This window comes from Nocardioides rubriscoriae, assembly GCF_008087085.1.
GTDB classification, from domain to species: domain Bacteria; phylum Actinomycetota; class Actinomycetes; order Propionibacteriales; family Nocardioidaceae; genus Nocardioides; species Nocardioides rubriscoriae.
Map to the genome: position 1 here is coordinate 1 of NZ_VIYJ01000009.1, position 334217 is coordinate 334217.

308 protein-coding genes and 3 tRNA genes are annotated in these 334217 nt (G+C 72.4%); 120 read left to right on the forward strand and 191 right to left on the reverse strand.

Annotated features, from left to right (window positions below; translation table 11 throughout):
- Nucleotides 1-123 precede the first annotated feature (123 nt).
- From FZC61_RS16220 to FZC61_RS16280, 13 genes are all read right to left on the reverse strand, one after another.
- Nucleotides 124-330 (reverse strand): hypothetical protein, encoded by a 207-nt coding sequence (locus FZC61_RS16220; protein WP_148615222.1) that lies wholly within the window; start codon nt 328-330, stop codon nt 124-126.
- Nucleotides 327-626, reverse strand: coding sequence for a hypothetical protein (locus tag FZC61_RS16225; protein ID WP_148615223.1), 300 nt, complete (start codon nt 624-626; stop codon nt 327-329). Before FZC61_RS16225 ends, FZC61_RS16220 begins: the two co-directional genes overlap by 4 nt.
- A gap of 184 nt (nt 627-810) precedes the next feature.
- Complete coding sequence (locus tag FZC61_RS16230) at nt 811-1725, reverse strand: cation diffusion facilitator family transporter (protein WP_148615224.1); 915 nt, start codon at nt 1723-1725, stop codon at nt 811-813.
- Between the two features lie 116 nt (nt 1726-1841).
- Complete coding sequence (locus FZC61_RS16235; RefSeq protein ID WP_148615225.1) at nt 1842-4223, reverse strand: FdhF/YdeP family oxidoreductase; 2382 nt, start codon at nt 4221-4223, stop codon at nt 1842-1844.
- Nucleotides 4224-4308: 85 nt separating this feature from the next.
- The gene (locus FZC61_RS16240; RefSeq protein ID WP_148615488.1) at nt 4309-5214 is read right to left on the reverse strand and encodes a glutathione S-transferase C-terminal domain-containing protein; all 906 of its coding nucleotides are present in this window, start codon (nt 5212-5214) and stop codon (nt 4309-4311) included.
- Nucleotides 5215-5290: 76 nt separating this feature from the next.
- The gene (locus FZC61_RS16245) at nt 5291-5989 is read right to left on the reverse strand and encodes a DUF2510 domain-containing protein (RefSeq protein ID WP_148615226.1); all 699 of its coding nucleotides are present in this window, start codon (nt 5987-5989) and stop codon (nt 5291-5293) included.
- 25 nt (nt 5990-6014) lie between these two features.
- Nucleotides 6015-7019, reverse strand: coding sequence for a zinc-binding metallopeptidase family protein (locus tag FZC61_RS16250; RefSeq protein WP_148615227.1), 1005 nt, complete (start codon nt 7017-7019; stop codon nt 6015-6017).
- An 83-nt stretch (nt 7020-7102) separates the two neighbouring features.
- On the reverse strand, nt 7103-7996 hold the full coding sequence (locus FZC61_RS23170; RefSeq protein WP_170286133.1) for an Rv0361 family membrane protein: 894 nt from the start codon (nt 7994-7996) through the stop codon (nt 7103-7105).
- Between the two features lie 34 nt (nt 7997-8030).
- The gene (locus FZC61_RS16260; protein WP_148615228.1) at nt 8031-8585 is read right to left on the reverse strand and encodes a hypothetical protein; all 555 of its coding nucleotides are present in this window, start codon (nt 8583-8585) and stop codon (nt 8031-8033) included.
- The gene (locus FZC61_RS16265) at nt 8582-9097 is read right to left on the reverse strand and encodes a hypothetical protein (protein ID WP_148615229.1); all 516 of its coding nucleotides are present in this window, start codon (nt 9095-9097) and stop codon (nt 8582-8584) included. The genes FZC61_RS16260 and FZC61_RS16265 overlap by 4 nt, the downstream gene beginning before the upstream one ends.
- Before the next feature lie 8 nt (nt 9098-9105).
- Nucleotides 9106-10011 (reverse strand): transglutaminase family protein, encoded by a 906-nt coding sequence (locus FZC61_RS16270; RefSeq protein ID WP_246142739.1) that lies wholly within the window; start codon nt 10009-10011, stop codon nt 9106-9108.
- An 8-nt stretch (nt 10012-10019) separates the two neighbouring features.
- Nucleotides 10020-12512 carry a circularly permuted type 2 ATP-grasp protein gene (locus tag FZC61_RS16275; protein ID WP_148615231.1) on the reverse strand — a complete coding sequence of 831 codons (2493 nt, stop codon included), beginning with the start codon at nt 12510-12512 and terminating at the stop codon, nt 10020-10022.
- A 72-nt stretch (nt 12513-12584) separates the two neighbouring features.
- The gene (locus FZC61_RS16280; RefSeq protein ID WP_148615232.1) at nt 12585-15872 is read right to left on the reverse strand and encodes a transglutaminase family protein; all 3288 of its coding nucleotides are present in this window, start codon (nt 15870-15872) and stop codon (nt 12585-12587) included.
- A 192-nt stretch (nt 15873-16064) separates the two neighbouring features.
- Between FZC61_RS16280 and FZC61_RS16285 the strand changes: the two genes are divergently transcribed.
- Both FZC61_RS16285 and FZC61_RS16290 read left to right on the forward strand, forming a co-directional pair.
- Nucleotides 16065-16646, forward strand: a complete 582-nt coding sequence (locus FZC61_RS16285) for an ArsR/SmtB family transcription factor (RefSeq protein WP_148615233.1) — start codon at nt 16065-16067, stop codon at nt 16644-16646.
- Nucleotides 16643-17893, forward strand: coding sequence for an MFS transporter (locus FZC61_RS16290; protein ID WP_211357289.1), 1251 nt, complete (start codon nt 16643-16645; stop codon nt 17891-17893). The genes FZC61_RS16285 and FZC61_RS16290 overlap by 4 nt, the downstream gene beginning before the upstream one ends.
- A gap of 4 nt (nt 17894-17897) precedes the next feature.
- On the opposite strand, the gene hisC is transcribed toward FZC61_RS16290, so the two are convergent.
- The 3 genes from hisC to FZC61_RS16305 all read right to left on the reverse strand — a co-directional run bounded on the left by hisC (nt 17898) and on the right by FZC61_RS16305 (nt 20273).
- On the reverse strand, nt 17898-18977 hold the full coding sequence (gene hisC, locus FZC61_RS16295) for a histidinol-phosphate transaminase (protein ID WP_148615234.1): 1080 nt from the start codon (nt 18975-18977) through the stop codon (nt 17898-17900).
- A gap of 88 nt (nt 18978-19065) precedes the next feature.
- A complete protein-coding gene (locus tag FZC61_RS16300) occupies nt 19066-19626 on the reverse strand; it encodes a VanZ family protein (protein ID WP_148615235.1) in 561 nt (186 codons plus the stop codon).
- A 26-nt stretch (nt 19627-19652) separates the two neighbouring features.
- Nucleotides 19653-20273, reverse strand: coding sequence for a TetR/AcrR family transcriptional regulator (locus FZC61_RS16305; RefSeq protein ID WP_170286134.1), 621 nt, complete (start codon nt 20271-20273; stop codon nt 19653-19655).
- 63 nt (nt 20274-20336) lie between these two features.
- Between FZC61_RS16305 and FZC61_RS16310 the strand changes: the two genes are divergently transcribed.
- Nucleotides 20337-21728 carry a carotenoid oxygenase family protein gene (locus FZC61_RS16310; protein WP_148615237.1) on the forward strand — a complete coding sequence of 464 codons (1392 nt, stop codon included), beginning with the start codon at nt 20337-20339 and terminating at the stop codon, nt 21726-21728.
- Between the two features lie 12 nt (nt 21729-21740).
- On the opposite strand, the gene FZC61_RS16315 is transcribed toward FZC61_RS16310, so the two are convergent.
- Nucleotides 21741-22634 carry a dimethylarginine dimethylaminohydrolase family protein gene (locus FZC61_RS16315; RefSeq protein WP_246142740.1) on the reverse strand — a complete coding sequence of 298 codons (894 nt, stop codon included), beginning with the start codon at nt 22632-22634 and terminating at the stop codon, nt 21741-21743.
- A 126-nt stretch (nt 22635-22760) separates the two neighbouring features.
- On the opposite strand from FZC61_RS16315, the gene FZC61_RS16320 reads away from it, so the two are divergent.
- From FZC61_RS16320 to FZC61_RS16355, 7 genes are all read left to right on the forward strand, one after another.
- Entirely contained in the window at nt 22761-23459 is a 699-nt protein-coding gene (locus FZC61_RS16320; protein ID WP_170286135.1) for a GntR family transcriptional regulator, read from the forward strand.
- A 165-nt stretch (nt 23460-23624) separates the two neighbouring features.
- Nucleotides 23625-24020, forward strand: a complete 396-nt coding sequence (locus FZC61_RS16325; RefSeq protein WP_148615240.1) for a phage holin family protein — start codon at nt 23625-23627, stop codon at nt 24018-24020.
- A complete protein-coding gene (locus tag FZC61_RS16330; protein ID WP_148615241.1) occupies nt 24020-24502 on the forward strand; it encodes a low molecular weight protein-tyrosine-phosphatase in 483 nt (160 codons plus the stop codon). The genes FZC61_RS16325 and FZC61_RS16330 overlap by 1 nt, the downstream gene beginning before the upstream one ends.
- Nucleotides 24499-25365 (forward strand): fructosamine kinase family protein, encoded by an 867-nt coding sequence (locus FZC61_RS16335; RefSeq protein WP_148615242.1) that lies wholly within the window; start codon nt 24499-24501, stop codon nt 25363-25365. The genes FZC61_RS16330 and FZC61_RS16335 overlap by 4 nt, the downstream gene beginning before the upstream one ends.
- A gap of 57 nt (nt 25366-25422) precedes the next feature.
- A complete protein-coding gene (locus FZC61_RS16340; protein WP_148615243.1) occupies nt 25423-26121 on the forward strand; it encodes a response regulator transcription factor in 699 nt (232 codons plus the stop codon).
- Complete coding sequence (locus FZC61_RS16345; protein WP_148615244.1) at nt 26118-27650, forward strand: sensor histidine kinase; 1533 nt, start codon at nt 26118-26120, stop codon at nt 27648-27650. Before FZC61_RS16340 ends, FZC61_RS16345 begins: the two co-directional genes overlap by 4 nt.
- Entirely contained in the window at nt 27643-28215 is a 573-nt protein-coding gene (locus FZC61_RS16355) for a hypothetical protein (RefSeq protein ID WP_170286136.1), read from the forward strand. The genes FZC61_RS16345 and FZC61_RS16355 overlap by 8 nt, the downstream gene beginning before the upstream one ends.
- On the opposite strand, the gene FZC61_RS16360 is transcribed toward FZC61_RS16355, so the two are convergent.
- From FZC61_RS16360 to FZC61_RS16380, 5 genes are read right to left on the reverse strand one after another with little or no spacing between them, the layout of a single operon-like run.
- Nucleotides 28205-29473 (reverse strand): anthranilate synthase component I family protein, encoded by a 1269-nt coding sequence (locus FZC61_RS16360; protein WP_148615247.1) that lies wholly within the window; start codon nt 29471-29473, stop codon nt 28205-28207. The genes FZC61_RS16355 and FZC61_RS16360 overlap by 11 nt on opposite strands.
- Nucleotides 29474-29492: 19 nt before the next feature.
- Nucleotides 29493-30068, reverse strand: coding sequence for an anthranilate synthase component II (locus FZC61_RS16365; protein ID WP_148615248.1), 576 nt, complete (start codon nt 30066-30068; stop codon nt 29493-29495).
- 42 nt (nt 30069-30110) lie between these two features.
- Nucleotides 30111-30635, reverse strand: coding sequence for a hypothetical protein (locus FZC61_RS16370; protein ID WP_148615249.1), 525 nt, complete (start codon nt 30633-30635; stop codon nt 30111-30113).
- Nucleotides 30628-32550 carry an anthranilate synthase family protein gene (locus FZC61_RS16375; protein ID WP_148615250.1) on the reverse strand — a complete coding sequence of 641 codons (1923 nt, stop codon included), beginning with the start codon at nt 32548-32550 and terminating at the stop codon, nt 30628-30630. Before FZC61_RS16375 ends, FZC61_RS16370 begins: the two co-directional genes overlap by 8 nt.
- A 32-nt stretch (nt 32551-32582) precedes the next feature.
- Nucleotides 32583-35120, reverse strand: coding sequence for a CHAT domain-containing protein (locus FZC61_RS16380; protein ID WP_148615251.1), 2538 nt, complete (start codon nt 35118-35120; stop codon nt 32583-32585).
- A 102-nt stretch (nt 35121-35222) separates the two neighbouring features.
- Between FZC61_RS16380 and FZC61_RS16385 the strand changes: the two genes are divergently transcribed.
- On the forward strand, nt 35223-36599 hold the full coding sequence (locus FZC61_RS16385) for a S8 family peptidase (protein ID WP_148615252.1): 1377 nt from the start codon (nt 35223-35225) through the stop codon (nt 36597-36599).
- 5 nt (nt 36600-36604) lie between these two features.
- Here the strand turns inward: FZC61_RS16385 and FZC61_RS16390 are convergent, their stop codons facing one another.
- Both FZC61_RS16390 and FZC61_RS16395 read right to left on the reverse strand, forming a co-directional pair.
- The gene (locus tag FZC61_RS16390) at nt 36605-37108 is read right to left on the reverse strand and encodes a hypothetical protein (RefSeq protein ID WP_211357291.1); all 504 of its coding nucleotides are present in this window, start codon (nt 37106-37108) and stop codon (nt 36605-36607) included.
- Complete coding sequence (locus tag FZC61_RS16395) at nt 37105-37686, reverse strand: RNA polymerase sigma factor (RefSeq protein ID WP_148615253.1); 582 nt, start codon at nt 37684-37686, stop codon at nt 37105-37107. The genes FZC61_RS16390 and FZC61_RS16395 overlap by 4 nt, the downstream gene beginning before the upstream one ends.
- Nucleotides 37687-37879: 193 nt before the next feature.
- Between FZC61_RS16395 and FZC61_RS16400 the strand changes: the two genes are divergently transcribed.
- Nucleotides 37880-38221 (forward strand): hypothetical protein, encoded by a 342-nt coding sequence (locus tag FZC61_RS16400; RefSeq protein WP_148615254.1) that lies wholly within the window; start codon nt 37880-37882, stop codon nt 38219-38221.
- Here the strand turns inward: FZC61_RS16400 and FZC61_RS16405 are convergent.
- The 3 genes from FZC61_RS16405 to FZC61_RS16415 form a co-directional block, all read right to left on the reverse strand.
- Complete coding sequence (locus FZC61_RS16405; RefSeq protein ID WP_148615255.1) at nt 38184-40373, reverse strand: HelD family protein; 2190 nt, start codon at nt 40371-40373, stop codon at nt 38184-38186. The genes FZC61_RS16400 and FZC61_RS16405 overlap by 38 nt on opposite strands.
- 75 nt (nt 40374-40448) lie before the next feature.
- Nucleotides 40449-41150, reverse strand: a complete 702-nt coding sequence (locus FZC61_RS16410; RefSeq protein ID WP_148615256.1) for a hypothetical protein — start codon at nt 41148-41150, stop codon at nt 40449-40451.
- Between the two features lie 198 nt (nt 41151-41348).
- Nucleotides 41349-42149, reverse strand: coding sequence for an enoyl-CoA hydratase-related protein (locus tag FZC61_RS16415; RefSeq protein ID WP_148615257.1), 801 nt, complete (start codon nt 42147-42149; stop codon nt 41349-41351).
- 108 nt (nt 42150-42257) lie between these two features.
- Here FZC61_RS16415 and FZC61_RS16420 point away from each other — a divergent pair, with 108 nt between their 5' ends.
- The 7 genes from FZC61_RS16420 to FZC61_RS16450 all read left to right on the forward strand — a co-directional run bounded on the left by FZC61_RS16420 (nt 42258) and on the right by FZC61_RS16450 (nt 50695).
- Nucleotides 42258-43928 carry a molybdopterin-dependent oxidoreductase gene (locus FZC61_RS16420; protein WP_148615258.1) on the forward strand — a complete coding sequence of 557 codons (1671 nt, stop codon included), beginning with the start codon at nt 42258-42260 and terminating at the stop codon, nt 43926-43928.
- A 118-nt stretch (nt 43929-44046) separates the two neighbouring features.
- Complete coding sequence (locus FZC61_RS16425; protein WP_148615259.1) at nt 44047-44730, forward strand: fasciclin domain-containing protein; 684 nt, start codon at nt 44047-44049, stop codon at nt 44728-44730.
- Between the two features lie 39 nt (nt 44731-44769).
- Entirely contained in the window at nt 44770-45372 is a 603-nt protein-coding gene (sigK, locus tag FZC61_RS16430) for an ECF RNA polymerase sigma factor SigK (RefSeq protein WP_148615260.1), read from the forward strand.
- The gene (locus tag FZC61_RS16435; RefSeq protein WP_148615261.1) at nt 45369-46103 is read left to right on the forward strand and encodes an anti-sigma factor; all 735 of its coding nucleotides are present in this window, start codon (nt 45369-45371) and stop codon (nt 46101-46103) included. Before sigK ends, FZC61_RS16435 begins: the two co-directional genes overlap by 4 nt.
- Complete coding sequence (locus FZC61_RS16440; protein ID WP_148615262.1) at nt 46100-48124, forward strand: FAD-dependent oxidoreductase; 2025 nt, start codon at nt 46100-46102, stop codon at nt 48122-48124. Before FZC61_RS16435 ends, FZC61_RS16440 begins: the two co-directional genes overlap by 4 nt.
- Complete coding sequence (locus FZC61_RS16445) at nt 48121-49362, forward strand: SAM-dependent methyltransferase (RefSeq protein WP_148615263.1); 1242 nt, start codon at nt 48121-48123, stop codon at nt 49360-49362. The genes FZC61_RS16440 and FZC61_RS16445 overlap by 4 nt, the downstream gene beginning before the upstream one ends.
- A 13-nt stretch (nt 49363-49375) precedes the next feature.
- Nucleotides 49376-50695, forward strand: a complete 1320-nt coding sequence (locus tag FZC61_RS16450; RefSeq protein ID WP_148615264.1) for an SAM-dependent methyltransferase — start codon at nt 49376-49378, stop codon at nt 50693-50695.
- Nucleotides 50696-50716: 21 nt separating this feature from the next.
- Here the strand turns inward: FZC61_RS16450 and FZC61_RS16455 are convergent, their stop codons facing one another.
- Both FZC61_RS16455 and FZC61_RS16460 read right to left on the reverse strand, forming a co-directional pair.
- Nucleotides 50717-52009, reverse strand: a complete 1293-nt coding sequence (locus FZC61_RS16455) for an RNA polymerase sigma factor (protein ID WP_246142741.1) — start codon at nt 52007-52009, stop codon at nt 50717-50719.
- Nucleotides 52010-52031: 22 nt separating this feature from the next.
- Nucleotides 52032-52394 carry a YciI family protein gene (locus FZC61_RS16460; protein WP_246142742.1) on the reverse strand — a complete coding sequence of 121 codons (363 nt, stop codon included), beginning with the start codon at nt 52392-52394 and terminating at the stop codon, nt 52032-52034.
- Between the two features lie 167 nt (nt 52395-52561).
- Here FZC61_RS16460 and FZC61_RS16465 point away from each other — a divergent pair, with 167 nt between their 5' ends.
- Both FZC61_RS16465 and FZC61_RS16470 read left to right on the forward strand, forming a co-directional pair.
- Complete coding sequence (locus tag FZC61_RS16465; protein WP_148615266.1) at nt 52562-53377, forward strand: DUF1295 domain-containing protein; 816 nt, start codon at nt 52562-52564, stop codon at nt 53375-53377.
- Between the two features lie 263 nt (nt 53378-53640).
- Entirely contained in the window at nt 53641-54426 is a 786-nt protein-coding gene (locus FZC61_RS16470; protein WP_148615267.1) for a tyrosine-protein phosphatase, read from the forward strand.
- On the opposite strand, the gene FZC61_RS16475 is transcribed toward FZC61_RS16470, so the two are convergent.
- From FZC61_RS16475 to FZC61_RS16545, 15 genes are all read right to left on the reverse strand, one after another.
- A complete protein-coding gene (locus FZC61_RS16475) occupies nt 54423-55562 on the reverse strand; it encodes a YihY/virulence factor BrkB family protein (RefSeq protein WP_148615268.1) in 1140 nt (379 codons plus the stop codon). The two genes, FZC61_RS16470 and FZC61_RS16475, sit on opposite strands and share 4 nt — an antisense overlap.
- A gap of 56 nt (nt 55563-55618) precedes the next feature.
- Nucleotides 55619-56512 (reverse strand): carboxymuconolactone decarboxylase family protein, encoded by an 894-nt coding sequence (locus FZC61_RS16480; protein WP_148615269.1) that lies wholly within the window; start codon nt 56510-56512, stop codon nt 55619-55621.
- A gap of 39 nt (nt 56513-56551) precedes the next feature.
- A complete protein-coding gene (locus tag FZC61_RS16485; RefSeq protein WP_148615270.1) occupies nt 56552-57715 on the reverse strand; it encodes an acyl-CoA dehydrogenase family protein in 1164 nt (387 codons plus the stop codon).
- Nucleotides 57712-59622, reverse strand: coding sequence for an ATP-binding protein (locus FZC61_RS16490; protein WP_148615271.1), 1911 nt, complete (start codon nt 59620-59622; stop codon nt 57712-57714). The genes FZC61_RS16485 and FZC61_RS16490 overlap by 4 nt, the downstream gene beginning before the upstream one ends.
- 244 nt (nt 59623-59866) lie before the next feature.
- The gene (locus FZC61_RS16495) at nt 59867-61423 is read right to left on the reverse strand and encodes an acyl-CoA carboxylase subunit beta (RefSeq protein WP_246142743.1); all 1557 of its coding nucleotides are present in this window, start codon (nt 61421-61423) and stop codon (nt 59867-59869) included.
- 26 nt (nt 61424-61449) lie between these two features.
- A complete protein-coding gene (locus FZC61_RS16500; RefSeq protein ID WP_148615273.1) occupies nt 61450-61920 on the reverse strand; it encodes an SRPBCC family protein in 471 nt (156 codons plus the stop codon).
- A 202-nt stretch (nt 61921-62122) separates the two neighbouring features.
- Complete coding sequence (locus FZC61_RS16505; protein WP_148615274.1) at nt 62123-63334, reverse strand: acyl-CoA dehydrogenase family protein; 1212 nt, start codon at nt 63332-63334, stop codon at nt 62123-62125.
- Nucleotides 63334-65064: an acyclic terpene utilization AtuA family protein gene (locus FZC61_RS16510; protein WP_246142744.1), complete on the reverse strand. Its 1731-nt coding sequence runs from the start codon at nt 65062-65064 to the stop codon at nt 63334-63336. The genes FZC61_RS16505 and FZC61_RS16510 overlap by 1 nt, the downstream gene beginning before the upstream one ends.
- 1 nt (nt 65065) lies before the next feature.
- Nucleotides 65066-65866 (reverse strand): TIGR03084 family metal-binding protein, encoded by an 801-nt coding sequence (locus FZC61_RS16515; protein ID WP_148615276.1) that lies wholly within the window; start codon nt 65864-65866, stop codon nt 65066-65068.
- The gene (locus FZC61_RS16520) at nt 65863-66480 is read right to left on the reverse strand and encodes a TetR/AcrR family transcriptional regulator (RefSeq protein ID WP_342780335.1); all 618 of its coding nucleotides are present in this window, start codon (nt 66478-66480) and stop codon (nt 65863-65865) included. The genes FZC61_RS16515 and FZC61_RS16520 overlap by 4 nt, the downstream gene beginning before the upstream one ends.
- 184 nt (nt 66481-66664) lie before the next feature.
- Nucleotides 66665-67693, reverse strand: coding sequence for a hypothetical protein (locus FZC61_RS16525; RefSeq protein ID WP_148615277.1), 1029 nt, complete (start codon nt 67691-67693; stop codon nt 66665-66667).
- 175 nt (nt 67694-67868) lie between these two features.
- A complete protein-coding gene (locus FZC61_RS16530) occupies nt 67869-68285 on the reverse strand; it encodes a DoxX family protein (RefSeq protein ID WP_148615278.1) in 417 nt (138 codons plus the stop codon).
- Between the two features lie 19 nt (nt 68286-68304).
- Complete coding sequence (locus FZC61_RS16535) at nt 68305-68982, reverse strand: histidine phosphatase family protein (RefSeq protein ID WP_148615279.1); 678 nt, start codon at nt 68980-68982, stop codon at nt 68305-68307.
- Nucleotides 68982-70034: a phosphotransferase family protein gene (locus FZC61_RS16540; protein WP_148615280.1), complete on the reverse strand. Its 1053-nt coding sequence runs from the start codon at nt 70032-70034 to the stop codon at nt 68982-68984. Before FZC61_RS16540 ends, FZC61_RS16535 begins: the two co-directional genes overlap by 1 nt.
- Nucleotides 70031-71275: an acyl-CoA dehydrogenase family protein gene (locus FZC61_RS16545; protein ID WP_148615281.1), complete on the reverse strand. Its 1245-nt coding sequence runs from the start codon at nt 71273-71275 to the stop codon at nt 70031-70033. The genes FZC61_RS16540 and FZC61_RS16545 overlap by 4 nt, the downstream gene beginning before the upstream one ends.
- A gap of 37 nt (nt 71276-71312) precedes the next feature.
- On the opposite strand from FZC61_RS16545, the gene FZC61_RS16550 reads away from it, so the two are divergent.
- The 4 genes from FZC61_RS16550 to FZC61_RS16565 all read left to right on the forward strand — a co-directional run bounded on the left by FZC61_RS16550 (nt 71313) and on the right by FZC61_RS16565 (nt 74203).
- A complete protein-coding gene (locus FZC61_RS16550; RefSeq protein ID WP_148615282.1) occupies nt 71313-71858 on the forward strand; it encodes a hypothetical protein in 546 nt (181 codons plus the stop codon).
- A gap of 193 nt (nt 71859-72051) precedes the next feature.
- A complete protein-coding gene (locus FZC61_RS23175; protein ID WP_170286138.1) occupies nt 72052-72306 on the forward strand; it encodes a hypothetical protein in 255 nt (84 codons plus the stop codon).
- 127 nt (nt 72307-72433) lie between these two features.
- Nucleotides 72434-73894, forward strand: a complete 1461-nt coding sequence (locus FZC61_RS16560) for a M4 family metallopeptidase (RefSeq protein ID WP_211357292.1) — start codon at nt 72434-72436, stop codon at nt 73892-73894.
- A gap of 9 nt (nt 73895-73903) precedes the next feature.
- The gene (locus FZC61_RS16565) at nt 73904-74203 is read left to right on the forward strand and encodes a protealysin inhibitor emfourin (RefSeq protein WP_148615284.1); all 300 of its coding nucleotides are present in this window, start codon (nt 73904-73906) and stop codon (nt 74201-74203) included.
- A gap of 46 nt (nt 74204-74249) precedes the next feature.
- Here the strand turns inward: FZC61_RS16565 and FZC61_RS23180 are convergent, their stop codons facing one another.
- The 7 genes from FZC61_RS23180 to FZC61_RS16600 form a co-directional block, all read right to left on the reverse strand.
- Entirely contained in the window at nt 74250-75788 is a 1539-nt protein-coding gene (locus FZC61_RS23180; RefSeq protein WP_170286139.1) for a hypothetical protein, read from the reverse strand.
- Nucleotides 75763-76485 (reverse strand): ABC transporter ATP-binding protein, encoded by a 723-nt coding sequence (locus tag FZC61_RS16575; protein WP_246142745.1) that lies wholly within the window; start codon nt 76483-76485, stop codon nt 75763-75765. Before FZC61_RS16575 ends, FZC61_RS23180 begins: the two co-directional genes overlap by 26 nt.
- A gap of 31 nt (nt 76486-76516) precedes the next feature.
- Nucleotides 76517-78043, reverse strand: coding sequence for a CoA-acylating methylmalonate-semialdehyde dehydrogenase (locus FZC61_RS16580; RefSeq protein ID WP_148615285.1), 1527 nt, complete (start codon nt 78041-78043; stop codon nt 76517-76519).
- Nucleotides 78040-79380: an aspartate aminotransferase family protein gene (locus tag FZC61_RS16585; protein ID WP_148615286.1), complete on the reverse strand. Its 1341-nt coding sequence runs from the start codon at nt 79378-79380 to the stop codon at nt 78040-78042. The genes FZC61_RS16580 and FZC61_RS16585 overlap by 4 nt, the downstream gene beginning before the upstream one ends.
- A 173-nt stretch (nt 79381-79553) precedes the next feature.
- Nucleotides 79554-80591 (reverse strand): TIGR03842 family LLM class F420-dependent oxidoreductase, encoded by a 1038-nt coding sequence (locus FZC61_RS16590; protein ID WP_148615287.1) that lies wholly within the window; start codon nt 80589-80591, stop codon nt 79554-79556.
- A 65-nt stretch (nt 80592-80656) separates the two neighbouring features.
- A complete protein-coding gene (hydA, locus tag FZC61_RS16595) occupies nt 80657-82102 on the reverse strand; it encodes a dihydropyrimidinase (RefSeq protein WP_148615288.1) in 1446 nt (481 codons plus the stop codon).
- 1 nt (nt 82103) lies between these two features.
- Nucleotides 82104-82952, reverse strand: coding sequence for a nitrilase-related carbon-nitrogen hydrolase (locus FZC61_RS16600; RefSeq protein ID WP_148615289.1), 849 nt, complete (start codon nt 82950-82952; stop codon nt 82104-82106).
- A gap of 118 nt (nt 82953-83070) precedes the next feature.
- Between FZC61_RS16600 and FZC61_RS16605 the strand changes: the two genes are divergently transcribed.
- The gene (locus FZC61_RS16605; protein WP_148615290.1) at nt 83071-84393 is read left to right on the forward strand and encodes an aminotransferase class I/II-fold pyridoxal phosphate-dependent enzyme; all 1323 of its coding nucleotides are present in this window, start codon (nt 83071-83073) and stop codon (nt 84391-84393) included.
- Here FZC61_RS16605 and FZC61_RS16610 read toward each other — a convergent pair.
- The 3 genes from FZC61_RS16610 to FZC61_RS16620 form a co-directional block, all read right to left on the reverse strand.
- On the reverse strand, nt 84390-85136 hold the full coding sequence (locus FZC61_RS16610; RefSeq protein WP_148615291.1) for an ABC transporter permease: 747 nt from the start codon (nt 85134-85136) through the stop codon (nt 84390-84392). The two genes, FZC61_RS16605 and FZC61_RS16610, sit on opposite strands and share 4 nt — an antisense overlap.
- Nucleotides 85133-85852 (reverse strand): ABC transporter ATP-binding protein, encoded by a 720-nt coding sequence (locus tag FZC61_RS16615; RefSeq protein ID WP_246142747.1) that lies wholly within the window; start codon nt 85850-85852, stop codon nt 85133-85135. Before FZC61_RS16615 ends, FZC61_RS16610 begins: the two co-directional genes overlap by 4 nt.
- 64 nt (nt 85853-85916) lie before the next feature.
- Nucleotides 85917-86582 (reverse strand): TetR/AcrR family transcriptional regulator, encoded by a 666-nt coding sequence (locus FZC61_RS16620; protein WP_148615293.1) that lies wholly within the window; start codon nt 86580-86582, stop codon nt 85917-85919.
- A 90-nt stretch (nt 86583-86672) separates the two neighbouring features.
- On the opposite strand from FZC61_RS16620, the gene FZC61_RS16625 reads away from it, so the two are divergent.
- Entirely contained in the window at nt 86673-88181 is a 1509-nt protein-coding gene (locus FZC61_RS16625) for an MFS transporter (RefSeq protein ID WP_148615294.1), read from the forward strand.
- A 78-nt stretch (nt 88182-88259) separates the two neighbouring features.
- Here the strand turns inward: FZC61_RS16625 and FZC61_RS16630 are convergent, their stop codons facing one another.
- Entirely contained in the window at nt 88260-90470 is a 2211-nt protein-coding gene (locus tag FZC61_RS16630; protein WP_148615295.1) for a 3-hydroxyacyl-CoA dehydrogenase NAD-binding domain-containing protein, read from the reverse strand.
- Nucleotides 90471-90620: 150 nt separating this feature from the next.
- A complete protein-coding gene (locus FZC61_RS16635) occupies nt 90621-91832 on the reverse strand; it encodes an acetyl-CoA C-acetyltransferase (RefSeq protein ID WP_148615296.1) in 1212 nt (403 codons plus the stop codon).
- A gap of 135 nt (nt 91833-91967) precedes the next feature.
- On the opposite strand from FZC61_RS16635, the gene FZC61_RS16640 reads away from it, so the two are divergent.
- Entirely contained in the window at nt 91968-92669 is a 702-nt protein-coding gene (locus FZC61_RS16640; protein ID WP_148615297.1) for a MerR family transcriptional regulator, read from the forward strand.
- A 26-nt stretch (nt 92670-92695) separates the two neighbouring features.
- Here FZC61_RS16640 and FZC61_RS16645 read toward each other — a convergent pair whose 3' ends face one another.
- The 3 genes from FZC61_RS16645 to FZC61_RS16655 form a co-directional block, all read right to left on the reverse strand.
- Nucleotides 92696-93496 carry a cytochrome c biogenesis CcdA family protein gene (locus tag FZC61_RS16645; protein WP_211357294.1) on the reverse strand — a complete coding sequence of 267 codons (801 nt, stop codon included), beginning with the start codon at nt 93494-93496 and terminating at the stop codon, nt 92696-92698.
- Nucleotides 93497-93524: 28 nt separating this feature from the next.
- Nucleotides 93525-94160 carry a TlpA family protein disulfide reductase gene (locus FZC61_RS16650; RefSeq protein ID WP_211357295.1) on the reverse strand — a complete coding sequence of 212 codons (636 nt, stop codon included), beginning with the start codon at nt 94158-94160 and terminating at the stop codon, nt 93525-93527.
- Nucleotides 94161-94349: 189 nt separating this feature from the next.
- The gene (locus FZC61_RS16655; protein WP_246142748.1) at nt 94350-95867 is read right to left on the reverse strand and encodes a DEAD/DEAH box helicase; all 1518 of its coding nucleotides are present in this window, start codon (nt 95865-95867) and stop codon (nt 94350-94352) included.
- Nucleotides 95868-96058: 191 nt separating this feature from the next.
- Here FZC61_RS16655 and FZC61_RS16660 point away from each other — a divergent pair, with 191 nt between their 5' ends.
- Nucleotides 96059-96952 carry an NAD(P)H-binding protein gene (locus tag FZC61_RS16660; RefSeq protein ID WP_148615298.1) on the forward strand — a complete coding sequence of 298 codons (894 nt, stop codon included), beginning with the start codon at nt 96059-96061 and terminating at the stop codon, nt 96950-96952.
- A gap of 212 nt (nt 96953-97164) precedes the next feature.
- Here the strand turns inward: FZC61_RS16660 and FZC61_RS16665 are convergent, their stop codons facing one another.
- The 7 genes from FZC61_RS16665 to FZC61_RS16695 all read right to left on the reverse strand — a co-directional run bounded on the left by FZC61_RS16665 (nt 97165) and on the right by FZC61_RS16695 (nt 103438).
- Complete coding sequence (locus FZC61_RS16665) at nt 97165-97866, reverse strand: type II CAAX endopeptidase family protein (protein ID WP_246142749.1); 702 nt, start codon at nt 97864-97866, stop codon at nt 97165-97167.
- Between the two features lie 49 nt (nt 97867-97915).
- The gene (locus tag FZC61_RS16670) at nt 97916-98110 is read right to left on the reverse strand and encodes a CsbD family protein (RefSeq protein ID WP_148615299.1); all 195 of its coding nucleotides are present in this window, start codon (nt 98108-98110) and stop codon (nt 97916-97918) included.
- Between the two features lie 98 nt (nt 98111-98208).
- Complete coding sequence (locus FZC61_RS16675) at nt 98209-99660, reverse strand: flavin-containing monooxygenase (RefSeq protein WP_148615300.1); 1452 nt, start codon at nt 99658-99660, stop codon at nt 98209-98211.
- A gap of 41 nt (nt 99661-99701) precedes the next feature.
- Nucleotides 99702-100469: an amino acid ABC transporter ATP-binding protein gene (locus tag FZC61_RS16680; protein WP_148615301.1), complete on the reverse strand. Its 768-nt coding sequence runs from the start codon at nt 100467-100469 to the stop codon at nt 99702-99704.
- Complete coding sequence (locus FZC61_RS16685; protein ID WP_211357296.1) at nt 100466-101338, reverse strand: amino acid ABC transporter permease; 873 nt, start codon at nt 101336-101338, stop codon at nt 100466-100468. The genes FZC61_RS16680 and FZC61_RS16685 overlap by 4 nt, the downstream gene beginning before the upstream one ends.
- A gap of 2 nt (nt 101339-101340) precedes the next feature.
- Nucleotides 101341-102222, reverse strand: coding sequence for an ABC transporter substrate-binding protein (locus FZC61_RS16690; RefSeq protein WP_148615302.1), 882 nt, complete (start codon nt 102220-102222; stop codon nt 101341-101343).
- 43 nt (nt 102223-102265) lie between these two features.
- Nucleotides 102266-103438 carry a CaiB/BaiF CoA transferase family protein gene (locus tag FZC61_RS16695; protein WP_148615303.1) on the reverse strand — a complete coding sequence of 391 codons (1173 nt, stop codon included), beginning with the start codon at nt 103436-103438 and terminating at the stop codon, nt 102266-102268.
- Between the two features lie 94 nt (nt 103439-103532).
- Between FZC61_RS16695 and FZC61_RS16700 the strand changes: the two genes are divergently transcribed.
- The 4 genes from FZC61_RS16700 to FZC61_RS16715 are packed head-to-tail and all read left to right on the forward strand — an operon-like array spanning nt 103533 to nt 108555.
- The gene (locus FZC61_RS16700; protein ID WP_148615304.1) at nt 103533-104063 is read left to right on the forward strand and encodes a PadR family transcriptional regulator; all 531 of its coding nucleotides are present in this window, start codon (nt 103533-103535) and stop codon (nt 104061-104063) included.
- Complete coding sequence (locus FZC61_RS16705) at nt 104060-106048, forward strand: oxidoreductase (RefSeq protein WP_425465824.1); 1989 nt, start codon at nt 104060-104062, stop codon at nt 106046-106048. The genes FZC61_RS16700 and FZC61_RS16705 overlap by 4 nt, the downstream gene beginning before the upstream one ends.
- Before the next feature lie 22 nt (nt 106049-106070).
- The gene (locus tag FZC61_RS16710) at nt 106071-107210 is read left to right on the forward strand and encodes an aminotransferase class I/II-fold pyridoxal phosphate-dependent enzyme (protein WP_148615305.1); all 1140 of its coding nucleotides are present in this window, start codon (nt 106071-106073) and stop codon (nt 107208-107210) included.
- Nucleotides 107211-107241: 31 nt separating this feature from the next.
- Entirely contained in the window at nt 107242-108555 is a 1314-nt protein-coding gene (locus FZC61_RS16715) for a UDP-glucose dehydrogenase family protein (protein WP_148615306.1), read from the forward strand.
- Nucleotides 108556-108561: 6 nt separating this feature from the next.
- Here FZC61_RS16715 and FZC61_RS16720 read toward each other — a convergent pair whose 3' ends face one another.
- Nucleotides 108562-109140: a hypothetical protein gene (locus FZC61_RS16720; protein ID WP_211357297.1), complete on the reverse strand. Its 579-nt coding sequence runs from the start codon at nt 109138-109140 to the stop codon at nt 108562-108564.
- A 519-nt stretch (nt 109141-109659) separates the two neighbouring features.
- Here FZC61_RS16720 and FZC61_RS16725 point away from each other — a divergent pair.
- Nucleotides 109660-110481: a hypothetical protein gene (locus tag FZC61_RS16725; RefSeq protein ID WP_148615308.1), complete on the forward strand. Its 822-nt coding sequence runs from the start codon at nt 109660-109662 to the stop codon at nt 110479-110481.
- Between the two features lie 471 nt (nt 110482-110952).
- Here the strand turns inward: FZC61_RS16725 and FZC61_RS16730 are convergent, their stop codons facing one another.
- The 5 genes from FZC61_RS16730 to FZC61_RS16750 are packed head-to-tail and all read right to left on the reverse strand — an operon-like array spanning nt 110953 to nt 117657.
- A complete protein-coding gene (locus tag FZC61_RS16730) occupies nt 110953-112503 on the reverse strand; it encodes a glycosyltransferase family 2 protein (protein WP_148615309.1) in 1551 nt (516 codons plus the stop codon).
- On the reverse strand, nt 112496-113425 hold the full coding sequence (locus FZC61_RS16735) for a glycosyltransferase family protein (RefSeq protein WP_148615310.1): 930 nt from the start codon (nt 113423-113425) through the stop codon (nt 112496-112498). The genes FZC61_RS16730 and FZC61_RS16735 overlap by 8 nt, the downstream gene beginning before the upstream one ends.
- Complete coding sequence (locus FZC61_RS16740; protein WP_148615311.1) at nt 113425-114489, reverse strand: sulfotransferase family protein; 1065 nt, start codon at nt 114487-114489, stop codon at nt 113425-113427. Before FZC61_RS16740 ends, FZC61_RS16735 begins: the two co-directional genes overlap by 1 nt.
- A gap of 1 nt (nt 114490) precedes the next feature.
- On the reverse strand, nt 114491-115978 hold the full coding sequence (locus FZC61_RS16745; protein ID WP_148615312.1) for a glycosyltransferase family 2 protein: 1488 nt from the start codon (nt 115976-115978) through the stop codon (nt 114491-114493).
- The gene (locus FZC61_RS16750; protein ID WP_148615313.1) at nt 115975-117657 is read right to left on the reverse strand and encodes a glycosyltransferase family 2 protein; all 1683 of its coding nucleotides are present in this window, start codon (nt 117655-117657) and stop codon (nt 115975-115977) included. The genes FZC61_RS16745 and FZC61_RS16750 overlap by 4 nt, the downstream gene beginning before the upstream one ends.
- 18 nt (nt 117658-117675) lie before the next feature.
- On the opposite strand from FZC61_RS16750, the gene FZC61_RS16755 reads away from it, so the two are divergent.
- From FZC61_RS16755 to FZC61_RS16765, 3 genes are read left to right on the forward strand one after another with little or no spacing between them, the layout of a single operon-like run.
- Nucleotides 117676-119445, forward strand: coding sequence for a CgeB family protein (locus FZC61_RS16755; protein WP_148615314.1), 1770 nt, complete (start codon nt 117676-117678; stop codon nt 119443-119445).
- Entirely contained in the window at nt 119442-120161 is a 720-nt protein-coding gene (locus FZC61_RS16760; protein ID WP_148615315.1) for a class I SAM-dependent methyltransferase, read from the forward strand. Before FZC61_RS16755 ends, FZC61_RS16760 begins: the two co-directional genes overlap by 4 nt.
- A gap of 31 nt (nt 120162-120192) precedes the next feature.
- Nucleotides 120193-120459, forward strand: coding sequence for a hypothetical protein (locus tag FZC61_RS16765; protein ID WP_148615316.1), 267 nt, complete (start codon nt 120193-120195; stop codon nt 120457-120459).
- Nucleotides 120460-120529: 70 nt separating this feature from the next.
- Here FZC61_RS16765 and FZC61_RS16770 read toward each other — a convergent pair whose 3' ends face one another.
- The gene (locus tag FZC61_RS16770; protein WP_148615317.1) at nt 120530-121108 is read right to left on the reverse strand and encodes a TetR/AcrR family transcriptional regulator; all 579 of its coding nucleotides are present in this window, start codon (nt 121106-121108) and stop codon (nt 120530-120532) included.
- A gap of 99 nt (nt 121109-121207) precedes the next feature.
- Here FZC61_RS16770 and FZC61_RS16775 point away from each other — a divergent pair, with 99 nt between their 5' ends.
- Nucleotides 121208-122128, forward strand: coding sequence for an SDR family oxidoreductase (locus FZC61_RS16775; protein WP_148615318.1), 921 nt, complete (start codon nt 121208-121210; stop codon nt 122126-122128).
- Nucleotides 122125-123111 carry an alpha/beta hydrolase gene (locus tag FZC61_RS16780; RefSeq protein ID WP_148615319.1) on the forward strand — a complete coding sequence of 329 codons (987 nt, stop codon included), beginning with the start codon at nt 122125-122127 and terminating at the stop codon, nt 123109-123111. Before FZC61_RS16775 ends, FZC61_RS16780 begins: the two co-directional genes overlap by 4 nt.
- 16 nt (nt 123112-123127) lie before the next feature.
- On the opposite strand, the gene FZC61_RS16785 is transcribed toward FZC61_RS16780, so the two are convergent.
- Nucleotides 123128-124486, reverse strand: a complete 1359-nt coding sequence (locus FZC61_RS16785; RefSeq protein WP_148615320.1) for a GH1 family beta-glucosidase — start codon at nt 124484-124486, stop codon at nt 123128-123130.
- Nucleotides 124487-124502: 16 nt separating this feature from the next.
- On the opposite strand from FZC61_RS16785, the gene FZC61_RS16790 reads away from it, so the two are divergent.
- Complete coding sequence (locus FZC61_RS16790) at nt 124503-125162, forward strand: pirin family protein (protein WP_170286141.1); 660 nt, start codon at nt 124503-124505, stop codon at nt 125160-125162.
- 124 nt (nt 125163-125286) lie between these two features.
- On the opposite strand, the gene FZC61_RS16795 is transcribed toward FZC61_RS16790, so the two are convergent.
- Entirely contained in the window at nt 125287-126207 is a 921-nt protein-coding gene (locus tag FZC61_RS16795; protein ID WP_148615322.1) for a diacylglycerol kinase family protein, read from the reverse strand.
- Nucleotides 126204-127805 (reverse strand): FAD-binding oxidoreductase, encoded by a 1602-nt coding sequence (locus FZC61_RS16800; protein WP_246142750.1) that lies wholly within the window; start codon nt 127803-127805, stop codon nt 126204-126206. Before FZC61_RS16800 ends, FZC61_RS16795 begins: the two co-directional genes overlap by 4 nt.
- A gap of 17 nt (nt 127806-127822) precedes the next feature.
- Here FZC61_RS16800 and FZC61_RS16805 point away from each other — a divergent pair, with 17 nt between their 5' ends.
- From FZC61_RS16805 to FZC61_RS16825, 5 genes are all read left to right on the forward strand, one after another.
- Nucleotides 127823-128428, forward strand: coding sequence for a TetR/AcrR family transcriptional regulator (locus tag FZC61_RS16805; protein ID WP_148615323.1), 606 nt, complete (start codon nt 127823-127825; stop codon nt 128426-128428).
- Nucleotides 128425-130020, forward strand: a complete 1596-nt coding sequence (locus FZC61_RS16810) for a glycerol-3-phosphate dehydrogenase/oxidase (RefSeq protein ID WP_148615324.1) — start codon at nt 128425-128427, stop codon at nt 130018-130020. The genes FZC61_RS16805 and FZC61_RS16810 overlap by 4 nt, the downstream gene beginning before the upstream one ends.
- 21 nt (nt 130021-130041) lie before the next feature.
- Complete coding sequence (locus FZC61_RS16815; RefSeq protein ID WP_211357298.1) at nt 130042-131046, forward strand: sigma-70 family RNA polymerase sigma factor; 1005 nt, start codon at nt 130042-130044, stop codon at nt 131044-131046.
- Between the two features lie 32 nt (nt 131047-131078).
- Nucleotides 131079-131672: a TIGR03086 family metal-binding protein gene (locus FZC61_RS16820; protein WP_170286142.1), complete on the forward strand. Its 594-nt coding sequence runs from the start codon at nt 131079-131081 to the stop codon at nt 131670-131672.
- A gap of 95 nt (nt 131673-131767) precedes the next feature.
- Nucleotides 131768-132688 carry a LuxR C-terminal-related transcriptional regulator gene (locus tag FZC61_RS16825; protein WP_148615326.1) on the forward strand — a complete coding sequence of 307 codons (921 nt, stop codon included), beginning with the start codon at nt 131768-131770 and terminating at the stop codon, nt 132686-132688.
- Here the strand turns inward: FZC61_RS16825 and FZC61_RS16830 are convergent.
- Both FZC61_RS16830 and FZC61_RS16835 read right to left on the reverse strand, forming a co-directional pair.
- A complete protein-coding gene (locus tag FZC61_RS16830; protein WP_211357299.1) occupies nt 132645-132971 on the reverse strand; it encodes a YkvA family protein in 327 nt (108 codons plus the stop codon). The two genes, FZC61_RS16825 and FZC61_RS16830, sit on opposite strands and share 44 nt — an antisense overlap.
- 42 nt (nt 132972-133013) lie before the next feature.
- Complete coding sequence (locus FZC61_RS16835) at nt 133014-134486, reverse strand: polysaccharide deacetylase family protein (RefSeq protein WP_148615327.1); 1473 nt, start codon at nt 134484-134486, stop codon at nt 133014-133016.
- Between the two features lie 100 nt (nt 134487-134586).
- Between FZC61_RS16835 and FZC61_RS16840 the strand changes: the two genes are divergently transcribed.
- A complete protein-coding gene (locus tag FZC61_RS16840; RefSeq protein ID WP_148615328.1) occupies nt 134587-134955 on the forward strand; it encodes a metallopeptidase family protein in 369 nt (122 codons plus the stop codon).
- A gap of 24 nt (nt 134956-134979) precedes the next feature.
- On the opposite strand, the gene FZC61_RS16845 is transcribed toward FZC61_RS16840, so the two are convergent.
- The 7 genes from FZC61_RS16845 to FZC61_RS16875 form a co-directional block, all read right to left on the reverse strand.
- Nucleotides 134980-135918 carry a glycoside hydrolase family 25 domain-containing protein gene (locus FZC61_RS16845; RefSeq protein ID WP_148615329.1) on the reverse strand — a complete coding sequence of 313 codons (939 nt, stop codon included), beginning with the start codon at nt 135916-135918 and terminating at the stop codon, nt 134980-134982.
- 9 nt (nt 135919-135927) lie between these two features.
- Nucleotides 135928-137397 (reverse strand): NAD-dependent succinate-semialdehyde dehydrogenase, encoded by a 1470-nt coding sequence (locus FZC61_RS16850; protein WP_148615330.1) that lies wholly within the window; start codon nt 137395-137397, stop codon nt 135928-135930.
- A gap of 462 nt (nt 137398-137859) precedes the next feature.
- Nucleotides 137860-139749 (reverse strand): M4 family metallopeptidase, encoded by a 1890-nt coding sequence (locus tag FZC61_RS16855; RefSeq protein WP_148615331.1) that lies wholly within the window; start codon nt 139747-139749, stop codon nt 137860-137862.
- Between the two features lie 153 nt (nt 139750-139902).
- On the reverse strand, nt 139903-142635 hold the full coding sequence (locus FZC61_RS16860; RefSeq protein ID WP_148615332.1) for an AAA family ATPase: 2733 nt from the start codon (nt 142633-142635) through the stop codon (nt 139903-139905).
- Between the two features lie 72 nt (nt 142636-142707).
- Nucleotides 142708-144606 (reverse strand): penicillin-binding transpeptidase domain-containing protein, encoded by a 1899-nt coding sequence (locus FZC61_RS16865; protein WP_148615333.1) that lies wholly within the window; start codon nt 144604-144606, stop codon nt 142708-142710.
- Between the two features lie 61 nt (nt 144607-144667).
- Nucleotides 144668-145474 carry an SGNH/GDSL hydrolase family protein gene (locus tag FZC61_RS16870; protein WP_148615334.1) on the reverse strand — a complete coding sequence of 269 codons (807 nt, stop codon included), beginning with the start codon at nt 145472-145474 and terminating at the stop codon, nt 144668-144670.
- 45 nt (nt 145475-145519) lie between these two features.
- Complete coding sequence (locus FZC61_RS16875) at nt 145520-145972, reverse strand: MerR family transcriptional regulator (RefSeq protein ID WP_148615335.1); 453 nt, start codon at nt 145970-145972, stop codon at nt 145520-145522.
- A 57-nt stretch (nt 145973-146029) separates the two neighbouring features.
- Between FZC61_RS16875 and FZC61_RS16880 the strand changes: the two genes are divergently transcribed.
- A complete protein-coding gene (locus FZC61_RS16880; RefSeq protein ID WP_148615336.1) occupies nt 146030-146974 on the forward strand; it encodes an NAD(P)/FAD-dependent oxidoreductase in 945 nt (314 codons plus the stop codon).
- A gap of 202 nt (nt 146975-147176) precedes the next feature.
- Here FZC61_RS16880 and FZC61_RS16885 read toward each other — a convergent pair whose 3' ends face one another.
- A complete protein-coding gene (locus FZC61_RS16885; protein WP_148615337.1) occupies nt 147177-148994 on the reverse strand; it encodes a DEAD/DEAH box helicase in 1818 nt (605 codons plus the stop codon).
- A gap of 79 nt (nt 148995-149073) precedes the next feature.
- On the opposite strand from FZC61_RS16885, the gene FZC61_RS16890 reads away from it, so the two are divergent.
- From FZC61_RS16890 to FZC61_RS16900, 3 genes are all read left to right on the forward strand, one after another.
- Nucleotides 149074-149448, forward strand: a complete 375-nt coding sequence (locus FZC61_RS16890; protein ID WP_148615338.1) for a YccF domain-containing protein — start codon at nt 149074-149076, stop codon at nt 149446-149448.
- A complete protein-coding gene (locus FZC61_RS16895; RefSeq protein ID WP_148615339.1) occupies nt 149448-150065 on the forward strand; it encodes a histidine phosphatase family protein in 618 nt (205 codons plus the stop codon). Before FZC61_RS16890 ends, FZC61_RS16895 begins: the two co-directional genes overlap by 1 nt.
- A gap of 80 nt (nt 150066-150145) precedes the next feature.
- Nucleotides 150146-150874, forward strand: coding sequence for an esterase/lipase family protein (locus tag FZC61_RS16900; RefSeq protein WP_148615340.1), 729 nt, complete (start codon nt 150146-150148; stop codon nt 150872-150874).
- Here FZC61_RS16900 and FZC61_RS16905 read toward each other — a convergent pair.
- Nucleotides 150852-151364, reverse strand: a complete 513-nt coding sequence (locus FZC61_RS16905) for a winged helix-turn-helix transcriptional regulator (RefSeq protein ID WP_148615341.1) — start codon at nt 151362-151364, stop codon at nt 150852-150854. The genes FZC61_RS16900 and FZC61_RS16905 overlap by 23 nt on opposite strands.
- A 57-nt stretch (nt 151365-151421) precedes the next feature.
- On the opposite strand from FZC61_RS16905, the gene FZC61_RS16910 reads away from it, so the two are divergent.
- A complete protein-coding gene (locus tag FZC61_RS16910) occupies nt 151422-152849 on the forward strand; it encodes an MFS transporter (protein WP_148615342.1) in 1428 nt (475 codons plus the stop codon).
- Here FZC61_RS16910 and glmS read toward each other — a convergent pair.
- Nucleotides 152836-154659, reverse strand: coding sequence for a glutamine--fructose-6-phosphate transaminase (isomerizing) (gene glmS / locus FZC61_RS16915; protein WP_148615343.1), 1824 nt, complete (start codon nt 154657-154659; stop codon nt 152836-152838). The genes FZC61_RS16910 and glmS overlap by 14 nt on opposite strands.
- A gap of 21 nt (nt 154660-154680) precedes the next feature.
- The gene (locus FZC61_RS16920) at nt 154681-154944 is read right to left on the reverse strand and encodes a hypothetical protein (protein ID WP_148615503.1); all 264 of its coding nucleotides are present in this window, start codon (nt 154942-154944) and stop codon (nt 154681-154683) included.
- Nucleotides 154945-155268: 324 nt separating this feature from the next.
- Here FZC61_RS16920 and FZC61_RS16925 point away from each other — a divergent pair, with 324 nt between their 5' ends.
- The gene (locus tag FZC61_RS16925) at nt 155269-157197 is read left to right on the forward strand and encodes a LamG domain-containing protein (protein ID WP_211357300.1); all 1929 of its coding nucleotides are present in this window, start codon (nt 155269-155271) and stop codon (nt 157195-157197) included.
- Nucleotides 157198-157219: 22 nt separating this feature from the next.
- Here the strand turns inward: FZC61_RS16925 and FZC61_RS16930 are convergent, their stop codons facing one another.
- The 10 genes from FZC61_RS16930 to FZC61_RS16975 all read right to left on the reverse strand — a co-directional run bounded on the left by FZC61_RS16930 (nt 157220) and on the right by FZC61_RS16975 (nt 166457).
- Nucleotides 157220-158173, reverse strand: a complete 954-nt coding sequence (locus FZC61_RS16930) for a hypothetical protein (protein ID WP_211357301.1) — start codon at nt 158171-158173, stop codon at nt 157220-157222.
- A complete protein-coding gene (locus tag FZC61_RS16935) occupies nt 158170-159234 on the reverse strand; it encodes a lysyl oxidase family protein (protein ID WP_148615345.1) in 1065 nt (354 codons plus the stop codon). Before FZC61_RS16935 ends, FZC61_RS16930 begins: the two co-directional genes overlap by 4 nt.
- Nucleotides 159231-160577 carry a glycosyltransferase family 2 protein gene (locus FZC61_RS16940; protein ID WP_148615346.1) on the reverse strand — a complete coding sequence of 449 codons (1347 nt, stop codon included), beginning with the start codon at nt 160575-160577 and terminating at the stop codon, nt 159231-159233. The genes FZC61_RS16935 and FZC61_RS16940 overlap by 4 nt, the downstream gene beginning before the upstream one ends.
- Complete coding sequence (locus FZC61_RS16945) at nt 160567-161595, reverse strand: polysaccharide deacetylase family protein (RefSeq protein WP_170286143.1); 1029 nt, start codon at nt 161593-161595, stop codon at nt 160567-160569. The genes FZC61_RS16940 and FZC61_RS16945 overlap by 11 nt, the downstream gene beginning before the upstream one ends.
- Nucleotides 161592-162866, reverse strand: coding sequence for a nucleotide sugar dehydrogenase (locus FZC61_RS16950; RefSeq protein ID WP_148615348.1), 1275 nt, complete (start codon nt 162864-162866; stop codon nt 161592-161594). Before FZC61_RS16950 ends, FZC61_RS16945 begins: the two co-directional genes overlap by 4 nt.
- Complete coding sequence (locus tag FZC61_RS16955) at nt 162863-163600, reverse strand: WbqC family protein (RefSeq protein ID WP_148615349.1); 738 nt, start codon at nt 163598-163600, stop codon at nt 162863-162865. The genes FZC61_RS16950 and FZC61_RS16955 overlap by 4 nt, the downstream gene beginning before the upstream one ends.
- On the reverse strand, nt 163597-164286 hold the full coding sequence (locus tag FZC61_RS16960) for a PIG-L deacetylase family protein (protein WP_148615350.1): 690 nt from the start codon (nt 164284-164286) through the stop codon (nt 163597-163599). Before FZC61_RS16960 ends, FZC61_RS16955 begins: the two co-directional genes overlap by 4 nt.
- Before the next feature lie 175 nt (nt 164287-164461).
- Complete coding sequence (locus FZC61_RS16965; RefSeq protein WP_246142764.1) at nt 164462-165178, reverse strand: response regulator; 717 nt, start codon at nt 165176-165178, stop codon at nt 164462-164464.
- Nucleotides 165175-165810, reverse strand: a complete 636-nt coding sequence (locus FZC61_RS16970) for a response regulator transcription factor (protein WP_148615352.1) — start codon at nt 165808-165810, stop codon at nt 165175-165177. The genes FZC61_RS16965 and FZC61_RS16970 overlap by 4 nt, the downstream gene beginning before the upstream one ends.
- On the reverse strand, nt 165807-166457 hold the full coding sequence (locus tag FZC61_RS16975; RefSeq protein ID WP_170286144.1) for a sensor histidine kinase: 651 nt from the start codon (nt 166455-166457) through the stop codon (nt 165807-165809). The genes FZC61_RS16970 and FZC61_RS16975 overlap by 4 nt, the downstream gene beginning before the upstream one ends.
- Before the next feature lie 387 nt (nt 166458-166844).
- On the opposite strand from FZC61_RS16975, the gene FZC61_RS23965 reads away from it, so the two are divergent.
- The 3 genes from FZC61_RS23965 (at nt 166845) to FZC61_RS16985 (ending at nt 168685) form a co-directional block, all read left to right on the forward strand.
- Entirely contained in the window at nt 166845-166973 is a 129-nt protein-coding gene (locus FZC61_RS23965) for a hypothetical protein (RefSeq protein WP_281289838.1), read from the forward strand.
- Between the two features lie 131 nt (nt 166974-167104).
- On the forward strand, nt 167105-167671 hold the full coding sequence (locus FZC61_RS16980) for a YceI family protein (RefSeq protein ID WP_148615354.1): 567 nt from the start codon (nt 167105-167107) through the stop codon (nt 167669-167671).
- A 72-nt stretch (nt 167672-167743) separates the two neighbouring features.
- Entirely contained in the window at nt 167744-168685 is a 942-nt protein-coding gene (locus FZC61_RS16985; RefSeq protein ID WP_246142751.1) for a GNAT family N-acetyltransferase, read from the forward strand.
- On the opposite strand, the gene FZC61_RS16990 is transcribed toward FZC61_RS16985, so the two are convergent.
- Genes FZC61_RS16990 through FZC61_RS17005 form a run of 4 tightly spaced genes read right to left on the reverse strand, consistent with a single transcriptional unit; the run spans nt 168682 to nt 170777 of the window.
- Nucleotides 168682-169080, reverse strand: a complete 399-nt coding sequence (locus tag FZC61_RS16990) for a response regulator transcription factor (RefSeq protein ID WP_148615356.1) — start codon at nt 169078-169080, stop codon at nt 168682-168684. The genes FZC61_RS16985 and FZC61_RS16990 overlap by 4 nt on opposite strands.
- Nucleotides 169077-169667 carry a nitrogen regulation protein NR(II) gene (locus FZC61_RS16995; RefSeq protein WP_148615357.1) on the reverse strand — a complete coding sequence of 197 codons (591 nt, stop codon included), beginning with the start codon at nt 169665-169667 and terminating at the stop codon, nt 169077-169079. The genes FZC61_RS16990 and FZC61_RS16995 overlap by 4 nt, the downstream gene beginning before the upstream one ends.
- Nucleotides 169668-169674: 7 nt before the next feature.
- Complete coding sequence (locus FZC61_RS17000) at nt 169675-170067, reverse strand: phosphonate transporter (protein ID WP_170286145.1); 393 nt, start codon at nt 170065-170067, stop codon at nt 169675-169677.
- A 50-nt stretch (nt 170068-170117) separates the two neighbouring features.
- Entirely contained in the window at nt 170118-170777 is a 660-nt protein-coding gene (locus FZC61_RS17005) for a hypothetical protein (protein ID WP_148615358.1), read from the reverse strand.
- Nucleotides 170778-170878: 101 nt separating this feature from the next.
- Here FZC61_RS17005 and FZC61_RS17010 point away from each other — a divergent pair, with 101 nt between their 5' ends.
- A complete protein-coding gene (locus FZC61_RS17010) occupies nt 170879-172297 on the forward strand; it encodes a CARDB domain-containing protein (RefSeq protein WP_170286146.1) in 1419 nt (472 codons plus the stop codon).
- 7 nt (nt 172298-172304) lie between these two features.
- Here the strand turns inward: FZC61_RS17010 and FZC61_RS17015 are convergent, their stop codons facing one another.
- The gene (locus tag FZC61_RS17015; protein WP_148615360.1) at nt 172305-174248 is read right to left on the reverse strand and encodes an ATP-binding protein; all 1944 of its coding nucleotides are present in this window, start codon (nt 174246-174248) and stop codon (nt 172305-172307) included.
- 106 nt (nt 174249-174354) lie between these two features.
- Between FZC61_RS17015 and FZC61_RS17020 the strand changes: the two genes are divergently transcribed.
- On the forward strand, nt 174355-175995 hold the full coding sequence (locus tag FZC61_RS17020) for a TolB family protein (RefSeq protein ID WP_148615361.1): 1641 nt from the start codon (nt 174355-174357) through the stop codon (nt 175993-175995).
- Nucleotides 175996-176029: 34 nt separating this feature from the next.
- Here FZC61_RS17020 and FZC61_RS17025 read toward each other — a convergent pair whose 3' ends face one another.
- The gene (locus FZC61_RS17025) at nt 176030-177448 is read right to left on the reverse strand and encodes a DHA2 family efflux MFS transporter permease subunit (protein ID WP_170286147.1); all 1419 of its coding nucleotides are present in this window, start codon (nt 177446-177448) and stop codon (nt 176030-176032) included.
- A complete protein-coding gene (locus FZC61_RS17030) occupies nt 177445-178263 on the reverse strand; it encodes a thioesterase family protein (protein ID WP_170286148.1) in 819 nt (272 codons plus the stop codon). The genes FZC61_RS17025 and FZC61_RS17030 overlap by 4 nt, the downstream gene beginning before the upstream one ends.
- Before the next feature lie 147 nt (nt 178264-178410).
- On the opposite strand from FZC61_RS17030, the gene FZC61_RS17035 reads away from it, so the two are divergent.
- A complete protein-coding gene (locus tag FZC61_RS17035; RefSeq protein WP_148615364.1) occupies nt 178411-179004 on the forward strand; it encodes a TetR/AcrR family transcriptional regulator in 594 nt (197 codons plus the stop codon).
- Between the two features lie 727 nt (nt 179005-179731).
- Here FZC61_RS17035 and FZC61_RS17040 read toward each other — a convergent pair.
- Nucleotides 179732-180946 (reverse strand): acyl-CoA dehydrogenase family protein, encoded by a 1215-nt coding sequence (locus FZC61_RS17040; protein WP_148615365.1) that lies wholly within the window; start codon nt 180944-180946, stop codon nt 179732-179734.
- Nucleotides 180947-181033: 87 nt separating this feature from the next.
- Here FZC61_RS17040 and FZC61_RS17045 point away from each other — a divergent pair, with 87 nt between their 5' ends.
- Nucleotides 181034-182014 carry an SMP-30/gluconolactonase/LRE family protein gene (locus FZC61_RS17045; protein WP_148615366.1) on the forward strand — a complete coding sequence of 327 codons (981 nt, stop codon included), beginning with the start codon at nt 181034-181036 and terminating at the stop codon, nt 182012-182014.
- On the opposite strand, the gene FZC61_RS17050 is transcribed toward FZC61_RS17045, so the two are convergent.
- The 7 genes from FZC61_RS17050 to FZC61_RS17080 all read right to left on the reverse strand — a co-directional run bounded on the left by FZC61_RS17050 (nt 181956) and on the right by FZC61_RS17080 (nt 188716).
- A complete protein-coding gene (locus tag FZC61_RS17050; protein ID WP_148615367.1) occupies nt 181956-182351 on the reverse strand; it encodes a DUF1707 SHOCT-like domain-containing protein in 396 nt (131 codons plus the stop codon). The two genes, FZC61_RS17045 and FZC61_RS17050, sit on opposite strands and share 59 nt — an antisense overlap.
- Nucleotides 182348-183082, reverse strand: a complete 735-nt coding sequence (locus FZC61_RS17055) for a PadR family transcriptional regulator (protein WP_148615368.1) — start codon at nt 183080-183082, stop codon at nt 182348-182350. Before FZC61_RS17055 ends, FZC61_RS17050 begins: the two co-directional genes overlap by 4 nt.
- Before the next feature lie 431 nt (nt 183083-183513).
- Nucleotides 183514-183852: a hypothetical protein gene (locus tag FZC61_RS17060; RefSeq protein ID WP_148615369.1), complete on the reverse strand. Its 339-nt coding sequence runs from the start codon at nt 183850-183852 to the stop codon at nt 183514-183516.
- A 46-nt stretch (nt 183853-183898) separates the two neighbouring features.
- The gene (locus FZC61_RS17065) at nt 183899-184957 is read right to left on the reverse strand and encodes a hypothetical protein (RefSeq protein ID WP_148615370.1); all 1059 of its coding nucleotides are present in this window, start codon (nt 184955-184957) and stop codon (nt 183899-183901) included.
- Entirely contained in the window at nt 184954-185334 is a 381-nt protein-coding gene (locus FZC61_RS17070; RefSeq protein WP_148615371.1) for a Zn-dependent oligopeptidase, read from the reverse strand. The genes FZC61_RS17065 and FZC61_RS17070 overlap by 4 nt, the downstream gene beginning before the upstream one ends.
- 209 nt (nt 185335-185543) lie before the next feature.
- Nucleotides 185544-186377: a hypothetical protein gene (locus tag FZC61_RS17075; RefSeq protein ID WP_148615372.1), complete on the reverse strand. Its 834-nt coding sequence runs from the start codon at nt 186375-186377 to the stop codon at nt 185544-185546.
- 395 nt (nt 186378-186772) lie between these two features.
- Nucleotides 186773-188716 carry a M3 family metallopeptidase gene (locus tag FZC61_RS17080; RefSeq protein ID WP_148615373.1) on the reverse strand — a complete coding sequence of 648 codons (1944 nt, stop codon included), beginning with the start codon at nt 188714-188716 and terminating at the stop codon, nt 186773-186775.
- Nucleotides 188717-188739: 23 nt separating this feature from the next.
- Here FZC61_RS17080 and FZC61_RS17085 point away from each other — a divergent pair, with 23 nt between their 5' ends.
- On the forward strand, nt 188740-189069 hold the full coding sequence (locus FZC61_RS17085; protein WP_148615374.1) for an antibiotic biosynthesis monooxygenase family protein: 330 nt from the start codon (nt 188740-188742) through the stop codon (nt 189067-189069).
- On the opposite strand, the gene FZC61_RS17090 is transcribed toward FZC61_RS17085, so the two are convergent.
- The 10 genes from FZC61_RS17090 to FZC61_RS17135 all read right to left on the reverse strand — a co-directional run bounded on the left by FZC61_RS17090 (nt 189059) and on the right by FZC61_RS17135 (nt 197992).
- Nucleotides 189059-190264 (reverse strand): RNA polymerase sigma factor, encoded by a 1206-nt coding sequence (locus FZC61_RS17090; protein WP_246142752.1) that lies wholly within the window; start codon nt 190262-190264, stop codon nt 189059-189061. The two genes, FZC61_RS17085 and FZC61_RS17090, sit on opposite strands and share 11 nt — an antisense overlap.
- Before the next feature lie 8 nt (nt 190265-190272).
- Nucleotides 190273-190629, reverse strand: coding sequence for a YciI family protein (locus FZC61_RS17095; RefSeq protein WP_148615507.1), 357 nt, complete (start codon nt 190627-190629; stop codon nt 190273-190275).
- A 147-nt stretch (nt 190630-190776) separates the two neighbouring features.
- Complete coding sequence (locus FZC61_RS17100; RefSeq protein ID WP_148615375.1) at nt 190777-191409, reverse strand: CG0192-related protein; 633 nt, start codon at nt 191407-191409, stop codon at nt 190777-190779.
- 54 nt (nt 191410-191463) lie between these two features.
- Nucleotides 191464-191976, reverse strand: a complete 513-nt coding sequence (locus FZC61_RS17105) for a DUF427 domain-containing protein (RefSeq protein ID WP_148615376.1) — start codon at nt 191974-191976, stop codon at nt 191464-191466.
- 36 nt (nt 191977-192012) lie between these two features.
- Nucleotides 192013-195627, reverse strand: coding sequence for an Ig-like domain-containing protein (locus FZC61_RS23970; protein WP_281289840.1), 3615 nt, complete (start codon nt 195625-195627; stop codon nt 192013-192015).
- A gap of 12 nt (nt 195628-195639) precedes the next feature.
- A complete protein-coding gene (locus tag FZC61_RS17115) occupies nt 195640-196155 on the reverse strand; it encodes a phage tail protein (protein ID WP_148615377.1) in 516 nt (171 codons plus the stop codon).
- A 12-nt stretch (nt 196156-196167) separates the two neighbouring features.
- Nucleotides 196168-196680: a phage tail protein gene (locus FZC61_RS17120; RefSeq protein WP_148615378.1), complete on the reverse strand. Its 513-nt coding sequence runs from the start codon at nt 196678-196680 to the stop codon at nt 196168-196170.
- A gap of 12 nt (nt 196681-196692) precedes the next feature.
- A complete protein-coding gene (locus tag FZC61_RS17125; RefSeq protein WP_148615379.1) occupies nt 196693-197211 on the reverse strand; it encodes a phage tail protein in 519 nt (172 codons plus the stop codon).
- Nucleotides 197208-197684, reverse strand: a complete 477-nt coding sequence (locus tag FZC61_RS17130; RefSeq protein WP_148615380.1) for a DUF6916 family protein — start codon at nt 197682-197684, stop codon at nt 197208-197210. The genes FZC61_RS17125 and FZC61_RS17130 overlap by 4 nt, the downstream gene beginning before the upstream one ends.
- Complete coding sequence (locus FZC61_RS17135; protein WP_148615381.1) at nt 197681-197992, reverse strand: DUF6916 family protein; 312 nt, start codon at nt 197990-197992, stop codon at nt 197681-197683. The genes FZC61_RS17130 and FZC61_RS17135 overlap by 4 nt, the downstream gene beginning before the upstream one ends.
- 168 nt (nt 197993-198160) lie before the next feature.
- Between FZC61_RS17135 and FZC61_RS17140 the strand changes: the two genes are divergently transcribed.
- The 4 genes from FZC61_RS17140 to FZC61_RS17155 all read left to right on the forward strand — a co-directional run bounded on the left by FZC61_RS17140 (nt 198161) and on the right by FZC61_RS17155 (nt 202434).
- Nucleotides 198161-198703, forward strand: coding sequence for a gamma carbonic anhydrase family protein (locus FZC61_RS17140; RefSeq protein ID WP_148615382.1), 543 nt, complete (start codon nt 198161-198163; stop codon nt 198701-198703).
- Nucleotides 198700-199995: an MFS transporter gene (locus FZC61_RS17145; RefSeq protein ID WP_148615383.1), complete on the forward strand. Its 1296-nt coding sequence runs from the start codon at nt 198700-198702 to the stop codon at nt 199993-199995. Before FZC61_RS17140 ends, FZC61_RS17145 begins: the two co-directional genes overlap by 4 nt.
- Nucleotides 199996-200017: 22 nt before the next feature.
- Entirely contained in the window at nt 200018-201508 is a 1491-nt protein-coding gene (locus FZC61_RS17150) for an SDR family NAD(P)-dependent oxidoreductase (protein WP_246142753.1), read from the forward strand.
- Between the two features lie 86 nt (nt 201509-201594).
- Complete coding sequence (locus FZC61_RS17155; RefSeq protein WP_148615384.1) at nt 201595-202434, forward strand: hypothetical protein; 840 nt, start codon at nt 201595-201597, stop codon at nt 202432-202434.
- 207 nt (nt 202435-202641) lie between these two features.
- On the opposite strand, the gene FZC61_RS17160 is transcribed toward FZC61_RS17155, so the two are convergent.
- Complete coding sequence (locus FZC61_RS17160; protein WP_148615385.1) at nt 202642-203139, reverse strand: mycothiol transferase; 498 nt, start codon at nt 203137-203139, stop codon at nt 202642-202644.
- Between the two features lie 43 nt (nt 203140-203182).
- Between FZC61_RS17160 and FZC61_RS17165 the strand changes: the two genes are divergently transcribed.
- Entirely contained in the window at nt 203183-203659 is a 477-nt protein-coding gene (locus tag FZC61_RS17165; protein ID WP_148615386.1) for a hypothetical protein, read from the forward strand.
- 19 nt (nt 203660-203678) lie between these two features.
- Here the strand turns inward: FZC61_RS17165 and FZC61_RS17170 are convergent, their stop codons facing one another.
- The 4 genes from FZC61_RS17170 to FZC61_RS17185 form a co-directional block, all read right to left on the reverse strand.
- Nucleotides 203679-205361, reverse strand: coding sequence for a DUF429 domain-containing protein (locus FZC61_RS17170; protein ID WP_148615387.1), 1683 nt, complete (start codon nt 205359-205361; stop codon nt 203679-203681).
- 71 nt (nt 205362-205432) lie between these two features.
- Nucleotides 205433-206419, reverse strand: coding sequence for a hypothetical protein (locus FZC61_RS17175; RefSeq protein WP_148615388.1), 987 nt, complete (start codon nt 206417-206419; stop codon nt 205433-205435).
- Between the two features lie 74 nt (nt 206420-206493).
- Nucleotides 206494-207411 (reverse strand): pseudouridine-5'-phosphate glycosidase, encoded by a 918-nt coding sequence (locus FZC61_RS17180; protein WP_148615389.1) that lies wholly within the window; start codon nt 207409-207411, stop codon nt 206494-206496.
- Nucleotides 207408-208259 carry a PfkB family carbohydrate kinase gene (locus FZC61_RS17185; protein WP_148615390.1) on the reverse strand — a complete coding sequence of 284 codons (852 nt, stop codon included), beginning with the start codon at nt 208257-208259 and terminating at the stop codon, nt 207408-207410. The genes FZC61_RS17180 and FZC61_RS17185 overlap by 4 nt, the downstream gene beginning before the upstream one ends.
- A 111-nt stretch (nt 208260-208370) precedes the next feature.
- Here FZC61_RS17185 and FZC61_RS17190 point away from each other — a divergent pair, with 111 nt between their 5' ends.
- Together FZC61_RS17190 and FZC61_RS17195 are read left to right on the forward strand one after the other, a co-directional pair.
- Nucleotides 208371-209333, forward strand: coding sequence for an ATP-binding cassette domain-containing protein (locus tag FZC61_RS17190; protein WP_342780338.1), 963 nt, complete (start codon nt 208371-208373; stop codon nt 209331-209333).
- Complete coding sequence (locus FZC61_RS17195; protein WP_148615392.1) at nt 209330-210133, forward strand: ABC transporter permease; 804 nt, start codon at nt 209330-209332, stop codon at nt 210131-210133. The genes FZC61_RS17190 and FZC61_RS17195 overlap by 4 nt, the downstream gene beginning before the upstream one ends.
- A gap of 87 nt (nt 210134-210220) precedes the next feature.
- On the opposite strand, the gene FZC61_RS17200 is transcribed toward FZC61_RS17195, so the two are convergent.
- Together FZC61_RS17200 and FZC61_RS17205 are read right to left on the reverse strand one after the other, a co-directional pair.
- On the reverse strand, nt 210221-211351 hold the full coding sequence (locus FZC61_RS17200) for a PQQ-dependent sugar dehydrogenase (protein ID WP_148615393.1): 1131 nt from the start codon (nt 211349-211351) through the stop codon (nt 210221-210223).
- Nucleotides 211352-211378: 27 nt separating this feature from the next.
- On the reverse strand, nt 211379-212569 hold the full coding sequence (locus tag FZC61_RS17205) for a homogentisate 1,2-dioxygenase (RefSeq protein ID WP_148615394.1): 1191 nt from the start codon (nt 212567-212569) through the stop codon (nt 211379-211381).
- An 18-nt stretch (nt 212570-212587) separates the two neighbouring features.
- On the opposite strand from FZC61_RS17205, the gene FZC61_RS17210 reads away from it, so the two are divergent.
- Nucleotides 212588-213289, forward strand: coding sequence for a hypothetical protein (locus FZC61_RS17210; protein ID WP_148615395.1), 702 nt, complete (start codon nt 212588-212590; stop codon nt 213287-213289).
- Nucleotides 213290-213299: 10 nt separating this feature from the next.
- Entirely contained in the window at nt 213300-214424 is a 1125-nt protein-coding gene (locus tag FZC61_RS17215; RefSeq protein WP_148615396.1) for a fumarylacetoacetate hydrolase family protein, read from the forward strand.
- 93 nt (nt 214425-214517) lie between these two features.
- On the opposite strand, the gene FZC61_RS17220 is transcribed toward FZC61_RS17215, so the two are convergent.
- The 3 genes from FZC61_RS17220 to FZC61_RS17230 form a co-directional block, all read right to left on the reverse strand.
- Nucleotides 214518-215828 carry a cytochrome P450 gene (locus FZC61_RS17220; protein WP_211357302.1) on the reverse strand — a complete coding sequence of 437 codons (1311 nt, stop codon included), beginning with the start codon at nt 215826-215828 and terminating at the stop codon, nt 214518-214520.
- A 103-nt stretch (nt 215829-215931) separates the two neighbouring features.
- Nucleotides 215932-216948, reverse strand: coding sequence for a tRNA (adenosine(37)-N6)-threonylcarbamoyltransferase complex transferase subunit TsaD (gene tsaD, locus FZC61_RS17225; protein WP_148615511.1), 1017 nt, complete (start codon nt 216946-216948; stop codon nt 215932-215934).
- A gap of 8 nt (nt 216949-216956) precedes the next feature.
- Nucleotides 216957-217562 (reverse strand): TetR/AcrR family transcriptional regulator, encoded by a 606-nt coding sequence (locus tag FZC61_RS17230; protein ID WP_246142754.1) that lies wholly within the window; start codon nt 217560-217562, stop codon nt 216957-216959.
- 74 nt (nt 217563-217636) lie between these two features.
- Between FZC61_RS17230 and FZC61_RS17235 the strand changes: the two genes are divergently transcribed.
- Nucleotides 217637-218539: a sterol desaturase family protein gene (locus FZC61_RS17235; protein WP_148615398.1), complete on the forward strand. Its 903-nt coding sequence runs from the start codon at nt 217637-217639 to the stop codon at nt 218537-218539.
- Nucleotides 218540-218547: 8 nt separating this feature from the next.
- Here the strand turns inward: FZC61_RS17235 and FZC61_RS17240 are convergent, their stop codons facing one another.
- Together FZC61_RS17240 and FZC61_RS17245 are read right to left on the reverse strand one after the other, a co-directional pair.
- Nucleotides 218548-218970, reverse strand: a complete 423-nt coding sequence (locus tag FZC61_RS17240; RefSeq protein ID WP_211357303.1) for a type II toxin-antitoxin system VapC family toxin — start codon at nt 218968-218970, stop codon at nt 218548-218550.
- Nucleotides 218971-218975: 5 nt separating this feature from the next.
- Nucleotides 218976-219230: an antitoxin gene (locus FZC61_RS17245; protein WP_148615400.1), complete on the reverse strand. Its 255-nt coding sequence runs from the start codon at nt 219228-219230 to the stop codon at nt 218976-218978.
- Nucleotides 219231-219349: 119 nt separating this feature from the next.
- Between FZC61_RS17245 and FZC61_RS17250 the strand changes: the two genes are divergently transcribed.
- The 3 genes from FZC61_RS17250 to FZC61_RS17260 are packed head-to-tail and all read left to right on the forward strand — an operon-like array spanning nt 219350 to nt 221339.
- The gene (locus FZC61_RS17250) at nt 219350-220651 is read left to right on the forward strand and encodes an esterase-like activity of phytase family protein (protein WP_148615401.1); all 1302 of its coding nucleotides are present in this window, start codon (nt 219350-219352) and stop codon (nt 220649-220651) included.
- A gap of 37 nt (nt 220652-220688) precedes the next feature.
- Nucleotides 220689-221006, forward strand: a complete 318-nt coding sequence (locus FZC61_RS17255; protein WP_148615402.1) for a putative quinol monooxygenase — start codon at nt 220689-220691, stop codon at nt 221004-221006.
- A 51-nt stretch (nt 221007-221057) separates the two neighbouring features.
- Nucleotides 221058-221339: a DUF427 domain-containing protein gene (locus FZC61_RS17260; protein ID WP_148615403.1), complete on the forward strand. Its 282-nt coding sequence runs from the start codon at nt 221058-221060 to the stop codon at nt 221337-221339.
- A gap of 18 nt (nt 221340-221357) precedes the next feature.
- Here the strand turns inward: FZC61_RS17260 and FZC61_RS17265 are convergent, their stop codons facing one another.
- The 3 genes from FZC61_RS17265 to FZC61_RS17275 are packed head-to-tail and all read right to left on the reverse strand — an operon-like array spanning nt 221358 to nt 223565.
- On the reverse strand, nt 221358-222446 hold the full coding sequence (locus FZC61_RS17265) for an alpha/beta hydrolase family protein (RefSeq protein ID WP_148615404.1): 1089 nt from the start codon (nt 222444-222446) through the stop codon (nt 221358-221360).
- Between the two features lie 10 nt (nt 222447-222456).
- Nucleotides 222457-223080 carry a DUF998 domain-containing protein gene (locus FZC61_RS17270; RefSeq protein WP_170286149.1) on the reverse strand — a complete coding sequence of 208 codons (624 nt, stop codon included), beginning with the start codon at nt 223078-223080 and terminating at the stop codon, nt 222457-222459.
- Between the two features lie 50 nt (nt 223081-223130).
- Entirely contained in the window at nt 223131-223565 is a 435-nt protein-coding gene (locus FZC61_RS17275; protein ID WP_170286150.1) for a peptidase associated/transthyretin-like domain-containing protein, read from the reverse strand.
- Between the two features lie 46 nt (nt 223566-223611).
- On the opposite strand from FZC61_RS17275, the gene FZC61_RS17280 reads away from it, so the two are divergent.
- Entirely contained in the window at nt 223612-224718 is a 1107-nt protein-coding gene (locus FZC61_RS17280; protein WP_170286151.1) for a GNAT family N-acetyltransferase, read from the forward strand.
- Here the strand turns inward: FZC61_RS17280 and thrS are convergent.
- Nucleotides 224700-225959, reverse strand: a complete 1260-nt coding sequence (thrS, locus tag FZC61_RS17285) for a threonine--tRNA ligase (protein ID WP_148615408.1) — start codon at nt 225957-225959, stop codon at nt 224700-224702. The genes FZC61_RS17280 and thrS overlap by 19 nt on opposite strands.
- Nucleotides 225960-226155: 196 nt before the next feature.
- The gene (locus tag FZC61_RS17290; RefSeq protein ID WP_148615409.1) at nt 226156-226941 is read right to left on the reverse strand and encodes a DinB family protein; all 786 of its coding nucleotides are present in this window, start codon (nt 226939-226941) and stop codon (nt 226156-226158) included.
- A gap of 147 nt (nt 226942-227088) precedes the next feature.
- Between FZC61_RS17290 and FZC61_RS17295 the strand changes: the two genes are divergently transcribed.
- The gene (locus tag FZC61_RS17295) at nt 227089-228564 is read left to right on the forward strand and encodes a DUF4389 domain-containing protein (protein ID WP_148615410.1); all 1476 of its coding nucleotides are present in this window, start codon (nt 227089-227091) and stop codon (nt 228562-228564) included.
- A 148-nt stretch (nt 228565-228712) separates the two neighbouring features.
- Here FZC61_RS17295 and FZC61_RS17300 read toward each other — a convergent pair whose 3' ends face one another.
- The 3 genes from FZC61_RS17300 to FZC61_RS17310 all read right to left on the reverse strand — a co-directional run bounded on the left by FZC61_RS17300 (nt 228713) and on the right by FZC61_RS17310 (nt 232401).
- Nucleotides 228713-231241 carry an ABC transporter permease family protein gene (locus FZC61_RS17300; RefSeq protein ID WP_148615411.1) on the reverse strand — a complete coding sequence of 843 codons (2529 nt, stop codon included), beginning with the start codon at nt 231239-231241 and terminating at the stop codon, nt 228713-228715.
- 8 nt (nt 231242-231249) lie between these two features.
- Nucleotides 231250-231879, reverse strand: coding sequence for an ABC transporter ATP-binding protein (locus FZC61_RS17305; protein WP_246142755.1), 630 nt, complete (start codon nt 231877-231879; stop codon nt 231250-231252).
- Nucleotides 231880-232008: 129 nt separating this feature from the next.
- Nucleotides 232009-232401 (reverse strand): hypothetical protein, encoded by a 393-nt coding sequence (locus FZC61_RS17310; RefSeq protein ID WP_148615412.1) that lies wholly within the window; start codon nt 232399-232401, stop codon nt 232009-232011.
- Nucleotides 232402-233009: 608 nt separating this feature from the next.
- Here FZC61_RS17310 and FZC61_RS17315 point away from each other — a divergent pair.
- Nucleotides 233010-234392, forward strand: a complete 1383-nt coding sequence (locus FZC61_RS17315; protein WP_170286152.1) for a helix-turn-helix domain-containing protein — start codon at nt 233010-233012, stop codon at nt 234390-234392.
- 440 nt (nt 234393-234832) lie between these two features.
- Here FZC61_RS17315 and dnaB read toward each other — a convergent pair whose 3' ends face one another.
- Nucleotides 234833-236266: a replicative DNA helicase gene (gene dnaB, locus FZC61_RS17320; RefSeq protein ID WP_211357304.1), complete on the reverse strand. Its 1434-nt coding sequence runs from the start codon at nt 236264-236266 to the stop codon at nt 234833-234835.
- 498 nt (nt 236267-236764) lie between these two features.
- On the opposite strand from dnaB, the gene FZC61_RS17325 reads away from it, so the two are divergent.
- Both FZC61_RS17325 and FZC61_RS17330 read left to right on the forward strand, forming a co-directional pair.
- Entirely contained in the window at nt 236765-238102 is a 1338-nt protein-coding gene (locus tag FZC61_RS17325) for an MATE family efflux transporter (protein WP_246142756.1), read from the forward strand.
- The gene (locus FZC61_RS17330) at nt 238099-238677 is read left to right on the forward strand and encodes a hypothetical protein (protein ID WP_148615416.1); all 579 of its coding nucleotides are present in this window, start codon (nt 238099-238101) and stop codon (nt 238675-238677) included. Before FZC61_RS17325 ends, FZC61_RS17330 begins: the two co-directional genes overlap by 4 nt.
- 5 nt (nt 238678-238682) lie before the next feature.
- Here FZC61_RS17330 and rplI read toward each other — a convergent pair whose 3' ends face one another.
- The 4 genes from rplI to rpsF all read right to left on the reverse strand — a co-directional run bounded on the left by rplI (nt 238683) and on the right by rpsF (nt 240471).
- Nucleotides 238683-239129, reverse strand: a complete 447-nt coding sequence (gene rplI, locus FZC61_RS17335) for a 50S ribosomal protein L9 (protein WP_148615417.1) — start codon at nt 239127-239129, stop codon at nt 238683-238685.
- Nucleotides 239130-239146: 17 nt separating this feature from the next.
- Nucleotides 239147-239383 carry a 30S ribosomal protein S18 gene (gene rpsR / locus FZC61_RS17340; RefSeq protein ID WP_056603689.1) on the reverse strand — a complete coding sequence of 79 codons (237 nt, stop codon included), beginning with the start codon at nt 239381-239383 and terminating at the stop codon, nt 239147-239149.
- A gap of 62 nt (nt 239384-239445) precedes the next feature.
- The gene (locus tag FZC61_RS17345; protein WP_148615418.1) at nt 239446-240024 is read right to left on the reverse strand and encodes a single-stranded DNA-binding protein; all 579 of its coding nucleotides are present in this window, start codon (nt 240022-240024) and stop codon (nt 239446-239448) included.
- A 141-nt stretch (nt 240025-240165) separates the two neighbouring features.
- Nucleotides 240166-240471 (reverse strand): 30S ribosomal protein S6, encoded by a 306-nt coding sequence (gene rpsF / locus FZC61_RS17350; protein ID WP_148615419.1) that lies wholly within the window; start codon nt 240469-240471, stop codon nt 240166-240168.
- A gap of 212 nt (nt 240472-240683) precedes the next feature.
- Here rpsF and FZC61_RS17355 point away from each other — a divergent pair, with 212 nt between their 5' ends.
- Nucleotides 240684-241598, forward strand: a complete 915-nt coding sequence (locus FZC61_RS17355; RefSeq protein ID WP_246142757.1) for a serine/threonine-protein kinase — start codon at nt 240684-240686, stop codon at nt 241596-241598.
- An 8-nt stretch (nt 241599-241606) separates the two neighbouring features.
- Here FZC61_RS17355 and FZC61_RS17360 read toward each other — a convergent pair whose 3' ends face one another.
- Nucleotides 241607-243727, reverse strand: a complete 2121-nt coding sequence (locus tag FZC61_RS17360; RefSeq protein WP_170286153.1) for an FHA domain-containing protein — start codon at nt 243725-243727, stop codon at nt 241607-241609.
- A gap of 130 nt (nt 243728-243857) precedes the next feature.
- Between FZC61_RS17360 and FZC61_RS17365 the strand changes: the two genes are divergently transcribed.
- The 3 genes from FZC61_RS17365 to FZC61_RS17375 are packed head-to-tail and all read left to right on the forward strand — an operon-like array spanning nt 243858 to nt 246877.
- Entirely contained in the window at nt 243858-244655 is a 798-nt protein-coding gene (locus tag FZC61_RS17365) for a deoxyribonuclease IV (protein WP_148615421.1), read from the forward strand.
- A 10-nt stretch (nt 244656-244665) separates the two neighbouring features.
- Nucleotides 244666-245814: a lipid II:glycine glycyltransferase FemX gene (locus tag FZC61_RS17370; protein WP_148615422.1), complete on the forward strand. Its 1149-nt coding sequence runs from the start codon at nt 244666-244668 to the stop codon at nt 245812-245814.
- A gap of 7 nt (nt 245815-245821) precedes the next feature.
- Nucleotides 245822-246877, forward strand: coding sequence for an alanine racemase (locus FZC61_RS17375; RefSeq protein WP_148615423.1), 1056 nt, complete (start codon nt 245822-245824; stop codon nt 246875-246877).
- 28 nt (nt 246878-246905) lie between these two features.
- Here the strand turns inward: FZC61_RS17375 and FZC61_RS17380 are convergent, their stop codons facing one another.
- Nucleotides 246906-248114: a glycosyltransferase 87 family protein gene (locus tag FZC61_RS17380; RefSeq protein WP_342780341.1), complete on the reverse strand. Its 1209-nt coding sequence runs from the start codon at nt 248112-248114 to the stop codon at nt 246906-246908.
- Between the two features lie 194 nt (nt 248115-248308).
- Nucleotides 248309-250729, reverse strand: a complete 2421-nt coding sequence (locus FZC61_RS17385) for a transglycosylase domain-containing protein (protein ID WP_246142758.1) — start codon at nt 250727-250729, stop codon at nt 248309-248311.
- Nucleotides 250730-250967: 238 nt separating this feature from the next.
- Between FZC61_RS17385 and FZC61_RS17390 the strand changes: the two genes are divergently transcribed.
- Both FZC61_RS17390 and FZC61_RS17395 read left to right on the forward strand, forming a co-directional pair.
- A complete protein-coding gene (locus tag FZC61_RS17390) occupies nt 250968-251537 on the forward strand; it encodes a PadR family transcriptional regulator (RefSeq protein ID WP_148615425.1) in 570 nt (189 codons plus the stop codon).
- Nucleotides 251538-251633: 96 nt separating this feature from the next.
- Nucleotides 251634-252719, forward strand: coding sequence for an inositol-3-phosphate synthase (locus tag FZC61_RS17395; protein WP_148615426.1), 1086 nt, complete (start codon nt 251634-251636; stop codon nt 252717-252719).
- A 78-nt stretch (nt 252720-252797) separates the two neighbouring features.
- Here the strand turns inward: FZC61_RS17395 and FZC61_RS17400 are convergent, their stop codons facing one another.
- Both FZC61_RS17400 and FZC61_RS17405 read right to left on the reverse strand, forming a co-directional pair.
- Nucleotides 252798-253532 (reverse strand): tyrosine-protein phosphatase, encoded by a 735-nt coding sequence (locus FZC61_RS17400; RefSeq protein ID WP_148615427.1) that lies wholly within the window; start codon nt 253530-253532, stop codon nt 252798-252800.
- The gene (locus FZC61_RS17405; RefSeq protein WP_211357305.1) at nt 253529-254605 is read right to left on the reverse strand and encodes a MerR family transcriptional regulator; all 1077 of its coding nucleotides are present in this window, start codon (nt 254603-254605) and stop codon (nt 253529-253531) included. The genes FZC61_RS17400 and FZC61_RS17405 overlap by 4 nt, the downstream gene beginning before the upstream one ends.
- 193 nt (nt 254606-254798) lie before the next feature.
- On the opposite strand from FZC61_RS17405, the gene FZC61_RS17410 reads away from it, so the two are divergent.
- The gene (locus tag FZC61_RS17410; RefSeq protein ID WP_148615428.1) at nt 254799-259991 is read left to right on the forward strand and encodes a PKD domain-containing protein; all 5193 of its coding nucleotides are present in this window, start codon (nt 254799-254801) and stop codon (nt 259989-259991) included.
- Between the two features lie 16 nt (nt 259992-260007).
- Here FZC61_RS17410 and FZC61_RS17415 read toward each other — a convergent pair whose 3' ends face one another.
- From FZC61_RS17415 to FZC61_RS17425, 3 genes are read right to left on the reverse strand one after another with little or no spacing between them, the layout of a single operon-like run.
- Entirely contained in the window at nt 260008-260607 is a 600-nt protein-coding gene (locus FZC61_RS17415) for a hypothetical protein (protein WP_148615429.1), read from the reverse strand.
- 19 nt (nt 260608-260626) lie between these two features.
- Nucleotides 260627-261100 carry an SRPBCC family protein gene (locus tag FZC61_RS17420; protein ID WP_148615430.1) on the reverse strand — a complete coding sequence of 158 codons (474 nt, stop codon included), beginning with the start codon at nt 261098-261100 and terminating at the stop codon, nt 260627-260629.
- A gap of 32 nt (nt 261101-261132) precedes the next feature.
- The gene (locus tag FZC61_RS17425) at nt 261133-262581 is read right to left on the reverse strand and encodes a CCA tRNA nucleotidyltransferase (RefSeq protein ID WP_425465825.1); all 1449 of its coding nucleotides are present in this window, start codon (nt 262579-262581) and stop codon (nt 261133-261135) included.
- A gap of 62 nt (nt 262582-262643) precedes the next feature.
- Here FZC61_RS17425 and FZC61_RS17430 point away from each other — a divergent pair, with 62 nt between their 5' ends.
- The 7 genes from FZC61_RS17430 to trxA all read left to right on the forward strand — a co-directional run bounded on the left by FZC61_RS17430 (nt 262644) and on the right by trxA (nt 271615).
- Entirely contained in the window at nt 262644-264929 is a 2286-nt protein-coding gene (locus tag FZC61_RS17430) for a DUF6049 family protein (RefSeq protein WP_148615432.1), read from the forward strand.
- A complete protein-coding gene (gene murJ / locus FZC61_RS17435) occupies nt 264926-266629 on the forward strand; it encodes a murein biosynthesis integral membrane protein MurJ (RefSeq protein WP_246142759.1) in 1704 nt (567 codons plus the stop codon). Before FZC61_RS17430 ends, murJ begins: the two co-directional genes overlap by 4 nt.
- A 69-nt stretch (nt 266630-266698) precedes the next feature.
- Entirely contained in the window at nt 266699-268597 is a 1899-nt protein-coding gene (locus FZC61_RS17440) for a protein kinase family protein (RefSeq protein ID WP_148615433.1), read from the forward strand.
- The gene (gene sigM / locus FZC61_RS17445) at nt 268590-269288 is read left to right on the forward strand and encodes an RNA polymerase sigma factor SigM (RefSeq protein WP_148615434.1); all 699 of its coding nucleotides are present in this window, start codon (nt 268590-268592) and stop codon (nt 269286-269288) included. The genes FZC61_RS17440 and sigM overlap by 8 nt, the downstream gene beginning before the upstream one ends.
- A 47-nt stretch (nt 269289-269335) precedes the next feature.
- Nucleotides 269336-270085, forward strand: coding sequence for a hypothetical protein (locus tag FZC61_RS17450; protein WP_148615435.1), 750 nt, complete (start codon nt 269336-269338; stop codon nt 270083-270085).
- A 118-nt stretch (nt 270086-270203) separates the two neighbouring features.
- Nucleotides 270204-271223, forward strand: coding sequence for a thioredoxin-disulfide reductase (gene trxB, locus FZC61_RS17455; protein ID WP_148615436.1), 1020 nt, complete (start codon nt 270204-270206; stop codon nt 271221-271223).
- A gap of 65 nt (nt 271224-271288) precedes the next feature.
- Complete coding sequence (gene trxA / locus FZC61_RS17460; RefSeq protein WP_148615437.1) at nt 271289-271615, forward strand: thioredoxin; 327 nt, start codon at nt 271289-271291, stop codon at nt 271613-271615.
- A gap of 46 nt (nt 271616-271661) precedes the next feature.
- On the opposite strand, the gene FZC61_RS17465 is transcribed toward trxA, so the two are convergent.
- Nucleotides 271662-272330 (reverse strand): GNAT family N-acetyltransferase, encoded by a 669-nt coding sequence (locus FZC61_RS17465; protein ID WP_148615438.1) that lies wholly within the window; start codon nt 272328-272330, stop codon nt 271662-271664.
- 45 nt (nt 272331-272375) lie between these two features.
- On the opposite strand from FZC61_RS17465, the gene FZC61_RS17470 reads away from it, so the two are divergent.
- Both FZC61_RS17470 and FZC61_RS17475 read left to right on the forward strand, forming a co-directional pair.
- Nucleotides 272376-273590, forward strand: a complete 1215-nt coding sequence (locus FZC61_RS17470) for a pyridoxal phosphate-dependent aminotransferase (RefSeq protein ID WP_148615439.1) — start codon at nt 272376-272378, stop codon at nt 273588-273590.
- A gap of 72 nt (nt 273591-273662) precedes the next feature.
- The gene (locus FZC61_RS17475) at nt 273663-274442 is read left to right on the forward strand and encodes a lysophospholipid acyltransferase family protein (protein WP_148615440.1); all 780 of its coding nucleotides are present in this window, start codon (nt 273663-273665) and stop codon (nt 274440-274442) included.
- 50 nt (nt 274443-274492) lie between these two features.
- Here the strand turns inward: FZC61_RS17475 and FZC61_RS17480 are convergent, their stop codons facing one another.
- The 8 genes from FZC61_RS17480 to rpmH all read right to left on the reverse strand — a co-directional run bounded on the left by FZC61_RS17480 (nt 274493) and on the right by rpmH (nt 279902).
- A complete protein-coding gene (locus tag FZC61_RS17480; protein ID WP_148615441.1) occupies nt 274493-275533 on the reverse strand; it encodes a ParB/RepB/Spo0J family partition protein in 1041 nt (346 codons plus the stop codon).
- Nucleotides 275533-276357, reverse strand: coding sequence for a ParA family protein (locus FZC61_RS17485; protein WP_342780339.1), 825 nt, complete (start codon nt 276355-276357; stop codon nt 275533-275535). The genes FZC61_RS17480 and FZC61_RS17485 overlap by 1 nt, the downstream gene beginning before the upstream one ends.
- 327 nt (nt 276358-276684) lie before the next feature.
- Nucleotides 276685-277362 (reverse strand): 16S rRNA (guanine(527)-N(7))-methyltransferase RsmG, encoded by a 678-nt coding sequence (gene rsmG, locus FZC61_RS17490; protein ID WP_246142760.1) that lies wholly within the window; start codon nt 277360-277362, stop codon nt 276685-276687.
- 68 nt (nt 277363-277430) lie between these two features.
- Complete coding sequence (locus FZC61_RS17495) at nt 277431-278012, reverse strand: Jag family protein (protein WP_148615444.1); 582 nt, start codon at nt 278010-278012, stop codon at nt 277431-277433.
- Nucleotides 278009-279043, reverse strand: coding sequence for a membrane protein insertase YidC (gene yidC, locus FZC61_RS17500; protein ID WP_148615445.1), 1035 nt, complete (start codon nt 279041-279043; stop codon nt 278009-278011). Before yidC ends, FZC61_RS17495 begins: the two co-directional genes overlap by 4 nt.
- 5 nt (nt 279044-279048) lie before the next feature.
- A complete protein-coding gene (yidD, locus tag FZC61_RS17505; RefSeq protein WP_425465826.1) occupies nt 279049-279378 on the reverse strand; it encodes a membrane protein insertion efficiency factor YidD in 330 nt (109 codons plus the stop codon).
- A complete protein-coding gene (gene rnpA / locus FZC61_RS17510; RefSeq protein ID WP_148615447.1) occupies nt 279333-279707 on the reverse strand; it encodes a ribonuclease P protein component in 375 nt (124 codons plus the stop codon). Before rnpA ends, yidD begins: the two co-directional genes overlap by 46 nt.
- A 57-nt stretch (nt 279708-279764) precedes the next feature.
- Nucleotides 279765-279902, reverse strand: coding sequence for a 50S ribosomal protein L34 (rpmH, locus tag FZC61_RS17515; RefSeq protein ID WP_134765807.1), 138 nt, complete (start codon nt 279900-279902; stop codon nt 279765-279767).
- Nucleotides 279903-280473: 571 nt separating this feature from the next.
- Here rpmH and dnaA point away from each other — a divergent pair.
- The 3 genes from dnaA to gnd all read left to right on the forward strand — a co-directional run bounded on the left by dnaA (nt 280474) and on the right by gnd (nt 284419).
- Nucleotides 280474-281919, forward strand: coding sequence for a chromosomal replication initiator protein DnaA (gene dnaA, locus FZC61_RS17520; RefSeq protein ID WP_246142768.1), 1446 nt, complete (start codon nt 280474-280476; stop codon nt 281917-281919).
- A 399-nt stretch (nt 281920-282318) separates the two neighbouring features.
- Complete coding sequence (dnaN, locus tag FZC61_RS17525) at nt 282319-283455, forward strand: DNA polymerase III subunit beta (RefSeq protein WP_148615449.1); 1137 nt, start codon at nt 282319-282321, stop codon at nt 283453-283455.
- Between the two features lie 49 nt (nt 283456-283504).
- Entirely contained in the window at nt 283505-284419 is a 915-nt protein-coding gene (gnd, locus tag FZC61_RS17530; RefSeq protein ID WP_148615450.1) for a phosphogluconate dehydrogenase (NAD(+)-dependent, decarboxylating), read from the forward strand.
- A gap of 8 nt (nt 284420-284427) precedes the next feature.
- Here gnd and FZC61_RS17535 read toward each other — a convergent pair whose 3' ends face one another.
- The gene (locus FZC61_RS17535; RefSeq protein WP_148615451.1) at nt 284428-284844 is read right to left on the reverse strand and encodes a DUF2752 domain-containing protein; all 417 of its coding nucleotides are present in this window, start codon (nt 284842-284844) and stop codon (nt 284428-284430) included.
- The gene (locus FZC61_RS23185; RefSeq protein WP_170286155.1) at nt 284819-285361 is read right to left on the reverse strand and encodes an NINE protein; all 543 of its coding nucleotides are present in this window, start codon (nt 285359-285361) and stop codon (nt 284819-284821) included. The genes FZC61_RS17535 and FZC61_RS23185 overlap by 26 nt, the downstream gene beginning before the upstream one ends.
- A gap of 72 nt (nt 285362-285433) precedes the next feature.
- Here FZC61_RS23185 and recF point away from each other — a divergent pair, with 72 nt between their 5' ends.
- The 8 genes from recF to FZC61_RS17575 all read left to right on the forward strand — a co-directional run bounded on the left by recF (nt 285434) and on the right by FZC61_RS17575 (nt 293779).
- Complete coding sequence (gene recF / locus FZC61_RS17545; protein WP_148615452.1) at nt 285434-286663, forward strand: DNA replication/repair protein RecF; 1230 nt, start codon at nt 285434-285436, stop codon at nt 286661-286663.
- Nucleotides 286653-287228 carry a DciA family protein gene (locus FZC61_RS17550; RefSeq protein WP_148615453.1) on the forward strand — a complete coding sequence of 192 codons (576 nt, stop codon included), beginning with the start codon at nt 286653-286655 and terminating at the stop codon, nt 287226-287228. Before recF ends, FZC61_RS17550 begins: the two co-directional genes overlap by 11 nt.
- A 342-nt stretch (nt 287229-287570) precedes the next feature.
- On the forward strand, nt 287571-289643 hold the full coding sequence (gene gyrB / locus FZC61_RS17555) for a DNA topoisomerase (ATP-hydrolyzing) subunit B (protein ID WP_148615518.1): 2073 nt from the start codon (nt 287571-287573) through the stop codon (nt 289641-289643).
- Nucleotides 289644-289790: 147 nt separating this feature from the next.
- Complete coding sequence (gene gyrA, locus FZC61_RS17560; RefSeq protein WP_148615454.1) at nt 289791-292508, forward strand: DNA gyrase subunit A; 2718 nt, start codon at nt 289791-289793, stop codon at nt 292506-292508.
- Nucleotides 292508-293167, forward strand: coding sequence for a DUF3566 domain-containing protein (locus FZC61_RS17565; RefSeq protein WP_148615455.1), 660 nt, complete (start codon nt 292508-292510; stop codon nt 293165-293167). The genes gyrA and FZC61_RS17565 overlap by 1 nt, the downstream gene beginning before the upstream one ends.
- A 286-nt stretch (nt 293168-293453) precedes the next feature.
- Nucleotides 293454-293527 (forward strand) — tRNA-Ile (locus FZC61_RS17570).
- Nucleotides 293528-293557: 30 nt separating this feature from the next.
- Nucleotides 293558-293686 (forward strand): DLW-39 family protein, encoded by a 129-nt coding sequence (locus FZC61_RS23485; RefSeq protein ID WP_211357307.1) that lies wholly within the window; start codon nt 293558-293560, stop codon nt 293684-293686.
- A 20-nt stretch (nt 293687-293706) separates the two neighbouring features.
- Nucleotides 293707-293779: transfer RNA gene (locus tag FZC61_RS17575), tRNA-Ala, on the forward strand.
- 48 nt (nt 293780-293827) lie between these two features.
- On the opposite strand, the gene FZC61_RS17580 is transcribed toward FZC61_RS17575, so the two are convergent.
- Together FZC61_RS17580 and FZC61_RS17585 are read right to left on the reverse strand one after the other, a co-directional pair.
- Nucleotides 293828-295606 (reverse strand): MFS transporter, encoded by a 1779-nt coding sequence (locus tag FZC61_RS17580; RefSeq protein WP_148615456.1) that lies wholly within the window; start codon nt 295604-295606, stop codon nt 293828-293830.
- A 7-nt stretch (nt 295607-295613) separates the two neighbouring features.
- The gene (locus tag FZC61_RS17585; RefSeq protein ID WP_170286156.1) at nt 295614-296333 is read right to left on the reverse strand and encodes an LppX_LprAFG lipoprotein; all 720 of its coding nucleotides are present in this window, start codon (nt 296331-296333) and stop codon (nt 295614-295616) included.
- A gap of 133 nt (nt 296334-296466) precedes the next feature.
- Between FZC61_RS17585 and FZC61_RS17590 the strand changes: the two genes are divergently transcribed.
- Entirely contained in the window at nt 296467-297423 is a 957-nt protein-coding gene (locus FZC61_RS17590; RefSeq protein WP_148615458.1) for a hypothetical protein, read from the forward strand.
- 23 nt (nt 297424-297446) lie between these two features.
- Here the strand turns inward: FZC61_RS17590 and FZC61_RS17595 are convergent, their stop codons facing one another.
- Nucleotides 297447-298223: an MBL fold metallo-hydrolase gene (locus FZC61_RS17595; RefSeq protein WP_246142761.1), complete on the reverse strand. Its 777-nt coding sequence runs from the start codon at nt 298221-298223 to the stop codon at nt 297447-297449.
- Between the two features lie 107 nt (nt 298224-298330).
- On the opposite strand from FZC61_RS17595, the gene FZC61_RS17600 reads away from it, so the two are divergent.
- Both FZC61_RS17600 and FZC61_RS17605 read left to right on the forward strand, forming a co-directional pair.
- The gene (locus FZC61_RS17600; RefSeq protein WP_148615459.1) at nt 298331-299038 is read left to right on the forward strand and encodes an SURF1 family protein; all 708 of its coding nucleotides are present in this window, start codon (nt 298331-298333) and stop codon (nt 299036-299038) included.
- Nucleotides 299035-299370: a DUF3817 domain-containing protein gene (locus FZC61_RS17605; RefSeq protein ID WP_148615460.1), complete on the forward strand. Its 336-nt coding sequence runs from the start codon at nt 299035-299037 to the stop codon at nt 299368-299370. The genes FZC61_RS17600 and FZC61_RS17605 overlap by 4 nt, the downstream gene beginning before the upstream one ends.
- Before the next feature lie 43 nt (nt 299371-299413).
- On the opposite strand, the gene FZC61_RS17610 is transcribed toward FZC61_RS17605, so the two are convergent.
- Nucleotides 299414-300052, reverse strand: a complete 639-nt coding sequence (locus FZC61_RS17610) for a hypothetical protein (RefSeq protein ID WP_148615461.1) — start codon at nt 300050-300052, stop codon at nt 299414-299416.
- Nucleotides 300053-300199: 147 nt separating this feature from the next.
- Here FZC61_RS17610 and FZC61_RS17615 point away from each other — a divergent pair, with 147 nt between their 5' ends.
- Both FZC61_RS17615 and FZC61_RS17620 read left to right on the forward strand, forming a co-directional pair.
- Complete coding sequence (locus FZC61_RS17615) at nt 300200-300718, forward strand: peptidylprolyl isomerase (RefSeq protein WP_148615462.1); 519 nt, start codon at nt 300200-300202, stop codon at nt 300716-300718.
- Between the two features lie 13 nt (nt 300719-300731).
- Entirely contained in the window at nt 300732-301658 is a 927-nt protein-coding gene (locus FZC61_RS17620; protein WP_148615463.1) for a rhomboid family intramembrane serine protease, read from the forward strand.
- Between the two features lie 279 nt (nt 301659-301937).
- Here the strand turns inward: FZC61_RS17620 and FZC61_RS17625 are convergent, their stop codons facing one another.
- Complete coding sequence (locus FZC61_RS17625; protein ID WP_148615464.1) at nt 301938-302411, reverse strand: cell division protein CrgA; 474 nt, start codon at nt 302409-302411, stop codon at nt 301938-301940.
- A 47-nt stretch (nt 302412-302458) separates the two neighbouring features.
- Between FZC61_RS17625 and FZC61_RS17630 the strand changes: the two genes are divergently transcribed.
- Nucleotides 302459-303268 carry a DUF881 domain-containing protein gene (locus tag FZC61_RS17630; protein WP_246142762.1) on the forward strand — a complete coding sequence of 270 codons (810 nt, stop codon included), beginning with the start codon at nt 302459-302461 and terminating at the stop codon, nt 303266-303268.
- Between the two features lie 22 nt (nt 303269-303290).
- Here FZC61_RS17630 and pknB read toward each other — a convergent pair whose 3' ends face one another.
- The 7 genes from pknB to FZC61_RS17665 are packed head-to-tail and all read right to left on the reverse strand — an operon-like array spanning nt 303291 to nt 312210.
- Nucleotides 303291-305108: a Stk1 family PASTA domain-containing Ser/Thr kinase gene (gene pknB / locus FZC61_RS17635; RefSeq protein WP_148615465.1), complete on the reverse strand. Its 1818-nt coding sequence runs from the start codon at nt 305106-305108 to the stop codon at nt 303291-303293.
- Nucleotides 305105-306670 carry a serine/threonine protein kinase gene (locus FZC61_RS17640; RefSeq protein WP_148615466.1) on the reverse strand — a complete coding sequence of 522 codons (1566 nt, stop codon included), beginning with the start codon at nt 306668-306670 and terminating at the stop codon, nt 305105-305107. The genes pknB and FZC61_RS17640 overlap by 4 nt, the downstream gene beginning before the upstream one ends.
- Nucleotides 306671-306719: 49 nt before the next feature.
- On the reverse strand, nt 306720-308180 hold the full coding sequence (locus FZC61_RS17645; protein ID WP_148615467.1) for a peptidoglycan D,D-transpeptidase FtsI family protein: 1461 nt from the start codon (nt 308178-308180) through the stop codon (nt 306720-306722).
- A complete protein-coding gene (locus tag FZC61_RS17650; protein ID WP_211357308.1) occupies nt 308177-309601 on the reverse strand; it encodes an FtsW/RodA/SpoVE family cell cycle protein in 1425 nt (474 codons plus the stop codon). The genes FZC61_RS17645 and FZC61_RS17650 overlap by 4 nt, the downstream gene beginning before the upstream one ends.
- Before the next feature lie 8 nt (nt 309602-309609).
- Nucleotides 309610-311007, reverse strand: a complete 1398-nt coding sequence (locus FZC61_RS17655) for a PP2C family protein-serine/threonine phosphatase (protein ID WP_246142763.1) — start codon at nt 311005-311007, stop codon at nt 309610-309612.
- The gene (locus FZC61_RS17660) at nt 311004-311480 is read right to left on the reverse strand and encodes an FHA domain-containing protein FhaB/FipA (RefSeq protein ID WP_148615468.1); all 477 of its coding nucleotides are present in this window, start codon (nt 311478-311480) and stop codon (nt 311004-311006) included. Before FZC61_RS17660 ends, FZC61_RS17655 begins: the two co-directional genes overlap by 4 nt.
- Nucleotides 311473-312210 (reverse strand): FHA domain-containing protein, encoded by a 738-nt coding sequence (locus tag FZC61_RS17665; RefSeq protein WP_148615469.1) that lies wholly within the window; start codon nt 312208-312210, stop codon nt 311473-311475. Before FZC61_RS17665 ends, FZC61_RS17660 begins: the two co-directional genes overlap by 8 nt.
- A gap of 202 nt (nt 312211-312412) precedes the next feature.
- Between FZC61_RS17665 and FZC61_RS17670 the strand changes: the two genes are divergently transcribed.
- The 4 genes from FZC61_RS17670 (at nt 312413) to FZC61_RS17680 (ending at nt 314356) form a co-directional block, all read left to right on the forward strand.
- Nucleotides 312413-312495: transfer RNA gene (locus FZC61_RS17670), tRNA-Leu, on the forward strand.
- Between the two features lie 123 nt (nt 312496-312618).
- Nucleotides 312619-312879 (forward strand): helix-turn-helix domain-containing protein, encoded by a 261-nt coding sequence (locus tag FZC61_RS24095; RefSeq protein ID WP_170286157.1) that lies wholly within the window; start codon nt 312619-312621, stop codon nt 312877-312879.
- Between the two features lie 449 nt (nt 312880-313328).
- Entirely contained in the window at nt 313329-313481 is a 153-nt protein-coding gene (locus tag FZC61_RS23190; protein WP_170286158.1) for a hypothetical protein, read from the forward strand.
- Between the two features lie 392 nt (nt 313482-313873).
- A complete protein-coding gene (locus tag FZC61_RS17680; protein ID WP_148615471.1) occupies nt 313874-314356 on the forward strand; it encodes a hypothetical protein in 483 nt (160 codons plus the stop codon).
- Here FZC61_RS17680 and FZC61_RS17685 read toward each other — a convergent pair.
- Genes FZC61_RS17685 through FZC61_RS17695 form a run of 3 tightly spaced genes read right to left on the reverse strand, consistent with a single transcriptional unit; the run spans nt 314343 to nt 318114 of the window.
- A complete protein-coding gene (locus FZC61_RS17685; protein WP_148615472.1) occupies nt 314343-314879 on the reverse strand; it encodes a P-loop nucleotide/nucleoside kinase family protein in 537 nt (178 codons plus the stop codon). The two genes, FZC61_RS17680 and FZC61_RS17685, sit on opposite strands and share 14 nt — an antisense overlap.
- A 5-nt stretch (nt 314880-314884) precedes the next feature.
- The gene (locus tag FZC61_RS17690) at nt 314885-317293 is read right to left on the reverse strand and encodes an ATP-binding protein (protein WP_148615473.1); all 2409 of its coding nucleotides are present in this window, start codon (nt 317291-317293) and stop codon (nt 314885-314887) included.
- Between the two features lie 14 nt (nt 317294-317307).
- A complete protein-coding gene (locus FZC61_RS17695; RefSeq protein ID WP_148615474.1) occupies nt 317308-318114 on the reverse strand; it encodes a MazG nucleotide pyrophosphohydrolase domain-containing protein in 807 nt (268 codons plus the stop codon).
- 95 nt (nt 318115-318209) lie between these two features.
- On the opposite strand from FZC61_RS17695, the gene FZC61_RS17700 reads away from it, so the two are divergent.
- Entirely contained in the window at nt 318210-318776 is a 567-nt protein-coding gene (locus FZC61_RS17700) for a hypothetical protein (protein WP_148615475.1), read from the forward strand.
- Nucleotides 318777-319730: 954 nt separating this feature from the next.
- On the opposite strand, the gene FZC61_RS17705 is transcribed toward FZC61_RS17700, so the two are convergent.
- Complete coding sequence (locus FZC61_RS17705) at nt 319731-320036, reverse strand: SGNH/GDSL hydrolase family protein (RefSeq protein WP_148615476.1); 306 nt, start codon at nt 320034-320036, stop codon at nt 319731-319733.
- A 431-nt stretch (nt 320037-320467) separates the two neighbouring features.
- On the opposite strand from FZC61_RS17705, the gene FZC61_RS17710 reads away from it, so the two are divergent.
- A complete protein-coding gene (locus FZC61_RS17710; protein WP_148615477.1) occupies nt 320468-321079 on the forward strand; it encodes a hypothetical protein in 612 nt (203 codons plus the stop codon).
- Nucleotides 321080-322437: 1358 nt separating this feature from the next.
- Nucleotides 322438-323034, forward strand: a complete 597-nt coding sequence (locus tag FZC61_RS17715; protein ID WP_148615478.1) for a hypothetical protein — start codon at nt 322438-322440, stop codon at nt 323032-323034.
- Between the two features lie 26 nt (nt 323035-323060).
- Here the strand turns inward: FZC61_RS17715 and FZC61_RS17720 are convergent, their stop codons facing one another.
- The 4 genes from FZC61_RS17720 to FZC61_RS17735 form a co-directional block, all read right to left on the reverse strand.
- A complete protein-coding gene (locus FZC61_RS17720; RefSeq protein WP_148615479.1) occupies nt 323061-324155 on the reverse strand; it encodes a hypothetical protein in 1095 nt (364 codons plus the stop codon).
- Nucleotides 324156-324297: 142 nt separating this feature from the next.
- Nucleotides 324298-326064 carry a ThiF family adenylyltransferase gene (locus FZC61_RS17725; RefSeq protein WP_148615480.1) on the reverse strand — a complete coding sequence of 589 codons (1767 nt, stop codon included), beginning with the start codon at nt 326062-326064 and terminating at the stop codon, nt 324298-324300.
- Nucleotides 326061-326447: a hypothetical protein gene (locus tag FZC61_RS17730; RefSeq protein ID WP_148615481.1), complete on the reverse strand. Its 387-nt coding sequence runs from the start codon at nt 326445-326447 to the stop codon at nt 326061-326063. Before FZC61_RS17730 ends, FZC61_RS17725 begins: the two co-directional genes overlap by 4 nt.
- An 11-nt stretch (nt 326448-326458) precedes the next feature.
- Entirely contained in the window at nt 326459-326728 is a 270-nt protein-coding gene (locus tag FZC61_RS17735) for a hypothetical protein (protein WP_148615482.1), read from the reverse strand.
- Nucleotides 326729-327199: 471 nt separating this feature from the next.
- On the opposite strand from FZC61_RS17735, the gene FZC61_RS17740 reads away from it, so the two are divergent.
- Nucleotides 327200-328330 (forward strand): ImmA/IrrE family metallo-endopeptidase, encoded by a 1131-nt coding sequence (locus FZC61_RS17740; RefSeq protein WP_148615483.1) that lies wholly within the window; start codon nt 327200-327202, stop codon nt 328328-328330.
- 420 nt (nt 328331-328750) lie between these two features.
- Here FZC61_RS17740 and FZC61_RS17745 read toward each other — a convergent pair whose 3' ends face one another.
- From FZC61_RS17745 to FZC61_RS17755, 3 genes are all read right to left on the reverse strand, one after another.
- Entirely contained in the window at nt 328751-329008 is a 258-nt protein-coding gene (locus tag FZC61_RS17745) for a hypothetical protein (protein WP_148615484.1), read from the reverse strand.
- 176 nt (nt 329009-329184) lie between these two features.
- Nucleotides 329185-329850 carry a hypothetical protein gene (locus FZC61_RS17750; protein ID WP_148615485.1) on the reverse strand — a complete coding sequence of 222 codons (666 nt, stop codon included), beginning with the start codon at nt 329848-329850 and terminating at the stop codon, nt 329185-329187.
- Between the two features lie 935 nt (nt 329851-330785).
- Nucleotides 330786-331595, reverse strand: coding sequence for an Abi family protein (locus tag FZC61_RS17755; protein ID WP_170286159.1), 810 nt, complete (start codon nt 331593-331595; stop codon nt 330786-330788).
- A gap of 413 nt (nt 331596-332008) precedes the next feature.
- Here FZC61_RS17755 and FZC61_RS17760 point away from each other — a divergent pair, with 413 nt between their 5' ends.
- Nucleotides 332009-332848: a hypothetical protein gene (locus FZC61_RS17760; RefSeq protein ID WP_148615487.1), complete on the forward strand. Its 840-nt coding sequence runs from the start codon at nt 332009-332011 to the stop codon at nt 332846-332848.
- The last annotated feature ends 1369 nt before the right edge of the window (nt 332849-334217 follow it).

Below are 334217 nucleotides of genomic sequence, written 5' to 3' on the forward strand. Positions count from 1 at the left end.
GTATGCGGGCGGAACGACCCCGTGTCGCACCACGTGTGCTGACCGCAGCTCGACTGCCTTGGCGGCGCTCCGCCCGCACCCACAACAAACGCGGGTCCCCACCCCTGCTTGTTCAGCAGGCTCCTAGCGCGGCACCGGCTCGACGGATGCCGCGGCGACCGCCTGCGCGAAGGCCGGGTGCGCGCGGGTGAGGACCAGGTCGCCGTCGCGGGTCGTGCGGAACCCCAGACCGTTGACCGCGCCGTTCACCTCGGCTCCGACGAACGCGCCAACGATCAGCACCACCCCGGCGCCGGCCCAGAGTCCGTACCCGCCCGCGGGAGCGGTCACCGCGACGACCAGCGCAGCAGCGCCACCAGGGCGACGAGCAGGGCCACCCGCCGGTAACGCCTCCAGCGGGCATGGGCGGATGCGGCGAGCGGCACGGTGACGACGTAACGGCGCGAGGTCATCGTGCTGGCCAGCAGGAAACCTACGACCGTGAAGAGCAGCAGGACGACCACCCAGCCCGGCATCGTGCTGCCGCGGAACCTCACGCGGTGACCCGTGGCCCGCCCCGTCTTCGCGCACACGTCGAGATCGACGACGACGGTGTCGCCTGCGCGTCCGAGCACCACGTCTGCCATGGCGGGGATGCTACGCGGACACGGCTGCCGCAGGGGCCCTGCGAGCCACCCGCCCCGGGCACGCCGCACCACCACGAGGAGCCGAGGACCACCCAGGCGGACGCCAGCGCGGCAGCGTGGCGCGCCGCGACACCAACCCCACCACCAGCAGACCCGGGCGGCGCGACACGCTCGCGCATCCAGCTCAGTGGAGCTCGCCGAGGTCCTCGTGGTCGCGGTGGGAGACGGGCTCGACCTGGAAGGTCGCGTGGCGCACGTCGAAGTGCTCGGCGACGCAGGCGCACAGCTGGTCGAGGACGGGGCCGATCCCGCGGGAGGCGAGGGCCTCGTCGGTGACGGTGACGTGGGCCGACAGGCTGGAGATGCCGCTGGTGATGGTCCAGGCGTGCAGGTCGTGGACGTCGACGACACCGTCGACGTGGCGGATGTGGTGCTCGACGTCGTCGAGGTCGAGGCCGGTCGGGGCGATCTCGAGCAGGACGACGGCTGCGTCGCGCATCAGCAGCAGCGCGCGCGGCAGGATCATCACGGCGATGACCAGCGAGGCGACCGGGTCGGCGCGCTGCCAGCCGGTCGTGAGGATGACGACGCCGGCGGCGACGGCGAGTACCGAGCCGAGCAGGTCTGCGAACACCTCGTTGGCGGCGCCACGCAGGTTGAGCGAGCCGGTGTCGCCGCGGTTGACGATCACGAGCGACACCCCGTTGGCGACCAGCCCGAAGGCAGCGAACACGATCATGGGGCCGGCGTCGACGTCGCTGGGGTCGGCCAGCCGCGAGATGCCGGCCCAGCCGAGGTAGCCGCAGACCACCAGCAGCACCAGGGAGTTGGCCAGCGCGGCCAGCACCTCGGCGCGGTGCAAGCCGAAGGTCGAACGCCGGTTGCCCGGCAGCGAGGCGACGTACGACGCCCCGAGCGCGAGCACGACGGACCCGGCGTCGGTGGCCAGGTGGCCGGCGTCGGCCAGCAGCGCCAGCGACCCGGTCAGCAGTGCCCCGACGACCTCGACGACCAGGACCGTCGCGGTGACGGCGAGCACCCAGCGCAGGCGGCGCCGGTCGGCCGCCCGCGAGGCCCCGTGGCCGTGTCCGTGACCCATCGCTCAGCGCACCTGCCCCACGCGCCCGGCCATCCGGTCACCTCCGCGTCCCGTCGTCGGGGGCCCAGTCTCCCACCGGCGTACGCCGTCGGGGCCCGGGGCCCCGACGGGGCCGGTCAGCTCAGCTGGCGTGGCGCGACGTAGCGCTTGGGCTCGTCACCGCCGTCCGGGGACTCGGCCGTGGTGGTGCCCACCGGGCGCCCTTCGGCCGGCGCATCGACGGTCGACGGCACCAGCTGCACCACGATCGACTTGTACGCCGGCTGGTTGCTGCCGACGGCCTTGGCGTCGAGCGAGACCAGCGGGTTGGTCTCGGGGTAGTAGGCCGCCGCGCAGCCTCGGGGCGTGTCGTAGGACACGACCCGGAACTGCACGACCTTGCGCGTCGAACCGTCCTCCCACTCGCTGACGATGTCGACGTGCTGGCCGTCGCGCAGCCCGAGGTCCTCGATGTCACGGGGGTTGACCAGGACCACCTGGCGACCGTTCTTGATGCCGCGGTAGCGGTCGTCGAGCCCGTAGATGACGGTGTTGAACTGGTCGTGCGAGCGCATCGTCTGCAGCAGCAGGCGCCCTGCGGGCACCTGCAGCACCTCGGTCGGGCTGACGGTGAAGATCGCGCGCCCGCGGTCGGTCTCGAAGGTGCGGGTGTCACGAGGTGGGTGGGGCAGGACGAACCCGCCGGGCTGGTCGACCTTCTCCTCGTAGCCGGCGCAGCCCGGGACCATCCGGCCGATGCGGCGGCGCAGCTGGCTGTAGTCGTCGCGGAACTCCTCCCACGGGATGGCGTACCGGTCGCCCAGCGTCGCGCGGGCCGTCGAGCAGATGATGTCGACCTCGGAGCGCAGGTGGTCCGAGGCCGGCTCGAGGGGTCCTCGGGAGACGTGCACCGAGCAGACGGAGTCCTCGACCGTGACCCGTTGGGGACGACCACCGGTCAGGTCCTTCTCGCTGCGGCCCAACGGGGGCAGGATCAGGGCCTCGCGGCCGTGGACGACGTGGGACCGGTTGGGCTTGGTCGAGACCTGGACGGTCAGGTCGGCCTGGCGCAGCGCGTCCTCGGTGACCGTCGTGTCGGACATGGCGGCGACGAAGTTGCCGCCGAGCCCGAAGAACACCTTGGCCCTGCCGTCACGGAAGGCCTTGACGGCGGCCACGGCGTCGAAGCCGTGCTCGCGGGGTGGCTCGAAGCCGAACTCGTCGCGCAGCGCGTCGAGGAAGTGGGCCGGCGGTCGCTCCCAGATCCCCATGGTGCGGTCGCCCTGCACGTTGGAGTGGCCGCGGACCGGGAAGAGCCCGGCGCCGGGCTTGCCGATGTTGCCCTGGAGGAACGCCAGGTTGGAGATCTCCTTGACGTTGGCGACGCCGTTGCGGTGCTGGACGACGCCCATCGCCCAGCAGTAGACCGTCTTGCGCGAGGACGCGATCATCCGGGCGGCCTGCTCGACCTGGTCGCGCGTCAGTCCGGTCGAGGCGAGCACGAGGTCCCAGTCGAGCGCGCGCAGGTGCTCGGCGTAGGCCTCGAAGCCGTAGGTGTGCTGCTCGATGAAGTCGTGGTCGAGGTCGCCCCACTCGAGCAGCAGCGACGCGATCGCCTGGAACAGCGCCAGGTCGCCGTTGATGCGCACCGGCAGGTGGAGGTCGGCCATCGCCGTCCCGGTGCCGACCATGCCCTTGACGGTCTGGGGGTTCTTGAAGCGGGTCAGCCCCGCCTCCTTCAGCGGGTTGATGTCGATGATGCGAGCGCCGTTGTTCTTGGCGATCTCGAGAGCGCTGAGCATCCGGGGGTGGTTGGTGCCCGGGTTCTGCCCCGCGATGACGATCAGCTCGGCGTTGTGCACGTCCTCCAAGGTGACCGAGGCCTTGCCGATGCCGATGACCTCCGCGAGCCCGACCGAGGTGGACTCGTGGCACATGTTGGAGCAGTCCGGCAGGTTGTTGGTGCCGTAGGCACGCACGAAGAGCTGGAAGGCGAACGCCGCCTCGTTGGAGACCTTGCCGGAGGTGTAGAAGACGGCCTCGTCCGGCGAGGCGAGGCCGTTGAGGTGGGTCGCGATCAGCGCGAACGCGTCCTCCCACGAGATGGGCTCGTAGTGGGTGCCCCCGGCGCGCAGCACCATCGGCTCGGTGATGCGTCCCTGCTGCCCCAGCCAGTAGTCGGTGCGGTCGCGCAGCTCCTCGATCGGGTGGGCGGCGAAGAACTCGCGCCCCGCACGGCGCAGGGTCGCCTCGTCGGTGACGGCCTTGACGCCGTTCTCGCAGAACTCCGCCGTGTGCCGGTGCTCCGGCGACGGGTCGGGCCAGGCACAGCCCTGGCAGTCGAAGCCGTCGGCCTGGTTGAGTCGCAACAGGGTCTGGGCCGTACGGCGCACCCCCATGCCCTCCACGGCGCGCTTCATGCTGACCGCCACCGCGGTCGGCCCCGCCGCGTGGTCCTCGCGGTCGGTCACCGACAGCGTGGACTCGTCGATGTCGTTCCTGGGTGCCTTGCGGGTCATGGTCCTGCCTCTCGTCGACGTACAGGTACCCACGACGGTGGAGTTCACCGCGGGGTCGGTCCCGGAGATCTGCCCCCGGCGCCGGTCAGCCCCGCCTGTGCGGCTCGAGCCACACGGCCGGGTCGGGCCCGACCGGGACGATCCCGGTGGGGTTGATGTCGGCGTGGACGACGTAGTAGTGCGTCTTGATCTGGTCGAAGTCGATGGTCTCGCCGAAGCCGGAGGTCTGGTAGAGGTCACGGGCGTAGCCCCACAGCGCCGGCATCTCGGTGAGCTTCTGCCGGTTGCACTTGAAGTGGCCGTGGTAGACCGCGTCGAAGCGCGCCAGCGTGGTGAACAGCCGGACGTCGGCCTCGGTGATCGCCTCGCCCATCAGGTAGCGGCGGGTCGACAACCGCTCCTCGAGCCAGTCGAGGGCGACCCACAGCCGGTCGTAGGCCTCGTCGTAGGCGTCCTGCGAGCCGGCGAAGCCGCAGCGGTAGACGCCGTTGTTGACCTCGGTGAAGACCCGCTTCATCACCTGCTCCATCTCCTCGCGCACGGCGACCGGCCACAGGTCGGGGGCGTCGGCGCGGTGGTGGTCGCGCCACTCGTGGAACAGGTCGTGGGTGATCCACGGGAAGTCGTTGGTCACCAGCCGCCCGGTCAACTCCTCGACGACCGCCGGCACCGTGATGCCTCGCGGGTAGTCGGGGAACCGCCGGAAGTAGGCCTCCTGCAGCCGCTCCATCCCCAGCACCGGGTCGCGGCCGTCGGGGTCGAGGTCGAAGGTCCACGACCGCTCGTCGTGGGTGGGCCCGCACAGGCCCAGTGAGACCACGTCCTCCAGCCCCAGCAGGTGGCGCACGATGATCGCGCGGTTCGCCCACGGGCAGGCGGCCGCCGCGACCAGCCGGTAGCGGCCGGGCTCGACCGGCCACAGCTCACCGTCGACCGGCCCGTGCTCGGGACGGCGCGCCTCGCGCGTGATCCGGTCGGGCACGTAGGTCATGTCGCGGTCGAAGCCGCCCTGCTCGACGTAGGTCTGGCTGCTGGTCTCGTCACTCACGGTGCCAGGCTACGGAGCCCTAGAAGCCGTCGAGCTCGTCGAGGGTGGTGGCGTCGGACTCGCCCTCGCAGGCCGACGGCAGGAACGCCGCGAACGTGCGCTTCTGGTCGGCGGGCAGGTCGAGGTAGTCCTGGGCGTCCTGGTCGCCGGTGCGGTCGACCTCGTCCTGCGCCGCACGGTCGAGCAGGTCGACCAGCTCCCTGGTCGACATCGCCCGGACCTCCCCGCAGGTCAGCGTGCTGGGGTCGACGGGGTCGGCCGGGGACCCGGTCGGCGCGTCGGACGTCGGCGCGGGCTCGCTCGGCTCCACGGTCGCGGACGACGAGGCGACGTCGGGCGAGGGGGTGTCGTCGGCCTGCTGCGGGTCGTCGTCTCGGCCGAGGACGAGCACCAGCACCACCCCGGCGATCGCCAGCAGGGCGAGCACCCCGCCGATCGCCGCGAGCAGAAGCCCCTTGCCCCGCCCACGCCCTCCAGGGCCGGTGGGGCCGGCGGCAGTGCTGGAGTAGGCGGCCGCCGGCTGCCAACCCGACTGCCAATCCGGCTGCCAATCCGGCGGCCAACCCGGCGGCGGGCCGGCCGGGCGCGGGCCGGTCGGGCCCTGTGGTGGCAACGCGGGGACCGGCTGGGTGTGCTCGGTCCACCCGGAGCCGTCCCACCAGCGTCGGGTGCCGCTGCCGTCGTCGTACCAGCCCGGTGGGGTGGTGCCCTGGGTCAACGCTGCTCCTCGGGTCTGTCTGCGCTCACTGGCCCGTTGACCGGTCGACGGGCAGCAGGGACGCGACGAAGTCGAGCTTGTCGAGGACCGGCGGCGGGATGACGAAGGGGTAGACGTCGTCCTTGCCCATGCTGCGGTTGATCTGGTTGAGCGCGATCGACAGCGGGATCCAGACGCCGGTGACGACGTCGCGGAAGGTCGAGAAGCTCTGCACGCCGCCGACGGTGACCAGGCCGTACTCGCCGGCGGTCTCGATGGTGTCGGCGATGTGGAGGTAGTGGGCCCAGGTCTCGGCGAAGTCCTCGAACGGGTGCATCGTGGCGTAGGTCGAGATGAAGGACTGCGCCCAGTCGGCCGGCGGGCCCTGGTCGTAGTGGCGGTCGAGCTCGGCCTGGTAGTCCACCGACTCGTCGCCGAAGAGCTCGCGGCACCGGGCCATCCGCTCCTCGCCGCGCACCAGCTGCCACTCGGCGTAGTGGCCGAACTCGTGGCGGAAGTGCCCGAGCATGGTGCGGTAGGGCTCGGCGAGCCGGGATCGGATCTTCTCGCGGTGGGCGTCGTCGCTCTCGGCGAGGTCGATGGTGATGACCCCGTCGGCGTGCCCGATGACGACGTTCTCGTCGACGCTGGAGAGCAGGTCGAAGGCCAACCCGTCGTCGGGGTCCTCCTCCTTGCTCACGACCCGGTAGCCGAGCCCGTCGAGCTCGGCGACCAGGTGCCGCTTGGCCAGCTCGGCCGCGGGGAACTGCTCCAGGCCGACCGCGTCGTCGTCGGCGGGACGGGTGCGGGTCAGGTCGCAGACCGAGCACTGCCCGCCGGCCACGCGCGCCAGCCACGTGCAGCCCGACAGGCCCAGGTTGGCGCAGACGTGCCAGACCAGGCCGGTCGCGTCGACGTACTGCCCGCGCTCGTCGACGGGCACGATCGCCCGCTCGTCGCGGGAGTAGCCCAGGGAGGTGCCGCAGGAGACGCAGACGGAGTTGTCGAAGTGGAGCGGGTTGTCGCACACGCGGCAGCGGAAGGACTTCACGAGGGGCCATCCTCCTGGCTGCCCGGACCCCGCCTCACACCGGTGAGGGTGAGAGGCAGAGCCACGACGACGTCAGGACGCGGTCAGGAGGAGGGGTCGGTGGGGAACGCCGAGGCCAGGTCGTCGAGGTAGCTCTCGAGCTCGGCCGGGTCGGTCGGGAAGTCGGTGGGGAAGTCGGTCGGGAAGTCGGTCGGGAAGTCGGTCGGGAAGTCGGTCGGGAAGTCCGTGGGCAGGTCGGTCGGCAGGTCGGTCGGCAGGTCCGTGGGCAGGTCCGTGGGCAGGTCCGTGGGCAGGTCGGTCAGCAGGTCGTCCAGGCCCGGCAGGGAGAAGTCGTCGATCAGCCACGCCCCGTCCTGCTGGGTGAGGAGGTAGGCGACCTGGAAGTCCTGCTGGTCGGGGACCGAGTAGGTCACCGGCACGGTGGCCTGGCCGTCGTTCTCGTCGGCCTCGCCCACCGTGATCTCGATGTCGTCGGGGTCGATGCCCGAGGCCTCGACCTGGGCGTCGATGTCCTTCCCGCAGCTGTCGCCGAACCTGTCGCGGGCGTCGTCGGTGAGCAGCTCCAGGGCCGCGTCGCAGTCCAGGTCCTTGCTGGCGTCGATGAACGACTGGACCGTCTCGACCGGGTCGTCGGACGACGGGCCGTCGCTGCCGCTGAGCAGCAGGACCGCGGCGATGACGGCGCCCACGACGAGCACCAGCGCCCCGACGGCGCCGAGGACCAGGCCCGTCCTCTTCTTGGGGGTCGTCGGGCCGCCCGGGGCTCCCGCCAGCCCCGGGGCGCCGTACGGCGGCTGGCTCGGCGGCGGGCCCAGCGGCTGGCCCTGCTGGGGCAGCTGCTGGGTGGGCTGGGGCTGCTCGGGCGGCAGCGCGGACCCGGTCGGACCCGCGCCGGGCGCGGCCCACTGCGACCCGTCCCACCAGCGGCGGCCGCCCTGGCCGTCGTCGTACCAGCCGGGAGGGGTCGTGTTGCTCATCGGGGTCTCCTGCAGGGGGTGAGGGTCACGACGCTCAGAGGGCTGCGAGGTCGTTGATGCGCCAACCAGCCCCAGTGTTCACCAGGGTCAGGGTGCACCGAAACGTCGTTCCTGGTCTTTTGCTGCGCCCCGGTGTGGTGATAACGGCCATCACGGTCGCCGAGGCCCCGGCGACGGCAGCGGGCTGCTGCTCGTGGCGGGCCCCGCGCAGCGCGTCGGACGGTACGTCGTCGCCGCAGGAGCCCTGCGCGAGGTAGCGCGGCGTCGACAGGCGCGCCAGGCCGGCGCAGTCGACGCGGAGGACCGCGGCGAGGAACCGCTCGGCCACCACACCAGGCGGCGGACCGACGACGTCGCCGGTGCGCGCCGGGCGGGCGGGCCGAGGCGCGTCGCTCGGGGAGACCCCGGGGGCACGGGCGGCGGGCTCGTCGTCGGGTCGGGCGAGGCGGACCGAGGTGATCGCGAGCGCGGCCAGCGACAGCACCAGCGCGATCGACACCACGGCGATGGCCACGGGTCGCTGGCGGCGACGTCGCCCGGGTCCCGGCGGGGGCGTGGTGGTGGAGGGGCCGGGGAAGTTCGGCGTCACGAGGCCGATCCGCCGAGGGCGTTGAGGGCGCGGCGCAGCCGCACCGGTCGGCCGGAGTCGTCAGCGGCGTAGCCGACCAGGTTGCCGGCGAGGAAGGCGGCGCGCTCGGACTCGACGTCGGGGTCGCCGAAGACGGTGGGGTCGTCGGCCGCGAAGACGGCGGCGTTGTCGGGGGTCGCGAAGACCAGCACCACGGTGGAGCCGGGCGCGTCGGTCACGATCCCCAGCAGCCCGGCGGTGGCGGCGGGGTCGAAGGCCAGGACGTCCTCGCGCACGTCGGTGGTCGGCGAGTCGACCTGCGCGTCCGCCAGGGCGGGTACGACGTCGTCGGTGGTGGCCGCGTCGGGCGTGGCCGCGGCCAGGACCTCGACACCGGCGTCCTCGATCTCGGGGCCGAGCCCGGCGAGCGGGACGCCCTGCCTGCCGTCGTCGTAGGGCGCGGGCTCCTCGTTGCTGCACGCCGTGGCCCCCAGGGCGAGGGCGGCGACGAGGGCGAGGACGGGCAGGCGCACGCGGGCCATCATGACGGGTCGCCGGTGGGGTCGGGGTCGGGTGGCAGCGGAGCGACGTCGACGCTGACCTGCATGGTCGACCGCTTGGCCTCGGTGTAGATCACGCCCTTGAGCGGGGGCACGTCGCCGTAGTCACGGCCCCACGCGACCGTGACGTGGCGGTCGCCGACCGCCTGGTCGTTGGTGGGGTCCAGGGCGAGCCAGGTGTCGGCCCCGTCGTGCTCGCCGAGCCAGACCTCGACCCAGGCGTGGCTGGCGTCGGCCCCCACCAGCCGGGGCTTGCCGGGGGGCGGCTGGGTGGCGAGGTAGCCCGAGACGTAGCGCGCGGCGAGCCCGTGCGAGCGCAGGCAGGCGAGCATCAGGTGGGCGAAGTCCTGGCACACCCCGGCGCGCCGCTCGAAGGTGTGCTCGACCGTCGAGGTGACCGTGGTGGCGGTCTTGTCGTAGTCGAAGTCGGCGTGGACGCGGTGCATGAGGTCGGTGACCGCCTCGCCGACCGGGCGTCGCGCGGTCAGCGAGCGGGCGGCGTACTCGACGGCGCCGGCGGGGTGGTCGACCTGGGCCGAGGGCAGCGCGAGGTCGGTGGCCGCCCACGCCCGCGGGGCGCCGGGCACCAGCAGGGGACGCAGCGTCTCCCACGGGGCCGCGAGCGGGGCCGGCGGCACCACGGGCGCGGCCACGTCGACCTCGCCGGCACCCTCGACGACCAGGCGCTCGTGGGGCTCGGTGACCTGGAAGTAGGTGACGTGGTTGCCGTAGTAGTCGACGTCGGCGGTCCGGTCGCCCGGCGTCGGCGTCACCGTGACGTCGTACGACGACACGCGCTGCCACGGCAGGCTGCGCGGCACGAGGTGGGCGACGCCGAGGCTGTCGCTGACCGGCGCGTCGTAGGTGTAGGTGGTGGTGTGACGCACGGCGTACCTCATGACGGGACCGCCTCGAGCGAGGTGACCAGCGCGGCGAGCGGGCGGGGGGCGGGGCCGGTGGTGAGGTGAACCTCGGCGACGCCGTCGGCGATCCGGGTGAGCTGGGTGACGCAGCGCGCCAGGAACACCTCGAGGTTGGGCCGCGACTCGCCGCCGATCGCCACCAGGGTCGCGATGTCGGTCTCGGCGAGCTCGGCGACCAGGTCGGCGACGACGCGCTCGGGTCGCGTCGAGCCGGTCGAGGCCGGCAGCGCGGCCAGGTGCTCGGCGACCTGGGCGAGGGAGAAGCCCAGCGATCGCGGGTTGTCGCGGTCGGTGAGCAGCAGCTCGAGGACGCCGCCGGGGCGCACCGACCCGCGGTAGCGGCGGCGGTGGGTGACGGCGCTCTCGGTGGCGGCGAGCACGGAGTTGAGCACCTCGCGGTCGACGTCGAGGCCGCGGCGCACGGTGGTGGTCGCGGCGAGCAGGTGCACGACCTGCAACGACCGCTCGAGGTAGCGGCCGACGCCGATCATGCGCCAACCGGGGTCGCGGATCATGCTGGCGGTGACGCCCTGGAGGCTGAGGATGCCGGTGAGCATCCGGCCGGCCGACTCGGCGACCTGGTGGCTGTGGTGCACCGACCCGCTCTCGAGCACCTGGGCGGCCCGGTCGGTCGTGCCGAAGGCCCGCCACACGTCGAGGGAGAGCTGGTCGCGCACCCCGGCCAGGGCGGAGCGCAGCCCGTCGAGGGCGTGGCTGACCGAGCCGACGCGGCGGGCGTCGAGCAGCACCGAGCGGAACTCGGCGTCGAGGTCGCCCGCGGCGCGCAGCCCGGGTCCGGCCAGCCGGGTGATCGCGCCGAGCAGCACCTCGAGGCCCGCTGCGCCGGTCGAGCGCGGGCGGTTGCGGTAGTCGTCGGCCTGGGCGTGCACGGCCAGCACGAGCCGCAGCAGGTCCTCGGCGCGCTCGGCGTAGCGGCCGAACCAGAACATGTCCTCGAGGATGCGCGGGACCGTGCCGGTCGAGGCACGGGTGTTGGTCATCGGCAGCACCTCGGCGAGGCCCTGGTCGGGCACGACCGGGTCGCCCTTGAGCACCCAGACGTCCTTGCTGCCGATGCTGAGGCCGTCCTCGACGAGGCTCGCGAGGCCCCCGACCAGGGGCCGGTACGCCGACCCGTAGCGCAGCGTGAAGGTGCGCAGCGTCAGCGGGCGCGGGACCGACCGGCCGTTCTCCCACGTCGGCGACTGCGACAGCGGGAGCCGCTGCTGGCCGACGAAGCGGTGCGGCTCGGCCACGAGCATCGCCACCAGGGTGTCGCGACGCAGCCCGCTGAGGTCGACCGCGGCGCCGTCGACCCGGCGTACCTGCAGGGTGTCGAGGTGGTCGAGGACGTGCTCGAGGCCGTCGGCGTCGCCGCACCACCAGGTGGGCAGCGAGGGGAGCCGGAGCTCCTCGCCGAGCAGCCGCTCGCAGATCGCGGGCAGGTAGGGCAGCAGCGCGGGGTTCTCGAGGACGCCGGCCCCCAGGCCGTTGACCACGCGGACCCGGCCCCGGCGGGTGGCCTCGACGAGCCCGGCCACCCCCAGCTGGGAGTCACCGCGCAGCTCGAGGGGGTCGCTCCAGGTGGCGTCGACGCGGCGCAGGATCACGTCGACCCGCTCGAGGCGGCCGAAGACCCGCATCTGCACCCACCCCTCGCGCACGACGAGGTCGCTGCCCTGCACGAGCGGGAAGCCGAGCGCCGAGGCGATGAAGGCCTGGTCGTAGGCCGTCTCGGACTGGCTGCCGGGGCTCAGGACGACCACGCGCGGGTCGGCCAGGTCGCCGGGCGCGCTCTGGAGCAGGGCGGAGCGCAGGGCGCTGAAGAACGGCTCCATCCGGTGCAGACCGGCCTCGCGGTAGAGCTCGGGCATCACCCGCGAGAGCACGCGGCGGTTCTCCATCGCGTAGCCGAGCCCGGACGGCGCCTGCGCGCGGTCGGCGAGCACCCGCCACTCGCCGCGGTCGTCACGGCCCAGGTCGGTGGCCGAGAGCACCAGGGGCCGCGGGTCGTGGGTGGAGCTGCGCGCGACGACGCGCACGAAGCCGGGGTGGCCGTGCACCACGGCCGACGGCAGCACGCCGTCGGCCAGGAGCCGTTGCGGGCCGTAGAGGTCGGCCAGGACGGCGTTGAGCAGCTCGGCGCGCTGGGCGAGCCCGACCTCGAGGGGGGCCCACTGGGCCGCGTCGATCACGACGGGCAGGGGGTCCAGCCGCCAGGCCCCGGCGCGCTCCCCGGGGCGCGAGTAGGTCACGCCGTCGTCGGCCAGCGCCCGGACGATGTCGTCGTCGACGCGGCGCAGGTCTGCGGGCGTGAGGGCGACCGCGAGCTCGGCCATCCCCTTCCACGACGTGCGCAGGGCACCGTCGGGCCCGACCACCTCGTCGTAGCGCACGGGACCGCCGCCCGCACCGTCCAACGTGGGCTGCGTGACCCCGGCGGCGTACTCGCGCAGCACCGTCACGCGGTCAACCCTGTCACGGCCCGCACCACCCCGTGGCTCGAGCGTCCAAAGCTGGTCACCGGCCGTGTTGGCTCAGGCCACCGGGGGACGCGCGCGGCGCAGGTCGAGCGTGTGGGGGTACTCGTCGGACGCCGCCCGGCGACCGGCGTCGCGGATCGCGCCCACGTCGAGCCGGCCGGCCGTGTGGCCGTGCGGCTCGAACCGGGCGGCGCGCCGCGCCTCGGCCTCCTTGGCGTTGACCGGCGGGGCGTCGTAGGAGCGGCCCCCGGGGTGCGCCACGTGGTAGGTCGCCCCGCCGAGGCTCACCTCGGCGGCGGTGTCGACGACGTCGAGGCGCAGCGGGGCCTGGACCTCGATGCTCGGGTGCAGCGCCGACCACGGCTGCCACGCGCGGTAGCGGATCCCGGCGAAGTGCCCCGCGGCGTCGGCGGTCGGGGCGAGCGGCACGGGCACGCCGTGGCAGGTGACCAGGTGGCGCGACGGGTCGAGGCCGCGGACCAGCACCTGGACCCGTTCGACGGAGCTGTCGACGTAGCGCGCGGTGCCGGTGCCGGTCGCCTCCTCGCCGAGCACGTGCCACGGCTCGATGGCCTGGCGCAGCTCGAGCTCGACGGGTCCTGCCTGGGCGAGGCCGATCCGCGGGAAGCGGAACTCCAGGAACGGCGCGAGCCACGCCTCCTCGAACGCGATGCCGAACGCCCGCAGGTCGGCGACGACCTCGGCGACGTCGGCGGCCGCGCCCTGCGGCAGCAGCGCGGCGTCGTGGAGGCGGGTGCCCCAGCGCACGAGCGGCGCGCGCAGCGGCTGCTCCCAGAACATCGCGACCAGGCTGCGGACCAGCAGCGCCTGCACGAGCCCCATCTGGTGGTGCGGCGGCATCTCGAAGCCGCGCAGCTCGAGCAGCCCGAGGCGCCCGCGCGAGGAGTCGGGGCTGTAGAGCTTGTCGATGCAGAACTCGGCGCGGTGGGTGTTGCCCGTGAGGTCGGTCAGCAGGTGCCGCAGGGCCCGGTCGACCAACCACGGTCGGGGGTCGAGGTCGTGCTCCTCCTGCTCGGCGACCAGGCGCTCGACCTCGGCGAACGCGATCTCCATCTCGTAGGTCGCCTCGGGCCGGCCCTCGTCGAAGCGGGGCGCCTGGCTCGTGGGGCCGATGAAGCGACCGCTGAAGAGGTAGGACAGCGAGGGGTGCCGCTGCCAGTAGGTGAGCAGGCTGACCAGCAGGTCGGGGCGCCGCAGCAGCGGGCTGTCGGCGGGGGTGCGGCCGCCGAGGGTGAGGTGGTTGCCGCCGCCGGTACCGGTGTGCAGGCCGTCGTGGTCGAACTTCTCGGTGGTGAGGCCGGCGCGGCGGGCCTCGTCGTACAGCGTGGTCGTGAGGTCGCGCTGCTCGGCCCAGCTCGACGTGGGCTGCACGTTGATCTCGATGACGCCCGGGTCGGGCGTGACGACCAGCTGGGTCAGGCGCGAGTCGGGCGGCGGGCCGTAGCCCTCGAGCACGACGGGGCAGCCGACCTTGCGGGCCGCGACCTCGACCAGGCGCAGCAGGTCGCAGTAGTCGTCGAGGCGGTCGGTCGGCGGGAGGAACACGTGCACGTGGCCGTCGCGCGCCTCGAAGGCCAGCGCGGTCGTGCCGGCGCCCTCGGGGTCGACGACGGTGACCACCGGCACCTGCGGCTCGAGGGCGGGCCCGGCCTCGACGTACGACGCCTCGCCGGCGAACTCCGGGTCGCGCCACGACACGGAGTCGAGCGGCAGGCGCAGGCCGACCGCCGACGTGCCGGGCAGCAGCACGAGGCGGCCGCGGCGGAAGGTCCAGGCCGGGCTGACCCACTGCTCGCCCGCGACGACCGGCAGCACCCAGCCGGTGGGGGTGTCGACCTCGGCGTCGAGGACCCCGAGACCCCGGGCGTCGAGCTTGTCCGCGACCCCGTCGGGCCGCTCGCCGGCGGGCTGGCGGACCTCGGAGGTCAGCACGGCCAGCGGGTCCTCGTAGGCCGGGTGCAGCTGGTCGGCGGGCAGGCCGAGGACCTTCGTGACGCGGCGGCCGAGCGCCTCGGCGTCGGCGGCGGACTTCTCCTGGTCGCCGTCGGGGGCCCACGGGTCGGCCAGCAGCGCCGGGTCGCGCCACAGCGTCTCGCCGTCGGTGCGCCACTGCAGCGCGATGTTCCAGCGCGGGAGCGGCTCGCCGGGGTACCACTTGCCCTGGCCGCGGTGGACGACGCCGCCCTGCGCGTAGGTCGCCTGCAGCCGCTGCGCGACCACGGTGGCCAGCGCGCGCTTCTCGGGGCCGTCGGCGTCGCTGTTCCACTGCGGCGTGGTCGCGTCGTCGCGCGACACGAAGGTCGGCTCGCCGCCCATCGTGAGCCGGACGTCGCCGGCGTCGAGGCGCTCGTCCACCGCCGCGCCGAGCGCGTCGATCCGGGCCCACTGCTCGTCGCTGTAGGGCCTGGTGACGCGCGGGTCCTCGTGCACCCGGCGTACCTCGTTGTGGAAGGAGAAGGCCACCTCGACCGGGTCGGTCGCGCCCTGGATCGGCGCGGCGCTGCTCGGGTGGGGCGTGGCGCTGAGCGGGATGTGACCCTCGCCGGCGAACAGGCTGGACGTGGGGTCCATGCCGACCCAGCCGGCGCCGGGCAGGTAGACCTCGGCCCACGCGTGCAGGTCGGTGAAGTCCTGCGCGGGGCCCGACGGTCCGTCGAGGCCGACCATCGCGTCGGGGTCGGTGGCGAGCTGCACGAGGTAGCCCGAGACGAAGCGGGCGGCGAGGCCGTGCTGGCGCAGCAGCGCGACCAGCAGCCAGGCGCTGTCGCGGCACGAGCCGACCCTGCGGGCCAGCGTCTCGTCGGGGGTCTGGACGCCGGCCTCCATCCGCACCGAGTAGGCGACCTCGCGGTGCACCGCGGCGTTGAGCCCGGCCAGGAACGTGATGATCGGCGTCTTCTCGCCGGGCGCGGCCTGCGGCAGGTCGCGCCGGAACGCGTCGGCGGCCTCGGCGTCCTCGACGGAGCGCAGGTAGGGGAACAGGTCGGCGTGCAGGCTGCTCTCGTAGGCGAACGGGTAGTGCTCGGCGTACTCCTCGACGAAGAAGTCGAACGGGTTGACGACCATCAGGTCGGCCACCAGGCCCACGGTGATGTCGAGGGTCGAGACCTTCTCGGGGAAGACCAGGCGTGCCAGCCAGTTGCCGAACGGGTCCTGCTGCCAGTTGAGGAAGTGGGTGTCGGGCTCGACCTTGAGCGAGTAGGCCTCGATCGGGGTGCGCGTGTGCGGCGCCGGCCGCAGCCGCACCACGTGGGGCCCGACGTTGACGGGGTGCGCGAAGGCGTACGTGGTGCGGTGCTCCAGCGCGACCTTGATCGACATGGGTCACACCCTGCCCGCTGCGCGTGTCGGGGCGGTAACGCGGGGCGGCGCCAGCCCGCTGTAACTCACCGTTACGTGCTCTCCCCCGCCGGTCTACAGGTGGGGAAGTGAGCGTAACGGTGAGTTACAGCTCCGCAAGCCGACCACCAACAACCCTTTGCAAACACTCCTTTGCGGTCGTACGCTGCCGTCATGGACCGCGACACCGTCACCCCGACCCCCCACCAGCTGCGCGCCCTGGCCCACCCGGTCCGGCTGCGGATGCTCGGGATGCTGCGCATGGACGGGCCGGCGACCGCGACCTCGCTCGCGGCCCGCCTCGGGCTCAACACCGGCGCGACGTCCTACCACCTGCGCCAGCTGGCGCAGCACGGCTTCGTGGTCGACGACGCCGAGCGCGGCAACGGCCGCGAGCGGTGGTGGAAGGCGGCGCACACCTCGACGCGCACCGACACCGGCGTCACCTCGACGCCCGACGACCCGGCCGCCGGCGAGACCGTCGACGCCTACCTGCAGTCGGTGGTGACCGTCTACACCGAGTGGCTCCAGCGCGCCGTCGAGGAGCGGCCGCTGCTGCCGCAGGCGTGGCGCGACGCCGGCACCTTCAGCGACTGGCACAAGCGGCTCACCCCGGCCTCGGCCGAGCGGCTGCTGGAGCGTATCGACGCCCTGCTCACCGACCTGGAGGACGACGACGACCCCGAGGCGCTGGCCTACATGGTCAACCTCAACGCGTTCGTGCGCCCGGGCCAGGTCGGGGGTGACGACGAGTGAGGCGCCCGCTCTACGGCTGGCTCGCCGCCGAGGGCATCTCGGTCACCGGCACCCGGGTCTCGATGATCGCGATCCCGCTCTTCGTGCTCGAGCAGACCGGCAGCGCCACGCAGACAGGCCTGGTCGCGTTCGCCGAGATGCTGCCGCTGGTCGTCTCCAAGGTGCTCGGCGGGCCGGTGATCGACCGGCTCGGCGCCCGCCGGGTCGCCATCACCTGCGACGTGGCCTCGCTGTTCGTGGTGGCCACCATCCCCCTGCTGTACGACGCGGGGATGCTGTCGTTCCCGGCCTTCCTGGCCCTGGTCGCCGCCGCCGGCGCGCTGCGCGGCCCCGGCGACGGCGCCAAGAACGCCATGGTGCCGGCCCTGGTCGCGTCGGCCGGGGTACCGATGGAGCGCGCCACCGGGCTGAGCAGCACCGTCGAGCGCACCGCCTCGATGCTGGGCGCCGGGCTGGCCGGCGTGCTCGTCGCGACGCTCGGCGCCCAGGACGCGCTGCTGGTCGACGCCGCGAGCTTCGGCGTCTCGGCGCTGGTGCTCGCCTGGGCCACCGTGGGCGTCGGGTCGCCGCCCCCGGTCGAGACCGCGACCACCACTGCACCCGACCCCGCGCCGTACGCCGAGCAGCTGCGCGAGGGCTGGCGCTTCCTGCGCGGCGACCGGCTGCTGCTCGGGATCTCGGTCATGGTCGCGGTGACCAACCTGCTCGACGCGGCCTGGGTCACCGTGCTCATGCCCGTGTGGGCCGTCGAGTCCGGCGACGGCGCCGCAGCGCTCGGACTGCTGCTCGCGGTGATGAGCGGCGCCTCCGCGCTCGGCGCGGCCTGCGCTGCCGTGTGGGCCGCCCGGCTGCCGCGCTTCAAGGTCTACCTCGTCGCGTTCCTGCTCGCCGGCCTGCCGAGGTTCGCCGTCTTCGTGGTGGACACACCGCTCGCGGCGGTCGTCGCGTGCTTCGTGGTCGCCGGGTTCGCGTCCGGCTTCATCAACCCGGTGCTCGGTGCGGTGCTCTTCGAGCGCATCCCCGCCCCGCTCGTCGGCCGCGTGACGTCCTTGAGCAGCGCCATGTGCTTCGCCCTGATGCCGCTGGGCGGCCTGCTGGGCGGCGTGCTCGTCGACGGCGGCGGCCTCGCGCTCGCGATGGCGGCCACCGGGACGGCCTACCTCGTCACCACCATGCTGCCGGCCGTCGACCCCCGGTGGCGCGAGATGGACCGCCGCCCGGCCGACATCGCCGCGACCGTCACCTAGGAGATCAGGCGCGCACCGACCCGAACGCCCGCGCCACCTCGAGCAGCCGGTCGTTGCCCTCGGTCTCGCCGATGGACACACGAGCACCCTCCCCCGCGAACGGGCGTACGACGATCCCGGCCGCGTCGGCGGCGGCCGCGAAGTCGGCCGTGCGCTCGCCGAGGGCGAACCACACGAAGTTGCCCTGTGGCTCGGGGACCGTCCAGCCCATCTCGAGAAGGGCGGCATGGACCCGCGCCCGCTCGACCGCGAGGGCCTCGACGCGCGCGAGCAGCTCGGGCTCAGCCTCGAGCGAGGCGATCGCCGCGGCCTGCGCGACGGCCGAGACGCCGAAGGGCAGCGACACCGCGCGCAGCGCGGCCGCGACCGGGCCCTGCGCCACGGCGTACCCGACGCGGAAGCCGGCCAGCCCGTAGGCCTTGGAGAAGGTGCGGAAGAGCACGACGTTGGGGTGGGCGCGGTAGGTCGCGAGACCGTCGACGGCGTCGTCCATCCGGACGAACTCGAGGTAGGCCTCGTCGACCACGGCGACCACGTGCGACGGCACCCGGGCCAGGAACGCGTCGAGCTCGGACTGGGTGACGGCCGGGCCGGTGGGGTTGTTGGGCGTGCAGACCATCACGATCCGGGTGCGGTCGGTGATCGCGGCCAGCATCGCGTCGAGGTCGTGGCGCCCCTCGGCGGTCACCGGCACCTGCACCGACGTGGCACCGGCCGTGGTGACCGCGATCGGGTAGGCCTCGAAGGAGCGCCAGGCGTAGACGACCTCGTCGCCCGGCTCGCAGAACGCCCCGACCAGCTGGTAGATCAGCGCGACGCTGCCGGTCGCCACGGCCAGGTCGGTGGTCGGCACGCCGAGGCGCGTGGCCAGGGCCTCGTAGAGCGCGGTGCTGCCCATGTCGGGGTAGCGGTTCATCGTCGCGACCGCCTGCGTCGCCGCCTCGACCACCCCGGGCAGCGGCGGGTAGGGGTTCTCGTTGCTCGACAGCTTGTACGCCGTCTGGCCCGGTCGCACCGTCGGCGGCTTGCCGGGCACGTAGGTCGGGATCTGCAGGACGTTGGGGCGCGGCTGAGGGTGGGCCATGCTGCTCAGGTTAGTGGTGGGGCCTGGTCGTCCGCCTCACCGTGACTGCGAACTCACGCTCGGGCGGACGACCCTGGTGTTCTCGCGCTCAGCGGCCCACACCGCCTCGCCACGGCCGCAGCACCACGGCCAGCACCAGCCCGACCGCCACGCCGAGACCTGCGCCGGTCGCGTTGTCGACGATGTCGGTGACGTCGCAGGCACGGTCGATGCGGGCCAGCTCGAGCTGGGTCCACTCGATGCCCACCGAGTAGGCCGCCAGCAGGACGAGGCCCAGCGGCACCGTGACCAGGGCCGACCGCCGCCAGCGCGCGGCGGCCACGACCAGCAGCGCCCCGGACGGCACGAACACGGCGACGTTGAGCAGGCGCTGACCGCCGGAGAAGATCCAGAACCCGTCGGGGGCCGGGCCGCCGATGTCCCACGAGCAGGAGTCGAGCCGGCTGTCGGCGTAGACGACCCCGGGCGCACCGTCGGCGGGGATCAGGGTGACCAGCCCGATGACGACGACCGACCAGAGCAGGCCGCCGGTCGCCAGCGCCGCGACGGTGCCGAGACGGCGGCGCAGGGCCAGGGCCAGTGCGCCGCAGACCACGCCCGAGAGCGCGACGCCCACGAGCATGACGCCCACACCACCGACCGGGAACACTGGCCCGAGGCTACCGAGAACGCCCGTCAGCCGGGCATCCGGTCGGCGGCGAGCCCCGCCACGAGATGGCCCAGCATCGGGTGGAGCAGGGCGTCCTCGGGGTCGTCGACGACCCGGTGGAAGCCCGCCTGCTCGAGCATGATGTAGCCGTGGAGCGCGGTCCACAGCTGGCCCGCCACGGCCGCCGGGTCGTCGCGGCGCAGCGTGCCGGCCGCCATCGCCCGCTCGACCACCGCGACGAGCTGGCCGAACGCCTCGAGCCCGACCCCCTTGTCCTCGTCGCTGAGCCGGTAGCCGCCCAGGGAGGCGGAGCCGAACATCACGGCGTACAGCCGGGGGTGGGCCAGGGCGTGCTGCCGGTACGCCGCCGCGACCGTGGTCAGGTCGTGCAGGGTGTCGTCGGTCCGCGGGACGGCACCGACCCGGGCGCACAGCTGTGCGAACCCGTCGGCCACGACCTCGCGCACCAGCGCCGGCATCGACCCGAAGTGGGTGTAGACCGCCATCGTCGAGGTGCCGACCTCGCGGGTCAGGCGACGCGTGGTCAGCGCGGACGGCCCCTCCTCGGCCAGCACCTCGGCCGCGACGTCGAGCAGCCGACGCCGCACGTCGGGCACGGGGTCGGGCGCGGGGTCGGAGCAGGACACCCTTGCCATGCTGTCATAACGTCGTTATCGTCACTCGATAACACTGTTATAGGGAGATGTCGCGTGAACCGCTACCTGCAGGACGGGTTCGCCCCCGTCGCCGACGAGCTCACCGCGTTCGACCTCGAGGTCACCGGCACGATCCCCGACCACCTCGACGGCCGCTACCTGCGCATCGGCCCCAACCCGGTCGACGACCCCGGCGACGACCACCACTGGTTCCTGGGCGAGGGCATGGTCCACGGCGTCCGGCTCGAGGACGGCGCCGCCCGGTGGTACCGCAACCGCTGGGTCCGACCCGCCGAGGGCGACTTCGCCCCGAACACCCACGTCGTCGGCCACGCCGGCCGCACGCTCGCGCTGGTCGAGGGCGGGTCCCCGCCCTACGAGCTGGGCGAGGAGCTCGACACGCTCGGGCGCGCCTGCTTCGCCGGCGACCTGCGCGCCGGCTACACCGCCCACCCCCACGAGGACCCCGCGACCGGCGAGCTGCACGCGGTGTCCTACTCGTGGACCCGCGGCAACCGGGTCGACTACTCCGTCCTGGGCACCGACGGCCGGCTGCGCCGTCAGGTCGAGGTCGAGGTGCACGGCAGCCCGATGATGCACGACTGCGCGATCACCGAGCACTGGGTCGTGCTCTACGACCTCCCCGTGACCTTCGACATCGACATGGTCGCCGGCCGCACCCCGCGCCCGATGCGGCTGCCGACGCGGTTCGCCCTCAACCGGATCGTGGGCCGCAACCCCGTGCCCGACCGGGTCATCGACGCCGTGACGCGCGGGCGCCGCGCCCCCAGCCAGCTGCCCTACTCGTGGGACGCCGACTACCCCGCGCGCATCGGCCTGCTGCCGCGCGAGGGGGCCGCCGACGGCAGCGACGTGCGCTGGTTCGACATCGACCCCTGCTACGTCTTCCACACCCTCAACGCCTTCGAGGTGCCCGAGACCGGCGAGGTCGTCATCGACGTCGTGCGCCACGACCGCATGTTCGCCACGGTCTTCACCGGCCCCGACGAGGGCCCGACCTCGCTGGTGCGCTTCACCCTCGACCTCGCCTCGGGCAAGGCCCACGAGCACCGTCACGACGAGCACTCGCAGGAGTTCCCGCGCATCGACGAGCGGCTCACCGGCCGACGGCACCGGTTCGGCTACGCGGTCGAGATCACCGACGGCGCGCCGGGCGACGCCGTCCTGCGCCACGACACCGTGGCCGGCACCACCGACGTACGCCGCCTCGGCGCCGGGCTCGAGGTCGGCGAGCTGGTCTTCGTCCCGAACGGCCGCGACGCCGCCGAGGACGACGGCGTCCTGATGGGCTACGTCACCGACCGGCCCACCGGCCGCAGCGCGCTGCGGCTGCTCGACGCGGCCACGCTCGAGGACGTCGCGACCGTGCACCTGCCCGGCCGGGTGCCGGCGGGGTTCCACGGCAGCTGGCTGCCGGACGACTGACCGGCGCGTCCACTACTCCGGCGGCAGCACCACGGCACCGCCGGCGACGGCGGGCAGGTCGCGGCCGATGGTGACGTCGACGGGGTTGGTCAGGCACCGGATCGAGCCGCCACCCTTGTGGAACTCGGAGACGTCGACGACGACGACCTCGAAGCCCCACTCCTCGAGCTGCGCGCGCACCCGGTCGGGGCAGGCCGGCATGACGACGGTGTGGCCGACGACCACCGAGTTGGCGCAGAACGTGGTCAGCGCCTCCTCCTCGGTGAGCACCAGCGGCTCGGGCACCAGCGCGAGCAGCGCCTGCGCCGAGGCCTCGTCGAGCGCGCTCGGGCAGACCATGGCGCGGCGGTCGTCGAGCGGGCAGAAGGCCAGGTCGAGGTGGTACATGCCGGGGTGGGCGATGCGCATGCCGCGCACCCGCACGCCGAGGTCGCTGGCCAGGTGCTTGAGGGCGAGCTCCTCGGTGCGGGGGCCGTAGCCGACGACCAGCGCGTCGCCCCAGGCGAACGCGTCGCCGGCCTCGAGGTGGGCACCCACGCCGTCGCGCCCGACGTACGACGTCGTGAAGCCGCGCTCGGCGAACCAGGGCTGCGCGGAGCGCGACTCCATGCGGCGCTCGGGGTAGCGCATGTGCGACATGACCACGTGCCGGTCGCCGGTGTCGCGCACGACCCCGAGACCGAGGTTCATCGCGTAGACCATGTCGGGGGCGTCGGAGCGCTGGGCGAGCACGTCGACAGTCGCGCCGAGGCCGCGCAGCGTGGCGACCATCTCGTGCCACTGCCGCCAGGCGGTCGGCCCGTCGGGCTGCACCGCGGGGTCCATGTACGGGTTGATGACGTAGTCGACGCGGAAGTGCGTCGGCTCGACGGCGATGTAGTGGCGACCCCAGCCCAGCTCGGACAACGCAACCTCCCACAAGACGATGATTGTCAGACAATCTGACATCCCCATCGTGACCGATCCGGCGCCACAGATCAAGGCGGGGCGTCCGTGCCCCCCACGACCGGCCGGGTCGGCATGATGGGGCCCATGACGTCGACCGGGTCGCCCCTCGCCGAGACCGGCGGACCGTTCGCGACCCTGCACGTCGAGCACACCTCGACCGTCGAGCGCGCGGCCGAGGAGCTGCGCCGCGCGATCTTCGAGGGCGAGATCGAGAGCGGTACGGCGCTGCGCGAGGTCGCGCTCGCCGACTCCCTCGGGGTCTCGCGCCCGACGATCCGCGAGGCGCTGGGGGTGCTGGTCGCCGAGGGCCTGGCGACCCGCGAGCCGCACCGCGGGGTCCACGTCGCCACCCCCGAGGCCGAGTCGGTGCGCGACGTCTGCGCCGCCCGCTGGGTCCTCGAGGGCGCCGGGGTGAGTCGGTGGCGCGAGGCCACCGACGCCCAGCGCGACCACGTCCGCACCTCCCTGCGCACCTACACCGACGCCGTGCGCGCCGAGGGCACCTACCAGGAGCTCAACGCCCTCCACCTCGCCTTCCACGTCTCCCTCGTCGGCCTGGCCGGCAGTCCGCGCCTGGTCGCCATGGCCGAGAACCTCGTCGTCGAGCTCAAGCTCGCCCTGGCCCAGGTCGAGCGGATCGCCCGCAACGCCCACGACGAGGCCGACACCCACGTCGCGCTCGTCCAGCTGCTCGAGGACGACGACGTCGACGCGGCCATGACGTTCCTGCAGGGCCACCTCGCCGACGCCGAGACCGAGATCATCAGCGCGTTGGGGTTGTAGTCACACGTGCACCAGGAATCACCGGCCGGCCGGTGAACGCCTGACCGGGACGACGAAATCTCATCGGCCCGGTCGGGGTTTCACCGGCCGGCCGGTGAATCCCGGGACAGGTGAGACGAACCCAAGCCCCCACGACCGACGTACGCCGCCTGCCAGACTGCGCGCATGCGCATCTTCCTGCGGCTCCTCACGACCGCGCTCGGCCTGGCCACGGCGGCCTGGCTGCTCGACGGCGTCGCGTTCCCGGGCGGCCCGACGCAGGGGTGGGCCGCGGTGCGCCACGACCTGGTCCCGCTGCTGCTGGTCTCGGCGATCCTGGGCCTGGTCTCGGCGGTGGTCAAGCCCGTGCTCACGCTGTTGTCGATCCCGCTGATCATCGTGACGCTGGGCCTGTTCCTGCTGGCGATCAACGCGCTGATGCTGATGCTCACGGGGGCGCTGGCCGACGCGCTCGACATCGAGTTCCGCGTCGACGGCTTCTGGACCGCGGTCGGCGCCTCGATCATCATCACCGTCGTCACCTGGGTCGTCGACGGCTTCGTGGGCTCGGACAAGGACTGATGGTCCCCGCTCCCCGGGAGCCCGGGCGCTACCGGGTGGCGATGGTCTGCCTGGGCAACATCTGCCGCTCGCCGATGGCCGACGTCGTGCTGCGCGCCAAGCTCGCCCAGGCCGGTCTCGACGACCGGGTCGAGGTGCAGAGCTGCGGCACCGGCGGCTGGCACGTCGGCGAGCCGATGGACCGGCGCGCGGCCGCGACGCTGCGCGAGGCCGGCTACGACGGCAGCGCCCACCGCGCGCAGCAGTTCACCGCGGCCTGGCTCGACCACCACGACCTCGTGCTGGCCATGGACACCGACAACCTCGCCGCGGTCGGCGGCCGCTCCGACCGGGTGATGCTGCTGCGCGACCTCGACCCGGACGGTCCCGGCGAGGTGCCGGACCCGTACTACGGTGGGGAGAGCGGATTCACGGAGGTGCTGGCGATGGTCGAACGCTGCTGCGACGCCCTGGTCCACGACGTCGCCCCGCTGGTGCGATGACCCGGCAGCCGGCGATCGCCCGCCGTGCCGAGCAGCTGCTCGGCACCGCCGTGGTGGCGACCGCACCGGTCGCCGGCGGTGACGTGTCGATCGCGACCAAGCTGCGCCTGGGCAACGGCACCACCGCGCTGATGAAGACGATGACCCGGACCCCGCCCGGCTTCTTCGAGCAGGAGGCCTGGGGCCTGCGCTGGCTCGCCGAGGCCACCGCCGACGGCGGCGTCCCCGTGCCCGAGGTGCTCGCCGTCGAGCCCGACTGCCTGGTCCTGGGCTGGGTCGAGACCGGTCGCCCCACCGGCGACGAGGCGGCCGCGCTGGGCCGCAGCCTCGCGATCACCCACGCCACCGGCGCCCCGTCGTACGGCGCCCGACGCGACGGCTTCATCGGCCGGCTCCCGCTGCCGCAGCGCCCCACCGACACGTGGGCCGAGTTCCTCGCCGAGCGGCGGCTGCGTCCGTTCGTGCGGCTGGCCCACGACCGTGGCGCGATCGAGCCCGAGGACGCCGCGGCGGTCGAGGCCGTCGCCGCGCGGCTCGGCGAGCTGGTCCCCGAGGAGCCCCCCGCCCGTCTGCACGGCGACCTGTGGAACGGCAACGTGCTGTGGGGCGCCGACGGCCGCGCCGCCGTCATCGACCCCGCCGCCCACGGCGGGCACCGCGAGGTCGACCTGGCGATGCTGTCGCTCTTCGGCCTGCCCCACCTGCAGCGCCTGCTCGACGCCTACGCCGAGGTCGCCCCGCTCGCCGACGGCTGGGAGGACCGGGTCGGGCTCTTCCAGATCTTCCCCCTGCTCGTGCACGCCTGCCTGTTCGGCGGCGGCTACGGCGCCCGCGCGGCCGCTGTTGCGCGGCGCTACCGCTGAGCGACCGGCCGGGCCACTTCTCAGACACGCCTCAGGGCCCCGTGGCAAGGTGGACGCGTGTCCGCTCCTGCCAAGCCGCGCCTGCTCGTCGTCGACGACGACAAGGCCGTGCGTGAGTCGCTGCGCCGCTCGCTGGAGTTCAACGGCTACGAGGTCCACCTGGCCGGCGACGGCGCCGAGGCGCTCGCCGGGATCGCCGCGATGGCGCCCGACGTGGTGGTGATGGACGTGATGATGCCGCGTCTCGACGGGCTCGAGACGACCCGTGCCCTGCGCACCGCGGGCAACGACGTGCCGATCATCGTGCTCACCGCACGCGACGCCGTCGGCGACCGGGTCGAGGGCCTCGACGCGGGCGCCGACGACTACCTCACCAAGCCCTTCGCGCTGCCCGAGCTGCTGGCCCGGCTGCGGGCGCTGCTGCGGCGCGCGGTGCCCACCGAGGACGACGCCGAGGAGGTGCTGTCCTTCTCCGACCTGACGATGAACGTCACGACCCGCGAGGTCCGGCGCGGGCCGCGCACCATCGACCTGACCCGGACCGAGTTCACCCTGCTCGAGCTGTTCCTGCGGCGCCCGCGCCGCGTGCTCGACCGGTCGTTCATCCTCGAGGAGGTCTGGGGCTACGACTTCCCGACCACCGCCAACTCCCTCGAGGTCTACGTCGGCTACCTGCGCCGCAAGACCGAGGCCGAGGCCGAGCCGCGCCTGCTCCACACCGTGCGTGGCGTGGGCTACGTGCTCAAGGAGTCATGACCACCCCGCCCGCCACCCGGGCTGACGACGTCGGCACCGTCGGCGAGGCCGGGGACACCGGCACCGGCACCGGCACCGGCACCGGCACCGTGGGCGCTCCGGGCGTCATCGGCGACCGCACCGGCGCCACCTACCCGAACGACCCCGGCGAGCGCCGCTGGCACTACCGCCGCTCGCTGGCCAGCCGGGTGACCCTGCTGACGACGATGGCGGTCGGCCTGACGGTGGCGGCGATGGCGACGGGGCTCTACACCTTCGCCCGGATGCAGCTGCAGGAGCAGCAGGACGCCTCGCTGCTCGAGCGCGCACGCACGGCCGAGGTCGGCGGACTGCTCAACAACTACAACAACATCCGCCCCGAGATCTCGGGGGCGGCCGACGCGAAGTTCGCCCGGATCCTGTTCCGTCCCCCGGGCTACCTGATCATCGGCGAGACCGACCTGCCCGTCGGCGACGCCGAGATCGCGGTGGCCCGCCACCAGAGCCGGCAGAGCGTGCGCACGGTGACCTACCAGGGCGAGCACTTCCGCATGGTCACGGTCGCTGCCGACGAGGACGGCCAGGCCCTGATCATCGCCCAGTCGCTGCAGGACCAGGAGGAGTTCCTGGCCAAGCTGGGCTGGCTCACCCTGGTCGTCGGGCTCCTCGGGATGCTCGCGGCCGGTGTCGCCGGCTGGGGCGTGGCCCGCAACGGCCTGCGTCCCGTACGCCGCCTCACGGCGTCGGTCGAGACGATCGCCCGCACCGAGCGCCTCGACCCGCTCCCGGTCGAGGGCGCCGACGAGGTCGCCCGGCTCGCGACGGCGTTCAACGAGATGCTGGGCGCGCTGTCGGCCTCGCGCGACCGCCAGCGCCAGCTGGTCACCGACGCCGGTCACGAGCTGCGCACCCCGCTGACCTCGCTGCGCACCAACGTCGACCTGCTGGTGCAGTCCGACCACGACCAGGTGGCGATCGACCCGACCGCCCGAGCCGAGCTCCTCGACGACATCCGTGCCCAGACCGACGAGCTGACGACCCTGATCGGCGACCTCACCGAGCTGGCCCGCGACGAGCCGCTGGCACCGGTGGTCGGCGAGGTCGACCTGAGCGAGATCGTCGACGCCTCGGTCGCCCGGGTGCGGCGCCGCGCGGTCGACAAGACCTTCGACGTCGACGCCCAGGCGTGGGAGGTGTTCGGCGAGGCCGCGGCCCTCGAGCGTGCGGTCACCAACCTGCTCGACAACGCCGCCAAGTGGGGCCCGCCGGGCAGTACCGTCACCATCCGGCTGACCGCCGAGGACGACGTCGGCCGGCTCGTCGTCGACGACCAGGGCCCGGGCATCGCCGAGGCCGACCGCGACAACGTCTTCGACCGGTTCTGGCGCGCCGAGGAGTCACGCACCATGCCGGGCTCCGGGCTCGGGCTGTCGATCGTGCGCCAGGTGGTCGAGCGCCACTCCGGCCGGGTCAGCGCCGAGCAGGCGCCCGGGGGCGGGGCCCGACTCGTGGTCGAGCTGCCGGGACGGCCCGGGAGGCTCGGTGCGTAGGAATCTCCTCGTCGCAGGCCTCCTCACGAGCCTGCTGGCGACCGGGCTGTCGGCGTGCACCCGTGACGACCCGGCTGCCGCCCCCGCACCCGACGCCGGCCGCGACGTCGCGAGCGCACCGCCGGCCTGGAACCCCTGCAGCGGTCTCGACGTCGACCCGGTCTCCAGGCTCTTCGCCGCGACCTACTCGGTGCGCCTCGGGACCCCCGACGCACCGACCTGCACGTTCGCCCCGCTCACCGACGGCGACCCCCTGGTCGACGTCAACTACCAGACCTACCCCGGGTCGCTCGCCGAGCTGCTGCGCACCTTCGGTGCCCAGGAGCAGCCGGGCCGGACTCGCGTCATCGCCCCGCGCGTGCCCGGCGCCGACGACGCGCGCCTCATCGTCGACGCCAGCGCCGACACGCTCGCCGTCACCGGTTTTGTCCGCAACGGGCTGCTCGTGCAGATCCTCAACCTCCTCGACCCCCGGCCCTACGACCGCGCGCAGCTGCTCCGCGCCGCGGAGCGGCTCATGGCCGACCTGGCCGCCAACGCCGACAGCTCGGGCCTCACCCGCTGACCGGCGGCCGACCGACCGGCGTGAGGGCCCGCAGGACGCGCTCGGCCTTGACCTGCGTCTCGGCCCACTCCTCGGTGACGTCGGAGAGCACGGTGATGCCGCCGCCGGTGCCGACGCGGTAGGCCCCGCTGCCGTCGGTCATCAGGCTGCGGATCACCACCCCGAGGTCGGCACGCCCGTCGGTGGAGACCCAGCCGAACGCCCCGGAGTACGGACCGCGAGCAGTGCTCTCGACCTCGTCGATCACCTGCATCGTGCGCAGCTTGGGGGCCCCGGTCATCGACCCGGCCGGGAAGAGCGCGCGCAGCGCCCCCACCGTCGTGACGTCGTCGCGCAGCCGCCCGCGGACCGTCGAGACGAGCTGGTGGACGCTGGCGTAGGACTCGACGGCCATCAGCTCGGGCACCTCGACGCTGCCGACCTCGCAGACCTGGGCGAGGTCGTTGCGCAGCAGGTCGACGATCATCAGGTTCTCGGCGCGGAATTTGGGGTCCTGCGCGAGCCGGCGCCCCAGCTCGTCGTCCTCCTCGGGCGTGCTGCCGCGCGGGGTCGTGCCCTTGATCGGCTTGGTCTCGAGGGTCCGGTCGGCGGTGACCAGGGCGTAGCGCTCGGGGCTCGAGCTCAGCAGCCACGCCCGCGCGCCGGCCACGTCGTGCTGCAGGAACCCGGCGTACGGCGCTGGGTTGAGCTCGCGCAGCCGCAGGTAGGTCGCCGCGGGGTCGGCGTCCGGTCCGGCCTGGCGCGCCAGGCGGTAGGTCAGGTTGACCTCGTAGGTGTTGCCGGCGTGCAGGTGCTCCTGGACCCGGGCGAAGGCGGCGGCGTAGTCGGTCGGCACCGGGGTCGGGCGTCCGGCCGGCCGGGTCGTCCGCACCTCGACCGCCGCGGGGACGTGGTCGACCTGGCGCACGTGCGAGGGCCGCATCCACACCGCGTCGGGCAGCCAGCCGTCGGTGGCGGCGGGCAGGTCGGGACGCGAGGCGTAGCCCAGGTAGCCGAACCACTGACCACGGCCGCCGGCCGTCGCCAGCTCGGCCTCCAGCACGGTGAAGACGTCGTCGCCGACCACCGTGCCGCGGCCGTCGACCCAGCGGGTGACCTCGCGCGTCGCGGCGCTGTAGGTCAGCGACACGTCACCGGGGTCGAGCCAGCCGACGACCGACCGTCGCCCCGACCAGGCGCGCGCGCCGCCGCCGTCGAGCCAGAAGCAGCGGGGGTGGCGCGCCGCGACCGAGGCAAAGAAGTCCTCAACCCCGGTCATCTCGTGCTCATCGTGTGGCTCACCGCACACCCGCCAGGAAGTTGGCCACCAGGGCGGCACCGTGGCGCGACAGGATCGACTCGGGATGGAACTGCACGCCCTCCTGCGGCAGCGTGCGGTGGCGCACCCCCATCACGACACCGTCGTCGGCGCGGGCCGTCACCTCGAGCGCGTCGGGCACCGCCACGGCCGCGAGCGAGTGGTAGCGCACTGCGTCGAAACCGTCGGGGACCCCCGCGAAGACACCATGGCCGTCGTGGGTCACCCGCGCCACCGTCCCGTGCGCCGGGGCGACCCGCCCGACCACGCCGCCGTACGCCGTCACGAGGCCCTGCATGCCCAGGCAGACCCCCAGCACCGGCCGGGCCGCGGCGAGCAGCACGTCGCGTCCGACCGCGAAGTCGTGGGGGTCGTCGGGCGAGCCGGGCCCCGGCGAGAGCACGACGTGCGAGTGGCGCAGGACGTCGTCGGGCTCGACCTCGTCGTGCTGCACGACCGTCGGCAGCACGCCGGTCACCGACGCGACGAGGTGCACCAGGTTCCAGGTGTAGGAGTCGTGGTGGTCGACCACGACGACGTCGGGGACCGCCGGCACGCCGCCACGCTATCGCCGCCGGCGCCCGCGCCCCCTCCCCCGTCAGGGGCCTGGACGCTCCGCGGCCGCCCGGTAGCGCTCCATCAGGTCGCGCACCTGCAGGGCCGGGGTCGAGGACGTCACGGTCAGGTGGCCACGCAGGCGCAGCGTGCGCTCGAGCACGCCGCGCATCGACCCGCTCGTCGCCATGACCAGCGCGACGGGGTCGTGCACGTGGACCTGCACGTGGTCGGTGCCGGCGCCGCGGCCGACCTCGAGCCGCTCGACCTGTGCCCACGCCACCCGGTAGGACGCGCGAGCCGGGTGCTCGACCCCGAAGCCGGTGCGGTCGAGCACCACCCGGCGGCGCGGGTCGATCGCCTGGACCAGGAACATCCAGGCGACGTAGACGCTCAGGACCACACCGGCGACCCGACCCACCACGAACTGGTCGCTCAGCCAGGCGTTGAGCAGGCCGACGACGAGCACCACGAGGCCGACGACGACCAGCGTGCGGCGCCACGCCGGCAGGACCAGGGTGCGCTCGGGCAGGGCCTCGGGCAGGCGCTCGGGCAGGGGCTCAGTCATCGCCCAGCAGGAGGTCGCCGACCAGCTCGTGGAGCAGCTCGTAGCCGCGCTCGGTCAGGATCGACTCGGCGTGGAACTGGATGCCTCGGTAGTGCGGGCCCCGGACGTGGTGGATGTCGCCGGTGGCGGCGTCGACGTCGACGCTCACGCCCTCGGGCAGCCCGCCGGGCAGGGTCCCGTCGGCCCCGACCCGGCCGACGAAGGTGTTGTAGAAGCCCACGCGCTCGGTGCGCCCGTCGTAGGCGACCGCCGACTGGGTGCCCTGGAAGACGATGTCCTTGTAGGCCAGGGGGATCCCGAGCTGCCCGCAGAGCGTCTGGTGGCCCAGGCAGACCGCGAGGAAGGTCTGGCCCGACGCGAGCAGGTCGTCGACCGCGGCGCGCACGCGCCCGATCTTGGCGTCGTCACCGTCGCGCGGGTCGCCCGGCCCGGGCCCGACGATGACCAGGTCGTGGCCGTCGAAGGCGCCGGTGCGGTAGTCCTCGTGGCGCACGACGGTCGAGGTCAGGCCGAGCACGCCGAGCACGTGGCGCAGCATGTTGACGAAGTCGTCCTCGTTGTCGAGGATCAGCACGCTGCGACCGGCCAGGCGCGGGTCGGGCGGCGAGCCCATCTGGTCGCGCAGCCAGAACGAGCTGAGCCGGGCGTTGCGCGCGTTGAGCGCGAGCAGCACGTCCTCGTCGTTGACGAGCTCGGCGAGGTCGACGTCGGGCACCGGCGCGGGCGGCACCAGCCCGAAGGCCGACAGGATGCCCCCGGCCTTGGCGTGGGTCTCGGCCACCTCGTAGGCCGCGTCGGAGTCGCGCACCAGCGTCGCCCCGGCGGTCACGGTGAGGCGCCCGTCGGGCCTGACGTCGGCGGTGCGGATGACGATCGGGCTGTCGACGACCGGTCCGCCCTCGGCGTCACGACCCAGGATCGCGAGGGCCGCGCCGTAGTAGCCGCGGCCCTCGGCCTCGTACTTCTTGATCAGCCGGCAGGCGTTCTCGACCGGGCTGCCGGTGACCGTGGCGGCGTACATCGTGTCGCGCAGCACCTCGCGCGGGTCGCGGTCGGTGCGGCCGGCCAGGAGGTACTCGGTGTGGACCAGGCGGCTCATCGGCTTGAGGAACGGCCCGAGCACCTGCCCGCCCTCGTGGCAGATGTCGCACATCATCTTCAGCTCCTCGTCGACGACCATGAAGAGCTCGTAGATCTCCTTCTCGTCGCGCAGGAAGTCGAGCAGCTGGGCGCGGGCGTTGCCCTCGGAGGGGATCCGGAAGGTGCCGGAGATGGGGTTCATCCGGACGTCGCCGTTGTGGACGCTGACGTGGCGCTCGGGGCTGGCGCCGATGAGGAACCGGTCGCCGGTGAAGAAGACGTAGGTCCAGTAGGCGCCGCGCTCGCGCTCGAGCAGCCGGCGGAAGACCGCCAGCGCCTTGTCGGCGCCCCAGTCGGCGACGGTCGCGCGGTAGTGGCGCCCGACGACTAGGTTGGCGCCCTCGCCCTGGCCGATCTCGTCGCGGATGATCGAGCCGACGAGCCGGCCGTACTCCTCGTCGTCGGTCTCGAAGCCACCGCGGTCGGAGAACTCGACCGGCACGTCGTCGATCGCCGCGGCGACCTCGGCGACCGAGAACTCCTGCTCGGTCTCGATGTCGACCACCACCAGCGGGGTGCCGTCGTCGTGGGCCTCGAAGCCGCGCTCGGCGACCTGCCGGAACGGGATCGCGACCAGCCGGTCGGCGATGTGGCCGGCCTCGGGCGGCCCCTCCTCGAGCGGCACGTCGAGGATCGAGGCGACCTCGCTGCGCCGTCCGCCGACCAGACCGACCGTGTCGCGGTCACCGGCCCGGGTCGAGCGTCGGATGATCGCCCACGCCTCGTGCCCCTGGAGCGCGGCGATGGCGTCCCGGGCGGCGAGGGGTTCAGTCATGCGCGCAGCCTAGTTGTGGGCCAGGGACCCCCTCACACCCCCAGCGCCACGAACGAGACCGCGGTGGGGTCGCCCGGTCGCGCCCGTCGTACGGCGTGCAGCGCGGCGGCCGGGTCGGCGCCGGCGTCGAGGTGGGCGTGCAGGTCGACCATCAGCGCGGCGGTCGCCTCGTCGTTGACCTCCGCGACGCTGCAGACCAGGCCGGCGGTGCCGAGCGCGAAGAGCGCGGAGGCCAGCCCGAGCAGCTCGTCGGCACCGACCGGGGCCAGCACGCCCGACTCGCACGCCGACAGCACCACCCGGTACGGCGCCACGCGCAGCCGCTCGAGGTCGTGGACGGTCAGCGGCCCGTCGGCCATCTCGAGCGACGAGAAGAGCGGGCTGTCGGCCCGGAAGTGCCCGTGGGCGGCCACGTGCGCCAGCCCGGCGCCGTCGAGCGCGGCCAGCGCCGCCTCGGCCGTGGCGTGCGGGCCGTCGAGCAGCCGGGCGTCGGGGTGCGCGGCGGCCAGCACCGGCACCTCGGCGCCACCGGTCCCCAGACCCGGGCCGGCGAGCAGCACCAGCCGCGGCACCTCCGGCGCCGGCACGGCACGGGCACGCAGCCACTGCGCGGCCGACGGCACGACGGCGAACGGCCGGTCCGCCAGCGCCGGCAGCAGCGCCCACGGCACGCCGTGCAGCCGCCCGGTCGGCACCACGGTCACCGGGCCGTCGGGCAGGAGCCGGGCGGCGTCGCCGAGCAGCTCGTGCTGCAGCCGCTGCCCCAGGTCGCCCGGCACGAACGGGCGCCCGCGGGCGGCCCGCCGCAGCACGAACGCCGCCGACCGCGTCAGCGCCAGCGCGGCCTCGGTCGTCCCGGCGACCCGACGCCGGACCCTCCCGCCCTGGACGACCAGCACGTGCAGCACGCCGTCGACGTCGACCAGCTCGACCAGGCAGCCGCCGGGGACCTCGGCGACCTCGGCGACCAGGTGCCCCACGTCGAGGCCCGTGGCCGCACCTCCACGGCCGGCCTGGCGGTGGTGCTCGGCGCGGACGTCGCGCTCGAGCCGGGCGCGCTCGCGCTCGAGCTGCCGGACCTGCTCGTACGGCGCACCCTCGGCGCGCGCCTGGGCCAGCCGGCGCCCGGTGTCGCGCAGCGCCGCCAACGACGCCAGCACCGGCTGGTCGCCGGGCGTCACCGGGGGCTGCGCCAGCGCGGTCGACCGCCACCGCTCGCTCCAGCGCAGCAGGGTGCGCGGGTCCCCGGCGGCGTGCCGCAGGGCGAGGGTGGCGAGCTCGGCGCCGTGGCCGGTCGCGAGGGCCCGGAGCTCGGTGCTGCCGAGGGTCTCGCGGTGCTCGTCGAGCGCGTCGAGCCCGCGGGCGCACGCCCGCAGCGCGTCCCCACGCCGCTGCGCGTCGGTGTGCAGCAGGGCCGTGCCCCACCACCCGCCGGCCCGGGTGAGGGCCGTGCCCCGGGTTCGGTACCCGGCCGCCGCGGCGAGCAGCGCGGAGCGTCGTCCGCCGTCGAGGTGCTCGGCCGCCAGCACCAGCGCCAGGGGGGCCTCGTCGGCCCGCTGCTCGTCGAGGGCCCGCGCGACCGCGACCGACTCCTCCGCCCGGCGCCGGTCGTCCCCGAGCCGCCGGCGTGCCCGCTCCAGCACCAGCCGGGCCCGCAGCTCGAACCACTCGTCGCCGATCCGCCGCAGCAGCACCCGCGCCTGCGCGGCCAGCTCGGCGGCCTCTCCCGGGCGCCCCGCGTCGAGCAGGGCCGTGGCGGTCACCAGCAGCAGCGGCCCGCGGTCGCTGGGCTCCATCGGCGCGGCGAGCGCCTGCGCCCCGAGGTCGGCGGCCTCGGCCGCCAGGCCCGCGGTCAGGTAGGCGCGACAGCGCACCCAGTCCAGCGACGCCCGGGCGTGGCCGAGCTCGGCGTACCGCTCGGCGACCCGGTCGAGCTGCGCCAGGGCCCCCGGGAGGTCGCCCTGGCACAGGCGGATGTCGGCGAGGTTCTGCTCGGCCCACCAGGCGTCGACGACGACGTCGTGGCGGCGCAGGAGGTCAAGGGCGCGCTCGGTGTGCTGCTGCGCCTCGGCCAGCCGGCCGCGCCGGCGCTCGGCGAACCCCAGGTTGTGCAGGGTCCGTGCCTCCCAGACGTCGTCGCCCACGGCCCGGAACCCCGCTGCCGCCCGGGCCAGGTCGTGGGCGGCCTCGTCGTGGCGGGCGAGGTAGGCCAGCGACAGCCCGCGCCGCATCAGCACCAGCGGGTCCGTCGGGGCGTGCGCCAGCGCCTCGTCGAGGGCACGGACGCCGCGACGCGCGCGACCGGCCAGGACCAGGGTCCCGCCGAGCGTGGCCAGGGTGTCGGCCAGCCGCCCCGCCTCGCCGGCCTGCCTCGCCAGGGTCACGGCCCGCGCCATCGCGGCCAGTGCTGCGTCGAAGTCGAGGCGCTCGCGGTGCGCCAGGCCGAGGGCCTGGTGGGCCACGCTGCGCTGCGCCGGCGTGGCCGTCGGGCGGGCCAGGACCTCGTGCGCCTGCCGGTGCGCGGCGTCGGGGTCGTCGAGGGCGAGCACGAGGAGGGCGTCGATGACCATCCTCCTCGCGCGTCATTTACCCCAGGGGTCCGTCCCACTAGCGTGACGACGGACCTGAGCCCGCTGCCACCGGGTGGCCGGCGCTGTCTCGAGGAGCGTCCCATGACCCGCCCCAGCGATCCCTCCGGCTCGTCCACGTCGCTGCTCTCCGTGCTCCGGTCGCCGTGGCGCCTGGTCACCGACCGGGTGCCCTGGCCGTGGTCGCCGCAGGAGCCCCCGACCCGCACGCCCGACGAGCTCGACCGGGCGATCCAGCAGGCGCAGCTCGCGATCCTGCTCGCGGCCTTCGGCCACGGGCGCGGGGCCCGGCTGCACGAAGGCGAGCGCGACGACGACGTCTACCTCTACCGGCCCGGGCGGCTCCTGGTGCGCTCCGAGGACCTCGACCGGGTCCTGGCCTTCTTCGCCGAGCGCACGGACCGCTACGGCGGCCGAGCCCGGTCGCGCCAGGTCGTCGACGGCCTGCACCACGTCCTGCTGCCCCGTCGCGCCGAGGTCCCCGCCGTGCTCCCCGACCTGGAGGCCGAGCTCGGCGACGACGTCGCCCGTCCCGACCACGTCCTCTACGTGACCCCGGGCCAGGGCGGGGGGCGGATGTGCCCGGCCGACGAGCCGCGCCCTCCGCGACGTACCCGGCCCCTGCCCGAGGTGGCCGAGCGGGCCTCGGCCGGGAAGGGCGTCCGCGTCTCGGTCGTCGACACCGGCTGGTGGGAGCCGGCCGAGACCACCGGCCTGTCGCCCTGGCTGCACGACGTCGACGGCGACGCCGAGGTGATCGACCAGCACGCCATCCACCCGTACGCGGGGCACGGCACCTTCGTGGCCGGGGTGGTCCGCTGCCTGGCGCCGGCCGTCGGCGTCGAGGTCGAGGGCTTCTTGACCCACGGCGGGGCGGCGTACGAGTCCGCGATCGTGCGCGAGCTCGACGAGGCCGTCGTCGAGACGTTCGACCCGCACGTCATCTCGATCTCCGCAGGCACCTACACCCGTCACGACCGCGGGCTGCTGGCCTTCGACGTCTTCGCCTCGACCCGGCGGCTGCTCGACGGCGAGGGTGACCTGCTGGTCGTCGCGGCGGCCGGCAACGACAGCACCACCCGCCCGTTCTGGCCCGCGGCCTACGACTGGGCGGTCGGCGTCGGCGCCCTCGACCCCGACGGCCAGGTGTGCGACTTCTCCAACACCGGCTCCTGGGTCGACGTCTACGCGCTGGGGCGCGACCTGGTCAACGCCTACCCCGCCGGCACCTACACGTGCCAGGAGCCGCCCCACGTCGGCACCGTGCGCCACTTCAAGGGCCTGGCGCAGTGGAGCGGCACGTCGTTCGCGACCCCGGTGGTCTCCGGCGCGATCGCCGCCCACATGAGCGCGACCGGCCGCACCGCGCACGAGTCGGTCACCGACCTGCTCGCTGCGGGCCGACCGCTGGCCGACCCGCACGGCAACCCGATCACGGCCGTCGGCCCGCCCTTCGCCTGAAACGGCTACAGCACGACCCAGGGACTGGTCAGCGCCCACCCGTCGGCCCGCACGACGAAGCGCACGGGGCCCGACACCACGCCCTCGACCCGGAAGAACCCGGCCGCGTCGACCTCGACCACGACCTCGTCACCCTCACCGCCCTCGGCACCCTCCGCGCGCTGGAGCGCGACCGTCGCGGCCCCGGGGGCAGGGGTCGGTCCGACGACCTGGCCCATCACGACCTCGCCGTCGACCTCGACCTCGAGCGCCAGCGCCCCGCTGCCGAACGACAGGGTGCGCGGCTCGTCGACCCCCGGGGCACTGCCCGAGCGCACGGCGGCACCGGCGTCGAGGGCGGAGTCGTGGAGCAGCTCGGCGAGCTCGGCGTCGACGGTGCGCCAGGAGAACGCCGCCCGGGCGGCCTCGCGGCGACGGTCGGGCACGGCGCCGGCCTCGGCGACCGCCTGCGCGAGCGCCGCCATCAGCTCGTCGTCGTCGAGCTCGTCCCAGGGCGTCTGGTCAGTCATGCCGGCACCTCTCCCGGGTCGCGGAGGGACAGCAGCGCCTGCGTGCGTCGCAGCTGCTCGAGCGCACGGGCCCGGGTCGGGCCGATGCTGCCGATCGGGATTCCGAGCCGCTCGCTGATCTCGGCGTAGCCGACCGGCGGGTCTGCGAGCAGCAGGAGCAGCAGCTCGCGCCGGGCGGCGGGCAGCTCGGCGAGCGCCTCGCGCAGCGCCTGGCGGCGCTCGACCGCGACCAGGTCGTCGCCGGCCACGTCGTCGACGACGCCGTCGAGCACGCGGTCCTCCTGCGGGTCGGCCGGGCGGGTGCGGCCACGCACGGCGATGACGCGCAGGCACTCGTGGCGGGTCGTCGTACGGATCCAGCCCGGGAGGGCGGCCGGCTCACGCAGGTCGCCGAGGTGCTCGACGAGCCGCAGCCACACGGTCTGGCTGACGTCGTCGCCGTCGGCCTCCGACAGCCGGTGCTGCCGGGCGATGGCGCCCACGAGGGGCACGAACCGCTCGACGATCGCGTCCCACGCATCCTGGTCGCCTCCCTGGGCAGCTGCGACGAGGTCGGGCAAGGGGTACGACGCGTCCATCGGTCGTCCTCCTCCGCCTCAGGTCGTGCGTTGTGCTTGGCCTGCGGCGGCATCGTCTCGCACAGAGGAGTGATCGGCCACCGCCGGTGATACGTCGAAACGATTTTCGGGGCGGTTGTATCAGCCGCGCTGCCCGCTGCTCCTCCTTCCAGACAGCGCCAACCCGGCTGCTCCCCCGGAAGGAAACGACGTCATGACCTGGAACGAGACCCACCAGCGCACCCGCATCATCCGTGAGATCGAGGCGGCCGCCGCCTGCGACCCGACCGGCCGGCTGCCCTGGAAGGAGTCGTGGGCGCCGCTCTTCGGCGACCGCGACGGCCTGCTCACCGCGTTGCGGGCCCGCTGGGACCGGATGTGCCAGGCTCAGCTCGACAGCGAGGCCAGCGACGCGTCGTTCCGCGACACCCACCAGCGGCTGCGCCGCACCCACGCGGGCATGCTGCGCATCCTCGAGGCCAACGCCCCGTCGGCGCACGCCTCGGGTCAGGCCCCGGTCAGGACACCGTCGTCAGCAGCTGCGTCGCCCGCGTGAGCACGACGTAGAGGGTCGCGCGCCCCGTCGCGGACTCGTCCTCGATCTCCTGGGGCCGCACCACGACGATGGCGTCGAACTCCAGGCCCTTGGTGTCGAGACCGGTCAGCACCACGACGCGGTCCTCGCCCGAGGGCGCCACCGTCGCGTCGGCCGCCGCCGCGCGCGCCGAGGGCGCGTCGTCGGCGAGCTCGGGCCACGACGCCAGCCAGGCGTTGACCTCCGAACGGCGCGCCACCGGCACCACGACGCCGACCGTGCCGCCGACCTGGCCCGCCACCTCGACCACCGCCGCACGCGTGGCGGCCTCGAGATCGGGCACCGGGCCGATGACCTTGGGCTCGACCCCGGTCGAGCGGACGGCCGTCGGCAGGTCGGCGTCGAGACCGACCCGCTCGGCGTACGCCGCTGCGAAGGCGTAGATCTCCGACGAGTTGCGGTAGTTGGTCGACAGGTGGAACTCGTGCAGGGCCTTGCCGGCCAGCGCCTCGGCGCGGGCGGCCGCCGACTCGGCGGGCACCGGCCACGACGACTGGGCGGGGTCGCCGACGATGGTCCACGAGGCGGCGCGACCGCGACGCCCGACCATCCGCCACTGCATCGGGGTGAGGTCCTGCGCCTCGTCGATGAGCACGTGGGCGTAGCCGTCGTCCTCGATCGAGTGGGTCGGCGGCGCCCAGGCGCGACCCGACGGGGCGTACTCGCGGTCGGAGGCGGTCATCAGCTCCTGCATGTCGACCGCACCCTCGATGGCGCCCATCGGGTCGTCGCGCTCGTCGTCGGTACGGGCGGGCACGTCGCCCAGCGCGTAGCGCAGCTCGTCGAGCAGCGCGACGTCCTCGATCGAGAGGTCGGCGGTCGTGCGACCGGCCCACGACTTGACCAGCAGCCGCTGCTCCTCGGGGGTCAGGATGCCCTCGCCGACGCGGGCGAGCAGCTCGGGGTCGCCCAGCCAGCTCAGCACCTCGGGGGCCGACAGCGGCGGCCACCAGGCGACCGCGAAGTCGAGGAAGTCGTCGTTGTCGAGCAGGTCGTCGTCGAACGACTCGCGCCCGCGGTCTCGGCCACGCTCGCTGCGCACCTGGCGCCACATCGCGTCGAGCAGGGTGCGCGCGACGCGCGGGACCTGCTGGTTGCGACGCCCCTGCGACATCAGCTGGCGGCGCAGCCGGCCGAGCAGGCCGCGGTCGAGCACCAGGGTGTTGTCGTACCAGAACAGCCGGAACTCGGTGGGGCTGCCCGGCGCCTGCTGGCGCGCCGTACGACGCATCACCTCGGCCATCCGCGCCGAGCCCTTGACGTCGGCCACGGCCGGCTCGTCGTGGCGGGTCGAGCGGACGCCGTCGACGACCTCGCCGAGCGAGCGCAGCGCGACGGCGGTCTCGCCGAGCGAGGGCAGCACCCGCTCGATGTAGCGCATGAAGACCCCGCTGGGGCCGACGACGAGCACGCCGCCGGTCTCGAAGCGACGCCGCTCGTTGTAGAGCAGGTAGGCGGCGCGGTGCAGCGCCACCACGGTCTTGCCGACCCCGGGGCCGCCGGAGATGGTGGTGACGCCCTTGCTGGGCGCGCGGATCGCCTTGTCCTGCTCGGCCTGGATGGTCGCGACGATCGAGTGCATCGTGCGGTCGCGGGCGCGCGACAGCTGCGCCATCAGTGCGCCCTCGCCCAGGATCGGCAGGTCGTCGACGTTGCCCTCGGCGTCGAGCAGCTCGTCCTCGACGCTGACCACGGTGGTGCCGGCCGAGCGCAGCACCCGGCGGCGTACGACGTCCTGGGGCTCGGCCGCGGTCGCCTGGTAGAACACCGCCGCCGCGGGGGCACGCCAGTCGATGAGCAGGGAGTCGCGGTTGTCGTCGCGCAGGCCGATGCGGCCGACGTAGCGGGGCTCGGGGTCGAGCTCGGGGCGCAGGTCGAGGCGGCCGAAGACCAGCCCCTCGTGGGCGGCGTCGAGCTGGGCCAGCCGCTTGGCGGCCTGGAACACCATCGCGTCGCGCTCGACCAGACCACCCTCGTGGCCGAGCCGGCCACGCTCGTGGCCCTCGCGCGCCAGCTGCTGGGCCGCCTTCCCGGCGTCCGCCAGCTGGCGGTGCACGCGGTCGACGAACGCCTGTTCGCGGGCGATCTCCTGCTCGACGAGCTCTTCAGTCACGCGACTTGCCTCCACTGCCCCTCGGATGCCGACGAACGGCAGTCGTCCAGTCTACAAAGACCTCGACCGGATCCGTCAGCGGACGAGGAACGCGCGCACCGTGCCGTAGAACCGCAGGCGGTACTTGGCCGCGACCTTCTCGCGCACCTTCTCGCCGGGGGCCAGCTCGAGGGGCCCGGCCAGCGGGGTCACCCGGGAGAAGTGCTGGGGCTCGCCCTCGTCGGCCGGGGCGAGCTCGAGGCCCAACACCTGGACCCGGATCGGCTTGTCGTAGCTGTTGGTGACCAGCACGCTGCCGAGGGTGTTGTCGCTGGTGGTCTTGCCCGTGACGTCGAAGCGCTTGATTCGGATGTCGTTGGCCGGCGGCGGGTCCTCGTCGAGCGTCCCGAGGTCGGCCACCGTCACCCGTACGTCGGCGACGTCGGCCGCGTCCGGGCCCTTGAACTTGAGCACCTCGATGACCTCGGTGAAGGCCGGCACCACCTGCTCGCCGCGGTCGCTGCCGAACGCGGTCACCACCTCGACGTCGGGCATGGGCTCGCCCGCGGCGTCGAGCGCCACCAGGTCGAGGTCGGGGGCCCCGGCGGCCGCACCCTGGTTGGCGATGGTCAGCGTCTGGTCGAGGTAGCCCTCGCCGCCCTCGGCCTGGTAGTCGAAGGACAGCTCGACGGTGCGGGGCGCCGCCTTCTCGTTGCTGTCCGCGCTCGGCAGGGCGCACCCGCCGAGCACGAGGCAGGACACGGCCAGGACGGCACCGAGCCGGGGGAGAGCGCGCATGCAGGGATTGTCGTGGATCCGCGGCCCCCCGGGGCGCAGGCGACTGATCTGTGACCGTGTCGTCGCCCGTCTCGTGACCTCGTCCCCGCCGACCCGTCGCGTCTACGCGACGGGTCGACGAGCAATTCCGCTGACCCGTCGCGTCTACGCGACGGGTCGACGAGCAATTCCGCTGACCCGTCGCGTCTACGCGACGGGTCAGCGGGCGGAGCGGTTCAGGAACGCGGCCATGGCCTCGCGGGCGGCGTCGGAGCCGAAGAGGCGTGCGGACAGCTCGGCCATCTCGTCGGCGCGGGCGTCGATGCGGTCGAGGAGGTCGCGGGCCAGCAGCGCCTTGGTCTCGCGCAGGCCCTGCGGGGCGCCGGTGGCGAGCTCGGCGCACAGCGCGGTCGCGGCGGCGTCGAGGTCGGCGGCGGGGACGGCGCGGGTGATCAGGCCCATCGCCACGGCCTCGGCGCCGGTGAAGGTCGCGCCGCTCAGGCAGGCGTACGCCGCCGCACGCGACGTCAGCCGGGGCAGGACCGTCAGCGAGATGACGGCGGGGGCCAGGCCGAGCTTGACCTCGGTGAGCGCGAAGGTCGCCTCCTCGGCGCTGAGCACGAGGTCGCAGGCCGCGACGATGCCGATGCCACCGGCCCGGACCGGGCCGCGGACCACGGCGACGGCCGGCTTCGACATGTCGACGAGGTAGCGCTGCAGCCCCACGATCGCCTGCACCCCGACCGACATCCCGTCGGCCGACGCCTCGGACAGGTCGGCGCCGGAGCAGAAGACCCGGTCGGCCGACGTGACGACGACCACACGCACCTCGGCGTCGGCCTCGGCGCGCTCGAGCCGGTCGGCGAGCTCGGTCACCAGCTGGCGCGACAGCGCGTTGCGGTTGTGGGGCGAGTCGAGCGTGATCGTGGCCACGGCGCCCTCGACCGCGTAGTGCACGAGCTCGGGGCGGGCGTCGGGGCTGGCGTCGGGGCTGGCGTCGGGGTGGGCGTCGTCGACCATGCGCCCATCCTGCCGCACCCCATCCGGAGACCCCCTCCGCGACGAACACCCCACATGGTCTCCCGTCGTCTCTATGCCCTTTTCGGCCTTCTCGCCACCCTGGTCGGCATGGCGGTGGGCCACTTCACGGCGTCGCTGCTCAATGCCGACTCCTCCCCGGTCCTCGCCGTCGGCTCCGGCGTGATCGACCGGACCCCGGTGTCGATGAAGGAATGGGCGATCAAGCAGTTCGACACCGACGGCTTCAGCGTCGGACCCTTCGACTTCGCCGCCGGCAACTACGACAAGGTCGTGCTCATCGGCTCGGTCTTCGTCGGCGTGGGCGTGCTCGCCCTGGTCGCCGGCCTGATCACCCGCATCCGCTTCGCCTACGGCGCCACGATGCTCGTCGTGCTGGTCCTGGTCGCCGCGGGCGCCGTGGTCGACCGCCCGGCCTTCGAGGCCCTCGACCTGGTCCCCGTCGTCCTCACCGCGATCGCCGGCGTCGCCAGCCTGTGGTGGCTGCACCGCACCGCCCACGGCCTGCCGCTCGACCCCCGCGCCCGCTCCACGGTCGAGATCGCCAAGGCCGAGGGCGCCACCGCCCCGGCCGTGTCGGCCACCTCCGCCGCCGGCAAGCGCCGCGCCACCCTGACCGACCGCCCCGTCCCCTCCGAGGACGACGCCGAGGACGAGATCGTGATCTCCCCCGGCGCCGTCACCACCGAGCCGCGGCCCAGCCGTCGTGGCGTGCTGATCGCCGGGGCGGTGCTCGCGGCCGCCGCGGCCGTGCTCGGCAGCGCCGGCAAGCTGATCAACAACCTGCGGGCGCGCGCCGAGGACATCACCCTCCCGCAGCCCGCCGTCGGCGAGGCCGCGCCCGTGCTGCCCACCGACCTGCACGCGACCTACTCGGGCATCACCCCGCTGCAGGTCTCCAACGCCGACTTCTACCGCGTCGACACCCGCCTCGACACCCCCGTCGTGTCGTCCGACGGCTGGACCCTGAAGATCGACGGCGACGTCGAGAACCCCTTCGAGCTCACCTTCGACGAGCTGCTCGCGATGCCCATGGTCGAGCGCGACATCACCTTGACCTGTGTCTCCAACAGCGTCGGCGGCAAGTACGTCGGCGGCGCCCGGTGGCTCGGCGTCCCGCTCCAGGCGATCCTCGACCGGGCCAAGCCGGGGAGCGGCGTCGACCAGATGGTCGCCACCGACTTCGACGGCATGACCATCGGCACGCCCTACGACCTGCTCACCGACGGCCGCGAGGCGATCGTCGCGGTCGGGATGAACGGCCAGGAGCTGCCCCGTGAGCACGGGTTCCCGGCGCGCATCATCGTCCCCGGTCTCTACGGCTTCATCAGCGCGACCAAGTGGGTCACCAAGCTGACCTTCACGACGTACGCCGAGACCGAGGTCTACTGGACCGAGCGCAAGTGGGCCACCCGCGCCCCGATCAAGCCCTCCGCGCGTATCGACACCCCCAAGGCGCTCACGACCGTCAAGCCCGGCAAGGTGCTCGTCGGCGGGGTCGCCTGGGCCCAGGACAACGGCGGGGTCACCAAGGTCCAGGTCAAGGTCGACGGCGGCGAGTGGACCGACGCCACGACCGGCGACGACGTCAACAACGTCTACTGGCGCCAGTGGTACGCCGAGGTCGACATCGACGCGGGCCAGCACACCGTCGCGGCCCGCGTGGTCGACGGCGACGGCATGACCCAGACCGACGTGCGCGCCGAGCCGTTCCCCGGCGGCTCCAGCGGCATCCACTCGGTGCTCTTCTCCGTGGGATGAGCCCGGAACGACCCCGAGATGACCTACGTCACTCCCCGCGCAGGCAATTCGTCCCATCCGCAGTAACCACAGTTCCGAACACAAGCCGTAAGTCCCCTACCGGAAGGCATCACCTCCCATGAAGCTCCAGACGCTCCGCCGCGGCACCGCCGCTGCCGCCGTTCTCACCCTGTCCTTCGGCCTCGCTGCCTGTGGCTCGGACGACAGCACCGACAACGCCGGCTCGGACACCTCGGCCGAGGCCACCTCGGACGCTCCGGCTGAGACCTCGGCCCCCGCCGAGGACGCGGGCGCCCAGACCTTCGGCGACGGCTGCGCCAGCGTGCCCACCGACGGCGCCGGCTCCTTCAACGGCATGGTCAACGACCCGGTCGCCACCGCCGCGGGCAACAACCCGCTGCTCAAGACGCTCGTCGCCGCCGTCGGCGCCACCGAGCTGGGCGACACCCTCAACAGCGCCCCGGCCCTGACCGTCTTCGCGCCGTACGACCCGGCCTTCGCCGACATCCAGAGCACCGTCGACGACCTGCTCGCCGGTGTCCCGGACGCCGAGACCCCCGCCACCAGCCCGCTGGCCCAGATCCTGGCCCACCACGTGCTGGGCGAGAACGACGACCCGACCGCCGTCGTCGGCGAGAAGGACACCCTCAACGGCGACAAGCTGACGATCGAGGGCGACGAGACCGGCATGACCGTCTCCGACGGCACCGTGACCGCCAACGTGATCTGCGGCAACATCCCCACCGCCAACGCCACCGTCTACGTCATCGACAAGGTGCTCGCCGGCGCCACTGTCAAGTGATCTGACACCGTCGAAACAAAGACACGGCACACTGCAGTCATGACCGGACTGACGCCTGAGCCCACCGGCACCCCTCGCGGGGTGCCGGTGGCGCCGGGTGACGTCCTCTCGGACCTGCTCCGGCGGTCCGCGAAGGGCGACCAGCAGGCCTTCGCCGAGCTCTACGACGCCACGTCCTCCCGCATTTTCGGGCTGGCCCTGCGCGTGGTGCGAGACCCGGCCCAGGCCGAGGAGGTCGTGCAGGAGGCGTTCCTGGAGGTCTGGAAGACCTCGACCCGCTTCGACTCCGAGCGCGGCAGCGCGCTCTCGTGGTTGATGACCATCACCCACCGCAAGGCGGTCGACCGGGTCCGGTCGGCCGAGGCGTCCACCCGACGCGACACCAGCTACTCCCAGCAGAACCAGACCATCGACCACGACACGACGTCCGACGCGGCCCAGGCCTCCATGGAGGCCCAGCGGGTGCGTCACGCGTTGAAGGGTCTGACCGACGTACAGCGCGAGGCCATCGAGCTGGCCTACTTCGGTGGCTACACCCACACCGAGGTGGCGGGGATCCTCAACCTCCCCGTCGGCACCGCCAAGACACGAATCCGAGACGGCCTGATCAGGCTGCGCGACAAGATGGGAGTGCACTCATGAGCGTTGACATCCACGCACTCTCAGGTGCGTACGCCGTGGATGCCGTCGACGAGTTCGAGCGGGCGCAGTTCGAGCGCCACCTCGCCGACTGTGACGACTGCCGCGCCGAGGTCGACTCGCTGCGGGCGGCCGCCGCGCTGATCGGCGAGACCTCGGCGATGACTCCCCCCGACTCCCTGCGGGCCTCCGTGCTCGCCGGCATCCAGACCGTGCGCCCCCTGCCCCCGGTGGTCGTCGCCGTGGCCGACCGAGGCCGGTCGACCCGACGCCGATTTCCGGCTCTGGTCGCAGCGGCTGCGGCCCTGATCACCATCGGTGGCGTCGGTGCCACCGTGATCGACCTCGCCGGCGACGACCAGCAGGTCGGCACCTACGAGGCCCGTCTCACCGCGACCGACCGCGTCCTGCAGGCCCCCGACGCCCAGACCCGCACCGAGAAGCTCCCCGGCGGCGGCACCGCCACCGTCGTGCGGTCCGCGAGCCTCAAGCAGGCCGTCATCGTCACCGAGGACATGCCGTCGGCCCCGCAGTTCCACACCTACGAGCTGTGGCTGCAGCGCGGCGACACCATGATCCCGGCCGGGCAGATCGCCGGCGGCACCAACACCGTGCTGCTCGACGGTGACGCGACCCTGGCCGACGGCGTCGGCATCACGATCGAGCTCGCCGGCAAGCCGGTCAACGAGCCGAGCGACAAGGTCGTCGACGTGATCGGGTTCGAGTCGGCGTGAGCGCCCGGCACATTGCGGTCGTCGGTTCCGGCGTCGCGGGTCTCACCGCGGCCTACATCGCCTCGCGCACCGCCCACGTCACCCTCTACGAGGCCGACGACCGGCTCGGCGGCCACGCCGACACCCACGTCGTCCCCGAGACCGGGCCCGACGGGCAGACCCGTGAGCTGCGCATCGACACCGGTTTCATCGTGCACAACCCCCGCACCTACCCGACGCTGCTGAGGTTGTTCGCCGAGCTGGGCGTGGCCACGCAGCCGTCGGAGATGTCGATGTCGATCAACGACGACGACAGCGACCTCGAGTGGGCCGGCGCCCTGGGCCGCAAGGGCCTGTTCCCGACCTCGGCCAACCTGCGCAAGCCCCGCTACCTCGCGATGCTGGTCGAGATCCCGCGCTTCCACCGCCAGGCCAAGGCGCTGCTGTCGGTCGAGTCCGACACCCGCACGCTGCGCGAGTTCCTGGCCGACGGGCGGTTCAGCTCCTACTTCGTGCGCCACTTCATGGAGCCGGTCGTGGCCTGCGTCTGGTCGTGCGAGCCCGAGGTGTCGCTCGACTACCCCGCGCGCTACCTGTTCACGTTCCTCGAGCACCACGGCATGCTCGGCATCTTCGGCTCGCCCCAGTGGCGCACCGTCACCGGCGGTTCGCACTCCTACGTCGACAAGGTCGGCGCCGCGATCCAGCAGGTCCGCCTGGGCGCCAAGGTCACCTCGGTCCTTGAGACGCCCCACGGCGTCGAGGTCACCGACGGGTCCGGCGACGTGGCGACCTACGACGCGGTGGTGATCGCCACCCACCCGAGCCAGGCGCTGTCGATGCTGGCCGAGCCGACCCCGCTGCAGCGCGAGCTGCTCTCGGCGATGCCCTACTCCCCCAACACCGCGATCCTGCACACCGACACCTCGCTGATGCCGGCCGCCGGCGACGCGTGGGCCTCCTGGAACTTCCGGCGTCCCGGCGTCGACGTGCACCGGCCGACCGACGACGGCGTGGTCGTCACCTACGACCTCACCCGCCTGCAGCGCCTCGACACCGACGTCCACTACCTGGTCACCCTCGGCGGCTCCGACCTGGTCGACCCGGCGACGGTGATCGACCGGATGGAGTACGAGCACCCGCTCTACAACCCGGTGTCCGTCGCCGCGCAGGCCCGGCTCCCCGAGATCGACACCGACCGTGTCGTGTTCGCCGGCGCCTACCACGGCTGGGGCTTCCACGAGGACGGCGCCCGCTCGGGCCTGGCCGCCGCCACCCGCCTGGGGCTCGAGTGGCCCGCCGTGGTCGCCGCCGTCGACCCCGAGGTCACCACCGGCATCTACGACACGACCATCAGCCACACCCGGCGTCGGCCGTTCAAGCGCCGCTTCACCCACCGCTCCCACACCTGGGTCGTCGACCTCGACGACCTGCCCGACCACGGCGTGCTGGGTCGCTTCGAGGCGCGCGACCACCTGGGCGACCCCGACGACTCGATCCGCGGCAACGTCGTCTCCTTCCTGCGCCGCCACGACGTCGAGATCGGCACCGGCAAGGTCTTCATGGCCGCCCAGGCCCGCGCGTTCGGCTACTGCTTCAACCCGATCAGCGTCTTCTGGTGCCACGACGAGCGCGGCCTGCTCGCCGCGACCGTGGTCGAGGTCCACAACACCTACGGCGACCGCCACGCCTACCTCGTGCACACCGACGACAAAGGCCGCGCCACCACCTCCAAGGCGATGTACGTCTCGCCGTTCCACGGCACCGACGGCACCTACGAGCTGACCGTCCCCCCGCCGACGAGGGCGTCCGGCAGTCGCCTGCACGTCGTCGTCGAGCTGGAGTCGACCGAGTCCGGTGTCGGGCCCGCCCGCTTCAGCGCCTCCATGGTCGGCCGCCCGGCCGACACCACCGCGCTGCGGGCTGCTCCCGCGGCCCTGCGCGGCTCCCTCCTGATCCGCGTCCACGGCATCTGGCTGTGGCTGCGTCGCCTGCCGGTGCGTCCCCGACCGGCTCACTCCCAAGAAGGCGTCCAACGATGACCGTCACCCAGCAGCGACTCAGCGCCAACCACTGGCCCGGCCTCGACGTCGTCCCCTCCGGTCCGCGCGCCCGTCTCTCGGCCCCCGTCGCCAAGCGGCTCTTCCACGCCGCGATCAGCCGTCTCGACGTGACCGTGATGGCCGACGGCGAGACGTTCGGCAAGGGCGGTCCGACGATGGTGATCAACCGGCCTGAGGAGTTCTACCTCCGCATCGGCCGCGACCAGCTGATCGGCTTCGGCGAGGCCTACCTCACCGGCGCCTGGGACGCCGAGGACCTCGGCGGGTTCCTCGAGGTGCTCGCGGCCGAGATCCAGGACCTCGTGCCGCAGAGCCTGCAGAAGCTCCGCTCGCTGGTGGTCAAGCGCCCCCCGCGCACCCAGAAGAGCAACACCAAGAACTCCAAGAACAACATCGCGCACCACTACGACCTGTCCAACAACCTCTTCGAGCTGTTCCTCGACCCGACGCTGAGCTACTCCTCCGCGCTCTTCGAGGGCGACCCGGCGGTCGCGGCCGCCGCCGACCTCGAGGAGGCCCAGGGCCGCAAGATCGAGCGGCTGCTCGACGAGGCCGGCGTGGGCCCCGGCTCGCGCGTGCTCGAGATCGGCTCCGGCTGGGGCGAGCTGTGCATCCGCGCGGCCCGTCGCGGCGCGACCATCACCTCGCTGACCCTGTCGGTGGAGCAGAAGGCGCTCGCCGACCAGCGCATCGCCGAGGCGGGGTTCGCCGAGCAGTGCAGCGTCGAGATCTGCGACTACCGCGACGCCACCGGCTCCTACGACGCCGTGGTGTCGGTCGAGATGATCGAGGCGGTCGGCTGGCAGTACTGGCGCACCTACTTCGAGACCATCGACCAGGTGCTTGCCCCCGGCGGCAAGGTCGCGATCCAGGCGATCACCATGCCCCACGACCGGATGCTCGCGACCCGCAACACCTACACCTGGATCAACAAGTACATCTTCCCCGGCGGCTTCCTGCCGTCGGTGCAGGTGATCGACGAGATCACCCGCGAGCACACCGGGCTGCGGATGGGCACCCCCCACTCCATGGGCCAGCACTACGCCCGCACCCTTACCCTCTGGGACGAGGCGTTCCTGGCCCACTCCCAGGAGGTGCTCGCCCTCGGGTTCGACGAGACGTTCCTGCGGATGTGGCACTTCTACCTCGAGTACAGCCGGGCGGGCTTCGCCTCCGGCTACATCGACGTCAACCAGCTGACCTTCACCCGCGACTAAGAGGTACCCACCCATGACTGCCGACCGCACGCTCGTCGAGAAGACCGGGACCGGCCACCTCGGCACCGCCGGGATCGCCCACCGCCTCGCCGAGGCGGTGGCGCCGTTCGTCGGCGGCGAGCTGCCGGTGCGCCTGCGCGCCTGGGACGGCTCCGAGGCCGGGTCGCCCGACGGCCCGCTCGTCGTGCTCAACTCGATCGACGCCGTACGCCGGCTGCTCTGGCACCCGGGCGAGCTCGGCGCCGCGCAGGCCTACGTCACCGGTGAGCTCGACGTGCCCGAGGTCGACGGCTGGAACCTCGACAAGGCCCTCACCTACGCCTTCGCGGTGGCCAAGGAGCGTGGCCTGTCCGGCGTGCGCCCCTCGCCGAAGGCGGTCCTCAGCGCCGTGCGCGCCGCCCTCGACCTCAAGGCCATCAGCCGCCCTCCGGCGGCGCCGGCCTCGCAGGCCAACATCAAGGGCCGGCTGCACAGCGCGCTGCGTGACCGCCGCGCGATCAGCCACCACTACGACCTCTCCAACGAGTTCTACTCGCTGATTCTCGAGCCCCACATGGCCTACTCCTCGGGCTACCACTCCTCGCCCGACCAGCCGCTGCAGGAGGCCCAGGAGGCCAAGCTCGACCTGGTGCTGACCAAGCTCGGCGTCACCGAGGGCTCGACCCTGCTCGACGTCGGCTGCGGCTGGGGCTCGATGTCGCTGCGCGCCGCAGAGAAGTTCGGCGCCCGCGTCGTGGGCGTCACCATCGCCGCCGAGCAGAAGAAGTTCATCGACGCCCGCATCGCCGAGCGCGGCCTGGCCGACCGCGTCGAGATCCGCCTGCAGGACTACCGCGAGGTGCCCGAGCGCGACCACTTCGACGCCGTCTCCTCGATCGAGATGGGCGAGCACGTCGGGCAGAAGAACTACCCGACCTACGCCTCGGTGCTGCACCGCTCGGTCAAGCCCGGCGGCCGCGTGCTCATCCAGCAGATGTCGCGCACCGGCAAGTGGCCCGGCGGCGGCCCGTTCATCGAGTCGTTCATCGCCCCCGACATGTACATGCGCCCGGTCGGCGAGACCGTCGCCTTCCTCGAGAAGGCCGGCCTGGAGGTCCGCGACGTCCACGGCCTGCGCGAGCACTACGTCCTCACGGTCGCCGGCTGGCTCGAGAACTTCTACGCCCATCGCGACCGCCTGATCGAGCTCACCGACGAGGAGACCTACCGCGTGTGGGAGCTCTACCTCGTCGGCGGGTCGATGGCCTTCCGCGACGGCCGCATGGGCGTCGACCAGATCCTGATGGTGCGCCCCGACGGGCCCCACGACCTGCCGCTGATCCGCACGTTCTGACGGCGGGGCCCGCGCGGCGGCTCAGTCATGGGCGAGGTTGGTCGCGGCACGACGCTCGAGCAGCGCGCGCTCGCTCCGGTTGCGCGTACGCCGGGCCGCCTCGGCGAACGCCGCCCCCGCCGGTGCGTGGCGTCCCGACCGCTCCAGCAGGTCGCCACGCACGCTGGGGACCAGGGGTGAGTCACCGAGCGGGTCCGGGCCGAGCGCGTCGAGCACGGCAATTCCTGCCGCGGGGCCGAACGCGCGCCCGTGGGCCACGGCACGGTTGACCTCGACGACCGGCCCCGGCGCGGCGCCCGCGAGGACGTCGTACAGGTCGGCGATCCGGCGCCAGTCGGTGTCGTCGGCGTGCTCGGCGCGCGCGTGCTCGGCGGCGATCAGGGCCTGGAGGTAGTAGCGGCCGACCGGTCTGCGGCGGGCGGCCAGGGCGCTGGCGCGGTGCAGCGCGTCGGCGCCACGCCGGATCAGGTCCTGGTCCCACAGCGTGCGGTCCTGCGCCTCGAGGAGCACGGCCCGGCCGAGGTCGTCGGTGCGCGCGGCGGTCCGCGACGCCTGCAGCTCGAGCAACGCCTGCAGGCCGAGGACCTCCGGCTCGTCGGGGGTCAGCGCGGCCAGCATGCGGGCCAGCCGGAGGGCCTCGGCGATCAGGTCTGGCCTGGTCCAGTCGTCGCCGGCCGTGGCGGCGTAGCCCTCGTTGAAGATCAGGTAGACCACGGCCATCACGTCGTCGAGCCGCTCGGCCCGCTCGGCGCCGGTGGGCAGCTCGGGCCCGACGCCGGCCTCGGCCAGGGTCCTCTTGGCCCGCGAGATGCGTTGGCCCATGGCCGCCTCGGTGGCCAGGAACCCGCGCGCGATCTCGGCCGTCGTGAGACCGCCGACCAGGCGCAGGGTCAGGGCGGCCGCGGACTCCGCGCTCAGCGCGGGGTGACAGGTCAAGAAGACCAGCCGCAGGACGTCGTCCTCGATGTGGTCGACCATCGCGTCGAGGTCGGGCACCTCCCCCTCCTCCCCCCGGTCGTCGTGGTGGAGCTCGGCGAGCTTGCGACGCAGCGTCTCGGCGCGACGGAAGTGGTCGACCCCGCGGCGCTTCGCAGCGGTCATCAACCACGCGCCCGGGTTGGCCGGCACACCGGAGCCGGGCCACTGCTCGAGGGCCGCGACCAGCGCGTCCTGCGCGAGGTCCTCGGCAAGGCCGACGTCGCGGGTCATCCGGGTCAGGGCGCCGACGAGGCGGGCCGACTCGGCCCGCCACGCGGCGACGACGACCGCACGCGGGTCGACCGTCCCTGTCCCTGTCCCTGTCCCTGCCGGCACGGCGCCAGCGTAGTGAGACCTCTCAGGCGGTGGGGTCCTCCGGACCCTCGGCGACCTGGCGCAGGGTCGCGACGACCGTGGCCTCGGGCCAGTGCTCGGCGTGCAGCTCGGCGAACTCCTGCTGCGCCGCCACGGCCTCCTCGAGCGTGTCGTAGCGCAGCAGCGACCACCCGCCCACGACCTCCTTCGCCTCGGCGTACGGGCCGTCGACCCGGCTGACCTCCCCGGCCCGGACCACGAAGTTGACGGCATCCTCGGTGCCGAACAGGCCACCGCCGTCGAGGAACACGCCCTTGGCGGTCTGCTCGCCGATGTAGGTGTCCATCGCGTCGAAGAGCGCCTGCGGCGGCATCCCGATGCCCTCCTCCATCCTCACGAATCCCATGAAACGCGGCATCTCGATCACTCCCTGTCGTTGCTGTGACTTGCTGGTGGCTTGCTGGTCACCCACACGTCGTACGGGCTCGGCGTCCTTCGACATCGTCCCCGAAGGTTTTTCCAGCGGCGGCCGTCAGACCTCCGGGGTGAGGACCTCTAGGACAGGATGAACCCATGGACAACGTGCTCATCGCGCTCGGCGCCTCCCTGCTGACCGTGGTCGTCGGCATGACCGTCACCGCGATCCGGATCCGCCAGCTCGACAAGGCGGCCGTGGTCGACGTGACCTGGGGCGCCGGGTTCGTGCTGGTCGCCGTGGTCTCGGCGGTGATCGCCACCACGCGCGACGACGGCGATGTCCTGCACGCGTGGCTGCTGGTCGTGCTCGTCGCGGTGTGGGGCGGGCGGCTCGCGTGGCACGTGCGCAGCCGCGCGCTCGGGGACCACGCCGGCAAGGAGGACCCCCGCTACGCCGAGATGCTCGGGGGCTCGGTCTCCGAGGTCGGGATCGGCACCGTCGTACGACGCGTGCTGCTGGTGCAGGGCGTCGTGCAGTGGTTCATCGCCATCCCCGTGGCCGTCGGTACCTTCTTCATGGTCGAGATCTGGCCGGTGGTGCTCGCCGGGGTGGTGGTGTGGGGCATCGGCATGTTCTTCGAGACCGTCGGCGACCGCCAGCTCGCGGCGTACAAGAAGATCCCGAAGGACCAGCGGCCGCAGGTCATGGAGACCGGGCTGTGGGCCTGGACCCGCCACCCCAACTACTTCGGCGACGCCACCGTGTGGTGGGGGCTGTGGCTGGTCGGGGGGCTCGGGTCGGGGTGGGTCATCGGGCTCGCGACGGTGCTGTCGCCGTTGGCGATGACGTACTTCATCCGCAACGTCACCGGGGCCAAGCTGCTGGAGAAGACGATGATGCAGCGCCCCGGCTTCCCCGAGTACGCCGAGCGGGTGCCGCTGTTCTTCCCCCGGCCGCCGCGACGCGCCTGACCGCCGCCCCGAACGCACAGAGGCGAGGGGAGGGACGACCGGCCCGAGCCGGTGTCGCTCCCTGGGCCCGGTTGCGCCTCCGGGACCAGGGACTGCGGGTGGTCCGACCGCCGCGGGGTGCGGGGCGGATCCTCCCTCCCTTGGGCGACTCTCCCCAGTGCCGCCGTGCCCCCAGGGTAAAGAAACCGGTCGGTCGGGCACCAGCGCCCGGCTGGGCTGGTCCGAAGTGACTAGGGACGGTCCGGGTCTTCTAGGGTGATGCCGTGCACGTCGACGACGAGTGGGGCGACGAGATCACCCGTCTGGCCTCGGCCGACAACTTCCGCGACGTGGCCGGACCGGGCTACACGACGGCGTCCGGCTCGCCGCTGCGACCCGGGGTCCTGTGGCGCTCCAACGAGCTGCAGCTGATCGACGAGGACGCCGCCCTGCTCGCCTCCCTGGGCATCGGCGCGGTCTTCGACCTGCGCGGCAGCCAGGAGGTCGAGGCGCACCCCGACGTCGAGGTGCCCGGCGCGACCTGGCACCACGTCGAGGTCGGCGGCATCCCGCCGGGCGCGGGTGCCGCGCTGCCCGATGCTGCTGCGGCCGTCGACGCCATGCTCGACGTCTACCGCCGCTTCGTCACCGACCCCGGTGCCCGCCGCTCCTTCAGCACCCTGCTGGCCGCGCTCGCGACCTCGTCGGTGCCGCAGCTCTTCCACTGCACCGCGGGCAAGGACCGCACCGGCTGGGCCGCCGCGCTCGTGCTCCACGTCGCCGGCGTGGCCGACGACGTCGTCGAGGCCGACTACCTGCTGACCAACGAGCGCTCGGCCGACACCCGTGCGAAGTACCTCGGCCTGGTCGCCGAGCACCTCGGCGCCGACCGGGTGCCGACGTTCGAGCCGACCATGGTCGCCGACCTCGCCTACCTGCGCGCCGCGGTGGCGCAGGCGGAGACGTCGTACGGCTCGCTGGGGGGCTACCTGCGCGACGGGCTGGGCTTGGGCGACGACGTCCTCGCCGCGCTGCGCGCGCGCCTGGTCGTCGACCCAGGACCGGGCTAGGACGGCTCGCTCAGCCGGTCCAGGTCGGCCGGGTGCCGCACCTCGCCGGGGTGTCGCGTGAGCGGCGCGGTCGGTGGGGGGCCGGGGTCGGGCACGGGGTCGACCGACCCCCGCAGGTCGGCCTCCTTGCGGTCGGGCTCCAGCACGATCTCGTGGGTGTCGCCGTCGCGGCCGTCGAAGCGCACGACGACGGTCTCGAAGCCCTTGTGCCGCTGCATCTGGGCGTACATCGCGTAGGCGCGGCGGTCGGCCTCGGTGAGGTCGACGGCGTCGGTGAACGGCGTGAGCAGCGCTCGCGGCCACAGCCGGCGGGCCAGCACGACGTTGACCTCGATGCCGAGGATGGCCATCACCGAGGCGATGTAGATCAGGCCGACCAGACCGAGCACGAAGGCGAAGGTCTGGTTGAGCGAGCTCGCCCCGGCCAGGACGCGGGTGACGTAGACGGTGCCGATGTACTGCAGCAGCTGCCAGAGCACCGCGACGGTCAGGGCGCCCGGCAGCGCCGTACGGACACCGGCGCTGCGTGCCGCCGCGACCCGGAAGAGCACCGTGAGCACGGCGGCCACGACCACCACGGTCGCGCCCTGCACCAGCCAGGCCAGCATGCCCACGGGCCGGCCGCCGAGGGCCTCGGTGCTGCGGGCGACGGCGGAGAACACCGAGATCCCGACCACCCCGACGCCGGCGAAGATGAGCAGGACCAGGCTGCGCAGCCGGGCCAGGACCGGGTTGGGCCGGCTGTTGCGGGGCACCGCCCACGCGACGGCCATCAGGTTCTGCAGAGCCTGGCCCAGGCCCACTGCGCCGTAGAGCGCCGCCAGACCACCGACGACCACGGCGCTGGTCGAGCCCTGCAGGCCCTGCGGCCGGCCGAGCTCGTCACCGACGATCGGGAAGGTCCGCAGCGCGGAGTCGAGCACCTGCTGCTGCAGGTCGGGGTTGCCCTGCAGCAGGAAGCCCAGGATCGACGAGGCGAGCAGCAGCAGCGGGAAGATCGCGACGAACGCGTAGTAGGTCACCGACGCCGCGAGCACGTTGCCCTGGTCGTCGAAGAACTTGTAGAACACCGCGATCGGGAAGCCCAGCACGGTGTGACGCCGCTGCGCGCGGTCGACCACGCCCACGGCACCCATGGGGCGAGGCTACCGACCCGGCCCGCCCCCGGCTCGCCCCTGGCTCCAGGGCAGCCTCACCGCAGGCGCAGCTCGCCCCGCTCGTCGACCTCGAAGAGCACGGGGTCGTCGGGGTCGGGCACGTCGGTGCCGAGGGCCACGTCGACCTTGTCGGCCGAGCAGGCGGTCACGTCGAGCACGACCTCGACCGCCTGCGCCGGGGTGAGGTGGCGGCGTACGGCGTCGACGTCGCGGGCCCGCAGGTCGGCCGGCGTCCAGGTGATCGCGTCGGCGAGCGCGAGCGCGGCCTGCTGCGCGGCGGACAGGTCGCTGTCGCGGTAGTGGTCGACCGCCTCGAAGGTCGTCTTGTCGGTGCCGGCGGCCAGCGCCGCGACGCTGCGGCGTGACAGGGCGACCCGGCAGCCGTGGTGGCGCGCGACCCGGAGCCGGACCAGCTCGGTGGTGACCGGGTCGAGCTCGTCGAGCAGGGCGACCTCGCGCCGCAGCTCGTCGCGCACGACCCGGGTGTACGGCGTGCGCTGCGGTGCCGGGTCGTACCACGCGTCGGCGCCGAAGAGCGCGTCGAGCGCGGCCCGCAGCCGCGGCAGGGACTCCGAGACCCACGCGGCAAGGGTGGCGTCGACGGCGCCGGCAGCCTGGGCGACCCCGCCGTGCAGCGCGACCCAGGCGGCGCGCTGGGCGGCGGTGATCGCGCTGACGTCGACGGCGAGCTGCTCGGCGAACACCATCTCGCGGGTCGGCGGGGGCAGCGGCGCGCTGCGGGGGCCGGTCGGCGGGGGCCGCAGGGGCGGCAGGCCCAGGCCCTCGGCCGTGACGACACGGATCGCGGCCATCTCGGCCTCGCCGACGGAGTCGGGCCAGGCCGACACCAACCCCGTCAGCGTGACGGCCACCGTGGGGGCGTGCTGCTGCAGCGCGGCAGCACCCCCCACGGTCCAGGAACCAGGCATGGCCGCACGGTAGCCCCCTGCCGGGTCGGGCGGACCGGCTCAGTAGGACTTGGGCAGCCCCAACGAGTGCATGGCCACGAAGTTGAGGATCATCTCGCGACTCACCGGCGCGATCCGGCCGACCCGGGTGGCGACCAGGAGGCCGGCCATCCCGTACTCCTGGCTGGCGCCGTATCCGCCGTGGGTGTGCACGGCCCGGTCGACGGCGTTGCAGGCGGCCTCGGCGGCGGCGTACTTGGCCATGTTGGCGGCCTCGCCGGCGGCCATCTCGTCGCCGGCGTCGTAGAGGGCGGCGGCCTTCTGGTTCATCAGCGCCGCCATCTCGATCTCGATGTGGCTCTGCGCGAGCGGGTGCTGGATGGCCTGGTGGGAGCCGATGGGGGCGTTGAAGACCTCGCGCGTCTTGGCGTAGGCGACGGCCTTCTCGAGGGCGAAGCGCGCCAGGCCGAGCGAGAACGCCGCCGCCATGATGCGCTCGGGGTTGAGGCCCGCGAAGAGCTGGACGAGGCCACCGTTCTCGTCGCCGACCAGCGCGTCGGCCGGCAGCCGGACCTCGTCGATGAAGACCTGGAACTGCTTCTCGGGCGAGACCATCTCGACCGGGATGTGGTGGTAGGTGAACCCGGGCGCGTCGGTCGGGACGACCATGAGCACCGGCTTGAGCTTGCCGGTCCTCGCGTCCTCGGTGCGCGCGACGACCATGACGTTCTCGGCCTCGTCGACCCCGGAGATCCAGATCTTCTGACCGCTCAGCACCCACTCGTCGCCGTCGCGGCGCGCGGTGGTCGTGATGTTGTGGGTGTTGGTGCCGGCGTCGGGCTCGGTGATCGCGAAGGCCATCGTGGCGGTGCCGTCGCACAGCCCGGGCAGCCACTTCTGCTTCTGCGCCTCGGTGCCGTAGCGGGAGATCACGGTGCCGCAGATCGCCGGGCTGACGACCATCAGCAGCAGCGGGCAGCCCTGCGCGGCGAGCTCCTCGCAGACCGCGGCGATGTCGCCGATGCCGCCGCCCCCGCCGCCGTACTCCTCGGGGATGTTGATGCCGAGGTAGCCGTTCTTGCCGATCTCGAGCCACAGCTCGGTGGTCTTCTCGCCGGCGCGGGCCTTCGCGGTGAACCACTCGCGACCGTACTTGCTCGCGAGCTTGGCGACCTGGGCGCGCAGCTCCCGGCGCTCCTCGGTCTCGGTGAACGTGCTGGTCATGGGGCTTCTCCTTCGACGACGGCGAGGACTTCTCCCGAGGCCACCTGGGTCCCGGGCTTGACGTTGATCTCGGTGACGGTGCCGGCGGCCGGCGCGCTCACCGTGTGCTGCATCTTCATGGCCTCCAGGACCAGGACGGTCGCGCCCTGGCCTACGGCCTGGCCGACCTCGACGTCGACCCGGACGACGGTGCCGGGCATCGGTGCGAGCAGGCTGCCGCTGGTGACCGCGTCGGCGGGGTCGGTGAACCGGGGGGTACGCCGCAGCGCCCGGTGGCCACCGGGCCAGTCGACGTCGACGCTGAGCCCGTCGACGGCCACGTCGTAGGTCGTGCGGACCCCGTCGGCCTCGAGGGTCACCCGGGTGGGGCCCGCCTCGACCACGGTTGGCCCGTCGACGACGGTGTAGCCGGTGCGGCCGCCGTACCAGGCGACCTCGGTGCCGTCGTCGAACGTGGTGCGCTGGGCCTGGCTGACGACGTTGCGCCAGGCGACGGGGGTGCCGCGCTGGACGACGCGCCGCGCGCGGTCGGCCTCGGCGAGCGCGATCGTCGCCGCGACCTCGGGGTGGCCGGTCCGCGCCCGCGCCGGCGACGGCACGTCGAGGAACGCCGTGGTGACGTCGCCGGCGAGGAACCGCGGGTCGCGCAGGACCGCGACGAGCTGCTCGCGGTTGGTGGTCAGGCCGTGGATGCGGGCCCGGTCGAGGACGCCGGCCAGCGTGCGGGCCGCCGCCTCGCGGGTGGGCGCGTGGGCGATCACCTTGGCGAGCATGGCGTCGTAGTGGGTCGACACCTCGCTGCCCGAGGCGAACCCGGTGTCGACGCGGATGCCGGTCTCGACCGGGATCTCGAACGTCGTCAGCCGCCCGCTCTGCGGCTGGTAGCCGGCCTCCGGGTCCTCGGCGTACAGGCGGACCTCGATCGCGTGGCCCTCGGGCTCCGGGTCGTCCGCCTGAGCGTGAGTCGGGGCTCCCGCTGAGGCGGACGACTCGGCCACGGCCAGCTGCTCGGCGACGAGGTCGACGCCGTGGACCGCTTCGGTGACGGGGTGCTCGACCTGCAGGCGGGTGTTCATCTCCAGGAAGTAGAAGCGATCGGCGGCCTGGTCGTAGAGGAACTCCACGGTCCCGGCCCCGAGGTAGCCGATGGCCTCGGCCGCGGCCCGGGCCGCCTCGTGCAGGGCGCGCCGGGTCGCGTCGGGCAGCCGTGGCGCCGGCGCCTCCTCGACGACCTTCTGGTGGCGACGCTGCAGCGAGCAGTCGCGCTCGCCGTAGACTCGCACCCCGTCGGGGTGCCCGACGACCTGCACCTCGACGTGGCGCCCGCGCTCGACGTAGGGCTCGACGAAGACGGTGCCGTCGCCGAACGCGGACGCCGCCTCAGCGGCGGCCCGGTCGATCTCACCGGGCAGGTCGGCGAGGGTGCGGACGATGCGCATGCCGCGACCGCCGCCGCCCGCGCTGGCCTTCACGATCAGGGGCAGGTCGGCCTGCGTCGGCTCCTCGGGCGCCTCGAGGACCGGGACGCCGGCGGCCGCCATCAGCCGCTTGGCCTCGATCTTGGAGCCCATCGCGTCGATCGCCTCGGGCTGCGGCCCGACCCAGGTGATCCCGGCGGCGATCACGGCGCGCGCGAAGTCGGCGTTCTCGGACAGGAAGCCGTAGCCCGGGTGGATCGCGTCGGCACCGGTACGGCGCGCGGCGTCGATGACGAGGTCGGCGCGCAGGTAGGTGTCGGCCGGCGCGTTGCCGGCCAGGGGGACGGCGAGGTCGGCCTCGGCGACGTAGGGCAGCCTTGCGTCGGCGTCGGAGTGGATCGCCACGGTCTCGATGCCGAGCGCGCGGCAGGTGCGGAAGACCCGGCTCGCGATCTCGGCGCGGTTGGCGACCAGCAGGCGGGTGATCATCGGGGGTTCCTTGGTCTCGAGGCTCGCTTCGCTCGCACCTCGACCAGCGGAGGGGCGGCAACGGTGGTTGAGGTGCGAGGAGCGCTAGCGACGAGCCTCGAAACCCCCGCAGGCACAGGTCGGCTTGAGCCATTCCTGCGGTGGTTTCGACGCGCCCGTTGCGACCTCGTTCCTCGGTCGCAGGGCTTGCTCAACCTTCGCTCGCGACGAGACCGCTCCTTCGTCGCGTTCTCTGCTCGCTCGGTCACGGCCGGAACACCCCGAACCGGTCGGTGCCGGTGAAGGCCGAGTTGTCGATCACCGAGAGGCAGATGCCGAGCACGGTGCGGGTGTCGCGGGGGTCGATGACGCCGTCGTCGTAGAGCATCCCGGACAGGAAGTAGGGCAGCGACTGCTCCTCGACCTGGGCCTCGACGACCTGCTTGATGCCGGCGAACCCCTCGCGGTCGAAGGGCTCGCCCTTGGAGGCCGCCGACTGCTCAGCGACGATCTCGAGGACGCCGGCCAGCTGGGCCGGGCCCATGACCGCCGACTTGGCGCTGGGCCAGGTGAAGAGGAAGCGCGGGTCGTAGGCGCGGCCGTTCATGCCGTAGTTGCCGGCGCCGTACGACGCACCCAGGATCACCGTCAGGTGCGGCACGGTGGAGTTGGAGATCGCGTTGATCATCATCGCGCCGTGCTTGATGATGCCGCCCTGCTCGTAGTCCTTGCCGACCATGTAGCCGGTGGTGTTGTGCAGGAACAGCAGGGGCGTGTCGGTCTGGTTGGCCAGCTGCACGAACTGCGTGGCCTTCTGGGCGTCCTCGCTGAACAGCACGCCCTGGGCGTTGGCGAGGATGCCGACCGGGCGGCCGTGGATCTTGGCCCAGCCGGTGACCAGCGAGGTGCCGTAGAGCGGCTTGAACTCGTCGAGCACCGCCCCGTTGGTCTTCGACACCCCATCGACGAGGTGGGCGATCACGTCGCGCGGGTCGAAGGGGACCTTGAGGTCGGTCGGGATCAGGTCGAGCAGGTCCTCGGGGTCGACGGCGGGCTCGGCGTACGACGCCACGTCGGGCTCGGGGACGGCCTTGCGCCAGTTGAGGCGGGCCACGATGCGGCGTCCGATGCGGATCGCGTCGCGCTCGTCCTCGGCGAGGTAGTCGGCCAGGCCGGAGGTGCGGGCGTGCATCTCGGCGCCGCCCAGCGACTCGTCGTCGGACTCCTCACCGGTCGCCATCTTGACCAGCGGCGGGCCGCCGAGGAACACCTTGGCCTGCTCGCGCACCATCACGGTGTAGTCGCTCATGCCGGGCACGTAGGCGCCGCCGGCGGTCGAGTTGCCGAAGACCAGCGCGATGGTGGGCGTCTTGGCGGCCGAGGCGCGTGTGATGTCGCGGAAGAGCTTGCCGCCGGGGATGAAGATCTCCTTCTGCGTCGGCAGGTCGGCGCCGCCGGACTCGACGAGCGAGATCGTCGGCAGGCCGTTCTCGGCGGCGATCTGGCTGGCACGGAAGATCTTCTTGACCGTCCAGGGGTTGCTCGCCCCGCCCTTGACCGACGGGTCGTTGGCGGTGATGAGGCACTCGACGCCCTCGACCACGCCGATGCCGGTGACCACCGACGCCCCGACCTTGAAGTCCGACCCCCACCCGGCGAGCGGCGAGAGCTCGAGGAAGGCCGAGCCCTCGTCGACGAGCAGCTCGATGCGCTCGCGCGGCATCAGCTTGCCGCGCGCGTGGTGACGCGCGACGCTGCGCTCGCCGCCACCGGCGACCGCCTTCGCGTGCTCGGCGTCGAGAGCGGTGATCTTGTCAAGCATCGCTGCTCTGTTGGTCGTCGTCCCGTTCATGCCTCGAGCACCGCCTTCATCCGCTCCAGCGTCGTGCGCATGCCGTTCTCGTTGGTGCGCCCGCGCAACCGGCCGAGCAGCAGCCAGTAGAGGCGCATCGGCAGGGCGGGCTCGAGCCGGAAGTACTCGGTGACGTCGGTGCCGCCGCCCGAGGGCGAGAGCCGGTAGCCCCAGTTGTTGACCGCGACCTTGTCGGTGCCGACGGAGAACTCGAAGACCTCGCCCTCCACGCACCGGGTGACCTTGCACGGCGACCAGTACGTCGGCCCGACCCCGTTGCGCTTGACGTGGCCGGCGAACGTCGCCCCCACCTCCGGCCCGGTCGAGCCGCGGGTCCACCTGGCCTCGAACGTCTCGGGCGAGAACTCCCCGATGCGCGTGACGTCGCTGACCAGCGCCCAGACCCCGGCGACCGGGGCCTCGACGTGCACGGTGACCTCGCCGCCGAGCGGCGTCAGGAGCCTCATCGGACGACCCCACGTCGGTCGAGGTGCGAGGCCGCCCGCGGCCGAGCCTCGAGACCAGCAGAACCGTGGCTCGCGACCTCACCCCGACCGTGGTTGCGTGGCCGTTGACCCTGCGAGGTCTCGAGGTGGTTCCTGAGGTGCGAGCCTGCGAGCCTCGAAGGGCTCGTCGCTAGCGCTCCTCGCACCTCGACCACCGGGGCCGTCACGACGCGTAGCCCATCAGCTTGGCCGCGAGGTCGGTGAGCACCTCGGTGGCGCCACCGCCGATCGGCAGGATGCGGGCGTCGCGGTAGTGGCGCTCGACCTCGGTGCCGTGCATGTAGCCGGCGCCGCCGTGCAGCTGGACGGCCTGGTCGACGACGTAGGTGGCGGCGTCGCAGGCGGTCTGCTTGGCCAGGCAGGCCTCGGCGATGACGCTCTCGCCGGCCACGTGGCGGCGGGCGACCTCGCGGGCGTAGACGCGGGCCACCTCGACCTGGCGGCGCATCTCGACGAGCTTGTGGCGCACGACCTGGTTGGCGACCAGCGGCTTGCCGAAGGTCTCGCGGTCGCGGCAGTACTGCGCGGTGAGATCGAGGGCGCGGCCGGCGACACCGTAGGCGTGGGTCGCGAGGCCGAGGCGCTCGACGACGAACTGCTCGGCGATCTGGTAGAAGCCGGCGTTCTCCTCGCCGACGAGGTTGGCGGCCGGGACGCGCACGTCGACGTAGGACAGCTCGGCGGTGTCGGAGCAGTGCCAGCCCATCTTGCGCAGGCTGCGGTCGACGGTGAAGCCCGGCGTGCCCTTCTCGACCACCAGCAGGCTGATGCCCGCGTGGCCCGGGCCACCGGTGCGCACGGCGGTGGTCACGTAGTCGGCACGCACCCCGGAGGTGATGTAGGTCTTGGCGCCGTTGACGATGTAGTGGTCGCCCTCGCGCACCGCGGTGGTGCGGATGCCGGCGACGTCGGAGCCGCCGCCGGGCTCGGTGACCGCGAGCGACCCGATCAGCTCGCCGGCCAGGGTCGGGCGCACGAACCGGTCGACCAGGTCGTGGTCGCCGGAGCGCACCGCCGCCGAGACGATGTGGGGCAAGGCGATGCCGTGGGTGAAGAGGCCGGCCATCAGCCCGGACGAGGCGCCCGTGGCGAACATCCCCTCCTGCAGGTCGGTGGTGTCGAGCACGTCGCCGCCCCCACCGCCGACCTCCTCGGGGAAGCCGACGCCGAGCAGGCCCTGCTTGGCCGCGGCGGCGTGCAGCTCGCGCGGCATCGTGCCGTCGTCCTCCCACTGGTCGAGGTGGGGCATGATCTCGCGGCGCGTGAACTCGGCGCCGAGGTCGAACAGGTCGTTGCCCGTCGATCCGGGGTCCCCGCGGCGTTGTCCGGCGGAGGAGCGAAGCGGGGGAGACGGAGAACGTCGTGGGGTGGTCATCAGAGGAGGCCTTCCTGGATGTGGACGGAGCGCGAGCGGACCCACTCGCCCAGGCCCTTGGCCTGGGGGTCGAAGCGGGTGGAGGCGGCCACGCCCTCGCCGAGCAGGCCGCGGATCAGCACGTTGACCGCGCCGAGGTTGGGCAGCACGTAGACCTCGATGTCGAGGTCCTTGGCCTCGGGGACCAGCTCGCGCACCTTGCGGGCGGTGACGAACGTGGCCAGCCAGGTGACGCGCGCGGCGTACTTGTCGGAGCCGTCGTTGACGACCCACAGGCCGAGGTTGGCGTCGCCGCCCTTGTCGCCGGAGCGGGCGTGGACGAACGTGCCGAGGGCGACGCGACGGGTGATCGAGTCGGCCGGGGCCGGGCACGGCGAGGGGCGGCGTCCCTCGTCGTCGTCGACGACCGAGAACTCGGTCGGGTCGGGCACGACCTCGCGGCGTCCGTCGGCGTGGACGACGGTGTGGGTGACGGCCGCGCGGTCGACGTACGCCGGCCGGTAGACGCCGTAGGGCGTGGGCGGGCCGGGCGGCGACGTCATCGTGAAGCCGGGGTAGGAGCCCAGGGCGAGCTCGACCAGCGGGCCGGTGAACGCCTTGCCGACCGGGCCGGACTCGGGGTCCATCACGGTGACCCGCAGCAGGCAGGACGCGCCCTCCTCGGTGTCGGCGTCGACGGCCGGGAGGGCGGTGCGGGTCCAGCTGACCGTCGCGGCCGTGAGGGCGCCGTCGACCTGCGAGCGCACCCAGTCGGCCTTGGCGTCGATGTCGAGGCCGGTGAGGACGAGCTCCATGGTGTTGCGGAAGCCGCCGAGGGTGTTGACGCACACCTTGAGCTGCGCGGGCGGCGCCTGGCCGCGCACGCCGCTCACCTCGACCCGGTCGGGGCCGACCTGTGCGAGGCGGACGGTGTCCAAATGGGTGGTGACGTCGGGGCCGAGGTAGCGCGTCGACTGGATCTCGTAGACGAGCTGGGCGGTGACGGTGTCGACGGTGACCGCACCGCCGGTGCCGTCGTGCTTGGTGACGACGAACGAGCCGTCGGCGGCGATCTCGGCGAGCGGGAAGCCGAGCGGCCGGCCGTCGAGGGGCAGGGTCTTGAAGCCGGAGAAGTTGCCGCCGGTGGCCTGGGTGCCGCACTCGAGCACGTGGCCGGCGACCACGGCGCCGGCGAGCTCGTCGTACGACGTGGGGCCCCAGCCATGGTGGGCGACGGCCGGGCCGACGACGAGGCTCGCGTCGGTCACCCGGCCGGTGACGACGACGTCGGCGCCCTCGCGCAGGGCCGCGGCGATGCCGAACCCGCCGAGGTAGGCATTGGCGGTCAGGGCGCCGTCGAACTGCAGCGCCCGCAGGTCGTCGCCCTCGACGTGGGCGGTCGCGGGGTCGAGGCCGAGGCCGCGGGCCACCTCGCGCAGCCGGTCGGCCAGCCCCGCGGGGTTGAGGCCGCCGGCGTTGCTGACGATCCGCACGCCCTTCTCGAGGGCCAGGCCCAGGCAGTCCTCGAGCTGGCGCACGAAGGTGCGGGCGTAGCCGAGGCCGGCGTCCTTCATGGTGTCCTTGCCGAGGATCAGCATGGTGAGCTCGGCGAGGTAGTCGCCGGTGAGGACGTCGAGCCCCTGCCCGTCGGTGGTGCCCTCGAGCATCTCGCGCATCGCCGAGAGGCGGTCGCCGTAGAAGCCGGAGCAGTTGCCGACCCGCAGCGGTTTCGAGGCTTGCCCCGCTCGCACGTCAACCACCGTTGCTCGGCGTGCGGCCGGGGCCGGCCGGACCGGCGAAGCACTGGGCGACGTCGAGCCAGGCGTCGGCGCCGGGGCCGACGGCGACCAGGTCGGTGTCGGCACGGTGGACGCGCTGGGTGACGAGCTCGCAGAAGTCGACCGCCGAGCCGGTCACCGACTCGGGCGCGTCGTCGACGCCCCAGGTCCAGGTCTCACCGCTCGGGGCGGTCAGCACGACGCGCACCTCGGCCTCGGGCACGGCCAGGCCACGGTTGGCGAAGGAGAAGCCGCGGGTGCGGACGCCGATGTGGGCGACGTGGCGGACCCGGTCGGTGTGCTCGACCTCGAGACCGAGCGCGGTGACCACGTCGAGCGCGTGGGCCCAGGTCTCCATGAAGCGCGCGGTGACCATCGAGGCGGCCGACATCGGCGGCCCGAACCACGGCATCTTCGCGCCGTCGGGCACCGCCCGCAGGGCCTGCGCCAGCGCGACGCGGGCGGCGTCCCAGCGCGCCAGCAGCTCGGCGGGCGGGAGGGTCGCGAGATCGAGGGCTCCGGCGTCGACGAACCCGGTGGGGTCGGCCAGCGCGGCGAGCACGATCGCGTCCCACGGCTCGGCCTCGACGTGGGCGCGGGCAGCGGTCGCGGCGGTCTCGTCGGTCCAGAGCAGGTGGGCGACCTGGGTCGCGACGCTCCACCCGGGGGCCGGCGTGGGCGTGGCCCAGCCGGCGTCGTCGAGGTCGGCCACGACGGCGCGCAGCCGGTCGCCCTCGGCGGTGAGGTCGGCGAGCAGGTCGTCGAGCAGGGTCACGGGGTTGCTCCCTTGAGCTGGGTGTCGAGCACGAGGGCCCACTGGTCGAGGATCCGTCCACGACGCCGGGCGTCGTCGGTGATGGTGGTGGCCAGGCCCAGGCCGCGGACCAGGTCGAGGGTGGCCTGGACGAGCTCGCGCACGCCGGGCTGCGACTCGTCGGCGCCGAGCGCGTCGACCACGAGGCGGTGCGCCTCGCGCCCGACCCGCTGCTCGAGGGGCGCGACGGCGGCCAGCAGGGTCGCGTCGGTGCGCGCCGCGACCCACAGCTCGAGGGCGGCGAAGAAGACGGGCGAGGCGAAGTGGTCGCCGAGCATCTCGAGCACCGCCCGCGTGCGGGTGGGCCCGGTCGGCAGGTCGGCGGCGGCGGCCGCCAGCTCGGCGCCGCGCACCGCGGTGAGGTGCTCGACCGCGGCCAGCACCAGGTCGTTCTTGCTCGGGAAGTGGTGCAGCTGGGCCCCCCGGCTGACCCCCGCGCGCTCGGAGACCAGCGTGGTCGACGTACCGGCGAAGCCGTGCTCGACCAGGCACTCGACCGTCGCCTCGAGCAGCCGCGCCCGCATCACGCGGGTGCGCTCCTCCTGCGGCACGCGGGTGGTCGCGGCGGTCGTCACGCCTCCCGACGATGCCGCAGCAGCAACAAACAGTCAAGCCTGATTCTAAGTGTCGGACGATAGTCGTGGCCGTTCCGCACGGGGGGCGGGGTCGGTGCGGATGGTCCACGACTATCCCGGATGGATAGTCGTGGACGTTCCGCACGCGAGGCGAGGTCGGTGCGGATGGTCCACGACTATCGGCTCAGGCGGCTCGGTAGCCGAGCCAGCGCTCGCGGTCGGCGGCCGAGAGGGCGCGACGCTGCTCGACGGTGAAGGTGGGCACCCACCAGCCGGGCAGCTCGGTGGTCCAGGTGCGGTCGGACTGCGGCCTCGCCGCAGCACGGGCGTACGCCGAGCGCAGGTCGCTCACGAACCGTCCGCCGAGGTCGCCGGCGCGGGCCGTGACCTGCTCGAGCCCGTGGTGCTCGAAGGCGGCGTCGCGCACCGCGTCGGCGCGTGGCGCGTCGCCGACCAGGTGCACGCCACCGTCGTACTGCCCGATCACCCCCGCGACCGGGTCGATGAGGTCGGGGGTGCCGATGTGACGACCCGCGAGGTCGAAGACCGGCCGGTTGGCCAGCGGCGAGGGGAAGCCCGCGTCCTCCCACCACGTGAGCATCCGGAACTCCTGGGGCGACCAGCAGTTCTCGACGGCCCGCGGCAGCGCGTCGCGGCACCGCGGCACACCGGTGTACGCCGGGTGGTCGAGCGCGTGGGCGGTCATCTCCTCGACCGAGACGAGGTCGTCGAAGGCCGCCATCGCGAGGACCAGGGCCGCCTCGGTGACGGAGGGGGCGTAGCGCATCGCGAAGAACGCGGCCGGGACGGGCCAGGCGACCCAGATGCCGTCTAGGCTGACGGCCTCCGCCGGGTCGAAGCGGTCCCCGGTCATGTGGAACCCCGCTTGCGTGCGGATGCGGTGGGCGGGCACCGCGATGTCGACGTCGACCAGGGTCCCGTCGGCGCGGGTGCCGGTGAACCAGGTCGCGCCCTGCCAGTGCAGCGACCCCCAGCCGGTCACCGCGCCGCACCGCGGCACCAGGTAGCCGGCCTCCAGCACGCGTTGGGCCGGCGTCAGCTCGACGTCCGAAGGCACGTAGAGACCGTGGCTGCTGCGTCGCCACTCGGGCCCGGACGCCTGCCGGCGCGTCGGACCCCCGACCCCGTCGGGGTCGGTGCGCACCGGCGCGACCACCCGGTGCGCCGTACCAGGAGGGATGCGGTGGCGCATGCGGACAGGATGGACCGATCGGCGGCACCCGCGCGTCCGTCCTCCACAGGCCCGTCGCACCCTCCACCCGCCGGGATAGTCGTGGACGTGGTGCACGCGGTCGGGCTCGGTGCACAACGTCCACGACTATCGGCGGCGATGGGCCACAGGGGGGCACAGTCGGCGCCCGCCGGACCTAGGACGAGGGCCGAAGGACCCGCCCTCGCAGGACCGCCCAGGCCCCGGTGCACCACAGCGCCCAGGCCACCAGCAACGGCTGGAAGAACAGGCGTACGACGCGGCTGGTGGTCGAGTCGAGCCCGAACGAGTCCGACCCGTGGACCGCCTGCCACACGTTGCCGGGGAACACCGCGACGAAGAACACCGCCACCACGAGCCCGAGCGTCGCGAGCCGGTCACCGCGCAGCACGAGCAGCGCGACGCCGAGGACCAGCTCGACGACCCCGGAGACCAGCACGATCGCCTCGCGCAGCGGCAGGAACGTCGGGACCTGGCCGAGGAACTCCGCGGTGTCGACGAAGTGGGCGGTGCCCGCGACCAGCAGGACGGCCGCCAGCAGCACGCGGCCGAGGACCTTCAGCACGGGGCTCATCCGGGCAACCTACGGCGCGTCACCGGTAGGTGAGGTGGTCGCCCTCGAGGTGGGGGTGCTCGTTGAAGGTCAGCAGCCGGGCGCCGGTGGAGCCGACGACGACGCGGGTGACCGACGAGTTGACGGTGACGGCGTTGAACCGGGCCCAGCGGCGGGCGAGGGCGACCGGGTCGTCGTCGTCGGGATCGGCGAGCGCCGCGGCGAGGACGCCGATGACGCCGCCGGAGGTGACCACGACCGCCGTGCGTCCCGAGCCGGCGCGCTCGGCCACGCGCGCGAACGCGGCGCGCACCCGTGCCACGAAGCCGTCCCAGGGCTCGTCGTAGTCGCCGTGGCCGGCGGTCCAGCGCGCGGTGGCCTGCTCGAAGAGCCGCTGGAAGGCCTTGCGGTCCAGGCCGCCGGCGTCGGTCAGCGACGTCACCTCGGGGTGGCTCGCGACGATGCCGAGGTGGTCGAACTCGTCCCAGGCCTCGTCGACGACGACGTCGCCGCGCCAGCCCGCGGCACCGGTCATCGCCTCGAGGGTCTCGCGGTGGCGCCGCATCCCGCCCCGCACGATCGTGGTCGGTACGACGCGCCGCTCGGCCATCCACTGGCCGAGGAGCCGGCCCTGCTGCCACCCGACCGGCGACAGCACGTCGTAGTCGTCGGCCCCGAAGGACGCCTGGCCGTGACGGACCAGCAGCACGACGCCCATCAGCGCTGCCCGGCGAGCAGGGTGCGGCAGCGCGACTCGAGGTAGCCGACGGCGGGACCGAAGACGGCGTAGGCCTCGTTGGTGGTCTGCCGGTGGACGTAGCGGTACCAGATCTGCTGGGCGATGACGGCCAGCCGGAACAGCCCGAAGACCTCGTAGAACAGCCAGCCCGGCGCGGGCAGCGCGAGACCGGAGCGCTCGAGGTAGGTCTCGACGAGGCGCTCGCGGGTCCACATGCCCGGCGTGGTCGACGGCTGGCGGCGGAAGAGCTGGAAGACCTCGTCGTCGCCGGCCTCGACCCAGTAGGCGAGCGCGCCGCCGAGGTCCATCAGGGGGTCGCCGACGGTGGCCATCTCCCAGTCGAGCACCGCGCGCACGCCGAGCGTGTCGGGGTCGAGGACGAGGTTGTCGAGCCGGAAGTCGTTGTGGATCATTCGCTGGGCCACGTCGCGCGGCTGGTGCTCGTCGAGCCAGGTCAGGACGTCGGACCAGTCGCCGGTGTCGTCGGTGCGCGCGTCGGCGAACCGCTTGGTCCAGCCGCCGACCTGGCGGGCGACGTAGCCGTCGCCCTTGCCCAGCGCGGCCAGTGCGGGCACCGCCGCGACGTCGACGCCGTGCAGCGCGACCAGGGTGTCGAGCGCCCGGTCGCAGAGGTTGTCGGCCTGCTCGGGGGTGACGGGGAAGCCGAAGTCCTGACGCGGGATGACGCCGTCGACGCATCCCATCACGTAGAACTCCGAGCCGATCACGGTCTCGTCGGTGCAGTGGGCGACCATCGCGGGCACCTGCGGGAAGACCGGCGCGAGCGCGGCCTGGACGTCGTGCTCGCGGCCCATGTCGTGCGCCCCCCTGGCCTTGGCGCCGACCGGCGGACGCCGCAGCACCAGGTCGGGCTGCCCCGCGGCGTACTGCAGGAGGTAGGTGAGGTTGGACGCGCCGCCGCGGAACTGGCGCACCCCGGCGATCGGGCCGCGGTCGAGGTAGGCCGCCACCGCGTCGACGTCGAAGGCGTCCTCGTCGCGGACCGCGGACGAGTCGGCGCCCGGGCTCACCGGCGGGCGCCGTACTTGCCGAGCTCGAGGCGCGCGATCACACCGCGGTGCACCTCGTCGGGGCCGTCGGCCAGGCGCAGCGCGCGGGCCGAGGTCCAGGCCCCGGCGAGGGGGTGGTCCTCGGAGAGACCACCGCCCCCGTGGAGCTGGATGGCCATGTCGATGACCTGCTGGGCCACGTTGGGGGCCGCGACCTTGATCTGGGCGACCTCCGACAGCGCGTTGAGCGGACCGCCGACGTCGAGCTTCCAGGCGGCGTTGAGCACGAGCAGGCGCACCGAGTCGATAGCGATGCGGGCCTCGGCGATGCGCTCGCGGTTGCCGCCGAGGTTGGCGATCGGCTTGCCGAACGCCGTGCGCTCCAGCGCGCGCTTGCAGGCCAGCTCGAGAGCCATCTCGGCCAGGCCGATCAGTCGCATGCAGTGGTGGACGCGGCCGGGGCCCAGGCGGCCCTGGGCGATCGCGAACGCCTCGCCGGGGCCGCCGATGACGTTGGTCAGCGGCACCCGGACGTCGTCGAACGACACCTCGCCGTGGCCGAGCGGCTCGTCCTGGAAGCCCATCGTGGACAGCAGCCGCTCGACCTTGACGCCGGGCGCGTCGCGCGGCACGAGCACCATCGAGTGACGGTGGTGGCGGTCGGCGTCGGGGTCGGTGAGTCCCATGAAGATCATCACCCGGCAGTCGGGGTGGCCGATGCCGGAGGTCCACCACTTGCGGCCGTTGATGACCACCTCGTCGCCGTCGACGACCGCGGTCGCGGCCATGTTGGTGGCGTCGGAGGAGGCCACGTCGGGCTCGGTCATGGCGAAGGCGCTGCGGATCCGGCCGTCGAGCAGCGGCTCGAGCCACTGCTTCTTCTGCTCCTCGGTGCCGTACTTGAGCAGCACCTCCATGTTGCCGGTGTCGGGCGCGTTGCAGTTGAGCACCAGCGGCGCGATCGCCGACCGACCCGTGAGCTCGGCGATCGGCGCGTAGTCGACGTTGGTCAGGCCACCGCCCCCGTCGACCGTGTAGCCCTCGCTGTGGGCGGCGGGCAGGAAGAGGTTCCACAGGCCGCGCTCGCGCGCCTTGGCCTTGAGCTCCTCGATCAGCGGCAGCGGCTTCCAGGGGTCGCCGGTGCGTCGCGCCTCGGCGAGGTCGCGGTGGTAACCGGGCTCGGCGGGCTCGACCTCCTCGGCGAGGAACGCGCGGACGCGCTCGGTGAGGTCGGCAGCTCGGGCAGAGGGGGCGAAGTCCACGTCGGCCACGGTAGCCGTGCATGGCAGGATCGCGGTCGTGCGTCCCCTCCCGGCTCTCGTGGCGGCTGCGGTGACGGTGCTGGGGCTCGGGGCCTGTGACGTCGACGTCTCCCAGGACGACGACCGCGCCCCGGTGCCGGCCGAGGTCCGCGCCGGGCTCGCCACGCTCTACGCCGCCGGCGACACCAGCCCCGCCGTGGTCGCCGAGGCCGGGTGCTTCGCCGACGCGCTCACCGGGCGGCTGACCCCCGCCGAGCTCGTCGAGGCCGGCATCGTGGGCGACGACGGCCGGGTCGTCGACGCCGTCCCGACGCTCACCGTCGACGTCGCCGGCGCCTGGGTCGACGCGCTCGACTCGTGCACGCCGTACGTCGAGGTGGCCGCCCGCACGCTCGCCGCACGCTTCGACGGACGGCTCGACGAGGCGTCGTACGCCGTGTGCCTCGGCTCGACGGTCGCCCCCGACCGGGTCCGCGCGGCGCTGGTCGCCACCCTGACCGGGCGCTACGGCACCGACCCGGCGGTGGCCGAGCTCGAGGCCGCCTCGGGCGACTGCGCACGGTCCGCCATCTCGCTGGGCTGAGCACCCCCGGGCCGGCAGCGCAGGCCGGGACCTTGGTCCCTTAACGCCGGGACCCCGCCCTGCGAAGGATGGTGGCCGAACCCACGTCACCGACTGCGGCAGGCACCTGAGCCGGAGGCGACGGGACCACACCACCGGGCCCGGACGAGCACCCTGCGTCGCTGCGGCCCACTGACACGGAAGGGCAGCAGACATGAGCATGCACGGCACATGGACGCTTCACTACAGCTGGGACATCGGGTCGACGACCCCGCGCACCTACGCCTCCACGCAGGTCACCTTCAACGCCGACGGCACCTTCGCCGGCGCGAGCCCCGGGCGCTGGATGCTGCGCGACGGCACCCTGATGCTGAGCTTCACCGGCGGACCGGCGAAGTACGGCGGGTCCCTGGTCGGTCCCGTGGGGACCGGGGAGATGTCCACCTTCGGCGGCCTCAACGGCTGCTGATACCTGATCGAGCAGGGCACCGTCGGCATCGCCGCCGACGAGGCCGACGCCACCCACGACGTCGCCGGCAACGACCTCAAGGTCCTGGCCGGCGCCGGGTCCTCCACGAGCTGAACGGACCACGACGATGACCGACCACTCCATGCCGTCGATGCCTTCGATGCACTCGATCCACTGCATCCTGCCGCCCCACATGCTCGAGCACATCGCTCGGACCGGGGACGACACCCAGCGCGAGCGCGCCCTGCAGGCCCTCGCCACCGACAACACCCAGCGCAGCCGCCGGATCACCCGGTCCTTCACCACCGTCGCCCCGGCGATGCCGGTGACGACGCCCCACAAGCAGCGACACGTCCACGACCTCAACCACGGCACCAACCTGCCGGGGACGCTCGTGCGCTCGGAGGGGCAGGCCGCGACCGGGGACGCCGAGGTCGACGAGGCCTATGACGGCGCGGGCGCCACGTTCGACATGTTCTGGGCCGCCTACTCGCGCAACTCCATCGACAACGCCGGGATGCCGCTGATCTCCAGCGCGCACTACAGCACCCAGTACAACAACGCCTTCTGGAACGGGGCACAGATGACCTACGGCGACGGCGACGGGGTCTACTTCAACCGCTTCACGGCCTCGGTCGACGTCATCGGCCACGAGATGACCCACGGGATCACCGCTTACCAGGCCAACCTGGAGTACCACGACCAGCCGGGGGCGCTCAACGAGTCGATCTCGGACGTGTTCGGCTCGCTGGTCAAGCAGTTCTCCCGCTCCACGAAGCAGACCGCGGCGCAGGCCGACTGGCTGATCGGGCAGGGGCTGTTCACCTCGAAGGTCAACGGGGTCGCCCTGCGGTCGATGAAGGCGCCGGGCACGGCGTACGACGACCAGCACCTCGGCAAGGACCCGCAGCCGGCCCACATGAACAACTTCGTGCACACCACCTCCGACAACGGCGGCGTCCACATCAACTCGGGGATCCCCAACCACGCCTTCTACCTGCTCGCCACCGCGCTCGGCGGCTACGCGTGGGAGAAGGCCGGCCGGATCTGGTACGTCACGCTCTGCGACCCGCGGCTCGCCCCGACCGCCCGGTTCCAGGACTTCGCCAACCTGACCGTCGCCAACGCCGCGACGCTCTTCGGGCCCGCGGTGCAGCAGGCGACGATCGACGCCTGGGCCGCCGTCGGCATCTCGAGCAGCCTGCAGCCGCCCAAGATCTCCGGTCAGTGGGCGCTGCACTACGACTGGGGCGTCACCGGCCGCTTCAACCAGGTGCCGATCACCTTCAACGCCGACGGCACCTTCACCGGTGGCGGCAACGGCCAGTGGCAGCAGAAGGACGGGACCCTGATGCTGCACTGGAACACGGGCCCGGCCATCTACTCCGGCTCCCTCGACGGTGACATCGGGTCGGGCGCCATGACGACCTTCGCCGGGTCCGACGGGTCGTGGTACCTCTACCGGCAGGGCAACGTCGGGCTCGTCCCCCCGACCCTCGAGGAGGAGACGACCCAGCACCTCGACGCGATGGGCAACCCCGTCACGGTGGGAGCCGGCGCGGCCGGCGCCGCCGGCGCGGCAGGCTAGGAGGGCCCGATGAGGATCAGTCTGCGCACCGACGGCGGCCTGGCGACCTTCCCGGGCCTGACCCGACCCGTCGAGGTGGACTCGTCCTCGCTCGGCGCCGACGAGGCCGCTCGGCTCGAGCACCTCGTCGGCGCCGCCCGCTTCTTCGCGCGTCCCGAGCCGGCCGCGGGTCCCGCGCCCGGCACGGCCGACGCCATGACCTACACGCTCACCGTCGACGACGGCACCCGCACCCGCACCCTCACGGTCTCGGACCCGCTCGAGGACGACGACCTGGCCGCGCTGATCTCGCACCTCCGGGCGCTCTAGCGGCCGGCCCGCTCACGACCTCGGTCTCGGCGCGCTCACGGCACGCTCACGACACCGCCACCGTCGTGACGACCCGCGCCCGCTCCACCGGGTCGACCCAGGCCTCGCGGGCCCGCAGCAGCCGCGCGGTCGACCAGGCGACCATCGCCACGGCCAGGGACAACGACACCCAGGGGCTCGGGGCGCGGGTGAGCAACGAGAACAGGACGCCGGTGAGGGTGGTCGAGAGGGCCAGGCGCGAGGAGTAGGCGACCATCATCGCCGGCGGGGCCGGGGTCGCGCGCGAGGAGCGGAGGTCGACGGCGTACGGGCGCGCGGACGACCAGCGCATCGACGCGCCGACGACCTGCACGGTGACGACGACCAGCGTCGAGCACAGGGCGGAGAGCTCGGCGGCGCTGGGGACGCCGGCGCGCAGGCCCGCGACGACGACGGTCAGCACCGAGGCGGACAGCAGGAACTCGGCGAGCACGTAGGCCCGCGCGTCGAAGACGGTGCCGGGGGGCACCGGGAGGCTCTCGCGCCACAGGGTGCCGCGACTGTCGAGGCACCACGCGTTGACGCCGTAGAGCAGCGCGCCGCCGGAGGCGACCAGGCCCGGCAGGATCGTCATGGTGTCCCACTGCAGGTCGCCGAGCAGCGCGACCAGCGCCGGCCCGAGGGCCAGCACGATGACCCCGCGACGCATCGGCACCGCACGCCATACCGACGCCCGGTCGGTGCGGACCATCGCGCCCAGCGGGCTGCGCGGCATCGACCGTGCGGGGTAGCGGCCCGACTCGACCTTGAGCTCGTCGCGGGGGGTACGCCGGGCCGCGAGGTGGGCCGGCACGGCACCGAGCGCGACCAGCACCACCACGACGACCAGCAGCGCCGCCGTGGTGACCGCCCACCGCGGCGTGACGCCGAAGGCCAGGCTGACGACGACGCCCCGGGTGGGCACGGCGTCGAGGACGTCGGTGAGGCGGTCGGAGACCTGGAGCCACAGCGCGACGCCGAGCACGACGAGGTTGAGCACCCGCACGGCGGCCATGCCGTGGGGCAGGCGGCGTACGCCCTCGAGCGACCAGGCCAGCACCTGCGCGAAGGCGGTGCCCGCGGCCAGCCACAGCAGCACGACCACCTGGGCCGGGGCGAGCGCCCCCGCGCCCACGCCGTAGGCGGTGACGCCGAGCAGCAGCCACGCCTGGAGCAGCCACGCGATGTTGAGCGGCGCCAGCAACAGGGCGCCGAGGTGGTCGGTGGTCGGGCTGACCGGGAACACCGCGGCCGGGTCGCGGGCCAGCAGCTCGCGACCACCGCCGGACGCCGCCGCCGACACGACGGCCAGCAGCACGAACCCGGCCAGCGCGGTCGGCAGCACGATCAGCAGCTCACGCGCCCGCCCGTCGACGCCACCGGCGCCCGGCAGGAACGCCGGGACCACGGCCACGGCGGTCGTCAGCGCCAGGACGGTGGCGCCCGCCCCGGCCAGGAGCCGCCGTCGGCCGTGCGCGGCGCGGAACCGCACCAGGTGGACGACGTCGACGACCGCGCGGCGGGCGGCGGCGACGGGTCCGTCAGTCGAGGAGGCCGCGGTAGGCACGGGCGCCGTCCTCCCCGAGCATCTCGGAGGCGGCCAGGGTGGCGACGCGGGAGCCGCCACGCAGCACGCTGACGGTGCTGCAGGCCTCGACGGCCAGCTCGCGCAGGTGGGTGGAGACCAGGACGCAGGCCCCGCGGGCCCGGGCGTCGCTGATGACCGCGAGGGTGGCCTCGACCCCGATCGGGTCGACGCCGTCGAAGGGCTCGTCGAGCAGCAGCACCGCCGGGTCGTGCAGGGCGGCGAGCACGACGCTGAGGCGGCGTCCCATGCCGTGGCTGAACCCCGCGGTCACCCGGTGCGCGACGTCGCCGAGCTCGAAGCGCTCGAGCAGGTCGCGGGCGCGGTCCTCCCAGGCGGGCAGGCGGCGCAGCCGGGCGGAGAGCTGGAGGTGCTCCCAGGGCGTCGCGCGCGGCACGAGCCCGCCGACGTCGGGGCAGTAGCCGACCGACTGCTTGACCCGCAGCGGGTGGTGGGCGACGTCGTGGCCGTCGACGACGACCGTGCCCGCGCTCGGCGGCACGACCCCGGCCAGGACGCGCATCGTGGTCGACTTGCCGGCACCGTTGCGCCCGAGCAGCGCGGTGGACTGCCCGGCGTGGCCGGTGAGGTCGACACCGGCGACGGCCTCGATCTCACCGAACCGCACGTGGAGCCCGCGGACGTCGACGAGCACGTCGGCGTCGGTCGGCGGGAGCACGGGCCCATCATCGCGTCCCGCCGGGGCCACGTCAGGTGTTCTGCGGGAACCCCAGGTTGAGGCCACCGTGGCCCGTGCCGGGGTCGAGCCAGCGGGCGGTGACGGCCTTCTCGCGGGTGAAGAAGTCGACGCCGGAGGGTCCGTAGGCCTTGGCGTCGCCGAAGAGCGAGGCCTTCCAGCCGCCGAAGGAGTGGTAGGCGACCGGCACCGGGATCGGCACGTTGATGCCGACCATGCCGACCTCGACGTCCTGCTGGAAGCGCCGCGCGGCCCCGCCGTCGTTGGTGAAGATCGCGGTGCCGTTGCCGTAGGGGCCGCCGTTGATGAGGGCCAGGCCCTCGGCGTACGACGCCACGCGGACCACCGAGAGGACCGGGCCGAAGATCTCGTCGGTGTAGACCGTCGAGGTGGTGCCGACGTGGTCGACCAGCGAGGGGCCGAGCCAGAAGCCGTCGGCGGCCCCGTCGGCCTCGACCCCGCGGCCGTCGACGACGACCGAGGCACCGTCGGCGGTGGCGACGTCGAGGTAGCCCGCGACCTTGTCGCGGTGCTCGCGGGTGATCAGCGGGCCCATGTCGGCGTCGCCGCGGCCGTCGCCGACCACGAGCTTGCCCATCCGGTCGCGGATCTTGTCGACCAGCTCGTCGCCGACGGGGTCGACGGCGAGCACCACCGAGATCGCCATGCACCGCTCACCGGCCGAGCCGAACCCGGCGTTGACGGCCGAGTCGGCGACCAGGTCGAGGTCGGCGTCGGGCAGGACGAGCATGTGGTTCTTGGCGCCGCCGAGGGCCTGGACCCGCTTGCCGGCGGCGGTGCCCTTCTCGTAGACGTACTGGGCGATGGGGGTCGAGCCGACGAAGGAGATCGAGGCGACGTCGGGGTGCTCGAGCAGCGCGTCGACGGCCTCCTTGTCGCCGTGGACGACGTTGAAGACGCCGTCGGGCAGGCCGGCCTCGGCGAGCAGCGCGGCCAGCCAGTTGGCGACCGAGGGGTCCTTCTCCGACGGCTTGAGCACCACGGTGTTGCCGGTGGCGATCGCGATCGGGAAGAACCACATCGGCACCATCGCGGGGAAGTTGAACGGGCTGATGATGCCGACGACCCCGATCGGCTCCTTGACGGAGTAGACGTCGACGTCGGTCGAGACGCCCTGGGAGTAGGAGCCCTTGGCCAGATGGGGCATCCCGCACGCGAACTCGACGACCTCGATGCCGCGGGCGACCTCGCCGGCCGCGTCGGAGAGCACCTTGCCGTGCTCGGAGGTGAGGATCGCCGCGAGCTCGTCGCGGCGCCCGTCGAGCAGCTCGCGGAACTTGAACATCACCGTCTGGCGCTTGGCGATCGACGAGCGGCCCCAGCCGCCCTGGCCGGTCGCCGGGTCGCCGACGTACGCCGCGCGCGCGGCGGCCACGGCGGTGTCGACGTCGGCGCCCGAGGCCAGCCGGACGTGCTTGGTCACCTCGCCCAGCGCGGGGTCGTAGACGGGGCTGGTGCGGTCGGAGGCGCCGGCGGTCAGCGCGCCCGCGATCCAGTGGTCGAGCGTCGGGGTGGTCATGAAGCGATCTCCTTGTCGAGCAGGGTGAGGACCTCGTCGTAGATCGAGAGCGCCCGGGCGCACTCGTCGTCGGTGACGACGCACGGGGGGACGACGTGGATGCGGTTGTCGGCGGCGAAGGGCACCAGCCCGCGGGACAGGGCCTCCTTCTTGGCCAGGCCGATCAGGGCCGGCGGCACCGGCGCGCGGGTGGCCGGGTCGGTGACGAGGTCGAGCGCCCAGAAGACGCCCAGCCCACGCACCTCCCCGACCACCGGGTGGCGCTCGGCGAGCTCGTGCAGGCCCGGGCCCAGCACGTCCGCACCGATGCGTCTGGCGTTGTCGACGATGCCCTCGGACTCCATCGCGTCGAGCGCGGCCACGATCGAGGCGCAGGCCAGCGGGTGGCCGGAGTAGGTGAGCCCGCCGGGGAAGACGGCCTCGTCGAAGTCGGCGGCGATCTCGTCGCCGATGATGACCCCGCCGACGGGGACGTAGCCGGAGTTGACCCCCTTGGCGAAGGCGATCAGGTCGGGGCGTACATCGAAGGTGTCGAGGGCGAGCCACTCCCCCGTCCGGCCGAACCCGGCCATCACCTCGTCGAGGATCATCACGATGCCGTGGGCGTCGCACAGCTCGCGGACCCCGGCGAGGTAGCCGGGCGGCGGCACCAGGACCCCCGCCGTACCGGGGATGGTCTCGAGCAGCACGGCCGCGACCGAGGCGGGGCCCTCGCACTCGATGACGCGGCGCAGGTGGGTGAGCGCCCGCTCGCACTCCTCCTCGGGCGTGGTCGCCCAGAACTCGCTGCGGTAGAGGAACGGCCCGAAGACGTGCACGTGGGACCGGGCGTACTCGTTGGGGACGCGGCGCCAGTCACCGGTCGCGACGACGGCGGCCCCGGTGTTGCCGTGATAGCTGCGGTAGGTGGAGACGACCTTGTCGCGCCGGGTGTGCAGGCGCGCCATCCGGATGGCGTTCTCGACCGCGTCGGCGCCGCCGTTGGTGAAGAAGACCTTGTGCATCCCGTCGGGCGCGCGGTCGGTGATGCGTCGGGCGGCCTCGCCGCGGGCCAGGTTGGCCGTCGACGGCGCGATGGTCGCGAGCGTGGCGGCCTGCTGCTGGATCGCCGCCACGACCGCGGGGTGCTGGTGGCCGATGTTGACGTTGACCAGCTGGCTGGAGAAGTCGAGGTAGGTGCGCCCCGCGTGGTCCCACACCGTCGAGCCGAGCCCGCCGGCCAGCACCAGCGGGTCGAGCGCGGCCTGCGCGGACCACGAGTGGAAGACGTGGGCCCGGTCGAGGGTCCTGGTGTGCGCGTCGAGGTCTGTGGTCGCGGGGGTCTCGGTCACCGTCATCGTCGTCGGTCTCCTTGGGTCGGGGTGGGTGGGTCAGGCTGGTCCCATGCGTCCCTGGTTTCACCGGCCGGCCGGTGAAACCAGGACTGGGACGACGAAATTTCATCGTCCCGGTCAGGCATTCACCGGCCGGCCGGTGAATCCTGGGGCAGGTGGGACAAGCGGGCACGCCGTCAGGCCTTCGCGGTCACGTGGTCGCGCAGCGCGGGCATGATCGACTCGCCGTACAGGCGCATCGTCTCCTCCTTGTTGTCGTGCTGGAGGTAGATGGCGAACTGGTCGACGCCGATCGCCTTGAGCTCCTCGAGCTTGGCGACGTGCTGCTCGGGGGTGCCGAGGAGGCAGAAGCGGTCGACGATCTCGTCGGGCACGAAGTCGACGTGGTCGTTGTCGGCCCTGCCGTGGGAGTTGTAGTCGTAGCCCTCGCGGCCCTTGATGTAGTCGGTCAGCGCCTGCGGGATGTCCTGCCCCCCACCCGAGTCGCCGTACTTGGCGACGATGTCGGCCACGTGGTTGCCGACCATGCCGCCGAACCACCGGCACTGCTCACGCATGTGGGCCAGCGACTCGGGGCTGTCGTCGCCGACGTAGGCCGGTGCCGCGACGCAGAACGTGATCGCGTCGGGGTCGCGGCCGGCGTCGGCGGCGGCCTTGCGGACCGCGCCGATCATCCACCGGGCGATGTCGACGTCGGCGAGCTGGAGGATGAAGCCGTCGCCGACCTCGCCGGTGGTCTTGAGCGCCAGCGGGCCGTACGCCGCCACCCACACCTCCAGCGCGGAGGTGCGCGCCCAGGGGAACTGCAGCGTGGTGCCGTTGACCTCGACGGGCCGGCAGTTGGCCAGCTCGCGGATGACGTGGGTGGCCTCGCGGACGTCCTTGAGCGTGGTCGGCTTGCCGTTGAGCACTCGCACCGCGGAGTCGCCGCGGCCGATGCCGCAGACCGTGCGGTTGCCGTACATCTCGTTGAGCGTGGCGAAGACGCTGGCGGTGACGGTCCAGTCGCGGGTGGCCGGGTTGGTCACCATCGGCCCCACGATGACCCGGTTGGTCTCGTGGAGGATCGCCGAGTAGATGACGTAGGGCTCTTGCCACAGCAGGTGGGAGTCGAAGGTCCAGACGTAGTCGAAGCCGTGCTCCTCGGCCTGCTTGGCCAGGCCGACGGTGCGCCAGGCGGGTGGGTTGGTCTGCAGCACGACGCCGAAGTCCATGGGTGTCCTTTCCACGGTGGTTGAGGTGCGACGAAGGAGCCTCGAAACCCCGTCGGGTCGTGGGGTCAGGTGAGGTACTGGGTGAGTCCGCGCCTGAGGTAGCGCCCGTGGCCGGCCCGCCCGTGGAACTCGCCGTCGGAGACGACGACCGAGCCACGGGAGACGACGACGTCGACGTGGCCGTCGACCTCGTAGCCCTCCCAGGCGGAGTGGTCCATGTTCATGTGGTGGGTGCGGCCCTCGCCGACGCCGATCGAGGTGTGGCCGGCCGGGTCGTAGACGACGAGGTCGGCGTCGGCGCCGGGAGCGATGACGCCCTTGGTGCCGTAGAGGCCGAACATCCGCGCGGGGGTCGTCGAGGTGATCTCGACCCAGCGCTCCAGGGTGATCTCGCCGGTGACGACCCCCTGGTAGAGCAGGTCCATGCGGTGCTCGATCGAGCCGATGCCGTTGGGGATCGCGCGGAAGTCGCCGCGGCCGAGCTCCTTCTGGTCCTTCATGCAGAACGGGCAGTGGTCGGTGGAGACCATCTGCAGGTCGTTGGTGCGCAGTCCCTGCCACATGGCGTGCTGGTGGCCCTCGGCGCGCGAGCGCAGCGGGGTCGAGCAGACCCACTTGGCGCCCTCGAACTCGCCCCACGTCGGGTCGCCCGTCGCGCCGAGCTGCTCCTCGAGCGAGAGGTAGAGGTATTGGGGGCAGGTCTCGCCGAAGACGTTCTTGCCGCGGTCGCGGGCCGCGGCGATCTGCGCGACGGCCTGCTTGGCGCTGACGTGGACGACGTAGAGGGGCGACTCGGTGAGGTCGGCCAGCATGATGGCGCGGTGCGTGGCCTCCTCCTCCATCTGCCAGGCGCGGGCGACGCCGTGGAAGTAGGGGGTGGTCTTGCCCTGGTCGTAGAGCTGCTGGGCCAGGACGTCGATCGCCGGGCCGTTCTCGGCGTGCATCATCGTCATCAGGCCGAGCTCGGCGGCCTTCTGCATGGCCCGCAGGACCTGGGCGTCGTCGGAGAAGAAGATCCCGGGGTAGGCCATGAACAGCTTGTAGCTGCTGATGCCCTCCTCGACCAGGGTCTCCATCGCCTTGAGCGACTGCTCGTCGACCCCGCCGATGATCTGGTGGAAGCCGTAGTCGACCGCGCACTGGCCGCGGGCCTTGTCGTGCCAGGCCTCCAGCCCGGTCTCGACGGCCTCGCCGGTCTTCTGCACTGCGAAGTCGATGATCGACGTCGTGCCGCCCCAGGCCGCGGCGATCGTGCCGGTCTCGAAGGTGTCGCTGGCCTCGGTGCCCCCGAAGGGCAGCTGCATGTGGGTGTGGGCGTCGATGCCGCCCGGGACGACGTACTTGCCGCTCGCGTCCACGACCCGGTCGACGGAACCGGCCAGGTCGTGGCCGAGCAGCGTGGACCCCGGCGCCAGGACCGCGACGATCGTCTCGCCGTCGACCAGGACGTCGGCGGCGCTGCGACCGGTCGCGCTGACGACGGTGCCGCCGGTGATCAGCAGGGTGGCCACCTCAGGCCTGCGCGATCCGCGTGTAGGAGTCGGGCCGGCGGTCGCGGTAGAACTGCCAGTCGTCGCGCATCTCCTGGACCATCGCGAGGTCGATGTCACGCACCAGCAGCTCCTCCTGGTCGGCCGAGCCGCGCTCGCCGACGAAGTTGCCGCGCGGGTCGATGACCTGGCTGGTGCCGTAGAAGTCGACCGCGAGGTCGCCGTACTCGTTGTCCTCCTTGCCGACCCGGTTGGGCTGCAGCACGAAGTAGCCGTTGGCGACGGCCGCGCACGGGCCCTCGACCTCCCACAGCCGGTTGGAGAGCCCGGGCTTGGTGGCGTTGGGGTTGAAGACCATGTGGGCGCCGCCCAGCCCCAGCTCGCGCCAGCCCTCGGGGAAGTGGCGGTCGTAGCAGATGTAGACGCCGACCTTGCCGACCGCGGTGTCGAAGACGGGGTAGCCGTTGTTGCCGGGACGGAAGTAGAACTTCTCCCAGAACCGGTCGAGGTGCGGGATGTGGTGCTTGCGGTAGGAGCCGAGGAGGGTGCCGTCGGCGTCGACGACGACCGCGGTGTTGTAGTAGACGCCGGTCTGCTCCTCCTCGTAGATCGGCAGGACGTGCACCATGCCGAGCTCACGGGCGAGCGCCGCGAAGCGCTGCACGACCGGGCCGTCGGCCGGCTCGGCGAAGCGGTAGTACTTCTGGTCCTGGGTGATGCCGAAGTAGGGGCCGTAGAACAGCTCCTGGAAGCACATGACCTGCGCACCCTGGGCGGCCGCGTCGCGTGAGAACTGCTCGTGCCGGTCGAGCATCGACTCCTTGTCACCGGTCCACGTGGTCTGGCTGATGGCGGCCTTGACGATGGTCAACGGGTCTCCTCCGGGTCGGCGTGGTCCACGGTCCCGAACGCCCGGTCGAGGCCTCGCGGAACTGTTATCGTCCGAGTTGAACATTTCGCCCATGTGACGCTCGTGTCAAGGATCTCGTGTGAATCTCGCCACCCTCGAGGACCGCACCCCCCGCGGGATCGCGGCCGAGCTGGGGCGCGCGGTCCGCTCCGGCGAGCTGGCTCCCGGCGAGCGGCTGCCCACCGTGCGCCACGTCGCCGCCGAGCTGGGGGTCTCCCCCGCGACGGTCAGCGCCGCCTGGCAGGCGCTGCGCCGCACCGGCCTGGTCGTCTCGCGCGGGCGGGCCGGCACGTTCGTGCGCGAGGCCCCCGAGCCCCGGCTCAGCCCGCGGGTCGCCGGGCTGCGCGGCGGCGCCGACGACGGCCTGCGCCTCGACCTGTCGCGCGGCACCCCCGACCCCGCCCTGCTCCCCCAGCTCGGTCCGGCGCTGCGCCGGGTCTCCGAGCGCGCCACGACGCCGGGCTACCAGGAGGAGCCCGTGCTGCCGGCGCTGCGGGCCGTGCTCGCGGCGACCTGGCCGTCGCCGACCGACCGGCTCACCGTCGTCGACGGCGCCACCGACGCCGTCGGGCGCGTGCTCGACCTCGTCGTCTCCTACGGCGACCGGGTGGTGCTCGAGACCCCCGGCTTCCCGCCGTTCTTCGACCTGGTCGAGGCTCTGGGCGGCGAGGTCGTGCCGGTCGAGCTCGACGGCGCGGGCGTGCGGCCCGAGTCGCTGCGCCGGGCACTCGAGTCGCGCCCGGCCGCCGTCGTGCTGCAGCCGCGCGCCCACAACCCGACCGGGGTCTCCACGACCCCGGCGCGGGCCGCGTCGCTGGCGCGGGTGCTGCGTCGTACGACGGCGACGCCGTGGGTCGTCGAGGACGACCACTCCGGCGCGATCAGCACCGCCCCCGACGTCTCGCTCGGCGCCTGGCTGCCCGACCGCGTGGTCCACGTGCGGTCCTACTCCAAGACCCACGGCCCCGACCTGCGGCTCGCGGCCCTCGGCGGCCCCTCCGACCTGGTCGACGCCCTCGTCGCCCGACGCATGCTCGGGCCGGCCTGGACCTCGCGGATGCTGCAGACCATCCTGCTCGACCTGCTGACCACGTCGCGGTCGATGGACGAGGTCGCCGAGGCCCGTCGCCAGTACTACGGCCGCCAACAGGCCGTCGTGGCCGCGCTGGCCGCGCACGGCGTCGACGTCGCGACCCCCGACGGCCTCAACCTCTGGCTCCCGGTGCGCGACGAGCGCTCCGCTGTCCTGCACCTCGCCGCCCACGGCATCCGAGTGGCCGCCGGCACCCCCTTCCTGGCCGCGGGCACGACCGGCGACTTCGTGCGCGTGACCTCGGGCCTGGTCCCGGCCGAGCAGGCCGACGAGGTCGCCTCGGCCCTGGCCGAGGCCGCTACGGCCTAGGCCGTACGCCGCCGCAGGGTGACCGCGCCCAGGGCCAGACCGGCGCCGGCGTAGGCCAGGACGACGGCGACGTCCTGCCACACCTGCGCCGTGGCGCTCGTGAGGGTCAGGTGCTGCATGGCGTCGGTGGCGTAGGACAGCGGAAGAACGTCGCTCACAGCGCCGAGCGCCGCGGGCAGGTCGTCGCGCGGCACGATGAGGCCGCACAGCAGGATCTGCGGCACCACGACGACCGGCATGAACTGCACGGCCTGGAACTCCGTGCGTGCGAAGGCGCTGACGAACAGCCCGAGGGCGGTCCCGAGCACGGCGTCGGCGACCGCCACGACTCCCAGGAGCCACAGCGGACCGACCACCTGCAGGTCGAGCAGCTCCACGCTGACGCCGACGGCGAGTGCGGCCTGCACGGCTGCGACCAGGCCGAAGGCGACGGCGTACCCGAGGAGGAAGTCGAGCTTGCCGGTGGGCAGGGCGAGCAGGCGCTCGAGGGTTCCGCTACTGCGCTCACGCAGTGTCGTGACGCTCGTGACCAGGAACATCACGGTGAAGGGGAAGATCGCCAGCAGCCCGGGGCCGATGCGGTCGAAGACGTCGCCGCTCCCGTCGGCGGTGTCGAGGAACATCCACCACGTCAGCGTGATCAGCAGGCACGGCACCACGAGGAGCATGACCAGGGTCCGGCGGTCGCGACGCAGCTGGGTGAGCACCCGTACGGCGACCGCGGCGAGGATCCGCGGGGTCACGGCCGGCGCCCCTCGACCAGGGACAGGAACGCCGCCTCGACCGTCGCGGCGCCGACGCTGCGCTTGACCTCGTCGGGGCTGCCGTCGGCGAGGATCTCGCCGTCGCGCATCAGCAGCAGCCGGTCACAGCGCTCGGCCTCGTCCATCACGTGGCTCGACACGACCACGGTCGCCCCCGCGTCGGCGAGCCGGTGGAACAGGCCCCACAGCTCACGGCGCAGCACCGGGTCGAGCCCGACCGTCGGCTCGTCGAGGACCAGCAGGTCCGGGGCGCCGAGCAGCGCGACCGCCAGGCTGGCCCGCGAGCGCTCGCCGCCGGACAGGCGCGAGACGACCCGGTCGCGCAGGGCCTCGAGGTCGACCCGGCCGACGACGGAGTCGACGTCGTCGTCCCCCAGGCCGAGGACCCGGGCGAAGAACCGGACGTTCTCGGCGACGGTCAGGTCGTCGTACACGCTCGCGGACTGGGTGACGTAGCCGATCCGGTCGCGCAACATCCGGCTGCCGGCGTCGTGGCCGTCGACCCGCACCGTGCCCCCGACGACGCGCTGCACCCCGACCAGCGCGCGCAGCAGCGTCGTCTTGCCGCACCCCGACGGGCCGAGCAGGCCGGTGACCCCGGGCCCGAGGTCGAGGTCGAGGCCGTCGAGCACGCGGCGCCCTCCGCGGACGACGACGAGCCCGCGCACCTCGACGACCACCTGGCCCGCACCCACACCGCCATCATCCGGGCCGGGCCGGCGGCGCGCCCGGGCCATCGGACCCTTGCCGTCGTGGAGGTCACGTCCGGGCGGGTCGCGAGGCCCGTCCGGCCGGGTGGACGATCTGGGGCAGCTCGTGGTCCTGCGGGGGGTGCAGCGGCAGCACCTCGTCGTCGTCGCGACGACGGATCCCACCGAGCAGCACGGGCACGTAGCGCCGCCAGAGGTCGGGCTGGTCGGTGGTCGTCGCCATCGAGATCATCATGGTGAGCACCGCCAGGTCGAGCACCTCGATCTCGGGCCGCAGCACGCCGGCCTCGCGGGCGCGTCGTACGACGGCGTCGACGGCCGGCTGCATCCGCTCGCGCGCGGCGTCGAGGCGCTCGCGGGCCTCGACGTCACCGACCATCGCCTCGAGCAGTCCGCGGTCGCCGGCCTGCGCCGCGGCCGACCTCTCGAAGAACCAGACGAGCGCCTCCCACGGGTCGGCGACCTCGAGCGCACGGGCCGCCAGGGCGACCATCTCGTCGATGCGGTCGGCGAAGAGCGCGTCGACCAGGTCGGCCCGGTGGGGGAACCGGCGATAGACGGTGCCGACGCCGACACCGGCCTCGCGGGCGATCTCCTCGAAGCCCACGTCGAGGCCCCGCTCGGCGACGAGGCGGCGCGCGGTGTCGAGGACGACGCGGCGGTTGCGCTCGGCGTCGCGGCGCAGCGGCTTGGGGACCTCGGGCGGAGTGGGCACACGTCATGCTAACAAAGTGGAGAACACCTTCCGTTTCGTGCTACCGTCAATAACCGGAATAGCCCTTCCACTTGGACCCAAGGAGCCCCGATGCCCATCACGACAGATCCACCCAGCCCCGGCCCCGCGACATCCGACACCGCGACGGGGCCGACGTCGGCCCGCGCCAGGTGGCTCGTCCTCGGCGTCGTCTCGCTGGCCCAGATCGTCGTCGTCCTGGACGCGACGATCGTCAACATCGCCTTGCCCAGCGCCCAGAAGGCGCTCGGGTTCTCCAACGACGACCGCCAGTGGGTCGTGACGGCCTACGCCCTCGCGTTCGGCTCGCTGCTGCTGCTCGGCGGCCGGCTCGGCGACCGGCTCGGCCGCAAGCCCATGTTCGTCACCGGTCTGGTCGGCTTCGCCGCCGCCTCGGCGCTGGGCGGCGCCGCCCCCAGCTTCGAGGTCCTGGTCGGCGCCCGGGCGGCCCAGGGGGTCTTCGGTGCACTGCTGGCACCGGCCGCCCTGTCGTTGCTCACCGTCACCTTCACCGACCCCACCGAGCGCGGTCGCGCCTTCGCCGTGTTCGGCGCCATCTCGGGTGCAGGCGGCGCCGTCGGGCTCATCCTCGGCGGCGCGCTGACCGAGTACCTCTCCTGGCGGTGGTGCCTCTACGTCAACGTGCCGCTCGCGGCCGTCGCGGTCGTCGGCGCCGTCCTGCTGCTGGGCAAGGAGCAGCGCCCGGCCGACCAGCCGCGACTCGACCTGGCCGGCGTGGCGCTGAGCGTCTCGGGCCTCGTGGCCCTCGTCTACGGCCTGGCCAACGCCGAGTCCGACGGCTGGTCCAGCGGACCGACCCTCGGGTTCATCGCGGCCGGAGTGGTCCTGCTCGCGCTCTTCACCTGGGTCGAGGCCCGGGTCGAGCACCCGCTGCTCCCGCTGCGCGTGCTGCTCGACCGCACGCGCGGGGGCTCCTTCGTGGCCGTCGGTCTCGTCGGCGCCGGTATGTTCGGGGTCTTCCTGTTCCTGACCTACTACCTGTCCACCGTGCTGGGCTACCAGCCCCTCGAGACCGGGGTCTCGTTCCTGCCGATGATCGTCGGCATCGTCGTCGCAGCCCAGGTGGCCGCTCCCGTGGTCACCCGTCTCGGGGTGAAGGTCCCGGTCACCGTCGGGTTCGCCACCGGTGCCGTCGGCATGTTCCTGTTCACCCGCCTCGGCCTCGACAGCACCTATTGGGCCGACGTGTTCCCCGGTCTGGTCGTGCTCGGTCTCGGGATCGGCCTGGTGATCGCCCCCTCGATCAGTGCGGCCACCGCCGGGGTCGACCGGGCCGACGCCGGCGTGGCGTCCGCAGCGGTCAACACCTTCCAGCAGATCGGCGGCTCGATCGGCACCGCCGTCCTCAGCGCCGTGGCCGCCACGGCCGCCACCGACTACCTCGACGGTCGCAATCCGGCCGACCCGCTGGTGCAGGCGATGGCCGGGATCGAGAGCTACACGACCGCCTTCACCTGGGCCGCCGGTGTCTTCGCGCTGGGTGCGGTGGTCTCGGCGTTGCTCCTGCCGCATGGCGCGCTCGAGGTCGACCCGGACGCCGAGCCGGTGCTGGTGCACTGAGCGCGCACGCGACCCGCCCGGACGACACCGGCCCGCTCCCTCGTCGAGGGAGCGGGCCGGTACGTCGTGCAGGGCCGGTCAGGCGGGGAACGAACCGCCCGAGGCCGCGAGGTCGCGCAGCCACTGCGTGGGCTGGAAGCGCTCGCCGTAGGCCGCGGCCAGCTCGTCGGCGCGCTTGACGAAGGCGGCCAGACCGATCTCGCCGTCGGCGCCCTCGTAGCCGGTCATGAACTGCGCGGCACCACCGGTCATGGGCGGGAAGCCGATGCCCATGATCGAGCCGATGTTGGCGGCAGCGGCCGAGGTGATGACGCCCTCCTCGAAGCACTTGGCCGTCTCGAGCGCCTCGGCGAAGAGCATCCGGTCCTTCATGTCCTGGAAGGGGATCTGCTCGGCGGCCGGCGGGAACTGCTCGGCCAGGCCGGGCCACACCGAGCCGCGCTGGCCGTCGGTGTAGTCGAAGAAGCCGGCGCCCTTGAGCCGCGAGGGGCGACCCAGGTCGATCATCTTCTTGACCACGGCGACACCCGGGTGCTCGACGTACGTCGACCCGTCGCGCTCGGCGGCGTCGCGCGAGGCCTTCTCGATCTTGGCCATCAGCTCCATGTTGAGCTCGTCGGTCAGCTGCAGGACGCCGACCGGGTAGCCGGCCTGGGTGGTCGCCCGCTCGATCGAGTAGGGGTAGGCGCCCTCGCCGAGCATGGCGAGGCCCTCCATGACCTGGGTGCCGATGACCCGCGAGGTGTAGAAGCCACGGCTGTCGTTGACGACGATCGGGGTCTTCCTGATCTGCTGCACCACGTCGTAGGCCTTGGCCAGCGCGGCGTCCGAGGTCTTCTCACCCTTGATGATCTCGACGAGGGGCATCTTGTCGACGGGGCTGAAGAAGTGCAGGCCGATGAAGTCGGCCGGACGGTCGACGCCCTCGGCGAGCTCGGTGATCGGCAGGGTGCTGGTGTTGGAGCACAGCAGCGCGTCGGGGTTGACGTGCTTGGCCGCCTCGGCGAAGACCTGGTGCTTGAGCGAGGGGTCCTCGAAGACGGCCTCGATCACCAGGTCGCAGCCGGCCAGGTCGGCGTAGTCGTCGGTGGCGACGATGCGGGCGAGCAGCTCGTCGGACTTCTCCTGGGTGAGCTTGCCGCGGCTGACGGCCTTGGCGTTGATCTTCTCGGAGTAGGCCTTGCCCTTGTCGGCGTTCTCCAGCGCCACGTCCTTGAGCACGACCTGCATGCCGGCGCGGGCGCAGGAGTAGGCGATACCGGCGCCCATCATGCCGGCGCCGAGGACGCCGACCTTGGTGGCCTTCCACGGCTCGATGCCCTGCGGGCGCAGTGCCCCGGAGTTGATCGCCTGCAGGTCGAAGAAGAACGCCTGGATCATGTTCTTCGAGCCCTGGTTGACGATCAGGTTGGTGAGGTAGCGCGACTCGATGCGGCTGGCAGTGTCGAAGTCACGGCTCGCGCCCTCGACCGCGGCACTCAGGATCGCGCGGGCGGCGGGGTAGACCGCGCCCTTGGTCTGCTTGCGCAGCAGCGCCGGGAAGGCGGGCAGGAAGCCGGCGATGGCCGGCGACTTCACCGAGCCACCGGGCATCTTGTAGCCCGGGGCGTCCCAGGGGTTCTGGCTCGCCTCGGGATTGGCCTTGATCCAGGCCTTGGCGGCCGGCAGCAGCTCGTCCTGGGTCGCGACGAGCTCGTCGATGAGGCCCTGCTCCTTGGCGGCGGAGGCCTTGAACTGCTTGCCCTCGAGCAGGAAGCCCATCAGGCCGTTCTGCAGGCCGAACATCCGGATGATGCGGGTGACCCCGCCGCCACCGGGCAGCAGGCCGAGGCTGACCTCGGGCAGGCCGACGACGACCTTGGGGTCGTCGACCGCGATGCGGTGGTTGCAGGCCAGGGTGATCTCGAGGCCACCGCCGAGCGCGGCGCCGTTGATGGCGGCGACGACCGGCTTGGGCAGCTTCTCGAGGCGACGCAGGGCCGCCTTGACGCTCTCGGCGAGGGCGAAGACGTCGCCCGCGTCGGCCTTGGTGGCCTTGACCATCTCGCGCAGGTCGCCGCCGGCGAAGAAGGTCTTCTTCGCGCTGGCGACGACGACGCCGCTGATCGAGTCGGGGTCGGCGGCCAGCTCGTCCTCGAGGCGGTCGACCGCAGCCTTCATCGAGTCGACGTAGAGCTGGTTCATGGTGTTGGCCGACTGGTTCGGGTCGTCCAGGGTGAGGGTGACGATGTGGTCGGCGTCCTTGTCGTAACGCACGGCCGAGGTGGTCTCGGTAATGGTGGTGCTCATGTCTTCAGGGCTTCCTGTCTTGGGGCGTACGTCGTCGGTAGGGCTGGGCGGATCGGCTTCAGAGGTCTCGACACCGGTTCGCGACTTCGCAGGCTCAGTCGCGACACCGGATGCTCGACCACCCTCAGGTGGCCTGACCTCGTCCCTCGGTCAGACCACCTCGACGATGGTGGCGATGCCCATGCCGCCGCCGACGCAGAGCGTGGCGAGGCCGCGCTTCTGGTCGCGGCGGACCAGCTCGTCGATGAGGGTGCCGAGGATCATCGCGCCGGTCGCGCCGAGCGGGTGGCCCATGGCGATGGCGCCACCGTTGACGTTGGTGATCTCGTGGCTGATGCCCATGTCGCGCATGAAGCGCATGGCGACGGCGGCGAACGCCTCGTTGATCTCGAAGAGGTCGATGTCCTCGACCTCGAGGCCGGCCTTGGCCAGCGCCTTGCGCGCCGCCGGGGCGGGGCCGGTGAGCATGATCGTCGGGTCGGCGCCGCTGACGGCCATCGAGACGATGCGGGCGCGCGGGGTCAGGCCGAGGTCGGTGCCGACCTGCTCGGTGCCGATCGCCATGAGGGCCGCGCCGTCGACGATGCCCGAGGAGTTGCCGGCGTGGTGGACGTGGTTGATCTTCTCCAGCCAGTGGTACTTCTCGAGCGCGACGTCGTCGAACCCGGCGTCGGCGCCGATCTGGGCGAAGCTCGGCTTGAGCCCGCCGAGGCCCTCGGGGCTCGTGTCGGGGCGGATCGTCTCGTCGTGGTCGAGGATCACCAGGCCGCTGCGGTCGCGGACCGGCACGACGGCGTCGGTGAAGTAGCCGTTGGCCCACGCCTTGGCGGCGCGGTGGTGGGACTCGGCGGCGTAGGTGTCGACGTCCTCGCGGCTCCAGCCCTCGATGGTCGCGATGAGGTCGGCACCGATGCCCTGCGGCACGAAGCCGGTGGTGAGCGCGGTGGCGGGGTCCTGGGCCCAGGCGCCGCCGTCGGAGCCCATGGCGACGTTGGACATCGACTCGACGCCACCGGCGAGGATGAGGTCCTCCATGCCGCCGCGGATGCGGGCCGCGGCCTGGTTGACGGCCTCGAGGCCCGAGGCGCAGAAGCGGTTGAGCTGCACGCCCGCCACGGTCTCGGGGTAGCCCGCGGCGAGCGCGGCGGTCTTGGCGATGTCGCCGCCCTGCTCGCCGACCGGCGACACGACACCGAGCACGACGTCGTCGACGCGGGCCGGGTCGAGACCGGGGTTGCGGGTCTTGACCTCGTCGAGGAGCCCGACGATGAGGTCGATCGGCTTCACCTCGTGGAGGGAACCGGCTGCCTTGCCCTTGCCGCGCGGGGTGCGCAGGTGGTCGTACACGAATGCTTCTGCCATGACCGTCCTCAGATTGCTGGCGAGTTTGCTGGAGTCGCGGGGGTGGGGGTGCTTGCTCACCGCGATTGTGACACCAATACTGTCACTGTCGTCAAGGAAAGCCGAGACCGTACGCGGAGTGAGAGGGGTCACGTCGTGCCACAGGCACCCAGCGGGCTGATGACCCTCGACGAGCTCTGCGAGCGGGTGGGGCTGTCGGTGCGCAACGTGCGCTTCTACACCTCCCGCGGTCTCGTGCCGCCGCCGATCCGCCAGGGCCGGTCGGGCTACTACTCCGACGACCACGTCGCGCGCCTCGAGCTGGTCCAGGAGCTGCAGGAGCACGGCTTCACGCTCTCGGCCATCGAGCGCTACGTCTCGGGGCTGCCCGACGACGCCGAGCCCGAGGACATCGCCCTGGCCCGCACCATGCTCGCGCCGTGGCAGTCAGACCTGCCCGTCGAGATGGAGCGCGACGAGCTCGACCGGCGCGCCGGCCGCCCGCTGTCAGAGGAGGACGTCGCCACGCTGGCCGCGCTCGGCATCGTGCGCACCCGCGGCGACCAGCTGCTGGTGGCCCGCACCCAGCTCGGCATCGGCGTACGCCTGCTCGACCTCGGCTTCCCCCGCGACGTCGCCGAGGCGGCCCGCGCGGTCTACCTCGACCACGGCCGGCAGATGGCCGAGGAGCTGCACCGGGTGATCGCCGACCAGCTCATGCCGCGCTACGGCGCCGACGAGTCCGAGCGCTTCCAGGAGGTCATGGAGCGCCTCAAGCCGCTCTCGGTCGGCGGCCTGGTCACGGCCTACGAGAACGCCGTGGCGAAGGCCGCCCGCGGCGCCGCGCGGCCCCGCTGAGCCCCGGTCACCTGGACACCTGGATCTCAGGGCAGCAGGGCGCCGACCTGCTCGCTGAGCCAGCGCTGCGCGCGCAGGGCCGTGTCGACGACGGGGTCGGCCGGGTCGCCGCCGCGCAGGACGCGCACCTCCCACCCGCCGTACCAGGCGACGTAGAGCCCGACGAGGAGCAGCAGGACGCCGGTGACCCGCGGCAGCCAGCGTCCGGCGGTGCGCAGGCGCCCCAGCAGGGCCTGGGAGGACAGCGCCACCGCGATCGCGGCCAGCCCGACCACCGCACCCATGCCGGCGGCGTAGGTGACGAACAGGCCCAGCCCGTCGAGGACCTGGTCGCCGCGCAGGCTGGTCACGACGATCGCGAGGAACGGACCCACGGTGCAGGTCAGCGAGGCGACCGCGTAGACGACCCCGTAGCCGAACGTCGCCACCGCGCCGTGGCCCTCGGCGCGACGCAGGTGCAGGACCGGCAGCCGCAGCTCGCGACCCAGCACCAGCACCAGCCCGACGAGCGCGAGCAGGACGCCGGTGGCCGCCGTGACGTAGGGCAGGTACTCCTGCACCCCGGAGGCGACGGGCTGCACGACCAGGCCGAAGGCACCGAAGACCAGCACGAAGCCGGCGGTCATCAGCACCGTCGCGACCACCGCGCGACCCACGGCCGCCAGCGAGCGGCGCGCGACGGTCACGGTCGTGCCGGCACTACTGGCGGCGCTGCCGTCGGGCAGGACGGCGAGGGTGAGGTACGCCGGCAGGAGCGCGAAGCCGCAGGGGTTGAGCGCGGCCAGCCCGCCGGCGGTGAAGGCGAGCGTCAGGGCCGCGGAGTCCATCGTGGGGTCGGTCGCGGGGTCGGGCCGGTCAGCCGGCGAGGTCGGCGACGGTGTCGGCGAGGGCGTCGTCGTCGGCGTAGCCGGTGCGCAGGACCTCCTGGCCGTCGGCGTCGAGCACGACGAACGACGACTGCTCGGAGATCCCGAAGCGCTGGTAGAGCGCTCCGTCGGGGTCGCTGAGCTGGGTGGGGCCGGGGACGTCGTCGGCGAAGGTCTTGATCGCGTCGCTGTCGGACAGCGACCCGACGCCGACGAAGGCGACCTGGTCGCCGTAGGTCTCGGCGAGCTGGGTGACCTCGGGGGCCTGGCTCTTGCAGACCGCGCACCACGGCGCCCAGAACCACAGCACCACCGGACGCCCGGCGACCGACGCACCGTCGAAGGTGTCGCCGGCGACCGTGGTGGCCTCGAACTGCAGGGCCTCGGGGACCGGGGCGGGGTCGGCCGCAGCGGGGGAGCTGGGGCCGGCGCTCGGGGCCGAGCCCGTGTCGAGGTCGGGGTCGGTCGTCGCGGGCCCGTCGGTCGACGAGGCCTGCACCGCCGGGCTCGGCACCGACGAGCCGGCCTCGGAGGACGTGCCGCACCCGGCCAGGACCAGGACGGTGAGCGAGGTGGCCAGCGCGGCGCGGGTGCGGGCGCGGCGGCGTGGGGAGGGAGGGGTCATCGGGGCGCTCCTGACGGTGCTGGGGGCACTGTCGAGGATGACGCATCGCTGGTGACGGCAGGGGGCCGACGACCTTGCCGTTCGCTTACGGCGCCCGACGCAGCACATGCCCAGCACGCACAGCACGCCGGCCCCTCGTGGCGAGACGAGGGACCGGCGTGGGTCTGTGGGGCTACGGGCCGCTGGTGGTCAGCGGCGCCCGGAGAACGACGACGCCGAGTGGCTGCCGCTCGAGGACGCCGACGGGGCACCGGCACCCGAGCGACGGCGAGCGCCGCCGCCGGCCGGACGCGACCCGGCCGCGGCCGGCTTGGCGCCGCCGCGCGTCGAGGTCTGCTTGGCCGGGCCGCCACCGGTCTTGGGGGCACCGCCACCGGAGCGACGACCGCCGCCGGACCGAGCGCCGCCGTTGCCGCCACCGGAGCGGTTGCGACCGTTGCCGCGGCCGCCGTTGCCGCCGGGCTGGACCTCTTGGCCGGAGGCCGAGAGCTCGAGGCCGCCGGGGACCAGGACCCGCTCGCCGGGGGCGAGCTCGGCCAGGACCGGGTGGCTGGCGCCGGTGAACTTGGTGAGCGTCGGCTTGATGCCGGCGGCGCGGGTGAGCTGACGGACGTCGCGCACCTGCTCGTCGGTCATCAGGGTGACCACGGTGCCGGCGGCACCGGCGCGGGCGGTGCGGCCCGAGCGGTGCAGGTAGGCCTTGTGCTCGGTGGGCGGGTCGGCGTGGACGACCAGGGCGACGTCGTCGACGTGGATACCGCGGGCGGCGATGTCGGTCGCGACGAGCGTGGTGGCCTTGCCGGAGTGGAACGCCTCCATGTTGCGGGTGCGGGCGTTCTGGCTGAGGTTGCCGTGCAGGTCGACCGTGGGGACGCCGCTCTTGTTGAGCTGGCGGGCCAGGGCCTTGGCGCCGTGCTTGGTGCGGGTGAACACGACCGTGCGGCCGGGGGCCGAGGTCAGGTCGACCAGCACCGAGACGCGGTGCTCGCGGGCCAGGTGCAGCACGTGGTGGTCCATGGTCGAGACCGGCGACTGCGCCGAGTCGGCCTGGTGGACGGTGGGGTTGGTCAGGAACTTCTTGACCAGCACGTCGATCGCGTTGTCGAGCGTGGCCGAGAAGAGCAGCCGCTGGCCGGATCGCGGGGTGGCCTCGAGCAGACGGCGTACGGCGGGCAGGAAGCCCAGGTCGGCCATGTGGTCGGCCTCGTCGAGGATGGTGACCTCGATGTTGGCCAGCGAGCAGTGGCCCTGCTGGATGAGGTCCTCGAGCCGGCCCGGGCAGGCCAGCACGATGTCGACGCCACGGCGCAGGCCGTTGACCTGGGGGTTCTGGCCGACGCCGCCGAAGACGGTCTGGGTGGTGAGCCCGGTGGCCTCGGCCAGCGGGATCAGGGCCTCCTGGATCTGGCCGACGAGCTCACGCGTCGGGGCCAGGATCAGGGCACGCGGCTTGCCGGCGGCCGGGCGCTTGCCGGACTGCATCAGGCGGGTCACCAGCGGCAGCAGGAAGGCGTAGGTCTTGCCGGATCCGGTGCGGCCGCGGCCGAGCACGTCGCGGCCGGCGAGCGAGTCGGGCAGCGTCGCGGCCTGGATCGGGGTGGGGGTGGTGATACCGCGTGCGGTCAGGATCGAGACGAGCTCGTCCGGCACAAGGAGGTCGGAGAAGGAGGGCACAGAAGATGCAGAATTCACAGAGGAGTCACTCACGTCGGGGTGTCTCACCAAGCTGTCCCGCCGGCGGCGGGATGGAGAAGCCAAGCCTCACGAGGAGGGGCGCGGTCCGTGGATCAGAGGGACGAACGCGGGAGCCCGAGGCAAGACAGGACGGGCTGCTGACGCCGACTCTATCGGGCGACGGGGTGAACCCCTGCATCGTCGGGACTCCGTAAGGTGTGGGGATGACCACTGTGCTGGTGACGGGTGCGACCGGCTTCGTGGGTCGTCGTCTGACGCCTGTGCTGGTGGCACGAGGCCTCGAGGTCCGCGCGATGACGCGGCGACCCGACGACTACGACGGCCCCGGCACGCCCGTCGGCGGCGACGTCGGCGACGCCGACTCGCTGACCGCGGCCCTGCAGGGCGTCGACGTAGCGGTCTACCTCGTGCACTCCCTCGACGACGACGACTTCGAGCGCAAGGACGCCGAGGCCGCGGTCCGCTTCGGTCGGGTCGCCGCGGAGTGCGGGGTCCGCCAGATCGTCTACCTCGGTGGCCTCGGCGCCGAGGACGAGGAGCTCTCGCCGCACCTGCGCTCGCGCCGCGAGGTCGAGACCAAGCTCGCCGAGGGCGGCGTACCGGTGACGGTGCTGCGCGCGGCGATCGTCGTCGGCGCGGGCGGCATCTCGTGGGAGATCACCCGCCAGCTGGTCAAGAACCTCCCGGCGATGGTGGTGCCCAAGTGGGTCAACACCCGCACCCAGCCGATCGCCGTCGACGACGTGATCCGCTACCTCGACGGCGTCATCGGCAACGAGGCGGCGTACGGGCGGGTGCTCGAGATCGGCGGTCCCGAGCAGCTGACCTATCTCGAGATGATGCAGCAGGCCGCGCAGGTGATGCTGGGCCGGCGGGTCCCGATCATCACGGTGCCCGTGCTCACGCCCTCGCTCTCGTCGCACTGGATCGCCTTCGTCACCGACGTCGACACCACGACGGCCAAGAACCTCATCGACTCGATGGCCACCGAGGTCGTGGTCACCGACGACTCGATCCACGAGCTCGTCCCTGGCGACACGATCCCCTACCAGGACGCCGTACGTCAGGCGATCGAGGAGTCGAAGGTCGGCGCGTAGACCTGAGGAACGGACAGCCGCCGCGCGCCCGGAGCCGACGAGCCAGACCCGACCAGCAGAACGGCGCCCCGACTGACTACCAAGCCGACCACAGGCCGCACGGAGCCGCAGGTCGGGACGCTGAGGCTGGGCGCCCGCCCGGACCCGGCCGGCGGCCGCGCTACCAGGTGACGGCGGGTGACCGCCGCCCCCGACCGGAGGCGACCAGACAGTCAGACGCCGAAGATGGCGGGCAGCGCGAAGAGCATCGTCAGCGACCACGTGCAGTGGGTGATGATGGGGGCGAGGATCCCGCCGGAGGCGCGTCGCTGCAGTCCGACGATCGTGCCGAGGATGATCGCGGCGAAGGCGAGCATGATGTTGCCGGTCGCGGCCGTGGCGATCGTGTAGGCGACCGTGGTCCACACGACCGGGTGGCGGGTGATGGCGGCGTAGGCCGCCCCGCGGAAGAAGAGCTCCTCGGCGACGCCGTTGACGGCGGTGACCACGACGAGCACCGGCAGGTAGCCCTCGCTGGCGAAGCCCAGCACGTTGCGGATCTGGTCGGCCAGCGGCTCGATCTCTCGGACCACGAGGGCGCCCACGACGAAGACCCCGGCGAGGGCCGCGCCGAGCAGGAGGGGCTGGACGATCGGGCGGACCTCCATGTCCCTGACCGCGATCCGGCCGAGGTGGAGCGGGCCCGACACCAGGGCGCCGACGGTCCAGACCGCGGCCAGCACCAGCGACATGACGACGAACAGGGTGCTGCCCTGCTCGAGGCGCAGCAGCACCCCGAGCACGATCGCGCCGAGCACGACGAAGCACGCGGTGATCACCTGACGGCGCCGCAACGCCTCCGGGGTGTCCCGGTGGTCGCGCGGGACGACGTCCCACAACGACCGCTGCATCCACTGCCTGACCACGACACTCACCCCTCGCCGTAGAAACTACCGGCGAGGGGTGAGGAGGCGGTGACGGTGGTTACTTCGTCAGTCCGTCCTTGATGTCCGAGGCTGCGTCCTTGACCTTCTCGACGCCGTCCTTGATCGAGGCGGAGGCCTGGTCGCCCTTGCCCTCGGCCTCGAGGTCCTCGTTGCCGGTGGCCTTGCCGGTGGCTTCCTTGCCCTGGCCCTTGAGGTCTTCGGCCTTGTTGCTGATCTTGTCTCCGAGTCCCACGTCATGCTCCTTCTCAGTCGGATGGCGCGTCGTACGACGTCGTCACCTCCACACAAGCACGGGGGTCCCGACCGCAGACCACCCCGTGGAGCGGGAGGTCACGTGAACTGGAGCACGCCGTCGTCGATCTTGCCGGTGCGGATCGTCGCGACGTCGACGTAGTAGTTCTGCTTCAGCGCCCAGGGGGCACGGTCGCCCTGACGGGGCAGGCCGTCGAGCGCGCGCTGGACGTAGCCGGAGGCGAGGTCCATGAAGGGGCGCTCGCCCACGGAGTCGTCCTTGACCGGCACGACCGCCTTCTTGCCGGTCTTGTCCATGTGGCCGAGCAGCCGGATGACGTACTCGCCGACGAGGTCGGCCTTGAGGGTCCAGGAGGCGTTGGTGTAGCCGATGGTGAAGACGAAGTTGGGGATGCCGCTGACCATCAGGCCCTTGTAGGTCATGGTCTCGCTGGGCACGAACGCCTGGCCGTCGACCGTCACGTCGATGCCGCCGAAGAGCTTGAGCTTGAGCCCGGTGGCGCTGACGATGATGTCGGCCTCGAGCTCGCGGCCCGACGACAGCCGGATGCCGGTCGCGGTGAAGGTGTCGATCGTGTCGGTGACGACGTCGGCCTCGCCCGAGCGCAGGGCGCGGAACAGGTCGGAGTTGGGGACGACGCACAGCCGCTGGTCCCACACGTTGTAGGGCGGCTGGAAGTGCTCGTCGTAGGACATGCCCTCGGGCAGCTGCGGCTCGGTGAAGCGGCGCACGAGCTTCTTCGACACGTCGGGGAGCCGCTGCGCGAGCTGGTAGTTGGCGACCAGCTTGGCGATGTTGGCGGTGCGCACGATCGGGTAGCTGACCTTGGTGGGCAGCCGGCGCAGCGCCACGGCCAGCGGGTCCTTGCCGGGCTGCGGGAGGATGTAGGTCGGCGTGCGCTGCAGCATGGTGATCTTGGCGGCCTTGGGCGCCATCGACGGCACCAGCGTCACCGCGGTCGCCCCCGAGCCGATGACGACGACCTTCTTGTCGGCGTAGTCGAGGTCCTCGGGCCAGAACTGGGGGTAGACGACCTGCCCACCGGCGGCCTCGAACTCCTCGCGGCCGGGGAAGACGGGCGCGTGGCCGGTCTCGTAGTCGTAGTAGCCGGTGGCGCCCCACAGGAAGCCGGCGGTCATGGTGAGCTGGGCACCGTCGTGGTCGATGGTGACCGTCCAGCGGGCGGTCTCGCTGTCCCAGCTGGCGGCCGTGACCTTGTAGCGGTAGCGGATGAGCTTGTCGACGCCGTACTCCTCGGCGACGGTGCGCACGTAGTCGAGGATCAGCGCACCGTCGGCCAGCGCGGTGTCGCTGGGCCAGGGGCGCCACTTGTAGCCGAAGGTGAACATGTCGGAGTCGGAGCGGATGCCGGGGTAGCGGAAGAGGTCCCAGGTGCCGCCGCTGGCCTCGCGCGCCTCGAGCAGCGCGATCGTGCGGCCGGGGTGGGCGGTCTTCAACTGGCAGGCGGCGCCGATGCCGCTCAGGCCGGCGCCCACGATGAGGACGTCGACGTGCTCTGGAGTGCTCATGCGACCACGGTACGGCCTTGTTGACGGATGTTCAATAGGCGCTAGAGCACCCGACGCAGGAAGGTCCGCGTGCGCTCCTCGCGGGGCTCGGTGAAGATCTGCTCGGGCGTGCCGCGCTCGAGGATGCGCCCCTGGTGCAGGAAGCACACGGCGGTCGCGACCTCGCGCGCGAACCCCATCTCGTGGGTGGCGAGCACCATGGTGGTGCCCTCCTCGGCGAGGCGGCGCACGATGGTGAGCACCTCCCCGACCAGCTCGGGGTCGAGCGCGGCGGTGATCTCGTCGAGCAGCAGCAGGCTCGGGCGGGTGCACAGCGCGCGCACCAGCGCGACGCGCTGCTGCTGGCCGCCCGAGAGGCGGTCGGGGTGCTTGTCGATGTGCTCCTCGAGCCCGAACGTCGTCAGCAGGTCGCGGGCGCGGTCCTCGGCCTCGGCCCTGCCCAGGCCGTGCACGCGGCGCGGCGCGAGGGTGCAGTTGTCGAGCACCGACAGGTGCGGGAACAGGTTGTAGGCCTGGAACACCATGCCGATGTGGCGGCGTACCTCGCGCGGGTCGACCAGCGGGTCGGAGATCTCGCGGCCCCGGAACCGGATGACGCCGTCGTCGATCGGCTCGAGCAGGTCCAGGCAGCGCAGCAGCGTCGACTTGCCCGAGCCCGACGAGCCGATCAGGCAGATCACGTCGTGGGGCTGCACGGTGAGCCAGACGTCGTCGAGCACGACGCGGTCGCCGTAGGCCTTGCGGACGCCCTCGACCTCGAGCAGCGGCGCGACCGGGTCCTGGCCCGGGGTCTTCGCCAGGTCGGTCATCGGGCCCCCGCCCTCTCGCGGCGCAGCGCGCGACGGCCGAGCCAGTCGGTGAAGCGCGCCAGCGGGATCGTCAGGGCGATGAAGAACAGCGACACCACGACGTAGGAGGTGTAGTTGAAGTTGTAGGCGGCGTAGTCGCGCGCGGCGAAGACGGACTCGAAGACCGCCACGACCGAGACCAGCGCGGTGTCCTTCTGCAGGGAGATGAAGTCGTTGAGCAGCGGTGGCGCGACACGGCGCACCGCCTGGGGGACGACGACGTGGCGCATGGTCTGGGCGCGGCTGAGGGCCAGCGCCTCGGCGCTGGCGACCTGGGAGGGGTGGACCGAGTCGATGCCGGCGCGGAAGACCTCGCCGACGTAGGCGCCGTACGACAGCACGAGGGCGACGCCGGCCCAGAAGAAGCCGCTGGTCGGCAGGCCCTGCAGGCGGAGCGCGGGCATCCCGAAGCCGAGCATGAGCACCAGCAGGATGGTGGGCACGCCGCGGAACAGGTCGACGTAGACGACGGCGAGCAACCGCAGCGGGGTCAGGAGCGGGGTGCGGCTCGAGCGGGCCAGCGCGACGAGCAGCCCGAGCACGAGGATGAAGACCTCGCAGATCATGAACAGCTTGACGTTGAGCCAGAACCCGTCGCGGATGGCGGGGAACGACTCCTTCGCGGCGTCGAGGTCGAGGAACGTCTCCTGGAACCGCGGCCAGCCCGGCGAGGTGAGGACGACCGCGGCGAGGCCGCCGAGCACGACGACGACCGCGGTGCTCGCGACGAGCAGGGAGCGGGTGCGCTGCCGGCGGCGGACGCGGCGGCGCTCGAGCTCGCGGGCGCTGGGGGTCCAGCCGCCCTCCGGGGCACGCGTCGCGTCGCTCACCGTCAGGAGAGCTCGGGGACGTCCACGACGTCGGACAGCCACTGCTGCTCGAGCTGGTCGAGCGTGCCGTCCTCGCGCAGCGCGGCGAGCGCCTGGTCGACGCACGGCGTGAGCGCGCTGTCCTTCTCCAGCAGCAGGCCGAACTCCTCCTGCTCGCCGGTCTCGGGCTGGAACTGCCCGATGATCTGGCTGCCCTCGATCTCGACGGCGCTGATGTAGAAGGCGGTCGGCAGGTCGGCGAGGATCGCGTCGACCTGGCCGTTCTGCAGGGCCTGCTTGGCGGCGTTGGTGTCCTCGAAGACCAGCGGGTCGGAGTCGGGGTCGATGACGTCGCGGATCGCGGTCAGCGACGTCGTACCGGTCTGGGCGCCGAGCTTGTAGCCGGCGAGGTCGGCGATGCTGGTGACGTCGGCGACGGGCGAGCCCTTCAGCGTGATCACGGCCTGCGCGGCGGAGTAGTAGCCGTCGGAGAAGTCGACGACCTTCGCGCGCTGGGGGGTGATCGAGATCTGGTTGATGTCGAAGTCGAACGTCTTCTCGCCCGGGGCGTAGGAGTTGTTGAAAGGCACGGTCACCCAGCTCACGTCGCCCTGGTCGAAGCCGAGCTGGTCGGCCACGGCGTAGGCGACCGCCGACTCGAAGCCCTTGGCGTTGGTGGGGTCGTCGTCGACGAACCACGGCTCGAACGCCGGGGAGTCGGTGCCGACGGTGAGCTGTCCGGGCGTCTTGAGGGCCAGCGACTCCGGGGCGCAGGCGTCGGCCTGGGCGGAGGCGTCGTTGCTCGACGTGTCGGTGGCGCTGTCGTCGGTCTCGTCGACCGGGGCGCAGGCGATGACGCCGACGAGCAGGGGCAGGGTGACGAGCGCGAGACGACGACGGTGCATGGCCAGATCGTAGAGCCGCGTCGGTCGCCCGGGGTCTCGAGGTTCAGGCCTGGACGGCCACGCCCCGCTCGAGCAGGCCGTCGACGTCGCCGACGCCCCAGGCGGTGAGCGCGGCGCGGGTGTGCTCGCCGGCGCCGGGCGGCGGCAGGGTCAGGGTCGCCTCGGTGCGCGAGAAGCGGGGAGCCGGGACCGGCTGGGTCATGCCGTCCTTCTCGACGAAGGTGCCGCGCGCCGCGAGGTGGGGGTGCTGGGGCGCCTCGCTGATCGGGATGATGCCGGCCACGCAGGCGTCGGTGCCCTCGAAGAGCTCGATCCACTCGGCCTGGGTCCGCTGCTTGAACGTGGTGGTGAAGACCTCGCGCATCTCGTCGTAGCGGTCGAGGTCGGCCTGGCCGGGGCAGGTGTCCTTGACGCCGAGGAGGGTGACGAGCGCGTCGAAGAACTGCGGCTCGAGCGACCCGACGCTCATGTGCTTGCCGTCGGAGGTCTCGTAGACGTCGTAGAACGGCACGCCGCCGTCGAGCAGGTTGGCCGCCCGCTCCTCGCGGTAGCCGCCGGAGTTGGCGAACGCGTTGGTCATGGCGTTGAGGTGGGCGGTGCCGTCGACGATCGCGGCGTCGACGACCTGGCCCTGGCCCGACACCTTGGCCTCGAGCAGCGCGGCCAGGATCCCGATGACGAGGTAGGTCGAGCCGCCGCCGAAGTCGCCGACCAGGTTGGCCGGGAAGTGCGGGCGGCTCTTGTCCTGGCCCAGGCCGAAGAGCGCGCCGGTGATGGCGATGTAGTTCATGTCGTGGCCGGCGGCGAGCGCGAGCGGCCCGGTCTGGCCCCAACCGGTCATCCGGCCGTAGACCAGGCGCGGGTTGACGGCGCGGCAGTCGTCGGGCCCCAGGCCCAGGCGCTCGGTGACGCCCGGGCGCATGCCCTCGACGAGCACGTCGGCGTCGGCGACCAGGTCGAGGACGACCTGGCGGGCCTCGGGGTTCTTGAGGTCGAGCGCAACGCTGGGCCGGCCGCGGTTGAGCAGCATGGTCTTGCCGCCGGCCAAGGCCTGGCCGCCCGGCCGCTCGACACGGATCACGTCGGCCCCGAGGTCGGCCAGGATCATGCACGCGTGCGGGCCCGGCCCGATGCCGGCGATCTCCACGACCTTGACGCCCTTCAGCGGTCCGGTGCCCTGCCCCAGCTCGATCGTCTGCCCGTTCTGCTCGCTCATGAGCGCGATCCTGCCACGACGTTGCCAGTTCTGCTGTCACGGTCCGTGGGCGCAGGCTTGCAACTCGTTGCATAGGTCTGCCAGGCTGACCCGCATGGCCCTTGAGCACGCGTTGATGGTGGCGCTGCGCGAGCGGCCGGCGTCGGGGCTCGAGCTGGCCCGGCGCTTCGAGCGGTCGATCGGGTTCTTCTGGTCCGCGACACACCAGCAGATCTACAAGGTGCTGGGCCGGATGGACCGCGACGGCTGGGTCGTGGTGACCGAGGTCGAGCAGGACGGCCGCCCCACCAAGAAGGTCTACGCCGTGAGTCCGCTGGGCGAGCAGGCCCTGGCCGACTGGCTCGCCGAGCCGGTGGAGGCCGCGCCCATGCGCAGCGAGCTCGCGGTCAAGATGCGCGGCGCGTCCTTCGGCGACCGCGCGGCGGTGCTCGACGTCGTACGCGCCAACCTGGCCGACCACGCCACCCGGCTCGACCACTACCGACAGCTCGAGAAGCGCGACTACCCCCGACCCGAGCAGCTGAGCGGGATCGACCTCGACCACCACCTCGTGCTGCGCGGCGGGATCCTCATGGAGGAGACCTGGGTCGCGTGGCTCACCGACTACCTGGAGGCCCACTCGTGAACGCCCACTACCCCCACCTGATGCAGCCGATCGACCTCGGCGGCCTGACCCTGCGCAACCGCGTGGTCATGGGCTCGATGCACACCGGGCTCGAGGACAGCGTGCGTCACCTCGACGAGCTCGCGGCCTACTACGCCGAGCGCGCCCGCGGCGGGGTCGGCCTCATCGTCACCGGCGGCTACGCGCCCACCAAGCGAGGCTGGCTCAAGCCCTTCGCCTCCGAGATGACCACGCGCCTGCAGGCGATGCGCCACCGCGACGTCACCGGCGCGGTCCACGACGAGGGCGGCGCCATCGCGCTGCAGGTGCTGCACGCGGGCCGCTACGGCTACCACCCGCTGTCGGTCTCGGCGAGCAACCACAAGAGCCCGATCACGCCGTTCCGGCCCTCCGCGCTCTCGAGCCGCGGCGTCGACCGCACCGCCACCGCCTTCGCGCGGTCGGTCGCGCTCGCGCGCAAGGCCGGGTACGACGCCGTCGAGGTCATGGGCTCCGAGGGCTACCTCATCAACCAGTTCCTAGCGGCGCGCACCAACGACCGCACCGACGCGTGGGGCGGCAGCGCCGACAAGCGGATGCGCTTCCCGCTCGAGGTCGTACGCCGGGCCCGCGAGCTCGTGGGCGGCGACTTCCCGATCATGTACCGGATCTCGCTGCTCGACCTCGTCGAGGGCGGCCAGACCTGGGACGAGGTCGTCGCACTGGCCCACGGCCTCGAGGAGGTCGGGGTGACGGTGCTCAACACCGGCATCGGCTGGCACGAGGCGCGGGTGCCGACGATCATCACCCAGGTGCCGCAGGGCGCCTGGCGTGACGCGACCGCCCGCCTCAAGGCCGCGGTGTCGGTGCCGGTGTGCGCGAGCAACCGCATCAACAGCCCCGAGATGGCCGAAGCGATCCTCGCCGAGGGCCAGGCCGACCTGGTCTCGATGGCGCGGCCGCTGCTGGCCGACCCCGACTTCGTGGCCAAGGCCGCGGCGGGTCGCGCCGACGAGATCAACACCTGCATCGGCTGCAACCAGGCGTGCCTCGACCACGTGTTCCAGAACCAGAAAGCGTCCTGCCTGGTCAACCCGCGCGCCTGCCGCGAGACGACCCTGGTGCTCGCCCCCACCCGCCGGCGGTCCACCGTCGCGGTCGTCGGGGCCGGCCCGGCCGGGCTCGCCGCGGCCACCGCCGCGGCCGAGCGCGGCTTCGCGGTCACGCTCTTCGAGCGCTCGGACAGCCTCGGCGGGCAGTTCCGGCTGGCGATGGCCGTGCCCGGCAAGGAGGACTTCGCCGAGACGCTGCGCTACTTCACCCGTCGCCTCGAGGTGCTCGGCGTCGACCTGCGCCTGTCGACCGAGGCCACCGACGCCGAGCTCGCGGGCTTCGACGAGGTGGTCGTCGCCACCGGCGTCGTCCCCCGGGTGCCCGCCATCGACGGCATCGACCACCCCAGCGTCGCGTCGTACGCCGACGTGCTGGCCGGGCACGTCGTGCCCGGTCGTCGGGTCGCGGTCGTCGGGGCCGGCGGCATCGGCGTCGACGTGAGCGTGTGGCTGACCCACCAGCCCGAGACGCTCGAGGACTGGAAAGCGCACTGGGGCGTCGGCGACCCGTCGCTGCACGCCGGCGGGCTGACCGAGCCCAAGCCGCGCGAGCCCCTGCGCGAGGTCACGCTCGTGCAGCGCCGCTCGACCCCGATCGGCGTCGACCTCGGCAAGACCTCGGGCTGGGCCCACCGCGCCGTGCTCAAGCAGAGCGGGGTCACCCAGGTCAGCGGGGCGACGTACGTGCGGATCGACGACGAGGGCCTGCACCTGCTGGTCGACGGGCAGCCGCGCGTCGTCGCGGCCGACACCGTCGTGGTCTGCGCCGGCCAGGAGTCGGTGCGCGACCTGGTCGCCGACGGCCGCCACGTGGTCGGCGGCGCCGACGTCGCCGCCGAGCTCGACGCCAAGCGAGCCATCGAGCAGGCGACCCGGTTGGTCGCCGCCCTCTGACGCCGGATCGTAGGTTGGGCTCGTGATCCGCGACCTGACCGACGACGAGGCCCGAGCCGCGCTGGTGTGCAAGTGGGGCGAGGTCGAGCCCGACGTGCTGCCCGCGTGGGTGGCCGAGATGGACTACGCGGTCGCCGAGCCGGTGGTCGAGGCGCTGCACCGCGCCGTGTCGGCCGGGATGACCGGCTACCCGCGCTTCGGCCCGGGTGGCCCGCTCGGCGAGGCGTACGCCGGCTTCGCGCACCGTCAGCTGGGGTCCACCGTCGATCCCGTGAAGGTGCTGCCGACGGTCGACGTGACGGCCGGGGTGCGGCTGGTGCTCGACACGGTCGCGCCGGCCGGCGGGCTGGTCTTCCCGGTGCCCGGCTACAGCCCGCAGCTCGCGATCGCCGAGATCACCGGGCGCCGGCGCCACGACCTGGTCGTGGACCCCGACGCCGAGCGGGCCGAGCTGGACCTCGACCGGCTCGACCGCCTCCTCGCCGACGGCGCCCGGGTGCTGCTGCTCACCCAGCCGCACAACCCCTGGGGCCGCGCCTTCACGCGTGCCGAGCTGGAGGGCGTGCGCGACGTCGTCGAGCGCCACGGGGCGTTCGTGGTCTCCGACGAGATCCACGCCCCGCTCGTGCTCGACGGGCGCGAGCACGTGTCCTACCTCGACGTCGAGGGCACCGCGGACCACGCGGTCGCGGTCGTGGCGGCGTCCAAGGGCTTCAACATCGCCGGCCTCAAGTGCGCCCAGCTGGTGACCGCCTCCGACCGGCTGCACACCGCGCTCGCCGAGGTGCCCATGGCGCGCAACGACTCGTGGTCGGTGCTGGGCGTCGAGGCCTCGGTCGCCGCCTACACGCACGGCGACGACTGGTTGGCCGCCCTGCGAAGGCGCCTCGCGGCCCAGCGCGACCTGCTCGTCGCGCTCCTCGCCGAGCACCTGCCGCTGGCCCGGCTGCGACCGGTCGAGGCGACGTACCTCGCGTGGATCGACCTGCGGGCCTACGGCCACGACGACCCGGCGGCCGTGGCGCTCGAGCGAGGGCGGGTGCGGTTGGCGCCGGGCCACGACTACCAGCCGGGCCTGGGCGGTCACGTGCGGCTCAACTTCGCGACCAGCCCGGAGCGCCTGACCGAGATCGTTCATCGCCTCGCCACCGCCCTGACCTGAGCGGACCCGACCGGGCTCCTAGGGTGGGCGCGTGAAGATCACCGTCATCGGCTGCGGCTACCTCGGCGCCACGCACGCCGCCTGCATGGCCGAGCTCGGCCACGAGGTCCTCGGCGTCGAGATCGACCCCGCCAAGCGCGAGGCGCTGGCCGCGGGCTCGGTGCCGATGTACGAGCCCGGGCTCGAGGAGCTGCTCGCCACGCACGTCGCGTCGGGCCGGCTGCGCTTCACCGACTCCTACGCGGAGGCCGGCGCGTTCGCCGACCTGCACTTCGTGTGCGTCGGCACCCCCCAGCTGCCGTCGAGCATGGGCGCCGACGTGTCCTACGTCGAGGCCGCGATCCGCTCGCTGGCCCCGCACCTGGTGCGGCCGGCGTACGTCGTGGGCAAGTCGACCGTGCCGGTCGGCACGGCCGCACGGATGGCGGCGCTGCTGTGCGAGCTCGCCCCGGTCGGCGCCGAGGCCGAGCTGGTGTGGAACCCCGAGTTCCTGCGTGAGGGCTTCGCGGTCAAGGACACCCTCGAGCCCGACCGGATCGTGCTCGGCGTGACGTCCGAGGGGGCAGAGCGGGCCCTCCGCGACTTCTACGCGACGCTCGGGCGCCCCGAGACGCCCGTGGTCGTCACCGGCTACGAGACCGCCGAGCTGGTGAAGGTCGCCGCCAACTCGTTCCTGGCCACCAAGATCAGCTTCATCAACGCCGTCGGCGAGGTGTGCGACGCCGCCGGCGCCGACGTGGTGCAGCTGGCCGACGCGATCGGCCACGACGTACGCATCGGGCGCCGGTTCCTCAACGCCGGCATCGGCTTCGGCGGCGGCTGCCTGCCCAAGGACATCCGCGCCTTCGTGCACCGCGCCGGCGAGCTCGGCGTCGAGGACGCGATGTCGTTCCTGCGCCAGGTCGACGACATCAACCAGCGCCAGCGCCTGCGGGCCACCCAGGTGGTCAAGGCCATGCTCGGCGGCACCGTGCTCGGCGCCCGGATCGGCGTGTGGGGCGCGGCCTTCAAGCCCGACTCCGACGACGTGCGCGACTCCCCCGCCCTCAACATCGCCGGCCAGCTGCACCTGCGCGGCGCCCACGTGACCGTCTACGACCCCAAGGCCAACGACACCGCCGCCGCCCGCTTCCCCACGCTGTCCTACGCCGACTCGGCCGTCGCCGCGGCGCAGGGCGCCGACGTCCTGCTGCACCTCACCGAGTGGCCGGAGTTCCGGGCGGTCTCGCCAGCCGAGGTGGGCGACGTGATGGCCCAGCGCCGCCTGCTCGACGGGCGCAACCTGCTCGACCTCGCGGCGTGGCGGGCGGCCGGCTTCGAGGCCCGGGGGCTCGGGCGGACGTAGCCGCCATCAGGTCGTCGAGGCGCCCTGCGGTCGACCGACAGTCCGAGCGCGGACCAGCCGGACCCCGATGGCGACGAGCCACACGAGCCAGGCGAGGTAGCCCGGCATCCCGACGAAGAGCAGCCCGGAGCCGTCCGCGATCGCGAGGTTGGCCACTCCAGCGGCGATCAGCACGGCTCCCCCGACCAGCGCGAGCAGGCGTTGCCACCGCGGCGTCAGCCCGCACACGAATGCCGCTTGAGCGGCACCCACGAACGTCGTGCCGAGCGCCGGCAGCGCCAGCGCGAACGCTGCTGCGTGCATGCGCCAGGCCAGCTCGAGCTCCGGGGTCGGCTCGGTGAGCCCGCCGGCCGACAGCACGACTCCGTCCCACGCCACTGCGTAGACCACGTAGACGCCCACGAGGGTCGAGCCCGCGGCGACGGCCAGGCGCGACCAGTCCGCACCCACCCCTCCGCGTCGTGCGACGATCCCGTGCAGCCCGACGACCAGGCCGAGCAGGAGAGGGATGTTGAGCGCCTCCAGCCCGTTGGCGAGCGCGACCGTGCCGCGGTGCTCCGCGTGGAAGGACAGGACGTCTGACATCGGGTCCCCGTACCCGGGCGCTCCGGCCACGACCGCCGCCACGTTCTGGACGACGACCGACGTCACCAGCACCAGGGCCGTCACCCCGACGACTCGCTCGGGTGTCGCTCGGGTCGCCACGGAGCCCGTCGTCGGGGCCGGGTCGACCTGTCGGGGCGTCTGGGAGGAGGGATCGTCACGCTGCACTTCTTGCTCCTTGCGCTGGGGTGCGGGACTCATCGGGGTCGACGCGCGGTGTCGTCGTCGACGGGGTCGGGGCGTGGCACGGGCCAGGGCGACCATCGTCTCGCTCCACCGGGTCGCCCGTCATCGGTCGCCCGGCCCCGAGAAGCTCGTGCTTTCGGGCAATAGCCTGGTCGGGCTTTCGGCCGGGTGCTCGGGGCACGGCCCTCACGGCCCAGCGCTGCGCCACGGCGTCGAGACCGTCCGAAGGCACGGCCCTCACCTCGTACTTTCGGTCAGGACAGGGCCGGCCTTCGAGCCGATGCGCGAGGGGCGACACGTCACGAGGGTGGACCCATGACCGAAGGGATGTCCGTGATCCGGAGCAGAGCAGGCCTCATGTCGTGCGCAGCACTGGCGACGACCGTGGCCCTCTTCGTCGTACCCGCCCTGCTGATCTCCTGGCGCGGCTACGACGGGGAGGACGCCCTCGTGGCAGCGGCCGAGTCGGCCTTCCGTCGCGCCGACCTGGGTGCGCGCGTCGCTGACTCGGCCGCGCTGGCCGAGCTGACCGCGCGGTGGCGGGAGTTCCACGTCGTCAAGGCGCTGCTCGCCGGCGTCCTCGTCGCGGTGCTCGCAGGGCTCGCCTCGGTGGTGCGGCGCAAGGCCGAGGCCACCGACGGCGGTCGCGGCCGGTGGCCGCTGCTCGCGGCGTACAGCGGGGTGGCCCTGTGGCTCCTGGCAGCAGTGTCCGTCCTGCTCGCCAACGTGCAGGGGTCGGTCGCCCCCTTCGCGTCCGTGGCGTCCCTGCTGCCGACCGAGCGGCCAGGTGGAGAGCTGGGCGGAGTGCTTGCCAGCCTTCGGCAGGCGGTCCAGGCCGACCCTCCCCGGTCGGGCGCCGGGATCCCGGGCGAGCTCCTCGGCGACTTCGTCGTCTACCACGCCGTGCTGGCCGTCCTGGCCCTCGCCACGGGCGGGGTGCTCATGACCCTCGCCCTGCGCGCGGTGCTCGCACGGTCGCGGCTACACGCCGAGGGTCGGTCCCCGCGGCCGACCTGGCTCCTGCAGACGACTCTGTACGGCGCTGCCGGGGCTTTCTTCGTGCTGCTGGCCTTGGCCAACACCAGCACGTGGATCGACCCCGTTCCCGCGCTCGTCGCGACACTCGGCGGCGGCTGACCCCGGCGTCCGAGATGGCAGGGGTCGACGTGATGGCCCAGCGGCGCGTGCTCCGCGGGCGCAACCTGCTCGACCTCGCCGCCTGGCGGTTCGCCGGGTTCGAGGCCCGGGGGCTCGGGCGGACGTAGGCGATCGGCGAGCCCGGCACCGTAGCCAGACGTACACAGGTGTGCCCGCACCCGCCGGACCACGCGCAGAACATCAGCCAGCAACAACGAGATCGCGCATTGTGTACGTCCGTGTACGTCCGTGTACGTCCGTGTACGCCCGCACATGCTGAAGGCGTGGCGCGCACCCACACGACGCTGGTCGGGGTGCGACGAGCGCCGGCGAGGAGCCTCGAGACCCGGTGAGCGACACTGCGAACCCGTGGTCCCGCCTTGGCAGCGCCGGTTGCGGTGGTTTCGAGGCTCGGCCGCGCGCGGCCTCGCACCTCGACCATCGTGGTGACCGACCCGCTCCCGCGCCGCCCTAGAGCCGCGGGGCCCAGCGCGGGTCGGCCTCGAGCAGGCGGCTGGGCCGGAACCCCTCCCACGTGGCGACGGTGCGCACGGGGTCGAGGAGGTAGTCGAGGTCGGCCTGCCAGGTGTGGCCGGTCGGGTTGCGGCGCAGCACGTAGCCGAGGCCGTGGGTGCGGTAGGTCGCGGCCCCCATGTCCTGCAGGGCCTCGATGAGCTGGGCGTCGACCCACTTGCGCACCGCCCGGAAGCCGCCGGCCTCGCGCAGCGCGGTGCGGTCGACGAGCATCGTGCCGCCGGCGACGAACTGGGCGTAGAGCTCGACGGGGTGACCGCGCTTGACGGTGAGGTCGCGCTCGGCGAGGTAGTGGAGCTCGGCCGGCATCCCGACGAGCTCGGCGCCCGACCACGCACGAGCGCGCAGGAGATCGGCGACGACGTCGGGGGCGTACCAGTCGTCGTCGTCCATCTTGAGCAGGACGTCGCCCTGGGCGGCCCTCGACGCGGCCTGCAGGACGTCGCCGAAGCGGGTCGTCGAGCGGTGCGGCAGCACCTGCACGCTGATGTCGGGGCCGACGGCGTCCTGCACCCGCGCGACCTCGACCTCGAAGCCGTGCGGGGCGAGCACCAGCTCGAGCTGCTCGACGCCGCGCTGGCGCGCGACCTGGGCGAGGGCGAAGTCGAGCATGTCCTCGCGACGGGTGGCGAGCAGGATGCTGACGCTCGGGTGCGTCGCGACGGGTACGCCGAGCCGCCGGCCGACCTCGGCGCGCCAGGCCAGCGTGGAGAAACGGTCGAACGCCGCCCGGCGCAGCAGCACGCTGCGCTCCTCGCGCGCCACCGGGTCGGCGGGGTCGAGCGGAGCAGTGATCGCGTCGCAGAGCGGCGCTCCGAGAACGTCCGGAGCGGAATCAGCGACCACCGGCACCCCGGCCATGGCGAGTGCGGCGGCGGCGGTCGTCGCGGCTGACGTCCAGTCCGGCACCCGTACGACGGACGTCCCCCGCAGGCCGGCGACGACCTCGGGCGTGACCGACGGGAGGGTGGCGACGTCGACCGCCGGGCCGTCGGCGGTGGGCGTGAAGCCGGTGGGGTTGAGCAGGCGCTCGTCGAAGGGCCCGATGCCGTCGGGCCCGGGGCCCAGCGAGACGACGTCGGCGGGCACCGGGCTGTCGGGGTCGGTGCTGCCACCGACGCGCAGGCCACGGTCGCCGAGACGGTCACCCCAGACCGACTGGCGGCCGACCTCGGCCACGACCGCGGCGACGTCGACGGGGGCGTCGAAGCGGAGCACGGTCCACCACCCGCCGCCGGCCCTCCGCGAGCGCAGCTCGAGGAGCACCGGCCAGCCCGGTCGGGGCACGAGGGTCACCGCGCCGGAGCCTCCGTGGAGCCCGATCACCCTGCTCTGCAGGCCTGCGGGCATCGCGACCGAGCGCGGCGCACCGACGACGGCGACCCGGGGGTAGCGGCCGGGCGGCGAGTCCGGCGCGAGGAGCAGCGACCCCTCACCGCGGTCGAGGAAGCGGCGTACGGGCGGCGGGAGCTCGACCTCGTCAGACATCGAAACGGGCCGCGCGCTGGACCAGGGGCCGCCGGCGCCGCCGCAGCCAGGTGGTGAGGACGTGGTCGACGACGTGGACGCCGGGCGGGGCTTCGATGCGGTGCAGCCCCTCGACCGAGTCGCCGCGGCCCGCCCGGATCGCGCGGTCGACCTCCTGCTCGCGGCGCTTGCGCTGCACGCGTGAGGCCGGAAAATCGTCGTCGGGGCTCCAGTGCGCGAGCTCGTCGGTGTCGAGCCACTTGACCTCGACGCACATGCCCTCGGGCGCGACGATCCGCTCCGAGGTCGTGGGGAACTCGCGCACCTCCCACTCGAAGGCCTTGACGAAGGTGAAGTCGGGTCCCATCGGGTAGATCCACGGCTCGAGGAACCGTGAGCCCAGGTCGATCCACGCCTCCGACTCGCTCACCACGACGAGGGGGTGGCGCGGCACCGCGACGACCGCGCCGGAGCCCTGCAGCTGCCACGAGAGGTCGCGCAGGGTGCCGACGCCGTCGGGGGTCAGCGCCATGTCGCCGTCCCACTTCATCGAGTACGTCGTGCGGACGTGGGCGAACGACCAGTTGTAGAAGTGGGTCAGCGAGTGCACCGAGTGCGGCGGCGTGGCCAGGTGCTCGGAACCGGCCCGGCTGACGCGGTGGGGGTACGACGTGCCGGTGTAGCGGTCGGTGGCGCCGGCCTCGTCGGCGAGGCGCTGCGCGAGCTCGGGGGTGCCGTCGGTCGAGCCGTTGTCGACCAGGACCACGTGGTCGACGGCCTCGAGCATCGCGGGCAGCACCCAGGGCAGGTTGCGCGCCTCGTCCCTGACCCGGAAGACGCAGGTGAGCCCGGACTCAGCGCGCGGGCCGTGGTTCCAGGGCCAGCGGACGTCGTAGGCCGGATCCCCCTCCAGGCAGGGGATGTCGGCACCGCGGGTCGACATCAGCGAGCGCGTCCGACGGCCTTGCGGAGCCGTTGCCGGGCACCGGGCGGCACCATCGCGCGCAGCGTGTGCGGCACCCGGTCGGCGCCGCGCTTGACCACCGCGTTGACCGGGGCGGGCAGTGTGGCCAGCCCCTCGCGTCGCGCGGCGAGCGTGGTGGAGTGGGCGATGGCCTCGGCCTCGGCGTACATCGCGGTGTAGTCGGCGCGCAGCGCGTCGAGCCGGTCGTGGACGGCGGTGGTGTCGCCGTCGGGGGCGGCCAGCAGGTCGAGCTGGTCCCAGGTGTCCTGGGCCAGGTCGCGCAGCCGGGGCGGCACCTCGAGGTCGTCCCAGGTCGCGGTGACCCGGCGCAGGCCGGGGTCGATGAAGGCGTGCACGGCGCGCACGTCGTTGGCGTTGGCCTCCTGCACCGCCGTGAGGTCGAAGCGGCGTCCGATGTCGAAGAGCGGGATCGTCCAGTCGTCGAGCAGGTCGGCGTAGCGCACGAAGGTGCGCGTTGCCCCGCGGGTCGCGCGCTCGGTGTGGAGCATCATGTTGATCCAGGCGGCGGTGCGCTGGACCTCGCCGGCGGCGTGGGCGCCCTGGCCGGCGTAGTACTTCTGCTTGCTGCCGACGACCTCGGCCGGCGGGCGCAGCATCGTGACGTAGGCCGGGTCGGCCTCGCACCGCAGGGCGGCCGAGCGCCACAGGCCGATGAACCAGGCCAGGCGCGGGTCCTTGACCACGAGCTCGGGACCGCCGGTGGTCAGCTGCTCCTCGAGCCAGACGTGCAGGCGCTCGCGCGACGGCTCGAACCCCGCGAGTTTGCCGGCCTCGAACCAGGCCGACGGACGGGCGTCGGAGACCTGGACGTGGCAGCGCTGGAGCAGCTCGGCGTGGAAGTCGACGACCCACTGCGGCTCGCCGAACCCCTTGGGGTTGGTGTCGTCGGCCGCGACCTCGGGCTGCGGGACGTGGAGGCCGAGGGTGCTCAGCGCCCCGACCATGGTGCTGGTGCCGCTGCGGCCGGAGCCGACGACGAGCACGACGCGTCGCTTGGTGTTGTCCTCGGGCACGGCGGTCACGTTAGCGGCCCTCGAGCGCCTTCTCGATGCGCACCCAGGCCTCGTTGGCGTCCACCGGCGGGCCGCCGGTGCGGGGGTAGGCCCGCGGCCGCACGCGCGCGCTCGGCCCGAACCCGGCGCGCGGGCCCTGCATGCGCTGGGTGCCGGCCAGGTCGGCGACGACGGCGTCGAGGTCCTCGCCGGGCGCGGCGACCCGGCGGGCCCGGGCGAAGGCGGCGGTGCGCTCGAGGCGGACCTGGGTGCCGTCGGGCAGGTCGACGAGCCGCAGGCCGTCGTGGGTGTGCTCGAGGTGGAGCAGGGCCTTCTCGAGCGCGGGCGGGCGCGGTGCGAAGGCCGTGCCGGGCAGGGTCAGCCGGAACGCCGCGCGCGGGCGGCCGGGCGGGAGGTGCTCGACCAGGCTGACCCGCGGCTCGCCGGCGTACGTCGTGTGGACGATGCGGGCGGGCAGGGTCGGCTCGTCGAGCACGGCGGCGCGCGCGTCGTGCAGGGCGGACCAGTCGCCCAGGAGCGTGACGACCAGGTCGTGCAGGGTGCTCGCGAGCACGGCGTCGACGGTGTCGGTCACCGCCTGCGCGGGCTGGCCGCGGGTGTCGAGGACGACCTCGAGGTAGGGCTCGCGGTAGGAGCGGCCGGGGTGGCGCTTGGTGTGCAGCACCGGGGCGACGTCGGCGAGGAACGGGTCGTTGTAGGCGTTGACCTGGTCGCGGCGCGCCATCACGTGGGTGTGGCCCAGGTGCCAGCTGCGCGCCTCGGCGTCGGGCACGAAGACCGCGCCGGTCGCGCCGAGGCGGGCCCCCAGGGCGATGTCCTCGCCCAGGCGCAGGGTCGTGTCGAGGCCGCCGGACTCGAGGTAGAGGTCCTTGCGCACCGAGGCGGTCGCGCCGGCGTGGGTGCGCAGGGCGTTCCAGCCGGCCAGGCGCAGGCGGTCGGTGCGGGCGTAGATCTCCTCGACCCAGGCGTGGGGCTCGCGGTCGGTCCCGGCGAAGAGGGCCTCGAGCCCGTCGCGCTCGGCGACGTCGCGGACCTCGGCCGGGTTCAGGGCCAGCACGGGCGCGGGGTCGACGAACCACTTGTCGCCCAGCACCACCGCGTGGTCGAGCAGGTGGTGCCAGCGCGCCTGGGCCTCGACCTCGTGCCGCTCGGTGAGCATGTCGGCGTCGAGCCAGTGCAGGACGTCGCCGTCGGCGACCACGGCGCCGGTGTGGCAGGCGTTGGCGCGGCCCCAGCCGTGCTCGACCCGGACGAGGCGGGTGCGCTCGGGGCGGACCTCGGGAAGGGTGAGGGCGTCGGGGCCGTCGTCGACGACGACCACCTCGAGCAGGTGGGCTGGGTAGGTCTGGGCGGCCAGCCCGGCCAGCACCGATGGCAGCAGCCGCCCCGCGTCGTACGCCGGGACGACGACGCTGACGGCCAGCGTCGGCGTCCAGGAGTCGAGGGCCGGGGGGTGCAGGGTCTGCCACTCGTTGCGGCGCACGCGGGGCTGGGTCACGTCAGCTCCAGCAGCGCGCTGGGACGCAAGCCGTCCCAGCGGGCCACGACGCTGTCGGGGCGCAGGAAGTAGTCGAGGCCGGGGTCCCAGGTGTGGCCGGTGGCGCTGCGGCGCAGGACGTAGCCCAGGCCGTGGGTGCGGTAGACGCTGCCGCCGGCGCGCAGCACCTGGTCGAGCACGTGGGCGTCGACGAAGCGGGGCGCCGGGCGCCAGCCGCCGAGCTCGCGCAGCAGGGTGCGGTCGAGCATCATCGCGCCGCCGGCGACGACGGTGCCGTGGTTCTCGCTGGGTCCGCGGCGGCGGACCGTGGTGTCGGCCTGCTCGAGGTAGACCCACTCGGCGGGCATCCCGACGACCTCGGCGCCGCTGTAGCGGCGGGCGAGGAGCAGGTCGGTGACGACGTCGGGGCCGTACCAGTCGTCGTCGTCCATCTTGAGCACCACGTCGCCCGAGGCGGCGTCGGTGGCCAGGCGCAGCAGCGCCCCGAAGGAGGTGTCGGTGGTCGCGGTCACGATGGTCGTGGGGAGGCCGCCCAGCTCGGAGGCGGCGTCGACGAGATCGGGATCGGGGGTGAACCCGTGGGCGGCCAGCACCAGCTCGACCTCGGCGCCGGGGAGCGTGCGGCGCTGGCGCGTGACCTGCACGAGGGCGTGGGCGAGCAGGTCGGGCCGCCGGGTCGGCAGCAGGACGCTGACGCTGGGGTGGGTGGCGGCGCGCACCCGGGCGGTGGGGGCGAGCGTGGCGCGCGCGGCGAGCACCGAGTGGTGCGCGAGCGCGGCCCGCCGCTGTCGCACCGACAGCTCCTCGCGGCGCAGGGGGTCACCCAGCGCGTCGTCGGGGGACACCTCGTCGCCCGCTGCCGGCAGCCAGTCCGGCGCCTCGGCCGGGTCGGCGAGCAGGAGCGGGACGCCGCTCATCGCCAGGCCGGCGAGCAGCCGCCGGTCGGCCCCTGGCGCCAGTCGCACGCCCTGGGCGCCGCGGAGGTCGCGGACCAGCGACGGGCTGAGCCGGGTGTGCGGGTCGAGGTCGACCACGCCGCGGGTCCACTCGCGGCGGAAGCCCACGGGGTTGTAGACCGCGTCGTCGACGACCTCGGGCAGGTCGGTGGCGGTCACGGTCACCGGGGCGCGCCCGGTCGACTCGCTGACCACCGGCGGCACCGGTGGGTCGACGACGAGGTCGGGCGGGTGCTTGGTCGCCGGGTCGCTGAACCCCTCGCCGACACGGGCGACGCGCAGCCCGCCGTGGCCGTAGGCACCGGTGGCCGCGGCCCGAGCCAGCGCCCGCAGCACCGGGAGCACCTCGCCCCGCTCGGCGAGCTCGAGACGGGTCCAGCCGACCTGGGCCTCGACGTCGACGAGCGCGGGCCCCGACGGGTCGGGGCGCAGCGTGAGCGCCCGGTCGGTGTCGGCCAGGACGACGCACACCACGCGCGCCCAGCCGGTGGCCCCCAGGCGTCGGACCTGGGTGCGCAGGTCGTCAGTGTCGCGGGCGAGCAGGACGACGGTCCGGAAGTGGCCCTCGGGCTTGTCGTCGGCGACCGCGACGACCGTCGTGTCGGGCGGCACCGACGCCAGCACCAGGTCGCTGCGGACGAGCGCCGGGAGAAGCGCCCCGTCGATCGCGCGCGCGAGCCGGTCGCCGACGTGCGCGTCGGCGACACCGACCTCAGGAGCCATGCGCCTACGGTAGAGCCCGTGCTGAGCCACCAGGACGCCGCAGCGCTGGTGCTGCCGAGCCGGCTCCTCGACCACGAGTGGTACGCCGCCCTGGTCGGCCGGTCGTTCGCCTCGCGCGCCGAGGCGGTCGCCCACTGGGTCGCCGCCCCGGGCGACCACGCCCCGCACCCGCTCTTCGAGCCGGCGTGGCTCTACCCCGGTGGCCGGTGGCGCCGGCACGCCCCCGACCCGCTGTCCTACTACCTCTCGCTCGCCCCGGCCGAGCGCGGACGCCGCAGCCCGCACCCGCGCTACCCCCGGGCGCTGGGCCCGCTCGAGGACTGGCTCGTCGACCACGACCCGGCCGAGCTGCTGCCCCCACCGGTGCCCCGGGCGGCTCCCGGGGCGGTGGTGGTCCGGCCGCCGACCCGCGACCTCGGGGTCCTGGTGCGCTGGGTGCGACACCTGAGCGACACCGACCCCGACGTCACCGTCGACCTCACGACGCTGACCGGGGCGGCCCGGCGGATCATGGCGTCGGTGGCGGCGGACCTCCCACGGGTGAGGGTCGGCGGATGGCTGATGGCCTGGGGCGGGGTCGAGGTCACGATCGACGAGGGCGTGACCCCGCCGCGCTGGCGGTGGCTCGAGCCGCTGATCGCCGTGCTCGACCAGCCCGGGGTGAGCGCCGTCCAGCCCGTCCTGGTGGGCGACGACCACACGATCGCGGCCCCGGCGCTGCTCGGGCACCCGGTCTCGTCGCTCGACCGGCTCGACGGCGCCCAGCTGGTCGAACGGTTCCCGGGCGTCGAGGCACGACGCCGGAGCGCCGAGGGACCGCGGGTGCTCACCACCGCCGCCTGGCTCCCGGGGCCGGCGTACGAGCTGGCCGGTCTCGAGGTCCCGGCTCCCCCGCCCGGCGCGCTGCGCTGGTCGATCGACATCGCCGCCGGCGCCGCGCCGATCGGTCGCCGGTGGGGCGACTGGCACTTCGCCCGCTCGCTGGCCGACGCGCTGGAGCGCCTGGGGCAGTGGGTCGAGATCGACCACCCCGAGACCCGGGGCCGCGCGACGCGGTCGGAGACCGACGTGGTGCTGACCCTGCGCGGGCTCGAGCGGGTCGCACCCCAGCCCGGCGCGGCCAACCTGCTGTGGGTGATCAGCCACCCCGACGACGTGACCGACGGGGAGCTGGCGGAGTTCGACGTCGTGTTCGCCGCGGGCACCACCTGGGCCGCGCGCCACGGGGTCACGCCGCTGCTGCAGTGCACCGACACCACCCGCTTCCACCCCGACGTCGGCGACGCCGACCCAGAGGGCGACGTGCTGTTCGTGGGCAACGCCCGCGGCGGGCCGCGTCCGGTCGTCACCGCCGCGCTCGACGCCGGCGTGCCACTGACCGTCGTCGGCACCGGCTGGGCCGCGCTCGGCGTCGAGGCCGCCGCCGACCGGGTCAGCAACCTCGACCTGCCCGCGGCGTACGCGACGGCCGGCGTCGTGCTCAACGACCACCATGCCGACATGCGCGCGCAGGGCTTCGTGTCCAACCGGGTCTTCGACGTGCTGGCGGTCGGCGGCCGGCTGCTCACCGACCCGGTCGCCGGGCTGGCCGAGACCCTCGGCACCGACGTCCCCACGTGGCGCACCCCCGCCGACGTCGCCCGCCTCGCGCGCCCGCCGTACGACGCGTGGCCCGGCCCGCAGGAGCGCCGCGCCCTGGCCGAGCGGGTCGTGGCGGAGCACTCCTTCGACGCCCGCGCGGCCACGCTCCTGGGCGCGGCCCGCGCCCACCTAGACTCCCGCGGGTGAGCGACACCGCCCCCCGGACCGACGAGATCGTGCCCGACCCGAGCATCCCGCTGCCGCCGTACTCGCTGCGGATGGGCGGCAAGCACTTCAAGAAGGACGCCGACTTCGTCGCCGCCGGCGTGCGCGACGTGAAGATGCTGCGCCAGCGCGCGGGGCTCGGCCGCCGCAAGCGCGTGCTCGACTGGGGCTGCGGCGCGGGCCGGCTCGCCATCGGCATCAAGCACCTGATCGGCCACGTCGAGGACTACCACGGCGTCGACATCCAGCCCGAGCTGCTCACCTGGGCCAAGGACAACCTGACCGACGAGCACACCCGCTTCACACTGGTCGACGCCCACAACGCCCGCTACAACCCCGACGGCACGCCGTCGTTCGAGATCCCGGCCGACGACGCGAGCGTCGACGTGCTCTACGCCTACTCGGTGTTCAGCCACATGCTGACCCACGACCTCGCGGGCTACGGCGCCACGATCGCGCGCATCCTCGCCCCCGGCGGCCGCGCCTGGGTGACGGCCTTCGTCGAGGAGGACGTGCCCGACTGCGTCGAGAACCCCTCCGACTACCTCAAGCTCGAGTGGTCGGGCGCGTTGCACTGCGTGCGCTACGACCGTCGGTTCTTCGAGGCGACGCTGTGGGACGCCGGCCTCGCCGTCGACGAGTTCGTCTACGGCCGCGAGACCGACGGCCAGTCGATGTACGTGCTGCGCCGGCGCTGACGGGGCAGACCTCGAAGGGCAGTACTACGCGGTGAACGTCCCCGACCCGATCACCGAGAGCAGCCGCAGCTTGTCGGCCGCGTCGGTGCCGGGTGTGGGGGGGATGCAGGACGCCCCGACCGCGATGCCCGTCGCCGACTTCACCAACGAGGTGATCGGGCTCCTCGCCCAGGAGCCCACCCCGTCGGAGATCCTCGTCGAGCGGGTGCGCCCCCTGCGGCACGCCGTGACCGACGGGACCTACGCCGAGATGCTCGCCGGCAGCGCCGGGTTGCTCGCCATGCTGCCCGGACACTGACCTCCCTGCGGCCCGACCGACGCAGCGGCTCGGGCCGGTCGGGCCGGTCGGGCCGGTCGGGCCGGAGAGCTCAGCGCTCGCCGACCGAGGTGTCGTCGTGGATGGCCTGCGCCAGCTCGCGGGCGACGTCACGCACCTGCGCCGCCAGCGACCCGCCGTCGACGACCCAGCTCTCGAAGGCCGTCGCGAAGACCGCGACGCCGACGTCGCCGAGCAGAGACGCCGTCACCGGCGTGGCCCCGCGGGCGCGCAGCGCCGCCGCCAGCGCCGCCGCCAGCGCCGCCAGCTTGGCCAGCTCGCGCTCCCGCAGCTCGCGACTGGCCGCCAGGACCTGGTGCCGCGCCACCACGAACGCACGACGTTCGTCGAAGAAGTCCTGCGCGGACGCGAAGGCCCCCACCAGCGCCTCGAGGTGTGACACCCCGTCCGCAGCCCCGCGGACGCCGGCCACGACGAGCTCCTCGAGGTCCTCCGACCCCGCGAACAGCACTTCCCGCTTGTCGGCGTGGTGCCGGAAGTAGGTCCGCTCGGTCACACCGGCCCGCTCGGCGATCTGGGCCACGCTGGTGGTCTCGAAGCCCTGCTCGGCGAAGAGGTCGAGGGCCGCCTGCTGCAGACGACCGCGCGCGTCGGGTTCCCATCGGGCCATGACCCGAACCTACCGCTCGTCGCCGCGTGATGACAGCGACTGCCATCATGAGCTACGATCGATGTCAGTCACTGCCATCACCTTCACCAGGAGATCACCATGCACGTCTTCGTCACCGGCGCCTCAGGCCACCTCGGCTCCGCCGTCGTCCCCGACCTGCTCGCCGCAGGGCACCACGTCACCGGCCTGGCCCGCTCGGAGCAGGCGGCCGCGACCATCGCCCGCAGCGGCGCCTCGGTCCGCCACGGCCGGCTCGACGACCTCGAAAGCCTCCAGGACGCGGCCCGCGAGGCCGACGGCGTCATCCACCTGGCCTTCCGTCACGACCTGATGGGTCAGGGCGACTACGCGGGTGCGCTGGGGGAGGACCTGCGTGCCGTCGAGGCGCTCGCCTGGGGGCTCGCCGGCTCCGACAAGCCCCTGGTGGTCGCCGCCGGCACCGTCCCGTTCGCCGTGCAGGGCCATGCCGGGGTGCTCACCGAGACCGACACCCTCCCGGGCGGGGCGCGCATCGACGCCGAGAACCTCCTGGTCGCCCACGCCGCACGGGGCGTGCGCACCGCAGCGGTGCGGCTGCCCCCGGTGGTGCACAGCCACCTCGACCGCGTCGGGTTCGTGCCCACCCTGGTCGCCCTGGCCCGTGAGCAGCACGCGGCGGGGTTCGTCGGGGACGGCGCCAACCGGTGGCCCGCGGTGAACACCCTCGATGCGGCCCGAGTGTTCCGCCGGGCCCTCGAGTCGGCCCCGGCCGGGTCGCGGCTGCACGCCGTGGCCGAGGAGGGGGTGCCGTTCCGAGACATCGCCGCAGCGATCGCCCGGGGCCTGCACCTCCCCGACCCGCAACCGGTCGCGCTCCACGAGGTCGAGGCGCGATTCTCCTTCCTCGCCGGACTCGTCGGCGTCGACAACCCCACCTCGGGCGCCCACACCCGCACGGTCCTGGGCTGGAGTCCCGAGCACCCGGACCTGCTCGAGGACCTGGCCACGGCGCACTACTTCACCCTGGGCGACCCGGCGTGAGCACCACCCGGTTCCCCGCCCGCCCGGTGCCACCACCGAGCACGATCAGCCCCGAGGCCCGGGCGGCGGTCGCCGCAGGATCCCCCCTCGCGTCGCTACTCTTCTCCGAGCCCGAGCCGAGCCCGCACGACGCCGACGGCTGGCGCGCGTTCTCCCAGCGTCGCGACGCCGCCGCAGCGCCGTACCTCGCCGCCCTCGCGGCCCGCTACCCGTGCGCGGTCACCACGCACGACGTGTCGGGGCTGACCGTCCACGAGCTCGTCGCCCCCGCGGACCCCGCCGCCCCCGGCGGGCTTCCCGTGGTGCTCTACCTGCACGGCGGCGGCTACACCTCCGGCAGCGGGGAGGCGACCGTCCACCTCGCCCGCTCGACCGCACACGGTCTCGGCCTGCCGGTCTGGGCGCCCGACTACCGGTTGCCGCCCGACCACCCGTTCCCCGCCGCCGTGGACGACGCGGTCGCGTCCTACGCCTTCCTCCTCGAGCGCCACCGACCCGAGGACGTCGTCGTCGCCGGTCGTTCAGCCGGCGGGGGCCTGGCGGCCGCCGCGGTGCTGCGCGCTCGCGACCAGGGGCTCCCGCTGCCGGCAGCTTGCCTGCTGCAGACCCCGGAGGCCGACCTCACCGAGTCCGGGGACTCCTTCGCCCTCAACGACGGCGTCGACAACTTCCTGCGCCCGCTCCCCCACGCCAACGCGCTGTACGCCGCCGGGCACGACCTGCGCCACCCACACCTCTCGCCGCTCTTCGGCGACTTCGGCGCCGGCTTCCCGCCGACGATCCTGACCTCGGGCACCCGGGACCTGTTCCTGTCCAACACCGTCCTGCTGCACCGCGCCCTGCGGCGCGCCGGGGTCCGGGCCGACCTGCACGTATGGGAGGCCATGGGACACGGCGGGTTCTTCGAGACCGCCCCCGAGGACGGCGAGGTCTGGGCGGAGCTGTCGGCGTTCCTCCGCACGGTCGTCCGACCCGCGGCCTGAGACGGGCGGCCCGCGCTCAGCCCACGGAGCGGGTCTGCGCGGCGATCACCGCGGCGTACCAGTCGAAGGAGCGCTTGGGCGTGCGCTGGAGGGTCTCGAAGTCCACGTGCACGAGGCCGTAGCGCTGCGAGAGACCTTCGGCCCACTCGAAGCCGTCGAGCAGCGACCAGACGTAGAAGCCGCGGACGTCGACCCCGCGCTCGCACGCGGTGGCGACGGCGCGCAGGTGCGCGTCGAGGTAGTCGATGCGGGCCTGGTCGTCGACGACGCCGTGCTCGTCGGGCCCGGTGCCGTACGACGCGCCTGCCTCGGTGATGACGATCGGCGGGAGCGCGGCGCGGAAGCGCGCGCGGAAGGTGATCAGCCACTCGCGCAGGGCGTCGGGCACGACGGTCCAGCCCCGGTCGGTGCGCGGGTAGCCGACCATCTCGAAGACCTCGAAGGGCATCGGCGCGTCGTCGGGGGCGGCCGCGATCCGGATCGGGCTGTAGTAGTTGACGCCGTAGAAGTCGAGGGGCTGGCGGATCGTGGCGAGGTCGCCGGGCTGGACGAGCTCCTCCATGAGCGGGGCGATGTCGACGGGGTAGCGGCCCAGCAGCATCGGCTCGAGGAACATGCCGTTCCACAGCGAGTCGAACAGCTTGCCGGCGCCGACGTCGGCGGGGTCGTCGCTGCCCGGCCAGATCGGCGCATGGTTGTTGGCGCACCCGACCTCGCGGGCCCCGGCCGCGCGCAGCGCGGAGACGGCGCGGCCGTGGGCGAGCAGCACCTGGTGCGAGCAGTGCAGCGAGTCGAACAGCAGCCGGTGGCCGGGGGCGTGGGTGCCCAGGCCGTAGCCCAGGAAGCTGGCGACGTTGGGCTCGCTCAGCGGCACCCAGGACCCGACCCGGTCGGCCAGCCGCTCGGCGACCACGGCAGCGTACTCGCCGAACGCGACGGCGGTGGCCGGGTTGATCCAGCCGCCGTCGTCCTCGAGGCCCTGCGGCAGGTCGTGGTGGTAGAGCGTGACCATCGGGTCGAGCCCCGCCTGCAGCAGCTGGTCGACGAGCCGGTCGTAGAAGTCGAGCCCGGCGGCGTTGACGGGGCCGCGGCCGGTCGGCAGGACCCGGGACCACGAGACCGAGAAGCGGTACGACGACACCCCGAGCCGGCGGAGCAGGGCGACGTCCTCGGCGGTGCGGTGGTAGTGGTCGGCGGCGACCTCGGCGGTCGTGCCGTCGACGATGCGCCCCGGGCGACGGCTGAAGGTGTCCCAGATGCTCGGACCGCGCCCGTCGGCGTCGACGGCACCCTCGACCTGGTAGGCCGCGGTGGCGGCGCCGAGCACGAACCCCGGCGGAAGCTGGGGGACGCCGTCGGCTGGGAGGGGCGGCACCTGCACAATGATGCCCGTGAGCACGGAGATCCGCCGGGGAACCGAACGCTTCGTCGAGCGCGAGCCCGGACGGCGCACCTTCCACTCGTTGGCGTTCGGCGCGTCGTACGACGCCGACAACCTGCGCTTCGGTCCGATGGTCTGCCACGACGACCACCTGGTCGGCGTCGGGCGCGGCTTCGAGACCCACCGGCACAGCGACCTGGTGATCGTCACCTACGTCGTCAGCGGCGCCCTGGCCCACACCGGCCCCGAGGGCACCACCCGCGTCGAGGCCGGCTCGATCGCGGTGCTGCGCACCGGCGCCGGTGTCGACCACAGCGAGGTCGCCGCCGCCCCGCAGACCCGCTTCGTGCAGGTCTGGCTGACCCCGCCCGAGGGTGAGGCCGGCGACGAGCCCGCCGCGCCGTCGTACGAGGTCGTCGAGGGCGACAGCGTCGAGGTCTTCCCGGGGGCCCGGCTCCAGGTGCTCCGGGTGCCTGGCGGCGCGACCGGCGTCATCCCGCCCGGCCCGCTGACCCACGTCTACGTCGCCCGCGGCGCGCTGCTGCGCTCCTCGCTGGCCGAGCCGCTGCAGGAGGGCGACGCCTTCCGCTTCACCGACGAGCCGGCCCTCGAGGTCACCGCCGGCGTCGACTCCGAGCTGCTGGTCTGGTCGTTCGGCACCACCCGCTGATCGGCAGGCCGAGTCCCAGCAGCCCCAGGATTCACCGGCCGGCCGGTGAAGGGCGGTCCGGGACGATGAGATTTCGTCGTCCCGGTCAGGGTTTCACCGGCCGGCCGGTGAAACCAGGGGCGGGTCAGACCGCCCCGACCACCGCCAACGCCGACGCCAGCACCTCGACCACCGCGGGCTCGCCGGCCAGCCCCGGCAGCACGCCCAGCGGCTCGCCGTCACCGCCGACCGGCACCGGCTGACGCGCGTCGGCGGCCACCTCGACGCGGCGTCCGCGCAGGACGGTGACCTGGGGCAGGGCGACGTGACCGCCGTCGTAGACCTTCGGCAGCGAACGCATCAGCGACAACCGGGAGGCGGCCTCGATGACGACGACGTCGAGGACCCCGTCGTCGAGGCGGGCGTCGGGCGCGATCTTCATGCCCTTGCCGTAGTAGCCGGAGTTGGCGACCACGACGTTGGCCGCGGCGTAGGTGCGCTCCTCACCGTCGACCGAGACCCGGAAGCGCGCAGGCCGGTAGCCGGCGATGGCGCGGACGGCGGCGTAGGGGTACTGCAGCTGCTGGGGCAGGCGGTGCGCGCGGTCGACGATCTCGCCGGCGCGCGCGTCGATGCCGGCGTAGACCGACCCGGCCACCCGCCGCGGGGCCTGCCCCGGCGCGGCCCACGAGACGAGGTCGACGCGGCGTACGGCGCCCTCGAGGAGCATCCGGGCCTGCGCCTGGGGGCCGGCGGCGACGTCGGGCAGGCCGAGCATCCGGGCGAAGTCGTTGCCCCGACCGGCGGGCAGCACCGCGAGGGTGCCCCCGGCGGTCGAGACCGACCCGGCCAGGGAGGAGAGCATGCCGTCGCCGCCGACGGAGACGACCACGTCGCCCCGGGCGACCGCGGCCTCGACCAGCGCGGCCATGGCGAGCGGGCCGGGCGAGTAGGTCACGTCGACGGTCGCGCCCGCGTCGCGCAGCAGCCGCGCCACCGGGACGACGGCCCCGGGGGCCGCACCGCCACCGGAGGCCGGGTTGACCAGGAACGAGAAGGACCTCACGGCACCAGCACCCCCGGGTTGAGTACGCCGGTGGGGTCGAGGTCGGCCTTGACGGCGCGCAGCACCGAGCCGCCCAGCTCGCCGATCTCGGCGGTCAGCCACGGCCGGTGGTCGGTGCCGACGGCGTGGTGGTGGGTGATCGTCGCGCCGGCGGCCACCATCGCGTCGCTGGCCGCGGCCTTCGCGGCCGCCCACTGCGCGAGGGCGTCGGTGCCCGCCTTGGCGGCGACGGTGAAGTAGAGCGAGCAGCCGGTCTCGTAGACGTGGCTGACGTGGCAGAGCACGAGGGCGCCGTCGCCGAGCGAGGCGGCCAGCGCGGCGCGGACGTCGGCGTAGAGCCTCGCGCGGTTGCTCCACCAGGTGGCGGTCTCCATGGTCTCGACGAGCACGCCGACGTCGAGCATCGAGTCGCGCAGGTAGGGCGCGTCGAAGCGGCCGTGGGCCCAGGCCTGGCCCGGCTCGGTGCCGAGGCCGACGCCGCCGAGGCCCTCGAGCACGGCGGTGACGGCGGCCCGCCTGGCCTCGACGGCGGCCGCGTCGCCCTCGTAGCCGGTGATCATCAGGCAGCCCGGGGCGCTGTCGGAGCCGATCGCGTCGGGCTTGGCCAGGTTGATCGCCGTCTCGTGCTCGTCGGAGAGGCGCAGCACGGTGGGGAGCACCCCGGCCTGGGCCAGGGTCCGCATGGCGTCGGCGCCCGCGTCGAACGACGGCCAGCGCCACCCCTCGTAGACCTTGACGGCCGGCAACCGGCGCACGCGCACGGTGACCTCGGTGATCACGCCGAAGGCGCCCTCGGAGCCGAGCACGAGCTGGCGCAGGTCGGGGCCGGCGGCGTTGGCCGGCGACGAGCCGAGCACCCAGTCGCCGCGCGGCGTGGCGACGCGGAGCCCCACGACGAGCGCGTCGAAGCGGCCGTAGCCGGCGCTGCTCTGGCCGCTGGAGCGGGTCGCGGCGAAGCCGCCGATCGTGGCGTGCTCGAACGACTGCGGGAAGTGGCCGAGGGTCAGTCCCTCGGCGGCGAGCAGCGCCTCGGCCTCGGGGCCGCGCAGGCCGGGCTCGAGGGTGGCGGTCATCGAGACGTGGTCGACGGCCAGCAGCCGCTTCATCCGCACCAGGTCGAGCGAGACCAGGCCCGCGTAGCCGTCACGACGCGCGACCAGGCCGCCCACGACCGACGTGCCGCCACCGAAGGGGACGACGGCGACGTGGTGCTCGACGGCCCAGGCCAGGACGGCCGCGACCTCGTCGTGGGTGCCGGGCCGGACGACGGCGTCGGGGGCGTCGGCCAGGTCGCCGGCGCGGGCCCGCAGCAGGTCGGGGGTCGACTTGCCGCGGGTGCGCAGGCGGCGCGTGGCGTCGTCGGTGTGCACGTGCTCGGCGCCGAGCCGGTCGCGCAGCGCGTCGAGCAGCGCGTCGTCGAGCCCGGACGCCGGCAGCGTCACGGCCTCGACGGCCGGGCGCTCGTCGAGCCCGAAGGCGAGCTCGACCAGACCCCGGGCCGACTCGGGCAGGGCGGCGGCGCGCGCCGGATCGCCCCAGCGCTGGGGGTGCATCTCGGTCTGCTGGTGGGACGGGACGGTGGGGACGATCGGAGTCACGTGTTACAGTGTGACACATGGCGTCACTTCGTCACAACGAGTCCGAGCAGCGCGAGCCCGCCGACGCCTACCTCGACGCCGCCCGCGCCTGCCTGCTCGACGTCGGCTGGCGGCGTACGACGCTGACCGAGGTCGCCCGCCGCGCCGGCGTCTCGCGCATGACGATCTACCGCACGTGGGCCGACATGCCGACGCTGCTCGGCGACCTGATGACCCGCGAGTGGACCGCCGTCGTGGCCGGCACCGCCGACTCCCCCGACTCCCCCGACTCCCCCGACACCACCGACCTCGTCGGACGCATGGTCGCCGTGGTCCGCGCACTGCGCGTCAACGAGCTGTTCGTGCGCATCCTCGAGGTCGACCCCGAGCTGGTCCTGCCCTACCTGCTCGCGCGTCGCGGCCGCTCCCAGGAGCTGGTCCTCGGCATCGCCGAGGCCGCCATCCGCGCCGGCCAACAGGCCGGCGAGGTGCGCGCCGGCAACCCCACGGCGATCGCCCGCGCCCTGGTCCTGGCCGCCCACGGCTTCGTGCTGTCGGCGCACACGATGGTCGACGACCGCGTCACCGAGGCCGAGCTCGACGCCGAGCTCGCGCTGGTCCTGACCCGGGTACTGGCGCCGTGACCGCCGTGACCCCGCCGACCCGGATCACCCCCGGCCTGACCGGCGCGCCCACCGACGTCGATGTCGTCGTCATCGGCCTCGGGGTCACCGGTGCGGGCGTCGCGCTCGACGCCGTCACCCGCGGCCTGTCGGTGCTGGCCGTCGACGCCCACGACCTCGCCTTCGGCACCTCGCGGTGGTCGTCCAAGCTCGTCCACGGCGGCCTGCGCTACCTCGCCCACGGCCAGGTCGGCGTCGCGATGGAGAGCGCCACCGAGCGCGGTGTCCTGATGGAGGTCACCGCTCCCCACCTCACCCACGCGATGCCGTACGTCGTCCCGTTCACCTCCACCACCAGCAGGGCCCAGCGCGCGCTGACCCGCGCCGGGCTGCACGCCGGCGACGGCCTGCGCCGCGGGGCCCGCACCTCCGCCGACACGCTGCCCCCGCCCCGGCGGCTGTCGACCACCGAGATCCTGCGGATGGCGCCCGGGCTGCGCGCCGCCGGCCTGTCCGGCGGGATGCTGTCGTGGGACGGCCAGCTCGAGGACGACGCCCGCCTGGTCACCACCATCGCCCGCACCGCCGCCGGGCGCGGCGCCCACGTCCGCACCCGCGCCCGCGTCCTGGCCGCCACCGGCACCTCGGTCCGCCTGCGCGACGAGCTCACCGGCGCGCCGTACGACGTCACCGCGCGCGCCGTCGTCAACGCGACCGGGGTCTGGGCCGGCGACCTGGTCGACGAGGTGACGCTGCGCCCCAGCCGCGGCACCCACCTCGTGCTGCGCGCCGACACGCTGCCCGGCCTCACCACCGCCGTCTTCGCCCCCGTGCCCGGCGAGACCAACCGGTTCGTGATGGTGCTCCCGCAGCCCGACGGCACCCTCTACGTCGGGCTGACCGACGAGCCCGTCGAGGGCGAGCTGCCCGACGTGCCGACGCCGTCGGACGCCGAGGTCGGCTTCCTGCTCGACGTCGTCGCGGCGTCGTTCGAGCGGCCGTTGCACCGCTCCGACGTCGTGGGGGCCTACGCCGGGCTGCGGCCGCTGCTGCACGCCGACGGCGCGACGGCCGACCTGTCGCGCAAGCACGCCGTGCTCACCAGCCGCACCGGCGTCGTCACCGTCGTCGGCGGCAAGCTGACGACCTACCGCAAGATGGCGCAGGACGCCCTCGACGTCGTCCACGAGCGCACCGGCCTCGGCGGGCCCTGCGTCACCGCGACCCTGCCGCTGCTCGGCGCCGCGCCCCGCCCCGAGCTGGCCGCGCTCGAGCAGCCTCGTCGGCTCGTACGCCGCTTCGGCACCGACGCCGCCCTGGTGCTCGAGACCGCCCGCGAGGTCACCGGCCTGGGCGACGACGAGCTGCTCGCCCCGCTCGCCGACGGGGTCCCGGTCACCCTGGCCGAGCTCGTCTTCGGCGTCACCCACGAGGGCGCCCACGACGCGGCCGACCTGCTCGACCGGCGTACGCGCGTCGGCCTGGTCGCCGCCGACCGTGCCGCCGCCCTGCCCGCCGCCGAGCGCGCCCTCGCCCTCGTGGCCGCAGCGACGTCCCGGTTCGGGACCGATGAGTCCGGGGGTCGACCCGGGTCGGTGGAAGGAGCAGACTGACCGACGGCGGGAGACCACGGCATGAGCACGACCTTCGGGAACGAGACGATGACGACCAGCGGCACCACCACCGAGCTCGACGACTTCGACGGCCTGACGGCGCGCTACCAGCGCGAGCTGATGGCCCACTGCTACCGGATGAGCGGGTCGGTGCACGAGGCCGAGGACCTGGTGCAGGAGACGTTCCTGCGCGCCTGGAAGGCCAGCGCGAGCTTCGAGGGCCGCAGCTCGGTGCGCACCTGGCTCTACCGGATCGCCACCAACGTCTGCCTGACCAACCTCGAGGGCAAGCCCCGCCGCCCGCTCCCGGCCGGCCTCGGCACCAGCGACCAGCTGGCCGGCGACGCCCTGGAGGAGAACCACGAGATCGCGTGGCTCGAGCCGGTGCCCGACGCCGCCGTCGTGGTGGCCGAGCGCGACACCCTGCGCCTGGCCTTCGTCGCCGCGCTCCAGCACCTCCCAGCGCGCCAGCGTGCGGTGCTCGTCCTGCGCGACGTGCTGCGCTGGAGCGCCGCCGAGACCGCCGACACGCTCGACACCACGGTCGCGGCCGTCAACTCCGCCCTGCAGCGCGCCCACGCCCAGCTCGGCGAGCGTGCGCTCACCGCCGACACCGTCGTCGAGGACCTCGACGACCGGCAGCGCCGGCTGCTCGACCGCTACCTCGAGGCCTTCTGGGCCAAGGACATCGACACGATCGTCAGCCTGCTCAAGCACGACGCGACGTGGGACATGCCGCCGTTCACCAACTGGTACCGCGGCGCCACCACCATCGGCGAGCTGATCGGCACCCAGTGCCCCGGCGGGGTCAACGAGATGCCGATGATCGAGACGGTCGCCAACGGCCAGCCCGCGTTCGGCCTCTACATGCGCATGCCCGACGGCCACTTCGACCCCTTCCACCTCCAGGTCCTCCACCTCGAGGGCGACAAGGTGCGCCACGTGACGGCGTTCTTCGACACGCGGCTGTTCAAGACGTTCGGCCTGCCCGACCGGCTGCCGGCCGACCACGTGCCGACGGCCTGACCACCCGGACAACCGAACCACCGGACCCCGCCGTGTCGCACCCCGAACCCGGGGTGGAGCTGCTCGAGCGCGCGCTCGCCTACACCCGCGTCGCGCTCCGGCACGTCCACCCCGCCCACCTCCATCGCGCCACGCCCTGCGCGGGCTGGGACCTCGACCACCTGCTCGACCACCTGCACGACGCCCTCGAGGCCTTCACCGAGGGCGCCCACGGCACCATCGCCGTGACCCGGCGGGCTCGCGCCCTCGAGGTCCGCGTGGCGGCGCTGCAGGGCGTGGCCGCCGAGCTGCTCGGCGCCTGGAGCGCCCCGGGTACGCCGTCCCTGGTCGTCGTCGGCGGCCTCCCCCTGCCGACCGGTCTGGTCTCCCGCGTGGCGGCCGTCGAGGTCGCCACCCACGGCTGGGACATCGCGCAGACCACCGGGCGGGCGACGCCGCTGCCCCCCGCGCTCGCGCGGGCCCTGCTGCCGGTCGCCGAGACGCTGGTCGGGCCCAACGACCGCGGCGACCGGTTCGCGGCGGCCCTGCGCCCGCGGCCCGGGGCCGACCCGGGCGAGCGGTTGCTGGCGTTCCTCGGACGCGCTCCCGGCCACCGTCCGCAGCCCTGCCGGACCAGACCGGGATGACTGGTCCACCGGCCCGGGTTTGGCGCATTCGTCGGACGCGGCGACGGCCCGCTTCCTAACCTGACGCCATGGTCCCCGCCCCTCCCCGTGCCTTGGTGGACTCCCTCCACGACCTGGTCCGCCGCGGACTCGTCCGCGCCGCGGTCGCGGGGCTCGTCGACCTGATCGCCGACCCCGCCACGACGTCCCAGGACGCCGCCGTGGCCACCGCGATGCTCGCCGAGTGCCACCTCGCGCAGGGCGAGCTCGGCGCGGCCCTGGCGCTGGCCGACGACCTCACCGAGGCCGACGACCTCGCCCGCGCCCACCACGCCCTCGGCGAGCTGGCCTCGGCGACCGGGGAGCCCGAGCTCGCGGTCGAGCGGTTCCGCGCCGCGGCCGGGGGCTCCGGGGCCGACGACCTGCTGGTGCCCTGGCGGGCCGGGGCGGCCCTGGCGCTGCTGCGCACCGGGCAGCGCGTCGAGGCCCTCGCCCTCGCGCGCGCCCAGCACGACCTGGCGGTGGCCACCGGCGCGGCGTACGACGTGGCGCTGGCGCTGCGTGTGCTCGCCACGACCGACCCCTCCGTCGAGGCCGCGAGCCAACGGGTCCCGCGCCTGCGCACCGCCCTGCAGCTGCTCGACGGGGTCGAGGCCGCGCGCCTGCGCGCCCAGATCGAGACCGACCTCGCCGGCCTGCTGGTGCTCACCGGCGACGACGCCGAGGCCCTGGCGCTGCTCCGCTCGGCCGAGGCCTACGCCGCCCGCGAGGACCTCTGGCCGTTGCAGAGCCGGGTCCGCCGCCTGCTCGACCGGATGGGTGAGGCCCCGCGCCGCGCCCAGTCCGAGGCGCTGGCCGCGCTGACCGCGGCCGAGCGACGCGTCGCCCTGCTCGCGCTCGACGGCCTCACCAACCGCCAGATCGCCGAGCACCTGCTCGTCTCGGTCAAGGCCGTCGAGGGCCACCTCTCGCGGGTCTACCGCAAGCTCGGGCTCAGCTCGCGGGCGGCGCTGACCGCGGCGCTCGCGCCGGCCTGACCCCGGCGTCGCGCAGGATCCGGCGGGCCTGCACCAGCGTGTAGACCCAGATCCCGACCACTGTCACCACGCCCGCGTCGTCGACCAGGCCCAGCGGGCCCAGCACGACCTCGGGCAGCACGTCGACCGGGCTGGCGAGGTAGACCAGCGCCCCGACCATCGCGGCGAGCCCGCGCGGCGGCACCCGGTAGCGCCACATGACGTAGACGATCACCGCGACACCCAGCAGGAACAGCACGCCGAGCACCACAAGGACGAGGGTGAGCAGGTCGGAGACGTCCACCGCCCCACCCTCGCACGACGGGTGGCCATCGCCGCACGGCCGTCAGGTGACGGCGGCCCCGACGGTCGCCCGCGCCAGGAGGAACGTGCGCGCGGTGCCGTGCCCGGACAGCACGTAGCCGTCGGGCGGGATCGCCATGTTGCCGACGCCGTTCTGGACGGCGACGACGACACCGCCCACCACCGCCGCCTCGAAGCCGTACTCGTTGGTGCCGGTCGTCGCTGCGGAGGCCGGGGTGTAGACGACCAGGTAGTTGGTCCGCCGGGCGACGTCGACGCCGCTGACCGCGAGGGTCTGCCCGCCGATCGTCACCTGGGTGGTCGGGTACGTGCCCGCCGGCGGAGGCGGCGGAGGCGGCGGAGGCGGCGGGGGCGGCGGGTCGCCCGCGCCGAGGAAGGTCACCGCCGCGCCGACGGGTGCGTGGCTCTTGAGCCAGGTGGCTGCGTCGCCGTGGCCGGAGAGGACCACACCGCCCTTCGGGATGGCCATGTTGCCGACCCCGCTCTGGACCGCCGTCACCTTCCCCGAGACGACCGAGACCTCGGTGCCGTACGGGTTGGTGCCGGTCGAGGCGCCCTTGACCGGCGTGTACATCACCAGGTAGCCGGAGGCCCGGTAGGCGTTGGTGCCGTCGAGGACGTGGCTCTGGCTGCCGATGACGACGGTGGTGCTGTCGGGCACCGGGTCGGTGCCGCCGGGCGGGGCTTGCACCGCGCCCCCGACGACCTGGTCGACGTTCCTGACCGTGGTGGTGGCCGGGCGGGCCTGCAGCGAGTCGAGGAAGGCGGTGAAGGTCGCCAGCGGGATCGAGTTGCCGCCGCACGCGTCGCAGACGTGGTGGAACACCAGCGGGACCCAGCCACCGCGGTCGTTCTCGGCCTGGGTCACCATCCCCCGCAGGTCGGCCAGGGTGAAGGTCGAGCGGATCGTCGCCGGCGTCCGGATCTCGTAGGGGTTCAGCGGGGCGATCGACTCGGCGGTCGCGCAACGCAGGCAGCTGGTCGGCGACCGGAGGTCGCTGGTGATGCGCGCCGAGTTGTAGCCGCAGTCGCGCACCGCCTGCTGCGTGGTGAGGTCCTCGGCCCCGAACGGGTAGGCGAACGAGGTGACCCGGTACCCGAGGTTGACCAGGTTGGTCCGGTCCGCGCAGATGTTGGCCTTCGCAGCCTCGGGCGTGAGGGTGGTGAGGTCCTCGTGGGTCAGGGTGTGCCCACCGATCTCGAACCCGCTGGTCGCGTAGGCCTGGAGCTGGGCGCGGCTCAGGTACGCGGCGCTGAAGCCGACCCGTTGGCTGTTGACGTAGAGGGTCGCCGGGAGGCGGCGGGCCTGCATCTGGTCGAGCGCCGGGATCGTGTCGGCGTAGGTGTCGTCGAAGGTGATCGACACGACGGTCGGTGCGAGCGTCGCCTCGGTGCTCGCACCGCGAAGCCCGACGGCCGGCGGCAGCGGGACCGGCACCGCGAGCAGTCCCAGCAGGCAGGCCGCCACGAAGGTCACACCCCGTCGTCTCGTCATGGGCCCACTATGAGGACGACGACGCCAGGACGCACCACGCGTTCGGCGTACTGGGCCTACGTCATCGGTGCGGCTCCCACCCGCCGGGCACGATCGAGGGGTGAGCCCCGACGAGATCCCCCCGGACGCCTTCGACGACCTGGTCCGCGACGCGCTCGACCGGCTGCCCGACGAGGCCGCGACCCTGGTCGCCGGCATGGCGGTCGTCGTCCGCGAGGAGCCCGACCCGGACGAGGCCGCGCCCGGCACCCTGCTCCTCGGCAGCTTCCGCGGCATCCCGCACACGAGGACGGGCAGCCGCGTGCCCGGCAGCCTGCCCGACCTCATCACCTTGTTCCGGGTCCCGATCCTCAGCGTCTGCGCCACCCGCGACGAGGTCGCGCCGCGAGTGCTGAAGGTGCTGGGCCACGAGGTCGGGCACGCCCTGGGGATCGGCGAGGCCGACCTGCGCTCCCGCGGCTGGTTCTGACGCTACGCCGGGGGCGGGGCCGGCTCAGTAGCGGTGGAACCAGGCGGTCAGGTCGGCCGAGACACCGGGACACGTGAGGTTCATGTCACGGTCGTCCTGCACCCACTGGGCCAGCACGGCCTCCCCGCCCTGGATCACCCAGTCGTCGCCGCACCGCGAGAGCGCCTCGGCCGACGACGTCTGACCGGCCGCCCGCCACTCCGGCACCCCGAGCTCGAGGTCGCCGACGACGCCGTCCCACAGCAGCGGGGTCGAGTAGACGCCGATCCGGTAGCCGGCGTCCTCGTAGCCGCGGGCGATCCCGGCGACCACGGCAGCGTTGGCCGTCAGGTCGCTGCTCCACGCGAAGTCGGGCACCGGCTCGACGTCGATCCACACCACCGGCGTCTGCAGCCCCGCAGCCCGCATCGAGCGCACGTTGAACAACGCCTGCTGGTAGCCGGTGTTGGCCAGCGCCCCCGCGTCGGTCGCGCCGTCGTAGGGCCCCTCCTGGCCGTGGCGGGTCAGCTGCGCGGCCTCGGGGTAGGACGCGACGGCGTAGGCCGCGACGAGCTGGCCGCGCCGGCGCACCTCGGCGACCTGGTCGGCCAGGCACGGGTTGGGGTGGAAGCCCGGACCGTTGGTCAGCCCGACGATCACGTAGCGCGCCTCGGGCACGGGCGGCGGCTGGCCGCTCGACCGCTTCTCGGGGATGCCCAGGCCCGGCGGGCACTGCGGCCAGCTGAGGTCGGCGCCGAGGACCGGCCCCTGGTCGACCTCGACCTCCTCGACCAGGTCGGCCAGGGGGTCGCGGGTCGGTGTGGGTGGCGGCGGAGCGGCCTCGGTCGGCTCGGGCGTGCTCACCACGGTGGGCGCGGCCGACGTGGTCGTGGGGTCCGGGGCCGCAGCGGGCTCGGCCGGCGAGCACGCCGTGACGACGCACGGGACGAGGCAGAGCACCGACGCCGCGACCCACCACCTCATGGCGACAGGCTACGGAGCCGGGAGCGCGACGTACGTCGTCTCGAGGTACTCCTCGATCCCCTCGAAGCCGCCCTCGCGCCCGAACCCGCTGGCCTTCATGCCGCCGAACGGCGCCGCCGGGTTGGAGACCAGGCCTGTGTTGACCCCGACCATCCCGAAGTCGAGGGCCTCGGCGACCTTGAGCGTGCGAGCCAGGTCGCGGGTGTAGACGTAGGAGGCCAGGCCGTACTCGGTGTCGTTGGCCGCCGCGATCGCCTGCTCGTCGGTGGTGAACGTCGTGATCGGCGCGACCGGCCCGAAGATCTCCTGGGTGTTGATCGCCGACTCCGCGGGTACGTCGACCAGCACCGTCGGGTTGTAGAAGTAGCCGGGCCCGTCGGGGGCGTCGCCGCCCACCAGCAGCCGGGCCCCGTCGTGCACCGCGTCGGTCACCAGCTGCGAGACCGACTCGACGGCCCGCTCGTCGATCAGCGGACCCACGTCGACCCCGTCGTCCTGGCCACGCCCGACCTTCAGCGCCCCCATCCGCGCCGCGAGCCTGCGCCCGAACTCCTCGGCGACGTCGGCGTGCACCAGGAACCGGTTGGCCGAGGTGCAGGCCTCGCCCATGTTGCGCATCTTGGCGACCATCGCCCCGTCGACGGCCGCGTCGAGGTCGGCGTCGGCGAACACCAGGAACGGCGCGTTGCCACCGAGCTCCATGCTAACCCGCTGCAGCTGGTCGGCGCTCTGGCGCACCAGCACCCGCCCGGCCGCCGTCGACCCGGTGAAGCTGACCTTGCGCAGCCGGTCGTCGGCCTGGAGGGTCTGGCTGAGCTCCTTGTCGCGCGTCGTGGTCACGACGTTGAGCACGCCTGGCGGCAGGCCGGCCTCCTCGAGCAGCACCGCCAGCAGCAGCATCGTCAGCGGCGTGCTCGCCGCGGGCTTGACCACCATCGTGCAGCCGGCGGCGATCGCGGGCCCGATCTTGCGGGTGCCCATCGCGAGCGGGAAGTTCCACGGGGTGATGAACAGGCACGGCCCGACCGGCTTCTTGATCGTCAGCAGCCGCGAGCCGCCGGCCGGGGCCTGCATCCACCGCCCGTGGACGCGGACCGCCTCCTCGGCGTACCAGCGGAAGAACTCCGAGCCGTAGGCCACCTCGCCCCTCGCCTCGGCCACCGGCTTGCCCATCTCGAGGCTCATCAGCAGCGCGACGTCGTCGGCGCGGTCGTGCAGCAGCTGCCACGCCCGGCGTAGGATCTCGCCCCGCTCGCGAGGCGCCGTCGCCGCCCAGTCGGCCTGCGCCGCCACCGCCGCGTCGAGCGCCTCCACCGCCTCGCCCGCCGACGCGTCGGCCACGGTCGCGAGCACCGACCCGTCAGCCGGGTCGACGACGTCGAAGCGCCGACCGTCGTCGGCCTCACGCCAACGACCCGCGATCAGCAGGTCACGGTGCGCGGGGGACAGCAGGGAATGGAGACGGTCTGGTCCGGTCATGCCCTCCAGCCAAGCACCCGAGGAGTTTGGGTCAAGAGCGGGACACACCCTTGCCCGCTGTCGTATCGTTGCGGTGTCGTCCTTCGGAGGGAGCACCAAGAAAGACGACAGAGCCCCTCGCCGACCCCATGCGGCGGGGGGTTCGCTCCTTTTCTGGGTCGTCTCCGGTTCCGTGCGCCCTGTGGTCGGCTCCTGCTGTGGCCCGGGCGCCTCCTTGCTGGTCGGGTTGGTCACGTCGCCACCTCACGGGTGTTCACGGTGGTCGAGGGGGCCGCCCGCGGCCGTCACGACACCACGCGACCGCAGCCGCCCTTGATGACCTGACCCTGCGGTCGAGAGGGTCTGGTGACGGTTGCCAGGGCAACCTCCTGGACCACCGTGGGGTGACGGTCGGCAGGGCGACCTCGACGACAGCGGGGCCCGGCAGCGTCGCTGCCGGGCCCCGCGTGGTTCAGCGGTCGGTCAGGGGGTGTCGTACTTGACCGTGTAGGAGCCCGAGCCGGCGTAGGCGTAGACCTCGATCCGGTAGGTGCCGGAGCCCGCGGTGTAGGCGATCTTCTCCGTCGACGAGGCGCTCTCGCTGGCTGCGACGTCGACCCACGAGGAGCCGTTGTACTTCTGCAGGTAGAGGTCGAAGTCGGTGCCGCTGGCGCCGGTCAGGCAGGCGTTGATGACGCCGCCTGCGGTGCTGAAGCCCGAGGTGGAGGGCTTCCACGTCGACGTCCCGCTGCTCAGGGTGCCGGTGGAGGTGAACTCCGTGCACGTGCCCGTGGTGGGCGGGGTGGTCGTGCCGCACGTCGGCTCACCGGTCTGGGCCGGGACGCTGATCGCGCTCCACGCGTCACGCACCCGGTTGAACGTCGTGCAGTCGGTGGTGCCGAAGAGGTTCTTGGCGGCGGTGAGGGTGGCGACCCGGGCCTTGGCGTGGGTCCACGACGACGTCTTGAGCAGCAGCCCGTTGTAGAACACCTTGCCGGCGTTCTGGATGCCGATGCCGGTCAGCGTCGAGCCGTTGCAGCTCGTGGAGCCGCTGGTGCCGTTGGCCAGCAGGTAGAACCAGTGGTTGAGCGGACCGGCCGCCGAGTGGACCTCGGTGGTCGAGATCGCCGACGAGTAGCAGTTGGGGTCGCCCAGGGCGCTGGGGTTGGCCATGTTGCGGATCGGGCCCTGCCCGACGAGGTTGGCCTCCTCGCCGACCAGGTAGTCACCCGGGTCGTTGGGGTTGCCTGCGTAGAACTCCGTCAGCGCGCCGAAGATGTCACCGGTCGCCTCGTTGAGGCCGCCGGTCTCGTTGCCGCCGGTGGAGCCACCGGGCGTGGTCTCGAAGATCCCGTGGCCGTTCTCGTGGGCGACGATGTCGATCGCGGCGAGCTGGCGGGCGTTGTCCTGGCTGTGACCGAAGTTGGTCTTCGTGCCGTCGAAGTAGGCGTTGACGTCGGCGAGCCCGACCTGCGAGGGGTAGTTGGTGCCGTTGCCCTTAACGCCGTTGCGGCCCAGCCAGGCCGACAGCATGTCGACCTCCTTGCCGACCGAGTAGAGGACGTCGACGCACGCGGTCTCGAGGCTGGTGCCCGAGCCGTTGCCCCAGACGTTGTCGGTGCCGGTGTAGGCCGCGCCGTTCTGGCCACCGCACTTGACCCCGGAGCGGGTCGGGTCGGTCATCGAGTACGACGTGCCGGAGCCGGAGGTGCCGATCGTGACGCCCGGGTAGTAGTAGCCGTTGCCGGTGCCCTCGTGCACGCCCTCGGAGGCCAGCAGCACCGCGCCGGTGCGGGCGTCGCTGTAGACGGTCTTGATCGACGGGGAGCCCGCGTCGGTGCCCTTCACGGTGGTGAGCCAGGCGAGCCGGGGCGTGCCGACGGCATAGACCGTGAGCGTCGGCCTCGAGACCGAGCGCACCGCGTCGACCTGGCGTCGCGCGGTCGCCCGCGCCTGGGCCCGGGTACGGGTCGGGGTGGTCGAGCGGACCGAGAGCGGCCGCCCGGGGGTGCCGGTCGCGCCGGTGGCGCGGCCGGCGGCGTCGACCGCGACGACGACGTCGGCGCCGTAGACCGGGAGGCCCTGCACGCTGCGCTGGTAGGAGACGTAGTAGGTGCCCTTGGTGCCCGCGTGGGCCGTGGCCCGGCCCGGCGACGCGCTCTGGCGACCGGCCGGCGAGTGGTTGCGGACGTACGCCGCGGCCGCGTCGACCGCGCGGTCGCGGGCGCCGGGAGCGGCCTTGTGGGTCGCGGCGGCGGGGGCGCGCTCGCCGGACGCCGACGCGGACGAGGTCGGGGCACCGAGCGCGAGCGAGCCGGCGAGTGCCGTCGCCAGCGCCGCCACTGCCAAGCGGGGCAGCGTCGTGGATCTCATGGGGTCTCCTGGGGTGTGAAGGGGGGTGCGCCCGTCGTCGTCGGCCAGGGGTGTGGCTCCCGCGACGGGGCGCGTCCCGAAACGTAGGGAGAGCCGGGTGGGGTCGATAAGGGGGGAAACCCTTGCGCGGGGCTCCTGGTGGGCTACCGGGCGCTACTGGGGCGCGGAGGGCACCAGCAGCGCGGCGAGCTGGGTGCGGGACCGCAGGTCGAGCTTGCGGTAGATCCGGGTCAAGGTGGCCTCGACGGTCTTGACGCTGACGAAGGTGCGCTCGGCGATCTCGCGGTTGCTCGCGCCGGCCGCGACGGCGCGGGCGATCCGGGCCTCGGTGTCGGTGAGACGCTCGAGCAAGGGGTCGTCGGTGTCGGGTGCCCGTGCCGGGGAGAGCTCGGCGTGGACCTGCCGAGCCCAGGCGTCGGCGCGCAGCGCTGTGAACAGGTCGTGGGCGTCCTGCAGCGCGGTGCGCGCCGCGGCCACCCGCCGGCGCCGGCGCTCGACGTGGGCGCGGGTCAGCAGCACCCGGCCCACGTCGACACGCATCCCGAGGTCGTCTGCGACCTTGGCGGCCCGGTCGAGGACCAGCTCGGCGCCCGCGAGGTCGCCCAGGGCGATCGCCAGCTCGGCCTCGGCGCGGTCGAGCTGGGCCGAGACCCCGTCGGTGCCACCGCGGTCGGCGCGCCGCTCGAGCTCGCGGCGCGCCGCCGCGAGCACCTCGGCGGCCTCGTCGAGGCGTCCGAGCGCCGCGAGCGCCGACACCAGGTCGGGGTGCCACCGGCTGACCGTCGGGTCGCTGAACCCGCCCTCGCGCTCGATGTCACGCACCCGCAGCAGCGCCTCGCGTGCGCCCTGCGCGTCGCCCGAGCGCAGCAGGGCCTGGCCCAGGACGACCAGGTGGCGCAGCAGGTAGCGGACGTCGCCGCGCTGCTCGGCGGCCTGCGCCCCGCGCAGGGCGAGGGTGCGTGCGCGCCCCAGGTCGCCGGTGAGCAGCTCGGCGGTGGCGGTGATGAACCAGCCGGAGTAGGCCTCGAGGTCGAACTGCGCGCCGATCCGGGCCGCGCGGGCGGCGTACTCGACGGCCTCGCGGCTGCGACCGGTGCGGGCGGCGACCTCGACCAGGCATCGCAGCACGTGGACGTGGTCGGTGCCGGCGCCGCGCTCGACCTGGGCGAGCATCGCGAGGCTGGCCGACCAGGCCTCGGCGAGGCGGTCGTCGTAGAAGGCGAAACGGGCGTGCATGTAGGCGGGCGAGGTGTGCACGAAGCCGGTCGGGGTGGGCCCGGCGAGCGCGACGGCCCGGGTGATCGAGGCGTGGTGGTCGGCGCCGACCCAGCGCTGGGCGACGGCGAGGGTGGTGAGGCCCAGCGCGAGCTCGTCGTCGTCGCCGTGACGCTCGAGCAGCCCGACCGCGCGCTCGCAGGCCCGGTGCGCGGCGTGGGGGCGCGCCTCCATCAGCGCGATCCGGGCGCGCTGCAGCAGCACCTTGGCGACCAGCAGGTCGTCGTCACCGGCGTCGGCCAGCGCCGCGGTCAGCACCTCGTCGAGCAGCGTCACCCCGTGCCCGGCCAGCTCGGGGATCGCCAGGCGCACCCGGACCGCCTGGGCCGGTGTCGGGTGCGCCTCCAGGACGTCGGCCAGGGCGCGCCGGACGAGGTCGACGTGGTTGCCGGGCGCAGCGGTCTCGATCGCGGCGACCAGCCACTCGACCCGGTCGGCGGCGAGGGCCAGCGGCGCACGGTCGGCGGCGAGCACGTAGAGCTCGGCGGCGATCTCGCGCGCCCCGAGGCCGGCGGCCTCGCGCGCGGCCCCGCCGAGCTCGTGGGCGAGCGTGGCGTCGGGCCGCGGGTCGGCCAGGGCGAGGTGGCGCAGCCGTTGCGCGGTGGTGGGTGCCACGTCCGCGAGGTGGCGGTGCAGCGCGGCCCGGTCGCTGGCCGGGAAGGAGTCGACCACCACCTCGCGCAGCGCCGACGGCGTGAAGCGCAGCCCCGCTCCCGAGCGCGCGAGCAGGCCCGACCGGACCGCGCGGCGTACGTCGTCGTCGGCGGCGACGCGCCCGGCCCGCTCGAGCTCGCGCACCGCCGGGCGGTGCAGCAGCGCGGCGTGCAGGAGGGTCTCGCGCACCTCGGGCGGCTGTGCGCGCACGCGCTCGCGCAGCACCTGCTCTAGGCTGGTCGGCAAGGGGGTCGGCGAGCCGAGCACGACGGGCCGCTCCCCGATCAGGCCGGTGAGGGCGAGCGCGTGAGCTGGGATGCCGCCGCTCTCGACGTGGACGCGCTGCGCCACGTCGGGGCTCAGCCCATGGGCGCACAGGAGGTCGATCATGTCGACCGGGTCGAGGGGCGCGACGTCGAGGTGGTGCAGCCCGCTGACGTCGACCTCCGTCGCGGCGTCGTCGGTCTCGCCCAGGGTCGCGACCACCGCGATCCGGCCCTCGAGCCGGCGCCGCGCGTAGCCGACGATCGCCGACGAGTCGGCGTCGAGCCACTGGACGTCGTCGAGCAGGAGCAGCACCGGCCGGTCGGCCGACCACTGCTCGAGCAGCGCGTGGACGGCGGCCGCCAGCTCGGAGCGGCGCTCGTGGGTGGCGGGCAGCCCGACCAGCCCCGAGGCGACGACCTCGCGCACGTCGGCCGGCATCCGAGCGACCAGGGCGTCGGGACACTGCGCGAGCAGGTCGCGCAGGGCCGCGAAGGGCAGGGCCGTCTCGTCGGCGGCGCCGGTCGCGCGCAGCACCTCGGTCTGCTGCTCGCGGCGGGCGGCGCGCTCGATCACGTCGAGCAGGGCGCTCTTGCCGACGCCCGCGGGCCCGCAGAGCGCAACCGAGCGGCCGCGTGCGAGGAGGCCGTGGACCTCCTCGAGCAGCGCCTGCCGTCCGACGACCCGAGCCATGGGTTTCAGGTTAGGCCGCGACGACCCGGGCAGGCAGCCACCCCGGAGGGGAAGGTTCCAGGATCGGCTCGCTCAGCGCGCGGCCCGCAGGAACTCCTCGAGCAGCGGCCCGGCGGTGCCCGAGCCGGAGGACCCCTCCTGCACGAAGACGGCCACGGCCAGGTCGCCCTGCGCGGCGATCATCCAGGCGTGGGTGCGGACCTGCCCGCCGTCCTCGAACTCGGCGGTGCCGGTCTTGGCGATCACCTCGGGTCCGGGGACGTCGGCCAGCAGCCGGCCGCTGCCGTCGGTGACGACCCCGCGCAGCAGGCCCTTCAGGTCGCGGGCCTCGCGAGCGGTGAGAGGGGTGGCGTCGGCCGGCACGCTGACGTCGACCTGCTCGAGCAGGCGCGGCACCACGGTGCGTCCGGCCTGGACCGAGGCGATCACGGTCGCCATCGCCATCGGGGAGGCCAGGACGGTGCCCTGGCCGATCATGTCGGCGGCCCGCCCGGTCTCGGACGTCGGCGCCGGGACCGCACCGAAGTAGGCGGGGAAGCCGAGGTCGTGGTCGATGCCGAGCCCGAGCGAGGCGGCCGCGGCGGCCAGGTCGCCGTCCTCGAGGCGCGTGCGCTCGGCGATGAACGCGGTGTTGCACGAGTTGGCCAGGGCGGCGCGGAAGGGGATCTGGCCGGTCGCCCCGGCGGGGTAGTCGTCGTAGTTCTCGAAGTCGCGGCCGTCGACGTCGACCGTCGTCGTGCAGGGCACCTGGGTGTCGGGCGTGACGCCGCGGCGCAGCAGCGCCAGGCTGCTCACGCTCTTGAACGTCGACCCGGGCGCGTACTGCCCGAACGTCGCGAGGTTCTGGCCGTCGTTGCCCGGGCCGTTGGCCGCCGCGAGGATCGCCCCGTCGCTGGGCCGGATCGCGACGAGGGCGCTGGCCGGACCGACCTCGGACAGGACGGCCTCGGCCTCGGACTGCAGCTTCTCGTCGAGCGTCAGTCGCAGCGCCTCGCCCTCGCCCCCGTCGGTGCGGAAGAGCTCGCGCTCCTTGCCGTCGCTGCCGACGGCGTCGACCACGACCCCAGGCGTGCCCTGCAGCTGCTCGTCGTAGCGCGCCTGGAGCCCGGACAGACCGGCGGTGTCGCCGACGGCGTAACGCCCCGGGTCGTCGGCGATCATCTCGGCGGTCACAGGGCCGACGGTGCCGAGGATCGGGGCGGCGAAGTCACGGGTGACGGCCAGCGGGACGTCGGCGGCGACCAGGGTCGCGCCCGGGATCGCCTCGTAGCCGCGCAGCACGGCGCGCGGCAGGTCGCTCTGGCGGAAGGTGATCGCCTCGACGAAGGCCTTGCTGCCGGCCGCCTCGACCTGCGAGACGTAGGGGGCGACGTCGACGCCGACCAGGCGCGCGACGTCGGCGGCCGACCGCCCGGCCCGGGCCACCGGCACCCGGCCGCGGTCGATGCCGACGCGGACCACCGGCCGCTCGGTCACCAGCGCGACGCCACCCGCCCCGAGGATGTCGCCGCGCGAGGCGGCGACCGGGGTCACGTCGAGCACGCTGTTGGCGTTGAGGGTGGGCTCGACGACCTGGTGCCCCCAGGAGACCTTCCACTCGTCGTCGGTGCGGGTCAGCGTGACCGTGCTGGTGTAGTCCCAGGACTGGGTGTCGGTCACCGGCCACGACCAGTCCAGCTCGGCGGTCGCGCGGTCGTCGTCCTCGGCGACGTCGCCCAGCGTCACCTCGGGCACGACGTCGCCCATGCCCTCGACCACGTCGGCGAGGTCGGTGGTCGCCTCGGCCGCCGTGGTCGCGTCGAACGGGACGGCGGACAGGTCTGCGCTGCCCAGGCCGTCGACGAGCGCGGCGGCGGTGGCGTCGGCCTGCTCGCCCGCGTCGGCCGGGTCGGGCTCGTCGTCGCCGCTGCAGGCGACCAGCGTGGTGGTGAGCAGCAGGGTGCTGAGCAGGGGGGCGAGGGCACGACGCATGCCCAGGGTTCTACCAGCCCGCCCCGACAGGACCCGATCCCTGCGCGGCCTCAGCGCGACCTCAGCGCAGCAGACCGCCCACCAGCGGCGTGTAGCCGGAGGCGTGCCCGGTGCGGTTGGGGTGGTAGCTCTCGCTGATGGGGCTGGAGAGGCCGTTGAGCCACTCGGGGTCGTCGCACACGGCGTGGCCGACGAAGCGGCTGGTCGGGTTGGCGAAGGTGAAGCCCCGGGCCGCCGCGGCCGCCGAAAGCTTGGAGTTGAGCAGGTCGGCGGTCTGGTTGAGCCGGGTCTCCTCGGCCGGGGAGAAGAAGGTGCCGGCGTTGCAGTCCTCACCGTTGAAGACCCGGGGGTAGCCCACGACGACGACCTTCGCGGTCGACGCACGCGCGCGGATCGAGGAGTACAGGGTGGCGAGGCGTCCGGGCAGGGTGTTGTTGATGTAGGCCTGGGCGCCGTCGACGGCCCCGTTGCAGTCACCGGCCCACCAGGGCGTCGCGCACTCAGTCAGCACGTCGGCGAAGCCCGCGTCGTTGCCGCCGACCGAGATCGTGACGTAGCGCGTGGCGGACGTGAGCGCGCTCAGCTGGGTGTCGGTGACCGTCTGGATCGTCGCACCGGAGCACGCCTTGAACGTCAGCGCGTAGCCGAGCTGGGCGGCTACGAGCTTGGGGTAGGCGTAGTTGGACCGCTGGCAGGAGGTGCCGTCGTCGATGTAGCTGCGGGTGCCGACCCCCGACGAGTAGGAGTCACCCAGGGCGACGTACGGCGGCGCGGCGGCCTGGGCGGGCGCCGTCCCGACCGCGACGAGCGCGGGGGCGACGGTGGCGACGAGCGCCGAGAGCGTGAGGGCGAGACGACGGACGAGCACCAGTGACCTCCGGGCCGAAGCGGGCCACCCGATGTGACCCGGGTCTCACCCTCGCACCGGCCGCCGGCCCCCGCTAGGGGGTAACCCCTCGACGAACCTCGACGAGTCGCCGTCGAGCAGGTCATGCACGCCCTTGCGGAAGCCCGGACAGTTGGCCACGTCGTGCGCGCGGCAGCTCAGCGCGTGCAGGGTCATCTCGCGACTGCGCTGCATCTCGGCCATCCTGCGGTCGAGGTCGGCGACGTGCGCATCGAGCACCAGGTGCCGCTCGGGGGCCTCGGCGTCGAGCAGGATGCCGATCTGCTCCAGGCTCATCCCGGCCGCCTGGCTGCGCAAGATCACCGCGACCCGCACCAGCTCGTCGCGCCCGTAGCGGCGACGGCCGGCCGCGTCACGTTCGGGTGCGAGCAGCCCCACGTCCTCCCAGTGCCGCAGGACGTGGGTCGCGAGCCCGAACCGGCCCGCCAGCTCACCGATGGAGATCGGGTTTGACTTCATGTCGACATGAAGTCACATCCTGCTCGTAGAGGCAAGAAAACGACGAGAGGACGCACGATGAGCAGGAAGACCAACAACAGCGAGTACGACGTGGTGGTGGTCGGCGGCGGACCCGCCGGCCTGCAGGCCACCCTCACCCTGGGCCGCATGCACCGCCGGGTGCTGATGCTCGACTCCGGCACCTACCGCAACGACCCCGCCCACCTGATGCACAACTTCCTGACCCACGACGGGCGGCCGCCAGCCGAGCTGCGCGCGCTGGCCCGAGCCGAGCTGGCGACGTACGAGACCGTGGAGGTGCGCGACACCGGTGCGACCTCGGTGGTCCCCGACGGCGACGGCTGGTCGGTCGGCACCGACACCGGCCCGGTCGGGGCCCGGCTGGTGCTGCTGGCCACGGGCGTGCGCGACACCCTGCCGGACAAGCCTGGCCTGGCGTCGATCTTCGGCACCGCGGCCGCGCACTGCCCGTTCTGCCACGGCCACGAGTACGCCGGCACCCCGGTCGCGGTGCTCGGCTGCCACGCCCACGTCGGCCGCGTGGCCGCGATGCTGGCCCCGATCGCCTCCGAGGTCGTGGTGCTCGCCGACGGCGACGAGCTGGACGACGCCAACGCCGCGCAGCTGCGCTCACTCGGGGCGTCGGTGCGCACCGAGGTGGTGGCCGGGTTCTGCCCGAGCTCGCTGGGGGCCGTGGTGTCGTTCGACGACGGCCCGACGCTCGAGGTCGGCGGCGTCCTGGTCGCGACGACCTTCACCCAGTCCGCGCCCTTCGCGGCCGACCTGGGGCTCGACCTTCTCTCCTCGGGCTGCGTCGAGGTCGACGCGATGGGCCGCACCTCGCTCCCCGGCGTCTACGCCGCGGGCGACCTGGCCCACACCGCCGCGTTCCCGATGCCGATGAGCTCGGTGCTGGCCGCGGCCGCCGCCGGCCAGACCGCGGCGGCCGCGTGCGTGGCCGACCTGCTCGCCCTGGACCACGGGGTCCTGGCGCCGGCGTGACGGGGCGCGGCCCCGTACCCACGGTGGTCGAGGTGCGAGGCCGCCCGCGGCCGCCCGTGCGGCATGCCGGGCAGCGGTGAGTGAGCCACCTCGCGGTGCTGTGGCTGGGTCAGGAGGTGGCTCTCGCACCGCGGGGGCGCGCCCGATCATGGCTGGTACGACGACGCCGACCCGGAGCGAGCGCGGGAGGCCGGAAGGACGCTCAGTCGTCGCTGTGCTTCTTGTGCCGTGGCTTCTTGTCGCGAGCCACGGGGGCCGCGTCGTCGCCGGCCGCGGCGGAGGAGTGCTGCGGACGCGAGCCACGGGGGCCGCGGTCCTCGGACAGCTCGATCAGCTTGCCGCTGATGCGGGTGTTCTCGAGCTTCTTGAAGACCTCGGGCGACAGGTCGGCGGGCAGCTCGACGACGGAGAAGTCGGGCTGGATCTTGATGGCACCGAAGTCGGCGCGCGACAGGCCGCCCTCGTTGGCGATCGCGCCGACGATCTGGCGGGGCTCGACCTTGTGGCGCTTGCCGACCTGGATCTTGTAGGCCTTCATCGCCTTGCCGGTCTCGTGGCGCGGGCGACGCTGGCCCTTGTCGAAGCGGTCGTCACCGCCGAACTTGCCACCGCGGCCGGGGCGCTCGACCCGGTCGGCCTTGTCGGTGAACGTCGGCCGCGCGCGCTCGGCGGCGGGGTCGAGCAGCAGCGGGGTGTCGCCCTGCGCGACGATCGCCAGCGCCGCGGCGACGTCGACCTCGGGCACGTCGTGGTTGCGGACGTAGTGGGCGACGACGTCGCGGAAGACCTCGATCTGCTCGGCGTTGGCCAGAGCGGCGGTGATCTGGTCGTCGAAGCGCGCCAGGCGCGTGGTGTTGACGTCCTCGACCGAGGGCAGGCGCATCTCGGTCAGCGACTGGCGCGTGGCCTTCTCGATGTGCTTGAGCAGGTAGCGCTCGCGCGGGGTGACGAACGAGATCGCGTCGCCCGAGCGGCCGGCGCGACCGGTGCGGCCGATGCGGTGCACGTAGGACTCGGTGTCGGTGGGGATGTCGAAGTTGACGACGTGGCTGATCCGCTCGACGTCGAGGCCGCGGGCCGCGACGTCGGTGGCCACGAGGATGTCGAGCTTGCCGGCCTTGAGCTGGTTGACGGTGCGCTCGCGCTGGACCTGGGCCACGTCGCCGTTGATCGCCTGCGCCGAGAACCCGCGGGCCCGCAGCTTCTCGGCGAGCAGCTCGGTCTCGTTCTTGGTGCGGACGAAGACGATCATCCCCTCGAAGTTCTCGGTCTCGAGGATGCGCGTGAGGGCGTCGGCCTTCTGGGGATAGCTGACGACCATGTAGCGCTGGGTGATGTTGTTGGCCGTCTGCGTCTTGCCCTTGACGTCGATCTGCACCGGGTCGTTGAGGTACTGCTTCGACAGCCGGCGGATCTGGGTCGGCATCGTCGCGCTGAACAGCGCGACCTGCTTGTCGTCGGGGGTGTCGGCCAGGATCGTCTCGACGTCCTCGGCGAAGCCCATGTTGAGCATCTCGTCGGCCTCGTCGAGCACGAGGAACTTCAGCTCCGACAGGTCGAGGGTGCCCTTCTCGAGGTGGTCCATGATGCGGCCGGGCGTGCCGACGACGATGTGGACGCCGCGGCGCAGGGCGCTGAGCTGGACGCCGTAGGCCTGGCCGCCGTAGACGGGCAGCACGTGCACGCCCTTGGTCTGGGCGGCGTACTTCTGGAAGGCCTCGCAGACCTGGAGCGCGAGCTCGCGGGTCGGGGCCAGCACGAGGGCCTGCACGGACTTCTGGCGCACGTCGAGGCGGTCGAGGATCGGCAGCGCGAACGCCGCCGTCTTGCCCGTCCCGGTCTGCGCCAGGCCGACCAGGTCGCGGCCGGCGAGCAGCGGCGGGATGGTCTCGGCCTGGATGGTGGAGGGGCTCTCGTAGCCGACGTCCTTGAGGGCCCTGAGGACGGCATCGCCCAGCCCGAGGTCGGCGAAGGTGGGGAGGGCGTCGGCGGTCTCGGCGGGCGCGGCTTGGTCGTTCACCCGTCAACGGTAGTGGCTGTGGCTTGTACCACCCGATTCGACGGCGCGGTGTGGTGGGTCACCTGGCACCCTGGAGCCCGTGCGAACCCTTCTCAACGTCCTGTGGCTCGTGCTCTGCGGCTTCTGGATGGCCATCGGCTACGCCCTGGCCGGCCTCGTCTGCTTCGTCCTCATCATCACCATCCCCTTCGGCATCGCGTCCTTCCGGATCGCCGGCTACGCCCTGTGGCCCTTCGGCCGCGAGGTCAGGCGCCGCGGTGACGCCGGCGCGGCCTCGGCGATCGGCAACGTCATCTGGTTCGTCGTCGCCGGGCTCTGGCTGGCCATCGGGCACGCGCTCAGCGGCGTCGCGCTGTGCCTGACGATCATCGGCATCCCGCTCGGCATCGCCAGCTTCAAGATGATCCCGATCTCGCTGCTGCCGCTGGGCCGCGAGATCGTCGCGTCGCGCTGATGCGCGAGCTCGTCCTCGTCACCCACCCCGAGGCCACCCACCACGTCGACGGCCTCGTCGGCGGCTGGTACGACGCCGACCTGACGACCCGCGGCCTCGCCCAGGCCGAGCAGGTCGCCGAGGCCGTCGGGTCCGTCGGGTCCGTCGGCCAAGCCGACGCGGTCTTCTCCTCGACGCTCCTGCGCTGCCGCCGGACGGCCGAGGCGATCGCCACGCGCGTCGGCGTCGAGGTGGTGCTCGACCCCGACATGCGCGAGCAGTCGTACGGCGTCGCGGGCGGCCACCCGCCGGGCACGTTCCCCTTCGTGCGGGCGGTCCGGGGCGACGACCTGCTGCGCCACCACGACGGGGTCGAGGGCTCCGAGACCCGCCTCGACGTGGCGACCCGGATCTACCGCGCCCTCGAGCGCATCGAGGCGGCCGGGCACGAGCGCACCGTCGTCGTGGGCCACGGCGGCGCGTCGTCGTACGTCGTCACCGCCTGGCTCGGCATGCCGCTGGAGTCGGTCGGGCCGGTCCGGTTCGCCTTCGCGTCGGGCAGCATCACGCGGCTGCGCGAGAAGGACGACGGTGAGCGCTCGGTCCAGTCGCTCGCCGACACGGCCCACCTGCGCTGAGCGACCGCCGTGACCGCCGGGAGGGCCGGGTGGGCCGGGAGGGGTTGCGCCGGCCCGGCCCGGGGCGAGTCAATACCGGCATGACCGCCACGTCCGACCTCTCGTCCGTCGGTGAGCCCCAGGGTCCCCCTCCCCGCCGGCTGCGCGTGGGCGAGGCGCGTACGCCGCTGCAGCTGCTGCGGCTGGTGGCCGCCACACCGTCCCTGCGACACGCGCCGCGCGGCGACGGCGGCCTGGTCCTCGACCTGCCGGGCTGGAAGGCACCGGAGTCGAGCAACCTGCTGATGCGCACCTGGCTGCGGCGCCTGGGCCACGACGCCCGCCCGTGGGGCCTCGGCACCAACCGGGGCACGGTCGAGCAGGACGCCGAGCGCCTTGCCGACCGGCTGCGCGCGACCCCGGACCAGGCCCCGGTGGCGCTGGTCGGCTGGAGCCTCGGCGGCACCATCGCCCGCGAGGTCGCCCGCGCGGTGCCCGACCGGGTCTCGCGCGTCATCACCTACGGCAGCCCGGTCGTCGGCGGCCCCACCCACACCCTCGGGGCCGGCGCGTTCGGGCCCGAGGAGTGCGCCCGGATCACCGAGCTCGCCCGCCGTCTCGACGCCGAGGAGCCGTTGCGGGTGCCGGTCACCGCGATCTACACCCGCCGCGACGGCGTCGTCGACTGGCGCGCGTGCATCGACCGGTCGGCCGCCGACGTGACGCACGTCGAGGTGCGCTCGACCCACCTGGGCCTGGGGCTCGACCCCGACGTGTGGGCGGCCATCGCCGCCGCCCTCGCGACGCCTAGGCCCGAGGACGTGCCCTGACCCCCGGGGACGCCTCGACGTCCGAGGCGACGACCTGGTGGCCGGCGCCGCAGCGCAGCTCGGCGCGCACCGTCTCGCCGCACGACCCGTGGTGGCGCAGCGCGATCGGGCCGCGTCCGTCGGGCGTCAGCCACCGGTCGCCCCACTGCATCAGCGAGACGAGCGCGGGCAGCAGGTCGTGGCCGGCCTCGGTCAGGACGTACTCGTCGCGCACCCGCTGGCCCGGCTCGCGGTAGGGCCGGCGCTCGAGCAGGCCGGCCGCGACCAGGTCCTTGAGGCGCGCGGCCACCACGGCCTCGCTCAACCCGACGCGGCTCACGAACTCCTCGAACCGGCGGACGCCGTAGAAGCTCTCGCGCAGGCACATCAGCGAGCCGCGCGTGCCGATCGTGGCCATCGTCGCGGCCATGGTGCACGACTCGGCGCTCCAGGTCGACCGGTCGGCCAGTCGGGGCGAGAGGTGCACGACGTCGGTGGGCTCGTCAGACATGCCGAGCAGTCTAACCTGGCTTGCGCAGACCCGAGCCAGGGTCTACGGTGCCTGGCTATGGTGATCACTAGTCAGGAGCGTGCGGTCCGTCCGGGCGCCGTCCTCGCCGTCCTCTCGCTGGCAGCCTTCGTGGCCAGCCTCGACCTCTTCATCGTCAACGTGGCCTTCGAGGCGATCGGCCGCGACTTCGACGGCGTCGCGCTCAACGACCTCTCGTGGATCCTCAACGGCTACGCGATCGTCTACGCCGCGCTGCTGGTGCCGCTCGGGCGGCTCGCCGACCGCTACGGCCGCAAGGCGGGCTTCCTGCTCGGCCTGGCGCTGTTCACGGTGGCCAGCGCCGCCTGCGCCGTCACCGACAACCTCGAGGCGCTGGTCGCCTTCCGTGTCCTGCAGGCCGTGGGCGCGGCCGCACTGACCCCCACCTCCCTGGGTCTGCTGCTGCCCGTGTTCCCGCCTGAGGGTCGGGCCCGGGCGGTGCGCATCTGGGCGGCGTCCGGGGCCCTGGCCGCGGCCGCCGGGCCCGTCGTGGGCGGCCTGCTCGTCGAGATCTCCTGGCGCTGGGTGTTCCTGGTCAACGTGCCGATCGGCGTCGCGGCCCTGCTCGCCGCCTACGTCCTGGTGCCCGACTCCCGCGACCCCGCGCCGGGCCGGCTGCCCGACCTGCTCGGCACCGGGCTCGCGATCATCGCGATCGGCGCCCTGTCGCTGGGCCTGGTCCAGGGCCCCGAGTGGGGCTGGACGTCGGGCCGGGTGCTGAGCGCCTTCGCCGCCGCCGTGGTCGCCCTCGCCCTCGTCGTACGGCGCTCGCTGCGCCACCCCAGCCCGCTGGTCGAGCCCGACCTGCTGCGGGTACGCCCCTTCGCCTGGTCCAACGCCGCCGCCATCGCCTTCTCGGCCGGCTTCGCGGCCAACCTGCTCGCGATGGTGCTGTGGATGCAGCAGGTGTGGGGCTGGTCGGCCCTGCGCACCGGCCTCGCGGTCGCCCCCGGCCCGATGATGGTGCCGCTGTTCGCCGTGGTCGGCGGTCTCCTGGTCGCCCGCGGGCTCGCGGTCGGACGCGTCGCCGCGGTCGGCTGCCTGCTCTTCGGCGCCGGCATGGTGCTGACCCTGACCCGCCTGGTCCCCGAGCCGGCCTACGCCGGGCACCTGCTGCCCGGGCTGCTCGTCGGCGGCGCCGGGGTCGGCCTGGCCCTGCCGACGATCCTGTCGGCCGCGACCGCCGACCTCCCGGCCCACCGCAGCGCGACCGGCAGCGCGGTCGTCACGATGAGCCGCCAGATCGGCTCCGTGCTCGGGATCGCGGTGCTCGTCGCGATCCTCGGTACGCCCACGACCTACGCCGAGGCGGCCGACGCCTTCCAGGCCGGCTGGTGGGCCTGCGCGGTCGCCGCCCTGCTGGGCGCCGTGGTGGCGCTCGGGATGACGCCGAGCTCGACCCTGACCTCGGCCCCGAGCACCGCGGAGGCACTCACTCCACGGTGACCGACTTGGCCAGGTTGCGCGGCTTGTCGACGTCGAGCCCCAGGTGGGTCGCGGCGTGGAAGGCCAGCAGCTGCAGAGGCAGTGTGAGCAGGATCGGGTCGAGCTCCCGCTCCGAGCGCGGTACGTCGATCCGGCGGCACGGCACGTCGCCGAGGTCGACCTCCGCGTGCGTCACCACCACGAGCGGGCCGCCACGCGCGGCGATCTCGTGCAGCGCCCCGACGTTGCGGTCGGTGAGCTCGTCGTGCGGCACCACCGCGACGGTCGGCACCGCCGGCGAGATCAGGGCCAGCGGGCCGTGCTTGAGCTCGGAGGTCTGGTAGGCCTCGGCGTGCCGGTAGGTGATCTCCTTGAACTTCTGCGCCCCCTCGCGGGCGACGGGGAAGCCGCGCACCCGGCCGACGAAGAACAGGCTCTGCGCGGCGGCGAGCTGCTCGGCGACCTCGACGAGCTCGTCGGACAGCGCGAGCACCTGCTCGATCTGCTCGGGCAGCGCCTGCAGCCCCGCGACCATCCGCTTGCCGTCGGCCACCGACAGGTAGCGCACCCGTCCGAGCTGCAGCGCCAGCAGGGAGAACCCCAGGAACATCGTCGTCAGCGCCTTGGTCGAGGCGACCGCGACCTCGGGCCCGGCGTGGAGGTAGACGCCGCCGTCGACCTCGCGGGCGATCGCCGAGCCGACCACGTTGACCAGCCCGATGACCCGGCCGCCCTTGCGGCGGATCTCCTGCACCGCGAGCAGCGTGTCGATGGTCTCGCCGGACTGGCTGACCGCGACGTAGAGGGTGTCGGGCTCGATCACCGGGTCGCGGTAGCGGAACTCGCTGGCGGCCTCGGCGTCGGCGGGGATGCGCGCGAGCTCCTCGATGAGCGAGGCCCCCATCTGCCCCACGTAGTAGGCCGAGCCGCAGCCCAGGATCTTGACCCGCTGGATCGCGCGGGTCTCGCGCACGTCCATGTTGAGGCCGCCGAGGTGGGCCGTGCCGAACCGCTCGACGAGGCGACCGCGCAGCACGCGCTCGGCCGCCGCGGGCTGCTCGTGCATCTCGCGCAGCATGTGGCCGTCGCGCGAGTCGACGTCGTAGGCCGCGAGGTCGACGTCGATGTGCGCGGCCGTGCGCGACGTGTGGGTCAGGTCGGCGCGGTACGTCGTGAAGCCGGCCGCGGTGATCGTGGCGATCTCGCCGTCCTCGAGGTGGGCGACGGTCGTGGTGTAGCGCACGAGCGCGGCCAGGTCGGAGGCGACGTGCATCTCCTTGTCGCCGACTCCGACGATGAGCGGGCTGCCGTTGCGGGCGACGACGAGGCGGTCGGGGAAGTCGGCGTGCAGCACGGCGAGCCCGTAGGTGCCGTCGAGCCGGGCCAGCGCCTCGGCGACCTTGCCCTCGAGGGTGTCGGCCTCGGAACGGCCCACGAGGTGGGCGATCACCTCGGTGTCGGTGTCGGAGGCCAGGGTGACGCCGGCGTCGACGAGCTCGGCGCGCAGCGCGGCGGCGTTGTCGATGATGCCGTTGTGCACGACGGCCACGTCGCCCTTGGTGTCGGCGTGGGGGTGGGCGTTGGCGTCGGTGGCCGGGCCGTGGGTGGCCCAGCGGGTGTGGCCGATGCCGGCCTTGCCCGCGAACCGCTTGGGCAGGGCGTCCTGCAGGTCGCGCACGCGGCCGGCCCGCTTGGCCACGCGCACCCCCCGCGCCGACATCACGGCGACGCCCGCCGAGTCGTAGCCGCGGTGCTCCAGGCGGGTGAGCCCCTCGAGCAGCAGCGGGGCTGCTTCCTGACGGGTCCCGATGTAACCGACGATGCCGCACATGGTGACTCCTCTTTCGTTGGTTTATCCGTAGACCAAGCGGCGCAGCTGCCGCTCGGTGAGGTGTGGTGCCGCGACCACGCGCGAGGCGAGCTCGTCGGCGATCCGGGCGAAGATCTCGGGGTTCTTGTGGCCGCGCAGCTGCAGCTGCGCGTGCCGGCGCCGGACGAACGCCTCGACCGGCTCGGCGTAGAACGCGACGACCTCCTCGACCACCCGGCCGGCCTCCGCCTCGCTGAGACCGGTGGTCGCCGACAGGTGATGGACGAGCGTCGGGTCGGGAAGCACCCGCCGATCGTGTGCGTCTGGACCATCAATTGCAAGAATCTGCCCGGATTCGGGCAGGGAACGACTCTTCGGGGATCGGCGCGCGCCCGGAGAGGGGATCCGCCCGGGAGCGTTACCACGAGTCCGGACACCCCGGGGGGCGTACGGCGACATCCCCACCGATCGGCCAGGGACTAACCCCCTCCCGGGTTGGTGATCACGCACGAAGGGCCGATGTCCCACCCCCCGCGGAAATTGGACTCTTGACACGGCAGCCCTCACCGTGGCTGACCGCGCCCTCCGATCGACCTGCCCCCACCCCCATCCCCCACCATGGAGGCCCCCATGCCCCGCCGCTTCGCCCTGACCCTGGCCACCACCCTCGTGGTGGCCGCTGGTCTCCAGACGGTCAGTGCCAACGACGCCGCCGACGCCGTCACCGCCACCCCGTCCCCCTACGTGCAGTCGGTCCTGCAGGACGCACCGGTCGCGATGCTCCAAGGCCTCACCGACCTGACCGGCCGCACGGCCGCCGGCAGCGCCGTCGGCTCGCCGACCACGACGCGTCTGCCCAACGGCGACGAGGCCCGCGCCTTCGACGGCAAGGGCCAGTACCTGCAGTTCCCCGACAGCAAGGCCTTCGAGGTCGACGCCACCGGCGTGCTGACCGTGGAGTACTGGATGCGCCCCGACACCCTGCAGTTCTCCGACGAGGAGGGCAGCGGCTACGTCTACACGATGGGCAAGGGCAACGCCGGCTCCCACGAGTGGTACACGCGGATGTACTCCAAGATCAACGCCGAGTCGCGCCCCAACCGCATCAGCGGCTACGTCTTCAACCCCACCGGCGGCCTCGGCGCCGGCTCGTTCTTCCAGGACACCGTGCAGACCGGCGCCTGGATCCACGTCGCCCTGGTGATCAACAGCAAGGCGAAGAGCACCCAGTACCCGCTGGGCTACACCAAGATCTACAAGAACGGCGTCCTGCGCGACACCGACTCCCTGGCCGACTACAACATCGTGCCCAAGAGCGGCTCGGCCCCGCTGCGCATCGGCACGGGCTACCTCAACAGCTTCTTCCAGGGCGCCGTCGGCGACGTCGCGTTCTACGACAAGGAGCTGAGCGCCACCCGGCTCGTCGCGCACCAGCAGGCGATGTACCAGGCCGCACCGGCCCCCGCACCGGCTCCCGCCCCCGCGCCCACGACCACGGCGTCGCACGTCGTCGCCACCAACGTCGCCCGCGGCAGCAACATGCTCGTGCGCTACACCCCGGCCTGGGGCACCAGCACCCGCACCAACCAGTACGGCCTCGAGGCCACCGTCGTGAACGGCGCGATCACCACGATGGTCAACGGGGTCGGCAACGCCCCCATCCCGACCAACGGCTACGTGCTCTCCGGCCACGGCGACTCCCGCCAGTGGCTCCTCGACCACGCCAAGGTCGGCTCCACCGTGACGGTCTCCGGCACCACCCTCACCGTCACCACCGTCACCACCACGGCCCGCACCACCACCACGGCCGCCCGCACCACCAGCACCGCGCGCCGGTCCGGCAGCTCGGCGTACGTCAAGGCGGTCATGAGGGATGACCCGAACGCCCTGCTCCAGGGCCTGACCGACCTCACGGGTCGCGGCCCCGCCGGCACCGCCGTCGGGTCGCCGGCCAGGACGCGGCTCCCCAACGGCGACGTCGCCCGGGCCTTCGACGGCAAGGGCCAGTTCCTGCGCTTCGCCGACCGCAAGGCCTTCGAGGTCGACCACACCGGGGTGCTCACCGTCGAGTACTGGATGCGCCCCGACACCCTGCAGTTCTCCGACGAGGAGGGCAGCGGCTACGTCTACACGATGGGCAAGGGCAACGCCGGCTCCCACGAGTGGTACACCCGGATGTACTCCAAGGCCAACGACGAGTCGCGGCCCAACCGCATCAGCGGCTACGCCTTCAACCCCGCCGGCGGCCTGGGGTCCGGCTCCTACTTCCAGGACACCGTGAAGGCCGGCAGGTGGATCCACGTCGCCCTGGTGGTCAACACCAAGGCACGCAGCAACGCCTACCCCACGGGCTACCTGCGCATCTACAAGAACGGCGTCCTGCGCGACACCGACTCGCTGAAGGACTACAACATCGTGCCCAGGAGCGGCTCGGCCCCGCTGCGGGTCGGCACGGGCTACCTCGACAGCTTCTTCCAGGGCGCCATCGGCGACATCGCGTTCTACCCGCGTGAGCTCAGCGGGGCGAGCCTGCGCTCGCACTACGCGGCGGGCGTCTGACGCACGTACGGCGGCGGGGTCCTCACGAGGCGATCTCACGGATGCTCCCCCACTTGTAGAGCAGCCCGCCAGGAGCGATCCCGTCGCTGCGGAAGTACACGCTGAGGTTGGGCAGGCCCGACTCCGAGCCCGCCCGGGACGGGGAGCTCGTCAGCGGCATCGTCGGGTCGATCCCGGGAGCACACGGGACCCGGCCGAAGAAGCCGCCGTCGTCGACCATCTCGTCGACCAGCTCCCAGTCCCCGCCGTCGCGGCCGTCGTCCTCGTCGAGCCACAGCTCGAGGTGCACCCCGTCGGCCTGGTCGACCACGACGAACTTGACGCCGAGCCAGACGTCCTTCGGCATGCCGCCGGCGTAGATCAGCCGGTTGCTGTGCGCCTCGTTGTGGGGGTGGGCCGTCTCCTTCTCGAAGTCGGCGTGGCCGTCGAACCGCAGCCGGCCGCCGTAGCCCCGGGTGTCGCACAGGTCGCCGCGGCCCTCCTCGGTGCGCAGGTGGTTGGCCCGGGCCACCGCGGTGAAGCCGGCGAAGGGGATGCCGGCGTCCGCGAGCCGCTTGACGTACATCGTGACCTCGACGTCGCGCCACTGACGTAGGCGCTGCGGGTCGTGGACGTACATCCGTGGGAGGTCGCCGCCGATCCTCAGCTCTCCGCCGCCGGCCTCGTAGGTGGCCGAGCCGTGGTCGGCGTCGAACCACGCGTCCTGCGGGTCGACCCCGTCGAAGGAGCGCGGCGCGTCCCACTGCGCGACCCAGTAGGTGCCGTCGCGCAGGGTGGGGTGCAGGTAGGCGACGCCGAACTCGTCCACGGTTGCCTCCATCTGCGCAGGGGTGACCTGGTTGACCTGCCAGGTGGGGTCCCTGGTCAGGATCGACCCCGAGATCGGGGTCGCGAGGCTGAGGGCGGCGGCCGCGACCAGGGCGACGGCGCCGGCCACGACCCGGACCGGCGGGCGCCGGCCCGGCCGTGTGGTCACAGCCCGTCGGTGGCCGAGACCAGCGTGACGCTGTTGCCGCTGATCGTGATCTTGGCGGTGGCCGCGTTGTTGCCCTCGTTGGTCTCCCGCCAGAAGTTCTGCCAGTCGGCCGTCACCTTGACCAGGTAGGTGCCGTCGGGGACACCGGTGATGTTGATCCCCTGGTCGGGCAGCGTGGACGGGTAGGTGTCGGCCCAGCCCACCGACAGGCCGTGCGTGATGCGGGTGGCCTGGGGCTGCCCCTCGCCGCACGAGCCCTCGTGCGTGTAGACCGGGGACAGCGGGACGTTGGGGTGCTTCGGGCTGCCCACCCAGTCGCGGTAGGTGGTGTTGTCCTCGAAGCAGTAGCCGTGCTTCTCCCCCTCCTTCAGCACGGTCCCGGCCGCGTTGAAGAGCTGGTAGAGGTCGAAGTCGCGGATGTGCCAGTGGTTGTGGCCGTCACCGGCGTAGTAGAACGTGGCGCCCGAGTCCGGCAGCGTGGTCCTGCTGCCGTCGGAGTTGGTCACGATCTGTCGGCCGACCCAGTCCACCGACGTCGACGACGTCCGGGTGCCGAGGATCTCCATCGGCCCGTTGCCGACGTTGGCCGTGACCGCGGGGAACTTCAGCAGCTTCACCCCGTTGCTGGTCGAGATCGTGAACTGTCGCAGCGTACGGATGCCGACGTCGGGGAGCAGGGCAGAGGTGGGCGGCGGGGTCGAGCCGGAGGAGACCGTCACGCCGACCTTGGCGTTGGCGCGCAACCAGGTGCGGGCCTCCCCGTGGCCGGACAGGACGAACCCGTTGGACGGGATGGCCATGTTGCCCACCCCGTCCTCGATCCTGGTGACCTTGCCGTCGACGACCGCCGCCTCGAACCCGTACTGGTTGGTGCCGGTCCGTGCGTTCACGGGGGTGTACTCGACGAGGTAGTCGGTCAGCCGGCGGATGTCGGTGCCGTTGAGCACGTGGCTCTGGGAGCCGACGGTGACACTTGCGGTGGCGGCGGTCGCATCGGGCGGGTGCACCAAGGTGCCGGCCGCGATGACGACGAGGACGAGGGTCCAGCGCAGCAGCTTCATGGTCGGAGACTTCCTGTGGCTTCGTTCTGTGGGTGGGGGGTCGCCGACACGACCGCAGCGACGGTGGCCGGCGCCGGCAGGTCGACCTCGCGCGTGTGCCACGACGTCGACTTCAGCTTGGTCAGCGCCCAGTAGGCCGCCGGCCGCAGGATGATGAGCCCGAGGAGGGGATAGACGGGCGAGAGCGCGAACTGCTCCCAGCGCTGCCGCCGGGTGAAGCCGGGCCGGTAGATCGCGTAGATCGCGGTCTGGGTCACCGAGCACACGACCCACCACGCGATCCCGTGGTAGAAGACTGGGTTCTGGTACTTGACGGCCAGGGTGATCAGCGCGCCCACCACGAAGGGCCACAGGATGCAGAAGACCAGCGGGAACATGTAGAACAGCACGACCAGGGGCCGCAGGTTGGTCATCACGAACCCCACCCCGAGCCACGCCGACTTCGACCAGCGCAGCCGTTGGTGGAAGCAGCCGGACCAGGTCGTCGGCAGCTGGGTGCTCGCGATCGCCTCGGTCACCCCGACCACGTCGCCGCGCAGCAGCGCGTAGAACGACAGCCTGCGGTCGTCGCCGGCCGTGCCCGAGCTGAGGTAGTCGTCGAGGTTGTCGTAGACGACGTCGGAGCGGTAGATGGCCAGGGCCCCTGAGGTCGGGCTCACGATGCCGAGCCACGAGCGCGCCATCCGGTAGAGCAGGCACGAGGTGACGACGTTGATGTCGGTCAGCCGGGACAGGAAGTTGACCTTCCAGTTGCGCACCAGGATCATCCCGGTCGCCGCCTGCACCCGCTCGTCCTTCATCGACCGCAGCATGTGCTCGAGCGCGTCGTCGTCGAGCACGGAGTCGGAGTCGACGGTGAAGATGTAGTCGAACTCCTGCGGGGCGAACTGGTGCAGCACGTGGGCCTGGGCGTGCCGCTTGCCGGAGTTCTCGATCCGGTGCCAGGTCACCAGGGGGTCCTCGAAGGTCTCCAGGGGCACCGCCGAGCCGTCGTCGACGACGTGGATCTCGTCGGGCAGGATGCTCTGCCGGAGCATGGACAGCACCACGGCGTGGACCAGCTCGGGCTCCTCGTTGTAGACCGGGACGATCGCCAGCACCCGACCCGACGCAGGGGGCAGGTGGGTGAAGCTCTTCCAGTAGATGCCCGAGAACATGAAGTAGACGATCAGCAGGGCCATCAGGCCGAAGAAGGTGGACAGGAACGCGGTGTCCGCCGAGAAGCCCCACTGCAGGTGCGACCAGACGACGTACGACGTGAAGGCCAGGAGCGGGATGAGCGCGAGCACCCGTCGGCCGCCACGGAAGGGCTCGCTGCGGTCGACGACCCGGTCAGTGCGCATAGCGGTCACCCCGGGTCGCGAGGCGGTAGGTCAGCACCACGCTGACGCTCACCAGGACGCCGACCAGGATGATCTGCGACTGGCCGATGCCGATGCCGAACAGCGTCCACGCCGGGATCTTCGACAGCACCCGTGGGGTGCTGATCGCCGCCGAGGGGTCGGGGACCAGACGGCTCATCGGGTCGCCGTGCACGGGCTGGAGCGCGCCGCCCATCACCTGGTCGACCGTCATCACCACAGTGGTGTCGCGACGCGCCTCCAGCCACGTGACGAACGAGGTGAAGTCCTCCGGCGTGATGTGCTCGCCGCTCGCGGCGGGGCAGACACACACGTTGGTGAACTCCAGCGGCACCCACCCGCCGCCGTGCGACTCGGCCCGGGTGACCTGGAGCTCCAGCTCCGCGAGGGTGGTGGCCGTGCTGGTCCTGATCCGGAAGTCGTCGCGCGGGGGGAGCGACTCGCCCATCGGGCAGAACGAGCAGTCCGTGGGCGAGGTGTAGAGGCCCGCGTAGTCACGCGCGTTGTTGTAGCCGCAGTCCTGCACCACCTGCTTGACCACCGGGGGGCTCGCCCCGTGGGGGTAGGCGAAGCTGGTGACCTGGAAGCCCAGCTGCGCCAGGGTCGCCCGGTCGTCGCAGACCTCCGCGGTCGCCGCGGCGACCGACTCCTGCGAGAGATCGTTCCCGTAGAGCGACGCCCCGCCGACCTCGCTACGGGACCGGGCGATGGCCCGGACCTCGTCGAGGCTGAGGTAGGCCGGGAAGCCGATGTAGCCCGCGTTGACGTAGAAGGTGCCCGCCATGCCGTGCTCGGCCAGGATGAGGGCCGCGTCGTCCTGCGAGGGATGGGTCCCGGCGAAGGTGAACGAGACGACCGTGGTGGTCTCGTCGGTGCCGTCGGCCGCGTCGTCGGCAGCCGCGGCACCGGGGTACGCCAGCACCAGGAAGGCCAGACCAGCCAGGACGACCAGGACACGTACGGCCGGCTGCGCCCCCCGGGCAGACAGCCGCGTCCTCACAACGCCACCACGCTCGTCGACTCCGCGACCGCGTGGCGGCAGTCGAGGACCAGTCGGGCCGAGGCGGCGATCTTGACGTAGTCGAAGTCGGCGTGGTCGGTCGCCACGACCACGACGGCGAAGCGGTCGAGCTCACCGGCCAGCTCCTCCAGGCTCAGCGACGGGGTGTGCGGCCAGACCGGGACCATCGGGTCGACCACGGTGACCTGGGCACCGACGGCCGTGAGGCCGTGGACGACCTCGACCGACGGGGACTCGCGCAGGTCGCCGACCCCGGGCTTGTAGGCCAGGCCGAGGACGAGCACCTCGGCCCCCACGATCGAGGTCCCGTGCTCCTCGAGCAGGTCGATCGTGCGCTGCACGACGTAGTCGGGGCGGCCGAGGTTGATCTCGTCGGCCAGCTCGGCGAAGCGGAAGCGTCGGCCCAGGCTGGTGCGGGTCTGCCACGCCAGGTACATCGGGTCGATGGGCAGGCAGTGCCCGCCGACACCCGGGCCCGGCTTCCAGTGGGCCATCGAGTGGCCCTTGGTCATCGCGGCGTCGATCATCTCGTGGACGTCGATGCCCATGTCGTGGCAGATCTCGGACAGCTCGTTGACCAGGCCGATGTTGACGTAGGCCTGGGTGTTCTCGAAGATCTTCGCCATCTCGGCGACCCGCGGGCTCGACACCGCGACCGTCCGCTCCACGATCGTGTCGTAGAAGCGCTCGATCTCGGCCAGCCCCGGCGCGGTCGTGGCCGACACGAGCTTGGGCGTGTTCTCCAGGGTGTGCACCGAGCTGCCGGGGTCGATGCGCTCGGGTGAGTAGCCGAGGTGGAAGTCGACGCCGGGCTGCAGGCCGGAGGTCTGCGCCAGGGCGTCTGCGAGCAGGCCGTCGGTCGTCCCGGGATAGGTCGTCGACTCCAGCACCACGCAGGCGCCCGGGCGCAGGACCCGCCCGATCATCCGACCGGCCGCCTCGACGTAGGAGAGGTCGGGAACGCGGTCCCTCAGGGGGGTGGGGACCGAGATCACCGCGATGTCGAAGTCGGCGTCGGCGGGCGGGGTCTCCTCGGGCCCCCAGGCAGGACGGGCGGTGAAGTGGCCGCTGTCGGTGACCGCGCTGACCTGTTCGTCGGTCGCGTCCTCGACGTAGCTGATCCCGCTGGTGAGGAGCTCGATCTTCTCCGCGCTCAGGTCCACTCCGGTGACGTGGTGCCCCACCTCCGCCGCCCGCAGGGCGAGGGGGAGTCCGACGTACCCGAGACCGACGATCATGACTCGACTCATGGCTGTACCTGCTCTTCGTTCGTGATGGATTCGGTGGTCGTGCTGGTGCTGCTGGGCCCCGGCTCGTCGTGCCCCGGCTCGTGCTCGGCACGGACGACGCCCATCGGGTCCTCGTGGTCGAACAGGACGCTGAGGATCGAGTCGCCGGTCGTCGCCCGGTGGCGCGACCAGATCACCGGGATGCCGGCCTCGGTGAAGTCGTGGCAGTCGCCCATGTAGGCGCGCGCCCCGGTCCCCGAGAGGTACTCCAACGGCCCCGGGAACGCCTGCATGACCGAGACGATGCCCGCGGGCCCGCGCAGGTCGCTGCGAGCCGGTCGGCTGAACGTCAGCGGGGTCTGGATCCCGAGGATGTCGCGGACCAGCAGGATCAGGCGGAAGTTGAGCTCCCACAACAGGTCGGTCCTGATCGACACGATCTCGTCGCAGATCATCGGGCCGTACTTGTCCCAGTACGGCGGCCGGGGACCGTTGCTGGTGTAGCGCTTGACGATCTCGTCGGCGAGGTGGCCGGTGGCTCCCGGGGCGAGCTGCCGGGTCGCGATCGGCACGACGTCGGATCCCTTGACCAGCGGCAGGGTCACCCAGAAGCCGCGCATCGTCACGCGACGCTGGTAGCCCTTGCGGTTGTACTGGTCCCAGATCTTGACGTCGAACAGGTCGGCCTTGTCCATCTTGTGCCAGAACCCGGAGTAGGGCAGCAGGTCGGGCTGGTGCGCGGCGTAGACGGTCACACCCTCACCCCCCGGACCAGCGAGTAGGGCTCGGCCCAGTTGACCTGACGCGCGTGCCCGATGACCGAGGCCTGCTGCTTGACGCTGTTGATCGGGTGCGGACCGGTCACAGCCTGCGAGGAGTAGGCGCTCAACGCATCGACCTTCTTGTCGATGCACTCCTCGTCGAGGGCCTCGAACATGTTCCACTCGAGGTTGGTCGGGTAGAGGGTCACGTCGTAGGCCGCCACGTCGTAGACGTAGAGCGACGGGGTGAACCAGTGGCCCTCGCTCATCGAGAGCCGGCCTGCGCGGATGCCCGCCTCGTAGGCGGCGATGTGGTCCTGGTGCATCGAGGGGAACGGCAGGTAGAGCTCGTCGGGGCGCAGATCGGCGACCACGCGGTCGAGCAGGCCTACCAGGCGGTGCATGTCCTCGCCGACGCTGCCGTCCTTCAGGCCCAGGAAGTGGGCCGGGGCGTATCCCAGGATCTCCCGGGCGACCTCGAACTCCTTGAACCGGACCTCGTCGGGCTGCGCCAGCACGACCACCGCGATCTCGCCGGGGTACTTGGCCAGGAGCCCGCCGCACCCGAGCGTCTCGTCGTCGCAGTGGGGTGCGACCACCAGTCGGCTGACAGCGCCGCGGCGGCCGCGTGCCGACCTCGCCGGCAGGACCCCGGTGTCCTCGCTTCTGTGTCTCAACATGCGCCCACCGTAAGGACGATCCCGGGTGCATTCGCTGCACGAAGTGGCGAACTCACCTACGCCATTTGTGCGCCCGTCAGCACACGACCGAAATCGAGTTTCCCCAGGCGGGCATGGCTTTGGCACCGAGCCGCGCGTTGCGGTCCGGCGCCTCGAGGTACGTCGTACGGGGGGCTCAGCGAGCGGGTCGCTCCGTGTCGATCCCCGGCAGCCCGAGGGCCCGGGCCCGCGAGGCCAGGGCCAGCGTCGAGTGCAGGTCGGCCTGCTTGAGCAGCTGCTGCACGTGGGTGCGCACGGTGTGCACCGACAGGTGCAGCCGTTGCGCGCACTCGGCGCGCGACATGCCCTCCACCAGGCACCGCAGGACGTCGACCTGCCGGGGCGTGAGGTCGTCGATGAAGCTCGGCGCCACGTCACGGGCCGTGCTGTGCACCAGCAGGTAGACCAGCACCGGCTTGAGCGTCGGGGGGGCCAGGTACATGTGCCCCCGCAGCACCTCCTGGGCGGCGAACATGAGCGTGTCGAAGGGCGCGGTCTTGGCGACCCAACCCTGGGCACCCGAGCGGAAGGCCTCGACGATGACATGGGCGGCCTCGACCCCCGACAGCATCAGCACGTCCGGCGGCGTGGCCATCGCGCGCAGGTCACCGAAGAGGTCGAGGCCCACCTCACCGTCGAGCTGCACGTCGAGCAGCACCAGGTCGGGGCACGACCGGTGCAGGTTGGCCCGCGCCTCGCTCAGCGAGCAGGCGACGTCGATCCGGCCGATCGTGGGTTCGTCCCTCATGCGCATCGCCAGCACGTCGGCGAAGACCCGGTGGTCGTCGACCAGCAGGATGTCGATGGGGGCGTGGCCCGGTCCGCGGACAGGTGCGCCGGCGACCGGGATCATCGCCACGCCCGGAGACCGACGTGCTCGAGGTCGTCGGAGCGGTCGACCGCGAGCCTGGCGGCCTTGTTGCGACTGGTCACCCCGAGCTTGCGCAGGACGGCGCGGGTCAGGGTGCGCGCGGACTGCTCCGACACCTGCAGCTCGGCGGCGATCTCGGCGTTGGACGCGCCCTCGGCGAGCAGCTGCACCACGGCCTGCTCACGCTCGGTGAGCAGCGTCCGGTCGGGCGCGATCGAGGTCGGGGCCGGCCGCAGGAAGCGCTCCACCACCTTCTCGCCGCGTCGGACCCGTCGCAGCGAGCGGTCGAGCACCGAGATGTCGCAGAGCTTGTTGACGATGCCGTCGACCAGGCCCCGCTCGAAGGCACGCCAGACGTCGGGCGGCGCGCATCCCGCGAGCAGGACGAGCGCGATACCGGGGTCGCGCCCCCGGATGGTCGTCGCGGCCTCGAGCACCGAACGGCCGGAGAAGTTGACGTCGAGCACGCACAGGTCGGGGCGCTCCACCGCGACGGCGTCCACCAGGTGGTCGAGCTGGTCGTAGGAACCGACCACCTCGTGCCCACGGCGTACGAGCCCCTCGCGCAGGGCCTCGAGGAACATGACGTGGTCGTCACCCAGCAGGAGCTTCATGCGCCCGCCCTGCCGGCTGCCGGGAAGGTCAGGCGCACGGCCGTCCCACCGCCCAAGGGCTCGGAGATCGTCATGCGCCCGTCACTGTCGCGCACGGCGGAACGCACGATCGGCAGCCCGCGGCCGGTGCCCGACCCGACACGCCCGAACCCGGGCCCGTCGTCGACGACCTCGACCCAGCGCTCGCCCTCGAAGAGGCCCACCCGGACCGTGACGTGGCCGGCGGTCGTGGCCGCCCGGCAGGCGTTGTCGATCAGGTTGGCGACCGCCCGTCGCAGCAGGATCGGGTTGCCCACGACCACGTGCTCGGTCCCGAGGACCTCCAGCGACACGCGGTGGCGGGGCCGCACGGCGTCGACGGCGTGATCGGCGACGACCGCCAGGTCGCACCGGGTGGCGGCGGTGGCGGGGTCGTCGCCGCTGAGGAGGGAGACGAGGGACGCCGCGTGCTCGAACTGCCGGTGCATCACCTCGAAGCGGTGTCGGGTCTGCGCCGAGACGTCCTCGCCGCCGGGCGGCTCCGCGAGCAGCAGGCCCGTGGCGATGTGCTGCTTGAGGTCGTGGCAGATCGAGGCGAGGTGGTCCGGTGGGACCCGGTCCCCCGCGCCGCGCGCACCGTCGAACCCGACCCAGCCCTGTGTCGTCATGGTGACCCCCCGTCGGTGCGACGCGAGCGGCACGGGCCCGTCCCCGTGCACGTCCCTGCTGCCCCCGTCCACATGAACGCCAACGTAAGCAGCGAATCCGGAGTCGCCCATGGACCAAGGTCACGACTTCGTCGGCGAACCTGCGAACGCGCCGGGACCACCGGCCGGGCTGCCGACATCGGGTGCGCCCGGGACCGGCGTACGGGTGGACCGCGCCGAGCGCGCCGTCCCTCACCCCGAGTCCCTCACCCCCAGGGAGGGCACCAGGCACTCTGACCACTCAACGACCGACCAGGTGGAGGGGCGTGACCAGTTTTCAGGGTTTTCTGGTGATCGCGGTGGGGATCGGCTACTGTTCATGAACAGAAGGTGAACAGGAGGTGTCCCATGACCGACGAACGTCGCTCCCAGCTCGAGATGCGCTGGGTCCCGGTGACCGACGAGGCCGGACGCACGCACATGGAGGCGGTCTGGGTCGTCCCGACCGTGTCCGCGGGCATCAGCCACGCCGCCTGACCCAGAGCGCAGACCGACCGCACCTACGGGTGCGGTCGGTCTTCTTTTCCGGTCACGTGCGGGAACACCAACGGACTGCGGTCCGTTATGGTGGTTGAATTTTCAACCGCCACCTCACCCAGGAGCACCTCATGTCCGAGTTCGACGCCGCCACCACCGCCATCGCCGACATCACCGGCGACTACACCATCGACCCCGCCCACACCCGTCTCGGCTTCGTGGCCCGCCACGCCATGGTCACCAAGGTCCGTGGCACCTTCCCCTCGTTCTCCGGCACCGCCCACGTCGACACCGCCGACCCGGCCGCGTCGAGGGTCGACCTGAGCATCGACGCCGCCAGCGTGACGACCGGCAACGCCGACCGCGACGGCCACCTGCAGAGCAACGACTTCTTCGGCGCCTCCGAGCACCCGCAGATCACCTTCTCCTCCACGCAGGTCACCCGCGACGGCGCGACCTGGACGATCACGGGCGACCTCACCATCAAGGGCACCACCCGCTCGGTCACCATCGACTTCGACGAGGTCGGCTCGGCCCAGGACCCCTTCGCCAACACCCGGGTGGGCTTCGAGGGCGGCGTCACCGTCAACCGCAGCGACTGGGGCCTGACGTTCAACGCGGCGCTCGAGACCGGGGGCGTCCTGGTCTCGGAGAAGATCAAGCTCGAGTTCGACATCTCCGCGATCCGCAACGCCTGACCCGCACCTCCCGACGAGGCCGCGACCACAATGGGGTCGCGGCCTCGTCGCGTCGCTGCCAGGCTCGGCCGCGTGGATGACGTGACCGACGTACGACGGGCCGAGCTGCCCGCAGGCCTCAGCACCCGGCCCCTCGACCCCAGCGACGCGACCGCGGTCTTCGAGACGATCGCGGCCCAGGAGCGCCACGATCTCGGCACGGTCGAGATCGAGGAGGCCGACATCGTCGGCGACTGGCAGCGCCCCAGCTTCGACGTCGCCGCCAGCACGGTCGGGGTGTTCGACGGCGACCTCATGGTCGGCTACGCGGAGTTCTCCGGGCCCGACCGGGGTGACGCCGCCGTCCGCCCCGAGCACCGCGGCCGGGGCATCGGCACGTGGCTGGCCCGGTGGATGCAGGACCTCGCGCGTTCGCGGGGGGCCGCGCTCGTCGGGATGCCGGTGCCCGAGCACTCGGCCGGCGACCGGCTGCTCGCCGCCCTGGGCTACCACGTCCGGTGGAACAGCTGGGTGCTCAAGCTGCCCGTCGGCGCGGTGGTCCCCGAGCGCCCCCTGCCCGCGGGGTACGCCGTGCGCGCGGCCGAGCCGCCGGAGTACGAGCAGGCCCACACCGTCGTCGAGGACGCCTTCCTGGAGTGGTCGGTGCGGCCCCGCGAGTCCTACGACGACTTCGCGGCCACCACGGTGCTGCGGCCCGGCTTCGCGCCGTGGCAGCTGCGCGTCGTGACCGACGCCGACGCACAAGTCGTGGCCACCGCGATCGTCATGCTCACCGACGAGGTGGACGCGGCCCGGGAGGCGTTCATCGCCCGGCTCGCCACCCGCTCCGACCAGCGCGGCCGGGGCCTGGCCCAGGCCCTGATGGTCGACGCCTTCGCGGTCGCGCGCGCCCACGGCGCCCTGGTCTGCGGGCTGTCGACCGACAGCCGGACCGGCGCGCTCGGCCTCTACGAGAAGGTCGGGATGCAGGTCACCTCCACCTGGGTCAACCGGGCGATCGCCCTCGCCGGCTAGCCCGAGGTGGACCGGACCGGGAACGGCCCGGTGTCGTCGAGCAGCCGGGCCATGGCGGGCAGCAGGGTCTGCGTGAGCCGGCTCTTCTCCAGGTAGCCCACGGCGCCGGCGTCGAGCGCGGCCTGGCGCATCGACTCGCCGGGGAAGGCGCTGAGCATGATGACGGCGACGTGGGGGGCGCTCTGGCAGATCAGCGGGAGCGCCTCGAGGCCGTCCATCACGGGCATGGCGGCGTCGAGCAGCACGACGTCGGGCATGACCTCCTTGACCATCTCGAGGGCGGCCCGACCGTTGTCGGCCTCGCCGACCAGCTCGAACCCCGGCCCGCCCCGGGTGATCAGGATGCTGAGCAGCTCGCGCATGTCCTCGGAGTCGTCGACGACCAGGATCCTCACGGCTCCACCGCCTCTGCGACCGGCTCTGCGGCGTCCCTCCTGCGTACGACGCCGGCAGCGGCTCCGCCGGCCTGGGCCAGCTGCTCCCCGATCCACCGGCGGCCCGCGGCCGAGGCTGAGGACACCAGCTCGGCGGCCCGGTCGGGGCGACCGAGCCCGAACGCCGTCTCGGCGGCGACCAGGCTCTGCACGATCTGGTCGTTGACCTCCAGCGCACGCACCCGCTCGCGACGCACCAGCTCCTGCTCGCGGTCGGCGTCGAGCACGACGAACATCAGCCGTCCCGGCTCGACGCGCACGGCGAGCAGCTCGACCCAGGTGGCCTGCTCGGCGTTGGTGCAGGCGGTGAACCGGCGCCCTGCGCCGATCGGCCCCAGCGCGGTGCGCTCGCGCGTCAGGGCCGACAGCAGCTCGGGGCTGAGCCGCTCGAGCACGGGGAGCAGGTCCGACAGGTCGTCGTTGCCGAGCACGGGGGCCAGCAGCCGCGCCGCGGCGGGGTTGACGAGGGTGACGTGGGCCGCCTCGTCGGTCTCGACCAGCCCGACCGGGCACTGGTAGAAGAACTGCAGGAGGTCGGAGTAGGACACGGCCATGTCACCGCGGCCGGATCGCCATGTAACGCCGCGGTGCACCTGCTTCCCCGAGAAGTCTGAGGCGGACCGGCGTCGGGGACATCCTGAAGGTGAACACGTAGTCGAGCTGCTCGTCGAGGTGCGGCTCGTCGGTGTAGCGCTGCGCGACGAGGTAGTTGTTGGTGCACGGGGCCACGTCGATGAAGAGGTCGCGCTGCAGCACCCGCTCGGGCGCGATGCCGGCCCGGTCGGACTCGTAGCGGTTGTAGCCCACGACGCGGTTGTCGAGGTCGAAGGCGATCACCCCGAACGGCACGGCGTCCAGGTCGGGCAGGCTGAGCGCGTCGAGCCGCTCCCGGAGGTCGGGGGCGTCGAACTCCAGGTCCACGTGATGCGGTGCCGACCGTGGTGTCATCCTGCCAACGTAGGGACCAGGCGACCCGCGGGGCAAGGCCGAAGGTCCTGTCAGCCGCCTGTCGTCGTGCCGGGCCCGACCAGGACGACCGACCGGTCGAGCTCGATCGTGGTCACCACGTCGGTCACCGAGGGCCGCGCCGGCGTCGAGGAGAACCCGAAGCGCGGTGGCGGGTCGACCGGCGCGAGCCCGCCGAGATCGGCGCCGTCGAACCGGCCGGAGGCCGCCACGAGGCGGCGGTTGCCGGTGGCGCCGTACCACTCGCGGCGGTCGCGGGTCTCGCCCCGCGTGCGTACGCCGTCGAGCACGGCCCTGGCCACGACGTCGGTCGTCGCGCACCACCAGGGCGCCTCGGCGACCGCGCGAGGCACGAGCCCCAGCAGGCGACCGAGCGCGCTCGGGCCGCCGACCCCGACGTCGAGGTGGAGGGAGTCGCTGCGCACCCGCCAGCCGTGCGGGTCGACCCGCACGTCGAACCGCTCGAGGCGGATCTCGTCGAACTCGTAGGTCGCGGCGACCAGGCGGGCCACGTCGGGGTGGGGGGCCAGCAGCAGGCGGTGGCCGTCGGGACGCTCGACCATCGCGTCGGCGAAGGCGCCCAGGGGACTGTCGAGCCACCGACCGACCACGATGCGGGTGCCGCTGGTGGTGCCGACGCCGGCGATCTGGCCGCGGAAGCGGATCCGGTGGCGGTCGGGGGACGGGGGCACGGGCTCAAGGAGTAGCACAGCCGTCCGCCCGCTCAGGTCGGGACGAAGTCGGGACGCGTCACCGGGCCCTCGCGGGCGCGCCCGGTCCTAGCGTGGACGACGTGACCCTGACACCCGGCCACCCCTCCCGGCCGACGGCGCGGCGGCGACGCGGCCTGCTCGTCGTCCTGGCCCTGGCCCTCGCCGCGACTCCCCTCTCCCTGGTCCCGCTCTCGCCCGGCACCGCCGCCGCCCCGGCCCGCGCCGACCTGCGCGTCGCCTCCGTGGCGCGCGGCTCCTTCGTGGCCCAGCGCGGCGAGCGCTTCTCCACCTCGGCGGTCGTCGTCAACCGCGGCCGGCGCTCCGCACCCCCCACCCGGGTCGGCGTGCTGCTGTCGCGCAACGCGACCCGCGGCTCGGGCGACCGCTTCCTGACCGGGGCGAAGGTCGCGGGTCTCGACCCCGGCCAGCGGCGTACCCGGGCGGTCGGTGGCCGGTTGCCCGCGAGCCTGGCCACCGGGGTCTGGCGGCTGCTGGTCTGCGCCGACGTCGACAGCGACGTGCGGGAGTCCAGCGAGACCGACAACTGCGCGGTGTGGCGCACGTTCACGATCAGCTCGGCCTCGACACCCCCTCCGACCCCGCCGCCCGCGGGTCCCTCCGGCGGCGCCGCCGCGGTCTGCGGCGGCGACGTGGTGCCCTACCCGCAGGGCACCACCCCACCGGCCGGCGTGCGGTTCGAGGTCGGCCCGTCCGACGACGCCGGGGTCGTCGACGTGCCGGCCGACCCGGTGGGCAGCGAGTTCACCTACATCGACGAGTACCAGCAGACCATCGTCACCGTGACCAACGTCGGCACCGCGCAGGCCTACGGGGTCACCGTGCAGGCCCTGCCGTGCCCGGCGGGCGGCTCCCCGGGGTGGGGGCAGCTGTCGGCGTGGACCGGCGACGTGCCCCAGGCGGAGCAGTGCACGCCGTCGCTGCCGGCCGCGGCGTCGTGCCGGGTCTCCGTCTACGCGCACGACGTGCGTCTGGGCGGGGTGCGCCCGGGCTACCTGCGCGTCATCGGGTCCACCGACGTGCTCGCGGTCTTCCCGGTCCGGGTGACCGCCACCAGTCGCGGGTTCATGGCCCTGTCCGACTTCCCCGGCAGCGACGACCTGCTCGGCAACGCCCCCGGGGCGCACCTCCGCGTGCTGCTGCGCGCCACCAACGTGGGCGACCGCGACGCCGTGCCGACGTTCGAGTTCGACGAGTCCGCCGGCACCCCCGACGGCGTCTTCTCGCTCGACTCGTCGTGGGACGCCCCCGAGGGGGAGCACCGCTGCGACCCGATGTTCTCCGCGGCCTCGCAGACGTGGATCGGGGCGCTCTCGCCGGGCACCTCGTGCATCGTGGCGATCGACGTCTGCTCGAGCCAGTCGTCGGTCGACTGGCGCACCGACGTGGTGGCCCGGCTGCCCGGCGACAGCCTCGCCCGCTCGCAGGTGCGCAGCCTGCACTTCACCACCGTGAGCGGCGGCGACCCGGTGGGGTGCTGACCGACCGTCAGGTCGCGGCGACGAGGGTCGCCGCGACCCGTTCGGTCGCCTCGGCGAGACGCCGGTAGTAGGTCGTGCGGCTGAGGTGGAGCTCGCGCATCGCCACTGCGGGCCCGCCGACCTCGTCGAGGTAGCCCCGCACCACCGTGGCCCGCAGCAGCCGCTCGTCGGCCGAGTCGCCGAAGGTCGCCTCGACGGCGTCGAGCAGCGTCCGGCGCACCGACGCGACCCGCTCGGTGGGGGTCGCCCCGACCGCCCACGGGGTGTCGACCAGCGAGAGCGGCCGGTGGAAGGCGCGCAGGGCGCGGCGTACGGACTCGGGGTCGGGACGTCGTGACGGCGGCGCCGCACCGTCGACGGGGCGGGCGGACTCGAGCATGCGGTGGACGAACTCGCGGGTCGCGCCCACGACCCCGGTCGGGCCGTAGTCGATGACGTAGCCGCGCACCGCGATCTCACCGCCGATGCCGTCGGGGACGTCGAGCCCGGGCTCGGGCACGCCGCCGAACGCCGCGACCTGTCCGGCCGGGCCCCCGGCGACCGCCTCGTGGGCCGCCCGGTCGTCGTGGCCGATGTAGGCCGCGCGCAGCGCGGTGACCCCGGCGCGCACCAGCATGGCGACGTTGCCGATGGCCAGCAGGGCCAGCCAGTCGTCGGGGTCGGCCGGCAGGACGACGTCGGGCAGGAACACGACCCGGTCGTCGGGCACGTGCTCGGCGGCGTAGGCCGTCCACCGGTCCAGGACGGCGTCGCCCCCGGGCAGCGTCGGGAGCAGGCGCGGGGTCGCCCACAACGCGAGCGCGGCGAGCCGCTCACCGTCGCGCACGACGATGATGTGCTCGGGCGCGTGCCGCATCCAGCGGTGGAAGCGGTCCACGGCCGGGTCGTCTGGCCCGAGGTGGGTCGCGACGGCGTCGAAGTCGGCCTCGCGCACGCGGTCGACCGAGAAGCGCGACAGTGCCTCGCGCACGAAGGTCCCGATCCCGGTGTCGACGAGGTCCTGCATGTCGGCCAGCAGGTGCGGCTCGGTCGTGACTGCGCGCTCGGCGAGGTGGTCGACGATGCGCAGCCGCAGCGTGCGGTCGTACTCCGGCTCGTGGGCCTTGAGCTCGGCCTGCAGCAGCCGGCGTACGCGGTCGTGGAGCGTCACGGCCCGCCCCAGCGGCTCGGAGAACGACAGCCCGCGCACCCAGGCCTCGGCAGCAGGGCCGTCGACCCCGGGCAGGGCGGCGGCGAGGAGCCGCGCGTCGACGGCCGGAGCGATGGCCGCGACCGCGAGCACGTCACGGTCGGCACCGGCGAGCTCAGCCTCGGTGAGGTGGTCGAGCAGCGCCCGGTCGAGCTCGGTCGGCTCCAGGGACCCGCCGCGGATGGCGGCGGAGGTGGCGGCCAGGTCGAGCGCGAGCGGGAGGCCGTCGGCCCAGGCGACGATCGCCTCACGGACCGGCGCCGCGTCGACGCCGCGCAGCCGCAGCACCCGGTCGGCCTCCTGGTCGGTGAACGGGGGTACGGCGAGCACGGTCACCACCGCGGCGAGCGGGCCCGTGGTCCAGGCGGGGTCGGGCGCGTGTCGCCCGGCGACCACGACACGGACGTCGCCGTCGAGGCCGGGCAGCACCCGGTCGCGCAGGTGCGGCCCCAGCGAGGCCAGCTGCTCGTAGGTGTCGATGACGACCAGGCTGCGCGGGGCCAGGCCGGCCAGCGCGGCGTCGAGGGCCGCCGGGTCGGGGGTCAGGTCGCGGCCGTCGACCACGCGGTGCGGCCGGTCGGCGGCCAGGCGCTGCGCGGCGCGGGTCAGCGCCGTCTTGCCGGTGCCGGCCGGGCCGTGGAGCAGCAGCACCCGGTGCGGGTCGTCGTCGGCCAGGAAGCGCTCGATGACGGGGTCGACGGCCGCGCGCGCCAGGTGGAGGGCGGCGTCACGGGAGCGCGCCAGCTCCCCCATGGAGGTCACGGACGCAACGCTAGTGGGACGAGCGAGGCCCGGGTGGGTGAGTTCGGGACGAACTCGGGACGCACGCGCGGCCGGCGTCGGCCCGGCGGGCGGCAGGCTGGACGCCATGACCCTCCCTCCGCCGTACCGTGCCCACCGGTGCGCCCTCGTCGTGCTCGTCCTGGTCGTGGCCGGTCTCACCGGGCTCGCCGGGCCCGGGGTCACGACCGCCGCCGACGCCCGGCAGGGACGGCGCCCGGCCGCTCCCACGGTGACCCCCGGCCACCCGCTGGTCGGCGAGCCGGTACGGGTCAGCGGCCGGCTGCCCACCCGCGTGCGCCGGCCGGTCCGGCTCGAGCGTCGGACCGGCGGTCGGTGGCGCCGCGTCGCGTCGGGTCGCAGCACCCGCTCGGGCGCGGTGTCGTTCACCGTCGCGGCCGCCGACGGGCCGGTGCGCCTGGTGGCCCCGGCGACGAGGGGCCGCGTACCGCTGCGCCGCTACGTGTCGCGCAGCCGCGCGGTGGTCACCGCCGCGCCGCGCAGCGCCCCCGTCTACCTCACCCCGAGCGGCATGCTGCCGGCCTCGGGCGGCCTGGACCCGGCCCTGTCGAGCGACGGCGACTGGGTCGCCTGGACGTCGCCGAGCGAGCCCATCGCCAACGTCGACACCAACGGCACGACCGACGTCTACCTGACCGACCGGCGTACGGGGGCGACGACGTTGGTCTCGCGCAGCCTCACCGCCGCCGCCGGCGACCAGGCGAGCGGTCGCGGCGACGTCTCCGAGGGCGGCCGCTACGTCGTCTTCCAGAGCACCGCCACCGACCTGGTGCCCGGCCCGGCCGGGAGCGCCACGCAGGTCTACCGCTTCGACCGCTCGACCGGGGCGGTGGTGCGCGTCAGCGCCACCCCGGCCGGCGCACCGGGCAACGGCAGCTCGGTCGACGTCGCGATCTCCGACGACGGCCGCTGGGTGGTGTTCACCTCCGCGGCCACCGACCTGGGCGGCGACAGCGACGCCGACGACGACGTCTACCTGTGGGACGCCAGCACCCGTCGCTCCCGCCTGGTCTCGGTGACGCCGGGCGGGCTGGACGGCAACGGCCCCAGCATGCTGCCCGCCGTCTCGCGCGACGGCCGCTTCGTGTCGTTCTCCTCCGACGCCTCCGACCTAGTCAGCGGCGACACCAACGCGCAGACCGACGTGTTCGTGCGCGACGTGACCGGGCGCAAGACGGTGCTCGTGTCGCACGCCCCCGGGGGCGGGCCCGCCGACGGCCCGAGCTACACCTCGTCGGTCTCCGACGACGGCACGCGCGTCGCCTTCGACTCCCGCGCCACCGACCTGACCCGCGGCGGGGCGCCCACCCGCTACGACGTCTTCCTCTGGACGCGGGGGGCACGCGCCGTCCGGCTGCTCACCCCGCGAATCGGGTCCGGCGACGACCTCGACGCCTACGAGCCGTCGCTGTCGGGCGACGGCCGCTGGGTGGCCTTCCCGAGCGACTCCACCCGCCTGGTGCGCGGCGACACCAACGGCGTCACCGACGTCTTCGTCGCCTCGACGGCCAACGGCTTCCTCGCCCGGGTGTCGGTCAGCGCCACCGGCCGCGAGGTCCACCAGGGCGGAGGAAGCAACGCGGCCGGGGTGTCGCGCGACGGTCGACGCGTCGTGTTCGCCTCCTCGAGCGTCGACGTCGTCCCGGGTGACACCGCCGGCAACACCGACGTGTTCGTGACCGACGTACGGGCCCGGCGGGCGGGGTGAGCGACGGGTCCGGCCCGCTGACCTGCTGGGGCGGTCAGTCGACCCGGCTCCTCCGACCCGCCAGGCCCAGGCTCAGCAGGGCGCAGGCGACCGCGGTCGCGGCGATCACGACGTAGGACCGGTGGAACGCGTCGAGCGCCTGCGCCGGTCCGGGCTCACCGAGCACGGCGACCAGCACGGCCACCCCGAGCACCGCTCCGAGCTGGCGCGCGGTCGCCCCGACCGCGCTGCCGGCGCCGAACTGGTGCGGCAGCAACGACGCGGCTCCCGCCGCACCCAGGGTCGGCAGCGCGAAGCCGATCGCCAGGCCGACCATGACGGTCCCGGGCAGGAAGTCGGTCCAGTACGACGGCTCGACGCCTGTGCGGGTCGCGAGCCAGGCCGTCCCGGCCGCCATCGACAGGGCGCCGGGCACCACCAGCACGCGAAACCCAAAGCGGTCCGCGAGGCGGCCAGTGACCGGTGAGAGCCCGGCCGCCAGCAGCGGGCTCGGCAGCACGGCGACCGCGGTGTGCAGCACGGAGTAGCCCCAGACCCCGGTCAGGAAGAGCACGTTGCACAGGATCACCGCGAAGAAGGCGGCCGCGAAGAGCAGCAGCGCGGCGGTGGCGACGGAGAACGTGCGCACCGCGAAGAGCCGGACCGGCAGGACCGGGCTGGGGTGCCGCAGGGCCCGGGTCACCAGGACCGGGACCAGCAGGGCCGCCACCACGAAGGACCCGACGACGCGCCACGACCCCCAGCCCCAGCTCTCCCCCTGGACCAGGCCGAGCGAGAGCAGGCCGAACACGGCCGTGACCATCACGACCCCGAGCAGGTCCTGCCGGCCCTCGGTCGGCGTACCGGTCGACTCCCGCAGCACGCGGCGTCCCAGGACGATCGCCGCCGCGCACAGCGGGACGTTGATGAGGAAGACCCAGCGCCAGCCGGGGCCCTCGACCAGCAGGGCACCGAGGGTCGGTCCCGCGGCGGCCGCCGCTCCGCCCGCGGCACCCCACAGGCCGACGGCGCCGGCGCGGCGCTCGGCGGGGAACTCCGGCAGCAGCAGGGCCAACGACGCCGGGACCAGCAGCGCGGCCCCGACCGCCTGCAGCGCGCGCGAGGCCACCAGCAACGGCACCGACGGCGCCAGCCCGCAGAACGCGGACCCGAGCGCGAAGACGCCGAGCCCGACGAGGAAGACCTTCTTGCGACCGCGGTCGTCCGCGAGCCGGCCGGCCGTCACCAGCAGCGCCCCGAACACCACGGCGTAGGCGTTGAGCACCCAGGACAGCCCGGCGCGGGTCACCTCGGGGAAGTCCGCCGACAGCGCCGGGAACGCGATGTTGACCACGGTGGCGTCGAGGAAGACGACGAACACGCCCGCCGCCGAGATGGCCAGCACCTGCCAGGCCCGGGCCGGCACCGCCGCGGCCCGCTCTCCGGCTCCTGTCGGGACGCCGGTGGCGCTCACTGCCACTCCCCCAGGACCCGGCGGGTCTGGCGTGCCTGGGCCAGCAGGCGCCCCTGCTGGTCCCAGACCTCGCTGTCGTCGACGCACCAGCCGCCGGCCGCCGTACGGGTGGAGATGCGCAGCAGCACCCACCCGGTGGTGTCAGGGACCTCGGGTGTCTCGGCGAACGCGACCGTGATCTCCACGGTGGGCACCGCGATCGGGACGCTCGCAGCGCCGTACAGGCCGGGCGGCATGGCGTCGACGAGGACCGTGAGCGCGGCCGCGTCCAGCGGGACGTCGGCGCGAAAGCGGACCCAGGCGACGAGCTCGGCCAGGTCGCCGCCGCTCATCGGACGCGCCGGCGTCGCCGCCCGCAGCTGCAGGTGCTGGGTGAACGGCACGAGCTCGACCGGCAGCTCGAGCTCGGGGCAGTCCTCGGGCGCGGGTACGGCGGGCGCGGGCACCGCCGACAGCGCCGAGGTGCCGCGCGACCGGCCTCCGACGAGGGTCGCGCGGGCGACCGTACCGGCCCCGGGCGCACCGGCCTCGACGGCGACGACGGCTGAGCTGCCGCCCTCGCGCACCGGCGAGGCGGTGAGCTCGAGGGTGCCCGCGGCGGCGGTCTCGAGCAGCAGGACGGTGAGGGAGCGGGGGCTCCTGCCCTCGCCGAGGAGGGGAAGGCCGGCCCGCAGGCACAGCGCCGCGACCAGGCCGCCGTGCGGTCCGGACCAGGAGAACCAATCCTGCTCGAGGATGGCCCGCCCGGCGTCGAGGAGCAGGGCGTGGGTCAGGGAGCCAGCCACCGTCTCAGCGGTGTCGGTCAGGGGGAGCATGGTGTCCTCTCGAGACGGGGCAGGCCACGCCGCCCTGGTTGCGGACCGATCGGTCCGGTTCGACATCATGGCGCGCTCTGGCGCTACAGTGCAAGGGTCAGGGACCGATCGGTCCGTCACGCCGTGCGAGCGACGAGGAGGCCCGCCATGCCACGCCATCCCGATCCCGAGGTGCGCGACCGGATCCTGCAGACCGCCGGGCGCCTGTTCTACGCCCACGGCATCCAGGCCGTCGGCATGGCGCAGATCGTCGCCGAGGCCGGGTGCGGCAAGAACGTGCTCTACCGCCACTTCCCCAGCAAGGCCGACCTCGTCGCCACCTACCTCGTCGAGTTCGCCCGGATGCGTGAGGACGAGTTCGACCGTGTGCTCGTCGACTTCGAGGACGACCCCGCCGAGGCCCTCGTCGCCGTCACCCGCCACATCGCAGGACTGGCCGCACACCCGCGCTTCCAGGGCTGCCCCATCCGCAACTCCCTGCGCGAGCTGCGTACCCAGGACGACCTCCCGGGCCGTACCGCCGTCACGCTGCTCGCCGACTGGCGCGCCCGGGTCGACGCGGTGGTCGCCCGGGTCCACCCCGACGACCCGGTCGGTGCCGCCGTCCTCGCCGAGCGGGTGTGGCTCGTGCACGAAGGGCTCTACGCCGGCACCCACCGCGACCGGGTGGCGGCCGGGCAGACCGCCGTCGCCCTCGTGGCCGACCTGGTGCGACGTCCTCGTGAGGTCGTCAGCGCGTAGCTGACGTTCGCCTCCCACGCCCGTTGACGGGACCCGCTCATCGGCTCCGTGCGGTCAACCGCGACGTGGCCCCGTTCATAGGCGGCGGATTGACGTACATGAAGCCGGGACTAGATTTGTTGGCTGCGCCAACCCCAAGTGCAGCGTCGAGATCTCCCAAGCGAGCGAGTCCCAGGGTTGGGGCGCCGCGACACAAGGAGGCGAAAGGCGGGCATGGGCTGGTCTGCACCTCGGCGCGACGGAGTGGCGAACCGCGATTCACTCTCGCATGTAGGCAGGACAGTTGGCCATCGAGAGGTCGAGCGCCCGCGCCCTATCCACTTGCAGTTGACTGTCGTCGTTCATGATCGTTCGCAGGGTGCCGCACTGCGTGCTCCAATCAACGCTGTCGTCGTACAGGGGTCCTGATTCGGTGTCATCGCAGGCAGTGAGCCCAATCGAGAACAACGACAGCAACGCGAGACAGAGAAGGCCAGAGCGCATGCCGAGACCTTAGCGGCGGCTAGCGTTGACATCAGTGGATTCCTCATCCAGCCAACGGACCCGGCTGGTCATCGATGTCCTGTCGCATGCGTCGACCCCGTGAGGTGTTCAAGAGCGCACGTAGGACTGCGGGGACAGGCGTCGGATTGAGCTACCCCTCAACCATCGATCAGTCGAACGCGAACCAGTCCAGTACGGCCAGCCCCCGACGTACGACGACGCGCGACGCCAGGCTAGAGCCGGCTCAGCGGATCGGAGCCCCCGACACCGTGCGGGCGATGACGAGCCGCTGGATCTCGGAGGTGCCCTCAAAGATCGTGTAGATCTTGGCGTCGCGGGCCCAGCGCTCGACGGGGTACTCGCGCGTGAAGCCGTTGCCACCGAGGATCTGCATGGCCTGGCCGGTGACCTTGACCGCGGTCTCAGCGGCCATCAGCTTCGACATCGAGCCCTCGGCCGCGTCGAACGACTTGCCCTGGCTGGCCATCCACGCCGCACGGTGCACCAGCAGCCGCGACGCGTCGATCGAGACGGCCATGTCGGCGAGCGCGAAGGCGACGCCCTGGTTCTCGATGATGGCCTTGCCGAACTGCTCGCGGGTCTTGGCGTAGTCCAGCGCCACCTCGTACGCCGCCCGCGCGATGCCGACCGCCATCGCGCCGACCGCGGGGCGGGTGCGCTCGAACGTCGCCATGCTGGCGTTGCCGCGGGCGCCGGAGCCCTCGCGGGCGCGGGCCAGGCGGGCGTCGAGCTTGTCCTTGCCGCCGAGCAGGCAGCGGCCGGGGACGCGCACGTTGTCGAGGACGACCTCGGCGGTGTGGCTGGCGCGGATGCCGTGCTTGTGGAACTTCTGGCCCTGGCTCAGGCCCTTGGTGCCGGGCGGGACGACGAACGACGCCTGGCCGCGGGTCTTGAGGTCGGGGTCGACGACGGCGGTGACGACGTGGACGTCGGCGATGCCGCCGTTGGTCGCCCAGGTCTTGGTGCCGTTGATGACCCACTCGTCGGTGGCCTCGTCGTAGCGCGCGCGGGTGCGCATCGCGCCGACGTCGCTGCCGGCGTCGGGCTCGGAGGAGCAGAAGGCGCCGAGCTTGAGGTCGCCCGGGGTGCCGAACATCTCGGGGACCCACTCGAGCACCTGCTCCTGGGTGCCGTTGCTGCTGACCCCGGCGGCGGCCAGCGCCGTACCGACGATGGCCAGGCCGATGCCGGCGTCACCCCAGCACAGCTCCTCCATCGAGACCGGGATACCGAGACCGGTCGGGTCGAAGCCTTGCGTGGCGAAGAAGTCCATCGAGTAGATGCCGGCCTTGGCGGCCTCCTCGACGATCGGCCACGGGAACTCCTCCTTCTCGTCCCACTCCGACGCCGCTGGGCGGATGACGTCGGCGGCGAAGCCGTGAAGCCAGCTCTTGAGCTCGAGGTGGTCGGGGGTCAGATCGAAGGACGGCGTCGACATGACGACCACGGTACCTGTGACACCGTGTTCATATCGGCCAACCGGAAGGATGAGCGGACTCGCCCACCACCGACCTACGGTCGAGGCATGAATCTCGGAAACCTCAGGACCAGGTCCGCCCTCACCCTGCTCGCCGCGGCGGCCACGACCGCCGCCCTCGTCTCACCCGTCGCGTCCCCCGCGACCGCCGCCGACCAGGCTGCCAAGCCCACACCGCCGGCTTCAGTCGCCCTGCCCGACGGTTTCCAGCCCGAGGGCATCGCGATCGCCGGGCGCTTCGGCTACTTCGGCTCGCGCGTCGACGGCGACATCTACCGCGCCGACCTCACCACCGGCCAGGGCAAGCGCATCAGCCAGGGCCCCGGTACGCCGGCGCTGGGCCTCAAGGTCGGGCCGCAGCAGCGGCTCTACGTCTCCGGCGGCGACTCCGGCACGGTGCGGATCGTCAGCATGCGCTCCGGCAAGACCCTGCGCACCCTGCGGGTCAGCCGCACGGCCTCCTTCGTCAACGACGTGGTGCTGACCAAGCGCGCCGCGTGGTTCACCGACTCGCTGGCCCCGAAGGTCTACCGCGTGCCGATCAACCGCGACGGCAGCCTGCCCCGCAAGCGCGACGTGCGCGTGCTCCGGCTGCGCGGCGACTGGACGCAGCCGACCGGCGGCGACCTCGGCGCCAACGGCATCACCGTCGCGCCCAGCGGCCCGGGCCTGCTCGTGGTCGACTCCAGCGACGGCACGCTCTTCCGGGTCTCGCGCACCGGGCGCAGCGCGGGCCGGGCCCGCCTGGTCGACCTCGGTGGCGCCTCGCTGACCAACGGCGACGGCATGCTGCTCGAGGGCCGCAGGCTCTACGTCGTGCGCAACCAGCTCAACGAGGTCGTCGTGCTCCGCCTCGACGCCGCCGGCGAGACGGGTCGCCAGGTCCGGTCGTTCACCTCGCCCCGCTTCGACGTGCCGACCACGGTCGACCGCAGCGACGACGGCGCGCTCTACCTCCCCAACGCCCGCTTCAGCACGCCGCCGACCCCCGAGACGACGTACGACGTGACGCGCGTCGAGCGCGGCTGAGCAAGCCGCAGCCCAGGAAGAACAGGGCGATCCACAGCGGCAGGTGCGTGACCGCCGACAGCACGACCAGCGCGATCGCGACCGGCACGAACGGCACCGCGCGCCAGCCGGGTCCGGGACGACGTCTCGGACTCGGCTGGCCGTGGGGCTGCGGTGCCGGCTGGACCGGGAGGTCCTCGAACAGCACGTCGAGGTCGGCGCGGGTGCGCGCGGTCCAGACGGCGTCGAGACGCTCCGCGTGCTCGTCGGCCGTCAGCCGACCCAGGGCGTAGTGCTCCCCCAGGTCGGCCGCGGCCCGGTCGCGCTCGGCGTCCCCGACCCGCAGCTCGGAGGTCATGCCTCCGGCTCCGGGTCGTCGCCTCCAGGCCCGTCGGCGAGCACGCCGTAGAGGCGGCGGCGGGTGTCGGCCAGGATCTCGACGGCCGCCCGGCGCTGGGCCTCGGAGCCCTGGGTGACGATCTGCCACACCGCCGGCATCACCTGGCCGAGCTCGCTCTTGAGGTCGACGTGCTCACCGTCCTGCGTGGCGCCCTCGCGGGTCGAGCGCTCGAACGGCGCCCAGACGGCGGCGAGCTCGTCGGGGTGCTCCGCGACGTAGGCGTGGCCGGCCTCGGTGAGTCGCAGGCTGCGTCGCCCGCGCTCGTCGTCGGTCTCGACCAGGCCCTCGTCCTGCAGCTGCTGGATCGTCGGGTAGACCGACCCGGGGCTGGGGCGCCACCCGCCCTCGCTGCGCTCGGCGATCTGCTGGATCACCTGGTAGCCGTTGATCGGCTCCTCGGCCCTGGCCGCGGTGGCCAGGACGTCGAGGATGGCGACGCGGACGTCGCCGCGGCGCACGCGCGGGCCGCGCCCGCGGTCGGGCTGGCCCAGTCCGAACAGGCCGGCGACCCAGGGCGGCGGACCACCCATCGGGCCCCCGCGCCCCCCGCGGCCGCGGCCCTCGAACGGCCCGTCGACCCAGCCGGGTCCGCCCCAGCCGGATCCGCGGCGGCTGCCGCCGTGCTGCTGCCAGGGGTGCTTCTCGTGGTCGGGCCCTGTGGCCCAGGAGTGGTGTCCTCGGTGTCCCATGGCGGGACCCCCCTTTCAATGATGGTGGTATCGCGTCTTGTCGTGACTGCATCGCGATATATCGCAACCGTACGCCGAGGGTCGGGCGGAGACAAGGGAGTAACGCCGGGAGCTGTGGAAATGACCAGGAGTCGTCCACATCTGGGCTCGAAGGAAGGTTCTCCACAGGCCGTGTGGTTGCGGCACCGACCCCATGCAGACCTGACCTCTGCCCCCACCTGCTGCCGAGAGCCGGTCAGCGGCCCCACGGTGGTCGAGGTGCGACGAGCGCCAGCGAGGAGCCCTTCGAGGCTCGCTGCGCTCGCACCTCAGGAACCACCTCGAGACCCGGCGAGGATCGCGGCCAACCCGTGTGATTCCGCCGGCTGCGGGGGTTTCGAGGCTCGTCGCCAGCGCTCCTCGCACCTCAACCACCGTGGCGGACCCGTGCCTCAGGCGTTGTCGTCGTGGGCCTCGGTCAGCGCCACCAGGTCCTCGTGCGAGGCCCGGTCGTCCTTGGCGCTCATCCGGTCCAGCGCGGCGTTGCGACGGTGCGGCAGGTCGTCGCCGTAGGCGTGGTGGCCCTCCCGGGCCAGCAGCTCGGCGAGGTCGAGGGCCTGCTCGCGCCGGTCGGCGGCAAGGTCACGGGCGTCGGCGGCGGCACCGCGCTCGGCCGCGTGGGCGACGATCTCGTCGGCGTCCTCCATGCGCTGCGCGTGGTCGGCCTCGCGTGCTGCCAGCGCGGCTTCACGCCGCTCCAGGTCGGCCTCGTGTCGCGCCCGCTCGTCCACCTCGACAGTGACCCACTGTCGAGGTGGTCGAGCGCCTGGTCCAGGGTCAGGACGTGTAGGGGATCCGCTCCCACGACAGCGCCTCGGCCGCACCGGGCCGGTTCACCGTCACCTTGAGCCAGTCCAGGTTGTTGCTGGAGCCGTCGACGGTGATCCGCTCGACCTTCGCCGCCGAGCCGGTGACGCCCAGCGCGGTGTAGCGCGCGAGCAGCGGCGAGCCGGGCGCCAGCGGGTGGTCGCTGTTGTAGACGTGGCTGTCGCCGTTGAAGAGGTAGACGTCGCCGGCGAACGACGAGGACTCGTCGATGATCGCCTGCACCAGCGGCGCGAACGCCGAGATGTCGGAGCCCGAAGGCTGGTAGGTCGGGTCGAACATGTCGGCCTGCAGGAACAGGGCGACAGCCCGGTCCTGCCTCTGGCGGGCCGTCGCGAACGCCGAGCGCACCCCGGCCACCGCGCCGGCCATGCGGTGCTGCTCCTCGGCCACCTGGGCCGGGGTCGCCGTCGTGTTGCCGACGCCGGTCCACGGCTGGAGGTCGTCGTTGCTGCCGACGACGTGGACGACGGCGAAGTCGACCTGCTGGCGGCGGAACACGACGTTCTCCGGCAGGCCGTCGGCGGCCTGCGACGACACGGTCATCGGCTCCTGGCCGAGGGTCTGGCCGGGGTGGTCGAAGAACACCGACCGCACCCGGTCCAGCCGCTCGAGCGGTTGGTAGGCGCCGTTGTTGGCGCGGTGGCAGTCGGTCCACTCGTTGTCGCCCGGCGTGTAGACCAGCGGCCCCTCGAAGAGGTCGAAGTCCGAGCGGATGAGCGAGTAGTAGCCGTCGTCGCAGCGCGACGAGCCGTTCTTGATGTCACCGACGTGCACGGTGAGCGCGGGGTCGGCGGCGTTGATCTGGCCGATCCACCCCGGGAAGCGCGCGATCTGGTCGGCGCCGTAGGGCACGTCGCCGATCACCGCGAAGGAGAAGTGCCCGGCCTTGTCCTGCCCGGGAGCGCTCGCACCAGGGCGCGCAGCGGCGTCGGGGCGCGCCTGCGCGGCGGCCGGGCTGAGCAGGATGACCGCCGCCGACACGGCGGCGAGAGGGCGCGAGAGTCTCATGCGGACCAGGCTGGCGCGACCCCGCCGGCCGCGGGCGAACCGCGGCCGGGCATCGGGTGAACGTTGGGCCACGTGGCCATCTCGTGGCGCAGGTCGAAGAGCTCCTTCAGCAGCGGCTCGGTGGTCGGGTAGCCGCGGTTGAGGAACGGGTCGAGCATGTCGCGACGCACCTCGGCGTCGTGGGCGAACTGGCGCACCGGGGCCGCGTCGGGGTGCACGTTGCCGAACAGCGACCCCATTCGCCGCCACGTTGCCCAGCTGCAACGACACCGCGTCCACTGCCGCAGCACCTCGACCGCGTCGGTCGGCGGCGCCTCGCGCAACCCGGCGACCAGCGCGGCAGCACGGGCCAGACCGTCCTCAGCGCAGTGGCGCACCCAGTCGACCCAGGCCGTCCCGCCGTCAGGTCCGGTCCCCCGGGCACGGTACCCCCGCCGAGACCGAGCCAGGAGCGCTCGTGTCGGCGGATCGCCTGAATTCCTGGCCATGGACAGTCAGGGCCGTACGCCGATCCGGTCCACCCTGAACGGTCAGCGCTATGAGCACCGCTCGTCCCGGACCCGGGTCCAGGAGGAGCGGGGTCGTCTCACACGCCCCAAGCGCCTGCGGCCCCGGTCTTGATGGCCGTTCCCATGTCCTCGCCGATGGTGGTGAGCACGGCGTCGGCGCCCGTCCGCTTGATCAGGTTCTTGATCAGGTTCTTGTGCCCCTCGAGGACGTCGTTCTCGAACTTGACGCCGACCCGCTTGATCGCGAGGCCGAACCCCTTGGACGTGACCTTGCCAGCGACGGTCACCAGGCACCCCTTCACCAGGTCGGTGATGTTGGCCGCCGAGCCGTCATAGGTCCACTTGTAGACAGCCTTGTGGATCACCCCGGCCATGCAGCCGATGCCGATCTGCACCGCGTCGTTGGCCAAGAGGGCCTCCTGGTCGGTCACGATGAGGAGGCCGACGACCAACGTCGTGAAGATCAGCGCGGCGGACCCGCCGGCCAGCGAAGCACCCTTGTCACGCCAGTCGATGTCGACGCTCCAGGCCCGGCGGGGCGCGATGCCGGTGGCGACCGACGCCGACCTGGGGTTGGACAGCAGGAACGTGTCTGTCGTCCCGCTGAGGTCCGCCTTCTCGCACCGGGAGTTGGAGTTGGCGTCGATGAACTGAGCGAGGTGGGCAGCGTTCAGCGCCGTGCCGCTGGAGTCGCGATCCACTGCCATCTTCTCGATGTAGGTCTCGGGCCGGTCGTCGCCCAGGTCGGGGGCCTCGATGCTTTCGCGTGCCAAGGACTGACGGATGTACCTGTTGAGGTAGGTGAAGCCGTCTCGACCCCACGACATGTTCACCTGGTCCTGACACTCGTCATCGAAGGTCTGGGCCACTTCATGGCTCGCCGTCTGGTTGATGTGCACGGTCTTCCTCACCGCGCCGTCACTGCTGCTGAAGGTGAAGTCGTTCGATCCCGTGGTCTCGATGCTCTGGCGTGGGGGGGTGGTGGTCCCCCCTGCGTACGCCGGCGTCACGGCGGAGGTCGCGACCAGGGCGACCAGGACGGCCAGGGCCGACGTCAGGAGGCCCCTGGGGCTCCTCGTGCCGTGGGGGAGCTTGTGAGTCATGTCAAGGTGTCCTCTCTCCTGTGCGCCGGGTCCCGGAGGACCCTCAGACTGGTGGCCTCCTCGACCGATAGCAAGCCCTCGTGCCACTGAGCGGCACAGGAGATCTCGTCCGTGCCGAGCCCCGCCGAGCCCAGCGCCGTACGCCCTCGACGGACGATGCGCGCCTGGGAATGCTGGTCAGGCGGTCCGGCACGCGCTCACGCTCAGCCGGCCAACCAGGCGGCGTACGCGTCGAAGGTGTAGGGCCGGCCGAGGAAGTCGGCGACCAGGTCGGCGGCGTCCTTGGTGCCGCCCGGGGCGAGCACCTTGTCGCGGTAGCGGCGCGCCACGTCGGGGGCGAACAGGTCGGAGGAGTCGAAGGCGCTGAAGAGGTCCTTGGCGATGACCAGCGACCACATGTAGGTGTAGTAGGCCGAGCTGTAGCCACCGAGGTGGCCGAACGAGGCGAACATGTGGGTGCCCTGCTGGTAGGGCCACGGGGAGTACTGCTCCTGCAGCTCGACCATGCGCGCCGTGAGGTCGGCGGGGCGCTCGACGTGGAAGCGGTAGGACATCGAGGCGTAGAACATCTGCCCGCGCGCCTGGGTGCCCTTGCCGAAGTCGTCGGAGGCCCGCATCGCCTCGACCAGCGCGCCCGGGATGGGCTCGCCCGAGGCGTCGGTGGCGAACGACGCGAGGATCTCGGCGTCCCAGGCCCACTCCTCGAGCATCTGGCTGGGGGCCTCGACGAAGTCCCACTCGGTGGCGACGCCGGCGAAGCGCGCCCACCCGACGTGGCCGCCGAGCACGTGGTGCACGAGGTGACCGAACTCGTGGAAGAGCGTGACGACGTGGTCGTGCTCCATCAGCCCGCGGCTGAAGTTGCAGACCAGCACGCCCTCGGGCAGCTGCTGCCCGGCCACGCCGTCGGTCAGCGTGAACTGCGCGGCGTGCTTGTACTTGCCCTCGCGGGGGTGCAGGTCGAGGTAGATGCGGCCCAGGCCGTCGCCGGAGGCGGCGTCGACGACGTCGTACGCCGTGACGTCGACGTGCCAGACCGGGGCGTCGGGCACCTCGTCGTAGCGCAGACCGAAGAGGCGGGCGGTGACGTCGAGCAGCCCGGCGCGGACCTTGTCGAAGGCGAAGTAGGTGCGCACCTTCTGCGAGTCGACCTGCAGCTGCTCCTTGCGCACGACCTCCTCGTAGTAGGCCGCGTCGGCCGCGGGCACCTGGTCGGCGTCGGGGCGGTCGTGGCGGTAGCGCTCGAGCAGGGTGGCCAGGTCGCGGCGCATCGGGCCCTCGGCCGCGGCGGCGATCTTGTCGATGAACTCGGCGATGGCCGGGCCCTCGCCGATCATCTTCACCTGCGCGTCGTAGGACGCCCAGTCGTCGAAGCCGACCAGCGTGGCCAGCTCGTGGCGAAGGTCGAAGAGCTCCTTCAGCAGGGGCTCGGTGGTCGGGTAGCCGCGGTTGAGGAACGCGTCGAGCATGTCGCGACGCACCTCGGCGTCGTGGGCGAACTGGCGCACCGGCACCGCGTCGGGGTAGTCGGTGGTGACGGTGACCAGGCCGTCAGCGTCGGCGGAGTGGGCCTCCAGCCAGTCGGCGGGCAGCCCGGCGAGCCGCTCGGGCGCGACCCGGATGGTGCGGACGTCGTCGCGCACCGCCTTGCTGAACTCCTGGTCGAGCTCGGTCATCCGCTCCTGGATCGCGGTGATCCGGGCGCGGGTCTCGTCGTCGCGGTCGACGCCGGCGCGGGTGAAGTCGCGGCGCACCTTGGCCAGCAGCCGCCGCGCCTGGTCGTCGAGGCCGTCCTCGGACAGCCCGGCGAACAGCGCGTAGAGACCGGCGTCGAGCGACAGCTCGGTGCTGACCCGGCTGACGTCCTGCTCGGCCTTCTCGGCGGTGGTGCGCACGGCCTCGTCGGGGTGCACGTTGCCGAACAGCGACCCCATCGCCGCCACGTTGCCGAGCTGCAGCGACACCGCGTCCCACTGCCGCAGCACCTCGACGGCGTCGGTCGGCGGCGCCTCGCGCAGCCCGGCGACCAGCGCGGCGGCGCGGGCCAGGCCGTCCTCGGCGCGGTGGCGCACCCAGTCGTCCCAGGCCGCCCCGTCGTCGGGGCCGGCGGCCGGCAGGGTCAGGGGCTCGAGGGTCTCCGGGGTCACGGCGACCAGCCTAGGCTGGACCCATGGAGCGTGTCCCTCCCGCCGCCGGTCAGGTCGTCACCGTCTTCCGCAACCGTCTGCGCGACGACGCGCAGCCGGCGTACGGCGAGGAGCTGGCGGTCGTCGCCGGTCTGGCCCGCGAGATGCCCGGCTTCGTCGAGACCAAGACCTTCGTCGCCGAGGACGGCGAGCGCTGCACCGTGGTGACGTTCGCCGACGAGGAGTCGCACCGCGGCTGGCGCGAGCACCCCCGCCACCGCGAGGCCATGCGGCACGGCGTCGCCGACTACTACGAGGCCTACTCGATCGCGGTCGGCACGACGTCGTACGCGAGCCACTTCGTCAGCCGGTGACCTCGCTGCGCCGCCGCGTCAGGTAGGCCGTCTCGGCGGGGTTGTCGATCAGCGCCAGCGCCGCGTCGTACGCCGCCCGCGCCTGCGCCGAGCGGCCCAGGCGTCGCAGCAGGTCGGCTCGCGTGGCGTGCCACGGGTGGTAGCCCTCGAGCGGCAGCCGGTCGACCAGCGCGAGCCCGACCTCGGGCCCGTCGAGCTCGGCGACGGCGATCGCGCGGTTGAGCTGCACCACCGGGCTCGGGTCGATCACGGCGAGCCGGTCGTAGAGCGCCGCCACCTGGGCCCAGTCGGTGTCGGCCGCGGACCGCGCGTCGGTGTGGACGGCGTTGACGGCCGCCAGCAGCTGGTAACGACCGGGCCGGTTGACCCGCAGGCACTCCCGGACCAGGGCGTGCCCCTCGTCGACCAGCGGTCGTGACCACGCGCCGCGGTCCTGCTCGGGCAACGGCACGAGCACCCCGTCGGTCGACAGCCGGGCCGAGCGGCGCGCCTCTATGAGCAGCATCAGCGCCAGCAGGCCGGTCACCTCGGGCTCGTCGGGGAGCAGGCCGCGCAGCAGCCGTCCGAGCCGGATCGCCTCGGCGGTGAGGTCGTCGCGCACCGACGTACGGGCCGACGACGACAGGTAGCCCTCGTTGAAGACCAGGTAGACCACGGCGAGCACGCCCCCGAGCCGCTCGGGCAGGTCACCGAGCGAGGGCACCCGGAACGGGATCCGGGCGGTGGCGATCTTCTTCTTCGCGCGGGTGATCCGCTGCGCCATCGTCGCCTCGGGCACCAGGAAGGCCTGCGCGATCTCGGCGACGGTGAGCCCGCCGAGCAGCCGCAGGGTCAGGGCCACCCGCGCCTCGGGGGCCAGGGCGGGGTGGCAGCAGGTGAAGACCATCCGCAGCCGGTCGTCCTCGACCGGCCCGGTGGGCTCGTGGGGGGTGTCGTCGACCATGACCAGCGCAGCCTGGTGCTTGGCGTCGCGGTGGGACTCCCGGCGGATCCTGTCGATGGCCTTGCGCGCGGCGGTGGTGGTGAGCCACGCCCCCGGGTTGGGGGGTACGCCGTCGACCGGCCACTTCTCGAGGGCGACGAGCAGCGCCTCGCCGGCGGCGTCCTCGGCGACGTCGATGTCACCGAAGCGCCGCGTCAGCGAGGCGACCACGCGGCCGAACTCCTCGCGGTAGACCCGCTCGATCACCTCCACCGACGACGTCAGCCCTGGAACGGCCGGACCTCGACCCGACCACCGCAGGCCTTCGAGCCGCGGGTCGCCCAGTCGAGGGCGGCGTCGAGGTCGTCGGCCTCGATGATCCAGAAGCCGCCGAGGAACTCCTTGGACTCCGAGAAGGGTCCGTCGGTGATCACGGGGCGGTCGCCGGTGCCGTCGACGACCGTGCTGGACTCGACGCCCTCGAGCCCGCCGGCGAACACCCACGCGCCGGCGTCCTGCAGCTGCTGGTTGAAGACGCCGACGGCCTCGAACATCGGCTGCATCTGCTCGGGGGTCAGGGCGGACAGGCGGGCGGCCTCGGCCTCGTCGTGGTTGACGGCCAGGAAGTACTGCGGCATGACGTGCTCCTCGGGTGGGTGTCGGCGGCCCGGGTGGCTGCCTGACACCCATGCCACGAACAGGTCAGTGAGGATCCGACAGGTCCCGAGAACCTTTCTCGACCAGTTTCCACCGCGAGCAGCACGACGCCACCACGGGTCGGAGGGTCACCGCACCAGCGCCAGCAGCGTCGGCTCGCTGCGATCGGGCCAGCGCCCGGTCAGGGTGCGCGCCCCGGTGGTGTCGAGGGCGCCCCCGCCGGTGACCACCCGGCAGAGCGTCAGCTCGAGACCACCCGCCTCGATGACCGTGCACTCGCCCTCCTCGCGACGCTGCACCGCCGTGATCGCCGGCACCTCGGTGCCCGGCACGCCGCTGCCGTAGGCGAACGTGGTGATCTCGCGGGTCACCACCTCGCCGTCGGCCTGCTCGACCTCCAGCGGCGCCTCGCGACCGCCGGTGAGCACGGTGGTGGCCAGCGCGGCGGCGTACGCCGGGTCGGCACAGCCGTCGTAGACCCACCGGGGACCCAGCACGGTGTGGTCCATCTCGCACACGAGCGCGTCGTCGGCCCCGGCCAACGGCGCCCCGCGGTAGGTGAGCGGCACCTGCAGCACCGGCCCCTCGCCCGCACGCACGAGGAACGTCTCGATGCCGACCTCGCCGGTCGGGTCGTCGAAGCGGTAGGCGCCCAGGAGCGTCAGGTCACCGCTTCCGGCGAACCAGGGGCGGTGCGGCGCCCAGGCCGCGAGGGCCTCGAGCTTGGTCGGCGTGATCGAGGCCTGGTGCAGGAGTGCCATGCGGCCAAGCCTGCCACCCCCGGGCGTCGCGCCACCCCACCCCTGTCGTCGGGGTCACCAGCCCCAGGTGCCGGGCTCACCCTTGAACGGACCGACGACGCGCGAGGTGATCCACCCGCCGTAGAAGCCCCCGGCCTGGGGCACGACGACCTCGCCGTCGACCAGGCAGTGGTCGACCTGGCCCGGCATCACCGAGACCGCACCGGCGAGGTCGGCGAAGCGCGGGGTGGGGCTCAGGTAGGTCCAGGCCGCGCGCGGGGCGACCAGCCCCCCGCCGAGCACGTCGTAGTAGGACGCGGCGCCCTTCCACTCGCAGTGCGACGACCCGGCCGCCTCGCGCAGTGAGCCTGCGACGAAGGCGTCACGGGGCAGGTAGTAGGTCGGCGGGTGGCTGGTCTCGAGGACCCTCCAGGAGTGGGTCGTGCGGGCGACGACTTGGCCGCCCAGCACCACCTCGACGGTCTCGGACGACACCACGAGGTCGGGCGGGCGCGGGTAGTCCCAGCAGGACTCCTGGCCGGGGCCGGGCTTGACGCGTTGGTCGGGTCGGGGATGAGGAAGGGCCACGTCGACAGCCTCGCACCCCGGCGGTAGCGGGCCCGGTCACCAGGCGGGGGCCGACCGCAGCCCCCGCAGCTCCCGCGGCACCAGGACGTCGCCGGGGGCGCCGACCAGGCGGTCGCGACCCGGGCCGCCGACCAGGCGGTCGCGCCCCGGGCCGCCCACGAGCGTGTCGGCACCCGTGCCGCCGTACAGGGCGTCGTCGCCCGCGCCACCCTCGAGCCGGTCGTCGCCCGCCTCGCCGCACAGCAGGTCGCCCTCGCCCGCCCCGACGACCCTGTCGGCACCGCCCCGGGCCAGGACGACCTCGGCCAGGGTCGTCCCGCGGACACGGTCGGCGCGCGCGGTGCCCACGACGACCCGGACCACGCGCCGGCGCGTGCCGGACAGGTTGGTCGCCAGCACGGTCAGGCGGGCGACCCCGCTGAGGCCGGCCACCGGCTCGACCGTCAGGCTCGCGCGCTCGTCGTCGGCGCCGCTGCGCGTGACCCGCACCCGGGACAGGGGCAGCAGCCTGGGGTTGCCGGTGACCAGGCGCAGCGTGGTCGGCACGACCGGGGTCAGGCTCAGCCCGATCGTGCCGGCCGCACCGACGCACCCGCGGTCGAACAGGAGGCCGATCGACGGCGGCGCGGTCGGCACCCAGGCGGCGGTGGCGGACGCGGTGGGACCGGAGGGGTTGCCGGCCGTGTCGCTCACGGCGCCGTCGACGACCGCGACCGTCACGTCGCCGGCACGGGCCATGCCCGTCACGACGACCTCGAACGTCGCGGGCCCCGTACGACGCGTGGCCACGTCGGTCGCGCCGGTGTCGGCGGAGGTCTGCGACAGCGTCACCTCCGCGGCGTCCAGGTCGTCGACGGGCTCGTCGGCGGTCACGGTGAAGCGGACCTCGCGCCCCCGCACCGGGTCGGCCTGGCCCGGGGCCACGGCGACGGTGAGGACCGGCGCGGTGGTGTCGTAGCGACGGGTCAGCGTGACGGCGGCGGTGCTGGGGTTGCCGACGGCGTCGGTCGCGGCACCCTCGGGCACGTCGACGGTGACGTCGCCCTCGCCGGTCGGGCTCACGAGCACGGAGTACGACGCCCCCGTGCCCTGCAGGTCGGACGCGGTGCCGTTGCCGACGACGACGTCGTCGAGCGCCACGCCGCTGACCGGCTCGGAGAAGTCGAGGGTTGCCCGGAAGGGCGCGTCGAACGGCCCGGCCGCCGCCCCCAGCGTCAGCGCGGGCCGGTTGCCGTCGAAGGTGCGGGTCAGGGGCACAGCGGCGGTGGAGGTGTTGCCGGCGGCGTCGAGGGCGGCGCCCTCGGGCACCTCGACGGTGACGTCGCCGTCGGAGGCCGGGGTGACGGTGACGGTGTAGGTCATCGCGCTCCCGGCCAGCGCCGACGCGGTCCCGTTGGTCACTGCGACGTCGGCCAGCGCGAGGTCGGTGACCGGCTCGGAGAAGGTCGCGGTGACCTCAAAGGGCCCGTCGACCGGTCCTGCGGGTGCGCTGAGCGCGACCGTGGGCCGGGTCGTGTCGACCGCGACCTCCGCGCTCTGCACCGGCAGGTTGCCGGTCGACAGCGGCTTGCCGGCGCCGTCGGTGGCGGTGGCCGTGGCGGGCACCACCAGGCGCAGGGTGCCGTCACCGGTGGAGGTCACCGTCACGTCCGCCTGGGCGCCGACGAGCTCGACGGAGGTCACTTGGGCGGAGACGGAGCCGGTGGTGGCGACGTCGAGGTCGTCGGCGGCCAGGCCGGTGACCGCCTCGCTGAGCGTGACGGTGAAGACCGCCGACGACCCCACGGGACCGGCCGGAGCAGCGACCGCGGCGACGTAGGGCTTGTCGTCGGTGGTGAACGTCGCGGTGGCCTGGTCGTTGCCGGGCGCCAGGTCGGTGTTGCCGGTGGCGGCGACGGTGGCGGTCGCGCTGCTCGTGGTGCCGCTGGCCACGCCGGCCGCGAGCCGCACGGGGACGACGATGCTGCCGGTCGCGCCGGGCTCGAGGTGGCTGACGGTGAAGGTCAGCGTGTCGGTGCCGGCGACCGTGACGGTGGTGCCGGTGGGCGTCGTCGGGTAGGTCGGGGCGCCGTCGCCGACGACGCTCGCCGGCAGCGGCAGGGTGATCGTGACGTCGTCGACGGCGGTCCGGGCCGCCCCGGCGACGCTGGTGTAGTCGACGGTGTAGGTCGCCGCGGTGCCCGGCTCGACGCCCGCGACCGGCGCCGAGGGGGCCGACGGGTCGAAGGCGAGGCCGACGCCGAGGTCGGCGGAGACGACGTTGGGTCCGCTGAGCAGGCGCGACCAGGCCGCGTCACCGGCCCAGGCCACTGACGAGGTGCCCCGGGTGGCGGTGCTCCAGGCGACGGCGGGCCGGGTCGGTTGCGTGTTGGGCGCCGCGGCGCGGGAGGCGCTGAGCCGGGCCGCGTCGAGGACCGCGCCCGTGGGCGTGACCCGGGCGCCCCACACCTGGTGGTCGGCACCGTTGCGCACGACCCACGCGACGACGGTGTCGCCGTCGCCGTTGACGGCCACCGAGGGCGCGAGGTCGTCGCCGGGCTGGTCGCCGACGGTCTGCACCGCGCCGTCGGGTGCGATCGAGCCGAGGTCGGTGCCCGTGAGGGTCAGGGTCTCGGCGCGCACCCTGAACGCGTCGGGCGCGGCGGCCGTGTTGGCCGACCAGGCCACCCGCCAGGCCCCGGTGTCCCCGACGGCCGCGACGTCGGCGTCGGTCTCCTCGTAGGCGGGGCTGCTCGACGTCTCGCCCGCCAGCACCACCGGACCGGCGCCCCCGGCGTCGTCGACGGCCACGGCGTACGTGCGCAGCGGGGTGCCCCCCGGGACGGTGCTGTCGCCGGTCCACACGACCAGCGCCCGACCGTCGTCGCGCAGCGCCACCGCGGGCGCGCCGTCGTCGCTGGAGGTGCTCGCGCCGAGCGCGGCCACGGGGCCGACCGGGAGGCCTGCCGAGAGCCGGGAGGTCCGGATCTCGGCGCCGCCGCCGTCGGTGGTGTGCTCCCACACGACGCGACCGGCGGCGCCGCGCACGTCGACGTCGGGGTGGCGCGCGTCGGTCCCGGCCGGGGCCGTGTCGAGCTGGACGGGGGTCGACAGCGGCCCGCCCGGCACGTAGGTGCGCACGAAGACGCCGAAGGTCGTGTGGTCGAAGCTCGCGGCCGGCGCGTCAGCCTCGGTGTCGCCGGCCCAGGCGATGACGAAGGCACCGGCCGCGGGGTCCCAGGCCAGCGACGGGTCGACCGCGTCGAGGGTGCCGTCGGTGGGGTCGCCCTGGCTGGCGACGACGAACGGCGCCCCGTCGGGCTGCCCGGTGGTGGCGTCGACCCAGCGGCCGAGGACCTCCTGCTTGAGCCCCAGCGTGCCGGCCGGCGAGGCCTGGCGGGTGCCGGTCCACAGCGTGAGGAAGCGTCCGCTCGGCGGGTGGTACGCCGTCGCGGCGCCGTCGACGCCGCCCGCCAGGGCCTGCTGGTCGAGCTCGATCTCGGCGGCGCCGACCGGGCCGGTGACGGGCAGGGCCCGGGCGGGCGTCAGCGCTGTGGGCGGGACCACGGCTGCGGCAGGGCTCTGCGGCACGACGGCCAGGGCAGCGACCACCAGGGTCGTGGCCAGGGTGGCCGCCAGCAGGGAGCGCCGGGGACGGGTCGGGAGGGTCACGGGGGTCGCCTCTCAGTTCCGCGACGGGAAGATGCCGACGAGGGAGATCACCCAGGTGAGGGTGAGCGAGGGCCCACGGTTCTCGTGGGGCTGGGACCCGCCCGCGGCGGCGAGGGCCTGCGGCGCCATCACGGTGTCGGCCCCGGCGGCGTACCGCGGCTCGGCGGCGGCGGCCATCAGGCTGCCGGCCGGCGAGGTCGTCGTGGCCTGACGGCCGCTGGCGGTGAGCGTGTGCTGGTGCGGCGGCAGCTGCGAGGTGAGGAGAGCGACGCTCTCGGCACCCCCGGTCTCGCCGATCGTGTAGACGCCGAGCCCGGGTCCTTGACCCTGGTGGACCGGCACCCGGCTGCGCAGGTCGGGCAGGGCGAACGTGGTCTGGCCGTTGCCGCCGTACTGGGTGCCCAGGAGCGAGAAGAGCGCCTGGTTCTGGTTGATCGGCAGGAGCTGGCCGTTGCACTCGGCGAAGCCGCGCGGGGCGAAACCGAAGGACACCAGCATCAGGCTGCCGATGAAGGGTTGCGTCGTCATGGTCTGGCCACCTCAGGGAAAGCTCGGGTAGACGCCCTGGAGGGCGATGCAGTAGTTGAGGACCGTGTAGGGCTGGCGGTTCTCGTGCGGCTTGCCGCCGCCGGTCGGCGCGAGCGTGGCGAAGGAGAAGGTGCCCCCGTCGGGCCGGAAGGCGCGCGACGGCGCGGGCGCGAGCACGGCCCCGGCCGGGGTCGGCGAGTCCGCGAGGCCGTAGGCGGTCTGCTGGTGGGTGTGCGCCGGGATCTGCGCCGTCAGCAGGGTGACCGCCTCCGCACCGTCGGTCTCCCCCACGACGTACGGCGTGAGGCCCGGGCCCTGGCCGGCGTTGAGCGGGACCCGCCCGCGCAGGTCGGGCAGCGCGAAGGTGCTGGTGCCGTTGCCGCCGTACTGGGTGCCGAGGAGCGAGAAGAGCGCGGTGTTCTGGGAGATCGGCAGGAGCTGACCGTCGCAGGTCGCCCAGCCGCGGGGCGCGAAGTTGAAGCCGGCGATGCCGACGGTGCCGATGAAGGGGTCCTGTCCGTCCACGTCGTGCTCCTGTCAGGCCTGCGGGGGGAAGACGCCGAAGGCGGAGATGATGAAGGTGACCGCCAGCGACGGCGGCCGGTTGGCGTGGGGCAGGTTGCCGCCGGCGGACGAGACGGCGCCGGCGGCCATCGCGACGGGTGTGCCCGTGGCCGCGTAGCCGGCGTCCTGGGTCAGCACCGCGGGGACCGCGCCGACCGGGGAGGTCGACGAGGCGAGGCCGGTGGTGGCCGGCAGCGGGTGGGTGTGTGACGGCATCTGCTGCGCGGTGAGCGTGACCTGCTCGAGGCCGAAGGTCTGCCCGAGCACGTACGTCGACAGCCCCGGCCCGGTGCCGCGGTGCACCGGCGCCCGCCCGCGCAGGTCGGGCACCGCGAAGGTCGTCTGGCCGTCGCCGCCGTAGGTCGTGCCGATGAGGTTGAAGAGGGTGTCGTAGTCGGCGATCGCGTAGAGCGAGCCGTCGCAGGCCAACCAGCCCGTGGGGACGCGGCTGAAGGCGACCATGAGGATCTCGCCGACGTAGGGGTCGCTCATCGCGGTGCCTCCACCCGGTTGAAGACGGCGGTCAGGGTGCTGGGGCCGCCGGGGCCGCTGGGGACCAGGAAGACCGGGGTCGCGGCGAAGCCCGGGCGCGCCAGCTCGTAGGTGCCCTGCTCGAGGGCCCCGGCGTCACGGGCACCCCGGAAGCGCACCGCGAAGCTCTCGGGGTCGCCGACGAGGTCGGCGCGGTCGTCGAGGTCGGCCACCTCGACGAGCTCGAGCTCGCGCGTCGTAGCGGCGAGCACGGCGCGGAAGGTGCCCCCGACGTGGGGGGCGAAGGCCGCCCGGTCGAGCGGCGCGGGGGCGGCGGCCGACCCGCCGAGCAGGCCGGGGACCAGCCTCAGCGAGACGGGGACGGCGAGCGCGACGCCGGTCAGGCCCGCGGCCGCGACGACGGTGCGGCGGGTCGCGCGGGGCGAGCCGGGCGCGCCGGGCGTGGCGTCCGGCGGGGTCACGGGCGGGGTCACGGGGCCTCCCGGGTGAAGGTGGACAGGTACGTCGACGTGTCGGCGTCGGCAGCGCTCGGCACCAGGAACAGCCAGGCCTCCTCGCCGTCGGCGAAGCGCACGCGGTAGGTCGCCTGGGGCAGTCGCGGCTCGGCGGGCCCGGTGAGCTCGACCGACCACGACTCCCAGCCACCGCTGGTGCGGTGGGCGGTGGGCGCGGCGAGGTCGAGGCCCAGCACGGGCCGGCCGCCGTCGTCGAGGAGCACGACCGGGCGGCCTGCCTGCTGCGCCAGGTAGGGGTGGGTGAGGTCGACGTCGGTGGCGCTCAAACGACTACTTCCTCGTGGGGGCTCTCGGCCGTGGCGGGTGACCAGGGACACGCTGGCACCCCGGGGGGCACGAGGTCGAGGGCTCGCGCCGAGATTTCACCCAGCAGCGACGCCGGGTGTGCCCAGCGGGGTGGTCGGCGGGGTCGGCGACCTCGCTAGCGTGGCCCGGTGAACCTGTTCGAGTTCGAGGGCAAGCGGCCCGACGTCCACCCCGAGGCGTTCGTCGCCGCGACGGCCACCCTGATCGGCGACGTGACGGTCGAGGCCGGCGCGTCGGTCTGGTACGGCGCGGTCCTGCGCGGCGACATCTGCACGATCGTGGTGCGTGCGGGCTCCAACATCCAGGACAACTCGGTCCTGCACGCCGCGCCCGGCGAGACCCTCGAGGTCGGGCCCGACGCGACGGTGGGCCACGGCTGCGTCGTCCACGGCCGCTCGGTCGAGGAGAAGGCGCTGGTCGGCAACGGCAGCACGCTCCTGGACGGCTCGGTGGTCGGCCCGGGCACGCTCGTCGCGGCCGGCTCGGTCGTCACCCCCGGCACGGTGCTGCCCGGCGGCATGGTCGCGGCCGGCATCCCCTGCAAGCCGACCAAGCCGATCGGCGGCACGTCGTCGGAGCTCTGGGTCGAGACCAACCCGCCCTACTACCGCGAGCTCGCGGCCCGCCACGCCGCCGGCGTCACGCGCGTCGACGCCGACCCCGTGGCGTGAGCCGCCTACGGGGGGTCTTCGCCGACACCCGGCCCCTGGCCAACGAGCACTTCCGGCGCCTGTGGCTGGCCAACATCGTCACGGTCGTCGGCGCCCAGCTGACGGTCGTGGCGGTGCCGGCCCAGATCTACAGCGACACCGGCTCCTCGGCGTACGTCGGCCTCACCGGGGTGTTCGGACTCGTGCCGCTGGTCGTGTTCGGGCTGTGGGGCGGCGCGCTGGCCGACGTGTTCGACCGGCGCACCATCTTGATCTGCACCACGCTCGGCCTCATCGTCACCAGCGGCCTGTTCTGGGTGCAGGCCGCCGCCGGCAACACCAACGTGTGGCTGCTGCTGGGCCTGTTCTCGGTGCAGCAGGCGTTCTTCGGCGTCAACCAGCCGACCCGCTCGGCGGTGCTGCCGCGGCTGATCGAGCCCGCGCTGCTGCCCGCGGCCAACTCGCTCAACATGACGGTCTTCATGGCCGGCGGTATCGCCGGCCCGCTCGTCGCCGGGGCCCTGATCCCGGTGTTCGGCATCGAGTGGCTCTACCTCATCGACACCGTCACGCTGCTGGCGACGCTGTCGGCCGTCGTCCGGCTGCCGCCGCTGCCCATCGAGGGAGTGGTGGCCAAGGCGCCCGGGCTGCGCTCGGTCGTCGAGGGCTTCACCTACCTGCGCACCCAGCCGGTGCTGATGATGTCGTTCGTCGTCGACCTGATCGCGATGGTCTTCGGGATGCCGCGCGCGCTGTTCCCCGAGATCGCCGACAAGAGCTTCGGTGGCGACCCCGAGGGCGGCATCGCCTTCGCGCTGCTCTTCGCCGCCATCCCCGCCGGCGCCGTCATCGGCGGCGTCTTCTCAGGCTGGGTCTCGCGCGTCTCGGCCCAGGGCCGCGCCGTCGTGGCCTGCATCCTGCTGTGGGGCGCGGCGATGATCGGCTTCGGCGCGGCCGTCGGCCTCGCCGGGGCCTACGACGGCCTGCGCGACACCATGCTCGTCGTCGCGATCGCGATGCTCGTCGTCGGTGGTGCGGCCGACATGGCCTCGGCCGCCTTCCGCACCTCGATGCTCCAGGACGCCGCCTCCGACGAGGTCCGCGGACGCCTGCAGGGCATCTTCATCGTCGTGGTCGCCGGGGGTCCGCGCGTCGCCGACGTCGCCCACGGTGCCGCGGCCGCCTCGGTCGGCACGGCCGCCGCGGCCGCCGGCGGCGGCGTGCTCGTCGTGGTCGGCGTGGTGGTCGCCGCGCTCGCCGTACCGTCGTTCGTGCGCTACCGCGTCACCAGGACCGTGGTCCACGAGGACTGACGCCCGCTCCTAGACTCGACCGGTGATCCATCCCGACGACCTCGACACCACCCTGCGGGTCCTGGGCATGGTGCACACCCTGCCCGACGACGACCCGGCCCACGTGGCGGTCAAGCGCGGCGCCGCCAAGATGTACAAGGCGATCAAGCGCGACCGCAAGCTCGCCAAGCGCGCCGAGGAGCTCGCCCACGACCGGGCCGTCACCGAGGCGACCGCGACCGGCAGCCCGCTGCGCATCGACGACGAGACCGAGGGGCTGCTGCTCACCTCGAGCGCCGCGACCAGCGGCCAGCAGTTCGCCGGCGAGCTGCTCAACCCCCGCGGGTGCTACATCTGCAAGCAGGACTACACGCTGGTCGACGCCTTCTACCACTGGCTGTGCCCGTCGTGCGCCGCACTGTCGCACACCAAGCGCGACCAGGGCACCGACCTCACCGGACGCCGCGCACTGCTGACCGGCGGGCGCGCCAAGATCGGCATGTACATCGCGCTGCGGCTGCTGCGCGACGGCGCGCACCTGACGATCACCACGCGCTTCCCGCACGACGCGGTGCGTCGCTACGCCGGCCTGGCCGACAGCGGCGACTGGATCCACCGGCTCAAGGTCGTCGGCATCGACCTGCGCGACCCCACCCAGGTCGTCGCGCTCGCCGACGACGTGGCCGCCGCCGGGCCGCTCGACGTGCTGGTCAACAACGCCTGCCAGACCGTACGCCGCCAACCCGGCTCCTACGCGCCGCTGGTCGAGGCCGAGCGCGAGCCGCTGCCGCACGGTGTGGACCTGCCCGAGATGGTGATGTTCGACCGCATCTCCGAGCTGCACCCGGCGTCGATCTCGGGGGCGCTGGCCGCGGCCCCGGTCGCCCACCACGAGGGCGAGCCGCTCGAGCAGGCCCGCGCCGCCCACACCGCCGCGACCCTGACCGCTCTGGCCCTCAAGGCCGGGCACGCCTCGCTCGAGGCCCACCTCGACGGCACCGCCGTCGACGCGGGCGGGCTGCTGCCCGACGTCGTCACCAGCAACTCGTGGACCCAGACCGTCGACGAGGTCGACCCGCTGGAGCTGCTCGAGGTGCAGCTGTGCAACTCGGTCGCACCGTTCCTGCTGGTCTCGCGGCTGCGCCCGGCGCTGGCCGCGGCCGCGCTCGCGGCGCCGTCGGGCCGCGCGCACGTCGTCAACGTCTCGGCCATGGAGGGCCAGTTCTCCCGGCGCTACAAGGGTCCTGGGCACCCCCACACCAACATGGCCAAGGCCGCGCTCAACATGATGACCCGCACCTCCGCCGGCGAGATGTTCGAGACCGACCGCATCCTGATGAACGCCGTCGACACCGGCTGGATCACCGACGAGCGCCCCCACCACGACAAGCTGCGGATCGCCGCCGAGGGCTGGCACGCCCCGCTCGACCTGGTCGACGGCGCCGCGCGCGTCTACGACCCGGTCGTCCGCGGCGAGGCCGGCGAGGACCTGCACGGCCACTTCCTCAAGGACTTCGAGCCCAGTCCCTGGTAGGCCCTTGCAACTTCTCGGCGGGCGGTCGCATCGCACGGACCGAGCGCGCCACCGCGGCGCGCCGTCTGCTCCCGGAGGTCCACCCCATGCACGTCCGCTGCTCCCTGACCCTCGTCCCGGCCCTGCTCCTCGCCGTCGGCCTGACCGGCTGCGGCACCGTCGACCAAGGCGACCTCCGCGCTGCCGGCACCCCCGCCGGCACCGCGGCCGACACGTCGACTGACACGTCGGACCACCCCGCGGCTGCCGCGGCGACCGCCGACCACAGCCCGGCCGACGTGGTGTCGTGGCCCCAGGACGTCACCGACCCGCAGGACGGCGGCTCCTACGTCGTGGTCTACCTCGGCCCTGATCCGGACGCCGGTGAGGCGGTCGAGCGCTACGGCTACCACGCGTCGGTCACCACCGCGTCGTGCCTGCAGGGCATCGAGGGGGCCTGGCACCTGTCCTCGATCCTGCCCGTGACGCACCTGGTCTTCGCCGACCGTGCCGCGGCCGACCAGTTCGTGTCCTCCTACGAGAGCGCCGAGCCCGACGCCTTCGCGGCCGCCGTCCCCGTGACCGGCTACTGCCACGACGAGGGCGACCCGCAGGACCAGGAGGTGACCCTGCCGGCCAGCGTCGAGGAGCCCGTCCAGGGCGGGTCCTACGGGCTGGTCGTGCTGGCTGCGGGTCGCCCAGCCGCGCTGCGCGCCTCACAGCGGGAGATCAGAGAGGTCACCCACTTCGGTGACGCCGCCTACGTCGGCGAGGTCGGCTGTTACCAGGGCGCGGCCGAGGCCCTCGGCCTCGCCGACGGCACGCTGGTCAGCGCCATGATGTTCGACGACCTCGCGACCGCGCAGGAGTTCGTCGACACCTACGGCTACTACGTCGACACGCCGGTGGTCGGGGTCGCCGCGGTGACGGCGTACTGCCTGGACTGAGCGGCGGTCCCCGTTCGGGCGCTCCTCGAGCCGAACCACCCGCAGGTGCCGAGGTGGGACGAGCGCTGGCGAGGAGCCTCGAGACCCGGTGAGTGATGCCGCCAGCCCGCGTGGTCACCCTGGCAGCGCCGGCTGCGGGGTTTCGAGGCTCGCCGCCAGGGCTCCTCGCACCTCAACCAGCGTGGTGCCCGACTCTGAGCTACCAGGTCAGAGGCCGAGCAGCCCGCGCACGTACGCCGCCTGCCCGACGTGCTGGGTGTCGTCGTTGACCACGCTCACCAGGCGCACGCCGAGGGTGACCGGCGGGTCCCAGCGCTCGTCGACGACCCGGTCGAGGTCATCGGGCCCGAGGGTCGCGAGGTAGGCCAGGGTGCGCTCGTGCACGGCGGTGGCGTACTCGGCGAGCAGGGCAGCCGGGGCGCGGAAGGCCGCGACGTCCTCGCTGGTGTGGCCGTAGCCGTGCTCGACGGGGCCGTAGGGCAGGTCGAAGCGGTCGACGAAGTCGCCGTAGACCTGGTCGTGCCCGCCGACACCGGCGACGTGGTCGTCCTGCACCCGCAGCAGGTGCCAGACCAGCCACCCGATCGGGTTGGCGTCAGGCCCGGGACGGTGGCGCAGCTGGTCGTCGGTGAGGCCGTCGAGCACGGCCTGCGTGCCCTCGTGGACACGCTCGAAGGCGTCGGTCAGCAGGTCGGTCGGGGTCATTGCTCGACCGTACGCCGTGGTCACGACCCGTAGAGTCGACAGGGTGAAGGCGCTCGCCACGGTGGTCCTGCTGCTCGGCCTGACCGCGTGCTCGGGATCGGGCGACGACCAGGCGAGCGGCGCCCCGGCGGGGCCCGCGAGCACGACCCCCTCGTCACCGTCGGCGCCCCTCGCCCCACCGCCGCAGGGCCCCGGTGGCCCCGACCTGGCGGACACCGAGGTCTGCGACCTGGTCCGCCAGGGCATCGACCAGTTCAACCTGGGCGACCTCGACGCGACGATCGCGCGCTTCGAGGACGCGGTCCCGCTGGCCGAGCAGCTCGCCGAGGACCAGCCCTCCGCCAAGACCGAGACCCTGCTCGACGCCGTGCGCTACTACGCCGGGCTGCCCGCCGAGGACTACCAGGAGGCCAACGTCTCGTCGCCGGAGTTCGCCGAGTTCAAGGACTTCACGCTCACCGAGTGCGCCTACACCGGGTTGCCGGCGGGCCAGACGACCGACCCGGCCATCCCGGCCTGACCCGGCCGGACCCGAGGGCTCAGGCCTCGCCGCGCAGCCGCTCCAGCCGCTGGGCGAGCAGCGGGCGGCGGTGGGCGTTGGAGTGCAGGGCGACGTACTGCTCGCCGAAGACCTGGAGCAGGGCGTCGTCGATGCGACGTACGGCGCCGGGAGGGTGCCGGTAGTCCATCCGTGCGGCGATCGTGGCCTCGTCGGCGGAGCGCAGCACGTCGCCGAGCTCGTCGAGCGAGGTCACCCCGAGCTCGAGGAGCAGGCCCGCGATCCAGCCGTAGTGCTCGGCGCGCGACCACTCGGCGTCGGCGTACTGCCCGGCCAGGAAGGCCGCGAGCTCGCGGGGGTCCAGGCGCGGGTCGTCGTCGGAGGGCGCCGCCTCGGTGGTGACCGCGGGCGCGACGCCGCGCAGCCGGTCGCGGATCTCGGCGAACTCGCGGTCGGCCAGCTCGAGCAGGCCCGCGGCGAGGGTGAAGCGGCGGTCGAACTCGCGGGCGTGCTCGTCGGGGACCGTGCCCTTGTAGCGGATGTCGTGCTCGAACTCGGCCCACGCGTGCTGCAGCACGGTGCGGATCTGCACCTGCACGAGCTGGCGGTCGAGGTCGAGCAGCAGGTGGCGGCTGGCGTAGCCGAAGCGGCCCTCGCTGGCGGTCTCCTGGCCCAGGTCGCGGTCGTCGGTGACGGTGACCTGCTCGGCGAGCACGTCGGCCACGGCGTCGACGTCGCCGGCGACGTAGGTGATGACGCGGACGCCGACCTGGTCGGTGAGCTGGGTCAGCGGGTCGTCGTACAACGGGGTGCCGGCGACGGTGCGCGCGGCCTTCTCGGCGAAGGACGCGACGGTCTTGGTGCGCCCGGTCACCGACAGGTAGTTGATGCCGGCCTCGTCGAGGATGCCGCGCACGAGGTCGACGGCGTCGTGGCCGAGCCGGGTGAGCTCGGCGTGCCGGGCGCCGTAGGTGCGTACCGCCTCGGCGACCACGTCGGCGTGGGTGCGGGCCAGGGGACGGGCGTCGAGGCTGGGGGTGACGATGTAGCCGGTTTCGAGGTCGCCGTAGCGCGTGACCTCGTCGGGGCGGGTGTCGGCGAAGAGCGCGAGGTAGGCGCAGAGCACGCCGTCGACCTGGTCCTCGACCCGGCGCAGCTGGGCCTTCTGGGTGGCCGTCTCGACCGACGTACGCAGGGCCTGCCAGGTCTCGTCGGTGGTGACGACGCCCTCGACGTGGGTCATCAGCGCCAGCAGCTCGCTGCGCAGCAGCTCGAGGTCGCGTCCCGGCTTGGCCTTGTACTTCAGCACCTTGTCGAGCCCGAAGAGCACGATCGTCGCGGGGTGCGGGTAGACCTCGATCGCCCGCCGCGCCCGGCCCGAGCGGGGGTCGATGTCGAGCCCGAGCCGCTTGGCCACGCGCGCCGCCCGGGTGCCGTGGGCGAACTCGGGCTTGCCGGTGTTGGAGGGGTGGGTGCCCGCGTCGTAGCGGCGGAAGTCGGCCGACAGCGCCCGCTCGGCCGGCCGCATGCCGGTCTCGTTCCTGACCACCAGCGGCGCGTCGAGCGCGACCAGGCACGGCCCGTCGTACGCCGCCAGCGCGGCCTCGATCTCGTCGTCCCCCAGCACGGCGCGCACCAGGAGCAGACGGGCGTCGGCGTCGATGACGGCCACGCCCGTCGGCTTCTTGTCGCCCCAGGCGAGGTCGATCCCGACGTAGTGCACGCCCCGACCCTAGGGGGCGGCGGCGCGCTGGGACGTGAAGGCCGACCGGCGAGGATCGCCCCCCTCCCTCTTCAGGCGATCCTCGCCGGTCGCACCGCACAGTCCGGGCCACAGGTCGCGGGGCTCCCGCTCCACCCGCGCAGGCCAAGGACCTGCCCGACGATCACCGCGAGGCGACACGCGGCGAGGACCTGCTGCCAGCCGGCACGGAGCGTGACCGATCCGTGGAGGGCAGCCACGAGGTCGCGGTCGAGATCGGACCAACGGTCGAGCGCCGCAGCATGGCCCAGGACCCCGTCGAGCTCCACGAGCGTCGCCTGGGCGCGGTAGCGGACGTCGCGTCGGACGACACGGATCACCTCACCGTCGACCACCCGGGTGGCCTCGGTGACCTGCCGCTCGCCCACGGGCAGGCGGTGGGCGCGCTCGACGTCCCTCAGGTAGCGCCGCTCCAAAGGCGACTCGGCCCCCGCTCCGACGTCGAGCAGGACAGCACCCAGCAGAGCGCGCCGGGGCAGCCGGGGGAAGCGGTCGAGCTCTCCCCCGAGTCGGGTGGACGTCGTGCGACCGCTCCGGACGGTGTCGGCGAGCACGGCCACGGCGGCGTCCTCGGTCGCGGCTCGCGAAGCGAGCAGCAGGGCTGCCGGCTCGAGCCGCAGCCGGGGCGGCGAGGCTCCGAGCTGCGCGTGCTCGGCGAAGCGTCGCAGCTGCATGGTGCGTACGCCGGGCGGGTCGTCGACCCGCCGGGAGCGGTCGACCGCCAGCTCGACCACGTCGCGTCGGTCCGGTCGCCCCCCGACCTCCACCCGGTGCGCCCGGAGCGCTGCGACACCGGCCAAGGCAGCCGGCGCGTGCAGCAGGACGGCCGCCCACTCACGCTGCGCGCGGGTCGTCGGTCCGGTGTGGTCGACGTAGACGCCCTCGTGGACCCGGGCCCACTCACGCCGACGGATCGACCGACCGATCAGGTCGTCGTCCCCACCTGCGGCGAGCACCTGCTGACGCGAGACCACCCCGCTCTGACGTCGCAGGTGTCGCTGCATCGCCCCGTGGTCCATCGCCCCAGGGTGGGCAGGATCCAGGACCCGCGCCACCGTCGTCGCGGAGCCTGTGGATGACCGCGGCGCGGGGGTCAGCCCGCGTAGGCCACCGCCAGGGCCGCACCGAGGCGGGCGTTGCTCTTCACCAGCGCGATGTTGGTGGCCAGGCTCGCACCGCCGGTGAGCTCGACGATGCGCTTGAGCAGGTAGGGCGTGACGTCCTTGCCGCCGATGCCGAGGGCGTCGAGGTCGCCCAGGGCCTGCTCGATGACGGCGCCGATCTCGGCCGCGGGGATCTCGTCGGCCTCGGGGACCGGGTTGGCGACCACGATGCCGCTGGTCAGGCCGAGCGTGCGCGCGGCGGTCATGGTCGCGGCGAGCTCGGCGACCGAGTGGCTGCGCGACGGGGCGGCGTACCCGCTGGAGCGGGAGTAGAACGCGGGGAACTCGTCGCTGCCGTGCACCAGCACCGGCACGCCGTTGGTCTCGAGGACCTCGAGGGTCAGCGCGATGTCGAGGATGCTCTTGACCCCGGCGCACACCACGGTGACCGGGGTGACGGCGAGCTCGGTGAGGTCGGCGGAGACGTCGAAGCTCTCGGCGGCCCCGCGGTGCACGCCGCCCAGGCCGCCGGTGACGAAGACGTCGATGCCGGCCAGCGCGGCGAGCCGCATGGTCGCAGCGACCGTGGTCGCGCCGTGGCCGCGGCGGGCCACGACGTGGGGCAGGTCGCGCACGCTGACCTTGGCGACGTCGGGGTCGCTCGCGAGCAGGTCGAGGTCGGCCTCGGTGAGCCCGGCGCGGGGGACTCCGCCAAGCACCGCGATCGTGGCGGGGACGGCGCCGGCCTCGCGCACGATCGCCTCGACCTCGGTGGCCATCGCGACGTTGGCGGGGTAGGGCATGCCGTGGCTGATGATCGTGCTCTCCAGCGCGACGACCGGCCGGCCGTCGGCCAGCGCGTCACGCACCTCGTCGGTCAGACGTACGGGTCCAGGTGGGCTGGTCACAGCAGGCTCCTCACGAGCGTGTCGGTCAGGTCGGGTCGCACGGTGTGGGCGCTGGCGACGGTCAGCGCGGCAGCGGCGTGACCGTACGCCGCCGCCTCGGCCGGGGTGGCCCCGCCCAGCCAGGCGTGCAGGAAGGCCCCGAGCATGGCGTCGCCGGCGCCGGTGACGTCGACGACGTCCTCGACCAGCAGCGCGGGGTGGTCGACGGTCCCCGCAGCGCCCGTCAGCGTCGAGCCGTCGGGGCCGCGTCGTTCCCAGACCAGCTCGGCGTCGACGTCGCCCAGCGCGGCGAGCTCGGCCTCGCCGGCCGAGACCAGGAACAACCGCCGTCCGTGCAGGACCTCGCGCAGCCGCGCCGCCTTGGGGACGCTGACGGGGTCGAGGGCCACGGGCACGGAGCCGGCCAGGTCGAGCGCACGGGCCAGGGTGGCCGGAGCCAGGTTGCCGTCGACGACGACGAGGTCGGCCTCCGCGAGCATCGCGGGGTCGAGGTCGTCGGGGGCGAGGTCGCAGTCGGCCATGTCGGAGACGGCGCCCACCAGCTCGCCGTCGACGTCGAGGAGGGCGACGTAGGCACCGGTGGACCCCGCGACCTGGCGGACGTGGGTGAGGTCGACGCCGGCCTGGGTGCTGGCCTCCACGACCAGGTCACCGTGCTGGTCGCCGCCGACCGCGCTGACGAGGCGGACCGGCGTCCCGAGCCGTGCCAGCACCTCCGCGATGTTGCGGGCCACCCCGCCGGCGGTGACGGTGACCGTCCCCGGGGTGCTCGTCGCCTGCTCGGCCCGGGCGCGGGGGCGGGCGACCACGTCGACGTTGGCGCCTCCGACCACCACCACGTTCACCACGGCGACACCCTCTCAGGAAACGATGAGGACGGGTGTCGGCGGTGGTCACTACTGTCCGCAGCAGACGAGCCGGTGGACGACGGGTGGAGCGAGAGGACGACGATGGCGGACATGATCCGGGCCGAGGGCCTGGTCAAGCACTACAAGGACGTCGTGGCCCTGGCCGGGCTCGACCTGTCCGTGCCGGAGGGCACGGTGCTGGCGCTGCTCGGGCCCAACGGCGCCGGCAAGACCACGGCCGTGCGGTGCCTGGCGACCCTGCTGGTGCCCGACGGCGGCAGCGCCACGGTCGCGGGCGTCGACGTCGTCGCCGACCCCCGGGGCGTGCGCCGCCGGATCGGGCTGTCGGGCCAGTACGCCGCCGTCGACGAGTACCTCACCGGCTACGAGAACCTCACGATGGTCGGCCGTCTCTACGGCATGCCCAAGAAGCGCTCGCAGGAGCGGGCCCGCGAGCTGCTCGACCGCTTCGACCTGGTCGACGCCGGCGACCGACCGTCCAAGACCTACTCCGGCGGCATGCGCCGCCGCCTCGACCTGGCCGGGGCGCTGGTCGCTGCGCCGCCGGTGCTGATCCTCGACGAGCCGACCACCGGCCTCGACGTGCGCGCGCGCCAGCAGATGTGGGAGGTGATCCGCGAGCTCGTCGGCTCCGGCACGACCCTGTTGCTGACGACCCAATACCTCGAGGAGGCCGACCGCCTCGCCGACGACATCGTCGTCATCGACCAGGGCCGGGCGATCGCCCGCGGCACCGCCGACGAGCTCAAGGCCCAGACCGGGGGCGAGCGCGTCGAGGTGGTCGTGGCCCAGGCCGGTGACGTCGAGACCGTACGCCGCCTGCTCGGCGTGCACGCGCTCGGCGACGTGCAGGTCGACGACCGCTCGGTCGGCGCGGCCGTCCGCGACGGCACCGCCGCGCTGCGCCGCCTGCTCGACGACCTCGACACCGAGGGCGTGCGCGTCCTCGACGTCGGCCTGCGGCGTCCGACCCTCGACGACGTGTTCCTGTCCCTCACCGGCCACGACGCCGACACCACCACGACCGGCGACGACGCGGAGGTCCCCGCATGAGCAGCACCACGCAGGCCCTCACCGACGGCTGGGTCGTCGCCCAGCGCAACCTGGTCAAGATCAAGCGGGTGCCCGAGGTGCTCGTCTTCGTGCTGATCAGCCCGATCATGTTCGTGCTGCTGTTCGCCTACGTCTTCGGCGGCGCGATCTCCCCGCCGGGCGCGGTCGGCTACAAGGAGTTCCTCATCGCCGGCATCTTCGCCCAGACCGTGGTGTTCGGCGCGACCTTCACCGGAGCGGGCCTGGCCGAGGACATGCAGAAGGGCATCATCGACCGGTTCCGGTCGCTGCCGATGTCGCGCACCGCGGTGCTCGTGGGCCGCACGACGTCCGACGTCGTCTACAACGTGCTGTCGCTGCTCTTCATGGCGCTGACCGGGCTGGTGGTCGGCTGGCGGATCCGCGGCAGCGCCGGCGACGCTCTGCTCGCCTTCCTCCTGCTGCTGCTGTTCGCCTACTCGGTCAGCTGGATCATGGCCTGGGTCGGCCTGCTGGTGCCCAGCCCCGACGTCGTCAACAACGCGTCGTTCGTGGTGATCTTCCCGCTGACCTTCGTCTCCAACGCCTTCGTGCCGGCCGAGTCGTTCGACGGCGTCCTGCGCACCTTCGTGCTCTACAACCCCGTCTCCACGATCACCCAGGCCAGCCGCGAGCTGTTCGGCAACACCGGTGGCCAGCCCGCCCCCGACGCCTGGTCGATGCAGCACCCGGTCGTCTACACGCTGGCGTGGGTCGTGCTGATCCTGGCCGTGTTCGTGCCGCTGTCGGTCCGGCAATTCAAGGCGGCCTCCAGCCGCTGACCCCGGTGCCTCGACCCACGCCGGTCGAGGTGCGAGGAGCCCTGGCGACGAGCCTCGAGACCGCCGCAGCCGATGTGGACCATCCTCTCAGCGCGAGATCGACAGCAACCGGTCGTCGCCCGCGACCGGCTCGCCGCGGCCGTCGGTGTTGGAGGTGACCAGCCACATCGTGGTGCCGTCGTCGGCGGCCACGACGTTGCGGAGGCGGCCGTAGCGCGCGGTGAAGTGGGCGACCGGGTCGGTGACGGTCGAGACGTCGGGGCCGTCGGGCTGGACCTCCCAGAGCGTCTCGCCCTTGAGCCCGGCCAGCCACAGGTCGCCGTCCCACCAGGCGATGCCCGAGGGGGAGGCGTCGTCGGTGCTCCACACGGCCTTCGGGTCGGTGTAGTCGTCGCCGCCGCCGGTGCCCTCGACCTCGGGCCAGCCGTAGTTGCCGCCGGCCTCGATCAGGTTGAGCTCGTCGAAGCGGTCCTGCCCGAACTCCGACTCCCACAGCCGGCCGTCGTCGTCGAAGACCAGGCCCTCGGCGTTGCGATGACCCAGGCTGTAGACGGCGGTGCCCGACGGGTTGTCGGGCGCCGGCTCCCCGTCGAGCGTGAAGCGCAGCACCTTGCCCGACAGCGAGTCGGGGTCCTGGGCGTCGGGCGGGTTGCCGTTGTCGCCGGTACCGACGTAGAGCAGGTCGTCGGGCCCGATCACCAGTCCGCCGCCCTGGTGGAACGACGCCCCGCCGGGGATGCCCGACACGACCTCCTCGGGCGTGCCGAGCGTCCGGCCGTCCCACGTCATCCTCACGATGCCGTTCTCGGTGTCGCCGGTGCGGTAGGCGTAGAGCGTCTTTTCGTCGGAGTTCAGGGCCAGGCCGAGCAGGCCGCTCTCACCCTCGACCCGGACGTCGTCGACCCGGCCGACCACCTGGGGCTCGGTGGCGCCCGGGGCCAGCAGCCGGATCTCGGCGGTGTCGCGCGAGCCGATGAGCAGGCCACCGTCGTCGAGCGGGGCGAGCCCCCACGGCGTGGTCAGGCCGGTGAGGGTCTCGGTGACCCGGAGGTCCTCCTGCGGCGGGTCGTCCGGGGAGCCGGTGCGGGTCTCGGAGCTCGGCGCGTTGCGCGGGCCGTCGCCCGAGGCGCCGGCCGAGCCGTTCGTCTGGTCGTCGGAGCAGCCGGCGAGCAGCCCCACGACGAGTCCGGTCGTGGCGAGGGCGGAGACGAGACGCATGCCACCAGGGTGACCGACGCCGCCAAGTCAGTGGTCGAGGCCTCGCGCCCAGCTCCAGGCGTAGTCGGGGTCCTCGACGACCAGCCCGCCCTCGCCGAGCTCGAGCGGAGCGAAGGTGTCGACCATGACGGCCGACTCCTCGAAGCGCTCGGCGCCCAGCGAGGCCTCGATCGAGGAGGGCTGCGGGCCGTGGGCGTGGCCGCCGGGGTGCAGCGAGATCGAGCCGAGACCGATGCCCGAGCCCTTGCGCGCCTCGTAGTCGCCGGCGACGTAGAACATCACCTCGTCGCTGTCGACGTTGGAGTGGTAGTAGGGCACCGGCACCGCGAGCGGGTGGTAGTCGACCTTGCGCGGCAGGAAGTTGCAGATCACGAAGTTCCAGCCCTCGAAGACCTGGTGCACCGGCGGCGGCTGGTGGACCTTGCCGGTGATCGGCATGTAGTCGTCGATGTTGAACGTGTAGGGGTACAGGCACCCGTCCCAGCCGACGACGTCGAAGGGGTGGGTGGCGTAGGTCAGCCGGGTCCCGACGACCCCGCCGGACGTGCGGTGCTTGACCAGCACCTCGACCTCGCTCGCGGCCGTCGCGTCGTCGACGAGGTGGACGTCGACGGGGCCGTGCAGGTCGCGCTCGCAGTACGGCGCGTGCTCGAGCAGCTGCCCGTAGCGCGACAGGTAGCGCTTGGGTGGCGCGATGTGGCTGTTGGCCTCGATGCAGTAGAGCCGCGACGGCTCGGCCGGCACCCAGCGGTGGGTCGTGGCGCGCGGGACCACGACGTAGTCACCGGCCCGGTAGGCCAGCACCCCGAACACCGTCTCGACGACGCCCGAGCCCGCCTCGACGAAGACGCACTCGTCGCCGATCGCGTTGCGGTAGAGCGCGCTCGCGTCCACGCCCGTGGTCACGTAGGCGATCCGCACGTCGCCGTTGCCGAGCACCAGGCGCCGGTCCTCGACGGCGTCGGTGCCGGTCTCGAGCTCGTGCAGGCGCAGGTGGCGGGGCTTGAGCGGGTGGTTGGGCACCCGCACCTGGTCGGGCAGCTCCCACACCTCCGAGCCGACGATCGCCGACGGCACGCCACGGTGGTAGAGCAACGACGAGTCCGACGAGAAGCCCTCCTCGCCCATGAGCTCCTCGTAGTAGAGCCGGCCCTGCGGGTCGCGGTGCTGGGTGTGCCGCGTGGGCGGGACCTCGCCGAGCGATCGGTAGTACGCCATGCCTGGGACACTAACGCGGTGGCGACCCGAGACGACTCGACCGACACCTGGACCGACACCTGGACCCGGTTCCTCGACGACGCGACCCCGCTGCCCGCCGACCCGGCCGCTCCCGTCGTACGCCGCTCGACCCCGGTCGTCGGCGACCGGGCCGTGCGCGACGACGAGCTGCCCCGCCTGGTCGGGTACGCCGGGGACCTGCGGGTGGTGCTGACCGGCGGCGCCGGCCAGGTGGCCGGCCCCGCGGCGTACTGCCGCCGGCACGGGCTCGAGCTGAGCGCCCTCGACGTCACGCTGCGCGACCTCGACGACCCGGCCGGCAACGCCCGCCGGGTGGTGGCGGCGGTCGACGCGGCGGTTGCGGGCGGTGATCTGCTCGAGGACACCGTGGTGCACGTGCGGGTCGCCACCCTCGGTGACCCGACGCCCTCGTGGCTGGCGGCCGCCGACGTGCTCGCCGAGGCCGAGATGGTGCTGGCCCTTCCCCTGGGGCTGCCGCCCGGCGGCGACCTGGACGCCTGGGTCGACGCCGCGCTCGACCGCGAGCTGGCGATGTCGCTGGTGGGCGGCACGCCCGCGCAGGCCGTCGCCGCGCTGGCGACCGCCGCGCGGCTGTGGGGCGACCCCGGCGACCTGGCCCGCGGCCGGCGCTGGGTGCGCAGCTGGCTCACCCCCGAGGTGGAGGCCGCGCTCGACCACCTGGCGGGGCTCACGCCCTAGAGTCGCGCGGGTGACTGGCTTCGGGACCGACCACCTGCCCTACGGCGTGTTCTCCGTCGACGGCGGCCCGCGGCGCGTCGGCGTACGGCTCGACGACGGGGTGCTCGACCTGGCGGCCCTGACCGACCGCCCCGAGCTCGCGGCGCCCAGCCTCAACCCGCTGATGGCCCTGGGCCCGCAGGTGTGGCGCGAGACCCGCGAGCACGTCGCCTACCTGGTGGACGCAGGCTCGCCGACCGTGCCGGTGGCCGACGTGGTGCTGCACCTGCCCTTCGAGGTCGCCGACTACGTCGACTTCTACGCCTCCGAGCACCACGCGACCAACGTCGGGCGCATCATGCGCCCCGACGGCGAGGCCCTGACGCCCAACTGGAAGCACCTGCCGATCGGCTACCACGGTCGCGCCGGCACCGTCGTGGCCTCCGGCACCCCCGTCGTACGCCCGACCGGCCAGCGGCACGCCGACGACGTCGGCCCCAGCCGGCGCCTGGACCTCGAGGCCGAGCTCGGCTTCGTCGTCGGTACGCCGAGCCCGCTCGGCTCCCCCGTGCCGGTCAGCGACCTGGCCGACCACGTCTTCGGGGTCGTGGGGCTCAACGACTGGTCGGCGCGCGACCTCCAGGCGTGGGAGTACGTCCCGCTCGGGCCGTTCCTCGCCAAGTCGTTCGCGACCACGATCAGCCACTGGGTGACTCCGCTGGCCGCGCTCGACGCCGCCTGGTGCGACCTGCCGGCCCAGGACCCGCGCCCGGCCGACTACCTGGGCCCCGACGTCGCCCGCGGCCTCGACGTCGACGTCGAGGTCGAGCTGGCCGGCGAGGTCGTCGCGCGGCCGCCGTACTCCTCGCACTACTGGGGTCCCGCGCAGATGCTCGCCCACCTCACCGTCAACGGCGCCTCGCTGCGCACCGGCGACCTCTTCGCCTCGGGCACCATCAGCGGCCCCGGGGCCCACCAGCGCGGCTCGCTGCTCGAGCTGTCGTGGGGCGGGCGCGAGCCGTTCGTCGTCGCCGGTCGTGAGCGCACCTTCCTCGAGGACGGCGACGAGGTCGTGCTGCGCTACTCCGCGCCCTCGACCTCCGGCGGCCGCCTCACCCTCGGCGAGGTCCGCGGCACCATCCACCCCGCCCGCTGAGCCACTGACGCCGACCCGTCGCGTCTACGCGACGGGTCACCGCAGATTTTCGTCGACCCGTCGCGTAGACGCGACGGGTGAGCGCGCGCTCACTCAGACGGTGAGGCGGTCGTGGGCCCCGTAGAGGTGGACCGGGAGGGCCTCGACGCCGTAGACGGCCGAGAGCTTGCGGAAGTCGAGGCCGGCGGGCGGTACGGCGACGCGCAGGTCGGGGAAGCGGCGGGCCAGGGCCCGCAGCGCGATCCGCAGCTCCATGCGGGCCAGCTCGGCGCCGACGCAGCGGTGCATGCCGTGGCCGAAGGCGAGGTGGCGGGTGGGCTCGCGGCGCGGGTCGAAGGTGTCGGGGTCGGGACCGGCGACGGCGGGGTCGCGGTTGGCGCCGAGCAGGGAGATGCCGACGGCGTCGCCGGCCTTGACCTGCTGCCCCCCGAGCTCGAGGTCGACCCTGGCGAACCGCAGGAACGCGATCTGCACGACGGTGAGGTGGCGCAGCAGCTCCTCGACGACGCGGTCGACGTCGGCCGCGGCGGCGCCGTCCTCGCGCAGGATCGCCACCGCGTCGGGGTTCTCGGCGAGCAGGTAGGCGCCCAGGGCGAGCATCGAGGCCGAGGTCTCGTAGCCGCCGAGGAACACGCCGTCGGCGATGCCGCCGAGGGTGACGTCGTCGAGCTCGTCGCCGTGCTCGGTGATCAGCGCGCCGATCAGCCCCTCACCCGGCGCGAGGCGCTGGGCGGCGACGGCCTTGATGAGGAACTCGCGGGTGTGGGCCGCGGCGCCGAAGACACCGACGCCACCCTGGCTGAGGTCGAAGCGGGCGACGCCGAGCTGGTAGAAGCGCTGGCGGTCCTCGACCGGCAGCCCGAGCAGCTCGCAGATCACCTGGAACGGCACCGGGAACGCGAACTGCTCGACGAGGTCGACCTCGGGGCCGGCGGCCTCCATCGCGTCGAGCCGCTCGTGGACGACCCGCTCGATCTCGGGTTCGAGCCGGGCCAGGCGCCGCATCGTGAACTCGGGGGTCAGGTAGCGGCGCAGCGCCGTGTGCAGCGGGGGGTCGGTCATCCCGAGCCCGCCGATCTGCTCCTCGTCGCTGCGGCCCTCCTGAGAGACGAACTGCCCGATGTCGTTGGAGTACGACGACCCGTCGGCCAGCGCGGCGCGCGCCTCGACGTACCCGCTGACCAGCCAGATGTTCTTGCCGAACATCGTCGCGAGCTTGGTGACCGGCTCCGTGGCCCGGACCACGGCCATCTCGGGCAAGGGGTCGAGACCGTCGCGCTTGAGCGGCATGGTCACCGAGTCGGGCAGGAAACGCAGCTTGCGCAGGTCGATGCCGTCCTTCATGGAGCGCTCGAGGAACCACTTCCCCACGCGCTGCTTCGCACCTGCCATCGCCGAACGCATGGGTGTATTGGAGCAGACGCGCCGCCGTGGTCGAGCGCGGTGTGCTCCGAGTCTCCCCCGGGGTGTCGGCCGGACCAGTCCACGTCCGCGCCCCGCGCGCTCCTCAGCCGAGCTGCGCCAGCTCCAGCGGCACCGACGACCGCGCCCCGAGGTCGGCCATCGAGGGCGTCGCGCCGTCGCGGACGAGCAGGTCGCCGATGGCGGCGATCATGGCGCCGTTGTCGGTGCACAGGCGCATCGGGGGCACCCGCAGCTCGATGCCGGCCTCGGCGCAGCGCTCCTCGGCCATCGAGCGGACCCGCGAGTTGGCGGCCACCCCGCCGACGATGACGAGGGTGTCGACGCCCTCCTGCCGGCAGGCGCGGATCGCCTTGGTGACCACCGTGTCGGCGACGCACTCCTGGAACGAGGCCGCGATGTCGGCGGTACCGATCGCGGGGTCCTGCGGGCCGGCGACGTAGCGGGCGACCGCGCTCTTGAGGCCGGAGAACGAGAAGCCGAGCGCCGGGTCGCGCGGGCCCATCAGCGGCCGGGTGAACCGCACCGCCGTCGGGTCGCCCGCGCGGGCCACCCGGTCGATCGACGGACCGCCGGGGTAGGGCAGTCCGAGCAGCCGCGCGACCTTGTCGAAGGCCTCGCCCGCAGCGTCGTCGAGGGTGTCGGACAGGTGCACGATGGGGGTGCGGACCAGGTCGTCGACCGCGAGCAGGCTGGTGTGGCCGCCGCTGACGATCAGCACGACGCACCGGTCGGGCAGCGGCCCGTGGACCAGGGTGTCGGCGGCGGCGTGGCCGGCGAGGTGGTGCACGCCGTACAGCGGTACGCCGAGCGCGAGGGCGGTCGCCTTGGCGGCGGCGACCCCGACGTGCAGGGCGGTGGCCAGGCCGGGCCCCGCCGTGACGGCGACCGCGCCGACCTCGTGCCACTGCAGGCCGGCGTCGTCGAGCGCGGCCCGCATCGTCGGCACCATCGCCTGCACGTGGGCGCGGGCGGCGATCTCGGGGACCACCCCGCCGAAGCGCACATGCTCGTCGATGCTCGAGGCGAGCGCGTCGCCGAGCAGCACGCCGTCCTTGACGAAGCCCACGCCGGTCTCGTCGCAGGAGGTCTCGATGCCCATCACGACCGTCACGGCACAGATCCTGACAGCACCACGGCGAACAGCCGCTGGCACCTCGCGCTCATGGCCTCGGGGGTGACGTCCGGGTGGTCGAGCCACCAGCCGACCAGGGTGCGGAAGGTGTTCTCCCAGACCGCGCGCAGGGCCGAGAGGTCGTCGGGGTCGGTGTTGCCGACCAGGGCCAGCAGGTCGCCCACGCCGTCGGACCCGAGCACGACGAGGCGCTGCTCGTGCTCGGCGAGCACCGCGGCGACCTCGCCCTCGCGCGGCGCGGTCGCGTCGAAGACCAGCCGCCACAGCCAGGGCCGGTCGGCCAGCACCCGGAACATGCCGTCGAGGGTGACGACCGCCCGGTCGATGCCCACGGCACCCAGCGCCGCGGTGCGCTCGATCTCGCCGACGAGCACCGCCGCCGCGGCGCGCAGGGCGGCGACGTAGAGCCCGTCCTTGGACCCGAAGTACTGGTAGATCAGGGGCTTGGAGATGCCGGCGGCCGCGGCGACGTCGGCGACCGACGTGGCGGCGTAGCCGTGCTCGCCGAAGACACGGCAGGCGACCTCGACGATCTGGGCCTCGCGCTCGGCGCGGGCCACCCCCTTGGTCCCGGCTGCCACGCGCACACCCTAGTCGGCGATGTGATCCCGTGGTAACTTACTCCCGAGTCATATCCCTGGAGACGAGGACCGCGATGCACGAGCTGCTCGACCCGATGAAGAACCCGGTGACCTACGCCATCCCGTTCTTCGTGCTCACGATCCTCGTCGAGCTCGCAGCGCTGAAGTGGCTCGACCACGACGACAGCGTCACCGGCTACGCCGCCCGCGACGCCCGCACGAGCATCTCGATGGGCGCGGTCTCGCTGGTCTTCACCGTCATGTTCAAGGTGGCGTCGTTCGTGGTCTACAGCGCGATCTTCGTGCACCTCGCGCTGTGGGAGCTGCCCACCGACACGTGGTGGTACTGGGTGCTCCTCGTCGCCGGGGTCGACCTCGCGTTCTACGCCTCGCACCGGTTCGTGCACCGCGTCAACGTCGGCTGGGCCGCCCACCAGGCCCACCACTCCAGCGAGCACATGAACTTCGCGACCGCGCTGCGCCAGAAGTGGAACCCCTGGTTCGAGTTCTTCTTCTGGCTGCCGCTGCCCTTCCTCGGCTTCGCGCCGTGGACGATCTACGTCGCGTTCGGCTTCAACCTGATCTACCAGTTCTTCACCCACACCGAGCTGATCGGCACGCTCCCGCGCCCCGTCGAGCTGGTGATGAACACGCCCTCGCACCACCGCGTCCACCACGGCTCCGACCCGGAGTACCTCGACAAGAACTACGCCGGCATCTTCATCGTCTGGGACCGCCTCCTCGGCACCTTCGTCGAGGAGAAGCAGCGCCCGACCTACGGGCTCACCAAGCCGGTCGAGACCTACAACATCCTCACCCTGCAGTACGGCGACTACGCCCAGATCGTGCGCAACGTCCGGGCTGCGGCCCGCTGGCGCGACAAGCTCGGCTACCTGTTCGGGCCGCCCGGGTGGGCCCCGGGCACGGCCCCGGCCGATCCGGACCTGACCCCGATCCGGCCGGCGCCGGTCACCTGACCCACGACCTACGCCAAGGTCGGCCGGCTCCACCGCACCCCGGGGAACCGGGCGAAGTCGGCGTCGTAGCTGACGATCTCGGCGCGGTGCTCGATCGCGAGTGCGGCCAGGTGCGCGTCGTTGACCAGGTTGCCCCCCACGCCGACCTGCGCGAGCAGGTCGGCCACGACGTAGGGGTGCCGGGCCGTCGGCGCCAGCACCCGGCAGGCCGGCTGGGCCAGCCAGTCCTGGACGATCTCGGAGGCCTGGCCCGTGGTCAGCGGCCGGGGGAAGATCCCGGGCCGGGTGCTGATCCGCACGAACGCCAGCAGCGGCACCCACGCCATCGCGACCGAGTCGGCCCCCGACAGCGAGCGGTCGAGCCAGGCACGTGCCTCCTCGTGCTGCGCCGAGGTGCTGTTGACGGCGTAGAGCAGGACGTTGGCGTCCACCAGCTTCACCCGTCGGCCCGCATCCGCTCGAGGACGGACTCGTCCTCGAGGTCGGCGGCCAGCCGTAGCGCCCGGGTCAGGTCGACGGACGGCTCACCCAGGTCGAAGGCGGGGGTGTGGAACACGTCGACCCGCGGTCGCCCGGCGGCTCCGTCGCGAATCGCGTCGTTGAGGGCCTGCTTGAAGCTGACCCCGTGCGACTCCATGCGCTGACGCACCACCTGCTCGGTGTCGGGGTCGAGGGTGACGGTCGTGCGCACGTTGACAGCATAGCATCACGCCGCTTGATGTCTGACTGTCCAGGCACACACGGTGAGGTGCTGCTCAGTGTTCTGCTCGGCGTCGACCGCAGGTCATCGAGGGCTGGTCGGCTGTCGACATGCGCCCTCTCGGAACCTCCGTCGCCGCCCTCGTCCTGGCCGCCACCGCCGCCTCGACGTCCGCCGCCACCTCCGCCGAACGCCACCACGACCCGCGCCCGCACGACACACGACCGGCCACGCCGACCCTGGCCGCACGGGCCGTGCTGCCCGCCGACACGTTCGTGCCCGGCAGCGAGCCCTCGGGCTCCTTCACCGGCAACCCGGCTGCGCCGTTCCCCGGCCAGCCCGTGCAGGGCTTCTCCGGGGTGCACCGGTTGCCTGGCGGCGACTACCTCGCGATGAGCGACAACGGCTACGGCGCCAAGGCCAACAGCCAGGACTTCCAGCTGCGCGTGCACCGCATCCGCCCGCACACCGACACCGGCACGATCGAGGTCCGCGGCGGCTTCACGCTCTCCGACCCCGACCGGCTGGTCCCCTTCGCCACCTGGCGCGACGGCGGCTGCCAGGCCGCGGCGGCGGCCGGCACCCTGCCGGCCGGCTACACCTGCCCGACGCGCGACCGGCAGCTGACCGGCTGGGACTTCGACATCGAGTCGATGCAGCTGGCCCCCGACGGCACGATCTGGTTCGGCGAGGAGTTCGGCCCGTTCCTGCTGCACACCGACGGCCGCGGCCGCCTGCTCGAGGCCCCCCTGCCCACCCCGGGCGTGAAGTCCCCCTCCAACCCGACCCTGGCTCCCGGCGAGCAGCCCAACCTGGCCAACAGCAAGGGCTTCGAGGGCATGGCGATCTCGCCCGACGGCGGCCGGCTGCACGCGATGCTCGAGGGCCCCGTCGCGGGCGACCCGGCCACCGACCTGCGCGTCTACGACGTCCGCGTGGGTGACCACACCGCCGACCACCGGCGCCCGACCCGCTTCACCGGCGCCTACGACGTCTACCGGCTCGAGTCGCCGACCAACGCGATCGGCGACCACATCGCCGTCGACAAGCACCGGTTCCTCACCATCGAGCGCGACAACGGCAGCGGCCCGACGGCCGCCTTCAAGCGGATCTACCTCGTCGACGACCGCGACCGCGACCACGACGGCCGCCTCGACAAGACCCTGCTGGTCGACCTGCTCGACGTCGCCGACCCCGACGGCGTCGGCGGTCTCGGCGACCCGTTCACGTTCCCCTACGTCACGATCGAGGACGTCGAGCTCATCGACGACGACACGATCGCGGTGCTCAACGACAACAACTACCCCGGCACCGGCGGGCGCGGCGCCGGCGTCAAGGACGTCACCGAGTACCTCGAGATCGACCTGCCGCAGCCGCTCAGGGCCGACCACCGGCTGCTCGTCGGGGAGTAGTGGCGCTCCTCACCACGACGCTGGCAGAGTCGGGCGCATGATCCTCATCGTCGTGAAGTGGAAGGTGAAGCCCGAGCACGCCGACGCGTGGCCCGAGCTCACGAAGGCGTTCACCGAGGCCACCCGGGCCGAGCCCGGAAACCGGTTCTTCGAGTGGTCGCGCAGCGTCGACACCCCGAACGAGTACGTCCTGATCGAGGCCTTTGACGACGACGCTGCCGGGGCGCACGTGCAGAGCGAGCACTTCAAGCAGGCGCAGGCCGAGCTCCCGCAGTACGTCCTGGAGACCCCGGAGATCCGCAACTGGCAGGGCCAGCCCGACGCGTGGGACCGGCTCGGCGAGTTCGAGGTCTGACGGCGCTCGTCCCACCCCTCCGGGCGCCTGCGGGCGGCGTAGGCTCGCGGCATGCGCGCCATCTGGAACGACACCGTCATCGCCGAGTCTGACGACACCGTCGTCGTCGAGGGCAACCACTACTTCCCGGCCGCGTCGGTCGACGCGACCGTGCTGCGGCCGTCCTCGACGACGACGCACTGTCCGTGGAAGGGCGATGCGTCCTACTACTCGCTCGAGGTCGACGGCAACACCAACGCCGACGCGGCGTGGTTCTACCCCGACCCCAAGCCCGCGGCGTCCGAGATCGCCGAGCGGGTGGCGTTCTGGAAGGGCGTCAAGGTCGTCGACTGACGGGCCCGGCCCCTGGGCTCAGCGCACCGTGGGGTCGAGTGAACGCACGAACCCCATCACCGCTCGGCGTACGGCGGGCGCCTGCCGCTCCAGCGGCAGCGCGCTGCCGGCGCCGGCGAAGGTGCGCCGGACCAGCCGAGCGTGGGAGGTGCCCGTGATGCCGTCGCCACCGCGACGCGCGTCGGCGCTGCCGCGCAGCACCAGCGTGGGCACGTCGACGGCCTGGCCCTGCGCGGCGAGCACGCCCGCCAGCAGGCTCGCGACGTCGCCGCACGGGGTGCTGTTGCGCCGGGCGACCGCGGCGCGCTGCACGGCGGGCGACGCCGTCGCGAACAGCAGCCGGCGGAAGGTGCGGGCGGTGTTGCCGTACGGCGCGTAGCTGGCGCCCTGCAGGCAGGTCGTGCCCTGCTCGCGCAGCGTCTGCAGGGCCAGGGCCGACGGGTTGCCGGTGACCGGCGACATCAGCACCAGGGCCTGGACGTCGCTGTAGGTCGCGGCCTCGAGGCGAGCGACGGTCGCGCCGGTGCCGTGGCCGTGGAGCACGACGTGCGAGGCGTGCGACGTAGCGGCGCCGGGGCGGCTGCGCAGGGTGTAGGTGGCCGCGTACAGGCTCTGGACGACCTGGCTGAGCATGCTCGCCTGGGCACCGAGGCAGGTCGCGTCGCCGTTGCGCAGCGGGCTGCGGTCGTAACCGAGCCGGTCGAGGACGACGACCGTCTGGCCGCGGCGGGCCAGCTGGGCGGCGTAGTCCTGCTGGGGGCTGATGCCGCGGCCGTGGAGGTTCCAGAACCAGCCGCCGGTGCCGGCGTCGTGCACCAGCACGTGGAAGGTGTCGCCGGCTCCGCCGTGACCGCGCACGACGTCCGCCGGCCCGATCAGCCGCGCGCTCACCCGGTGCTGGCGACCGTCGGGGGTGGGCAGGCAGGGCACCGAGGTGCGGTTGGTGTTGGACACCTCGAAGGTGATCTCGCGCGAGATCACCCGGGGCGCCTCGGCCCGGACCGACGAGGCCGACGAGGCCGGGGAGGCCTCGCTCGGCGCCACGACCGTGGTGGCGGCCAGGGTGCAGGCCAGCATCGAGATCAGGGCCGTGGTGCGTCGCAGCATGGCCGGAACGCTAGGTCGTGCGGACGGCGGCGCGGCACCCCTTCGGCGTGTGAGCCTCCCCACGGCGCAGGGTGAGGGCGACGGCCGCCAGCGCGGCGAGGACCGGCCAGATCGCCAGTCTCTCCAGGGCTCCGGCACCGGCGGCGCCGTCGCGCAGGATGAACCCGACCGCCCCCGCGGCCGTCACGACGGCGGTCGCGAGCAGTGCTCTCGCCAGACCTCGCTGGTGGCGCAGGACCCGTGCCAGCACGGCCAACGCGAGCGGTTGGACGACGAACAGCGGCGTGGCCACGAGGGTGTGCAGGCCGGCGTCCTGGTCGACCGGGGCCAGGCCCACCCCGACCGAGCTGAGCCCGGCGACGACCAGCAGCACCGTCGCCGTACGACCGATCCGCGGGGCGAGCAGCAGCGCACCGAGCGCGAGCAGCACCCCGTAGCCGACGAACGAGACGTTCATCACCGCGTGCCACGGCGAGCAGTACGCCGCGTCGCAGCCGATCGCTCCCAGGTCGCTGACCGTGTCGTCGGCGAAGCGATAGCCGCCGGTCGTGGCCGCGGCCACCACCACCTCGGTCGCGACGTAGGTCGGGCGCAGCAGCCACAGCGCGATGCCCCACCGGGTCCGTCGGTCCATGCTGGTGAGCATGACCGACCCGCGGCTGCGGCGGGTCGGCCGGTGGTGCCTCAGGCGGCCTTGATCCTGATCCTGCCGACGGCTGCGGAGAAGGTGCAGGCGTCGCCGAAGGTGGGCTTGAGGGTGCGGTCGCAGCCGAGCCAGCCGTTCTGGAGCCCGACGCGGGCGCCCCGGACGTAGATGCCGAACTCCTCGTACTGGTCGCCGACCCGGATCCCGAACCGGCCGTCCTCGTCGGTGAGGTCGGCGCCGAGGAAGTCGGTCTCACCCGCGTCGTAGGCCGAGACCCGCACGCCCCGCGCCGGGCGCCCGTTGGTGAACCGCACGACACGGCCGGTGACGGCGACCGACATGCGCGCGGCCGTGGCGGGGGCGACCTGCTCGGGTGCCGCGTCGGCGGGGGTGGCGGGCGCGAGCACGGCGAGCGCGGGCAGGACGGCGAGCAGCGCGACGGCGCCGCGGAGGCGGTGGGGACGGGAGGTCATGGGAAACAGCCTCGCGTCGGGCGCGACGGCTCGCCATAGTGCGAACGTGTCATTCCCCGACGACGTGCCGCTGCTCACCGACGGCGTGGTGACCCTGCGCGCGCACCGCGACGACGACCTCCCCCGCATCGTGGAGCAGTGCAACGACCCTGAGAGCGTGCGGTGGACCCACGTCCCGCAGCCGTACGGCGTCGCGCAGGCGCGCGCGTTCCTCGACGACCGGGTCGCCCCGAACTGGGCCGACGACGTCGCCTGGGAGCTCGCGATCGAGCACGAGGGTCGCTTCGCCGGCACGATCAACCTGCGCCCGCACGGCATCGGCGAGGCCGAGGTCGGCTTCGGGCTGCACCCCGACGCCCGCGGCCGGGGGGTGATGGGCCGGGCGCTGGGCCTGCTGCTCGACTGGGGGTTCACCCGGCGCGACGTCGCCGTCGTCCACTGGCGCTGCCTCGAGGGCAACTGGACCTCGCGGCGCACGGCGTGGTCGGTGGGCTTCCGCTTCGGACCGACGATCCCGGGTCGCGTCGGTCACCCGGACCGCTGGACGGCGTGGCTGGGTCGCGACGACCCGCGCACCCCGACGACCCGCTGGCTCGACCCGGTGCCCCTGGAGGGCGACGGCGTCCGGCTGCGCGCGTGGCGTGCCGGCGACGGCGCGCGCCTGGTCGAGGCGGCCCACGACCCCGCGCTGCGCACCGCGCTCCCGCACGCCCCGCTGCCCCGCGCCGACCGCGAGGTCGCGGGGTACCTGCTGCGCGTCGGGCTCGGCGCCGCCACCGGTGAGCGGGTCGCCTGGTGCGTGACCGACGCCGGTGCCGACTTCGGTGCCGACGCCGGCCGGGCGCTGGGCAACGTCGCGGTGTTCGGCTTCGACGACGGCTCGGCCGAGGTCGGCTTCTGGTCGCACCCCGAGGGCCGGGGCCGCGGGGTGATGACGACCGCGGTGGGTCTCGCGGTCGCACACGCCCTGGCCCCGGCGCACGCCGGCGGGCTCGGCGTACGACGGCTGGACCTGCTCACCGCAGCCGCCAACCGCGGCGCCCGGGCGGTGGCCGAGCGCGCCGGGTTCACCCTGGTCGGCGTCGAGCGCGCGTCGTCGCCGACCGCCGACGACGGGTGGACCGACACGGCGCGCTACGAGCGGGTGGGGTGAGCCACCGCGGCCTCCCGCTGCGCGTGGGCTGCCGCCATCGCCTCGACCAGCCCGGCGACCGGGACGACGTAGGTGAGGTCCTGCCCGACGTCGCGCACCTGCACCGCCCCGGACGCCGCCTCGCGGTCACCGACGACGCCGATCAGGTGGTCGCGGCGCTGCCGGGCCGCACGGATGCGCGCGCCGAGCGAACCCTCGTGCGCGACGTCGACCCGCAGGCCGCGGGCGCGGGCCGCGTCGGCGAGGGACCGGGCGGCGGCGTCCTGGTCGGGGCCGACCGGCAGCACCACGAGCTGGACGGGGGCCAGCCAGAAGGGCAGGCGCCCGGCGTAGTGCTCGAGCAGGGTGGCGACGACCCGTTCCATCGACCCGACCGCGCCGCGGTGCACCATCACCGGCCGGTGCCGCGCGCCGTCGGGCCCGACGTAGGACAGGTCGAGCCGCTCGGGCTGGTTGAAGTCGAGCTGGACGGTCGCGATGGTCTCCTCGTGCCCACGGCCGTCGACCACCTGCAGGTCGAGCTTGGGACCGTAGAACGCGGCCTCACCGGCCGCCTCGACCAGCGGCAGGTGGTGGTCGCGCAAGACCTCGAGCGCGGCCGCGCGCAGGTCGTCCTGCGCGCGGGACCACTGCTCCCGGCCGCCGAGCCAGGCCCCCGGGTCGTCGCGCAGCGACAGCCGGACGTGGTCGACCGGCAGCCCCAGCGCGGCCTGGGCGGCGAGCGCCGCGCGCAGCCCGCGGGCCGCCTCGTCGGCGACCTGGTCGGGGCGGCAGAACACGTGGGTGTCGTCGAGGTGGATCTGGCGGACCCGGCTGAGCCCCGAGACCACCCCGGACCGCTCGGCGCGGAACATCGCGGCCAGCTCGTTGAGCCGCAGCGGCAGGTCACGCCAGGAGCGTTGCTCGGCGGCGTAGACCAGGGCGTGGTGGGGGCAGTTGGCCGGGCGCAGGAAGAGGTCCTCGTCGGGCCCGTCGCCCATCGGCATCGGCGGGAACATGTCGGCGGCGAACTTGGCCAGGTGGCCCGACCGCTCGAAGAGCCCGCGCTTGGCCAGCACCGGGGTGTGCACGTCGAGGCACCCGTCGGCGCGGGCGAGGTCCTTGGCGAGGCGGGCGACCTCGTCGAAGACGGCGGCGCCGGCGGGTCGCCACAGGGGCAGGCCGGGGCCGACGAGGGGGTCGCCGGCGAAGACGGCGAGGTCGCGGTTGAGGTCGCGGTGGTCGGGCTGGTCGGGGTCCACGGGTGGTCTCCTGGGTGGGCGGGGAGCCACGCGGGGACGTCGACCAGCCCCGGAGCGGCTCCGGGGCTGGGGTGCTGGACGGGTCAGGGCAGCAGGCGGGCGCCGGAGGACTCCGGCGTCGTGACGTGCTGGGGGCTGGCCATGAGCCGACCGTACGCCGAGCAGGCGCGACCGGGCCAGCGGTTTGTGCGGTCGCTCAGGCCCCGGCGGCCGGGCCTGGGGTGTCGAGGTCGTCGAGGGTGTCGAGGGTGTCGAGGTCGCGCACGGCGTAGCGGTGGTGCTCCCACTCCTCCTCGAGGATCGTGTGCAGGCAGCGGAGGGTGGCCACCGGGTGCTCCGGCGCCCACGGGCGGCGCCGCGCCACCCGCAGGTCGTCGGCCGTGACGTCGGCCAGGAGGTCGCGCACCATCGCGACCCGCTCGGCGCGCACGGCGAGCACCTCGGCGTACGACGGGACATCGGTCGCGAAGACGGACAGGTCGTAGCCGTCGGTGGCGTACTCGGCGTGGGGCTGGCCGATCGGGTGGTAGGGCTGCTCGCGCTCGAGGACGGCGCGGCCCAGCCAGGTGTCGGTGGCCATCACGAGGTGGCGCAGGGTCTGGGCGAAGGACCACTCCCCGTCGACCCGGACGTCGACGGTGCCGTCGGGCATCGCCGCGACCCGGGCGAGCGTGGCCTCCCAGGTGCGCTCGAGCGCCGCCCACGCGGCCCGCAGACCGTCGGGGTCGGTCGCCCGCCGCTCGGCACGACCGGGGAAGCGGCGGTTGAGCTCGGCCTCGACCAGCGGGGCCACGTCGACGCCGTTGACCAGCAGGCTGCTCTCGCCGTCGAGCAGCCACGGGGCGTCGATGTCGGCCCCGGCCACGTCGACGGCGCTTATCACGACGTCGCCGAGGTCGCAGCGCACGAAGCGGGAGCCGCGCAGGCTCGTGTCGGTGAAGCCGGAGGCTGCCAGGTCATCGGACTCGGTGAAGGTCGCCACCCACAGGACCCTTTCACGCACGCCGGCGTCGGGCGAGGCCTCCGCGCCCGGGGCGGCGGTCCCGTGGCCGCCGTGACCTCCTGCTCTGCCGGGCCGTCCTCGACCGTGGCGAGGCTGGGGGTCACCGGTCTCGCGAAAGGTTCCCCGATGAGCACCCACAGCTACCCCGTGCGGGTCGACGCGTCGCTCCAGGAGCGGCTCAGCCGCTGGCTCTGGCTGGTGAAGTGGCTCCTCGCCTTCCCGCACTACGTCGTGCTGTTCTTCTTGTGGATCGCCTTCGCGGTCCTCAGCGTGGTGGCGTTCTTCGCCATCCTGTTCACCGGCCGCTACCCGCAGTCGCTCTTCGACTTCAACGTCGGGGTGCTGCGCTGGTCGTGGCGCGTGGCCTACTACGCCTACGACGGGCTGGCCACCGACCGGTACCCGCCGTTCTCGCTGCACGAGCGGCCCGACTACCCCGCGCACCTCGAGATCGAGCACCCCGACCACCTCTCGCGCGGGCTGGTGCTGGTCAAGTGGTGGCTGCTGGCCATCCCCCACTACCTCGTGGTCGCGATCTTCCTCGGCGGCGGCTGGTCTGTCGCCAGCGGCGGGGACGACGTCCAGAGCGGGGTCGGCCTGATCGGGCTGCTGGTCCTGGTCGCCGCGGTCGTGCTGCTCTTCACCGGCCGCTACCCACGCCCCGTCTTCGACCTCGTGCTCGGGCTCGACCGGTGGGTGCTGCGGGTGGCGGCGTACGCCGCCCTGATGACCGACGAGTACCCGCCGTTCCGCCTCGACCAGGGCGGCACCGACCCGGGCACGGCGGTGCTGGCGAGCACCGCCGGCGCCACGGGCACCCTCACCGAGCCGGGTCTCGCCAAGGCCGGGACCGACACCTCAGCGCCGGTCGCCCCACCGGCCGCCCCACCGGCCGCCCCGCCGGGCGCACCGCCACCGCCCGCACCAGGGACGTGGTCGGCCGGTCGGATCACCGCCGTGGTGGTCGGGTCCTTCCTCGGCCTGGTCTCGCTGGGACTGGTCATCGCCGGCGGCACCGCGCTGGTCGTCGACTCGGCCCTGCGCGACGACGACGGCTACCTCACCTCGTCGTTGGTCGAGGTCGACTCCCCCGGCCACGCCGTGGTCTCCGAGAGCGTCGAGCTGCGCGGCGCCGGGGCCGTCCTGCCCGAGCGCTGGCTGGACAAGGTCCGCGTCGAGGCGACCGCACGACCGGCCCGCAGCGTCTTCGTAGGGATCGCCCCGACGGCCGACGTCGACGCCTACCTCGAGGGCGTCGCGCACTCCGTCGTGCAGGACCCCGGAGACGGCTCCGGCCGCGCCGACATGCGCGACGTACCGGGCGGGGCGCCCCCGACGGCCCCGGGCGCCCAGTCGTTCTGGGCGGCCTCGGCCACCGGTGACGGCACCCAGGCCCTGACCTGGGACGTCGAGCAGGGCGACTGGACCATCGTCGTGATGGACGCCGACGCGGGGTCCCCGGTCGTCGCTGACGTGTCGGTGGGCGCCACCGTGCCGGTGCTCGACAACGTCGGCGTGGCCCTGCTGCTCAGCGGCCTCGGGCTCGGCGTCGTCTCCGTGGTCGTGCTGGTGCTGGCGCTACGGCGCAGGCCGGAGGCGTGAGCCGGCGTCTCGCATCCACCGGCCCTCAACGTCGACCACCTCGAGGAGTCCGTCGCCTTCTACTCCGCACTGCGCGGCTCCACACCGGGCGGCTCGCGACCACCTCGGCCTGGAGGTCGCCCACACCGCAGCAGACGATCGTTGCCGGTCAGGCGAACAGGAACGCCTCGGTGAGCCGAACTCGATTGAACCTCAACGCCATGCCTGCCGCAGCGGTGGACAGCACCAGGACGGTTCCGGTGACGGCGCCGATGGGAACCCAGTGGATCACGAGCGCGGGATAGGCGTGGCTCGACACGATGACGGCCATCAGTCCGCTGGTCAGGCCAGCGGTGAAGGAAACGCCCACCATCTGCACGGCTTGTGCCGAATTCAGCTTCATGAGCCATCTCGGTGGCGCACCGAGCGCGAGTAGCCGCTTGGCGGACGTACTGACGGCCCTTGCCTGTTCGGAGATCGCGATGGTGAGAATGATGATGGACCCCAGCGTCATGACGAGCAAGAACGCCACCGCGTTGACTGGTAGGACCGGCTCAGGAGGAGTCTGCGCGTACTGCCCGAACTCGGGGTCGTAGCCGGCATCCTGCAGCGCTCGGGTCGCTGAGGTGATGGTGGCGGCGTCCATGTCAGGAAAGATGACCCGGCTCACCGGGCCGATCGGTAGGTCGAGCCCCTTGGCGGTGGAGGTCAGGAGGACGCCGGCAAACTGCAGTTGGACCTGCGGGGACGCTTCCACCTGGATCGTGGGGAGGCTGGGGGTCTCGGTCTCCTGGGGCACGGCTTGTCCATAGGTGATGAGCCTCTGGTCGTCATCATCGTGGCTGGTGAAGTCGACCACGCCACCCTCGTTCAGCACCCGGGCTGCGTCCTCCAATCGCGTCAGCGAGGGCAGCGCGCGCGCGAGGTCGCTGGCGGAGTCGACGGTCAGGACTGCGGTGCTGTAGCTCCCCGAGCCCGGGATGTTGCTGAATCGGGCGGCCTCGGCGACCACACCCTGGTCGTCAATCCGTGTCAGGGTGCGGAACGCGACGCCTTCCGTCGCGCCCGGAGTATCGCCGATAACGGCAGCGACCGTCGCGATGTCACGGCTCGTGTCGCTGCTCTGCACCCACATCTGCCCTTCCGGCACGATGCCGTAGCGGGCGGAAGCGGTCAGCCCTTGCTCGCTGTCGAGGTGCACCAGGAGCGCGACCGGGATGCCGAGTGTCATGACCCCGAGGGACACAGCCGCTCCGAAGCGGGGCAAGTTCGCTTGCATCAGTCTCGAGGCCACCTCGAGCGGCAGGCTCGACCGCGACGTGAGCCACATGGTGACGCGCAGGAAGTCTGGCGCCAGGAGACAGAACCCCGCCACCATGGCGTAGGCGGCGTACCTGGCGTCCCCGGGTCCCGCGAGTGCCGTCTCCACACGGTCCCCCACCCGGATCGCACTCAAGACGGCCAGCACACCAGCCGTTCTACGAATGAGATGCCGGGGGATCTTCGACCCCACTGCGGAGGCCCAGCGGGGTCCAAGGCCGCCGTCGCCGGCAGCCGTCGCCACGACGTAGGTGAGCGCACCGACCGCCACCAGGACCGCTACCTGCCGGTTGGCGATGTCGAGGGGAGCGAGTGGTTGTCCGGCCACGGCCGGCAGCGCCGTTGCTCGTGCGAACAACAGGACAACGATTGAGACGACGGTCCCGGCCGCGAGGGACATCAGCGCCACGATCGAGTACGACGCGGTCCGTGACAGGAGGACGCGGCTCGGCCGACCGCCCAGGCGGTGGAGGAGGTGCACGACCTCCTCGTGCCGACGTCGTTGCTGCCCGGCTGCAAGGAACGCGGCTCCGGCCAACAGGATCAGGGGTGGCCCGAACGACACGATGACGTCACCTTCACGGCCAAACGCGGCAGAGTCACCATCCTGGTTCGTTCCGCGTACGGCGAGGTTGCCGCTGAGGTTCTCGGGCCGCGTCCCTTGGCCGTCGGGAAGGGTGGGCAGCTGGTCGGCGAGGATGCCGAGCGCCTCGTCGACCTGGCTCGCAGCCGACGTGGGCATGAGCACCCGCACCTGTGCGTAAACGGGCTGGAAGGACTTGTCGACGGACGCCGGACGGATCGACTCGAAGGTGCCCTCACCTGCGAAGAGGAGGTAGCTGTCCGCTGCGAAGTCGTCCTGGTAGACACCCACGACCTTCAGCGTCTTCCTCCCCGAGTAGATCGTGAGCGTGTCGTCTCCCCCGATCGCGTCCAGGATCCGTTCCGAGACGGTCACCTCGCCGGTCGCCCCTGCCCAGCGTCCCCGCAGGAGGCCGACCTGGTCGCCGAAGGCCTGCCGGTAGTCGGCGCCTTCGATGAAGGTGACCGTGTCGACCGGCGCCTGCACGAAGTTCGGCGGTAGGACATCTGGCCTGAGCTGCGTGGTCTGAAGAAAGACGGCCGACCCCGGCAGTCCGTCCTGCACAGCCGACCGCGTTCTGGCGAGGTCGTCGGGTCCGAGCGAGCCCAGGGCGACGTTGTCGTAGGACATGGACTGGGAACTGCCGAAGTCACGTTGCTGTTGTTGAGCAGCAGTGAGCGTCAGGGACTGAACGACGCCGTAGACCAGCATCGCGAGACACGAGCCGACGACCAGATAGGCGAAGGAGCGCCCCACCAGTCTCGGACGGAGCCAGGTGCGCAGGAGGAACCCCACCGGTCGGATCATCGTCCGGCGACCTTCTCCATCGCGATACGACCGTCGATCATGGTGTGGGTGCGGGTAGCGAACTGGCGGGCTAGCGGGTCGTGGGTGGCGACGACGACGCAAGCACCATCCGCTGACAGGGCCTTGAGAAGGATGAACAGCGCTTCGGAGTTCGTGGAGTCGAGAGCGCCGGTCGGCTCGTCGGCAAGGATGGCGTCCTGTCCGGAGGCGAGAACCCTGGCGATGCCGACACGTTGTCTCTGGCCGCCAGACAGTTCGCTCGGTGAGCGGACTGCGAGGTTGTCGATCCCCAGACGACTCAGAGCCTGGTGCGCCAATGTCTTCGCTTCCGAGGCTCGAGTGCCCCCCACCCGCAGCGGCAGGGCGACGTTCTCGAGGACGTTGAGCTCGGCCATCAGGTTGTGGTCTTGGAAGATGACGCCCACGCGCTCACGCCGAAGGTCGGCACGCTCGTTCCGGGTGAGCTGGAAGACGTCACGATCGTCGACCTGGACGTTCCCGGAGTCCGGATCCGAGAGTCCAGCGATCGTGTGCAGGAGCGTGGACTTCCCCGAGCCGCTCGCACCATAGATGCAGACGAACTCGCCTGAAGTGACGCTGAGACTGACGTCGGCGAGCGCGGTCACGTGCTCGTTCGCGGTTCGGTACGTCTTCGAGAGATCCGAGCATTCGATCTTGATTTCGGGCTCCTGGTCTGGGGGCACGCGGCGCGGCCCGGTCGGGCCGCGCCGCGCTCGAACTAGCTGCAGTGGGTCTCAGCAGGTGCCGTTGAAGGCCCAGGACTCGGCCTGGTTGTTGTCGGGGTTCGAGGTGTTCTCGGACGAGACCGTACGGCTGCTGTTGGCCATCATCGGGACGCACGTGCCGCGACCGCTGAGGTTGTAGTAGAACCTGGCGCCAGTGGGGGTCAGGTTCTCCCAGGCCGAGAGCGCGTTGCGGTTTGCCGAGCTGATGTCGGCGAGCCCGACGTTGGCCGAGCGGTAGCCGAGACCGTTGAGGTAGCCCGGGCTCCGGTAGGCGCAGGTCACTGCGCCCCGGTTGCCGCAGTAATCGTTGTTCTGTGCTGCGCCGGCCGGTTGAGCAGACCAAGCGCCGACGCCCATACCTGAGACGATGACGGCGCTGGCGACGAATGAGCTGAGATTCATGTGTTCTCCTGTAGGGGCTGTACACGGAATGGTCGAGCAGTCAGATCGAGCCGGCATCCGGCGCCAGACGCCTTGACCTCACCGAGGTGAGACTCGCGAAGCGTAAGTGCACGTCTGGAGGGCTGCAATAGTTGGCAATATTTTGTGCCCGAAGTTTTCATACGGGGCATCGGCCGCGGTGGCCGGACTGGTCTCCTTGGGGCTCCCCATGGGACGGTCAGCAACACCGGTGACGATCGCCGCGGGTGACGACGCCCGAATCTGCCGGTTCGATTGCCGGGACAGCAGGCGGCGAGTCGGCCTTGGGGTCGGACTCCCAGTGCCTTTCAGCCGCGATCGGACAGTCAGCACACAGGGCTGAGCCCACGAACACGGCAGCAAAGAAGCTGATCACCGCGGCGGCACGGCGCGCAAGCATGCGGGCGGATCGGGCATGTGGGTTCACAGCAGACACTCCTCGAGCAAGAGACGGAATGCCCAGTGTGCATTCTAGTCAAGCCAATACTGGCCCGTAGGGCTGAACATGGCCCGAACATTTCCACCCCAGAAGTCGGCCCGGCCCGGGCCAGATCTGTCATCGCGACTTGACACAACGCTACCCTGAGCGAGTGGACCCAGACTTGGTGGCCGAGTTGGAGAGGGCAGACGCGGTCGACCTCGGATCGAGGCTCAAGGCCGCCAGGCGCGCCGCCGGACTGACGCAGCCGCAACTCGTCGAAGGGTTCATCTCGGTCACCTACATCTCACGCATCGAGCGAGGCGAACGACGCCCGGGCCCGGACCTCCTCGAGCAGTTGTGCCACAAGTTGAATGTCTCGGCCCGATCGATCATCTCCGGCTTCGACGCTATCGACACGCGCCAACTCGAACTGGAACTGGAGTACGCCGAGCTGTCGTTGTCCACAGGTGACGCCGACACCGCACTGACGGCGGCGGTGAGGCTGGCGAGCACCCAAGCGGTAGCCGCCGACAGCGCGATGCTGGCGCGGGCCACCCTCCTCCGGGCCGACGCACTTGCAGCCCTCGGCGAGACCACGGACGCGGTGACCACGTACGAAGAGTGCCTGCGGGCACACCCCTCCGGTGCGCACTGGCCGTCGGCGGCCATCGCCCTCAGCAGGCTCCTACGCGAGGTCGGCGATCTACGCAGGTCTGCAGCGGTCGCCGAGGGTGCTCTCGAGCGACTGGCATCGACCGAGCTCCATGGCGGCGAAGAGGCTATCCGTCTCAGCGTCACGCTGGCTGCGACGCTCTACGAACTGGGAGAGGTCGGCCGATCGGTACTCCTGTGCCAGCAGGCCATCTCATCGGCCGACGAGCTCGGATCGGACAGGGCGAGGGCAGCGGCCTACTGGAACAGCAGCGTGATCGAGGCTGAGGCCGGCAACATCGACCGCGCTCTCGAGCTTGCTCGTACCGCGCTGGTCTTGCTCGAAGGTCGCGATGACACCCGCAGTCTCGCTCGCCTGTGCACCCAGCTCGGCGAGATCCTGTTACGCACCGACCCGGCCGACGTTGATACGGCGATCGCCTATTTGGAGCGGGCGGCGGAGGACTACCGGTGGGGCAACGCCAGCGAAGCCGAACGGCTCCACAACCAGGTCACCTTGGCCCGGGCACGCTACCTCGCAGGTGACGTCGCATCAGCGATCGAGACGGCGACAGCCGTCGTCGACACCGTTCAAGACCTGCCGTTCGTGTCCGCTGCTGCGGCGATCCTCCTGGGGCAAACATCCTTCGCCGCGGGCCGGCAGGACGAGGCCCGTACCCACTATCTGCGTGCGATCCACGAGGTCACCTCCGTCGGGGCAGACCGCCAAGCCGTTCAGCTGTGGTTCGACCTCGCCAGTCTCCTCGACGAGGCAGGTATGACGGCCGACGCGAATGATGCGTATCGCCGCGCCGCCGCATCGAGCGGGTACTCGAGCAGACCCAACCCGTTCCTGACCGCGAAGGTCCGACAGTCACGGTCCGAGAGTCCGACGCCATGACGACAGGCCGGCTCCCACAATCCCGGGGCGATTCGACCTGGACCGTGGTGCCGACCGTCCCGGAGGCTGCTACGCGATGACCTCCTGGTGCTGACCGGCACGACAGCCGCGTTGCAGCGCCACCTCCGCAGGAGGTGCTGGTGGAAGGCGTTCATCGAGACGGTGATGTCGTCAGGGTCGAACCACCTCAGCGCCAGTGTCTGTACGCCGTCTGGGACGAGAGTGCCGCTGGTCTCCGTTGCCTCGTAGGTGGCGACTACGACGTGAGCAGAGAAGCCATCGGGGTACGACACGACGAACTCCGGTCCGTCATGCACACCGAGCAGGACCAGCGGCCCTGCGACGCGTCCAGTCTCTTCTCACAGCTCTCGTCGGGCGGCTTGCTCGAGGGTCTCGGCGAGGCCTCGCAATCGCCGATTGTCAGTACGCGGCGGCTCGGGTCAGTGGGCCATGTCGACGAAGCGGGAGTAGTGGCCCTGGAAGGCCACGGTGATGTCGCGGGTGGCGCCGTTGCGGTGCTTGACCACGAGCAGGTCGGCCTCGCCGGGGCGGGTCGACTCCTTCTCGTAGACGTCGTCGCGGTGCAGCAGGATCACCATGTCGGCGTCCTGCTCGAGCGAGCCGGACTCACGCAGGTCGCTCATCATCGGGCGCTTGTCGCCACGCTGCTCGGGACCACGGTTGAGCTGGGAGAGCGCGATGATCGGCAGCTCGAGCTCCTTGGCGAGCAGCTTGATCTGGCGGGAGAACTCCGAGACCTCGAGCTGGCGCGACTCGACCTTCTTGCCCGAGCTCATCAGCTGCATGTAGTCGATGACGATGAGCTTGAGGTCGTGGCGCTGCTTGAGCCGGCGCGCCTTGGACCGGATCTCCATCATCGTCATGTTGGGGCTGTCGTCGATGAACATCGGCGCCGAGGACACCTTGCCCATGTGGCGGGCCAGCTTGTCCCAGTCGCCCTCCTGCATGTTGCCGTTGCGGATGTGGTTGAGCGGGATCTTGGCCTCGGCAGACAACAGCCGCATCGTGATCTCCGAGCGCGTCATCTCGAGGCTGAAGAAGCAGCTGGTGAGGTTGTGGGCGATCGACGCCGACCGGCACAGGTCGAGGGCGAAGGTCGACTTGCCCATGGCCGGACGCGCCGCGACGATGATCATCTGGCCAGAGTGCAGACCGTTGGTGAGGTCGTCGAGGTCGGCGAAGCCGGTGGGCACGCCGTAGAGGCCGGCCTCGCGGTTGGAGATGGCCTCGATCTCGTCGAGGACGCCCTCCATGATGTCGCTGAGCGGGGCGTAGTCCTCGGAGCTGCGCTTGTCGGTGATCTGGTAGATCTCGGCCTGCGCGCGGTCGACGATGTCGTCGACGTGGCCCTCGCCGGCGTAGCCGAACTGGGCGATGCGGGTGCCGGCGTCGACCAGGCGTCGCAGCACCGCCTGGTCATGGACGATCTGGGCGTAGAACTCCGCGTTGGCGGCGATCGGCACGTTGGCCGCGAGGGTGTGCAGGTAGGCGGCGCCGCCGACCTTGGCCAGCTCGCCGCGGCGCTGCAGCTCGGCGGCGACGGTGATCATGTCGACCGGCTCACCGCGACCGAAGAGGTCGATGATCGCGTCGTGGATGATCTCGTGGCTGGGCCGGTAGAAGTCGTTGCCGCGCAGCACCTCGGAGACCTCGGCCACCGCGTCCTTGGAGATCAGCATCGAGCCCAGGACCGACTGCTCGGCCGCCATGTCCTGCGGCGGGGTGCGGTCGCCGGCCGAGCGCGGCGCCTGGCCGGGCTCGTAGGCCGCGGGGCCGTCGCCCCAGGGGTCGCCGGGGCCGTCGTACGACGGCGGCTCGGGTAGACCGCGGTTGTCGGACTCGGTGAGGCTCACGCGCACTCCGTGGGGGCGACTGGTGGGTGGACAGGCTGGGACAGACCGTAGGGGCGACCACCGACAAGACGGTGGGAGCGACCCGACGATCGGTGCGGGGCGTCCCGGTGGGGAGGGACCGGGCACGCGGGGGCTGGTGCGTGCGAACCTACGGGTCCCGGGGCGCCAGGGACAGCATGCTGTCCACAGGCCTTGTGGATAACTGGCGCCGACCCGTGGACGACACGCCACGCAGTGTGCACAGCCTGTGGGTCCACCTGTGGAGGAGAAGGGTCTGGCTACGACGAAAAGGGCTCTGACCTGCGGCGATGCGACACCACAGTGTGTGGAACCAAATCCCGGGAAAGATTTCTCGTTCATCTCAGGTCCACCGGGCCGTGTCCTGGCGGTATGTCGACACGGCGTCCCAACAAACCCGTCATCCACAGGCAACCGGGGGTTTTCCACCGGGACCGGTGGAGAGAAAGCGCGGACAACGGCCTGACTACTGTGCTACCGGTGCGCACGACCGACCGCGAGATCCTCAGGCTCGCCGGCCCGGCGTTCCTCGCCCTGGTCGCCGAGCCGCTCTTCCTGCTCGTCGACGCCGCCGTGGTCGGCCACCTCGGGACCGCCCAGCTCGCCGGGCTCGGCATCGCCGCCGTCGTGCTCCAGACGGCGGTCGGGCTGTGCGTCTTCCTCGCCTACGGCACCACCGCGGGCGTCGCGCGACTGCTCGGGGCCGGCGACCGCCGCGGCGCGCTGACCCAGGGCCTCGACGGCCTGTGGCTCGCGGTCGCGCTCGGCGCCGTGCTCACCGTCGCCGGGGTGGTGCTCACCGGGCCCCTGGTGGCGGCGTTCGGGGTCGACGCCGACGTCGCGGCCCACGCCCGGACCTACCTGCGGATCGCCTGCCTCGGCACCGCCCCGCTGCTGGTGATGCTCGCCGCGACCGGCGTCCTGCGCGGCCTGCAGGACACCCGCACCCCGCTGGTCGTCGCAGTCGGGGGCAACGTGGTCAACGCGGTGCTCAACGTCGTGCTCGTCCACGGCCTCGGCTCCTTCGACGGTCTGGGCATCGCCGGCTCGGCGTGGGGCTCGGTCACCGCCCAGGTGGGCTCCGCGGCTGCCCTGACCGCCGTCGTGGTACGCGGCGCCCGCCGCCACGGCGCCGCGCTGCGGCCCGACCTCGCCGGCATGCGGGCGGCCGGTCGCGCCGGGCTCGCGCTCGTGGTGCGCACCCTGACCCTGCGCGCGGCCCTGCTCGTCACGACGTACGCCGTCGCCCTCGGCGCTGGCGGGGCGCCCGACGAGGTGGCCACCCACCAGCTGGCGATGACCCTGTGGGGCCTGCTGGCGTTCGTGCTCGACGCGATCGCGATCGCCGCCCAAGCCATCACCGGGCGTGCCCTCGGCGCCGGCGACGTCGACGGCACCCGGGCGCTGACCCGCCGGATGATCACCTGGGGCTGGGCCAGCGGCGTGGTGACCGGGCTGCTGCTCGCGGCGGCCAGCCCGCTGCTCGCGCCGCTGTTCACCGATGACCCCGACGTCCCAGGGCTGCTCGTGCCGGTGCTGCTCGTCGCCGCGCTCGGACAACCCGTCGCAGGGGTCGTCTTCGTGCTCGACGGGGTGCTCATCGGGGCCGGCGACGGCCGCTACCTCGCGTGGGCCGGGCTGGTCGTCGCGATCGTCTACGCCCCGCTGACCCTGGCCGCGACCGCCTGGTGGGGCGCCGGCCTGGTCACGGTGTGGGTGCTGTTCACCGGGCTCTTCATGACCGGTCGACTCGTGACGCTGCTCGACCGCGCCCGGGGCGAGGCGTGGCTGCGCACCGGCCCTACGCTGGCCGCGTGAAACCGCTGCAGTCGATCGCCATGGGCATGGTGGTGATCTTGCTGGTGGTCCCCGTCGGCGGCTACGACGTGCTGGCCGACCCGCTGGGCTGGGTGCTGGTCGTGCTGGGCGTGCGCCGGCTGCCCGAGGACGTCGAGCTGCGCTCGACCCTGCTCGGCGTCGCGGTCCTGGCCGGTCTGGTCTCGGTGCCTCTGTGGGTGCCGGCCGTCGTCGACGCCCTCGACGACGCCGACGAGTCGATCGCGTGGGCGGTCAACCTGCCGCAGTTCGGCTTCTACGTGCTGCTCAGCCACACCCTGTTCCGCGCGGCGACCGCCGCCGGCGACAAGGGCGCGGCGACCTGGTGGAGCTCCCTGGTGCTGGCGTTCGGTGCGGTCGTCGCGCTGCCGGTGCTCATCTTCGGCGGCGGCCTGACCGGCCTCGAGGGCCTCGCGGGCGTGCTCGTCGGGCTCACGCCGACAGTGGCGATCGTGCTGGCCTTCGTGCACTCCGGACGGGCCTGGGCCGGTGGGGAGGCGGACGCACGACGGCCGCCCACCGGGAGGACCCGGGGGCGGCCGTCGGAGCCGGACTGAGTGCGTCAGGCGGGGATGACGTTGAGCGACACGGTCGCCGAGACGTCGTCGTGGAGCTTGACCGACACGGTGTGGGCACCGAGCGACTTGATCGGGTTGGTCACCACGATCGTGCGCTTGTCGAGGGTCTCGCCGGACACCTCGGACAGGGCGCCCGCGATGTCGTTGAGGGTCACGGTGCCGAACAGGCGGCCGTTGGCGCCCGCACGGACCTTGACGTCGACCGTGGAGCCCTCGAGCTTGGCCTTGATCTCGTCGGCGTGGGTGTGGTCGCGGACCGAGCGGCTCGCACGAGCCGCCTTGATCGAGTCGACCTGCTTCTGCCCGCCGCGGGTCCAGCGGACCGCGACGTTGCGGGGGATGAGGTAGTTGCGGCCGTAGCCGTCCTTGACCTCGACGACGTCGCCGGGCGAGCCGAGACCGTCGACCTCTTGGGTGAGGATGAGCTTCATGTGCGTCGTCCCCTCTCTCAGCGACCGGTGGACGTGTAGGGCAGCAGGGCCAGCTCGCGGGCGTTCTTGACCGCGATGGCCACGTCACGCTGGTGCTGGACGCAGTTGCCGGTCACACGCCGCGCACGGATCTTGCCGCGATCGGAGATGAACTTGCGGAGCAGGGTGGTGTCCTTGTAGTCGACACCGGTCGCCTTCTCCTTGCAGAACTGGCAGACCTTCTTCTTGGGCTTGCGCAGAATTGCCTTGGCCATTGTGGTGCTTCCTCTCTAGAAGCCCGGCTCACGCCGGAATGGTTGAGGTGGGTTGGATGGGTTCAGAAGGGAGGCTCGTCGGAGCCCACACCGGGCGCGGCCCACGGGTCGTTGGCCGGAGGGCGTCCGCCCTGCTGGCCGCCGCCCTGACCGCCCTGGCTGGGAGCCGGGCTGGCCCACGGGTCGTCGGCCGGGGCGCCGCCGCCACCGGAGTAGCCACCGCCCCCGCCGCCGCCGGAGTAGCCACCGCCCGCACCGCCCGCACCGCCGCCGGAGCGGCCCGCGCGGACGACCTTGGCGGTCGCGAACTTCAGTGACGGGCCGATCTCCTCGACGTCGATCTCGAAGGAGGTGCGCTTGTTGCCCTCGCGGTCCTCCCACGAGCGGGCGCGCATGCGCCCGTTGACGATGACCCGGGTGCCCTTCTGCAGCGACTCGGCGACGTTCTCGGCCGCCTGCCGCCAGATGGAGCACCGCAGGAACATGGCCTCGCCGTCCTCCCACTCGTTGGTCTGCTTGTTCAACGTGCGGGGGGTGGAGGCGACGGTGAAGTTGGCCACCGCGGCGCCGGAGGGGGTGAAGCGCAGCTCCGGGTCGTCGGTGATGTTGCCGACGACGGTGACGATCGTTTCGCCTGCCATGTCAGGTCTCCCTTGATGCTCTCGAGTGATCCGGCGCGTGGACCGGTGCGGGTGGATGCGGTGCGCTCATGGTGACGCCAGCCACCGACACTGACCAGTGCCCATCCACAGGAAGGCACCGGCGGGCGTCGGTGAGGGGGATCAGTGAGCGTCGGGCCGCATCACCTTGGTGCGCAGGATCGAGTCGTTGAGCCCCAGCTGGCGGTCGAACTCCTTGACCGTGGCCGGCTCGGCCTGCAGGTTGATGACGGCGTAGATGCCCTCGGCGAGCTTCTGGCCGTCGGCGTTCTTGATCTCGTAGGCGAGGCGGCGACGGCCCCAGACCTCGATCTTGTCGACGGTGCCGCCGTCCTTGCGGACGACGTTGAGGAACTTGTCGAGCGACGGCTCGACGGTCCGCTCCTCGAGGCTGGGCTCGAGGATGACCATTACTTCGTAGGCACGCACAGCGGTCGTGACCTCCTGTGGACTTCAGCGGCCACGGTCTCTCCGTGGCAGGAGGGGTGAAGCGAACTTCGTCTCGTCGAGCACCCGTCGGTGGGAGTCGTCGAGGACAGGGAAGAGTAACAGCGGGCCGCGGACGCCGCGCAATCCTGCGCCCGCCCCGGCCTGTGGAGGAGCTCCACCGCCGGGGCCGCGGTCGTGGCAGCCTCGCAGGCGTGCCGTACGCCGACCCGCCCCTCGCCGGGCGCTACCACCTGCTCGAGGTCGTGGGGAGCGGCGCGATGGGCGCGGTCTGGCGGGCCTGGGACCTGCGCGAGCAGCGGTTCGTCGCGGTCAAGGTGCTGCGGCGCCACGACGGCGACCACCTCCTGCGCTTCGTGCGCGAGCAGTCGCTGCGCATCACCCACCCCCACGTGACGGCGCCGACCGGCTGGGCCGCCGACGACGACCGGGTCGCCCTGGTGATGGAGCTGGCCCGCGGCGGGTCCCTGGCCGACCTGCTCGCCGACCGGCGCGGCGAGCCGCTCACGGCGTCGTACGTCGCCGAGCTGCTCGACCAGCTGCTCGACGGGCTCGCCGCGGTGCACGCCGCCGGCGTCGTGCACCGCGACCTCAAGCCGGCCAACCTGCTGCTCGAGCCGACCGGGCGGGGGCGCCCGCACCTGCGCATCGGCGACTTCGGCGTGGCCGCCCTCCTCGGGCACCCGGCCGAGCCCGGCGTCACCTCCGTCGGCACCACCGGCTACGCCGCGCCCGAGCAGCTCGGCGGTGCCGCCCCCGACCCGCGCCAGGACCTCTTCGCCGCGGGATCGACCGCCCGTCGCCTGCTGGGTCGCGCGCCGTCGCCGCTCGACCCGCTGGTCGCCGCGCTGTGCGCGCGCGACCCCGCCCGACGTCCGGCGTCGGCCCGCGAGGCCAGGGCCCGTCTGGCCGCGCTCGGCCTGTCGCGTCCGTGGCACCGACCGCGGGTGCCCGACCGTCTGGGCGAGCCCGCCACCCTGCCGGTGCCCGCGGCTCGCCGGCCGCCCGCTCCCGTGCCGAGCGCCGCCCCCGGCTGGCTGCTGGCCGCGAGCTTCGCCGCCTCGGGCGCAGGGGCCTCGCTCGTCGTCCTGGGACTCACCGGCCGCTGACGGGCAGGTCAGCCGTTGTCGGGGAAGACCACGGGATTCTCGGCGGCGACCTCGCCCTCCTGGCCCAGCGAGAGCTCGGCGGTCACGCCGGGGACGGCGTCCTGGATCGTCAGCGGCGCGGCGATGCAGGTGGCGGTCTCGTCGCCGTCCCAGGTGCCCGACAGCGTGTCGACGCGCGTGCCGTCGGCGAGGAGGAAGTCGACCGACAGCGGCAGCCCGGAGGGCACGCCCTTGAGCGTGAACTCCGCCTGGAGGGTGTCGCCGACCTCGACGCCGAGCATCTCCTGCGGCGCGTCGGGGGTGCTGGTGCCGGAGCACCCCGAGCCGTCCTTGTCGGCGCTCCAACCGTTGGCGACGGCGCCGGCCCCGGTGGGCAGGCCCTGCTCGCCCGGCATCGAGGAGACGAACGGCGAGACGTAGTCGGGGTCGCCGCCGTTGCGGGCGATCTCGAGGACGTCGGCGGCCAGGTTGACCGGGACGATGAGGGCCGAGCCCTGGGTGATGGAGCCCGCGTCGACCGAGGCCGCGGTGATGACTCTGGTGTTGAGGCCGATGATCTCGCCGGCCTCGTTGATCGACGGTCCACCCGAGTTTCCCGACCCGAGCCGGACGTCGCTGTCGATCGAGCCGCGGTCGGTGCCGATCACCGGGTCGGCCTGGAAGGTCGACACGACGCCCTCGGTCACCGTCAGCGGCCGGTCGCCCTGGGCGGCGACGTTGCCGATCGCGGGGTAGCCCAGGGCGATGATGCGGTCGCCGGTGCGCAGCGCGTCGCTGTCGCCGATGGGCAGCGGCTCGGGCAGGTCGAGGTCAGCGAGGTCGACCGCGTTGCCGTCGATGTCGGCGTTGATCTGCAGCACGGCGATGTCGAGGTAGCCGTCGGACACGATCGGGTTGGCCCGGTAGGCCGCGGTCGCGGGGGCGTCGTCGTCGCCGGTGGTCAGCGACACCTCGAGGTAGGCGGGGTCGGGCTCGGAGGACCCCTGACCGGGCGCGTCGGGGTCGCCGACGTGGGCGTTGGTGAGGATCAGGCCGTCGTCGCTGATCACCGAGCCGGAGCCCGACCAGATGACCTGGCCGGTGTCGTCGACGGCCTGCAGCAGCACCGCGGCGGCCTTGGCCCGGTCGAGCGCGGCGGCCCGGTCGACGGGCTGCCCGGTCGCGGTGCCGGTGCCCCCGGTCGCGACGGCCGGGCCGGGGCCGTCGTCGCTGACCAGGGAGACCACGCCCCAGGTGAGGCCGGAGGCGGCGAGCAGCAGCACGACGGCCGCCGCGCCCAGCAGCAGCGCCCGACGGCGCTTGCGGCGCTGGATGCCGGCCGTGGCCAGCTCGGCGGCGACGACCGGCACGACCTCGATCTCGTAGCCGGCGGTCGGGTGGCCCAGGCTGATCTCGACCGGCTCGTCGATCTTGAACGACGTCACCTGCTCGCCCTCGACGAAGGTGCCCGACGTCGACCGGTCGACCCACCACCATCCGTCGGGACGCGGCTCGACCACCGCGTGCAGCCGCGAGACGGCCTGGTCGTCGGCGTGCACCTCGAGCGAGGGGTCGCGACCGATGCGCACCGGGATGCCTCCGGGGAACCGCAGGTCGCCGCCGACGCGGCGGCGTACGAGCAGGCCGGGACCGCTGGGGCCGCCCAGACCCCGGGTGACGACGGTCTGCTCGAGCAGGTCCGGTCGCGGCGGGGAGGGCTGGAACTGCGGGGCCCTGGCGAGCTCCTGCGTCGGCGGGAGGGGCGGGCCGGTCGGGGCGGCGTACGTCGGCGGCGGGGGTGCCGGGGGCGCCGCCGGCACTGCCGGGGCCACGGGGGCGCTGACGGTGACGGTCAGCTGGAACGAGCGCCCCTGGTCGCCGAACCCGAGGGCGGTGGTGCCCTGCAGGGTCGCCCGGTCGACCCGGCGCCCGTTGACCCAGGTACCGAGCGAGCTGCCGACGTCGACGACCTCCCAGCCGTCGCCCGGTCCGTCGCCGAGCGCCCGGATCTCGGCGTGGCGCCGTGAGACGGCGGGGTCGGTGCCGACGATGTCGGCCGACTCCTCGCGCCCGATCCGGAAGACGCGGGCGCCCTCGCCGGTCTCGGCCGTCCAGGTGCGGTCGGCGGACTGGATGCGGATGCTGGTCATCAAGGCTCCTGGTGGGCAGGACGTCGTGCGGCCCGGGTCCGCACCGACGATGCTAGGCCCTTCTGCCCGGCCCACGACCGGCCCACACCCGGCCCGCGCCCTGTCGGTGCCGCTTCCTACAGTGGCTGCCATGAGCGAGATCGCCCTCGGCGCCCACGTCGACCAGACCGACCCCCTCGCCGAGGCGGCCGCCCGCCGGGCCCCGCTCGTGCAGTTCTTCCTCGGCGACCCCCAGGGCTACCAGGGCCCCGAGGTCGCCTACGCCGGCGGCGCGGAGGGCCTCAAGGCCGACGCCGAGGCGGCCGGGGTCGACCTCTACGTCCACGCCCCCTACATCGTCAACGTCGCCACGACCAACAACCGCATCCGCATCCCCAGCCGCAAGCTGCTCCAGCAGCACGTCGACGCGGCGGCGGCGATCGGCGCGAAGGGGCTCATCGTCCACGGCGGCCACGTCAACAAGGCCGACGACCCCGAGAAGGGCTTCGACAACTGGCGCAAGGCGATCGAGGCCACCGACCTCAAGGTGCCGCTGCTCATCGAGAACACCGCCGGCGGCGACAACGCGATGACCCGCTACCTCGAGCGCATCGCCCGCGTGTGGGACGCCATCTCGAGCGCCGAGCAGGCCGACCGGGTCGGGTTCTGCCTCGACACCTGCCACGCCCACGCCGGCGGCAACGCCCTCGAGACCGTCGTCGCCGACGTGCTCGCGATCACCGGCCGCATCGACCTGGTCCACTGCAACGACTCCCGCGACGCCTTCGACTCCGGTGCCGACCGCCACGCCAACTTCGGCGCCGGCACGATCGACCCCGACCTGCTGGCCGCGGTCGTCCGCGACGCCGGCGCGCCGGTGGTCTGCGAGACCCCCGGCGGGGCGGCCGAGCACACCGCCGACTTCGCCTGGCTGCGCGAGCGGCTCTAACCTCGTCCGGGTGACCTACGACGTACGCGCGACCTCCCCGGCCGAGCACCTCGCGTTCGTCGGGTCCCGCCGCTCGGCCAGCTTCCTGCAGACCCCCGCGTGGGGCCTGGTCAAGGCGGAGTGGCGGCGCGAGTCGGTCGGGTTCTTCGACGGCGACCTCCAGGTCGGCGCCGCGCTGGTGCTCTACCGCCAGCTGCCCAAGGTCAGGCGCTACCTCGCCTACCTGCCCGAGGGCCCGCTGCTCGACTGGTCGACCGACGACCTCGGCGCCCTGCTGGCCCCGTTGGCCGCCCACCTCAAGGCGCAGGGCGCGTTCGGCGTGCGCATCGGTCCGCCGGTGGTCACCCGCCGCTGGGACGCCGCCGCCGTCAAGGCCGGCATCGCCGATCCCGACTGCCGCCGTCTCGACGACCTCGCGCCCACCGACCGCGACGCCACCGGCGCCCGGGTGGTCACCCAGCTCACCGAGCTCGGCTGGCGCCCGCAGGGGGTCGAGGGCGGGTTCGCGGCCGGCCAGCCGCGCCACGTCTTCCAGGTCCCACTGCGCCACCCCGACGGCACCGCCCGCACCGAGGACGAGGTGCTCAAGGCGATGAACCAGCTGTGGCGGCGCAACATCAAGAAGGCCGCCAAGGAGGGCGTCGAGGTCACCTCGAGCGGCGCCCCCGACGACCCCGCCACGGCGGCCGACCTCGAGGCCTTCCACCGCCTCTACGTCCACACCGCAGAGCGCGACCACTTCACCCCGCGCCCGCTGTCCTACTTCCGCACGATGCTCGACGCCCTGGCCGCCGAGAGCCCCGACCGGATCCGGCTCTGGTCGGCGCGCCACGAGGGCGACCTGGTGGCCGCGACCATCGCGATCCGCGTCGGCGCCCACGCGTGGTACTCCTACGGGGCGTCCTCCACCGACAAGCGCGAGGTCCGCGGCTCCAACGCCGTGCAGTGGGCGATGATGCAGGACGCCCTCGCCGCGGGCGCCGACGTCTACGACCTGCGCGGCATCACCGACACCCTCGACGCCGACGACCCCCACGCGGGCCTGATCCAGTTCAAGGTCGGCACCGGCGGCGAGGCCGTCGAGTACGTCGGCGAGTGGGACCTCCCGCTCAACCGGCCGCTCTACAAGGCCTTCTCCGTCTACATGGGACGGCGGTGACCACCCCGTGGGTCTGACCCTCACCGTCGACGGGCCGCGCTGGCGCACCCACCTGCGCGAGGTCGCCGACGCCAACGCCGGTCTCGTGCCGGTGGTCAAGGGCAACGGCTACGGCCTGACCCGCGGCCGGCTGGCGCGGCGCAGCGAGTGGCTCGGCGTCGACACCATCGCGGTCGGCACCTACGAGGAGCTCCCCGAGGTCGCGACACGCTTCCCCGGCTCGCTGCTCGTGCTCACGCCGTGGCGCCCGTTCGTCCCCGACCTCGACCCCGCGCTGCGCGACCGCGTCATCCACACGATCGGGCGCGTCGACGACCTCGACGCGCTGCTCACCCGGCAGCCCGGCGCGCGCGTCGTGCTTGAGCTGCTCACCTCGATGCAGCGCCACGGCTTCTCCGCCCGGGGCCTGTGGGAGGCCGCCGACCACCTGCGCCGGCGCACGGCCCGCGCCCGGCTCGAGGGCCTCGCCCTGCACCTGCCCCTGGCGCAGGGCTCCCACCTCGGCGAGGTACGCCGCCACATCGACGCCGCGGTCGGCGCCGGGCTCGACGACCTCGACACCGTCTGGGTCAGCCACCTGACCGCGACCGAGCTCGCCACCCTCCGCTCGTCGTACGCCGACTTCACCATCCGGCCCCGCGTCGGCACCTCGTTGTGGCTCGGCGACCGCGGTGCGCTGGCGGTGACCGCGACCGTCCTCGACGTCCACGAGCTCGAGCGCGGTGACGCGTTCGGCTACCGCGCCCGCACCGCCCCCAAGTCCGGCCACCTCCTGGTCGTCAGCGGCGGCACCGCCCACGGCATCGGCCTCGAGGCGCCGATGGGCGAGTCGTCGATCAAGGCCAGGGCCTCGACCCTGGCCCGAGGCGGTCTCGACGCCGTCGGGTTCGTGCGCTCGCCGTTCTCCATCGACGGCAAGCAGCGGCTGTTCGCCGAGCCGCCCCACATGCAGGCCTCGATGCTGTTCCTGCCGGCCGGCGCCCGGGTGCCCGAGGTCGGCGACGAGATCGACGTGCGGGTGCGCTACACCACCACCACGTTCGACTCGGTCATCGTCACCTAGACCTCACCTGTCCCAGGGGCGAGAGTGATCACACCACCACGACCCCAGGACGCCCGAGCTCCTCGTGCCCACGCCGTACGACGTCGTCCTCGGGCCACCGCACGTCGCGCGCGACCACGCCCGAAAGCCACAGGGTCCCGACGACGTGGACGGCGATCGCGAGCCAGTAGAAGCCCGACGCGCCGTTGCCGCCGGGGTTGAGCAGGTCGCCGCGCCACCACCAGAACAGCAGGAGGTAGACGACCTCGCAGCCCTGCCAGATCAACAGGTCGCGCCAGCGGGGCCGGGCCAGCGCGGCCAGCGGCAGCAGCCACAGGGCCTGCTGCGGCTCGTAGGCGAGGCCGAGCACCAGCACCCCGGCCACGAGGAGGAGGCCGACCTGGCTGAGCCGGGGCCGTGCCGGGGCGAGCAGCACCAGCACGACGACGCCGCTGATCCACAGCCCGACCAGGAGCCACGAGGCCTGCTGACCGGTCTCGCGGGAGAGCCCGGCCGCCTGGGAGACGATGGTCCACACCGAGCCCTGGTCCGGGCCGCGCTCCCACGCGGCGGACCAGAAGCGGTCCCACTGCGCGCGCCCGGTCACGAAGGCCGGGGCGTTGAGCAGCGCCCAGACGGCCACGGCCGTCACCAGCGACGGCAGCAGCAGCGGCAGCCGCCGGTCGCGCAGGCAGAGCAGCGCGAGGGCGAGGAGCAGCAGCACCGGCCAGACCCCGGCCGCCGCGCCGGCCCCGACGAGCGCGCCGGCCAGCACCAGGCGCCCGCGCGACCACGCCCACAGCGCCCCGGCGACCGCGGCGACGGGCAGCAGGTCCCACGAGACGACGCCCGCGACGGCGAGCACCGGGCCGACGGCGAACCCCGCCGCGTCCCACGGCCGTCGCCGGCGGACCGCGCTCAGGGCTGCGGTGGCCAGCAGCGCCAGCACCGCGAAGCCGATCGCGTTGACGACGACGAACAACCGGCGTTCGTGATCGACGGCGTCGCTGCCGGCGACGGTCCCGGCGGGCTGGGCGTAGCGGGCCGTGACGTCGGGTGACCCGCTGAGCAGGTGGGTGACGCGCGCGGCGGCGTAGGTCCACAGGCCGACGGCGGCCGGCTCGTCGGTCACGGGGTAGCGCAAACGGGTGTCGACGTCGGAGCTCCACGGCCAGGCGAGCTCGTCGAGGCCGGTGCCGCTGTAGACGTCGGGCACCTTGCTCACGCAGGCGTGGGTGTAGCGGGTCTGGCTCACCATCGACCAGCCACCGTCGGCGCAGGCGGTCTTGGACGCCAGGCCCAGGCTGAAGGTCAGCGCCGTCAGCGCCAGCAGCACGCCGAGCACCGACACCCCCCGGCCACGACGCGGCCCGACGTGGTCGCCGACCGGGCCGCCGACGACCTCGCTCAGCGAGGCCACCACCCGGTCCTCCCGGGTGGGGTGGACGTGCGTCACTCCTGCTCGCGCCCGGGCTCCGGCCGGGGGCTGGCCGTCGCGGACGGCGGCGGGGGCGACGGGCTCGGGCTGGGCGACGAGGTGGTGGGTTCGGAGCTCGGGGAGCAGCCGAGCAGCCCGCACGGGTCGGTCGTCGGCGGCTGGGTCGGCTCGGTGGTCGTCGGGGCCTGGGTCGGCTCGCTGGTGGGCGCGGACGTCGGGGGCTCCGACGTCGGCTCGCGGGTCGGCTCCCGCGTGGGCTGACGGGTCGGCGACGGCGGCGGGGTGTACGGCGTGTGGCCCGGGTCGGGCGCCTCGCCGTCGACGAACGCCGGCTCGGGGAACTCCTCGACCGGGACGCCGTCGAGCGCGCGGCTCATGATCGCCTTCCAGGTCTTGGCGGGGTAGTTGCCGCCGTAGAAGCCGGCCCGGCCGTCCGACGACGGCGGCAGCCAGTCGTCGAGCTGGCCGTTGCCCGGGCCGCGCACGTACATCACGGCCGTCGACAGCTGCGGGGTGAACCCGACGAACCACGACGACGACACCGCGCCGCCGTCCTTGGTCGCGGTGCCGGTCTTGCCGGCCACGGGGCGGCCGTCGTCCATGGCGGCCTCGAAGCCGGTGCCCTCGGGTGACTCGACGACCTGCTGCAGGGCGTAGGCGACGTCGGAGGCGATGTCGGCGCTGAGCGCGCGCTTCTCGCTGACCTTGTGCTGGTAGAGGACCTCGCCGTTGCGGTCGGTGACCTTGGAGATCACGTAGACCGGCGCCGCGACGCCTCCGGCCGCGATGGTCGCGTAGCCGTTGGCCATGTTGATCGGGCTCACGGTCGCCGACCCGAGCGCGACGCCGGTCTCGGGCTTGAGCCCGGGGGTGCTCGTGGGGATGCCGGGGCCCCGCCGGCGCTCCTTCGGCCCGGGGATGCCCATCGCCTCGGCCGTCTTGATGATCTTCTCGGGGCCGTCGTCCATGGCGTCGGTGAGGTCGATGAACGCGGTGTTGACGGAGTCCTCGGTCGCGGCGAGCAGGCTGATCGCGCTGCCCTTGCTCGCCGAGCCGCCGTCGCCCTGGTTCTCGAACTCGGTGTCGCCGATCTTGATCGGCGAGTTGCCGTCGAAGGTGTCCTTGAGCGCGTAGCCGTCCTTGAGGCCGGCCGCGAGGGCGTAGGCCTTGAAGGTCGAGCCCGCCTGCCCGCCGGCGATGGCCCAGTTGAGCTGCGAGTCGAGGTAGTCCTGGCCGGCGTAGAAACCGCGCAGCGCACCGGTGCCGGGCTCGACGGTCGCGGCCGCCGCGTGCAGCTGCTTGGGCTGGAAGCCCTCACCCTCGGTGGGCCGGACCTCCTCGATGCCCTGCTCGATGTCGGCCATGATCTTGGGGTCGAGGGTGGTGGTGATCCGCAGGCCGCCGCCGTCGATCTCGTCCTCGGTGAACAGGGTGCCGTCGGGCTTCTCCAGGCCCAGCAGCTGGTCCTTGATCAGCGACAGCATGTGACCCTTCTGGCCGCCGTAGGTGCTCTCGGCCTCGACCTTGGGGAAGGCCGGCAGCCGCTTGCGGGCCTGGGCCGCCTCGGACTCGGTGATGTCACCGACCTTGGCCATGCTGTCGAGGACGTACTGGAAGCGGCCCTTGAGCGCGCGGCGCGCGTCCTTGCCGTCGGCCGGGTCGAGGTCGTTGGGGTCGTTGAGCACGCTGGCCAGCACCGCGGCCTCGCGCAGGTCGAGCTCCTTGGCCGGCTTGTCGAAGTAGGCGTTGGCCGCGGCCTGGATGCCGTAGGCCCCGCGGCCGAAGTAGATGGTGTTGAGGTAGCCCTCGAGCACCTGGTCCTTGCTCTGCTCGCGCTGGATCTTCAGCGACAGGATCGCTTCCTTGACCTTGCGCTTGTAGGAGCGCTCCTGGTTGAGGTAGAGGATCTTGACGTACTGCTGGGTGATCGTCGACGCACCCTGGGTCGAGCCGCCCTTGGCGTTGTTGAAGACCGCGCGCAGGATGCCCTTCGTGTCGATGCCGTTATTGGTGTAGAACGACTGGTCCTCGGCCGCGACGACCGCCTGCTTGACGTTGTCGGGCATGTCGGCCAGCGGGATCGAGTCGCGGTTCTGCAACGCGTAGCGGCCCAGCTCGTCCTTGCCGCCGTCGTAGTAGACGATCGAGGCGTTGGCCAGGAAGTCCTTGTTGGGGTCGGGGATGTCGGTGCTCTTGTAGACGTAGACGAACCCCGCCACGCCGAGCAGTGCGAGGACGACGGCCGTGACGGTGCCCCACAGCAGGAACCTCTTGAGCCGGGACTTCCAGGTCTTCTGGGGCTTGCCGGTCTTGTCGGGCACAGCGCCGCCTCTCTGTTGGGGTGCTCTCCCGAGCCGGGCGCGCAGCAGCTGGGGCCACGACATGTCGGCCGTGCGTACCGGCGAGGTGCCCTCGGCCCTCCGCTTGCCTGCCACTACGCGTGTCCCTTCGTCGGATCGGCTCGACCGTCGTGTGTGCTGCAGCCACCGCGTCGAGCGCGGCGAGCCGGTGCCCGACGACGCGGGCACGACGCTCAAGGGTACGGGCGACGCCGGGGTCGGCCCCAAAGCCCGCGGCGCCGGCGGGCTGCCGCGGGCCCACCCCCGACCCCGTACGTCGCCTGCGAGACATCGAAAGTTTCTGATCCGCGGATATATCGCTACGATAGGTCTCATGGCACGCCGCGCAGACTCCATCGAGCTCGCAGTCCTCGGACTGCTGCACGAGGGACCCATGCACGGCTACGAGCTGCGCAAGCGGCTCAACCTGATGCTCGGCTGGGGTCGGGTGCTCTCCTACGGCTCGCTCTACCCGACGCTGAAGAAGATGCTGCGCGGCAACCTGATCGAGGAGCTCGCTCCGTCGCTGACCCCGGTGTCGCGGCGACCCAAGATCGTCTACCAGGTCACCCCGGCCGGCACGCGTGAGTTCGAGCGGCTGATGGCCGACATCGGGCCGGCCGCGTGGGAGGACGACAACTTCGGCATCCGGTTCGCCTTCTTCGGGCGCACCGACATGGAGATCCGCCTGCGGGTCCTCGAAGGTCGGCGCAGCCGGCTCCAGGAGCGGCTCGACCGCGTCCAGAGCCAGCTGTCGATGACCGAGAAGGAGGTCGACCGCTACTCGGCCGAGCTCCAGCGGCACGGCGTCGAGTCGGCCGAGCGCGAGGTCCAGTGGCTCTCGGACCTCATCAACGCCGAGCGCAGCCGGGCCGGCACCCCGCCCCCGACCGCCCAGGCCTGACCGCGCACCACCGCACCACCGCACCACCAGACAGCAGCGCACAGCACCACTCCACAGACCTAGCTCCACACGAGAAGTCACACGAAGGGAATCCCGATGGGTTCGGTACGAGTAGCAATCGTGGGCGTCGGCAACTGCGCCACGTCCCTGATCCAGGGTGTCCACTACTACCAGGACGCCGACCCGTCGGCCGTGGTCCCCGGCCTCATGCACGTCAACTTCGGCGACTACCACGTGCGCGACATCGAGTTCGTCGCCGCGTTCGACGTCGACGACAAAAAGGTCGGCAAGGACCTCTCCGAGGCCATCAACGCCTCCGAGAACAACACGATCAAGATCTGCGACGTCCCGACCCTCGGGGTCGAGGTGCAGCGCGGCCCGACGCTCGACGGTCTCGGCAAGTACTACCGGATGACGATCGAGGAGTCGGCCCAGGAGCCGGTCGACGTCGTCCAGGTCCTCAAGGACTCCCAGGTCGACGTCCTGGTGTCCTACCTCCCGGTGGGCTCCGAGGAGGCCGACAAGTTCTACGCCCAGTGCGCCATCGACGCCGGTGTCGGCTTCGTCAACGCCCTGCCCGTCTTCATCGCCTCCGACCCCGAGTGGGCCAAGAAGTTCGAGGACGCGGGCGTCCCGATCGTCGGCGACGACATCAAGAGCCAGGTCGGCGCCACCATCACGCACCGCGTGATGGCCAAGCTGTTCGAGGACCGCGGCGTGGCCCTCGACCGCACCTACCAGCTCAACGTCGGCGGCAACATGGACTTCAAGAACATGCTCGAGCGTGAGCGCCTGGAGTCCAAGAAGGTCTCCAAGACCCAGGCCGTGACGTCCAACCTCACCGGCTCGCTGGCCGGTCTGGTCGACTCCAAGAACGTCCACATCGGCCCGTCCGACTACGTCGCGTGGCTCGACGACCGCAAGTGGGCCTACGTCCGCCTCGAGGGTCGCGCCTTCGGCGACGTCCCGCTCAACCTCGAGTACAAGCTCGAGGTCTGGGACTCCCCCAACTCGGCCGGCATCATCATCGACGCCCTGCGCGCCTGCAAGATCGCCAAGGACCGCGGCATCGGTGGCCCGATCATCAGCGCCTCGTCCTACCTGATGAAGAGCCCGCCGGTGCAGCTGCCCGACGACGAGGGCCGTCGCCGCGTCGAGGCTTTCATCACCGGCGCCGAGTGACCTGACGCCGCTGCGCCACCGCTGAAGGGCGGGCACCCCCTGGGGGTGCCCGCCCTTCGCGCGTCCGACCCGACCTCCTCAGCCCGTGAGGAGGTTTCGCACGAGCGCGGTGTCGCCCGGAGTCACGCCGCAGGCGACCAGCGCCTCGCCTACGTCGCCCAGGCCGTCGACAAACTCCACGAGCTCGCGCCGGGCTCCCCGGATCCAGGCCTCCCGCTCGGATGCCGTCATGGCGAGGTGATGGTCCTCGGACCCGGCGTGGGCCGGCGTACCGGCCATCGCCCGCACTGACGTCTCGTAGTCGTCGGCGATCGCCCCCACGGGCACGCCTGCGTTGGCCAACAGGAGGGCGCAGATCATCCCGGTGCGGTCGCGGCCGGCCGCACAACGCAGCAGGACGCCCGGTCGCGCTCGGGCCACCGCGCTCACCGCACCGGCGATCAGGTCCGGCAGGAGTCGTAGGTTGTGCGCCCAGTAGGCCGGCCGGTCGAGGATCGGGACGCACGTCCGCATGAACTCCTCGTGGCTCTGGTCCTCAGTGGGCGCGCGCACGACCTCGATCCCTCTACGGACCTCGGCCGTGACCGCGGGGTCACCGACACGCATCCCTACCTCGTCAGCGTTGCGCAGGTCCACGATGCTGCGGATGCCGTGGGCGCGCAGGTCATCCCAGCCGGTGGCCGTCAGGAGCTCTCGCCGCGGACCCCGCGCCAGCCGGCCACGGACGGTCAGTCCCGACGCCGCGAGGGGGGTCGGGAGCCCGCCGAGGTCGCGCACGTTGTGATAGCCGTCCCAGCGCAGCGCACGGCTCACGCTCCACCCGTGGCCACGTCGACCACCACGACCGCGTGGTTGTCGTCGGCCCCAGCCGCCTCGACCGCGGCCCGCACCGACACCGCCACCTCGTCGGGGGGCAGGTCGGCGACGAGCAGCGCAGCGAGCGCACCCGGCTCGAGCCGCGCGTGCACCCCGTCGCTGGTGAGCACGAACCGGTCACCCGGCTCGACCGCGTGCAGCGCCAGGTCGGGGGCGTACGGCGCCCCGGGCGCGATCGCCCGGTCGATGAGGACACGCCGGTCGTCGGTGCGCGCCTCCTCCGGGGTCAGCCGGCCCTCGTCGACCAGCGTCTGCACGACGCTGTGGTCGCGGGTCAGCCGCTCGAGCCGGCCGGCGCGCACGCGGTAGGCGCGGGTGTCGCCGACGTGGGCCAGCGCCGCACGCCCGTCGCGCAGCACCAGCGCGGTCAGGGTGGTCGCCGCCTCGGGGTGCCCGGCGTACCGCTCGCCGACCAAGGCGGCCGCCCGCCCCACCGCCGCGTCGAGGGCGGTCAACGCGTCGCCCTCGTCGAGGTCCGACACCACCTCGAGCACGTCGGCGGCCACCGTGCCGGGGGCGTCGCCGACGCCGTCGGCGACGGCGTACACCCCGCCCCCGACCAGGACCGCGTCCTGCTGGTCGCGGCGGGCACCCTGCGCCAGGTAGGACGCCGCCCGTGCCTCGCGTTGCTCGATCGTGTCGATCGTGTTCTCCATCACCGTCTCCTCGTCCAGCTCTGCCACGAGGTCACCGACCAGCGCCCGGGTCGCGAGCGTGTCGGCCTCGACCTGACGCCACCACGACGTGAGCTCGGCCGCCGCCGCCCGGCCCGAGCGGTCGGCCAGGTCGGCCACCACGCGGATCCGCGCCAGCGGCATGCCCGCCAGCCGCAGCCGGGCGACCAGGCGGGCCCGGTCGAGCTGCTCGACGGCGTACCACCGGTAGCCGGTGACAGGGTCGACCCGGACCGGGGGCAACAGCCCCGTCTCGTCGTAGAGCCGCAGCGCCTTGGCGCTCAGCCCGCTGGCTCGGGCGGCGTCACCGATCGACATCAGCCTCGTCCGTCCCACGCCGGGCCCCCTCCTCGTGAGCGGTGAACCGTTCACCGTGACCCGACCGTGCGCCCTCCCCCCGCGTCAAGGTCAAGCCGGCCCTCCGGCATGGCGGACACAAATTCCGCCCGAGACCGTAACTGTCTGACAACCCGCGTCGTTCTTCGACATGTCGGCCCGCGCTCGGCGTGCCCCGCTCGTGAGGACCACGATGTCTGCTCTGTCCCCGTCCCGTCGTGTCCGCCTCTCGGTGGCGACCGTCCTGATCGGCCTGGTGACGGCGCCGCTCGCGATGAGCGCGGCCGGGCCCGCGTCGGCCGCCCCCGCGGCTGCGCAGGCCGCCGCGGCGTCCGCAAGCGTCGATCCCGCGCTACGACCGTCGGCCGAGGCCGTGGAGCCGGCCGGGTCGGCCTCGACCTTCACCTTCTTCATCCTGCGCACCAACCAGCCCGGCCCGTGCACCGGGCTGGGCGAGAACGTGAGCACCGACCCCTCGATCAACCGGCGCAGCTGCGCCTTCACCAACTTCCAGGTGACCGGGGCCACCGGAGCCCTCAGCGCCGAGCTGTACGCCGAGGGGGCGTCGACCCCGTTCGCCACGCCGGCCGTGGTCGCGCAGACCAACGGTGGTGGCACCGGCTTCCAGGTCTCGCTGCAGCCGTCGGCCGCCTGGTCCGCGGCCGCCGGCCGGGTCCGCATGGTCGTCAAGGACGCCACGGGCCCCATCGGCGAGTCGACGTTCTTCTACAACCACCTGGTCGCCACCGTCACGACCGGCGGCGCCACCACCCCCGGCACGGCGTTCGGGGTCACCGGCACGCTCGTCGAGCACCTGGCCGGCACGACCGGCGGCGACACCGCGGTGCCCGCGACGTTCCGGCTCCGCGTCACCGGGCCGGACTCGACCACACCCCTGTACACCTCTCCCGTCCTCACCGCCGCCTCCGACGGCACCTTCAGCACCACGGTCCCCGGCAGCGCCACCGAGGGGCTCGCCGGCGGTGACAGTCTCTCCAAGACGCTCGCGGTCGAGGTGGTCGACGCCTCCTACGAGGACACCACCGCCCTCCCGCCCCCGGTCACGGGTCGGTGGGCCGCCGGCGTGGCCGGCACCGCGGCGCACACCGTGACGATCCCGGCGACGCGGCTCACGCTGCTCAACAGCTTCGTCTCCTCCGTCGGCTGGGTGAAGCCGGGCGAGGTCTACCCCTCACAGCTCGTCGTCCGCAACGACACCACCACCGCCGCGACACCGAGCGTCCTGCTCACCGTGCCCACCGGCACCTCGCTGCTGACCGCCGCGGGTCCGGGGACCCACCCGGTCTCTCCCACGGGGCTCACCTGGGCCCCCGGCACCCTCGCACCCGGCGAGAGTGCGGAGCTGGTGCTGACCGCGCGCGCCAGCAGGACCTCCCAGCTGCCCACCGTCGTGTGGCGCGACCTCTCGTCCTCGGCGGTCCTCCAGGTCCCGGGCCAGCCCGACAAGACCGTGCTGAGCCACGGCCCCAAGGTGATCCCGCCCAGCGATGTCTACAACACCGCCCGCTACGGCGACCGGCCGTTCCCGATCGTCCCGGTCCAGTACAACGACCGGTCCTACCAGGACACCCACAACGGCCAGCTGCTCGCCCAGAAGATCAACGACCCCGGCACCCCCGGATCGACCTTCAACCTCTACCAGGAGATGTCGATCAAGCAGCTGTACCCCAACGGCACCGTCCCGTCCTCGGGCATCGCGACCGCCGACTTCACGTACGCGCCGGGCTTCGACTTCCAGTCCACGGTGCCCGGCCAGTCCTGCACCGGCACGACGTACGCCGACCTGCCCGCCGACGTGTCCGGCACGCCGCTGTACCCCGAGCGCGTGACCAACGGCGTCTACAACCTGCCCGGCCAGACCCAGTTCTACGGTGCCGACGCCAACGGCTCGGCCGTGGTCGGCTCGGTGGCCGGCGTCGGAGCCCTGCAGAACATCGACTCCGGCTGCGGCCCGACCGGCAAGCTCGTCCACGACGCTGCTGCGCTGGCCGACCCCGAGCTCGACTACAGCGACTACGACACCGACAAGGACGGGGTCGTCGACTTCTTCATGGTCGTCTACGCCGGCTGCGGCGGCAACGGCGCCTCACAGATCCCGATGTGCACCAGTGCGCAGAGCGACACCGCGTCCTACGACAACATCTGGCCCCACTCGTCCTCCCTCGAGGGCGCCTACACCGACCCGGTCACCGGGCTGCCCGGCTTCACGACCGACGACCAGCTCAAGGACCTCGAGGACCGGCCGCTCTGGTACACCGACACGACGTACACGACCACGACCACCGTGGACAAGGGCGAGGCGCTCAAGGTCTACGTCCGCGTCGGGCCCTACAACGTCAACCCCGAGACCGCGATCGACAACGCCTCGGTCATCAGCCACGAGTACGGCCACAGCCTCGGGCTGCCCGACTTCTACTCGACCGGCAGCCGCGAGACCTACGGTGACTGGAACCTCATGGCCACCGACAAGTCGCAGAACATGGACGCCTACTCGCGCCAGGAGCTCGGCTGGGTCGTGCCCCAGGTGCTGGCGCCCGGCGCCACGACCTCGGTCAAGGACTGGAAGAACTCCAAGATCGACACCGGCACCATCACCTGGCAGGCGCCCGACGGCACGCCGTACACCCTGACCGACGGAGCCGACGGCACGGTCCACAACTCCGAGATGTACGTCGCCAAGCTGCCCGGTCGCACGTTGCTCGACGCGAGCGCCTTCACCAGCGGTGTGGGCTCCACCCCGCAGCACCTGTGGTGGTCGGGCTCGGGCAACGACTTCGGGTGCGCTCCCGTGGGAGGGCGCAACTTCGACCTCTCGATCCCCGGTCTTGCCACCCTTCCCAGCGGGACGCCCGTCAAGCTGACCTTCAAGTCACGCTGGGACATCGAGTGGGACTTCGACTACGGGTTCGTCCTGACCACCACCGACGGCGGCGCCACCTACACCTCGCACCCCTCGGCCAACGGCTACACCACCTCGAAGGCCGGGGTGCCCGGCAACGTCAACATGAACGGCTGCCTGGACACCTACGACAACGGCATCACCGGCACCAGCGGCTCCTACAGCGCCGGCACCCAGGCCGTCGACCGGGTCGCGGGCAACACGCCGGCCCCCGTCTTCCTCGCCGACAGCTACGACATCAGCGACCTGGCGGGCAAGCGCAACGGCGCCCTGCGCTTCAGCTACTCCACCGACCCGGGTCTGGCCCGGCCGGGCTGGTTCATCGACGACGTCAAGGTCACCGCGACCGTCAACGGCGTCGACAAGGTGCTCTACTCGACGGACTTCGAGTCCAGCGGCGGTCCCGCCGACGACGCCGTCTTCAACGGCGGCTGCAACGAGGACCTGGCCGTCGCCTCGAGCTGCACCAAGGGCTGGAAGTACCTCGCCGCCGGGGCCGCCTCGGTGCAGGACCACGCCTACTACCTGGAGATGCGCGACCGGTCGAGCTTCGACTTCGACGGCCGCGGCGAGAACGACCGCGACCCCATCGGGTTCCAGGCCGGCCTCTACCTCGCCTACACCGACGAGGCGCACGGGTACGGCAACGTCGGGACCGACGACCCGCCCGCGCAGTCGCCGCTCGACTCGGTGCCCACCGTCGGCTCGGCGACCCCCAACCTCGACGACGCGTCCTTCAACGCCACGCCGGCGCGCTCCACCTTCACCGACGCCAAGGCCACACCCCACGTCGACAACTACGCCGACCCGAGCACGACCTCGGGCAACTGGGAGTTCGCCTACGACTGCCTCGGCTTCAAGGTCGACGCGATGAGCGGGCAGGACGCGGCGCCGCAGAGCAACCTGACCGGCGACGTCACCTTCACCCTCGGCACCGGGTGCGGTGCGTTCGACTACGGATACGAGCCCGAACGGGTCGTCGACAACACCGCCCCGACCGCGGTGGCCTCGGCGAGCCCGACGACCGCCACCACCGGCCAGCAGGTCGCGTTCTCGTCGGCGGGCTCGACCGACGCCGAGACCCCCGGCGAGCTCGACTACAGCTGGGACCTCGACGGCGACGGCACCAAGGACGCCGCCGTCGCTGCGCCGAGCTTCGCGTACGGCACGGCCGGGACCTACACCGCGACCCTGACGGTCACCGACCCCTCCGGTCTGACCGACACCGCCACCGTGGTGGTCACGGTCACCGGTGCGCCGGCCGCCAACACCGCCCCCACGGCCGACGCCACCGCGGACCCGGTCGCCGTCGGCATCGGACAGAACGTCACCCTCACCGGCGCCGGCTCGACCGACGCCCAGACCCCGTCGTCGCTGACCTACAGCTGGGACTTCGGTAACGGCGGCACCACCGTCGACGCGACGACCCGCGACACGTCGGTGTCCTACCTGCAAGCCGGCACCTACACGGTGACGCTCACCGTCACCGACCCCGGCGGGCTCAGCGACACCGACACCGTCGTGATCACGGTGACGACGCTCCCGCCGCCCAACACGGCCCCGACGGCGGCAGCCTCGGCGACCCCCTCCACCGTCGCTGTGAACGGCGACGTCGTGCTCAGTGCGGCGGACTCGACCGACGCCGAGAACCCCGCGGGCCTGACCTACAGCTGGGACTTCGGCGACGGCGGCACCCTCGCGGACGCAACGACCCGCGACGTCACCACGTCGTACCCCGCGGTGGGCACCTACACGGCCACGGTCACCGTGACCGACCCCCAGGGACTCAACGACACCGCGACCACCACGGTGACCGTCACGAGGACCGGTGACACGACGAAGCCGACGATCCGTACCACCATCAGCCCCTCGCCGGTCCTGGTCAGCCGGGCCTCCGTGGTCTCCGCCGCCGGCTCCACCGACGACGTGACCGCCTCCGGCGACCTGACCTACCAGTGGAACCGGCGCAACGGCGGCTCCCTGGTCGACGCCACCGGGCCCACGCTGCGGCTCTTCTACCGCAACCCCGGGGTCCGCACGGTCGGGTTGACCGTGACCGACGAGGCGGGCAACGTGTCCACCCGCAGCGTGCGGGTCGCCGTCTACCGCTACGCGGCCTGCGGCACCCGCGCCGTGCGCACGACGGGCGACGTGCGGGTGCGCAGGTCCGATGCGGCCATCGGGGGCCGTTACTGCGCCACCCGGCGGGCGACCCCGGGCCGCGACTCCCTGGTGATCCACTTCCGGGGTACCCGGGTCGACATCCTGCGTGGCCTGGCCCCGCGAGGCGGCTCGGCGGCGGTCTACGTCGACGGCGTCCGCAGGACGACGGTGTCGTTCCGGGGCGGCACCCGTCTGACGTTCCGGCACGCTGCCACGCTGACCGGGTTCACCCCTGGCTCGCACAAGCTGGAGCTGCGGCGCACCCGCGGGCGCATCTACGTCGAGGGGTTCCTGGTCCAGTAGCCCGCAGGGCCCTCCCTCACCGGTGCCGGTCGGCCCCTCGGCCGACCGGCACCGCGCACGAGCGCGAGCTGCCCTGGAGCACGCCGTCGGCGCACAGGGTCGCCGCGTGGGCCGCGCCCCCGACCGGTCCGAGCGCGGGCGCGACGGCCACGACCGGGCGCAGCAGCGGGTCCACGACGTCGGTGAGGGGGGTGTCAGGACCCTCGAGGCCCCCGTCCACGCTGGTAGCGACCCCAGGGTCGAGGCCCGCCGTCGGTCCAGCCGCCCCACCGGGGGCGACCCCGAGGCTCGACGGCATCGGCGCGGAGCCGGTGACCCCGACCGTCAGCCCACGGCCCGGCTCGTCACGCCGGCCGTCGTCACGCGCACGTACGTCGTCGGCGCCGCGCGGCGGCGCGGGAGGAGCGGGAAGGGCGAGCACACCACCGGGCCCGCGCCGGGCCGGGTCCCCGGGCAGGGGTAGTGGACCGGTGGCGGTGCGGACCAGGGCGAGCACCGAGGCGAGGGCGACCCCGCCCGCGCACGTCGTCAGGGCCAGGCGCCGCCGGCGGCGCCGTCGGGCCTCCCGACGGGTGCGGCGGCGGACGCCCTCGACCTCGATCTGGATCTCGGGCACGGGGTGGCCCGGCTGGTGCTCAGGCGCCCTCGGCCTCGGCCTTGACCTTGGCCAGCGTCTCCTGCATGCCCTGCTCGAGGCGACGGGTGAACGGCTCGACGCCGCCGAGCACGACCTTGGTGAGCGCGAGCGACAGGCGGGAGATGCCCTCGGGCACCTCGCGGCGCTGGGTCAGCGTGGTGCCACCGGCGCCGTTGTCGGCGAGCTCGAAGGACCAGATCGTGTTGTTCTCGCGCACCTTGAAGGCGAAGTCGCGGTGCGGCTCGAAGCGCACGACCTTGGCTCCGGTCGGCCAGAACAGCAGGCCCTGGCGGTTGAGGTTGCTGAAGGTCGCGCCCTTCTCGACCACGCCGCCCTTGACCTTGGAGCGCACGACCTGCGGGCTCCACGAGGCCATCCGGGGGACGTCGGTGACCAGCGCCCAGACCTGGGCGGGCGTCGCGTCGATGTCGATGCTCGCCTGGAGCTCTGCGTGCTGCTGCGTGTCGGCCATGGCCGGACCTTACTGAACGGCGTTCAACAACGTCATCGTGATGCCCACCACTCGAGCAGCGCCGCGCGTGCCTGGTCCTCGTCGAGGGGGCCGCGGTCCAGGCGCAGGTCGAGCAGGAACGCGTAGGCCTCGCCGACCTCGCGACCAGGCCCGATGCCGAGGACGGCCATGATCTGGTTGCCGTCGAGATCGGGGCGCAACGAGGCGAGCTCCTCCTCCTGCGACAACCGGGCGATGCGGGCCTCGAGGTCGTCGTAGGTGCGGCGCAGCCGGTCGGCCTTGCGCTGGTTGCGGGTCGTGCAGTCGGCGCGGGTCAGCACGTGCAGCCGCTCGAGCTGGTCGCCGGCGTCGCGCACGTAGCGGCGCACGGCCGAGTCGGTCCACTCCCCCGAGCCGTAGCCGTGGAAGCGCAGGTGCAGCTCGACGAGCTTGCTGACCGCCTCGATGTCGTCGTTGCTGAAGCGCAGCGCCTTCATCCGCTTGGCGGTGAGCTTGGCGCCCACGACGTCGTGGTGGTGGAAGGTCACGGTGCCGTCGCCGACCAGGCGGCGGGTCCGGGGCTTGCCGACGTCGTGCATGAGCGCGGCGAAGCGGGACACGAAGTCGGGCTCGCCGTCGGCCCGGCCCAGGCGCGGCTCGAGCTCGATCGCCTGCTCGAGCACGGTGAGCGTGTGCTCGTAGACGTCCTTGTGGCGATGGTGCTCGTCGCGCTCGAGCTGCAGCGCCGGCAGCTCGGGCAGCACCAGCGCGGCGAGCCCGGTGTCGACCAGCAGCGTCAGGCCCAAGCGCGGGTGGGGCGCGCAGATCAGCTTGACCAGCTCGTCGCGCACCCGCTCGGCGCTGATGATCGTGATGCGGTCGGCCATCGCGGTCATCGCGGCGACGACCTCGGGCGCGACCGTGAAGCCGAGCTGCGCGGCGAAGCGCGCGGCGCGCAGCATCCGCAGAGGGTCGTCGCCGAAGGAGTCCTCGGGCCGGCCGGGGGTGCGCAGCACCTGGTGGGCCAGGTCGACGATGCCGCCGTAGGGGTCCTCGAACTCGCGCCCGGGCAGGGCCACCGCCATCGCGTTGACGGTGAAGTCGCGGCGTCCCAGGTCACCGGCCAGCGAGTCGCCGTACTGGACAGTCGGGTTGCGCGACGACGGGTCGTAGGACTCCGAGCGGTACGTCGTCACCTCGACCACCCACTCGCCCTTGCGGGCCCCGATGGTGCCGAAGTCGCGGCCCATGTCCCACAGCGCGTCGCCCCAGCCCTTGAGCAGGCGCTCGGTCACCTCGGGGCGCGCCGACGTGGTGAAGTCGAGGTCGTGGTGGGAGCGACCCAGCATCGCGTCGCGCACCGGCCCGCCGACCAGGTGGAGCTCGTGGCCGGCGTCGGTGAACAGGGCGCCCAGGCTGTCGATCAGCGGGGCGAGCCGGTCGAGCTCGGCCCCCACGCGACGCTGCACCTCGACGATCGAGAGGGGGGCGGAGGAGGACACGGGCACTCGCGCCAGTCTAGGAGTGCCCGGCGGGCACAGGCGAGCCGGATACCCTCGTCCCCGTGGTCGGTCCCCGCAGGTACGTGCGCGCCCTCGCGGCGACGTGCGCCCTGGGCGCCGGTCTCGCGCTCACCCCCGTCGCGAGCCCCGCCACCGCGGCGACCGCCGCCACGTCGACTCGCACGGTCACCCCCACCGCCGCCGACCCCCTGGTCGACGACGCGCCCCTCGGCGTGACGATCCGGAGCATGACGCCCGGCTCGCTGCCCGCGACCGGCAACATCGTGGTCACCGGGACGGTCACCAACCGCACCGACGAGACCTGGAGCGGCATCAAGCTCTACGCGATCGGTCCGCGCGTCGAGGGCGGCGTCGACCTCTACCCCGCCCTGCGCAACCAGGGCGAGCTCGAGCAGGCGATGCAGCAGCCGTTCGACGAGATCGTCGGCGAGCGGCTCACCAACGTCGGCACCCCCGGCTCGGTCGAGGAGCTGCCCCCCGGGGCCTCCTCCGGCTACACCGTGGTCGTGCCGGCCGACGCCGTCCAGGTCACCCGGGCCGGCGTCTACTGGTTCGGCGTGCACGCCATCGGCGAGAGCGCCGGGTCCCCCTACGACCTGGTCGCCGACGGCCGCGCCCGCACGTTCCTGCCCTACGTCCCGCGACGCTTCGACACCACCCCGGTCACCGGGTCGCTGGTCGTCCCGCTGGCGCAACCGGTCCGCTACGCCGCCGACGGCTCGGTCGACGACGAGGACGCCTGGGTCCGCGCCCTCGACGACGGCGGCCGGCTGACCCGGCTGCTCGACCTGGTGGCGGCGAGCCCCACCCCCGTGACCTGGGTGGTCGACCCCGCGCTCGTCGACGCCGTCGCGCACCTGGCCGAGGGCAACCGGCCCCGCTCCCTCGACGACACGACGGTGCCCACCGACCCCAGCACCGATCCTGGCAGCGACCCCAGCACCGACCCCAGCACCGACCCCGCCGGCGGTCCACCGGCCGACGACCCGAGCGACGGGTCGACCACGACGCCCACCGACGAGCCCTCCGCGACCGCCGAGCCGCTGTCGGAGTCGGCGCAGGTGGCCGCCGCGTGGCTGGCCCGGCTCGGCGCCGCGCTGCAGGGCGACGAGGTCCTGACCCTCCCCTACGGCAACGTGGACGTCCCCGCGACGGTCGCCCACGACCCCGACCTGCTGCGGGTCGCGCTCGCCCAGCGCAGCGTGGCCCTGGCGTCGCTCGGGGTCGACACCAAGCCCGTCATCTCGTCGCCCAGCGGCTACCTCGACGCCGCCAGCATCCGCGCCATCGACCCCGACACCCAGGTGCTGGTCACCGACCGGATGCTCGGCGCCGACCCGCCGGCCGCGGTCGACGCCGAGGGCCATCGCCTGCTCGTGACGTCGTACGGCGCCACGCAGGGCAGCCCCGGGCCCGGGCGCACCCTCACCACGGTCGGCATCCGGCAGCGGCTGCTCGCCGAGGCCGCGGTGAGGGTCATCAAGAACAAGCGTCCGCCGCTGGTCGCCGTGCTGCCGCTGGACTGGGAGCTCGACGACGGGCCCGCGTTCTTCGCCGGGCTCCAGGTGCCGTGGCTCGACCTCGGCCCGCTCGCCGACGTCGACACCGAGGCCTCCGCCACGACGGTGTCGCCCGACGACCTCGACTACCCCCGGCTGCAGCGGCGCCGCGAGCTCGACGCGCCCACCGTCGACGCGGTCGCCGACCTGATCAAGGCCGGTGACACCCTGCAGAACGTCCTGGTCGACAACACCGAGATCGGCGGTGTGCTGACCGAGGAGGCCCTCACGGGCCTGTCCTACTTCGTGCGCTACGGCCAGACCGGGGGCCGGCTCGCGACCGGCCGGTCGCGCGCCTGGGTCGGCAGCCGGCTCAGCGGCGTGCGCATCAGCGCCTCGCCCGGGGTCACGCTGTCGAGCTCCGACGGCAAGTTCGTCGTCAACCTCACCAACACCCTCGACCACCGGGTCGCGGTCAGCGTGCGCGCCGAGTCCGACGACGGCATCGAGGTCCTCGCGCCCGAGCGCATCGTGCTGCCCCCCGGCGGACGCGACACCGTCCTGCTGCGGGCGACCACCACCACCAACGCGGTCCACAACGTCACCCTGAGCGTCACCGACCCCACCGGCGCGCCGCTGGGGTCGACGGCCCAGCTGCCGATCCGGCCGACCCAGGTCAGCGGCGTGATCTGGCTGATCATGGGCACCGGCGCCGGGCTGCTGTTCCTCGCGATCGCCGTACGGCTGTTCCGGCGGGTGGCCGCCGGTCGCCGCGGCGAGGCCGGCGCCGGACGCCGCCCTGCGGGCTCCTCCGTCGAGGCCGCGTGAGCACCAGGGACAGGGCCGTCGACCCGAGCGCAGGGCCCGCCGAGGGGGCCGCCGACGAGCAGCAGGCCCTGCTGGCCAACAGCGCGGTGATGGCGGCCGGCACGGTGGTGTCGCGGATGAGCGGGTTCGTCCGCTCGGCCCTGCTCGCCGCCGCGCTCGGCGCGAGCCTGCACGCCGATATCTTCACGATCTCCAACACCGTGCCCAACATGCTCTACATCCTGCTGGCGGGCGGCGTCTTCAACGCCGTGCTCGTGCCGCAGCTGGTGCGGGCCATGACCGACGACGCCGACCAGGGCGAGGCCTACACCAACCGGATCATCACCCTCGCCGCGCTGTTCCTGGGCGTCGTGACGGTGGCGCTCGTCGCGCTGGCCCCGCAGCTGATGTCGCTCTACCTCGGCGACCGCTACGACGAGCCCGACCGCACGGCTCACCTGCAGTCGGTCATCGACTTCGCGCGCTACTGCCTGCCGCAGGTCTTCTTCTACGGCATGTTCGTCCTGGTCGGCCAGATCCTCAACGCGCGCCACAGGTTCGGTCCGATGATGTGGGCCCCGATCGCCAACAACGTCATCTCCGTGGCGGTGCTGGTCGTCTACCTGTTCGCCTTCGGGCCGGCGCGCGGTGCGGAGTCGACCGCGGCGTTCTCCTCCGGGCAGGAGCTGCTCCTGGGGCTGGGGTCGACGGCCGGGATCGCGGCCCAGCTGCTCATCCTGCTGCCCTACCTGCGCCGCGCCGGCTTCCGCTACCGGCCGCGGTTCGACTTCCGCGGCACAGGGCTGTCCCACACCCTGCGGCTCGGGCTGTGGACGGTGCTGTTCGTGGTGGTCAACCAGGTCGCCTACACCGTCGTGGTCCGCCTGGCCTCCGGCGGCACCGCCGACGGGGGCGACGGCACCGGCTACACCATCTACTCGTCGACGTTCCTGATCGTGATGGTGCCGCACTCGGTGATCACGGTGTCGCTGGCCACGGCGGTCCTTCCCCGGCTGTCGCGGTACGCCGCCGCGGGAGACGTGGGCCAGCTCGGTGCCACGTTGTCGGCCAACCTGCGCACGGCGCTGGCGGTCGTCGTCCCGTTCGCGGCCGTGCTGCCGCTCGTGGCGCGCGACCTCGCGCAGGTGATCTGGGGCCACGGCGCCGCGGCCGAGCAGTTCACCCGCTACGCCCCGTCGCTGGCCCTGTTCGGCCCGGGCCTGGTGATGTTCACCGTCCACTACCTGGTGCTGCGCGGCTTCTACGCCCTCGAGCTGACCCGCACCGTCTTCTACGTGCAGTGCGTCGTCGCGACCGTCAACGTCGTGGCCGCGCTGCTGCTCGTGCGCGGCACCGACGCCGCCGGCACCTCGCCGGCCCTCGTGCTCGCCTACGCGACGTCGTACGCCGTGGGCGCGGTGCTGTCCTACACCGTCCTGCGCCGGCGCGTCGGCCGCCTGGAGACCGGACGGCTCGCCCGGTTCGTGCTCCGGCTCGCGGTCGCGGTCGCGGTGTCCACCGCGGTCGCCGGGGTGCTCGCCGTCCTCCTCGGGCAGCTGGCCGACGACCCCGGCTGGGTCGTGGCGGGCCTGCGCGGGGCGGTCGTGGCCGCCGCCGGCGGGGTCACCTACCTGGTGACGGCCCGCGTGTTCCGCCTGCAGGAGGTCACGACCGTGATCCGGACCGTCACACGCCGGGGAAGCCGCACCCCGCAGGCCTGACCCGTCCTACGATGGCCGTGGTGTCCCATCCGCCCCATCCACGCAGCGCAGCCCGAGGAGACGAGTCAGGTGCCGCACGCCACCCGGCCCGGTGACCTCCTCGGCGACCGCTACCAGCTCGTCGACCTGCTCACCGAGAGCGAGGGCGGCCGCTTCTGGCGGGCCTACGACCGGGTTCTCGAGCGGCACGTCGCGATCCACGTGATCCGTGGCGACGACGAGCGCGCGCCCGCGCTGATGGAGGCCGCACGTCGCTCGGCGACGGTGCTCGACCGGCGGGTGCTGCGCGTGCTCGACGCCGAGTGCACCGACGACCAGTGCTACGTCGTCAACGAGTGGGGCTGGGGCACGTCCCTCGACATCGTCGCGGCCGGCTCGGGCGCGCTTGGCGCGCGCCGCGCCGCGTGGCTGGTCTCGGAGGTCGCCGACTCGATCGCCGTGGCGCACGCCGCAGGGGTGACCCACGGTCGGCTCAACCCCGAGAACGTCCTGGTCGACCGCGCCGGCGGGGTCCGCATCATCGGTCTGTGCGTCGACGCCGCGCTCCACGGGCTCGTCGGCCCCGACGGCCCCCCGCCCGGCGGGGTCCAGCACGACATCGACGACCTGGCCGGGCTGCTGTACTGCGCCCTCACCAGCCGGTGGGCCGGGGCCTCGGGGTCGATCGTCCCCGCCGCACCCCGGGGGCACGGCGAGGTGCTGCGCCCGCGCCAGGTGCGCGCCGGGATCCCGCGCACCCTCGACCTGCTGTGCGAGGAGGTGCTGCACCGCTCGCCGGACCGCGCGCCGGGGACGCGCCACCGCGAGCTCGACGACGTCGTGGCCTCCGCGCGGGGCGTGGCCGACTACCTCGCCGAGTTCGTCGGCGACCCGACCGGCATGCCGGCGGCGCTGCTGGCGAGCACCCCCGACGTGCTGCCCGACGAGGAGCAGGTCGTGCTGCCGCCGGTGCCCGAGATGCTGCCGCACGCCGAGGCCCCGCAGCCGGTGCCGGTGCCCGAGCCCGAGCCCGAGCCCGAGACCACCGTGCTGGCCGCGACCGACGAGGACCGTCCGACCGAGGCAGGGGTCCCCATCTTCGGCGACGACGACGACGTCTCCTGGCTGGAGCGGCGTACGACCCCCGCTCCCCCACCGCCACCGTTCGAGGCACCCCCCGAGCGACCGCTGTTCGCTCCCGAGCCCGCCGCCGGCGCGGCGCCCCGCACGCCGCGGCAGGGTCAGGGCGCCCGCTCGGGTCCCGGCGGCGGCAAGGACGACCACTACTGGCCCTGGGACACCGGCGCGGGCGCCTCGACGAGCAGCAGCGCCCTGGCGGCGGTCACCGACGAGCCCGTCCCGGGCCGCGGGTTCCTGCGGCTCGGGGTGCTCCTGGCGGCGCTGGTGCTGCTCGCCGTCGCGGTCGTCGTCGCGGTCAACCTCGGCAACGGCGGCAGCGACCCGGGCAGCGACCCGTCCGGCACGGCGAGCACCGGCGAGGCCGGTCGGGCCGGGCGCCAGGCCCGGGGGCCGGTCATCAGCGGCGTCAGCGCGGCGGCCTTCGACCCGCAGGGCGACCCGCCCTCCGAGAACGACGAGGAGGCGGGGGCCGCGGTCGACGGCGACCCCGCCACGACCTGGTCGACCGAGGGCTACAACGACCAGCTGGGCCCCCCGCCCGGTCTCAAGCTCGGCGTCGGGCTGGTGCTCGACCTCGGCGAGCAGCGGTCGGTCGGCCAGGTGTCGCTCTCGTTCGTCGGCACCCCGACCTCGGTGTCGCTCTTCGTCACCGAGGGGCGGCCCGACAGCGTCGACGGCCTCGACCCGGTCGCGCAGGGCAGTGCCGACGGCCCGCGGCTGACCCTCGACGCCGGTGGGGCCCGCGGCTCCCACCTCGTGGTGTGGCTGACGGCGCTGCCCGTCGGCGACGACGGCCGCTTCCGCGGCACGGTCTCCGAGGTGGTCGTGCGGGCGGCTCCGGGTGAGTGAGACCGACGGGTCGCACCACGGCACCGACGCCCGCACCGACGCCGAGCTGATCGCCGCCCACGTCGACGGCGACCACCACGCGTTCGGCGAGCTGTTCGCCCGCCACCGCGACCGGCTGTGGGCCGTCGCGCTGCGCACGATGGGCAACCCCGACGACGCCGCCGACGGGCTGCAGGACGGCATGGTGGCGGCCTACCGGCGGGCCGCGTCGTTCCGCGGCGAGGCCCAGGTGACCACCTGGCTGCACCGCGTCGTCGTCAACGCCTGCCTCGACCGGCTGCGCGCCGCGAAGGTCCGCCGTACCGACGTCCTGCCCGACGACCTCGAGGAGTACGGCGGCCGCGGGTCGACGGTCTCGGCCACCGACGCCGCGCTCGACCCCGCCGACCTCACCGTGGCCGCCGACCGCCGCCGCCAGGTGCTCGCCGCACTCGCGACGCTGCCCGACGAGCAGCGGGCGGCCCTCGTGCTCGTCGACATGGAGGGCTACCCCGTCGCCGAGGTCGCGGTGATGCTCGACTGCGCGGTCGGCACGGTCAAGTCACGCTGCTCGCGCGGTCGCACCCGGCTCGCGGCGCTGCTGGTCGGGCTCCTCGACGACGCCGGTGGTGACGGCCACCCCGACCCGGGGAACCGCCCTGCCCCCCGCGCCGTCCGATCCACGCACCCCCCGCGGGGTCCACCGGCCTGAGCGGACCCACCCCTGCCCACGCACCCCACCCACCCGGAAGCGACCCGATGTCCGAGCACGACCCCGAGGCCGGCCCCGCCGAGCAGGAGGCCGTACGCCGCCTGCTCGCCGAGGCGCGCCACGTCGAGCCGCTGCCGCCCGACGTCGCGGCCCGGCTCGACGGGGTCCTGGCGCAGCTCGCGGCCGAGGGCCCGCACGCGGTCGACCCGGCGCCCGCGGCCCCGCACGCCGCGCAGGTCGTCGACCTCGCCGCGCGGCGCCGCCGGCGGGCGCGGGGACTCCTCGGCGCCGCCGCCGCCGTGGTGGTGCTCGGGGTCGGTGCCACCCAGGTGCTGGACAGCACGAGCCGGTCCGGCAGCGACGACTCGGCGAGCTCCACGGCGGAGGCGGGCGCCGACAGCTCCGTCGCTGACGCCCAGGCGCCCGCGAAGCAGGAGGACGCCCCCGCCGATGCAGGAGGCCAGGGCGGCCCGACCGCGCTCAGCAGCACCCTGCCCCCCACCACCCCCAGGATCGACCGCGCGGGCTTCCGCGCGTCGGTGCTGCGGCTGCGCGACGCCGCCGCCGTCGCCTCGCCCGGTGCCCGCACCAGGCTCGGTGCCGCCGGGCTGACCGCCGACCGCCTGTTCGTGTGCCCGCCCACGACGCTCGGCCCCGGACGCCTGGTGCCCGTGGTCTACGCCGGCGCGCCCGCTGTCCTGGTCTACCGTCCGGCGACCGGCGCGACCCAGTCGGTCGAGCTGCTGCAGTGCGGCACGGCTGCCGTGCTGCGCTCGGTCGTGCTCCCGGCGCGCTGACGCCACGATCCGGTCACCGTCACGGGCACCACGGGACGGGCGGAATGCTGCTCACCTACGATCGGTTGTGCCGGATGTACGCACGCCCCACCCGCCAGCTCGAGGAGACCCGCCCCGCATGACGCAGTCCGCGACCGAGACGCCCGACGCCGGGCCCCGCAACGTCATCATCATCGGATCCGGGCCCACCGGCTACACCGCGGCGGTCTACGCCGCCCGTGCCAGCCTCGAGCCCCTGGTCTTCGAGGGCTCGGTGACCGCCGGTGGCGCGTTGATGAACACCACCGAGGTCGAGAACTTCCCGGGCTTCCGCGACGGCATCATGGGCCCGGCCCTGATGGACGAGGTGCGCGCCCAGGCCGAGCGCTTCGGCGCCGAGCTCATCCCCGACGACGTCGTGGCCGTCGACCTGACCGGTGACGTCAAGGTCGTGCGCACCGCCACCGACACCTACACCGCCCGCGCGGTGATCCTGGCCACCGGCTCGGGCTACCGCAAGCTCGACCTGCCCAACGAGGACGCCCTCTCCGGTCGCGGTGTCTCCTGGTGCGCCACGTGCGACGGCTTCTTCTTCCGCGACCAGCACATCGCGGTCGTCGGCGGCGGCGACTCGGCCATCGAGGAGGCGACCTTCCTGACCCGCTTCGGGTCGAAGGTGTCGCTCATCGTGCGCCGCGACGAGCTGCGGGCCTCCAAGATCATGCAGGAGCGCGCGTTCGCCGACCCCAAGCTCGACATCGTCTGGAACTCCGTGGTCGAGACCATCAACGGCACCGAGAGCCTCGAGTCGGTGACCCTGCGCGACACCGTGACCGGGCAGACCCGCGACCTCGACGCCACCGGCCTGTTCATCGCGATCGGCCACGACCCGCGCTCCGAGCTGTTCAAGGGGCAGGTCGACCTCGACGACAACGGCTACGTCCTCGCGGGTCACCCCGGCACCTCGACCAACCTGCCCGGCGTGTTCGCCGCCGGCGACCTGGTCGACCACATCTACCGCCAGGCCATCACCGCGGCCGGCACCGGCTGCGCCGCGGCGCTCGACGCCGAGCGCTACCTCGCCGAGCTCGACCACGTCGCCGCCTCGGGGGCCGAGGCCAAGCAGCGCGCCGACGCCGAGGCCGCGCTCGACCTGTGACCGTGCGGGAACACCTCGGCCCCACCTCGCGTTAACCCACCACACAAACCTCGAAGGGAATTCCCGTGGCCAACATCGCAGCCGTCACCGACGCAGAGTTCGACACCCAGGTCCTGCAGTCCGAGCTCCCCGTGCTCGTCGACTTCTGGGCGGAGTGGTGCGGCCCCTGCCGCCAGGTCGCCCCGATCCTCGACGAGATCGCCACGCAGCACGGCGAGAAGATCAAGTTCCTCAAGATGAACGTCGACGAGAACCCCGTCACGCCGTCGTCGTACCGCGTGACCGGCATCCCGACCATCAACGTCTACCAGGGCGGCCAGGTCGTGCGCAGCATCGTCGGCGCCCGCCCCAAGGCCGCGCTGCTCAAGGAGCTCGAGGAGTTCACCGGCTGAGCTGGTCCCACGCCCATCCGTGGGCACCGGCAGACCCCGGACGCCGTCAGGTGTCCGGGGTCTGCTGCGTCTGGCGCAGGTGGGGCACCGGGGCCGGTGCGGGCCGCACCGCCCCCACCAACCGCTCCAGGGCGGCCTCGACCTCGTCCTTCCAGGTCAGCGCGGAGCGCAGCTCCATGCGCATGCGCGGTGTCGTGGCGTGGGGCCGGTGGGTCCGGAAGCCGACGTGGGCCAGGAAGTCGGACGCCACCACGCACCGACCCGGGTGGTCCGTGCGACCGCGGGTGTCGCCGAAGGCCTCGACGGCCCGGATGCCGCCCCGCGTGACGAGGTCGGCGGCCATCGACTGCACCAGCATCCGCCCGATCCCCGCCCCGGCGTGGGCGGGCGCGACGTAGGCCATCGTCATCAGCACCGCGTCGGCCGACACCGGCGCCGTCGGGTGGCTGGCGGCGCCGGGCACGAACGCCGGCGGGGCGTACGCGACGTAGCCGACCGCGACGTCGTCGACGACGGCGACGCGCCCGCACGAGCCCCAGTCGCGCAGGACCCGGGACAGCCAGGCGTCCTTCTCGGCGGCGGCCTCGGCGTCGGTGACCAGACGCCCGCGGCGTACGGGGTCGAGCTCCCACCGCACGCACGCGCGACACGGCACGCCGGCGTGCCCCAGGTCGGCGAGGCGGTCGGGGGTGAGCCGCACGATCCGGCGGGTCATGAAACCCGAGCGTAGACGACCCCGTCGACCTGTCAGGATGACCCGGTGCGCCAGATCCGTCAGAGCAAGAAGCTGCACGACGTACGTTACGACGTGCGGGGTCCGATCCTGGTCGAGGCCCAGCGTCTCGAGGCCGAGGGTCACCGCATCCTCAAGCTCAACATCGGCAACCCCGCGCCGTTCGGCTTCGAGGCGCCCGAGGCGATCCTCGCCGACGTGGCCCACCACCTGCCGCACTCGCAGGGCTACAGCGACTCGCGCGGCATCTTCTCGGCCCGCACCGCGGTCGCGCAGTACTACCAGCAGCGGGGGCTGCGCGAGACCGCCGTCGACGACGTCTTCATCGGCAACGGGGTCTCCGAGCTGATCTCGATGGTGCTGCAGGCCTTCCTCGACGACGGCAACGAGATCCTGGTGCCCGCGCCCGACTACCCGCTGTGGACGGGTGCGGTCACGCTGTCCGGCGGCACCCCGGTGCACTACCTGTGCGACGAGGCCAACGGCTGGAACCCAGACCTGGCCGACATCGAGTCCAAGATCACCGAGAACACCCACGGGCTGGTGATCATCAACCCCAACAACCCCACGGGCGCGGTCTACAGCAAGGAGATCGTCGACGGCCTGGTCGACATCGCCCGACGCCACGACCTGGTCGTCTTCGCCGACGAGATCTACGAGAAGATCCTGTTCGACGACGCCGTGCACCACCACGCGGCCGCCTCGGCCGGGTCCGACGTGCTGTGCCTGACGTTCTCGGGGTTGTCGAAGGCCTACCGGGTCTGCGGCTACCGCGCCGGCTGGGTGATGATCTCGGGCCCGCAGGAGATCGCCACCGACTTCATCGAGGGCCTCACCCTGATCGCCAACATGCGGATGTGCTCCAACGTGCCGGCCCAGCACGCCATCCAGACGGCGCTGGGCGGCTACCAGTCGATCAACGAGCTGATCGTCCCCGGCGGCCGCTTCTACGAGCAGAGCATGCTGGCCCACCGGCTGCTCAACGAGATCCCGGGGGTCTCCTCGGTCAAGCCCAGTGGCGCGCTGTACTGCTTCCCCCGCCTGGACCCCGAGGTCTACGCCATCGAGGACGACGAGGCGTTCGTCATCGACCTGCTGCGCGCCAAGAAGATCCTGGTCACCCACGGCACGGGGTTCAACTGGCCGGCCCCCGACCACTTCCGGCTGGTGACCCTGCCCGACGTCGTGATGCTCGAGGAGGCGATCGGCCGGATCGCCGACTTCCTGGCGACCCGACGCTGACGGCGCGACCCCGCGTCTGTCACCCTCGGGGTCGACATCCCCGCACCCCCTTGTGTCCCAGGAGTGGCAGCCATGCGTGACATCACCTACCCGCCGATCATCGTCGCGGCCAAGACGGCCTTCCGGCTGCTCGGCCAGAACTTCCAGATGAGCGGCACCGAGCACGTCCCGCGCACCGGCGGGGTGCTGCTCGCGGTCAACCACATCGGCTACGTCGACTTCATCTACGGCGGCCTGGCCGCCAACCCCTCGGGTCGCAAGGTGCGGTTCATGGCCAAGCGCGAGCTCTTCGACCACACGCTGACCGGGCCGCTGATGCGCTCGCTGCACCACATCGAGGTCGACCGCGGGGCCGGCACCCAGTCGATGCGCACGGCGCTCGAGTACCTGCGCGCCGGCGAGGCCGTCGGCATCTTCCCCGAGGCGACCATCTCCCGGTCCTTCGAGCTCAAGGAGTTCAAGAACGGTGCCGTCCGCATCGCCGCGGAGGCGGGGGTCCCGCTGGTGCCGGTGATCCTCTGGGGCACCCAGCGGATGATGACCAAGGACCACGAGCGCGACTTCTCGCGCGGCAAGACCATCGCGATCCGGGTCGCGCCGCCCATGTACCCGACCGGCGAGGACCCCGCCGCCGAGACCGAGGCGTTGCACCGCGTGATGTCGTCGCTGCTCGACGAGACCATCCGGACCTACCCCGCCGAGGAGCAGCCGCTCGGGTCGTGGTGGCTGCCGGCGTCGTACGGCGGCAGCGCCCCCACCCCGGCCGAGGCCGAGCGTCTCGACGCTGAGGAGAAGCGGGCCCGGGCCGCCAAGCGCGCAGCCCGTCGGGCCGACAAAGCGTCCGAGGGCTGACGTTGAAGATCTAGCGCTATGTCGACGTGTCAGTTTGTCGACATAGCGATTCAGATCGGGCGGTCCTCACGGTTGCGCGGGTCGATGGTGTCGACGATGCGGCGCAGGTCGTCGAGCGAGGCGAACTCGACGGTGATCTTGCCCTTGCGCTGACCCAGGTCGACCTTGACCCGGGTCTCCAGGCGGTCCGAGAGCCGCTCGGCGAGGTCGACCAGGCCGGGTGCGGTCGGCTTGCGACGTACCTGGCGCGTCGTACGGCCGGCGAGCTCGCCGTCCGCGACCGCGACGATCTCCTCCAGGCCCCGGACACTGATGCCCTCGGCCACCACCCGCTGCGCCAGGCGGTCCTGGAGGTCGGCGTCCTCGACCGACAACAGGCTGCGGGCGTGGCCGGCCGACAACACGCCGGCCGCGACGCGCCGCTGGACGGCAGGGCTCAGGCGCATCAGCCGGATCGTGTTGCTGATCTGCGGCCGCGAGCGACCGATCCGCGACGCCAGCTCCTCGTGGGTGCACGCGAAGTCCTCGAGGAGCTGCTGGTAGGCCGCAGCCTCCTCGAGCGGGTTGAGCTGGCTGCGGTGGAGGTTCTCCAGGAGCGCGTCGCGCAGCATGTCGACATCGTCGGTCTGACGCACGATCGCCGGGATGGTGGTCATCCCGGCCTGCTGGGAGGCACGCCAGCGCCGCTCCCCCATGATGAGCTCGTACTCGTCGGGTCCGCTCAGGCGCACGACAATGGGCTGGAGGAGACCCACCTCCTTCACGGAGTGGACCAGCTCGCTCATCGCCTCCTCGTCGAAGACCTGGCGCGGCTGCACGGCGTTGGGCCGGATCTGCTCGATCGGCAGCTCGGCGAAGTAGGCGCCCTCGACCGGCGCGAGCCCGGCGGCGAGCCCGGAGGGGGCGGAACCGGAGGCGCCTGCGGCGCCGCCCGCGCTGCCCGCGCCGGCGGAGCCGGTTGCCTTGTCGTCCGGGGCGTCCTGAGCCGGGCCCGCAGCGTCCGGCAGACCGTGCTGCGTCGGCGGCGGTGCGGTGGGGATCAACGACCCCAGACCACGACCCAGACCACGCTTGGGGGTCGGTGCAGCCATCAGCGAGCTCCCTTCGTCGCCATCTCGCGTGCGGCCTCGAAGTAGGACAGCGCACCTGGCGATCCAGGATCGTAGGTCATCACGGTCTGGCCGTAGGACGGCGCCTCCGACACGCGCACCGACCGCGGGATCGCCGTACGCAGCACCTGGTCGCCGAAGTGGCCCCGCACCTCCTCGGCGACACCGGCAGCCAGGCGGGTGCGGGCGTCGTACATCGTCAGCAGGATGGTGGTGACGGCCAGGTCCGGGTTGAGGTGGGCCCGCACCATGTCGACGGTCTCCAGCAGCTGGCCCAGGCCCTCCAGCGCGTAGTACTCCGCCTGGATCGGGATCATCATCTCGTCACCGGCGACCAGGGCGTTGAGGGTCAGCAGGCCCAGGGAGGGCGGGCAGTCGATCAGCACGTAGTCGAAGCGGTCCTCGACGTCGGCCGCGTCGGCCGCGTCGGTCACCACGAGGGGGTGGCCGTGGATGGCCTTGCGCAGCCGGCCCTCACGCGCCACCACACTCACCAGCTCGATCTCGGCGCCGGCGAGGTCGATGGTCGCCGGGACGACGAAGAGGTGCGGCAGGTCCGGGCAGGGCACCGCGATCTCGGCGAGCGGACGACCCTCCACCAGTCCGTCGTACGTCGAGGGGACCCCGCGGCGGTGCTCGACGCTCAGCGCGGTCGAGGCGTTGCCCTGGGGGTCGAGGTCGATGACGAGCACCCGCTGTCCGAGCTGGGCGAGCGCCGCGGCGACGTTGACCGTCGTGGTCGTCTTGCCGACCCCGCCCTTCTGGTTGGCGACCACCATGACCCGGGTCGAGCGCGGCCGGGGCACGACGCCCGCTCGGCCGGGCGTCGTCCGAGTCTGCCGGGCCAGCAGGCTGTGTTGCGCAGCCCGGGCGAGCGGGGTGGCTTCGGTGTCGTAGGCGTCATCGAGCGACGCCAGGTCCCCTGCGGTGCGGGGGGCGGGGGGGTTCGGTCCCGAGGGGATGGTCACTGGTCGCTCCGTTTCACGTGAAACATGCAGCAGGGCGCCGGGGGCGTCCCTGCAGGGGTGATAGGCCGGGCTGGGGACAACCTGCTGGAAACTGTGGATAACTAGGCATCTCAGGCGGGGGAGTACCGGTGGATAACTCTGCCCACCCCGCCTCGCAAGGCGCTCCTAGCGGCGTCGGCGTCCTTGACGCCCCTGGCCGGCTGCCTGACGACGTGGCGGCCACCCTACCGACGATGGATCGCCCCACGCGACTCGCACGGCGAACGTCGTCTCGGACAACCGGTCGCGTCCCAGCTCCAGCACCTCGGGGGTAGCGCAGCCCCAGGCACGCAGCGACGTCCGCGCGGCAGTGATCTCATCGCCGGCACTCACGCCCTTGAGCGCGAGGACGACACCGGTCGGCGCAGTCAGCGGCATGCACCAGTCGACGAGCTGCGCCATCGACGACACAGCGCGCGAGGTGACCACGTCGAAGCCCGGAGCGACGGCGTCGGATCCGTGCAGGTCCTCACCACGCGCGCGAATGACGGTCACCTGGTCCAGGCCCAGCTCCTCCACCACCTCCTCGAGGAAGGTGGCGCGCCGCAACAGCGGCTCGACGAGTGTCACGCTGAGGTCCGGGCGTGCGATGGCCAGCGGCACGCCGGGCAGTCCGGCACCTGAGCCGATGTCAGCGACCCGGACGCCCGAGGGGACCTGCTCCTCGAGCACCGCGGAGTTGAGGAGGTGTCGCGACCACAGGCGCGGCGCCTCCCTGGGACCGATCAGACCTCGGAGAACTCCTTCGGACGCCAACAGGTCGGCGTATCGCTGCGCCAGGTCCAGGCGCTCAGACGGGAACACCCCCCGCGCCTCGTCGGGCGCAGGGGGTGCCGGGGCAGGTGTTTCACGTGAAACGTCGGCCATCGGGGTCAATCCGGCAGCACGATGACGAACCGACGCGGCTCGACACCCTCGGACTCCGACGTGAGTCCAGCAGCCGCCACCGCGTCGTGCACGACCTTGCGCTCGAACGGCGACATCGGCTCAAGCGACTGCGGGGCACCGGTCTCGCGGGCCCTCGCGATCGTCTCGTTGGCCAGCTCGACCAGCTTGGTCCGTCGCTCCGCGCGGAAGCCGGAGATGTCCAGCATCAGGCGCGACCGCTCGCCAGTCTCGCGGTAGACCGCGAGCCGTGTGAGCTCCTGCAGGGCCTCGAGCACCTCGCCGTTGCGACCCACGAGCTGCTGGAGGTCGGCGCCGACGATGGACACGGCAGCACGATCGCCCTCGACGTCCATGTCGAGGTCGCCGTCGAGGTCGGCGATGTCGAGCAGCTCCTCGAGGTAGTCGGCCGCAATGTCGCCCTCCTGCTCCAGGAGCTCGAGCCGGCTCGTCCGCGCAGAGTCCTCACCCACCGGTGCCTCGCCGTGCTCGGTTGCCTGCGTGGACACCGTCTGCTCGGTGTCGTCACCGGTCACGCCATCGCCGAGGATGTCTGCGTCCGCACTCATCGTCCGCCTCCTTGCTTCTTCTTGATCAGGTTGGGGTTCTGGGGTGGGCCGCCCGCGGGACGTTGCCCGGACTGACGCTGCGCCTTGGTCTGCCGCTTGGGCTGCGGACGCACCGATGGACGACGGTCACCCTCCGCCTCGCCCGAGGGGCCAGCGGCACCGGGCTCCTCAGACCCCTTCAGGTCCTTGCCCTTGGCACGGTCACGGTCCTGCTTGGCCTTGAACGCCGGCGTGCCGGGCGCGGGGTTGTTGCGGATCACGTAGAACTGCTGGCCCATGGTCCAGACGTTCGAGGTCGTCCAGTAGAGCAGGACACCGATCGGGAAGGCCACGCCGCTGATGCCGAAGACCAGGGGCAGGATGTAGAGCAGCAGCTTCTGCTGCTGCGCGTACGGGCCACTCATCGCGTCGGCCGGCATGTTCTTGCTCATCAGCTGGCGCTGGGTCGTGAACGTCGTCGCCGTCATCGAGATCACCAGGATCACCGCGACGATCATCACGATGGCGTCCGGGGTCGGGCCCCAGGTCCGCGCCTCCCAGAACGACTCCGAGATCGGGATCTTGCCGAAGATCTTCGACTCGGCGAAGTCGGTGGCGCGAGCGTCGGTCAGGAAGCCGCGCCCGGATTGGTTCTTGGCGGCCTGGTCGAGGATGCGGAACAGCGCGAAGAAGATCGGCATCTGCAAGATGAGCGGCAGGCAGGACGCGAACGGGTTGGTGCCCGCGTCCTTGTAGAGCTTCATCGTCTCCTCGCCCAGCTTCTGCCGGTCGTGGCCGTACTTCTTCTGCAGCTCCTTGACCTTGGGCTGGATCAGCTGCATGTTGCGCTGCGACTTGATCTGCTTGACGAACAGCGGGATCAGCATGATCCGGATGACCAGCGTCAGCCCGATGATCGACAGCGCCCAGGACAGACCGCCTTCAGGGTCGAGGAACGTGCTCAGGAGCTCGTGCCAACCGAGCAGGATGCCCGAGATGGCGTAGTAGAGCGGCGTCATGATGAAGCCGCCGATGTCGGAGAGGAAACCCAACGGAATCAAGCTCCTTGCTGGTGGGTCGGACTACCGCGGTGGTGACCACGCGCGGCAGGGGGACGAGGGGGGCGCGGCACGCGGGGTGGCACTTTGTCGACACCGCCGGGCGCCCAGGGGTGGCAGCGCGCGACACGGCGCACAGCCAGCCAGGAGCCCTTGATGCTTCCGTGAACCTCGACGGCCTCGAGCGCGTACGCCGAGCACGTGGGGTAGTAGCGACACACCTGGCCGTAGAGCGGGCTGATCAGCAGCCGGTACAGCTTGAGGACAACGATGAGGACGTGCTTCACACCAGGACCTCGGGACGGAGCAACGACAGACGACGCAGGCACGAGTCGAGGTCAGCGGCCAGCTGCGCCCCCGGGGACGCCGCGGCCGCCGGAAGGGCACGCACCACCACGACCGCTCCGGCCGGGAGGCAGTCGAACCGCGCGGCGACCAGGTGCCGCAGGCGGCGACGTACGCGGTTGCGCACCACGGCGTTGCCCACGGCCTTGCTCACCACGAAACCCACCCGCGCCGACGACACGCCGGGCCCGGTGACGGACGGCGCCTCGAGGAGCAGGTGGGTGACGACGGTCCGGCCGGAGGCGCGACGACCTCGCCGCGTCGCCTCACGAAAGGAGGCGGCGTCGGTGACGCGGTGTGCTGCCGGCAGCACGACCGGACCGGAAGGCCCGCGACGGGGCGCAGAGCCTGGGTGCCTGAGCCGGGTGGCTCAGACGGCCAGGCTCTTGCGGCCCTTGCGGCGGCGGTCCGAGAGGATGGCGCGGCCGGCGCGGGTACGCATGCGGAGGCGGAAGCCGTGCACCTTGTGACGGCGACGGTTGTTCGGCTGGTAGGTGCGCTTGCTCACGGCATTCCTTCGTTGGTCGGTCCCGCGCTACGTAGCGCAGGTGTCGTACAGTCGCGGCCACCGGCATCGCGTGCCTGTCCAGACCCTGTCTGCGAGCACCGGGGTGCTGACGACACGGCCCTGACGGCACCCTTCGACGCCTTGTGACCAACCAACGGTACGCGCTGGCTGGAGACAGGGTCAAACCACGCCCGTCGCGTAGCGCCCTGCCTGTGGATGAAGGGTTGCCCGGCGTCCGGCAGGCGGGTTACGTTTCAGGGCATCGGGCTTCCCCACCCTCCCCGCGCCACCGTTGTCGCGACAGCCGACGACGGCGGTCGTCTCGGCCGTCACAGGGCCGCTGACCTGCGCAAACAGTTGTCGGCTTGGCGGTGGAAGGTTCCCCGGCGCAGTTCCTCCACAGCAGCCGGTCCCGGTTCACACCCTGTGGACAAACCTGTGGAACAGTTCACCCGGGCACCATGAAGACGAGCGGAGCACCCTGACTGTGGACGACAACGGACGCCTCGGAACCGACCCCGACGAGGTCCCCGGACCCGACCGGCCCTCCCTCGAGGCGGCGTGGTCGACGGTGGTCGCCGACCTCCAACCGCACCAGCAGGCCTGGCTGCGCCAGAGCCAGCCGGTCCACCTGCACGAGACGACGGCCATCGTCGCGGTGCCCGACGACTTCACACGCTCGCAGCTGGAGGGACGGCTGCGCAACCAGCTCGAGGAAGCGCTGACCGTCCACTTCGGCCACGACATCCGCATCGCGGTGACGGTCAACCCCGACCTCGGAACGGTCATCCCCGAGGAGGCGCCCCGCCAGGTCGTCGAAGAGTCGACAAGTCGCTCCATCGACATGGCGGTGGCGGGCGACGGCTACGCGGACTTCGGGAGCCTGCCCCGCGACCGGGCCGACCGCACCGACCGCACCGACCGGGCCGACCGCACCGACCGCACCGACCAGGGCCACGAGCAGACGAAGTCGGCGCTCGAGACGCGGCTCAACCCCAAGTACACCTTCGAGACCTTCGTCATCGGTTCGTCCAACCGGTTCCCGCACGCCGCCGCCGTCGCCGTCGCCGAGGCCCCCGGCAAGGCCTACAACCCCCTGTTGATCTACGGCGACTCGGGGCTCGGGAAGACCCACCTCCTCCACGCCATCGGCCACTACGTGCGCAGCCTCTACACCGGGGCCAAGGTGCGCTACGTCTCCAGCGAGGAATTCACCAACGAGTTCATCAACGCGATCCGCGACGACCGCCAGGACCGGTTCAAGCGCCGCTACCGCGAGGTCGACGTCCTGCTGATCGACGACATCCAGTTCCTCGAGGGCAAGACGCAGACCCAGGAGGAGTTCTTCCACACCTTCAACACGCTGCACAACGCCAACAAGCAGATCGTGCTGACCTCCGATCGCGCACCCAAGCGGCTCGAGGCGCTCGAGGACCGGCTGCGCAACCGCTTCGAGTGGGGCCTGATCACCGACGTCCAGCCCCCCGACCTCGAGACCCGCATCGCGATCCTGCGCAAGAAGGCGGCGATGGACCGGCTCACGGCACCGCCGGACGTGCTCGAGTTCATCGCCTCCAAGATCCAGACCAACATCCGCGAGCTCGAGGGGGCGCTGATCCGCGTCACGGCCTTCGCCAACCTCAACCGGCAGGAGGTCGACATGACCCTGGCCGAGATCGTGCTGAAGGACCTGATCCCCGAGGGCGGCGAGCCCGAGATCACCGCGCCGCTGATCATCGCCCAGACCGCCGCCTACTTCGGGCTCAGCATCGAGGAGCTCACCGGCCCCAGCCGCGGCCGCCACCTCGTCATCGCACGCCAGATCGCGATGTACCTGTGCCGCGAGCTCACCGACCTCTCCCTGCCCAAGATCGGCGCCCAGTTCGGCAACCGCGACCACACCACGGTCATGTATGCCGAGCGCAAGATCAACCAGCTCCTGGGGGAGCGGCGCGCCGTCTTCAACCAGGTCAGCGAGCTCACCAACCGCGTCAAGATGCAGGCCCGCCAGTCCTGAGCCGAGCCGGCCCCACCGACCGCGCCGGCCTGTGCACCCAGGGGCCTCCAGGGTCCGAACTACACGGGGAGGATCTGGGGACAACCCGGGAGCCCGGCCCCCAGGCCCGGTCCCGGTGCACAGCCGCCGCCGGTTCGTCGCTCCGTCCTCCACAGGCCCTGTGCACGGCGATCGAGCGCAGCGACCTGCACGAACGTCCTTCCTCCACAGATCCCACAGCTGCTACGACTACGACGAACCTCCAGACATCACCTCCTCCGCCGAACTCCATCCGGCCCTCCCCCTGTGGACGGACCGCCCCGCGTGGCAGGATGCGAACCCGCCAGACCACCGTGCTGCTGCCAGCCGGACCCACACACCAGGCCCACCAGCCGCACCGTCACCTCGAAGGACACCCTCGTGAAGTTCCGAGTCGAACGCGACGTCCTCGCCGACGCCGTCGCCTGGGCTGCCCGCAGCCTGCCGGTCCGCCCGAGCGCCCCGGTGCTCGCCGGTCTGTTGATCGAGGCCAGCAACGACGGCCTCGTGCTCTCGACGTTCGACTACGAGACCTCCGCCCGCGCGACCCTGACCGCCGACGTCCACGACGAGGGACGTGCCCTGGTCAGCGGCCGGCTGCTCGCCGACATCTGCCGCAGCCTCCCGGCCAAGCCGGTCGAGATGGTCATCGACGGTGCCCGGGTCTCGCTGACGTGTGGTTCGGCGCGGTTCAGCCTGCAGACGATGCCGGTGGAGGACTACCCGACCATCCCGCAGATGCCCCAGGCCACCGGCACGGTGCAGAGCGACGTCTTCGCCCACGCGGTGGCCCAGGCCGTCACCGCCGCCGGACGCGACGACATGCTCCCGGTGCTCACCGGCGTCCGCCTCGAGATCGACGGGTCGACCATCTCGCTGCTGGCCACCGACCGGTTCCGTCTCTCCCAGCGTGAGCTCGGCTGGGAACCGGGCACTCCCGACGAGTCCCTGGCCGCGCTGGTCCCGGCCAAGGTCCTCGGTGACACGGCCAAGTCGCTCACCTCCGGCAGCGAGGTCACCATCGCGCTGTCGGCCGGAGGCACCGGTGAGGGGCTCATCGGGTTCGAGGGCGTCGGGCCCGGAGGCGTACGCCGCACCACGACCCGGCTGCTCGACGGGGAGTTCCCCAAGGTCCGCAGCCTCTTCCCGGCCGAGAAGCTCACCACCGCCCGCGTCGACAAGCAGGCTCTGATCGAGTCGGTCAAGCGTGTGGCCCTGGTGGCCGAGCGCAACACGGCGGTCCAGCTGCAGTTCAGCGACGGTGTGCTCACGCTCGACGCCGGCTCCGGCGACGAGGCCCAGGCCTCGGAATCGATCCAGGCGACCATCGAGGGCGAGGACATCACGACGGGGTTCAACCCCCAGTTCCTCCTCGACGGCCTGACCGCCATCGACGAGTCGGTCGTCGAGCTCGCCTTCACCCAGGCCTCCAAGCCCGTGGTCCTCAGCGGCATCACCGACGACGACTCCGACCCGGGGTTCCGCTACCTCCTCATGCCTCGCCGCCTGCTGTCGTAGGGCACAGCGGCCCGACCCGCACCGCCCACCGCCACCCCCAGGAGCAGCCATGCACATCGGACTCGTCGGCCTCGGCAAGATGGGTGGCAACATGCGCACCCGCATGCGCGCCGCCGGCCTCACCGTGGTCGGCTACGACCGCAACCCCGACCTCGCCGACGTCGACAGCCTGGCGGCGCTGGTGGCGGCACTCCCGACCGACGGCCCCAGGGTCGTGTGGGTGATGGTCCCCGCCGGTGAGCCGACCCGTGCCACGATCGCCGAGCTCGGTGACCTGCTCGGCGACGGCGACCTCGTCGTCGACGGCGGCAACTCCAAGTACACCGACGACCAGGCCAACGCCGCGATGCTCGCCGAGCGCGGCATCGGCTTCGTCGACTGCGGGGTCTCCGGTGGGGTGTGGGGCCGAGACAACGGCTACGCCCTCATGTGCGGCGGGTCCCTCGACGACGTCGCCAAGGTGCAGCCCGCGTTCGACGCCCTCAAGCCCGAGGGCGGTGGCTTCGTGCACGCCGGCGCCAAGCCCGGCGCCGGGCACTTCGCCAAGATGGTCCACAACGGCATCGAGTACGCGATGATGCAGGCCTACGCCGAGGGCTGGGAGCTGCTCGAGGCGGTCGACCTGGTCGACAACGTCACCGAGGTCTTCGACTCCTGGCGCACGGGCACCGTCATCCGCTCCTGGCTGCTCGACCTGCTGGTCGCGGCCCTGGAGGACGACACCCACCTCGACCAGCTGCGCGGCTACGCCGACGACTCCGGTGAGGGCCGGTGGACCGTCGAGGCCGCCATCGAGCACGCCGTGCCGATGCACGTGATCGCCGCGTCGCTCTTCGCCCGCTTCACCTCGCGCCAGGACGACAGCCCGGCGATGAAGGCCGTGGCGGCGATGCGCAACCAGTTCGGCGGCCACGCTGTGCGCACCGCCCCACCGGCCGGCGGCGACGCGAGCCCGACGACCTAGAAGGCCGGCTAGACGGCCAGCACCAGCCGGACCGCCGCGAAGGCGAGCCAGACGCCGACGAACGCGACCGCCCAGGGCCGGCGTACGACGGCGTCGAGGTCGGGCGGTGGCCTGCGACGCGCTAGTGCGACGACGACGGCCACGACCAGGGCGAGGGCGGCGCCGGCGGCGACGACCCCGAACGGGTGCGCGGTGAACGAGTCGTGCCACCGGCCGTGGGCCAGGTAGACCCACGATCGGGTCAGGCCGCACCCGGGGCACGGCAGACCGGTGAGGCGCCGGAACGGGCAGATGACCGGCCCGTCCTCGACGTGGTCGGGCGAGATGACGAACGCCGCGCCGAGCGCCGCAGCCGCCCCGGCCGCCACCAGCTGGGTGGTGACCGGGGCGAGCCCGCGGTCAGCGGAGGGGGCGGCCCTGCGCATCGGGGACCTTGCGCATCAGCACCAGGACGAGGTCGATGATCGTCCAGACGCCGAGGCCACCGCAGGTGAGCAGCTTGGCCACGCCGAGCCCGGTGTAGCCGAGGTAGAAGCGGTCGACGCCGAAGGTGCCGAGCAGCCACGACAGCAACGCCGTGGTCAGCCACTCCTTGTCGGAGTAGAGGCCGGGCACCTCCTTGGCCGGGAACCACTGGGCGCCGTTGTCGGCGCGCACCATGGTGTCGGGCTTGAGGTTGCCCGAGGTCGCCATCTGCGCCAGCTGGCCGATCTGCAGGGGACCCTGCTCCTGGCCCATCTGCGAGATGAAGTAGGCGCCGGGGGCTCCGTAGCCGGCCGGTGCGGGCTGACCGTAGCCCGGGGCGGGTTGGCCGTAGCCCTGCGGGAGCTGCCCGTAACCGCCTGGCTGCTGGCCGTAGGCCGGGGGCGGTGGGGACTGCGGCGGTGGTGCCGAGCCGTAGGGATCCGGCGGGGGCTGCTTGGCCAACGGGTCTTCACTCATGGCAGAACAGTAGGCCCCGTAGGCTCCGGTGGGACCGGACGCGCGGGCCGGCCCCACAGGAGGATCGACGCAGTGCACGTCTCGCACCTGGCGCTGCACAACTTCCGCTCCTACGCCCTGGCCGACGTCCCCCTGGGCCCCGGCGTCACGGCGTTCGTGGGTCGCAACGGGCAGGGCAAGACCAACCTGGTCGAGGCCGTCGACTACCTCTCGCGGCTGTCCTCGCACCGGGTCGCCGGCGACACCCCGCTGGTGCGGGCCGGCGCCGAGCAGGCCGTCGTGCGGGCCGCGGTGGTCAAGGACGGCCGCACCGCCGTGCTCGAGGTCGAGATCAATGTCGGCAAGTCGAACAAGGGACGAATCAATAAGTCGACATTGCCCCGGGTGCGCGACATCGTCGGGCTGGTCCGCACGGTCGTCTTCTCGCCCGAGGACCTCACGCTGGTCAAGGGCGACCCCGCCGACCGGCGGCGGTTCCTCGACGACCTCCTGGTGCTGCGCACCCCCCGTCTGGCCGGCACGATCAGCGACCTCGAGCGGGTGCTCAAGCAGCGCGCGACGCTGCTCAAGACCGCCGGCCACGCCCGCCGCGGGTCGACCAGCCAGGAGTCCGCCCTCTCGACGCTCGACGTGTGGGACTCCCAGCTCGCCCAGGTCGGTGCCGAGCTGCTCGCGCAGCGCCTGACGCTCGTCGAGCACCTGCGTCCCTACGTGGGCGCGGCGTACGCGACCGTGGCCCGCGGCGCCGGACGCGACGACGCGGCGATCGCCTACAAGGCCTCCTTCGAGCTGCCGCACGCGGCGACGGTCGACCCGGCCGCTCCCGACCGCGGTGAGCTGGCCCAGGCGCTACTCGCCGAGCTCGGACGCCGCCGCAACGACGAGCTCGACCGCGGGGTCTGCCTGGTGGGCCCGCACCGCGACGACCTGCTGCTCTCGCTGGGCCAGTCGGTGCCGCAGTCGCTGCCCGCGACCGGCGAAGGGATCGGGGAGGGCCTCGGGGAAGGGACCGGCACCCGGCTCCCGGTCAAGGGCTACGCCTCCCACGGCGAGAGCTGGTCCTTCGCGCTCGCGCTGCGCCTGGCCTCCTACGACCTGCTCCGCTCGGAGGGCGACGACCCGATCCTCATCCTCGACGACGTCTTCGCCGAGCTCGACGCCGAACGCCGCACCCAGCTCGCCGCGCTCGTCGCGGGGGCCGAGCAGGTGCTGGTGACCGCCGCGGTGGCCGCCGACGTCCCCGAGGCGCTCGCCGGCACCCGCTACACCGTGGCCGGGGGAGAGGTGACCCGTGCCGACTGACGACCCGCAGCCCTCCGACCCGACCACGCCCGTCGACCCGAGCACGCCCGTCGAACCGGCGCACACCGACGACGGGCTCGACCTCGCGCGCCAGGTCACCCGGGCGACGGCCGGCACCACGCCGGCCGCCCGACGCAAGGGGCCCCGTCGTACCCCGCCCCCGGGCGACGTACGACGCGGCCGTGTGTCGGGGGCCCACCCCGACGACCGCGACCCGCAACTGCTCGGGGGCGAGGTCGGACGGCTCGTCGACCGCGGGGGCTGGGAGCTGCAGCTGCGCATCCGCGGGGTCTTCGCCCGGTGGCCCGACCTCGTCGGCGACGACGTGGCCGCGCACTGCACCCCCGAGTCGTTCGCCGACGGCAGGCTCGTGGTGCGCACCGACTCGACCGCGTGGGCCACGCAGCTGACCCTGCTGACCCCCAGCGTCCTGCGCCGCCTCAACGAGGACCTCGGGCACGGCACCGTCACGATCCTGGAGGTGCTCGGCCCGCACCTGCCCACGTGGAAGAAGGGTCGGCGCTCGGCCCGTGACGGCCGGGGTCCGCGCGACACCTACGGCTGAACGGGCCCGACCTGTGCCGACCCGCACCCACCCGGACCGGCTCGGAGCCGGTCCAGCGGCCCCGACGACGTATGGGGCCTTGGTCGAGGCCCTCCCAGGGCCCCTGAACGGCACCTACGGGCCGCTGAGGGCCGATCTCGTCGCAATCCTGTCCACAGCCGGACGCCCGGACCATGAAATGCGGCCCGGGAAGGGCTATTATGGCCACCGAGGTCGCGACCCTGGAGCCGCGACCTCCGTCATGTCCGGTCACCCGACCGGGCCCCCGTCGTGAAGAGGTCCCGCGTGTCCGACGAAGTCACCCCCGACAGCACCCTGGCCGAGCACGAGGTCGGCGAGGAGATGCTGACCACGATCACCAGCTCGGCCGTCGACACCGCCTACGGCGCCGAGTCGATCCAGGTCCTCGAGGGGCTCGAGGCGGTCCGCAAGCGCCCCGGCATGTACATCGGCTCGACCAACGAGAAGGGCCTGCACCACCTCATCTGGGAGGTGGTCGACAACGCCGTCGACGAGTCGCTGGCCGGCCACTGCGACCGGATCGTGCTGACCCTGCTGGCCGACGGCGGCGTGCGGGTCGAGGACAACGGCCGCGGCATCCCCACCGACACCGCCCCCGGCCAGGAGCTGCCCGCCCTGACCCTGGCCCTGACGGTCCTGCACGCGGGCGGCAAGTTCGGCGGCGGCGGCTACAAGGTGTCCGGTGGTCTGCACGGCGTCGGCATCTCCGTGGTCAACGCGCTGTCGTCGAAGGTGATCGCCGAGGTCCGCAACCGGGGCCACGAGTGGCGCCAGGTCTTCGAGGTCGGCGTCCCGGTGACCGAGCTCGAGGAGGTCCGCACCCTCGAGCCCGGCGAGCGCACCGGCACCACGATCACCTACTACGCCTCCCCGACGATCTTCGAGACCACGACCTACTCGCTCGAGACGATCACCAGCCGGGTGCGCGAGTACGCCTTCCTCAACAAGGGTCTCGAGATCGTGGTCCGCGACGAGCGGCCCGCCGCGGCAGACCTCGCCGAGGCCGTCGCCGACGACACCGTCGACCGGGCCGTCGACTCGGTCGCCCCCGACGCGATCCACTCGGCCGCCGGCGGCGGCATCGAGCAGGTCTTCCGCTACGACCGCGGCCTGGTCGACTACGTCGAGCACCTCAACCGCGCCAAGACGCCGGCCAACCCGACCGTGATCTCGTTCGAGGCCGAGACGCCGGCCTCGTCGGCCAACCACATGAGCCTCGAGGTCGCGATGCAGTGGAACACGACCTACGCGGAGTCGGTCCACACCTTTGCCAACACCATCAACACCGCCGAGGGCGGCACCCACGAGGAGGGCTTCCGCGCGGCGCTCACCTCGCTGGTCAACAACGCGGGCTTCGACTGGGGCCTGATGAAGAAGCCCGAGGACCGCGTGTCCGGCGACGACGTCCGCGAGGGCCTCACCGCGATCATCTCGATCAAGCTCGGCGAGCCCCAGTTCGAGGGTCAGACCAAGACCAAGCTCGGCAACACCGAGGCCAAGGGCTTCACCCAGAAGATCGTCAACGACCAGCTCGGTGCCTGGTTCGAGCAGAACCCCGCCGAGGCCAAGGGCATCGTCCGCAAGGCGATGGACGCCGCCAGCGCCCGGCTGGCCGCCAAGAAGGCGCGCGAGCTCGCCCGCGGGCGCAAGGGCTTCGGCAGCGGCGGCGGGCTGCCCGGCAAGCTGTCGGACTGCCAGTCGACCAACCCCGAGGAGTGCGAGGTCTTCATCGTCGAGGGCGACTCGGCCGGTGGCTCGGCCCGGCAGGGCCGCGACCCGCGGGTCCAGGCGATCCTCCCGATCCGCGGCAAGATCCTCAACGTCGAGAAGGCCCGCATCGACAAGGTCCTGGCCAACACCGAGGTGCAGTCGATCATCTCCGCCCTGGGCACCGGCATCCAGGAGGACTTCGCGATCGAGAAGCTGCGCTACCACAAGGTCGTGCTGATGGCCGACGCCGACGTCGACGGCCACCACATCAACACCCTGCTGCTGACGCTGATCTTCCGGTTCATGAAGCCGCTGATCGAGGGCGGCTTCGTCTACATGGCCCAGCCGCCGCTGTACCGGATCCGCTGGAACGGCCCGCCGTCGGACCACGAGTTCGTCTACTCCGACGCCGAGCGCGACACGCTCATGGCCCACGGCCTGGCCAACGGCCGCAAGCTCCCCAAGGAGAACCCCGTCCAGCGCTACAAGGGGCTCGGGGAGATGAACGCCAAGGAGCTGTGGGAGACCACGATGGACCCCGAGCAGCGGCTCATGCTCCAGGTCACCCTCGACGACGCCGCGCACGCCGACGAGATCTTCTCGATCCTCATGGGCGAGGACGTCGAGCAGCGGCGCTCCTTCATCCAGCGCAACGCCAAGGACGTCCGTTTCCTTGACATCTGACAACACACGCAAGCACGCGCCGGGCGCGCGAGCGAAGCGAGCCGGCGGCCGGGCAGCCGACCCGTCGGAAGCGGAGCGCAGCGAAGCGAGCACCGCATTGCGACGTGTCGGCGGGCGCCACGTCCTCATCGAGAGTGAGCAGAAGAGATGACCGAGACACCCACCACCCCTCCCGGCGGACGCATCGAGCCCGTCGAGCTGCAGACCTCGATGCAGCGCGCCTACATCGACTACGCGATGGCGGTCATCGTCGGCCGCGCCCTGCCCGACGTGCGCGACGGCCTCAAGCCGGTGCACCGGCGCGTGCTCTACGCGATGTTCGACGGCGGCTACCGCCCCGATCGCGGCTACTCCAAGTGCGCGCGCGTGGTCGGCGAGGTCATGGGTAACTACCACCCCCACGGCGACACCGCGATCTACGACACCCTCGTACGCCTCGCGCAGCCGTGGGTGATGCGCGCGCCGCTGGTGCACGGGCAGGGCAACTTCGGCTCGCCGGGCAACGACTCGGCGGCCGCGATGCGCTACACCGAGTGCCGGATGGCCCCGCTGGCGCTCGAGATGGTCCGCGACATCCACGAGGACACCGTCGACTTCCAGCCCAACTACGACGGCCGCTCCCAGGAGCCCGTCGTGCTGCCGTCGCGCTACCCCAACCTGCTGGTCAACGGGTCGGCCGGCATCGCCGTCGGCATGGCCACCAACATCCCCCCGCACAACCTGCGCGAGGTCGCCGACGGCGCCAAGTGGGCCCTCGAGCACCCCGACGCGACCCGCGAGGAGCTGCAGGACGCGCTCATCGAGCGCATCAAGGGCCCCGACTTCCCCAACGGCGCGCTCATCGTCGGCCGCCAGGGCATCGAGCAGACTTACCGCACCGGGCGCGGCTCGGTCACCCAGCGCGCGGTGATCAACGTCGACGAGGACGCCAAGGGCCGCACCCAGCTCGTCATCACCGAGCTGCCCTACATGGTCAACCCCGACAACCTGGCCGAGAAGATCGCCGACCTCGCCGAGACCGGCAAGGTCCAGGGCATCGCCAACGTGCTCGACAACACCTCCGACCGCACCGGCCAGCAGCTGGTCGTCGTCCTCAAGCGCGACGCCGTGGCCCGCGTCGTGCTCAACAACCTGCTCAAGCACACCGAGCTGCAGACCAACTTCAGCGCCAACATGCTGGCCCTGGTCGACGGCGTGCCGCGCACGCTGTCGATCGACCAGTTCGTCAGCAACTGGGTGACGCACCAGATCGACGTCATCCAGCGACGGACCCGCTACCGCCTGGCCGACGCCGAGCGCCGGGCCCACATCTTCCGCGGCCTGGTCAAGGCGCTCGACGCCCTCGACGAGGTCATCGCGCTCATCCGTCGCTCGCCCGACGTCGAGGAGGCCCGCGAGGGCCTGATGCAGCTGCTCGACGTCGACGAGCTGCAGGCCACCGCCATCCTCGACATGCAGCTGCGCCGGCTCGCGGCCCTGCAGCGGCAGAAGATCGTCGACGACCTCGCCGCCATCGAGCTCGAGATCGCCGACCTCGAGGACATCCTGGCCCACGAGACCCGGCAGCGGCAGATCATCTCCGACGAGCTGACCGAGATCGTCGACAAGTACGGCGACGACCGGCGTACGCAGATCATCGCCGCCGACGGCGACCTGTCGATGGAGGACCTGATCCCCGACGAGGAGCTCGTCGTCTCCATCACCCGCGGCGGCTACGCCAAGCGGACGCTGCGCCACCAGTACCGCACCCAGAAGCGCGGCGGCAAGGGCGTGCGCGGGGCGAGCCTGCGCGGCGACGACGTCGTCGAGCACTTCATCGCCACGACCAACCACCACTGGCTGCTGTTCTTCACCACTGCCGGGCGCGTCTACCGCACCAAGGCCTACAACCTGCCCGAGGCCTCGAGGGACGCCAAGGGCGGCCACGTCGCGGGGCTGCTCAGCTTCCAGCCCGACGAGTCGATCGCCCAGGTGCTGGCGATCCGCGACTACGACCAGATGCCCTACCTGGTGCTCGCCACCCGCGCCGGACTGGTCAAGAAGACCCGGCTGGGCGACTACAACTCCCCGCGCCAGGCCGGCGTCATCGCGATCAACTTCCGCGACGACGACGACGAGCTGATCGGCGCCGAGCTGGTCGGGCCCGACGACGAGATCCTGCTGGTGTCGCGTCGCGGCCAGGCCGTGCGCTTCAAGGCCGACGACGGCCAGCTGCGCCCGATGGGCCGCGCCACCTCCGGCGTCACCGGCATGGCGACCGGCGAAGGCGACTCGGTGCTGTCGATGTCGGTGATCCGCGCCGAGCAGGCCGCGGCCGAGGACGCCGAGGAGAGCGACGACGTCAAGGTCCAGTACGTCTTCACCATGACCGACGGCGGTTACGCCAAGCGCTCGCGCATCAACGAGTACCGCCTCACCAACCGCGGCACCAAGGGTGTGCGCGCCATGGGCCTGACCAACACCGACCGTGGTGGCCTGGTCGGCGCCTTCATCGTCGAGGACGGCGACGAGGTCCTGTCGATCACGGTCGGCGGCCAGGTCGTGCGCAGCCCGATCAACGCCGACTTCCGACCGCTGGGCCGCTCGGCCCAGGGGGTCAAGTTCGTGACGCCCAAGAAGGGCGACAGCGTCGGCGTGGTGGCCCGCTCCATCGAGGCCAAGGTGGCCGAGGAGGAGGGCATCGACGAGGAGGCCGACGCCGGTCCGCAGACCGGTCCCGAGACGGGCTCCGAGACGGGCTCAGACAGCACCGTCGAGTCGGGTGTCGCTGATCTCGAGGTTTCGGCGGATGTGGTAGCGGATGACACAATCGCCGACGAGGCGTCTGACGAGGGCGCTCCCGACCCGGGTGAGGATGATGCCTGATGAGCGATCGGCCTGCACCGCCGGCCCAACCGCCGGCGTCACCGCGCACCCCCGCACCGGCGCGTCCGCCCAAGCCGGCTGACGCGCGCACCGGGTCCCCGGCCCCGACGGCCCCGCCCGCCTCGCCGGCGCCGGGACCCGACGGCACCGCCGTACGGGTGGGGCTCGCCGAGCGGATCCAGGCCAAGCTCGCCGCCGCCACGTCGTCCGGCGACAAGGACGCCAGGGCGGCAGCCGCCGGCGGCCCCGCGACCGCGACCGCCGCCACGCGCAAGCCGCGGCCCCGTGGTCCGCGCCGCGCCCGGCTCCGGCTGACCCGCATCGACCCCTGGTCAGTCATGAAGACCGCGTTCCTGCTGTCCATCGCCTTCGGCATCGTCACTGTCATCGCCGTCGCGATGATCTGGGAGGTCATCGGCGCAGCCGGTGTCTGGGACTCGATCAACTCCACGGTCAAGGAGGTCATCGACGAGCCCGGCACCGCCGACTTCGACATCGAGGACTACATCGGCACCGACCGGGTCCTGGGCTTCACCATGTTGGTCGCCGCCGTCGACGTCGTCCTGATCACCGCGATCGCCACGCTGTCCGCGTTCCTCTACAACATGTCGGCCGCGCTGCTCGGTGGCATCGAGGTCACCCTCGCCGAGGACGCCTGACAACTGGTCGCGCTGCGACCGGCTCGGGCCGCCGCCCCGCGTTGCCTGGCTACGCTGCCGCCGGCTCTGCGTGCGGGGTCGGACCGGCCCGGCGGCCGGTCGCGCGCGACGTGCGCACTGTGGTCGGCTTGGACCGGGCTCGGGGCGCCTGGTGACCGGACCGGACCTCACGGTGGTCGAGGAGCACAGGCCAGCCCCACCACGGCCTGCCCGGTCCGGGGCGATACCGATTGGGAGCGGGCTCGCCGGGTGGGATAAAGTCATGCCGCCCCGTGAGGGGCGGTGCGGGCCTATAGCTCAGACGGTTAGAGCGCTTCCCTGATAAGGAAGAGGTCACAGGTTCAAGTCCTGTTAGGCCCACTCGTAGCACGACGCCTTGGAGGCGACCACATGAAGAAGATCCTGCTGCTCGCCGTTGCTGCCGTCGGCGCCTTCGTCGCCCGCAAGAAGATCTCCGAGGGCCGCACCGAACAGGCCCTGTGGGCCGAGGCGACCGACGCGGTGACCAAGGCTCACTGAGCGGGTCGTCGCACACTCCAGGGGTCTTGGCGCAATTGGTAGCGCACCTGCTTTGCAAGCAGGGGGTTAGGGGTTCGAGTCCCCTAGGCTCCACCGATCGTCTGACCAGCCGCTCCGTCAGCCGCTCCGTCAGCCGCTCCGTCAGCCGATGCCGGCCGACAGCGCCGTCGTCCTCACCTCGCGGGTGTCGGCGCGGCGGAACACCACGAGGGCGACCGCCCCGGCGACCACGCAGCTGACGGCCGCGCCGAGGAAGATCGTGTGCAGCTGCACGAGTCCGGTGTCCTGCAGCATCCGGCTGAACTCCGGGCACCGGCTGTCGCCCTCGCCGCACACGTCCATCGGCGCGGGCAGGTCGGCCTGCGCTGTGTAGTAGCGGTGCAGCCCCAGGGTGGTCAGCACGCTGATGCCGACCAGCTTGCCGACCGTGCGGGCCACGATCAGCAGGGCGCTCGCCAGGCCGTGCACCGTGGGCACGGTGGCCGACAGCAGGGCCGCGTTGACCGGAGCCATCGCCAGGCCGACGCCGAGCCCGGCGGCGACCAGGGGCACGGTGGCCCACGGGTGGTCCAGGGCATCGAACGGCCACCGCGACATCCAGGCGAAGCCGAGCGCGGACAGCGCCATCCCCCAGGCGGTCACCACGCCGGCGTTGACGCGGTGACTGAGCCACCCGCCGACGAACGCGCCGACGGGGAGCCCGACCAGGAACCGCACCAGGACCAGGGCGGCGCTGAGCTGGGAGTCGGGGTAGACGGTGATCCGGGCGACGATCGGGATGTCGACCAGGGCGGCGATCACCGCGGCCCCGACGAAGAAGCTGACGACCAGCGCTCCCCACGCCGGCGTCGCCGTGACGGCGCCCGCAGGCACCAGCGGGTGGGTGACCGACCGATTGCGGCGCCAGAACAGCGCGGCTGCGGCGGTGCTCATCATCAGCAGCCAGGGTCCGTCCGACGACACCACCTGGGCCTGCGGGTCGGCGCTCGCGAACGCGACGATCACCCCGGCGAGCGCCACTGAGAGCAGCAGCGCACTGAGCACGTCGACCTCGTCCAGGAGGCTCCACCACGACCGCAGGTCGAGCAGCGGGCGGCGCGACGTCAGGCACCGCACCACCAGCAGCACGGTCAGGGTGAAGGCGGCCAGGGCCAGCGGTGACCACCAGCGACTCGCCCCCGCCACCGGCAGGAACGCCAGGCCCCACGTCACGTCGGCCAGCAGTCGTCCGGGCCTGGTCATCACCAGCACCACGCACGTCAGGGCGCTGACCGCCAGCGCCAGCCCCGCCCGGTCGAACCGCTGTCGCGGCACGGCCGGCGCGGTGCTGTCACCGGGAGCCTGCCGCCGGATGGCGACGGCCAGGAGCAGGCCGCAGGCCAGGTTGAGCCAGAAGATCGTGCGCCAGCTCCCGACGGCGAGCACCGCGGCGCCGTACACCGGCCCCACGACGTTGCCGAGCTCCTGCACCGCGCCGACGACGCCGAGCGGCACCCCGCGTCGGTGGGGCGGGAAGAGATCGGCCACCAGGGCGAGCGTCGGAGGCAGCAGCCCGCCGGCCCCCACGCCCTGCACGACCCGGCCGACCACCACGCTCGGCAGGTCGTACGCCGTCGCGGTCACCAGCGAACCCAGGGCGAAGACCACGAGCGCGCCGGTGAGCACCGGCAGCCGGCCGCGCACGTCGGCGATCCGCCCGATCAGCGGCAGCATCGCGGTGTAGCCGAGCAGGAACCCGGACAGGATCGGTGCGGCCCGCTGCAGGTCCTCCGCCGACAGGCCGGCCGACCCCATCATGTCGGGCAGCGCGAGGACCACGACGTAGCTGTCGGCGGCCGCGAAGCCGACCGCGACCGCGGCCAGCGCGAGCAGGAGCCGGCCGCGGTGGCCGTCCGGCACCGGCGGACCGGGCCCCGTCATGGCGCGGTCACGGCTTCTCGACGACCTGGTCGGTCCCGTAGTCGCCGACGTCGACGGTGTAGTCGACGGTGCCCGTGGCGCCGTAGAACGGGCCGGAGACCTCCACCGACCGGAGCCGGCCGTCCTGGTCGAGGTGGAAGGTGGTCGGGAAGGCGCCACCGGCGTCGGCGCTCGGGATCGACGCGTCGACCACCGCCCCGGGCAACGACCCGGTGTAGGTGCTCAGCACGGTCCGCCCGTCGCGCACCGGGTCGCCCTGCTCGACGCCGGTGGCCTCGGTCAGCCAGGTCGACAGACCGGTGTCGGGGTCCATCAGCCCGGCAGGGTCCGGAGCGCCGTAGTCGGCCGGGTTGACCTCGGAGAAGGAGCTCGTGAACGGCAGGCGGGCGTAGACCACGCCGTCGACCGAGACCACCGGCACCTCGACGTCGAGCCCGTTGACCACCAGGGTCAGGTCGCCGTCGAAGGCGGGTGCGTGCGTGGCGACGCCCTTGGCCCGCAGGATCCCGTCGACGTCGTCGGGCAGGTCCGGGGCGCTCAGCGACAGGGTCACCCCGCTGGTCTCGTCGAGGGCCCGCTTCGCGCCCGCCAGTGCCTCCTCGGGCGGTTGGTCGGACCCGCCGTCACCCCCGCCGGAGCACGCGGCGAGGAGCACCGCGGTCGCGGTGAGCGCGACCACCGGTCGGGCGCCGCCACGGGTCGCCGGTGTCCTCGGTGCGGTCGTCATCAGGGAACCTCCCGGGCCCAGCCTCGCCGTACGGCGCCGGGCCCGACAGGGTCGGACGACCCGTCTCGCCGGACCGGCCGACCGGCACGGGGTGGCCGCGCCGAGGCCTTCGCGAAGGTGGTGGAATGGGGCCATGAGGTCCCGTCCGCTGCTCGCGCTGGCGCTCGTCGGCGCCCTGGCCACGGGCTGCAGCGAGGAGGCGGCACCCGAGATCGTGCGGCCGCCCGAGGTGGTGAGGCCCGCGCCGGTCTACGACCCCGACCTCGAGCCGGCGGCCGCGGTCATGGCGGTCGTGCCCGCCGAGGCGACCGTGCTCGAGGTGACCGACTTCGACCAGGTGCGCCTCTCCCTCGGCTTCGGCGAGCTGACCAGCGCGTCCGACAAGGGGGTCCGCGCGAGGTTCTGGCGGCGCGCCGACCAGCGCTCGCCGCTGCTGAGCCGGGGCATGCTGCGCGACCAGGGCTACCAGCAGCGCTTCGGGTTCACCCAGGACGACGTCTCGTGGGAGGCCCACTTCACCGGCCCGGCGATCGAGGGGTACGTCGTGAAGTTCCGCGACGACCTCGACATGAGCGGGGTCGCGCGCGCGGCGCAGGCGGCCGACGGCCCGTTGGCCGGCGCGACCGTCGTGGCCGCGGCCCACGTGGCCGCCGTCGGGGCGACCCGCGAGCCCACCGAGAGCTGGGCGGCCGAGCCCGAGCTGGTCGACCTCGTCGGCCAGACCTCGCTGTCGACCTACGTCGCCCGCGACTGCCTGCGCGTCGAGGAGGCCTTCGGGCGCGACGTGACCGGCGAGCTCGCGCCGTCCCCGGCCGCCGACCTCGCCGGGCTCGACGCGCTGGGTGCCTTCTCGGTCGGGTTCGGCGGGACCGTCGTCTCGGTGCGACTCGGCCCGGCCCGCGACGACGTCTTCGACCGGGCGCGCCTGGCCGAGCGGTTGCCGGCCACCGACCCCGACTTCGGCACCGGCTTCACCGACCCCGTCGCCGACCCCGTGGGCGGCCGGATCGGCTTCCAGCTCGGCGACGGCCCGGTCGCCGCCGCGCTGGCCCACGAGCGCCAGCTGCCGTTCGCGGTCTGCGGGGGCTAGCAGCCGGTCAAGGCCTCATGGCCTCACGGGGTAGCGGCGTCGACGAAGGCGGCGTACTCGACCGGGTCGTGCGCGCTGAAGATGCGCAGGCCGGGGTGGTCGGCCTGCACGAGGTCGCGCAGACGGTCCTGGTTGGCGATGCGGACCTCGTCGTCCTGGGCCAGGAGCTTCTGCACGACCCGGAGCACCCGCGGGGTCGTGGGCGGCCGGGTCAGGTCGCCGCGGTGGAAGTAGGCGTCGCCGGCGTGGACCTGCCACCCCTCGCTGTCCCTGACGGCGACGAGCGTGTGCCCGCGGCTGTGGCCGTGCAACGGCACCATCAGCACGTCGTCGCCGAGCACCGTGACCGACTCGAACCCGAGCCACTCGTCGCCCGCGACGTGGTGGGTGGCGAAGCGGGCGTCCTTCCACTGCACCGGCAGGTAGCGGCCGTGCTCCATGCCCCGGGGCCTGCGCGCCGCCGCGAGCTCGGTGTCGTAGACGTGGACGGTGGCGCCCGGGAAGTCGCCGACCCCGCCGACGTGGTCGAGGTCGAGGTGGGTGAGCACGATGTCGGTGACGTCGTCGGCGCTGAACCCGAGCGCCTCGACCTGCGCCAGGGCGGTCTCCTCCCGGCGCAGCACCGGCCGCATGACGGACCTGAACGCCCGGCCCAGCCGCACCGGGTCGGCGATGTCGGCGGTCCCGAAGCCGCTGTCGACCAGCAGCAGCCCCTCGGCCCGCTCGACCAGCAGGACGTGGGCGACCATCGGCCCGACGAGCCGGGGGGCGAACGAGGCGCAGTTGAGGTGGTGGATCACGCACGCATCGTGGCAGAAGCCGACGGCCCGGCTCCGACACAGCCCCGCAGGTCCGTCCTGCGACCCCTCCGTACCCTGGAGCAGTGCGACTACTGGTGACTCCGAGGATGCTCGGCGCGCACCTGCTCGCGCTGGTGGCGATGGCGGCGGCGATCGGGCTCGGGGTCTGGCAGCTCGACGCGTGGCAGACCCGGCGCACGGCCGAGGCCGTCGACCTGACCCAGCGCGACCCGGTGCCCCTGGCCGACGTGCTCGGGCCCGGCGACCCGTTCCCGGGTGACCAGGTCGGCCAGCCGGTCGACGTCGCCGGCACCTGGGTGCCGGACTCGACGGTGCTGGTCTCCGGGCGCTACCGCGACGGCGTCGAGGGCTACTGGGTGGTGACGCCGGTCGAGGTCGGCGACGCCGCGGTGCCGGTGGTCCGCGGCTGGACCGCGTCGACCGGCGACGTGCCGGCCGCCCCCACCGGGATCGCCGATCTCGTGGGGTGGCTCCAGCCGCCCGAGGGCACCGGGGCCCTCGACGACGACCCGACCGACGACGTCTTCCCGCAGCTGCGCACCGCCGACCTGGTGCAGCGGCTCGACGGTGATGTCTACAGCGCCTACGCCGTCGCGCAGGCCGGCGTCGGCGGGCTGCCCGCGGCCGACCTCGAGGAGCTGCCCGACGCCGGGCGGTTCACCGCCCTGCGCAACCTGCTCTACGCGCTGGAGTGGTGGGTGTTCGCCGGGTTCGCCGGGTTCGTCTGGTGGCGTTTCGTGCGCGACGCCCTGGCCGCCGAGGCCACCGACCACCCGGTAGCGTCGGTGGCATGAAGCTGTTCCAGGCCTACCGCGTGCTGGCGCTCACCGTCGGGGTGCTGCTCGCGTTCTGCACCGTCGTCGCGCTGATGAAGTACCTGCTCACCGAGGGCTCGAGCCTGCAGCGCTTCGGCGAGGACGCGAGCGTCATGTGGGCGGTCCACGGCTGGGTGTTCATGATCTACGTCGTGGTGGCGTTCGTGCTGTCGCGCCGGGCGGGCTGGACCCCCCAGTTCACGATCCTGGCGCTGGTCGCGGGCCTCGTGCCCCTGTTGATCTTCTGGGTCGAGCACCGGGTCGCGGCCCGGGTGAAGGCCGAGAACCCCGAGCTCGCCGGTACCGCCTGAGCGGCACCGGCGAGCCGGTCTGGCTGGTCGGGCTGGTGAGCCCTCAGGCCTTGGTGTCGGGGTCGATCTCGACGACCTCGGCGGGCTCGTCGGGCGTGGAGACCGGGTGCGGGGCCTCGACGGCGTCGGCGAGGGCCTCGTCGGGCCCGGCGCCACCGGGGTCCTCGACCGAGGTCGGCGCCGACGCGACGGGGGTCGACGGTGCTGCGGGGGCCGCGGGCGCCGGGGACGGCGTGTAGGACGACTGCCAGTTGTCGCTCTGGCCGCCGCCCTGGAGCTTCTTGGCGACGACGGCGACGCCACCGGCGACAGCCCCGAGGACCAGCAGCGTCTTGAGCTTGCGGCGCTTGCGGGGCTCCTCGCCCTTGACCTGCGCGACCTTGGCCTCGGCCAGGGCGCGTGCGGCCGTGGCCTTCTCGCCGGCCAGCGCCGCACCACTGACGACCAGCGGCACCGCCTTGGCGCGGGCGTCGGCCAGCACGGGGGTGGCCTTGTCACGGGCGTCGGCGAGCACGGGGCCCGCCTTGTCGTAGGCGTCGGCCAGCGCGGGGACGGCAGTTTCCTGCACGAAGTCGCGCGCCTGGCCGTAGGCCGACTCGACGTGGGGGCGCAGGGCGTCGACGACGTCGCCTGCCTGGTCGATCGCCTGGTCGACCAGCGACTTCTTCTTGCGGAGTCCCATGGTGGACCTCCCTTTCCGGGCCTGTGGGCCTGCAGCGGGCTGGAACTCCACCCAACCACGGGCCCGCGACGAGCGGCCACCCCAGGGCGGGTGAGGGCGGCGTGGCAGGATCTGTGCGATCACCCGTCTTCCACGCGAAAGGCAGTCATGGCGGACCTGCAGGCCATCCTCAAGACCAACCGGGGCGACATCACCGTCACCCTGTTCCCCCACCACGCGCCCGAGACGGTCGCCAACTTCACCGGTCTTGCGACCGGCGAGAAGAAGTACGACAGCGGCAACGGTCGCAGCGGTCCGTTCTACGACGGCCTGGGCTTCCACCGGATCATCTCGGGCTTCATGATCCAGGGCGGGTGCCCGCTCGGCACCGGCACCGGCGGCCCCGGCTACACGTTCAAGGACGAGATCCACCCCGAGCTCGTCTTCGACAAGCCCTACCTGCTCGCGATGGCCAACGCCGGACCGGGCACCAACGGCTCGCAGTTCTTCATCACCCTGGGCGCCACGTCGTGGCTCAACCGCAAGCACACGATCTTCGGCGAGGTCGCCGACCAGGCCTCGCGCGACGTCGTCGACGCCATCGGTGCGACGCCGACCGGTGCCGGTGACCGCCCGATCGACCCGGTCGTCATCGAGTCCGTCGAGATCGTCGGCGGCGAGGGCTGAGGAGCACCACCCGATGTCTGAGCCCGCACCCGGCGTGACGGTCTGCTACCGGCACGCCGGGCGCGAGGCCAACATCCGCTGCCAGCGCTGCGAACGCCCGATCTGCACCGACTGCATGCGCGACGCCGCGGTCGGCTTCCAGTGCCCGTCGTGCATCAAGGAGGGCGCGCGCTCCACGCGGCAGGCCGTCGCCCCCTACGGCGGCACCCGCTCGACCAACCCGGCGCTCACGTCGTACGTGCTGATCGGGATCAACGTCGCGCTGTGGCTCGCCGTGGTCGCCACGGGCTGGCACGCCAGCCGGCTGATCTCGCGCTTGGCGCTGCTGCCCACCGGCCTGTGCGAGTCGGTGGCCGACCCCCGGGCCTACTACCGCGTGGCCGGCGAGGCCCAGTGCGTCGGCACCGACGCCCGGTGGGTCGACGGCGTCGCCGACGGTGCGGTCTGGCAGCTGCTGACCAGCACGTTCATGCACGTCGAGCTGTGGCACATCGCCGGCAACATGCTCGCGCTGTACTTCCTCGGGCCGCAGGTCGAGGCGGTGCTCGGACGAGCACGCTTCCTGGCGGTCTACCTGCTGGCCGGTCTGGCCGGCTCGGCGACGGCCTACTGGCTGTCGGCCTCCGACGGCTACTCCCTGGGTGCCTCCGGCGCGATCTACGGCCTGTTCGGCGCCCTCGGGGTGCTCATCCTCAAGGTCGGCGGCGACCTGCGCAGCATCGGTGGCCTGCTCGCGGTCAATCTGGTCATCACCTTCGCCGTGCCCAACATCTCGTGGCAGGCCCACCTGGGCGGTCTGCTCGGCGGGGCGCTGGTGACCGCGATCATCGTCTACGCCCCACGCGGCTCGCGTCGCACCGTCATCCAGTGGTCGGCCCTGTCCGGGGTGCTGGCCCTGGTCGTGCTCGCCGTCGTGCTCCGGTCGGCGGTCCTCGCGTGACCTTGTCCACAGCTGTGGACAAGACCGTGGATAACTACACCGTTGTCATTCGTTCCACAGGTGTGGACAACCCTGTGGATAACTAGGGCACCACGAGGCCCGGGCGGCAGGCCCGGACCCGTCGGCGCGCGGACGCGCGGGCACGGAACCCCCCGTGGGGTACGGGCTCCGGACGTGCCGAGGCGCCCCTACGACCCGGCGCCGTGACGGCACGCGGGAGCAGCGGCGCCCTGTGGAGAGTGCGGTGGACAACGACCGGCCGGTGGGCCGGTCGGCCCGTCACTCCCAGCGGGTGGCGAAGGTGAAGCCGACCGCCATGAAGGCGATGCCGACGACGAGGTTCTTCTGGCCCAGGTCGTTGAAGACCGGCACGCCGGAGGGGTCCTGCGAGATGGCGTAGAAGGTGCAGATCCAGGCCAGGCCGACCAGGAAGCAGCCGAGCATGCCCACGATGACCCCGCGGCCGCGACCCAGCGGCGTCGAGCGGTGCGCCGACAGCATCAGGCCGACGAAGAACAGACCGAATCCGATGACGTAGTTCCAGCCGCCGAGGTCCTGCACGAACGACGGCCCGGTCATCAGCGGGTTGCCCTGGTCGTCGAAGCTGCCGTCGGGGGCGCGGACGCCGACGTAGTAGAACGCGATGTAGGCGATGCCGGCCACCATGAGCAGCAGGCAGATCGCGAAGCGCACGCTGAGGACCGGTCCCCGGTCGGGGTTGAAGGTCTGCTGCTTCGCCTTGAGCTTGGCCACGGGTTCGCAATCCTTTGGGTCGGTGAGTCGCGGGTTACCTTAGTGGGGTGTCCCCCGACCACCGAAACGCGCCCGGCCACGAGCGGTCCGACACGAGCACACCGGCCCGGTCCCGACGTCGCTGGCGACTCGGCACGCCGCTGGTGGTGCTGGTGTCCGGGGCGCTGTTCGCGGTGAGCGCCACCAACAGCGAGGGCACCGACCTGCGACCGGGGCGCTACACCGACCTGGCCAGCCTGACCGAGGCCGAGTCGCGGTCCTACCAGGACCTGCAGGCCGAGGCCGCCGACCTCAAGACCGAGGTCGACCAGCTCACGCGCGCCGTCGACGACGACGACGTACGCCGTGCCGAGGCCCGGGCCGCCCGCCTCAAGGGCCGCGCCGGGCTCGAGGCGGTGCGGGGCGAGGGCGTGACGGTCGTGCTGTCCGACGCGAGCCAGGAGGCCCTGGAGGCCGCGCTCGCGGAGGCCGCCGACGACCCCGAGGCCGACCTCGACCCGCTGGTGGTGCACCAGCAGGACATCCAGGCCGTGGTCAACGCGCTGTGGGCCGGCGGTGCGCGCGCGGTCACCGTCCAGGGCCAGCGCATCGTGACCACCACCGGCATCAAGTGCACCGGCAGCGCTGTCCAGCTCGGCGGCGTGCCCTACCCGCAGCCCTACACGATCCAGGCCGTCGGCGACCCGGCCGCCCTGGTCACCGCCCTCGACGCCGACCCCTACGTCAGCGGGTTCCGCGCCGACGCCGAACGGCCCGACGTCGGCGTCGGCTTCGCCCTGACCCAGGAGCCCGTCGTCGACGCCCCCGCCTACGACGGGCTGCTCGACATCGACGTCGCGCGCCCCCAGCGGGGCTAGGGAGAAACGCCCTGGGCCTGCCCTACGGCGCCACGCCCCGACGCGGCGAGGGCAGCGTGGTCGGCACCGTCGTGGGCGGTACGTCGGTGGGTGGGGCCGAGGTCGTCGGCGCGTCGCTGGTCGGGGGCGCGGTGGGCTCGACGTAGACGGCCACGAAGATCGTCACGATGCTGCCCTCGGGCAGCACCTGCCCGGGCGGCTGCACCTGGTCGGTGACCTTGCCGCCCTCGGACTTGACGTCGGTCTCGTCGCCCTCGCGGACGTCGACGGTGAAGCCGGCGTCCTGGATCTTGGCCGTGGCGACCTCCTGGGTGTCGCCGACCACGTCGGGCACCTGCTCCATGCCGTCGGAGTAGAACAGGGTGATCGTGGTCCCCTTCTGGACCTGCGAGCCACCCGCCGGGTCCTGGCGCAGCACCTCGCGCGCCGGGAGGTCGCTCTCCTCGACCTGCTTGGTCACCGAGGTGAACCCGGCGGCCTTCAGCTCGGCGATCGCGTCCTTGACCGACTTGTTGGTCACGTCGGGCACGGTCACCTCGGCCTCGCCGATCGAGATGGTCAAGGTGACCTCGCTGCCCGGGTCGACGTAGTCGTCGCCCTGGGGGGCCTGGTCGATGACGTCGCCGCTGGGCACGGTGTCGCTGTTGACCCGCAGCGGTGGCTCGCGCACGGCGAGACCGGCGTCGCCGATCGCGGTGCGGGCCTGCTGCTCGGTCATGCCGATCACGCTCGGCACCTGGGTGCGGTCGGGGGAGTCGGGGAACAGGGAGTCCTTGACCAGGAACCACCCCGCGACCAGCAGCGCGACCAGCAGCAGCCCCAGCACGACCCACAGGCCGGTGCGCGGCGGGGAGTCGGCCACCGGCAGCAGGGCCGGCTCAGGACGGCGAGGCGCGGTGGGCAGCGCCACCGGGACCGGCGCGGCGCGGACGGGCTCGGGCACCGGCACGGGCACGACGGCCTGCACCGGGCGTCCGGCGAGGTAGGCCTCGATGTCGGCGCGCATCGCGGCGGCCGACTGGTAGCGGTCCTCCAGGCGCTTGGCCAGGGACTTCATCACGATGGCGTCGACGGCCGGCGGCAGGTCGGTGTCGTGGTCGGACGGCGGGTCGGCCTGCTCGCGCACGTGCTGGTAGGCGACGGCGACCGGGCTGTCGCCCACGAACGGCGGGCGCCCGGTCAGCAGCTCGTAGAGCAGGCAGCCGGCGGAGTAGACGTCGGAGCGCGAGTCGACCTGCTCGCCGCGGGCCTGCTCGGGCGAGAGGTACTGCGCGGTGCCGACGACCGCCGCGGTCTGCGTCATCGAGTTGGCGGCGTCGCTCATCGCCCGGGCGATGCCGAAGTCCATCACCTTGACGTCGCCGCTGGGCGTGAGCATCACGTTGCCGGGCTTGATGTCGCGGTGGATGATGCCGGCGCGGTGGCTGTAGTCGAGGGCCGACAGCACGCCGCTGGTGATCTCGAGGGCACGCTCGGGCAGGATCTTGCGGCCCTCGCGCAGGATGTCGCGCAGGGTGCGTCCGGCGACGAACTCCATCACGATGTAGGGCTGGGCGATGCCCGAGCCGTCGCCGGCCGGCTCCTCGCCGGTGTCGTAGACCGCGACGATCGACGGGTGGTTGAGCGACGCCGACGACTGGGCCTCGCGGCGGAAGCGGGCCTGGAACGTCGCGTCGCTGGCCAGGTCGGTGCGCAGCCGCTTGACCGCGACGATGCGTCCCAGGCGCGAGTCGGTGCCCTTGCGGACCTCGGCCATGCCGCCGCGGCCGAGCAGCTCGCCCAGCTCGTAGCGGCCGCCGACCACGGTGGGGCCGCTCTGGTCGGACCGGTCGTCGTTCACGGGGTGTCAGCTCCCTCGGTCGGGGCAGGGCTCGCGGGCCTGGTGGCCGGGGCCGGGCTGGCCGGGCTGGTCGGGCTGGTCGAGACGGTGGGGGGTGTGGTCGTCGGCGGGGTGGTCGTCGGCGGGGTCGTGGTGGGGGGTGTGCTCGTCGGCTCGCTGGTGGGCGGCTCGCTGGTCGGCTCGGGCGCGACGTCGTAGAAGGTCACGGTGATCGTCGCGTCGGCCGGCACGTCACGGCTGGGCGAGACGCTGGTGACCAGCCCGTCGCGGGCCGGGTCGTCGTTGGCCTGCGGGTCGCGCTGCACCCGCAGGCCGAGGTCGCGCAGGTCGGCCTCGACCTCGTCGATCGGGCGGCCGACGTAGAGACTCTCGTTGACGAAGACGGTGCCGGGCGCGGTCGAGGTCGGCGCGCTGGTCGTGGGGGTGCGGCGGGGCGACGCGGAGGTCGAGGTGGTGGCGGCCGGCTCGGAGTCGTCGTTGCCGGTGAGCAGCAGGGTCAGCACCACCGCCAGCCCGACCACGAGCAGCACGACGAGCACCAGCGGCCATGGGTTGGTGCGGCGGTCGTCGTCGACCGGGCCGACCGGGCCCGCGGGGGTCGGCGGGCCGAGCGGCACCACCGGGTCGACGTACGGCGTCGCGGCCAGGACCTGGGTGCGGGTGCTGTCGACGGGGGGCGCGACGACGGGGGTCGGCACGCGCACGGTGGAGGCAGCGGCGGCCGACGACGGGTCGCGCAGGGCACCGGCGAAGGCCGCGCCGTCGGGGTAGCGGTCCTCGGGCCGCTTGGACAGCGCGCGCGTGACGACGGCGGCCAGGTCGGCCGGCACCCGGGCCGGCAGGCTCGGCACGGGCTCGCGGATGTGGGCCAGCGCGGTGGCGACCGGCGACTCGGCGTCGAACGGGCGCCGTCCGGCCAGGCACTCGAAGGCCACGACGCCGAGCGCGTAGACGTCGGACGCGGCGGTGGCGGGCCGGCCCTCGGCCTGCTCGGGGGAGAGGTACTGGGGAGTGCCCATCACCGCGCCGGTGCGGGTGATGCCGACGCCGTCGGCGGCGCGGGCGATGCCGAAGTCGGTGACCTTGACCTGGCCGGTGGGAGTGACCATGAGGTTGGCCGGCTTGACGTCGCGGTGGACGATGCCGGCGCGGTGGGCCGCGCCCAGGGCGTCGCCGGTCTGGGCGAGCAGGTCGCGGACCGCGGTCGGGTCCAGGTCGCGGCCGGCGCCGATGAGCGCCGACAGGGGCTGGCCCTCGACCAGCTCCATCACCAGGAACGGACGGGGGTGGGGGGAGCCGTCGGTGGCCCCCCGCTCGCCGACGTCGTAGACGGCCGCCACGCCGGGGTGGTGCAGGGCGGCGGCGTGCCGGGCCTCGGTCTCGAAGCGGGAGCGGAAGACCGGGTCGTCGGCGTACTCGGCCTTGAGGAGCTTGACCGCGACCTCACGGCCCAAGGTGGTGTCGGTGGCCCGCCACACCTCGCCCATCCCTCCGGTGGCGATGCGGGAGTCGAGCCGGTAGCGACCGCTGTCGTCGGCGGAGCCGGCGGACTGCTCGGTCATGGCGTGCTCCTCTCGCTCGGGTGGTGGACGGGGACGGGGGTCACCGCGGTCACTGCAGGATCGCCTCCATCACGGCCTTGGCGATCGGGCCGCCCAGGCGTCCGCCGGCGATCTCCTGGCCGGGCGCCTCCTCGATCATGACGGCGACCGCGACGTCGGCGTCGCTCGCGGGGGCGAACGAGATGAACCACCCGTACGGCGGCTCGCCGGCGACCCCGCGCTGGGCGGTGCCGGTCTTGCCGGCCACCTCGACGTCCTCGATCTGCGCGGGCTCCGCGGTGCCCTCGTCGACGGTCGAGACGAGCACGTCGGTGAGGGTGCGGGCGGTGTCCTCGGAGATGGCCCGCGAGAGCTCCTCGGGCTGGGTCTGCTCGGCGTCGAAGTCGGCCTGCTGCACCTCGTCGACGATGTAGGGCCGCATCACGACGCCCTTGTTGGCGATCGCCGCGGCGACCATCGCCATCTGCAGCGGCGTGGCCTGCACCTCGAACTGCCCGAACCCGGACTGGCCGACCTCGGGCGGGGTCAGCTCGGAGGGGAACACCGAGCGCACCTGGCCGTCGAGGTCGTCGAGGTAGTCGCTGTTGAAGCCGAACTTCTCGGCCTGGCGCAGCATCCCCTCGGACCCGACCTCGATGGCGAGCTGGGCGAAGGTCGTGTTGCACGACTGCTCCATCGCCCGGCGCAGGGTGAGGCCCTCGGCGGGACAGGTGCGACCCTCGTTGTCGACGAGCCCGGAGGCGCCGGAGGTCTGGGGCAGCTGGAAGGTGTCGCCCCCGGGCACGACGTCGTCGGGCCCGTCGTACTTGCCCGACTCGAGCGCGGCGGCGGCGGTGACGACCTTGAAGGTCGAGCCCGGGAACAGCCGCTTCTGGATGGCGCGGTTGAGCAGCGGCTCGCTCTTGTCCTTGAGCAGCCGCTGGTAGGTCTCGTCGCGGGCGGCGAAGTCGTGCGTCGCGAGGTTGTTGGGGTCGAAGGTCGGCAGCGACACCATCGCCAGGATCTTGCCGGTGGAGGGCTCGATCGCCACCACGGAGCCCTCGACACCGTCGCCGAGCGCGGCGAGGCCGTCGTAGGCCGCCCGCTGGGCGTCGGGGTCGAGGGTCAGCTGCACGCTGCCGCCCTTGGGGGCGTTGTTGCTGAGCAGGTCGACGAGGTTGCCGATGAACAGGCGCGGGTCGTCGCCGGAGAGCACCTGGTTCTGCGAGGACTCGATGCCGGAGCTGGACCCGAAGGAGAAGTAGCCGGTGACCGGGGCGTAGAGGAACGGGCTCTTGTAGGAGCGCAGGAACTTGTACTCGTCGTCGACCGCGGTGCTCTCGGCGATCGGGGTGCGTCCGACGAGGATCGCACCGCGCTCGCTGGAGTAGGCGGCCTCCTTGACCCGGCGGTTCTCGGGCCGGTCGTCGAGGCTGCCGGCGGCCACGAACTGGTAGTAGGTCGCGTTGATCATCAGCGCGAGGAACAGCAGCATGAAGAAGATCGAGACGGTACGGATCGGCTTGTTCACGACCGGCCCACCTTGATGACCTGGGTGGCCTCCTCGGCCTGCGCGGTCTCGTCGACGGGCTCGAGGCCGGGCACCGGACGCCGGGCCTGGTCGGAGATGCGCAGCAGCAGCGCGACGATCACCCAGCTGGCCACCAGCGACGAGCCGCCGTAGGACAGGAACGAGGTGGTGAGGCCGGTCAACGGGATCAGCCGGGTGACGCCGCCGACGACGACGAAGAGCTGGAGCCCGAAGATCGACGCGAGGCCGGTCGCCATCAGCTTGCCGAAGCCGTCGCGGGAGATGAGCGCGGTGCGCAGGGCCCGCTCGACGACGATCCCGTAGAGCAGCAGCACGGCGATGATCCCGGTCAGGCCGAGCTCCTCGCCGATGCTGGCCATGATGAAGTCGGACTCGGCGTAGGGCACGCGGGTCGGGTCGCCGTCGCCGAAGCCGCGGCCGATGAGGCCGCCGTAGGCGAGGCCGAACAGGCCCTCGACGAGCTGGAAGCTGTCGGCGCCGTCGGGGTTGTTGTAGTACTCGAACGGGTGCAGCCAGGTGTCGACGCGCACCCGGACGTGGCCGAAGAGGTGGTAGCCCGCGACCGCGCCGGCACTGAAGAGCAGTGCTCCGACGACCAGCCAGCCGGGCCGCTCGGTGGCGACGTAGAGCATGAGCAGGAAGAGCCCGAAGAACAGCAGGCTCGAGCCGAGGTCCTTCTGGAAGACCAGGATGCCGAGGCTGACCAGCCACATCGCCACGATCGGGCCGAGGTCGCGCCCGCGCGGCAGGTCGACGAACAGGACCCGGCGTCCGGCCAGGGCCAGGGCGTCGCGGTGGAGAACCAGGTAGCCGGCGAAGGCCACGACGAGCAGCACCTTGGCCACCTCGCCGGGCTGGAAGCTGAACGGGCCGACGTTGATCCAGATGCGGGCGCCGTTGATGGTGCGCCCCACGACCGGGGCCATCGGCAGCAGCAGCAGCACGATGGCCAGCAGCCCGCAGGTGTAGGTGAAGCGGGCCAGCACCCGGTGGTCGCGCAGCAGAACCAGCGTGCCGGCGAAGAGCACCACCCCGAGGGTCATCCACGTCAGCTGCTGACGGGCGAAGTCGGTCTGCTCGGTCAGGTCGATGCGGTGGATGACCGCCAGGCCCAGGCCGTTGAGAGCGGCCACGACGGGCAGCAGCACCGGGTCGGCGTACGGCGCGACCAGGCGGACGACGACGTGAGCGCCCACCATCAGCGCGGCCAGCCAGCCGCCGTAGCCGATGATGTCGGGCGGCACCTTGCCCTGGACGCCCAGGCCGACTGCGGCGTAGCCGCCGACGCCGACGGCGAGCGCGAGGACGAGCAGGAACAGCTCGGCGCCACGGCGGCGCCGGTGCACGAAGCCCATCAGGACCGAGGAGCCGGCCTGGGGGGCGGGGGCGCCGGGTGACATGACCACGCTCAGCCACCGGTCCCGGGATCGGCCGGCCTGCGCTTGGCGCTGAGCTCCTCGACGCGGTCGCGGGCCTCGGACAGGTCGTCGACGGGGATGCCGTCGCGGACCATGTCGCGGTCGAACTCCTCGAGGTCGTCGACGCGCAGGGTCGTCACGACGACCACCTCGGACAGGTCGAGGCCGGGCAGGGAGGCGTCGACGCCGCGGTGGATCACCACGACCCCGTCCTGCTCGCCGACGTAGTACTGGCGCTGCACCCACGACCAGGCCGCGGCGGCCCCGATCCACAGCAGCCCGACGACGATCACGGCGGCCATCAGGCTGCGCAGCCAGGCGTAGCGCGGGCGGGGCTGGGGGGCGTAGCGGGCCGTCTCGGGGTCGACGTGGACCAGTGGGTCGGTCGCGACGGCGTGGGGCAGGTCATCGGGGATCTCGGCCTCGATCGGCTCGAGCTCACCGGTGTCGCCGGAGCGGTGCCCGCGGAACAGCCCGCGGGGCAGCTTGCGCTTGAGCTCGGCGGCCGCGCCGACCAGCATCGGCTCGAGCTCGGCGTACGACGGGTCGGCGGCGGCCTCCTGCTCGGTGACGACGTCGGCCACGATGCAGGTGACGTTGTCGGAGCTGCCGGCCTCGAGGCTCGCGCGCACCAGCTCGACCGCGGCGAAGTCGGGGGTGCCCATCGACAGGATGTCGGCGAGCCGGCCGTCGTCGAGCACCCCGCAGGCGCCGTCGCTGCACAGGAACAGCCGGTCGCCGGCGACGAGCTCGAGCATGAACAGGTCGGGCTCGGCCTCGTGGATGCCGTCGAGGGCCTTGAGGATCAGGTTGCGGTGGGGGTGCACGCGCGCCTCGGCCTCGGTGATGCGGCCCTCGTCGATGAGGCTCTGGACGAAGGTGTGGTCGGTGGTGAGCTGGCTGATCTCGTTGTCGCGGAACAGGTAGGCGCGGCTGTCGCCGACGTGGCCGATGCCGACCCGGCGGCCGTCGAAGAGCGCGACGGTCGCGGTGGTGCTGGTGCCGTTGATCGTGGGATCGGCGTCGACGAGCCGCCCGATCTGCTCGTGGGCGTCGTGCAGCGCGTGGGTCACCCGGTCGAGCAGGTCGGTCTGGCCGGGGCCGCTGACGTCGCCGGTGGTGGCCGGGTCGACGTCGAGGGCGCGCAGCTCGGAGACCGCCGTCGACGACGCGATGTCGCCGCGGGCGGCCCCGCCGACGCCGTCGCAGACCGTGAGCAGCCACGGCCCGGCGTAGCCGGAGTCCTGGTTGTCCTTGCGGACGCGCCCGACGTCGGAGATGGCGGAGTAGTGCAGCGCGAGCGGCTCACCGGCCGGGGCGGCCGCCCTGATCACCGTGTCGTCGACGGTGCCCACGACGGGGTCGGGCTGCTCCGGGGGCTGGGTCACTTCTGCAGCTCCAGGATCGTCTTGCCGATGCGCACCTGGGTGCCGAGGGTGATCGTGGTGGGCTGCGTGATGCGGACGCTGCCGATGTAGGTGCCGTTGGTGGAGCCGAGGTCCTCGACGAACCACTGGTCGCCCGAGGCGGCGATGCGGGCGTGGCGGGTGGAGACGTAGTCGTCGTCGAGGCGGATGGCGGCGTCGGTGCCGCGGCCGATGAGGATCGGCGCCCCGTCGAGTCCGGCGGTGGCACCGGCGTTGCTGCCCTGCGTGACCGTGACGCGCGTCGGGGAGCCCTTGCGCCTGGAGGTCTTCTGCTTGGCCGGCTTGGGTGCGCCCGGGGCGCGGGCGGTGCGCTGGGCCTCGGGGACCCGGGCGCCGAACATGTCGGAGCGGATCACCGAGATGGCGGCCAGCACGAAGATCCACAGGATCGCGAGGTAGGCGATGCGGATCAGGAAGAACGTGAGCTCAGACACCGGGCGACTCCTGGAGGTGGTCGTCGTCGCGGACGATCCGCACGGTCATCGTGGTGGTGCCGACCTTGACCTGCGAGCCCTCGCGCAGCGTGGCGCGGGGGACCTTGCGGCCGTCGACGACGATGCCGTTGGTGGAGCCGAGGTCGTGGACCTCGACCAGCGGGTCCTCGCCGTCGCGGCCCAGCGTGATGTTGAACTCGAGGTGGCGCCGGCTGATGCCGGGGTCGTTGATGCGCAGGTCGGCGTCGGTGCCGCGCCCGACGACCAGCCCGGGGGGCAGCAGGGGGTGCTGGCTGCCGTTGACCTCGATGAGGGCCTGGGCCCGGCGTACCTGGGTGTGGGTGGCGGTGCCGACGACCTTGGCCTGGGCCTCGCTGCGGATGCGGAAGCGGCCGGTCGTGAGGTCGTCGGCCTGCTCGAAGCCGATCCGGATCGGCCCGGGGAAGACGTAGGACTGCGTGACGGCGTGCTGCTGGAGCTGGTCGGAGAGCTCGCGCGCCAGCGTCGAGTCGTAGGGCGCCAGGCGGTTGAGGTCGCTCGCGGACAGCTCGACGTGGAAGTCGTTGGGCACCATCCGCCGGTCGCGCGACAGGATCTGCGCGTTGTTGTCGAGCTCGCGCTCGAGGGCCGCAGCGATCTCGACCGGCTGCACCGCGCTGCGGAACGTCTTGGCGAAAGCACCGGAGATCATCGACTCAAGGCGCTGCTCGAAGCGTTGCAACCCACCCATCGCGCACCTCCTCGACACCGCACCCGCGCGGCTTGTTGACGGCATGACGACCACCGGTCAGGGGACCGGGAGCTCGGTCGATCGTAGCGAGGCCGGGGGCGTGCACCGTGCAAGCACCGTGCAACGCGCCCCCGGGGTGGCCGTCGACGCCCCACCGGTTTGGGTCCCGCTCCCGGGCTGGGATAGTCTCCACGGGCTACTTGCGCGAGTGGCGGAACGGCAGACGCGCTGGCTTCAGGTGCCAGTGTCCGAAAGGGCGTGGGGGTTCAAATCCCCCCTCGCGCACTCGGGCCGGTTTAGGCGAAATGGCTGAACCGGTTTAGACGAAGAGGAGGCCTCTGACCTGCAGAGATGCAGGGCGGGGGCCTCCGTCGTTGGACGTCGCACAACGAGGCTTGCGAGGTGGTTATGGGCTCCGAGACCACTTCCACCGCGCGCGGGCGGACCGTGGTCGATGCTCGGGTAGCGGACCTTGGCGCGAGACTTCGTGGCCGCCGTCTAGACCTCGGCCACACGCAGGCAGACCTCGCCGAGCTGACCGGACTCACTCGCGGCACCATCAATAGGCTCGAGCGCGGCAGCACTGACATCAGTGTCGGCCGCCTTCTACGCATCTGCGACGCACTCGGCTGTGCGTTGAGCGAGTTGGTCACGGCCGTCGACGAATAGGTTGACCCGACGCTAGCGGGAACTCGCGGAAGTCGCAGGGACGCGTTGGGACGGGGCCTCCGTCCAGCTGACGACGCGAACGATCGGCGAATTGCCTCGATTTCTGACTGCTGCCGATCTCCGCTGAGGAGAGCCCGCCGGCTTCACCCATCCAGGGCCGTAGCGGCTTGCGGCTGTCTTGACAGGGTCGAGTGTTATCGCGATCTCGGCTGAGGGCCGGCGGAGTGCAGGAGGAGCTCAGCTCGCGGGGCTCGGTGCAAGCGGGGCGGTCGGACGACGTGAACGACCAGATGGCCTAAGGCGACGGTAGGACGCAGGGGCTCACGCCCTCCCGCAGTCCCATCCACCAAGCTGGAAAGGGCTGGGCGTGTCGGCCCCCGGACTCCGCGTGGGAGGCGCGAATTAGATTGTCGTCTCGTGAGGAAGGTTCTCCAGTGATGTCTCATGCCATGAACGTGACGATCGACCGCACATCCGTGCCCATCGATCGCGAGGTGTTCGCTGCGCTCGTTGAGCATTCGGTCGTGTGCGATCGCGCGGCCGTCCGGGACGCCCTGCGAGATGGCACCATCTCCTACCGCAAGCTGGTCGGCCTTGCCTGAGACGCCGAGATTCCCTAACCGCTCTTCTTCGCGCCGCCCGCGGTGGCGCACGAGCAGCTGCGCATCAAGCGCGAGAAGCTCATGAAGGGCTTCAACAAGAAGTCCGAGTTCGCCATGAACTCCAGGAGCCGCGTCCACCTGGGGCAAGTCGAACCCCTTGTGAAAGACCTCCTGCGCAAGCAGGCTTATCTCAGGACGGACAAGAGCCTGTCTCGGAACGAGGTCGTTGGCCTGCTGCGCGAGCCAGGAGAAGGGACGGTGCTGGAGTGGCGGCGAGTGGTGAGTTCGTCCTCTCTGAGAGGCGTCCCAAAGTCACAGTCTCAGGGAGTTTCCGCCGTCATCTAAGCCAGGTTCAAGATGACGTCGGGGCATGGATCGATATGGGTTGCGATGTGCTGTCGCCCGCGGACCCTCGACTCGTCGACGCGTTCGGGGAGTTCGTCTTCGTGGCGAGCGATCGGGTCCGCACGCTCAGGGTGGTGCAGGACCGGCACCTCGAAGCGATTCGGAGATCGGACCTGTTGTGGCTGGTCTGCCCGGATGGGTACGTGGGCACGTCCGCCTCCATGGAGGTCGGGCTTGCTGTTGGCCTTGGCGTTCCGGTTTTCGCTGAGTCGGTACCGGCGGACCAGACCCTCCGCCAGTTCGTTCGCGCTGCTCGTTCACCGGTGGATGCGCTTCGTCAGGCATCGTCGAGGGAGGTTGAGGCGGCCGTGTCGGCTTTGTTAGCCCCGGAGGCGTCGGTTGACGCCGCCCACCAGAGCCTGGATCAGGTCGAGGTGCTGCTGACGCGGGGTGACCTCGTGCATCGAGACCGTGACGATGATTTGAGCGCGGCTGCTGCCCGCGTGCGTGATGCGCTCAGGGGCCTTTGAGTAACCCGAGCTGGTTGATTGCTTCGGTAACTGCTTCGCCGGGTTTCAGGTCGTTTGAGTCTAGGGCGAGGTGGGCCAGGGGTTTGAGGTGGACGACTTCACGCTCGGTTGGATGGTTGATGGCGTCCACGTAGGAAACCGTGGCCTTGATGGGGTCAGAGGCGGCGGCATGTGCGTATCGCTGGCGACGGGTGCCGTCGTTTGCGTCTAGATAGATGAGGACGCAGGACGAGAGGTTGTCGAGGAGCGGCAGGGTCTGGCGTCTCGTCCGGAGGCTGTCGATGACAAGGCTGGGTGTGAATTCTTCGCGTTCGTTGATCATGTGGAGCAGCCAGCGCCCCATGGTTCGCTGGTCTAGGGCTGCGCCGCGTTCTTGTAGGTTGTGGCGTGTGAGTTCGGCTGCCCCTAGCGCGTCGAGGAGCGCCTGACGGACCGAGAGTCTGGTGGCACCTATTTGGTCGGCGAGGAGGGTGCAGAAGGTCGTTTTTCCGGCTGCGATTGGTCCGGCTACAAGGACGTGCATGCCAGTCAGGGCGGTGGTGCGGCGAAGGTGACGACGCCATCGGGTGTGAGGTTCCCGCCGTGTTCGATGGCCCATGCCTCAGGGCTTTTGGGCAGCCCCATTGCGACCCAGGTGTCTTCCCCGATGGTCTCGTTGTCGAGGGAGTCCGGAATGTCGCCCGCGCTCTGCTCAGGATTGAGCGCTGCCCACATCGTCATTCGTGCGTCTCGGCGCTCGAACGAGTAGAGCTCCTTGACGTTCGGCATCACTACAGGCCGTTCGGCGTCGGGGATGCCGTCTTTGGCTGCGGGAGCAGGCTCCATGTTGCTCTCCCAATCGAGCCGGGATAGTTCAGTGGCGAGGGGCTGTAGGCCCTTGATCAGGTCGTCGTCGCTGACCTTCCGTTGACCATCTTGCAGGACTTGCTTGATGGAGTCGGCGAGGCCGTCCATCTGGTCGTATCGCACGGTTGCGAACCATCCGAGGCCGCGTTTCTTCCCGGGGATGTTGGCGGGATCGAGAAGGGCCTTGGTGATGTCGTCGGCTGTTGAGTCGAGCTCGAGTTCATGTCCGCTGAGCAAGGCTTGCTTTGAGGCGTGGCCCGGCGGGAGGACGATGAGTGCGGCATCGAAGCGTTGGCTTCGAACGATGGCGCTGTCGACCTCGCTGATGTTGTTGGTGTTCACGAAGAACAGAACTCGACGTGCGTCCCAGAGCTTGGCGAGCCTGGGAAGCATGGTGGTGGTGAAGAACCGCTCGATTGTCTCGGCTGACTTGTGGCGCTTGTGGATGAGTTCGTCGATTTCGTCCAGGAGGACAACACACCGGTCGAGTTCCATGACTTGGCGGAAGATGGCGTCGGCCTGGGCACTCACGTGATCGACGCCTCGGTCAAGGAATTGGGCGGGGGTGATCTCGATGAAGTCCCACTCGAGGGCTCCTGCGATCGCTTCGACCATCTTGGTTTTACCGGTTCCGGGTGGGCCGAACAGCATCGCGGAACGGGCTTGCTTCTCTCCGAAGACCGGTTCGTCGGCGTCGGGAAGGAACCGGGCTCGTCGGTTGCTGTCGGCTACTGCGCGCCGGACGGGTTGGACGAATGCGGTCGACATGAAGCCGCCTGCGGTTCCGGATCCCAGATCCCAGGTCGCGCCTCTTTGACGCAGCGTGGCGATGGATTCTGCCGGGCGGCGAGCACCGAGCGATCGTGCAGCGGACTGGGAGCTCCATGCCCCGATGAGGCGGCGCAGCGACTGCCCGAACCGGTAGACCGATGCCGTGGCCCAGCTTTCGGGGCTGGTTCTGTGTGGGTGGTGCCCCGATGACCAGGCCACGACCGTTCCGGTGAGGTGTTGGCCGGTGCGCTGGGCGTAGGTGAGTGCGTTGAGTAGTTCTTGGCTGTGGGTCTTGAGGGCGTCGGACAGTGCGTCGGCGGTGGTGCTCTCGATCTCGCGGCTCGTTGCCAGGGATAGCAGTTCGGCGAGGGTTTCGTAGGTGTAGGCGTACGCGTTGCCGGCATTGCGGTAGTGGAACAGGGGCGACCCGGTTGCCCAGGTGCCTCGCTGTTGCTGCTCGAAGAATGCTCTCAGCCCGGCGACGAGCAGTTCGTGCTCGGCGGAGACGTTGCTGGCGAGGGCGTTGCCGGGGGTGAACCGGACGAGGCCGCTGAGTGACCAGGCCAGTTGTTGCGGGTCGGCGTGGCGGGATCCGTTGAAGTGGAAAGCGACTTGGGCTGCGAGGTTCTCGCGGAGCCAGTCGCGGGCGGCGCTTTGTTGCCTTTCGCTGAAGGTGCCTTGTGGTTGTACTCCAAGTTTGTTGACCTGCGCTGCGGCGAGCAGGCCCCAGTAGGTGAGGAACGCGTTGGCTGGGTATTGCTGGTCGCTTGCCTTGGCGGCGAGGTCGTGGCCCTCGACGAGTGGGCTTTCCGTGGCCTCTCTGAGCCCGAAGCTCCCGCCCTCATCTGAGCGGGAGTCCCATGCGTGTGCGAGCAGGGCGGTTGCGTTGTTCTTCTCCGCGTCAGTCCATTGGACCGTGTCTGGGAGTAGTCGCAGGGCCCCGCCGAGGGTGCGGACGCGGCAGTAGACCCAGGCGGCTTTGTCGCTCTCCCAGCCCTCTTGTGTCGAGAGGGCCTGCTTGAAGAATTTGATTAGTACGTCGTCTGCGTGGGTGTTCGTCCAGGCCTCGCCGTCGCCTGCGTCCCAGGCTGGTGCCTCCAGGATCGATTCGAGGCACGTGACGGTGCTCGTGAGCCGGTGGACACCTTGGTGTGGTGGCTTCCGGTCGGTGCCTTCGGTCTTTGCGCGCTGCCTGTCGCCTTCGGTCCGGAAGAACACCTGTTCGTGTTCATCCCAGAAGTGCCCGACGCTGGCGCGTTGAGCTCGGAGGAACTCTTGGACTTGGGTTCGTGCATGGGCGAAGTCTTCGAGTTCAGGCACGCAATTGATTGTGGCTAGGCGACGCCACTTCTCTGGGCAGAACGCGCCGCATTGACGGCCTCTTTGTTGGTGACGGCCTCAGCCAGGTCGATACCCGCACTGTTCGCTAGGTGCACCAAGTAGAGCTGGACATCGGCCAGTTCCTCCGCGACGTCCTCCCCATACCATTCGCCGTCGCGGGCAATTCCGAGACTCTTCCGGATGGCGCGAGCAAGTTCGCCCATCTCTTCGGTCATCAGGAGCAGGGTGTCTTGCACGGTCTCATGACCCCATCCACGCCTGTATGCCGTGCGCTCGTAGTAGTGCTGTAGTCCACGAAGTCCGTTGCCGGGGGCCTTGAGGTCCTGCTCGATGGTGATCTCACTGGGGCTAGCGACTACCGAGACCCATGAACGATGCACTTCCTCGGCCGGGGGCGTGCTCGCGAAGACGGGGATGCCGAGCGCCCTTGCGTGCCCCAGTTCGAACATGGCGCTGGCGCCGATGTAACCGTCGGGGGCGTGGAGCCATACGAAGTCTGCTTCGGTGATGGCGTCCAGGTGTCGCCGCTCGATGTCGGATGCCAGTTGGTTGAGTTCGTGTGGAAGGCGGACGAACGTGTCATCGGGATCGACGAAGTCGAGACCGAGCGGCGACAGGACGACGAACTGGCTCTGCAGCTGCTCGAAAGCGTCGCGGAGCTCGGGGATTCCCTTACGGAAGCTTCCGCAGATGACGACACGGAGCGGTGATGAGTCCGGGGTGCTGGCGTCGCTGGCGACATGAGCGGCAGGATTGGCTCCTGTCGAGTACCTCGTTCGGTGCACCGTCGCCTCGATCATGTAAGTAAGTGTATCGCTTGCTTACTTACGTATCGGCGTGTCGCAATGACCGTCGGAGGGTTGTTCGGAGTATTTACTTACACCATGCTGGCCTCATGGGACCTGACGCCGATGAGGAGCAGGAGGAGGCCCTGACGCTTGCCCAAGCGGCGCAGCGTCTCGGCGTGCAACCTCAACGCATCAGCCAGATGCTGAATAAGGGGGACCTGACGGGTCCCGATCTCCCTCCCGGGCGGGCGCCGAAGAACGTGGGTCGGGTCTGGGTGAGTTCGGTCGTTGCCGAGTTGAAGCGCCGTCGCCTGGATCATCCCGCAGGAGGCGGGCTCGCGGGGCGGGTTCGCCTTCTGGAAGCGAAGTTGGCCGAGCTCGAGGCAGCGGATCTGCGTCGTGGTCCGTCCAGTGGATCTGACGGGTCCCATAGCCAGGCTCGCGAACGAGCGGCGCTTGCTGTCGCGGCCACGCTGAAGGTTTCGCTCGAGGTTGCAACGCAGTCGTTGTTGTCGGAGCAGCAGGTCTCGGCCGGCCTTCGCCGCGAGAACGCCGCCCTGCGAGAGAGTCTGGATCTGGCCGAGCAACGCGCGCACACGCTTGACGCTTTGGCCAAGACGTTCGGGGAAAGCCTCACTCAACTACTGGGACCAGACAGCCCGGACTTCATCTGACTTAACGATCGTGTAGCTCGCCGCACCACGTACGACACATCATCTCCGTGGCTGCGGACCCATCTGTCGCATTGCTCCTCCACCCAGGTTGGGCGCTGTTTGGCGGCGTCGTTCAACCAGTTGGCGATCGAGTCGCGCACGTACCGGTCATGGTCGACGACTAGTGGTTCGAGGATTGGGAGCCCGATTTCCGGGTGTGCCTTCAACAGTGCGATGTGTGCGCTCCACACACCCCGCGGTCGGAGGACTTCGGACGCGAACCGTCGTAGGCGCGGCGACGGGCTGGCTGTCAGTGGCTTGAGGGAGGCAACGGCGTGGATCGGGTCGACGGCGACCGTGGGTCGGACCCCGAGCCACGCCCACTCGCGGACCGCGAAGTGTTCGTCGTCTGCGAACTGTTGAGCGAGCATCAGCTGTTCGGACAAAGGTCGCCCGCCTAGTGGGACTGCGAATGCCGCCCATCCGCGTGCCGTGTCGCTGGACCATGCCTGCGCTTGGTCGAAGAGCCGTTCGCCGTACTCGTCCCACACGATGATTGCGCCGGCGCGCATGCGGCTGATGAACCGCGGGGACGTCAGTTCGTGGGCCCGGTGCGAGGCACTGGGTACGACCCGTTGGAGAAGTCGACCGAAGTCGATCGCCATCTGCTCCATGTGGTTGACGCTGGGTGCACCCGCCTCCAGCTCCGCGAGAACTGACGTCGGGACGTCCGATGGCCTGCGGGCGCCTCGGCGTGGCCCGACGGACGGGTTGGCTTTCAAGGTTGTCGTCGCGGCGCTGGTGCCGGGGCGCGCCAGGTCCCCCTGGCTCGCTGGGCCCGTCGGGCGTGCGGGAAACGCGCTCGCGTGCTGGGGGCCGGGTGCTGCGCGCGGTGTTGACTCGTCTGCGCCCCGGCGATCACGACGTCGGATCCGGGCAGCCCAGGCACTCCGTCAGGCTAACTGAAACCAGGGGTCATCTGGTGATGGTCCGGTCGAGGAGCGCTATCGGTACGGTCCGGGCCAGCACCCGGTAGCCGGCGGGGTTGAGGTGCACCTGGTCGCCGCTGTCGTACGTCGGGTTCCACCCGCCGTCGGGGGCGCGGACGGCTCGGTCGAAGTCGACGAGGAGGTTTACCCACCTCGCACGGTGCAGCTCACGGTTGACGATGCGTCGTTGCCGTTCGGCCGAGGAGCGGAGGTGTGCGTCGGCTCGTGGGATCAGCGTCGAGACGACTAGTGGGATTCCTCGTCGGTGTGCGGCGCGGGCGACGTGACGCAAGGAGGCGAGCACACCCGAGGGGCTGCATCCGTGGATCAACACGGCTCTGCCCGATGAAACGTCAGCGCGATTCCCCGGGAGACGAGCGGTGCCCGTTGCGTCTATCGTCGGCGCCTTGGATCGGGCGCAGTCAGATCGGCCGGTGCTACTTTCGGTCGGCTCGGACGATAAGCGACGAGCGACCATGATCGCTGCGACCAGGTGATTGACGTTCATGAGCCTCACGAACGAACCGCACCTCGGCGTCAGGATCCGGCAGGTACCGCTCTGAACACAGGTCACGCGCGGTGCCCGTCCTGAGGTCAGACGCCCGCGCGCGAACGAGGGTCCTCGTCATGCGTAGCCCGCTGACGCCTTGTCGGTGCCTTGGGCCAAGACGTCCACACCTCGACACCCCACGACCCCCTACGACGAACAGAGCAGGTGAACCCATGGATGCGCTGATGGGCTTGCGGCCTTGGCTGCTCTCGGTTGGTTCGGCATCGCTGGCCTCGTGGTTGACCTACCGACTGACCAGTCGCGCCGCGCGGGAGACCGAGATGCGTACGTTGCGTCTCGGCTCAGCTGAGGAACTCGCACGACCGTTGCGCGACCTCCAGGGCCTGCTTCGCCGTCACGGCCACATCGAACCATCACCAACCCCCGGCGAGATCGCCGCCGCGATCGTCGAATGGACGACCGCGTTCGACAGGGTCGGGCACCGGCTCCCGGACGCGTGGCAGCACATCGGCCGCAGCGTCCGCGCAGCGACCGGCGAGGCGTTCGGTGCCGTCACGTTTGCCAACATCCTCCCCGAGACAGCGACCGAGTCGCTCGCGGGTCCGCACTTCAGGTGGCAGGACTACGCCGACGAGTACATCGACAACCTCCTCGCTGCAGTCCTGCGATGGTGCGACCCCACCGACGGTGACGACCGTGGCAAGCGACCACTCATCCAGTACGACCCGTGGCTGCGCCAGACCGGTCGAACCGATCCGCCCGGCAGCACGCACATGTTCCAAGACCCGTGGTGGCTACGCCGCATCGAACTCCGATCAGCATGACCAGAGCAGTAAGATGACCGAATCCACAGCACTCCACGCACCCGTAACCCCGTCCCGGGGGTCGCCATGTCCGACGTCGCGAATGCGCTTCGACAGGTCCGCACCGACCTTAGGAACGCAGGTAGCCACGGCACCGACATCGGCAACTAGTCGAGGCCCACCCTGACCTGGACCAACGACGCAGCCCGCTACTTACCGACGCGCCGGGCGTCGGTCGACATGGACCGCCTAGTCCTCACACGCCGCTTCTGGGCTATCTAAGCATCGCCGCACGGTGTCGTGGGACGCGTCATCGAGACAGAGATCGACAGCCAACTTGACGCGCTCCACCTCACATCGCCGCGACTCACCACGTCGTCGAACGATGGAAGCGCGCGAGGCCGGGATGCTGCCTGAGTATGCCGAGGACAACGAAGAAGCGCTGCAGCCAGGTGGCGCGATCTGATCTCGCTTTCTGATCGGTGACGACATCGTTCTGGTTGAAACTCGATGTGATCGACTACAGACGACTGTTTTGTTCACCTACGAGATGTAGAAGTGCCTCCCGCACGTGACGCAATGTCGAGTTCAGCGTACCTTGCTGGAGCGCCACGGCGTGGCTCCGTTCCGCAGTGTTGCGTGCGGTAGTCGCGGCCCGATGCCCGAAGGGGACACGGAGTTTCATTCCTGTACGTGGGCTTGTCCAAGTGCCGATATTGGTCTCATGAGGTCGTCCATTCAGTTATCCGAAACTGCCGCAGCAGGGCTCTCCTCCAAGCGAGATCGCTGCGCCTCGGGGCGTGCCACGATGGCTTCGACGCGGGCGCAAGCGGGCCGACGAGACCTCCACCGACGTCCTGCTCGGCAAGCACCTCCCAAAGCTTCTCGCCACTGCATCCAAGGTCAGCGCCGACTGGGCCCGCCGCGACGCAATCCCGTACGCCACGGCCGACGCCCGAATTCGGACACGCGAAGCAACCAGCAAGGTCCGCGCGGACAGGCTGTGCCGTGCGATGCGGATGGCCCCACGTGATCTCCTGTGACAGGGGACGGGCTGCGGGGGCCGGTTGTGGCCACCTCGTCGTCCTGCGTAGAAGTCGCGGGCGGTGTCTCCCTGTATTGCCAGGTACGGCTCGGCTGACGGTTACGCTGCCGCAATGTTGTTGACTGCGGCGCCCCACCCGCAGACCGTCAGTTCACCCCTGCGCCCGAGCGACGTCGACGGTCTGGGCTGGTCCGGGCCCGATGGCCGTGATGAGAGGGTTCTTCGAGCCACCGCCGGCGCGGGCGGGGTGGAACCTTCGGAAGCGTCCGTTAGTTCGAGGGATTCGGTGGGGTCGGGTGCATTCACTCCGGGCTATTCCTACGGTCCAGGTCCCTTGCTGGTTGTGCCTCATGGCGCCTCGACGTTGAGCCATGCGGCTGATGCGGTTGTCAGCATCGACTACACGGAGGCGCAGCGACGTCGCTCCTGTTCGTTCACGAGCGAGGAGTCGCTGACCAGACTGGACGCTTTGCTCTCGCTGCCGTTGGACGTTGTGGTGAGCCGTGACGACCTCTCGCTGCGCACCCTCGACCTCCTACGTCGAAGCCATTGCGGTGTCATTGACAACGTGGACGGCTGCATCACTCGTCGGCTCCGCGTCCCGTTGACCGTTCACGCGGTCCTAGTCCGTGGTGCTCGCTGGTCGTCTGCGCTCAAAGCCGCACAGTCGTTCGGGCCGTTCGCTCAACGAGTCGTCGTCACGTCGCGTCCTCCGACGTCCATGCAGTTGTGGGAGGCACAGATGTTTGGTGTCGGGGTGTGGGTCGAGCATTCGGCTGACGGTCTGCGGCAGGTCGAGAGCCTGCTGGCTCCTGCCCCGTTCGTGGCGTCGCAGTTCAAGGCCGTTGGGTGGCGCATGACCGAACGCACCTACAGGACGTGGACCCAGTACCAAGCCGAGGCACAGGCCTCGTCCAGTCGGACGGTCTGACGGCCCCAGCCGGGAGGTCGCGGTATTCAGGACCAGATGCCTGCTGGGGATAGCCGACGCATCTGCGGGTCGTCCAGCTCCAGTAGGAGCCGTAGCGTCTCGCCCGTCCTGATGGCGCCGCCTCGCTGTGCGAGGACCAGGTGGCGGTCGAGTGCCTCGACGCGGACACCGTTCAGCCAGGCGGCCCGGTCGGCGGCGGGCTGTTCCATCAAGGCAGTGAGGAACTCGTGCATGGCGTGGATGTTGTGCCGCACGATGGCTGCTTTGTCGGTGGGCGAGGTGGAGAAGAGGTCGAGTGCTCGCGAGCACCGCCCGCAGACCGGTGACGCCGAGTTGGCGAACCATTCGGCGTAGACCTCAGGGCTGCGGAATTCGAGGTAGTCGCGCAGGAACAGACCCGGCAGGTATCCCTTGGAGACCGGGCCGCCGCCCTTGTCTCCGGGACGTTTGGGGAACCGGCGGGCGCTTGATGCCCCGATTCCCACCCACTCGGCGCCGTGGGCCAACGCATCCGATGCGACCAGGGGCTCCACGTAGGGCAATAGCACTCGGGGATGTGTGTCTAGAAGTTGGCGTATCCCGGCCAGCCGGACGTACGTCTCTAGTGGGTGGTCCTTGTCAGCGAACACAAAGGCCGTGGGCCGGTGCTGGTAGTGGGCGATGGTGTCGAGGAACCTGGCTCGCGGGGCGACATTGAGCATGCGGGCCTCGGTCGCCACCGTGGGGATGACGTTCGAGGGGAGGTCTGCGCTTGTCTCGAGAACCGCTCGCAGGGACGCGAAATCGTTGAACTTGACGAACCGTGAAGGCCCCAGGACTCGTACGCCGCGTGTGACTGGGTAGTTGAATTCGCACCAGCCGGTTGTGCCGAAGATGTCCTCATCGAACGACAGTGGTCGTTCCGGTGTGGCTTTTTCGCGGCCCCAGGCGCGGTGGTCGGCCATGAGGTCGAGTCCGTGGCGCTGCCGTTGGATGCGGGCGGTTTCCTCACTGGCCTTGGATGAGCTGACCAGGAGCGTGGCAGTGCCTGCTGCGCAGTGCGTAGTTGATGTGGGCAGTTCGTCGCAATGCGACGTTTCGGACGCGGCGAAGCCCCACCGGTTGGCGAGGGCCGCGTCCATGTTGAAACTGTCCATCTCGACCCCTAGATGTAGTGGGAGGCGCGCCGGTATGGCACTAGTTGTGGTGTCTGGGGAAGAAGTGGATGGTCAGACAGCGCCGGTTCGCCGAGTTCCAAAAGATGGCGACCCTCGGTGCGTCGTATCAATGGTGGAGGAACTGCCGCAGCCGTCGCAGCAGCGCGCTACGGGCACGGCGTGACGGCGAGACGGCGCCTGACGTCGACAAGGCCAACGCGTCGCGCCCCGCGCGCCCCGCGCGCCCCGCGCGCTCTGCGCGCGCCCGCTCAGCGATCGGGTGCGGCCCGGTCACCGTGAGCGGTGCCGCGTCACCGGACCCGATCAGGTGCGCAGAGATGTAACAGGTCGGCTTGCAAGCGTCGACGTCGCAGTCGGTAGTCGCAGTCGCCCAGTGAGTCAAGGTTGCGCCGACGTCGGGAAGACCTGAAGGCGCAAGCACCGCCCGCAGCAGTTCGAGCACCTCAGCAGCCGCACATGCCATGGAGAACGCGAAGACGTTCTCACCCCGCCTCAGATGGTGATCGTGCGGGAGGGCCTCTACGTAGGTGGAGTCGTCAAGCAGCCCGGACTGTTCGAGTGTGACGTCGCCAGGGTCGTACTGGCCGAGACATTCGAGGCATCGACGCCCTGGAGCAACAAGATGGGCTCGCCATTCCGCACCCAGGAGTGTCACCGAGTCGGTCTCGCTGTTGGTGCTGACGTCGACAGCAACGCCACCGTCGATCACCGGAACGAGGTGTGCCAGGGCGGCCACGTTCAGGGCGTAGCGAGGCCATGGCCGGTCCACGCACGAGAAGAGGACGTCACAGTCGAGGGCATGGGCCCACCCTTGGGCTTCAACGACGGAGTACTCGGTACCCGTCATGCTGGCGCCCGGCGCCACAGCGCTACGGGCAAGACCTTCGATGAGGGACGCCGTCTTGGAGCGGCCAACGTCGTCGCTGCCGGCGTGGACGAGGCGGTCCAGGTTGTGCTCACTGACGGTGTCGAAGTCGATGACGTCAACGTTGACGATTCCGGTCCGGGCAAGGCTCTCGGCGACGAGCTGCCCGACTGACCCGGCGCCGACCACTCCGACGCGCAGGCGGGCAAGGTCGTCCTGGGCGGGCTGCCCCCATGCCTGGACGGTGCGCAGCAGACGCAGGGTACGTGCGGGTGGCGGTGACAGTGTCGGGTTGTGATGCACTCTGATCCGCTCACCGACGACACGGACGCTGTGCGCTGACTGCGGCTGGTAGTCGTCGCCCGCGCCGCCCCCGGCCTGACCGTCGGCCCGACTGTCGGGATGGGTGTGAGGTTGGGCATTGGGTCGGGTCCACCGTCGAGCAGAGAAGGTGGCGTTCCCGGTGCCCAGGGTCAGCCCCACGAGCGGCAGGCCGGTCATGATCTGTGTCTGGGAAGCGTGGCCGTGTTCGGCGGCGTAGTCGTCTTTCGACATCCCCTGCCAAGTCTTCGCGCGCGGGTGCGAGTGGAGGAAGGCGAGGCCGAGATCGCTCTCGGCCGCCTGAGCGGCGGCGCGCAGGAAGTAGTCACCGGTGAAGGCAACATTCCCGTGAACGTGCCGCTCATCGCCGTCAGGAAGGACGACGTCAACGAGGAGGGCGCTGTCACGGCTCAGGCCCGTCGAAGGCTGATAGAGAGCGAAAGTGAGGTCCTCTTGGCCGTCGAGGCGCGTCAGGTGCTCGATGAGGGTCGACTCCACGGTGGTCGTCATCGCGACGCTGAAGGTCCGCGACAGCTCGGCGCCAGGCGCGGCGCCGGCTTCGCCTGCGCCGGAGGGCTCAGCCCTGAGAGAAGCCGGGTTCTCTCGGATCCGGCCGCTGATGAAGTGCCAGCCCTCACGCACGCGACCAGACACCGCCGATGCAGTCGTGGCGAGCCGCAGGATCATGCGGCTGACTCGTCGGGCCGGTCCTCGGCGGTGACCGGGAACTGAAAGAACAGGGTCCGCAAGTGAGTCAGGTACTCGTCCAGAGTGCGAGTTCCTACCGCCCAGTCCGGGAACGGGCGAGACCAGTAGATCCAGTCCGCGCCGAGCGGGCTCGCGTGGTGCGCGTCGTCGCCGGGGTGCTGGATCCGGGGACTGACCATCACGCCGCCGGGCGGGTTCACGGGCCAGTCGGGGGCTTGGAGCCCGATCCTGACGGTTTGGCCGATGAGACCGCCGACCGGAATGAGGTAGTCGAACACGATGAACTCGGCGCCGCTGCTGACGACCAGGGATGCGTCGTACCCGCTGGTTCGGAGGTCGTCGACCAGGTGTTGGCTGGGCATCTCAATCCCGCCTAGCTGACCGGGGTGGGGCCGATGGAGACGGTGATGAAGACCTGACCGTCGTGGACGGTGAGCTTCTCGTCGAGGTCGGGGTAGGGGTGCTGCGCCTTGCCGGTGATGCCGACGAGGCGCCGCCGGTCGGGGTCGAGCCCGGCGGCGGTGAGCAGAGCACGTGGGGTGGTCTGTTTGGGGGTCGTGACGGACTTGTCGCCGATCTGCACGATGACGGTCTTGGGGTCCTTGTCATCGCCGGGCTTGGCGTCGTGGGTGTGGTCGGGCATGTTGAACTCGCTTTCAGCCTCAGGACGGTTGCGATCTATTACTTACGATTTGAACAGTTCCACCGTGTCACGCTTTCGAAAGACTCGCAACCCCAATCGCCTGGGTCGTCGATAGTCGTTCTGCCGCGTCACGGACAAACGGCCGCGCGTGTGTCACAGTTGGATGATGAGCGCTGTAGCGACACCTGGAGGACGCGCCCGGCACGGGACGGCCTCGGAGGGGTCACGTCCGGGCGAGCACGACCTGCGTTCATCCTCCGCCGCCACCTCACTTCGCCGACTCGGTGCGTCGTCTACTGCCCCGCACGACGCAGCAGCCCAGCAGCGACACAAGGCACCGGCACAGCAACCGTTTCTCGTATCACCAGAGCCGACGATCGCGACGCAGCGTGCCCAGATGCTCACCCACGGCCACCCCCCTCTCAGGTCCGCCGTCAACGACCGAACCCCGCGCCGTAAACTGCGGCTCTCGTGAGAACTCCCGGACCAGAAGGTGCAAATACGTCACCTTCGGAAGCCGCCACTGAAGCTGCGCGCCTCTTCTCTGCATACCGGCTCCAGGTCGCCCGAGAAGCCAATGGACTGAGCAAATCCACCCTAAGCAAAGCGATCGGGGTTTCGGCGCCCGCGCTGTCTCAGTTCGAGAATGGCCAAGCGAAGCCGAAGGCGGCCACCCTGCAGAAGATCGCCGAGGAACTCGACTTCCCCCCTGAGTTCTTCTCAACAAGCAAACTCGTCGTCGACCCGACTCAGGCAGACGAAGCACGCATGGACTACTACGGCCACTTCAGGTCGCAGCGATCGATGTCAGTCACCAAGAGAAGGCAATCGCTCACCGTCGCACACCTTCTACGTGACGTCGCTGGGGTTCTCGAACGGCACGTCCAACTCCCCGAGACGACGCTGCCCAACCTGGCCGGATACAACGCCGAAGAGGCCGCCCGTGCCATCAGACAGCACCTCTCAATGTCACCGGGCCCGATTGGTGACGTCATCCAGACACTCGAACGGCAGGGCGTGGTTTGCGCACGCTTCCCGTTCGATGCAGACAACATCTCTGCGTTCAGCGTTCCGTCTAACGAACGAACCTTCCTTGTCCTTCACGCACCGAAAAGGCCCAAGCGCGATCGAGACCGATTCAGCGCAAGCCACGAACTCGGGCACCTCCTCCTGCATGACCTCGTCGAGGCCCTAGCAGCGAAAGAAACGGAGAGAGAAGCCGACAGATTCGCCTCTGAGTTCCTTATGCCTGCAGACGACATCCGCGACGAGCTCCCCTCCCGCATCGACTGGCCCCGGTTCGTCACCCTCAAGAAACGCTGGGGCACCTCCATCGGCGCACTCCTACGCCGTGCTCGCGATCTCGAAGTCATGACGCCACAGACCTACCTCCAAGGCGTCAAGACCATCAGCGCACGCGGATGGCGACACGACGAGCCGGGAGACCTCGGGCCCGCCGAGACACCACAACTACTCGACTCCGCTGTCCGGCTCTCCGAACTCACCACCACCGACATCGCGAACGAGAGCGGCTGGCCCCAGGTGAAGGTTGAAGCTCTCTTCAAAGCTACCCAGGACGCCCGCCCCTCTCTACAGCTGTAGGCGCCGAACTATCAGCCGTCAGTCCACGACCAATGCCCCGGCCAGCCAGCACTGTCGAGAGCGCGCTACTGGTGGAGCTGCTCAGATCCGGGTCACCGGGGCAGTGCCAACGAACGCTGCGATCAAGACTCGGCCCCTAACGGTTGACCACTTTCAGAGATGGCCGGCTGCGTTCTCACACGTCGGGTCAGGAGCGGCCGGATACCTGATGTCGCCGCTGGAGGAGCTGCTGAGCGAAGTCCCAGACAGCTCCTTCGCGGTTCGGGGGGTCTGCAGGTAGAACTACCGGCCCACGGCCCTCCAGGTCCAGACTCCACACCGCGTCGACGGCTACTTTCTTCTTGTGGTTGTAGTAGTCGCTGGACTCTCGGACTTCCTGCAGTGACACCCGAGTAATTGCCCCTAGCTAGGGGGAACCATTCAGCCTCGACGTCGCTCAGGAAGGGCACGTCGGTCTTCTGCGGGTTCGTCTTTGCGGTCGCTTTCGCGAGGCAGATGCCGGCCTGCGTCAGTCCGATGATCGACCCAGTTGTACTCGTCGTGAGTGATCCGGTTAGCCGAGGTGATCACCCGGTCAGGACTGAAAACCCGTGTTGCTGCGATGAGCTGGTCCGGCGCCAATCTGCCGTCCACTTTGAAGAGTGAGGTGAGCTCGCCGTCTTCGATGGAGAATCGCATGTGCCCCATCATGACGTCCGTGCGAACTAGGGGCTTCCGTACCGACTACAGGCATCACCGGGTTGTTGCGGCACGCAGGTTCTGGAGTCCTGCTCCGGTAGGAGCCGTGCCCAGCGAGACGGCTTTTGGACAGTCAGCCCGCGGCCGACGGGAACATGATCAACCAGGAAGCCTCATCACCCCACATGGACTGCGGGTCGAAACGGTTCGAGATGATGACGCAGAGGATGAGCCTCACCGTGTAGTGCTTCCTCGGCCACGGTTCGGCCCATCCCGGCGACTAGGTCGGCAATCTGTACACGCGCGTCGGCCTTGGAGTCGACCTGGTGGATGTCGCGGACAGTGACGCCCTGACCTGCAAGCGACGGAGCGACAAGATCGGGCCTGGCCAAGTGAAACTTGAGGTCCTCAATCGTTTCGGGAGTAAGCACCTTCGCGTCATCGTGGATCACGACCACGTCACGGCCGGACCTCATGCCCCAGCTTCGGGCGGTCTGGCTGATTGCAGAGAGTGCAGGATCGAGCGTTCGTAGTTTCCTGGTTCCCTCCAGGCCCGCCTGTTGACGAGCAAGTTCCGGCAGGTGAGGCGTGCCTCCCCAGATCATGCCGATGAGATCACTGAGGAGACCGGTGCAGTGCTGGCCGAGGGTGAGAAGTTGTGCTTGAAGTGCTGCGAGGCGGGCCTGAATCTCAGCCTCCCCAGGAGATCGAAGGAGGTGGTTGTAGGTCTCGAGGGTCTCGTCCCAGGCGCTGCCAAGCTCTCGCGGAGCACGCTTGTACAGGGTCATCAGGACCTTGAGCGCCAGATCTCCGGCGTAGATGTCGATACCGCGAGCGTGCATCTGTTCCTCGACGGTCGAGTCGAAGAGTTTGCAAGTCAGAAAGTAGCGCTTCTCGGTCAGGTGGACCTGGCAGTGCCCCTCGACCTCGGTATGGCGCAGTAGCCACCGGGCAGAATCGAGGTCCTTCTTCTTGAGCAGGTCCTTGGACTTGAGGCTCCTCAGTTCGGGCGCCTGTGCGCTCGCGAAGTTCGTCCATCAGCCCCTGCGACTGCTCGGCTGCGATGGCGACGCCGGCGTGCGCGAGGACCGTCGCGTTGCCCCCGAAAAGGTTCTCGCCGTCGTTGCCGGACTCGTCGCAGGCGACCTCGATCGCCGTCGTGCTGTTCTGCATCGAGACTCCGAACTCCGGTGCTGTTACCTGCACCCGGGGTCCCATCGTGGCGCAGTAGCTGTAACCCTGCACCCGGGATTGCCCGGCTGGGGGAGTGCACTGGTGTTCTCGGCCGTAGATACGTGCTCTTCGTTCCCTGGCGACCGGCGGCCAGGGCGTACCGCCGGCCTCCGCGCCCGGCGCTCTCACAAGCGGCGCCACCTTGGTACGGCTACGGCGGGGTGCGCCCAGGTGAACCCGGCACCTTGCCGTGCCGGAACCACACCCTGAACTTCGCAGACCCGGACATCGTGACTTTAGCCCACTACGCGTCGACCTCACTCACTGGACGGTTCATGCCCTCGAATCAGCAATTGGGACCGTGAACTCACCTTCCAGCCCGCACCTGAAGACAGGTCAGTCAGTCGAGCATCAAGAACGGACCGCCCACAGCAGAAAAGGTGTCAGTGCCGCACGGGTCGGCGACACCATCGAGCAGACGGCGCCCGGAACGATCCGAATCATCAAGTGCTACGGCGGTCGACAGTGCCCGCAACCCCTTGAGCAGCCGAAAGTGGTGGATGACCGCCCCGTTCAGTCGCGCCTAGATCAGTGGTCGGTGGGATCAGTACGGCGACGGATTGAGAATGCCGCTCTTGAAGGTCGCGTCCGACTTCATAAGCCGCTCCACCGCTACTGCCAGCGGGGGGCGACTTACGCCGGCATTGAACAGATCGAGCGCCAGGAAGACCTTGAAGTGACTCTTCTCGTTGAACTGACCCACCTGCCGCTTGGCGCGTCCCACGTACTTAGGCAGCACGGACGGGGGGTTCTTTGCCACGTCGTTCCACAGCCGCGACCCATGGGCGCATTCATTGCGCAAGGCGACGAACGATCTGATCTGGGACGAGAAGCCCTGGTTACCGACTGAGAAATCCGAGGCCATCCTCCTTCGGACCTCGTCCTCGACGCAGTACTCGATGCACTTCGACAGTGTGCCGAAAGACATCACCTCCACCGCCGCCCACACCGGGAGGTCGGTGTAGGTCCCCGAACCGGTGCGGTGACGTGCGATGAATGGGGCCTTGGACCGGTCGAGGTCTCTGAGCACCAGGTCATGCACCGGCATCCCTGATGCCCCGACCGAGTGGTAGGCGCTCTGGTCCCAGAACGTTTCGTAGGGTGCGACCTTCTCGCCGTAGTGCAATGAGAAGCGTGCACGCAGTGCGGTCTCGACCCGGGCGAGATGGCGCAGCGACAGGTCGCGTAAGAGCGCGTCGAGCGCATGAACTCGCCGGATCTCAGCGAGCGTCACACCGGGGCGGAAGTGGTTGTCGCCGCCTGCCGGGTCAACTTGAAAGAACCGGGCGTAGCCCGAGAACTGGTAGTAGTTCGTACGGCTCAGGAAGTCGCGACACTGGACGTGGTCGGGCACGACGAGCCCACGCTGCCTCAGCAGTGCGACCCTGGTCTTCGGGGCTCAGCCATTGTTTGCGCGCCATAGTCCGCAGAGCGTAAAAGACCCCTGCGCATTTGAGCTGTCAGCGTCTCTCCTTCAAGACACCGCCAAGCTTGGCAGGGGTGCTGTTGCGGAAGACAGTATCACTGATCCGAGCAAGGACTCAGCCCACTCAGGGAGGTCGGTACCCCGGGATCCTCCTCCCTCCCAAGCTGACGGCGCGTGTCCGGTGGGTGCCAAGGCGAAACTTCGACCACTGTCTAACAGCGGTTCATTCGGGTCACCCGCCCGGAGGCGGGCACGGAAGGGCCAGGCGTCTCATGCTGGCGCCCCCTCTGGGGGCCTCGACGGGCCCCGGGACTGTCGGTGCCGTCAGGCACGATCCGGCCATGGCAGTCGACTGGGTGGCAAGAGGGATCGCTATCGCCTCGACAGGGACCTCCCTGATGGCGCTGATGTGGGCAATCACGTCCTGGCGGCTCTCCGGCGCCTCAATCCGAGTCCACTGCCTGGCCTACCGGGGTGTCGTAGTCATCCGGATGTTCAACGCCGGCCGTACAAGCGATTCCATCGAGCACGTCGTTCTGGGAGGTCTGCGAGGCGGCCTCGGGGGCGTGGACCTCACTTCGCAGATGTGTCTTCCCGTCACGCTGCCTCCCGGCCAGGGACAACGCTGGCAGCTCAGTTCCAACGCCCCGCCTTTCGCCGACCGTGCCGGGTCACTTCGCGCAGGGTGGGACTCGCTCTGGGTGCTTCGTGGATCAATGCGTCAGACCCGGGTGGAGGTGATTCCTGTCGATGCGACTGAACCGCCGCGAGTCGGGTGGCGACTGGTCCCTCGACGAGACAACCTGTCTAGGTACGCGCCGCTGATTGTGGGCTGGCCAATTGTTGTCGTTGCCGGCCTGCCGGACGTGTCTTTGACCGTGAAGTCGTACCTCCTGCTGACCACGTTGGCCGGACTGGGGATCCGGGCCGCCTGGACAGCCGGGTCCGACCGACGCTTCCAACGTCGGCGGTTCGAGCGTTGGATGCTAGTCGCCGCGCTCGTCTGCGCCTTCGTGGAGACCATCATTCACGTGGACGCAGACAACACCGCATCGCCAGCCGCAGCACACCAGGCGATCCAACTCGCGTATCTGCTCGCTGCCGTGACGCTGGCGGTCCCAGGACTGGCGAGTCAGCTGATCGCTGTTGGACGGAGACTCCGCCGACGTGTTCGAAGCTGATTGGGTCGCAACTCGAGCCGACCGCCGACGGTACGGCCGCGATCGGCATCCACGGGCGCCCCGGCTGTCGCTCGCGCCAATCTCTCGACGAACCCCTCAGCCGGTCAACCATCAGTCGAGACCCTGGAGCCGTAGCCTCAGACCGTGGAATTTCCCGCGAACTGGCCGGACGAGCCGATGCGAGCACACATGACGGATGTGTCCACGCGAGAAAGGTTTCGATCTGTGAGGCCCGCGCATCGGAGGTCACTGATCCGTACAGCGGGAGCTTGATTGGCTCTTCGACGGAGTCGATGAGCAGCCGGCTCCGACACTCCCAGATCCAGGCGCGTCCGTTGCCGTAATGGTCTCGGGATCCGCGTCGCACCACTGGGGTGTCCAGCCTGCCCGTCACCGCGGCGACCGGCACGGTGAGCCTCCCAACGACGAGTGGGAAACGACGGTTTCTGATCTAACGGTGGTGTCATTTCTGTCTGCCCGAAACTAGGAAGCACTGCAAAGCATGACTTCGTCACAAGACGAGAACGCAAACTCTCTGAACGCGCATATCAGGCTGCACTGAATGGTCGTTCGAATGGGCAACGAGGGCAGTTTGCAGCCCACCGCCCTAGAGTTATGAACGCCATAACGCTCGCTGCGGTCGAGGCTGAATGCAAGACCATTTCAATCTGGGGCGCCGGCAACTGCAACGACCTCAAACTCGATGAATTATGCCACAACTTTAAGGTTGTTAATCTTGTCGATTGTGATTTAGCGGCACTTGGTACGGCAGTCGCGCGCGCCAGGTTAGCCAGTCCAACTGGCACAACGGGAAACCTGCGAACCGCGTATGCCGACTTGTCGGGCACCTTGGTTTCCCGACTGCCGAAAGCGGACCTAACTGTCTCATTGTGCGTGCTGACTCAGCTAATCGATACCCAAATCCAAGGGCTTAACGCAAGCCTCGGCTAAACGCGGAATACTAATGAACAGATCGCAGTCACTGTTAGTAAGCAGCGCCTCCACACCCTGATCCGGTCAATTCCATCCGGCCGACGAGGTTTCCTCGTGACTGACGTTGTTTCGAGCAGAACCTCTCTCGGACTGTGGGACCGGTCCGTAACGCCTGAATCGCAATTGATCGAGTCCATACGGTCAAAAAACTTTTTTGCAGGCACCACTCCATCTGCGGTTCAAGACGTTGCCGACGATCTGGGAGCGGTCCGAGTTACCCTACTGGACACCTGGATCTGGGACATTGGTGGCTCTTCACAGTTGAAGGTGTAGGTGCCGGTCAGGAGTTCGCGGCGCGTCGGTGACCGGAGATGGGTCGAGGTCTTCCGAGGATGGAAGTTCCTACACAGCCATCGGGAAGACCTCGACATGGACG

Excerpts from the sequence above, each read along its gene's own strand:
- FZC61_RS16960 (WP_148615350.1), bottom strand. The coding sequence starts at position 164,286 with ATGTTGAGACACAGAAGCGAGGACACCGGGGTCCTGCCGGCGAGGTCG.
- FZC61_RS16750 (WP_148615313.1), bottom strand. The coding sequence starts at position 117,657 with ATGGCTCCTGAGGTCGGTGTCGCCGACGCGCACGTCGGCGACCGGCTC.
- FZC61_RS16370 (WP_148615249.1), bottom strand. The coding sequence starts at position 30,635 with ATGACTGAGCCCCTGCCCGAGCGCCTGCCCGAGGCCCTGCCCGAGCGC.
- FZC61_RS17640 (WP_148615466.1), bottom strand. The coding sequence starts at position 306,670 with ATGACCGAGCAGTCCGCCGGCTCCGCCGACGACAGCGGTCGCTACCGG.
- FZC61_RS16700 (WP_148615304.1), top strand. The coding sequence starts at position 103,533 with ATGGCCCTTGAGCACGCGTTGATGGTGGCGCTGCGCGAGCGGCCGGCG.
- FZC61_RS17565 (WP_148615455.1), top strand. The coding sequence starts at position 292,508 with ATGAGCGATCGGCCTGCACCGCCGGCCCAACCGCCGGCGTCACCGCGC.
- FZC61_RS16675 (WP_148615300.1), bottom strand. The coding sequence starts at position 99,660 with ATGAGCACTCCAGAGCACGTCGACGTCCTCATCGTGGGCGCCGGCCTG.
- FZC61_RS17710 (WP_148615477.1), top strand. The coding sequence starts at position 320,468 with ATGGATGCGCTGATGGGCTTGCGGCCTTGGCTGCTCTCGGTTGGTTCG.
- FZC61_RS17480 (WP_148615441.1), bottom strand. The coding sequence starts at position 275,533 with ATGGCTGCACCGACCCCCAAGCGTGGTCTGGGTCGTGGTCTGGGGTCG.
- FZC61_RS16475 (WP_148615268.1), bottom strand. The coding sequence starts at position 55,562 with ATGGGTGCCGTGGGCGTGGTCGACCGCGCGCAGCGGCGTCACACCGTG.
- FZC61_RS16425 (WP_148615259.1), top strand. The coding sequence starts at position 44,047 with ATGAAGCTCCAGACGCTCCGCCGCGGCACCGCCGCTGCCGCCGTTCTC.
- FZC61_RS16865 (WP_148615333.1), bottom strand. The coding sequence starts at position 144,606 with ATGCGTCGTGCCCTCGCCCCCCTGCTCAGCACCCTGCTGCTCACCACC.
- FZC61_RS16630 (WP_148615295.1), bottom strand. The coding sequence starts at position 90,470 with ATGAGCACCACCATTACCGAGACCACCTCGGCCGTGCGTTACGACAAG.
- FZC61_RS17095 (WP_148615507.1), bottom strand. The coding sequence starts at position 190,629 with ATGCCGCAGTACTTCCTGGCCGTCAACCACGACGAGGCCGAGGCCGCC.
- FZC61_RS16815 (WP_211357298.1), top strand. The coding sequence starts at position 130,042 with ATGAGCACGACCTTCGGGAACGAGACGATGACGACCAGCGGCACCACC.
- FZC61_RS17270 (WP_170286149.1), bottom strand. The coding sequence starts at position 223,080 with ATGGACCGACGGACCCGGTGGGGCATCGCGCTGTGGCTGCTGCGCCCG.
- FZC61_RS17665 (WP_148615469.1), bottom strand. The coding sequence starts at position 312,210 with ATGGGTGGGTTGCAACGCTTCGAGCAGCGCCTTGAGTCGATGATCTCC.
- FZC61_RS16240 (WP_148615488.1), bottom strand. The coding sequence starts at position 5,214 with ATGACCTACGTGCCCGACCGGATCACGCGCGAGGCGCGCCGTCCCGAG.
- FZC61_RS17615 (WP_148615462.1), top strand. The coding sequence starts at position 300,200 with ATGGCGGACCTGCAGGCCATCCTCAAGACCAACCGGGGCGACATCACC.
- FZC61_RS17205 (WP_148615394.1), bottom strand. The coding sequence starts at position 212,569 with ATGGCGTACTACCGATCGCTCGGCGAGGTCCCGCCCACGCGGCACACC.
- FZC61_RS16230 (WP_148615224.1), bottom strand. The coding sequence starts at position 1,725 with ATGGGTCACGGACACGGCCACGGGGCCTCGCGGGCGGCCGACCGGCGC.
- FZC61_RS17600 (WP_148615459.1), top strand. The coding sequence starts at position 298,331 with ATGCTCGGCGCGCACCTGCTCGCGCTGGTGGCGATGGCGGCGGCGATC.
- FZC61_RS16735 (WP_148615310.1), bottom strand. The coding sequence starts at position 113,425 with ATGTCGACCCGCGGTGCCGACATCCCCTGCCTGGAGGGGGATCCGGCC.
- FZC61_RS16450 (WP_148615264.1), top strand. The coding sequence starts at position 49,376 with ATGACTGCCGACCGCACGCTCGTCGAGAAGACCGGGACCGGCCACCTC.
- FZC61_RS17535 (WP_148615451.1), bottom strand. The coding sequence starts at position 284,844 with ATGCGCAGGGCCGCCCCCTCCGCTGACCGCGGGCTCGCCCCGGTCACC.
- FZC61_RS17085 (WP_148615374.1), top strand. The coding sequence starts at position 188,740 with ATGGAGCGTGTCCCTCCCGCCGCCGGTCAGGTCGTCACCGTCTTCCGC.
- FZC61_RS16695 (WP_148615303.1), bottom strand. The coding sequence starts at position 103,438 with ATGAGCGAGCAGAACGGGCAGACGATCGAGCTGGGGCAGGGCACCGGA.
- FZC61_RS23965 (WP_281289838.1), top strand. The coding sequence starts at position 166,845 with ATGACCGACGAACGTCGCTCCCAGCTCGAGATGCGCTGGGTCCCGGTG.
- FZC61_RS16525 (WP_148615277.1), bottom strand. The coding sequence starts at position 67,693 with ATGCGCCACCGCATCCCTCCTGGTACGGCGCACCGGGTGGTCGCGCCG.
- FZC61_RS16895 (WP_148615339.1), top strand. The coding sequence starts at position 149,448 with ATGCGCGAGCTCGTCCTCGTCACCCACCCCGAGGCCACCCACCACGTC.
- FZC61_RS16335 (WP_148615242.1), top strand. The coding sequence starts at position 24,499 with ATGACCCGGCAGCCGGCGATCGCCCGCCGTGCCGAGCAGCTGCTCGGC.
- FZC61_RS16965 (WP_246142764.1), bottom strand. The coding sequence starts at position 165,178 with ATGATCCCGGTCGCCGGCGCACCTGTCCGCGGACCGGGCCACGCCCCC.
- FZC61_RS17735 (WP_148615482.1), bottom strand. The coding sequence starts at position 326,728 with ATGCCCGACCACACCCACGACGCCAAGCCCGGCGATGACAAGGACCCC.
- FZC61_RS17590 (WP_148615458.1), top strand. The coding sequence starts at position 296,467 with ATGAGGTCCCGTCCGCTGCTCGCGCTGGCGCTCGTCGGCGCCCTGGCC.
- FZC61_RS16805 (WP_148615323.1), top strand. The coding sequence starts at position 127,823 with ATGGCGTCACTTCGTCACAACGAGTCCGAGCAGCGCGAGCCCGCCGAC.
- FZC61_RS16360 (WP_148615247.1), bottom strand. The coding sequence starts at position 29,473 with ATGACCGGGGTTGAGGACTTCTTTGCCTCGGTCGCGGCGCGCCACCCC.
- FZC61_RS16395 (WP_148615253.1), bottom strand. The coding sequence starts at position 37,686 with ATGGACGCGTCGTACCCCTTGCCCGACCTCGTCGCAGCTGCCCAGGGA.
- FZC61_RS16970 (WP_148615352.1), bottom strand. The coding sequence starts at position 165,810 with ATGAAGCTCCTGCTGGGTGACGACCACGTCATGTTCCTCGAGGCCCTG.
- FZC61_RS17115 (WP_148615377.1), bottom strand. The coding sequence starts at position 196,155 with ATGACGACGCAACCCTTCATCGGCAGCCTGATGCTGGTGTCCTTCGGT.
- FZC61_RS17195 (WP_148615392.1), top strand. The coding sequence starts at position 209,330 with ATGAGCAGCACCACGCAGGCCCTCACCGACGGCTGGGTCGTCGCCCAG.
- FZC61_RS16505 (WP_148615274.1), bottom strand. The coding sequence starts at position 63,334 with ATGACCACCCCACGACGTTCTCCGTCTCCCCCGCTTCGCTCCTCCGCC.
- FZC61_RS17395 (WP_148615426.1), top strand. The coding sequence starts at position 251,634 with ATGGGTTCGGTACGAGTAGCAATCGTGGGCGTCGGCAACTGCGCCACG.
- FZC61_RS23170 (WP_170286133.1), bottom strand. The coding sequence starts at position 7,996 with ATGAGCAACACGACCCCTCCCGGCTGGTACGACGACGGCCAGGGCGGC.
- FZC61_RS17420 (WP_148615430.1), bottom strand. The coding sequence starts at position 261,100 with ATGGCCGACACGCAGCAGCACGCAGAGCTCCAGGCGAGCATCGACATC.
- FZC61_RS16485 (WP_148615270.1), bottom strand. The coding sequence starts at position 57,715 with ATGACCAGCACGTTCACCGAGACCGAGGAGCGCCGGGAGCTGCGCGCC.
- FZC61_RS16850 (WP_148615330.1), bottom strand. The coding sequence starts at position 137,397 with ATGACCGGACCAGACCGTCTCCATTCCCTGCTGTCCCCCGCGCACCGT.
- FZC61_RS17065 (WP_148615370.1), bottom strand. The coding sequence starts at position 184,957 with ATGAGACTCTCGCGCCCTCTCGCCGCCGTGTCGGCGGCGGTCATCCTG.
- FZC61_RS17730 (WP_148615481.1), bottom strand. The coding sequence starts at position 326,447 with ATGCCCAGCCAACACCTGGTCGACGACCTCCGAACCAGCGGGTACGAC.
- FZC61_RS17750 (WP_148615485.1), bottom strand. The coding sequence starts at position 329,850 with ATGCACGCTCGCGGTATCGACATCTACGCCGGAGATCTGGCGCTCAAG.
- FZC61_RS16580 (WP_148615285.1), bottom strand. The coding sequence starts at position 78,043 with ATGACCACCCCGACGCTCGACCACTGGATCGCGGGCGCGCTGACCGCC.
- FZC61_RS16855 (WP_148615331.1), bottom strand. The coding sequence starts at position 139,749 with ATGAGATCCACGACGCTGCCCCGCTTGGCAGTGGCGGCGCTGGCGACG.
- FZC61_RS16495 (WP_246142743.1), bottom strand. The coding sequence starts at position 61,423 with ATGCTTGACAAGATCACCGCTCTCGACGCCGAGCACGCGAAGGCGGTC.
- FZC61_RS16380 (WP_148615251.1), bottom strand. The coding sequence starts at position 35,120 with ATGGTCATCGACGCCCTCCTCGTGCTCGCCCTCGACGACCCCGACGCC.
- FZC61_RS23190 (WP_170286158.1), top strand. The coding sequence starts at position 313,329 with ATGAACGTGACGATCGACCGCACATCCGTGCCCATCGATCGCGAGGTG.
- FZC61_RS16400 (WP_148615254.1), top strand. The coding sequence starts at position 37,880 with ATGACCTGGAACGAGACCCACCAGCGCACCCGCATCATCCGTGAGATC.
- FZC61_RS16905 (WP_148615341.1), bottom strand. The coding sequence starts at position 151,364 with ATGTCTGACGAGCCCACCGACGTCGTGCACCTCTCGCCCCGACTGGCC.
- FZC61_RS17200 (WP_148615393.1), bottom strand. The coding sequence starts at position 211,351 with ATGCGTCTCGTCTCCGCCCTCGCCACGACCGGACTCGTCGTGGGGCTG.
- FZC61_RS16585 (WP_148615286.1), bottom strand. The coding sequence starts at position 79,380 with ATGACGGTGACCGAGACCCCCGCGACCACAGACCTCGACGCGCACACC.
- FZC61_RS17360 (WP_170286153.1), bottom strand. The coding sequence starts at position 243,727 with ATGACCAGCATCCGCATCCAGTCCGCCGACCGCACCTGGACGGCCGAG.
- FZC61_RS17235 (WP_148615398.1), top strand. The coding sequence starts at position 217,637 with ATGCACGAGCTGCTCGACCCGATGAAGAACCCGGTGACCTACGCCATC.
- FZC61_RS16845 (WP_148615329.1), bottom strand. The coding sequence starts at position 135,918 with ATGAGGTGGTGGGTCGCGGCGTCGGTGCTCTGCCTCGTCCCGTGCGTC.
- FZC61_RS17410 (WP_148615428.1), top strand. The coding sequence starts at position 254,799 with ATGTCTGCTCTGTCCCCGTCCCGTCGTGTCCGCCTCTCGGTGGCGACC.
- FZC61_RS16420 (WP_148615258.1), top strand. The coding sequence starts at position 42,258 with ATGGCGGTGGGCCACTTCACGGCGTCGCTGCTCAATGCCGACTCCTCC.
- FZC61_RS16775 (WP_148615318.1), top strand. The coding sequence starts at position 121,208 with ATGCACGTCTTCGTCACCGGCGCCTCAGGCCACCTCGGCTCCGCCGTC.
- FZC61_RS16375 (WP_148615250.1), bottom strand. The coding sequence starts at position 32,550 with ATGACTGAACCCCTCGCCGCCCGGGACGCCATCGCCGCGCTCCAGGGG.
- FZC61_RS16680 (WP_148615301.1), bottom strand. The coding sequence starts at position 100,469 with ATGACCGACCTGGCGAAGACCCCGGGCCAGGACCCGGTCGCGCCGCTG.
- FZC61_RS17220 (WP_211357302.1), bottom strand. The coding sequence starts at position 215,828 with ATGCGTTCGGCGATGGCAGGTGCGAAGCAGCGCGTGGGGAAGTGGTTC.
- rpsR (WP_056603689.1), bottom strand. The coding sequence starts at position 239,383 with ATGGCCAAGGCAATTCTGCGCAAGCCCAAGAAGAAGGTCTGCCAGTTC.
- FZC61_RS16285 (WP_148615233.1), top strand. The coding sequence starts at position 16,065 with ATGGACCGCGACACCGTCACCCCGACCCCCCACCAGCTGCGCGCCCTG.
- FZC61_RS16500 (WP_148615273.1), bottom strand. The coding sequence starts at position 61,920 with ATGAGGCTCCTGACGCCGCTCGGCGGCGAGGTCACCGTGCACGTCGAG.
- FZC61_RS17695 (WP_148615474.1), bottom strand. The coding sequence starts at position 318,114 with ATGATCGAGGCGACGGTGCACCGAACGAGGTACTCGACAGGAGCCAAT.
- FZC61_RS16880 (WP_148615336.1), top strand. The coding sequence starts at position 146,030 with ATGAGCAGGAAGACCAACAACAGCGAGTACGACGTGGTGGTGGTCGGC.
- FZC61_RS16770 (WP_148615317.1), bottom strand. The coding sequence starts at position 121,108 with ATGGCCCGATGGGAACCCGACGCGCGCGGTCGTCTGCAGCAGGCGGCC.
- FZC61_RS16560 (WP_211357292.1), top strand. The coding sequence starts at position 72,434 with ATGACCGACCACTCCATGCCGTCGATGCCTTCGATGCACTCGATCCAC.
- FZC61_RS17265 (WP_148615404.1), bottom strand. The coding sequence starts at position 222,446 with ATGCTGCGACGCACCACGGCCCTGATCTCGATGCTGGCCTGCACCCTG.
- FZC61_RS17725 (WP_148615480.1), bottom strand. The coding sequence starts at position 326,064 with ATGATCCTGCGGCTCGCCACGACTGCATCGGCGGTGTCTGGTCGCGTG.
- FZC61_RS17700 (WP_148615475.1), top strand. The coding sequence starts at position 318,210 with ATGGGACCTGACGCCGATGAGGAGCAGGAGGAGGCCCTGACGCTTGCC.
- FZC61_RS16530 (WP_148615278.1), bottom strand. The coding sequence starts at position 68,285 with ATGAGCCCCGTGCTGAAGGTCCTCGGCCGCGTGCTGCTGGCGGCCGTC.
- FZC61_RS17190 (WP_342780338.1), top strand. The coding sequence starts at position 208,371 with ATGATCCGGGCCGAGGGCCTGGTCAAGCACTACAAGGACGTCGTGGCC.
- FZC61_RS17475 (WP_148615440.1), top strand. The coding sequence starts at position 273,663 with ATGCGTGACATCACCTACCCGCCGATCATCGTCGCGGCCAAGACGGCC.
- FZC61_RS16345 (WP_148615244.1), top strand. The coding sequence starts at position 26,118 with ATGACCACCCCGCCCGCCACCCGGGCTGACGACGTCGGCACCGTCGGC.
- FZC61_RS16720 (WP_211357297.1), bottom strand. The coding sequence starts at position 109,140 with ATGTCAGACGTCCTGTCCTTCCACGCGGAGCACCGCGGCACGGTCGCG.
- sigK (WP_148615260.1), top strand. The coding sequence starts at position 44,770 with ATGACCGGACTGACGCCTGAGCCCACCGGCACCCCTCGCGGGGTGCCG.
- FZC61_RS16325 (WP_148615240.1), top strand. The coding sequence starts at position 23,625 with ATGCGCATCTTCCTGCGGCTCCTCACGACCGCGCTCGGCCTGGCCACG.
- hisC (WP_148615234.1), bottom strand. The coding sequence starts at position 18,977 with ATGGCCCACCCTCAGCCGCGCCCCAACGTCCTGCAGATCCCGACCTAC.
- FZC61_RS16950 (WP_148615348.1), bottom strand. The coding sequence starts at position 162,866 with ATGAGTCGAGTCATGATCGTCGGTCTCGGGTACGTCGGACTCCCCCTC.
- FZC61_RS17585 (WP_170286156.1), bottom strand. The coding sequence starts at position 296,333 with ATGACGACCGCACCGAGGACACCGGCGACCCGTGGCGGCGCCCGACCG.
- FZC61_RS17100 (WP_148615375.1), bottom strand. The coding sequence starts at position 191,409 with ATGGCACTCCTGCACCAGGCCTCGATCACGCCGACCAAGCTCGAGGCC.
- FZC61_RS23485 (WP_211357307.1), top strand. The coding sequence starts at position 293,558 with ATGAAGAAGATCCTGCTGCTCGCCGTTGCTGCCGTCGGCGCCTTCGTC.
- FZC61_RS17055 (WP_148615368.1), bottom strand. The coding sequence starts at position 183,082 with ATGGGACACCGAGGACACCACTCCTGGGCCACAGGGCCCGACCACGAG.
- FZC61_RS17160 (WP_148615385.1), bottom strand. The coding sequence starts at position 203,139 with ATGACCCCGACCGACCTGCTGACCGACGCCTTCGAGCGTGTCCACGAG.
- FZC61_RS16445 (WP_148615263.1), top strand. The coding sequence starts at position 48,121 with ATGACCGTCACCCAGCAGCGACTCAGCGCCAACCACTGGCCCGGCCTC.
- FZC61_RS16590 (WP_148615287.1), bottom strand. The coding sequence starts at position 80,591 with ATGGACTTCGGCGTCGTGCTGCAGACCAACCCACCCGCCTGGCGCACC.
- FZC61_RS17620 (WP_148615463.1), top strand. The coding sequence starts at position 300,732 with ATGTCTGAGCCCGCACCCGGCGTGACGGTCTGCTACCGGCACGCCGGG.
- FZC61_RS17760 (WP_148615487.1), top strand. The coding sequence starts at position 332,009 with ATGGCAGTCGACTGGGTGGCAAGAGGGATCGCTATCGCCTCGACAGGG.
- FZC61_RS16320 (WP_170286135.1), top strand. The coding sequence starts at position 22,761 with ATGACGTCGACCGGGTCGCCCCTCGCCGAGACCGGCGGACCGTTCGCG.
- FZC61_RS17260 (WP_148615403.1), top strand. The coding sequence starts at position 221,058 with ATGCGCGCCATCTGGAACGACACCGTCATCGCCGAGTCTGACGACACC.
- FZC61_RS23185 (WP_170286155.1), bottom strand. The coding sequence starts at position 285,361 with ATGAGTGAAGACCCGTTGGCCAAGCAGCCCCCGCCGGATCCCTACGGC.
- tsaD (WP_148615511.1), bottom strand. The coding sequence starts at position 216,948 with ATGGGCATCGAGACCTCCTGCGACGAGACCGGCGTGGGCTTCGTCAAG.
- FZC61_RS16565 (WP_148615284.1), top strand. The coding sequence starts at position 73,904 with ATGAGGATCAGTCTGCGCACCGACGGCGGCCTGGCGACCTTCCCGGGC.
- gnd (WP_148615450.1), top strand. The coding sequence starts at position 283,505 with ATGCACATCGGACTCGTCGGCCTCGGCAAGATGGGTGGCAACATGCGC.
- FZC61_RS16490 (WP_148615271.1), bottom strand. The coding sequence starts at position 59,622 with ATGATCACCCGCCTGCTGGTCGCCAACCGCGCCGAGATCGCGAGCCGG.
- FZC61_RS17745 (WP_148615484.1), bottom strand. The coding sequence starts at position 329,008 with ATGCGATTCTCCATCGAAGACGGCGAGCTCACCTCACTCTTCAAAGTG.
- FZC61_RS17495 (WP_148615444.1), bottom strand. The coding sequence starts at position 278,012 with ATGAGTGCGGACGCAGACATCCTCGGCGATGGCGTGACCGGTGACGAC.
- FZC61_RS16390 (WP_211357291.1), bottom strand. The coding sequence starts at position 37,108 with ATGACTGACCAGACGCCCTGGGACGAGCTCGACGACGACGAGCTGATG.
- FZC61_RS16415 (WP_148615257.1), bottom strand. The coding sequence starts at position 42,149 with ATGGTCGACGACGCCCACCCCGACGCCAGCCCCGACGCCAGCCCCGAC.
- FZC61_RS17020 (WP_148615361.1), top strand. The coding sequence starts at position 174,355 with ATGACCCTCCCTCCGCCGTACCGTGCCCACCGGTGCGCCCTCGTCGTG.
- FZC61_RS16385 (WP_148615252.1), top strand. The coding sequence starts at position 35,223 with ATGACCCGCCCCAGCGATCCCTCCGGCTCGTCCACGTCGCTGCTCTCC.
- FZC61_RS17125 (WP_148615379.1), bottom strand. The coding sequence starts at position 197,211 with ATGAGCGACCCCTACGTCGGCGAGATCCTCATGGTCGCCTTCAGCCGC.
- FZC61_RS17045 (WP_148615366.1), top strand. The coding sequence starts at position 181,034 with ATGAATCTCGGAAACCTCAGGACCAGGTCCGCCCTCACCCTGCTCGCC.
- gyrA (WP_148615454.1), top strand. The coding sequence starts at position 289,791 with ATGACCGAGACACCCACCACCCCTCCCGGCGGACGCATCGAGCCCGTC.
- FZC61_RS23175 (WP_170286138.1), top strand. The coding sequence starts at position 72,052 with ATGAGCATGCACGGCACATGGACGCTTCACTACAGCTGGGACATCGGG.
- FZC61_RS17605 (WP_148615460.1), top strand. The coding sequence starts at position 299,035 with ATGAAGCTGTTCCAGGCCTACCGCGTGCTGGCGCTCACCGTCGGGGTG.
- FZC61_RS17030 (WP_170286148.1), bottom strand. The coding sequence starts at position 178,263 with ATGCTCCCCCTGACCGACACCGCTGAGACGGTGGCTGGCTCCCTGACC.
- FZC61_RS17040 (WP_148615365.1), bottom strand. The coding sequence starts at position 180,946 with ATGTCGACGCCGTCCTTCGATCTGACCCCCGACCACCTCGAGCTCAAG.
- FZC61_RS17650 (WP_211357308.1), bottom strand. The coding sequence starts at position 309,601 with ATGTCACCCGGCGCCCCCGCCCCCCAGGCCGGCTCCTCGGTCCTGATG.
- FZC61_RS17365 (WP_148615421.1), top strand. The coding sequence starts at position 243,858 with ATGAGCGAGATCGCCCTCGGCGCCCACGTCGACCAGACCGACCCCCTC.
- FZC61_RS17685 (WP_148615472.1), bottom strand. The coding sequence starts at position 314,879 with ATGCACGTCCTTGTAGCCGGACCAATCGCAGCCGGAAAAACGACCTTC.
- FZC61_RS17310 (WP_148615412.1), bottom strand. The coding sequence starts at position 232,401 with ATGAATCTCAGCTCATTCGTCGCCAGCGCCGTCATCGTCTCAGGTATG.
- FZC61_RS17465 (WP_148615438.1), bottom strand. The coding sequence starts at position 272,330 with ATGACCCGCCGGATCGTGCGGCTCACCCCCGACCGCCTCGCCGACCTG.
- gyrB (WP_148615518.1), top strand. The coding sequence starts at position 287,571 with ATGCTGACCACGATCACCAGCTCGGCCGTCGACACCGCCTACGGCGCC.
- FZC61_RS16925 (WP_211357300.1), top strand. The coding sequence starts at position 155,269 with ATGCCCCGCCGCTTCGCCCTGACCCTGGCCACCACCCTCGTGGTGGCC.
- FZC61_RS17035 (WP_148615364.1), top strand. The coding sequence starts at position 178,411 with ATGCCACGCCATCCCGATCCCGAGGTGCGCGACCGGATCCTGCAGACC.
- FZC61_RS17295 (WP_148615410.1), top strand. The coding sequence starts at position 227,089 with ATGAGCACCCACAGCTACCCCGTGCGGGTCGACGCGTCGCTCCAGGAG.
- FZC61_RS17250 (WP_148615401.1), top strand. The coding sequence starts at position 219,350 with ATGCGCCCTCTCGGAACCTCCGTCGCCGCCCTCGTCCTGGCCGCCACC.
- FZC61_RS16330 (WP_148615241.1), top strand. The coding sequence starts at position 24,020 with ATGGTCCCCGCTCCCCGGGAGCCCGGGCGCTACCGGGTGGCGATGGTC.
- FZC61_RS17175 (WP_148615388.1), bottom strand. The coding sequence starts at position 206,419 with ATGGACCACGGGGCGATGCAGCGACACCTGCGACGTCAGAGCGGGGTG.
- FZC61_RS16480 (WP_148615269.1), bottom strand. The coding sequence starts at position 56,512 with ATGCCTGGTTCCTGGACCGTGGGGGGTGCTGCCGCGCTGCAGCAGCAC.
- FZC61_RS16410 (WP_148615256.1), bottom strand. The coding sequence starts at position 41,150 with ATGCGCGCTCTCCCCCGGCTCGGTGCCGTCCTGGCCGTGTCCTGCCTC.
- FZC61_RS17275 (WP_170286150.1), bottom strand. The coding sequence starts at position 223,565 with ATGACCTCCCGTCCCCACCGCCTCCGCGGCGCCGTCGCGCTGCTCGCC.
- FZC61_RS17380 (WP_342780341.1), bottom strand. The coding sequence starts at position 248,114 with ATGGTGAGCCAGACCCGCTACACCCACGCCTGCGTGAGCAAGGTGCCC.
- FZC61_RS16460 (WP_246142742.1), bottom strand. The coding sequence starts at position 52,394 with ATGGGATTCGTGAGGATGGAGGAGGGCATCGGGATGCCGCCGCAGGCG.
- FZC61_RS16465 (WP_148615266.1), top strand. The coding sequence starts at position 52,562 with ATGGACAACGTGCTCATCGCGCTCGGCGCCTCCCTGCTGACCGTGGTC.
- FZC61_RS17050 (WP_148615367.1), bottom strand. The coding sequence starts at position 182,351 with ATGACCTCCGAGCTGCGGGTCGGGGACGCCGAGCGCGACCGGGCCGCG.
- FZC61_RS16645 (WP_211357294.1), bottom strand. The coding sequence starts at position 93,496 with ATGGACTCCGCGGCCCTGACGCTCGCCTTCACCGCCGGCGGGCTGGCC.
- FZC61_RS16900 (WP_148615340.1), top strand. The coding sequence starts at position 150,146 with ATGACCGCCACGTCCGACCTCTCGTCCGTCGGTGAGCCCCAGGGTCCC.
- FZC61_RS16730 (WP_148615309.1), bottom strand. The coding sequence starts at position 112,503 with ATGTCTGACGAGGTCGAGCTCCCGCCGCCCGTACGCCGCTTCCTCGAC.
- FZC61_RS16435 (WP_148615261.1), top strand. The coding sequence starts at position 45,369 with ATGAGCGTTGACATCCACGCACTCTCAGGTGCGTACGCCGTGGATGCC.
- FZC61_RS17580 (WP_148615456.1), bottom strand. The coding sequence starts at position 295,606 with ATGACGGGGCCCGGTCCGCCGGTGCCGGACGGCCACCGCGGCCGGCTC.
- FZC61_RS17610 (WP_148615461.1), bottom strand. The coding sequence starts at position 300,052 with ATGGGACTCCGCAAGAAGAAGTCGCTGGTCGACCAGGCGATCGACCAG.
- FZC61_RS24095 (WP_170286157.1), top strand. The coding sequence starts at position 312,619 with ATGGGCTCCGAGACCACTTCCACCGCGCGCGGGCGGACCGTGGTCGAT.
- FZC61_RS16980 (WP_148615354.1), top strand. The coding sequence starts at position 167,105 with ATGTCCGAGTTCGACGCCGCCACCACCGCCATCGCCGACATCACCGGC.
- FZC61_RS16860 (WP_148615332.1), bottom strand. The coding sequence starts at position 142,635 with ATGGCTCGGGTCGTCGGACGGCAGGCGCTGCTCGAGGAGGTCCACGGC.
- FZC61_RS17000 (WP_170286145.1), bottom strand. The coding sequence starts at position 170,067 with ATGACACCACGGTCGGCACCGCATCACGTGGACCTGGAGTTCGACGCC.
- rplI (WP_148615417.1), bottom strand. The coding sequence starts at position 239,129 with ATGAAGCTCATCCTCACCCAAGAGGTCGACGGTCTCGGCTCGCCCGGC.
- FZC61_RS16650 (WP_211357295.1), bottom strand. The coding sequence starts at position 94,160 with ATGACCCCTCCCTCCCCACGCCGCCGCGCCCGCACCCGCGCCGCGCTG.
- FZC61_RS17450 (WP_148615435.1), top strand. The coding sequence starts at position 269,336 with ATGTCCGAGCACGACCCCGAGGCCGGCCCCGCCGAGCAGGAGGCCGTA.
- FZC61_RS16910 (WP_148615342.1), top strand. The coding sequence starts at position 151,422 with ATGGTGATCACTAGTCAGGAGCGTGCGGTCCGTCCGGGCGCCGTCCTC.
- FZC61_RS17255 (WP_148615402.1), top strand. The coding sequence starts at position 220,689 with ATGATCCTCATCGTCGTGAAGTGGAAGGTGAAGCCCGAGCACGCCGAC.
- FZC61_RS17345 (WP_148615418.1), bottom strand. The coding sequence starts at position 240,024 with ATGGCAGGCGAAACGATCGTCACCGTCGTCGGCAACATCACCGACGAC.
- FZC61_RS16935 (WP_148615345.1), bottom strand. The coding sequence starts at position 159,234 with ATGAAGCTGCTGCGCTGGACCCTCGTCCTCGTCGTCATCGCGGCCGGC.
- FZC61_RS16625 (WP_148615294.1), top strand. The coding sequence starts at position 86,673 with ATGCCCATCACGACAGATCCACCCAGCCCCGGCCCCGCGACATCCGAC.
- FZC61_RS16225 (WP_148615223.1), bottom strand. The coding sequence starts at position 626 with ATGGCAGACGTGGTGCTCGGACGCGCAGGCGACACCGTCGTCGTCGAT.
- FZC61_RS17390 (WP_148615425.1), top strand. The coding sequence starts at position 250,968 with ATGGCACGCCGCGCAGACTCCATCGAGCTCGCAGTCCTCGGACTGCTG.
- FZC61_RS16535 (WP_148615279.1), bottom strand. The coding sequence starts at position 68,982 with ATGGGCGTCGTGCTGCTGGTCCGTCACGGCCAGGCGTCCTTCGGGGCC.
- FZC61_RS16940 (WP_148615346.1), bottom strand. The coding sequence starts at position 160,577 with ATGCGCACTGACCGGGTCGTCGACCGCAGCGAGCCCTTCCGTGGCGGC.
- FZC61_RS17720 (WP_148615479.1), bottom strand. The coding sequence starts at position 324,155 with ATGGACGCGGCCCTCGCCAACCGGTGGGGCTTCGCCGCGTCCGAAACG.
- FZC61_RS16875 (WP_148615335.1), bottom strand. The coding sequence starts at position 145,972 with ATGAAGTCAAACCCGATCTCCATCGGTGAGCTGGCGGGCCGGTTCGGG.
- FZC61_RS16690 (WP_148615302.1), bottom strand. The coding sequence starts at position 102,222 with ATGCACCGTCGTCGTCTCGCGCTCGTCACCCTGCCCCTGCTCGTCGGC.
- FZC61_RS16280 (WP_148615232.1), bottom strand. The coding sequence starts at position 15,872 with ATGTCGATCAAGGTCGCGCTGGAGCACCGCACCACGTACGCCTTCGCG.
- FZC61_RS16725 (WP_148615308.1), top strand. The coding sequence starts at position 109,660 with ATGACCGAAGGGATGTCCGTGATCCGGAGCAGAGCAGGCCTCATGTCG.
- FZC61_RS16660 (WP_148615298.1), top strand. The coding sequence starts at position 96,059 with ATGACCACTGTGCTGGTGACGGGTGCGACCGGCTTCGTGGGTCGTCGT.
- trxB (WP_148615436.1), top strand. The coding sequence starts at position 270,204 with ATGACGCAGTCCGCGACCGAGACGCCCGACGCCGGGCCCCGCAACGTC.
- glmS (WP_148615343.1), bottom strand. The coding sequence starts at position 154,659 with ATGTGCGGCATCGTCGGTTACATCGGGACCCGTCAGGAAGCAGCCCCG.
- FZC61_RS16975 (WP_170286144.1), bottom strand. The coding sequence starts at position 166,457 with ATGACGACACAGGGCTGGGTCGGGTTCGACGGTGCGCGCGGCGCGGGG.
- FZC61_RS16235 (WP_148615225.1), bottom strand. The coding sequence starts at position 4,223 with ATGACCCGCAAGGCACCCAGGAACGACATCGACGAGTCCACGCTGTCG.
- FZC61_RS16635 (WP_148615296.1), bottom strand. The coding sequence starts at position 91,832 with ATGGCAGAAGCATTCGTGTACGACCACCTGCGCACCCCGCGCGGCAAG.
- FZC61_RS16835 (WP_148615327.1), bottom strand. The coding sequence starts at position 134,486 with ATGACGAGACGACGGGGTGTGACCTTCGTGGCGGCCTGCCTGCTGGGA.
- FZC61_RS17155 (WP_148615384.1), top strand. The coding sequence starts at position 201,595 with ATGCACGTCCGCTGCTCCCTGACCCTCGTCCCGGCCCTGCTCCTCGCC.